Raw genomic sequence first — 461,373 nt, 5'->3', positions numbered from 1 at the left:
TCGTCGGCGCGGGCGGCCAGGTAGGGGTCGTCCATCGCGGCGAAGGTGTGGGCGATGGCCTCCATCTCGTGGCGGACGGCGGCCTCGGCATTGACCCGCTCGCTCTCGATGCGGGCGAGCACGTCCATGATCAGGCGGGAGCTTCCCAGCATCTGCTGGTAGGCCTCGAGGAGAACATCCAGTTCCTCGCCGACGGGGCCGGGCATGGCGCGGGCGCTGTCGCGCAGGGCCCCGAGCTGAAGGGCGCTTTTCTCGGCGGCCTGGAGAACCCGCTGCTGCTCGGCGTCCACGTCCTCGGGGAGGATGGTGTGCTCCGGAATGTGCAGCGCGTCCGGAGCGTACAGGGTGATCTCGCCGATCCCGATTCCGGGGCCGACGCCCAGTCCCTTGATATGAAGGCTTCGGACCGGCTCCGCCTGGGGGGGCGGCGCGGGAGGCCTAGTCCGCTTCATGGAACCGCCCCGAGACCAGATCCCGGATCGCCTGAAGGGCTTCCGGGGCGTCGGAGCCGCGGGCCGAGACGCTGATGGTCGTGCCCTTGCAGGCGCCCAGCATCATCAGCCCCATGATGGAGCGTCCGGACACGGTCTGGTTCTGGTGGCTGACGGAGATATCCGAGGTGAAGGCCGAGGCCGTCCGGACAAACTTGGCCGCCGCGCGGGCATGCAGCCCCAGGCGGTTGACAATTTCCAGATCGACAGAGTGGCTGGCCGAAGCCGGGTCGTCCGACTCCCGGGGATGGTCGTCGTTCGCGAAGGCTGCGGCCTGGAGGGCGTGAGATACCATGAGCTCAACTCTTCCTGAGGGGTGGTTGTGGCGCGAAAACAGGGAAGCGGACACGCCCCGGGTGAAATGGCGCGCGGAGTATGCGCCGCGTTTCCCGGAAAATCCACCCGATCCTTCAAAATTCAGGCCAAAACCGGGCCCCCGCGCAAGGCACGCCGGGACGATCCCGGCGGAAGTCTTTGCCGTCCCTACTTGTTTTGGGCCAGGAGACGGGAGGCGACGTTGATGTACTTTTTGCCCGCTTCCTGGGCACTGAGGACCATTTCCTGGAAGGGAATGCCCTTCTCGCGATCCGAGGCGCACCGGATGAGCATGGGCAGGTTGAGGCCGGCAATGACATCGATGGTGTCGGTTTCGAGGATGGACATCGCAAGGTTCGACGGAGTGCCCCCGAACATGTCCGTCAGAAGGATCACGCCGCTGGTGCCCTCGGCGCTGCCTGCCGGTGGGGAGACTTGGGCGATCGCATCCAGGATCGCCTTGCGGCGCTCATCCATATCATCGTCGGGGAAGATGCAGACTGCGGCAATCCGCTCCTGCTTGCCCGTGACATGCTCAAGGGCAGCAATGAACTCTTCCGCAAGTCGTCCGTGGGTGACCAGAACCAGACCGATCATGGAAGCGGACTCTCCTTCACATTCGAAACGAAAAAGGGAGGCGGTGTTCTCTCCGCAAAAAGCGGGCGCTCTGGAATCCGTAGCGGAAAAACACAGCCGCAGGAAGCCTCTTTTTTCCTAGCGCCGGATATCCCGGTGATAAACCATAACATTTGTCTGTGGATTTTTCAGCCTTGCCGCAAGCTGGAGCGCCGTGTGCACGGAACGGTGCTGCCCTCCGGTACATCCGATGGCAATGGTCAGGCTGGACTTGCCCTCGTCCCGGTAGCGGGGCAGGAGGAAGTCCAGAAGGGCCAGGCCCTTGTCCATGAACGGTTCCCAGGCGGGGTCTTCCTGGATGTAGGCGCCAACCGCGCTGTTCTCGCCCGTGAGGGGGCGCAGGTCCGGCTCGTAGTGGGGGTTGCGCAGGAAGCGCACGTCCAGCACCAGGTCCGCGTCCCGGGGCAGGCCGTTGCGGAAGCCGAACGAGATGATCAGCACCTGCATGTCCCGGAGCCCCGGTGCCTTGAGGGAAAAATCCGCTTCCAGGGTGGTCTTGAGCCGGCCCAGGTTGGTCCGGGTGGTATCGAAGCTCAGGAACGCCCGGTCCCGCAGGGGGCGCAGAAGGCGCCGCTCCAGGGCGATGCACTCGGCAAGGGGCGCGCCCCGGGAGAGGGGGTGGCGGCGCCGGGTCTCGGCGTAGCGCTTGATGATGGCCTCGTCATCCGCCTCGATGTAGATCATCCGGGCGTTGATCCCCGGGGTGGCCTCCAGGGAGTCGAGTCGGGCAATCAGGGCGGCCGGGTCGAAATTCCGGGTCCGGCAGTCGATGCCCACCGCCAGCGGGCGGGGGTTGTCCTGGCTGTGCTCCACAAGGGGGTCCAGGAACTCCAGCGGCAGGTTGTCGATGGCCTCGTAGCCCATGTCCTCGAGGGCGTGGAGCGCCGACGATCGGCCCGCCCCCGACAGTCCTGTCACAAGCACGATCGGCCGTCCGGTGAGCGTCCGGGGCGTGTCCGCGTCCGTCAGGTCGGCCGGTCGGGTGCTCACGGTCGGCTGTCCCCTTTCAGGACCAGGCCCAGGGCCTTCTCCACTTTCAGGGGCGCGCTGGCCTCGAAGGCGTACAGGCGGAACAGGGGAAGGGGGATCCCGAAGACCACGGTCTCCTGCGGTTCGGGAAGGCGCTCCACCCGGTCCAGGGGGACCAACTCCACGGCCATGCAGACGGGCGTGTCCGAGTTCAGGTACGGAACGTTCACCACCCCCAGGCCCCGGACCTCCATCAGGCCGGCAAGCACGCCGGGGGCGCGGGCCAGAAGCCGGTTCTCGTGTCGGACCAGATCCGTGCGGTCATCCGAAATGAGGCCCCAGCCCCGGTCCATCAGCCGAAGGGCCAGGTCCGACTTGCCCGATCCGGACGGGCCGAGAAAAAGCACCGCAACCCCGTTCTTTCCAATGGAGGTTGCGTGGACATTCTGCGGCAGGAGGGATTCGACATGTGTGTTCTTCATGTCTTCAGGTGTACCGGAAACTGCGACGCCCGTCAAAGGTATGACGTCGGAAAGGAGGTTGCCCTTGACAGGACGGGACAACCTTAAGGACCATACCTCCGGTCCCGGTATTGAAACACCCTCCGGGCGATACTTTCGGCTCTGCCCGGAAACACCCAAGGAGTTCCCATGTCCCGAAAACTGGTAAAAACCGGCCTGATTGTGCTGGTGCTCGTGATCGTTGTGGCGACCGGTCTTGTCCTTGCCAGCCGCCTGTTTGAGAAAACGGTGGAAAGCGCGTTCCTGGAGTCGCTCAAAAATCTTCCACCCGGTGTGGAGCTGACCTGGGGCACCCTGGACCGCAACGGTTCGGATTTCGCCTTCACGGCGCTGCACTATCGGGACCGGGAGTCCGAGTACGGCCTCGAGGCCCGCAAGGCCACCGTCAGCACCGGCCTCCTGGAGGGGGGGCTCCTGACGTTCTGCATGGAGGACGGGCGCCTTGTCCGCTATCTCGACGGGGAGGGCGCCGACGCCGTTCCCGCGCTCGAGATGATGAGGATCGGCAGCATGTGCGTGGACGGCGTTGATCCGTTCGGCACCCTCGCCACCGCCGAGGGAAAAGACCCCGGGGTCCGGGATCCCGAGTACTGGCGGACCGCGGTCATCGGCAAGGCGGACATCAAAAACGTGACGATCGTCCCGCTCGCGCCGGACGGGCCGCCCGTGATCATGGAGGAGGCCGGTTTTGCCGGATTCTCGGAGGGGCGCGTCAGCGGGTTCTATGCAAAGGGTATCACGCTCGGAGATCCGACCTTCGACGGGGCCCACGTGGTCTCGATTGACATGAAGGCGTTTTCCGTCGGGCCCGACGTCCTGGCCTTTGTCGAGAACGCCGGCGCGATCGACGACCCCTTCCGCGCCCTTGAGCCCGTGTCCATCGAGGGCCTGAGCCTGTCCGGCCTCGTGGTGGCGGACCCGGCCTCCGACCAGTTCTTTTCGATCGCCTCCCTGAGCCTTGCGCGGCTCAACAAGGATCTGTTCGGCCCCCTGGACATCCGGGGTATGACGGTTCGGGAGGGCCCCCAGCCGGACAGCCCGCTGGTCTTCGCCGCGGACACCATGGCCCTGGGGACCGTGGACCTGGGGCGCCTGCGCAGCGATCTGGCGCGGTTCGATTCCAGGAATATGGAGTTCACATCCCTGTTCGGGGTGAGCAGCGTGGTCCTGGACGGCCTTCGCTTTGGGGGCGATCTGGACGGCACCACCGTCGGACGCCTGTCCCTGGGCGATGTGCAGCTGTCCAGCGGCGGTGCGCTGCTCGGCTTCTCTTTCGAGATGGACAAGGGGGTGTTCCCGGCCGAAAGCCTCGAGGACACGCCGTTCGCTTTCTTCCTCGAGAACCAGGACCGTTCGTCCCTGGAGGCCAGCGGCAAATTCGCCATGCGGGCCCCCGAGGATGGGGCGCAGGTCCACGTGGATCCTCTGCGGGTGGACCTGAAGGACATCGGATCGGCCGAGCTGTCCCTGTCCCTGGTCTCCACCCTGTCGCCTTCCCAGAAAATTGTCGGTCTTCCCGACATTCTGCGGGGCTTCCGGCTTGCGGACCTGTCCCTTGCGCTGACCGGTGACCGGGGCACGCCCCAGTGGCTGGCCAACCGGCTGATTGGCGGGCCTCCGGCTCCGGGGATGTACGGCGCGCTGGTGGATCAGGGCCTCCGCCCGGTTCTGGGCGAGTTTCTGGAGCCCGCCGAGGCCACCCGGGCGGGCGACAACATCACCGCGTTCCTGGAGCATCCGGGGCGTCTGGTGCTGAAGGTTCAGGCAAAGGGCGAGCCCCCGTCCCTGGCCCGGCTCTTCGGAGGGCTTGATAAGTCGGGGCTCACGACGCTTTATAGCATCACCACCAGCTATTCCCGCTGACGTCGGGAGGGGAGCCATCGATGCGTTCAAAAAAACTGCTGATCGGACTGCTTGTTCTTCTCTGTCTTGCAGGCACGCTCGCGATCGGTGGCTCCCTTGTTGCTGAGCGTCTGGTCCGGAAGAAGCTCGACAGCGTCTTTGCCTCGGTGACGCGGGCGCTGTCTCCGGGATCCCGGCTCGATTACGGGGCCTTTTCCCTTCACCCGTTCAGCCTGTCCGCCTCTTTGGAGGATGTGCACCTGCGCGATCCCCAAAAGGGGCTGGACGTGCAGGTTGACCGGATCCGCGCGGGAATGCCCCGGTTCCGCGGCCGGTCCCTGGACGCCATCGATATCGAGCTCCGGGGGCTGAGTGCGACCGTGTCAGGCGGGCAGGCCGCATCGGTTTCAGGCGGGCAGGCCGCATCGGTTTCAGGCGGGCAGGCCGCCGGGGCTTCGGGCGGGAAGACCGCGTCCGGGGGTGCCCGGGCGTCCCTGTCCCTGGACCGGCTGGAGGTCGACGGGCTCCGGGTTCCGCCCCTGATGGATCTGGCGCGCAACCGCCCGGCCGCGCTGTCCGGTCCGGTGTTCCGAACGCTGGATGTAGGGACGATTGTCCTCGAGTCCCTTCAGGCGGACCTGTCCCCCGCGGAGCCGAAGCCTCCGCGCCCGTCCGCCGCTGCACCCGCTGCTTCCCCGGACGCCGACGCCGCGCGGGACGTGCGCGTGGCTCTGGACCGTCTGGAGATCGATGCCATCCGGCAGGGGCAGATCGGGACGCTCCAGGCCGACGGGTTCTCGGCGGTCCGGGGGAATGCGGACCTGGCGGTGCGGCAGCTCTCCCTGTCCGGGCTGGAGCCGGGCCGGGCGCTCGACTGGTTCCAGCGCACCGGCGGCAACATCTACCGGCAGGCCCGGCTGGATGTGGACTTTTTCGGACTGAGCGCCCTGTCTGTGGACGGCATCCGGGCCCGGCTTGACGCGCGGCCCCTGGAGATCGGGCGCTTCTTCATGGTCGATCTGGACAGCAGCAGCAACTTTCCGGTCCGCATGACCCTCGGGGTCCAGGGCCTGGTGCTGCCCTGGGCGCTTCTGCCCGACTCGGTGCGCGAGGGCGACATCGGGCGCTACCTCAAGGCCAACCGCCTGACGGCCCTGCCCATCAGCCTGGAGTGGCGCCATGCCCTGGACGAGGACCGGCGCCTGTTCCTGTTCGGTCCCATGACCGCGGACCTGGGCCCCCTGGGGGTGTTCCGGGGGCGCCTGGACCTGTCCAACGTGGACCGGGGCACCCTGTCGGATCTGGCCGAGCACCAGGAGCGTTTCATCAACTCGGTGAAAATCCGGGGCGCGCTGGTGGAGCTGGATGCGGGCCCCTCGACGGCCTCGCTCATCGACTTTGCCCTGGGGCTGGGGAAGACCACCCGGCCCGAGCTGATCGCGCGCTTCGAGCCCGGCGGGGATATCGGGCAGTCCGCTGTCCTGGTGCTGGGCGAGCAGCGTGGAACCCAGCTGGCGGGCGCGGCGCGGAGTTTCCTTCAGTCTCCGGCCCGGTTCCGCTTCAGTGCGGACGCGGGGGACGGAGCCATGGACCTGGACACGCTGGGGCTCACCCTGTCCAACTCGGCCCGGGATCTGGCGAGGGCCTACAACGTGGAAACCACCTACGAGCGGACCCGGCCGTAACGGCCCGGCACGACGCGCCCCGGGATCCGGGGCGCTGGGCTGGCGGGCGGGGGGACGGCTGACCCGGCGGTGTGGGGCCAGGGGGCGCTGGGCTGGCTGACGGCTGACCCTGCGCGTTCCGGCTGGGGGCCGGGGATGGGCCCGGGTCTGCGGTGGCGTTCCCGCCCGGCCCTGCGGCGCGGCAGGGTGCGCCCGCGCGCGGCCCCTCCGTCCGGCAGTTCCGGGGAGTGAGACGTTGGTTTTGCCGTGTCGTCGTCGGTGAACCCGGGAGAGGGGCGCCCTCACTCCAGCGGGTACCCCGATCGGGTTTGTGACCTGTTGGGGCGTGCCGCGAGCCTGGGGTGGCGTTCGCGCCCAGTGCTTCGGTGCGGCAGGGTGCGCCCGCGCGCGGCCCCTCCGTCCGGCAGTTCCGGTGAGTGGGACGTTGATTTTTCCGTGTCGTCGTCGGTGAGCCCGGGAGAGGGGCGCCCTCAGTCCAGCGGGCACCCGGATCGGCGGGCCGTGCGGCGGGGCGGAAATGGGGTATGTCAGGGGTCCAGAAACAACAAACCTCCCGGATCCGGAGCGATACGGGAGGCTTATGTGTGCCGATGTGCCGAGGACGGGCTAGAGATCCCCGGGCATCGACGGTCTTGCGGAGGGAAAATCCGCGTCTTGGTTTTGTCTCCCCTTTTCGGCCATAGAAAAAGGGGAGACCCCGTCTTGAAGAAGGCGCTCTCTTCCGGGAGGGAAACGGAAGCTGTATGAGGCTTTCTCCACGTGTCTGACAGTCTTATTAGAGCAGGACTTCATGGCCTAATCATGGCAGACGGGTGTTTGTTTCTTGAAAAAATGTCGGTGGGGTCGGCACTTCGCCCCTGCCCCGCTCCAGGCCTCACGGCCCGGGGAGCCGCGTCCCTCTAGTGTGTTCCCGCCCGGGCCCGGGATCCGGCTTCCGTGGCCGAGTCCGAGCTCGAGCTCGAGCCCAAGTCCGAGCCTGCGTCGCCGCCCGAGGCCGTGCCTGCGGGTCCAAAGGCCAGCGTCAGAACCTTGAGCATCACGGCGGGCAGGGCGTGGTCGTCCAGCCGGGCCGGATCGGCCCAGGTGCCCTCCACATTGGTGCCACTGGCGGTCCGGGCCCGAAGGACGGACAGTTCCAGATGGAAATGGCTGAAGGTGTGGCGCACGCAGCCGGGCACCGGGGTCCACGCGGCCAGGGTCGGGGCGTGGGGCAGGGCCTCGGCAGTGTCCCAGGCATCGGAGCGCCAGTCTGTGGACGGCACCTCCATCATGGCGCCCAGAAGGCCGGACTCGGGCCGGCGCCGGAGCAGGATCCGGCCATCGTCACGCTCCAGCACGAAGGCCACTCCCCGGCGCACGGGCTTGTCCACTTTCGGCGCCTTCGCGGGCAGGTCTGCCGCGATCCCGGCCTTTTTCCCCAGGCAGTCGTGTGTCCAGGGGCACTCGGCGCAGCGGGGCGAGCGCGGGGTACAGACCAGAGACCCCAGGTCCATCAGGGCCTGGGCGTAGTCGCCCGGGCGCCCGTCCGGCGTGAGGGCGGCGGCATAGTCTCCCAGGGTTTTGCGCACTCCCGGACGGGGCCGGGTCTCGGCAAACATCCGGGCCATGATCCGCTCCACGTTGCCGTCCACCACCACGGCCCGGTGTCCGAAGCCGATGGAGGCGATGGCCGCCGCCGTATAGGCGCCGATTCCGGGAAGGGTGCGCAACTCGGCCTCGGTCTCGGGGAACGCGCCGGCGCGCTCGAAGGCGACGTGCCGGGCGCAGGCGTGGAGGTTCCGGGCCCGGGCGTAGTAGCCCAGACCCGCCCAGCGGGCCAGAACCTCGTCCAGCGAGGCGCTGGCCAGGTCGGTCACGGTGGGCCAGAGGGTCAGGAAGGTGCGGTAATAGTCCCGGACGGCCGCGACGGTGGTCTGCTGGAGCATGACCTCGGACAGCCAGACCCGGTAGGGGTCCGGGTGGGGTCCGCCCTTCACGCGCCAGGGCAGATCCCGTCCGTTGCGGTCGTACCACGCCAGCATGTCCCGGCCCAGGCGGTCCCGGGCGTCGGCAAGGGCGCGGCGTTCCGGCGTCATTCCGCCAGGGTTCGGGGCAGGGGCTCGTTCACATGCCCCATCTTCCGGCCCGGACGGCACTCGGTCTTGCCGTACAGGTGGATGCGGGCCTGCGGATTGGCCAGGTAGCCGGGAACGGCGTTGATGTCGTCGCCGATCAGGTTTGTCATGCGCATGTGGCGGTAGGCCGACGGATCCCCCAGCGGCAGGTCGAGAACCGCCCGGACAAACTGCTCGAACTGGTCCGTATGGCAGGCGTCCATGGTCCAGTGGGCCGAGTTGTGGGGCCGGGGGGCCATCTCGTTGGCCAGCAGGCGGCCGTCCGCGGTCTTGAAGAACTCCACCGCCAGAAGGCCGACCAGGTCCATGGCTCCGGCGATGGTCCGGGTGATGTCCTGGGCCTGCTCGATCAGGGCCACGTCCATTTCCGGAGCCGGGAAGGTCGAGGTCCGCAAGATGCCGTCCCGGTGCACGTTCATGGCCGGGTTGAAGGCGGCGGTCTCGCCGTTGGCCTTGCGGGCCACCACGACGGAGATCTCGCTTTCAAAGGGGACGAACTCCTCCAGGACGCAGGGGACACCGCCCAGGGAGTTCCAGGCGGCCTCCAGGTCGCTGTCCGGGCGGACCCGGGCCTGGCCCTTGCCGTCGTAGCCGAAGCGGGCGGTTTTCAGAATGGCGGGGCCGTTCAGGAACTCCATGGCCTGCACCAGCTCGCCCGCGTTCAGGATGGGCAGCCAGCGGGGGGTCGCCACGCCCAGGGAGCGGAAGTAGTCCTTCTCGTGGCGGCGGTCCTGGGACAGCTCCAGCGCGCGGGCGTTGGGGCGCACGGTCCGAAGCCCGGACAGGAACTCCATGGTCGGAGCCGGGATGTTCTCGAACTCCAGGGTGATCACGTCCACGCCCGAGGCAAAGTCCTTCAGGGCGGCGGTGTCATCATAGGCGGCGACGATGGTCTTTTCCGCCACCTGGGAGGCGGGGCTGTCCGTCTCCGGTGTGAAGATGTGGGTGCGCACGCCCAGGCGCGCGGCGGCGAGGGCGGTCATGCGGCCCAGCTGGCCTCCGCCGATGATGCCGAGCACCGTCTGTCCGCCGCACAGGTCCGCGTTTGTCATGTCCGATCCTCCGGCCCGCTTCACTCCAGATCCTCCGGCTCCATGGCCACGGCGCGGGTCTGGGCCTCGCGCCAGGCGGCGAGACGGGCGTCCAGCCCCTCCACGTGGGGAACCAGAATGGAGGCCGCAAGAAGTCCGGCGTTCACGGCGCCCGCCTTGCCGATGGCAAGGGTGCCGACCGGCACGCCCGCGGGCATCTGCACGATGGACAGCAGCGAGTCGAGCCCGGACAGCGCCCGGGACTCCACCGGAACCCCGAGAACCGGGAGCGTGGTCATGGAGGACACCATCCCGGGCAGGTGGGCGGCCCCGCCGGCGCCCGCGATGATCACGTGCAGGCCGCGCTCGCGGGCGGTGGTGGCGTAGTCGTACAGCCTCTGCGGCGTCCGGTGAGCCGAGACGATGCACTTTTCTGCGGGGACGTTCAGGGCCTGGAGGATGTCCCAGGCGTGGCGCATCACAGGCCAGTCCGACTGGCTCCCCATGATGATCCCGCACAGGGGAGCCGCAGGGGCGGTGCGAATCGGCGCATTCATGGGCATATCTCCGGCTTGTTCAACAAAGCGGTCAAGGCAGCGCGCCAGCAGGGAAAGCCCCGGAGGTCCTGGCGCCCGGGGTGTCACAAGGGGCGATAGAGCGCACAGCTGTGCCCGAAAGGCAAGCGAAAACGACGCGGGACTCGGGTGCGGCGCCGGCCGGATCGGGGTGTGGACCGGGGGGCTGGGGGCGGATGCGGGGGGTGCCGGGTCCGTCTGGGGGTGCACGTCGGCCCGGGAGCCGGGTGGCCTGTCCGGAGCGGGGACCGGCCCGGGGGGCCGGGGCCGGGGGGGCGGTGCAAGCGGGCGGGGCGTTGAGTGCAGGTGTGGAGCGTGGCGGCGCGCGTGGGGTCCGCGGAGCCGGTGGCCGGGGCCGATGCCTGGGGGCCGGGGGGCGGTGCAAGCGGGCGGGTCGCTGAGTGCAGGTGTGGAGCGTGGCGGCGCGCTTGGGGCCCGCGGACCCGGTGGCCGGGCCGATGCCTGGGGGCGTGGCGTGGGGCCCGGGGGGCGGCGGAGGCAGCCCTTTGTGCCCCTCATGTGGGGCGGGCCGCCTCCGGGTTTCCTGATAAAGACGTCCGCTGAGTGCATTATAGAAAAGGTGTGGGCGGGGCAGCCGGGGACGCATGGGGCGGGGGTGCCCTCGCAGCATCGGCGTGGGATGGCGTGAGAGGGTGCTCGGTAAGGCGGGGCGAGGGGGTGAGGGGACGTGAAGTGGGATCGGTGAGGCAGCAGGAGACGGGGGCGCACGGGCCACAGAAAGGGGCGGCCACGCGACACAGGGGGCGGGCTCAGGCGATATAGGGGAAAGCGTGGTGGTGCGACGTCGGGAATGTCAGGTGCTGCCCCGGGAAGTATGCGCGCGGGGTGCCACGGCGGCATGGGGCGGACCGGGAGCATGGGGTTGCTCCGGGACGCATGGGGCGGCCCGGGAAGCATGGCGCGGCGCGGGAAGCCTGGGGCGGCGCGGGCTTCGGCGCATGAGCGGGGTTGACCGGACCGGGTCACAGGACCAAGCTGGGCCTCGCCGGTTCTGGTGTTCGTCCGCCGGTGCCTGCCGGCGCCGTGATCCGATCTGTTTCCGGGTCTCTGGTTCCGGTTGCGTGCCCCGCTTGCCCGGCTCCCGCTGCCGGGTTCCGGTCGCCCGGCCCCGGCAGAGTGTTTCCGGGCCTCCGGTTCCGGTCGCCTGCCTCGCTTGCCCCGCATCCCGGGGCGCCCCATCGTCTGTTTCCTCGAGGAGGTCCGTCATGATCCGCCTTTTTACGGCGATTGCCCTTCCGGAGGCCGTTCGTGACCACCTGGAGGATCTGTCGGCTGTTCTGCCGGGGGCGACCTGGATGGACGGCGACGCCCTGCACCTGACGTTACGGTTTATCGGAGAGGTGGACGAGGATGTGGCCGACGGCATCCATGCGGCCCTGTCCCGGGTCCGGGCGGCTCCGTTCGAGGTTTCGGTGAGGGATCTGGGGGTGTTCGGAAAGGACCACCGGGCCCGGATCCTGTGGGCCGGCGTTGAGCTTTCCGGGGCGCTCCGGGGCCTGAAGGCCAGCATCGACACGGCTCTGCGCTCCCAGGGGCTGGAGCTGGAGAAGCGCCGCTACACGCCCCACATCACCCTGGCGCGCCTGAAGAACCCCGACGAGATCCGGTTGAGGGACTTTGTCGAATCCCGCAATCTCGCGGCCAGTGTCCGCTTCCGGGCGGAGAGCTTCTCGCTTTATTCCAGCGTCCTGACCCGCGGCGGCGCCCATTATACGCAGGAGGCCGTCTACCCCCTGGGGGCCGGGGCGGGAGCTGTCCCGGTGGTGGCCCCGGACGATCCCTGGCCGCTGTAAGGCCCGGGCCTCTGTAAAACCCTGGCGCGCGGGGCGTTTTTCTCCCATGATCACCCCGTGGCGCATCGCCCGAGCCGTTTCCTGCCCGAACCGTCCTCTGCCCGGAGTATCCAGACCGTGCCCCGCCGTTCTTCCGTGGTCTCCGTCAGCCCGATTCTTGCCGTCCGTGACGTCGAGGTTTCCGTGGCCTTCTATGTCCACTACCTGGGCTTCGAGGAGGTGTTCGTCATGGAGGACTCGTCCTACGGCGTGGTTGCCTTCGACGGCCATTCCATCCACTTCACCCGCGCCGAGTCGCCCGACGAGGAGCGCCTGACCCGCACCCGACTCGCGGTCTACATCTCGGTGGAGGGCATCGACGCCTACTGGGAGCGGGTCTTTGCGACTGAGCTCCCCACCCGCTTTCGGGCCCTGGGCCCCATGCCCTGGGGCGTGCGCGAGTTCCATGTCATGGACCCGGACGGCTGCCTGCTTCGCTTTGGCGAGGAGCCCGAATAGGCAAACCGGACGCAAAGAAACGCTTTCCCGCGGGTTCGCATCACTTGACACCCGGAAGCGGGCTCCGTATTTTGCGCGGGATTTTTATTCGGTCTCTCCGGGCTCTTTTTGTCGGCCCGGGTCCTCTTATCCGGCCACCCTAGGAGCAGATCCAGTGCCAGACACGGACCAGACACCGGGACCCGAAGAGATCAAAGCCCGTCTGAGAGCCTTGCGCGGCCTGCCGCCCAATGGTGAACCGGCGGAGACTCAGGACGAAGACGAAGGACCGGGAAGGCCATCCGGGCTCGGTCTCGGGATGCGGATCAGTGTCGAAATGGTGACGACCATCGCGGTGGGCGGCGCGCTCGGATACGGTCTGGACAAGTGGATGGGAAGTGCGCCCTTTGCCATGGTTCTCTGCCTCCTTCTGGGAGGCGCGGCCGGCGTCATGAACGCCTATCGCGTGGTGAAGGGTCTCGACGACTCGGTTGGTTTGGGCGCTGCCATCGCCCGCAAGGAAGCGAAAGAGAGGGACAAGAGCCGTGGCCAGTCCGGTTGAGCAATTCAGAATTCAGGAACTTGTACCCCTGAAGTTGAGCGAAAATATCGATATTTCGCTGACCAACTCCGCCCTTATGATGGTGATCGGCGTCTTCGTCGCCCTGCTGTTCTTCTGGATCGCCACCGCGCGGCGCACGGTTGTGCCCGGTCGGCTCCAGAGCTGCGCCGAGATCCTGTACGAGTTCATTGCCAACATGATCCGTGACAACGTGGGCAAGGAGGGGATGCGCTACTTCCCCTACGTCTTCACGCTGTTCGTTTTCGTGTTCCTGGGCAACTTCATCGGGATGGTGCCCTACTCGTTCACCTACACGAGCCACATCGTGGTGACCGGAGCGCTGGCCCTGACCGTGTTCGCCGTTGTGACGGTGATCGGTTTTGCCCGCCACGGTGCCGGGTACCTGCGGATGTTCTTCCCCAAGGGCGCCCCCATCGCGACGGCTCCCATCCTGATTCCGATCGAGCTGATCTCCTACCTCTCCCGTCCGTTCAGCCTTGCGGTGCGACTGTTTGCCAACATGACGGTCGGTCACATCATGCTGAAGGTTCTGGCCGGGTTCGTGGTGTCCCTCGGGGCGCTCGGAGCCGCGTCGTGGGGCCTGGGCTATCTGGGCGCGTTTGCCGCGTTCTCGATGGTCGCTGGCATCACGGTCCTGGAGTTCTTTATCGCCGCCTTGCAGGCCTACGTGTTCACCATTCTGACCTGCATCTACCTCAACGACGCGATCAACATGCACTAGCCCCTCGCGGAGTGCACGCCCGTTGAAAACCTGCCTTTACCAACGTTGAAAGGGAAGTCTTATGGAAGCCATGGATTTGAAAGCTATCGGTGCCGGCCTGGCCGCTATCGGAATGATCGGCGCCGGTATCGGTGTCGGCAACATCTGGGCCAGCCTGATTGCCACGGTCGGCCGCAACCCGGCTGCGAAGTCCTCGGTCGAGCTTTACGGCTGGATCGGCTTTGCGGTGACGGAAGCTATCGCCCTGTTTGCTCTGGTTGTCGCCCTGATCGTCCTTTTCGGATAAGCTGGAACGCTTCATCGCAGAGTCTTTCCTTTCGGCCGGAAGCTGCTCCCCCCGGGGAGCGTGGTTTCCGGCCAGAGGAAGAGCCTCCGCGCCTCGAAGCCCGAACGCGTCCGCCCTGTGGGCGGATGTCACGCGTTTTCCGGGCGAGGCCCGGAAAGCCGTTTCCGGTCGCGCGTTCCCTTTCCCTATCGGGCGACGGCCAGAGTGCCGCGTACACCGCGTGAGCGCCCGGGAGTTCCGTACCGATGCCTCAATTTGAAGATATCGCCTCTTTTCCGTCCCAGCTTTTCTGGCTGCTGGTCTGCCTTGTCGTCCTGTTTGTGGTCGTCTCCCGCTTTGCCATTCCGCGTCTTGCGGACATCATGGAGAAGCGCCAGAAGATGATCGACGACGATCTGGAGCAGGCCGAGCGTTTGCAGGCCCAGACGGAATCGGCCATCGCGGTCTACGAAGCCGCTCTGGTGGAGGCCCGCACTGCCGCCCAGGCTTCGATCCGGTCGGTGTCCGAGAAGTCCGCGCAGGAGGCCGAGCGCCGCACCTCCGAGGTCAACAGCCGTCTTGCGAATCAGATCCGCGAGGGTGAGGCCCGGATCAACACGCTGCGCGAGCAGGCCCTCTCGAACATCCGCTCGGTGGCGGCCGACGTCGCGACGGGGATCGTCTCGCGCCTCGCCGGTCTGACGTCCGTTCCCCAGGCCCGGCTCGAGAAGGCCGTTGAAGACGCCATAAAGGAAAACTGATGATGATTTCCGTTGCGCATGCCGCCCAGGGAGCCGTTGCCGCTCCGGTCTATGCGACGCCCGAGTTCTGGGTCGCGGCCGCTTTTGTCGTCGTCGTCGGGTTTGTCTACTGGAAGGCCCGTCGGGCCATTGTGGGCATGCTTGACGCCCGCGCTGCCGAGATCCGCGCCCGTCTGGACGATGCCCGCAAGCTCCGGGAGGATGCCCAGGCGGTTCTCGCCGACTACCAGCGTCGCCAGCGTGACGCCATGAAAGAGGCGGAAGAGATCGTCGAGCACGCCCGTCAGGAAGCCGAGCTGATGCGCAAGACGGCCGAGGCGAACCTTGAGGCCTCCATCCAGCGCCGCGAGCGCCAGGCTGCCGAGCGTATCGCCCAGGCCGAGGCCCAGGCCATTGCCGAGGTGCGCTCCGCCGCTGCGGATCTGGCCGTTGTCGCCAGCCGCAAGGTGCTGAGCGAGACCCTGTCCCAGGCGGACCGGGACCGGCTTGTGGAGGACTCGATCCGCCAGGTCCAGGGGCGCCTGAACTGACGCCCCGGCCCTTCCGGGGCCTGACCAGAGAAACGAGAAAAAGAGCCCGCGGGGCTCTTTTTTTATGGCCGGGTGTCACGGGCCGAGCGATAGACGGCCCCCGGCTCCCGGCTCCCGGCTCCCGGCTCCCGGCTCCCGGCTCCCGGCGTCCCTGCGGATATCCCGCGGGCGCGCGGATGGGGCTGGCGAACGGCTGCGGATACCCGGTCCTTTCCGCTGTGATCCAGGGAACCGCCGGGGTGACCGGAGGCCCCAGCGTCTCCCGTCCCGGCGGGCGACCCGTGTGGTACAGGTCCGGTCTGTGGCGGGAGCCGCCCGCCCCATCGGGCCCGTCGGGGGGCATCCGATTCGGGGGAACCGGGACCGCTGCCCCCGGGGCCCATCGTCCGTATCGCCCCTTCACACCTCGGGAAGGCGCCCGATCGGCCCCTGAACGGGCCTTCGCACCGGCGCCGCCCCGCGCTTTCGTCGCCGTTTCGGTGCTGCCCCGGTCCCCGGGCGAACCGTTTTCCCCTTTGCGCGGGCGTCGGGGTGTGTTCTCCTGTGGACGTGACCGGCGGATGAGGGAACCGGGGCCTTTTGTCGGGATTTTCTGGGGAAAACCCTTTGACAAGAACGAGCCTGCCTCTTATGGTCCAGTCCTTGTTTTGCCGGAACTGTTTCCGGCAATTTTTTCTGAACGCCAGCTATGAGGATGGAACAATGCGTGTTCGCAATTCTCTGAAGTCCGCCAAGGTGCGCGACAAGAATTGCCGGGTCGTGCGCCGGAAGGGCCGCGTTCTCGTGATCAACAAGAAGAACCCCCGCCTGAAAACCCGTCAGGGCTGATCCGGCGGCGGTTTGCCGACGATGTGCGGAAACGTGTCCTTCGGGTTTCGTTTCCCCCTCGTTTTCTACCCAGAGATTGTCCCGGGCTTGCCCCGGGGTGTCTTGAGAAGTCCGCAAGCTTTTTCCGGGTTCGGAAACATCGGACGAAGCGGGTGTAGTTCAATGGTAGAACATCAGCTTCCCAAGCTGAATACGTGGGTTCGATTCCCATCACCCGCTCCACTCTTTTCGGGAGCCTAGTGTATGCAAGCCCCCTCTTCCCGAGCCGCTGTCAGCGTCTTTACCGCCTGGAACGCTCAGGAGCTTGCCCCCTCCCACCTGTCCCTTATTCGCGATGCGCTGGAAGCACTCGGAGGCGAGACCGCCGCTCCGGTGTGGCTGGACGAGCGCGTGGCCGCGGAAATTCCGGTGGATGGACTGTCCTTCGAGCAGGCCCAGGCGGCCGCCCGGATGGCGCTTGGGGATGCCCCCTTTGACGTGGTGGCCCAGCCCGCGGACGGGCGTCGCAAGCGCCTGCTTGTGGCGGACATGGACTCCACCATTCTGACCGGCGAGACCCTCGACGAGCTGGCGGACCACGCCGGCCTGAAGGACAAGGTCGCCCGGATCACCGAGCTCGCCATGAACGGCGAGCTGGACTTCGAGGGTGCCCTGCGCGAGCGGGTGGCCATGCTCAAGGGCCTTCCGGAAACGTCTCTGGAAGAGACCTGGAAGGGAGTGGAGTACACGCCCGGTGCCCGCACCGCCATTCGCACGCTGTCCGCCCTTGGGGTGCGCTGCCTGCTGGTCTCCGGCGGGTTCCGCTTCTTTACGGCCCGCGTCGCCGAGGAATGCGGTTTCGCAGGCCACGTGGCCAACGATCTTGAAATCGAGAACGGTGTGCTGACCGGCCAGGTCAAGGGCGCGATCGTGGACCGCTCGGTGAAGCTGTCCACCCTGAAGGACGAGGCCGCCGGTCTGGGCCTTCCCCTGGACGCCTGTGCCTCCATCGGTGACGGCGCCAATGACCTTCCCATGATCAAGGCCGCCGGACTGGGCGTGGCCTTCCACGCGAAGCCCTCGGTGGCGCGCGAGGCGCGGGCCATTGTGACCCACGGCGATCTCCGGTCCCTGCTGTATCTCCAGGGGATTCCCCGCAGCGAGTGGGTCGACGCCGGAGAGGCGTGATCCCGGTTGTCGCCGTTCCTGAACGCTGTCTGAGGCGGGCCCGCATTCCGGGTCCGCTTTTTTTTGTGCCCCTTCCAGGAAAGCGGGGAGGCGGGGTGGGGTGGCGTACGGGGGGCGGGGTGGCGGGAGTGGGATGGCGCACGGGGGCGGCAATTGGTGCTGGGTGGCTCAGGTGGTGGGGCGCCCGGCTGCCGTCCACCGACATGCGGCGGATCACCCCGGCTACGGTCCCGTGGTCCCCACAGAAAAAGGGCCCGCCCCGGGGAGGGCAGGCCCTTTCGTGTGTTCTAAGGGGATGTCGCGTCAGTGGGCGAGCATGTTGTCCCCCGCCGGGGTCACCAGGAGGCAGGACCAGTTGGCCTGGATCAGGGCCGCGCAGGCGCGCCGGGCCTCGCCCTCGCTGGGCAGACCGAAGACCCGGGCGCGGTACACCATGCCATGGTCCACCGAGGCGGGAACGACGAAGGGGGCCAGGCTGTCCGGCTCGAACAGGCCACCCAGGACCGAATGGGCATCGCGCACAAACGTCTGGGCCCGGTCGTGCTGGGCGAACGCCCCAACCTGAATGCCCCAGGATCCGCCGGGCACGGCGTCGGCGGGCTCGACCGGCACAACGGGAACCCGGGCCACGGCCTCGTGGGCGAGGCCGGATGCGGAGGTGGTCGACAGGGCCGTCAGGCTCGCCTGGGCCTCGTCCGCCTCGGCGGCCTCACGGGCAAGCTTTGCGTCCGGCATGTCGGCGGGAGGACGGGGCGACCCGCCCGCGGCTGCGGCGAGGGCCGCGCCCGGTACGCCACCGGCCATGGCCACCTGCACGGAGGCGGGGCCGCTGCCCGGCTTGCGCGGCGCAGGAAGGGGCGGGGAGGCCATGGCGGTCGAGCGTCCCTGGGCCGAGCGCGGTGCGGCTCCGCCCACGACAACCCGCTGTCCCGAGGCATCGGCCACGGCGGTGCCCCGGCCCCGTTTCTGGATTTCCGCAAACCCCCGGTCCAGGAGCTCCATCATGTGCGCGTCACGGGCGGCCGCGGTCTGTCCGCCCATCACCACGGCGATCACCCGGGCGTTGTCCCGGCGCGCCGAGGACACAACGTTGAAGCCCGAGGCCCGGATGTAGCCGGTCTTCAGTCCGTCGGCCCCGCGGTAGCGGCGCAGCACGTGGTTGTGGGTGGTCAGGGTCGCGTTGCCGTAGCGAAACGACATGGTCGAGAAATACGGATAGTGGTTCGGAAAGTGCTTCTGGAGGGCAAGGCCCAGAATCAGCATGTCCCGGGCGGTCGTGACCTGGCCCGTGTTCGGCAGGCCGGAGGCGTTGCGGAAGGTCGTGTTGCGCATGCCCAGCGCCCGGGCTTTCGCGGTCATCTGCTGGGCGAACGCGCTTTCGCTGCCCGCGATGTTCTCGGCCACCACGACGGCCACGTCGTTCGCGGACTTGGCCACCAGGGCCTTGATGGCGGTCTCCACCGTGATGGTCGAGCCGGGGCGAAGTCCCAGCTTGGAGGGGGCCTGGCCCGCCGCTCTCTGGGACACCGACAGCTTGGACGACGTCGAGTAGCGCCCGTTCTCCATCGCCTCGAACAGCAGATAGAGGGTCATCATCTTGGTGAGGGACGCCGGGTAGCGCTGCGCATCCGCGTTGCGGGCGTGAATCACCTGTCCGGTGTTGGCATCGACAACAATCGCGGCATAATTGGGGTTGGCGTGGGCGTGGCGGGGCGTGAGGCCCGCTCCGGCCGCAAGGCCCACCGCAACGGCCAGCGTCAGAAGAAAGAGACGTCCCCGGACAAACGCGCGCACGCCTGCGAACGGCCCGCGAAGGCGCTTCAGGGTCTCGGTTGAGGGCGAAAAGAGCGTCATCTTGAGGTGTCCCGGGCGTCACGAGGAGAGGAAGCAACGAAAAGGGGCCGCAGGGCCGTCCGCCCGACAGGGCGCGCGACGGCACGCATTACTTGCGTCCCATTTGCAAAGGGTAGGGTTTCCCGTTTCACCTGTCCAATGAAAAATCGACATCAATGCACGGAAAATCGTTAACCTTCAATTAACTCGCCATTGTTCTTGTTGTTTTATATGAGGTTCGGGAGGGATCGTGATGAGTCTGAACGCAATGCGCCGCGAGCCTGTGCGTGTGCCTGCGGGCCGTTCGGGCCTGTTCCGGCAAGGTCCGGTCCTGTGGGCGGCGGCCGCCCTTGCCCTGGGGCTTTCGGCCTGCGCTGCGGCGCCGGGGCTGCCCGATCCTCTGGCCGACCCCGGGATCCGGAGCGCCTGGCTCCGGGGCGAGGATCTCCACGCCGGATGCCGACCGGGGGTGCCCACTCATCTGAGGGGCGTCCTTTATACCAGCGCCACGCCGGACCGCGCCAGAGTTTATGAGGTCCATGACGATCCCCATGCAGCCGGAACCGGGGTGGAGGCCCACGCCACCGCCCGGGATCTCCCGGTTCGCTCTCGCAGCGCGGGCCAAGGCGGCCCCCGGATCCTGGATCCCTGGTCGGGGCCGGTTCGCGCGGTTCCTTTGGGGCCACGGGATCTGGCGGTCCTGACCGGCAGTCTGGCCGGGGACCGGGCGCGGGCTGCGGCGGGTCCGGGTGGGCGCGCAACGGGGCCGCAATCCGGGTCGCTCTCTGCCTCGCTGTCCGGCCCGCTGTCTGGCCCCGTGTTGGGGTGGACGGTGTCCGGGTGCCTGAACGGTCGCCCGGTGTTCCAGGTGTGGCCCGAGAGCCCGGAGCGGGCACAGGCTCCGGCTCTGCCCGGTCGCCTTGCCGGGCTTTTCGCTCCGACAGCCGCCCCCTGAGGCCCCCCGGGCGGCTCAAGCCGCGGTCGCGGGCCGTGTTGGCCTGTCCGAGCCGGTCGTGCCCATGCGGTCGGCTCCGCGGCGAGGGCGGCGCGCTCGCAGGGTGAGCCGGAGCCGGTGCCCGGCCCGCCAACCGGCGGGAGACAAAAGTGCCCTGCAACCCGCTGTGTGTTGATTGTGGGGGGGGTGATCCAATATGATGGTGAGACATCCCGTGCTCCTGAAGACCGAAAGGGTCCGTTGTCCATGCTGGCCGATCTCGTTCACACACGTTTCTGCGGTCACACGAAGGGCTTCCCCTGTGGTGCGGGCGTTCGCGCCGCCGCCCCCGACACTCCGGACGGTGACGATCCGGAAAGCGGTATTGCGCTGAAAACCCGAACCAAGGTCAAGAAGCCCTCGATGTATCGGGTTCTGATGCTCAACGACGACTACACGCCCATGGAGTTCGTCATCCACGTTCTCGAGCGTTTCTTCGACAAGAGCCATGAGGAAGCCACGGAAATCATGCTGAACGTCCATAACCGCGGCGTTGGCGTGTGTGGCATCTACACCTTTGAAATTGCAGAGACCAAGGTGGGGCAGGTCATGGCCTCGGCCCGCCGTGCACAGCATCCGTTGCAATGTACGCTTGAAAAGGAATAGTCTGAAAACGCGCCGGGTGCTCCGGGCTTGCAGGGATAGAGGGAGACGGGGGCTTGGCGCCCTCGGATATCGCTCCTATTTATAGAGGGAAAGGCCTTCCGGACGTGGCGCCGGGTTCGCTGTGACCCGTGTTTCTGCGACGGAGGGGAAGGAACGAAAGGAACACGGATGCTTTCCCGAAATCTGGAACAGACTTTGCACCGGGCGCTGTCTCTGGCCGTCCAGCACAAACACGAGTTCGCGACGCTGGAGCATCTCCTGCTCGCCCTGGTGGACGATGAGGATGCTGCCGAGGTCATGCAGGCCTGCGCGGTGAACCTTTCGGTTCTGCGCGAGCAACTGGAAGCCTTCCTCGAGAAAGAGCTGACATCCCTGGTCCGGGACGAGGCGGACCAGGATCCCAAGCCCACCGCCGGCTTCCAGAGGGTTGTCCAGAGGGCCGTGATCCATGTCCAGTCCTCCGGCCGGGACCAGGTGACCGGCGCCAACCTGCTGATCGCCCTGTTCAGCGAGCGGGAAAGCCACGCCATCTATTATCTCCAGATGCAGGACATGACCCGGCTGGACGCGGTCCAGTTCGTCTCCCACGGGACGGCCAAGGTTCCCGGCTTCGAGCAGGGCCGCACGGTCCGGGGGGTCGACGACGACGAGCTCTCCCTGTCCGGCTCCGGCCGCGAGGGGGGCGAGGGTGCCTCCGAGCAGCTGGGCGCCTACTGCGTCAACCTGAACAAGAAAGCCCTCGAGGGCCGGATCGATCCCCTGATCGGCCGGGACGCCGAGGTTGAGCGTCTGGTCCAGGTCCTGTGCCGGCGCACCAAGAACAATCCGCTTCTGATCGGGGATCCCGGGGTTGGAAAGACCGCCATTGTCGAGGGCCTGGCCAAGCGCATTATCCAGGGCGAGGTGCCCTCGGTCCTGGACGACGCCACGATTTACTCCCTTGATATGGGCTCGCTTCTGGCCGGAACCCGCTACCGGGGCGACTTCGAGGAGCGCCTCAAGGGCGTGATCGCCGAGCTGGAGGCCACGCCGGGCGCCATCCTCTTTATCGACGAGATCCATACGGTGATCGGGGCGGGGGCCACCTCGGGCGGCTCCATGGATGCCTCCAACCTGCTGAAGCCGGTTCTGGCCCAGGGGGTGCTGCGCTGCATCGGCTCCACCACCTACAAGGAATACCGCGCCCAGTTCGAGAAGGACCGCGCCCTTGTGCGCCGGTTCCAGAAGATCGACGTCTACGAGCCGACCCTCGAGGACTCGGTCAAGATCCTCAAGGGGATCAAGCCCTACTACGAGGAGTACCACAACGTCCGCTACACGGCCGATGCCATCCGGGCGGCGGTGGAGCTCTCCAGCAAGTACATCAACGACCGCAAGCTGCCGGACAAGGCCATCGACGTGATCGACGAGGTGGGCGCCGCCCGCATGCTGCTGCCCGAAAGCCGCCGCCGCAAGACCGTGACGGTCCGCGACATCGAGGACGTGGTGGCCCGCATCGCCCGCATCCCGGCCAAGTCCCTCACCCGGAACGACCAGGAGCTTCTGCGGACCATGGAGGAGAGCCTCAAGCGCATGGTCTTCGGGCAGGACAAGGCCATCGAGGCCCTGGCCACCGCCATCAAGCTGTCGAGGGCCGGACTGCGCGAGGCCGAGAAGCCCATCGGCAGCTACCTGTTCAGCGGCCCCACGGGTGTGGGCAAGACCGAGGTGGCCCGCCAGCTGGCCAAAACCCTCGGCATCGAGCTCATCCGCTTCGACATGTCCGAGTACATGGAGCGCCACTCCGTGTCCCGCCTGATCGGCGCGCCCCCGGGCTACGTGGGCTTTGACCAGGGCGGCCTGCTGACCGACGCGGTCGACCAGAAGCCCCATTGCGTCCTTCTGCTCGACGAGATCGAGAAGGCCAACCCGGACCTGTTCAACATCCTGCTCCAGGTCATGGACCACGGGAAGCTGACGGACCACAACGGCAAGACCATCAGCTTCAACAACGTGATCCTGATCATGACCACCAACGCCGGCGCCCAGGCCCTGGCCAAGAGCGCCATCGGCTTCGCCCGCGATGTCCGCCACGGCGACGACACGGAGGAAATCGAGCGGGTCTTCTCCCCCGAGTTCCGGAACCGTCTGGATGCGATCATTCCCTTCTCGGCCCTGACCCCCGAGATCGTGGGCAACGTGGTGGACAAGTTCATCATGGAGCTGGAGGCCCTGCTTGCAGACCGCAACGTGGTCATCGAGCTGACCAACAAGGCCCGCGAATGGCTGGCCGCCAAGGGCTACGATCCCCGCATGGGGGCCCGTCCCCTGGCCCGCCTGATCCAGGAGACGGTCAAAAAGCCGCTTGCGGAGGAGCTCCTGTTCGGCCGCCTGGTCAAGGGCGGACGGGTCAAGGTGGGCATCGAGAAGGACAAGCCGGTCTTCGCCTACTTCGACCTGCCCAGGGACGAGGCCGGCGCATCGGATCCGGCGTCGGGCGGGGAGTCCGGCGAAACCACCGAGACCGTGGACAGCTGATCCTGTCCGTCCGCATCTGTGTCAAAAGGGGCCTTCGGGCCCCTTTTTTTGCGCGGGTCTCGGGTGAGCGGGGAAGAGCAGTGGGCGAACCGGGGTGCAGGCGAGCGGGGAAGTGCGGTCGACGAACCGGGGTGCGGGCGAGCGCAGGGGGCTGTGCGTGGGATCGGTCTTTTGGGCACGGCGCGGGCTCGAACCGGGCCGGCGGTTTCCGAAGGGACTCCCGGGCTGTTGCAGGCCGGGAGATCGGTGCCGGGAGTGCCCCCCGTCCTACCAGGTCTGCCGGACGGGGCCGCGCCCCGCGATCTCATCGAGCCGCGCCAGGGTGCCCGGGGTGGTGCCCTCCGGCAGCCGGTCCGGGGAAAACCAGGCGGCCTCCCGGATTTCCAGCGGATCGCTGGGGCATGGTGTGCCCGGGACGTTGCGCGCCACGTAGAAAACCACATAGTCATCCAGTCCGCGCTGGATCGAGTGGTAGACCCCGAGCAGGGTCAGGTCCCCGTTGACGGTCAGGCCGGTTTCCTCCTGCATCTCGCGGCGGAACGCGGTCTCGGGAGTTTCGCCCGGGCTGATGCCTCCGCCCGGCAGCATCCACCCGGGCTGGTACGTGTGGCGGACCAGGAGGACGTGTCCGTCCGGACTGAAGAGGGCCCCGCGCACGCCGATGGTCTGGGCGCGGGCCACAACACGCAGGCCGGTGCGGGCGGCGTGAACGAGTTTCTCGACAAGGCTCATGGTACAGGTCTCCGGCAGGCGGGGGACAGTCGCGTAAAGGGGCACCTCGGGTCCGGGGGGCATGGCGTCAAGACCGCCCGGAGCCGTTGCGGGGGCCCCGGTTCGCCCCGGGCCCGCGGGGCAGGATCCGGGGCGCCTCCAGCTCCGGGCGCCTCCGAGCCCGTTGCCCGGGGAAAAAAGGTGTTCCCTTACGTAATTTCACGGCACATTATAGCTTTTATTCCTACGGGCTGTATTGGTGTTCATCCGGATGCGCCGGTCCGTCTGCGGCTGGCGCACGATCACAGAGAGCGGGCCATGGCCACGACAGAAAACCAGAACCGGTGGCGCGAGAAGCACCACACGGTCAAGCGTCAGCTGAATGTGATGGCGCGCTCGTTCATTCACGACACTCTTGTGAAGATTGCCCGCTCCCAGGGGCTGCGGGGCAAGGGCGAGGCCGTGACCTTTGCGACCTTCGTGACCATGGCGCTGGAGGAGCATGCGGCCATCAATCCCGAGGCCAAACGGCTTCTGGATCTGTACCGGGACGCCTACGCCCGGGACCGGGACATGTACGCGCCCTAGTGTCGCGTGCCGGGTTCCCCCTCTCCGGTCTGCCTGCCCCAAAGTCTCTCGGGAAGGCTGGGGGCTCCCCGGTCCCCGCCTGTGCGGCAGCATGGTGACATCCTGCGGCAGCACGGAGACGTCATGCGGCAGCACGGAGACGTCATGCGGCAGCACGGAGACGTCATGCGGCACCATGGAGAAAGGGCCCCGCCGTGTTCCAGGCCGGGCCCTTGTGGTGTGTGGTCTCGGAGTGCGCCTTGATCCTGCCGGGTGCCGTGTCCCGTGAGGGCTGCCGGTCGCGGGCGGGCCGGGGCGCCGGGTGTCAGGGCGCCTTGCGGGCCTCCCGGAGGAGCTCGAGAATGGTGTTCGTGGGGAGGGCGCCGGGGATCAGCTGGTTGCCGATGATGAAGGCCGGTGTGCCGGACACCCCGAAGTCCCGGGCCAGGCCCAGGGAGATGTCCAGGGTCTGCTCGACCTCGTTGCTGCGGGCATCCTTTTTCAGCCGGTCCACATCAAGTCCCTGTTCCTTCGCAAGGCGCAGCAGGGTGTCGGTGGTGACGCGGCCGCGCTGGCTCATCAGCGCCCAGTGGAGGGCCTCGTACTTGCCCTGAACCTGTGCCGCGAGGGCAAGGCGGGCGAGCTCCAGGGACTCCTGTCCGAAGATGGGCATCTCGAGAACGTAGAGCCGCACGTTCGGGTCCGCCTTCAGAACCTCCCGGAGGTTGGCGGAGGCCTGCTTGCAGTAGCCGCAGTTATAGTCCGAGAACTCCACCACAAGGGCGTCGCCTTTCGGGTTGCCGAAGGGCTTCAGGCCGGGGGCCTTTTGCAGGATCTCGTCCAGCCGGCTGGCCGCCGCTGCGGTGCGCTGTGCCTCCATCTCCTTCTCGAAGCGCTGGTAGGCCATCAGGGCATCGCGCACAATGGTCGGGTCGTCCAGAAAGGCGCGGCGCATTTGCTCGCCCATGTCCCGGTCACCGGTCGCGGCCTGCGGCGTCTGCGCGGTCGCCGGCGCGGGAGAAACGGGAGAAAGAAGCAGGGCACACAGGACGCTCAGGGAAGCCAGGGCGCTCGGCCCGGGACGTCGGGAGAACGGGGTCATGGAGTCGGTCTTTCCTGGTCAGAGCCGGAGAACGGTGCGGGTCACTCTCACGAAAATAGGGGTGTGACCGGAAATCACAAGCATTAAATCCCCGTTCAGGGCCACCTGCCCGTGCAGACCGGGCCCGGATGGGTCCAGGTGTGCGCGGCTCTTGACAAAAACCCGGTTTTCCCCCTTATAGTAGCGTCGTGAAAGAGACGTTCTGCACGCACGTATTACGGGACACGAGGCCAAGACCGGTGTTTGCGCATCCGAACATCCGACGACGACGCACCCGGTGTGCAGCAGGGATGAACCCCTGCGGCGCCCGCCCGTCCCCTGTGCGTGCCTGAAGGAACACGGAACGCCGGACTGGGACTTGCGACACGGACGCTGCAGGCCACGGCTTTCTTTCATGGCTCCGAGGAGCGCGCTTCATGGTTACCGTTACCCTTCAGACTGAAACTCCCGAGTTCTCGGGCGCCATCGAGGCGCTCCTTGATGTTGCCTTCGGCACGGACCGGCACAGGAAGATCTCCTACCGGTACCGGGAGGCCATTGCGCCTGTCTCCTCCCTGTGTTTCACCGCCCATTCCGAGCCCGGCGGGGCCCTGGTCGGCACGGTCCGGAACTGGCCGGTCTTCCTGGTCGGCGGGACGGGTGCGCCCCTGAACACGATCCTTCTGGGCCCCATTGCCATTGACCCTCCGCTGAAGGCGCTGGGGATTGGCGGCATGCTGATGAGGCACGCCATTGCCGCGGCCCGGGCCCAGGGTGTGGACATGATTGTCCTGGTGGGCGACAGTGCGTATTACGAGCGCTTCGGGTTTGTCAGCGCCGGTGACTTTGGCATTGTCATGCCGGACGAGGCCCCGCACCGGGTTCTGGCCCTGCCTTTGAGCGCCGCCGCCGCCCGGTCCACCCGGTCCGGCGTGCTCGTGCGGGCGGAGAGCGTGTCCCTGCCCCATGTGGCCTGACGGCCTGCGCCGGTCGGGCCCGTTCTCCCAATCGCCAGACCTGGCACTTCCGTCGTAAAGGACTCTCCATGACCCGGCGTTTTTCCCAGATCCTTGTCCTGTCCCTGGCGTTTGGTGCTCTTGGCGGCTGCGTGCGCGCCTCGGACAAGGACAAATTCACGGTGACGCCGGTCGAGGATCTGTCCATGGCCTGTACCATTGTGGACTGCGAGTGCCTGTCCTCCGGCGGGCTGTTCTCCCTGTCGGACACGGTTCCGCTGGAGTGGACACAGGACGGGCTTGCCCGCTGCCCCGAGGGCTACCGCCTGAAGCGGCTGGACCGCAGCCGGACCCGCTACTATCGCTAGCCGGCGTTTGCCTGTGGCCGGCCGGATGCCTTGCCCTGATGCGCCCGCGCCCCGGTTCGGGACCGGCGGACTGCCCTGGGCGGCCTTCGGGAGCACCGCGCGTGCGTCGCACCGGCGTCCGGGAGCGCCCAGACCATGCCCCCGTTTCGTATGACCCGACTGCTGGTGTGCTCGATCTGCGCCGCAGCCCTGTTTCCGCTGGCGGCGCTCTTCCTGTCTTTTGCCGGTCTCGTTCCGGCGGGCCTGGACCCGGCGGTGCGGGTCGCCCCCTGGGCCGGGTTCGGAGCCCTGGCCGGAGCGGCGAGCTACCTGTGCCTGTGTGTGTCCGCCATGCTGGTGCGCTCCACCCGGGTTCTTGGGCTTGCGGTGGCGGCTCTTGCCGCGCTGCTGTGCACCGGGCCCCTTGCGCTGGCCGTGTTCGCCCTTGGCCTGGTGCAGGGGATCACGGTCGGCCGCGCCCTTGCCGGGGTGTATGCTCTCGCCTTCGGTCTGTCCCTGGTGATCCTGTGGGGGCTTGAGCGCCGGCCGCTTCTGCGTCCGCGCGCCGTGTGGGCAGCCCTGTCCGCCGGTATACCCCTGAGGGCCCGTCCCGGGCGGCGCGCCCGCGCCCGTCTGAACAAAAAGATACTTGCGGGCGATTTGCGTTCGCGACCGCGGGACCGGCGGGCCTTCTTCTTTCCCGAGGAATTCGAGGGGGCGGGCGCGGTGTTTCCGCCTGCTGCGCGCGGGCAGGGCGGTCTGCAACCGGAGGCTGATACCGGGTGCCTGCGGTCCATGCCCCCGGGGCTTGAGGGGCCGGTCCTGGCCCTGTGTTCCGAGGACCATTACGTCCGCGTGTTTGCGTTCGGCGGGAACGGAGCCCTCTTGCGCCGTTTCTCGGACGCGGTCCGGGAGCTGGGTGCGGATGCGGGGATGCAGGTTCACCGCCGCTGGTGGGTCGCGCGCGGTGCGGTGGAGGCTGTGATCCGGGAGGACCGCTCCGTGGCGCTGCGCCTGACCAACGGCCTTGTGGTTCCGGTGTCCCGGGCCCGGCAGAAAGAGGTCGAGGAGGCCGGCTGGCTGCTGGCGGCTCCGGGCCCGTCCCCGGCTGGCCGGTTCGGCTCTTCGGAGCACACGGGGCATGGGGCTCCCCCGGTTCCGCCGCGCCTGTGACATCGGGGCCGCGGGCCCCTGATCCGCTGAGCGGGGTGCCCCGGCGGGCCGGTTCGCGGACCGGCGCCCGGCGCCACGTGATACGGGGCACGCCACGGTAGATCCTCGAGACGCCGAAACCCGCCCGCTGGCGGGTTTTGTGTTTTCGGGCCCGGTGTGCGCCCGCCCGTTTCCGTGTGTCGAGTCGGTCCCGGGTTTCCGCCATCTTGCAGCCAGATTGTCAAAACATGCACTTTTTGTAATGCCCGGACCCTTTTTGAAAATGCGACTCCGGATATATACCCGACCGGCGGTATATACGCTTCCGGGTGCGTCTTTCACTTTCAAGCCGTTCTGAGGTGGAACTTTTCTCCAAAAACACCCGTTTTTGGCTTGATTTTCTCCATTTCAAGGCGAAACCGCCCGGAAACCCTTTCTTTTCCCCGCGTTCGTTGCTAGAAAATATAATAATTCGAACGCCCTTCGGAGAGGAGACGCTTGTTCCAAGCTATATCCGAAGGGATCCGCGCCCGGAGAATGTCTTCGTCCAAAAGGACAGGAGTCCGCCATGATCTTCGACGATACCTTCATCGCCCTGTCGCGCTTGCAGTTCGCGGCAACGGGGATGTATCACTTTATCTTTGTGCCACTGACGCTGGGCCTTGCCTGGGTCGTGTTCATGATGGAAGCGGTCTACGTTATGACCGACAAAGTCATCTACCGCGACATGGCCAAGTTCTGGGGGAAGCTGTTTGGCATCAACTTCGCCCTCGGCGTTGCCACGGGACTGACGATGGAATTCCAGTTCGGCATGAACTGGCAATACTATTCGCACTACGTGGGCGACGTCTTCGGCGCCCCGCTTGCCATTGAAGGCCTGATGGCGTTCTTCCTTGAAAGTACGTTCGTCGGCCTCTTTTTTCTGGGCTGGAACCGGCTTTCAAAGCGCCAGCACCTGACCGCCACGTTCCTTATGGCGCTGGGGTCGAACCTTTCGGCGCTCTGGATCCTGGTTGCCAACGGCTGGATGCAGTTTCCGGTTGGTGCGGAATTCAACCCCGAGACCATGCGCATGGAAATGGCCAGCTTTACCGAGCTGGTTCTGAACCCGGTGGCGCAGGTCAAGTTCGTCCACACGGTTGCGGCCGGCTACTGCACGGCGACCTTCTTCGTCCTGGGCATCTCGGCGTGGTACATGATCCGCGGCCGGGATCTTGCTTTTGCGAAGCGCTCGTTTGCTGTGGCGACGGCGTTCGGCATTGCCTCCGTTCTCTCGGTTATCGTTCTGGGCGACGAGTCCGGCTACACGCTGGGTGAGGTGCAGAAGGTCAAGCTCGCAGCCATCGAGGCCGAGTACCACACCGAGAAGGCCCCCTCGTCCTTTTCCGTGATCGCTCTTCCGGATGACAAGGCCATGGAGCGGAAATACTCCGTGGACGTTCCCTGGCTGATGGGTGTGATCGCGACCCGCTCCTTTGACGAGGAGGTCAAGGGTATCAAGGATCTCAAGATCGAGCACGAGCACCGGATCCGCCAGGGTCAGATCGCCGTGGCGTCCTTGGACAAGCTCCGGGCCAAGACCGCCACCGACGAGGACCGTGCTGCCTGGGAGCAGACCAAGGGTGACCTTGGCTACGGCCTGCTTCTGAAGCGCTACGTCGAGAACGTGGCCGACGCCAGCGACGCGGACATTGCCGCCGCCGTCGAGGACTCCATTCCCTCGGTCTGGCCGGTGTACTTCTCGTTCCGCATCATGGTGTACGCGGGCTTCCTGATGGCGGTTCTTGTGGCCACGTCCCTCGCCCTCGTTATCCGTCGCACGATCCAGAATCACCCCCGCTTCCTGTGGGTGATCGTCTTCTCCATCCCCCTTCCCTGGCTCGCGTCCGAGGCCGGGTGGGTCGTTGCCGAGTACGGCCGCCAGCCCTGGGCAATCGGTGAGGTTCTGCCGGTGTTCCTGGCCACCTCCCAGCTGACCGCGACCGATCTGATGATCTCTCTGGCAGGCTTCGTGCTCTTCTACACCATCCTGCTCGTGATCGGCATGTACCTGATGGTCCACTTCGCTCGCAAGGGGCCGTCCAGTCTGGGTACCGGTCGGTACCATGACGAGGGACGTCCCGGCCATAAAGCTGCCAATTAAGGAGAGCAGGTGATGTTTGAATATGAAACCCTCAAGGTCATCTGGTGGCTTCTTATGGGAGCCCTGTTCATTGGCTTCGCCATTGCAGATGGCATGGATATGGGCGTCGGCGCGCTGATGCCCTTCATGGGGAAAACCAACGACGAGCGCCAGAGAATCGTGGATGCCGTCGCTCCCCACTGGGACGGCAACCAGGTGTGGCTGATCACGGCCGGCGCGGCGATCTTCGCCGCCTGGCCCCCGGTCTACGGTGCGGCCTTCTCGGGCTTCTACCTGGCCCTTCTTCTGGTGCTGTTCTCGCTGTTCATGCGCCCCACCGCCTTTGACTACCGTCCCAAGTTCTCCAGCACCCGCTGGCAGACCAGCTGGGACTGGGCGCTGTTCGCCGGTTCGTTCATCCCGGCCCTGATCTTCGGTGTTGCCTTTGGAAACCTGCTGCTGGGCGTGCCCTTCCGCCTGGACTCCATGATGCACTCCCACTACCAGGGTTCGTGGATCTTTGCCCTGCTGCCCCTGCTGAACCCGTTTGCGCTTCTGTGTGGTGTCCTGTCGGCTGCGATGCTGATGCTGCACGGCGCGGCCTGGCTGCAGTGGCGTGAGACCGGCGCGATTTCGGAGAAGGCCCGCAAGGTCGTCCCCTATCTTGGCCTGGTGGTGATTGCGACGTTCGCGATTGCCGGTGTGTGCGTCTGGCTCTGGATTGACGGCTTCCGCCTTGTGTCGCAGCCGGATCCGAACGGCCTGCCGCTGCCCCTCGACAAGGAGGTGGTTGTTGCGCAGGGTGCATGGCTTGACGTCTACTCCCGCGAGCCCCTGTCCATCCTGGCTCCGCTTGCGGGCTTCGGTGGTGCGATGCTTGCGGTTCTGGCCTCTCTGGCCCGCCGTCCGGCGTTCGCCTTCCTGATGACGTCGGTGACCATCGCGGGCGTGATCCTCACGGCCGGGTTCTCCATGTTCCCGTTCGTCCTGCCCTCGTCCATTGATCCGGTCTCCAGCCTGACCATGTGGGATGGCACCTCGTCGTACATGACCCTGAACATCATGTTCTGGGTGGTTGCGATCTTCCTTCCCATCGTCCTGTCCTACACTCTCTGGTGCTACTGGAGAATGTGGCCGCGCGCGGGCGAGAACATCGAGCCGTCGCACTACTAGAAAGGATCTCCCTATGTGGTACTTTACCTGGATACTCGGTCTGTGTGCGGCGCTGTCCTTGGGCATCATCAACGTGATGTGGCTTGAGGCACGCTCGGAAGACAACAACGACACCCCGAGCCGCGGCAACTAGTTCGTGTCGCAGCCGATGTCGCAAAACTCAGTGCCCGGAGCGGAAAAAGCCCTGCTCCGGGCACCTTTGCGAGGACTGAGACCCTCTCTTCTCGGCCTGGCCGGGCTGAGCCTCGCGTCCGGCGTTCTGCTGATCGTGCTGGCCTGGCTTCTGGCCGACACCCTGAACGCCCTGGCTTTTGAAAACACTCTTCCGGACGGACACCGTCTGGCGCTCGTTGCGGCGCTGATCCTGGGGCGGTTTGTGGTGTCCGGGATCGAGGCCCGCATCTCTGCGGGTCTTGGCATTCGGGCCGGTCTGGTTTTGCGGCGCCTGTTCGTGCAGGCCCAGCTTCACGGGACCGGGCGCCGGTCGACCAGTGCCGGGGCGGCGGCTCTCCTTCTTGTGGAGGGCATCGAGGCCGTCGAGCCCTTTTTCGCCCGGTTCCTGCCCGCCATGATTCAGGCGGCGTTCCTGCCGGTTGCGATCCTGGTGGTCGCCTTTCCCCTGGACTACATTTCCGCGCTGACCCTGGCGCTGACGGCCCCGCTGATCCCGGTGTTCATGGTTCTGATCGGCAAGGGGGCCGTTTCGCTGAACGTGCGTCAGTGGGAGGCCATGAACCGCCTGTCCGCCTACTTCCTGGACGCGGTGCGGGCCCTGACCCTGTTTCGGACCTTCAACGCCCTGGACCGGGAATGCGAACGGCTGGCCGAGGCCTCCGACGAGTGGCGCAGCGATGCCTTCGACGTCCTGCGGATCGCCTTCCTGTCCTCGCTGGCCCTGGAATTCTTTGCCACCCTTGGTGTGGCACTCGTGGCCGTGTTTATCGGCTTCCGGCTTCTTTCGGGCGACATGGACTACACCCGGGGACTGTTCCTTCTGGTTCTGGCGCCCGAGTTCTACCGCCCCCTGCGCATGATGGGCGTGCACTATCACGCCCGCATGGAATCCACCGCGGCTGCGGGCCGGCTTGCGCCCCTGATGGGGGCCGATGACGCCCCCGCGGCGTCCCCCCCCGCTTCCGGGGTTGCCGCCCCGTCTCCGGTTCCCGGGTCCGGTGGTGCTCCGGCGGTGCGTTTTGACGCGGTGACCTTTGCCTACGACACGGGCGGGCCGGTTCTGCGGGATCTCACCCTGGAACTGGAGCCCGGAACCCTCACCGCCCTGGTGGGGGCGAGCGGCGTCGGGAAGACCACCGTGCTGGACCTGGCCAGGGGCGCCCTGCGGCCCGGATCGGGCCGGGTGCTGGTCGGGGGCGCGGCTCCGGACCTGTCCGTGTTTCGCCCGTGCTGGGTTCCGCAGGATCCGCACCCCTTTGCGGGGACTGTGCGTGACGCGGTCGCCCTGGGGCGCCCGGACGCCTCGGATGCGGAGATCCTGGCGGCCCTGGAGCAGGCGGCGGCTCTGGACATCGTGGCGGAGCGGTTCCGCGGCCTCGACCGGGTGATTGGCGAGGGCGGCCAGGGCCTGTCCGGCGGCGAGATCCGGCGCCTGTCCCTGGCCCGTGCCTTCCTTGCGGATGCGTCCCTTGTCCTGCTGGACGAGCCCTCCGCCAGTCTGGACCAGGACAGCGAGACTGCGCTGGCCCATGCTCTGGGCGGCCTGGTCCCCCGGCGCACGGTTCTGGTGGCGGCACACCGCCTGGCCACCATCCGGGCGGCGTCGCGGATCCTGGTGCTGGAGGACGGGCGGATTGTCGAGGACGGCCCCTTCGAGGCCCTGCGTGATGCGGGGGGCGCCTTCACGCGCCTGCTGGGAAGCCGCTCGCCCCTGGTGGCGGCGGCCCTGAACCGGGAGAAAACATCATGACCTTCCGGCGGACACGTTTCCTTCTGAACCTTCTGTCCGGGCACTGGCTGTGGAGCCTTGTGGGCGTTTTCTTTGCCATCGTCTGTGCCTTCGGCAACATCGCGCTTCTGGTCATCTCCGGCTGGTTCCTGACGGGAATGGCGGCGGCGGGCCTGAGCGCGGGCACCTTCAACTACCTGGTCCCGGCGGCCATTATCCGGGCGTGCTCGATCCTGCGCTCCGGCGGGCGGTATCTCGACCGCCTGTTCACCCACGATGCGTCCTTGCGGGTGGTGGCGACGCTCCGGCCCCGGCTGTTTCGGGCGTTCTCCCGGCGTCCGGGCCTGGTGCGCATGCTGACCGATGATCCGGCCGCGTTCCACTCGGCCGCTCTTGCAGGCCAGCTGGGCGCGGACCTGGACACCCTCCAGCGGTTCTATCTCCAGATTGCCGTGCCCGCCATCGTGGCCCTGGTTCTGGGGGGCGGCTGCGTGCTTCTGGGCTTCTCCTACGGCGCCGGCGCCGGGGTGGTCCTGCTGGCCGCCCTGGTTCTGGGCGGGGCCGGGCTTCCGGGCCTGCTTGCCTGGCTTGGCCGGGCTCCCGGACAGGCCAGCATGGCGGAGCGGACCGTTCTGCGGACCCTGATGGTGGATGCTCTTGGTGGCCGGGATGAACTGGTGGCCTTCGGGGCGCTGGGACGTCACGAGGCCCGTCTCGAGGCCTCCAACCTTCGGCTTGCGGCCCTGCGGCGGCGCCTTGCCTTCCAGGACTCCCTGGGGGCGGCGTTCCTTCCGGTGCTCTCGACCGCGGCCATGTGGGCCATGCTGCTGATCCTGGTTCCCCGGGTGTCCGAGGGCACCCTGGGGCCCCTGTCCCTGGCGCTTCTGGTGTTTCTGGCGCTGGCGCTGTTCGAGGTGCTGACCCCGCTGCCTGAGGCCTTCCAGAAAACCGGCGCCACCACGGTGGTTCTGGACCGGGTTCTGGACCTGTCGCCGGAGCTCGAGGGCGCCCGCGGTGACCATCCCGCGGTGACCGGCCTTCCGGCCCCCCCGGGCGCGCGGGCGTTCCCGGCGGTCCGGCTGGAGGCCGTGACCGTGGGCGGTTCGGGTCCGGGCACGCGGGCCGCTCTCGGTCCCGTGACCCTCGACCTGACCGGCACGCGCCGTATCGGTCTTGTGGGGGCGAGCGGCGCCGGGAAGTCCACCCTGGCCATGGTGTTTGCCGGGGTCGTGCCGCTGGACGGCGGGCGGGTGTTCGTGGACGGCGTCGAGCTGCCCTCCACCGCCGATGCCCGGTTCCAGGGGCTTGTGTCCCTCGCACCCCAGACCCCGGCGTTTCTCTCGGACACGATCCGGCGCAATCTGCAGATCGCCCGGGCCGATGCCTCGGAAGCCGAGTGCCAGGAGGCGCTGGAAACCGCCTGTCTTGCGGACTGGGTGAACGCTCTGCCCGAGGGTCTGGATACGCTGATCGGCGAGGGCGGCCGGCCCCTGTCCGGCGGCGAGGCCCGACGGCTGTCCATCGCCCGCGCCCTTCTCGGGCGAGGCCCCCTCCTGGTCCTGGACGAGCCCGGCGAGGGCCTGGATCCGGCTCTGGAGGCCGAGGTTCTGTCCCGGGTTCTGGCGGCCAGCGCGGCGCGTCCGGTGGTTCTGGTCACCCACCGCCCGGCTGGCCTCGAGGCCATGGACGAGGTTCTGGTGCTGGATGAGGGCCGTATCGTGGAGCGCGGGGATCCCTGGGCTCTGGCCACCGCCCGGGGCCCGTTCCAGACCTTCCTGGAGTGCGCGGCGGTCTAGGGGGCTGGCTGTCCGGGCGGCTGGCCGTGCGCTTGTTCGGGCGGATCGGCGTGGCGAGACCGGCGGTTCAGGCCGCAAAGGAAAAGGGGGCGACCGGCGCCCCCTTTTTTCGTGTCCCGGTCCGTCGTCCGTGGCCCTTGGCTCGTGGTCCGTGGCCCCTGGTCACTGGTCCGTGGCTCTTGGCTCCTGGGGCCTTGGTCTCTGGTCCGTGCCCCTCGGTTCCAGGTCCGTGGTCCGTGGTTCTTGGCCCCTTGGCCCCTTGGCCCGTGGTCCGGGCGGCCGGTGCGGTGTCAGTCCGGGGTCGGGGTCTGCTCCCGGACGTGCTCGGACCAGGCGGGATCCCGGCGGCCGTGGCGCAGCTCCTTGACCACACCGTGCAGGGTTCGCAGCTCCTGCTCGGTCAGGCCCGCGCGCTCAAAGATGTTGCGCAGGTTGCGCACCATGCCGGGCCGCTTGTCCGTGTTGCGCAGAAAGCCGCAGGCATCCAGTTCCCGCTCCAGGTGGCCGAAGAAGTTGAGAAGCTCGTGCTTCTCGGCGGGGCGGGTGCCGTTCACGATCACCTGCTCCGGGGGCGCGTCGCTCTCCGCCTGGAACCACTCGTACCCCACAAGAAGGACAGCCTGGGCCAGGTTCAGGGAGGAAAAGGCCGGGTTCAGCGGGGCCTCGATCAGGCAGTCCGCAAGGGCCACGTCGTCGTTGTCGAGCCCGGCGCGCTCGGGGCCGAACAGGATGCCCACGCGCTCGCCCCGGCTCACAAGCTCGCGCAGGGTTCCTGCCGCCCGGCGGGGCGTCTGCACGATCTTGACCATGTCCCGGCGCCGGGCCGTGGTGGCGAACACCCGGTTCAGGTCCGCAATGGCCTCGGCGGTGGTGTCATGGACGGTGGCGTTTTCCAGGATGACGTGCGCGCCGGACGTGGCCGCCGGGCCCTTGCCCGACAGGTGGTCCTCCCGGGGGGCCACAAGACGCAGCTCCCCCAGTCCGCAGTTCATCATGGCGCGCGCCACCATGCCCACATTTTCCGACAGCTGGGGCCGGACCAGCACAATGACCGGCCCCCCGGCGCCCGCAACACTCGCGTTGGCCCGGGTACGATCCGTTCCTGCCACCCTGTCAGTCTCCCCGGCCGGCCCGGAAGAGGCAGTAGTCGAAGGCGTCCATCAGGGCCTCGAAGCTGGCCTCGATGATGTTGGTGGAGACGCCCACGGTGGTGTAGCGCTCGCCGGTGGGGCCCATGCTCTCGATCATGACCCGGGTCACGGCGCCGGTGGCGTCGTCGGGGGTCAGGATCCGGACCTTGAAGTCCACCAGGCGCAGGTTTTCCAGCACCGGGTAGATGGCGGTCAGAACCTTGCGCAGGGCGGTGTTGAGGGCGTCCACCGGACCGTTGCCCTCGGCCACGGCCATGTGGCGGTCGCCGCCCACGTGGAGCTTCACGGTGGCCTCGGAGAGGACCACCAGCTTGCCGACCGCATTGTAGCGGCGCTCGTCGATCACGCGGAAGCTGTCGACGGTGTAGTACTTGGGAACCTCGGCCAGGTGGCGATGGGCCATCAGCTCGAAGCTGGCCTCGGCGCCCTCGAAGGCGTAGCCCACGGACTCCTGCTTCTTGACGGTCTCGAGGAGCGTCGCGATCCGGGGATCCTTGTCCTCGACCGTGATGCCCAGCTCCCGGAAGCGGGCGATGACGTTGGCCCGCCCGGCCTGCTTGGAGACCAGGATCTGGCGGGTGTTGCCCACGCTTTCGGGGGTGACGTGCTCGTAGCAGCGGGGATTGCGCTCCACGGCGGAGGCGTGCAGCCCGCCCTTGTGGGCAAAGGCCGAGGCGCCCACGTAGGGGGCGTGCCGGTCGGGGGCGCGGTTCAGGCGCTCGTCCAGCATGCGCGAGACGTGGGCAATCTGCGGGAGCTTGTCGCGGGAGATGCCGGTCTCGAAGCCCATCTTCAGGATCAGGGTCGGGATCAGGCTCACCAGGTTGGTGTTGCCGCAGCGCTCGCCCAGGCCGTTCAGGGTGCCCTGGATCTGGCGGGCTCCGGCGCAGACGGCGGCGATGGCGTTCGCCACACCGTTCTCGGTGTCGTTATGGCAGTGGATGCCCACCTTGGTGCCCGGGATCACCTTCACCACCTCGGAGACGATGGCGCCGACCTCGTGCGGCAGGGTGCCGCCGTTGGTATCGCACAGCACGACCCAGCGCGCGCCCGCATCATGGGCGGCCTTCAGGCAGGACAGGGCGTACTCGGGATTGTCCTTGTAGCCGTCGAAGAAGTGCTCGGCGTCGAACATGACCTCCCGGCCCTCGCCGGCGACCAGGGCGATGCTGTCGGAAATCATGCGCAGGTTTTCCGGGAGCTCCACGCCGATGGCCTCGGTGCACTGGAAGTCCCAGGACTTGCCCACCAGCGTCAGGACCGTGGCCCCGCACTGCAGAAGGGAGCGCAGTCCCGGATCGTTCGAGGCGGAGATCCCGGCCCGGCGCGTCATGCCGAAGGCGCTCAGCCGGGCGGTGTGCAGGGCCGGGGCGTTGGCGAAAAAGCCCGTGTCCGTGTCGTTGGCTCCGGGCCAGCCGCCCTCGATGTAGTCGAAGCCGAGTTCGTCAAGCGCCCGTGCGATCGCAATCTTGTCCGCAACAGAGAAATCAACGCCCATGGTCTGGGCCCCGTCGCGCAGTGTGGTGTCGTAGAGGTAGATTCGCTTGTCGTTCATCGTGCGTCGTTCCAGTGGGGGACGTGTCCCGTTTTAGAAAAATCCGAATAAAAAAAGGCAAGGATGCTGTTGCACCTTGCCCCTTTTTCTCATCGACCACAAGAGTCGACGTTGGGGACGGATCGCTCCCTCGCGAGATGGCGTCCCGTCCGGTGTGGTTTCAAGGGGTCCGGCTTTTTTTCGGACCCCCTGCGCCGCATCACTTGCAGTGCGGCGGCGGTGTCATCTGGGTCACGTCCCAGATGTCCTGGGCGTAGGTATGGATCGAGCGGTCCGACGAGAACTTGCCCATGCGCGCCACGTTGAGGATCGCCTTCTTGGCCCAGAGCTTCTGGTCACGGTAGAGCGTGTCCACGTTCTCCTGGGTTTCCATGTAGCTGCGGAAGTCCGCCAGCAGCATGAAGGCGTCCCCGCCCTGGAGAAGGTTCTCCACCAGGGGGCGGTAGCGGTCGGGTTCCTCGCAGCAGAAGAAGCCGTCCCGGACCATGTCCAGAACCTGGCGCAGCTCCGGGTCCGCGTTGTAGTAGTCCCAGGGGTTGTAGCCCTGGGCCTTGCGCGCGGCGACCTCGGCGGCGGTCAGGCCGAAGATGAAGATGTTCTCCTCGCCCACCTCCTCGCGGATCTCGATGTTTGCGCCGTCCAGGGTTCCGATGGTCAGGGCTCCGTTCAGGGCGAACTTCATGTTGCCCGTGCCCGAGGCCTCGGTGCCGGCGGTGGAGATCTGCTCGGAGAGGTCGGCCCCCGGGATCAGGATCTCGGCGGTGGAGATGTTGTAGTTGGGGACGAACGCCACCTTCAGGCTGTCGCGGGTGATGGGGTCGTGGTTCACGATCTCCGCCACGTCGTTGATCAGCCGGATGATCTTCTTGGCCATGAAGTAGCCCGGGGCCGACTTGCCCGCAAAGATCACGGTGCGCGGCAGAAGGTCACTCGACGGGTTCGCGCGCAGCCGGTTGTAGCGCGCCACGACCTGAAGGATGTTCAGAAGCTGGCGCTTGTACTCGTGAATGCGCTTGATGTGGGTGTCGAACAGGGATCCGGGGATCGCCGCCACACCGCAGCGCTGGGCGATCATGGCCGCGTTGCGCTTTTTGGCCTGGTCCTTGATCTCCATGAAGCGTTTCGAGAAGGACGCGTCCTCCGCCATGCTTTCCAGGTCGCGCAGGCGGTTGAGGTCGGTGATCCAGGCGTCGCCGATGGCCTCGCAGATCAGCTCGGCCAGGGGCGGGTTGGACTGGAGAAGCCAGCGCCGCTGGGTGACCCCGTTGGTGACGTTGACGAACTTGTTGGGATAGAAGACGTCGAACTCGGGGAAGACCCGCTCGCGCAGCAGCCGGGAGTGAAGCTCGGCCACCCCGTTGACCCGGGACGAGCCCACCACCGCCAGGTTCGCCATGCGGACCCGCTGGCGCTCGTCATCGATCAGGGACATGCGCTTCAGCTTGTCGCCGTCGCCCGGGAAGGTGCGCCGGACCTCCTGAAGGAACAGGTGGTTGATCTTGTAGATGATCTCCATGTGGCGGGGCAGCAGCGCCTGCATCATGGAGATGGGCCAGGTCTCGAGGGCCTCGGGCAGCAGGGTGTGGTTCGTGTAGGCGAAGGTGTTGCGGGTGATGCACCAGGCCTCGTCCCAGGACAGCTTGTGCTCGTCCAGGAGCAGGCGCATCATCTCGGGGATGGCCAGGGCCGGGTGGGTGTCGTTCAGCTGGATGACGATCTTTTCCGGCAGCAGGCGCAGGCTTCCCGGGTGGGTCTTGCGGAAGCGCCGGAAGATGTCCTGGAGCGAGGCGGACACGAAGAAGTATTCCTGCTTCAGGCGCAGCTCCTGGCCCATCAGGGTGGTGTCCATCGGGTACAGGACTTTCGAGAGCGTCTCCGAGACGGTCTTTTCCTTCACCGCGTCGATGTAGTTGCCCTCGTTGAAGTAGCGCAGGTCGAAGTCCTGCGTGGAGCGGGCGGACCACAGCCGCAGGGTCACGGCGATGCCGTCGCCGTAGCCGGTTTCCATGATGTCGTAGGCTTCGGCGATGACATCGGTGGTCTCGATCCAGCGGGCGCTTTCCGTGCCCAGCTCATCGTTGAAGTGCACGACCCGGCCGCCGAAACGGACCGGATAGGTGATCTCGTGGCGGACCACCTCCCAGGGGTTCCCCTCCTGGAGCCAGTTCTCGGCGTGCTCGACCTGCTGGCCGTTCTCGATGGTCTGGGAGAACATGCCGAACTCGTAGCGGATGCCGTAGCCGTAGCCCGGGTAGCCCTGGGTGGCCATGGAGTCCAGGAAGCAGGCCGCGAGGCGCCCGAGGCCGCCGTTGCCCAGGGCCGGGTCTTTCTCCTGCTCGCAGATCTCGTCCAGGTCCTGCTTGAAGCAGGCCAGGGCGGCGCGCATCTGGGGCTCGATGCGCATGTCCAGAAGGTGCTTCATCAGCCGGCGGCCGGGAAGGTACTCCATGGACAGGTAGTAGACGCGTTTCAGATCCTTGCCGTACTGGTCCCGGGCGGTGTGCATGCCACGCTCGGACAGGTGTCCGCGCATGAGGTAGGCAAGCGTCACGTACCATTCCCGCGGCGAGGCTATCTGGGGATCGACACCGACCACACGGATCATCGTGTTGACAAGCGCTGTCTTGACGTCCTCGACGTTGTCGAAGTCGAGGCATTTGCTCAGGGGGAAAAGCTCCTCCCGGATCTCATGGTTCATCCCTTGGTCTCCGTATCGATTCTGCGGGAAGTGGAGCCCCGGACCGGCCGGTGTCGAGGCACGGGCGCCCGGATCAGGTGCCGGAAGGCTCGGTCACAAGGCTCTCGTAAATGCGTATATAGTCTTTAGCGGATGCGTCCCACGAGAAGTCGCAGGCCATCCCACGCTTTCGGATATCGTGAAGCCTGGACTTATCGCTGTAAAGCGATATTGCCTGATCGATGGCCCATTCCAGCGCATCCGTCAACGCGTGGTCGAAGACGATGCCGGTTCCACCAGTCTTGTGTGTAATGGGAACCACGGAGTCCGCAAGTCCTCCCGTGTTACGCACAATGGGGACCGTCCCGTAGCGCAGGGCGTAGAGCTGGGTCAGGCCGCAGGGCTCGAACCGGGAGGGCACCAGGAGGAAGTCCGCACCAGCCTCGATGCGGTGGGCGAGCTCCTCGCTGTAGCCCACGTGGATCGACACCTTGCCCGGGTACGAGGCCGCCGCCTGGTTCAGTCCGGCCTCGAGCCAGGGCTCCCCGGCCCCAAGGACCGCAAGGGATCCGCCCTGGGCCACCAGGTGGTGGACGGCTCCCAGCAGGAAGTCGATTCCCTTCTGGTCCACCAGACGGGAGATCAGGCCGAACAGCGGGCGGTCCGGATCCATGTCCAGGCCCATGCTCCGCTGGACCTCGGCCTTGTTGAGGGCCTTGCCCTGCTCGGGAGACTCGGGGTCGATGGGGGCGACAATGTAGGGGTCGTTCTCGGGGTTCCAGACCACCGGGTCGATTCCGTTCAGGATGCCCCGGATGTCGTCGCCGCGCTCGCGCAGGAAGACATCAAGACCCAGGCCCCCCAGGGGGGTGCAGATCTCCCAGGCGTAGGTCGGGCTGACGGTCGTCACGATGCGGGAGTACTGGATCCCCGCCTTCAGGGCCGACACCAGGCCGTGGTGGGCCAGGCCGTACAGGTTCCACATGCTCTCCGGCAGGCCCAGGAGCTTCAGGACGTCCTGGCCGAACAGGCCCATGTAGTGGAGGTTGTGGATCGTGAAGACCACCGGGGGATCGCTCACGCCCCAGGCCCGGAGATAGGCGGGGACAAAGCCCGTCTGCCAGTCGTGGCAGTGGATCACATCCGGGCGCCAGTCCATCAGGTGTCCCGCGGTGCCGATGGTGGCGGCGACTTTCGACAGAAGGCCGAAGCGGTAGAAGTTGTCCGGCCAGTCCTGGCCCGGATACATCATGTAGGGACCGCCGCTTCGCTCGAACATCGGGGGGCAGTCCACCAGCCAGACCGGACAGCCGGACTCGGGCTCGAAGGCGCCCAGAAGCCGGGTCTCGCCCACGCCGAGGATGTTCCCCATGGGGATCGTCTCGCCGGTCAGCCGGGCGCGGCTCATGGCGGCAGGATAGGCGGGCAGGAGCAGCCGGGCGTCGATGCCGCGCTTGCGCAGCGCCACGGGCAGGGCGCCGCACACGTCCCCCAGTCCTCCCGTCTTGATGAACGGGTAGGCCTCCGACGTTACGAACAGTATTTTCATAACAAAATGAACTCCCTCAGATCGACGGGCTAAACTTGCCAGTTTTTCCAGGAAAAATCCACTGCCGGACCCGGAAGAAAAAATCCCCCGCTCCGGCCCGGGCTCCCGCAGCGTCGGGGCGCCCGCTGTGGCAGGGCTGGCGCGGGCAGGGGGACTGGACGGCGGAGCCGGGGCGGGTGGGGCAGGCCGGAGATGGGATGTCCGGGGGTGGGGCGGTGGTCTCGTGCGGTGATGGAGCGGGGGGTGGTGCGGTCAGGCCCGCTCTGCGTGGTCGTCCGGTCGGAAGGGGTGGGGCAGGCCGGAGGCGCCCGGGGCATGGGGCGCGCCCGGAGTGGGGGCGGCGGTCCGGTGTGGTCCGGTCCGGTTTTCACCCCCGTCCGGTCGGGAGGGGCGCCGCCGGAGCCCGCCCTGAAGATCGCCCTGGAGAGCCGCCCCCGAGGCCCATCGGGCGCTTTCCGCTTCGCCCGCCCTCTCCCCCTTGTGCCCGCACCAGGCCGAGAGGGTCCGGGGTGCCCGCCGGCACCCTGAGCCGGTTTCCGTCACCGTGTCCTCCGGTCGGGTCCGGCTCCGGATTCCGGGGAGATCCCCGTCCGGCGCGGCGCTTGAAAAGCGCCTTTCTACACCGGAAGGGTGAAAGAGCCCTTCACGGGCATGCCTGAAATCTTTATAAATAAAGAAAAACGATACCCAATCTCCGAGGAGACCCTACATGCATGGTTCGGACAGTTCGACGGCTTACAGCCTGGACGATCAACTCGACGTTAACGGTGGCCTCCGCCGCACGCTTGCGCTGGTTCTGGCCGGGGGTCGGGGCTCGCGCCTTTACGATCTCACGTCAAAGGAATCCAAACCGGCCATTCCCTTCGGCGGAAAGTACCGGATCGTGGACTTCCCGCTGTCCAACTGCATGAACTCGGGGATTCGCCGCATTGCCGTTCTGACCCAGTACCGGGCCCACACCCTGATCCACCATATCCAGCGGGGCTGGGGCTTCCTGAAGGCCGAGATTGGCGAGTTTGTGGAGCTGTGGCCTGCCCAGCAGCAGACCTCGTCGGAGACCTGGTACCAGGGAACGGCGGATGCGGTGCACCAGAACCTGGAGCTGATCCGCGGTCACGATCCGAAGTACGTGCTCATCCTGGCGGGTGACCACATCTACAAGCAGAACTACGCGAAGATGCTGGCGGACCACATCCGCTCGGGCGCCATGTGCTCGGTCGCCTGCGTCGAGGTTCCGCGGATGGAGGCCACCGGCTTCGGCTGCATCGACGTGGACGAGCACGACAACATCGTCCGCTTCCTGGAAAAGCCCAAGGATCCCCCGGGGATTCCCGGCGCCCCGGACTGGACCCTTGCCTCCATGGGAATCTACATCTTCAACGCGGACTATCTCTACAGCATCCTGGAGAAGGACGCGGCGGACGAGAACTCCAACCACGATTTCGGGGGCGACATCATTCCGTCCCAGGTGGGCAAGGTGAAGCTGATGGCCCACCGGTTCAAGAAGTCGTGCGTCTATTCCGTGGGGCGCCGCGAGCCCTACTGGCGGGACGTCGGCACCCTGGGGGCCTACTGGGCCGCCAACATGGACCTGGTGAACGTGACCCCGGCGCTCGACCTGTATGACCTGTCCTGGCCCATCTGGACCTACCAGGTCCAGCGGCCCTCGGCCAAGTTTGTGTTTGACACGGACGCGCGCCGCGGCATGGCGGTGGATTCCATTGTGTCCGCCGGGTGCATCATTTCCGGGGGCAAGATCCGGCGGACCCTTCTGTTCAACGACGTGCGGGTGAACTCGTATGCGTCGCTCTACGAGTCCGTGGTCCTGCCCGGGACCGACATCGGCCGGCACGTGAAGCTGAACCGCTGCATCGTCGACGCCGGGTGCAACATTCCCGAGGGCCTGGTGGTGGGCGAGGACCGCGAGCTGGACCAGAAGCGGTTCTTTGTGTCGGATGACGGCATCACGCTGATCACCGCCGAGCACATTGCGCGGCTCTGATGGGGAGCGGGTTCCGGAGGCTCCGTCGGGTTCTCGCCGCTGTGCTGGTGGCGGGGAGCGGGCTTGTCCTGCTCCCGGGCCCGGCGGCGGCGGAGACCCTGAGGATCGGCTCGGACGGAACCTGCGACCTGTTCCGCCTTCGGGGCTCGGCGGACAAGGGCGTTGACGTCGATGTGGTCCGGGCCCTGTGTGCCCGCATGGGGAGTACGTGCGAGCGGGTGACGCTCGGTCGCGCGGCTCTGGTCTCCGCCCTGGAGGCCGGGACGATCGATGCGGCCGTCCTGCCGGTGGAGGTCGCCCGGGATGCGGGAGACCGCCTGGCCCTGAGCGGCTCCTACTATTGCAGCAGCATCCGTTTCGTGGCGCCGAAGGGCGAGGGATCCGAGCCGGACCGCGACGGTCTGCGGGGCAAGCGTATCGGCGTGGTGCGCGATACCCTGGCCTCCGCCTGGCTGGAGGCGGCCGTCGGGGACACGGCGTCCGTGCGCTCCTACGACACCCTCGACGAGGCGCTGGGGGATCTGGCCGGGCTGCGGCTGGAGGCCGTCCTGAGCGAGTCCTGTCCCCTGAACGACTGGGTCCGCTCGCCCGCCGGGCTCCAGTTTGCCCTGAGGGGCGAGCCGGTCATGGCGTCGGGTCAGGTGGTCGTCGCCACGCGCGCGGACGATCCGCGGGGACTGGCCCCGCGCTTTGACAGCGCCTTGCAGGCGGTCGTGGCCTGCTGCCGGGTGGTGGGAGCGCCGGGCGCGCATCTGACGCCCGGCTCCTGGAGCCCGTAGCACCCGGGCCGTCCGAAATCAGGTGAAGGCGTTGAAGGCCACCATGGTGAAGGTGTCGCGCACGCCCTCCACGGTCTGGACCTTTTCCGTGACGAACCGCCCCACATCGCAGGAATTGGGAAGGTAGAACTTCGCGAGAAGATCGAACTGCCCGGAAATGCTGTCGACTTCCGAAAGCTCCTCGATGGACTCGATCATGCCGGCCGCCACGTTGTAGGCGCAGCCGAGGTCGCATTTGATCATCACGTATATCTTGCGCATGGGTCTTTCCTGGACATCCGCCCGGCGGTCCGGGCAGGGAGGGGGATCGGAGGGCGCGGGTGCGCCCCTGACCTGTATACCGGAGAGAACGGAAAATGTGGCGCGGAAATCGCACCGCAGCCTGAGGAACGGGCCCCGGGCCGGACCGGAGCGGGACGGCGCGCCCGGGTCGGGGGCCGGGCCGCGTGCAGGCGGGGGCGTTGGTCGAATGCAGGCGCCCGCGTGAGCGTCGGGGTCTCCGGAGCGTTGGGCGGGTGCGTGAGCGCTCGCCCGGGGGGCGGACGGCGGGTGCTGCTGTGCGTCGGAAGGCTTTGACCACGCGCAGGCGTGAGCCCGGACGGCCCCCGGATGCCAGTCTCCGGTCCGGGCAGCCCGTCGGGCTCGTGGGCCCGAGGAATGACCGGAGCCTCTCCCCGGCCCCGGTTGATCGGGTACCCACCAGAGTCTTCCGTAGGGGTTTTCCTGGGCTGCCTGTCGGGGCCTTGCCTCGGCGGCCTGTCGGTGTTCCCTGCCGGTGGTCTTGCCCGCGCCGCTTGTTTGGTCCCGTCAGCGGAGCCCGTCAACGGTGCCCGTGGACCGCTGCCCCGCGACGGGGCCGGGGCCGTCGGCGTCCTGCCCGGAGCGCCAAACGCAACGCCGGAAACAACGCGGGCCCGGTGACAGGGGTGTCACAGCCGGGCCCGGTTGGGAGAGGTATGGTGCAAGCCGGCCCGGGACGCCCAACCCGGCTCCCGGTGGCGGCCCGACCGGCAGCTGGCAGGCGGCCTGCCGGCAGGCTAGAGCAGGCAGACCCGCTCGGCCATGGGGCCCTTCTTGCCCTCGCGCACCTCGAGGTGCACCTTCTGGCCGGTTTCGATCATGTCCAGTCCGCTGTTCTGGAGGGTGCGCAGGGGGAGGAACACGTCCTTGCCCCCGTTGTCCGGGAGCACGAAGCCGAAGCCCTTCTCGGGGCTGAAGAACTTGACCGTTCCCTGAAGCTCGGAGAGGGAGCCGCCCAGGTCGTCCATGTACGCGCCGCCCGCGCCCGGGGAGGCCACCTCGACGGAATGGATCTCGGCGACCTGGAGACCTTTTTGCGAGGGCTCGAGATCACAGATTATGACGGACCCGTCCGGCAGGGTCTCGTACCCCGCACGCTGCAGTACAGAGACATGAAGGAACGCGTCCGGATCTCCCTCATGGATCCGAACGAAGCCGAACCCCTTGGTCTGATTGAACCATTTCAACGTTACCGTCATGTTCTTGTGCATCTTCCAGGCTCCTCCGTCGACAAAGACAAGACAATCTAGTCTTTGTGATAGCCCAGGAATTTCGGGTCGCCAAGGGGGAACAAGACCTTTTTGTGTCAACTTTGCGTCGAACCGGAGCTAGAACCCGGTGTTTCTTTCTCTTTTTCCGTTTCCGGGGCAAGGGCCTTCCGGTCGCCCGACGCCCACTCCGGCTCGAGACGCCGGTGAACCGGGGTACTTTTTTCGAGAAACTCCTCGACTCGCCTAAGATTGTTTTCTGCGACGGATGCACCTTTCTCGGCATTCATCATCCGGTAGACGCCAAGAGACGCCTGGAACGCCTCGCGGGCGTCCTCCAGGGTGGCGCGCTCCCCCGTGTTGCGCCCCAGAAGGAACAGGGACGAGCCCAGGGTGTTCTGGGCCGCGGCCCAGGCGAGGGGCACGGTGTCCAGGGTCCGGACCTCCAGAACCTGCTGGGACAGGTCCACCGCCCGCTTCAGCAGCGAGATGGCCTTGACCTCGTCCCCGTACACCTGGAGCACCTGGGACAGCAGGTTCACGATCTCGGCCCACTTGGCCGGGAACTCCTTGCGCGAATAGACCTGAAGGGCGTTTTGCAGGGAGTCCACGCATTCCTTGAACAGGTCCGAGCCGTCCAGAAGGGCGCGCCGGTACAGAACCTCGCCCAGGCGGTAGTGCAGCTTGGCCCAGTCCCGCGGCGTGTCGCGGCGGATGATGCCCTCGAGCGCGGTGCGGTAGGCCTCGGCGGCTTCCGTCAGCGGCGCCGGATCCCCGGTGCGCTCGCCCACGGACTGGAGCACCACACCGATGGACCGGTTCAGGAGGGCCCACTCCAGGTCCGCGTCCCGGGGCAGGGTCTCCAGCGCGGTGCGGTAGGCCTCCAGCGCCTGGTCGAACCACTCGGCGCCATCGGTCATGTGCCCGGCTGTGGCGGCCGCGTTTCCGAAGCTCTCCAGAATGGCGGCCTTTTCCGCGCCGGAGAAGAAGTCCGGCGGGCTCAGGCCCAGGGACTGGGCGTCGGCCACCAGAGGCGGCAGGATGGCGTCCAGGGTCTGGGACTGGAGCTCGCTGCGGGGCTCGATGGCCGCAAGGGTGGTGGCGCACAGGAGCGGCTCCCAGTCCGCCTCGAACCCGGTGGGCAGCCCCAGCCAGGACAGGAGGGAGGGCGCGCCCGGGCGTTCCTCGTCCCGCTCGCTGAAGGTGGCGAAGTGAAGCTCCAGCAGGTCGGCGTCCGTGTCCACCAGGCCCCAGATGACCACGTCGGCGTTCTCGCGCTCCAGCATCCGGTGGGCGACGCGCCCCGCCTGGGTGAGAACCGTCAGGAGATTGCCCTCGGACGAGACCTCCACCGCATCGTTGAGCAGGACCACCTCCACGCCGGGAAGGGTCAGGAAGGCGCCCTCCACCAGGATGCGCTGGCTGTCCTCGTCGTCGTTCAGGAAAATGGCGATGGCCACCTTGAGGGAGCGGGGGATCTCGGCCAGGGCCCCGCTGTCGGTGCGGCGGCGGCGGAACAGGTTCCGGAACCAGGACGCCATGCGCCGGGTGGCGGAGACCCCGGTGGCCCGGGTGTGGGGCTCGGGTGCGGGGCGGACAAGCCGTTCGGTCAGGACCGCGATCCGGCGGGCGAAGTGTCCGGCCAGGCGCAGGGTGATGTCCGGCTCCCGGCGCACCCGGTCCATCAGCGCAGCCCGGTCCAGCTCATCGAATTCCACCCGTGTTTCCGCTATCGCCGTCACAGAATAGACCCCGTTTCTCAAAAGCCCCGCCTCGCCTGCCAGGTCTCCCGGTCCAAGGAAATCAATGTCAACAAGGCCCTCGGGGCTGTCCTTTTTCAGGACCACCCGGCCCGAAACGATAAAAAACGCGGAGATCGCGGGCTCGCCCTCGTGGAACAGGGCGTCGCCGGGTTCGATGACCTGCGTCGGAGCCGTCACGCCGGGCGGTCCCCGCGGGCTGATTTCTCGCGCAGGACGCGGTCCCGGTAGACCCGGGCCACCCGCGGCGTGCCGCCCCGGGTCCAGGTGGCCTCGACGAAGCGGCCGCCCTCGTCGTCCTCGCTCATCTCCAGGGCCAGGCTGCCGTCCTCAAGAGCCCGGGCGAGATCCTCGCTCTCGGCCTCGAAGGCCTGGGCCAGCATGGTGAAAAGTGTGGTGATCGGATCCTGGGAGGAGGCGGAAGGATCGGACATGTCCGTCATGGTCTCTGGCCCTGATGTCGTGGGAGGTGCGCACCGCGCGGTGCGGGAAAATACAGCCGATATGATGGACGTCTTGGGCGTTCTTGGCAAGGGCCGCAAGCCCCGGGTTGAGCACCGGCGCCATTATCACCGGGACAGGATTTGGCTTTTCCCGTATAGTTCGGGCAGGCACAAGCCATGTCTTCGCAAGTGCCTGTCAGGAGTTCTGGAGACCTTCAAAACACAGCGAGGCTGTCCATGTCCAATGTAAATCCGATGACCGCGGACTTTTTGCGCAATGCCTATGGGGGAGAGTCCATGGCCCACATGCGCTACCTGATCTGGGGTGACCACGCCGCCCGGAACGGCTTTCCCAACATCGGGCGCCTGTTCGAGGCAATTGCCCATGCCGAGCAGATCCACGCGACCAATCACTTCCGCGCGCTGCGGGATCTGACCGGCGGAGCGTCCGTCTGCGCGGGGGGAGAGTTCGGCCTCAAGTCCGTGGTCGAAAATCTTGACTGGGCCATCGAGGGGGAACTGGGGGAAGTCAACCAGATGTACCCCGTGTACCTGCAGGCCGCCGAGCTTCAGGGAGAGAAGGAGGCGGTCCGCTCGTTCCGCTATGCCCTCGAGGCCGAGAAGATCCATGCGGCCCTCTTCGAGGAGGCCCGGGGGCTCGCGGCCAACTCCCGGGACATGGCCCTTGGCGAGGACAAGATCCTCATCTGCCCGGTGTGCGGGTTCACCCATATCGGCGCCCATCCGGAGCCGTGTCCCATCTGCAACGTCAAGGCCAGCCTGTTCGTGGGCTTCTGATCGCGCGACACCGGGCACCGCCGGCCGGCGACGCCGCGCCCTGTTCCCGACCGGGGGGCAGGGCGACCGGGCCCGCCGGTCCGCGGTTCCCCGGCGGGGTGTCCTCGCGTTGGCGGTGCATGCCGGCGCCGTCGCGTCCTCGCGGTGCCGTCGCCCCCTCAGAGTGCCGGGGCGTCCTCGCGGTGCCGGGGAGTTTTCGCGGTGCCGCATCCCCCCGCATCGCCAGTGTGCCGCGCCCCATCCCCTACTGCCTTATGCGTCCGCCGCCGCCTGCCGGTGTCCTCCCGTTGACGGTGCGGGCCCGGATTGCCCGGGCGTTGCCGGATCCCGCCATGCCCGCTGTCCCAGGTGTCGGTTTCCGCCTGCCGGTGCGTTCCCATGTCGCCAGGGCGCATCCCACCACCCCCGCGTTTTCGTGCGTCCGCCGTTGGCCCGCCCCGCCAGTCCCGCCGTCGTGCATGCCTGTCGTCGCAGTCGGCCGGTGCCTTCCCACTCTATATCGTCCGTTCTTGTGGCGCCCGTTCCTGTCGCCTTCCGGGGGTGGCGGTGGCGCTGTATCCCTGCGACCGTATCGGGGTCTTTCGACCGGACCCGGAACACGGGAGGCGCGGGCCCGTCCCTGTCCCGTCCCGGTGTCCCCCGGGCCGCTCTCCCGCGGCTCTCCGGCGGGGAGGCTGCTTTGCCCCGTACGGGCTCCCGGATGGCGTTTTTTGGCAAAAACATCCGTTCGGATGTAGACTGTACAGGCAGTGCAGTCCAAGGGTTGCTTTCTCGCTCTGGTTTCAGTCTGCACGCCAGGCGAGCTTTTGTTGTGGTTATATTCCAGAAAATTCCCTAAGAACAAGATTTGTAAATATTTTTTTATCAGGCTCTTGTTATTGATCCGGGTCTTGCCCAGATATCAACCGGTTACCGACTTTCATTCCGAGTCGAGACGGAGTCGTCCTGTTTTTCGGCGTTCGGCCCGATCCGGGGAGCCTTTTGCGGTTCCTGGATACCGCATAATTCGCGCAAGGCGATAAGATTCTGCGCGGTCTCTCGCGCGGTGGTTACAAATGCGTACCGCGTCACCGATTTCATTGGCTTGTTAAAACTAAAGGCTTAATACTTCCTTTCGGAACAGGTTCCCGGGGACATGATTTTTCGGGCCCGCAGAACCTCAATGTCAAATCATAAGCGCCTTTCCCAGGGGAGAGACAGTGTACAGACGCGCTCAGAACATTCGTTTCCAGCGTCGGAACGGCAATGCTTTAATTGGGAGGCTATCATGATTGGCAATAGCCCGGCCAGTTCGGTACAGCGACTGCTATTCAGGATGATTGGTGCCTACAAGTCCGCGGATCAGGCGTCGGACAGTGGGGATTTTGTCCAGAACATTCACCTCTCGCGCACCATCGCCGAGCAGCTTCGTGAGGCTGCGGCGGAGGGAGCCGCGGGAGCCCCACACGGTCTCGAGGAATTCCTGGAGGCCGTCTCCCGGACGACGCGCAAGGGGCAGACCCCCGAGGACCGCGAGCTTCTCGGGCTTGCCGACTGGGCACACCGGCTTTACGAGGACTGCAAGGGCTGTGAGAAGCGGTCCGTTGCGCCGAAAGTCGAGGAGAGCTCGACCATCGCCGCCGAGTAGGCCGGGTGTGAGGGCCCTGCGCCCGGTCCGGCCAGCAGAACCATCCTGCAACACGCCCCGAACCCCTTGGTTTCGGGAGATGCGTTCCGATCCGCCATCCAGGTCTCCCGGATGGCGGTTCCTTTTTGGGCCGTGTCTGTGACGGCGCCTCTGACGGCCTGTTTGTAGCCCGTGTCGTCTCCGGCGTTTGGCGGCGCGGGCCGTGCCGTCTCCGGGGTTTGGGGGCTCGGCCCGCGTCGTCTTCGGGTGGTTGGGGGCACGGGTCGTGAGGTTCCCGTTTGAGCCCATGCCGCCTCCGTCCTTATGATGCCTCCGCCCTAATGGCGCCACATATACAGCCTCCGCGTTCAGGCCCGGGGTTCCTCCCCGTTCCCGCCCCGTGCCCCGTGCTCCCGGGAACTGAGGTTTTGCGCATCGCTGCGTTCGCGGCTATAACCGTTCTCATGGCACCCAGAACACCCCCAGCTCTTGACCCGGAAACCGGGCGACGGTTCGAGACCCAGGCTCCCCGGACCTGGCAGCGGATGCTGTCGGGGCGTCGGCTCAACCTGATCGAGCCCTCGCCGGTGGACATCGAAATCGAGGACATCGCCCTGTCCCTGTCGCGCAACACGCGCTGGAACGGGCAGACCCTCGGGGAGTACGGCTGGTCGGTTGCCCAGCACTCCCTTCTGGTGCTTCGGATCGTGCGGCTTCTGGAAAAGCGTCCCGACCCGGTGCTGCTGATGACGGCTCTTCTCCACGATGCCTCCGAGTACGTGACCCACGACATCATCACGCCCCTGAAGACGGTTCTGGGCCAGCCGTTCCTGGAAATCGAGGACCGGGTGACCTGCGCCGTCTATGTCCGGTTCGGTCTGCCGGCCCGTCCGGCCGCGGCGGTCTGGAAAACGGTCAAGCGGGCGGATCTCATGGCGGCCGCCACCGAGGCGGTCCAGCTGGCCGGGTTTTCCGAGAGCGAGCTGGTCCCCATCCTGGGGATCCGGGAGAAGCCCCTGGCCGGGATGGAGCTTGTGCCCCAGCCTCCGGCCGAGGTAGCCCGGTGTTTTCTCGACGAGTTCGGACGCCTCGAGCACGCCCTGCGCCTGATGAAGGGCCCCGGCTGAACGCGCACGCCGGGGGACTGCAGGTGAGCGGGCCCCCTGTGGGGCGCACTGTGTTGGTGGTGCTGGGTCCGGTCGCGGGCAGGTGAGCGGGCCCCCTGTGGGGCGCACTGTGTTGGTGGTGCTGGGTCCGGTCGCGGCATGCGCCCCGGGCCTGCGGTGGCCCGAGGGGATCCGTGTCTCGACAGGGCCGGGGCCCCGGTGCCCCGGGAGCAGGATCCTGTGGTCTCGGGCCCCCGGGATCTCGGGTCTCCAGGATCTCGGGCCCGCCGGGCGCGCCGGGGTCAGGGCCGGCCGCCGCTCTCCGCCCGGTCGATCGCGTCCATCACGTTTTTCTCGGTCAGCAGTTCGGGCAGGGGGATGCCCTGGGGCGCGCCGGGGCCGTACACCGCGTTGAACGGGATGCCGTACCGTCCGAACCGGGCCAGGTACTCGGAAATGGCCGGGTCGGGTTTGGTCCAGTCCGCGCGCAGGGCCCGGATGCGACGGGTGTTGATGGCGGTCTCCACCGCGCCCCGCTCCAGGACGGCGGCCTTGTTGACCTGGCAGGTGACGCACCAGTCGGCGGTCACGTCCACCAGAACCACCTCGCCTTGCGCCAGAAGGGTCTTGAGGGCGTTGTCCGAGAACGGACGCCATTCGGTGGTCTTCGCCCGGGTGTCCTGCCCCGGGGGAGCGAAGCCCCAGCCCAGGAGGCTCCGGCCCGTCTGGGCGATGCCGTACACCAGGAGAAAGGCGCACACCACGGTGGACAGCCTCACCAGGGGGTGGCTGTCCCGGAAGGCCCACAGGCACAGCAGCACGGACACCAGGAACGACCCCAGGGTTACGGTCCAGCCCAGCCCCACCAGGGCGTTGAGGACGAACAGCAGCCAGGCCGTTGTGGCAAACAGGGCCACGCCGAGCACCGCCCTCAGCCAGAGCATCCACGGTCCGGGCTTCGGCAGGAAACCGGTCATGGAGGGCTTCAGGCCCAGAAGCAGGTAGGGCAGGGCCATGCCCACCCCCAGCAGCCCGAAGATGACGAGCGTCTGGCCCGGTCCGCTGGACAGGGCGAAGCCGATGGCGGTCCCCAGGAAGGGGGCCGAGCACGGGGTGGCCATCAGGGTGGCGAAGGCGCCGGTGGCGAAGGCTCCGGCCAGCGGCGAGCGTCCCTTTCCGGCACCCGCGCCCGCGCCCAGGCGTCCGGCAAGGGCGGGCACCGGGATCTCGAACAGGCCCCACAGGTTGGCGGTGAACAGGGTCAGCACCAGGGCCATGCCCGCGAGAAAGATCGGATGCTGGAACTGGATCCCCCATCCGGCCGCCGCACCCGCCGCCTTCAGCCCGATGGCGAGGACGGCAAGGAGCAGGAACGAGAACACAATCCCCGCGCTGGTGGCCAGGAACGAGCGGCGTGCGGCCGTCCGGTCTTGCCCGGCATGGGTCAGAACCCCCAGGATCTTGAGGGAGAGAACCGGCAGGACGCAGGGCATCAGGTTGAGGATGAAGCCTCCCAGAAGGGCCGTTCCCGCGATCAGGAGCAGTCCCAGCAGCCCGCCGGTGCGCTCCGGCTGGCTGGCGGCGGGGGCACCAGCCCGGCCCAGGGCGTGGAAGTCCGGCGGAGCGGCGTCCACCGGGATGGCCTCCGTGTCCGTGTGAACCGGGGTCTCCACACCGCGCGGGCCGTCGGTGACCAGCGCATCAAGGGTCACGTCCTCGAGGGTCAGATCCCCGTAGCGGCGGGCGCGGATCACGGCCTCGGTGGCGTCCGCGTTGACCAGGATGGACGGCGGCTCGAAGGTCAGGGCGGCGGGGGAATCGAGAAACAGGTCCGGCGCGCTCAGCGGCGTTGCGGAGCGCACCCGGATGCGGACCACGCCGCCGGGCTCGATCACGGCCTCGGTGATCGTGAGCCCGTGGGAGGATCCGGTTCCCGGAACCAGCGCCATGGCGCGGGCCAGGCTCTGGGCCTGGGCCGAGGGCTCGGGCGCGGTGCTGCCCTTGCGTCCGGGCGGGATGACCAGGTGCAGCCGGGCATTGCGGGGCACGCACTGGATGTCATTGCAGGTGAGGTAGTCCAGCGCCAGGGACAGGTCCAGGGCCTTCGCGGGATCCGGGATCGTGGCCACCACCGGCAGGATGACATGGCCCTCGTAGCCCGCCGTCTCCATGCCCGCGAACGAGAAGCGCCGGGGCACGGGCCACAGAACCCGGGCGTCGGCGAGGTTTTTCGAGCCACTCCAGTCGAACTCCGGGGGGAGCCCCGCGTCTCCGGGGTCGCGCCAGTAGATGTTCCAGCCCGGTTTCAGGTCGAACTCGACTCCCAGCAGCGAGTCGGTCTGGGCGCCCAGGGTCCGGGTGGCGGCGGTCAGCCGGACCCGGGCTTCCGGCGAGTCGGACCACGCGGAGGCGGAATCGGAGTCGGCGGCCGCCAGCCCGGTGGCGGGCAGCGAGACAAGGAGCCCCGCGAGGAGAATCAGCACGGCAGACACGAGCCCAAGACCCGCGGGCCCCCGGTTTCTGCACGCCAAGATTGCCGTTTTGCCGCCTGGGCTCTCCCGGGTGGGTCTGGTGTCCTGCATCACATCCCTCTGTCTTGTTTTGAAGGCATGCATTATATTAGCCTGTAAATCTTAATTGTTCCCGCTCAATAGATGCTGTCTGGCCACACATGATCACAAAGACTTCCACGCAGACACTGGACGGTTATCTGACCGGGCAGTGCCTTGTTGCGATGCCGGGAATGGGAGACCCCCGCTTTGAGGGGGCCGTTGTCTATCTCTGTTCGCACTCGGCTGACGGGGCCATGGGTCTGGTGATCAACAAGACCTTCGAGGATATAACCTTTCCCGAGATGATGGACCAGCTCGGCATTGCCCTGTCTGCGTCGTGCAAGCCCATCCAGATCCAACTGGGCGGTCCGGTGGAGACCGGCCGGGGGTTTGTCCTGCACACCCTTGACTATCACAATCCCGGAACCCTCTCGGTTGATGACGTGGCGGCCCTGACCGTGACCCTGGACGTCCTGCGGGCGATTGCCAGCGGCGAGGGGCCCCGGCAGCTGATCATGGCGCTGGGCTATGCGGGCTGGAGTGCAGGCCAGCTGGACAGCGAGATCCGGGACAACGTCTGGCTTACGGTTCCGGCGGACCATGATCTTCTGTTCGATCTGCCGCTGGAGGACCGCTATCTCGCGGCCATGGCGCGGATCGGGGTGCACCCCCACGTCCTGTCGGAGCACGCGGGCCACGCCTGATGGCGCCGTACGCGCCCCGTTCCGGGTGCCGTGCGCATCCCGTCCCGGGCCCGGTGCGCCTTGCGTAAACTCTCCCGGGTGCTTCCGCTCGCAAACCCTGCCGGGCGCTGCGCGCGTCCCGTCCCGGGTCCGGTGCGTCCTGAGCCAGCCGTCCTGATCGCCGTGCGCCCACGCTGCCCCCGGCACCCTCCCCGGGGTCGGCCTTCCGCGCGCTCCCGCTGGCGCCGCCGTGCTTTCGTGTTGAAGCGCGGTGGCATTGGCTGTATTGAGATACGCTCCCCTCGCGTGCCTTCCCGCGCGCGTTATCCTTTGCTTTTTTGCGGGACCCATTTGTTATGAGCGCAGATTACAAGTCGACGGTGTTCCTTCCGAAGACATCGTTTCCCATGAAGGCCGGTCTTCCCCAGAAGGAGCCCGAGCTCCTGGCACGCTGGGAGGCAATGGACCTGTACACCCGCCTGCGCCACCAGTCCCGCGACCGGGAGCGCTTTGTGCTCCACGACGGTCCGCCGTACGCCAACGCCCACCTGCACAACGGGCACGCCCTGAACAAGATCCTGAAGGACGTGATCAACCGCTTCCAGCAGATGTCGGGCAAGGACGCGAACTACGTCCCCGGCTGGGACTGCCACGGCCTGCCCATCGAGTGGAAGATCGAGGAAGAGTACCGCAAGAAGGGCCAGAACAAGGACCAGGTCGACATCGTCGACTTCCGCCGGGAGTGCCGGGCCTTCGCCGAGCACTGGATCGACATCCAGCGCGAGGAGTTCAAGCGCCTGGGCGTTCTGGGCGACTGGAAGGATCCGTACATCACCATGTCCTTTGCGGCCGAGTCCCGGATCCTGAGGGAGATGGGCCGCTTCCTGATGGATGGCAGCCTGTACCGGGGCGCGCGCCCCGTCCTGTGGTCCGTGGCCGAGAAGACCGCCCTGGCGGACGCCGAGGTCGAGTACCACGACCTGACCTCCACCACGATCTGGATCCGCTTCCCGGTCATCGCGCCCTCGCAGCCGGCGCTGGAGGGGGCCTCGGTGGTGATCTGGACCACCACGCCCTGGACCATGCCCGGAAACCGCGCCGTGGCCTACGGCGAGGACATGGACTACGTGCTTTTCCGGGTGGACGAGGTCGCCGAGGGCTCCCTTGCGGTGCCCGGCGAGCGTCTGGTGGTCGGGCGCAAGTTGCTCGAGGACGTCCTGAAGCAGGCGGGCATCACGGCCCACACCGAGGAAGCCTCGTTCCGCGGGCGTGACCTGGCCGGGACGGTGGCCCGCCACCCCTGGCGCGGCCGCGGCTATGACTTCGACGTGCCGCTTCTGGCGGGATCCTTCGTCACCGACGACAGCGGTACGGGCTTTGTGCACATTGCCCCCGGCCACGGCGAGGACGACTACGTTCTGGGCCGGGCCAACGGCCTGCCCGTGCCCGATACGGTGGACGGCAGCGGCAACTACGTGGACAGCGTGCCCCTGTTTGCCGGGCGCAACGTCTTCAAGGTGGCTCCCGAGATCCTGGAGGCCATGCGCGAGGTGGGCGCCCTTCTGGCCCACGGCACCCTGGTGCACAGCTACCCCCATTCCTGGCGCTCCAAGGCTCCGCTCATCTTCCGCAACACGCCCCAGTGGTTCATCTCCATGGAGACGCTGGGCCTGCGGGACAAGGCGCTGGAGGCGATCGACGCCACCCGCTGGGTGCCCGAGCGCTCGAAAAACCGGATCCGCTCCATGGTGGAGGCCCGCCCGGACTGGTGCATCTCGCGCCAGCGCATGTGGGGTGTTCCGCTCGCGATCTTCCTTCACAAGGAGACGCTCGAGCCCCTGCGCGACCAGGGCGTTATCGACCGCATCGCCGAGGCCTTCGAGAAAGAGGGCGGCGACGCCTGGTTCACCGGCGATCCGAAGCGCTTCCTGGGCCCCGAGCATGACCCGGATCTCTACGAGCCGGTGCGCGACATCATCGAGGTCTGGTTTGACTCCGGCTCGACCCACGCCTTCGTTCTGGAGCAGCGCGACGACCTGAAGTGGCCCGCGGACCTGTACCTCGAGGGCTCGGACCAGCACCGCGGCTGGTTCCACACCTCCCTGCTGGAGGCGGTGGGCACCCGCGGCCGCGCGCCCTACGACGCGGTCCTGACCCACGGCTTCCTGCTGGACGAGAAGGGCGAGAAGTTCTCCAAGTCCAAGGGCAACGCGGAAAGCCCCCAGAAGGCGGTGGACTCGGTCGGTGCCGACGTGCTGCGCCTGTGGGTGGTCTCCAGCGACTACATGAACGACATCCGCTACGGGCCCGAAATCCTCAAGCAGGCCACCGAGAGCTATCGCCGCCTGCGCAACACCCTGCGCTTCCTTCTTGGGGCGCTGGACGGCTTCACCGCCGAGGAGCGGATCGCCAACCCCGACGCCCTGCCCGAGCTGGAGCGCTGGGTGCTCCACCGCCTGTCCGAGCTGGACGAGACCGTCCGCCGCAGCGGGGCCGCCCTGGACTTCCACGAGGCCTTCCAGGAGCTTCAGTCCTTCTGCACCCTGGACCTGTCCGCGTTCTACCTGGACATCCGCAAGGACGTTCTCTACTGCGACGGCGTGGACTCCGCGCGTCGCCGGGCCTGTCGCACGGTCATGGACCGGGTGTTCCATCACCTGGTGTCCTGGCTTGCGCCCTTCGTGTGCTTCACCGCCGAGGAGGCGTGGCTGGCCCGTCATCCGGAGACGGACGGCTCCATCCACATGGAGACCTTCCCCGAGGTTCCCGAGGGCTGGCGCAACGAGGCCCTGGCCGGGCGCTGGGAGGCCATCCGGCGTGTCCGCCGCGTGGTGACCGGGGCTCTGGAGCGGGCGCGGGCGGACCGGATGATTGGCTCGTCCCTCCAGGCCCGTGTGGACCTGTACCTGCCGCAGACGCTGGCGGACGGCCTTCAGGGGCTGGACCTGGCGGACCTGTTCATCGTCTCGGGCGTGGCCCTGCACGAGGGGGCGGCGGCGCCCGGGGAGGCTTTCCGTCTCGAGGACGTGGAGGGCGTTGCGGTGGTCGTCGAGGTGGCGCCCGGCGAGAAGTGCGAGCGCTGCTGGAAGGTTCTTCCGGACGTGGGCACCAACGGCTACGACGGCCTGTGCGGACGCTGCAGCGATGTGATCGCCAGCGGCTCGTACCCGGCGTCTGCCCCCGCGGACGGGGGCTGAGGCCATGAGCCCGGTTCGGGATCCGGATACGGGGGCGCCGCGGCGTCCCCTTCTCTGGGGAGGGCTTCTCGCCCTTCTGGTGATTGCGGCTGACCAGGCCTCCAAGGTCTGGATCGCGTTCGAGCTGATGAACCCGCCCCGGACCATCGAGATCACCGGGTTCTTCAATCTGGTGCTGGTCTACAACACCGGCGTCAGCTTCGGGCTGTTCAGCAATGGCAGCCCCTGGTCCGTCTACGCGCTGGCGGGGCTGGCCCTGCTTGTGTGCGTGGCGCTTCTGTGGTGGCTCCGGCGGGTCGAGACCCGGGCCCAGATGCTGGCCCTGGGCCTGATCGTGGGCGGGGCCTTCGGCAACGTGGTGGACCGTCTCGTGTATGGTGCTGTGGTGGACTTCCTCGATGTCCACGCCTTTGGCCACCACTGGCCGGCCTTCAACGTGGCCGACTCGGCGATCTGTGTCGGTGCGGCATTTCTGGTGTATGATGCGTTCTTCGCCCGCAAAACCCGGGACACCTGAACCGTCGGTCAGGTTTTCTTGCCATGTGGGCCCAGGATGATTTAGCTTTGCAGGTGCTTTCCGAAACGGTTTGTCAGGGGCTGTCATGACCGGACTGTCGAGTCGAATTGTATGCGTGATACTGGGCGTGGTCCTGGCGGGGTCCATGAGCGCCTGCGCCAACCCGAAAAAGTCGCTGGGTCTTGAGCGTGATGTCCCCGACGAGTACTCGGTGGTCCCTCGCGCGCCCCTTGCGCTGCCGCCGGATTTCGCCATGCGCCCGCCCAAGCCCGGCGCGCCCCGCCCCCAGGAGGTGTCCTCCCGCGATCACGCCCGGTCGCTGGTGACCGGCTCCCGCGGGGATCACCGGGACACGGCGTCCAGCGGGGAAACCTCGTTCATGCGTCTTGCCGGGACCAACCGGGCCGATCCGGATATCCGGTTCATCGTCAACCGCGAGTCCTCCATCCTGGCCGAGGAAAGCCGGTCCTTCACCGATCGCCTGGTGTTCTGGCGCAAGGCCGAGGAGCCCGGCACGGCTGTGGATCCGGAAGCCGAGGCGCGGCGTATTCGGGAGAACCAGGCGCTGGGCCGTCCGGCCACCGAGGGACGCACCCCGGTGATCGAGCGCAAGCAGCGCGGTCTGCTGGAAGGCATTCTCTGACCGGGGCCTGACCCCGCGGGCGAGACGTCCCGGCCGAGCGTCCTTTTGGCCGGGCCCGGGCCCTGGCTTCACGATCGAGCCTGGCCGGGCCCGGGCGTTCGCCACACGATGCCGCCACATGATGGCGCCACACGATGCCCGGGCGTTCGCCATACGGTGCCGCTACACGATTTTCGGCGGGCCAGCCGGTGCCTCGCCCCAAAAGGCCCTCCCGGTCTGGCCGGGCCCATGGTCCCGGCATTCGAGCCGCCGGAAGATCCCGCCCCCTGATCCGGACACAGGATCCCGGAGGGGGCGACCCGGGCCCCCGCCACAAAAGCTCCTCCCGGCGGGGCCCCCTGAGTTGGTCTTGCATCCCCGGCCCGGGGGTTCTCCCCGTGACGCCCCCAAGGGGGATGCGCTGCGCAGAAGGACCGGTACGCCCATGGCCTTGTCCCCTCGATCCCTTCAGCCTCTTCCCGGCCTGTGTGTGGCCGGGCTTGCCGGGCTTGCCGGATTTCTGGTGCGCACCTTCATCGTGGAGCCCGAGTCCGTGGGCGCCGCGTGCTTCATTCCTCCGGCCGATCCCCTTCTTGCCGCCGGCTGCGCCGCCCGGGCGGCATTCGTGTCTGTCGTCTGGTGGGGAGGCGCCGGCATCCCGGCCCTTGCGGTGGCGGTCCTGACCGCCCTTCTGGCCTGGCGGAACCGGGGTATGGCGGTCTCCATGGCCATGCTGACCATGATGCTGGGGGGCTTCGGGGCGGCGCTGTACCGCCCGGCCCTGTCGTGCATGGCCCTGGTGTGTGCGCTGGTGGTTCTGACGGAAATGCGCGACCGGCTGCCCCGCCATCCTGCGGGCCGCTCACGGTCCCCGTCTGTGGCCCCGTCTGCCCGGACGTCCTGACCGCGCCCGTCACGCGGGTTTCCTGCCCGGATCCTGACCGCACCCGTCAGGCCGGTTTCCTGTCCGGTGCGTCCTCGTCCGCGACCGCTGTGCGCGCGGCCACTCCGTTCCCGCTCTCCCGGCTGGCCGCGTCCCCGTTCACGGGAGCCGTTCAGCGGCTCCGGGACAGGGCGCTGCGGAACCGGCTCCACTCGAGGGCCATGGCGGGCCGGCACGCGTACCCGAGCGCCAGGCACACCCCCGCCCATGCCAGGGCCTGAAGGTTCCAGGGCGAGTCAATTCCCAGAAGTCCGAAGATCACAATCCCCAGGCCCAGCCAGGCCTCGGTGGGGCCCTGCCGGTCGGCGTCGGGGCCGGTGTCCGGCTGCGAGCCGGTGTCCTCCTCCCGGCTCGGCAGAAGAAGGGTCAGGGCGGGGAACAGAAAGCCCAGGGTGAGGAAATCCCGGTAGCGGCCGTCGATCCCCATGGCCAGCGCCGCGTATCCGGCCATGCACAGGACCGCAAGACGCCACAGGCGCCGGTGGCGCGGTGATAGGCGGCCCCCGGTCAGCTGATAGAGGGCCAGCACGCTTCCCGCAAGGGCGAGGCTCCACAGCAGGACCGCGCGAAGCTTGCCGCCCAGCCCGTAGGAGAACTCCAGGGCCTGAACCCCGAACAGGTACAGAACCGTTCCGGACAGGGTTCCCGCAAGCGTCACCAGGACCCAGTAGCGGTTGCGCATGCTCCGGCCGCCCAGGAAGGCCATGGGCAGGAACAGTCCCGCCGCCAGGCCCGAGAGGCTGGCGCCCAGTCCGCGCTCCCAGTGGGGCCACTCATAGACCGGGCCGGCCATCGGGAACTTGGGGGCCCGCGCCGCGTCCAGGACGCCCCAGGAGCCGCCAACGGTGCCTTCCTGGCGTCGCTTCCAGGGCTGGTCTATGGCCTCGATGATGTTGTAGCGCACATCCGTGGTATGGGCCCAGGCGGCAAACTCCCGCAGGAACGTGGCCTGGTTGACCACCGAGGGAACCGCCTGAGCCCGGGCGCGTCCGGCGGCGGGCCACCCGATCTCGCCGATCTGGACCGGCTTGTCCGGGAACAGGGAGCGGGCGTGGTCCAGGGTCTCGCGGGCTTTGGTCCGGGCGGCCTCCACGTCGACCGGGTGCTCGTCCTCCCAGTAGGGCAGGATGTGAACCGTCACCCGGTCCACGGCCTCGGCCACCTCGGGGTTGCGGACCCAGAAGTCCAGGACATCGGCGTAGGTGACGGGCAGGCTGGTGTTCTGTTTCACCGTGCGGATGGCCTCAATCAGGCGCGCGGCGGTCATGTCCCGGCGCAGGAGCACCTCGTTGCCCACCACGATGACCTCGATGGTCTCGGGGTAGGTGCGGGCAAGATCCAGGGCGCTGGCAATTTCGCGGTCGTTTTCCTCGGGGTCGTGCCCCAGCCAGATCCCCAGCCAGGCCTTCATCCCCGCCGCATGGGCCTCGGGAATGACGTCCCGGTTGACGCTCCGGGAGGAGTACGTGCGCACGCAGTTTGTCAGGGTGTGAAGGCGCTCCAGATCCCGGGCGATGAGCCCCTCGGGCAGGCGGTAATGCTCGCCCGCAGGCAGGGTGTCCCCGTTGGACGGGGTGTACGACACGCACTGGACCCGGCGGTCCGGAGCCTCCACGATCAGGTGCGGGCGCCCCAGGATCATCCAGAACAGAAGTGAGAAGGCGATGCACGAAAGGATGGCGAAGAGAGCGACCGGCGAGCGGGGAAAGGCAGTGCGCATGAGACCCTCAGGAGTGGGGCACCGGGAGGCGAACCGGCGCGAAACCGGGTCCGTATGGCGTGGGGCCCCTGGAGGCTCGCTTCCCCCTCTGCCGGACCGCCTCGACGGCGTTCCGGATCCGGGGCGTGCAGGCCGGAGGCGTGAGCTGGAACTATGCGCGCTCCGGTCGGGGACGTCAATTCCCCCGCCCGAAAGGGGCGAGGGAGGGGAGAGGCGGTTCCCCGCCATGACGACGATGAGCTGTTCCAGTTCTGCCGGAGGCACTGTGTGCCCATTCCCAATCCCTATTTGCGCCTGCTCGACCCGCGCTCTTGCCACGCTTTTTCGACGATCTCAGGCCTGTTAGCCTCCTTTAGTAATCTCAGAGCATTATCCGAATATCGCCAATATTTCTGTGACTTAAAAACGAATATATGGAGGTTGGCCGGATTGTCGTCTATGCGCAGGTAATCGCGGAGAGCTTTGGCCTTGGGAATTTTTAGATCCAGCTTTTTTGCCAATTCCGAAGGGCTGAGATGGTATTTTTTTTGCAGATCCACCTCACGAATAGCCGCAGCTCCTTCTGGGTCATCGCCAGATATGTAGCGAACTCCCGGGGCATTTGCCGCCTTGGTAATTCTTACACGAACCGTTGGGCCTTCCCCTGTGATATCCGTTGACAAGGTCATCAGCCGTGGAAACACTTTTTCTATGGGTTCGCCTTGCTTGATAGCTTCCTCAATGCGGTCCAAATCGCGTTTGGAAATTGCTACTTCATCGCTGACATGCGCTTCCATTGCTAGAAGCGATGAGATTCTGCCTCTGGCTTCGCCTCGTGCTCTCCGTCCCGGGGCGAGCAGATTTCGAATTTGTTCGTATTCACGATTAAGCAACATAGAAAAATCGGTAATTGGTTGAGTGGAAAGGGGGAGGACCCGTGTCGGAAGGTTGTCGGCGAGTGTATCCTCAAAGTGTTCTGTCAGGATTTCATCCAATACAGTGATCAATGCTCGCGCATTGATATAAAGGGTGTCTTCTGCGACCACGATCATCCAGTGTTGGGCTTGGTCGCGCATCGCGTCAATAACTCGAATCGCTCCGGCTTTCTCACTGCTTACCCACCCTTTAGATTGAGCGATGTTCAACGCTTTCTCAATGCCAACTGAGATGCCTTTTTCCTTGTCAAAGACGTCTACCCCCTTTTGAACGAGCAGTGCTTTGATCAGCATTTCACTGGCATGCTGGAGCATGATTAATACGGCTTCGGGGCGGCCATCGTCATGGTGGCTATTGAAAGCTTCCAGTCCCCGCTTTAATGAAGCAATAGATTTTATTTTAAGCGTTTTAGCTTCTCTTTTAAGTTTCAATTTAACCTCTTTTTGTCTCTTGCTATAGATTCCTGATGCGCTTCTGTGTTCATGCATAGGCGGTAGTAACATTAAATTATATTAATTTTTTACAGTTTATCTTTTCGGATATGACGTTTTTTATATACTTTAATCATTATCAGGTCTTCGAGCGCAATAATTAAATTAAAAATAATCAATGTACTTTGATTAGGGAAATGTCAAGGGCGTCATCCTAAGTCGCAAGTGAGCCTGAAGCATTTATCTCCATTATCGGAGGGTTCGTCTTTCGGCTGTATCAACTTGTCGGACGGTAACCGCACTCTTCGGGCGGAGCAAGGGGTGCTTGAGCGCCGACCATGAGTTCGTCTCGGTCGGTTCTTTTTCGCTTCTGGTACAGGCCTGACACGAAAAAAGCCCGCAGTGGTGCGGGCTTTTTGTCGTTGGATATTGCGGTGTCCGGCCGGGTGGCGCCGGGTCAGCGGCTGTCCATGCCGGTGGCCGGGTCTCTGCCACCTTGGCTCTGTCGTGACGCATGCCTTATTCGGTCACCGCGTCACGACAGTATCCGGGCGGACTGCGGCCGGGCCTTGACGGGCCGTCTTACTCCCACTCGATGGTTCCGGGGGGCTTGGAGGTGATGTCGTAGGTCACCCGGTTCACGCCCCGCACCTCGTTGATGAGGCGGTTCGAGACCCGCGCCAGGAACTCGTGCTCGAACGGGTAGTAGTCGGCGGTCATGCCGTCGGTGGAGGTCACCGCGCGCAGGGCGACGGCGTACTCGTAGGAGCGGGCATCGCCCATGACCCCGACGGTGCGCACCGGCAGCAGGACCACGAAGGCCTGCCAGATGGTGTCGTAGAGGCCCGCCGCCCGGATTTCCTCCAGGTAGATGGCGTCGGCCTTGCGCAGCAGGTCCAGGAGCTCGCGGGTGAGCGGCTGGCCGGGGATGCGGATGGCGAGGCCGGGTCCGGGGAACGGGTGGCGCCCCACCATGGTCTCGGGCAGGCCGAGGGTGCGGCCAAGGGCCCGGACCTCGTCCTTGAACAGGTCGCGCACGGGCTCCACGAGGGCCATGTTCATGCGCTCGGGCAGGCCGCCCACGTTGTGGTGGCTCTTGATGGTGACCTGGTTTCCGCCCGCGAACGAGACGCTCTCGATCACGTCGGGATACAGGGTGCCCTGGGCCAGGAAATCGGCGCCGCCGACCTTCTTGGCCTCTTCCTCGAAGACATCGATGAAGGTGGCGCCGATGATCTTGCGCTTTTTCTCCGGGTCCGTCTCACCCTCCAGGCGGGAGAGGAACAGGTCCGAGGCATCGCGGTGGACCAGCTTGATGTTGAAGCGGTCCCGGAAGACGGAGACGACCTCGTCCACCTCGCCCAGGCGCATCATGCCGTGATCCACCAGGACGCAGGTCAGCTGGTCGCCGATGGCCTCGTGGATGAGGGCCGCGACCACCGAGGAATCCACGCCGCCGGACAGGCCGCAGATAACGCGACCCTTGCCGACCTGTGCACGGATGCGCTCGATGGCCTCGTCACGGAAGGCGGCCATGGTCCAGGAGCCGGAGCAGCCGCAGATGCCGTGGGTGAAGCCTCGCAGCAGGCGGGCGCCGTCCGGGGTGTGGACCACCTCCGGGTGGAACTGGACGCCGTAGAAGCGGCGGCGCTCGTCGGACACGACCGCAAAGGGGGCGTTCTCCGAGGTGGCCACGACCTGGAACCCGGGGGCCAGGGTCTCGACCCGGTCGCCGTGGCTCATCCAGACGGGCTCGCGGTCGCCGGGCTTCCAGACGCCGTCGAACAGGTCGCTGGGGGCGGTGACCGTGACGAAGGCGCGTCCGAACTCGCGCTTGTCGGCGCTGACGACGGTTCCGCCCAGTCGGGCCATCATGATCTGCTGTCCGTAGCAGATGCCCAGGACCGGGATGCCCATCTCGAAGAGGGCGTCCGGCGGGCTGGGGGCGTCGGTGGCGGTGACCGAGCCCGGGCCGCCCGAGAGGATGACCCCCGCCGGGGCAAAGGCCGTCAGGCTCTCCGGGGTGACCTTGTTGAACGGATGGATCTCGCAGTACACCCCGCTTTCCCGCACGCGCCGTGCGATCAGCTGGGTGACCTGGGAGCCGAAGTCGACAATCAGAATACGATCACGGATCGTGTCCGCGTGCTGGGTAACACTCATGGGGCCGGCTGTCTTTCCTTCCGGGGGGACTGGTGGTCGGGCACTTTACTCCGATTGGCCGGGCGACGGAACCCCTATTGGCGGAAGCGCCTCACGGGAATATGGCAGCCGCGCAGGGGATGTTTCGCCAGGTAGTTCTGGTGCTCCTCCTCGGCGCGCCAGAATGGGGCGCGGGGCTCCAGGGCGGTGGCGACCCGGTAGCCCGAGTCGGTGAGGAGCCGGACAAGCTCGCGCCCGGCCTCGTGCTCGGCCTCGTCGGCGTAGAACAGCACCGAGCGGTACTGGGTGCCGATGTCCGGGCCCTGGCGGTTCAGCTGGGTGGGGTCATGGAACTCGAAGAAGGCCTTTGCCAGGTCCGCGTAGCTGACCCGGGAGGGATCGTAGGTGACGCGCACGGCCTCGGCGTGGCCTGTGGTTCCGGTGCAGACCTGCCGGTACGAGGGGTTGGGCACGTGCCCGCCCGAGTAGCCCGAGTCCGCATCAAGCACCCCGTCCACCGAGCGGAACAGGTGCTCGAGGCCCCAGAAGCATCCTCCGGCAAAGATGGCGGTTTTGGGCTGGGGTGTGGTCATGGCCGGGCCCTCCCCGAGGAGGTGCCGGGCGTCAGGTCGTTAAGATCCTTGAGGCCGGGAAGGGGCTGACCCTTCGGCACAAAATAGAGGGACGCGGAGTTCACGCAGTGGCGCACGTTTTTGGGGGTGAGCCGCTCGCCCTCGAAGACGTGGCCCAGGTGGCCGCCGCAGCGGGCGCACAGGATCTCGACGCGCCGGCCGTCCCGGTCGGGCTCGCGCCGGACCGCGCCGGGGATCTCGTCGTCGAACGCGGGCCAGCCGCAGCCGGAGGCAAACTTGTCGTCCGAGCGGTAGAGGGGCGCTCCGCACGCGCGGCACACATAGGTTCCGGCCTCGCGGGTGGTGTCGTAGGCGCCGGTGAAGGGGGGCTCGGTCGCCTTGTCAAAGAGCACCGCCCGTTCAAACGAGGACAGGGGAGGCAGGGTGTCGGGGGTCATGGCTGGGGTTTCCCTTCCGGTTCAGGGGACGCTCAGCGCCAGGCTCCGGGGGTGGCCCCGCGGCGGACCGGGGGCGTCGGGGGCCCTGACGCTGTCCCTCTGAGATGGAGACTCCGGAATGCCGCGTAAAGGGGAGGAATGTTGGCGTCCGGCGCTTGCGCGATTGCCTTTTCCGGCACAAATAGCTATGACAGCATCCGACGGTTTTCTGGTGCCCGTATGCGGGCCCTCTCTGACCGGGAGCAGGATTTGAGCACTTCCTATGAGTTCAGGGCGCTGGGTCGCCGTGTGGACGGTCCGTCCCGCGACCTGGAGACCTTTCCGGCCCCGGCGGGCGTGTCCACCGTCACGTTCTCCACCGATGAGTTCACAAGCTTCTGTCCGGTCACGAACCAGCCGGACTTCTCCTCCGTCACCATCGAGTACGTGCCCGACGGCCTGTGTCTGGAGAGCAAGAGCCTGAAGCTGTATCTGTGGAGCTTCCGGGACGAGCCCGCATTCTGCGAGGCCCTTGCGGCCCGCATTGCCGCCGATGTGAAGGCGGCCTGTCGTCCAAAACGCGTTGAGGTGACCGTGGCCCAGAAGCCGCGCGGGGGACTGGCCCTTGTGGCCGTGGCCCGCGAGGAGGGATGAGCCCCGCGAAGTATGCAGGACCGGCGGCCGGAGGAGAGAACCCGCCGCTCTTTTTGGAAAGGGACAGGGTACGCGCAGGTGTTTCGGCACAGGAAACAGCTCCAGGCCCCTGCTATGGTGAGAAACATGATTGATCCAAGTGCTGCGCCAGCCGGGACCCGGCTGCTGTATTCGGGCAACGAGGCCGTTGCCCGGGCGGTCTGGGAATCGGGAGTACGGCTTGCGACCGCCTACCCCGGCACCCCCTCCACCGAAATTCTCGAGACACTGGCCCTCTACCCCGACCTGACAGCCCAGTGGGGCGTCAACGAGAAGGTTGCCCTCGAGGCGGCCATCGGCGCGGCCCTTGCGGGCGGGCGGGCGTTCTGCGCCATGAAACACGTGGGCGTCAACGTGGCGTCCGACGCGCTCATGAGCCAGACGCTGGCGGGCATCAACGCCGGCCTGGTTCTGGCAGTGGCCGATGACGTGGGCCTGTCCTCGTCCCAGAACGAGCAGGACAGCCGCTACTGGGGCCGTTTTGCGCACCTGCCGGTCATCGAGCCCGCGGACGCCCAGGAGGCCCTCGCGTTCACGAAGATGGCCTTCGAGATTTCCGAGCTGTTCGGAACGCCGGTCATCTTGCGCATGACCACCCGGGTCTGCCACGTGAAGACCCTTGTGGAGGTCGGCGAGCGCAAGGAGCCGCAGGAGCGGTCCTTCATCCGCGATCCGCGCCGCTGGGTCATGCTTCCGGTCCATGCCCGCGAGATGATCCCCCGCCAGTTCGAGCGGGAAAAGGCCCTGTCCGCTTTCGGGGACACCTCCGAGCTGAACACGGAGTTCCCCGGCTCCGACCGGTCCATCGGCATCGTGTCCAGCGGCCCGGCGGCCCTGTCGGCCCGGGAGGCGGCTCCGGACACCCCGCTGCTGAAGCTTGGCTTCTCGTGCCCCCTGCCGCTGGAGCGGATCCGCGCCTTTGCGCAGTCCGTCGACCAGGTTCTGGTGGTCGAGGAGACCGAGCCCCTGATCGAGAACGAGCTGAAGGCGGCCGGTCTGGCCGTCCATGGCAAGGACGTGCTGCCGCGCACGGGCGAGCTTTCGGTGCCCCTGATCCGGTCCGCCGTGGCCCGCCTGAAGGGCGAGCCCGAGGTGGCGTCCGAGGCGTCCGAGGCCGCGCCCTCCCTGTTCCCGCGGCCGCCCACCCTGTGTCCGGGCTGCCCGCACCTGTCGCCCTTCTACAGCCTGTCGAAACTGCACGACAAGGTCATCGTCAGCGGGGATATCGGCTGCTACACCCTGGGCGCGGGCCAGCCCTGGCGCTCCATGGACCTGTGCACCTGCATGGGGGCATCCCTCTCCATGGCGGGGGGGCTGTCCGTGGCCAAGGGCCCGGGGGACGAGGACAAGTCCATCGTGGCGGTGATCGGCGACTCCACCTTCCTGCACATGGGCCTGCAGGGGATGCTGAACCTGGTGTACAACAACGCCAACGTTACGGTCCTTCTGCTCGACAACCGCTCCACCGGCATGACCGGCGGGCAGGAGCATCCGGGCACCGGCTACAACCTCTATGGCGAGACCACGCCGCGGGTTGACCTGGTGGGCCTGGTCAAGGCTCTGGGCGTGCCCGAGGACCGGGTGTTCGAGATCGACCCCTACGCCCTGCCCGAGATGTACAAGACGCTCCGCAACGAGACCCGGCGCGAGGGCGTGTCGGTGATCGTCACCAACCGACCCTGCGTCCTGACCTCCCGCCACAAGGCCGGCGGGGCCCTGACCGTGGACGAGGACCGCTGCACCGGCTGCGGCAACTGCCTGGCCGTCGGCTGTCCCGCCATCGAGGTGGTCCGGCGCGAGGAGCGTGTCCTGGCCTCGGGCAAGACCCGCGAGCTGTCCTTTGTGCGCATCGACAGCGCGTTTTGCACCGGCTGCGGCGTGTGTGCCGAGGTCTGCGGACCGAAGGCCATCCAGCCCCTCGCCCAGGTGAAAGCGGGCGCTCTGGAGACGGAGGGGGCATGAGCACGCTGGCAGACCGCGCGAGCGGATCGGAAAAGGGGGCCGCCATGACGGACCGGGTAACGAACATCCTTCTCACGGGCATTGGCGGGCAGGGCGTCCTGACCGCCGCCGAGCTTCTGGCCGCCACCGCGGTGGCCGAGGGCTTCGACGTGAAAAAGACCGAGGTCGCGGGCATGGCCCAGCGCGGCGGTGTGGTGACCTCCCACGTGCGCATGGGGCAGAAGGTTCTGGCCCCGGCCATCGCGCCGGGCGAGGGCGACTTCCTCATCAGCTTCGAGGTGGCCGAGGCGCTCCGCGCGGCGCCCATGCTGCGCAAGGGCGCGACCATCGTGGTCAGTGATCTGGTCATGAAGCCGCCGGTGGTCCACCAGGGCCTGTTCCCCTATCCGGACGATCCGGTGGCCGAGCTCCGGCGCCAGGGCTGGGCGGTCCGGGCGATCCCGGCCCGGGCCATTGCCGAGCGTCTGGGCAACGTGCGCCTGATCAACACCATCATGCTGGGCGGGCTTTCGGACCTTCTGCCCTTCGAGGGCGCCATCCTGCGGGCCCAGGTGGTGGACCGGTTCCGGGTGCGCAAGCCCGCGCTGGCCGAACTGAATGCCCAGGCGTTTGACGCCGGGCGGGATGCCTGCCTGGCCGGGGTCTGACCGGCCCCGGTGTCCGGCCGCATGCGGTCGGGGCCTCCCCTTGTGGACATGGAAAACGCCGCCGGGCTCGGGCCGGGCGGCGTTTTTGTATGCCTGCCTGCTGTTGTGTGCCCCGGTGCGGGCGGCGGAGCCGCTCCGGTCTCCCGGTCCGTCCCCCGCCGCCTGAGCGGGTGAGGGGGAGGGCGATCCTCCCCCCGATCCGGTCGGGCCGAAACCGCGGCCCGGACTTGCGCCTGGGGGCGGGGCCGGGGCGTGCCGTTTTCAGGCGGCCCCGGACCCCGGAGGATCCGGGCTCAGGCGTCCTCGAAGTAGCGCTTCAGCACCTCATCGTAGATCCGGGTCAGCTGCTCCAGGTCGTCCACAGCAACGGACTCGTTGGCCTGGTGCATGGTGCGCCCGACCAGTCCGTACTCCGCCGTCGGGCACAGGGTGTTGATGAAGCGGGCATCCGAGGTTCCGCCGGAGGTCGAGTACACCGGGCGCTGGCCGCCGATCAGCTCGGCCGCGTCGGCGATCATCCGGGCCAGTCGCTCGGGCTTGGTCAGGAAGGCCTCGCCGCAGACCGAGGTCTCCATGCTGAAGAAATCCTCGCGGCCCTCGCAGGCCTCGAGGCAGCGCTCCCGCAGCCAGGCCTCCAGCGAGGCGCCGGTGTGCAGGTCGTTGAAGCGGATGTTCAGCCGGATCAGGGCCCGGGACGGAATGACGTTGGTGGTGGTGTTCCCCACGTCGATGGACGTCACCTGGAGGCTGGACGGCTGGAAGTGCGGCGTGCCCCGGTCCAGGGGCTGGGCCGTCAGGGCGGCCGCCAGCCGGATGGCCCGGTGCACCGGGTTGTTCGCCCGGTGGGGATGGGCCACGTGGCCTCCGGTGCCGTTGACCGTGATGGTGACGTTGATGGATCCGCGCCGGCCGACCTTGATCTCCTGCCCCATCTCCGTGGCGTTGGTGGGCTCGCCGATCAGGCAGTGGTCGAGGGTGACGCCGTTGTCCTTCATCCACTTCAGGATGGCCAGGGTGCCGTGGACCGCGGGGCCCTCCTCGTCGCCGGTGATCAGCAGGGCGATGCGCCCCGTGCCCGGAAACCCGGCGGGCTGGCGGGCCAGCGCCGCGATGAAGGCCGCAATGCCGCCTTTCATGTCGGCAACGCCGCGCCCGAAGATATGGCCGTCGCGCACCTCGCCGCCGAAGGGGTCGGCGCTCCAGCCGTCTCCGGCCGGGACCACGTCCGTGTGGCCCGCGAAGCCGAAGGCGGGGCCGCTGGTGCCCCGCACGGCGAACAGGTTGTCCACCCGGGCGTCCTTTCCGGTGGCGCCCTCGACGCCGGAGGCAATGCGCGTGCAGGTGAAGCCCAGGGCCTCCAGAGCGCTCTGGACCACGTCCAGGGCGCCGTCATCCACGGGGGTGACGCTCTTGCAGGCCACCAGGGCGCGCAGCACCTGGACCGGGTCCGTCAGGTCTCCGAACGTCCAGGCCGGCGCCGGAGCCGTCCCGGCGTCGGTCCGGCCGGGGGCGGGGAGGGTGTCTGGGGTCATTGGGGCACTCCCGGGATATCGCGCAGGATGTCCGTCAGGGACGTCTTGGAGCGGGTCCGCTCGTCAACGCGCTTGACGATCACAGCGCAGTAGAGGGACGGGCCGGGGCTGCCGTCCGGCAGCGGACGACCCGGCATGGAACCGGACACAACGACCGAGCCCGCCGGGACGCGGCCCATGAAGACCTCGCCCGTCTCCCGGTCGATGATCCGTGTGGAGGCGCCGATGAACACGCCCATGGACAGGACCGACCCCTTCTCGACGATGACGCCCTCGGCCACCTCGGCCCGGGCTCCGATGAAGCAGTCGTCCTCGATGATGACCGGGCCGGCCTGGAGCGGCTCCAGAACGCCGCCAATGCCCGCGCCCCCGGACAGGTGCACGTTCTTGCCGATCTGCGCGCACGAGCCCACCGTGGCCCAGGTGTCGATCATGGTGCCCTCGTCCACCCGGGCGCCCAGGTTCAGGAAGCAGGGCATCAGCACCGCGCCCGGAGCCACGTAGGCCGAGCGGCGCACCACGCAGCCGGGAACCGCCCGGAAGCCCGCCGAGCGGAAGCGGTCCGCGTCCCAGCCCTGGAACTTCGAGGGCACCTTGTCCCACCAGGCGCCGTTGCCGGCCCCGCCGGGGATCAGGTCCATGTCCGTCAGCCGGAACGACAGAAGGACAGCCTTTTTCAGCCACTGGTGGACAACCCACTGCCCGTCGATCTTCTCGGCCACCCGGAAGGTGCCGCTGTCCAGACCGTCGAGGGCGGCCTCCACGGCGTCGCGGACGGATCCGGTGGTCTCGGGGGAGAGGGTATCGCGGGCGTCCCACGCGGCTTCGATCGTCTTCGAAAGGGATTCAGCGCTCATGAACAGGTTCCGAAAAATGGGGTCAGGGGTGCGGCGCGCACCGTGGAATTTCTCAAGATGGCGGGCCGTGAAGAACAAGTCAACCGCTGGCGGAGGGGGAGCCGGGCGGGGCGCCACCGGAGGCTTCCGGTGTGCCCTGCGGGAGCGCTGGCGGGCCGAGGCAGGCGGGGCGTTGGGGCGGCGGCGGCGGTGTTGTCCTCGTCCCCCCGGCGCGGGTGGCGGGGGCGTGGGCTGCGGGGCGGGCTGCGGCGGGTGGCCCGGTCCTGTGCTCCACGGTCCTGTGCCGCCGGGTCCAGTCGGGCAGTGGCGGGGGCGGCGGGCGGTGCCCTTCTGAAAGGATTTCTGGATGCACGCGCCTATGGTAGAGTAACTCGTTTTCGCACCCAGCCCTCAACAGAGAAAAGGTCTGCTCCATGTCCGTCACCATCCGCAAGGCATCACGCCGGGACGTCCCCGCAATCCAGGAGGTGGAGATGGCCTCCCGGGCCCTGTACCGCGATGTGGAGGGGCTGGAGTTCGTGGCCGGCGATTCCCGGGTTCTTCCCGGCGAGGCCATGGAGCAGCTGGCCGAGGACGGCCGCATTTTCCTGGCCGACAAGGGCGGGCGTGTTGCGGGGTTCCTGTGCGCGACGCCGATGGACACCTCCCTGCACATCTGGGGGGCGGCTGTTGCGCCCCACTTCGGGCGCTCGGGCATCGGTCGCAGTCTGTTCGAGGCGGCGGAGGGCCATGCCCGGTCCCTGGGTCTGGGCAGCCTGACGGTGACCGCGTTCCGGGAGGTGCCCTGGAACGAGCCGTTCCTTGAGAGCCTGGGCTACATGACCCTGGACGATGCGCTGCTGGATGAGCGGCTGAGGCACACCCTGGACGCGGAGGCCCAGAGCGGGCTGCCCCGGGAGCGTCGGGTGGCCATGATGAAGGTGCTGCCGCGGCGCGGGGGCTGATCCCCCGGCGTTGGGTGTTTGCACCCGGGAGGTCGGAGGGGCTCTGTGGTGCCGTCCGTGAGATCGTCGCTGGGGGCGGGCGGGGCTGGTGCCCCGATTACGGGTCTTCGTCACGTGGGACCGTCCGGGGCCCTACAGGGTGTTGTCCTCCGATACCGGGTGCCCTTTCCCCGGCCCTGGTTTTCGCGCCCGTGAGGCCCGGTGGGGCCGGTGCCCCCATCACGGCTTTTCGTCACGCCTCTCCGCGGCGCTGGACCGTCACACCTTTCCGCCACGCGGAACCGTCCCGTGCCCCCACAGCGCATTTCCGTCACACGCTTCCGTTGCTCATACAGAAAGGGCGGGATCCCAGGATCCCGCCCTCCCGTGTACGCCGGATGGTGCGTCAGATGGCGAAGTCCGCCTCGATCTCGGCCATGGAGGCCGGAGCCGCCGTCATGGGCGTGTAGGGCGGGCGCGGATCCACAAAGAGAGTGCCGGTGGCGAAGCCGTCGTCCTCCAGCAGGCGCTGGAAGGCCTCGGCCCGGTTGGACGTGGGCGTCCACTCCTGATGGACCCGGTCCTTGTAGCCGCGCTGCTCGGGTCGGTAGGTCACGCAGGGCGACAGGACGTGCACCAGGGAGAAGCCCTTGTGGGAGATGGCCTCCTCGATCTGGCGGGTCAGCTCGGCCAGGTCGCCGGTGAAGGCGCGTGAGACATACGACGCCTGCGCCGCCAGGGCCACTTCCAGGGGCTGGATGGGCGGGATGCTCGGTCCCTCGGGGGTCAGCTTCGAGCCGCACCAGTCCGCCTCCGAGGTGGGGGAGGCCTGGCCCTTGGTCATGCCGTAGACCGAGTTGTCCATGACGATGTAGGTCATGTCCACATTGCGCCGGCACGCGTGCAGGAAGTGGTTCCCGCCGATGGAGAAGCCGTCGCCGTCGCCGCCGGCGGCCAGAACCGTCAGGTCCGGGCGGGCCACCTTCACGCCGCTGGCCAGCGGCAGGGCCCGGCCGTGGATCCCGTGGAAGCCGTAGGTGCTGGCGTAGGCCGCAATCCGCGACGAGCAGCCGATACCCGAGATAAAGGCCACGTTCTCCTGTCGGATCTTCAGGTTGGCGAGGGCGCGGGCAATGGCGGCAATGACCGAATAGTCACCGCAGCCGGGGCACCACACGGGCTTCAGGTCCGACCGGTAGTTCTTGGGGTCAAATTCCGTGTTCATTTCGTGTCTCCCATGTCCCGGCTGGTTGCGGCGGTGACGATCTCCTGCGGGCGGATCGGGACCGGGCCCGGGCGGGCGCAGGAGACGACCTCGGCCTCGAAGTCGAACGTGGACTTGAGGTAGGCCAGGAACTGACGCGAGTGGTTCTGCTCGATGACCAGGACACGGCGCACGCCCTGAAGGGCACGCTTCAGGTCTTCGGTGCGCAGGGGCATCAGAAGCCGCAGGGCAATCACCCGGACGGGAACGCCCCGTGCGCGCAGCGTCTCCGCCGCCTCGCGGGCCACGCCGGTGAGGGAGCCGAACGTCAGCAGGGCAATCTCGCCCTCGCCGTCGATGTCGGCCCAGGCGTCGCCGTAGTCATGGGCCTCGATCTTGCGGGCGCGCTTGTCCAGCTGGTCCTGGTGGTCGCGGGCCTGGGTGGACGGGCGCCCCAGGGGCGAGTGCTCCAGACCGTCGGCGGTGTAGGCGCAGCCCTTCATCCCCGGGATCGCCATGGGCGAGACCCCGGAGTTCGTCACCGCGTAGCGCTGGTAGTTTGGCGTGTTCTCCGAGGGCACAAGGCGCTCGGTCTTCTGGGGCGAGGCCTCCAGGGGCTCGATCACCGCCTGGGCCTGGCCCATGGCCTGGTCCGTCAGCATGATGACGGGGGTCTGCATGGCCTCGGCCAGCTGGACCGACCACTGGCCCGTGAACAGGCAGTCGCGGATGTCGGTGGCCGCGGTGACCACGTGGGGCGCGTCGCCGTGCAGCCCGAAGAGCGCAATGTTCAGGTCCGACTGCTCGGACTTGGTGGGGATGCCTGTCGAGGGGCCGCCGCGCATGACGTTGCAGACCACCAGGGGGATTTCAGCCGCCACGGCCAGGCCCAGGGTCTCGACCATCAGGGACAGGCCCGGGCCGGAGGTCGCCGTCATGGAGGGGATGCCTGCGAAGGAGCCGCCCACCACCATGTTGATGGAGGCCAGCTCGTCCTCGGCCTGGACCAGGGCGCCGCCGACCTTCGGCAGGGCGCCGGCCAGCCACTCCAGAACCTCGGTGGCGGGGGTGATCGGGTAGGCCGCGCAGTAGCGCACGCCGCCGCGCAGGATGCCAAGGCCCGTCGCGGCGTTGCCCGAGAGCAGCCAGCGGCGGTGTTTCCCGTTGTCCGGGGCCGGAGCGGAGCAGCCGCAGGCCAGGTCCGCGATCTCGGGGGCCTCGGAGCGCACGGCCGTCGCCGCGCCCATGCCGGCCCGCAGCGTCTGGAGGCTGATGTCGACAACCTCCTGGCTCTTGCGTCCCAGGGAGGCCTGGATCGCCTCCGCAACCACCGCCTCGTCAAAGCCGGCCAGGGCCGCGGCCAGGCCCAGGGCAATCATGTTCACGCGGCCACCGGGGACCGTGTCCGCCAGAGCCTTCAGGGGCACAAACGCAATCTTCGGTGACTTGGCCACAATGACCGGGGGCACCTCCCCCTGGTCCGGGTCAGCGATGACCAGGCTGTTCTCATCAAGGGGAATCTCGTCGGCGAACCGCTCAATGTTGCCCCAGTCCACCGCCACGAGCACCGAACAGGTGTCGCCAAGGCTGGAGACCGGCGCGGTCCCGATGCGAAGAATGGCAGCGGACTCGCCTCCGCGGATCTGGGGGCCCAGAGAGCGCACCATAAGGCCATAAAGCCCCGATCGGGCCGCGGCATCCAGAAGGATCTGCCCGGCCGTCATCACTCCCGCGCCACCCGATCCCGTCAGGGCGAGTGAAAAGCATGTTTTCGCCATATAATCGCCTTTTTGGTTGAAGACTATTTGAACAGCCCGCTCCCCCCCGAAATGAGCCGGGGCCGGCAGGCTGGTGCGACTGGAAAAGTGCCCTACTTTACGTGACAGGCCTTCCCGCGTCCACGCAAAATATTCCCGGTTGTTATAACCTGAGGAAGACGCGCTGCATAGGTGTCCCCTGCGAGAGTTCTTTTTTTTCGCATGACGCTTGGTTGCGTCCGTTTTTTCTGTTAGAGGAACGGACTGGCAAAGGGTCTGAATGCGCAGTAACGCTTGGTCCGGAGCCCCTCGTCTGCGTGGTCTGCTGTGAGCGACCGCAAGCAATCACGCCAAGCTTCCTAAACGTAACAGGTTTCAGGAGTAATCCTAATGGTTCTTAAGATCAGTGATGAGTGCATCTGCTGTGGTGCGTGCGAGCCCGAGTGCCCCAACGATGCCATTTCCCAGGGTGACCCGACGTTCGTGATCGACCCCGCCAAGTGCACCGAGTGCAAGGGCCACTTCGACGAGCCCCAGTGCGTTCCGGTCTGCCCGGTGGATTGCATCCACAAGGGTTGAGCCGTCCGTCCCGCCCCCAGCGCGGGCCGAGTGTGATCGGCGGCAGAGATGGAGACCCGGAACCGGACAGCCGGTTCGGGGTCTGGCGCCGATTCTCAAGGTTGGGGGCCCGGTCCCCCTCAGAAATTTCCAGTCCCGCGCGCGTCCCGGTGTGCGGGACTCTTTTTTGTCCGGCTGGTATGCTTCCCGTATCCCCCTCGTGTTTGGGAGCAGGGTCATGACGTTTGCGCTGAGCTATGACGGCCGCCGCTTTTGCGGTGTGTCCAACAGCGAGACCGGCGAGGTCTCGGACCAGACCGTTTTCCACTATTTCCAGGACGGCGATATCCTTCGGGCCGACTATGCCGGAGGGGATGTGCTCCGGGGGACCATGATTGGTCTGGTCCTCCCGGATGGTGGCCTGGAGTTCCACTACCAGCACCTGAACCGGGCACGGGAGGTGCGCATCGGCCGCTGTGTGTCCCGGCCCGAGATCCTTCCGGACGGGCGCATCCGTCTTCACGAGAGCTGGCAGTGGCTGGACGGGGACCGGCAGACGGGCACCTCGGTGGTCGAGGAGTTGCCCGGATCCTGAGCCCGGGCCGGCCGATCTCGTTCCCCGTCCTTTACCGTTGCCCGTACCATTGCCCGTACCATTTGCCCGGGGCCGGGCTCTGCATGGGCCGCATGGGGCTGGGCCATGGGCGGACCCGCGCCGGACAGGTCCTGGCGCCTGTGCCCCTGTGTCGGCCGACCCGGAGAGGGACGCCCCGCGCCGGGCATCCTGCGTCCGCTGTCCGGGGACTCCGCCTGGGGGCGCGTTCCGTGACGGAGGATTTCATTTGGGCGCCGGGCCTCCCCTCCCACACGGTTTCGGACGCATCCGCCGCCACGGGGCCGGGCTCTGCATGGGCTGCATGGATCTGCGCCACGGACGGACCCGCGCCGGGCATCACGCACCCTCCGGCCGGACGCGGTGCCGGGGTCCGGGTTTCCCATCCCAGAGGTGTTCTATCGACCCCAAAACGCCCTGTTTCGGGGTGCCTGTCCCCCTGTTTGATCGCAATGATTGCAACTTCGGCTCAGTCCGGTCTTTGGGCTTGACCCGGCCATGACTCGTAAACCATCCTTCCACCTGCCGGGGTGTGGGTGGCGGATTCTCGGGATATTCCCCGGTGGCTCCGGTCGCTGGCGGGTTCCCCGAAGTCATTTTATACTGAGGGCATGGACGTGGACATCAACTGTAGCAGCCCTTTTGAAGCCCCGTTTCGTCTGAGCGAGCCCGATCGCCAGACCCTGCCGGTTGTTGTGGCCTCGCCCCATTCGGGCACCCTGTTCCCCGGGCACTTTCTCGAGCAGACCCGCCTGGACGCCGAGACCCTCAGGCGTTCCGAGGACTCCTTTGTTGACGACCTGTTCGGCGACGCGCCCTCGGTGGGGGTTCCCCTGCTGAGCGCGGTCTACTCCCGGGCCTATCTGGACCTGAACCGGGAGCCCTACGAGCTGGACCCGACCATGTTCTTCGGAGACCTGCCCCGCTACGTCAATACGGCGAGCCCCCGGGTCGCCGCCGGTCTCGGGACCATTGCCCGGGAGGTCTCCGAGGGAACGGAGATCTATTCGGAAAAGCTGACATTCTCCGACGCCGAGAACCGGATCGAGGCCCTCTATCGCCCTTATCACCAGTGTCTGGTCTCCCTGATTGACCGGACTATCCTGCGCTTCGGGTACTGCATTCTGGTGGACGGCCACTCCATGCCGACCTGGGAGGAGGGGCCAACGCCGGACATCGTCCTTGGCGACCGGCACGGCCGGTCCTGCTGTCCGGACCTGACGGCTCATATCGAGAGCTTCCTGACCCGCGCGGGGCTGTCGGTCGTGCGCAACACGCCCTACGCGGGCGGCCACACCACCAGCTTCTATGGGGCTCCCGGCCAGGGGGTCCACGCCATCCAGATCGAACTGGCGCGAAAGCTCTATATGGTGGAGAGCGACCACACCGCCCTTCCGTCGCTGAAGGCGTTGCGGGCCCTGATGGGGCGGCTGGTTCGGTCCATCGGCGAGTTGCCCGACACGGTGTTCCTGCCCTCAAAACCGGCCTGACCCCGGAGAGCCCGGCCGTGCGGGCCGCTTGCGATGCGGTTGGGCGCCGGCCGGTTCAGTCCTTGCGCCGGGGCAGTATGGCGCTCCAGAAGTCGCCTTCGTCCTCCGGGCCTGTGCCCGGGGTCTCGCTGGAGGCTTCCTTTGCCGCTCCTCCCTGATCCGCCGGGAATGTGTTCCGGGTCTGGCGGGCGGCCTTTGTCGCCTCCTCCTCGTCGGCGCAGATCGTGATGAAGTCAACAAACCCCTGACGCGCCCTGGGAGGCGCAGACCAGAACGCGTTACACAGCTCCAGGGTATCCGCCCGCGAGGCCGGGTCGTCCACCCCCGAGATGAAGGACAGTTTCTCGGCGTCTCTCTGCGCCCGAGGTACGGCGCGGTTGATGTCGACACCCTCCATATCGTCGAAGAAGTAGTCGATAGAGACGCCCATAATACAGGAGAAGTGCCAGATCCGGCTCGCGCTCAGGCGATTGAGTCCGCGCTCGTATTTTTGGACCTGCTGAAAGGTAATGCCAACGGTGTCCGCAAGCTGCTGTTGGCTCAAGGCGAGCACTTTTCGCCGCGCTCTCAGTCGGCGACCAACCTCGACGTCAATCGGATCCGGATTGTTACTGGTATAGGCGCGTGTACGGTTAGTCTCTTCTTTTTTCATGTGAACCTCTAATCCCCGTTTTTCCATCGGTTTCGTCTCGAACCGTACCGTGTCATTTAGACACGAGCGTACCGTGAATGTCCAGCGGGTTTGTAATGTAAACGCATAGCCCGTAAGGGTTTTGACGCTCTGGAAGGATTTGAGTTCCAATTTTTACATCGAATATACTCCATTCTCTGGTAATTTCCCTCTTGAGTTGCCGTGGCCTCGGGGGCGGGGATTCGCCGCGTGGACCCTGACTACTGGTCTTAGTATTCGTTTGAGTATTTGGTTGAGTAATGTTGGCATTGCAACGCTAACGTCGTGTGTTGTTCACGAAGGGCGTCCCGACAGCGGGGCACTCCCGCCCTGTCAGGGCTCGCTGCGTTCGATCCGGGGCTTGCTCCCCGGTGCCCCAATCGTGTCCGGCGCCCAGGCCGTGCCCGGTGGATCCGGCCAGCGCCCCTCTGTCCCGATTGAGGTCTTGCGTCCGCGGCGGATCAGTTGTATAAACCGCCCTTCGCAAAAAACGGGTGGCGCGGCGAAAAAGGCGCAGTTCTGTGCCTTGGGCATGCCCAGTCGCCCCATGTTCTGGAACCAGGCGGGTTATCCGCCGTTATCAGGGAATCCGAAATGCCCAAGATGAAGACGAAAAGCGCCGCAAAAAAGCGCTTCAGCCTTACCGGCACCGGCAAGGTCAAGGTCAAGGTCGGCTACAAGAGCCACCTTCTGTCGAACAAGGGTACCAAGATGAAGCGCCAGGCACGCGGCACCTTCATTCTGAAGGATTGTGATGCCCGTATCGTCAAGAAATATCTGCCCTACGCCTGAAGTGTCTCCCTCGGGAGCTTTCTGGACGACAGCTTAAGGAACCAAGACCATGTCTCGCGTCAAAAACGCCAAGACGAACCACGCTCGTCACAAGAAGATCCTCGACCTTGCCAAAGGGTTCCGGGGACGCAACTCCACCTGCTACCGCGTTGCCATCGAGAAGGTTGAGAAGAGCCTTCAGTATGCGTACCGCGACCGCCGCAACAAGAAGCGCGACTTCCGCGCCCTGTGGATCCAGCGCATCAACGCCGGTGCCCGCCTGCACGGCCTGACCTACTCGCGCTTCATTGACGGCCTGAACAAGGCTGGCATCGAGCTCGACCGCAAGATCCTTGCCGATCTGGCTGTCCGCGAGCCCGAGGTCTTCGCCACGCTCGTGAAGCAGGCCCAGGACGCGCTCAAGTAACCTGCTGCGCTCCCGAGGCCCTTCGGGCGCCTCATGAGACCGGACCGGCGGACTGGCCCTGCCAGGCACCGCGGACGGTACAGGAACACGCACAAGCGGGGGTCGCCACGGGAGCGACCCCCGCTTTTTTATTCTGGCTGGAATGGAAGAACGATGGACGGTCTGGAAAACGCGAACGTGCTGCGCGACGATCTTCTTCGCGCCATAGGGGACGCCGACACGCTCGACACGCTGGAAAGCCTGCGCGTCGCCGCCCTCGGGAAAAAGGGGAGCATCACGGCTCTCATGAAGTCGCTTGGGGGCATGGATCCGGAGGCCCGCAGGCAGGCCGGGCAGGCGCTCAACGTCATCAAGGACGAGGTGGCCGAGGCCCTCGACGCCCGCAAGACCGTCCTGGCCCGCGCGGCCCTGGACACCCGTCTTGAGGCCGAGCGCCTGGACATGACGCTTCCGGTTCGTCCGGAAAGCCGCGGCGCCATCCACCCGGTCTCCCAGACCTGGGAGGAGGTCGTGGCCATCTTTGCCCAGATGGGCTTCGACGTGGCCGAGGGTCCGGACGTGGAGGACGACTTCCACAACTTCACGGCCCTCAACTTCCCGCCCGGCCACCCGGCCCGGGAGATGCACGACACCTTCTTCCTGCCGGAGCGCGAGGACGGCACCCGCCACCTGCTGCGCACCCACACCTCGCCGGTGCAGATCCGGACCATGAAGGCCCGCAAGCCGCCCCTGCGGATCCTGATCCCCGGGCGCACGTACCGCTGCGACTCCGACATGACCCACACCCCCATGTTCCACCAGTTCGAGGGTCTGGTCATCGACAAGGCTACCCACTTCGGCCACCTGAAGGGCTGCCTTCAGGAGTTCGTCGAGGCCTATTTCGAGGTGGACGCCATTCCCATGCGTTTCCGTCCCTCGTTCTTCCCGTTCACCGAGCCCTCGGCCGAGGTGGATATCGGGTGCTCCCGCAAGGACGGCACCCTGAAAATCGGCGCGGGCGACTCGTGGCTGGAAATCCTGGGCTGCGGCATGGTGCACCCCAACGTGCTGCGCTCGGCGGGCTACGACCCCGAGGAGGTCCAGGGCTTCGCGTTCGGCATGGGCCTCGAGCGCATTGCCATGCTGAAGTACGGCATTCCCGATCTGCGCACGTTCTTTGAAAGCGACCTGCGCTGGCTGCGTCATTACGGTTTCTCGGCGCTGGACGTGCCGACGGTGCAAGGAGGGCTCTCCCGATGAAATTCACCCTTGGCTGGCTGAAAGAGCACCTGGACACGGACGCCGGGGCCGCCGCAATCGCCGAGCGCCTGACCTCCCTGGGCCTCGAGGTGGAGTCCGTTGACGACCCCTCCGAGGCGCTGAAGGACTTCATCGTCGGGCACGTGCTCGAGGCCGGACCCCACCCCAACGCCGACCGCCTGCGGGTCTGCAAGGTGGACACGGGGACCGAGGTTCTGCCCGTGGTCTGCGGCGCCCCCAACGTGCGCACGGGCCTGAAGGTGGCCTTCGCCCGGGTGGGCACGGTGGTCCCCGTCAGCGGCGACAAGCTGAAGAAGGGCAAGATCCGGGGCGAGGAAAGCCTGGGCATGATCTGCTCCTCCCGGGAGCTGTGCCTGGGAGCCGACCATGACGGCATCATGGAGCTGGCGGATGACGCCCCCACCGGTGCGCCCCTTGCCAGCGTCCTGAACGTGGAGCCGGTGATTGACATTTCCGTCACCCCGAACCGGGCCGATGCCCTGGGCGTGCGCGGCATCGCGCGGGATCTGGCGGCCTCGGGCCTGGGCACCCTGAAGCCCGATCCGGTGGCGCCGGTTACGGGCACCTTTGCTTCGCCTGTTGGGGTCTCCATTGATCACGACGTCCGCGAGAGCGGGGATTGCGCCCAGTTCCTGGGCCGCTACTTCCGCGGCGTGAAGAACGGGCCCAGCCCCCTGTGGCTCCGGGAGCGTCTGGAGGCCGTGGGCCTGCGTCCCATCAACGCCCTGGTGGACATCACCAACCTGGTGAACCTGGACCGGGCCCGGCCCCTTCACGTCTTTGACGCCGACCGCCTCTCCGGTGACATCCGGGTCCGCTACGCGTCCGCGGACGAGACCCTTGTGGCCCTGGACGGCACCGAGCCCCGGCTCCAGCCGTTCATGGTGGTGATTGCCGACCAGGACAGGGCCCTGTCCGTTGCGGGCGTCATGGGGGGCGAGGACACCGGCTGCTCCGAGGACACGGTCAATGTGTTCCTGGAATCGGCCTACTTCCGTCCCGACAGCATTGCCCGGACCGGCCGCACCCTGGGCATGGAATCGGACGCCCGCTATCGCTTCGAGCGCGGTGTGGATCCGGAAAACGCTCCGACCGGTATCGACGTGGCCACCCGCCTGATCCTGGATCTTTGCGGCGGCGAGGTCAGTGACATCGTGATGGCCGGGACGTCGCCCCGCTGGGAGCGGACCATCTCCCTTCGCGTGGCCCGGGTGGAGGCCATCGGTGGCATCCGCGTCGAGCGCGCCCGCATGGTCGCCATGCTGGAGGCCCTGGGCTGCCGCGTCACGGACACGGGCGGCGACACCCTGGAGGCCAGCCCCCCGTCCTGGCGTGTGGACCTGAACATCGAGGCGGACCTGATCGAGGAGATCGTCCGTCTGCACGGGTACGACAACGTGCCCTGCGTGCCGCTGCCCCGCCCGCCCATGCCCGCTCCGGTTCTGACGCCGGCGCAAAAGCGCATGGTCACGGTCAAGCGCCTGCTGGCCTCCCGCGGGCTGTACGAGGCGGTGACCTGGTCCTTCCTGCCCCGGGACTGGGCCGATGCCTTTGGCGGTGTGCCGGACTCCCTGGTCCTGGCCAATCCCATCAGCGCGGACCTGGACACCATGCGTCCGTCGGGGCTGCCGAACCTGATTGCCGCGTGCGGCCGCAACGCCACCCGGGGCTACCCGGACCTGGGCCTGTTCGAGGTCGGTCCGGCGTTCCATGGCGGCGAGCCGGGAGAGCAGTTCCTGTCGGCGGCGTTTGTGCGCGCGGGCAACGACGGCCCCCGCACCTGGCAGGCGGCGGCCCGTCCGGTGTCGGCGTACGACATCAAGGCGGACCTGTTTGCGGTTCTCGAGGCGGTCGGGGTTCCCGTGTCCAGCCTTCAGCTCAGCGCCGATGCGCCCGAGTGGTTCCACCCCGGCCGGTCGGCCCGGGTGCGTCTGGGCAAGGCGGTTCTCGCGGTGTTCGGCGAGATCCATCCGGCGACGCTGGAGCGTCTGGACGTGCGCGGTCCGGTGGTGGGTGCCGAGATCAATCTTGATCTTCTGCCCCTGCCCAAGGCGCGCCCGGGCAAGGCCCGCCCGGCTCTGGCCCTGTCGGCGTTCCAGCCGGTCAGCCGGGACTTCGCGTTCGTTCTGGACGCCTCGGTCCCCGCCGAGAGCGTCCTGGCGGCCGCCCGCAAGGCGGACCGGGAGCTGATTGTCGATGCGGCAGTGTTCGACGTCTACCAGGGCACGGGCATGGAGCCGGGGCGCAAGTCGCTCGCGGTGTCCGTGACCCTTCAGCCCCGGGATGCGACCCTGACCGAGGCGGATATCGAGGCGGTGTCCCAGAAGGTCGTCGCCGCGGTCCAAGAGGCCACCGGCGGCACCCTGCGCGGCGCCTGATCGACCCCACTGACCTGACCCATGAGCGGCCCGGGCGCACCAGCGCCCGGGTCGTTGCGTTTGGGGGGGCGTGATGTCTCTCCCCAATGCTCACACGGTTTGGCCCGACCAGCGTCGCGCCGCGTCGTGCTGGCGCCCGGGGGGCGGACGGATTGGATGGATTTTGCGTCGCGTTCGCGAAATCCCCAAAAATGCCGTAAGTTTTACCTCCGGAGTCTGCTACATTTTTCCCGACGCGCGGCCGGCCGGCCCGTGCCCGGATCCCGGGGCGGGCACCGTCCGCAGGGCCCGGGTCAGCAGCCCGGCCCGGGCGCCCGGTGTGGGCTCCGGCGCGTGCGTCGTGACGGAAACAACGGACAACAGGAGGAAAGATCCGATGACGAACGGTGATGAACCGGTGATGTTTTACCGGGTGGGAGACCCCTACGATTTCCTGTCCAATTTCTCCGAGTACGCCCTTCATCTCGACGGCAAGCACTGGCCGACGGTGGAGCACTACTATCAGGCCCAGAAGTTCCTGGGCACGCCCGATGAGGACGAGGTGAGGCAGGCGGAGTCCGCCCTCCAGGCCGCGATCATGGGGCGTGAGCGCACCCGCCCCCTGCGCGCCGACTGGGACCAGGTCCGGGATTCCATCATGGAGCGGGTCGTTGCGGAGAAGTTCCGCCAGCATCCGGATATCGCGCAGAAGCTGCGGGACACCGGAACCCGCCGACTGGTCAAGCACACCAAGGGAGACGCCTACTGGGGCGACGGCGGCGACGGCAGCGGTCAGAACCGGCTGGGGGAAATCCTGATGCGCCTGCGCGATCGCCTGAACGCCGAGGGCTAGCCCCGGGACGGATCCGCGTGCCCCGGCTGTCGGGGCCCGGTCCTTGCCCCTGCCGCATCCGCACACCAAAAAACCCGGGACAGTCCTGTCCCGGGTTTTTCTCGTTTCGGGCCGTGAGCCCTGTCTGTATCTGCCTGCTGCCTGCCGGCCGGCTTCTCTGTCCCGATGGCTCGTGAGCTCGGAGCCGGGTCCGGGCGCTGGCGCCCCGTCCTTTGGGGCGTCAGCCGTCCAGGAAGCTGCGGAGCTTGCGCGAGCGCGACGGGTGCTTCAGCTTGCGCAGGGCCTTGGCCTCGATCTGACGGATACGCTCGCGGGTGACCGAGAACTGCTGCCCGACCTCTTCCAGGGTGTGGTCCGTGTTCATGCCGATGCCAAAGCGCATGCGCAGAACCCGCTCCTCGCGGGGGGTCAGGGAGGCGAGCACGCGGGTGCAGGCCTCGCGCAGGTTGGCGTTGATGGCGGCGTCCAGCGGCTGGACGGCGTTCTTGTCCTCGATGAAGTCGCCCAGGTGGCTGTCCTCCTCGTCGCCGATGGGCGTCTCGAGGCTGATGGGCTCCTTGGCGATCTTCAGAACCTTGCGGACCTTCTCCAGGGGCATCTGGAGCTTTTCCGCCAGTTCCTCCGGCGTGGGCTCCCGGCCGATCTCGTGAAGCATCTGGCGCGAGGTGCGCACCAGCTTGTTGATGGTCTCGATCATGTGGACCGGAATGCGGATGGTCCGGGCCTGGTCCGCGATGGAGCGGGTGATGGCCTGCCGGATCCACCAGGTGGCGTAGGTGGAGAACTTGTAGCCGCGGCGGTACTCGAACTTGTCCACGGCCTTCATCAGGCCGATGTTGCCCTCCTGGATCAGGTCCAGGAACTGGAGGCCGCGGTTGGTGTACTTTTTGGCGATGGAGATGACCAGGCGCAGGTTGGCCTCGATCATTTCCTTCTTGGCGCGGGAGGCCTCGCGCTCGCCCTTCTGGACGGTGGAGACCACGCGGCGGAACTCGGGAATGGGCAGGGCGGCGGTCTCGGACAGGTCGGCGATCTCGCCCCGGATCTCCAGCACGTCGGCGCCGTAGCGCGACAGGAACTCCGCCCAGTTCTTGCCGGGCAGGCGGGCGATGTCGTCAATCCAGGTGGGGTCGACCTCGCGGCCCATGTACTTGGTCAGGAAGTCGGGGCGCTTGATCTTCGCGCGCTCGGCCAGGCGCACCAGGCGCCCCTCGAGGGTCATGAGCTTCTTGTTCAGGGCGGCCAGCTGCTCGACCAGCTGCTCGATCCGTGCCGGGTTCAGGTGCACGTCGTCCATCAGCTTCACCAGTTCCTGGCGCAGCTTCTCGTACTTCTTCTCGATCGGGCTTCCCGGGGGCTCGCCCTTGGCCAGGGCGGCGAGGCGCTGCTCCTGAACCTTCTTCAGCTTCTCGTAGGTGCTGGCGATTTCCTCGAAGGTGGCCAGCACCCGGGGCATGAGCTCCTGCTCCATGGCGGCCAGCGGGACGTTGACCTCCGGGTCATCCTCTCCCGCGCCGGGGACGCCGTCCTCGGCCTCCTCGTCCTCTTCCTCACCCTCACTGTCCGACTTGCGCGCGGCGGGCTCGGCGTCCTCGTCGATCTCGTCCATGCCCTCCTCGTCCTCGGGCACCACGGCGCCCGCGCCGTAGGTGGCGTCCAGGTCGATGATGTCGCGCAGGAGCATGCGCTCGTCGATCAGCTCGTCGTGCCATCGCAGCAGGGCCCGGATGGTCAGCGGGCTTTCACAGATGCCGCCGATCATCATCTCGCGCCCGGCCTCGATGCGCTTGGAGATGGCGATCTCGCCCTCGCGGGACAGCAGCTCCACCGAGCCCATCTCGCGCAGGTACATGCGGACCGGGTCATCGGTGCGGCCGACCTCGTCCTCGCTCACGTTGCCCTGCACGGTGAGCTCGCGGGATTCCGGCTCCTCGTCATCGTCATTCGAGGCCTGGGAGAAGGACTCGGCCTCCTCCTCGGCCTCGATGAAGTTGATCCCCATCTCGGAAATCTGCGCCATGGTGTCCTCGATCTGTTCAGAGGACAGGTCATCCGGCGGCAGGGCCTCGTTCAGTTCGTCATAGGTGATATATCCCCGCTCCTTGCCCCGCGCGATCAGCTTGCGCACGTTGGCATTCAGGGAGTCCAGAAGCGGGCCTTCAGCGGCGTCATCCTCTCGGGTCTGGCGGGCTTCGGCCGGGCCGGCGACTTTGGTGGCCATGGGTCGTCTTCCTTCATCAGTGGGGACGGCGGCCCCGGGGGGCGTGCCGTGAGTTCATCAAGCGGGGATTTCCGGTACAGTCTTTATCCGGATCAGGGGGTGCTGGACCCCGATGTCCGGTTTCCGGGCGAGCCTCCCGGGTCTTTCGGGCTTACGGCAGGGTCGGAGGCCTTGACGGTCATAAGACGGTCAAGGGTTTCGGGAGACCAGTCTTTCTTAACTCTCTCCATCTCGATCCGAACATCCTCAAAGAGCGCGTCACGGCCGTGCATTTCATAAATGTCGTCCCAAAAGGCGCGCAGGGCCTGGCAGTGATACACATCGCTTCCTCCGGCTTCCGTGCCATCGCCCGGCGTTTCGCCAGACGCGTCAGCCCGCGGGCCCGTGGGGCCGCAGGCATCGGAAAACCGCGCGAGTTCCGGAGCAGTCGCCGCCATAACGGCCGTGACCTGTCCGTCCAGTCCTACATGGCTGAGATGGTCACGAAGCGCCCGGGTGTCAAGCAGAGTCTGCGAGGACAGGTGAATAAGGACTGCCCGTCGAAGTTTGTCAAGGCCCGGATTTCGAAAGGTGAGGGAACCGAGGCGCTCGCCCACGTGGTCGACCAGCGAGGGGGCGCGCAGAAGCAGCCCGATCAGCAGGCTTTCCCGCACGGTCGAGGCCGAGCGCAGCGGGGGCAGGGGCAGGGAGGGCACCGGCGGGGCCGGGCGGCCCGGAGCCCGTCCCGGACCGGGGCGCGGCGGCGCGGAGCGCTGGCGTTCCTGGCGCGTGGCCTCGAAGAACCGGGATCTCAGGTCCGAGCGGAAGTGGCCCCGCACGATGGTGTTCTCGATGCGGGCGCACAGCACGTCGATATCATTTTCCAGGCTGGCCCGATCCTCGGCCCGGGCGAGCTGGCGGCCACGGGCCAGGGTCTCCCAGGCCATGGCCGACGACGACAGGGCTCCCTCAAGGAGCCGTCCCAGCCGCTCCGCCCCGTCCGGGAGCCGGGACAGGTCGTCCGGGTCCATGCCGGGGGGCAGGAGGGCGAATCGCAGGTACTGGTCCGGGGCCAGAAGCGGCAGGGCGTTGTCCAGGGCTTTTCCGGCCGCCCGCTGTCCGGCGGTGTCGCCGTCGAAGCACAAGACGGGCTCGGGGCCGCTGCGCCAGAGCAGCTCCATCTGGCCCGTGGTCAGGGCGGTGCCCAGGGGCGCCACCGCCCAGGGGAAGCCCGCCCGGGCGAAGGCGATCACGTCCATGTAGCCCTCGGCCACGATGAGGGTTCCGCTGGTGCGGGCCGCCTCCCGGGCCGTGGCCAGGTTGTAGAGCATCCGGCCCTTCTGGAACCACTCGGTCTCGGGCGAGTTCAGGTACTTGGGCCCCGAATCCCCGAGGGCGCGTCCGCCGAAGGCCACCGGCCGCCCCGCGTTGTCCGTGATGGGAAAAATCACCCGGTCGCGGAAGATGTCATAGGTGCGGCCCCGCTCGCCCTCCCTGGGGCGGCCCGCCAGGCCCAGGTCGACAAGGAAGGGTTCCTCGACCCCCTGGCCGGTGAGGAATGCCTTGAGCGCGCCCCCCGGCGGGGCGTAGCCCAGGCGGAACTGCCGGATGGTGTCGTCGTCCAGGCCCCGGTTGTGCAGGTACTCGAGGGCGGCGCGGCCCTCGGGCATGCGCAGGCTGCGCTCGAAGAAGACGCAGGCGGTTTCCAGCACCTCCCGGGCGGAGGCCCGCTTGCGGGCGCTCTCCCGCTCCCTGGGGGTGGCCTTGGGCACCTCCATGCCGGCCTCGTGGGCCAGGCGCTCGACGGCCTCGGGAAAGGACACGCCGCCGATCTGCATCTCGAACGAGAAGATGTCGCCGTGGGCCCCGCAGCCGAAGCAGTGGTAGTACCCCTTGTCGTCGTCCACCTTGAACGAGGGGCTCTTCTCGTTGTGGAACGGGCACAGGCCCATGTAGTCCCGGCCCTTGCGCACAAGCGCCACGCGGCGGCCCACCACCTTGGACAGGGGCAGGCGCGCGCGCAGTTCATCGCGGAAGGAGTCGGGAATGGACATGGGGAGGCCCGGGCGTGTCAGGGGGTGGCGTGTCAGGGAGGCGGCGTGTCAGGGAGGCGGCGTGTCAGGGGGTCAGGACAGGCGGGCCTTGACGAGCCCGGAGGCCTTGCCGAAGTCCATGCGTCCGGCGAAGCGCTCCTTCAGGCTGGCCATGACCCGGCCCATGTCCTTGAGGCCGGTGGCACCGATCTCGTCAATGACGGCGCTGATGCCCGCCTCGACCTCGGCCGGGCTCATCTGCGCGGGGAGGAAGCGCTCGATGACGCGGATCTCGTTTTGCTCCTGCTCGGCAAGCTCCAGACGCCCGCCCTGCTCGTAAAGCGTGATCGAATCTCTGCGCTGCTTGACCATGGACTGGAGAAGGGACAAGATCTCCTCGTCCGTGATGCCGTCCGGCCGCCCGTCCGTGCGGGCCTGGATGTCCCTGTCCTTGACGGCCGCCAGAATCAGGCGGATCGTGGACAGTGCGCACTGGCTCTTCTGGCGCATGGCATCGTTCATGGCGTCTTTAAGGGTCTCTCTCAGCATGAGGACGGGCTCCGCAGTTGGTTTTTTGTGGGGCAGGGCGGGTGAAAAAGGAACCATCCTACACGGACGCGTCCCGGAAGGAAAGGCCCGGCGGGGGTCGGTTCGGGGCCGTCGCCCGCACCTGTGTACGCCTGGACGGCGCGGCAGGTTTTTTTCGCGCTCCGCTCGCGGACTTTTTGCCGTAATGTCTTGAAGTGAAATAGTTTTTATGTTTTTGTCCAGGGTTGACTTCCCGCCCCCGATGCCCTAGATAAACACCGCCGCCAAGCGACCTTTTGTCGCCTTGGGGCTTTTTTGTGCGAGCGCGCCTTGTCCTCGCAACGCTGGAGACCCGCAGATGACAGATCACACGTCCAACGACACCGACCCCCGCTCGGAGGGGCCGGACCGTTTCCCCCGCCCGCCCGGTGCCACGGCTGTTCTCGCCCTCGAGGACGGGACTTTGGTCTGGGGACGGGGAGCTGGGGCTTCGGGAGAGGTCGTTGGCGAGGTCTGTTTCAACACCGCCATGAGCGGCTGTCAGGAAATCCTGACGGACCCGTCCTATCACAGCCAGATCCTCACCTTCTGTTTCCCCCACGCGGGAGGCACCGGCGCGAACCCCGAGGACATGGAGGCGGACGTTCCCGCCGTCCGTGGCGCGGTGTTCCGTGCGGCCCTGACCACGCCCTCCAACTGGCGGGCCACGGTGTCCCTGAATGACTGGCTGGTCTCCCGCGGCATTGTCGCCCTGTGCGGCGTTGACACCCGGGCCCTGACCGCGCGCATCCGCACCAAGGGGGCCCTGTGCGGTGTCCTGGCCCACAATCCCGACGGCGTCTTCGACCCGGATGCCCTGTTTGCCCGGGCCCGGTCCTGGTCCGGCCTTGCGGGCCTGGATCTGGCCAGCGCGGTGTCCACCCGCGAGTCCTACACCTGGGACCAGACCCTGTGGTCCTGGAAGGACGGCGGTTACGGGCGTCTTGAGTCCCCGCGTCACCACGTGGTGGTCGTGGACTACGGTGTGAAGCGCAACATGCTGCGCAGCCTGGCGTCCCTGGGGTGCCGGGTGACGGTGGTTCCCTGCACGACCCCGGCGGCGGACATCCTGGCCCTCAATCCGGACGGCATTGTCCTGTCCAGCGGCCCGGGCGATCCCGCGGCGACGGCGGTCCATGCGGCTCCGGTGATCCGCGAGCTTCTGGCCTCGGGCAAGCCCCTGATGGGCGTGTGCCTCGGGCACCAGCTTCTGGCCCTGGCCCTTGGCGCGAAGACCGTCAAGATGGAGCTCGGTCACCGCGGTGCGAACCACCCGGTCAAGGATCTGACCACGGGCCGTGTCGAGATCACGTCCATGAACCACGGCTTTGTTGTGGACCGCGCCACGCTCCCGGCGGGCGTGGTGGAAACCCACACCTCGCTCTTCGACGGCGTCCTTGAGGGGCTGGCGGTCGAGGGCAAGCCCGTGTTCTCGGTCCAGTACCATCCGGAGGCCTCCCCCGGGCCCGGAGACAGCCACCACCTGTTCCGCCGTTTTGCGGATCTGCTGGCGGCCTGACGCCCCGCTCCCTTTCGCCCTGCCCCGGTTTCCCGCTCCCCTGCGCGACCCTTGCTCCCTCCGGAGAGACTCCCATGCCCAAACGCACGGACATAAAAAGCATTCTGATTATCGGCGCCGGCCCCATCGTCATCGGCCAGGCGTGCGAGTTCGACTATTCGGGCGCGCAGGCGTGCAAGGCCCTCCGCGAGGAAGGCTACCGGGTCATCCTGGTGAACTCCAACCCGGCCACCATCATGACCGATCCGGACATGGCGGACGCCACCTACATCGAGCCCATCACCCCCGAGGTGGTGGAGCGGATCATCGAGCGCGAGCGCCCCGACGCGCTCCTGCCCACCATGGGCGGTCAGACGGCGCTGAACACCGCCATGGCCCTGGCCGAGCGCGGCACCCTCGAGAAGTACGGCGTCGAGATGATCGCCGCCAAGAAGGACGTGATCGCCAAGGCCGAGGACCGGCAGCTGTTCCGTGACGCCATGCAGAAGATCGGTCTGGAGTGCCCGCGCTCGGCGCTGGTGCACTCGATCGAGGAAGGCCAGACCGCCCTCGAGGAGATCGGCCTGCCGGTGATTATCCGCCCCTCGTTCACCCTGGGCGGGCAGGGCGGCGGCATTGCCTACAACCGGGCCGAATACGAGGAGATCGTCAAGAGCGGTCTCGACGCCTCGCCGGTTCACCAGATCCTGGTCGAGGAAAGCGTCCTGGGCTGGAAGGAATTCGAGATGGAGGTGATCCGCGACCGCGCGGACAACTGCATCATCGTGTGCTCCATCGAGAACGTCGATCCCATGGGCGTGCACACGGGGGACTCCATCACCGTCGCCCCGGCCCTGACCATGACCGACAAAGAGTACCAGATCATGCGCGACGCCTCGTTTGCGGTGCTGCGCGAGATCGGCGTGGATACGGGCGGCTCCAACGTCCAGTTCGCGGTCAACCCGAAGGACGGGCGCCTGGTGGTCATCGAGATGAACCCGCGCGTGTCCCGGTCGTCGGCGCTGGCCTCCAAGGCCACGGGCTTCCCGATTGCCAAGATCGCGGCCAAGCTGGCGGTGGGCTACACCCTGGACGAGCTCAAGAACGACATCACCGGCGTGACCCCGGCCTCGTTCGAGCCGGTCATTGACTACGTGGTCACCAAGATCCCCCGCTTCACCTTCGAGAAGTTCCCGGACGCTGAGGCGCTTCTGAACTCCTCCATGAAGTCGGTGGGCGAGGCCATGGCCATCGGCCGCACCTTCCAGGAGAGCCTCCAGAAGGCCCTGCGCTCCATGGACACCGGGCTCTCGGGCCTGGACGAGATCGACGTCCCCGGCTCCACCGGCCCCGACGGCAAGAACATCCTGCGCGCGGCCCTGTCCCGCCAGTGCCCGGACCGCCTGCGCCTGATCGCCCAGGCCTTCCGCCAGGGCCTGACCATTCCAGAGGTCGCGGCGGTCAGCCACTTCGACCCCTGGTTCCTGGAGCAGATCAAGGAAATCGTGGACGAGGAGGCCAACCTCCGGGCCAACGGGCTCCCGGGCGACGCCATGGAGATGCTGCGCCTCAAGAAGATGGGCTTCTCGGACGAGCGCCTGTCCCGCCTGACCGGAAAGACCCTCAAGGAGGTCTCGTTCCGCCGCCAGGTGCTGAACGTTCACCCGGTCTACAAGCGCATCGACACCTGCGCCGCCGAGTTCGCCTCGCGCACGCCCTACCTGTATTCCTGCTACGAGGGCGACGGCCTGAACCCCGCCGAGTGCGAGGCCGACGTGTCCTCCCGCAAGAAGGTCATGATCCTGGGCGGCGGGCCGAACCGCATCGGCCAGGGCATCGAGTTCGACTACTGCTGTGTCCACGCGGCCTACGCCCTGTCGGCGGCGGGCTACGAGACCATCATGGTCAACTGCAACCCGGAGACCGTCTCCACCGACTACGACACCTCGGACCGCCTCTATTTCGAGCCGCTGACCCCCGAGGACGTGATCGAGCTGGCCCGCACCGAAATGAAGAAGGGCACCCTGCTGGGCTGTATCGTCCAGTACGGCGGGCAGACGCCCCTCAAGCTGGCTCCGTACCTGGAGCAGGCGGGCATCCCCGTCCTGGGCACCTCGCCCGACGCCATTGACCTGGCCGAGGACCGCAAGCGCTTCCAGGCGCTGGTGCACGAGCTTGGCCTTCTCCAGCCGCCCAACGGCACGGCCCTGAACCTGGACGAGGCCCGCGAGGTTGCCCGGCAGATCGGCTATCCGGTGGTGCTCCGGCCCTCGAACGTGCTGGGCGGTCGCGCCATGCAGATCGTCCACGACGAGGAGCAGCTTGAGCTGTTCATGGCCGACGCCATGCAGGCCTCGGGCGACCAGCCGGTTCTGATCGACTACTACCTGGCCGGCGCCGTCGAGATCGACGTGGACGCCATCTCCGACGGCGAGACCACCTGCGTTGCGGGCATCATGCGCCACATCGAGGAGGCCGGCATCCACTCGGGTGACTCGGCGTGCTCGCTGCCGCCGCAGGATCTGGAGCCCGCCGTGGTGGACGAGCTCGTCCGCCAGACCGAGTCCCTGGCCCGCGCCCTGAAGGTCCGTGGCCTGATGAACGTCCAGTACGCCATCAAGGACGGCGCCATTTTCCTGCTGGAGGTCAACCCGCGCGCCAGCCGCACGGTGCCCTTCGTGGCCAAGGCCACCGGCGTTCCCGCCGCCAGCATCGCCGCCCGGGTCATGGCGGGCGAGTCCCTTGCCTCGTTCAATCTGGGCAAGCCCGAGGTCTCGCACGTCTGTGTCAAGGAGGCGGTCTTCCCCTTCGTCCGCTTCCCGGGCGTGGACGCCATCCTGGGCCCCGAGATGAAATCCACCGGCGAGGTCATGGGCATCGACCGCTCGTTTGCCCTCGCCTACGCCAAGTCCCAGCTGGGTGCGGGCGTCAAGCTGCCGTCCACGGGCACGGCGTTCCTGTCCGTGCGTGACGCGGACAAGGCCGCTCTCATTCCGGTGGCCCGCAGCCTGACCGAGATGGGCTTCGCGCTGATGGCAACCCACGGCACCGCGTCCTGCCTCAAGGAGGCCGGTCTCGAGGTCCGCTCGGTGAACAAGGTTCTTGAGGGACGCCCCCACTGCGTGGACGCCATGAAGAGCGGCGAAATCGATCTGGTGGTGAACACGACGGACGGTGTACAGTCCCGCAAGGACAGCTTTGACATCCGTCGCACGGCCCTGATCCGCAATATCCCGTACTACACGACGATTGCGGGTTCTGCTGCGGTGGTCCAGGCCATCGCGGGTCTCCGGGAGGGGCGCCTTGGAGTAGCGCCGCTTCAGGACTACTTCCCGAAAAAGTAAGACCGGCCCGCGCCTGCGGCCTGCAGGCGCTCCGGACTGATACGGTTACCCTTCGGGCAAAGCGCCCTGTCTTCGGGCAGGCGTTTTGCCTTTGGCACATCCAGCCGCAGGCCGTCCGGGAGACGGACCGGGTTACATACAGGTGAGGACTTATGGAAAAGGTTCCCATGACAGCGGCCGGGTTCCGCACTCTCGAGGACGAGCTGAGAACTCTCAAGCTGGAGGAGCGTCCGGCGGTGATCGCAGCGATCTCCGAGGCCCGCGAGCATGGTGATCTCTCGGAGAACGCCGAGTATCATGCCGCGCGCGAGCGCCAGAGTTTCATTGAGGGCCGGATCAAGGAGCTGGAGGACGTTATCTCCCGCGCCGAGGTGATCGACATTTCCAAGTTCAGCGGCTCGATGGTGCGCTTCGGCGCGATCGTCACGCTGGCGGACGACGAGACCGACGAGGAGGCCACCTATCAGATCGTCGGCCCCTACGAGGCGGACCTGAAGGCGGGCCGCATTTCGCTCGCCTCCCCCATCGCGCGGGCCGTGATCGGCCGCTCGGTTGGCGAATCCGTCGAGGTGAACGCGCCCGGCGGCGCCCGGACCTACGAGATCGTCGAGGTCCGTTTCGCCTGACCGGTCCGGCTCCCCCGGGGGCCGAGCCTGCGCCGGTTTTCCGGCTCCCGCGCCGGCCGGGGACTCGAATTTCCTTGTGTCCCCGGCGGAAAGCGCCTATAAACGCGCAACACATCTTCAAAGAGCACGCGGTGCCGGAAGGTGGGCCGGAAGGCCCGCCTTTTTTGTTGCATGAATTCCTTGCCCGACGCGCGGGGGATGACACACCAATCCGGTCCGGGGTGCCGTACTTTTCAGGAGTCCCCGCTATCGTGATGGGTCATCTCGACAAACTGCTCGCGCCGACGCTGGAGTATCTCGGATACGACATCGTTCGCGTCTCGCTCCAGGGCGCGGGCCGGACCACCCTCCAGGTGATGGCCGAGCGCCAGGACGGCGCCCCCATGACCGTCGCCGACTGCGAGACCATCTCCCGGTCCCTGTCCGCCCTGCTGGACGTGGAGGATCCCATTCCCGGAACCTATGACCTCGAGGTCAGCTCCCCCGGCCTCGACCGTCCGCTGGTCCGCCGCCGCGACTACGAGCGCTTCGCCGGTCGCGAGGCCCGGATCGAGACCGACCGCCTGATCAACGGCCAGCGGCGCTTCCGCGGCGTGATCGAGGGAATCGACGAGGCCGACATGGTCGCCATCCGGGTGCCCGACGCGCCCGAGGACCAGGATCCCGTCCGCCTTGTTCCCTTCGGGGCCATCATCAAGGCCAAGCTCCTGATGACCGACGCCCTGATTGAGGAAGCCCTGAGGGCCTCCAAGCAGGCGGCCGCGGACGCGGGCGACGTGGAGGGCGGCGAGATCGAGTTCGACGAGCTCGAGCTCGAGGACGGCGACTGCGACGACACTGAGTTCGGGGATACGGACCCCGATGCGACGGACGAGGACGGCGACGGCGATAACGATAACGACGCCACCACCCCCGCCCCCGGACGCTGAACCGGCAACGAACACCAGAAACGACGACAGGCAGGATAGAGAGCATGGAACGAACCGTTGGGATGAGCCGCCCGGAACTGATTCAGGTTGCCGACACGGTGGCCCGCGACAAGGGCATTGACCGGGAAGAGGTCTTCGACGCCATGGAGCAGGCGATCCAGAAGGCCGGCCGCTCGAAGTACGGCTACGAGCACGACATCCGTGCCCGTATCGACCGGAAGTCCGGTGAAATCCGCCTGGCCCGCTACCTCGAGGTGGTGGACGAGGTCGAGGACGAGCTGACCCAGGTCACCGTCGCCCAGGCGCGTCGCAAGAACCCCGAGGCCGAGGTCGGCGACTACCTGGTGGACCCCCTTCCCCCCATTGATTTCGGCCGCATCGCTGCCCAGACCGCCAAGCAGGTCATCGTCCAGAAGGTGCGCGACGCCGAGCGCGAGCGTCAGTACAACGAGTTCCGCGACCGTCTTGGCGAGATCGCCAACGGCCTGGTCAAGCGGGTCGAGTTCGGCAACGTCATTGTGGATCTGGGCCGGGCCGAGGCCCTGCTGCGCCGCGACGAGGTCATCCCCCGCGAGGCGTTCCGTGTGGGCGACCGGGTCCGGGCCTACATCGCCGACGTCCGCCAGGAAACCCGCGGCCCGCAGATTTTCCTGTCCCGCACCCACGAGCAGTTCATGGCCCGCCTGTTTGCCCAGGAGGTGCCGGAAATCTATGACGGCATCATCGAGATCAAGGGCGTGGCCCGTGACCCGGGCTCCCGGGCGAAGATGGCCGTGTTCTCGAACGACCACGCCATTGATCCTGTGGGCGCCTGCGTGGGTATGCGCGGCTCCCGTGTCCAGGCGGTGGTGGCCGAGCTCCAGGGCGAGAAGATTGACATCATCCAGTGGTCCCAGGACCCCGCCACCTTTGTGGTGAACGCGCTCGCCCCCGCCGAGGTGACCAAGGTCATCCTGGACGAGGAGAAGCACCGCATGGAAATCGTGGTGCCGGACGACCAGCTCTCGCTGGCCATCGGGCGCCGCGGCCAGAACGTGCGCCTTGCCTACAAGCTGACCGGCTGGGATATCGACATCCTGACCGAGGCCACCGAGAGCGAGCGCCGTCAGGAGGAGGTCCGTGCCCGGACCCGCGCCTTCATCGAGGCTCTGGATGTGGACGACGTGATTGCCCATCTTCTGGTTACGGAAGGCTTCTACGACGTCGAGGACGTGGCGTTCGTCGACCTGGCCGAGCTGACCCAGATCGAGGGCTTTGACGACGACGTCGCCGCCGAGCTCCAGAACCGGGCCCGGTCCTTCGTCGAGGAGCGCAACGCCCGCGACGAGTCGCGCCGGGTTGCCCTGGGCGTGAGCGATGACCTGGCCCGCGTCAGCGGCCTGGGCGGCGCCTCCCTGGTGGCTCTGGGTGAGCGGGGTGTTCTCACCCTCGACGACCTGGGTGACCTTGCCTCCGACGAGCTGTGCGAGATCGTGCCCTCCCTGAGCGAGAGCGAGGCCTCGGAAATCATCATGGCCGCCCGCGCCCACTGGTTCGACGGCGAGGACACGGCCGGTGACAGCGACGCCGGGAACGACGACGCGCAGACCGGCAGCGACGACGCTGGCGACTCCCGAACTGACGACTGAGAAACCGGAGCAAAGATCTGACCGTGCCGCCCATTGATAGCCCGCTTCCCGCGGGCCCCGCTGAAGACTCCGGGGAGCCGGATCTTTCGACTCCGGAACCGGATGGCCCCTCACGCCGCTGTATCCTGTCCCGGTCGGTGCGTCCGAAAGAGGCAATGCTGCGCTTTGTTGTGTCTCCGGACCGTGTGGTGACCCCGGATGTGGACGGGCGGCTGCCCGGTCGGGGATTCTGGTTGTCTCCCGCGCCGGATGTGATAGAAACGGCGCGAAGAAAAGGCGTGTTTCCAAAGGCTGCGCGCTGTTCGCTCACGGTGCCCGAGGATCTGGCAGAGCGGGTTGACGCCCTTCTCGAGGAGCGTTGCCTGCGTCTGGTGGGTCTCGCGCGCAAGGCGGGACAGGCGGTCGTCGGCTACGAGAAGGTGCGCGGTGTGCTCCAGAAGGGCGGCGCCGCATTCGTGATCGAGGCCTTCGATGCGGCGGAAAACGCGCGAAAGAAACTGAATGCGGCCCAATTCGGCGTTCCGGTGTTCCGGCCGCTGGACCGGGAGGCCCTCGCACGGGCCTTCGCACGCGACAACGCGGTTCACGCTGCGGTCATGCCGGGCGGCCTTGCCTCTGGCCTGGCAATCGATCTGGAACGCCTTTCCCGCATGCGGGGTCGCATTTCTCCTGAAAATGCGCTAGAAAAGGCGGTGTCGGATCTCCGGCGTCCCGGGGTGCGTGTGCCAAGGCCCGGACGGCGGGAGGCGGAAACGTAAGTCCGGCGAGAACGGGCCTGCAGCCGGTGCTGTGCGCAGGAGCCCGGGGTGAAGCCGGCGAGCAGACCGGGGCAACCCGTTTCGAACCAGTTGGCCGGGCTGTTCCCGGAGTTGTATAGAGTACCGGCCGGTTATTCCGGTGACAGATACAGTGAACAAGGCAAGTCGCATGACGAATGACAAGGACCGCAAAGCCCCGCTCTCGCTCTCGTCCAGGGGGACGCTCGAGCGGTCTGGTGGGCAGAAGAACCAGGTCCGCCAGACTCTCGGACAAGGGCAGTCCCGCAACGTGACCGTTGAGAGCAAGACGCCCGCGCGCCGTCGCCGCGCCGCCAAGCCTGACGGAAACGGTGACTCCGGGTCCATGCAGGCCCAGGCGGCCCGCAAGTCCGCTCCCCGAAAGGACGGCGGCCTGACGGTGACCGAGCAGGAGACCCGTCTTCGCGTGCTGGAGGAGGCGGCCCGCCGCCGCACCGAGGAGCTTGCCCGCAAGGAGGAGGAGGCCCGCGCGGCCGCCCGTCTCCAGGCCGAGCAGGAGGAGAACGCCCGCCGTGCCGCCGAGGAGGAGGCCCGCAACGCGCGTCTGGCCGCCGAGGCCGCCGCTGCCGCTCCGCCGGCTCCGGAACCCGTTGTGGATGCCGCCCCCGAGGCCCGGGTCACGCCCGAGCCCGAGGTTGCCGTTCCCGGACCGGGAGCGACCCGCGTTCCCCCGCCCGTTCCCGGCGCCCGCGCCGCGGCCGACGAGGACGAGGACGACGTCCGTCCCAAGAAGACCATTGGCCGGGGTGCCCCCTCGCCGAAGGCTCCGGCCGCCACGAAGCGTGTCGAGCCCAAGCGTCGCGGCAAGCTGACCATTTCGGCCGCCCTGTCGGGCGAGGAGCTCGCCGAGCGGGCCCGCTCCATGGCCGCCGTCCGGCGCGCCAAGCAGAAGGAGCGCCGCAAGCTCGAGGGTGAGCAGCAGGCCCAGGAGCGCGTCACCCGTGACGTGACCATCCCCGAGGCCATCACGGTTCAGGAACTCGCCAACCGCATGGCGGAGCGCAGTGCCAACGTGATCAAGTGCCTGATGAAAATGGGCGTGATGGCCACGATCAACCAGATCATCGATGCCGACACCGCCGAGCTGGTGGTCGCCGAGTTCGGTCACACCGCGCACCGGGTCTCGGACGCGGACGTGGAGCTGGGCCTGGTGGACAAGACCCCGGATCCGGAAGAGTCCCTGCGCCCCCGTCCCCCGGTGGTGACCATCATGGGCCACGTGGACCACGGCAAGACCTCCATGCTGGACGCCCTGCGCTCGACCAACGTGGTCAGCGGCGAGGCGGGCGGCATCACCCAGCATATCGGTGCCTACCAGGTCACCAGCCCCTCGGGCCAGAAGATCACCTTCATCGACACCCCGGGTCACGCGGCGTTCACCGCCATGCGCGCCCGCGGCGCCTCGGTGACGGACATCGTGGTCCTGGTGGTGGCGGCCAACGACGGCATCATGCCCCAGACGGTGGAGGCCATCCGCCACGCCAAGGCGGCGAATGTGCCCATCGTCGTGGCCATCAACAAGGTCGACCTTCCGGAGGCCAACCCCCAGAAGGTGATCCAGGGCCTGCTTCAGCACGAGATCGTGACCGAGGAGATGGGCGGCGACGTCCAGACCGTCGAGGTCTCGGCCAAGAAGCGCATCAACCTCGAGGGACTCGAGGAGGCCATCCTTCTCCAGGCCGAGATCCTGGACCTGAAGGCCAACCCGGACCACAGCGCCGAGGGCGTCGTGATCGAGGCCAAGATGGAAAAGGGCCGCGGCTCGGTGGCCACGGTTCTGGTGCAGCGCGGAACCCTGAAGGTCGGCGACATCTTTGTCGCGGGCTGCGAGTGGGGTCGTGTTCGCGCCCTGGTCGACGAGAACGGCCGCCGCGTCCACAAGGCAACCCCGGCCATGCCGGTCGAGGTTCTGGGCTTCCAGGGCACGCCGGCGGCGGGTGACGACTTCGTGGTGGTTGAGGACGAGAACCGGGCCCGTGAGGTCTCCGAGTACCGTCGCCGCAAGGAGCGCGAGGCCCAGCAGGTCCGCTCGGCGCGCTCGACCATGGAGCAGATGTTCGAGAAGATCCAGGCCGGCGAGGCCAGGGAACTGCCGGTGGTCATCAAGGCCGACGTGCAGGGCTCGGTGGAGGCTCTCTCGGGCACCCTCGAGAAGATCGGCAACGACGACGTCAAGGTCCGGGTGCTGCACGCGGCGGTGGGCGGAATCAACGAATCCGACATCACCCTTGCCAAGGCCTCCGGCGCCATCGTGGTGGCGTTCAACGTCCGCGCCAACCCCCTCGCCCGGGAAATGGCCCGGCGCGACAACATCGAAATCCGCTACCACTCGATCATTTACTCGGCGGCGGACGAGATCAAGGCCATGCTCACGGGCATGCTGGAGCCGACCTACAAGGAAGCCTTCATCGGCTACGCCGAGATCCGCGAGGTCTTCAGCGTCTCCCGCGTGGGCAAGGTCGCCGGCTGTATGGTCACCGAGGGCATCGTCAAGCGCGGCGCCAAGGTCCGCCTGCTGCGCGACAACGTGGTGATCCACGAGGGCAACCTGGGGCAGCTGCGGCGCTTCAAGGATGACGTGCGCGAGGTCCGCGAGGGCTACGAGTGCGGTATCTCGCTGGAGAACTACAACGACATCCAGAAGGGTGACATGATCGAGTGCTTCGAGATGGAGGAAATCGCGGCCACGCTCTAGGCGCGGCCCACGGTTTTCCCCTGTCCGTCTCTCCGGGCGCCGGCGGTTTTCGCCGGTCTCCGGAGAAAGCCTCCGGCCGGCTCTGTCCGGCCGGCCGCATCCGGAGAGACCCATGACCGATTGCGTCCAGTGCTCGGGGCGATGCCTCTGTGGAGCGGTGTCCTTTACCGCGGGCGCGGTCCGGCCCCGGGTGGCCGCCTGCCATTGCACCGTATGCCGGACCTGGTCGGGTGGACCCTTCCTGGCCCTGGATGCGGGCCCGGACGTCACCTTCGACGGAACCGGCTCCGTGGCGGTCTATCCGTCTTCCGAGCACGGCGAGCGCGGCTTCTGCCGGGTTTGCGGCACCCACCTGTTCTACCGCACCACCGAGAGCCCGGCCGGATACATCCTTCCTGCCGGTCTTGTGGACCGCGGGCAGGACTTCGTGTTCACCACCCAGCTTTTCATCGACCGGAAGCCCGGTTACTACGATTTCGCGAACGAGACCCGGCGTCTGACCGAAGCCGAGGTCTTCGCGGTTTATGAATCCTGATCCCCTGCGGGATCCGTTCTGAGAAAGAGTTTCCAGCCAATGACCCAGTCCAGCAGAAGCGGCCGGGCTCCGTCCCAGCGCCAGTTGCGCGTTGGCGAGGAGATCCGTCACGTCCTTGCCCAGGTGTTCGAGCGGGGCGAGGTGCACGAGCCCGTCCTGACCGATCCCCCCATTTCTGTGACCGAGGTCCGGATCTCTCCGGACCTTCGCAACGCCACGGCCTTCGTCATGCGCCTTGGCGGCGGTGACATGCGCGAGGTTCTGCGGGCCCTGCGCATCACGCGCCCCTATCTGCGCAAGCGGATTGGCGAGCGCCTGCGCCTGCGGGTCGTTCCGGACCTGAGCTTCGAGGAGGATCATTCCTTCGACGAGGCCAGCCAGATCGATGCGATCTTGCGCTCCCCCCACGTGGCCCGTGACCTGGGCGCGGCGGCGGCCCGGGCGGACGATGCCGATGCGGATATGCCCGACGTCCTCGACGCCCCGGACGCCCCTCGCGACCCGGAGACCGGAGACGGTTCCCGGTGAGCCGGCGGCGCAAGGGACTGCCGGTCAGTGGCTGGCTCAATGTGGACAAGCCCCTGGGAATGAGCAGCGCACACGTCGTGGCGGTGGCCCGGCGCGTGCTGAACGCCGCCAAGGTGGGGCACGGGGGGACTCTGGATCCGTTTGCCTCGGGCGTTCTGCCCCTGGCCTTCGGCGAGGCTACCAAGACCGTGCCCTGGGTGATGGACGGCGAGAAGACCTACGCCTTCACGGTCCGCTGGGGCGAGGCCCGGGACACGGACGACCAGGAGGGCGTGGTGGTGGCCACCAGCGACGTCCGGCCGGACGTCGCAGCGATCGAGGCGGTGCTGCCCCGGTTCGTGGGGGATATCGTGCAGGTTCCGCCTGCCTATTCGGCGGTGAAGGTGGACGGCCGGCGGGCCTATGACCTGGCGCGGGCGGATGTGGAGGTGTCCCTGAAGCCGCGCACCGTGCGGGTCCACGCGTTCGAGCTTGTGGACATTCCCGGCCCGGACGAGGCCTCGTTCCACGTTGTGGCGGGGAAGGGCACCTATGTGCGCTCGCTCGCGCGGGATCTGGCGGCGGCTCTGGGAACCTGCGGCTACGTGTCGGCCCTGCGACGACTCTCGTGCGGGCCTTTTCGCGCTGCGGATGCGATTCCGCTGGATATTCTGCGGACTCTGGAGCAAGATACTGCCGCCTTGCGTCTTCTTCCGGTCGAGGCCGCTCTGGACGACATCCCGGTCGTGCCTTTGACAGAGGAAGAAGCGCGTCGCCTGTCCCAGGGACAGGCCCTGAGCCTCATGTCGATACAGGATCGATCCGGGGGGGAGCCGCTTTCCGAAGGGGAAACGGTCCAAGCCCTCCTTGATGGCCGTATTGTGGCTCTTGCACAGGTGTCGCGCGGGGCGCTTCGTTCCCTGCGCGGGTTTGTATCCTAGCACGCCGGCTGTCCGGCGGGCCAACCCCTACTGGAGTCTACACGATGTCGATTACCCCCGAGCACAAGCAGGAGGTCATCCGGGAATTCGCACAGAAGGACGGCGACACCGGTTCGCCCGAAGTCCAGGTTGCGATCCTGACCAACCGCATCAGCTCCCTGACCGAGCACCTCAAGACCCACAAGAAGGACAACCACTCCCGTCGTGGCCTTCTGATCATGGTCGGCAAGCGTCGTCGCCTTCTGGACTACCTGAAGCGCAAGGACGCGAAGCGCTACGCGGAACTGATTGCTCGACTTGGCCTGCGCAGGTAGGCCGCACAAGCCGGGCCGGGGCTGGCTCCGGTCCGGTTTTCTTTTTCCCGACGGCGCCGGTTTTCCCCCGGGCGCCGTTCGTGCCACCGACGACAAGGCTGGCACCGGGCCGCTGACAGGAACGGGAGACCTCTCCCGCGTCGCGTCCCCACACTCCGGGTCGGCCGTGCGCTTCCGCTGAAGCCTGCGGCCTCCCAAGGCTCCGGTGGTCCGAAGGATGGACCCCGCCCGCACACCACTCCGTGCGCAGTCCCGATGGACGGGACCGCAGGACCGGCGGGCGGCGCAATCCGGCGACGGGGCTCTCTACGTCAGGAAAGAAATAACGCATGTCCATGTTTAATGTGTTCCGTAAAGAAATCGAATGGGGCGGACGTACACTGGTTCTGGAGACCGGCCGCGTGGCGCGCCAGGCGGACGGGGCGGTGATGGCCTCTCTGGGCGACACCACGGTGCTGTGCACCGTCGTGGGGGCGAAGAAGCCCTCCGCTTTCGATTTTTTCCCGCTTACGGTCAACTATCAGGAAAAGGCCTTCGCGGCCGGCAAGATCCCCGGCGGCTTCTTCAAGCGCGAGGGACGCCCGAGCGAGAAGGAGACCCTGGTCTCCCGCCTGATTGACCGTCCCATCCGTCCGCTGTTTGTCGACGGATACCGGAACGAGACCCAGGTCATCTGCACCGTGCTGTGCCATGACCTGGAGAATGATCCCGCGATCGTGAGCATGATCGGCGCCTCGGCGGCGCTGACCCTCTCCGGTCTGCCGTTCCTCGGCCCTGTCGCGGCGGCCTCGGTCGGCTACATCGACGGCGAGTTCGTGCTGAACCCGCCGGTGGACCGCCTCTCCGAGTCCCGCCTGGACCTGGTGGTGGCCGGAACCCGTGAGGGCGTCCTCATGGTGGAGTCCGAGGCCCACGAGCTGTCCGAGGAGCAGATGCTCGAGGCCGTGATGTTCGGTCACAACGCCTACCAGGCCGTGATCGATGCCATCATCGAGCTGGCCGAGCAGTGCGCCCGCGAGCCCCGTCCGGTCGAGCCCCCGTCCCCCGAGGCGGCGGTTGTGGCCCAGCGCGTCCGCGAGCTGGCCGAGGCCGACCTGCGCGTCGCCTACGCCGAGCCCCGCAAGGCCCTCCGTCAGGAGAAGGTCTCGGCGGTGCAGGACCGCGTGTTCGAGGCCTTCGCCGGCGACGATGCCGGCCTGGCGTTCGTTCCGGCGGCCTTCAAGGAGCTGGAGAAGGACGTGGTCCGGGGCAACATCCTGGATACGGGCCTTCGCATCGACGGCCGTGACACCCGCACCGTGCGCCCCATCGAGGCCGCGGCCGGCATTCTGCCCCGGGCCCATGGCTCGGCCCTGTTCACCCGTGGCGAGACCCAGGCCCTTGCGGTCGCGACCCTCGGCACCGGCCAGGACGAGCAGATTGTCGACGCTCTCGAGGGCGAGTACCGCGAGCGCTTCATGCTGCACTACAACTTCCCGCCGTACTCGGTGGGTGAGACGGGTCGCATGGGCTCTCCGGGGCGCCGGGAAATCGGCCACGGCAAGCTGGCATGGCGCGCCATCCGCCCCATGCTGCCGACCAAGGAAGAGTTCCCGTACACCATCCGTATCGTGTCCGAGATCACCGAGTCCAACGGCTCGTCGTCCATGGCCACGGTGTGCGGCTCCTCCCTCGCCCTGATGGACGCGGGTGTGCCGCTCAAGGCTCCGGTGGCGGGTATCGCCATGGGCCTGATCAAGGAAGGCGACCGCTTTGCCGTGCTGTCCGACATTCTGGGTGACGAGGATCACCTGGGTGACATGGACTTCAAGGTGGCGGGCACCGACCGGGGCATCACCAGCCTTCAGATGGATATCAAGATCACGTCCATCACCAAGGAGATCATGGAGATCGCCCTCGCCCAGGCGAAGGACGGCCGCAACCACATTCTCGGCGAGATGGCCAAGGGCCTGGGTGACGTCCGCGAGGAGCTCTCGGACTTTGCTCCGCGCATGACCACCATCAAGGTTCCGCCGCAGAAGGTCCGCGAGGTCATCGGCTCCGGCGGCAAGGTGATCCGCGAGATTACCGAGGTCACCGGCACCAAGATCGACATCGCCGACGACGGTACCATCACCATTGCCTCGTCGGACGGCGTTGCCTCCCAGCGGGCGGTGGACTGGATCCGCGGCATCGTGGCCGAGCCCGAGGTCGGTGTGATCTACACCGGCAAGGTCGTGAAGGTCATGGACTTCGGCGCCTTCGTGAACTTCCTCGGAACCCGTGACGGCCTGGTGCACATCTCCGAGCTGTCCCCGGAGCGCGTCAAGAAGGTCACCGACGTGGTCAACGTGGGCGACTCGGTCAAGGTCAAGTGCGTTGGCTTCGATGATCGCGGCAAGGTTAAGTTGTCCATGAAGACCATCGATCAGGCCACGGGCGAGGATCTGGGTGCCGCAGCCGCGGAAACCGGGGCTCCGACCGAAGGTTAAGAAAATTAAAGGAGGGGCCGGACTCGTTGTGATCTTTCGCAATCCGGCCCCAACCCTTTGATTGGCTCAGATTTGATGCAGTGCAAAACAGCTTAAATCTCGAGATCAACCTGTTGATGCAGTGCAAAAAAACGACAGCCCGGGCCTTGCCCGGGCTTTCTGTTTCCGGTACACAACTGCCGGGGGGCCGAAACCGCCCGTCGGTGCAGTAAACTCACGTCAACCCGGAGTATGGCTTGTGAAACGTATTAACCCGATCATGATTTCCGGCAAGGAGGTTCTCCCCCTTGTTGAGGGCGGCAAGGGGCTGAACGTTTCCACCGGCCGCACCTCCGGTGCCTGGGCGGCGGCCGGGGCGGTGGGGACCGTCAGCGCCGTCAACGCGGACTCGTGCGACGAGATCGGCGCGCCGATCCCCGAGGTCTACCACGGCAAGACCCGCCGGGAGCGCCAGGCCGAGATGATCGCCTACGGCATCCGCGGCGGCATCAGCCAGGTGCAGATTGCCCACGAGGTCGCCGCCGGCGAGGGGCGCATCCACATCAACGTGCTTTGGGAGATGGGCGGGGCCGAGGCCGTGCTGGAAGGGGTGCTTGAGGGCACGCCGGGTCTCGTCCATGGCATCACCTGCGGCGCGGGCATGCCCTACAAGGTGTCCGAGATCGCGGCCCGCCACAATGTGTACTACTACCCCATCGTGTCGTCGGACCGGGCGTTCCGGGCGCTCTGGCGCCGGTCCTACAGCAAGACCGCCTCCCTCCTGGGCGGCGTGGTCTACGAGGATCCCTGGAGAGCCGGCGGACACAACGGCCTGTCCAACACCGACAACCCGCTTGAGCCCCAGAACCCCATGCCCCGCGTCCTGGCCCTGCGCCGGACCATGCGGGAGCTCGGCACCCCCGAGGTTCCCATCGTCATGGCGGGCGGCGTCTGGTACCTGCGGGAGTGGGCCGACTGGATCGACAACCCGGATCTGGGCCCCATCGCGTTCCAGTTTGGCACCCGGCCGCTTCTGGTGGAGGAAAGCCCCGTCGCCAGCACCTGGCGGCCCCGGCTGATGAGCCTGAAGCCCGAGGATATCTATCTCCACCGTTTCAGCCCCACCGGCTTCTACAGCTCGGCGGTCAAGAACCGGTACCTGAAGGATCTGGTCGCCCGCTCCGAGCGGCAGGTGCCCTTTTCCCTGGAGCCCGATTCGGAGCGGACCACGGCCTTTTCCGTGGGCTCGGCCGACCGGGAGCTGTATCTGACCCCCGAGGACATGGACAAGGTGCGCTGGTGGGTCTCGGAAGGCCATACGGAGGCCATGCGCACGCCGGATGACACCCTGGTGTTCGTCACCCCCGAGACCGCTGCGACCATCCGCCAGGACCAGCGCGACTGCATGGGCTGCCTGTCCCACTGCATGTTCTCCAACTGGGCGCAGAACGAGAAGGGCACCACCGGGCACCGTCCGGACCCCCGCTCCTTCTGTATCCAGAAGACGCTGCGCCTCATCGCCCACGGCGGCTCCATCGAGGACAACCTGATGTTCGCCGGGCACGCGGCCTTCCGTTTTGCGGGTGACCCGGCCTACGCAAACGGGCGAGTCCCCACCATGAAGGAACTGGTTGAGCAGATCCTTGCCGGAGACTGATAAACCTGCTATGTGCTAGCCTCCGGCAACACCATGATTTTTCATCTTATGTAAGAGTAGTTCTTGACTCCTGAGCCGATTCACGCGATTGTTGAATCGGTGAAGTGTTTTTCAACGGGGAACGTGTCATGAACCACTATCGACCTTATCGGCCGCTTCTTGAGAAGTTGCGTCACGCGGGTCTGCGCCCAACCCGCCAGAGGCTGGCTCTCGCCCGTCTCATGTTTGAAGGTGACGGCCACCGTCACGTGACGGCTGAAGTCCTGCACAGCGAGGCGATGGCATCGAACGTGCCCGTGTCGCTGGCCACGGTCTACAACACCCTCCACCAGTTCACCGATGGCGGGCTGCTGCGCGAGGTGATTGTGGATTCGGGCCGGTCCTATTTCGACACCAACACGGCCGACCACCATCACTTCTTCTTCGAGGAAACCGGCACGCTGATCGACATCCCGGCGTCGGATGTCTCGATTGCCCAGATTCCGGAAATTCCGGCCGGGGCGGAGGTCCGCTCCATGGATCTGATCATTCGACTCGCGGCTGCCTGAGCGTCCTGCGACGTCTGACGGTCCGGTCGCTTGCGCCGGATGAGGTGTCCATGTCCACGCCTGAAACAGGCGCGTTCCCGGAATGAAGGGGGCGCGCCTCTTCTTTTGCCCGCATGGCTCCCGGCGCGCGGACGGCAGAGTCGTGCTGTAACGGGGCTCCGGTGGCGCGGACGGCCGGGTTGCCACGCAACGGCGGAGCTGGTGGCACGGGGCTGGCAGAGCCGCCCCCGTAACACGGTGCTTCTGTCAGCGCGGGGACAGCCGGGCCGCGCCGTACGTGCCGTAACACGGTGGTTCTGCTGGCGCGTGGATGGCTGAGCCGTTCTGCCGCCGCGGTTTCGTTGGTCGGCGGGCGGATTCGCTCCCGGCATCAGGGGCATCCCCGGCTGCCGGCTCAGGCTCCCGGAAGACGACTCCTGTCCAGGGGGGGCGTGTGACAGCCTTCGTTCAGGGTCGGCATCCCGTCCGTGCCCGGGCCGGCCCTCCTGACGGGGCGCTGTCTGTACGGATGATCCGCTGTTCTGCCGCCGAGGGGCTTCTTTCACCCCCTGTTTCCGGTGCCGCAGGCTCGTGCGCGGGGCACAGTCCTTCGCATCCGGTCCGGATCAGAGCCGGCATCCCGTCCCTGAGCGAGTCGGGCCTCCTGACCCGGCGGCGTCTGCGCAGACGATCCGGCCGTCTTCCCGGCGGTGTTCGGGTGTGTGTCGCCACCTGTGTGGCGGTGCCGCTGTCCTGCCCTTCGGGGGCTCTCCTTGCCGTCGGTTTCTGTCCTTCCCTGGTGCCTGCGCCCCTCGGGTTTGCCTGCGGGGCTCGCGCCGGGGCGCGTCGGGCATGAAAAAGTGCCCCATCCGGAATCCCGGACAGGGTCAGCACTGCGGTCGGGCCCCCTGGGGACAGGGGGCCCGTTGTCGCACGCAGGACAGAGCCGGAGAAAGGGGAACGTTAAACCCCGGCCTTTTCCTGCCAGTACGGCTGGCTCTGTTCATCTGCGGGCGGCTTTGGTGAAGTGTGTAGCCCTACGTCTGTCATGAGCCGAAGGGGATATTATCATAATTAAAACCAAATGACATATAAAAGTTTCGCCTCGATAGATAGAGGGATTCAAAAGTGCGTCGCGGTTGTCTCCCGGATCGAGCCTTTTCGGAGGCATTTTTGCGACAATTTCCAACTTATTCAAAGGTAATTCCCCCGGACTGGGGTGCGGGGCGGGCATTTTGGGGCGGGTGGTGGCGGGCGTCGGCATTTCGGAGTCAAAATGTGTATGCGGGTCGTGTTTTGAGCGCGGGGTATATGTCCGAAAGGTCATGGCTATACCACGTGTGGCGCGCGGATTCGCACGCTTCGGACGGGTCGGGCGCTCCCGGTGGGCAGGGCAGGGGGCTGTACGGGCAGCCGTCCGGGTGTCTCCACAGGGATTGATGGGTCTGTGACGCCCCGGGGGGCACTGCATTCCCTTGTCCGGCTCCGTGCCTGACGCGGCTGCGACTGGTGGGGCTGTGACGCACCGGGGGGCAGCCACCGCGGCCCTTATCCGGCTTCGTGCCTGACGTGGCTGCGCTGCATCGCCGGGATGGGCCCCCCGTTGTGAGCGTCGCACCCCGCGTCCCGGTCCAGTCGAGCGCTCATCCGGCAGTCCGGTCTCTCCTCTCCTCTCCTCTCCTCTCCTCTCCTCTCCTCTCCTTTGTCCCTGTCCCTGTCCCTGTCTCACGTGCGCCCGTTCCCCGCTGTCGGGGCCTTCCGGTCGCGGCGCCGGTCCTCCCCTCGCCGCCGGGGCACGTCCTGCTTACGAGGATTTCAGTCACCAGGCCGGGAGTTGTGCGGTAGTCTCCCGCCTGTCGCGGCGCTGTCCGCGTCCCGGGCCGCTGTGCCCCGGGTCGGGTCGGGCGCCAACTGCGGGGCTGTGTGAGCCATCAGGGCCGGGCCTGCGGTGCGGGTCTTGTCTTTGGCGAGGGCCCGCCCTGCGGCGAGCGCCCTCCTGCGGCGGCATGGTGTCCGCCCGTGGGGGCCGGGTGTGCCGTGGGGGCTTTGCCTCCCGCGAGCGGTCGCGTGCGGCGGGAACGTGCTTCCCCTTGAAGCCTTCCCCCGAAAGCCTGTAGTCTCAAGCCGCCATTTTTCTGTTTTTCCTTCGGGGCCAGTTCCTTTCATGACCACACCAGAGACCGGGATCCTGCCGCAACACCTCCTCGGGATCGAGGGTTTGACGCGGGACCAGATTTCACTCTTTCTCGACCACGCCGAGCGTTACGCCTCGTTCGGGGCCCGGGACGCCGCATTCGGGAGGCCCCTGGACGGGCGGACCGTCATCAACCTGTTTTTCGAGAACTCCACCCGGACCCGCACCAGCTTCGAGCTGGCGGCCAAGCGTCTCGGGGCGGACGTGATCAATATGGAGGTGGGTGCCTCCAGCATCTCCAAGGGCGAGACCCTGATTGACACGGCGGTCACGCTGAACGCCATGCACCCGGAGGCCCTGGTGATCCGCCATGCGGACTCGGGCGCGGTGGCCCTGCTGGCCCAGAAGGTCAACTGTGCCGTGGTCAACGCGGGGGACGGGGCGCACGAGCACCCGACCCAGGCCCTTCTGGACGCTCTCACGATCCGCCTGCGCAAGGGCCGGCTTGAGGGCCTGACCGTGGCCATCTGCGGCGACGTCGCCCACTCCCGTGTGGCCCGCTCGAACATCCACCTGCTGACCACCATGGGCGCGACGGTCCGGGCGGTGGGGCCCCGTTCCCTCGTTCCCTCCGGGGTCCGGGCCATGGGGGCCGAGATCTTCCACGACATGCGCGAGGGGCTCCGGGACGTCGACATCGTGATGATGCTGCGGGTCCAGACCGAGCGCATGCAGGGCAACTTCTTCCCCAGCGCCCGCGAGTACTTCCGCTTCTTCGGTCTGGACCGGGAGAAGCTGGCCCTTGCCCGGCCCGATGCCCTGATCATGCATCCGGGACCGATGAACCGGGGCGTTGAGATCGATTCGGACGTGGCGGACGACTTCGAGCGCTCCGTCATTCGCATGCAGGTGGAAATGGGGGTCGCGGTGCGCATGGCCGTTCTGGAACTTCTGAGCAACCGGACCGGCCGGGAGGTGGTGAAATGAGTGGCCTGACCTCTTCCCCCCGGGTCGCCTGGGTTAACGCGCGCCTTCTGGATCCGGCCTCGGGCCTGGATGCGACCGGCGCCGTGGTCGTGGAAAACGAGACGATTGTTGCGGCCGGTCCCGACGTGGATGTGTCCGGCGCCCGGGTGGTGGACTGCGCCGGCGCCTGCCTTGCGCCGGGCCTTGTGGACATGCGGGTCCAGCTCCGGGAGCCGGGCTTTGACCACATGGAGACCATGCGCACGGCCGGAGAGGCCGCGGTGGCCGGTGGCGTGACCTCCATGGTCTGCCTGCCCAACACGGATCCGCCCCTGGATGACGAGGCCATGCTGGAGTTCGTGGCCCGGCGTGCCCGCCTGGTGGGACTTCCCAAGGTCTATGCCTACGGCGCCTGCACGGTGGGGCTGGAGGGCCGGGCCCTGGCCGAGATGGCGATTATGGCCGGCTCCGGCGCCTGCGGCTTCACCGACGGGGTGCGGGCCATTGCGGATGCCGGGATCATGGCCCGGGTTCTGAACTACGCGGCCACCTTCAACCTGCTGGTGATCCAGCATCCCGAGGAGCCCTCGCTGGCGTCCGGCGTCATGAATTCGGGGGCTCTCGCCACGCGCATGGGACTTTCGGGCATTCCCCGGGAGGCCGAGATCATCCTGCTGGAGCGGGACTTGCGTCTTGTGGCCATGACCGGCGCGCGCTACCACGCGGCCCACATCAGCACCCGCGAGAGCGTGCGCCTGATCCGCCGGGCCAAGGAGCGCGGCCTGCCGGTTACGTGTGACACGGCGCCGTTCTATTTCTCCCTGACCGAGGACGCCGTCCGGGACTACCGGACGTTTGCCAAGCTGTCCCCGCCCCTGCGCTCGGAAGATGACCGGCTGGGCATCGTCGAGGGCCTCAGGGAGGGCGTGATTGACTGCATTGCCTCCGACCACTCGCCGCAGGACCAGGACAACAAGCGCCAGACCTTCGCGGCCGCCGCCTTCGGTGCCGTGGGGCTCGAGACCCTGCTGCCCGTGTCCCTGGAGCTGTATCACTCCGGCGCGCTGACGCTTCTGGACGTGGTCCGGCGCCTGAGCGAGACCCCGGCGCGCCTTCTGCGCCTGCCCGGGGGACGCCTGAAGGCCGGGGACAAGGCCGACTTCGTTCTCTTCGATCCGGAGGCTCCCTGGCAGGTTGACGCCAGTGCCTTCCGCTCCAAGTCCAAGAACTCGCCCTTTGACGGACGCGCCGTCCGCGGCCGCGTTCTGACGACCGTCATCGACGGCAGAAAGGTGTATGAGGCATGCTGACCGACCTTGGCCTTGCGCTCTCCGCGTTTGTCTCGGGCTGGCCGGCCCTGCTGGGGCTTGCGGTTTTCGGGTACCTTCTGGGCTCGGTTCCCTTCGGCCTTGTCCTGGTGCGCCTGGCCGGGCTGGGGGACATCCGCCAGATCGGATCGGGCAACGTGGGCGCCACCAACGTGCTGCGCACCGGGCGCAAGGGGCTGGCCGCCCTGACCCTGCTGCTGGACTCGGGCAAGGGAGCTCTGGCGGCGGCCATCGCCTGGGTGGCGTTTGCCTCGGTTGACGCGGCCCTGATCGCCGGTGTGTTCGCGGTCCTGGGGCACAACTTCCCCGTCTGGCTGAAGTTCAACGGCGGCAAGGGGGTGGCCACCACCCTGGGGGTCATTCTGGTGACCTCGTGGCCGGTGGGGCTTCTGTGCCTCGCGACCTGGCTCGCTGTGGCGGCCATCTTCCGCTACAGCTCGCTTGCGGCGCTCGTGGCGTTGGCCGCGGCCCCGGTTCTGGCGCTCTTTTTTGCGTCCTTCGGCCACGCGCTCGCCTTTCTGGGGCTGGCGGTCCTGGCCTGGATCCGGCACCGCTCCAACATCGAGCGCCTGAGAAACGGGACCGAGACAAAAATCGGGCAGAAAAAGACGGCATAGCCCCGGGGGGCAATAAGAAGCCCGAACGGGCCAGAGACAAAAGACGGACGGACAGGGAGCGTCGGGGGTGAGGCCGGATAAAACGGAATACAGGGACCGGCTGCGCCTGTTCCGCTCGGAGAATGTGGGGCCGGTGACCTGGCGCCAGCTCATGTCCGTGTACGGGAGCGCCACCGCGGCGATCCGGGCGGTGCCGGATCTGGCCCGCCGGGGTGGCAAGCGGGCCATCCGGATTTGCCCGGTCCAGGCGGTGGAGGACGAGAAGAAAGCCCTCACCGCGCTGGGGGCCAAGCTCCTGTTCCTGGGCGATCCGGCCTATCCCCCTCTTCTTGCAGCCCTTGATGATGCCCCTCCGGTTCTGACGGTTCTGGGAACGCCCGACCTGCTGCGCCGCCCTGTGGTGGCCATTGTGGGCGCCCGGAACGCCTCGGCCAACGGCTGCCGCTTTGCCGAGCGTCTGGCCCGCGAGCTGGGGGAGGCCGGGCTTGTGGTGGTCTCGGGTCTGGCCCGGGGGATCGATTCGGCGGCCCACGCCGGGTCGCTCGAGACGGGCACCGTCGCGGTCATGGCCGGCGGCGTGGATGTGGTCTACCCCGCCGAGAACGCCGGGCTTTACGAGAGCATCCGGGGCGCCGGGGCCCTGGTGTCCGAGCTGCCCCCCGGCGTGAAGCCCTTTGCCAGCCACTTTCCGCGGCGCAACCGCATCGTGAGCGGCCTGGCCCTCGGGATTGTCGTGGTGGAGGCGGCCGCCCGCTCCGGCTCGCTCCTGAGCGCCCGCCTTGCGCTGGAGCAGGGCCGCGAGGTCATGGCGGTTCCGGGCTCTCCGCTGGATGCCCGGGCCCGCGGCCCCAACAGCCTGATTCGCAGCGGCGCGGCCCTTGTGGAGAGTGCGCACGACGTTCTCGAGGTGCTGGAGCCCTATCTTTCCCGCCCCGTGTCCGAGCCCGATCTGCCCCGTTTCCAGGGCCCGGCCTCCGGAATTCCTCCGGAAAATGAGCTCGAGGACGCCCGGGAGCGAGTGTGCAATGCCTTCGATGAAACGCCCATCCCTGTTGACGAACTGATCCGGCGGTGTCAAATGTCACCACTTGCTGTTTCCGTGGTCCTTCTGGAACTCGAGCTGGCCGGGCGGTTGACCCGCCATCCGGGCAATCGGGTTTCGCGCCCGGGACCACAGGGTCCGGACGCCTGACACGGCGTCCCATCCCGGGCATCCGGTCCGGTTTGCTGTCCTGTTCACTCCGGTTCTGTCTGCCGGGCACCCGGGCCGCTGCCGCCCGGTGCCTGAACGGACCTCCGGGACGGGTCTTGTCCCTGCCTCGCCTGGCCTTCCGGTCCCGGACTCCCAGTCCGCGGGAACGGGGGGCGGTGTTCGTCCTCTAGACTCAGGTATCGCTCCCCCATGCGCGTTGTTGTTGTCGAATCCCCCGCGAAAGCGAAAACCATCAACAAGTATCTGGGCAAGGACTACACGGTCCTCGCCTCGTTCGGGCATGTGCGCGACCTTCCGGCGAAGGACGGGTCGGTGCGGCCGGACGACGACTTCTCCATGGACTGGGAGACGGACGAGCGCTCCGAAAAGCACCTGCGCGAGATCGCCCGGGCCCTGAAGGATGCGGACACACTGCTTCTGGCCACGGACCCGGATCGCGAGGGCGAGGCCATTTCCTGGCACGTGCGCGAGATCCTGGAGAGCCGCAAGCACCTGAAGGACAAGACCGTCCGGCGGATCACCTTCAACGCCATCACCAAGCGGGCGGTGGAGGAGGCCATCGCGGCCCCGCGGGATCTGGACCGTCCGCTGGTGGAGGCCTACCTGGCCCGCCGGGCGCTGGACTATCTTGTGGGCTTCAACCTGTCTCCGGTCCTGTGGCGCAAGCTGCCCGGATCCCGGTCCGCCGGGCGGGTGCAGTCTGTGGCCCTGCGGCTGATCTGCGAGCGGGAGCAGGAGATCGAGGCCTTCCGCGCCCGGGACTACTGGACCGTGGACGCGGTCCTTCAGTCCGGAAAGGGCGAGGCCTTCCGGGCCCAGCTGACCCACCTGAAGGGCGTCAAGCTGGACCGCTTCGCTCTCGGGACCGAGGACGAGGCCCTTGCCGCCGTCCGGGCGGTGGAGGCAGCCGCGCTGGAGGTTCTCTCCGTCGAGCCCAAGCAGGCCCGGCGCAACCCCTATGCCCCGTTCACCACCTCGACGCTCCAGCAGGAGGCGTCGCGCAAGCTGGGCTTCTCCGCCCGCCAGACCATGACCGTGGCCCAGAAGCTCTACGAGGGCATTGACCTGGGCGGCGAGACCGTGGGTCTCATCACCTACATGCGAACGGACGGGGTCTCCATCGCCCCCGAGGCGATCCATCAGGCCCGCCAGGTGATCGGGTCCGAGTATGGTCCGGCCTACGTGCCCGACCAGCCCCGCCTGTACAAGACCAAGGCCAAGAACGCCCAGGAGGCCCACGAGGCCATCCGTCCCACGGACCTGTCCCGCAAGCCGGCCCAGGTGGCCCGGTACCTGACCGCCGAGCAGGCCCGCCTGTACGAGCTGGTCTGGAAGCGCACCATCGCCAGCCAGATGGCCAGCGCGGTGCTGGACCAGGTGGCGGTGGATGTGGGCGACCGGGGCGAGAGCGTGCGCCTGCGGGCTACGGGCTCGGTGATCCGGTTCGACGGCTTCCTGCGGGTCTACCGCGAGGACATCGACGACCGCACCGACGACGGCGACGACGAGAACCGCCTTCTGCCGCCGCTGGTGGCGGGGGAGTCCGTGGGCCGCGAGAGCGTCCTTGCCAACAAGCACACGACCCAGCCGCCGCCCCGCTATACCGAGGCCTCCCTGGTCAAGAAGCTCGAGGAACTGGGGATTGGCCGTCCGTCCACCTATGCCTCGATCATCTCCGTGCTCCAGGACCGCAGCTACGTGCGCCTGGAATCCAAGCGCTTCATGCCCGAGGACCGGGGCCGCCTTGTGACGGCCTTCCTCGAGAACTTCTTCAACCGCTATGTCCAGTACTCGTTCACGGCGGACCTGGAAAACCGGCTCGACGAGATTTCCGCCGGGACTCTGGGCTGGAAGACCGTGCTTCGGGACTTCTGGGTGGACTTCCATGCGGCGATCGAGGAGACGGCCCATCTGCGGGTGTCCGAGGTTCTGGACGCGCTGGACGCCGAGCTGGGGCCCCATCTCTTCCCGCCCCGGGAGGACGGGACCGACCCCCGCGTTTGTCCCAAGTGCCGCGAGGGGCGCCTGTCCCTGCGGATCGGAAAGTTCGGCGCCTTCGTGGGCTGCTCCGGCTACCCGGAGTGCGGCTTCACCCGGCCCCTGGTCAGCAAGGGCGACGACGGGGGCGAGGCGCTGGGGGACGACGGCACCAAGGTTCTGGGGACAGACCCCCTGGACGGGCTGGAGGTCACCCTGCGCAAGGGGCCCTACGGCTTCTATATCCAGAAGGGCGAGGCGGTGAAGGCCGACAAGGCCGCCGGCGTCAAGGCGGTGAAGCCGCCCCGGGCCTCCATCCCCGCCGGGGTGGACATGACCACCATTGACCTGGGCACCGGGCTGAAGCTTCTGTCCCTGCCGCGGGATATCGGCGAGCACCCGGAGACCCGCCAGATGGTCTCCGCCGGGATTGGCCGGTTCGGGCCCTACCTGAAGCACGGCGACGTCTACAAGTCCCTGCCCAAGGACGATCCGCTTCTGGTGCTCACCATCGGGCTGAACCACGCGGTTTCGACCCTGGCCGAGCCCGGGCGCGGTGGCGGTCGGGCCCGTGCTCCGGCCCGGAGCCTGGGCGAGCATCCCGAGACCGGCAAGCCCGTGACCGTGCACAGCGGCCGCTTCGGCCCCTACGTGCAGACCGGCACCCTGCGGGCCACGATCCCCGCCGCCGAGGCGGAGGACATGGAGAGCCTGTCCCTTGAGCGGGCGCTGGAGCTTCTGGCCGCCCGGGCCGAGAAGGAGGCCGCCGGCGGCACCCGCAAGAAGGCACCGGCCAAGACCGCAGCCAAGAGCGCGACGGCGAAGAAGACAGCGGCAAAGACAACGACAAAGACCGCGGCCACAAAGAAAGCGGCCCCGAAGAAAGCCGCAACGTCCGCCGACGGGGCGGATGGGGACGCCGGCGCCGCGCCCGCCAAAAAGACGGCGGCCAAAAAAGCCACCACCGCCAAAGCCGGAACGAAGGCGGCGACCACAAAGAAGGCGGCCGCCTCCAAGGCTGCAGCGGGGGCTGACGCTGACGGAGCCTCCCCCGCGGACGACGCCTGATCCGGGACCACACCTCCGGTCCCGGGGTGTCCCGGGGATCGGGTGTGACTGGTCCTGACGGTGCTCCTGCTGATGGGGCGTTGCGCGCCAGTGGGGGCGTGGCGATCGGGTGAGACCCTGTCACGGGAATTCCAGTGATCGGGTGGGGTGCGGGATTGGGTTTCTTCCAGGCCCGGCCCCGGCCCCGCCGCAAAATCTGACGTTGCTTCGGGGCTCGGGGCGGGGCCGCGTGTCGCGCCCCGCAGACCGGTGGCCCGCTGGTTGTGGCGCGCGGGTTCGGCCTCTTCCGGGGGGCGTTGTGCGCCAGCCGGGGTGTCCCGGGGATCGGGTGTGACCCTGTCACGGGAAATCCGGTGATCGGGCGGGGTGTCGGGATTGGGTTTCTTCCAGCCCCGGCCCCGTGACAGTTCCCCTGTTTTCGCCCCCGGGCCTCAGGGCAGGGTCAGGATGCCCCCGGCCAGGGGGTGGGGCACCCCGGTCGTCGTGGGCCAGGTCTGGGGCGCCCCGGTCCGGCAGCGGACCGCGAGGAACGCAAAGGCCTGGGCTTCCAGGGCGTCGCCGTCCCAGCCCACCGCCTCCACCGGATCCACCGGCGCGCCCAGGGCCGTCGCCAGACCCTCCATCAGGAACCGGTTGTGCCGTCCGCCGCCGCACACCAGCCAGCGTAGCGGGCGCTCCGGCAGCCAGTCCAGGGATCGCCGCACGCTCTCGACGGTGAAGGCCCCCAGGGTGGCCACCCCGTCCGCATCGGACAGGGGCTCGGCCGGCGCTCGGGAAAAGGCGTTCCGATCCAGGGATTTGGGGGGAGGGCGCCGGAAAAAGGGAGCGTCCATCATCGCCGCCAGCGCCTGGGAATCGACGCGGCCGCTGCGGGCCAGTTGTCCGCCCTCGTCGTGGGCCAGACCCCGGCGGGCGGTCATGAAATCGTTCATCAGCGCGTTGCCGGGCCCGGTGTCGAAGGCCAGCGGAGGGGGCTGCGGATCCCGGCCGATCCAGGTCACGTTTGCGACTCCGCCAATGTTCAGGATGGCCAGCGGCTTGGGCAGGTCACGGGCGAGAGCCCGGTGATAGACCGGGACCAGGGGGGCTCCCTCTCCACCCGCCCGCACGTCCGCGGTCCGGAAATCCCAGGCGACCGGGAGCCCGGTCTCCCGGGCCAGGCGGGCCCCGTCCCCGGCCTGCCAGGTGATGCCGCGCTCCGGGGCGTGATAGAACGTCTGCCCGTGGAAGCCGACCAGGTCCGGGCGCAGGCCGGTTTGCTCCAGAAAGGTCGTGACGGCGCGAATGTGCAGGTCCGTGACCAGGCGGTTCGCGGCGGTCTCCCGGGGTTCGGATGTCCCGGGGCAGTGCCCCAGCCAGCGCCGCAGGCGCGCGCGCTCACGGTCGCTGTAGGGAACCGTCACCGAGGGCCCGAAGCCGGTGACCCGCTCCCCGTCCGTGCGGATCACGGCGGCGTCGATTCCGTCCAGGCTGGTGCCGCTCATCAGCCCCAGGGCCAGAATATCGGCGCCCGGTGTGTCCGTTCCGTGTGTCATTTCCATTCCTTCCCGCGGGCGGCGCGCCCGGCGCCCCTTTCTGTGTGTCCTGACATAGCCGACCTGTGCATTTTTTCAAAACACCCATTGACTCAGTTTCGGCAAATCGCCATAGTGCGCGCTCTTTCCGCTGTCCCCGATTGGGGGCGGCGGGTTCGCTTTTGCCTTAAAAACCGAATAAAGATAAGGACTCACGACATGTTCGCGGTCATCAAGACGGGCGGCAAGCAGTACAAGGTCGCAGAAAACGATGTGATTGACATCGAAAAGCTGGACGCCGAGGAGGGCGCGAACATCGCGTTCGATACCGTGCTTGCCGTGGGAAACAAGGTCGGGACACCGACGGTCGCTGGCGCTACTGTCACGGGCGAGGTTGTCTCGCAGTTTCGCGACAAGAAGGTTATCATCTTCAAGAAGAAGCGTCGCAAGAACTATCGCCGCAAGAACGGACACCGCCAGCACCTGACGCGCGTCCGCATCACGGGCATCACCGGCGCCTGATTTGAGTATCAGGCAGGTTTGAGGAGATCAATCCATGGCACAGAAGAAAGCCGGTGGCAGTTCCAGAAACGGCCGCGATTCCGAGGGTCGGCGCCTCGGCGTGAAGAAGTTCGGTGGCGAGTGCGTCGCGGCCGGGAACATCATCATCCGCCAGCGTGGCACGAAGTACCACCCGGGCGAGAACGTCGGGATCGGCAAGGATCACACGATCTTCGCCACCTCGGACGGCAACGTGAAGTTCCACAAGGGCTACAAGCGTCGCATGTACGTCTCGGTGCTTCCGTCCGCCTGATTTCCGGGCCGGGCATGTAACCGATAAAAAAGGGAGATGCCCCGGGGCTCTCCCTTTTTTTCATTTCCGCGAAGGGCTGGCAAAGGCGATGAAGTTTCTCGACGAGGCTAAAATCTATCTGAAGAGCGGGGACGGAGGAAACGGCTGCGTGGCCTTCCGTCGCGAGAAGTATGTCGAGTTCGGCGGTCCGGACGGCGGCAACGGTGGCCGGGGCGGAGACGTGATCTTCGAGGCGGTGGCCAATCTCAACACGCTGATCGACTTCCGCTACCAGCAGCACTTCAAGGCGGCCCGCGGCCGTGACGGCTCGGGGGATTCCCGCACCGGCAAGTCGGCGGATGCCCTGGTCATCCGGGTGCCGGTGGGCACCCAGATCCTGGCCGACGACCGGGAGACCCTTCTGCGCGACATGGATACCGCCGGAGAGCGCTTCGTCATCCTGCGCGGCGGCGACGGCGGCTTCGGAAACGAGCACTACAAGACCTCCACCAACCAGGCGCCCCGCAAGGCGCTCCCCGGCTTTCCGGGCGAGGAGACCTGGGTCTGGCTGCGCCTGAAGCTGATCGCGGACGTGGGCCTGGTGGGCCTGCCCAATGCGGGCAAGTCTACGTTCCTGGCCGCCGTGACCCGGGCCCGCCCGAAGATCGGCGACTATCCGTTCACGACCCTGCACCCGAACCTCGGGGTGGTCTACCAGGACGACCGGGAGTACGTGGTGGCCGACATTCCCGGCCTGATCGAGGGCGCCCACGAGGGCGCCGGTCTGGGCACCCGGTTCCTGGGCCACGTGGAGCGCTGCCCGGTTCTTCTCCACCTGATTGATTCGACCCAGGACGACGTGGCCGGTGCCTGGGAGACCGTGCGGGGCGAGCTTGAGGCCCACGGCCAGGGCCTGGCGGACAAACCCGAGATCGTGGCCCTGACCAAGACGGATTCCCTGATCCCCGAACTGGTCGAGGAGCAGAAGCAGGCTCTTCAGGCCGTCACCGGGGGGCCGGTCCACGCGTTCTCGTCCCTCTCGCGCGAGGGGCTCACGCCCGTGCTGCGCCTTCTGTCCGAGCAGATCGGCCGGGAGCGCCGCCCCGAGGATCCGGACGATTTCGACCCCGACAGCACCGACAGCGAGGCCGCTCCATGGAGCCCCTGACCTCTGCCGCCGGCTCCGAGCTGTGGAGCCGGGCCAAACGCATTGTTGTGAAGGTGGGCTCGGCCCTCCTGGTGGACGACCGGGACAGCGTCATCCGCCGGGCCTGGCTGGATGCCCTTGTGCAGGATCTGATGGCCCTGAAGAACGCCGGGCGCGAGATCCTGATCGTGTCCTCCGGGGCGGTGGCCGTGGGGCGGCGTCTGGCGCCGAACTTCCCCGCCGGGCGCGTGCGGCTGCACGAGAAGCAGGCGCTGGCCGCCGTCGGCCAGGTTTGCATTGCCAACGCCTGGCAGGAGGCCTTCCGCCAGCACGGGGTCAGCGCGGGGCAGCTTCTGCTGACCCTGGATGATTCGGAGAACCGGCGCCGCTACCTTAACGCCCGCAGCTGTATCGAAACGCTGGTGGGCTACGGCGCCGTCCCCGTGATCAACGAGAACGACACCATCACCACCCAGGAAATCCGCTTCGGCGATAACGACCGGCTGGCGGCCCGGGTGGCCCAGATGGCCAGCGCGGATGTGCTGGTCCTGCTGTCGGACATCGACGGCCTCTACACCAGTGATCCCTCGAAGGATCCGGACGCGGTCTTCGTGCCCGAGGTGCGCCACATCACCCACGAGATCGCCGCCATGGCCGGAGAGCCCACAACGGCCCACGGCACCGGCGGCATGGTGACCAAGCTGATTGCCGCGCGCCTGTGCATGGAGGCGGGCTGTGCCATGGTCATTGCCCGGGGCAGCCCGCTCAATCCGCTGGCGCGGCTGGGGGACGGGGCGCGGTGCACCTGGTTCCTGCCCCGCAGCGAGCCCCACAGCACCCGCAAGGCCTGGATTTCCGGAAGCCTGGGCGCCGAGGGGCGCCTTCACCTGGACGAGGGCGCGGTCGGTGCCCTGCGCCGGGGGCGCTCGCTTCTGCCGGCGGGGGTCCGCAGTGTGGAGGGCGACTTCCAGCGCGGCGCGGCGGTGGAGATTGTGGCTCCCGACGGGCGCATTCTGGGCAAGGGCCTGATTGCCTACCCCTCGGACGAGGCGCGTCTGCTGGCCGGGCACCGGACCGCGGACATCGAATCCCTCGTGGGCTACCGCGGCAAGGATGAGCTCATCCACCGCGACGACATGGCCCTGAACGAGGACTAGACCCAACGTCGCCGTGCGGCATTTCAGGAGGATCCTGCCCGTGTTCATTATTTCCCTGCGTTACATCGCGTCTCTGGACGAGGTCGATCGGGTTCGTCCGGCTCATTTTGAATGGCTGGACCGCCAGTACGAGGCGGGCGTTTTCCTGCTGTCCGGCCGCCGCACGCCGCCTGTGGGCGGGATCATCCTGGCCCGCGCCGAAAGCCGGGAGGCCCTCGAGGCCATCGTGGCCCAGGACCCCTACGTGAAAAACAGCGTGGCCGAGGTCGAGATCATCGAGTTCGAGCCCAACAAGTTCTCGGAGGACGCCCGGGCTCTGGCGGGCCGCTAGACCCGCACCGCACGACGCCGCCAGGCCGCCTGTCCGACGCGCAGGGAGGCCGGCGGCTCGACGGCACGGCCCCGGGCCCCGGGGCGCGGGCCTCTGCGACGGGTGTCACGCCGGTCCCGCTTTCCGGGCCCACACCCAGGATCCCGTCCCCGGGACCGAAAGGCGCTGCCCTGAGGGGGCGCCGGACCGAGCCCCGGGGTGGATCCGTCTCCCCGGTCCGGGGCGTTTTGCAGGTCGGCCGGGGGAATATCGTAATCGGATTCCCCGGACGGGGTGATGCCGCGGGCTGCGGCGGAGTGCGTCATGAGGGCGCACCCGACGTGTCAGCGGACAGACCGCTTCCGGGCTCTGTCGTCGCGCTGGGGGTGTCCGTTCCGGGGGTCCGGCAGGCCACGATCAGTGTCGCGACTGCGGCGCAGCCGGCGGCCGTGACAAAGCTGGCGCCATAGCCCCAGCGTCCCGCCAGCCAGCCTCCCAGGAGCCCTCCCAGAAGGGCAACCAGAGCATCGGCGCTCTGGAAGACAGTGAAGTCCACTCCGGCCTGGCGGGGGCTGGTCAGCCCCATAAGGGCGCTGTAGAGGGAGACCAGGCCCGCCGCCATCAGCGAGAACTTCAGCCCGATCAGGGTCGCCAGCAGACCCAGCGGGGCATCAAGCGCGAGAGCGAGGCTTGCCAGGATTACGGCCTGGAAGCCATAGGCGAGAACCACCGCCCGCCAGGCCCCCAGATGACGGACAAGGACGGCGCCAAGAACGGCTCCGGCCAGGCCGCAGCCCACCGTAAAGCCGCCGAACAGCCAGCCGATGAACTCCAGGTCCGCCCCCCGGTCCACCAGCAGCGGCCCGATCAGGCCAGTGGCCGTGCGCAATCCGGCCTCCAGAAGGACAAGGGCGAGCAGCCCCTGGCGGATCTCCCGCCGGGACAGGGCGTGGCGAAGCCCGGGATGGTGCGCAGCCGACCCCGGCTCCCGAGGGCTTTCGGAAAAACCGAGGAGCGGAAGCCCCAGGGCCGCGATAAAGCAGGCCGAGCACACCAGAGCCGTTCCCGGTCCGAAGTGGGCGCAGACAATCAGGAAGACGCTGGTTCCCAAAAGAAAGCCCACATAGCCACCGCCCACCTGGGCCAGGTTCCCCCACTGGCGGGACCGGGCATCCAGATGATCCACGGCCATACCGTCGCAGGCGATGTCCACGCTGGCGGCCAGAAACGCGGCGAGAACCAGTGCGGCGAAGAGCGGCCCCACAGCAAGGGTCTCGAGTGTGGCGTTCCCGACCATCAGGCCCGTCCCCGCGAACACCAGGGCCAGGAGAGCTTGTCCGGACAGGATGATCCGTTTGGAAAAACGGCGGGTCCGGTGGGGAGGCAGGCGCCAGCGCTCGATGCGTGGGGCCCACAGGACTTTCAGAACCCAGGGGGCCATGAACAGGGCGCTGAAACCGATCATTTCCAGAGGCACTCCGGCGTCGCGCAAAAGCGCCGGCACGGATTGCATGGCAATCATCGAGACCAGGGTCTGGGCGATGTAGATGCTCCCAATCGCCGGAACCAGGCGTGCCAGGGACGCTGTGGGTGTGCCCTGTGCCTGTCCGGTCTGCGGGACCGTATCGTGTCGCATGGGTGGTGTCCGCCCCTCGCGTTACCCGGGTGTTGCCCGGAGCGTTTTACGTCGAAGATTGAGTGATAATGCGTATCACTATCTTGGCAGGCAAGCGGTTTTTCCGGTTGACTTTTTCTCAACGATAGACATTGACTATCAGTCGCAATCGGCGCGGGCGGTCACGCAGGGGGAACCTTGCGCGTTTTCTGTTCGCGTTTCGTCAAACAGGAAGGGTGCGTTCCGTGCGGGTTTTCGACACCAGAGGCATGTGACGTGCACCGTAAGACTGAAAACGGGGCGTTTCGCGGTGGTGCTCCCTGAACGGCACACCCGGGCGTCAAAAAAGGGGGAAGGAAGAAAGATGAGACGGTTCTGGCTTGCCACGGCGTCTGCCGTTGCCCTTGGAACGGCCGCGCCTGCCCTTGCGCAGCCCTCGTCCGGAGTGGCCGACCCATCCGGGGAACCGGGGATTTCGGGCGCCTCGACAGATCGGGAGAGCGCGACGGCTCTGCATCTTGCTCCGGTCGAGGTGACCGCCACCAAGCGTGACCAGAACAGCTTCGATGTGATCGGAAACGTGTCGGTTCGCACGGCCGACGAGCTTCAGGCCGCGGTGGTGACCCGGACCGAGGATCTGGGCAGCGTCTTTCCCGAGCTGTCCAACATGAATCGCAGCGCGCGGATCTACAACAACATGACCATCCGGGGTCAGTCCAGCGCGGACTTTTTCTCTCCGGGTGTCGGTCTGTATGTCGACGGTGTGCCCCAGCTTTCGCAAAGCTATGCCCAGTCTCTCCTGGGGATCGATCGGGTGGAGCTTCTCAAGGGGCCGCAGGGCGTGATCTACGGACGCGGTACTCTGGGGGGTGTTCTGAGCATGGTCACCCGGGGGCCCGGGGAGCAGCCCGGCGTGTGGGGTGGCGGAGACTACTACGGGCGTGGCACGCGGGCCCATCTGGGGGCGAGTTCGGGCTATCACGAGAGCGGCTGGGCGGTCCAGGCCATGGCCATGGACGAGCGCTACTTCGGCTCCCTCGACAATCCGGAGCGGGGTAAAAAGGACGTGGATACCTCGGACACCACCGGGGGATGGGCGTCACTTCACTATCGGTCCCCCACCCGGCCCCTGGAAACAAAGGTCCGTGCGGGGATCGAGCGCTATCGTTCCCACGAGGAATACTTTGTTCCCTTCTCCCCGCTGTCCCGCTCGAAGGTCGTCTGGAGCGATGTGGGCGCAACCGACGAGCCGAGCCTGAGGCGCGTTCTGAAGGATATTTCCTGGGACGCGGACTACGAGCTCTCCGGCGAGTGGAGCCTCAAGGGCATTGCCTCGTACCAGGTCATGGACCTGGACCGCCTTTTCTGGGACGGCACGGACACCGTGGACTCCCAGAGCAGCGTCTATTCCGAGCTGCGGGCCAACTACGACAACGGCGATGTCTCGGCGCTGATGGGGATGTCGTTCCAGAAGCTGCGCTTTGAACATGAGAACAAATCCGCCGGCACGTGGGGCATGGGCGGAAAGATGTCGAACAACGACGTCTACAACTACGCGGTCTTTGTCGACGGGGCCTGGCGCTTCCATCCGCAGTGGGAGGTCAGCGCCGGTGCGCGCGCTTCTCTGGAAAATGCCCAGTCCGAGATGATCCTCGTCGACGGATCGGACGAGCACTATTATTCAAACCACGACAGCTTCTTTTCGGTTACGCCGCGTGTGGCCCTGGCCTGGCTGCCCAATGACCTGAACCGGGTCTGGGTGGGGCTCGGGCAGGGGTTCAAGCCCGGCGGCTTCAACAAGGAAGGGGTCTCGGTGCGGGACGCCACCGCCTACAAGTCCGAGACCGCCACCAATATCGAGGTGGGCTGGAAGTGGCATGCTCCGGACTGGCGTCACTCGGCCGAGGTGACCGGCTACGGGATTTTCAGCCGGGATGTCCAGGGCTACACCGGAACGGCCGGGCAGCAGTACCTGGCCAACATGGGCAACGCCCGCAGCACCGGCGTGGAGGCCACGTGGAAATCGGCCCTCTTCCAGCGCCATGTGCTGTCCGTCGGGGGCATGTACAACGATGCCCGTTTCACCAGCGGACAGTATGATGGCAAACGGGTTGCGTACGCCCCGCGCTACAGTCTCCTGGTGGCCTGGGACGGGCTTTATGGACCGGAGGACCAGCTTCGCTCCCGGGTGGCGGTTCGCCAGAACGGCCCCTTCCACTTCAACGAGAGCAACAGTCTGCGTCAGGGAAGCTACATGACGCTCGACGCCAGTCTCATGTGGGACACGGGGTACGGAATCGAGGCCGGTGTTTACGCCCGGAACCTTCTGGACAAGAAGTACCGCACCGTTGCGTTCGAGGGTGTCGGAGCCCAGCTCGGTGCGCCGCGGGAGCTTGGCCTCCAGGTCAGTTTCCGCTGGTAATTTCGGGAGGGATTCCGGAGGGCGTGGTTCCCGCGACGCAGTGTGGTGTCGGGGCCAGCGCTCTTCGGGGTCTTCCGGGCCCTTTTTGCGGGTTGCCTCGGGCAGCCGGTCTGCGGGGGACGGGCGGCCGGCGCTCGGGGTACCGGGGGGCGCTGGGTTCTTGCCTCCGCTCCCGTACACGTGAGTTCGAGGCCCAAGAAAAAACACCCCCTGCCGGTTTGGCGGGGGGTGTTTTTGTAATGTCCGGCAGGCGGTCCTGGGATGCCGAGCCCTCGCGAAGGACCAATTTGCTTGCGACAAACGGCCGCTTCTCCATCTGATACAAATGTAGTTTACTACCTCGTCTGGAAATCGCAAATGAAAACACGGGGTGGAGCATGGGGCTGATTTATGGGCTGGACGTGGGAACCACATCGATCGGCTGGGCTGTGGTCCGGAGTGATGCGCAGGGCCGGCCGGTGGAGCTTGAGGGCCTCGGGGTGCGGGTTTTCCCCGAGGGGCGGGGCAAGAAAAACCAGCCCCTGAACCAGGAGCGCCGGGCCAAACGCATGACGCGCCGCCAGGTGCGTCGCCGCAGGCTTCGTCGCCGGGCTCTTGCAGAGGCGCTTCACGAGGCCGGTCTTCTGCCCGCGTACGGCACGCCCGAGTGGGACCGGGTCATGAGGGTGGACGAGCGGGAGGGGATCTGCCCGTATGCGTACCGCCACCGGGGGCTGACGGAGGCACTGGAGCCCTACCAGCTGGGGCGGGCCCTGTATCACCTGGCCAAGCGGCGGCACTTCAAGGGCCGCGACCTGGAGGAGGACGAGACCGGCGAGGACAGCGTCGCCGGAGCCGCCCCGGAGCCCGGGTCGAAAAAGAAATCCAGGACGCCAAAAGCTGCGGCCGCGGCGGGGGGTGATGACGACGAGAAGGCCATGAAGGCTCAGGCCGAGGCCCTTCACAAACGGTTGCAGGACGAGAACACCACACTGGGCAGCTTGCTGCACCAGCAAAACGTGCCGTACTGGAAAGCGTCGTCCGGTCGCCCCGCCCCCCGCTACAACGAGCGGCTTCGGGGTGTTCGGGCCCTGCGCGAGGACGTGGAGGCGGAGTTCGACCGGCTCTGGGCCGCGCAGAGCGTCCACCACCCCCGGCTGGCGGACGAGGCCCTGCGCGACAGCCTCCGGGAGATCATCTTCTTCCAGCGCCCCGTGTTCTGGCGACTCTCGACGTTGGGCACCTGCCGGCTCTGGCCGGGGGAGGAGACGTGTCCAAAGGGCACCTGGCTGTCCGCGCAAAAGCGCATGCTCGAGAAGCTGAACGATCTGGCTCTGGTGGGAGGCAACGCCCGGCCCCTGGACGAGGAGGAGCGGGCCGCCATCCTGGCCGTTTTGCAAACCCGGGTTTCCATGACCTGGGCTGGCGTGCGCAATGCCCTGGCCCCGCTTTATGCCGCCCGGGGCGAGAAGGGAGCCCAGAAAAAGCTGCGCTTCAATTTGGAGGACGGAGGGAAGAAGGAGCTCCAGGGCAATGCGGTGGAGCAGAAGCTGGCCGCCGTTTTCGGTGACGAGTGGGCCGATCATCCGCACAAGCAGGCCCTTCGTGATGCCCTGCACGCCCGGCTCTGGGGCGCGGATTACGAACGGATTCCCAGGGAGCGCCAGACCCCGCACGGTGATCCGATCCGGCAGCAGCGGGTCGTGATCCTCCCGGCCCGGGAGCGGGAGAGACGGCGGGCCGAGGCCGCGGACAGCTTCGTCCGGGATTTTGGCATCACGCACGAGCAGGCCGCGAAGATCAGGGAGCTGACGCTGCCCTCGGGCTGGGAGCCTTTCTCCCCCCGGGCGCTCGAGGCCTTTCTGCCCCACCTGGAGCAGGGCGTGAAGTTCGGCGCGCTTCTGAGCGGTCCCGAGTGGGACGCGTGGCGCACCGAGACTTTTCCGGAGCCGGAGAAGCCGACAGACGACTGTTCAGGCCGTCTGCCCAGTCCGGCCCACCCCGACGAGCAGGCCCGCCTGTCAAAGCTGCGCAATCCCACGGTGGTGCGGGTTCAAAACGAGCTGCGCAAGGTGGTGAACAACCTGATTGCCGCGTACGGCCGCCCCGACACCATCCGCATCGAGGTCACCCGGGAGGTGGCCCGCTCGGCGAAACAGCGGGCCGAGGCCCAAACGCGCATGGAAGACAATCGGAAGAAGCGCGATCAGGCCCGCAAGTAGCTTCTGGAGGCAGGGCTGCCCGAGCCCTCGGGCCGGGACATCGACAAGTGGCTTCTCTGGAAGGAAACCGCGGAGCACTGCCCCTACACGGGCAGAAAGATTGAGTTCGAGGATCTGTTTCACACCGGCCGCTACGAGATCGAGCACATCTGGCCCCGCTCCGAATCCCTGGATGACAGCATGGCCAACAAGACCCTCTGCTGCGCGATTGTGAACAGGGAGAAGGGCAAGCGCACACCGCGCGAGGCCTTCGGGCACGACCGCGAGCGGTGGGAGGCCATAATCACCCGGATCTCCGGCTGGGCGGACGAGCGTTCATTCCCGGCCGAAAAGCTCAAGCGCTTCCGGGCGGACTCGATCCCCGAGGACTTTGTGAACCGGCAGCTGACGGACACCGGCTGGGCAGCCCGCTCGGCGGCCGCCTCCCTGCGGCGTCTCTGGCCGGACACGGGAGCCACGGGAGAGGGGCCGGTGGAGACGGTTCGCGGCCAGATGACGGCCCTCATGCGCCGCCTGTGGGAGCTGAACGACCTCCTGTCCGACGACGGGCAGAAGAACCGGGACGACCACCGCCACCATGCGGTGGACGCTCTTGTGGTGGCCTGCCTGGACCGGCGGGCGACCCAGGCGCTGGGCACGTACTGGGCCGCCCGCGACACTCCCGAGTCCGGGGTCCGCGAGCCGGTCATTCCCAGGCCATGGCCCTCGATCCGCGAGGACGCGGCGTCGCGTCTGAGGTCTCTGGTGGTCTCCCACAAGGTGACCGGGCGCAAGCTGTCCGGCCCCCTGCATAAGGAAACCGTGTACGGCGACACCGGGGAGGACGTGATAAAGAAAGGCGTTCTCTACCGGCGCGTGGTCGGCCGGAAGTCCGTCGCGGGTCTGACGGACAACGAGTTGAAAGAAAACCGTGACAACCGCATTCGCGATGAGCGCGTCAGAGAGATTGTTGCCAGTCATATCGCCGCCAATGGGGGCAAGCCCAAAAAGGCGTTCGCGACCTTCCCCCGGGTTTCGGAAAACGGTCCGGAGATCCGGAAGGTGCGCGTGATTGATGTGAGGCAGCCCTCGGTGATGATGGAGACGGCCACAGGCTTTGTGGCGCTGGGGAACAACCATCACATCGCCCTGTACCAGCAACCGGATGGCAAGGGCACGTTCGAGGTGGTCAGCCTTCTGACGGCCCGCCAGCGCCTGGCCCGGCGCGAAAGCGTGGTTCGCCGGGAGCGGGACGACGGCGCCCGGTTCGTCCTGTCCCTGTGCCAGGGCGAGGCCTTCGAGTACCTGGACGGGGAGCGCAGGGGAGTCTGGATCGTGACCAGCGTCTGGGATAGTGGGCGGGTTGTTCTGAAGCGTCATGACGACGCTTCAGGGGATGAAAAGAAACTGTATCGACCGGGCGTTACCGGTCTTTTGCCTTTAATTCTGGATGGGCGGGGGCGGAAGGTCTCCATCGATCCCATTGGCCGTGTCCGTCCGGCACGGGACTGAGCAGGTCCGGTGATGCCCGGCAAGGGTCTGGAGTTCTCCAGGCCGGGCACCCGCCTCAGTGTCCGGGACCGCCAGCTGGTGATTGAGGGGCCGGATCACGATCCGGTCACCCGGCCCAAGGGTATCAGATGGAGAAGCGTCCGCAAGCCGCAGCACAGGTCATTATCATGCAGGCCCCGGCTCCAGTGTATCAGATGGAGAAGCGTCCGCAAGCCGCAGCAAGGGGCGGGGCGACCCGGCTCGCAAGGTGAGTGTATCAGATGGAGAAGCGTCCGCAAGCCGCAGCCAGGACGGGGAGACCGTCTATCCGACCGAGAGTGTATCAGATGGAGAAGCGTCCGCAAGCCGCAGCGCGCCTCACAGCGTGAAAGATCGTTCGACCCGGTGCCGTGGTTCTGATTAAATCCCCGGGTGTGCGGCGCCCGCTGCCGGTCATCGGTGGGGCCAGGATCATGAGGCAGGGATGGACATGTCGCTTTTTTCGCGCCTTCGGTTTCCCGGGCGTCTGGTGTGCGGGGCCCTGGTCCTCCTGTGGACGGCCCCGGCGCTGGCGGGGCCCGGCTCGCCCCCGCTGCCTCCGCCTCCCAAGCCCCGGGGCGCGGCGGACACGACGGTGCGCCCCGCGGCGCCTCCGAAGCCTCCGGTGCCGTCGGCCCGGGCCCCCTCGGGCAGCCGGTCTGGGCAAGACGGGCGGCCGGCGCCCAGCGCTCCGGGCGCCGCTGAGCTTTTGCGTCCGCCGGGGATGGGGGTGGCCCTGAGCGTGCCCTCCGGCTGGCGCGCCCGGCAGGTCAACGACCACACCCTGGTGTTTTCCGGTCCCGAGAACACGCCGGACTGGCTCACCACCCTGACCCTGACAAACCAGCAGAACCCGGATCCGGTGTCTCCGTCCGCCGGAGCCCGGGCCATGATCGCCGACTACATCGGCGCCCTGAAAAACCGGGGCGGCGACTGGGAGGTGCTGACCGAGGTGCCCCTGCGCGTCGCCCCCGGCGCCCTTGTGGACACGGGGGCCCAGGCCGTGGTGCGCTTCCAGGGGGCCAGCGGGCCCGTGCGCCAGTGGATCCTGATTTTCCCGCGCACGGACATCGCCGCCGTGCACCTTCTGATCTACACCGCCCCCGACGACCTGTTCGAGCGCAACCTGGACCGGGTCCGGGCCACGGTCGAGTCTCTGGTTCCGCTGCCCTCCGGGCGCTGACCCCGCCACTGCCTGCGCGGATTTTCCGTGGCCGGGGCGGATCCCGGCACCGCCGGACCCGCGGCTCCCGCCCGGCCTCGCGGGGCTGCGGGCGTTTCCCCGTTGACCGCCGTCCCGGTTGTGCTTCAATGGTCGCAGCGGCCCCGCCGCATGACAAAGCAGCGGCCCCGCCGCATGACAAGGCTGCGGCCAGGCCGCATCACAAAAACGAGGGAGACAGGAATGGTCAGGAGAATTTCAGGACTTGGAGCAACGGCCCTTGCGGTGGCCCTGTGGCCCCAGGTGGCGCTGGCCCATACGGGATTCGGCTCCACCAGCGGGTTCGCCCACGGTTTTCTTCACCCCGTCAGCGGGCTGGACCACCTTCTGGCCATGGTCATGGTCGGCATTCTGGCCTGGCAGCTGGGCGGTCGGGCCCTGTGGGCTCTGCCGGTGACGTTTGTCGGCGTGATGGCCCTGGGCGGCGCCCTGGGAATGGCGGGCGTGTCGGTCCCGTTTGTGGAGGTGGGCATTGCCCTGTCCGTGGTGGTTCTCGGGCTGGCGGTGGCGTTCCGCGTGGGCGTCCCCCTTGCGGGTCTTCTGTCGCTGGTCGCCGTGTTTGCCGTGTTCCACGGTCACGCCCACGGCGCCGAGATGCCCGAAACCGTTGCGGGATATGCCTACGGGCTCGGCTTCCTGGTGGCCACCATGCTGCTGCACCTGGCGGGAATCAGCCTAGGCTTCCTGATCGGGCGGGTCGGCGAGGCCCATGGTGCGTTTGCCGTGCGCTCCGCCGGAGCCATTGGCGCCGCCGCCGGTCTGGTGATCCTGGGGCAGGCCCTGTTCTAGGCCCGGATCGGGGCGCCGGGTTCGGGGGCCGGGATCACCCGGCCCTTTCTTTTCGTGTTGCGGGCTCCTCGTGTGGTGGGCTCCTCGTGTGGCACGCTCCTCGTGTGCCCGCTCGGGGCGTCCCGGCTCCGGGCCCCGGGCTCCAGCCCCCTGTTCTCCCGCTATTCCCAGGTCTCCTATTGCACGCAGTGCGCGCATTTCCGCAGGGTTTTGCGGATTTTTCGCGGACCGGCCCTTTACCAGACTAAAATAAGCAGGTATTACGGGAGAGATATCTGTTGTCAGAACCGTCTGGACGGTTCAGTATGACCCCCGGACCGAGAGCCTGTCCGGAGGTGGGTGCGTGCATGCGCCCTTGCTGCCGGGCGCCGGTACGGGGATGTCCCGAGTTCGTCCGGATCCGGGCCCCTTGTTTCTGGACCGTCCGGCCGGTTTATATTCGCATCGGGAGGAATGGGACGAATGGTCGCGAGGAAAACACGCTCCAGGATTATCGATGCCGCGATCCGCATCGTTCGGGAGAACGCGCCGACGAAGCTGACCCTGGACGAGGCCGCCCGTCAGGCGGGGCTCTCCAAAGGTGGCGTCCTTTATCATTTTGCCTCCAAAGACGAGTTGATCGAGGCTATGATCGAGCGTCTGGTGCGCGATCAGGAAACCCGCCTTCTCCAGCTTTACGAGCAGGAGCCCCAGGGCCCCTATCGCTGGCTGCGGGCTTATGTGCGATACTTCTTCGATCCCGGCAGCCCCGGATCCGATCCGGCAAGCTCGGCCTGCCTTGCGGCGATGGCGCTCAATCCCGCCATGCTCAAGCCGGTGAACACGATGATGAAGCTGTCCATGAAACGGATCATGTCCGATGCGCCGGACCGGGACCGGGCCGCCCTGATTTCCATGGGGCTTGACGGTCTGTTCCTGAACCAGGCGATGGGCTTCCAGCTTTACGATGACGAGACGCTGGCCCGGCTGAGGGGAAACCTGCTCAGCGGGCTGCTTGCCGGGGAGGATGAGACCCCGGGACGCCCGGTGGCGGCCGCTTCGGCGAGCTGACACGCGGTTATTTTACGGCTTTGTTGTATCGGCTTTTCAAGAGGACATCATGAACCGGGTTGCCCGTATTGTTGTGGCTTCGCTTGTGGGCGTGGTTATTTTTGGCGGTCTCATCGCGTTTGTGCTCTTTGCCAACAGCGCGCGGGACAAGTTTCTGGCGGCCTTCCCCAAGGCGGTCATCACGGTGACCGTGGGCGAGGCGGCTCTGGAGCAGTGGGCGGAGACGGTTCCGGCGGTGGGCACCCTGAGGGCCATCAACGGTGTGGACGTCAGCGCCGAGGTTTCGGGGCAGGTGCGCCACATCGACTTCCAGTCCGGCGAGAGGGTCAGCGCGGGCCAGCTTCTTGTGCAGCTCGACATCTCCGAGGAGATGAGCCAGCTGGCCTCGGCGCGGGCGACGGAAAAGCTGGCGAGCATCACGGCCGAGCGGGCCCGCTCCCTGGTGCGGACGTCCGCCGGAACCAAGGCCAACCTGGACGACGCGGTTGCCCAGCTCGAGGTGGCCAGCGCGTCGTGCGCCCAGATCGAGGCCCGGATCGCGAAAAAGACCATCATGGCACCGTTCGAGGGCTTCCTTGGCGTTCGCGAGGTGGACCTGGGCGAGTACGTGGCGCCCGGTCAGGTGATCGTGAACCTCCAGGACATTTCCTCGATCTTTGCCGACTTCACCGTCTCCCAGCGCCAGCTGTCCCTGCTGAAGGTGGGGCAGAAGCTGCGCATGACGGTGGACTCCTCCCCCGGACGGGTGTTCGAGGGCCGGGTGACCGCCATCGCGCCCCTGGTGAACGTGCGCACCGGCATGGTCAGCGTCGAGGGCCTGTTTGAAAACCCCGACCTCGCCCTGCGGCCCGGCATGCTGGCCCGCGTCGAGGCGGTGCAGGACCGGGAGGACGCGGTCATCGTGCTTCCGGCGACCGCCGTCACCTACCAGCTGTCGGGGGACACGGTGTTCGTTGTCACCGACCTGTCGGAGGACGACCGGGCCAACTGGGAGAAGCGCCGCAGCGTCTGGATGAAGGCCGCCGAGGACCAGGCGGCGGCTCTCCAGAAGCAGGCCGCCGGGGAAAAGGACGCTGTCCGCAAGGCGACCCTCGAGAAGTCGGCGGACGTCATCTTGCGGGACGCCCGGGACCAGCCCTGGGGCCAGTACGCGGTCGAGCGCCGCATGGTGGTGGTGGGCGACCGTCAGGACGACCGGGTGGTCATCGTCAAGGGGCTGAGTGAGAACGAGAGGGTGGTGACCTCGGGCCAGATGAAGCTCGAGTCCGGCTCGAACATCTTCATCTCGGACACCGAAGTCGTCCCCACCCGCATTCACTGACCGGTCGAGAGATAGGACGGACACCAGGCTATGCATCTTTTTGACATTTTCATCCGCCGGCCCGTTCTCGCGACGGTCGTGAGCCTGCTGATTTTTGTGGTGGGGCTCAATTCGGCGCTGAAGCTCCAGGTGCGTCAGTACCCGGAAATGCAGAACACCGTGATCACGGTGTCGGTGAACTATCCGGGCGCGGACGCGGACCTGATCCAGGGGTTCATCACCCAGCCGCTTCAGGAGTCCATCGCCACCGCCGAGGGCCTGGACTACATCGTGTCCAGCTCGTACCAGTCCACCAGCCAGATCAAGGCGTACGTGATCTTGAACTCGGATCCGAACGCCGCCATGACCGAGGTCTCGTCCAAGGTCTCGGAGGTGCGCTCCGTGCTGCCCCGCGGCATGGACGATCCGGTGATCGTGAAGGACACGGGCGACACCTTCCCCATTTCCTTCGTCGCCTTCTACTCGAATGACCACTCGTCGAGCCAGATCGTTGACTACCTGAACCGGACGGTGAAGCCGGTCATTTCGGCCATCCCGGGCATTTCCGAGCCGAAGGTGTTCGGAAACCTGGGCTTCTCCATCCGTGTCTGGCTGGATCCGGAGCGCATGGCCCAGCAGGGCCTGACCCCGATGGACGTGCAGCAGGCCCTGACGGCCAACAGCTACACCTCGGCGGCGGGCGCCACCAAGTCGGACCTGGAGACCTTCAACCTCAAGGCCCGGACCGACCTGACCGACGTCGAGGAGTTCAACAACCTGGTGGTCTTCAACGACGGATCGCGCCTGGTCCGTCTGCGGGACATTGCCTCGGTCGAGCTCGCGGCCGAGAACACGGACGCCTCCATGTTCGCGAACGGCAAGGTGGCCTCGTTCATGGCCCTTTACGGGACGCCCGAGGCCAACCCCCTGTCCGTGATGAAGGAGTTCAAGACCAACGTCCTGCCCGACATCAAGCGCCAGTTGCCCGAGGGCATGAGCGCCGAGATCTTCTATGACTCCACGACCTACATCGAGGCCTCCATTGCCGAGGTGGTGGAGACCATCTGGATCGCTGTCGTCATCGTGACGTTCGTCATCTTCATGTTCATGGGATCCCTGCGCTCGGTGACCATTCCGGTGGTGACCATGCCCCTGTCCATCATCGGGGTCTGCGCCATCCTGGTCGCGCTGGGCTTCTCCATCAACCTGCTGACCCTGCTTGCGGTGGTGCTGGCCATCGGCCTTGTGGTGGACGACGCCATTGTGGTGGTGGAGAACATTCACCGCCACATCGAGGAGGGCAAGTCGCCCTTCCAGGCGGCCATCATCGGCACGCGGGAAATCGCGGCGCCGGTCATCTCCATGACCATCACCCTGGCGGCCGTGTACGCGCCCATTGCCTTCATGGGGGGCATCACCGGGGCCCTGTTCAAGGAGTTCGCCCTGACCCTGGCGGGCTCGGTGGTGGTCTCGGGCATCGTGGCCCTGACCCTGTCGCCCATGATGTGTTCCAAGATCCTCCGCCAGGAGCCGAAGGACGGTCTCGCGGCCCGGCTGGACGCCATCTTCGACAAGGTCCAGCACATCTACGTGCGGCTGCTGAAGGGGAACCTCGAGTTCCGGGCTCCGGCGGTGATCTTCGCGCTCATCGTGTTCGTGTCGCTTCCGTTCCTGTTCCTGTCCATTCCCTCGGAGCTGGCTCCCGAGGAGGACCAGGGCGCCCTGCTGTCCTCCCTCCAGGGGCCCAAGCAGGCGAACAACGACTACATGAACACCTGGCTTCTGGAGATGCATGACAAGCTCATGAACCGGGGCACCTATCCCGAGGTGGACCGGACCTTCCTGCTGGGCGGCGGACGCGGCACCATCAACACGGCTTTTGGCGGTGTGACCATGGTGCCCTGGGGCGAGCGCGACCGCACCACAATGGACATGAAGCGGGACTTCCAGGGAACCCTGAACACCCTGGCCGGCGTGCGCGCCGTGTCGTTTGCCCCGTCCGTTCTTCCGGGTGCCGACGGCCTGCCGATCCAGTTCGTGGTGACCTCCACCTCGTCCTACGAGGCCATGGCGGAAATCGCCGACGAGTTCCTGCGCCGGGCCAAGGCCAGCGGCCTTCTCATCTACGTGGACAACGACCTGGAGTTCGACACGCCCCGTCTGGGCATCGATATCGACCGGGACAAGGCCGGCGCCTACGGCGTGTCCATGCAGGACATCGGTATGGCCATGGCGCTCATGACGGGTGGCAACTACATCTCCCGTGTGAACCTGGGCGGCCGCTCCTACAAGGTTATCCAGCAGGTGCCGGACGACATGCGCCGGGATGCCCACTCCATCGGCCGGTTCCATGTGCGGACCGATTCCGGGGAGCTGATCCCGCTCTCGTCGCTGATCACGGAGACGACCGAGGTCCAGCCGCAGGTGCTGAACCAGTTCAACCAGCTGAACTCGTTCACCATCTCGGGTGTGCCCATGCCGGGCTTCACGGCCGGGGACGTTCTGGACGGACTGAAGGCCATCGGCTCCGAGCTGCTGACCAAGGGCTACTCCATCGACTACACCGGGCCGCTGCGCCAGTACGTGAAAGAGGGCAACACCCTGGTGCTGACCTTCGTCCTGGCCCTGATCATCATCTACCTGGTCCTTGCGGCCCAGTTCGAGAGCCTGCGTGACCCCCTGGTCATTATGGTCTCGGTGCCGCTGTCCATCTCGGGGGCGCTCATTCCCCTTGTGGTGGATTCCCACCTGCCCGGCGGCTCGCTGAGTATGAACATCTACTCACAGGTGGGGCTGGTGACCCTGATCGGGCTGATTACCAAGCACGGCATCTTGATGTGTGAGGTGGCGAAGGAGCGACAGATCCAGGAGAACCTCAGCAAGACCGAGGCCATTCTGGTGGCGGCATCCCTGCGCCTGCGTCCCATTCTGATGACCACGGCGGCCATGGTGTTCGCGCTGATCCCGCTGCTCATGTCGAAGGGTGCGGGGGCCGAGAGCCGCCACGCCATCGCGATCGTGATCGTGTTCGGCATGTCCATCGGGACGCTGTTCACCCTCTTCATCCTTCCGGTGATCTACACGTTCCTTGCCTCCGATCACCGCCGGACCGAGGAGGATCTGATCCGCGAGCAGGGTATCGAGGCCCTGAACCTGGAGGAGGAGAAGGCCCGCCTCGAGGGTGCCGCTCCCCGTCCGGCCGTCTAGGCCACGGGGCCGGCTCATCCCGACTGACACGAAGCCTCCGGGGACATCCCCGGGGGCTTTTTTCATGGCACCGGCGCTTCCGGGCCGCGGTGGGCTGTACCCCGGAGCGCCGGAGATCGCCCGTGCCCGGGCGGGCGGCCGGTGCCTTGGATACCGGAACCCGGGTGTTCCCTGTCGGGACCGGGTTTTGGATGCCCGGGCCCCCAAGTGCCAGGCCGGCTGCCACGCCGGGCGCCGGTCGGTGCGGTGACGCCACCCGATGTGTGTTGATGCCCTCTGCGGGGGCAGCCGCCGCGCGTCGCGTGAGCCGGAGCGGTCGCTCCGGGTGTTTCATGACGGGGGGTGCACGCCGGGCCCGTGCCCGGGCGGGCGGCCGGTGCCTTGGATACCGGAACCCGGGTGTTCCCTGTCGGGACCGGGTTTTGGATGCCCGGGTCCTGACGTGCCAGGCCGGCTGCCACGCCGGGCGCCGGTCGGTGCGGTGACGCCGCCCGATGTGTGTTGAGATGCCCTCTGCGGGGGCAGCCGCCGCGCGTCGCGTGAGCCGGAGCGGTCGCTCCGGCTGTTTCATGACGGGTGGATGCTCGCCGCCTCGCGTGCAGCGGGGTGCCAGGGGAGTGATCGGCTAGGGGCGAACGGTACGGTGCGCCGCGCGCGTCGCCGGGCGCTGCAGGGCTGAGGCCACCGGGCGCCCGCAGCTCTCCCCGAAGGCCCTGTCAATGGCGGTGCCCAGGTCGTACAGCAGGGCCCGGGCGTGGCTTTCCTCGCTCAGCACCACGCGAATGGAGCGGGGCCCCCTCGGGGAGTCCTCGCCGGAGCACACATCAAAAACCGGCACATCGCGCTCGACCGTCACGACCACAGCCCGTCCGGATTTGACGCGGGCGACCCCCGCACCGACAACGTACAGATCTCCCATTCCCAGTTCTCCTCGATCACGCCAGTGTTGCTCCCGCTCAGGTGTGTGCATCCCACCTGAGTAATGTTCCTTATGTGTTCTATTATACGTGAACAGAAAGTGATCAACAAGCCGATTCAGGCAAAAGCACCGAAAGTACACGCCAAGGTTGATATTGGTGGGAGACTGGGGTGCGGGGAGTGGGATGCATGGCCTCAGGGGGCAGAGCGTCCCCTACGGAGTGGGTGCAGGGCGCCGCGTACGATCCGGGGGTGTGCCGGTCGTCCGTTGCCGCTGGCGTGACGGGATTGGACAGTCGGGGCACGCGGCCTGTCCGGGACACGGGCTTTGATCCCGGCGGGGGGAGCGTCCCCGCCGGGTTGCCTGGGCCCGCTCCGGGTGCCCGGGTGAGGGCGGGGCACGGGGCGGCGCCAGCTCCCGGTGCCCGGGTGGATTCCCGGGGCGGGTGCATGGGGTGCAGCCGGCCGGTGCTTGCGGGGCCGCAGGGGCCTTGACGGGCGGGGCAGCGGCGGCCCCCAAACCCCAGGGCCTGTTCCGTTCCGTTGGAGCCTCTTCCGATTCTTCGCCCCTCGCCGCGCCGGACTGGCCCTTTCGGTCCGGCATCGTGCCGGTCTGCCGGTATCGGGATTTCATCCGGTCCATCGGATCCGCAGCATTCCGCCGGATCCGGGCGGTTCGGGCCCCTGTGCGGTCGCACGTTCCGAGATAGTTCTTTTTTCCACTCGTCTTGTGCGATAACGTAAGTCCCAGAGAGACTTCTCTTCAGTCCCGAAGTCCGGCGACAGGCAACGGGTTCGGGGGTACACAGGCGGAGGAGAGCGGGGGCAGGCCATGACGGGCCAATACAATCGACCTGGTCCAGCCCGGCGGCTGATCGTCCGCCTCCTGATCCCCGCCGTGTGGCCGGGGCTGAGCATCAAGGAAAAGACGGCGATCGTGGGCCTTGTGGTGGCCACGCTGGCGGTCCTGGTCGACCTGTCGATTTTCAATTACACGCCTCCGCCCACCAACATCCAGACGATCGAGGTCCGGGACGGCTCCGGCAACGTGATTGCCGGGTACGGCGCGGTGATCACCATCTCGCAGGTCACCAACATCTCCCAGACCGAGGGCGTTCCCATCGCCACGCTCCAGGCCATTTTGGAGAGCATGGGCGAGGATGTGCGCGAGCTCAGTCAGGAGCAGGCGGTGGCGCTTCTGCAGACGAAGGCCCGGGAGTTCCACGAGCTCAGGACGCGGCTGAGGGCGGTGGAGGTGGATGACATCGAGGTGGCCCATCTTCGCGACGGCGCCCTGACCGCGCTTGAGGAGGGCTACTTCGAGAAGGCCCGCGCCTTCCTTCGCGAGGCCAAGGATCTCATCCGCAAGGCCCGCGACGAGGAGCAAAAAGAGCTGGAGGCGCTTCAGGCCTCCTTGAACCGCAAGAACCTGCGCCTTGCCCAGATCACGGCCCAGGAGGCGGGCAGCTACCGTCTTCAGCCCAACCGCTCCAGCTACCGGGAGGCGGCCAACCTCTTTGGAGAGGCCGCGGATCTTGCGCAGAAGGCCGACCCCGAGACCGCGCGGGAGTACCGGTTCGCGCAGGCCAATGTCTTTTACGATCTGGGGGACGAGTTCGGCGTCAACGAGGCCCTGGAGGAGGCTATCACTCTTCTGGGCACCATCCTGTCCTCGGCGGACCGGGCACGGGAGCCGGAGGTCTGGGTTCGTGCGCAGAACAACCTGGGGACGGCCCAGTGGCTGCTTGGCCTCCGGGAGGGCGCCGCCCCCCGGCTGGAGCAGGCCGCAGCCGCCTATACCGCCGCCCTCGAGGAGCTCTCGCGCGCCGATGCGCCCCAGGACTGGGCCCGGACCCAGACCAACCTGGGCAACGCGCTCCAGTCCCTGGGATCCCGGGAGAGCGGCACCCAGCGCCTGGAGGAGGCCGTGCGCGCCTACCGCGCCGCCTTGCAGGAACATACCGGTCTGCGGGCTCCCATGGAGTGGGCCGCCACCCAGAACAACCTGGGCAACGCCCTTCGCAAGCTGGGGGAGCGGGAGGGCGGCACCGCCCGGCTGGAGGAGGCCGTGGTGGCCTTCCGCCAGGCGCTTCAGGTCCGGACCCGCGAGCGGGCACCTCTCCAGTGGGCCATGACCCAGAACAATCTGGGCACCGCGCTTCACGTTATGGGGCAGCGGGAAACCGGCACGGCCCGGCTTGAGCAGGCGGTCCGGGTCTATCGGACCGCGCTTGAGGAGCGCACCCGCGAGCGTGTGCCTCTGGACTGGGCGGCCACCCAGAACAACCTGGGCAGCGCCCTGTTTCGCCTTGGCGAGCGGGAGCGGGGGACTGCGCGCCTGGAGGAGGCCATCCGGGCCTACCGCTCCGCCCTGGAGGAGTACACCCGCGAGCGTGTGCCTCTGGACTGGGCCGGAACCCAGAACAACCTGGGGGCCGTTCTTCAGGTTCTCGGGCGTCGGGAGCGGGGGACCGCACGCCTGGAGGAGGCCGTCCGGGCCTATCGGGCCGCTCTTGAGGAAACCACCCGCGACCGGGTGCCCCTGGAGTGGGCCATGATCATGAACAACCTGGGCACGGCCCTGTGGCGTCTGGGCGAGCGGGAGCGGGGCACCATCCGGCTGGAGGAGGCGGTCAGCGCCTACCGTGCCGCCCTGGAGGAACACACCCGGGACCGGGTGCCGCTGAAGTGGGCCGGAGCCCAGTACAACCTGGGCCGGGTTCTTCTGATCCTGGGCATGCGCAAGAAGGACGCCGAAACCGTGGGCGCGTCCATGGAGGCCTTCCGCCAGGCGCTGGATGTCTTTTCCCGCCAGGAGCCGCCCCATCCCTTCGCCGAGTACTGTGCCACGCACCTGCAGGAGGCCGGGCTGGTCCTGGAGCGCCTGCGCTGATCTGATCCCGTCCGGTTCGGTCCTGTCCCGTCCGGTTTCCTCCGGGTCTGTCTGTTTTTCTTGCCCGGGTCTGTCTGTTTTCACCCGGCCCCCTCTGGTCCCGCCCGGTCCCCTCTGGCCCTGTTTGCTTTCGTCTTCTCCGGACTGGTCCCGCCGGTTTCCCGCAGGTCGGGCGGGCGGGGTGGGGGACAAAGCCGCGCTGCTACGGCGCCCACGATCCGAAGCGGCGGGGCGGGCGCCAAAGCCTGTTGCAGCCCCCGCTCCCGGATCCCCGTCCGTCCCCTTGGTGCCCCGTTTCTGCACGTTCCCATTTCCGCTCACACCCACGCCTGCGATCACGTCCGGAGTCCGTCCTTTTCGGGCGGGACGCGGCGCTGGGGGAGCCTGTTTCGGTTCGATCCGGATCCGGGGAGCGGTCCTTTCCGGGGCTTGGGCCTGTGTGGCAGAGCCTGTTTCCTGACCTGGCCACAGGGCGCTGACGTTGCTTGCGGTCGCCGTCTGCGGTCCGCGGGGGCAGGCTCCCGGGATGATAAACTCGCTTTTGGCGTGTAGGTTTTCCGGGGCAGGTCCGGTGCGGCTGACTCCGCCGGGCGGTGGGACTCCGTCTGCCTCCCATATCTGTTGTCGCGCGTATTTCTACAGCAAAAGCACACAATAGCGGCGTAATAGTCGCGTTATCCTCTACATGTTGCGATTTTGTCACTCGAGAGTATTTTTTGACGTTTACATCCTTGTGTCGCCGGAAGTCGCTTGAACCCCCGTTTCCCTCCACGTACTATCCTCCATAGGTTGTGTTGAAGCCGTGTTCCACTGTCCTCGCGGGACAGGCGCGGCGGCGAGGCTTTGCGCGCCCGGCTCCGGCGTGGGCGCACGAGCAGTAATGAAAAACTGGGACGATCACACCTCAACAGGTTTTGACGGATGGAGACCCGACTGATGACAGCCTCTCATACGATTCCTTTTGCTCCGCCCGCTCAGGCGGGGGGCCGGCGGCGCGGCCTTGCGCTGACGGGTGTGGCTCTCGCTCTGGCGCTGACGGCGACGGGGGCGGCTCCCGCCCACGCGCGTGTTCCGAAGTGTACCGGTGGCACGTGCACGATCGACAGCGATGTGACCTGGGAATACCTTTTGGACCACAGTGACTTCACGCCGAAGGTGCTGTCCGGTCTGACCTTCAAGGGCGGAATGCTCACGTTCGATGACGATACGGTACTGAAAGCCACTGAGGGCACGGCGGATCAGAAACTGACCGTTGCCGCCGGTGAGAAGGCCACGATTGCCGTGGCCGAGGGCAAGACCCTGACGATTTCGGGGAACGCGGTGCCGTTTGCCGCGGCGGACGAGGACGCAAACCCCGGTGGCGCGGTCTACAACGAGGGAACACTGAACCTTGGCAGGGAGAATGGCGGCAGCCTGATCTTTGCCGGCAATGTTCACAAGAACCTTATGGCGTCGGGCGGGGCGATTTTCAACACCGGGGATCTGACCGTCTCCGGTTCGGACGCGACGTTCCGTGACAACGTAGCACAGGGTTCGACACAGCCGGACTCCTATGTCGCTGGTGGGGCGATTCTCAATACCGGCACACTGAACTTCAATTCAGTCACCCTGTTCGAGGGGAACACTGCGACCGGGTTCGGTGCCGATGGGGGCGCCATTGCCAATAGGGAGGCGGGCGGTGATATCCAAGTTTACAGTGGCGGGGGCAGCAGCGGGATCACGGCGTCCAGGCACCTCATTTTCTCCAAAAACGTGGCGAGTGGTGTTGGGGCTTTTGGTGGTGCCATCTCCAATTGGGGCACGGTCACGCTGGCCGGCGGCGGCACGTTCATCGAGAACAGGGCCGAGGCCCAGGCCGGAGCGGAAGGCGCGACGGGGGCCGGTGGTGCCATTGCCAACGCTGGCACGCTTGAGGTTGGGGGTGTCAGCACCTTCCTGAAGAACACCGCAACCACGTTCGGTGGTGCGATCTTTAACGGGTGCAACAGGTCAACGGTGACCTTCTCGGCACCCGTCGACTTTACCCAGAACTCAGCCGGTGCCGGTGGCGCCATCTATAACGAGGGCGACACCTCCACCAAAGTGTCTTTTGACGAAAAATCCTACGCGACGTTTACCGCGAACACTGCGACGAACGGCCATGGCGGTGCGATCTATAACAAGGGCGGCATGGTCTCGATCTTGGGCAGTGCCAGTTTTGAAGGAAACACCGCGACGGGTCATGGCGGTGCGATCTACACCACGGGTGGTATGGTGGATCTGTCGCCTGAAAACGCGGGTCAGTCGATCAAGTTCTCAGGCAACCTTATGGGTGAGGGGGGCGGAGCTGCCAACTCGATCTACCTGGACGCCACGACCGCAAGCACCAGGCTGGACGTTGCTGGCTATGGCGACGTGGTCATGTCGGATCCCATGGCGGGACGCGCTGCTGACGGCCAGGCGATCCACATCGCCAAGTCCGGCGCCGGAACCTGGACGCTGGGTGGGGTGAGCACGTTCGGGAGCGAGGGAACCGGTGGGACCAGGTTTGCTGTCACCGAGGGAGCGCTGGCGTTTGGCTCCTCCAATACGCAGCTGACCCTGAAGGGCGAAGACTCTTCGTTTTTGCTTTTGGCCGACACTGCGCTTGCGGTGAATGCAAGCGGCGCCGCGATCACCGTGGGTAATGGGACCGGCAACCTTGCCGATGGCAAGATCACCCTCGCTGATGGCGCCACTCTGGCCTTCGACCTCACGAAGCATGCTGGGGCGCCGGGCGAGCCCATGCTGACCCTGAAAGCGGGGATCGTTGAAGCCAGATACAGCGTGGTCACCATCAACGTGACTGACTTCAAAAGCCCAGATGGCGGTTCTTCCCCAAAAACCTATACCCTGCTGAGTGTGAATTCGGGAGGCGAGGACGTGGTTTTTGCGGGCAACTCGTTCAACTATCAGTATCGGGGTGAGGCAGTCGTGCCGGGCTCCGGCAACCGGATTGCTGCCCTTCTGGTGTTCGGCTCCGATAACAGCCCAGCCAACGTGACGGTCCACGCCCCTGAAAATGCTGAGTTGACTTGGGCTGGTGAGCTGGGCGGGAGGTGGGGGATTAATGATGCCGTATGGAAGGACAGTCTTAATTCAGAAAAGACATTCCTCCCGGGTGACGTGGTCACGTTTGAGCTGACCACAGAAGGTGTGATCAACGTGAATCCGGGCGGCGTCGAGGTCGCGGCCATGACCGTCTCGGGCACCGGGACGCCGGCGTTTATCGGCGGCCGGATCCAGTCGACCGACCGCTCGTCATTCAAGGACGGCGGTGCAACCCAGGAACTGAAAATCCTGGATGGTGCTTCGGCTATTTTTGACATCGACGAGTTGAACTTCAAGGGTGGCTATCGTATTGGCAACGGGGCTCGGATGGACTTCGGGGGCGAGAGCCTGGTGGGTGATGTTTTCAACCTGGGGACGCTCGCCTTCGCGAACGCCAGCGATGCCCGGTACTCCGGCGTCCTGTCAGGTACGGGTGGCATTCTTAAATATGAGGCCGGTACGCTGTACCTTTCCGGCGCACACACTGCGACGGGTGACTTCTCGCTGCTCAACGGGGCCCTTGGGGGTGACTTCTCCTACGCTGGCACGCTGAAACTGGCAGCGGAGGGGACAATCCTCGCCCCCGGCACTGCGACGTCCGTCGGCACCATGACCGTGAATAAGTTGGTCACTGACGACAAAAAATTCACCCTTCAGGTTCGCGTTGCTCCGGAGGCTGAAACACAGGCGTCCCAGCACCAGCTTGCCTCCTATTCCGGCCCCTCCACTGCAAACGGTTCTTCCACCGTGACGAACGATCGCCTCGTTGTGCTGACGGAGAATGTGACCATCCCGACGGGCTCTGCTCTTGAAGTGGGGACGGTGGGCGGCTCCGGCTGGTCCACAAACAAGACCTACGTGGTCCTCACGGCGAAAGAGGGAACGATCAGCGGCACGTTTGGCAACAACATCACAAAAGCCGCTGACCGGCCCTTCCTGTCCGTGGCCCAGGTTCTGCTGGATGCCAATAACACCGAGACGACCGATCCCAGCCGCGTGAAGTCCATCGGGCTTGTGGCCGCCTTCAGCGGCCCGAGCACAGATCCTGTGGATCCCCCGGTTGATCCTGTGGATCCTCCGGTCGATCCTGTGACCCCTCCGGTCAATCCGTCCAAGCCGGACCCCGTCAAGCCCATCCCGCCGAAGCCCGCCCCTTCCCCGTGGGACGGCGCCTCTCCCAACCAGCGTTCGGTCGGGCAGGCTGTCGCCAGCATGCGTGGCGGACCGGTCCAGGATGCCCTTATCAACGCCTCCCGCTCGGAGGGTCTGCAGATCCTGAGCATGCTGTCGGGTGATGCCTACGCCAACGTGGCGGGGGCCCTGCGGCAGGGGGCTCCGCAGCTTTCGCGGACGGTCCTGAACACCCTGTCCCATCTGGCTCCCAGCCGTGACGGGATCGTCGGCGGTGGCCGGGTCCAGGTGGCCTCCACCGAGCAGGTGAGCCTGACCCCGTCCGACGGCCAGCTCCGGAACCACAACGTCTGGGCCCAGGTCTCGGGCAGCCACGACTCCTGGGACAGCGACGGAAACGCCGCCAAGTCCACCTCGAGCGGCATCGGCGTGACGGCGGGAGCCTCCTTCGGCTTCGAGGACGGATGGTTCACCGGTGCCGTGTTCCGCTACGCCCACCGGGACTTCAAGGTGTCGGATCGCGCCGCCAAGGCCGATATCGACAGCTTCTCCGGCGGTGTCTACGGCGGCAAGGTCTGGGATGCGGGGGTCGGAACCCTGCGGACCACCCTGGCCGGTCTCTACACGCGTCACGAGGTCGACAGCAAGCGCTCGGTCATCGGCGAGCGTCTGAGCGCGGACTACGGTGCGGACGTCTTCCAGGTGTTCGGTGAGGCCGCCTGGCGCGTCCAGGCCAACGACTGGCTGATGGTCGAGCCCTTCGTGGGAGCCGCCTGGAACATGGCGCACAGCGAGGACTTCTCGGAAACCGGCGGAGCCGCCGCGCTGCGCAGCCACTCCTGGACCACCCACACCGGCACCTCCACGCTGGGTGTGCGCATGGACGCCCGCGTCCACGAGTGCGCGGTCCTGAAGCTCGACCTGGGGTGGGAACACACCTGGGGCGACATCAACCCCGCCAGCCGCCTCGCGTTCGTGTCGGGATCCACGGACTTCTCCGTCCGGGGTACGCCCGCGGATCGGGACGTCGCCGTGGTCGGTGTCGGTGGTGAGGTGGCGATCGATGACGCCTGGGCCCTGAACCTCATGTACGATGGAGCCTACGGTTCGGACACCACCTCGCACGGCGGGCGGGCGCGCCTGACCTACCGCTGGTAAAACCCGGCCGGTAACCGACAGAGGGCCTGTTTCCCGGACAGGCTCGAACTCCCCCCGTCTTTCGGAAGGAAGGCGGGGGGAACGTGTTTGTGCACTCGGCAGGGGCGCCGGGGCGCCGAAGCCCTGCCGGGGTTGGCCCCATCCCTTTGCCGAGTACTGTGCCACGCACCTGCAGGAGGCCGGGCTGGTCCTGGAGCGCCTGCGCTGAGCTGATCCCGCCCGGTTCTGTGCGGTCCGGTTCGGTCTTGTCCCGTCCGGTTCCCCCCTGTGGGCGCGAATCCTGGGGGGGCGGCTCCGGTGGCGGATCGCTTCGCCTGCGGGCAGGGGAGGCTGGCAGACCCCGTGCCTTTCGGCTGGCCTCCCTGCCCAATGGTTGAGCAAACACGCAAGGGATTTATTCATCTGCGGCAACGTGTTGCGTTTTTGCCACGCGGGAGAATTTTTGGTCATTTACATCCCTGCATTGGGGGAGGGCGCTTGAATCTCCCACTTTCCTATAGGTAATCTCCTCCATAATCTACACGTACACCGTGTTCAGGCGTTTCTGCGGCACAGGCGCGGCGGCGAGGCTTTGGGCGCCCGGCTCCGGCGTGGGCGCATGAGCGGCAACGAAAAACTGGGACGATCACACCTCAACAGGTTTCGACGGATGGAGACCCGACTGATGACAGCATCTCACACGACTCGTTTTACTCCGCCCGCTCAGGCGGGGGCCCGGCGGCGCGGCCTTGCGCTGACGGGTGTGGCTCTCGCTCTGGCGCTGACGGCGACGGGGGCGGCCCCTGCCCAGGCCGCTGGCACTGGAAACTGTGCCGGCGGACGGTGCGAGATCGGCGGGGGGAGCAGTGCGACCTGGGCTTACCTTCTGAAACAGGCCAAGTTCAGCCCCAAGGTTCTGTCCGGTCTGACCTTTGGAAACGACGCAACGTTGGTGTTCGACAAGGACACGGTGCTGGAAGCCAGCGCGGGCAAGGCGGATCAGAAGGTGTCCGTAGGGAGTGGACAGGCAGCCACGATCACCGTGTCCCAGGGGAAAAGCCTGACGATTTCCGGTAACGCGGAAACGGTTTCGTTCGGTGGCGCGGTCTCCAACTCGGGGACGATGACTCTCGGTGAGGCTGACGGTGGAAGCCTGAATTTTGCGCTGAACACGTTCACCGATAACTCTGCCGGGTCTGCCTATGGCGGCGCGGTTTACAATACCGGTACACTGAATCTGAAGGCCATCTCGACGTTCGACAACAATACCGTTACGGCTGCGGGCGACACCGCCCGTGGTGGCGCCATCGCCAACGTTGGGTCGGGCAGCGCGACCGTTGTCGCGGACAAGCTTCTCACCTTCTCCGGAAACGTGGCGAGCGGGACGTCCGCCGGGGGCGGTGCCATTTACAACTCGGGCACGGTCACGCTGAAGGAGGGCGGCACGTTCACCGAGAACAAGGCCGAGGCCGCCGCAGGAGTGTCCAACGCCACGGGCGTTGGCGGTGCGATTGCAAACGATGGAGGGGTGGTTGACGTCCAGGACGACAGTACCTTCCTGAAGAACACGGCAACCACCTCCGGCGGAGCGATTTACACGTCGGGCGCTGGGGCAGCGGTATCCTTCTCGGCTCCGGTGATGTTTACCGAGAACTCGGCCGGTTCCGGCGGCGCCATCTATAACGAGGGTGGCACCGTCACGTTCTCCGGCAGTGTCGGGTTCCTCTCGAATGCCGCGACGGACGGTTCTGGTGGCGTCCTCTATAACGGTGGGGGAATTGTCACGTTTTCGCACGGCGGCGGGTTTACCTCAAACACTGCGACGGCCGATGGCGGCGCGATCTACACCAAGGGTGGCACGGTCACGATTTCGGGCAATGCCTATTTCGGCGAGAACACGGCAGCGGGTAACGGCGGTGCGATCTACAACCTTGATGGTACTGTGGAGCTGTCAACTGAAGAGGGGCAGAAGATCAACTTCTCGGGCAACAAGGCCGGGTCCGCAGGCAGCCAGTCGTCCAATGGGATCTATCTGGAGGCTGTTAACGCACCCGCCGCTCTGAAGGTTGGAGGCGCAGGCACGGTCTCCATGCTGGACCCCATGGCGGGAACAGCTGGTGAAAACCAGGAGATCACAATTACCAAGTCCGGGGCCGGACTCTGGCAGCTCAAGGGTGAAAGCACGTTCAAGAGCGGTGGAGCCGATGGGGCTGCCGGCAAGACCACGTTTGCTGTCACCGAGGGAACGCTGGCTTTTAACGGCGCTGATACGAAACTGACCCTGGACGGAGCGGGATCCTCCTTTACGCTGAACAGCGGGGCAACGCTGGCGGTTCATGAAAGTGGAGCAGCGATCACCGTCGGTGATGGCTCGACCACGGGCACCATCACCCTTAAAGGCGGCGCCACTCTGGCCTTCGACCTCACCAAGCACGATGCGGCGCTTACGACGCCCATGCTGACATTTGCCGCGAATGACACCGTTATCGAAGCAAGCAAAAAGATCACCATCAACCTGACCGATTTCAAAAAAGTTGCGACCGGATCGCAGACGTACACGCTTGTGAAGGGGCTGACGCTCGATAGCGGGAACGCAAATGACCTTCAGTACCGGGGTGAGACGATCAAGGCCAACACCCGAATGGGCGCCCTTCTGACGTTTGCGGGCACTGACCGAACCCAGGTGACGGTCTCTGCCCTCGAAAACGAGCGCTTGTTGGCAAATGATTACTACAATGTTAGGAACTGGGGAGTCTCCGGTGACATCTGGAGCCTTGGAGGGGATGGTGCGGAAACATTTCTTCCGGGTGACGCGGTCGAGGTTGAGATGACAGCGAACAAGTCGATCAATGTGACCGAGGGTGGCGTCGAGGTCGCGGCCATGACCGTCTCGGGCACTGGAGAGGTGACGTTTACCGGGGGTCTGATCCAGTCGACCGACCGCACGTCACTGGACCCGAGCGTTGCGACCGGGAAGCTGACGGTCAAAGACGGTGCAAGCGCCGTGTTTGAAGGCGATCTTCAGTTTGCTAACGGCTATGATGTCCAGGGCATGATGACCTTCAAGGGCGAGAGCCTGAAGGGTAATGTTGCCAACGAAGGGTCGTTCACCTTTGCCAGCGCCGGTGACGTCGCGTACTCGGGCGTTCTGTCCGGTGGGGGTACCTTTGAGAAAACCGGGGACGGTGCGCTGTACCTTTCCGGTGATCACGCCGCGACGGGTCAGTTCACGCTGACCAAGGGAACACTTGGTGGCAAATTCTCCTACGCCGGCACGCTGGCACTGGCGGAGGGTGCAATCCTCGCCCCCGGTGATGCGACGTCCGTCGGCACCATGACCGTGAACGCGCTGGACACCACGGCCGGCAAGTTCACTCTTCAGGTTCGCGTTGCCCCGGACGCGGCGCCCACTGTCGTGGGGCAGGGGTTTGGAAACGGTGCTCCCTCTACGAACGACAGCCTCAATGTGCTGACGGGTGATGTGACCATCCCGGCGGGCTCCACTCTTGCAGTGGGGACACTGGTTGGCTCCAGCAACTGGTCCACGACGAAGACTTACGTGGTCCTCACCGCCGCCGGGACCGGAGCGAAGGTCGTGAAGACGTTTGATATCGTCGAGCGTAATGCCGATCTGCCGTTCCTGTCCGTGACCCAGGTTCAGCTGGATGCCGGGGGCGCTGTGACGACCAACGCCGATGACGTGAAATCCATCGGGCTTTTGGCCACGTTCAATGCCCCGACACCTGATCCTGTGCCTCCCACTCCGGGGCCGAGCCCGGATCCCGCTCCGAAGCCCACCCCGTCCCCGTGGGACGACGCCTCCCCCAACCAGCGCGCCGTCGGGCAGGCTGTCGCCAGCATGAGCCCCGGACCGGTCCAGGATGCCGTGATCAACGCCTCCCGCTCCGAGGGTCTGCAGATCCTGAGCATGCTGTCGGGTGATGCCTACGCCAACGTGGCGGGGGCCCTGCGGCAGGGGGCTCCGCAGCTTTCGCGGACGGTCCTGAACACCCTGTCCCATCTGGCTCCCAGCCGTGACGGGATCGTCGGCGGTGGCCGGGTCCAGGTGGCCTCCACCGAGCAGGTGAGCCTGACCCCGTCCGACGGCCAGCTCCGGAACCACAACGTCTGGGCCCAGGTCTCGGGCAGCCACGACTCCTGGGACAGCGACGGAAACGCCGCCAAGTCCACCTCGAGCGGCATCGGCGTGACGGCGGGAGCCTCCTTCGGCTTCGAGGACGGATGGTTCACCGGTGCCGTGTTCCGCTACGCCCACCGGGACTTCAAGGTGTCGGATCGCGCCGCCAAGGCCGATATCGACAGCTTCTCCGGCGGTGTCTACGGCGGCAAGGTCTGGGATGCGGGGGTCGGAACCCTGCGGACCACCCTGGCCGGTCTCTACACGCGTCACGAGGTCGACAGCAAGCGCTCGGTCATCGGCGAGCGTCTGAGCGCGGACTACGGTGCGGACGTCTTCCAGGTGTTCGGTGAGGCCGCCTGGCGCGTCCAGGCCAACGACTGGCTGATGGTCGAGCCCTTCGTGGGAGCCGCCTGGAACATGGCGCACAGCGAGGACTTCTCGGAAACCGGCGGAGCCGCCGCGCTGCGCAGCCACTCCTGGACCACCCACACCGGCACCTCCACGCTGGGTGTGCGCATGGACGCCCGCGTCCACGAGTGCGCGGTCCTGAAGCTCGACCTGGGGTGGGAACACACCTGGGGCGACATCAACCCCGCCAGCCGCCTCGCGTTCGTGTCGGGATCCACGGACTTCTCCGTTCGGGGCACGCCCGCGGATCGGGACGTCGCCGTGGTCGGTGTCGGCGGTGAGGTGGCGATCGATGACGCCTGGGCCCTGAACCTCATGTACGACGGAGCCTACGGTTCGGACACCACCTCGCACGGCGGCCGCGCGCGCCTGACCTACCGCTGGTAGAACCCGGCCGGTAACCGACAGAGGGCCTGTTTCCCGGACAGGCTCGAACTCCCCCCGTCTTTCGGAAGGAAGGCGGGGGGAACGTGTTTGTGCACTCGGCAGGGGCGTAATGTCTCTTTGATGGTGTTATTTGCTCGTTTTGCTATTTTGAGAGGTGATGAAGCGAGCTGACTTTGGTATCGCGGCGGGAGACAGGCTGATGAACAGCAGGATGAGCGATGCTCTTTCACACTACTCGGGGCGCCCGTCGCAGGGTGATCACGTGCACGAGGTCCTTCGGGTTGCCGGATTTGTGCCGGGTAAGGATCCTGAGGCGGTTTCAAGGGCCGTAATTAGGGAAGTGCTGAAATGGGCGCAGAAACGCTCTGGCGGCGGCCGATTTCCACAAGAGGCGTGGGACGGTCACTCCTTTGACTATCAATCTCCGGGCAGGAACGCCAGGTGCGAGCACTTTCAGTCGGGTGACTTGGACCTCTGGGCGATCCGTTCTGAGGATCCCGACAAGAAGGTCGCCGGGAGGAACTGGACCACCGAGGTCGTCGTTGGGTATGGTTGGGGCGACCCTGTACGGTTCAGTGCGCGATTGCTGGTGGGTACGTCGGAGCGTGATCTGGAGATCGAGCCTCATACCCCGGGGCTTGTCCGGCAAATTGTCGATGAGTGCGGATTGGTGTGTGACAGGCCACTGGCGGTCGCTCCGACCGTCTGCAAGTCGGCTGAGGACACGGAATCCCTTATCGAGTATCTGGTTGACCCGAATCGCAAGCTTCCGATTTTTGTCGTGACCCTTGGTGCGCCCGGGCACAGCGATCACCCGACCATTGTTACGGCCACACTTGGGCGTGCCGTTCTTGGCATTGGAGCTGTTTATGTTCTCCATCCAGAAGCCACGTGGCGCCTGACCCAGAGGTTTGGAAAGTACAAATCGGTGTTCGGAGGGGCCGCGCGTGTCTATCTGCCCGGCTTCTCTGATGACGCTGACCCACGCGCCCATCGGCTTTTTCTTGCCAATTCTCTTGAAACCACTGATGGGGGGCGTTCGGTCGCAGTGTGGATGCAGAAGATGGCCGCGCGCGTCAGCCTCCTGCAAGCCAGTCTTGGTCATGACGTATTGTCTTTCGACGATGTCCGAGACATCGCGCTGCAGGAGAAGCAGAAAAAGCTCAAGAGTGGGGATGCGAGTGCGGACGAACAACTTGAGGTTTGCAAAGAAATCAACGCGTTGCTTCGAGAAGAGGTCGAATCTCTGAAGTCAGAGAGGGATTACTATCTAGAAGAGTATGAGACGGAGAGGAGAGAGGTGGAGCGTCTGGAAGCCGGGGTGCGTGCTCGGGATTCTCGCATCCAGATTCTCGAAGACGCTCTCACGGTCAGAGGTGGGGATCCTGACAAGGACATTCCTCTACCCGAGAGCTGGAGTGATTTTCTCGGGTGGTGTGAGGAGAATTTGGAAGGGCGGTTGGTTCTGGCGTCCAGTGCCCGTCGAGGGCTGCGGAAGCCCGCATTTGCTGACGTCGAGACGGCAGCGCGCTGCCTGCTCTGGCTGGCACGGGATTGTAGGAATCAGCGCATTAGTGGGGGAGCGGGATCAATTAATAATATCCCGATCATGGATGGTATCGAGAATGCCAACTGTGGTAGTGACGCGTACGAATTCGAATGGGGAGGCCGCAAGTTGTCAGCCGACTGGCACATCAAGAAAGGTGGAAACACACGGGATCCTTCACGATGTCTTCGCATTTATTACTGCTTTGATCCCAAGACACAGTTGATTGTAGTGTCCGACATGCCGGCTCACCGAAGAACTGGCGCAACATAACGGTTGCGCGGGGCCGACTGTGAGGGGCGCCCGGTATTGTAAACGGGTTGGAAGCGGGGGAATGAGGCTGCATGCGCGGCGCGCACGGGCTTTTCGGCACAGGCGTAATGTGCCGTGCGGATCTGCTCGGTGTTGCTGGTGCGTCAGGTTGGGTGAGTCAGCGGGATCTGGCGGAGGGGGTGGGATTCGAACCCACGATACCCTTTTGAGGTATACACACTTTCCAGGCGTGCGCCTTCGACCACTCGGCCACCCCTCCACCGGTGGCCCACAGAGGGCCAGCCAGAAACGCCTGTGCCTGGATCTCAGGGTGCCCGTGGGCAGCCTGCCAAGGCTTCCGGAAACAACGCGCTGGGCGCCCGGAACCGGCGTGAGGCGGAAATTACAGCGTTCCTTTTCCCTTGGCAAGCGCTTTTGACAAAATCTCTGCCGCGGAGTGTTTTACACCCCGGAGGCGCCGATGATGCATTTTTTCCTTTGCAAAAAAAGATCAGCGTGATAAAGAAGCGCCCATCGACGGCGATGACGGTTTGTCACGGCAAACGGGCGCCTCGGGCTCCAGTGATGGGGGATAGTTTAATGGTAGAACAGCGGACTCTGACTCCGTTAGTCTAGGTTCGAATCCTGGTCCCCCAGCCATCGCAGACAAAAACGGTTACCGGAAACGGTGACCGTTTTTTTGTGGTCCGGTGGGGTAGTTCCGGGGGGCGGTGGTGGACCGTGGGCCCGGCGGCGCCTTCCCGAGGGGGCGGTGGCGCGTTCCCGGGGAGGGCGGTGCCCGAAGCTACCCCGCCGCTTTGGCCCGCCATGGCCGTTCGGTCGCCCCGGTGTCGTCAGGCCGGGCCCGGTCTTTACCCCGGTGCGGGGGCTCGTGCACGCCCGGGGGGCCGGGCTACTGCTTTTCAAGCGCGCCCCTTATGCTTTAAGGTGGACCACTTTCTTCAACAGGAGGGTCCGGTACTCCATGGCGCGCCTTCGTCTGCCCGCGCTTCTCTATCCCGACGCGTCCGAGCTGGTCGAGGACATGACGTCGCCCGACGTCCTTGTTCTGGGCGGCGGCATGGCGGGGCTGTGCGCGGCCATCGAGGCCCGGGAGGCCGGTGCACGGGTTCTTCTTGTGGAGGAGTCTCCGGCCTGGCGTCGGGGCGGCAACGCGCGCCACGCCCGCAACATGCGCGAGCCCCACGAGGAGCCGACCCCTTTCAGCCCCCGGACCTATCCGCGGGCCGAGCTGGTGGAGGATCTCTATCGCATTTCCGCGGGTCTCGGGGATCCGGACCTGATCGAGACCGTGGCCCGTCACGCCCACGGCCTTTCGGACTGGCTGATTGCCCGGGGTGTGGCGCTCCAGTTCCCGGAGGAGGGCGTTCTGCCCCACTCCCGCAAGACCGTGTTCTTCCTGGGCGGCGGCACGGCGATGATCCGCGCGCTTTACCGCGAGGCGGAGCGCCTGGGCGTGCGCATCCTGTTCGAGGCCGAGGCCAGGACCGTGGACCTGAACGGCCGCACCGAGGTTCTGCATGCCGGACGGGTTCTGAACATTCGCCCGGGGGCGACGGTGGTGTGCTCGGGTGGCTATCAGGCCAACCGGAAGTGGCTCCAGGAAAGCTGGGGGCGCGCCGCCCACCACCTTGTCCTGCGCGGCACGAAATACGCCATGGGCGGGCCCCTGAGGGATCTTCTGGACCAGGGTGTGGCGTCCTCGGGCGAGCCCGGTTTCGGACACCTGGTGGCGGTGGACGCCCGCTCCCCCAAGTGGGATGGCGGCATTGTGACCCGGGTCGAGGGGGTGCAGTACGGCATTGCCGTTACGGCCTCCGGGCGGCGCTTCTTCGACGAGGGCAAGGATGTGGCCTCCACCCGGTACGGGACCTGGGGGCGGATGGCGCTGGAGACCTCGGGTCAGCTGGCCTGGGCCATTATGGATGCCCGGGCGGCGGCCCACTTTCCGTCGCCGGTCTATCCGCCCATCGAGGCCCCGACCCTCGAGGAGCTGGCCCCGGTCATTCACATGGATCCGCAGGTGCTGGCCGGGGAGGTCCGGGAGTACAACAGCATCCTGGGCGCCGAGCCGGACGGGCGACGCCGCCGGCTGGAGCCGCCGCGCACGCGTCCCGCGCCCTACGTGGTCAAGCCCCCGTTCCGCGCGGTGCCGTTCCGCCCCGGGATCACCTTCACCTGCTACGGGCTCAAGGTGGATTCCCGTGCCCGGGTGATGCGCCTTGACGGCTACCCGTGCGAGACGGTCTTTGCTGCCGGTATGATCATGGCTCCGGGCGTCCTGGGGCGGGGCTACGTCTCGGGGGCGGCCCTGATGGTGGCCGCAGTGTTCGGGCGGATCGCCGGGCGCAACGCGGCGCGCCTGCGCGGCCACGGGCTGCTTTTGCCCGGCACCCGGTCCTGAGCATGTGGTCCCCTGTGTGCGGCCCCCCGAGTGTGGTCCCCGGTGGGTGGCTCTGGGGGGCCCAGTCCTGAATGTCCGGTCCTGAATGCACGGTCCGGTTCCCCGGCGGGGTCCGGGGGGCTGGCGGTTTCTGAAACGCGGGAGACACCCCTTCTATGACACATACGGCTGGCAAGGCGACGGTCCCCGCGGGGGAGGCCTCTCCCGTTCTGGATCCTCTGATGGCCGAGGCCCGGCGGGTTCTGACCCTGTGCAACGTCTGCGGCTACTGCACCGGCTATTGCGAGATGTTCCGCTCCCAGCGGCGCAAGCGCGCCCTGTCCGACGCGGATCTCTACTATCTGGCGGTCCTGTGCCACAACTGCCGGTCCTGCTATTACGCCTGCCAGTACGCGCCGCCCCACGCCTACGCGATCAACGTTCCGGCCCTGATGGCCCGGGTTCGCCAGCGGGCCTACCGGGAGTACGGCTGGCCCTCGCTGGGGGCCGGGGTCTCGGACCAGGTGGTCCCCGTGTTTGCCACGGTCCTGTCCGTGCTTCTGATTGTGGCGGTGCCCCTGTTCCTGATGGCCTCGGTGCCGTCGGATGTGCTGTTCAGCGGCCACTCGGGCCCGGGATCCTTCTACCGGATCATGCCCTGGGGCTGGATGACGGCCCTGGGCGCCGTGACCTTCGGCTTCGGCCTGCTGAGCCTGGTGCTCAGCTCGGTGCGCTTCTGGCGGCTGATCGCGCCGGGGGTCAGCCTGCTGAGCGCTGCCGCCGTCCTGCCCACGGTCCTGAGGGAGGCGCTCCTTCTGCACAACCTCACGGGCGGAGGGTACGGCTGCACGGATCACGACGACACGCCCTCGGACATCCGCCGCAGGCTTCACCAGATGCTGGTTCTGGGGGTGGGGCTGTGCTTTGCTGCCTCCGGCGCCGGGGCGGCGGCCCACCATTTCCTGGGCTGGCAGGCCCCCTATTCCTGGTTCAGCCTTCCGGTTCTTCTGGGGACCAGCGGGGGCATCCTGATCCTCGGGGCCTGTGCGGGGCTTGCAGGCCGCAAGATGGGCCTTGATCCGGGCCCCACGGCCCCCGAGACCCTGAAGGAGGACACCACCTTCCTGGGGCTTCTGGCGGCGGTGTCCCTGAGCGGTCTGGCCCTGCTGGCGCTTCGGGAGACCGGCATCATGGGGATCCTTCTGGGCCTTCACATGGGCTCGGTCATGGGGCTGTTTCTCACGTTCTCGCTGGGCAAGCTCCGTCACGTTCCGTTTCGCCTGGCCGCCCTGAGCCGGGCCGCCCTGGAGAGAAAGCATGGCTGAGACCCCTGTTCCGTCCGGCGCTGTCCTGGTTCTTGGCGGCACCACCGAGGGCTACGCCCTGGCGGCGGCCCTGCACCGCGCCGGAGTTCCGGTGGTGTCCTCGTTCGCCGGACGCACCCAGTCCCCCCGGGAGCCCGAGGGCGCCTTGCGTGTGGGGGGCTTCGGGGGCGTGGCCGGGCTTGCGCGCTATCTCGGGGACACCGGCACCGCCCTGATCGTGGATGCGACCCACCCGTTTGCCTCCCGTATGGGCTGGAACGCGGACGGGGCGGCTCGGGAAACCGGCGTGCCCCTGCTGCGGCTGGAGCGGCCCGAGTGGGTTCCGGCGGAGGGGGACCGCTGGGATGCGGTTCCGGACTGGGAGACAGCGGCCGACCTGCTGGAGCGCGACGCCCGGTGCGTGTTCCTGGCTCTGGGGCGCCAGGAGCTGGATCCGTTTGCGCGTCTGGATGGGGTGCGCTTTGTAATCCGCTCGGTGGACCGGCCCGATCCCATGCCCCCCTTCCGGGAGGCCGAGATCCTCCTGGCCCGGGGCCCCTTTGATCTGGCGGGCGAGACGGCCCTTCTCCAGGATCACGGCATCGACACCATCGTGTGCAAGAACAGCGGAGGCGAGGCAACCCGGGCCAAGCTTCTGGCCGCCCGGGACCTGGGGGTTCGGGTGGTTATGCGCCAGCGCCCGCAGCGCCCGCAGACGCCCCGGGTCGGCACCGTGGCCGAGGCCCTGGACTGGATCCGGCAGAACGGCCCCTTCGGCCTCTGAGGTGCGGCGGGCGGCTTTGCCCTGGGGACTGGTCAAGTCAGGCCGGGCCGGGCAGGGCGAGCCGGCTCCACGGACGCCACGCGGTGCCGGGCCCCGCCCGGACCACGTCACGCCGGGTGACGCCAGATGCCCCGCCGGTTCCGGTCCCATGCAAAAAGGCCCCGCAGAAACGGGGCCCTTGTTTTTGGTGTGCGGTGCGCCGTGTCACCCGGCCGGGTGCCGGGCTCAGGAGACGTCCGAGCCCTGGTCGTGCAGGAAGACGCTGGGACGGCGGGTGCGCAGGGCCAGGTCCGGGTTCTGGTACGGATAGTCGCCGGAGAAGCACGCATCACAGAACTGCGGGTTTTTCGCGTCCCGGTGCTCGATGTTCAGGGCCCGGTAGAGCCCCTCAAGGGAGATGAAGGACAGGGAGTCCACGCCCAGGATCCGGGTCATGTCCTCCACCGAGTGGTTGGCCGCCAGGAGCTTCTCGCGCTCGGGGGTGTCGATGCCGAAGTAGCAGGGATGGATGGTGGGCGGGCTCGCGATCCGCATGTGGACCTCGGAGGCCCCCGCCTGCCGGACCATGTCCACGATCTGCATCGAGGTGGTGCCGCGCACAATGGAGTCGTCGATCAGGACCACCCGCCGGCCTTCCAGCACCGGACGGTTGGCGTTGTGCTTGCGCTTCACACCCAGGTTCCGGGTCTTGTCCGTGGGCTGGATGAAGGTGCGCCCCACATAGTGGTTCCGGATGATCCCGAACTCGAAGGGAATCCCCGCCTCGGCCGCGTAGCCGATGGCGCTGGGGACGCCCGAGTCCGGCACCGGGACCACAATATCGGCGTCCACGCCGTTCTCCCGGGCCAGCTCGCGACCGATGGCCTTGCGGGCGTCATAGACCGAGCGGTTTTCCACGATGCTGTCGGGGCGGGCGAAGTAGATGTACTCGAACACGCAAAAGCGCGGGCGGGTCACGGCAAAGGGCCGGTGCGAGGTCAGGCCGTCCTTTGTGATGACCACCAGCTCGCCGGGCTCCACGTCGCGGACGAACTCGGCGCCCATGATGTCGAGGGCACAGGTCTCGGAGGCCAGGATCCACGAGCCGTCCAGCTTGCCCAGGACCAGGGGCCGCATGCCCTTCGGGTCGCGCACGCCAATCAGGGCGTCCTTGACCAGGGCCACGATGGAGTAGGCGCCCTGCACCTGACGCAGGGCGTCGATGATCCGGTCCTCCACCTTCGAGCAGATGGAGACCGCGATCAGGTGAATGATCACCTCGGTGTCCGAGGTGGACTGGAACAGGCAGCCCCGGTTCACCAGCGTCTCGCGCAGGACCATGGCGTTGGTCAGGTTGCCGTTGTGGGCGATGGCGAGGCCGCCGAACGCGAAGTCGGCGTACAGGGGCTGGACGTTGCGCATGACGGTGCCGCCGCTGGTGGCGTAGCGCACGTGGCCGATGGCCGCCGAGCCCTGGAGCGTGGGCATCCGCTTGGCGCGGAAGATCTCGCTGACGTGGCCCCCGCCCTTCAGGACGTGGAACTGGTCACCGTCGGTGGAGACCATGCCCGCCGCCTCCTGCCCGCGATGCTGGAGGGCGTGGAGCCCCAGGGTCGCGTGGATGGCGGCGTCGGTGTCTCCGAACACGCCGAAGACACCGCACTCCTCGTGGAGGGTGTCACCGTCCGCGTCGTCGTCGGTGGGGAACGGGCACGTCGTCATGGTCAAGGGCATTGGCTGCGTCCTGCTGCCCGGGCGAAGCCGGGTGTGTAAGGCCCCCTGGTCGGGGCGGGCATTCCGTACGCCTAAAAAGGGGAATTTTCGGAAAAAATCAAGGCGTACCTTCGATCAGTCTGTCCAGCTCCCGGCGGACGTCGCCGCCGTAGCCGCCGTTTTCCACGGCCGGTGCGCCGGGAGACACGGGGCGCGGGTCCACAAGACGCTCAAACTGGCGGCGTGCCTCCAGGGCTTTTTCCCCGGGAGTCAGGGACCGGTAGCCCCCCGCCAGCACATCCCGGTACCTTTCCGGCAGAAACTGGAGGGTGAATCCCGCGCTTTCGTCCAGGAGCGGCCGCGACACCGCCGAGTGGAGCCACTCGGGCTGCTGGGTCGGGGGCACAATCCAGTTCAGGCCCAAAATCAGGGCGATCATGATAATCCAGCCCCGGAACAGGCCAAAAAGGAATCCCAGGGACCGGTCCAGGGGGCTCAGAACCGTGTTTTTGACGACTCGGGCAACGATCGTCGAGACCAGGTACAGCGCCACAAGGATGATCAGGAAGGTCATCACACCGGCGGACCAGTTGGCCATCAGGGGCACGGTGGGGAAGAAGTCCATGAACAGCGGCGCCAGCCCCGAAAAGCCGTAGAGCGCCGAGATGAACGCCAGGATCCAGGCCAGAATCCCCAGAACCTCGCGGACGAAGCCGCGGGTCAGACCGTAGACGCCGGACAGGACCAGGACGATGAGAACAAGAAGGTCGAAGGGGTTTACGATCATGGAATTCATGGGGGCAGGCTCCCGGAAGCCGGATGGGAGGTAACAGGGGGCGGGCCGCAGGGGCACCGGGTCGGGCCGGGACACCGGCGCAGCGCCCGGGGCGCGGGCGTGGGGGTCACGAGGCCTGGGGCTCCGCCGGTCCGAACAGGAGGGCCACATCCTGGATATGGCCGACCTCTTTCAGGGCAAGCGGGTCGCGGGCGCGCGCGTCCGACGCTCCACCCTTTCTGGCACCCCGGGGCCTCGGAGGCAAGAGGGCCTGGGCAAACCCCAGCTTGGCCGCCTCCTTCAGCCTCAGATCCCGGTGGGAGACCGCCCGGATTTCCCCGGACAGGCCGATCTCGCCAAAGATGGCCATATCGGCGGGGGCGGACACCCCGAACCGGGCCGAGAGCAAGGCGGTGGCCACCGCAAGGTCCGCGGCCGGTTCCTGGATGCGCAGGCCCCCCGCAACGTTCAGGTAGACATCGTTGCCCGCGAACGAGATGCCGCAGCGGGCCTCCAGGACCGCAAGGATCATGGCCAGGCGCGACGAGTCCCAGCCCACCACCGCACGCCGGGGCGTTCCCGAGGCGCTGGTCGAGACCAGGGCCTGGATCTCCACCAGCATGGGGCGCGAGCCCTCGACCCCCGCGAACACGCAGGAGCCGGTGACGTTGCCCCGCCGCTCGGCCAGGAACAGGGCCGAGGGGTTGGGGACTTCCACCAGGCCCCGGTCGGACATCTCGAAGACGCCGATCTCGTCGGTGGCGCCGAAGCGGTTCTTGACCGCCCGCAGGATCCGGAAGGGGTGGCCGCGCTCGCCCTCGAAATAGAGCACGCAGTCCACCATGTGCTCCATGACCCGCGGACCCGCCAGCTGGCCGTCCTTGGTCACGTGCCCGATCAGGAACAGGACAAAGCCCCGCTTCTTGGCGGAGCGGATCAGCTCGTGGGCGCCGGTGCGCACCTGGGAGACGGTGCCGGGCGCGGAATCCAGTGTGTCCAGGTACATGGTCTGGATGGAATCGATGATAACGACATCCGGGGGCGCGCCCTCCTCGAGGGTCGCCAGGATGTCCCGCAGGCCGGTGGCGGAGGCCAGCCCAACCGGCGCGTGGGACAGCCCCAGGCGTCCGGCGCGCATGCGCACCTGCTCCACCGCCTCCTCGCCCGAGATGTAGAGGCACTTCTGCCCCCCGAGCGCCAGGGCCGCGCTGGCCTGAAGCATGATGGTGGATTTGCCGATGCCCGGATCACCCCCGACCAGAAGAACCGAGCCGGGTACCAGGCCGCCGCCGGTCACCCGGTCCAGCTCGGTCATGCCGGTGGGCAGGCGGGGCGGCGGGCGTCCCTCGCCCTCCAGCCCGACGAACCGGATGGCCCGGCCGCCCTTGCCGCCGGTCTGGCCCTTGGGCAGGGCCTCCTCGCCCTGTTCCTCGCGGATGGTGTTCCACTCGCCGCAGGCATCGCAGCGCCCGGCCCAGCGGGGCGCGAGGCTCCCGCAGCTCTGGCAGACATAACGCACGGAGGGCTTGGCCATGGATCGGTCCGGGTTCCGGTGAGAGAAAGACGGGCGTGGGCTCGGGCGCTCAGGCGCGAAGGGCCATCCGGATGGGGCCGTCGGCGCGACCGTGGACGAACTGGTCCACGTAGTCGTTGCCCGAGTTCCAGACGTCTTTCGCCGGACCCTCCCAGATCATGCGGCCCTGATAGAGCATGGCAATGCGGTCCGCAATCTTGGACGCGCTGCTCATGTCGTGGGTGATGGAGAGCGTGGTGGCTCCCAGGTCTTTCACGCACTTCACGATCAGGTCGTTGATCACGTCGGCCATGATGGGATCCAGGCCCGTGGTGGGCTCGTCGAAAAAGATGATCTCGGGGCGGGTGGCAATGGCCCGGGCCAGGCCCACGCGCTTTTGCATGCCTCCCGAGAGCTCGGACGGGAACAGGTCTCCCACGTCCGCGCCCAGCCCCACCTGGGCCAGGGTGTCCACGGCCCGGTCCCGGGCCTCCTTGCGCCGGATGCCCTGTCCCTCGATCAGGCCGAAGGCCACGTTCTCCCAGACCGGCAGGCTGTCGAACAGGGCCGCGCCCTGGAAGAGCATGCCAAAGCGCGAGAGCATCCGGGCCCGCTCCCGGCCCGAGAGGCCCACGGTCTCCCGGCCGTCCACCTTGATGGAGCCCCGGTCCGGATGGATCAGGCCCAGAATGCACTTGAGGGTCACCGACTTCCCGGACCCCGAGCCGCCGATAATCACCAGCGACTGGCCCTTCTCGACGCTGAGGGACAGGCCGTCGAGGACGGTCTTCCTGCCGAACGACTTGCTGACGTTCTCCAGAGTGATCTTGTCGGTCATGGTCGGCGTCCCTTTCCTCAGGCGAAGAACATCTCGGTGAGAACGTAGTTCAGCAGCAGGATCAGGATCGAGGCGGACACCACCGCGTTGGTGGTGGCCTTGCCCACGCCCTGTGCGCCGCCCCGGGAGTGAATGCCGTGGTAGCAGCCCATCAGCGCAATCACCAGGCCGAAGACTGCCGCCTTTGTCAGGCCGGAGACGACCCCGATAAACTCCAGGTGCCGCCAGGTGGCGCTGATGTAGCCGTGCTCGGAGAAGCCCAGCTTGGTGGTGCCCAGAACGTAGCCGCCGAAAATGCCGATGATGTCCGCCACAAGAACCAGCAGCGGAAGCATGGTCGCCCCGGCAATCAGCCGCGGGACCACAAGATATTTGTAGGGGTTCGTGGACAGGGTATAGAGCGCGTCCACCTGCTCGGTCACCTTCATGGTTCCGATCTCGGCGGCCATGGCGGCGCCGATGCGTCCGGCCACCATCAGGCCGGCCAGGACCGGCCCCAGCTCCCGGGTCATGCCCCAGGCCACGATCATGGCCACGGAGCTCTCCGCCGCCAGCTCGGAGAAGCCCGAACTGGTCTGGAGCGCCAGCACCATGCCCGTGAAGATCGCCGTCAGGCCCACAACGGGAAGGGAGTAGTATCCGATCTCGATCATCTGCCGTGCGGTCAGGCGCAGGTAGAACGGCGGCCGCAGACAGTGGGAGAGGGACACCAGGGCAAACAGGGTGAACTGTCCGACCTGGGTCAGGAAGGCCAGAAAGACCCGTCCGACGAGTGCGAGAAGGTTCATGCGGTTTCTTCCCTGCCGGGACCAATCGGGCCATAAACCCGCGGGCAGCGCGGTTTCAGGCCGGTGAGAATTTCATAGCTGATGAGCCCCGCCGCCTGGGCGAGATCCTCGATGCCGTAGTCGGGGCCGATCATGTCGACCATGGTTCCCGGAGGGGTCAGGTGTTCGGGAACATGTGAGACGTCGAGCGTGACCAGATCCATGGAAACACGTCCTGTGACCGGGAGACGGTAGTCGCCCAGGCAGGCAACGGCCCGGTTCGAGGCCGAGCGCGGATAGCCGTCGGCGTACCCGATACCGACGGTTGCCAGACGGGCCCCCTTCTCGACCCTGGCGGTCGCACCATAACCAACGGTTTTCGGGGTGTCAATGTGGCGGATTTGAAGGATTTTAGCCTGGAGGCGGACCACCGGGCTCAGGGGGGCGGCATGCCCCGGCGCCGGGTTCCCCCCGTAAAGGACGATCCCCGGGCGCACAAGGTTTCCGTGGTAGGGGCCTCCCAGGACGATCCCGCCCGAGGCCCCCACGGACGTGCGCAGGGCGTGCCCGCCGGGAATCCGGTCCAGGGCCGCGCGGAACCGGGCCACCTGGTCCGGGTTCACCGGATGCTCCGGCTCGTCCGCACAGGCCAGATGGGTCATGAGAACCGGAGGATTGTCCGGGTAGGGAAGGGCCGGGGGCAGGTCGTCCGGGTCCAGCCCCAGGCGGGTCATGCCCGTGTCAATGTGCCAGAAGCAGGGCCAGGTGGCCGCAAAGGGCACCGCGTGCCAGAACGCCATCTGGGTGGCCGAGTTCAGAACCGGCGTGAGCCCCGCATCCCGGTAGAAGCCCTCCTCGCCCGGATGGGGACCGCACAGCACCGCAAGGGCGGCGTCCCGCGGCAGGACCGGGCGGAGGTCCAGGGCCTCGGACAGGTTGGCGACAAAGAAGGTGCGGCAGCCGGCCCGGTACAGGGCGGGAGCCACCGTCCGGGCGCCGCAGCCATAGGCATCCGCCTTGACCACCGCCGCCGCCTCGGTTCCCGCCGCGCCACCCGGGGCGCCGGAGCAGCCGGGGGCCGCGCCGAGCGCGTCGCGGATCCGGCACCAGTTTCCCACAAGGGCGTCCAGATCAATGGTGAGGGCTGTTGTGGCCCCGACAGTCTGCGCGCCGGACGTCTCCATGGGCTATTCGTCCATGTCGTCGGGGGCGTCGCCCTCGACAAGGTTCGAGAAGCGGGTGAAGTTCTTGTCAAAGTGCAGCCGGACCCGGCCGATGGGGCCGTGACGCTGCTTGGCAATGATGACCTCGGCCACCGCGTGAACCTCTTCGGCGCGCTGGACCCAGCGGGCGTGGCGCTCGGCGTACTTCTCGTCGGTCTCGCCCTCCAGGGGCTTGGGCTCGGCGCGCTCCAGGTAGTACTCCTCGCGGTAGACGAACATGACCGCGTCCGCGTCCTGCTCGATGGAGCCGGACTCGCGAAGGTCCGAAAGCTGGGGGCGCTTGTCGTCGCGCTGCTCGACCTGACGGGAGAGCTGGGACAGGGCGATAACCGGGACGTTGAGTTCCTTGGCCAGTTCCTTCAGGGCCCGGGTGATGGCCGAGACCTCCTCGACGCGGTTGCCGTGCCGCTCGCCCGGGTTCGGGCGCAGAAGCTGGAGATAGTCGACGATCACCAGGCCCAGCGAGCTTCCGTCGCCGCCGTGCTGGCGGGCCAGTCTCCGGCAGCGGGTGCGCATGGCGGCCACCGACAGGGCGGCGGTGTCATCGATGTACAGGGGGACGGACTGAAGCCCCGACGAGACGCTGATCACCCGCTCCATGTCCTCGTTGGAGAGGTCGCCGGTGCGCATGTCGTTGGACTTCACCTCGGCGCGCTCGGCCAGAACACGGGCCGCCAGCTGGTCGGACGACATTTCCAGCGAGAAGAAGGCCACCGTGTTCAGCGGCTTGCCGTTGCGGGCCTCGTCCAGGAAGTGGGCGGCCACGTTGTAGGCAATGTTGGTGGCCAGCGCCGTCTTACCCATGGACGGGCGTCCGGCCAGGATCAGAAGGTCCGAGTTGTGCAGGCCGCCCAGCTTTTTGTCCAGGTCGCTCAGGCCCGTGGGGGCTCCGGCGAGGGCGCCGTCCCGCTCGTGGGCCAGGTGGGCCAGGCGCAGGGCCTCGGTCAGGGCGAACTTGAAGGCCACCGGACCCTGGGAGGCCGAGCCGGTCACGGCCAGGTCGAACAGCCGCTTTTCCGCCTTCTGGATCTGGATCTGGGCGTCCTCCTCCAGGGCCATGGCGAAGGCCTCGTTGACCATCTCCTCGCCGACCTCGATCAGGGAGCGCCGCAGCGCCAGGTCCTGGATCAGGCGGGCATAGGTCTCGGAGTTCAGGATCGTGACCACGGAGGCGGTCAGGTCCACCAGGTAGTTGGCGCCCCCCAGGGGCTCCAGCGCCGGCTCCCGCTCGAGATAGGGCTTGAGCGTGATGGCGTTGGCCAGGTGGTTCTGGCTGAACAGGTTCTGGGCCGCCGCATAGATCTTCTGGTGCGCCGGGTGCAGGAAGTGATCGGCGATCAGGAAATCGCCAACCCGCTCCAGGACCTGGTTGTTTGTCAGGATGGCACCCAGCAGCGCCTGCTCCGCCTCGAGGTTGGCAGGCAGCTGACGGGGGGCGAGGCCCTCGCCGCTCTGGGAGAGGCCGGGCGTGGGGACGGGATCGGAAAATGGTGTCATGGCTCCCCCTGTATACCCTGGCCGGCGGTTCGGGGGGAGAGAAAAAATAGGGCGCGTCCGCAACCGGATCAGGGCTCGGGAGGGCTGTCGGATCGGGGCTCGGAGGGGCTGTCGGATCAGGGCTCGGAGGGGCTGTCCTCGGGGCGCTCGCGGGCCGACACCAGCCCGGTTTCCCAGGCGTCGCGTTCGGGCCGCTCGCCCCGCAGCGCGACGGAAAGAAGCGATACGGGAAGCGCGATCGCACGCCCCGAGCCCAGGTCATAGCGGATGATCTCACGGTCTTCGGACCCCGCGGCCGCAGGCGGCGGGGGAATGGGGAGGGTGCTGGACATGGCGCTCTCCGTTTCTGGGGTTAGACTTGAAATAGTATTACTCCAGATCGGTGTGCGGTGCCAGGGATTTCCCGCGGCCGGTGTGGGGAATGCGCCGGCCCTTGACAACCCGGTGCCCCGGGCGCTTGATGACAGGCTGGACACCAACCTTCAGGGATTGTTTCGCGATGACAGGTTTTCTTGCCTTTCTGCTTCTTGTCGGCCTTTTTGCCTGGGCGGTGACCAATGTTCTGGTGAACCGCACGACGTCGCGTTTCCGCAAGGCCCTTTGGACCCTTCTCCTGTTCTTTGTGCCCGGTGTCGGCTTCGCGGTGTGGTTCTTCGTGGGGCCCCGCGCCTCCATCTGAGCGGCGGGTGCCATGGCTCCGGTCTCACGCTTTCGGCGTGTCCTGGCGTTCGGTCTGGCGCTGGGGGCGGGCCTGTCGTCCGGTCCTGGCGCCGTGATCGCCGCAGGCGCCGCCGATGGTGCTTCCCCCGAAGCGCCGGGCGCGGCTCGCACGCCCTTCTTGCAGTCCATAGTCATGCTGGACACTCCGTCCGGGTGCTGTGAGCCGTTCCTGCCCCTGGAGACGTGGCTGGAGAAGGTCAGCGCCCGGGAGGATGCGCCGGAGGTGACCCTGGACCGCTCCGACGCGCACGAGGTGCTTGTCTCGGTGCGCTGGTCCGACGGCCGGGTTCTGGGCTTCCGGGTCCAGCAGGCGGGGGGGCGCCTGTTCCTGTTGCGCTACGTCGAGGACGGGCAGCTTGTCACCCCCGAGGGGGCCGAGGCCCGCCAGGCCATGGGGCAGCGGTTCCGCGCCCTGTCGGATCCGTAGCGGCTCATAAGGCTGGTTCACCGTCTGCCGGTTTCGGCCCGTCCCGCACAGCTCACACGGTGCCGCTTACACGGTGCGGCCCACACGGGCCACCGGGAGCCTCCGGCCATGGGCATGCCCGGGGCGGCTCACCCGTCCGGGTGACTGTCTGTCAGCGTCGGCACGCCCGGTGCGGCCCGCGCGGCCGGGGCACCGTCCTCGGGAGCCTGTCCCGACGGGCGCTCTGTTCATCGGAATGTCCTGGGGGGAAAAGAAAGCCGGGGCCGCAGGCCGGTCAGGCCGCTGCCCCGGTATTTTTCAGAGAAGATCCCATTCCAGGGTCCGGGGCGGCGTGTCCGGCGGTGCCGGTTTCTGCTCGCTCTCCCCGGCGAGGGCCTGGTCCTCCTGGCGGATGGCCCGCCATGCGGCCTCTGCCAGGGCCTCGATGGCCTCGTCCAGAAAGGCGAGGGTGCGGCCGTGGGCGTGCTCATAGAGGTACGTTTCCGCCGGTCCCACGATCATGGCCCACAGGACGTCGGCGGGCAGCTCCCGGACGGCCGGGGATGAGGCCAGTTCCCGCAGAAGCCGCTCCCGCGCAAGGCGGGCCTCCATCTGCAGATCGATCAGTTCCGGGTTCAGGGCAAGGCCCGGAGCCAGGAACTCGGTCTGCATCAGGAAGCGGTGGTAGCCCGGGTGCCCGGTTCCCCAGCGGACCAGTGCGCCCACCAGGGAGTGGATCATGTCCCGGGCTCCGACCTTTTGCGGAACGTCGGCAAGCGCCGCCGTCTTCGAGCGCAGGGCGTCGATGCAAAGGGTGAGGGCAATGTCCTCCTTGCCCTCGAAGAAATGATAGACGCTGCCGGTTGTCGTCCGGGAGCGGGCCTTGATGTCGGCAATCGATGTCCGGGTGAACCCGTTTGCCAGAAAACACTCAAGAGCCGCCTCCAGGATAAGACGGCGGGTATCGCCACGAGCCATGGGAATAGGATCTTTCTCTGCTTTGTCGTTCCGGGAGGGATCAGACGATCAGGGAGTGGATCTCCTTGAACTTCGGGTTGTCCTTCCCTTCGAGCCATTCGAACAGAACCATTTCCGTCGATACGACGTTGACGCCGGCGGCCTGCATGCGCTGAAGCCCCAGGCTCTCATTCTCCTGGGTCCGCGACGAGACCGCGTCCTTCACGACGAACACCGTCCAGCCCTCGCGGACCAGGTCAAGCGCGGTCTGGAGGACGCACACGTGGGTCTCCATTCCGAACAGGATGATCTGCTCGCGCTGGCTGTGGGTCTTCAGCCGGTCCAGGAATGCCGGAGCCAGGACGCTGGAGAACGTGTTTTTCTCGATGATGGAGTTCGGCGGAAGGTCGATGAGAAACGTCCCCACCGTCGGACCGACGCCCTTGGGATACTGCTCGGTAACGAGAACGGGAACGTCGAGTATCTTGGCGCCCTTCAGAAGGCGAGTACCGTTTTTCAAAACCTGCTGAAGGTTCCCCATGGCCGGACAGAGCTTGGTCTGCACGTCAATACAGACCAGGATGCTGTTCGAGGCCTTTGCCAGTACGCAATGCGAAGTGCTCATGCTTCCTCGATTTTTCTAGATGCGTTAAGTTCCGGGGCACGCCCATAATGGGCGCTCGGGTGTGATTGCGCAACCATTTGCTTGAACGCGTTCCGTCCTGTGGCCCGGTTGTATCCGCTCCCAAGCCCACGTGTGGTCCTGGTTCGGGTGTGCCTTTCGGTGGTGGCCCGGGCGGGGCCGGGAAGGGCCCGCGCGGAGCGTGTTTGCGCTGTTTCCCGCGGGCGGGCGGGGGCGTCCGCCCGGGAGTCCGCCCGCTGTGTTTCCCCTTTCTGGAGGTTCTGCCCCATGCCGGATTTTTCCCTCGAGGCGCGCTACGACGGCCCTGTCGCCGGGGTGGACGAGGTCGGGCGCGGGCCCATGGCCGGTCCGGTCGTGGCCTGCGCGGTCATCCTGTCCCCCGGGCGGATGGAGCCGTCCCTGGTGGCGGCGCTTCGGGATTCCAAGGCCCTGACCGCCCGGCGCCGGGAGGGCCTGTCGGCGCTTCTGCGGGAGAGCCCGGGCGTGGCCTTCTCCCTGGGGCAGGCGGAGGTCGGGGAGATCGATACCCTGAACATTCTCCAGGCCACATTTCTGGCCATGCGCCGTGCCCTGGCCGGTCTGGATCCGGCTCCGGCGGCGGTGCTGGTGGACGGCCCCCACAAGATCCGAGGCTATGAGGGGGTGTGCGAGCCCGTGGTTCGGGGGGACAGCCGGTCCGCATCCATTGCGGCGGCCTCGATCCTTGCGAAGGTGGAGCGCGACGCCCTTATGGCCGACCTGGCCCGGCAGTGCCCCGGCTATGGCTGGGAGAGGAACGCCGGGTACGGCACGGCGGACCACCGGGAGGCTCTGGCCCGGCTGGGGCCGACGGAGCACCACCGGCGCTCGTTCCGTCCGGTGCGCGAGGAGCTGGAGCGGCGCGGGCTGCTGCCCCCATCTCCATCTCCGTCCCCCTGAGCCCGGCCGGGGGCGGCTTCTCTTCGGGTGTGGAGCCCCCGGGAGGCGACCCGTCCTTTCCGGTTCCGCCGGCGGGGCGCCCGGGGGGCGGTGATCAGCGGCGCCCGGGGCGGGTGCGCCCGGACAGGATATCCACGGTGCCGACGTTCGGGACGATGTGACGCATGTAATAGTCTGCTCCCAGGGCCTCGGCTTCCCGGAGCTGGTCGGGGGTCAGGCCCTCCACGACGGCGATCAGGCACTCCAGGCTGCCGGTGTGGGCGATCGAGGCGTGGGCCCCGGTGGAGCACCAGGCAAAGCCGCGGATCGGGTCTTGCTCCACGCCCAGCCCCTGGGAATACAGGCGCCCCAGCATGTGTCCGGCCCGGTAGTCTCCCCGGCGGGCTCCGGTCTCGTACCACCTTGCGGCCTCTGCCAGGTCGCGCTTGACCCCGCTGCCATAGAAATAGGCCCCGCCAAGGGCGTAGGGCGCGAACGGGTTGCCCTTTTTCGAGGCCTTCCGAAGAAGGGAGAGGCCTTTGGCCGTGTCCCGCGCGACGCCGTCCCCGGTCATGTACTGGAGGCCCAGGAGATAGCTTCCCTCCGGGTCTCCGGCCCGGTCCGCTTTCTCGAAGGCCCGGAAGGCGGTCCGGCTGTCGCCGCGGGAGGAGGCGGCCAGGCCGTCCTCCACCAGGCGGCGGGCGTCGTCCGGCTGGGGGGGCTTTGCCCAGCCGGGTCCGGGGTGGCCGAGAAGGACCAGGCACAGGGCGGCCGTGGCAAGGAGGCTCGTGATCATGGAGTCTCGTCCGATCAGGGGGGCGGCGGGAAAAAATCCCGTCCCTTATACCACGGTCCCGTCGCGCGGGCCGCAGAAAGGGGAGGGTGTGTCACGCCCTATGGGTTTTTATTGCGCGAACAGCATCTTCGACGTGTATTGCATCTGGTATTGTAATAGAAAAGATGCATCCCTGTTTCCGTAATGTTGTCAGGCTGCGCCTTGTGCTTGCATCCGCGTCCAGTATTGAGAAGGACGTGTCCGGAACGGGATCCGGGGCCAGGGCTGCGCATTATAATACTTCCAGATGTCCGGCCCGGCGAAAGTTTCAGTTCCAAGTAGTGCGATTTTGTGGTACCTGTAGTACCACGGTGGTGTTTCGCTTTCATACCCGGCGTTGCGTTGCGGAGGCTCTCTCCGGGCGTGATGTCTACGGCAGAATGCCGGAAGCCGGACCGTCGAACCCGAGAGATCTGCATCCAACCTTCCAGGGAGCCTCCCGCCCCAGGCATACGACTGTTTGCCGAAGAGCGTCAGCGGGATTGATCATGTTCGGGACTTCGATGTTCGGGTGGGCTCCGGTGTCAGAATCACGCCGTGCAAACCGGCGCGCGTACGGACCCTCGGGGGTGTTTCCGGCGCGCCCGTGCGTTTGCGGTCATCAGGATGGAGAGAAAGATACACTATGAGCAATTCATGTCAGTTCGGACCCGGCGACCATGTCGTTTATCCTGCCCACGGCGTCGGGCAGGTCCTGAGTGTTGAAAGTCAGGTCATTGCCGGTCAGGAACTTGAGCTTCTTGTTATCGCTTTCTGTCGCGACAGGATGACGTTGCGCATTCCTGTCTCCAAAGTGCGCCAGTCCAGCCTGCGGCGTCTGTCGACCCGCAAGACCATGGACAGCGCCCTCGAGGCCCTCCAGGGCAAGGCCCGGGTGAAGCGGACCATGTGGAGCCGCCGCGCCCAGGAATACGAGGCGAAAATCAACTCGGGTGATCCGGTGTCCATCGCCGAGGTGGTTCGTGACCTGTATCGCAGCGCAAGCCAGCCTGAGCAGTCCTACTCCGAACGGCAGATCTACGAGCTTGCGCTCGAGCGGCTGACGGGTGAGCTGGCGGCCATCGAGGATATTGACCCCAACCAGGCAACGGAAAAGGTTGAAAAGATTTTGAATGCGGCGTGACGCGGAGATATCCAGTCACCACAGCGCGAAGGGACGATCCGTTCGCCCCTTCGTTGTCCAGAAAAGGCCTCGCGGTACCAGTCCGCGGGGCCTTTTTCGTTTCCGGGCGTGTGCTGCCCGCTGCCCCGGTGGCGGGATGTGTGCGTCAGAACCCGGCTTCCAGTCCATGTTCCGCCCGCCGCGTTCCAACCGGGGAGTTCATTTTTCTTGTATATCGTGTCGTTTTGTGTTACATTTGTTCTTATAAAGTTCAGTTCGGCGGAGTGGGATATCCTCGCGCTTTCCTAAGGGCTCTGGCTCTGGCTCTGGCTCTGGCTCTGGCTCTGGCTCTGGCTCTGGCTCTGGCTCTGGCTCTGGCTCTGGCTCCCTGGCTTGGCCCGAAGGCCGTCTGTCCGGGCGTGCTCCGCTCCGGTTCGCGGGCGGCTCCGTCCCGGAGGCGCGCACGGGCGCCCTGACCCGTCTGTGCCGGAAACGGTGACCCTCCCGGGCATCCTCCCGGGCTGTGGCGTCCCCTGTTCTGAAAGGGGTTCTGCGTTGAGTGATTCCGTGGCAAGTCTTGGCGCCGGTGCTGTTGTCGGCACGGCGTTCGTTCTGCTCCCGGGTGTTGACACCGATATTGCCCTGGGAGCGTTTGCCGGCTCCGTCCTCTTTGTCCTGAGTTCGCGGAGCTATGTCTGGTGGAAGAAGATCCTGCTGTTCGGCCTGTCGTGTCTTGTGGGGCTTCTGGGAGGGACGTCCACCGCGATCATTCTGGATTCGGTGCTGCATGTCGAGGGAATCACCCCCGGGTTCGGGGCGGTCATTGCCTCGGCTCTTGCGGTCCGAATCCTCATGGCCCTGTTCCGAAGGATCGAGCAGTTCGGTCACGGGGACGGGGTCCGCTCCCGCCCCCGGAACGGCGAGCTCGGGGCCGAGCAACACACTCTGCACAACGGAGACTGACGTCATGTCCGATGCTCTCTTTCTGTACGCCAACGGGGCGATCTGTGCGCTGATCTGCCTTCGCCTTCTGTTCTTCCGCCAGGGCCGGACGACGTACCACCCCGCGATCTCGCTGCTTGCGTATGGGCTTGCGGTGGCGTCCGGGTCGGTGGCGTTGCGCACCGCCTTCGGCGCCGGTCCCCCTCAGGTGGACTGGAGCGAACTGGTTCTGAACGGAACGGTCTGCATCTCCCTGTTTTCGGTGCGGGGGAACCTCGGGCGCCTGCTGCGGTGGGGCCCCCCCGTCCGCTTTCGCGCCTTTCCTCGCATGCGCTGCAACGCGGGCCGTGCGCCTGTTCGCAGTCGGGCCGCCGGGGGCGAGTGAGCACGGAGGCGGCATTTCGGGCCGTCTGCCCACGGGAATGCGCCGGACCGGACGGGCATGGCCACCCGCCTGACCCCGGGCCGCCGGGAGATTGGGGTGCCCGGACCCGGCTCGGGTTTGGGGACCGGACGGGCATGGCCGGTCGCCTGATTTGGGGGCTGTGAGGCGGCTCGCACGGGACGGGTTCCGGGACGCGCAGCGGACACGGTGTTGGAACCCGGTGTTGCCAAAGTCCGGGGGGCGTCTGCCGGAGCGTTGGACCTGTATGGGAGAGATGGCATGAGAGCTGTGTGTTCCGCCGGTGTGGATCTGGTGAAAGAGTTCGAGCAGGGCCCGGGGGGCGGTCCGGCCCTGCACGCGTATCTCTGTCCGGCCGGGGTTTGGACCATCGGGTATGGTCACACGCGGACGGCCCGTCCCGGCCTCGAGATCACCGCCGGGCAGGCTCTGGACCTCCTGGGTCGGGATCTGGAGCAGGCCGGGCGCGAGGTCGAGCGTCGGGTGAGCGTACCTCTGTGCGCCCCCCGCTTTGCGGCACTGGCCAGCTTTGTGTTCAATGCCGGGGCAGGGAGTTTCGCCCGCTCGACGCTTTTGCGCCGGCTGAATGCCGGGGAGTATGATGCCGTGCCCGGGGAACTGGGCCGCTGGACCCGGGCCAACGGACGCGTGCTTCCGGGGCTGGTTCGCCGTCGGGCGGCCGAGGCCGCCCTGTGGAACCGGTGCCCGCACGCGGGTCTGGACGCGGCCGGTCCCGGCGAGCGGAGCCGGCCCCGCTAGGGGCAGACTGGCTCGGCTCTCTCCCAGCCGGCCCCGCTGGGGACCGGGCGGTTCGGATCTTTCCAAGCCCGGCTTTATCCCAGGAACACGAGGGCCGCATGTGGGCCACAGCGTGCTGTGAGCCGGGCCCGTCGGGTGTCCGGCCATGCGTTTTGTCCCGCGGGCTCGTCTGCCTGTGTCAGAGGCCCTCAGCCAGAGTCGTGGCCGGGCCTGGGGTGTGGCGCGGGGCCGTGACCCGCGTTGTCCCTGTCCGCGCCCGGGTTCGTCATGGGCGGCAGTTGGAGGGCAGTGCAGGGCAGAGGGAGCGTCGCAGGGTCTGCGCCAGGTTCCGGTGCCTGTCTCCCGGTATCCCCCGGTGGCTCATTTCGCAGACCGCCGCACTCTTCCCGGTTCCCACGGTTTGGCGCATCGCACCGCCCCCTGTCCGCGCCCGAACACCCACGTGCTCCGGATCCGTCAGGTCTCCGTGTCCTCGTCCATGGAGGCCTGCTGCTTGCGCCACATCCCGGCGTAGAGACCGTTCCTTGCCAGCAGTTCGGTGTGGGAGCCGGTTTCCACGATTTCTCCCCGGTCCAGCACGATGATGGTATCCGCATCCACGATGGTGGACAGGCGGTGGGCGATGGTGATGGTGGTGCGCCCCTCGGACACGCGCCGCAGCGCGTCCTGGATGGCGCGCTCCGTGTGGGAATCAAGCGCGCTGGTGGCCTCGTCCAGCAGCAGGATTTCCGGATCCTTCAGCAGCACCCGGGCAAGGGCGATGCGCTGCTTCTCCCCGCCCGACACCTTGAGCCCCCGCTCGCCGACCCGGGTGTTGTAGCCGTCCTTCAGCCCGCTGACAAAGCCGTGGATCGCGGCCAGGCGGGCGGCGTGCTCGATTTCCTCCTGGGTGGCGTCCGGGCGGCCGTAGGCGATGTTGTAGCCGATGGTGTCGTTGAACAGGACCGTGTCCTGGGGGACGATGCCGATGGCCCGGCGCAAGGACGCCTGGGTGACGGTGCGGATATCCTGCCCGTCGATCAGGATGCGCCCGTCCAGCGGGTCGTAGAAGCGGAACAGCAGCCGCGAGAGGGTGCTCTTGCCCGCGCCCGAGTGCCCCACCAGCGCCACCGACCCGCCCGCCGGAACCTCGAACGAGACGTTCCGCAGAATGGGCGTGTCCGCCGAGTAGCCGAAGGTGATGTTCTCGAACACCACGGTGCCGCCGCCGGTTTTCAGGTCCGGCGCGTTGGGCGCGTCCACGACCTCCGGGGGCGTGTCCGTCAGCCGGAACATGATTTCCATGTCCAGAAGGGCCTGCTTGATCTCGCGGTAGACCACGCCCAGGAAGTTCAGGGGCTGGTACAGCTGGATCAGGTAGGTGTTCACCAGAACGAAGTCGCCCGGTGTCATCGTGCCGTTCACGATGCCCCGCGCGGCCATGGTCATGATGCCCATCAGCCCCAGGGTGATGATGACCGCCTGCCCCGTGTTCAGGAAGGACAGGGATCCGTGGGAGCGCACGGCTGCGTCCTCGTAGGCTTTCAAGGACCGGTCAAAGCGGCGGGCCTCGTTCTCCTCGTTGTTGAAGTACTTGACCGTTTCATAGTTCAGAAGGGAGTCCACGGCCTTGGTGTTGGCCTCGGCGTCGTGGGTGTTCATGGTGCGCCGGAAGGACAGGCGCCACTCGGTCAGCGCCAGGGACCAGCAGGCGTAGACCGCGATCGTCGCGAACACCGCCAGCGAAAACTGCCAGTTGAACAGGGTCCACAGGATGGAGCACACCAGGGCCAGCTCCAGCAGGGACGGCCCGGCGCGGAAGACAAACAGCCTCAGGACGATATCGATGCCCCGGGTGCCGCGCTCGATGACCCGCGACAGGCCGCCGGTCTGCCGGTCCAGATGGAAGCGCAGGGACAGCTGGTGCAGGTGTCGGAACGTGTTGAGGGCAATCACATGGGTGGCCCGTTCCACGACCCGGGCGAACACCATGTCCCGGAGCTCGTCGAACACGCGCGAGCCGATCCGGGCGAGGCCGTAGGCCAGGATCAGGGCCACCACGGTGGCAAACACCGCCGAAAGCTGGGAGGCCAGAAGGGAGGGCGCGTCCGCCAGCTCGTCCACGGCCTTCTTGAAGAAGTAGGGGGTGATGACCGTGACCAGCTTGCCCCCCACCAGAAGCACAAGAGCAAGGACCACCCGTACGCGCAGCCCGGGCTCGCCCTTGGGCCAGAGGCCCGGAGCCAGTCGGGCCAGGGTGGACCACTCGCGGCGGGCGCCGTCGGGGGGCAGGGTGGGGTAGTCAAAACTGCGTTTGCGAGCCACGGGAAAGCCTGTCAGTCAGCGGAGGGAACGGGAGGCGCGGAGCGTTGCTGGTCCGGGGCCCCCACGTTCCAGGTGCGCCAGCCGGCGGGGGCTTCGGATCCGTCCAGCAGCCCGAGAAGGGCGGCGGTGGCGGGATAGAGCGGCGAGGGCAGGGCGTTCATTGGCACCCAGGTCCAGCTCGAGAACAGGTCCGGCTCCATCACCCGGGGAACGGCCTGTGGATCCTCGAGGCGGCACAGCGCCCCGGCCGCAATCACCGGAATGGGGTACACCAGACACTGGGCAAAGCCGAAGATCCGGGGGGCCGAGACCCGCTCCAGCCCGGTTTCCTCGCGCAGTTCGCGCAGGGCGGCGTCCTCCAGCGTCTCGCCGGGTTCGGCCTTCCCGCCGGGCAGGCACCAGGACGGGGTCTCCCCCGGTTTGATCCGGTACCCGACAAGAACCGCGTTGTCCGGGTTGAGCACAACGACGCCCGCTCCGATCATGGCGTGCTGTCCGGATTTATCCATGCGCAAATCTCCTGGTCGGGGTAGACTGTCCGGGTCGGGTCCGGACAGCGCCGGGTCTTCCGGAAGGCCCGCACCATAGCATAAAACCGTTTTCAGGAAAGGGCGCCCCTTTGGGGGTGGCCTGAAAGGACAGACATGCGCCAGTGTATGGATTCGGACAACCTCCACCGCCGTCTCAGGAAGATCCGTGGCCAGATCGACGCCATCGACAAGATGATCGACGAGGATGTGGCCTGCGAGGCCGTCCTGATCCAGATCCATGCGGCCAAGAACGCCCTGCACAAGGTGGGGCAACTGGTTCTGGAGGGGCACTTCAACCACTGTGTGCGCGATGCGATCCGTCACGGGGATGCGGACCAGGCGGCCACGGACTTCCTGAAGACCATCGAGCACTTCTCCCGGATGTCCTGACCCATGACCCCGGAACCCAGGGCACATGAACCCATGACCCCGCACGACATCGCCGCCCGCATGAGCGTGGTGCAGGCCGACATCACAACCCTCGGGGTGGACGCGATTGTCAACGCGGCCAACGAGACCCTGCTGGGCGGGGGTGGCGTCGACGGGGCCATCCACCGGGCCGCCGGGCCCGGCCTGCTCGAGGAATGCCGGGCGCTGGGCGGCTGTCCCACGGGGCAGGCCCGCATCACGGGGGGCCACCGGCTCCCGGCCCGGTTTGTGATCCACACGGTGGGGCCCGTCTGGCAGGGCGGAGCGGCGGGGGAGCCGCTTCTTCTGGCCTCGTGCTACCGCAGTGCCCTCGCCCTGGCGGCGGAGCACGGCCTGGACACCCTGGCCTTCAGCGCCATCTCCACCGGGGTGTACGGCTATCCGGCCCCGCAGGCGGCGGTGGTGGCTGTCGATACGGTGTCGGGCTTTCTCGAGGCCAGCCCGCTTCCGCGCCATGTCGTGTTCTGCTGCTTTTCCGGGCCGTCGGCGGACCTGCACCGGGAGGCTCTGGCCGCCCTGGCCTTTCAGGTGCCCGACCGGGCCCCGTGAGGGCCCGTTTTCCCGTTGCGCAACGGCCCCGACTCCCCGGATCCGCCATCCGGTGCCAGCCTGTTGTCGGGCGCCGTGGTCTCCCCGGGCCGCCGGGCAGCGGTCGGGCCCCTCTCCCGGGGCGGGAGGGTCCGGTGTGTTTTTCCGTTACAAGTTGCATTTTTGGGGCGAATCCGGCTCAAAACCGCCCTTCGGGGCGCTTTTCCGGCCCCCCGGACCCGGGGATGCGTCAGGCGGCTTTCCAACCGCGCTGTTTTTTGGCACAAGCGGAGCACAACGTGCCAGAGTTCCGCCCCGGTCTAAAACCGCTGCGTTGACATCCCGACGCGCTCGCAATACGGTTTCGCTCCATGAAAAAACTCCTGTCCAATCCCTACGTCCAGCTGCTCAAGCCCGTGACATGGTTTCCTCCCATGTGGGCCTTTGCCTGCGGCGTCGTCTCGTCCGGTCTCCCCAACATTGCCGACCACTGGTACCTGATCCCGCTGGGCATTCTTCTGGCCGGGCCTCTGGTGTGCGGCAACAGCCAGATCATCAACGACTGGTTTGACCGCCACGTGGACGCGATCAACGAGCCGCAGCGCCCGATCCCCTCGGGCCGTGTGCCGGGGCGCCGCGCCCTGTGGTACGCCATTGCGGTGTCGCTGCTGTCCTTGGGAGTGGCGTGGCTTCTGGGCACGTGGGTCTTCTGGGCGACCGTGTTCGGCCTGGCCATGGCCTGGGGCTACTCCATGCCTCCGTTCCGGTTCAAGGGCAACGGCTGGTGGGGGAACTCGGCTGTGGCCCTGTGCTACGAGGGCCTGCCCTGGTTCACCGGCGCCGCGGTCATGCTGGGGGGCGCGTTCCCGGACTGGCGGATTGTCGCCGTCCTGCTGCTCTACAGCGCGGGCGCCCATGGCATCATGACCCTGAACGATTTCAAGGCCCTTGAGGGCGACCGCCAGATGAACGTGCGGTCCCTGCCCGTCCAGATGGGGCCGGAGCGGGCCGCAAAGTTTGCCTGCCTGGTCATGGCCCTGCCCCAGGTGGTGGTGATCCTCCTTCTCCTGAAGTGGGATGCCCTCTTCCAGGGCGGTCTGGTGACCGCGTCCCTGCTGGCCCAGTTCTGGTGCATGTCGGTGATGCTCAAGGATCCGAAGGGCAAGGCTCCCTGGTACAACATGACCGGCGTGACCCTCTATGTCCTGGGCATGATGGTCTCGGCCACGGCCCTGGCCGGTCTCGCCTCGGTTGGCGCGCCATGAGCGGCGCTCCTGCCGCCCCTGCGGGCCTGAGCTGGTTTGGCATCATCCGCCTTGGCGTGGTGATGTTCTGTGTGGGGTCGGTCATCATCCTGACCACCTCGGTGTTCAACCGGATCATCAACTACGAGTACGGGCTTCCCGCCATGATCCCCGGGATCCTGGTGGGCTGGCGCGAGGCGCTCCAGTTCATGCGTCCGCGCTGGGGCTACGGCTCGGACCGCGGAGGCCGCCGCACCCCCTGGATCGTCTGGGGCATGGGCATGCTGGCCATCGGCGGAGCCCTTGGGGCCCTGTCCACGGTCCTGATGGACACCACGGACGGCGCCCTGTTCCAGGGCTTTTACGCCGGTCCCATTCCGGGCTTTGCGGTGGCCGTGGTGGCCTACACCTTCATTGGCATCGGCGTGGGCGCGGCGGGAACGTGCCTTCTGGCGCTGCTGGCCACGACGGTGGCTCCGGGGCGGCGCCCGGCCTCGGCCGCGCTGGTCTGGATCCTGATGATCGTGGGCTTTGCGGTGACGGCGGGCGTGGCCTCGAAGTTCCTTGGCACCATCGAGCCCGCCCGGGTGGCGGCCGAGGCTGCCGATGTGGCCCTCGAGGCCCTGCCCGAGCTGCCCGGCGACACGCACGAGGTGGTGAAGTCCCGCTTCTCTCCGGTCCGCCTTCTGGTGGTGTGCCTGTCCATCTGTCTGGCCTCGTTCCTGGTGTCCTGCCTGGCGCTGTGGGGGCTGGAGCGGAAAAATCCCCCCATTCCGGTGGCCGGCGCCGCGGATGCGGCCTCCCGCACGGCGGCCGAGAGCCAGTCCTTCTGGGCGGCTCTCCAGACCGTCATGGCCGAGCCCCGGACCATGCGCTTCGGCCTGTTTGTCTTTGTGGCCATGCTGGGCTTCGAGCTGCAGGCCCTGATCATGGAGCCCTTTGCGGCCCACGCCTTCCGGATGGACCTGGCCCAGACCACCCGTCTGGCCTCGTACCAGCACGGGGGTGTGGCTCTGGGCATGGTGCTTGTGGGGGCGCTGGGCTCTATCCTGCGCGGAACCCTTCTGGGCTCCTTCCGCTTCTGGGCCGTCACGGGCTGCCTGATGTCGGCCTTTGCCCATGTGCTGATGGTGATGTCGGGGGCGTTCGCTCCGGACTGGCCCCTTCCGCCGACCATGTTCTTCCTTGGCTTCTCCAACGGCGTGTTTGCCGTGGCGGCCATCGGCTCCATGATGCTGTTCGCCTCCGAGGGCGGGCACGGGTCCGAGGGCACCCGCATGGGCATCTGGGGGATCGCCCAGGCCGTGGCCCTGGGGGCGGGAGCCGTCCTGGGGACGGTCATCGCCGATGCGGGCTACTACCTGTTCGGCCAGCGGGTTCCCGCGTTCCAGGCGGTGTTCGCCCTGGAGGCCCTCTTGTTTGCGGTTTCGGTGCTTCTTGTGCTGCGCATCGGCCCGTTCGGATCTCCGCCCCGTCCGGGAACCGTGGTTCCTGTCCAGGGGGCCGAGGGGTGCCGCATTCCGTCCTCCCCCGCCGCCCCGTAACTTCCATTCGCTCACTTGAAACGGACCCTAGTCATGACCGACACCAAAAAAGCCGAGACCTTCGATGTTGTCGTTGTGGGCGGAGGCCCTGCCGGTGCCACGGCCGCATTCGACCTTGCCCTGGAGGGGCGCAACGTGGTGCTTCTGGACCGGGATGACCGCGTCAAGCCCTGCGGCGGCGCCATTCCCCCGGTGGCCATGCGCGAGTTCGGCATTCCCGAAAGCGCCCTGTGCACCCGGGTGACCAGTGCGCGGATGATTGGGCCCTCGGGCAAGATCGTCATCATGCCGGTGGAGAACGGTTTTGTGGGCATGGTTGACCGCAAGACCTTCGACCCCTGGCTGCGCGAGCGCGCGGAGAAGATGGGCGCGAAGTACATTCGCGGCACCTTCAAGACCTTCGAGCGCGACGCGGACGGCACCGCGGTTGTCACCTACCTTCCGAAGGACGCGAAGGAGGGTGCCGAGCCCCTGCGCCTGCGGGCCCGGGCGGTGATCGGGGCGGACGGCTCGTCCTCCCGGGTGGCCCGCCAGACCCTGGGCGAGGAGAAGATCCCCCAGGTCGGCGCCTACCACGAGATCGTCAAGACCCCCGAGGGCTTCGACGGCACCCAGTGCGATGTGTGGTACCAGGGGCGGGTGTCTCCGGACTTCTACGGCTGGGTGTTCCCCCACGGGGACACGGTCTCCATCGGGGTGGGCTCGGACCAGCAGGGCTTCAACCTGAAGGACGCGACCAAGCTGCTGCGGGAGCTGTCGGGCCTGACGGAGGCCGAGACCCTGCGCTGCGAGGGCGCTCCCCTGCCGCTGTACCCGCGCAAGAAGTGGGACAACGGCCGCGACCTGGTTCTGGCGGGGGATGCGGCCGGGTGTGTGGCTCCGTCCTCGGGCGAGGGCATCTTCTACGCCATGGAGGGCGGCCGCCTTGCCGCGCGCGCCGTCTCCGAGTTCCTCATGAGCGGTCGCCCGGAGGCCCTGGCCAACGCCCGCGTCGTCTTCATGGAGCGTCACGGCAAGGTGTTCCGCGTGCTGGGCTGGCTCCAGAAGTTCTGGTACCGCAGCGACAAGCGCCGCGAGCAGTTCGTGACCCTGTGCGCCGACAAGGATATCCAGGCCATGACCTGGGATTCCTACATGAACAAGCGCATGACCCGCAAAAAGTCCATGGCCAAGCTGAAGGTGTTCTTCAAGGATCTGGCGCACCTGGTCGGTCTGATGAAGACCGACGCCGAGAAGGACGCGAAGGGCAGCAAGAAAAAGAAAGCCGCCTGACGCCGAGCGGATCCCGGTCCGGGATCGTGAAAGCCGCCCGCCCCCGTGGCCGGGCGGCTTTTTTTCCGGCGGAAATCTGCTATAACCGCGGCCTCTGTTTTTCTGGCCTGGAGGGCTCCGGAATGTCTGTTGGAACGTCGATCGGCGGCCTTGTCCGCTATGCGCAGGGCGGCGAGTGGCGGCTGCGCACGGACGCTGTGCGCGACGAGCACGTGAAAGAGGTCATGGAGGCCCATGGCTTCGAGAAGTTCGAGGATCTGTCGCGCTTCATCGGTCCCAACTGGGGCATGGCCCTGTTCGGGGCCGCGTTCGAGGACATGGTGAGCCGCACCTTCGAGGACGGCAATCCGGAGCACGAGCAGGGCAACATCGTGGAGGTCTACCTGCGGCGCCGGGGCTGGAAGGAAAAGATGCTGGTGAAGGGGTACCTGACCTCGCTTGCCGAATCGGTTCCCACCTTGCTGGAGGTTCTGGAGGTCGAGCCCGGTCGCACGGTGCTTGTCAAGGACACCCTGGGCGCGGACGCCGGGCCGGTTCTGGTCCACGAGAAGACGGCCTCGACCATGGTCTCCCCGGGGGACATGCTGGCCGGGCGCCTGGTGGCCTCGGGAAAGAAGACGGTGTTCGGGGGCGGTCTCCTGCTCTATCTGCCGGAGGCCGTCACGCGCCTGCGCTCGGAGCTTGAGGCCCGCCACGGAGCCGGTCCCCTGGATCGGGAGACGCTTCGGGCCGCCGCTCCCCTGTTCTCCAGCATCTGGCTGGCGCTCCATGCCGACGAGATGGCCCGGGAGCGTGACGCGGAGGCCGAGGAGGACACGGATTCCGATGCGGAGGGTTCGGCCGGACCCGCCGGCGACTGAGCCGCACAGGCGTCCGGGCCGCAGGGCTCGGCCTCGTGGGGGCGACCCGGGGCAGGCCCGGGCGGTTTTTACAAACGGTGTGACGGGTGCAAGCGGGCGGGGGGATCCCCGCCCTTTTTTGTGCGCCCGTGCCTGGCGCCGGGGAGGGGATGCGCACGACCGGGCCGGACAGGCCGGGGCAGAGGCCTGTGCGTGGTGGTGCCTGTTACCGGGGGCCTGGATGATTGGGCCGGGGTGGCCAGGGGATGGTCTGGAAGTGGGGACCGAGTCCGGGCTCGGGCTGGTTCCCCGGAGAAGCCCGGGTCATGTCTGGCCGTGGAGCCGTGTGTGGTGGCGGGCTAGCCCCGCGGCAGGGCTTCCACAAGGGGAGCAAGGCGGGCGGTGAGGGTGTCCGGGTCTCCGGCGATGGCCACGACCTTGCGCCGGTCCGTCTCGCCCTGGACGATGCTCAGATCCCGCTTCGGAAAGCCCCAGGTTTTGGCCAGCAGGTCCACAAGGGCGGCGTTGGCCTTTCCGTTCTCCGGCGGGGCGGAGACGGCGGCCTTCACGGCAACATCGCCGTTGGCGTCCGTCTGGAGTCCCAGAACCCCGACCTTGCGGGCTTTCGGGGTCAGCCGGACGGAAAGCCACAGAGCATCCTTGCGGACGCTCCATGGCACAGATGGGGGGGCGGTGTCCGTCACGCCGGGACTCAGCCGGCCGCGGGAGCCGCAGCGGCGACCAGACCCGCGGACAGGGCCTTGAAAATCTGGAGAAGGATGAAGAGCGCCACGAACAGCACCAGGGCGGACCAGTCCACGGGCCCCTTCGAGGGGACAAGGCGGCGGATCGGGCGCAGGGCCGGTTCGGTGACCAGGTTCAGGAACTGGTAGGTGGAGCGGACCCAGGCGTTGCTGGTCTTCAGGATGTTGAACGCAATGAGCCAGCTCATGATCGCGTTGCCGATCAGGGCAAAGAGATAGAGGCGCAGAACAAGGATCAGGAAGAAGAGAATCATATTGAGCAGGAACATGAAGGGGGCCACTTCCTAAAAGGGGTTAAGAGATCCCCTGGACGATAGACAAATGTCCGCACGCGCACAAGGGCGGAAACACAGGGTTTCCGGGGAATGCGGCGCGTTCTCAGATGTCCAGGACCTCGATGAACCGGGCGTTTTCCTGAATGAACTGGAAGCGCTTTTCCGGCTTGCGGCCCATGAGATCCTCGACCAGGCGGGCGGTGACCTTGGCCTCCTCGTGATCCTCCTCGGTGCGGCCCGTCGGGACCGTGACCCGCAGGAGCTGCCGGGTGGCGGGGGACATGGTGGTCTCGCGCAGCTGGATCATGGGCATCTCGCCCAGGCCCTTGAACCGGGAGATGTCCACTTTCCCCTTGCCCTTGAACACGGTCTTCAGCAACTCGTCCCGGTGGGCGTCGTCGCGGGCGTAGACGCTCTTGGCCCCCTGGGTCAGGCGGTAGAGCGGCGGCTGGGCCAGGTACAGGTGCCCGGCGGCGACCAGCTCGGGCATTTCCCGGAAGAAGAAGGTCATGAGCAGGCTGGCGATGTGGGCGCCGTCCACGTCGGCGTCGGTCATGATGATGACCCGGTCGTAGCGCAGGCGCTCCCTCTCGAAGCTCCGTCCGGTGCCGCAGCCGAGAGCCTCGACCAGGTCGGACAGTTCCTGGTTCGCAACCATCTTGTCCACCGAGGCGGAGGCCACGTTCAGGATCTTGCCCCGCAGCGGAAGCACGGCCTGGGTTTCCCGGTTGCGGGCCTGCTTGGCGGAGCCGCCGGCGCTGTCGCCCTCCACCAGGAAGAGCTCGGTGCCCTCCCGGCTGGAGCGGGTGCAGTCCGCGAGCTTTCCGGGCAGCCGGAGCCGCTTCGTGGCGCTCTTGCGGCTGGTCTCCTTGGCCTGGCGGCGGCGCAGGCGGTCCTCGGCCCGCTCGAAGGCCTGGCCCAGAATGGCGTTGGCCATGTCGGGCGCGCCGGACAGCCAGTGGTCGAAGCTGTCGCGCACGGCCTGTTCCACCAGGCGGGTGGCGTCGGCGTTGACCAGGCGCCCCTTGGTCTGGCTCTGGAACTGGGGTTCGGTGATGAACACGGACAGCATGATGGCCGCGCCGCCGATCACGTCCTCGGGGGTGAGGGTGTCGGCGCGCTTCTTCTGCCCGGCCATCTCGCCGTAGGCTTTCAGGCCCTTGGTCAGGGCGCCGCGCAGGCCGGCCTCGTGGGTGCCGCCGTCCACGGTGGGAATCGTGTTGACGTAGGACGACAGGAAGCCGTCCGAGTCCTCGGGCCAGCACAGGGCCCACTCCACCGAGCCGCGGTTGTCCGCCAGCGCCGTGCGCCCCGCGAACAGGCGGTCGCCCACCAGGGGCTGGTCCTTCAGGGTGGCGCGCAGGAAGTCCTCCAGCCCGTTGGGGAAGTGGATGTCCTCGCGCTCGGGCACGTTGTCGATGCCGCGCAGCAGCTCGGGGGCGCAGCTCCAGTGGATCTTGACGCCCCGGAACAGGTACGCCTTCGAGCGCACCATCCGGTACAGCGTTCCGGGCTTGAACTGGAGCCCCTCGCCGAAAATCTGGGGGTCGGGAACGAAGGTGACGGTGGTGCCCCGGCGGTTGGAGACCGCGCCGACCCGCTCCAGTGTGGTCACGGGAATGCCGCGCTCGAAGCTCTGGGTCCAGAGGGTCTTCTCCCGCGCCACCTCGACGGTCAGCCGGGCCGACAGGGCGTTCACCACCGAAAGCCCCACGCCGTGAAGTCCGCCCGACACCTTGTAGGCGCCGCTGCCGAACTTGCCGCCGGAGTGCAGGGTGGTCAGGATGATCTCGAGGGCGCTGCGGTCCGGGAACTTGGGGTGCGGGTCCACGGGGATGCCGCGCCCGTTGTCACGCACCGACACCGAGCCGTCCGCGCGCAGGTCCAGCCAGATGCCGGTGGCGTGTCCGGCCACGGCCTCGTCCATGGCGTTGTCCACGATCTCCGCCGCCATGTGATGGAAGGCGCGCTCGTCGGTTCCGCCGATGTACATGCCCGGACGCTTGCGAACAGGCTCCAGCCCCTCGAGCACCTCGATGGTGTCCGCGGTATAGGTTTCTGCGTTCCCCGAGGGGATTCCGTCTTGAAATAGATCGCTCATGGCTGGATATATACCCAGTTATGCCGGTGCTCCGCAAGCGCGCACCCGACAAGCCCTGTCCAAGGGGCGCAGAAAAACAGGAGAGGATTTCACTTATGGTTCCTGAGGAAATGTATGACGAGGCCGTGATCCGGCCCGGCGGCGCCCGCGGGCATCTTGCGATTCGGCAAGTGGCCATGCCCGCCAACACCAACCAGAACGGCGACATCTTCGGCGGCTGGATCATGTCCCAGATGGACGTGGGCGGCGGGGTCTATGCCCGGCTGGTGACCGGCGGCCGCGTGGTGACGGTCGCCGTCGAGGCCCTGACGTTCCACAAGCCCGTTCAGGTGGGGGACGAGGTCTCGGTGTACTGCTCGGTTGTGCGCAAGGGGCGGACCTCCATCACCATCCACGTGCAGACCTGGGTGCGCCGCTATCCCGGGGTCAAGTCCTGGTCGGGCACGAACCGCACGGATCCCGCCGAGTACGGGAAGTTCTTCCTGGTGACCGAGGGCAACTTTGTGTTCGTGCGCGTGGACGACGGCGGCAACCCGATCCCGTTCCCCCAGTAACCCCTGACCCAGGGCCCGTGTCATGAGCGCCTGTCGCCGCATGCAGAGACTGGGCACGCCGGGCACGGTCCCGGTGGTGTTCCTGCACGGGCTGTTCGGCTCGGCGGCCAACTGGCGCTCGGTCGTCACTCCGCTGGCGGACGTGGCCGACATGCACCTGCTGGACCTGCCCAATCACGGCGGCGCGGCCTGGACAGAGGACATGACCTATCCGGCCATGGCGGCGGATGTGCTGTCCTGGCTAGACGCCGAGGGTCTGGAGGCGCCCCTTCTTGTGGGCTTCTCCATGGGGGGGAAGGTGGCCATGACCCTGGCCTTGAGCGCCCCCGAACGGCTGGACGCGCTGGCGGTCCTGGACATTGCTCCGGCCACCTCTCCGGACATGGAGGGGGCGGAGCGTCTCATCGCCCTTATGGAGCGGCTGCCGGTGGACACCTTTGCCACCCGCCGCGAGGCCGAGGAGGCCCTGAACCGGGATCTGGACGAGCCCCGCCTGCGCGGCTTCCTGCTTCAGAACCTGGAGCGGGATGCGGGCGGACATTTTCGCTGGCGCCTGAACCTGCCGGTCCTGAAGGCCTCCCTGCCGGCGCTCAAGGGGTTCCCCGCGCTGCCCGGGGATGCGGTGTTCGATGCGCCCACCGTGTTTGTGAAGGCGGGGCGCAGCGCGTACCTTTCCGATGCGGACCGGCCCCGGATCCGGACCCTGTTCCCCCGGTCCCGTATGGTGACCGTGCGGGATTCGGGGCACTGGCTGAACGCGGACGCTCCCGCCACCCTGACCGCGCTTCTGCGGGCCTTTATCGAGAGCGCCGCCGCACGCCGTGCGGCCTGGAGTGCGGGGGAGTAGCCTCCGCACGGATGCGCGTCCCCCGGGCGGGGATGTGTGGTGGGGCCGGGGGACGGTAATGTGATGTGATGTGGCGGGGGCCGGTGGGGGGCTGTGATGCCCCGGGGCCGGGCTCCCGCTCACGTGCGGGAGGACGTGTCCCCCCGGGCGCGGTGGCGCGCGAAGTCGCTGCCCGTTGGCGGGGCCATGGAGCGGTGCGCCGTGGTGCCGTGAGCGATCCGGGGTGGTCCGGGCTGGGGCTCAGCGCCGGCAGAACAGGTCGTAAAACGTGATCGCCGCCGCGTTCGAGACGTTCAGGCTCTCCATGTCTCCGGACATGGGCAGCCGGACGAGCACATCGCAGTGTTCCCGCACCAGACGCCTCAGGCCACTGCCCTCGGCCCCCAGAACCACAACAATCCGCTCGCCCAGCTTGGCCTCGGACAGAAGCGTCTCGCCGCGCGCCTCCAGGCCCGCGCACCAGAAGCCCCCCTCTTTCAGGGTGTCGAGCGCCCGCGACAGGTTGGAGGCCCGCACCGCCGGGACACGCTCCAGGGCACCGCAGGCCGAGCGGGCAAGCACGCCCGTCTCGTCCGGGGAGTTCCGGTCCTGGACAATGACCGCCTTGACCCCGAAGGCCGCCGCCGAGCGCCAGATGGCTCCCACATTGTGCGGATCGCTGACCTGGTCGAGCATGACCACAACGGCCGGGCCCTCAAGGGCGGCCACGTCCTCCACCGACCACGAGCGCAGGGGGCGCACCAGAAGGGCCAGCCCCTGGTGGATGGCGCCGGGCGGAAGCCGCAGGTCCAGATCCATGCGGGTGACCGGCTCGGGCTTCAGCTCCGGGCGGGGATTCCGAAGGCCCTCCAGGGCCTCGGGGGTGCCGTTCAGGCGCAGGCAGGTGCGCTTCGGATTCGCAAGGGCGGCCTCGACCGCGTGCCGTCCGAAGAGCCAGAACGTTCCGGGCGGCTGGGCCGGAGCGCTGGCGCCCGCGCTCTCGCGACCGGGGCGGGGCTTGCCCCGGGCCTCGCCGTGGGGGCGTGCCGGAGGCTCGGCGGCTGCGGGGGTGTCGGGGGAACGTCTGCGGACAGGTTTGCGCATGGGGCTTTTTCCGAAAGGTGTCTGAATGCGAACAGTTGGGGCGGAGCGCGCGGAAAACGCAAGCCCCGCATGCAAGCCGGGGCCGGTTAGCGCCGCTCGACGCCGTGCGTCCATGCCGGTGGCGCGCCGGGGGCGGGCGGGGCGGCGCGGATCGTGTGCCCAACCGACGGCGGACACGGTCCCTCGCGCTGGATGGCCTCGTTTCACCGTGGGCGCGCAAACACTGCGCAGGTCGCGCCGTTCGGGTGCGTGGGACCGAATCCCGGATCCGGAGAATCCACCCGCCGCCCTGCACGCGTATGGCGGACCATCGGAGATTCGGAGGCGCACCGGGACAGGGGGCGGCCCGGTATGGCGTCGGCGTGTGCGGGCCAGCCGCGCGCCACCGGCCGGACCGCACCGACGCTGCCGCACTCGTACAGGCCCGATTGTAGGCCCGACCGTTCCGGTGCCCGCCCGGACAGCGTCCCGACACACCGAATCATGCCGGACGGCCTGCCGGTCGGCGCCGCGGACCCGGCTCGACCTCGTCCTGCCCCGAGCCGCCGGATTTTTGCCCGTCGCCAACCGGGTGCCAGCGGGATTTCGGGCCTCCGCCCCGTCCCGTTCGGTCGGTTTCCCGCCGGGAGCTCCGGGCGGACCCGCGCCGCACCCCCTTTGACGCGTGTTTTTTGAAAAAAAACCGTAATTTTGAAAATGGCCGTTGACAGCACAGGGCAGTTTTTTTTAATGATGCGTCCTCACCGACGGGGAGCACACAGTGCAAGCCGGACGGTGGCCCCGGGGAGGGGTGGTCGAGTGGTTAAAGGCACCGGACTGTAAATCCGGCGGGGTGACCCTACGTTGGTTCGAATCCAACCCCCTCCACCAGTTTTGAGCGACCCGCCGGATTCGCGTCCGGCGGGATACGCGGGTGTAGCTTAATGGTAAAGCCCCAGCCTTCCAAGCTGGTTACGTGGGTTCGATTCCCATCACCCGCTCCAGCTTCGTTTTTGTCCCAACCGGGTGGGTCGCTGTACAGCTGTTGTGCAGCCAGCCCCTCACTCAAATGAAGAGACGGGATCGACCATGTCGAAAGAAAAATTTGAGCGCAGCAAACCGCACTGCAACATCGGCACCATCGGTCACGTTGACCATGGCAAGACGACGCTGACCGCGGCGATCACGAAGGTTCTCTCGGAGGCCGGCGGTGCCGAATTCCGGGGCTACGACATGATTGACAAGGCTCCCGAGGAGCGCGCCCGCGGCATCACGATCTCGACCTCCCACGTGGAGTACGAGACGGCGAACCGCCACTACGCGCACGTCGACTGCCCGGGTCACGCGGACTACGTGAAGAACATGATCACCGGTGCGGCGCAGATGGACGGCGCGATCCTGGTGGTGTCGGCGGCCGACGGCCCGATGCCCCAGACCCGCGAGCACATCCTTCTGGCCCGTCAGGTCGGCGTTCCGGCCCTGGTGGTGTTCCTGAACAAGTGCGACATGGTTGACGACGAGGAGCTCCTGGAGCTGGTCGAGCTCGAGGTTCGCGAGCTTCTGTCCTCGTACGACTTCCCGGGCGACGATATCCCCATCGTGAAGGGTTCGGCTCTGGCGGCTCTCGAGGGCACCAACGACACCCTGGGCCGTGACGCGGTCATGAGCCTGATGGCGGCGGTCGACTCCTACATTCCGCAGCCGGAGCGTCCGAAGGACAAGGCGTTCCTGATGCCGATCGAGGACGTGTTCTCGATCTCGGGTCGTGGCACGGTTGTCACCGGCCGTGTGGAGCGTGGTGTTGTGAAGGTGGGTGAGGAAGTCGAGATCGTCGGCATCCGCGACACCCAGAAGACCACCTGCACGGGTGTTGAGATGTTCCGCAAGCTGCTCGACCAGGGCGAGGCGGGCGACAACGTGGGTATCCTGCTGCGTGGCACGAAGCGCGACGACGTGGAGCGCGGTCAGGTCCTGGCGAAGCCGGGCTCGATCACCCCGCACACGAGCTTCAAGTGCGAGTGCTACATCCTGACGAAGGAAGAGGGTGGCCGTCACACGCCGTTCTTCTCCAACTACCGCCCGCAGTTCTACTTCCGCACGACGGACGTGACGGGCACCATCGAGCTGCCGGAAGGCATGGAGATGGTGATGCCGGGCGATAACGTGGCCATGGTTGTGAACCTGATTGCCCCGATCGCCATGGACGAGGGCCTGCGCTTCGCCATTCGCGAGGGCGGTCGCACGGTCGGTGCCGGCGTTGTTGCATCCATCGTGAAGTAAGTCTGACGACTTTCTGCTCCGGTCCATCCCCGGGCCGGAGCAGTAAAAAGTCCTTGATTAAGCACGGGGGACCGTCTATAGAGGCGGCCGTGTTTGGGGTCTTCCCGCCAAGTCAGGGGAGATCAGAGCAAAGCCCGAGATCGGGCGGCGCTGTCGCTGGAGGGGTGTAGCTCAACTGGTAGAGCACCGGTCTCCAAAACCGGGGGTTACGGGTTCGAGTCCTGTCACCCCTGCCATCGACCCAAGCCGATCCTGACTGTGCGCCACGAACAGAGCACGTGCTGTCCAGGCGTTTGACACTGCTGTATGTTTTCGGGGTCGTCCTCCGGTCGGATCAGGGTCCGGGTGGCGACTCGTTTTTTCATTTTCGGAACGGACTGATGGCCAAGACAACGCCCGCACAATATATTCGCCAGGTTCGTCAGGAGCTTTCGAAGGTCACCTGGCCGTCCAGAAAAGAAGCGATTATTTCCACCGTGATGGTCTTCATCATGGTGCTTCTGGCGTCCCTGTTCTTCCTTGCGGTCGACGGAATTCTGTCGTGGGCCGTGGAACTCCTCTTTTCGGTGAGAGGCTAGAGCCATGTCCGCGCGCTGGTACGTCATCCATGTCTACTCCGGGTTCGAGGGCAAGGTTGCCCAGTCCATCCGTGAGCAGGCCGCGCAGAAGGGTCTCGAGCCCCTGATCGAGGAAGTTCTGGTTCCGGCCGAAGAGGTCGTCGAGGTGCGTCGCGGCGCGCGGGTCAATACGGAGCGGAAGTTCTTCCCCGGCTATGTGCTGGTGCGGATGGACCTGACCGACGAGACCTGGCACCTTGTCAAGAATACGCCCAAGGTGACGGGCTTTCTCGGTGGCCGGGGTCGTCCCCAGCCCATCTCCGAGGCGGAGGCCGAGCGCATCCTCACCCAGGTACAGGAAGGGGTCGAGCGTCCCCGTCCCTCCATCTCCTTCGAGATTGGCGAGCAGGTCCGCGTTTCGGACGGTCCGTTTGCCTCCTTCAACGGGCTGGTCGAAGAGGTCGACCACGAGCGTGCCCGCCTGAAGGTGTCGGTCTCGATCTTCGGGCGTTCGACACCGGTCGAGCTCGAGTACACCCAGGTGGAAAAAGTCTGATTTTTTCCCGGGCCCGTCCCTGAGGCGGGCTCCGGCAGCGCGGGAGGCACGGCGCGGAAAGTCCATGCGCCACCGGACCGCGGCCCTTCGGGCACCCTTGTAACACTTTGAAAAGGACCGAGGTTTCCTATGGCGAAGAAAGTCCTGGGCTATATCAAGCTCCAGATCCCCGCCGGCAAGGCCAACCCGAGCCCCCCCGTGGGTCCGGCTCTGGGTCAGCGCGGCCTGAACATCATGGAATTCTGCAAGGCGTTCAACGCCGCCACGCAGCAGCTGGAGCCGGGCATGCCGATCCCGGTGGTGATCACGGCCTATGCCGACCGCACCTTCAGCTTTGTCACGAAGACCCCTCCCGTTGCCTACTTCCTCAAGAAGGCGGCCGGTCTGGACAAGGGCTCGCAGACCGCCGGTCATGGCACCGTCGGCGCTGTGACCATGGACCAGTGCCGTGAGATCGCCGAGAAGAAGATGGCCGACCTGAACGCGGCGACGGTTGATGCCGCGGTCGAGATGATTGTTGGTTCCGCCCGTTCCATGGGCCTGAGGGTGGAGGGCTGATTATGGCGAAGGTTGGCAAGCGTCTGAAGGCGGCCTCCGAGGGCATCGACCGTCTGAAGCAGTACGACCTGGCGGACGGCGTCCGCATGGTCAAGGAGCGCGCGAAGGCGAAGTTCGACGAGACCGTCGAGATCGCGGTTGCTCTGGGCGTTGACCCGCGCCACGCGGACCAGATGGTCCGTGGCGTGGTTGGCCTGCCCCACGGCACCGGCAAGACCCTCCGGGTCGCCGTGTTCGCGAAGGGTGACAAGGCTGACGAGGCCCGCGCCGCTGGCGCCGACATCGTGGGCGCCGAGGACCTGATGGAAATCATCCAGGGCGGCACCATGGATTTCGACCGCTGCATCGCGACCCCCGACATGATGGGTATCGTGGGCCGTCTGGGTAAGGTTCTGGGCCCCCGTGGCCTGATGCCGAACCCGAAGCTCGGCACCGTCACCATGGACGTCAAGGGCGCCGTGGATGCCGCGAAGGCCGGTCAGGTGCAGTTCCGCGTCGAGAAGGCGGGTATCGTCCACGCCGGTATCGGTCGCGCCTCCTTCACCGAGGACCAGCTTGCGGACAACGTCCGTGCGTTCGTTGACGCCCTGGTCCGCGCGAAGCCGACTGGCGCCAAGGGAACCTATCTGAAGCGCGTCGCTCTCAGCTCCACCATGGGGCCGGGCGTCAAGCTGAGCGTCTCCTCGCTGACCGAGGGCGCCTAATCTGAATTTGCGCCTCCCGTTCCATGAGCGGGGGGCGCAGTACCCTGTCCGAGACCGCAGGTGCCCGCTCTGTCCGTGTGAGAGAGAGGGCTTGAAGAGGATCCCTCCTCGCCCGCGCAGACGGTAAGCAGTTTTCTTCTCTTCCGTATGGAAGGCAGGCTGACTTTCCGGGGCAGGTTTCACCCCCTCCGTGGCTTCGGCACCGGAGGATTTGTGAGGGCAACCAGTCCGTTTGCGCTGTGACGCAGGCGGACCAGGAAGCGGAGTGTACCGTGAACCGGGAACAAAAAAAGGAACTGATCGCGGAGCTCGCCGGCCTGTTCGGATCCACCACGACGGTCGTCGTCACCCACTACAAGGGGCTGACGGTCGCTGAGCTGGAGGATCTTCGCAGGCAGATGCGCGCTGCCGGGGCATCGTTCCGTGTCACCAAGAACCGGATCACGCGCCTTGCTCTCGCGGGTACGCAGTTTGAAGGTCTTGCTGATCTGTTTGTGGGCCCGACGGCCATCGCCACGTCCGAGGACGCGGTGGCGGCTGCCAAGGTCTCTGTCGAGTTCGCCAAGAAGAAGGACAAGCTTGTCGTTCTGGGCGGATCGATGGAGGGCAAGCCCCTGAGTGTTGCAGACGTCGAAGCGCTGGCAAAGCTGCCGTCGCTGGACGAGCTGCGCGCCCGCCTGATCGGCATGATCACGACCCCCGCCACCCGTGTCGCCACCGTCGCCCAGGCGCCGGCCGCACAGCTTGCTCGGGTCTTCAACGCGTACGCCACGAAAGAGTAATGGCCGCCTGATCGCGGTTTGCCCTTTGTCTAGACGTAAGTCACCTGACCTTATACTGGAGTAATTCAAATGGCTGATCTTGCCAAACTCGTTGACGAACTTTCCGCTCTGACCGTCCTGGAGGCCGCTGAGCTCTCCAAGATGCTCGAGGAGAAGTGGGGCGTGTCCGCCGCTGCTCCCATGGGCGGCATGATGATGATGGCCCCGGGCGCTGGCGAGGGTGCCGCGGCCGCTGAGGAGAAGACCGAGTTCGACGTGATCCTCGAGGACGCCGGCGACAAGAAGATCAACGTGATTAAGGAAGTCCGTGCGATCACCAGCCTCGGCCTCAAGGAAGCCAAGGACCTGGTCGAGGGTGCGCCGAAGCCCGTGAAGGAAGGCGTGTCCAAGGACGAGGCCGAGAAGATGAAGAAGCAGCTTGAGGAAGCCGGCGCGAAGGTTTCCATCAAGTAAGAACCCCGGCTCCCGCATGGGAGCTGGAGGAGAGAATTGGCCGGACGGGGCGCCCCAAAACGATGGGGAAGCGCCGTCCGGTCATTCGCCGTTGTTTTGCCGTATTGTGACTCTTTATAGTTTTTGCCTTTGATCGGGGTTTTCTCACCCCCATCTTGCATAAGCCCATCGGTTCCCTCGGCTCCGGCGCGCCCGTTTCGGCGCACGCAGCCCCAGACGTACACGAGGAGCGTAATGACCATCTCGCCCAACCGTCAGAAGCGCATTCGGAAAGACTTTGGCCGCATCCCGTCGGTCGCCCCGATGCCCAATCTGATCGAAGTTCAGAAAAGCTCCTACGACCAGTTTCTGCAGCTCGGTGTCCATCCGAACGAGCGCACCAACAGTGGTCTCCAGGCAGTCCTGAACGGCGTGTTCCCCATCAAGGACTTCGCCGGCAAGGGGGAACTCCAGTTCCTGTCCTACGAGCTCGAGGAACCGAAATACGATACCGACGAGTGCCAGAAGCGCGGCATCACCTACGCCGCGCCCCTGAAGGTCACCCTGCGCCTTGTGGTGTTCGACCTCGACGAGGACACCGGCGCCCGCTCCATGCGTGATGCGAAGGACCAGGAAGTCTACATGGGCGACATGCCCCTGATGACCTCCAACGGAACCTTCATCGTCAACGGGACCGAGCGCGTGATCGTGTCCCAGATGCACCGCTCCCCGGGCGTGTTCTTCGACCACGACAAGGGCAAGACCCACTCCTCGGGCAAGTACTTGTTCGCCGCCCGTGTGATCCCGTACCGCGGCTCGTGGCTGGACTTCGAGTTCGACGCCAAGGACCTGGTGTACGTGCGTATTGACCGTCGCCGGAAGCTGCCGGTGACCACGCTGCTGTACGCCCTCGAGAGCCGCGAGACCCAGGCCCTGCGCCGCGAGCGCGAGAGCGAGGGACGTTCCGTCGACATCACCGAGATGTCCGGCATGAGCGCCGAGGAAATCCTCGAGTGCTTCTACGACAAGGAAACCTACCTGCGCGACGACCAGGGCTGGAAGATTGCGTTCCAGCCGGACTTCTTCAAGGGCGTCAAGCTGATGAACGACCTTGTGGACGCGCGCACCGGCGAGGTGAAGCTGGAGGCGGGCACCAAGGTCACCCAGCGGGCTGCGCGCCGGCTGGTTGAGGAGGGCCTGTCCGAGATCCGCATCTTCCCCGAGGATCTCTACGGCCGCTTCCTGGGCGAGGACATGATCGACGTCGAGACCGGAGAGGTCTTCGCCGAGGCCGGTGACGAGATCACCGAGCCGGTCCTTGAGTCCATCGAGCGTGCGGGCGTCACGGAACTGCCGGTCCTGCACATCGACAACATCAACGTGGGCCCCTACATCCGCAACACGCTGAAGGTGGACAAGAACACCACCCGCGAGGAGGCCCTGATCGACATCTACCGTGTCATGCGTCCGGGCGAGCCCCCGACCCTGGACACGGCGGAGGCCCTGTTCCGCTCCCTGTTCTTCGATCCGGAGCGCTATGACCTCTCGGCCGTGGGCCGCGTGAAGATGAACGCGCGCCTGGGCTTCTCGCTTGCGGACGTTCCCGACACCCAGCGCGTCCTGCGCAAGGAGGACATCATCGCCATCGTGCGCGTCCTCGTGGACCTGAAGGACGGCCGCGGCGAGATCGACGACATCGACCACCTGGGCAACCGGCGCGTCCGCTCGGTGGGCGAGCTCATGGAGAACCAGTACCAGGTCGGCCTGCTGCGCATGGAGCGCGCCATCAAGGAGCGCATGAGCGCGGTCGATATCGACACGGTTATGCCCCACGACCTCATCAACGCCAAGCCGGCGGCGGCGGCGGTGCGCGAGTTCTTCGGCTCCAGCCAGCTGTCCCAGTTCATGGACCAGACGAACCCGCTGTCCGAGATCACCCACAAGCGCCGTCTCTCGGCCCTTGGCCCCGGTGGTCTGACCCGTGAGCGCGCGGGCTTCGAGGTCCGTGACGTCCACACCACTCACTATGGCCGTATCTGCCCGATTGAGACGCCGGAAGGCCCGAACATCGGTCTGATCAACTCGCTGGCGACCTTCGCCCGGGTCAACCCCTACGGCTTCATCGAGACCCCGTACCGCAAGGTCATTGACGGCAAGGTCACGGACAACGTGCACTACATCTCCGCCATGGAGGAGAGCAAGTTTGTCATCGCCCAGGCCAACGCCCAGCTGACCGAGGAAGGCCGCTTCGCCGAAGACCTGGTCTCCGTGCGCAAGGGCGGCGACTACGAGATGGTGGACCCGGAGGAAATCGATCACATCGACGTCTCGCCGAAGCAGCTGGTTTCGGTGGCGGCGGCCCTGATCCCCTTCCTCGAGAACGACGACGCGAACCGTGCGCTGATGGGCTCGAACATGCAGCGTCAGGCCGTTCCCCTGGTCCGGGCCGAGGCTCCCTTCGTGGGCACCGGCATGGAATCCGCTGTGGCCCGTGACTCGGGCGCCGTCATCGCGGCGCGCCGCGGTGGCGTGGTCCAGCAGGTGGACGCGACCCGTATCGTGATCCGCGCGAACGAGGATCTCCAGGCAGCCGAGTCCGGCGTGGACATCTACCGTCTGCGCAAGTTCCAGCGCTCCAACCAGAACACCTGTATCAACCAGCGTCCTCTGGTGAAGGTGGGTGACGAGGTTCTCCGCGGCGACATTCTGGCCGACGGACCCTCCACCGAGATGGGCGAGCTCGCGCTCGGCCGGAACGTCCTGGTGGCCTTCATGCCCTGGAACGGCTACAACTTCGAGGACTCCATCCTCATCTCCGAGCGCATGGTCCGCGATGACGTCTTCACCTCGATCCACATCGAGGAGTTCGAGGTCATGGCCCGTGACACGAAGCTCGGTCAGGAGGAAATCACCCGGGATATTCCCAACGTGGGTGAGGAGGCTCTGAAGAACCTCGACGAGGCCGGCATTGTCTACATCGGCGCCGAGGTCCAGCCGAACGACATCCTGGTGGGCAAGGTCACGCCGAAGGGCGAGAGCCCCATGACCCCCGAGGAAAAGCTTCTGCGCGCCATCTTCGGTGAGAAGGCCGCGGACGTCCGCGACACCTCCCTGCGTGTTCCCCCGGGAATCGCCGGCACGGTGGTCGAGGTCCGCGTGTTCAACCGCCGCGGCGTCGACAAGGACGAGCGTACCCTGGCCATCGAGCGTCAGAACATCGAGAGCCTGGCCAAGGACCGGGACGACGAGCGCGTCATTCTGGAGCGTTCGTTTGCCCGTCGCCTGCGCGAGATCCTTCTGGGGCAGACCATCGTCGGCGGCACCCGCGGCATGCCGGTGAACACCCAGATCGACGAGGCCTTCCTGGAAGCCTACACCTCGGCCGAGCTGCGCCAGGTGGCGGTGGCCTCCGAGGATGCCTCGGTGGCTCTGGAGGCCCTGAAGAAGTCCTACAAGGAGTCCATCGACCGCATCCAGGAGCGCTTCGAGAGCCGCGTGGAGAAGATCCAGCGGGGCGACGAGCTGCCTCCGGGCGTGCTGAAGATGGTCAAGGTCTTCGTGGCGGTGAAGCGCAAGCTGCAGCCGGGCGACAAGATGGCCGGACGTCACGGAAACAAGGGCGTGATCTCCAAGATCAACCCGACCGAGGACATGCCGTACCTGGATGACGGCACCCCGGTGGACCTGGTCTTGAACCCGCTTGGCGTGCCGTCCCGTATGAACGTGGGGCAAATTCTGGAAACGCACCTGGGCTGGGCCTGCCGTGGCCTGGGCCAGCAGATCGGCCAGATGCTCGACCAGATCTACGAGCAGAACCTTAAGGTTCCGGAACTCCGGGCCCGCCTCGAGGACATCTACGGTCCGGAGCACACCCGGGACGACCTGTCCCGTCTGAGCGACGACCAGATCCTGGAGCTGGGCGAGACCCTGAGGAACGGTGTCCCCGTGTCCTCTCCGGTGTTCGACGGCGCGCGTGAGAGCGACATCGTGGACATGCTCGACAAGGCCGGGCTGGACTCCTCGGGCCAGGTGACCCTCTACGACGGGCGCACGGGCGAGCAGTTCGACCGCAAGGTCACGGTGGGCTACATCTACATGCTCAAGCTCCACCACATGGTCGACGAGAAGATCCACGCCCGCTCGGTGGGCCCGTACTCCCTGGTGACCCAGCAGCCTCTGGGCGGCAAGGCCCAGTTCGGCGGCCAGCGCTTCGGAGAAATGGAGGTCTGGGCCCTGGAAGCCTACGGCGCGGCCTACATCCTCCAGGAGATGCTGACGGTGAAGTCCGACGACGTGTCCGGCCGAACCAAGGTGTACGAAGCCATCATCAAGGGCGACGACACCTTCGAGGCGGGCATCCCCGAGAGCTTCAACGTGCTGATCAAGGAAATGCGGTCCCTTGGCCTTGACGTCGATCTGGACCAGAGCGACGCCTGACCGGCCACAGACCGCCCGCCGGCCGGGGGAGACCCTGGCCGGAGCACCAAGGAATTTCAGGAATTGATAAGGAAAGCGCACCCGTTCCGCCGCCACACGGGACGGGTCGCGGTTCCCGCAGGCAGGAGATGCCCGGCATGAACGAGCTTATGAAACACTTTGGTCAGACGCCCAGCGCCCAGACCTTTGATCAGATCCGCATTTCGATCGCCAGCCCGGAGAAGATCCGGATGTGGTCCTTCGGCGAGATCAAGAAGCCGGAGACCATCAACTACCGCACCTTCAAGCCGGAGCGGGACGGCCTGTTCTGCGCCCGGATCTTCGGCCCGATCAAGGACTACGAGTGCCTGTGCGGCAAGTACAAGCGCATGAAGTACCGCGGCGTGGTCTGCGAGAAGTGCGGCGTGGAGGTAACCCTCTCCAAGGTCCGCCGCGAGCGCATGGGCCACATCGAGCTGGCCGCGCCCGTCGCCCACATCTGGTTCATGAAGTCCCTTCCCAGCCGGATCGGCCTTCTTCTGGACATGACCCTCAAGGATCTTGAGCGGGTTCTGTACTTCGAGAACTACGTGGTGACCGAGCCGGGCCTCACCGAGCTGAAGTACCGTGACCTGCTGAGCGAGGACCAGTTCCAGCGCGCCCAGGAGGAATACGGCCAGGACGCGTTCTCCGCCGGCATCGGCGCCGAGGCCATCCGCGACATGCTGATGAACCTCGAGCTCGAGAGCCTCAAGGAGGAGATGAAGGCCGACCTGCGCGAGACCAACTCGGAGGCCAAGCGCAAGAAGCTGGTGAAGCGTCTCAAGATCGTGGACGCCTTCCTTGAGTCGGGCTGCCGTCCCGAGTGGATGATCCTCGAGGTCATCCCGGTGATCCCGCCCGAACTGCGCCCGCTCGTTCCGCTGGACGGCGGCCGCTTCGCCACGTCCGACCTGAACGACCTGTACCGCCGCGTCATCAACCGGAACAACCGCCTGAAGCGCCTGATTGAGCTGCGCGCGCCCGACATCATCGTGCGCAACGAGAAGCGCATGCTCCAGGAGTCGGTGGACGCCCTCTTTGACAACGGCCGCCGCGGTCGCGCCATCACCGGTGCGAACAAGCGCCCGCTCAAGTCCCTCTCGGACATGCTCAAGGGCAAGCAGGGTCGCTTCCGTCAGAACCTGCTGGGCAAGCGCGTCGACTACTCGGGCCGTTCCGTGATCGTGGTGGGCCCGGAGCTGAAGCTCCACCAGTGCGGCCTGCCGAAGAAGATCGCCCTCGAGCTGTTCAAGCCGTTCGTGTACTCGAAACTCGAGCAGTACCACATGGCCACCACCATCAAGGCTGCAAAGCGCATGGTGGAAAAGGAGCGCCCGGAGGTCTGGGACGTCCTGGAAGAGGTCATCCGCGAGCACCCGGTTCTTCTGAACCGCGCGCCCACGCTTCACCGTCTCGGCATTCAGGCCTTCGAGCCGGTGCTGATCGAGGGTAAGGCGATCCAGCTGCACCCGCTCGTGTGTACCGCGTTCAACGCGGACTTCGACGGTGACCAGATGGCCGTGCACGTGCCCCTGTCCCTGGAGGCGCAGCTTGAGGCGCGCGTCCTGATGATGAGCACGAACAACATCCTGTCGCCCGCCAACGGCAAGCCGATCATCGTGCCGACGCAGGACATCGTCCTGGGTCTCTACTACATGACGTTCGAGGCCGAGCAGGCTCCGGGCGAGGGCATGGTGTTCTCGTCGATCGCCGAGATCGAGCACGCCCTGTTCGCCGGTGTGGTGAACCTGCAGGCGAAGATTCGCTGCCGCCTCGAGGTCATGGGTGACGACGGCATCTCCGCGATCCGTGTGGTCGAGACCACGCCGGGCCGTATGCTGCTGGCCCAGCTTCTGCCCAAGCACCCGGAGCTGCCGTTCTCCATGGTCAACCGCCTTCTGCGCAAGAAGGACATCATGGATGTTATCGACTCCGTGTACCGCCACTGCGGCCAGAAAGAGACGGTCATCTTCTGTGACCGCGTGATGGCTCTGGGCTACGCCCATGCGGCGCGCGCGGGCATCTCGTTCGGCAAGGACGACCTGGTCATCCCGGCCTCGAAGGCGGAGCTGATCGCCAGCACCGAGACCGAGGTCAAGGAGTTCGAGCAGCAGTACCAGGACGGCCTGATCACCCAGGGCGAGAAGTACAACAAGGTCATCGACGCCTGGTCCCGCTGCACCGAGCGGGTCGCCGACGAGATGATGAAGGAGATCGAGAAGATCGAGCCCGGTCGCCCCATCAACTCCGTCTACATGATGGCCCACTCGGGCGCCCGTGGTTCGGCAGCGCAGATGAAGCAGCTGGCCGGCATGCGCGGCCTGATGGCCAAGCCGTCGGGCGAGATTATCGAAACGCCGATCGTGTCGAACTTCAAGGAGGGCCTGACGGTTCTCGAGTACTTCAACTCCACCCACGGTGCCCGTAAGGGACTGGCGGATACGGCGCTGAAGACCGCGAACTCCGGGTACCTGACCCGCCGTCTGGTGGACGTGGCGCAGGACGCCATTATCGTCCTCGAGGATTGCGGCACCGACCGCGGCATCACCGCCATGCCGGTGGTGGACGGCGGCCAGATTGTGTCGTCCCTGGGCGAGCGCGTTCTGGGCCGGACCGCGGCCGAGGACGTCAAGGACTCCGAGGGCAACATCATCGTGGCCAACGGTACCCTCATCGAGGAGCACGACGTCGAGGCTCTGGAGGCGGCGGGCATCGAGCAGATGCGCATCCGCTCCGTGCTGACCTGTGACGCCGAGAACGGCATCTGCGGCAAGTGCTATGGCCGCGACCTGGCCCGCGGCACCCCGGTGAACATCGGCGAGGCCGTCGGCGTGATCGCCGCCCAGTCCATCGGCGAGCCGGGCACGCAGCTGACCATGCGGACGTTCCACATCGGTGGTGCGGCCCAGCGTGGTGTCGAGCAGTCGACGGTCGAGGTGGCGTTTGACGGTGTGATCCGGATCCGCAACCGCTCTGTGGTGACGAACTCGAAGGGCGTGATGATCGTCATGTCCCGTAACTGTGAGGTCGCCATCACCGACGACGCCGGACGCGAGAAGGCCCGCTACCGCGTGCCCTACGGCGCCCGCCTGATGGTGGACGAGGGGGCCGAGGTCAACAAGGGCGACCGCATCGCCGAGTGGGATCCGTACACCCTGCCCATCATCACCGAGTGTGAGGGTGTGGCCCACTACGTGGACCTGGTGGACGGCGTCTCCATGCGCGAGGTTCTGGACGAGGCCACCGGCATCGCCTCCCGCGTGGTGGTGGACTGGAAGAACCAGCCCCGCTCGCAGGATCTGAAGCCGCGTGTGACCCTGCGCACGAACGATGGCGAGACCATCGTCCAGGCGAACGGTCTCGAGGCCCGCTACTTCCTGAGCGTGGATGCCATCCTGTCCGTCGAGAACGGCCAGCGGGTCTATGCCGGTGACGTGCTGGCCCGTATCCCGCGCGAGGGCTCCAAGACCCGCGACATTACGGGTGGTCTGCCGCGTGTGGCCGAGCTGTTCGAGGCCCGCAAGCCGAAGGACTACGCGGTCATTTCCGAGATCGACGGCCGCGTCGAGTTCGGCAAGGACTACAAGAACAAGCGCCGCATTCTGGTGGTTCCGGAAGACGGGGATCCGGTGGAGTACCTGCTGCCCAAGGGCAAGCACCTGACGGTCCAGGAGGGTGACTACGTCCGCAAGGGTGACTCCCTGATGGACGGCAACCCGGTGCCCCACGACATCCTGCGCGTCATGGGTGTCGAGGCTCTGGCCAACTACCTGATCAAGGAGATCCAGGACGTCTACCGTCTGCAGGGCGTGAAGATCAACGACAAGCACATCGAGGTCATCGCGCGCCAGATGCTCCAGAAGGTCGAGATCACGGACCCCGGCGATACCACGTTCCTCGTGGGCGAGCTGGTCAGCCGGATCGACTTCCAGGCGGAGAACGAGAAGACCATGCGCGAGGACGGACGTCCGGCGACCTTCTCGGCGGTGCTCCAGGGCATCACCAAGGCGTCGCTCCAGACCCACTCGTTCATCTCGGCGGCCTCGTTCCAGGAGACGACCCGCGTGCTGACCGAGGCCGCTGTCTCGGGCAAGCGCGACACGCTCCAGGGCCTGAAGGAGAACGTCATCGTCGGGCGCCTGATCCCCGCGGGTACGGGTGCCATGATGAACCGGATGCGCCAGGTGGCTCACCAGCGCGACCGGGAGATCGATGCCCTGCGCGAGGCCAGCCTGCCGTCGTTCGTGGATGTGGACATCCCGCCGGTGGATCTGTCCGATCTCTGATCGCGCACAGTCGTGACACAGAAAAAGGGGGCGAAAGCCCCCTTTTTTGCGTCTGCATGGTGTCGCCAGCATGTGTCGCCAGCGTGGTTTCGCCAGCGTGTGTCGCCTGCCTGCTGGCAGCCCCGGGTGTGTCGCCGGGAGAGCGCTCCGCGGTCCGGGTCCGGTCCCGCCGGGCCGGTGAGTGGCAGGCGGGACGGGTCCGGTGTGGCGCGCCGGGTCAGGCGGCGCCGGCGTCCGGCTCCAGGGGATCCGGTCCCCAGGCGTTGGGCCCGGAGGTGCCGCGGGTGCACCACCAGATCAGCAGAACGATCGGGCCGACCACAGGAATGAAGCTCAGGAGGAACCACCAGCCCGACCTTCCTCCATCGTGCAGTCTCCGGACCGCTGCGCTCATGAACGGGATGAACATCACAAGGAGCGCAAGGAGATAAAGGACAAGCAGCCCAACCCCGCCGCCGTCGGGGTCGGCGGCGAACTGGGCGGTTTCCGGATCGAACTGCACCTGGCTGGCCATGGCCGGCACCAGCAGAACGAAGTACAGCGCGGTGTTGACCAGGCAGAGGAACAGATAGAACCACCAGAATTCGGAACGGGATGCCCGTCCCCGGAAGGTGAAAAACTTCTTCAGGCCCTGTTTGACAGCGGGAATAAACTCCATTGCGGATGTCCTCCAGAGAGTTGTTGGGAAGTTCAGCGGAATCCGGAGAGGTCCGGTCCCAAAAAAAGGGGAGCGCGGCTGGCGCTCCCCCCGGTATCAGTGTGTGGTGCCGCAGGCGCAGTCGCTCGCGGGAGCGGCGCCCCAGCGGTTGGGGCCGGCCGTGCCGCGGGTGCAGTACCAGATGAACAGAAGAATCGGGCCGATGACCGGCACGAAGCTCCAAAGAAGGTTCCAGCCCGACTTGCCCACGTCGTGCAGGCGACGCACCGACACGGCCAGACTCGGCAGGAAGAAGACCAGGGCGATCAGGCCCATGGGCGCCCAGTCGACGGCCGCGAGCGCCGCCTGAACCGACGGGTCCGACGCGCCACGATTGAGGGTCAGCGCCAGCGCGGCCGTGCTGCGCATGGTGAACATGTGGAACACGAAGCTCGACAGGCCGACGTACAGTGCCATGAACCACCAGTACTCGGACCGGGGTGCCCGGCCGCGGAACGTGGCGTACTGGATAAAGCACGAGTGGATGGCATCGGTAAAACGCATGGTGGGGTTCCCGTTAAGATGACAATTTTGTCATTCTGTCAAAATTGGGGCAGTATTACAACCTCAATACACGCAAAGCGCTAATCGTACACTCCTGTGGTGTGAAACGGGCTGAATGCCTCCCCCTGGAAGGGGCCGGGACTCCGGGGTGTCCGGGGGCGCGGACGCCGCCGGTGCGCGGCCGGAGCTCGCCCGTGGGTGCAGAGCGCACTGTGGTGCACCCCGGCAGAGCACGGCGACCGCCGGGGAAGGCGGGGGTAGGTCATTGGCTCCCGGGGGTGCGGGCCAGGCCGGGTGCGGGCGCCACCGCTGTGGCCCCCTCTGGGGTCCGGCGCCCCGGTGGGGGGGCGCCCCGGGCCGCCCCGGGGGCCGCGTCTCCCCACAGCCCTGCGACGCCCTCGCCCCTCCCGTCTGCCCCCGCGCCCCGGCACGCCGTCCGCTCGGGGCCCCGCCGGGTAAGCGCACAAAAGCCCTTGCCATCGGGGCAAAAATAGTGCACCTAATCGCCCTTTCCGATGTCGTGTGCGCGGCCCGGCTTTCGTGGCCGGACCTGAAGACGGGTGCGGTATCCCGCTCCCCCGCCGGCCTGTGCGGCCGCCGGGGCGGCGTTCCTTTTGCGCTTGACGCGATCCGGGTGCACCCCTATAGTGCGCGCCTTGTCGGTCAATGGCTGCAGGACGGTCGAGGCGTGTAATTTGCCGGAACCCCTGGACGCGTTGGTCGATGTATGCTTTCCGGCTTTGCCGGTCTTTTGACGGTGTCTGTTCGAACGCGGGCCTCTCGGGGCCGTTCACTTTCACCGGAATAATCGCACTGTCGCGAAGTCTCGCCGCTCGGGCGAATCCGCCCGGCTAACCGTGGTGCGGATTCGGGACGGGGCGTATTTGCATAACCTCGTGTTCCCCGCATTTCTCAGCCGGAGCACGCACTGGATAGAGACCTTTGAAAAGGGACGTTTGATGCCGACGATCAATCAGCTCATCCGCAAGCCTCGTCAGGGCGTGGGTAAGCGCAACAAAGTGCCCGCCATGCAGGCCTGTCCGCAGAAGCGGGGCGTTTGCACCAGGGTTTACACCACGACTCCGAAGAAGCCGAACTCGGCCCTTCGTAAGGTTGCGCGTGTGCGACTGACCAACGGGTTTGAGGTCACGAGCTACATCCCCGGCGAGGGGCACAACCTCCAGGAACACTCGGTGGTCATGATCCGCGGGGGCCGCGTGAAGGACCTTCCCGGTGTCCGCTATCACATCATTCGCGGTGTTCTGGATACCCAGGGCGTCAAGAATCGTCGCCAGCGTCGTTCCAAGTACGGCGCCAAGCGTCCGAAGTAAGGGGAAGTAAAGTATGTCTCGTCGTCGCGCAGCAGTTAAGCGTGATGTTCTGCCGGACGCGAAGTTCGGCGACGTCGTCGTCGTCAAGTTTATCAATTCGGTCATGCTCCAGGGCAAGAAGGCCGTTGCTGAGAAGATCGTGTACGGAGCTTTCGACAAGATCCAGGCCAAGACCGGCCAGGATCCCCTGAAGCTCTTCCACGAGGCTCTGGACAACGTGAAGCCTTCCGTCGAGGTGCGTTCCCGTCGTGTCGGTGGTGCGACCTACCAGGTCCCCGTCGAAGTCCGTGCCGACCGCCGTCAGGCTCTGGCCCTCCGCTGGATGATCGACTCGGCGCGCAAGCGCTCCGAGACCACCATGATCGACCGTCTGGCCGGCGAGTTCCTGGACGCCTCGAACAATCGTGGCGGCGCGGTCAAGAAGCGGGAAGATACCCATCGCATGGCCGAGGCCAACAAGGCCTTCAGCCATTACCGCTGGTAACGGTGTTTTTCGGATTTGGATGAGAGAGTAAGCGGATGAAGCGCGACACCCCGTTGGAGCGGTACCGGAATATCGGCATCATGGCCCACATTGATGCCGGTAAGACGACCACGACCGAACGTATTCTGTATTACACCGGTAAGTCCCACAAGGTCGGCGAGACCCATGATGGCGCAGCCACCATGGACTGGATGGCCCAGGAACAGGAACGCGGCATCACGATCACGTCGGCCGCGACGACCGCGTTCTGGAAAGACCACCGGGTCAACATCATCGACACGCCGGGACACGTGGACTTCACCATTGAGGTGGAGCGCTCCCTGCGGGTTCTGGACGGCGCCGTGGCGGTGTTCGACTCCGTCGCCGGAGTCGAGCCCCAGTCCGAGACGGTCTGGCGCCAGGCAGACAAGTACGCTGTGCCCCGCATGTGCTTCATCAACAAGATGGACCGCATCGGTGCCAACTTCTACCGCTGCGTAGACATGATCTCCGATCGTCTGGGTGCCCAGCCGCTTGTGATCAACATTCCCATCGGATCCGAGTCGGATTACGCGGGTGTGGTCGACCTGGTGACCATGAAGGCCATTGTCTGGCTCAGCGAGGAAGCGGGGGCTCCGTTCGAGGAGCGCGAGATCCCGGCCGACCTGAAGGACAAGGCCGCCGAGTACCGCGAGAAGCTCATCGAGATCGCCGTCGAGGCGGACGATGAGGCCATGGAAGCCTACCTTGAGGGTAACGAGCCGGACGAGGCCACTCTCCGCAAGTGCATCCGCAAGGGCACCATCGCCCGCATGTTCGTGCCGGTGCTCAACGGCTCCGCGTTCAAGAACAAGGGCATCCAGCCCATGCTTGACGCCGTCGTTGCCTACCTGCCGTCCCCGCTGGACGTCCCGGCCATCAAGGGCGTGAAGCCCGGCACCGAGGACGAGGTCACGCGTCCCTCCTCGACCGAGGAGCCCTTCGCGGCTCTGGCGTTCAAGATCATGAACGACCCGTTCGTGGGCTCGCTCACCTTCACCCGCGTCTACTCGGGTGTCCTGGAGAGCGGTTCCTACGTCCAGAACACGGTCAAGGAAAAGCGCGAGCGTATCGGTCGTATGCTGCTCATGCATGCGAACAACCGCGAGGAAATCAAGTACGCGGCGGCGGGCGACATCGTGGCTCTGGTGGGTCTGAAGGACACCACCACCGGTGACACGCTGTGCGATCCGGTGCACCCGGTCATTCTGGAGCGTATGGACTTCCCCGATCCCGTGATCGAGGTGGCCGTCGAGCCGAAGACCAAGAGCGACATCGAGAAGATGGGCGTGGCCCTGTCGCGTCTCGCGGCCGAGGATCCGTCCTTCCGCGTCACGTCCGACCCCGAGAGCGGCCAGACCGTCATCAAGGGCATGGGCGAGCTGCACCTCGAGGTTCTCGTGGACCGCATGCGTCGCGAGTTCAAGGTGGACTGCGCTGTCGGCGCGCCGCAGGTGGCGTACCGCGAGACCATCTCGAAGCCGTTCACCGTGGACTACACCCACAAGAAGCAGACGGGCGGTTCCGGCCAGTTCGCGAAGGTGACCATCGAGTTCACCCCGCTTGAGCCGGGCGCCGGTTACGAGTTCGAGAGCAAGATCATCGGTGGCTCGGTTCCCAGGGAGTACATCCCGGGCGTCGAGAAGGGCCTTGCGTCCGCCATCGACACGGGCGTCATCGCGGGCTTCCCCGTGACCGACCTGAAGGCCACCCTGACGGACGGCGCCTACCACGACGTCGACTCCAGCGTGCTGGCGTTCGAGATCGCGGCCCGCGCCGCGTTCCGCGAGGCCATGCCGAAGGCGGGTCCGAAGCTGCTCGAGCCGATCATGAAGGTCGAGGTCGTCACCCCCGAGGACTACATGGGTGACATCATCGGCGACCTGAACTCGCGTCGCGGCAACGTGTCCGGAATGGACCAGCGGGGCAACGCGCGCGTGATCACGGCCTCCGTGCCGCTGGCGTCGATGTTCGGCTATGTGAACACGCTGCGTTCCATGTCCCAGGGACGCGCACAGTATACGATGCACTTCGATCACTACGCCGAGGTGCCCAACAACGTGGCCGAGGAAATCAAGGCCAAGCTTGCCGGCTGAGGCCAGGCTTCCGAGGACGGAGAAAAGAGTAATGTCGAAAGAAAAATTTGAGCGCAGCAAACCGCACTGCAACATCGGCACCATCGGTCACGTTGACCATGGCAAGACGACGCTGACCGCGGCGATCACGAAGGTTCTCTCGGAGGCCGGCGGTGCCGAGTTCCGGGGCTACGACATGATTGACAAGGCTCCCGAGGAGCGCGCCCGCGGCATCACGATCTCGACCTCCCACGTGGAGTACGAGACGGCGAACCGCCACTACGCGCACGTCGACTGCCCGGGTCACGCGGACTACGTGAAGAACATGATCACCGGTGCGGCGCAGATGGACGGCGCGATCCTGGTGGTGTCGGCGGCCGACGGCCCGATGCCCCAGACCCGCGAGCACATCCTTCTGGCCCGTCAGGTCGGCGTTCCGGCCCTGGTGGTGTTCCTGAACAAGTGCGACATGGTTGACGACGAGGAGCTCCTGGAGCTGGTCGAGCTCGAGGTTCGCGAGCTTCTGTCCTCGTACGACTTCCCGGGCGACGATATCCCCATCGTGAAGGGTTCGGCTCTGGCGGCTCTCGAGGGCACCAACGACACCCTGGGCCGTGACGCGGTCATGAGCCTGATGGCGGCGGTCGACTCCTACATTCCGCAGCCGGAGCGTCCGAAGGACAAGGCGTTCCTGATGCCGATCGAGGACGTGTTCTCGATCTCGGGTCGTGGCACGGTTGTCACCGGCCGTGTGGAGCGTGGTGTTGTGAAGGTGGGTGAGGAAGTCGAGATCGTCGGCATCCGCGACACCCAGAAGACCACCTGCACGGGTGTTGAGATGTTCCGCAAGCTGCTCGACCAGGGCGAGGCGGGCGACAACGTGGGTATCCTGCTGCGTGGCACGAAGCGCGACGACGTGGAGCGCGGTCAGGTCCTGGCGAAGCCGGGCTCGATCACCCCGCACACGAGCTTCAAGTGCGAGTGCTACATCCTGACGAAGGAAGAGGGTGGCCGTCACACGCCGTTCTTCTCCAACTACCGCCCGCAGTTCTACTTCCGCACGACGGACGTGACGGGCACCATCGAGCTGCCGGAAGGCATGGAGATGGTGATGCCGGGCGACAACGTGGCCATGGTTGTGAACCTGATTGCCCCGATCGCCATGGACGAGGGCCTGCGCTTCGCCATTCGCGAGGGCGGTCGCACGGTCGGTGCCGGCGTTGTTGCATCCATCGTGAAGTAAGTGTATACAGGCGCCCGCCCCTCTCGCTCGTGAGGGGGGCGGTTTCCTTTTTCTGTTGTTTGAAGCTGTACAGAGCCACGCAAGTCTGGATCGGACAAGGACCATGATGGACAACCAGAATATTCGCATCCGCCTGAAGGCATTCGATCACCGGGTGCTCGATCAGTCGACCCGGGAAATTGTTTCCACCGCCAAGAGGACGGGTGCACAGGTTCGCGGGCCGATCCCGCTGCCGACTCGCATTGAGAAGTTTACCTTGAACCGCTCGCCGCATATCGATAAAAAGTCCCGCGAGCAGTTCGAAATCCGTACCCACAAGCGGCTTCTGGACATCGTCGATCCGACGCCCCAGACCGTTGACGCGCTGATGAAGCTCGATCTTGCCGCCGGTGTGGACGTGGAAATCAAGCTCTGACAATCAACTACGCCATTCTTGAGTGAGGATCTCGGACATGCGTTCCGGTCTTATTGCCCAGAAGGTGGGGATGACCCGCCTGTTCAAAGAAGATGGCGCTCATGTGCCCGTCACCGTCCTGAAGGTTGACTCCTGTCAGGTCGTTGCCGTTCGCACCTCTGAGAAGGACGGCTACACAGCCGTTCAACTTGGGGCCGGCGCTGCTAAAGTCAAACGAACCTCGAAAGCCATGCGTGGCCACTTCGCGAAGGCGAAGGTGGAGCCGAAGCGCAAGGTCGTCGAGTTCCGTGTTTCCGAGGAGTGTCTCCTGGAGCCGGGTGCCGAGCTGTCTGCCGAGCACTTCCTGGTCGGCCAGAAAGTGGACGTCTCCGGTATTTCCAAGGGCCGCGGCTTCCAGGGCGTCATGAAGCGCCACAACTTCCGTGGTCTGGAAGCGACCCACGGTGTCTCCATCTCCCACCGCTCCCACGGTTCGACCGGTCAGTGTCAGGATCCGGGCCGCGTGTTCAAGGGCAAGAAGATGGCTGGCCACATGGGCGACGTGCGCGTCACCCAGCAGAGCCTCACCGTTGTCGCGACCGACGCCGACCGCGGCCTGATCATGGTCAAGGGGTCCGTCCCCGGGGCCGAGGGCTGCTGGCTGGAAGTCCGCGACGCCGTCAAGGTGAAGAAGCCGGAAGGTCTGCCCATGCCTGCGGGTCTGAAGGCTGTGGCTGGTGCCGCGCCTGCTCCCGAATCCAGCGCCGTCGAAGGGGAGTAAGGGGCAATGAAACTTGAAGTGAAAACTCTGGACGGCAAGAGCGTCGGCGAGATCGACCTCCCCGAGTCCGTCTTCGGTCTTCCGGTGCGCGCGGACATCCTGCAGCGCATGGTTCGCTGGCAGCTGGCGCGTCGCCAGGCCGGCACCCACAAGACCAAGGGCATTTCCGAGATTTCGGGAACCACTGCGAAGCCCTTCAAGCAGAAGGGTACGGGTCACGCCCGTCAGGGCTCGAAGCGCTCCCCGCAGTACCGCGGCGGTGCGACCATCTTCGGTCCCGTTGTGCGCTCCCACGCCCATGACCTGACGAAGAAGTTCCGCAAGCTCGGTCTGAAGACCGCGCTGTCTGCGAAGCTTGCGGCGGGCAAGGTCGTTGTCCTCGAGGATCTGGTGTCCGAGAGCGGCAAGACCCGCGATCTGCTGGCCCAGGTCAAGGCGCTCGGTCTGGAGAAGGCCCTGTTCATCGGCGGCAACGAAGTGGACATCAAGTTCGCTCTCGCCAGCCGGAACATCCCCACCATCGACGTGCTGCCCCAGCAGGGCGCGAACGTCTATGACATTCTCCGTCGCGACACCCTTGTCCTGACGAAGGAAGCCATCAAGCACCTTGAGGAGCGCCTGCAATGACCGGCGAAAAGCGCATTATCAGCGACGAGAGAGCGTTCGATATCATTCGTTCGCCTCTGGTGACCGAGAAGACGACCCTGTTCGGCGAGTTCGGCCAGGTGGCGTTCAAGGTGGCTCTCGAGGCGAGCAAGCCCGAGATCAGGGCCGCCGTCGAGCAGCTCTACAAGGTGAAGGTGACTGCGGTCAACACGATCCGTGTCAAGGGCAAGACGAAGCGTTTCCGCGGCAAGATGGGCAAGCGCTCCGACTACAAAAAAGCCGTTGTGACCCTGGCCGAAGGGCACAGCATCGACGTGACGACGAGGATCTAGTCCAATGGCTCTCAAGCGTTATAATCCGACAACGCCCGGTCAGCGCGGCCTGATCCTTGTGGATCGCTCCGACCTGTACAAGGGCAAGCCGGTCAAGGCGTTGACCGAAGGTCTGAACAAGACCGGCGGACGCAACAACCACGGCCGCACCACCTCCTGGAACCGTGGCGGCGGCGCCAAGCGCCGTTACCGCATCATCGACTTCAAGCGCAACAAGTTCGACGTGGTCGGCACTGTGGAGCGTCTGGAGTACGATCCCAACCGCACGGCGTTCATCGCTCTGGTGAACTACGAGGACGGCGAGCAGGCGTACATCATCGCCCCGCAGCGCCTCCAGCCCGGTGACCACGTTGTGGCCTCCGAGCGTGCGGACATCAAGCCGGGCAACGCCATGCCCATGAAGAACATGCCGGTCGGGACCATCATCCACAATATCGAGATGAAGCCCGGCAAGGGTGCTCAGATCGCCCGCTCGGCTGGCTGCTATGCCCAGCTGATCGGTAAGGATGGCGGCTATGCGCAGCTGCGTCTGTCCTCGGGCGAGCTCCGCCTGGTGCGTGGCGAGTGTCTCGCCACCGTCGGTGCGGTGTCCAACCCGGACAACCAGAACCAGGACCTGGGCAAGGCGGGCCGCAATCGCTGGCTTGGCCGTCGCCCGCACGTCCGCGGCGTCGTGATGAACCCCGTCGACCACCCGCATGGTGGTGGTGAGGGCCGGACCTCGGGCGGTCGCCACCCGGTTACACCGTGGGGCAAGCCGACCAAGGGCAAGCGGACCCGCAGCAACAAGAAGACCGACAGTCTCATCATGCGGTCCCGTCATCTCGCCAAGAAAAAGCGCTAGGAGTTAACCTGTGGCTCGTTCTGTTTGGAAAGGTCCGTTTGTTGACGGATACCTCCTTGTCAAGGCCGAAAAGGCACGCTCCTCCGGTCGTAACGAGGTTATCAAGATCTGGTCTCGCCGCTCGACCATCATGCCGCAGTTTGTCGGCCTGACGTTTGGCGTGTACAACGGCCAGAAGTTCATTCCCGTTCTCGTGTCCGAGCAGATGATCGGTCACAAGTTCGGTGAGTTCGCGCCGACCCGGACCTACTACGGTCACGCGGCCGACAAGAAGGCGAAGAGGAAGTAAATATGGGCAAGGCAGCAAAATCGCGTCGGCTTGCCGACAACGAGGCCCGTGCCGTCACGAAGATGATTCGCACAAGCCCGTATAAACTGAACCTCGTCGCTGAGCTGATCCGCGGCAAGTCCGCCGGCGCCGCCCGCACGACCCTCGCGTTCTCGCGTCGTCGTATTGCGGCCACGGTGCTGAAAACCCTGGACTCGGCGATCGCAAACGCCGAAAACAACCACGGGCTGGATGTGGACTCGCTGATTGTCACCGAAGCCTATGTTGGCAAGGCCCTGGTCATGAAGCGCTGGCACGCCCGCGCCCGTGGCCGCGTGGGACGCGTCGAGAAGGCGTTCAGCAATCTGACCATTGTCGTGCGTGAAGTCGAGGAGTCGGCATAATGGGACAAAAAGTCAATCCGATCGGTCTTCGACTCGGGGTTAACCGGACCTGGGATTCCCGCTGGTTCGCAGGCAAGGACTACGCGAAGCTCCTCCACGAGGATCTGAAGCTGAAGTCCTTCCTGAAGAAGAAGCTCTCCGGTGCCGGCGTCTCGCAGATCACCATCGAGCGTCCCGCCAAGAAGGCGCGCATCACCATTCACACCGCGCGCCCGGGCGTGATCATCGGCAAGAAGGGTCAGGACATCGAGACGCTCCGCAAGGAGCTCTCGAAGATGACGGGCGGGGAAGTCTCCCTGAACATCGTCGAGATCCGCAAGCCGGAGCTGGACGCGAAGCTGGTGGCCGAGAACATCGCCCAGCAGCTGGAGCGCCGTGTGGCGTTCCGTCGCGCCATGAAGCGTGCGGTGCAGAACGCCATGCGTCTTGGCGCGCAGGGCATCCGGATCAACTGCGGCGGCCGTCTGGGCGGTGCGGAGATCGCGCGGACCGAGTGGTACCGCGAGGGTCGCGTGCCCCTGCACACGCTCCGCGCTGATGTGGATTACGGTACGGCCTCGGCTCACACGACCTACGGCGTGTGCGGTGTGAAGGTCTGGGTCTTCAAGGGCGAGATCATGGAACACGATCCGATGGCCCTGGACAAGCGCGCCCAGGATCAGGGCCGCTAAGGGATGAGGATGGGATAACATGCTTTCTCCGAAGCGTACAAAATTCCGCAAGCAGCACAAAGGCCGCATTCATGGCTTGGCAAAAGGCGGAACAAGCCTTAACTTCGGCGCCTACGGCCTGAAGGCCCTGGAGCCGGAGCGCATCACCGCCCGTCAGATCGAGGCGGCGCGCCGGACGATCACCCGCTTCATGAAGCGTCAGGGTCGTCTCTGGATCCGCATTTTCCCGGACGTTCCGGTGTCGCAGAAGCCTGCCGAGGTCCGCATGGGCTCCGGTAAGGGTTCGCCGGAGTTCTGGGTGGTGCGTGTGAAGCCGGGCCGTATCATGTTCGAGCTCGACGGCGTTCCCGAGGATATCGCCCGCGGGGCATTCGAGCTTGCGGCGGCCAAGCTGCCGATCAAGACGAAGTTTGTAACCCGTATTGGGGAGGTCTGAGTAGATGACCGATATCGGTGACGTCCGCTCCAAAACGGACGCTGAGCTCAAGGCACTGGTCCTTGATCTCAAGAAAGAGCAGCTTAACCTGCGCTTCGAAAAGGCGAACGGGCAGCTCGAGAACACGGCGCGCTTTCGCGCGATCCGCCGCGAGATTGCTCGCATCAGAACGGTTCAGACGGAGCGGAACGCCGCTTCGTCGGTCCAGGGCGCGTAAGAGGACACACAGCCATGCCGAAGCGCATACTCCAGGGGGTCGTGGTTAGCGACAAGCAGGACAAGACGGTCGTCGTTAAGGTCGAGCGTCGTTTCCGTCACCCCATCTACAAGAAGTTTATCAAGCGCTCGAAGAAATTCGCCGCGCATGATGAAAACAACCAGTTCAAGGAAGGCGATCTGGTCCGCATTCGCGAATGCGCGCCCATTTCCCGTCGCAAGAGCTGGGAAGTCATTCTGGAAAACGCGGAATAGGACCAGCCGGGCCCGGCATCGGGGCCAGTTGGTAACCATCCGTGAGTAAAAGGACCTAAATAAATGATCCAGATGCAGACGCGGCTTGACGTCGCCGACAACTCTGGCGCACGCCAGGTTCAGTGCATCAAGGTGCTTGGAGGTTCCAAGCACATGATTGCCGGGGTCGGTGACATTATCGTCGTCTCCGTTAAGGAAGCCATTCCGCGCGGCAAGGTGAAGAAGGGTGACGTGCATCGCGCCGTCATCGTCCGCACCGCGAAGGAAATCCGCCGTCCCGACGGCACCTCGATCCGTTTCGACCGGAACGCGGCCGTTCTGCTGAACAAGCAGAACGAGCCCATCGGAACCCGTATCTTCGGCCCGGTCGTCCGCGAGCTTCGCGCCAGGAAGTTCATGAAGATCATCTCGCTGGCTCCGGAGGTGCTGTAAATGTCCGCTGCCAAAATTAAAAAGGGCGACCGCGTTGTCGTCCTCGCCGGTCGCGACAAGGGGCGCAAGGGTACTGTTCTGAAGGCGCTTCCGAAAGAGGATCGCGTCGTCGTTCAGGGTGTGAACCTTGTGAAGCGTCACACGCGCCAGGACCGGACCTCGGAGGGTGGCATCATCGAGAAGGAAGCTCCGCTTCACGTCTCGAACGTTGCTCACGAGGATCCGAAAGATGGCAAGCCGACCCGTGTCGGCTTCAAGACGCTTGAGGACGGCACCAAGGTGCGCTTCGCCAAGCGTTCCGGCGAAATCATCGATAAGTGAGGCGTCCGACGATGGCTAGACTTAAGGAACACTATCGGTCCGTCGTCAAGGCGCAGCTGATGGAGAAGTTCGGGTACAAGAACATCATGGAAGTGCCCAGACTGGAGAAGATCGTCATCAACATGGGTGTTGGTGAGGCTTCCCAGGACCGCAAGCTGATCGAGGGTCCGCTGAACGACATGACGGCCATTTCCGGCCAGCGTCCTGTCATCACGCGCGCCCGGAAGTCCATTGCGGGGTTCAAGATCCGCGAGAACATGATTGTCGGCTGCAAGGTCACCCTGCGCAGCGACCGCATGTACGAGTTTCTTGACCGTCTGGTGAACATGGCACTGCCGCGCGTCCGCGACTTCCGCGGCGTCAACCCGAAGAGCTTCGACGGGCGTGGCAACTATGCTCTGGGCCTGAAAGAGCAGATCGTCTTCCCCGAAATCGACTACGATCGTGTCGACAAGGTCCGGGGCATGGACATCATCATCTGCACCAGCGCGAAGACCGATGACGAGGCGCGTGCGCTTCTCGCGGCTTTCGACATGCCCTTCACGAAGTAAGCGCGGGAGAAACACTATGGCAAAGACGTCTGCCGTTGAGCGCAACAAGAAGCGCGAATACATGGCGAAGAGAGACGCCGCCAAGCGCGCTGCTCTCAAGAAGATGGTTATGGACAAGAGCGGGGCTCCGGAAGAGCGTTTCGAGGCCGCGCTGAAACTGGCGAAACTTCCCCGCAACGGCGCCCGCATCCGCGTGCACAACCGTTGTGAGCTGACAGGCCGTCCGCACGGCGTGTACCGCAAGTTCCGCCTGGGTCGTGTCGTGCTGCGTGATCTGGCCAACCAGGGTCAGATTCCCGGCATGGTCAAGTCGAGCTGGTAAGGGGAGGGCGAAGTTATGGCATTGTCTGATCCTATCGGCGATATGCTGACCCGTATCCGCAACGGCCAGCGGGCTCGCAAGAGCTCGGTCATGTCCCCGGCCTCCCAGCTTCGTGCGGGTGTCCTGGACGTGCTGGTCCGCGAGGGCTACATCCGCGCCTGGGAGAAGGTCGAGGTCCGCAAGGGCATCGCCGAGCTCCGCGTCGAGCTGAAGTACCACGAGGGCGAACCCGTCATCCGTGAGATCGCCCGCGTTTCGACGCCGGGCCGTCGGGTTTACTCCGGGATCAAAGACCTTCCGAAGGTCTACAACGGTCTTGGCATCTCGATTTTGTCGACCCCGCGGGGCGTGATGAGCGACCACGAAGCTCGTCAGGCCAACGTGGGCGGCGAAGTCCTGTGCCGCGTGTTCTAAGGGGGGTGTAGGATGTCTCGCGTTGGTAAATATCCCATCCCCGTGCCTGCTGGCGTGACCGTTACGGTCAACGACAACACGCTCGTGGCCAAGGGCAAGCTCGGCCAGCTTGAATACGTCTCGGCCGACGAGGTCCGGACCACCCTGGAAGACGGCCAGATCTGGGTTCGCCCGGCTCTGGAGTCCAAGGAGGCCCGTCAGAAGTGGGGCACCACCCGCTCGCGCCTGCACAACATCGTTGTGGGCGTGTCGGAGGGCTTCACCAAGAAGCTGGAAATGGTTGGCGTGGGTTACAAGGCGGCGGTCCAGGGCAACGTCCTGAAGCTGTCCCTCGGCTACTCCCACGACATCGACTATCCCATTCCGGCTGACCTGAAGATCGTCGCTCCCACCCCGACCACCATCGAGGTTTCGGGCGTCGACAAGCAGCGAGTTGGCCAGGTGGCCTCGGAGATCCGTCGGTTCCGTCCGCCCGAGCCGTACAAGGGCAAGGGCGTCAAGTACGCTGACGAATGGATTCTCCGCAAGGAAGGCAAGAAGAAGTAGGAGCCCGAATTATGCAGTCCTCACAGGAACTGTTTTTGCGCCGGCGTTCTCGCACGCGCTACCAGTTGCGGAAGAAGAGCGACGGGCGTCCGCGTCTTTCCGTCTTCCGTTCGAACAAGCATATCTACGCCCAGATTATCGACGACGCGGCTGGCCGCACTCTGGCAGCCGCCTCCACCGTCGAGGCGGAACTCAAGGGTCTGGCAAAGACCGGCGACAAGGAAGCCGCCGCTGCGGTTGGCAAACTTGTGGCCGAGCGCGCGCGCCAGGCGGGTGTGGAGGCCGTGGTTTTCGACCGCGGTGCATACAAATATCACGGTCGTGTTCAGGCGCTGGCGGATGCCGCGCGTGAGGCCGGTCTTACGTTCTAGGGGATAGACAATGGCACGTACACCCAGTACTGAACGCCGCCAGAGAGGCGGAGAAGACCGCAATCGCGAGCGCGCGCCCCGCGAGGAGCGTGAGGACGAGCTTCTTGACAAGCTCGTTCACATCAACCGCGTTGCGAAGGTGGTCAAGGGCGGGCGTCGCTTTGCGTTTGCCGCTCTGGTTGTTGTCGGTGACGGCAAGGGTCGCGTCGGTTTCGGTACCGGCAAGGCCCGCGAGGTTCCCGAGGCAATCCGCAAGGCCACCGAGCAGGCCCGTCGCACCATGGTCAAGGTTCCGCTTCGGGACGGCCGCACGCTTCACCACGACATCAACGGTCACTTCGGTGCCGGTCGTGTGACGCTGCGCTCGGCTCCGGCGGGTACCGGTATCATCGCGGGCGGTCCGATGCGCGCGGTCTTCGAGACCATGGGCGTGGCGGACGTCGTTGCCAAGTGCACCGGCACCACCAACCCGTACAACATGGTCAAGGCCACGTTTGACGCTCTTGTCAACTCGCAGGCGCCCCGTCAGGTGGCGGCGCGTCGCGGCAAGAAGGTCGCCGAGATCGTCGCACGCCGGGATGGCGCCATCATGGCCGCTGTGGCGGACTAGGGGGAACTGAACCATGGCGAAAGCAACGAAGAAAGCGGGCACCGTGAAGGTCACGCAGATCGGCAGCCCCATCGGTCGTCCCGCCTATCAGCGTGAGACGCTCAAAGGGCTCGGGCTCAACAAGATGCACAGGACGCGCGAGCTGGAGGATACTCCGGCCGTGCGGGGCATGATCAACACGGTCGCCCACCTGGTTCGCGTCGAAGAGTCCTGATCTTAACTGGAAAGGTTGTTCGTTATGAAACTCAACGAACTTGCCGACAACCCGGGTGCGACGAAAGAGCGCATGCGGGTCGGCCGCGGTATCGGCTCTGGAAAGGGCAAGACCGGCGGTCGCGGCGTCAAGGGCCAGAAGTCGCGCAGCGGTGTGTCGATCAACGGCTTTGAGGGCGGCCAGATGCCGATCTACCGTCGTCTTCCGAAGCGGGGCTTCACGAAGCCGAACCGCAAGGAATACGTGGTGATCAACGTTGGCAACATTCAGGCTGCGGTGGAAGCGGGTCGTCTCGACGCCTCCGCTCCCATCACCGAGGATCTGCTGGTTGCCTCCGGCATTCTCCGCCGCAAGCGGGACGGTGTCCGTCTCCTTGGCCGGGGCGAGGTGACCACCGCTCTGAACCTCGAGGTGACCGGCGCTTCGGATACCGCGCGCCAGGCCATCGAGAAGGCTGGCGGCACGGTGACCGTCCGGGCTCCCCGGGAAGACGTCGCAGAGCAGTAGTCCAAATGTGTGTCCGGTCGCCCCCCGAGGGCGGCCGGTCCCCTTTTTTCAGGGAGCAAGCGGATGGCGTCCGCAGCTGAGCAACTCGCAGCAAACCTCAATTTCGGCGTTTTCGCCAAAGCGACGGAGCTGAAAAAGCGCCTGTGGTTCACCCTGTTTGCGCTTGTTGTTTATCGTATTGGTACATACATTCCGATCCCCGGCATTGACGCCGGAGTGATGAAGCAGCTCTTTGATCAGCAGAAAGGTGGCATCCTGGGCATGTTTGACATGTTCGCGGGTGGCGCCCTTTCGCGTATGACGATCTTTGCGCTGAATATCATGCCCTACATTTCCGCCTCCATTATCATGCAGCTGATGACGTCCCTTGTGCCGTCGCTGGAAGCGCTGAAGAAGGAAGGGGAGTCCGGGCGAAAGAAGATCAACCAGTACACCCGTTATTTTACCGTTCTCATCACCATCGCCCAGGCCTACGGCATTGCGGTTGCCCTTGAGGGCATGCCGGGCTCGCCGGTTCTGGATCCGGGCTGGTTCTTCCGTTTCACGGCGGTCATCACCCTTCTCGGGGGCACCTTGTTCCTGATGTGGCTGGGTGAGCAGATCACGGCCCGTGGAGTCGGAAACGGTATTTCGCTCATTATTTTCGCCGGTATTGTCGCGCAGCTTCCCCTGGCTCTTGTCCAGACGCTTGAGGCAACCCGTGTGGGAACGCTCAACCCCCTGTTCGTGCTGCTGATTGGCGTCATGGCTGTGGGTGTGATCGCCGCGATCGTGGCCATCGAGCGGGCCCAGAGGCGCATTCTCATCCAGTATCCAAAGCGACAGCAGGGCAACCGCATTTTTGGTGGCGAGAGCTCCCATATGCCCCTGAAGATCAACACGTCGGGTGTGATTCCGCCGATCTTCGCAAGCTCGCTGCTGCTGCTGCCCATGACGGTCCTCGGCTTCTCGGCCGGGCAGGGGCCCGAGTGGCTGGCCACGCTGCGGATCTGGCTCGAGCATGGCGCTCCCGCCTACATGGCGCTCTACGCCGGAATGATCATTTTCTTTGCGTTCTTCTACACCGCGGTTGTCTTCAACCCGGCGGATACCGCAGAGAACCTGAAGAAGTTCGGTGGCTTCATTCCGGGCATCCGTCCGGGACGGAACACGGCGCAGTATCTTGACTACGTGCTGTCGCGTCTGACCTTTGTCGGTGCGATCTACCTCGTGGCCATCTGTCTGCTCCCCGAGTTCCTGATGAAGCACGCGAGCGTCCCGTTCTACTTCGGCGGCACGAGTCTTCTGATTGTGGTCACGGTGACCCTGGACACGGTCGGGCAAATCCAGTCGCACTTGCTGGCGCACCAGTATGAAGGCCTGATCAAGAAGGCCAAGCTTCGGGGCAGGAGAGGATAACCAATGACCGCTCGACGCATTATCTTTATGGGCCCGCCGGGGGTGGGCAAGGGCACGCAGGCCCAGATCCTTCAGGACAAGTACTCCATCCCGCAGCTGTCCACGGGCGACATGCTCCGTGCGGCGGTGGCGGCGGGCTCCGAGCTCGGGAAGAAGGCCAAGGACATCATGGACCGGGGCGAGCTCATGCCCGACGACCTGATGGTGTCCATGATCGAGGACCGGATCTCCCAGCCGGACTGCGTGAACGGCTTCATCCTGGACGGCTTCCCGCGAACCGTTCCCCAGGCCGAGGCTCTGGATTCGATGCTGGCCCGCAAGGGCATGGACCTGGACCGGGTCATCCAGCTGAAGGTGCCGGACGAAATCCTGTTTGACCGGATTCGCACCCGCGCCGCCCAGTCGGAGACGGTCCGGGCCGACGACAACGAGGAGACCCTTCGCAAGCGTCTGACCGTGTACCACGCGCAGACGGTTCCGATTCTCCCGTACTACGAGGCCAAGGGGCTCCTCCACGTTGTGGATGGCACCATGACCATCGAACAGGTTACGAACGCTCTGGTGCAGATCCTCGAGACTGTGTGAGCCGGAGCCGCTTTTTTTCGCGTCCGGGCTGAATTCCGGACTCAACGGATTGACTCGGACGCGAATCTTCCTATAATGCGCCGCTCTTTGAAAAAATGCGACGCAGTACCTTTTTGCCAATTCTGAAGACGAGGAGTGTGGGCCTTGGCGCGCATCGCTGGCGTAAATATTCCGTCTAACAAGCGGACTTGTATCGCGCTTACGTACATTTACGGCATTGGCCGTACGAAAGCCGCGGAAATCTGCGAACGGGTCGGCATCGCCGACAGCCGTCGCGTGAACGACCTGACGGATGACGAAGTCGTCCGGATTCGCGAACTGATCGACGCGGAGTACAAGGTCGAGGGTGATCTGCGTCGCGAGACCGCGATGAACATCAAGCGCGTGATGGATCTGGGCTGCTACCGCGGCCTGCGTCACCGCAAGGGCCTCCCGGTCCGCGGCCAGCGTACGCACACGAACGCCCGCACCCGCAAGGGCCCGGCCAAGCCGATCGCCGGCAAGAAGAAGTAAGAGCCGGACGCGCACCGGGTGCGCGTCCCCAATCCGAGATCGCTAGAAAACGGGACCATACACCGCAATGGCCAAGCCAGCAGCTAGAATGCGCAAGCGCGAGCGCAAGAACATTTCGTCGGGCATCGCCCACGTCAACGCGTCGTTCAACAACACCATGATCACCATCACCGACGTTCAGGGGAATGCCATCTCCTGGTCCTCGGCCGGTGCCCAGGGCTTCAAGGGCTCGCGGAAGTCCACGCCGTACGCGGCGCAGATTGCCGCCGAGGACGCGGGCCGCAAGGCTCAGGAGCACGGCGTCAAGACGCTTGAGGTCATGGTGAAGGGACCGGGTTCGGGCCGTGAGTCCGCTCTGCGTGCTCTTCAGGCTGTGGGCTTCACGGTCACGGTCATCAAGGACGTGACCCCGATCCCGCACAACGGTTGCCGTCCGCGCAAGCGTCGTCGCGTCTAGGACGCCCGGGGCGCGGCATCCGGCGCGCAGATCACGCCGGCACGTCGCGCGATCCTACTGGGAAAGGCCTGTCGGGTTCCGTTTTTCCGGAACCCTTGCCTCTCTTTCCCCCGATCCAGGTGTTTCGTCCGGGGCCCGATCCTGTCGGGTGTCCCGGACGGCGCTGTTTGAAATAAAGCCGTGCGGAATCGCTTCGCCACGGCTACTGCTCGGGAAATCACCATGTCCTTGATTCAAAAAAACTGGCAGGAACTGATCAAGCCGGAAAAGCCTGTTATCACGCCCAACAGCGGTTTCAGTAACGCGTCCACCATGGTCGCCGAGCCGCTCGAGCGCGGTTTCGGTCTCACGCTTGGCAACGCGCTGCGGCGCATTTTGCTGTCGTCCCTTCAGGGTGCCGCGGTGACCGGGATCCAGATCGACGGCGTTCTGCACGAGTTTTCGTCGATTCCCGGCGTTCGTGAGGACGTGACCGAGGTTATCCTCAACGTCAAGACCCTTGCCATCCGCATGCACGTGGAAGGCCCGCGGCGCATGACCCTCAATGTGACCGGCCCCGGCGCCGTTCGCGCGAGCCAGATCGAGGCGGGCGCGGACATTGAGATCATGAACCCGGACCTGATCATCTGCCATCTGGACGAGGGCGCCTCCCTGTCCATGGAGTTCACGGTGGGCATGGGCAAGGGCTACGTCCCGGCCGTCGCCAACCGGACCGAGGACTCCCCCATCGGCTTCATCCCGGTGGACTCGATCTTCTCGCCGGTGCGCAAGGTGTCCTACAAGGTGGACAACGCCCGTGTCGGCCAGATCACGGACTATGACCGCCTGACCCTCGTGGTCGAGACGGACGGCTCCCTGACCCCCGAGGACGCGGTGGCCCTGTCCGCCCGCATTCTCCAGGACCAGCTGCAGCTGTTCATCAACTTCGAGGAGCCGCAGGTTGCCCTGCCCGAGAAGCGCGAGGACGATCTGCCGTTCAACAAGAACCTTCTTCGCAAGGTGGACGAGCTGGAGCTTTCGGTCCGCTCGGCCAACTGCCTCAAGAGCGACAACATCATCTACATTGGCGATCTGGTCCAGAAGACCGAGGCCGAGATGCTGCGCACGCCGAACTTCGGCCGCAAGTCGCTGAACGAGATCAAGGAAGTCCTCGCCACCATGGGGCTTCACCTCGGTATGGAAATCCCCGACTGGCCGCCCGAGAACATCGAGGAACTGGCCCGCAAGCTCGAGGAACACTACTGAGTTTCCGCCTTCCCAATCGTCCCGCATCCGTCGGGGCGTCGTTCGGGTTCTTGACCCCGCTGCCCGCGGGGGAGGCCCGGATGCCCACAATCGGCATCATGCCGCCGTAACACAGGAGAAACGCCATGCGTCATCGTATGTCCGGCCGTAAGCTCGGCCGCAACGCCAGCTCTCGCAGAGCCCTTTTCGCCTCGATGGCGATGGCTCTTGTGAAGCACGAGCAGATCAAGACCACCCTGCCCAAGGCGAAAGACCTCCGCCCCATCGTGGAGCGTCTCGTGACCCTCGGCAAGCGTGGCACCCTGCACGACCGTCGTCAGGCGTTCGCCATCCTGCGCTGTGACAAGACCGTCTCGAAGCTGTTCGAGGTTCTGGGCCCCCGCTACCAGGGTCGCCCGGGCGGTTACACCCGCATCATGAAGGCCGGCTTCCGCTACGGCGACGCGGCTCCGATGGCCATCATCGAGTTCGTGGACCGCGACGTGACCGCCAAGGGCCAGGACTCCGGCCCGGTCTTCCAGGAAGACGACGAGGACTAAAACCGGGCCCGTCCCGGTGCAGACCGAAAACCCCCGGCTCGTCCGGGGGTTTTTTTGTGCGCGGTCCCGTGCGGGGCTGGGGGAGTGGCGTGTGGCAGGGCGGAGAGGGGAGGGCTCAGACGGCGCCGTGCGGGCGCCGTGCGGTGCTTGTGCGATAGGTCTCGCGGACCTTGGGGAGGCCTCAGACAGCGACGGGCCGTGCGTGGGCGAAGGGCATCGTGGACGGCGTGGAGCCCTCAGACGGCGCCCAGCTCGGTGGAGAGGCGGCACAGGAAGCGGGTCCGGGCGCTCGGAAGGGGGGAGCGGGCGCCTGAGGCCGTGTGGGTTTCAATCCGGGCCAGGAAGTGGCCACTCAGACGGAACCCCTGAAGCAACTCGCCCGGGGACGAGGGCAGGGTGGTGCTCAGGAGGAACGGGGGCAGGGGGAGAAGGCGGTCGGACCAGGGCTGTCCGGCGGCGCGGGAGGCGGCCCGCCCGGTGTGGGGCGAGATCCAGGCGAGTTCCTCGCGGGTGCCGGTCAGGGCGCAGCGGTGTGTGTCCAGCCCGAAGCCGGTCTCCGCCAGCAGCAGGCATTCCCAGCGGGCCACGTCCGCCGCCCAGGTCATGGTGTCGGTCCGGGCCTGGAGGAGGTTCTCGAGGGTCGCCGCGGTGGCGTCATGAAGGCCCGGGAAGGGGTCACGCTCGGCCAGGAACTGGCGCACGAGGGACAGCATGGACGCGGTGCCCGCGAGGCGGGTCCGGTCCGCCAGAAGGGGCGAGGGGATGCCAGGGAGGGGTTCAAGCTCCAGGGTGCCCATGCGGCCCTCGATCCGGGTGCGCCAGCGCGCGTTCACGAAGGTGCCCAGCTGAAGGAAGCCGCGGATTTTGCGGCTCTGGCCGCCGGGGACATAGCCCGTATACAGGCCCGTGCTGCGGGTGAAGAGGGTCACAAGGGCTGCATGCTCGCCGTGGGGCGAGGCTGCGAGAACGATTCCGGTATCCGTGAGGTCGTTCATTCAACACCAATCACCACAGGCCCCGGCAGGGGCAACAACACACACGGGGCAGGCCCAGCGGGCGTGCTCCGGCCGGACGTCGTCGCCTCCGGCAGGGCGGTCCGGGATCCGGCGCGGGTGCGTCGGATCCGGTGAGGGGGTGGCCCGGGCGGGGCTCACGGCAGTGTTGCCTTGGCCGCCGGTCAGGCGTTGTAGTCCAGGCCCCAGGTCGAGTAGGACTCGCGGTCCTCCCAGAGGCGCTCGTTCACCTTCACGTGAAGGAACAGGTGGACCGGCTGTTCCAGAAGGCTGGAGAGTTCGGTGCGGGCCGCCTGGCCGATGGCCTTGATGCGGGCGCCGCCTTTTCCGAGCATAATAGCCCTCTGGGTGTCACGCTCAATGAAAATGGTCTGTTCGATGCGGATTGAGCCGTCGGGCTTTTCCTCCCAGCGGTCCGTGTGGACGGCGCTCGCGTAGGGCAGCTCCTCGTGAAGCTGGAGGAAGATCTTCTCCCGGGTGATCTCGGCGGCCAGAAGGCGCTGCGGCAGATCCGAGAGGTCGTCGGGATCGAACATCCAGGGCCCCTGGGGCAGGGAGTCCGCCAGGGACTGGAGCACATCGTCACAGCCGGACCCGGTCAGGGCCGAGATCATGAAGATCCGCTCAAAGGGGAAGGCCTCGTTGAAGCGCGCGGCCAGGCCCAGGAGCTTTTCCCGCTCCATGGCGTCCACCTTGTTGAGGGCGAGGCTGCACGGGCGGCCCAGTTCGGCCAGGCGCTCCACCAGGGCGCTCACAGCCTCGGTCATTCCGCGGCGGGCGTCCACCACGAGAAGCACCCGGTCGGCCTCCATGGAGCCCTCCCAGGCGGCAGCGACCATGGCGCGGTCAATGCGCTTGCGGGGCTCGAAGATGCCCGGGGTGTCGATCAGGACCACCTGGGTGTCGCCTCGCATGGCCACGCCGCGCACGCGGGTGCGGGTGGTCTGGGCCTTGGGGGTCACAATGCTGATCTTGGCACCCACCAGCTGGTTGACCAGGGTGCTCTTGCCGGCATTGGGTGCGCCGATGACGGCGACGAAGCCGCACCGTTGGGGAGCACCGCTGTCCGTGTCCGCCGGAGAGTCCGGGGTCGGTTCATTCGTCATTTTGTTCGAGTCTTTCAAGAAGAAGGCGTGCGGCTTCCTGCTCCGCGACGCGTTTTGACGAGCCCTGGGCTCGGGCGGATCCCCGGCCCTTGACCGCGACCCGCACAGTGAACACCGGACGGTGGGGAGGTCCGTCGCGCTGTTCCTCGAGGTATTCGGGGAGAGGCAGCCCCCGCTCCTGGGCCCACTCCTGGAGCGCCGTCTTGGGGGCCCGGGGTGGGGTCGCATCCTCCAGAATGAGCGGGGTCCAGAGTTCGGTGATGATCCGGTCAGCCTCGTCCAGGCCGCCGTCCAGGAAAACGGCGCCCAAGACGGCCTCGCAGACGTCGCACAGAAGGCTGGGGTTCCGGCGGGCTCCGGCGTGGTCGTCTCCCGGACTGAGGCGCATGACCGCGCCAAGGTCCAGGACGATGGCCACCCGGGCCACGGTTTCCTGGGACACCAGGTGGCCGTGACGGCGGGCAAGGGCGCCCTCGTCCTCGGCGGGAAAACGTTCGTACAGCAGCCTGGCCACAACCAGGCCCAGGACCCGGTCGCCCAGGAATTCCAGGCGCTCGTAGCTGGGGCGCCCCTCGCGGGACTTGTGGGTGAGGGCCTGCTCCAGAAGCCGCGGGGTCTGGAACCGGTATCCGAGATTGCTGGCAAGTCGCCCCGTATCGGAGGCACTCATGACCGGGTTGCCTTATTGAATGGCATCAAAGATGCGATCCCAGCGGACCGCCTCGGGCCAGGACCAGACGGCCCACCAGGGGGAGCGCTCGTCCTTCGAGTAGAACAGGAACTCGGCCCGGCCGATCAGGTTCTCGAACGGGACGTAGCCGACCTCCGCGGTGCGCGAGTCCTCCGAGCTGTCCCGGTTGTCGCCCATCATGAAGTAGTGGTCTTCGGGGACCACATAGACCCCGGTCCGGTCGGCGTAGTAGTCGTCGCCGTGAACCTCGATGATCTGGTGCTCCCTGCCTCCCGGAAGGGTCTCCATGTAGCGCGGATGGCGCGACACGGCGCCGCCCGGGGAGATTTCCTGGTAGGGCTCGATCTTGCGGCGCGGCACCACGGTCCCGTTGATGTACAGGCGCCCGTCGATCATCTGGACCTGGTCCCCGGGAAGGCCGACCACCCGCTTGATGTAGTCAAGGCTGGTGTCGCCGGGCTTCTTGAACACGACCACGTCGCCGCGCTCCGGCTCGGAGGCCAGAACCCGCCCCTCGAAGGGGATCAGGGCAAAGGGGAGCGAGTACTTTGAATATCCATAGGAGAACTTGGAAACGAAGAGATAGTCTCCAACAAGGAGCGTCGGCTCCATGGATCCCGAGGGAATGCGGAACGGTTCGTAGGCGAACGTCCGGATCAGGATGGCGATGAGAAGCGCATAGGCGACGGTTACGGCAGTGTCGTAAAATGCGCTGTCCTTGTTCCTCTGGTAGCTACTCATGAAGTTTGACTCGGTACCCTGTCAGAATGGACTGTGGATTCAGGGGCATCATAAAGGCAAAGACGTGTGAATTAAAGGCCCGCGTGATGCGCGCGCGACAGTTGTCCCACGGTGGCACGTCTTTTCAGAAGGCTCCCAGAAGCAAGGCCGCCAGTGCGGCCGCGCCGGCCACAAGAAGGGCGAGGGCGCCGGCAATGTGAATGCGCCGCCGGTGGGCCATGTAGAAGTCCAGGGCCCGGTGCCCGAACAGCGCGAAGACGACCCCCACCACCAGGAACCGCAGCGCCCGCGAGACCACCGAGGCCAGCAGGAACACCACCAGGTTCATCTGGGCGGCGCCCGCGGTGACCGTGGCCACCTTGTAGGGGATCGGCGAGACCCCGGCGATGAACACCGCAAGCGCTCCCCACCGGTCCACCAGTCCGGTGAACTGGCGGAACACGTCCTGGGCCGAATAGAGGTCGATCAGCCAGAACCCCACGGTTTCCATCAGGAAGTAGCCGATCAGCCAGCCGAACAGGCCCCCCAGGACGGACGTGGCCGCGGTGTAGAGGCACAGGAACACCCACCGGCTGCGGTTGGCCAGGATCATGGGGATCAGCAGCACGTCTGCCGTCATGGGCAGGAAGATGCTCTCGATGCAGGAGATGACCCCCAGCCAGACGAGTGCGGAGCGGGAGTTTGCCCGGGCGATCAGGCGCCGCGTCCAGGTCTGCTTTTCAGGTTCCGGCATGCGTGTGGCCCTGCAATGGTCTGGGATAGGGACAATGAGGCGGGTGTTATACGCCGGGACGCTCTGGTCCGGAACAGAGAAATGCCCCGTCGGACGCGACGCCGACGGGGCATGGGCAGGCGGCCACCCGGATGGGCCGGCTGCGGTCCTAATTCAGGGTCCGCCACTCTCCCGCGGAGTTGAGGAGGACTGGCCCCCACTGGGGTGAGGGGACATGGTCGCGGCTGTGCGGAACCACCATCGGGGTGCCAATGGCGGCGGTCTGCTTTGCCGCGTGCTCCAGTGCGCTTCCGATCAGAAGGCCGGCGGCCAGAACACAGGCCACAAGGAGCAGGTGTTGTTTCAGGGTCGAGGAGTCCCGGGACATGGAAGCCTCCCGTATTTGCCTCAATTTTTGTCGATGTCGTTTCGTCTGTGTCTGCATCCTCACCCTAGCACCGCTTCCTTAAGAGGCGGTTAAGGGCGCGGATCGCCCCGAAATAAAGATCGGGTGGGCCGCGGGGCCTCAGGGGGCGGCGCGGTCAGGGGCGGGCAGGGCCGCCCCGGAACAGGGGAGACGCGCTCTCGCGGCGGCCGGAGGGCGCGGGACTTTGTCAATGGGCCCGGGCTTTTCGGGCGGCTGGGCCTCTGGCGGTCCGGCCTCCGGACGGCAGTCGGTCCGGCGGCCTTTGGGCGGTCGGGCCTCGGGGGCGGTCCTTGGTCGCTCCGGCCCCGGGCGGCAATCGGTCCGGCGGCCGGGGTGTCAGGGCGGGTGTGTCAGAAAAGATCCTCAATGCTCTCCCGCGGCCCGTAGTCGGGGGCCATGTCATCGCCGGACAGCGAGTCGCCGCGGGTGTCGGGGCGGTCACGCGGCGGAAGGGGCGGGCGGGCGATACGCTTCTCCAGGTCCGCAAGCTCCACAAAGCGGTCGGCCTGGCGGCGCAACTCGTCCGCGACCATGGGCGGCTGGGAGCGCACGGTGGAGACCACGGTCACCCGCAGTCCCTTGCGCTGCACGGCCTCCACGAGCCGACGGAAGTCGCCGTCCCCCGAGAACAGCACAATGTGGTCAAGGTGCGGGGCCATCTCCATGACGTCGATGGCCAGCTCGATATCCATGTTGCCCTTGATTTTCCGGCGGCCGAGAGCGTCCGTAAACTCCTTGGTCGGCTTGGTGACCATGGTGTATCCATTGTAGTCCAGCCAGTCCACCAGCGGCCGGATCGGCGAATACTCCTGGTCCTCCAGCAGCGCCGTGTAGTAGAAGGCCCGGACCAGGCGCCCCTCCTTGGAGAAAAAGTCCAGCAGCCGCTTGTAGTCGATATCAAAGCCAAGGGAGCGCGCTGCAGAGTAAAGGTTGGAGCCATCGATAAAGAGCCCAAGTCTCTCCTGGGGATAAATTTCCATGGATACCTCTCGAAAAGCGTTAAAGGCTTTTAAAAAACGGGTGTAAGAAAATCAGGGCCTTCCGAATGAGAAAGCCGCATATCGGGCCGAGGGTTTTGCCTCCCGGTATCCGTGTCTATTAAAGCTAGAGATAAAATCCGCCTGCCGCAAGTCCTTCGCAGTCAAACCGTTGGAGATAACATGATTTTAATAGCACTCGGGGCCAATCTCCCCGGGCCGGCGGGGGCTCCGCTGGACGCGCTGGAGACCGCCCTTGGCCTGATGCCGGCCTCGGGGATCCAGGTTCTGGCCCGCTCCCGGTGGTATGTGACCTCGCCGGTGCCCCGGTCCGGCCAGCCCGACTACATAAACGGGGTGGTGAGCGTGGACACCGCCCTGGAGCCGCTGGCGCTGATGGAGGCGCTTCAGGGAATCGAGCAGAAGATGGGGCGGGTTCGGTCGGTTCCCAACGCCGCGCGGACCCTGGACCTTGACCTGATTGACTTCCGGGGCCTGTGCCTGGACAGCGGGCGCCTGACCCTTCCCCATCCGCGGGCGCATCTGCGGGCCTTCGTCCTGTATCCGCTGCGGGATGTGGCTCCCGAATGGCGTCACCCGCTGACCGGGGCCTCCCTCGACACCCTGTGTGCCGCGCTGGACCCGGATCAGGACATCCGGTGTCTGGAGGATGAGGGCGCGGGATCCTGAGATCCGCCGTTGACCGCCCGGGTGCGGGGTGTCTGTACAGGATTTCCGCGCGTGTTCAGGCTCAAAGGCCCGGACGGTCAGGGGCGCCGGTGTCCCCTGGGCTCCGCCGGGGGGCGTCGTGGGAGGATACTCGGATCGCACACGCGGATCGCACACGGGAATCGCACGCGGGGCGCCGGGCCGCGCGCAGGGCGGGAAAACGTCGCACCACAGGGTGCGGGTCTTTTTTGCGTCCTTCCGTGCGTTTTCCCCTTGTGGAACGCCGCGCCCGACCCCTTCTGGTATACTGTACCAGGTGTTGCGTTCGGTGCCTCTTGGCTGTAAACTTCCCTGTTCCGGGCGGTTTCGCCCCCTGTCTTGATCCTGGACGATATCCTGGCGCTCCGGCACACCTGTACCGGGTCCGGGGCCCACTGCGGAGATTTCGATGGCTCGCGTAACTGTTGAAGATTGCATTACCATTGTTCCCAACCGTTTCGAGCTGGTTCTCGCCGCCGCCCAGCGCGGCCGGCAGATTTCCGCCGGGTCTCCGCTGACGGTGGAGCGGGACAACGACAAGAACCCTGTGGTCGCCCTGCGGGAGATCGCGGACAAGACCGTGGGCCCCGATGCCCTTCGCGAGTCCCTCGTGTCGGCGCTCCAGCGTCGGGTCGAGATCGACGAGCCCGAGGATGACGACCCGGAGATGGACGCTGTGGCGGCCGACGCTGACCTGCGCGATGATACCATCGGGATGGATACCGAGGAGGAGCTCCTGGCCGACGGCCTGAGCCTCCAGGAATCCCCGGATGGCGACGATGACGACTCCTTTGGCAACGAGAGCGCCGGAAATACGGATGACGCGTCAGACGAGGATTACGACGACGTCGATCCCTCCCTTCTCGGTGACGATGACTGATGAGAGGTCTTATTGAACGCGGAAACAAAACAGGACACCCGTGTAAAGCGGGTCTCGACTCCTGAGCCACTCGCCAGGCGGGCTGTGGCCCGCCCTCTCATGCGCCAGTTTGAGCTGGTCGAGAGGGTAAAGTCCTACGATCCGGGCGCGGATGAGGATCTTCTCAACCGCGCCTATGTTTTCGCGATGAAGGTGCACGGATCCCAGGTCCGGCACTCCGGGGACAGCTACTTCTCCCACCCGCTCGAGGTGGCCGGAATCCTGACAAACTACCGTCTGGACTGTGCCACCATCGTTGCAGCCCTGCTGCACGACACGGTCGAGGACACGGACACCACCCTCGACGATATCCGCAAGCTCTTCGGCCAGGACGTGGCCAATCTGGTGGACGGTGTCACCAAGCTGAACCGGCTCCAGATCTCCTCGGACCACGCAAAGCAGGCCGAGAACTTCCGCAAGCTTCTGATCGCCATGAGCAAGGATATCCGCGTCCTGCTCATCAAGCTTGCCGACCGGCTGCACAACATGCGCACCCTGCGCTTCATCGACAAGCCCGAGAAGCGGCGGCGCATCGCCAACGAAACCCTGGACATCTATACCCCGCTCGCCGAGCGCATCGGCATGGCCGAGATCAAGACCGAGCTGGAGGATCTGGCTTTCGCCGAGACCCAGCCCGAGGCCCGTGAGGCGATCTTGACCCACCTCTCCCATCTGCGCGATGAGGGCTCGTCGGTGGTCAACCGGATCATGGACCAGCTGGTGCGCACCTTGCGCAAACACGACCTCAAGGCCGAGGTCTCGGGGCGCGAGAAAACCGCGTACTCCATCTGGCGGAAGATGGGCAGCAAGAACATCTCCATGGAGAAGCTGACCGACATCCTGGCCTTCCGGATTATCGTCGATTCGGTGGAGGAGTGCTACAGGGCCCTGGGCTTTATCCACGCGGCGTATCCCATGATCCCGGACCGCTTCAAGGACTACATCTCCACCCCCAAGCCCAACAAATACCAGTCCCTTCACACCGCGGTCATCGGGCCCGAGCGCCAGCGCATCGAGGTCCAGATCCGCACCCGCGAAATGCACGAGATCTCCGAGCTGGGCGTGGCCGCCCACTGGTCCTACAAGCAGGGGACCCCGGCTCTCGGAGAGCCCCAGTACCGCTGGATCCGCGAACTTCTCGATATCCTGGAAAAGGCCGACTCGCCCGAGGAGTTCCTCGAGAACTCCAAACTCGAGATGTACGCCGACCAGGTCTTCTGTTTCACCCCCAAGGGTGAGGTCATTGGCCTGCCCAACGGATCCACCCCGGTGGACTTCGCCTACGCGGTCCACACCGAGATCGGGGACCACTGCGTCTCGGCCAAGATCAACGGCCGGATCGTTCCGCTCCACCACTTGCTGCGCAACGGCGACCAGGTGGAGATCGGCACCTCCCGAGCCCAGACCCCGAACCCGGACTGGGAAGTGTTCGTGGTCACCGGGAAAGCCAAGGCCTCGATCCGGCGCCACACCCGTCTCCAGAGGCGCGGCGAGTCCATCAGCATGGGGCGCCAGTATCTGGAGCGCGCCTTCCGTGTGGCGGGGCACTCGGTGTCCGACAAGGCGCTGGAAGGGGTTTTGAAGCATTTCCGGGTGAGCGAGCTTGATGACCTGTTCTATGCCATCGGCGAGAACGCGATCCATCCCCGTGATGTGATCACCCAGGTGGGCGGGCCGATCATCCGGACCAAGCTGCCCCCCATCATTCGTCCCGCGCCGCCGAAATCCCGGTCGGATGCAAAATCACGGCCCGGCATTCGCGGGCTGGTTCCCAACATGGCCATGAGCTTTGCCAAGTGTTGCCACCCGCTTCCGGGCGATCGGATTGTGGGAATTGTGGTCTCCGGGCGCGGCGTCACGGTTCACACCATCGACTGCGAGCAGCTGGTCCAGTACAACAACGAGTCCGAGCGCTGGCTTGATCTCTCCTGGGACGATGACGCGGGCGGGGGAACGAGCCACGTCGGTCGCCTGGAGATGAATATCCGCAATGACCCCGGGGCGCTTGCGGCTGTGACGAGCGTGGTGGCCAAGGGGAAGGGTATGGTCCGGTCCATGAAAACCACCCTGCGCCGTGCGGATTTCTGCGATATGATCATTGATGTCGAGGTGTCCGACCTCCGGCATCTGACCTCCATTATCAGTTCCCTGAAGGCAAGCTCTGCCGTTCACTCGGTGGTGCGGGCAAGGCATTGATCATAAAATGAAAAACGTTTTGCGTCTTGGTGTGAATATCGATCACGTTGCCACACTCCGGAATGCGCGCGGTGGCGCCTGGCCGGACCCGCTGCGGGCCGCCCGGATCGCCTGCGAGGCCGGGGCGGACGGCATTACCGCCCACCTGCGCGAGGATCGGCGCCATATCATCGATTCCGACATTGCGCGTCTGCGTGCGGACATTCCGCTGCCTCTCAATCTCGAGATGGCCGTGACCGACGAGATGGTGGGCATTGCCCTGAAGACCCGCCCCCATGCGGCCTGCCTGGTCCCCGAGAAGCGCGAGGAGCGCACCACCGAGGGCGGTCTTGATGTCATCGGCGGGCGGGCGCGTCTGGCTCCGGCCATCGCGGCCCTTTCGGATGCCGGGATCCGGGTCTCCCTGTTTGTGGAGCCGGACCCCCGGGTTCTGGAGACCGCGCGGGCGCTGGGGGCTCCGGTTGTCGAGCTTCATACCGGTTCCTACTGTGACGCGGCGGACGGCCCGGCCCGGGAGCGGGAACTGGCCCGCATCGTCGAGGCGGCCCGGGTGGCAGAGGAACTGGGGCTGGAATGCCATGCGGGCCACGGCCTGACCTATGACACCGTGGGGCCCGTCGCGGCCATCGAGACCATCCGGGAACTGAACATCGGCCACTTCCTTGTGGGCGAGGCGGTCTTTGTGGGCCTGAAAGCGGCCATCGAGGGCATGCGCGCCCGGATGAACGCCGCCCGGCGGTAATCTCCCCCTTTCCGGCCCGATCGTCTCGGGTCGTCGGATGCGAGCGGCCCGGTGGGTCCGCCGGCCGCCTGCGGGACCGGACCGGACCCGGGAGCGGGCGTGCGTTAGCCTGTTGCCGTGTTTCTGTGCGGTTCCGCTGCCCCGCCACCTTCCCGCCCCCGCAACGCCTTGCCCCGCTGCCGTGCCATATCCCCCGCGCCCGCAACGCCCTGTCTCGCGGCCAGATTTGCTGCCAGGGGGCACGGGGCATCGGGAGGAAACCGGATGGGCTCCGGGCCGGATGTGTCAGGAGACCCGCCTGGCTCGGGGTGTCCGGCGGAATTGGATGTGCCCAGAGCCGGATGTATCGGGGGGCACGCATGGGTTGGGACAGGCCATGGGCGCGCCCGAGGGGGGCGGCCCCGGACGCCGACCCGTGCCGGTAGCCGGACCGGGCATCCGAGGCGTCGGGACAGACCCGGGTGCCGGGCGTGCGGCGGTTCTCCCACATCCCTCCTGTCTCCCTGTCCCCCATACCCCCCTATCCTTTCCTCTTGACACTGTCCTGCCTGGAGCGAGTACAAAGAAAGGGCGCGGGAGCCCGGATTCTCGCGAGAAAAACTTACGGGAGTCCGCATCGGTATGGGAAAGATCGTTCCTCTGGTTACCCTTCTCGTGTCGCTGGCCGTCGGTTCAACGGCCTCTGCCGCCCCGTCCCCCCGGCCGGTCCCTGAGCCCTCGGCTTCCGCTGCCACCGATGGCGCCGCGCCGCCGGTTCACCTGGCTCTCCACAAGGCGGTCTACGATCTGTCCCTGGCCCGGGCCGAGCGCGGGGGTATTGTGGCGTTCGCGGGCTCCCTGACCTTCCGGGTTGATGCGGCCTGCACGGGCTGGACAAACTCCGTGCACCTGGACGTGATGGTTCGCAACAGCCAGGGGCTGGAGACCAATAACGTTATGGAGTATTCCGCCTGGGAGAGCTTCGACGGGAACGACCTGTCCTTTTACAGCCGGTTGCTTTCAAACGACCGTGTTCAGGAAATCACCGAGGGGTCGGTCCGGCGGGATGCGAAACCGAAGGCGGGGGTGCAGCCCATTATCGCGCGTTTTGTCAAGCCGGAGGCCGAGGACGTCGTCGTGGCTGCCGGGGCCCTGTTCCCCAATGCCTACACCCGGGGGGTGGTTCAGGCGGGTCTTGAGGGGCGGCCGTTTATGTCGGCCAGTCTGTTCGACGGTTCTGTTCCGGGGGCGGGGTCTTTGGTGGCCACGGCCCTGACGCCGGTCACGTCCGATCCGTCGGCCAAACGGCTGGACAGCCCGCTTCTGAAAACCCGGGGCTGGATGGTGTCCATGGCGTATTTCCTGTCCGGGGACGAGGGGGCCGACGGATCCTCGGGGGATGGGGTTTCCAGTCATGAGCTCCGCGGTGTTCTGCACGAAAACGGTGTGATCTCGGATATGGTCCTGGATTACGGGAGCTTTTCCGTGAACGCGAAACTCAAGTCCCTCGAGGCCCTTCCGCAGCCCGACTGCGGGGGCTAGTCCCCTCCCGGCCTCCCGGCCTCCCGGCCTCCCGGCCTCCCGGCCTCCCGGCCTCCCGGCCCGAATGCCACGCTCAGGGACCGGCGTCCCTTCCCTCCGCCCGCCGGGGGGGCGGCGCTCCTCACCGCCCGTTCCCTCGCGGCGTGCCGGGCGCGCCCCGCCATTTCCAGGGATGTCCGGATGTCCTCCGGGGCGGCCGGCTCGCACGTGCGCCGGGGCCGGCCCAGGGCACAAGGGCTTCCGGGGCCCCCGGGGACAGGGCGCCATGCCCTCCGGCTCCTGCAATTTTTACGCGTTTTTCTGGCCTGTGTGGAGAGGGTTCTCGTCCCGCCTCCGGTCTGAAACCCGAGGGCGAGGCTGGAGAACACCGCGAGTCTGTATTTATAAAGGCTCTTGAAAATAGCCCGTTAAACGCGCACTATGGGCGTCCGAACAGTTTAAGGTTCTCCCTCCCTCCTGTTCGAGACATCACGGAGAAAAGCATGAAAAAAGCAGTTATGATTATTGGTGCCGCTCTTCTGCTGACCGCCTGCGATTCTGGCGAGACCAAAAGCAATGAGGATGCCGAAAAGGCTGTGGGTATGCCCAATCCGGCGTACACGTATTGTATCGAGGAGAAGGGTGGAAAGGTTGAGAACCGCCCGGCCGAGAGCGGAGATCTGGCGATCTGCATTCTGCCCGACGGGACCGAGATTGAGGTTTGGGAGCTTTTCCGTCAGGAGCACCCGCAGCCGGATGCGGATGGCGGTGAGACCGGCGACCAGGACGGCGACGGCGATAGCAAGTAGTCTCGTCAGTATCCTGTTCCAGAAAGCATTTCCAACTACGAATTCCAGGGGGCGTCCGCACACGGTGCGGGCGCCTTTTTCCTTGGCCTCCGGTGCGGGCGGGCTCATCCCGTGTGTCCGGTCCCGCTCCCGGAGCTCCCTGTGGTACACGGCCTGTAACGCCGGCCCCAGCCCCTTCGGTGTCCCGGTGTTCCCGCCCGCTCCCGCGGCCGCGGGTGGTCCGGCGGGCGGGGTGGACCGCCTGTTCTCTGAATTGGGGAGCGGCGGGCCCGGCGGGAGCGCGGCGCTCTCAAACCCGGCCTGGCCCCTGTCAGCGCAGTTGATTGTGCCCGGACGCTGTGCCAGAACAGAACCCCCCCGGGGACCGGAACCGGTCGGCCGCAGACCGTTTCCCGACGGCCCGGCCGGCCTTGCGCGCGAGCGCGGTTCATTTCGGATCCGCCCGGGCTGTCGAGGATTGTCGTTTCCATGCCCCATCCGCCGGATCACGCTCCCGTCTACCCGCCTCCTGTTCCGGCCCTGGCCGTCGGGGCGGAGGGGGGCGTCCTGGTGTTCCCCGGCGGCGAGATCGAGACCGTCCGCCCCGGTGTGGGTCTCCAGTCCCGCATCGAGAGCCTGCGCCCCATGGTGTGCCACCGGCTTCACGTGGCCCGGCGCCTTGGCCTGTCCTGGTTCCCCGCCTTCGACCTGATGGAGCTGTTTGCCTTTGCCTGCCCGGCGGAGTTTGCCTCGCCGACCCCTGGAGGCCTTGCCCGCGCGCTGGGGACGGCGCCTCCGGACAGCCTGGAGGCCGAGGCCCTTGTGCTTCCGGCGGCGGCCATGGCCCTGTTTGCCCGGCTGGCCCGGACAGCCTCGAAGGAACGGGAGACCGCGGTGGGTCTGGCCGAGGTCATGGGCCGGGGCGGCTGGGAATGGACGTTCCCGGTTCTCCAGGCCCTGGGTGCCGGACCCGAGCCCCGCAGCGGCGCGTCGCGGGCCTTTGCCGTCTGGTCGCGCCTGCCCGAGATCCCCGAGTTTCCGCCCCTGCCGCCTCCGGGCAACCTGTCCGTCACCCCGGACGAGGCCCGGGCCCGGCTGAAGTCCCTTCTGGGCGCGGATTCGGAGCATCGGGTCCAGCAGGCGGACTACACCTCGGCGGTGTGCCCGGCCTTCACTCCGGGAAAGCGGAAGAACGCACCCAACGTGGTCCTGGCGGAGGCCGGGACCGGGGTCGGCAAGACCCTTGGCTATATCGCGCCCTCCAGCCTGTGGGCCGAGAAGAACGGCGGCGCGGTCTGGATCAGCACCTACACCCGCAACCTTCAGCGCCAGCTGGACCAGGAGCTGGACCGGCTCTACCCCGACCCGGTGGAGAAGGCGCGCCACGTGGTGGTGCGCAAGGGGCGGGAAAACTATCTGTGCCTTCTGAACCTGGAGGAGGCCGTCCGCCGGATCGGCGCCAGTCCGCGGGAGGCGGTCCCCCTGGGCCTGATGGCCCGCTGGGCGGAGGCCACCCGGGACGGCGACATGATGGGCGGCGACTTCCCCGGCTGGCTGGCGGACCTGGCGGGGCGCGAGCGCACCCTGGGCCTTGCGGACCGGCGCGGCGAGTGCATCTTCTCGGGCTGCGACCACTTCAACCGCTGCTTTGTCGAGCGCGCCGTCCGGCGGGCGGGGCAGGCACGCCTTGTGGTGGCCAATCACGCGCTGGTCCTGGTTCAGGCGGCTCTGGGCGGCCTGGACGACGACAGCCACCCGACCCGTTACGTCTTTGACGAGGGGCACCACCTGTTCGATGCGGCGGATTCGGCCTTTGCGGTCCATGTCACGGCCCAGGAGGGCATGGAGATGCGCCGCTGGCTTCTGGGCGCCGAGGACGCCGGGGCCCGCTCCCGGGGGCGGGGCCTGAAGCGCCGGGCGGAAGGCCTGTTCGAGGCGGATACGGACGCCGCCGAGTTTCTGGATGACGCGCTGGCCGCGGCCTCGGTCCTTCCCTCCATGGGCTGGCAGGCCCGTCTTGCGGGGGGCTCGCCCCTTGGCCCTCTGGAGGCCCTTCTGGGCGCCTTCCGCGAGCAGGTCCACGCCCGGGCCCGGGACGGCGAGCGGGGGCACAGCCTGGAAACCGAGGTGGTCCCCGCCTCGGAGGCCCTTGTGGACTGCGCACCGGCCGCCCGCGAGGCGCTGGAGGCCCTGTTCACCCCCCTTCAGCAGTTCAGCCGGGCCCTGCTCAAGAGCCTGGACGCGGAGGCCGAGACCCTGGACAGCGCGGTGCGCCACCGGATCGAGTCCCTGGCCCGGTCCCTGGAGTGGCGGGTCATTGCGCCCCTGAGGGCCTGGCGCGATATCGTTCGCGGCCTGGGGGAGCCCACGCCCGACGGCTTTGTGGACTGGCTGGCGGTGGAGCGCAGCGACGGTCAGGAGCTGGACGTGGGGCTGTGCCGCCACTGGATCGATCCGACCCGCCCGCTCGCCGGTGTTCTGTCCCGCACGGCCCAGGGGGTGGTGATCACCTCGGCCACGCTGCGTGACCTGTCCGCGAACGATCCGGACCCGGAGGCCTCGTGGCGGGTGGCGGAGTGCCGCACCGGGGCCATCCACCTGGAGGAGCCGGCCATCCGGGCCGCGGTGGCCTCGCCCTATGACTACCCCTCCATGACCCGGGTGCTGATCGTCACCGACGTGGCCCGGGACGTGCCCGACCGGGTGGCCAGTGCCGTGTCCGCCCTGTTCCGGGCCTCGGGGGGCGGGGGGCTGGGGCTGTTCACGGCCGTGTCCCGTCTGCGGGCGGTGTACGACCGGATTGCGCCGGAGCTGGCCCGCCAGAACCTGCCCCTCTACGCCCAGCACGTGGACGCCATGGACACGGGCACGCTGGTGTCCATCTTCCGGGAGGAGGAAAATTCCTGCCTGCTGGGGACGGATGCGGTGCGCGACGGTGTGGATGTGCCCGGGCGGTCCCTGCGCCTGATTGTCTTCGATCGCGTCCCCTGGCCCCGCCCGGACATCCTCCACAAGGCCCGGCGGGACGTGTGGGGCAAGACCCGGTACGACGACCGCATCACCCGCCTGCGCCTGAAACAGGCCTTCGGGCGGCTTGTGCGCTCCAGCCGGGACCGGGGTGTGTTTGTGATGCTGGATTCCCGCACGCCGTCGCGCCTGCTGAGCGCCTTCCCCCCCGGTGTGGTGGTGGAGAGGGTCGGGCTGGCGGAGGCCGTGGCCATTGTCCGGGCCGAGAACGGGGGTGCTCCGCGAGAGCCCTGATCCTGCAGGCCGCCGGGCCTCCGGCGCGCGTGGATCCGTCCGCAGGGGGGCAGGGCCGGGGGCGTGGCGATTGTCCGCACGCGAGCGGGGGCCGAGTGTCCCGACGGGGGCAGAGGGGGCCCCACCGGGCGCCGTGAGGGTGTGTGTCCGCCCCCGCCAGTCCTGTGGCGTCGGCCACGATCCGGTTGCGCCGCCGGTGGTCTTGCCGATTCCTGTGGTGTCGGCCCTGAGCCGGTCGTTCCTTGTGTAGTCCTGCCGGAGCCCGCGGGTCGCTTCGGTGTCCACCCCCGATCCGGTCGCGCCGCCGGTGGTCTTGCCGGAGCCTGCGAGTCCCTGCCCACGTGAGCCCCGATCCGGTCCCGTTTCCGCCCGCGTCCGCCGGAGTCTGCCCGGGAAGACGGTCCCGGCCCCCCTTTCGGCCCGTGCGGGCGGCACAGCCGGTGCGGCTTTCTGTCCGCTCCCCGCTTCCTTTTTGCCCGACGGCCCGGGATGTCCCCCGGAAACCCGGGAAATCCGGCCTCGGCGCCGATCCGTGGGCCTGCTTCGGGTGGATTTTTTCCCCCGGATGAAAAAAGATGCGTTTTCTATGTTGACAATGATTATCAGTTGCTGGATAGTCGTCGTCAGAAGGCACTCCTGACTTCTAGTTCTGCCGCTTCTTTCCATGTCCGGTCGCATCGACCTCCGCCAGCAAAGGGGACGCATCGCCTGGCGGAAGTCAATCTGGGGAAAGCGGCCAAACCCCGTCCGGTTCTCTCCTCCCGGACGGGGTTTTCTTTTTGGCGTTTTCTGGTTAGGCTCTAGACTGAAGAGCAGCCCCGGACGTCCCCGTCCATTTGACACTTCGATTGCGCTGTTTCCGGACCGGGCCCGTCGGGGCTCCGGATCCCTTTTGCGTTCTGCCGTGGTGGCCTCAGGGCTCGCAGCCGGCAGGACGGGAGCCGCGCCAGTCCAAAGGAGGACATCGCGTGCCCTTAGACACTTCCGAACCGCACAGCGGTGCGTCTGCGTCGGAAACTCCGGTGGAGTCCCTCCCGGTCCAGGCCCAGCCTGAGGTGGCTCCGCCGAAATCCTCGTCCTTCTGGCCCGAACCGATTCAGCCCATGCAGCCCTATCCCTCGGCTCCGGCCCTGGGCTACGCGCACCGGGAAAGCTGGACCGCCGGAGAGGTTGGCCTTGCCCTACTGGCCGGCGTGATTTTCATGGCCCTGTGTGCCCGCTACCTGGGGCTCTGGGGCTCCTCCCGGAAGAAGACGAAGCCCCCCCATCGCCCCTTCTAGCCTTTCGGGAGCTGTCATGAGCGCGCAAGAGGTTCCTACATCCCGCGAGTCTGCCTCCAGACCCCGTGCACGGATCGCATTGCGCTCGACCCTCAGCACCCTTTTTGCCGTCCTCATCGCGGTGGCGGTTCTGTCCACCGCGACGGTGACGGGCTTCGTGTCCCTTCGGGCGACGGTGGTGCGGCTGTGCTCCCAGAGCGAGACCATCGCCACCCTGATTGCCGACCGCCTGGGGGCCGCGGGGGCGGTCTCGGACGCGGGCGGGCTGTCCGGCGACGCCCGGACCCTTCTGGAGCGGCTGGCCTCCCACGACAACATCGAGAGCATCCGGCTGTTTGACGCCCGGCGGCGGGTTCTCTTTTCCGTCAATGCGGGGGAGGCCACCGAGGAGGACATCCGCCTTGTGAAGCAGGCCCTGGTGGAGGGGCAGGCCCTGTCGCGGATCGCCTACACACCCCGGTCGTTTCTCTTTCTGGATCCGCCCATGCTGCTGGTTGCGGTGCCCATTCCCCACGGCCAGGTGGACACCTCCAGCGCCCTTCTTCTGAGCCTGACCACCCGGGATCTGAACGCGTCGGCCCGGCTCCAGTTCCTGACCGCGACGGCCCTGTGCCTTGTCCTGATTTCCGTGGGGGTGATGCTGTCGCGCTCGCTGGTGGGGCGGGCGACCGAGAGCCTGGGCACGCTGACCAGCGACATGGCCCGGCTGGCCGAGGACAACTTCAAGCCGGATGCCAGCATCAAGGCCTCGATCGAGTCCCTCAAGAACGAGCGGGTTATGGAGATCGAGACCCTGGCCTCCGGGTTTGAATCCCTCCTGACCCGCCTGGAGTTCTATCTGGTCACCCTGCGGGAGACCTACCAGCAGAAACAGAAGATGGAGGACGAGGTCTCTGCGGCCCGGGCCATCCAGATGGGCCTCCTGCCCAACAATTTTGACGTCCGCATTGCCCGGAACGTGGATCTGTACGCCGTTGTCGATCCGGCAAAGGCCGTGGGCGGCGACCTGTATGATTTCTTCCCCATCGATTCCCGCCACCTGTACTTTGTCATCGGGGACGTGTCGGACAAGGGCTTCCCCGCGGCCCTGTTCATGGCCATTACCAAGACGCTCCTGGGGGCCGCCGTCCGGGACGATCCCGAGCACCTCCAGAACGCCCTGACCGCCGTGAACCAGACCCTGCTGCGCAACAACCCGGAGGGCATGTTCGTGACCCTGGTGGCCGGTGTCCTGAACATGGAGACCGGGCGGGTCACTTACGTGGATGCGGGGCATGAGCCGGCCATTGTCCTCAACCGCGCCGAGGGAACAGCCCGGCGCATCGAGAAGGTGGGGGGCGAGCCCCTGGGGCTGTTCGAGGACACGGTCTACACCATCGGGACCATCCAGCTTGGTGCCGGGGACGCCGTGGTTTTCTATACGGACGGCGTGACCGAGGCCATGAACCCCCAGAGGGACCAGTACACCGCCGATCGCCTGGAGAAGGCCCTGGCGCCCCTTGCCAGCACGGGCAGCGCCCGGGAGATCGTGGACCGCGTTCTGGAGGACGTGGGGGAGTTCCGGAAGGATCAGGCCCAGAGCGACGACATCGCCCTGATGGCCATCCGCTGGGAGGGGCGCTAGAGCGCTCCCTCTTGCGCTCGCCGGTGTCCGCAGTCGGCCCCCGGTTCAGCCGGAGGGGCTGCCCTTGGCCGTCACGGAGTCCCGGGCCTCTTTGGAGCCCTGCCGGGCGAGGGCATCCGCCCGCTCGTTGTCCTCGTGACCGGCGTGGCCGCGCACCCACTCCCACTCCAGGGTGTGGGGTTTCATGGCCGCCTCCAGCCTCTGCCAGAGATCCACGTTGCGCACGGTCTGTTTCGACGCCGTCTTCCAGCCGTTTTTCCGCCAGCCGTGGATCCAGCGGGTGATCCCGTCGTGCACGTAGCGGGAGTCCGTGTGGATCCGCACGGCGACGGGGCGCTTCAGGCTTTCCAGCGCGGCGATGACGGCCATCATCTCCATGCGGTTGTTCGTGGTGTCGGGGTCGCTTCCGTAGAAGGTTTTTTCGTGCCCGCCCCAGCGCAGGAGCACGCCCCAGCCTCCGGGGCCCGGGTTGCCGGAACAGGCTCCGTCGGTGAAGGCGTCCACCCGGACCGGACCGGCGGCCTCGCGCCCGGTGTCGCTTCCGCTCGTGCTCACGGTCTCGCTCACGGCCGCAGCCCGTATTCGAGGGCACTGCGGACCCTCTGGTGGAAGCGCAGACGGTCCACGTACTCCATGGGGTTCTTGATGGTCACCATGGCGCCCTTGGGGGTGTTGGCGGCGTCATAAAGCCGGGTGAGAAGGAAGCGCAGGGCCGCGCCCCGGGCCAGGATCGGCAGGGCCTCGATCTCGGCGGGCGTGAGCGGGCGGACGCTCTGGTAGCCCGCAATCATGTGCAGGCCCTTGGTGGCGTTGAACTCGCGCTGGTTCTCGAAGCACCAGGAGTTCAGGCAGATGCACAGGTCATAGGCCAGAAGGTCGTTGCAGGCGAAATAGAAGTCGATCAGGCCCGACAGCGTGCCGTCCAGGAAGAAGACGTTGTCCGGAAACAGGTCCGCATGGATCACCCCGGTGGGCAGGTCGTGGGGCCAGTTGTCCTTCAGGAACGCGAGTTCGGCGGCAATCTCGTCGGACAGTCCCGGGGTCCACTCGTCCGCCAGGTGGCCCGTGTCCCGGAACAGGCCTTCCCAGCCCTCGAGGGACAGGGCGTTCGCCCGCGTGTGGGGGTAGGACTGGCCCGCAAGGTGCATCTCCGCCAGAGCTTTCCCCAGCTGTCCGCACTGGGCGACCCCGGGGCGGCGGGGCCAGGCGCCGGGCAGGAACGTGAAGATGGCCGCCGGGCGGTTCTTCAGGCGGCGCAGCGCGGTGCCGTCCCGTCCGGGCACCGGCTGGGGGCAGGCCACGCCCTTTTCCGAGAAATGACGCATCAGCCCCAGGAAGTAGGGGAGGTCTCCCTCCTTCACCCGTTTTTCGTAGAGCGTCAGGATAAAGGGGCCCTGGTCCGTCATCAGCAGGTAGTTGGAGTTCTCGACCCCCTCGGCGATTCCCTTCAGCGCGAGCGGCTGCCCGATGTCGTAGTGCGTCAGGAATTCTGCCAGATCGTCGTCGAAGACTTCGGTGTAGACCGCCATGCCCGTGCTGCCTTTCCATGGAGCGATTTTTCAAGGGTCGTTCCTACCACGGCGCGCGACCGGCTGCAAACGGGCTGGTGCCCGGTCGGAAAAAGGAACGCCCGCGTGCAGGTCCGGACTGTTCATGGAGTGGTTAAAAGTCTATCCTTGGTCCGTTGTTGTCCCGTTTCCCCTTGCTGCGAGGCCGATTCATGTCCAGGTCCTGCCGTCGCTCCGGTTTCCGTGCCGGATCCAGTCTCTCGGGTGCCGCGGTTCTGTTTCTTCTTGGCGGGTGCAATGCGTTCGTTACGGAAGACGGCCGGGCCTGCCCCCATGTGCGCATTGATGCGGCCACGGCCCAGCTGGTCCAGTTCGGCCCCGGTCCGGGGCGGGACGTGACAGACGAGCGGCTTTCGGCGCGGGTGCTCGTTCCCGAGGGCGGGTGCGCGTATGATTCCTCCGGGGTCACGGTGGACATGAACGTGTCCTTCCAGCTGGAGCTGGGGCCCGCCGCCCGGGACGGGCGCGAGGCCGCGTTCGAGTACTTTGTGGCCATCCCCGAGTTCTACCCCTCCGAGGCGGCCAAGCAGGTCTACCCGGTGTCGGTGCGCTTCCCGGACAGCGTGGACCGGATCGTCTACCGCGACGAGCGGGTTGAGGTTCGCCTCCCCCTCGAGGCGGGGGAGGATGCCTCCGGCCTCGACATCTATGTGGGCCTGCAGCTGACGGAGGGGGAGCTTCGCTACAACCAGGCCCGCTCCGCCCGCCAGCCCTGAGGCCGGGGGAGGATGCCTCCGGGCTCGACATCTGTGTGGGCCTGCGGCTGACGGAGGGGGAGGGCTGTATCCGGGAGCCGGGATGATCCGGCGCCGGGCTCCCTCGCGCCCGCTGCGATCCGCTGCGGGGCGCCGAGAGTCTGCCGAGAGCCCTCTGTGAGCCCGTTGCGCTCGGGCCCCTCGTGCCCGTTGCACTCCGGCCCTTCGTGCCCGCTGTGGCCCGGCCCTGAGCCCGTTGCGCTCCGGCCCATTCGCGCCCGCTGTGGCCCGGCTGCAAGTCCTCCACCAGCCCGGGCGTTGGGCCCCCGGTTCGGGGCCTCCTTGGGCCTGTCCTTGGCCCTGCCGGAGCCCCCCGCCCGGCGCTTCGGGGCCGTCCGGATCCCCTGCGGGCCCTCACACCACGTCCCTGTCTTCGCAGAGGGGCGTTTTTTTGTGCCCGCGCCCCGGCGGGCCCCAGCTTTTCTTGTGCAAATCCATAAAATAATGTGATCGCTGTGCCTGGGTTTATGGATTTTTGGCCCTTTATAGCCTCTGTTTTCCAGAAATCAAAACGGGCTTGATTTAATTGTCTTATGGCCGAACAATGCTCTGCTTCGCGCGCGCCCGTTGGTTTCTCGCGGGCCGTCCCGGGTGTTCCCACGTGAAACAGGTGCTGGTTCCATGGACAGTCTTCTCAAATCCCTTCGCCTTCCGGTTATCGGTGCTCCCATGTTCCTGGTTTCGGGGCCCGAGCTGGTTCTGGCCCAGTGCCGGGCCGGAATTCTGGGCACATTCCCGGCCCTGAACGCGCGCACCAGCGAGCAACTGGACGAGTGGCTCGACAGCCTTGTCGGGACGCTTCGCAGCGAGGGCCATGAGCCCGCGTTCGGCGTGAACCTCATCAACAACCGCAAGGCCAACGCCCGCCTTGATGCGGATCTGGCGGCCTGTGTCCGGCACAAGGTTCCGCTTGTGATCAGCAGCCTGGGGCTCCAGCCCGATGTGTTCGACGCGATCCACAGCTACGGCGGCAAGGTGATCCAGACCGTGATCAGCCGTCACCACGCGGAGAAGTCCATTGCCGCGGGGGTGGACGGCATCGTCCTGGTCTGTTCGGGAGCCGGCGGTCACTGCGGAACCCTCAACCCGCTCGCGTTTGTCGAGGAGGTCCGCTCGTTTTATTCCGGGTTCCTGGCTCTGTCCGGGTGCATTGTCTCCGGGCGCGGGATCCTGTCGGCCCTGGCGATGGGGGTGGACGCGGCCTACATCGGCACCCGCTTTATCGCCACGCACGAGTCCCGCGCCGCCGAGGCCTACCGGCAGATGATCGTGGACTGCGGGACCGCGGACGTCGTGAACACGGCCTTCTTCACCGGGGTGTCAGCCAACTTTCTGCGCCCCAGCATCGAGGCCCAGGGGCTGGACATTGCCGAGATTGCGAAGGCGACCCCGCCGGCCCTCAAGCGCATGGGGGCACCGGCCTCCGATGCCCCGGGGGCGGGCGCGGGGGCAGGGGCGAACGGGGGCGCCTCGGCCGCGGGCCCGGGAGGCGAGGCCGCCCCGCAGCCGTCCACCGCCGAGTATCGCTCCTGGCGTGATATCTGGGGCGCCGGTCAGGGGGTCGGAGGCATCGCCGCCGTGGAGACGGTGGCCGATGTGGTCGCCCGGCTGGAGCGCGAGTACCGGGACGCCCTGGATCGCCTGCCACGGTTCTAGAAGGACGTTCTTTCCCGGTGTTGGGGCGTCCTGCCGGGAGCGGGCCGCTCCGGGGCCGGACCGTCCGCTGGTCTCCGCTGGGAGCCGCCGCCGCTTCCGTCCCGGCGGTTCGGGGCAGGCCCACGCGACCGGCTCCGGGACATGATGTCGCCCGCTTTCGGGACACGACGCTGCCCCGAGATCCGGGAAAGGGTACTGCCTGGAGGACCGGGCCAGGATGCTGCCCGGAGGACCGGGCCTGGCGGGCGCCCCCGGGTGCCTGTCCCAATGTGTGGGGGGACACCGCTCGCGTGGGGTCTCACCGGTTGAGCCTTCATAAAAAAGAAAAAATCCGCAACAGGACAAAAACAGCACAAAACAGGGAGCAAACGGATGAGGGAAACCAGCCCGTCCATTTACGACATGGGGCTTGATAAGAACCCGGCCAACCATGTGCCGCTGACACCTCTGTCCCACATCGAGCGCACGGCGTTCGTCTTTCCGGACCAGCCGTCGGTGGTGCACGGAGGCCGCTCGTGGGTCTGGAGGGAGACGCTGCAGCGCTGCCGCCGCCTGGCGTCGGCCCTGAGAAAACTGGGGGTGGGCAAGAACGACACGGTGTCTGTGGTTCTGAACAATACCCCCGAGATGTACGAGTGCCACTTCGGGGTTCCCGGGGCGGGGGCCGTGCTCAACACCATCAACACGCGCCTGGACGCCCAGACCGTTGCCTTCATCCTCGAGCATGCCGAGGCCCGGGTGCTGATCACGGACCGGGAGTACGCCCCCGTGGTGTCCGAGGCCCTGAAGCTGCTTCACCGGCCGTCCCTGATTGTGATCGACGTGGACGATCCCGAGTACACCGGCCCCGGCGAGCGCCTGGGGCGGATGGACTACGAGGCCCTGCTGGCCACCGGCGATCCGTCCGAGCCCTTCACCCTGCCCGGGGACGAGTGGGACGCCATCTCCCTGTCCTACACCTCGGGGACCACGGGCAACCCCAAGGGGGTCGTCTACCACCACCGGGGGGCCTTCCTGGGGGCGCTGGGGCACAACGTCTCGTGGGGGATGCCGACCCACTCGGTGTATCTCTGGACCCTGCCCATGTTCCACTGCAACGGCTGGGTTTTCCCCTGGGTCATGGCGGCGAACGCGGGCCTGAACGTCTGCCTGCGCCAGATTGCCGCCGACGCCATCTGGGAGCGGATCCGCACCCACCGGGTCACCCACTACTGCGGCGCCCCCATTGTCCACAAGCTGATTGCCGAGGCGCCCGCCTCCCTGCGCGAGGGCGTGACCCACACGGTCAAGGCGCTGTGCGGAGGGGCCCCGCCGCCCCAGACCGTTCTGGAGGCCATGGAAAAGATCGGCTTCGACCTGATCCAGGGCTATGGCCTGACCGAGACCTACGGCGCGTCCATGATGAGCCCCAAGAAGCCGGGCTACGACGACCTGCCCATGGTGGACAAGGTGATGCTGGCCGGGCGGCAGGGGGTTCCCAGCCACGTGCTGGAGGACGCCGCCGTCCTCGATCCCCTGACCCTGGAGCCGTGCCCCCTGGACGGGGAAAGCATGGGCGAGGTCATGATGCGGGGCAATTTCGTCATGAAGGGGTACCTGAAGAACCCCCAGGCGACCCGGGACGCGTTCGAGGGGGGCTGGTTCCACAGCGGCGACCTGGCCGTGGCCATGCCCGACGGCTACGTGAAGATCCGGGACCGCTCGAAGGACATCATCATCTCGGGCGGCGAGAACATCTCGTCGATCGAGGTCGAGAATGCCATCTATGCCCATCCGGCCGTGAACATCGTGGCGGTGGTGGCCGCTCCGGACGAGAAATGGGGCGAGACCCCGGCCGCGTTCATCGAGCTGCGCCCGGGCATGGAGGCCACCGAGGAGGACATCATCCGCCACTGCCGGGACCACCTGGCGGGCTTCAAGATCCCGCGGCGGATCATCTTCGACGAGATCCCCCGGACGTCCACCGGGAAGATCCAGAAGTACATGCTGCGCGACCGGGTCGGGTCTCTCGCCTCGTTCGAGTAGGACACGCGCTGGCCCGGCGGCGGGGCGGGGCGCCCCGGTGCGGGCTCGGGAGGCCGGGGCGTGAGCCGGCCACTCCGGCTGCCGGGTGGGGCGGACGCTCTGCCTTGAGTTGGCGTGCCTCCGGTCTGTGGGGGCCCCTGTCTCCGGCTCCCCGGCCGTTGTCGTGGGCCGGTGTCCGCGTCTGTCTCCGGTCTCCCGGGCAGTGGTTCCGGTGCGGGTGCCGGGCGGGTGCGGGTGTGCATCCGGTCGGGTGATGTCCAGTGTCAGAAGCGTGCGTGCCAGGCGCTTCCGCGGCGGGGGTGTTGCCGATCGGATCATGCGCCCGGAGCTTCTCTGTCGGGCCCCGTTCCCCGGTGTCCCCGTTTGCCTATGGCTGCGGGGCGGGGCGCCCCGGTGCGGGTGCCTGGCGCTTGCGGGCCTCGCCTAGCGCTTGCCGGCGATGACGGAGCGCTTCCCCGCCAGGTTCGGAGCGGAGACAAGGCCCTCCTGCTCCATGCGGCGGATGATGGCGCTGGCGCGGGGCGCGCCGATTCTCAGCTGCTTTTGCAGCAGGAACTGGGAGACCCGGCCGCTGCGCACCACCACCTCCACCGCCCGGTCATAGAGCGGGTCGATCTGGGCCCGGATGACCGGCTGGCCCAGGGTCGGGGCCCTCGGATCCCGGGGCGGTGCCGGCGCGGGCACCGGGTCCATCTCGGCCTCGGCGGTCACATCCGGAATGTAGGACGGAGGCGCCTGGTCCCTCAGGAAGTCACACACCCGGCGGATCTCGTCGGCGGTGACATGGGGGGCGTGGATGCGCTCGGTCGGGACACCCGCATGGAAGAACAGCATTTCCCCCGGCGAGGGCAGGCGCTCGGCGCCGTTGGTGGTGACCATAAACCGCGAATCCAGCTTGTTCGCCGTGCGGAAGCAGCCCCGGTGGGTGAACAGGGCCTGGAGACGCGGGGTCAGGGTCCGGGCGTTGACCTGCCCGGTGGAGGCGATCACGTGAATGCCCAGGGCCCGGGAGACGGCGGCCAGACGCTCAAACGCGGTCTCCACCGTGTCCGGAGACTGGGCCATCATCTCGGCGATCTCGTCGATCACCACCACCAGGTAGCCCAGGGGGGTGGAATCGATGGTCTGGCTTTCAAAGATCGGGGCCCCGGTCTCGGAAAAGCCGGTCTGGATCTTGCGCCGCAGCGGGTTTCCGCTGGCGTGGGCCTCGCGGACTTTCAGGTTGTACTGCTCGATGGTGCGCACAGACAGGGTGTTCATCAGGGTGTAGCGGTGCTCCATCTCCCGCAGCAGCCACTTCAGGGCGTTCAGGCCCGCGGCGGTGTCGGTGATGACGGGGGTCACCAGATGCGGGATGCCGTCGAAGGCCGCAAGGGAGCGGCGCCCCGTGTCGATCACCAGGAACCGGGCGTCCCTGGGGGTCAGGCGGTAGACCAGGGAGAGCAGGACCGCCGCAAGAGCCGTGGTCTTGCCGGTGCCCTCGGTTCCGGCCACCAGGTAGAACGGCATGCGGGTGAGATCCTCCACCACCGGAGCCCCGCACACGTCCCGGCCCAGCACCAGGGGCACCATGCCCTCGTGACCCTGGAACGCTTTTCTGGAAAGAATGTCGTAAAGGCGGCACTCCTGGGGATCCGGGTTGGCCAGCTCGATGCCCAGCCAGGAGAAGCCCTCGTAGGAGGCCACCCGGGCGTGGGGAACGTCCATGCGGCGCGCGATGTCGTCGGCCAGACCCCGGACCCGGGACGGGTTGGTGCCCTCGGCGGGGGTGAACACATAGAACGTCACCACCGGGCCCCGGCGGGCATCGCTCACGGTGCCGCTCACGCCGAAGTCCGCCAGGGCCTGCCTCAGGCGCTCGCAGCTTTCGGCCAGAGCCTGTTTTGTCTCGGCCTCGGCGGGGGTGCCGGGTCCGGCAAACGGGGAGGCCCGCAGCAGGTTCAGGGAGGGCAGGGGTACCAGGGGCGCCCGGGCCGGTCGGGCCGAGTCCGCGACAATCAGGGTCACCGGGGGGTGGGTGTCCGGTGCCGGTCCGGAAAACGGCGACAGGCCGGGAGCCGGATCGGGCTCGGGGGCCTGCAGGAAGGGGGGCGGCTCCGGTGCGGGTCTGCGGGGCGTCACGGGAATGATCCGCGGGGGCGCCGGCGGCTCGGGAGCCGGATGGGCGGCCTCGGTCCCGGGGGGCAGGACCACCGGGGGAAGTTCGGGCCCGGTGAACACAGGCACCGCACGGCGTCGCGCGGCCGGGCGCCGGTCCGCCGGAGCCCGTGCGGCGGTCCGCTGGCGCCGCCGTTCCAGGGCGCCCAGCACCACCGCAAGTCCGCGCAGGAGCCCCAGGCTCCACAGAAGGGCCAGGGCGCCGGGCAGGGCGAGCAGGCACAGGACGAAGGGCACAAGCAAACCGGTGGCAAGGCCCGTCAGGGCGCCTCCCGTTCCCCCGGAGGAGAGGCTCTCGAACAGGCGTGCCAGAAGATCGTGGGCGAGGGCGCCGGTCCAGCCTCCCAGGCTGCTTCCCGCCCGCCAGCTCGAGGGCGCGGGGACCAGGTCGAAGGCGCCGCACAGGGACACCATGGCCACCACAAGGGCCACGATGCGCAGGGGCAGCAGCGAGATCCTCCGCCCCAGGAACATGCGCAGTCCCAGGGCTCCGAACCCCAGGACGGGGATCCAGGTGCCCAGCCCGAAGCCCTGAAGGCCCAGGTCCGCGACCAGGGCTCCGGTGCGGCCGAGGGCGTTGCGGATGGGGCCGTCACTGGCCGTGTTGAACGACGGGTCCGACGAGGCATAGGTGGCCAGCGCCACCGCCAGCAGCCCGGCGCCAAGCAAAAGCAGGCCCCCCAGGACCTGGACCGAGGCGGTCTTCAGTCCGGCTATGGCGGCTTTTGGCAGAAATGGCGTGCGCCCGGGCTTGTATGGCATCGACGGTCCTCACCCCTGCCGGTCAGGCGGGCTGGAGGGAGTTCAGGCGTTCCAGAGCCTCCCCCAGACGGTCCTCGGTGGCGACAAGGGCAATGCGCAGCCGCATCCGGTCCTCGGGGAGGCTGTCGGAGCCCACCATCATGTACTGGGCGGGCAGGACTTTCACCCCCTGTTCGGCCCACAGGCGCAGGGCGACGGCCTCGGAGGAGGGGCCCAGACCGGTGGCGTCGAACCAGAGGAAAAACCCGCCCTCCGGCCGACGGAAACCGGGCCGGTGCCCCAGGATTTTCTCGGCCAGGTCGAACTTGCGCCGGTACAGGGCGCGGTTTTCCTCCACGTGGGTTTCGTCGTTCCAGAGCGCCGCGCTGGCGGCCTGAACCGGGCGGGGCATTCCGGCGGCGCCGTAGGCCCGCATGCGGGCGAAGGCGGCCACCAGATCCGGGTCTCCCGCGATGAACCCGGAGCGCAGCCCGGCCGCGTTCGAGCGCTTGGACAGGGAGTTCAGCACCAGGACATTCTTCAGGGAGCCCCCAAGATCCCGGACGGCCTCCAGGACGCCGGCGGGGGCCTCCCGGTCATAGATTTCCGAGTAGCACTCGTCCGCGATCAGGATGGTGTCGGTCGCGCGGGCTTTCTCGACCAGGCGCCTCCAGCCCTCGCGGGAAACAAGCGTCCCCTGGGGGTTCGAGGGCGAACAGATGTACGCCATGCGCGCCTGTTCCCAGACCGTGTCCGGAAGGGACGGGAAGCCCCCGGTGGCGGCGGTGCGGCTCCAGGGAACCGGCCAGGGCGTGGCCCCGTTCAGGACCGCCGCGCCCAGGTAGGGCAGGTAGGCCGGGTCGGGCATGATCACAAGCGGGGCCCGGGCCGTGCCGCCTGTGCCGTCCGCTCCGCCGGTTCCTGCCAGGCCCGCGGGCAGAAGAAGCTGCCCCAGCGCAAACAGGGCCTCCCGGGTGCCGCTGGCGGGAAGGACGGCCGCCGGATCCACCATGCCCTCGGGCAGGTCGTAGCGCCGGGCCAGCCAGCCGCACACGGCCGCTTTCCATTCGGGTGTGCCCGCAACAGGGGGGTAGGCGCGCCAGCCGTCGGCGTTCCGGTCCAGCACCTCGGTCAGGAAGGCCGGGGGCGCATGCTGGGGCTCGCCCAGGGACAGGTCCACGGGCGGTTTCCCCGGAGGCGTGTCTCCCAGAAGGGTTCTCAGCCGGGCGAACGGGTAGTCGGGAAGCTGGGCCAGGGGATCAGGGATCATGGGGGGAGTGCTCGCAGGAATCACGCATGCCGGAAATGAAGTCGAACAGGCCGCTCTGGCGGGAGCGCCGCAGGCGTTCCGCCCGGAGGATGGCGCGCACGTCCGCGATGGCGGTTTCGATGTGCTCGTTCACGACGATGTAGTCATACTCGCCCCAGTGACTGATTTCGTCCAGGGCTTTGGACATGCGCCGGGCGACCACCTCGTCCGAGTCCTGGGCGCGGGTTTTCAGGCGCCGCTCCAGCTCGGCCAGGTCCGGCGGCAGGATGAAGATGCTCACCAGGTCATCCCGGGCGGCCTCCCGCAGCTGCTGGGTTCCCTGCCAGTCCACGTCGAAGAGCACGTCCCGGCCCCGGGCCAGGGCCTCCTCCACCGGCGCGCGGGGCGTGCCGTAGAAGTTGTCGAACACCCGGGCGTGCTCCAGGAAGCCGCCCTGCTCGCGCAGGGCCGTGTACTCGTCCACGCTCATGAACCGGTAGTGGGTGCCGTGGACCTCGCCGGGCCGGGGCGGGCGGGTTGTGGCGCTGACGGACATCTCGAGCCCGTGCTCGGTGTTCAGCAGGGCCCGGGAGATGGTGGATTTCCCCGCACCGGAGGGGGAGGACAGGACCAGCATCAGGCCCCGGCGGGCGATGGCCGGGCCGTGGCTGTGTTCGAGGCTGTGGCCGTGTCCGGCCGGGCTGGGGAGGGAGTGGGGAACGCTCATCAGGCGGAGACCTATTCGAGATTGAGAACCTGTTCGCGGAACTGGTTGATGGTGGCTTTCATGTCCATGCCGATCCGGGTCAGGGCCACGTCCTGGGACTTGGCGCACAGGGTGTTGGCCTCCCGGTTCAGTTCCTGGGACAGGAACTCGAGGCGTCGTCCGCAGGGCTCGCCGCTGTCCAGCAGCTCCCGGGCGCCCTCGATGTGGGAGCGCAGGCGGTCCAGCTCCTCGCGCACGTCGGCCTTCAGGGCCAGAAGGGCGAGTTCCTGGAACAGGCGTTCCTCCGAGATGCGGTGGGTGCCCGAGGCGGACAGAAGCTCCTCGATCTGGCGTTCCAGGCGGGCGCGCACGGCCTCCGGGCGCAGGGCCTCCCGGCTTGCGGCGTCGCGGGTCTGGTGTTCCAGGTCGTCCAGCAGGCCGCTCAGGACGGCCCCAAGGCGCTGGCCCTCGTCCTCCCGGGCCGCGAGAAACGCGCCGAGGGCCGCTTCGAGGGAGGCCATCTGGGCCTGCTCAAGCGCCTTCGCGGCCGTATCCGTGGCCAGCGTCTCGGTGACCGGCACCAGAACCCCCCGGACCGCAAGAAGGCCGTCCAGCCGGGGAGGCTCAACCCCCTCGGGCTCGAGGGTTCGGGCCATGTCCAGAAGCTGCCTCAGAAGGGGCTCGTTCAGGGTGTAGCCCGGGTCCTGGTCCCGGTAGTCCAGCGTCAGTGTGCCCGTCACCGTGCCCCGGGACACGCGGCTGCCGATCAGCCGGCGGGCCTGGATCTCCAGGGCCTCGGATCCCGGGGGAAGCCGCAGGCGGATGTCCAGTCCCTTGGAATTGATCCCCGCGAGTTCCCAGACCCAGCGTCGTCCGGCTCCGTCTCCCGGCATCCGGGCGAAGCCCGTCATGCTTGCGAGCGCCATTGGCTTCGCTCCCCTCATAGCAGGAATGAAACAGGGTTCCGTTATACAGGCCTGGCCTGGCCGGAAGCAACCGCATACAGGGCACTCAACCCGCCGTGCGCGCATCCGTGATGGACGGCGCGCGGGTGTGGTTTTTGCCTGCGGCCCGGGGCGGGGGACACCGGCTCCGGGGAGAGGGGCTCGGGAGGGGGCGGCGGGCTGTTCCGGTGGAGGGGCGGGGACGGGTTCCCCGGGGGGCGGAAGGCTGGAGCCGGGGGTGCTGTCTGTGAGGTGCGGGAGGTGCGGCGGGGGAGGCTGGCGCGGCAGTGGAGGCGTGTCGGGGGTGCGGCAGCCCGGTGCCGGGTTCCCCGGTGTCGGAAACTCCGGTGCCGGGCTCATCGGGCGCGGGGGCAGAGGTTCTCCAGAAACTGCCGGGCACTGTGCTCCCATGCATGATCGAGCGCAAAGCGGCGGCAGGCCTCCCGGTCAATCGTGAGGGCCTCGCGGATGGCGTCCGGAAGGGACTCCCGCAGCGCTGCCACCGGCGCCGGGCCCAGAACGTCCCGGGGGCCGGAGACCGGATAGGCCGCAACCGGCAGGCCGGCGGCCAGGGCCTCCAGAAGCACCAGGCCGAAGGTGTCGGTCCGGCTGGGAAACACGAACACATCCGCCGCGCAGTAATGGCGCACCAGATCCTCGCCGTGGCGGACTCCTGCGAAGTGGACGCCGGGATAGCGCCGCCTCAGCCCCTCCAGCGCGGGACCGTCCCCCACCACGATTTTGGTGCCGTCAACCGGGGCGTCCAGAAAGGCCTCGATGTTCTTTTCCACCGCCACGCGGCCCACGTACAGCATCCGGGGGCCGGGGCCGGGGGGCAGGTCCACGGGGCCGGGGCCGGGCAGGGGGCGGAAGAGGTCCGTGTCCACGCCGCGGGTCCAGAGATTGAGCGGGCTTTGGAACCCCCGGGCGCGCAGATCCCGGGCCAGGCTGGCGGTGGCCACCATGATCCCCCGGGAGGGCCGGTGGAACCACCGCAGGAGCCCGTAGCCCGCGGCCAGGGGCAGGCCGGTGCGGGCCTGGATGTACTCGGCAAACCGGGTGTGAAAGGCCGTGGTGAACGGCAGGTTCCGTTTCAGGCAGTAGCGCCGGGCGCTCAGGCCCAGGGGGCCCTCGGTGGCGATGTGGAGGGCGTCCGGATCGAAGGCATCCAGGAGGGCCGCGGTTTTCCGGCCGGGAAAGAGCGCCAGGGAAATCTGCGGGTACGTCGGGCACGGGACGCTGGGAAACAGTCCCGGCTCCACCACAAGAACCTCGTGCCCCGCCGCCTCCAGCAGGCGGGTGACGGTCGTCAGGGTGCGGACCACGCCGTTCACCTGTGGTGCCCAGGCGTCCGTAATCAGGGCAATGCGCATTGTGGCGGTCCTCTGGTGATCCTCTGGTGGTCCTTTGTGGGTCTTCAGTCCCGGGGGGCGGAAACAGCAGGAGGTGTATCATAACTCGCAAACGGATGCCCGTGTATCGGGCGCGTTTCTCGCCGGACGGGGCGGGGAGCGGGGTTCGGGCGGCGGGTCGCGGTGTGCGGCACTCCGGGGAGGGCCGGGGACTGCGGGGAGAGGGGCAGGGGGGAGAGGGGCAGGGGGGAGAGGGGCAGCGGGGCGGCTCGGGCGCGCCGGGGCATTCACGGATGGAAGAGGGGCGCGTTCGAGGTCAGGCTTTGTCCCCCGCCCGGGCGGAGACAGCCTCCGGCGGGCGCACGGGGCGGTTTGTGCGGGCGGGGCGCTGTTGGTGTTGCCCGGGCCCCCGCTCTCTCGGGTTGGAGGCACGATCCCCCGGGCTGCGCAGCCTCCCTGGATGGGCTCGGGGCCGTTTGCGCGGGCGGGGCGCCGTTCGTCCGGGGCGGGGCTGTCCGCTCCCGTTCCCCGTGTGCCTGTCCATTATTTTACTTGCGGCGTCATGGTCTTGCGGAGACTTTGGTGGAGTGCGTCCGGCTCCGGCCCGGGGCGGTCGCATGCTTGTCTCGCGCCCTGCCGGAGGATGGCTGTCTGATGGAGTGTTGTTCCGATGCCCGCGATCCGGGTGCCTGTGCCGGGGCTTCCGGTTCGCCCCGGCGGCTGCTTGTGATTGCCAATCCGACTGCGGGAACGGCGCGCAAGGCCATTCTCAGGCGTGTGCTGGACGATGTTCGGGCCCTGGGGGCGACGGCGGACGTGCGCTACACCGAATGCGCGGGTGACGGGGTCCGTCTGGCCGGGGCGGCCGCCCGGGAAGGGCGCTACGACGTGATCGTGGCGGCCGGAGGGGATGGAACCGTCAACGAGGTGGCCAACGGACTGGCCCGAGCCGGATGTCCCGGGGTGGCGCTGGGGATTTTGCCGCTGGGCACGGCCAACGTTCTGGCGATCGAGGCCGGAATCCCGCGGGATCCGGCCGGGGCGGCCCGGATTCTCGTTCAGGGCGTCGAACGGCCCCTTTATCTGGGTGTGGCCCGGTGTGCGCCGCCGGATTCCGCCGGCCACTCCGGCGAGGCCCGGCGGTTTGTCATGATGGCCGGGGTCGGCTTCGATGCCCACGTGGTGGGCACCGTCAGCCCGTCCCTCAAGCGGGTGGGCGGCAAGCTGGCCTATGTCTGGAGCGCCCTGCGCGGGGCCTTCACCTATGGCTTCCCCCTGTGCTCCCTCGAGATCGAGACCCCGCAGGGCGACTGGCAGCGCTTCCGGGCGGCCTCGGCGGTGTTCTGCAAGGGGCGTCATTACGGGGGCGCGTTTGTTGTGGCTCCCGGCGCCGACCTCTCCCGTCCCGAGCTCGAGGTTCTGATTCTGGAGCGCCCCGGCCCCCTGAACTGCCTGCGCTATGCCTGGGGTCTCGCGCTGGGGCGCCTGGACCGCTTCCCCGACGTCCGGATCGTGTCCGCCCGGAGTGTCCGGCTGCACGGCCTGGAGCGCGAAGGCGCCCAGATCGACGGGGACGCCTGCCCCGGGGCCCTGTCCGGTGTGTCGGTGGACCCGGTTCCTCTCAGGCTTGTGGTGCCTGCGGCGGGCGGGTCTCGAACCGGCTGAAAAATGTGGCATTTTTTATCACCGTCCGTGATTAAAATATGTCGGAATTGCGTTTAGGGTTTGAGGAATATTTTTCGCCTTCTATAATCCTGTCTTTCCTCCGGCGCTGAAAACAGGATAGAGGGCACGCCATGAAATCCTTGTTTACCCCGTATAATCTTGCCGGGCGACGCCTGGCCAATCACATTGCCATGGCTCCCATGACCCGGTCGCGGACGCCTGACACGATCCCCCACGAGGACACGGCCCTTTACTATGCGCAGCGCGCGGGGGCCGGACTGATCGTCTCCGAGTGTATTGCCGTGTCGCCGGAGGCCATGAGCTCGATCGCCACGCCCGGTCTTTGGACCCAGGACCAGATCCGCGGCTGGAAAAAGGTCACGGACGCCGTCCACAAGGAGGACGGGGTCATTTTCGCGCAGATCTGGCACGCGGGCCGCGCCTCCCACTCGGACATCCAGCCCGGAAAGGCCGCGCCGGTCAGCTCCACCGACAAGACCCTGAAGGACGACCTGTTCCGGGTTGTCACGGGCCTGGAGAACGGACAGCCGAAGATTGTGTCCCCCTCCCAGCCCCGGGGCCTGAAGACCGAGGAGATGCCCCGCATCTCCCGCGAGTTCGCCCAGGCGGCGGAGAACGCCATCCGGGCCGGTTTCGACGGTGTCGAGATCCACGGGGCCAACGGCTACCTGTTCGAGCAGTTCCTGAACCCGAACATCAACGACCGCAGCGACTGCTACGGCGGCTCGGTTGAGAACCGCGTCCGGTTCCTGGTGGAGACGCTCCAGGCGGTTGCGGACCGGGTGGGCCCGTCCCGTGTGGGCGTGCGCCTGTCGCCGTTCAGCACGCGGCTCGACAACCCGCATTACGAGTCCATTGCCGAGACCTATATTCTTCTGGGCCGGGCGCTGTCGCGCATGGGTCTCGCCTATGTGCACTTCAACAGCGAGATGCTGCCCTCGGGCGAGCGGGCGATCCCGGAGTCCTTCCTGCGCCTGTTCCGGGCGGCGTTCTCGGGCACCATCATCCTCGCGGGCAGCCTGGACCGCGCCGAGGCCGAGCGCCTGATGAGCCAGGGCGGCGGTTTTGTCGGCGGTCTGATTGACATCGCCTCGTTCGGGCGTCCGTTCATTGCCAACCCGGATCTTGTGGAGCGCCTGCGCAACGGCTGGCCGCTGGCCATCGCCGATCCCGCCGTGTTCTTTGGCGGGGGCTCGAAGGGCTACACGGACTTCAAGCCGTATGAGGTTCCCGTCGATCCCGCTAAGGCCGAGGGGCCCGCGACCGCTCTGGGCCGCCGCGCCGAGCAGCTTCGCCGCGCGGCACACCGGGTGGAGGAGCGCCGCCGCAGGGAGGCCCGTGCGGCCTCGGCGGCTCCGTCCGCGCCCGCAGCGCCCCCCGCCCTGACGGCCCGCCCGACCCCGGAGGCCCTTCCGGCTCCGAAACCCGCGGTTGCGAAAAAGCCCGAGCCCGTGAAGGTTGCCGCGGTGAAGGCCCCGGAGCCCCCGAAGGCGGTGCCGGCGAAGCCCGAGCCCGTGAAGGTTGCCGCGGTGAAGGCCCCGGAGCCCCCGAAGGCGGCGCCGGTGAAGCCGGAGCCCGTGAAGCCTGCCGCGGTGAAGGCCCCGGAGCCCCCGAAGGCGGTGCCGGCGAAGCCCGAGCCGGTGAAGGCCGAGGTGAAGGCCCCGGAGCCCCCGAAGGCGGTGCCGGCGAAGCCCGAACCTGTGAAGCCTGCCGAGGTGAAGGCCCCGGAGCCCCCGAAGGCAGTGCCGGTGAAGCCCGAGCCCGTGAAGGCCGAGGTGAAGGCCGCTGTGGCGACTCCGGAACCTCAGAAAGTGGAGTCGGTGAAGCCGGACCCCCAAAATGTTGATTCGAAGCCCGTCGAGGCTCCGAAACCGGCGGTTGCGCCTTCCCAGCCTCCCAAAGCTCCGGACCCGGTTGTCCTGAAACCGGCGGTTTCACCGCGTCTGGTGCCGGAATCGGTGCGCCCGGCGTCCCGGGAGGTTCCTTTTGTGGCGGGAATGGTGCCGCCGGCGGGGATGCCCGCCGCTCCGGCTCCGCGTGTTCCGGTGGCTCCCGCAGCCCCGGCCGCGCCGAAATCCGGGAAATCGGGTAAGGCCGCCAAGGGCGGAAAGTCGGGCCGAAAGAAGTGAAAGGGCTCTGTCTCGCTCACGGCGAGTGAGACCGGGCCGGGTCCGGCCCAGGGACTTTAAGCCAAGTTTATGGTTGTTTTACAACGGGCTTGGCACGCTATGCAGGTGAAGGGGGGTGGGGCCAGATCGGCGCTATCCCCCTTTTTTTCGTCCCTGGATTGTACACAACGATTTATGGTGTTTGTTGCCTTTTTGCAACAAGGCTAAAAAAAAGTCACCTGACGGCCATGGAGCCTTTGAGTGGGGGGGCATTTTGCTGTACTTCAAAGGAAGGGCAGCGAAGGAAATTTTTCGCGTCGCTCATAGACCGTTCGGGGTTAATCACCGAACAACTAGGAAAGAGGGTTGAAAATATGAAGGTTTCGATCAGGAGAAGCGGAGTTGTCGTTTCGGCGCTCGCACTCGCCCTGGCCGTCCCGGCGCTCTCGGCAGGTAATGCCTGGGCTGCTGCTCAGGACGCTGTGGTGACGGGTGCGGACGGCGGAGCTCCCGCGGTTGACCCGACACTGGGTGACACCACGTACACTCAACAAGACAAAGTGACCAAGGACGGCGCGAACGTGTCCGTCAAGGACGACACGATTGCCGACGGCAAGAAGCTCACGATTAAGGGTGGTGCTGGGACTGCCACTGGCGCGGGCGGTAACGCCAGCTGGAGCGGCTCCTTTATTGGCGGTAACGCTGACACCCAGGGGGCTTCCGACATCTCGCTGACGTCGGGCAGTGGCCTTGTCGGTGGCGCGACCGCCGGCGCGGTCGGCGGTAGCGTGACGGTGAACTTCACCAACGGTGTGACGCTCGCGGCGAGCAAGAAGCTTGAGCTTCTTGCCGGTGATGCGGTCAACGGCGCTGCTGCCAACGGCGGTGATTCCGGCAGCGTGACGCTCGTGATCAACGGCGGCCTTTCTCAGGCTGCTGACGCAACCGGCGCTACTGAAGCGGCGCTCGTGATCAATGCGACCGGCAAGGCGGCTGGTCAGGCTGCCTCCACGGGCAACGGCGGTAACGTGGGGAACGTCTCCCTGACGGTCCTCGACGACTCGAAAATCGGTTCCTTCACTGTTAACGGTGTTTCTGGTGGCGTGGTTGCCGCGGCTGCTTCCGGAAATGGTGGAAATGGTGGTGTTATCACCACCAAGTTCGAGAAGGCTGCCGCGTTTGACTCCGCGCTGGCTATCAAAGGCGGAAACGGTGCCGACTCGAGCGGGTCGGGCACGGGTGGTGCCGGTTCGGCCATCTCCCAGAGCTATGGCTCGCTCACCGTTGGTCTCGACACCAAGAAGGGCGATCTCACTGTCACCACCGGTAAGGGTGGCGATGCGAAGAGCACCGGCCAGGGTGGCGCGGGTTCTGTTGTTGCCCTTGAGGTTGCCAAGGACGCTGTCGTGATTGGTGATCTGAAGGTGACCGGTGCCGCTGGTGGCAAGGGTTCCGATGTCGCCAATGGCGGCACGGGCGGTGCCGGCGGTTCGACCAGCATCACTGTTGGCGGCAATCTGACCGTCCGCGCAGACAAGGCTGGGACTCCCGCAGGCGGCGATCTGACCGTTGGCGGTAACAACGGCGGTGACAGCGGAACCATCGGTAACGGTGGTGCTGGCGGTGCTTTTGCCCTGACGGTTGCCGGTGCGACCACCATCACGGGCAACGCCAGCTTCACGGGTGGTACGGGCGGAGACGCCGTCAAGGGCAGCAATGCTACGGCGACGGGTGGTGCTGCCGGTGACGTCACCAACACCTATGGCACGTCCTTCAAGGACAAGATCACGACTGTCGTGATGAACGCGGGTACCGCTTATGGGGTGACCGCGGGCAACGGTGGTGCTGCGGGCACGGCGGTCGCGACGGACGCTCTTGCTTCCGGCAAGGCTGGTCGCGGTGCCAATGTCACCGAGACCTACGTCGGTGCGGCCAACTACGCTGGTACCCTCGACATCACGGGCGGCACCGGTGGTGACGCCAACCTCCGTACTACTGAGACGGCGGAAGCGGGTGTCGGTGGCAACATCGCGGTTGCTTACGGCTCTGACGCGAAGGCGACTGGCAAGATCACCATCGCCGGTGGCGCTGGCGGTAAAGTGGTTGGCGCCGGTAAGGCCGGCGACTCCGGTACTGTTCAGGTGTCTGTCGCTCGCGACCTGCTCGGTGACGCCGCGCTGAAGCTCGGCGCTGCAAACGGTGGTTCTGCTACCGATGGGACCGCTACGGGCAAGGCTGGTAACGGCCAGGCGACGACTGTTACTGTCGCTCGCGACCTGATCGTCTCGGGTGCTCACACGGCTTCGGCAGGAAGCGCTGGCAACTCCGGTGATCTGGCAGTTGCTGGTAATTCTCGCCCCGGTAACACCGCTTCGGCCGGTAACGGTGGCGACCTCACGGTTTCCGTGAAGCGCGTTTATGGTTCGACCGACGCTGTTACGTACTCCGGCGGTCAGGGCGGTAACGCGGGCGCCAAGGTTGCCGGTGCCAACGCTGGCAAGGCGAATGTCACGGTCGGCGTCTTTGACGTCGCGAAGGGCGGCTCCTTTGCCGGTGGTAACGCGGGCAGCGCAACGGCTGGTTTCGCGGGCGGTAACGCTGGTGACGTGAATGCGACCGTTACGGGGCGCGCTGCGTTCTTCGGTGAGGGTCTTTCGGTGGCTGCGGGCAAGCAGTACAACGCCGAGGACGCCACCAAGGCGAAGAACGGTGCGGCCGGTAACGCGACCTTCACCGCCAACGAGGGCTACATCTACTCGGTCGGTGCCTTTGGCATCACCGGTGGTGACGGCGCCGAGAAGGCGAACACGGATGCCGGTGCAGCCCGGGTGAGCGCGAAGTCGCTGACTCTGGGAAGCGTTACGGACGGTAAGATCCAGGGTACGGCCTCCGCCTACAACACGGACGGCAAGGTTGCCACCCACGCTGGCTCGGCCACGCTGAACGTGGGCATCCTGCGTACGAACGACGGTGCGGGTTCGAAGCTGACCATCGATCGTCAGAACGGCACGGTTTCGGTCACCGCCGACAACGTTGTCGCGGTGGACGAGGATCTGTCGCTGGTGCTGAACGAGCGTCCGATTGGTGCCAACAAGATCAACCCGGGTTCTTACCAGGTGTCCTTCACCAACCTGGGTATGAGTGGCGCCTCCAATCTGGCGATCGCCTCCGCGAACGAGACCGTCGCTTACACGTGGGTTGCCGGCGGCCACCTGTACGCTGCCAACGCCCACAACGGTACCGACAACGCAGCCAACACGCTGACCGTGACCCGCAAGGATGACAAGTCGGCCAATATCGTTGCGGTTCAGCAGTCGGCAGCCGGTCGTACGGCCGCTTTCGACGTGGCCAACCTTGACCGCGTTGAGGCCAAGGGTGCTGTCCCCCAGATCCTGGCGGTGAACGCCACTTCGGCTGACGCCTTCGGTCTGGCGATCAACGACACCACGAAGGTCAACATCCTGGGCGCGGACAACCTGCGTCTTGGCCAGACCGTGTACCTGGTGAACACCGCTGCCGGTTCGACCTTCACGGGTCACAACGGCGCCGGCACCATCGGGGATACCTATGGCAACGTTGCGGACGCGACCTACTCGCTGGGTATCGTGACCGCCGCGGACAAGAAGGACTACCTGCAGGCGACGATCACCAGCTTCGAGATCCGCAAGGACTGGGTCATTGACAACAGCCGTGACCTTGAGACCGCTGACGTTGCCGACGGTAGCGACGTTCGTCGTCTGTCCCTGCCGGGTACCCTGAAGATCGTCGACAACCGCTACGCGGGCCCGAACAACCTTGGCATCCTGGTTGATGACAACAAGGGTACTCGCGGTCGTGCGGACCTGTGGGCCGACAAGATCCACGTTGCGACCACGAACACCGTGTCCCGCGACTGGATCGAGAACGGCAACCAGATCACCTCGACCACGCTGCACTTCGGGAACGCGGTTGCGGGCAACCTCAAGGACCGTTCGGTTCGTGGTGTGGCCTTCAACACCCTGGCGCTCGGCTCCGGTTCGGCGACGAACCTGCGGGGTGACATGGCGGGTGCTGACGGTGTTGGCAACTACGCCTTCGGTGGCCGTCTGGAAGTTGGCGACAAGTTCCGCGACTACCACACCTCGGCTCGCCTGACGAACGACGCGTCTGTTGCCGCGGCGGCTCTGACGGTGAACCAGGCTCAGTTCCACCTGTCGAACGACCTCCCGGGTCGTATCGCCGAGGCGGACGCGTGGCAGGCCAAGTTTGACGGCCAGCGTCTTGCCAACGGCACCGACGGTGTGAAGAACAAGCTCGTGACCGAGACCGGTGCCAACGGCATCGTGGCTCTTGAGGTTGTCGGTGGCACGGCTCCGATCGTTCACTTCGATCGCGACTGGACTGTCGACCTGACCCAGCGTCTGGACTCCACCGACGAGATGGAGACCCTTCGCAAGAAGCAGGCTTACGCTCCGTCGGGCATCAACCCGCGTCTGACGCTGGTTGACCGGATCCAGGGTGATGTGTCCACGATCCGCGGCAAGACCTTCGCCGAGGACCGGACCGCCACCATCGAGGCGCGTTCCTGGGCTCAGAAGGGCTTCATCGAGGGCGTGTACGCGGTCGGTTACGGCAACAACGACGCCACCGACAAGATCCGCGACTGGGGTACCAACGACTCGGTTATCGCTGAGTTCCGCGGTATCGCTGCTGACCTCGGCAAGTCCGCGCTGCAGGCCCGCACGGCGTCCGAAACCCTGCTGAACCAGGGTCAGGATCTGCTGGTCGACGCGTTCGACACCGCGCTTCCGCTCGGCGCCTACAACCCGGCCAAGGGCATCCAGCCCGTCGCCATGGTTGCGGTCGGTGGTGGCCACCGTGAGGTGGATACCGGTTCGAACGTCTCCGGTACGGGCTTCAGCCTGGCGGCCGGTCCGGGTCTCTCCGTCGACCACGAGTACGGTCGCACGACGGTGGGTGTCCTGTTCGAAGCCGGTTGGGGTGACTACGACCTGAACAACGCGTTCGCCTGGCGCGGTGCGTTCAATGCGAAGGCCGACTCCAGCTACTACGGCGGTGCGGTGGTTGTCCGTCACGACAGCTTCTGCAACGGCATCTACGCCGACGCCTCGGTCCGCGCTGGTTACGTTGACTCGGAGTACAAGGGTCACCAGTCCGCGACCAACTTCGACACCGACGCCACGTACGTCGGCGGTCACGTTGGCCTCGGCATGCTGGTTGACACGTGGCAGGACGGCCAGGCCGACCTCTACGCGAAGGGCCTGTTCACCCACATGGGTTCGGACACCGTGCACAACACGGCTGGGGAAGAGCTGAGCTTTGACGGCTCGACCTCCATCCGCTCGCGCCTCGGTGCCCGCCTGTCGCACAACTTCATGCCCACCCTGAAGGGCTATGTCGGTGCGGCGTGGGAGTACGAGTTCGACGGCAAGCAGCAGGGTTCCGCTCGTAAGATCGGCTCCCAGAACGTCGCGCACATCCCGGCCATCGACGTCAAGGGCCACACCGGTATCGGTGAGGTCGGCGTCCAGTGGACCGCGATGGAGAACCTGTCGGTCGGTGCCGGCTTCCAGGGCTCCGTCGGCCAGCGTGACAGCTACGGCGGTACCGCTCGCGTGATGTACAAGTGGTAAGACCCCGGATCTTCGGATCCATCGGGTAGACACCAGGATCTTCGGATCTGAATGGGCGGCTCCTTCGGGAGCCGCCTTTTTTTTGTCCGGTCCTGCTGCCGGAGCGTCACCGCGCTTGTTCCGGGATGGTGTCGCTGCGTCGCCGCCTGTGAATTTAAATCTGAGGTAATAGAAAAACCAATAAGTTGCGTGCTTCCAGTGGGAATCTTCACATGTGTGATGTGTACTAATGCCGCTTTAGGGTAGCGATGTGGACAAATCTCATTTTTAAGGCTGTAAAATTCTGTGTCTTCGGGAGTTTTTATTGTATTTTCCACTGCAAGGTTGTTGTGTCCGCCCTGTTCTCGGGAGTGCCCTTTTGAGGAGTGGTTCGGGGGCGGATCCACGAAGTACGGGGTAAAAGGTATGAAGTGCGGAGTTGGGCGGGCGGGAGTTCTTGTTTCGGTGCTTGCACTTGTTGCGGCGTGTCCGTTCGTTGCCGCGGGCGATGCTCGCGCGGCGTCGGCGGTCGTCAAAGGGGGAGAGGGTGCGAGCAATGATGCATCGGCGACGTCTGGCCTTGCAGGGGAGGCTGTGCGCGCAGACGGAGGGTCGGAGCACCGGGGTGCACCGGTTCCTCCCGCCGGAGACCTGAAGGGCGGCGAGGCGTGGGTGACAGGGGATGTTCTCCAGGATGGCGATACACTGACCGTCACGGGGGGCAAGGCCGGTGCATTCACCGCGTCCAGCGGCGGGACGCTCAGCGTGGGGGCTGGAGGCGAGGCCCGCTGGTCCGGCTCTTTCGCAGGCGTCGATCCGAACGGAGGTATGGGGTCCGTGACCCTCGCCGGCGGGGAGGGGTCTTCGGGCTGGTCCGTGGCGGATGGGCGGGTCGGCGGTGCCGGCGCCTCGGGTGGGGCTGCGACGGTGACGCTCAACGGTCCCCTGGTTCTCGCCAGCGGCAAAACTCTCACCATTCAGTCGGGCAAGGGGGGCGACGGGGGTGCTCTTCCGAACGGTCGTGGCGGCGACGGGGGAGACGTCACGGCCGTTTTCTCAGGCACCGTGTCCACCGCGTTGGGAACTCGGGTTGAGATCGGACCGGGCGGACAAGGCGGTCGGGGCGGGCAGGGGGCCGGGTCAACGGGCGGCAGTGCCGGAACGGTTACCGTGAGCTTTCTCGAGGACGTGGTCGTCAAGGGGCAGTACCGGTCAACCGCGGTTGCGGGGGGCGAAGGTGGCGTCGGAGATGGTGGGTCCGGCGGCCGGAGCGTCGTGACATTTGCGAAAAAGCTGGTCGTTCTTGGTGGTGCTGACGGCACCCTGACCCTGTCTGGCGCCGCCGGCGGGGATGCGTCAGGCCGTGGGCGGGGCGGTGACGGCACGGCGAAACACGAAATTTTCGGGGAAGTGGAGGTCGGGTACGCCAACGGGATGCCCCCCGGGGAATACGCGGCGGGGGATTTTTTCATCGAAACAGCGGGCGGTGGCTCGGTTCTGGCGGGATCCGGACGCGGCGCGGGGACCGGTACCGGCGGTAATGCGTCCACGATTACTGTGGATGCGGGCAGGATTTCGGTCTACGGCAACCTGGTCGCCGCAATGAACTCGACGGGCGACGGCGCCACGGGCGGATCCGGCTCCGATACGGATTCGGGGGGGAGGGGAGGCCGGTCCACGGATGTTATCCTCCGGGTCGAGGACACTCTCGAGGTCCGCCAGGCAACGCTTTCGGACGGCTCACCCGTGTACTACAGCGGCCGCTTTGTTCTTCAAGCAGGCCATGGAGGCGCGTCCGGCCTTGCGGGAAAAGGCGGCGAGGGCGGCGGCGTTTTTCTGAGCGTGGGCGGTCGCACCCTGATCGGGGGCGATGCGGAAATTGTTGCAGGGGGCGGAGGCTTCCTCTCTTTGGATAGGGACGCCCGGGAGACGCGTGAGGGCGGTGCGGGTGGGGATGTCCGCGTGGTTTACGGTGCCTCGCGCCTCACCGGGGTTACGGATGTATGCCTCAGCTCGGGCACGACACTGGACCACCAATACCGTGTGATTGGGGGAATTGGGAGCCTGGTTAACAGTGCAGGTGTGGGCGGCCGGGGCGGGAACGTGGAGGAGATCTACCACGGTGCCGCCGTTTATGCAGGGGGGGCCTCCTTTGCAAGCGGGAGCGGGGGGGAGGCTTGGGGTGAGGGAGGCCCCGCCCGGGGCGGTGATGGTGGCGATGTTCGGGTCAGCTACGCGTCCGATATCACGTTTGGGAATGTGCTGCGGATCGGGATCAGAGCCCAGGGTGGCAGTGTGGCCACTGGCGGGGATGCCGGTGATTCGGGTGCCATTCAGGTGACAGTCGGGCGCGACCTTGTCTCGGCCTCGGGGGGGCTGGAGATAAACCCGGCCTCCGGCGGCGGGATCCTTTCCGGCTTTGAGACCGCGGGGCGGGCCGGGAATGGAAGAGGCGCCACCCTTTCGGTTGCACGGGACGTGCGTGTCGGGGGCGATCATTCGCTTGTGACCGGGTATGCGGGAAACTCAAGGGCCGCGAACCACCAGCTCGACCCCCGTATTCCGACGGGCGCTGTCGTGGCCGGAGTAGGGGGCGATCTCGAGGTCTCTGTGGGAGGCACGTATCAGGCTGGCCGCCAGCTCGTAATTCGTGGCGGCGACGGCGGGCACGCAAACGAAAAGGTGGCCGGAGCGCGGGCCGGAAACGCCCGTATTGCCGTGGGTACCCTTGATGTGGCGGGAGAGGGGTTGTTCATCGGGGGCAGGGCGGGCAGCGCGTCCATCAACTTCACCGGGGGGAATGGTGGGTCCGTGACGGTGGACGTGAGCCGCGGCTCGGCGTACTTCGGCCAGGGGCTGAGTCTGCGTGGAGGAGGCCAGACCCGGGCGACGGGAGACCGGCCCCTGGACAACGGTTCGGGCGGCGACGTGACGCTTGCCGTGAGGGGCGGTCATGTTCACGTGGCGGATCATTTGAGAATTTACGGAGGGAACGGGCACAAATTCGCAACTGGCAGGGGGTCTGTCTCCCGCCTGACAGCCGACACGCTGACGGTAACCAATATGGATACTCACAGCGGGCGGATCAGCGGGACGTGGTCCGATTTTGATGACGCAGGGTTTGCTGCGCCTCACGCGGGCGAGGCGAGGGTTGAGGTTTCGGTCCTGCGTACGGGCGGAGGATCGGGCTCGGTTTTGAACATCGACCGGGCGCACGGGTCGGTGTTCGTGACCGCCACCACCCTTTTCGCCGCAAACGAGGATCTGACCCTGAAGCTCAACGAGAGACCCGTAACCGGTACCACGTTGCCGGGGGGCGCCTATCGGGTCGCATTTACCCATTTGGGCATGAGCGGGGGGCGGACGCTGTCCCTTGCCTCGGCCACCGGCTCCCCCGGCTGGACCTGGCAGGCGGGGGGTCATCTCTACGCGGGCAATGCGGTTCAAAATGGCGTCAACACGCCCAACCGGCTTGATGTGACCCGGACGGACAGGGAGCTCGGAGAGGTGGCGGTCCCGCTGTCCGCGTCCGGACGGACCGTTGTCTTTGACGTGGCGAACCTTGCGCACGTTCCGAATGAGGGCCTCGTGCCCCAGATTCTGTCGGTGAACGCGGGCTCGAAGGATGGCTCCGGCCTGGCGATCAGCGACACCACGAAGGTCAACATCCTGGGCGCGGACAACGTCCGTCTGGGCCAGGCCGTGAACCTGGTCAACACGGCGGCGGGCTCGACCTTCACGGGTCACAACGGCGCCGGCACCATCGGCGACACCTGGGGCAACGTGGCGGACGCGACCTACTCGCTGGGTATCGTGACCGCCGCGGACAAGAAGAACTACCTGCAGGCGACGATCACTGGCTTCGAGATCCGCAAGGACTGGGTGATCGACAACGATCGTGATCTCACGACCACGACAACGGCCGATGCGAACGATGTCCGTCGCCTGTCTCTTCCGGGAACGCTGACCATCGTCGACAACCGCTACTCGGGCCCGAACAGCATCGCCATCACGGTCGATGACAACAAGGGCACCCGCGGTCGTGCGGACCTGTGGGCCGATCGTATCCACGTTGCGACCACGAACACCGTGTCCCGGGACTGGATCGAGAACCCGGTCCAGATCACGGCCACCACGCTGGACTTCCAGAATGCGGTTGCGGGCAACCTCAAGGATCGGTCGGCTCGCGGCGTGGCCTTCAGCACCCTGTGGCTGGGCTCCGGCTCCCAGACCGTGGTGAGGGGCGACATGGCGGGCGCCGGTGGGACGGGCAACTACGCGTTCGGCGGCCGTCTGGAGGTGGGGGACATGTTCCGCGGCTACCACACATCGGCCCGTCTGGCGATCACCTCGACTGCCCCGGGTCAGGCTCTGACCGTGAACGAGGCGCTGTTCCACCTGTCGAACGACCTCCCGGGTCGTATCGCCGAGGCGGACGCGTGGCAGGCCAAGTTTGACGGCCAGCGTCTTGCCACCGGCAGCGATGGCAAGAAGAACAAGCTCGTGACCGAGACCGGTGCCAACGGCATCGTGGCTCTTGAGGTTGTGGGTGGCACGGCTCCGATCGTTCACCTTGATCGCGACCGGTCTGTCGACCTGAGCCAGCGTCTGGACTCCATCGACGACATGGAGAGCCTGCGCAAGAGCAAGGAATACGCTCAGAAGGGCATCAACCCCCGCCTGACGCTGGTTGACCGGATCCAGGGTGATGTGTCCACGATCCGCGGCAGGACGTTTTCCGAGGACCGGGCCGCCACCATCGAGGCGCGTTCCTGGGCTCACCAGGGCTTCATCGAGGGCGTGTACGCGGTCGGTTACGGCAACAACGACGCCACCGACACGATCCGCGACTGGGGTACCAACGACTCGGTTATTGCTGAGTTCCGCGGTATCGCGGCTGACCGTGGCACGTCCGCGCTGCAGGCCCGCACGGCGTCCGAAACCCTGCTGAACCAGGGTCAGGATCTTCTGGTGGATGCGTTCGACACCGCGCTTCCGCTTGGCGCCTACAACCCGGCCAGGGGCATCCAGCCCGTCGCCATGGTTACCGTTGGCGGTGGCCACTCCAGGGTGACGACGGGCTCAGATGTCTCGGGCACGGGCTTCAGCCTGGCGGCTGGTCCCGGAGTTGCTCTCGACCACGAGTACGGCCGCACGACGGTCGGTGTCCTGTTCGAGGCCGGCTGGGGCGGCTATGACCTGAACAATGCCTTCGCCTGGCGCGGTGCGTTCAACGGGAGGGCCGACGCCAGCTACTACGGCGGTGCGCTGGTTGTCCGTCACGACAGCTTCTGCAACGGCATCTACGCCGACGCCTCGGTTCGCGCCGGTTACGTTGACGCGGAGTACGAGGGGCACCAGTCCGCGACCAACTTCGACACCGACGCCACCTACGTCGGCGGTCACGTCGGCCTCGGCATGCTGGTTGACACGTGGCAGGACGGCCAGGCCGACCTCTACGCGAAGGGCCTGTTCGCCCACATGGGGTCGGACACGGCGAGCGACACGGCCGGCGAGGAACTGCGCTTCGACAGCTCCCTGTCGGCCCGCTCGCGCCTCGGTGCCCGCCTGTCGCACACCTTCCTGCCCAGTCTGAAGGGCTATGTGGGTGCGGCGTGGGAGTACGAGTTCGACGGCACCCAGAAGGGTTCCGCCCGTAAGATCGGCTCTCCGAACGTTGCGCACATCCCGGCCATCGACGTCATGGGGCACACCGGTATCGGTGAGGTCGGTGTCCAGTGGACCGCGCTGGAGACGCTGTCTGTGGGCGCCGGCTTCCAGGGCTCTGTCGGCCAGCGTGACAGCTACGGCGGGACCGCTCGCGTGATGTACAGGTGGTAGGCCCCGGATCTTCGGATCCATCGGGTAGAGACCGGGAACTTCGGATCCGAGCGGGCGGCTCCTTCGGGAGCCGCCTTTTTTTTGTGCCTGGTGGCGGTGGGGCGACAGGTCCGGAGTTCGGGCGCCGTACCACCCAACCCATACAGGGCTGGGGTATAAGAGCAAGGTTAATCACACCGGACATGTGGAAAATAAAAGATGAGGGTATAGAAATAACTGTGAATTTAGGTAAATAAACCATGCATAATATGAACAATTTATGACTGTATAACCGTTGCAATAAAGCCACATGATTCGAGAATAGAGATCTGTTAGCTCGACAATCTTTGATTGCGGCGCGTTTTTCATGTACCGAATTCAGTACAGGAGTTTTCGAATGGGGTCGTCGTGACGCATTCGACGTGTCATCCGGAACAGCATGGAAAAAGGACAAGGGTATGCGCAGGTCGTTCAGAGGGAGTGGTGTTGTTGTGTCAGCGCTTGCGCTGGCGTTGGCGGTACCGGTTTTTTGCCCGGGTGAGGCGCGGGCAACGGACTGGACGGTCACAGGCGGTGACGCGGCTTCGGACGGAACGTCCATGGGATCTGTGGGGCAATTTGGTCCCACGTTGGGGACGACCCCAACAACGGGTGATGGCGGCGACATTGCTGTGACGCCGGCGACCGACGGTTATGGAGACCTGAAGGACGGCGATTCCCTGTCCGTATCCGGGGGTACGGCAACCCAACACGGGCGGGGTGGAAACGCGTCCTGGACCGGATTTGCGAATACGCAGCAGGGGGCGGGCAATGGCCTCAAGGGGGTTGCGCTGACACTGGGCGGCAGTGACTCGGATCGCCCGGGCGGCTCGGCAGCGGCGACTCTTTCCGCTGGCTCGGGTGAGGGGACACTTTACTTCGCCAGTGCGGACGAGAGCGGTCAGGACACGGTTGGTTTCCATCTTGGTGCGGGAGCGATGACCGGGTTCGGGGGCACGGGCGGTGATCTGACGCTGACCGTGCAGAGCCGGATTGATGCGGCCGATACCTCCGATCCTGACAAGGGGTATGGTTTCAGCCTGTTCGCGGCTGATGAGAAGGCGGCCGACGGGCACGCCACCGAGGCCCGGAAGACTGGCAGCAGTTTTGGCACCGTGACGGTCAATTTTCTCGAGGATGTCCTGTTTACCGGGGATTACCTGTCCGGTGCGGTTTCGGGAGGGGCTGGCAACGCGGGGGATGGTGGCTCCGGCGGGACGGGGACGGTAACCTTTGCGAAGAAACTCACGGTCAAGGGCACGACCGAAATCAAAGGTGCTGCGGGGGGCGACGCGAACGGGCCCGGGCGTGGCGGAGACGCAATGTCCAGAGCCGAGAGCTATGCCGAGATTGAGGTCGGCTCCAGACACGCTCCCTTCGGCGGTATAACACAATTTATTGTGGGTTCTGGCGCGGGTGGCTCGGTTTCTGCCGGTGCGACGGGCAGTGGCGGGAGCGGGTCCACGGTTGACGTCACAGCGGGCAAGGCGACCGTTCACGGCCTGCTGTCTGTAAAAAGCGGCGCGGGCGGCACGGGCTCTGATCTGAGCGCCGACGGGCATGGTGGCATGGCCGGATCCACGCGCCTGACCGTGGTCGGGGATTTGAGGGTCAACAATTTTTATTACGACGACGGAAGTATAGTTTTGGAGTCGGGGTATTCAAGGTCCGCTGCGGGAGATGGGGGTGCCAGCGGTCTTCGCGGGAGCGGAGGTCAGGGCGGGGCCGTGACCGTGACCGTGGGGGGCGTGACCGTTGTGGGTTTGAGGGGGACTGTGTACGCCGGCGCGGGGGGCGAGGCAGTGGCTGGCAGCGTCCAGGGGGCCAGTGGTGGCGCGGGTGGCCATTACACGGCCATTTTCGGTGCCTCGAACACGCACCTGACCCGGACGGTGATGGATGTCGGGGGGCGCTACACTGTTGACGCGCGGCAGGGGGGATCGTCGGGATCACCCTTTGGTGGGGCACAGGCGTCCGGTGTTGGCGGTCGGGGTGGCGATATCGAGGAGACCTATCAGGGCACGGCGCACTATAAGGACGGGCTCTCGATTAAGTATTCTTACGGCGGTACCGCGGAGAAGACTTCCACCAGCCTCGCCCGGGGTGGTGACGGCGGTGACATCCGGATGACCTACCTGTCCGACATGATCCTGGGCGACAAGAGTTCACTCGAAATCGGCGAATTCTGGGGCCTGCCGTTCAATCCCTCCGCTTCTCTCGGTGCCGGGACTGGCGGAAACGGGGGCGCTGTCCAGGTGAAGGTCGCCCGGGACGTTGTCGGAGGGGCCGGGCCAACTGGTGGTCTGGGCACCGCGTTTCAGATTCTTGCAGGCGCAGGCGGTGTGGTGAAGTCCACAGGAAACGCTGGCCATGCCGGGCCGGTGGGCGTGCACGTGGGGCGAGATTTCGAGTTCCTGGCAAATGACACGGCAAATCACGTTGTTTGGGCTGGGCATGGCGGGAACAATGACGTGTTGTCGGACCCTCGCCCGGCAGATATCGGGAAGAGCGGAAACGGCGGCGATGTTTCGGTATCTGTGGGGCGCGCCTACCGCGCTGATGGGGCGATCAGATATGGCGCCGGGCGCGGCGGTCTTGCCGGTGAGAAGGTCGCCGGTGCCCGTGGCGGCAAGGTCGATCTGACCGCCGGTGTTCTTGATATTCAGAAAGATGGAGTCTTTACAGCGGGCAGCGCTGGCAGGCCAACCGGGGGATTCGCCGGCGGGGACGGCGGCAGCGTGACGGTTTCTGTCACGGGGCGCGCGGCCTTCTTCGGGTATGGGGCGCAGTTCGCGGGCGGAGACCAGGACGTGTCGGACACGGCTATCCCCGCTCGGAATGGCAAAGCCGGAAACGTGACCTTCTCAGCGGATGAGGGTTTTATTTACTCTCAGGATCGTGTCCGTATCGTTGCTGGCGGCGGTCGTTTCGCGACCAGCCCGGCCGGATCGGTCTCTGTGAAGGCCAAGTCCCTCACGCTTACGGATCTTCGGGGATATAATGATGAAATGAAGCGTCCCGCCAACGGGTTGGCCCTGTTTGGATCAGAACCCGCCCTTGCCTCGGTGGCGGGGCTGGTGGGCGGCTCGGCCTCGCTGGACCTCTCCATCCTGCGCACGGACGGGGGCGGTGGTGCGATCCTGGACATTGAGCGGCGGGGTGGATCGGTGTCGGCCAGGGTCACGAACCTTGTGGCGGTGCGGGAGGCCATCACCGTGAACCTCAACGAAGACCCGGTTGTGGATCCGAAGACCGACCCGGGTTCGTTCCGTGTTGGTTTCACCAATCTGGGTATGGACGGGGGCACCGCACTGTCGCTGGCCTCGGCCAACGAGACGGTGGCCTACAGCTGGCAGGCGGGGGGGCATCTCTACGCGGCCAACGCGATCAGCGGGGCCGGCGTCAACACGGCCAACCGGCTTGACGTGACCCGCACGGACAAGGGCAAGGTGGTTGCCGTCCAGCAGTCGGGCGTCGGGCGCACGGCGGTTTTTGATGTGGCGAACCTGGCGTTCGTTCCGGCGGAGGGCCCCGTGCCCCAGATCCTGGCGGTGAATGCGGGCTCGAAGGATGCCTTCGGCCTGGCGATCAACGACACCACGAAGGTCACCCTCCTGGGGGCGGACAACGTGCGCCCGGGCCAGGCCGTGAACCTGGTCAACACCGCGGCGGGCTCGACCTTCACCGGTCACAGCGGCCCGGGCACCCTCGGGGACAGCTGGGGCAACGTGGCGGACGCGACCTATGATCTGGGTATCGTGACCGCCGCGGACAAGAAGAACACCCTCCAGGCCACGGTTCGCAGCTTCGAGATCCGCAAGGACTGGGTGATCGATACCGGGCGCGATCTGAAAACCGTCGCCGCGGCGGAGACCACGGACTGGCGCCGCCTGTCGGTGCCCGGTACCTTGCACATTGTGGACAACCGCTACTCGGGCCCGAACAGCATTGCCATCACGGTGGATGACAACAAGGGCACCCGGGGCCGCGCCGACCTGTGGGCGGATCGGATCCACGTCGGGACCACGAACACCGTGTCCCGGGACTGGATCGAGAACCCGATCCAGATCACCTCGACCACGCTGGACTTCAGCGGTGCGGTGGCGGGCAACCTCAAGGACCGGTCGGCTCGCGGCGTGGCCTTTGGCTCCCTGGCGCTGGGCTCCGGCTCCCAGACCGTGCTGAGGGGCGACATGGCGGGCGCCGGCGGCGCGGGCAACTACGCGTTCGGTGGCCATCTGGAGGTGGGGGACATGTTCCGCGACTACCACACCTCGGCCCGTCTGACCAACACCGCGACCTCCAGTGCGGGCGCGGCCCTGACGGTTGACCGGGCCCGGTTCCACCTCTCCAACGACCTTCCCGACCGGATTGCCTTTGCCGACGCCTGGATGGCCCACTACGACGGCCAGCGCTACGCCAACGACAGCACCGGGGCGAAGAACCGGCTGGTCACCGATCGTGGTGGCAACGGCATTGTGATGCTGGAGGTGAACGGCAACGCGCCCCAGGGCATCACGGTCCACTTTGACCGGGACTGGACCGTGGACCTGAGCCAGTCCCTGGCCGGCATCGACCGGATGGAGACCCTGCGCAAGGACTACGGGGCGAGGGGGCTTCACGCTCCGCGCCTGACGCTGGTGGACAACATCAACAGCGACCTGTCCACGATTCGGGGCCAGACCTTCGAGGGCGACCGGACCGCCACCGTGGGCGCCCGCTCCTGGGGGTACCGGGGCTTCCTCGAGGGCGTGTACGCGGTCGGTTACGGCAACAACGATGCCTCCGACGCGGTTCGCGACTGGGGCACCAATGACTCGGTCATTCTCGAGTTCCGCGGTATCGCCGCTGACCTCGGCAAGTCCGCGCTTCAGGCCCGTACGGCGTCCGAGACCCTGCTGAACCAGGGGCAGGATCTCGCTGCGGACATGGTGGACAACGCCCTTCCCCTGGGCACCTGCGATCCGGCGAAGGGCGTCCGGGGCGTGGCCCTGGTGGCCACGGGCGGAGGCCACCGGGCGGTGGACACCGGCTCCAGCGTCTCCGGTACGGGCTTCAGCCTGGCGGCAGGGCCCGGGGTCGCCATCGACCACACGCAGGGCCGCACCACCGTGGGGCTCCTGTTCGAGGCGGGCTGGGGCGGCTACGACCTGAACAACGCCTTTGCCTGGCGCGGGGCGTTCAACGGCAAAACCGACTCCCGCTACTACGGCGGTGCGCTTGTGGCCCGTCACGAGTTCTGCTGCAGCGGGATCTACGGCGAGGCCTCGTTCCGGGCGGGTACCGTGGACACCGAGTACAAGGGGCACCAGTCCGCGACCGACTTTGACTCGTCTGCCCTGTATGTGGGCGGTCACGTGGGCGTCGGTGCTGTGCTCGATACCTGGCAGGACGGTGCGGTGGACGTCTATGCGAGGGGCCTGTTCACCCGCATGGGGTCGGACACGGCGACCGACACGGCCGGCGAGGAACTGCGCTTCGACAGCTCCCTGTCCGTGCGCTCGCGCCTGGGGGCCCGCCTGTCGCACGCCTTCCTGCCCAGTCTGAAGGGCTATGTCGGCGGCGCGTGGGAGTATGAGTTCGACGGCAAACAGCAGGGTACGGCGCGCCTGACCGGCTCCGCCAACGTCGCGCACATCCCGGCCATCGACATCAAGGGCCATACGGGGATCGGCGAGGTCGGTGTCCAGTGGGCCGCGCTGGAGAACCTGTCTGTGGGTGCCGGCTTCCAGGGCTCGATGGGCCAGCGGGAGAGCTACGGCGGGACCGCGCGCGTGATGTACTCCTGGTAGGCCCCGGCTCGCCTTTCGGGGCGGGCCGGAAGGACCGCGTGCCCGGGGAGCGTCTTGCCCCGGGCCGGCGTGCCCGAGGTCACGAAGGAGCGCGGGGGCAGATGGTCCCGCGGTCTTCGGTGCCCCGGCGCGGACGCGTCGCGGGCTGTCGGGCCGGGCGCCGGAGGTCTCCGGATGGTCCGGTGAAAAGGATGAAAGATTGCCGGATTCGGCGGGTCGGGGCCCTCATGGTCCTCGGGTCCGGCAGGCGGCTCCTTCGGGAGCCGCCTTTTTTTGTGCCCGCATTTTGGGCGCGCTTTTTAGGGCGAGCGGTGGGGGCGGGCAGGGGGTGGCTCGGGCAGGAAAGGGCTGGCAGCGGGGTTCTCCACAGAGGGAGCTTTCCGATGCGGCCTCACGCTCATGCCAGGGTTCCCGGGTGCCGCCGCCGTGGGGGCGGACGGGAGCGCTCGGCTCCGTCGCGATGAGGCCGGGCACCCGGATGGTAGCGGTGCCCCGTATTCCGGTCCCGCTGGTCGGGTGCCGGCCCATCGGTGAGAGCCCGCCCAGGGGACGACAGAAGGCAGGCTCGGACAGGAGCCGGCCGAGGGAGATCAGGGTTCCCGGGTGCCGCCCCGTATTCCACGCGCGTCGTCACAGCGGGGCCTTGTGTGCGTGGTCAGGGCGGGGGCCCGGTGCCGCGGCCCGTGATGTTTGGGCACCGTTTTCCCCGCGTCCTGGGAGGCTGCTTCGGACGCCTTGCCCCGCGTCCCCGGGGTCCGCTTCGGCCGCTTTGCCCCGCTCCCCTGCGGGGCTCCCCGCACCTCCGTGACCTCTGCAGAACCGTCCTCCGAAACGCCACTTCCATGCCTGCTTCCCGGCGCCAATATGGTATCCGGACACCACTGTGTTCCGGGTGCCCGGGCTCTGCGGGTGGGCTCAATGAGGGCTCAAATCGCCCTCAGGTGGTGGTGAAAACCTGCACCTAAAACGGGTTGCATTCCTCGCGGTCCCGGTACTGTTTCAAACTGCGTTCGCCAAGGTTGTGATCTTTGCCAGGATCGATTCGTCGCAGCCCGGGGCCGCGATTCGGATGTCGCTGTTTTTGCCCTTCAGAAAACCCTTTCAAATCCAGTGTTCTGTGGTCCTTATGCGAAAGGCTATGCCATTTCGGATTTGGCGCCGGGCCCTATCTCCAGTGAGGGGCCGCTAAATCACGAGGATTTCCGCCATTTATGGTGTTAAAACCATGAGGCGAACTGTTGCTAATTTACAACATGGTGAAAAAATAGCACGAGGTCCATTATGCACTTCTTGAGTGTGCGATGTTTTCGGGATATCCCAGTCGACAGAGGAGTAATTCTCGAACGCACCTCGAGTGCGGACCGTTTTGGGTTTTTCAGCCCGGACAACAAGGAAAGAGGGTTAGAAATATGAAGGTTTCGATCAGGAGAAGCGGAGTCGTTGCCTCGGCACTCGCACTCGCCCTGGCCGTCCCGGCGCTTTCGGCGGGAGACGCCCGGGCTGCGGTCTATACGGTGACGGGTGGTGCCGGCTCCAGCACAGCAGGAACGAACGGCGGTCTGGGGACCTGGGGTAACGCCGCCAGCCCGACGGCCACGGTGCCGAGCACCTCGGTGGATGGCGCCAGTGTGAACGTGACTCCCAGCACAACGGCCAACAGCCTTGGCCCCACAACGCCGGCCTATGCTCCGCTGGGAAATACTGACACCCTGACGGTGACAGGTGGCGCGGCCGGGACCGTGGGTAACGGTGGTGCCGCGTCCTGGACCGGTGCGTTTAACCCTGCAGCCGCAGCGACCGATCGGGTGACCAGTATCCTGATCACGGGCGGCGCCGGTAACGCGGCAAGCATCATGAAGGCCGGATCGGCCTCGGTCTCCATCACGGGTGACCTGAAGATTGGCGGAGCCTACGTGGCCGCCGCGGGTGCGACGCCCGGAACGGGTCTTCTGACGGTGGCGGCAGGCGCGGGTGCAACCGCGACCGGTGCGACCAATGCGTCCGCCGGGGCGTCCGCTGGCTACAGCCAGACGGGCAGCCTGACCATTGACTCGACGCTGGCTGCGGACCTCGCCACCGCCGGGACATTTGCCAACGTGGTGAACTACAACGCCGGAGGCGTGAGCGCCGGTGCGGGCAGCGCCACGGGCGGCAATGGTGGCAACACGGGAGACACCGTTTTCAATATCGGCGGGAACCTGACCGTCGGGAATACAGACACGAGCGGCAAGAGAATGCTCGGCGTTTCCTTCGGTGCCCTGAACGGTGGTGCCGGAGCGGCCACGTCGGCCTCGGCGACCACGGGCGTTGGCGGCAACGGTGGCCTGACCACCGTGAACGTGACCGGAGCCACCAGCATTCTGGGCGGGTACGCGGTGACTGCCGGTGCGGGTGGTGTCGGCAACGGTGGTAACGGTGGTAACGGTGGTTCGACCGTTGTGACCCACGGCGGCGCGGTGACCATCGGCTCGTCGGCGACCAGCCTCCAGGGGCTGCAGACCATGTCCGCAGGATCCGGTGGTGCGGTGACCGCGGCTCTCGCCGGGTCTGGCGGGGCCGGTGGTTCCCTGACGGAAACCTACAATTCAACGCTGACCGTGTACGGTGCCCGCAGCCTTGCGGCTGGCCTCGGTGGCGCTGTTGGAGCCGGAGGCACCGGAAACGGTGGCGCCGGTGGCAGTGTCGTCGCGACCTACAACGACACGGTGATCATCACCGGTGCCAATCTGGGTGTTGCTGGCAATAGCACAACGTACGGCGGTTTCCGAGGGAATGCCGGTAGCGGTGGCGCCAGTGCCGGCTCGGGCAAGGGCGGCCAGGGCGGTAGCGTTACGGAGGTCTACAAGAAGGGCTTTACCGCCGGTAACAAGGCGCATGCGACCGCGAACGTTGCCCTGTTCGGGTTTGCAGCCCAGGCCGGTAGCGGTGGCAATGGAAGCAACGCCAGCGGATCGGGTGGTGGCGGTGGTTCCTACACGCTGACCGCCGGTGGGGCCGCGACCGCCTACGGTGGCTTCGATTCCTACGCCGGTGGCGGTGGTGTCGGCGGTGCCGCCGGCGCGAGCGTCAAGGGTGGCACCGGTGGACGCGGTGGTGATCTGGTGCTGGAGTTTGACGACACCCTCACCGTGGGCATCGACGCCCACACCGGCAACCCCTACGCAACGGGCCTGTTCCGCGTGTACGGTTTCGGTGGCGGTGCCGGTGGGACCGGCTCGGCTGCTCTGGCCGGAACGGGTGGCGACGGCGGTAACAGCACCCTGACCGTGGGCAAGATGGCCACGCTGGAAGGCTGGACCACCATTGACCCGGGCAAGGCGGGTGATTCGGGCGATGGTGTCGGTGGTAACGCCGGTACCGGTACCTACACCTTCGGCAGCAAGCTGACCCGCACCGAGAGAGCCATTGACTCGGTCAACAAGAACGCCGGGTCGAACTTCCAGGTGTTCGGCGGTGACGGTGGTAACTCCACCGGTCTTGGCATGGCCGGCCGCGGCGGTGATGCGACCCTGACCGTTATGGGCATTGCCTACATTGCCGACGGTTTCCAGCTCGCCGCCGGTGACGGTGGTATCGCAGGATCGTCGACCGCCACAACCACGTCCGGAGCCGGATCCAAGGCTGGCCGGGGTGGTGACCTCAACGCCCACTTCTATTCGGACGTCGTCGCCCTGGCGGGCGCGTCCATCGGTACCGCTGTGGTGGTTCCGGTCAGTGACTCCGTCGCACCGCCGGCGACCGCGACCACGGGTGGTAACGTGGGCGGGCACGCCACGATCGTCAACGCCGGTAACGGTGGTGACTCGGGTGACGCACGGATCGTTATGGACCGCGACTACCTTGGTACGGCCACGTCTTTTGTGGACTCGGGCAAGGGTGGCTCGGCTCTTGCGAACTCCACCGGGAACGCCGGTAACGGCGGTTTTGTCGACCTTCATGTGAAGCGCGACATGATCTTCTCCCAGCGGTCTTCCGGTAGGTCCGGAGACGGTGGCGCCACGCCGGTTGCCACGGCCACGGGCAAGAGCGGTGACGGTGGTGCGCTGAAGGTTACGGTGGACCGCGTCTTTGGTGCCCGGACTGTCAAATTCAATGGCGGCAAGGGAACCGACGCCACGGCGACCGCCGCGGGAGCCAGTGCCGCGGACGTGACCATCAACGTGGGCACGTTCCAGATCTCCGGTGTGACCGGCTCCAGCGTCAGCTACTTCTACGGTGGTAACGCGGGCGCGGGTGCGACCAGCAAGACCGGTGGCAAGGGTGGTAACGTTGTTGTCAACGTCAACAAGAACGCCGCCTACTACGGCAACCAGTTCCAGCTGATTGCGGGTAACACCGCGGCGGCCAACGGCGGAACCAGCGGTACCGCGGGTAACGTCACCTATGATGCCAACATCGGTGGTCGCGACGGTCATGTGGTCATCGTCGGGGACATGGCGATGCAGGGCGGTGACGGTGCGACCGGTGCGAACACCGCGGCCGGTAGCGTCAGCTTCAAGTCCAACACGCTGATCCTGACCGCGAATTCCGCAGGTGGTGTGATCTCCGGTACCAAGACCACCGGCGCCGGGACCGACGTCAAGGGGGGCGGTGTCTCGGTTGGGACCACGTACCTGCGCACAAAGGCCGGAGGCACGGGGTACACCCTGAATATCCTGCGCAACAATGGTACCGCCTCTGTGAGCGCAACCAACGTTGTGGCAGCGGGTGAGGACTTCACCGTCAACCTCAACAAGAACGCGGCGACCACCGCTTCCCAGTACAACGTGGGCTTCACCACGCTGGGTGCGACCCGCGGTGCGACGCTGAGCGTGAACTCCCAGGACAACAGCCGTCTGTTCACCTGGAACCAGAGCAACAGCCAGGCCTACCTCTACGCGGCCAACGCGGTGGACGGCTTCGGTGACGCGCGTGTGAACAAGGCCAACACGATGCTGGTGACCCAGTCCTCGACGGCGGGTGGAACCACCACCGACGTCTACGACCAGGTGGATGCGTCCGGTCGCGTGATGGCTCTGGATGTGGCGAACCTCCGCCACGTGGATCAGGCGGCTGCGACCATGGATACCCTGCCCCAGATCCTGAACGTGAACGGGGACATCACCAAGACCGGCTACGGCGTCAAGACCAACACGGCCACCGGCGTTGCCCTGCTGGGTGCGGACAACCTCCGGATCGGGGAGAAGGTGAAGCTGGTCAACCTGTCGAACGGCTCCACCTTCACGACCCACTCGGGTGCGGGGACCATCGGGGACACCTTCGGGAACGTCGCCGACGCCACCTACACCACGGCCATCGAGAAGGACAGCACGGGCAAGACCTACCTGACCTTGAAGATCGACAGCTTCGATATCCGCAAGGACTGGGTGATCGACAACAGCCGTCTGCTGGTGACCGAGACCGACACGGATCTTCGCGACCTGACCGTTCCGGGTACCCTGTCCATCGTGGACAACCGGTACAAGGGCGCGGAAGACATGGTTGTGCGGGTGGACAACTCGGAAGGCGACCGCGGCCAGGCCAACCTCTGGGCCAGCGCGATCTCGGTCGAGACCACCAACACGCCGTCGGGCGAGTGGATCGAAATCGCTGCCCAGCGGACCTCCACGACCCTCGACTTCACCGGAGCCATGTCGGGTGATGTCAACGACAAGACGGTTGCGGGCGTCGCCTTCAACACCCTCGCCATCAAGTCCGGCTCGTGGCTGGCCCTGAACGGTGACCAGAACACCACGACCACCACGGGTGCCGACAACTATGCCTTTGGCGGCAACCTGGAAGTGGGCGAGATGTTCCGCGGCACGCACACCTCGGCCCGCCTGACCAACACGACGGTCTCGGGTGCCTCGACAGCGCTGCACGTGACGAAGTTCACGGGTCACCTGTCGAATGACCTGCCCGGTCAGGTCGGCTTTGCGGACGCGTGGATGAAGGAGTTCGACGGCCAGCGCTACGCCAACGACAGCGCCGGAAACGCCAACAAGCTGGTCACCGACAGGGGTGGCAACGGCGTGGTGGTTCTGGAAGTTGTGGGCGGCCAGGCTCCGGTCGTGAGCTTCGACACCATGGGCTCCGTGGATCTGACCCAGGCTCTGGGCTCCACCGACGGGATGGAAACCCTGCGCAAGGCCTACGCGAAGGACGGTGTCCACAATCCGCGTCTCACGCTGATCGACACCATCAACTCGGACCTGTCCACCATCAACGGCAAGACGTTTGCTGAGAATGCGTCTGCGTCCGTCGAGGCCCGGTCCTGGGCTCAGCGCGGCTTCATCGAGGGTGCGTACAAGGTCTCGTACGGCATCGACGACAACGGTGACAAGACCATCGACTGGGGCACCAAAGACTCGGTGGTTGCCGAGTTCACCGGACTGGCGGCCGATCTTGGCAAGTCCGCGCTCCAGGCCCGCACGGCGGCCGAGACTCTGGTGAACCAGGGTCAGGATCTTCTGGTGGATGCGTTCGACAACGCGCTTCCGCTGGGCGCCTACAACCCGGCCAAGGGCATGCAGCCCGTCGCCATGGTGAGCGTCGGCGGTGGCCACTCCAAGGTGAAGACCGGCTCGGATGTCTCGGGCACGGGCTTCAGCCTGGCGGCCGGTCCCGGTGTCGCTCTCGACCACGAGTACGGTCGCACGACGGTCGGTGTCCTGTTCGAGGCCGGCTGGGGTGACTACGACCTGAACAACGCCTTCGCCTGGCGCGGTGCGTTCAACGGGAAGGCCGACACCAACTACTACGGCGGTGCGGTGGTTGTCCGTCACGACAGCTTCTGCAACGGCCTGTACGCCGAGGCCTCGGTTCGTGCGGGTTCGGTGGACTCGGACTACAAGGGTCAGCAGTCGATGACCAACTTCGACACGAGCGCCATCTACGTGGGCGGTCACATCGGGGTCGGCATGCTGGTTGACACCTGGCAGGACGGTCAGGCCGACGTGTACGTGAAGGGTCTGTTCACCCACATGGGTTCGGACACGGTCGAGAACTCGGTCGGTGAAGAGCTGAACTTTGACGGCTCCCTGTCGGCCCGGTCCCGCGTCGGTGTTCGCCTGTCGCACAACTTCATGCCCACCCTTAAGGGCTATGTTGGCGGTGCGTGGGAGTACGAGTTCGACGGCACCCAGAAGGGTACGGCCCGCATGGTCGGCTCGTCCAACGTGGCGAAGATCCCCGAGATCGACGTCAAGGGCCACACGGGCATCGGCGAACTCGGTGTCCAGTGGGCCGCGATGGAGAACCTGTCGGTCGGTGCCGGCTTCCAGGGCTCCGTCGGCCAGCGCGAAAGCTACGGCGGTACCGCTCGTGTGATGTACAAGTGGTAACACCCCGGATCTTCGGATCCGGCGGGCAAGACCTGGGTCTTCGGATCCGAGCGGGCGGCTCCTTCGGGAGCCGCCTTTTTTCGTGGTCCCGACCGGGGGTCGCGGGGCCGGAAAAAGGGGGGAGACGGTGTTCCGCTCGGGTTGTGGCGCAGTCCGGTCTCCCGGCAATTCGGGAGGCTCCGTCGGCGGGGCGGGTGTGGTGTGCGGGCCCACCGTGGGGTGCCGCGGTTCCGCGAGGGACTGTCCCCGGGAAAATGAGCAAAGTTTTGCGGCTGATACTTCTGTTGTGATCGGTTCCAGGCTAGTCTGGAAAAGATTTGGTCTTCCGGGGACACGCCCGTTTGTCTGTCACCGGATTGAGGAGGGCAGTGATGCAGAAGTGCGCGGTTCTTGTGGCGGGTGGCGCCGGTTATATTGGGGCGCACACGTGCAAGGCGCTGGCCCGGGCCGGGTATACGCCCGTGGTGATCGACAATCTGGTGTACGGACACGAGGACTTTGTGCGCTGGGGCCCTCTTGAGCGCGGTGATATCCGGGACGCGGCCTTTCTGGACCGGGTTCTGGAGACATGGCGGCCCCGGTACGCCATGCACTTTGCGGGCTTCACCTATGTGGGGGAGTCGGTTTCGGATCCGGCCCGTTATTATGGGAACAACGTGACGGGCTCGCTGTGTCTGCTTGACGCGCTGAGCCGGCACGGCGTTGAGGGCGTTATCTTCTCGTCCTCGTGCGCGGTGTACGGGCTGCCCGAGTGCCTGCCCCTTTCCGAGGACGCCCCCAAGGCGCCCATCAACCCCTATGGGCGCACGAAGCTGGTGGTTGAGGAGGCCCTGGCCGATTACGGTCGGGCCTATGGTCTGAAGTGGGTGGCTTTGCGGTACTTCAACGCGGCCGGGAGCTCCCCCGAGGGCGAGATCGGCGAGAGCCATGATCCCGAGACCCATGCCATTCCTCTGGCAATCCAGGCGGCGCTGGGCCTGGGGCCCGGTTTCCGGATTTTCGGAACCGACTACCCCACCCCCGATGGGACGGCGATCCGGGACTATGTGCATGTCTGCGATCTTGCGGACGCCCATCTGCGCGCGATGGACTACCTGTGCGCGGGGGGATCCTCGGGCGCGTTCAACCTGTCTACCGGCCGGGGCGTGAGCGTTCTTGAGCTTCTGAATGCGGTGGAGAAAGCGACCGGGCATCCGGTTCCGGTCACGCCCGGGCCCCGGCGCGAGGGCGATCCGGCGGCCCTCTACGCCATGGCCGAGAAGGCGCGCACGGTTCTGGGGTGGCAGCCCCGGTATCTGGACATTGTGGACATGGTTGCGACCGCGGTCCCCTGGTTTGCAAAGGACCGGGAGCCGGAGGCGATTCGCCACACGGGGCAGGCCCGGCGCTGAGGGCGGTGTCGGGTGGGGCGCCGGTATCCCGGTGCGCCCCTGGCCCGGCTTCGGTCTGTCTGTCTTTGGGCCCGGGTGAGGGCCGGCGGGGCGCCGGTCCTGACGGGGCCTCTCTCTGTGTGTGTGCCACCGTCTGGCCCCGGTCCGGCGCCGTTATCCCGGTGCGCCCCGTTCCCTGTCCAGCGCAACTCCCTTCCTCTGGTGCCCGTTGAGCGCCGGCGCCGGTCGGGCCCCCTCCGGTCAGGGGGGGAATCCGCCCTCGAGGGGCTCGATATCCCCCAGGTTCAGCGTGGCGTGAAAGTCCCGGACGAATGTCTCCAGGGACTGGTTTTCAATGGCCCGGCGCAGGTCGGCCATCAGATCCTGATAGTGCTGGATGTTGTGCCAGGTCAGAAGCATGGCCCCCAGGATTTCCTGGGCCCGGATCAGGTGGTGAATGTAGGCCCGCGAGAAGCTCCGGCAGGCGGGGCAGGAACAGCCCTCCTCGATGGGGCGGGGATCGTCCCGGTGGCGGGCGTTGCGCATGTTGATCTCGCCCCGGCGGGTGAACGCCTTGCCCGTGCGGCCGCTGCGGGTGGGCAGCACGCAGTCGAACATGTCCACGCCCCGGCGGACGGACTCGACCAGATCCTCGGGTCGGCCCACACCCATCAGGTAACGCGGCTTGTCGGCGGGCAGGAAGGGTACCGTGACGTCCAGGGTGCGCAGCATGTCCTCCTGGGGTTCGCCGACCGCAAGCCCGCCGATGGCGTAGCCCTCGAACCCGATGGAGACCAGGGCGCGGGCGCTTTCCTCCCGCAGCTCGGGCGAGATGCCGCCCTGGTTGATGCCGAACAGGGCGTACCCCGGCCGGGGCACGAAGGCCGCCCGGGAGCGCTCGGCCCAGCGCATGGAGCGGCGCATGCTCTCGGCAAGGCGGCGCTCTTCCAGGGGCAGGGGCGGGCACTCGTCAAAGGCCATGGTGATGGTGGCGTCCAGGAGGTTCTGGATCTCCATGGACCGTTCCGGGGACAGAAGGTGGCGCGAGCCGTCAATGTGGGAGGCAAACGTCACCCCGTCCTCGGACTGGGTCGTGAACTTCGAGAGGCTCATGACCTGGAAGCCCCCGGAGTCTGTCAGGATCGGCCCTTTCCAGCCCATGAACCGGTGCAGCCCGCCCAGCCGGGCGACGCGCTCGGCGGTGGGGCGCAGCATGAGGTGATAGGTGTTCCCGAGAACGATCTCGGCCCCGGTGGAGGCCACGGCCTCGACCGTCATGGCCTTGACGGTGGCGGCCGTTCCCACCGGCATGAAGGCCGGGGTCTCGGCGGGCCCGTGCGCGGTCTGGAGCCGTCCGCGGCGGGCCCGTCCGTCCGTGCTCAGGATCTCGAGGGAAAAGGCGCTCACGGTGTGTCCTCCGGGCGGGGAAGGGGAGACCGGGGCGCGGCCGGATCCCGGTCCAGCAGGCAGGCGTCCCCGTAGGAATAGAAGCGGTAGCCCGACTCAACGGCGTGGCGGTAGGCGTCCTGCATCCGCTCCAGCCCGCAAAACGCGCTCACCAGCATGAACAGGGTGGAGCGGGGCAGGTGGAAGTTGGTCAGGAGCCGGTCCACCACCCGGATGGGGCTGCCCGGCGTCAGGAACAGGCGTGTCTGGCCCTCCCAGGGGCCCAGGTTCCCCTGGTCGTCGCAGGCGCTTTCCAGAAGGCGGGCGCTTGTGGTGCCAACGGCCACGATGCGTCCCCCGCGCTGGCGGGCGGTGCGGATGGCCTGGGCGGCCTCGGCGCTGATGATGCCGCGCTCGGCGTGCATGCGGTGGTCCTGGGTGTCGTCCGCGGTGACGGGCAGGAAGGTTCCGGCCCCCACGTGCAGGGTGACGGTGGTGTGACCGATTCCTTTTGCGGCCAGGGCCTCGAAGACGGCGTCTGTGAAGTGGAGCCCGGCGGTGGGGGCGGCCACCGCGCCCTCGTGGCGGGCGTAGACGGTCTGGTAGTCGGTGCGGTCCCGGGCGTCATCCGCGCGGCCCATGTAGGGGGGCAGGGGAATGTGCCCCAGACGGCGGATGGCGGCTGTCAGGGCCTCGCCGGACAGGGAGAACCTCAGCACCGCATCGCCGCCCTCGCCGCGCTCGATCAGCGACGCGCTCAGGTCGTCACCGAAGTGGACAGTGCGCTCGGGGCGGAGCTTTTTCGCGGGCCTCGCAAACACGCGCCAGGTGTCCGGGCTTTCCTGGAAGTGGAGCGTGACCTCGATGGCTCCGTCGCCGATGCGTCCCTGGAGGCGCGCCGGAATCACCCGGGTGTCGTTCAGCACCAGAAGGTCACCGGGATCGAGCAGATCCGGCAGGGTGCGGAAGATATGGTCCCCGAACGGGCCCTGGGCCGGGACATGGAGGAGGCGCGACGAATCCCGGGGCGAGACGGGCCGGTCCGCAATGCACTCCCGCGGAAGATTGAAATCAAACAGGTCTACGCGCACCGCTGGATGCCTCCGGCCGGGCCGCCCCGGGTGAGTCCGGTTTTGTGTACCGGGCGGCTTTTTCTTTCGCTGGCAAGTCGTGTCAAGGTGTGCCTTACTGGAAGAATTAAAAACTGGCAGATGTCCCGCACTCGGGCTCCCCTGGGCGGGAGCGGGCGTGTGCAGGGGGCGTTGTGAGGTGTGCCGGAGGCCGGAACGGGGCTCCGGGGAGCTTTTCTCCTGCGGGGGTGGGGCGCCTGCCCCTTGGCCTGTCGGCCGGGGCCCTGCCCATGGCTGCGCACTCTAGCAGTCCCGGTGAGGGGCGGAAAGCCGATTTGTGGGCGCCTTCATTCGCATAGGGGGAATAGGGGGAAATGAGACCATGACAAGAGCCAGGGAAATCGCAAAGCTCTTGCGCAGCCACGCTGTCCTGGAGTCGCTGGATGCCGACCTCCTGCTGGAGCTGGAGGATATCGCAACAATCGAGAGCGTTCCTCCGGGCATCGTGCTTCTGAAAGAGGGCATGCCGGCGGACTGCCTGTTCCTGCTTCTGGAGGGAACCGTGGCTGTAGGCTTCCAGGGGCACGGGGGGCGGTTCACCCCGATCGAGTACGTGAGCGGCAACGAGGTGCTGGGCTGGTCCTGGCTCATCGAGCCCTACATCTGGGAGTTCGACGGGATTGCCCACACGTCGGTGCGGGCCATCAACCTGGATGCCCGGGAGTTGCGCAGCCGCATGGCCGAGAATGGCCGCCTGTGTGCGGTGCTGTCGCGCACAATGCTGGGGGTGATGGCCAGCCGGGTGAGGGCGATCCGGCTTGGCTATATGAACGCCTGTTCGGGCGGTCTCTGACAGGTCGGGCCCGGGGACCGGGCCGGGGCCGGAAGGTCGGGTGGGGCCGGGGCGATGCCCGGAAGACCGGGCTGGACCCGCGCGGGGGCCCGAAGCCGGGGAGAGCCGTGACGGTCTCCCCGGGGCAACGGCGTGGCCTCAGCGGCCAAGCAGGCTCGGGGGCGCGCCCATGGGCAGGATCGAGCGGCCGTAGAACTTGTTCAGGAACGCACCACAGCAGGCGTAGAGCGAGATCGCCGACACACCCACCTCGGACCAGGCCGCGAGGGGGCCCGCCCAGGTTCCGCCAAAGCCGAGAGCGTTGACCGTCAGGGCAAACAGCAGAACGTCAATCACCATCATGTCGATGAACAGAACCTTGTTCAGCTCGCTGGCGATGACCGTGCCCGCAAGGGCAAAGACCAGGAACACCAGGAACGCGAAGCCCATCTGGCGGGGGTCAACGGAGGCGGCAAGCTCGGGGCCAAAGGCGCCCAGGCTGATCGCCCAGCACGAGGACACGCCCAGCCAGAAAAGACCAAAGGCGCCGAACACGATGGCGCCAAAGAGGTTGTTGTGGTTGAAGTCGTACATGGACGCGGCAAGCTGCGCGACCGCACCGAGAAAAATCGCCCACACGATGACGAAAGACAGACCCTGGGTGACCCCGAGCTTCTGGGACGCGGCGACAGCGGTAACCACCGTCAGCCCGAGAAGTCCCAGCGCCGAGGGGTCGGCGACAACGATCTGGACCTTGCGATCCTGGTTTTCTCCCATTGTTTTCTCCTTGTTGTCCGATATGCGGGATCACAAGGCACGGGGGGCACGATGCCGTCATACACCTCCTGATCCCACTTTTTTTTATTCGCTTCGCACAGGAGAAACAACCTATTTTGCCCAATAAGGCATTGTTATATCAGTATAATTTATCAGGTAGCGTTTGCTTGGCGCTACATTTCAAGGTTGTGTTCACCCGCGAGGGGTGTCCGGTTTAAAAACAGGGGTTTAGGTGTCTGCCCGGGGTGTTTTGACCGGATGGCGAGCGATTCGCCTCCGGCGTGTGGCTCGGGAGGCTTTCTTCAGGCTCACGCATATCCGGGCCGGTTCCGGAGCCGGGGTCCAAAATCCGCGCTGCCTTCCGGATGTGCGCGGCGCGCGTGGCCGGTATGCAGCACCGGTATGAGGGCCGGTTTTCTGCCATCAAACCCTCTCCCATAGGGTGTGGTGCCGCCGGGCGTTGCGTGCACGCGGGGCGGGCGCGATCCGGATCCGGCTGTCTTTGGGGTGCAGGGCGCGGTCCGGGGGCATTTCGGGCCCCGGGGGACGAATCGGCGGCTGGGGGATTTGGGCGGGTCGGGTGGACCGGGAGGGGGCACCGGTCAGGCTGTGGGCCCGGCTGCGTTCGGGGCCCTGGCGGCGAATGGGGTTCGGGTGGATCCGGGGGAGTTCGCCGGTGCCGGGGGGCCGGTAAGGCCAGTTGGTCCGGGCACTCGGGGTGCTGCCGTTCAGGCCGGCCGGGGCTGGGGACGCTGCGGGATCGGGAGGGGGCGCTCTGCCCCGGGCCCGCCGGTCAGGCCGGGATGAGGGGCTGCCGGGGGGGCTGCTTGGGGGGCTATGGATGGCCCCGCTGCCCGGGGCGCTGTTGGGCGCGCTGCCCGGGGCGTTGGGTGCCCCCGTTTCCGGGGGCACACGCCGGATCAGGGCAGGATCGGCGACCAGGCCGGGTCCGAGGCCTCGGTCGGGGTGGGCACGACGCGCTCGACCCGACCGGTCAGGTCGATGGTGCACACCCGCACGCCGGCCCCCGCCTCCTGGCGGAAGAAGGTCAGGACACGGCCGTTGGGGGACCAGGACGGGCCCTCCACCAGGTAACCCTCGGAGAGGATGCGCTCGTCCCCGCCGTCGGGGCGCATGACGCCGATGTAGAAGCGCCCGCCCTTCATCTTGGTGAAGGCGATGAAGTCACCCCGGGGCGACCAGACCGGCGTGGCGTAGCGGCCGCTGCCGAAGCTGATGCGCTGCTGGTTCGAGCCGTCCGCGTTCATGATGTAGAGCTGCTGGGCTCCGGAGCGGTCCGAGTTGAACACAATGCGCTGGCCGTCCGGCGAGTACGAGGGCGACGTGTCAATGTAGGGCGTGTCCGTCAGCTTGCGGGACTGCCGCGAGCGCAGGTCCATCACCCAGATGTCGGTGCGCCCGTCCTTGGCCATGGACAGAACAATCTTGTTGCCGTCCGGCGAGAAGCGCGGGGCGAAGGTCATGCCGGGGAAGTCTCCCAGCATCTCGCGCCGCCCCGTCTCAATGTTGAACAGGTACACCCGGGGGGTGTTGTTGTAGTAGCTCAGGTACGTGATTTCCTGGGACGTGGGCGAGAACCGCGGGGTCAGCACCAGGGAATCCCCGCTGGTGAGGATCCGGTTGTTGGCGCCGTCCTGGTCCATGATGGCCAGACGCTTCACCCGGTTGTTCTTCGGTCCGCTCTCGGCCACGTAGACAATGCGGGAGTCGAAATAGCCCGCCTCGCCGGTGATGGCCTTGTAGATCTCGTCGGCGATGATGTGGGCGACCCGGCGCCAGTTGTCCTGCTGGGTCATGAGGGAGCGCCCGACGATCTGCTCGCCGGTTCCCGTGTCCCACAGGCGGAAGGCCACCTTCAGGCGGCCGTCGGGCTGGGCCGAGACCTCGCCCTGGACCAGGGCCCGGGCGGAGAGCGCGCGCCAGCCCGGGAAGTTGGGCTTGGCCTCCATGCTGGGCAGGGTCTCGACATAGGCGTTGCGGTCGATCACCCGGAAGTCGCCCGAGCCGTTCAGGTCGTTCGTGATGACGTTCGCGATGTCCGAGCCTGTCTGGGCGGCCAGGGGGTCGGCGCCTCCCGCAAAGGCCGGCACGGCAATCGGCAGGGCTTCCGCCGAGTGCCGGTCAATGTAGACCGTGGGCATGTCCTGGGCGAGCGCGGTACGCGCCCCCGCAGGCAGGAGCACGGCGGTGGCGCACAGCGCCAGGAGAACGCACAGCATGCGGATCGGGAGCCGGTCTCGAAAGCGCCTGGTGTGGATCATCGCGGGTTTCCTTTCCTTGAAAGCGTCATCCGTCGTCACATCGTTGTGTCGCAGGGCGGGCCCCGGTTTTCGCGGGGTGTGGCCCGGTTATCGCAGGGAGAGCCCCCGGGGTGAGAACTGGAAGCGGATCCCGTTTTCATACACCGATTCCTTGCCCGGCGGAACAGGCAGCGGGCTTGCAAACCGCACCGCCCTCTCGGCAGACGAGACAAAGGCCTGGTAGAGCGGATCGTATCCCAGGGTCGGATCCCGCAGAGCCTCGACGGACAGCACCTCGCCCGTGGCGGTGGTCTTGACGATCACCTCCACCACCATGCCCTCGTAGGCATAGCCGTCCCCGGGGAGACGCCATTCCTTCTCCACGTGGTACTTGAGCGCGGCCAGATCCGTCGCCGTGAGCTTCTCGGAAATCCGCCCGCCGCGCGTGGGGGAGGGAACCTCCCGCGGCGTCTCCTGCGTCTTGTCCGGGGTCTCCTGGTTGGCCTTCATCCAGGCATCCAGCGAGCTTTCGGTCTTGGGCTTCTCCGGCGTGGGTTGCGCGGGCTTCTGGGGCTGCGGCTTGGGCTCGGGCGGCTTGCGCACGGGCTTGGGCGGCGCCTGGACCACGGGGGCCTCGTCGGGCGCGTCGTCCGTTTCCTGGGGCGGCGCAGGCTCGGGCGGCTGCGGCCGGGCCGGCGGGGTCACCACAGGTTCGGGCTTGGGAGGCTCGGGCTTCGGCGGCTGGGGCTGGGGCGGAGGCGGTGTGGGCACGGGTTCGGGCTCCGGCTCCTTTTCCTTGGGCCGCAGCGCCTCCGACAGGGACGTGTTCTCGTCGCCGATCTCCACCAGATCGACGATTTCGAAGCTTTCTTCCGGGATCTCGTCTCGGGTCGGCAGGTGCAGGGGCACGCCCAGGATCAGCAGGGCGAGCAGCGCAAGGTGAAAGAGAGCCGACAGGATAAAAGCGCGTTTCATGAAGACAGGCTTCCCGAGCGTTTTTCAGATCAGCGCGGCCGCGCCGGACCGGGGGCAGTTTTGGGCGGAACCGTGATCAGGGCGACCTGATCGATGCCGGCGTCGCGCATCATTCCCGTGACCTCCATGACCCGGGCGTAGGGCAGGGAGCCGTCCGCACGGAGGTAGATCCGGGCTTCCGGATCGCCGATCATGGCTTCGCGCACGCTGGCGACCAGTTCCTCGGCGGTGTTGCGCCGCAGATCCTGGAAGTACAGGTGCCCCTTCGCATCAATGGAGATGGTCAGGGCCTGTTTTTGCTGTTTCAGCTTCTGGGCGCTGGCCTGGGGCAGGTCAACCTTGATCCCCGTGGTCAGCAGTGGCGCGGTCACCATGAAGATGATCAGCAGAACCAGCATCACGTCCACCATGGGCGTGACGTTGATGTCGCTCATCATGCGGCGGGAGCGGCGGCCGCGCGCGCCGGACCCTCGGGACGTCAGGGGAGCGCCCATGGGTCAGTCCCCCTGCTCGTCGAGCTGGCGGCTGAGGATGGCCGAGAACTCGCCCTGGAAGGTTTCCAGGCGACCGGCGTAGCGGTCCACCTCGGAGGACAGCTTGTTGTAGGCGATCACCGCCGGGATGGCGGCCAGAAGCCCGAGCGCGGTGGCAAACAGGGCCTCGGCGATGCCCGGGGCCACCGTGGCAAGGCTGGTGTCCTGGAAGTGCCCGATGGCCGAGAAGCTGTTCATGATGCCCCAGACCGTGCCGAACAGGCCCACGAACGGGGCCACCGAGCCGGTGGAGGCAAGGAACGTCAGGCGGCGTTCCACCAGGTCGATTTCCCGGTTCAGGGTCAGGCCCATGACCCGCTCGATGCGCTGGGCCAGGTGGGGCTGGGGGCCGCCGTGGGCGCCGGGGCGGCTCTTCATGGACAGGCGCCACTCCCGCATGCCCGCAACGAAGATCGCGCTCATGGGATCCCGGGGGTGGGTGCCGATGCGGTTGTAGAGATCCTCGAGGGAGCCGCCGGACCAGAAGTGCTCCTCGAAGCGGTCGGCGCTGTTGTTGATCTCGCGCAGCTTCAGGAACTTCTCGAAGATGATGGTCCAGCACCAGATGCTGGCCATGATCAGCAGTACCATGACGATCTTCACGACCCAGTCCGCCGACAGGAACAGGGACAGGACCGAAAGCTCATGGGTGCCGAGCGCGGCCGGGGCCATGCCCGCCGAGAGGGGTGCTCCGGGCAGGGTGGCGCTCTCCACCGGCAGGCTGGGGGCCGCGACCGGGGAGCGGGGCCCGCTCTGGATATCCAGGCCCGGGTTCAGAAGGCTGTCCAGCCCGGCGGCGGGCGAGGTGAGAACCTCGCGGGCCGTGTCCATCGCGGCGGTCGCGAGGTGGGGCAGGAGATGGGAAAGGGGCTCTGCGAAAATAAGGTCCATGGTCTGTCCTGTTTTTCGATTCTGCCGGAGGTGGTGGAAGGGGGGAACGCCGGGCGTTCCGGGACCGGGGGAGCCGGGCCCGGGCGGGAACCCGGGGCTAGGCGGAAACGAGATCCTTCATGAGTGCCCGAAGGGGAGGCGGAATGCGGGTGGCTTTCATGCCCTCGACGGTGACGCAGGCGACCCGGACCATGATGGTGGCCAGGCGCTCGTCCTGGCGCCAGATGGTCTGCTCCATGTCCATGATGGACCCGCCCAGCCGGGCGATGGTGGTCTCGACAATCAGCAGGTCATCCAGGCGCCCCGGGCGGAAGTAGTCGATTTCGGCCCGGGCGACCGCAAAGGCAACGCCCAACTCCTCGATGGCGGCGGTCTGGGACACCCCCAGAAGCCGCAGGCCCTCGGTGCGGGCGCGCTCGGCGTAGTTCAGGTAGTTGGAGTGGTACACGATCCCGGCCGCGTCGGTGTTCTCCCAGTTCACGCGCACCGGGAAATAGTGGGCGCCATTCTGCCACACACCGGAAAAGGGGCAGAACTCTTCGGGAAAGTCGGGGGCGCTGGTCATTGGTCCTCGTCCTCGTCCAGGGGCAGGCGCTGCTGCGGGGCGTCGGGGCCCGGGGGCGGGGGCTTCAGCCCCAGGTGGGTCCAGGCGAGATCGGTCATGACCCGGCCCCGGGGGGTGCGCCGCAGGAAGCCGCGCTGGATCAGGAAGGGCTCGATCACGTCCTCGAGCGTGTCGCGGGACTCGGCCATGGCGGCGGCCAGGGTGTCCACGCCCACGGGTCCGCCGCCGTAGTGTCCGGCCATGCGTCCCAGGTAGGTCTTGTCCAGGGTGTCGAGGCCCGCCTTGTCCACGTCCAGGCGGGCGAGGGCGGCGTCCGCCACGAACGCGTCCACCGGCGAGCGCCGCGCCACCGAGGCGAAGTCCCGCACCCGGCGCAGGAGCCGTCCCGCCACCCGGGGCGTTCCCCGGGAGCGTCGGGCGATTTCCAGGGCGCCGTCCGGTGTGATGACCAGGTCCAGAAGCCGGGCCGAGCGCTCGACGATGGCCACAAGCTCGTCCGTCTCGTAGAACTCCAGGCGCAGCGGGATGCCGAACCGGTCGCGCAGGGGCGTGGTCAGAAGGCCCGAGCGGGTGGTCGCCCCCACCAGGGTGAAGGGGGCCAGGTCAATGCGCACGCTGCGGGCGGCGGGGCCCTCGCCGATGATCAGGTCCAGCTGGAAATCCTCCATCGCGGGGTAGAGCACCTCCTCGATGGCCGGGTTCATGCGGTGGATCTCGTCGATGAACAGGACGTCCCGGGGCTCCAGGTTCGTGAGGATGGCCGCAAGGTCTCCCGCCCGGGCCAGCATGGGCCCCGAGGTGGCGCGAAACCCGACCCCCAGCTCTTTCGACACGATCTGCGCAAGGGTCGTCTTCCCAAGGCCGGGGGGGCCGTGCAGGAGCACGTGGTCCATGGCCTCGCCCCGGGCTTTCGCCGCGGTGACGAAGACCGCCAGGTTCTCGCGGGCCCGCTTCTGCCCGATAAAGTCGCACAGGCGCTGCGGGCGCAAGCTGGCGTCCGCGTCGTCCGGGCGTGCCCCGGGAGCTATGATTCGAGAGTCCGTGAGGGATTCCAAGGTGTTATCTGGTTCTTGCGGGGGTTCGGGACGGAAGGCGGGGTGTCCCGCCGATTCTAGCCGGAACTATGGTACCTGTCTTCCCCGGAAACCGGAAGGGATCGCGGGTTACCGGATTTTAATTCGCGTCCCTGATGCGGGGGCTCAGGGCTGGGGGCGGTGGAACATCACCTTGCGCAGGATGCGCCCCTCCCAGGGCCCCTTGTCGATTCGGCGGATATAGTTCTCGCCCACGAAGAACCGGGCGATGATCCGGTCCCGGTCGTCCTTGAGGGTCACGTTGGAGCCCGACAGATCCCACTGGTAAATCCCCGTGATGGTGGCGCCGTCCCGCGGCACAAACCGGAAGGTGGTGTCCCGGTCCAGGTGGACCACATAGGGGTCGTCGCGCACGGAGCTGGCCTGGTAGCGGCCCCAGTACTGCAGAGAGTTGCGGGCGCTGTACTGCTGGGCCGCCCGGTTCTGCATCATGGCCGCCTTGCTGGCGATGGCCTGCTGTTCGCGCGCACCCTCTTCGGAATCCTCGCAGGCCGAAAGGGTCAGGACAAGGCAGACGACGGGCAGCAGAAGGCGTTTCATGGGGTTCCTCGGTCACTCGGCGGGGACAGGCGGTGGGGACAGGCGGGGGACGGATGGGCGCAACCGGGGAAGTGAAGAGCAAAAGCGCGCGCCAGACAAGCTGAAAAACGCGAAGCGGCCGTTCCGGGCCTGTCCGGCGGGGCGCGCGGACGTGCGAAAGCAGCAGGGAGCGGGGGCTCGGGAGGGGCCCCGTAGCGGAGCGTGAGGGGTGTCCGGAAAGAGGCGCGGAAGCGGGGCGGCGGGCGGGGGAACCGCGCCGGGGGCCCCGGATGCGGTGTGGGAGCCGTCCCGGAAAGGTGCCGGGGAGGCGGGGGATCAGGGGGGGGGCGGGCGCAGCGCTGTGGTGCCCCGCGCCCCGGAACGTGTGGTGCCCCGCGCCCCGGAAGGTGTGGTGCCACGGAAGTGGTGCGGGGCGTGGTCCGGGAGCCGGTCCTGGAAGGGCTTCGGTCCGCCCCGGCGCCAGTTCCCGGCCCCCGTCCGGCGGCAGCTGCGGCGGGCCTTTCCTGCGGGTTACAACTTGCACACTGGAATTTTCACAGGGTCGTGCTATGGTTACGGGATGCTCCTGAGCCATGGCCCGAAGGGGTCGGTCCGGCCTTTTGTGTCGTGGTCCGGCTTTTTTCGCACCCCTGGTTCGGTGTGCCCGGGCTTCGTGTGCCGGTGTCCCGTGCGCCGGGCTCCGGCCGGGCGCGTTTTCGAGAGGACGTGGAAATGATTGACGCACAAACGGGTTCCGGGGGTGGTCTGTTTTCCGCTTTGAGATCCATTTTCGGGGAGGCCGACCGGGCCGCGCCGGAAACCGCCGTCCAGGACAGGCGGGCTGACCGGCAGATCCAGGCCGGGGCCACGGTTGAGAACGGCGATCCGGTGGACGAGGTTCTCCTTTCCCCCGATGCCCGGCAGCGGCTTGCCCGCCTCCAGGCCGGCGGTAATGAGAACGATCCGGGCTGGAATGCGGGCTCCAGGGCCAGCGACCTTGAGGCGTCCCTTCAGGAAACAGCCACGGAAGAGGCCCGCGCTGCGTCGGCGGAGGATCGGTCCGAAGCCACCCGCGCATCCTCATCGATGTCCGGGGACGGGACCGCAGCCGGGCCTGCATCCGCAGACGTATCCGCAGACGGGGCCCCGTCCGTGACCGCAGCCGGGCCCGAGCCCCTGTCCGCGCCCCTCAGCGCCTACCGCGCGGCGGAGCGTCTGGTTCCGCCCGCAGCGGAGGCTCCCGCTGAACCCGAAGCCGCCCCGGCCAGTGTCCAGCAGGTGGACCGGACCCCCGCACCCTCGCCGGACGGCTGGGTCATGCCGTCCGCCGACGCCCCGTGAGCGGGCGCGCGGAGGTGTTTTTGCCTTGTTCCAGCCGGGTGTAGCCTCCCTTCCGGATTGGCGGGAGGGAGGTTTTTTCATTATGAAGACGGTGGCGCTTTGACTGGAATCGGTGCATGATATCACTCCTCCCCGGGGTTCAAAACGGGGCAGGCAGTGGCCGATTGCCCCCGAGCGGGGCTCAACAGACCGAAAGGAAACCATTCCGTGTCCGAGATCGTAGATATTCATGCGCGAGAGATACTCGATTCCCGCGGCAACCCCACAGTCGAGGTGGATGTCCTGCTTGAGGACGGCTCCTTTGGGCGTGCGGCGGTCCCCTCGGGTGCCTCGACCGGTGCTCATGAAGCGGTCGAACTGCGTGACGGTGACGATGCCCGCTACGGCGGCAAGGGTGTTCTGAAGGCTGTGGAAGCGGTGAACGGAGAAATCTTCCAGACGCTTTCCGGCCTTGATGCCACCGATCAGGCGATCATCGACCAGGCCATGATCGACCTGGACGGAACGCCGAACAAGGCCCGCCTCGGGGCGAATGCCATTCTGGGTGTCTCGCTGGCCTGCGCCAAGGCGGCGGCAAACGCCTGCGGCCTGCCGCTCTACCGCTACATCGGTGGCGTGCGCCCGCACATCCTGCCGGTTCCCATGATGAACATCATCAACGGCGGCCAGCACGCGGACAACCCCATTGACGTCCAGGAATTCATGATCATGCCGGTGTCGGCCCACACGATGGCTGACGCGGTTCGCATGGGCTCCGAGATTTTCCACGCCCTGAAGAAGAAGCTCCGGGACGCGGGCTACAACACCAACGTCGGCGACGAGGGTGGCTTTGCCCCGAACCTGTCCAGCGCGGACGAGGCTCTGGCCTTCATCGTCAAGGCCATCGAGGCCGCCGGCTACAAGGCCGGTGACGACGTGGTTCTGGCGCTGGACGCCGCCTCCACCGAGTTCTACCGCGACGGCCGCTATGTGCTCGAGGGCGAGGGCAAGACCCTGGATGCGGAGGGCATGGTCCGCTACTACGAGACCCTCGTGGGCCGTTACCCGATCTACTCCATCGAGGACGGTTGCGCCGAGGACGACTGGGACGGCTGGCGCCTCCTGACCGAGTCCCTTGGGGACCGCCTCCAGCTGGTGGGTGACGACGTGTTCGTGACCAACCCCGAGCGTCTGGCCCAGGGCATCATGGAGGACGTGGCGAACTCGATCCTCGTCAAGGTCAACCAGATCGGCACCCTGTCCGAGACCCTCGAGGCCGTCGACATGGCCCACCGGGCGAGCTACACGGCGGTGATCTCCCACCGCTCGGGCGAGACCGAGGACTCCACCATCGCGGACATCGCTCTGGCCACCAACTGCGGCCAGATCAAGACCGGCTCCCTGTGCCGTTCGGACCGCCTGGCGAAGTACAACCAGCTGATCCGCCTCGAGGAGGAGCTCGGCCCCATCGCGCGCTACGCAGGCAAGTCCATCCTGCGCGCCTGATCCCGGCCGGGGTCGCAAGGCCCGGCCTGACCGGAACGGTCCCCGCCTTTTGACGAAGGCGGGGACTTTTTCATAAAGACCAACACATCGATCAAGAACGAGAAAATGTTCGGGGAGAACACACCATGACAGCACGCCGCCTTGAGGCCCTGGAGCTGAAAGTCAGCCCTGCAAAGTGCTTCAGCATTTCCATTGCGCTGATGGTTACATTTTACTTTGCCTTTCCGTGGCTGAACGTGTCGATTCCCTATATCGGTGTGGCCAGTGCCCTGCTGGCCGGTGCGGGCGTGCTGCTGCTTTTGTTTTCCGGATTTCTGTTCAAGAAACAGGGGACGACCTACCACCCCGGCGAGCCCGAGAAGGCGACCTCGCTGGTGACGGGGGGCGCCTACCGCATCACCCGCAACCCCATGTATCTGGGGCTGGCCCTCTTCCTGGGCTCCATCGCCCTGTCCATGGGCAGCCTTCCGGCGCTGCTGGTGGTCCCGGCCTTTCTGGGCTGGATCACGCGCTTCCAGGTGATCCCCGAGGAGCGGGCCCTGGAAAGCTGTTTCGGCGACGAGTACCGGGCGTTCAAGGCCCGGGTGCGCCGCTGGATCTGATCTGCGGTCCGCCGTCCGGTTCCCGCCCGGCCAGGCTCGGCGGGAAGGGGGCGACGGTGTGCCCGGCGGGCTGAGCGCCGGGCCCTGCTGTGTGCGGGGCGGGTTATGGGGCGATTGTTGATGGCGCCCGTTCAGGGCGTTCACAGGGAGCGTGGGCGGATGCCAAAAAGGAAAGGCCCCGGTTTGGATCCGGGGCCTTTTTCCTGTAATGGTGCGGTCGAGAAGACTCGAACTTCCACAGCATCTCTGCCACAGCGACCTCAACGCTGCGCGTCTACCAATTCCGCCACGACCGCATTGTGTGGCGACTGCTCGGGGCGGGTGAACCGTGTCCCTCGCGTCGGGAGCCATCAGATACCAAAGGCCGATTTTCAGAGCAAGCGTTTTTTTACACGGAACGCGTTTTCCCCGTCCGGACGACCTGTCCGGCTGTATGGCGGATGGTACGCCAGACAGGGTTGCGCCGGGCTGCGGCGGGGCGCTCCCCGTGGGCATGGCGGGCCCCGGCGAGGCCGATGATGGAACGCCGCGGGCGTGGGCTGGCTTGCAGTCCCCTGCCACCGGCGTGGGGTGGCGGGTGCTCCGCTGCCTCGGGGCGCGGGCGGGCGCCCTTGTGCTGCGGGTCCGAAGGCCCCAGATCGCGGGACGGGGTGCGGTCCTGTTTGACAGACCCGGTGCGCCTGTGTTTCGTCTTCGGTTACGGGGCGCGGTGTCCGGGGCATGGTTGGGGCGTTGCTCCCGCCTGTCCGCGATGACGGCGCGTGCGGGGGCATAGCCTGCCGTGGGTCTTGCGGCCCCGTGTGTGCCCGGGTCATGTCGGCAGTGTTGGCAGCATCGGGGGCCGTGTCGGACAAAAAGGCCCCCCGGGGTCAGGGGAGTGACAGTCGTGGAGTGGTTTCAGAGCGAGACACCGGTTCCCTATCCGGAGGCCCTGGCCTTCATGGAGGAGCGTGTGCGCGCCATCCGCGCCGGCGACCGGGACGAGGCCGTCTGGCTGCTGGAGCATCCGCCGCTTTACACCGCCGGGACGGGGGCGCGGGTCGCGGACCTTTTGGAGCCCGAGCGCTTCCCCGTGTACGCCGCCGGTCGCGGTGGGCAGTACACCTATCACGGTCCCGGGCAGCGGGTGGCCTATGTCATGCTGGATCTGGACCGTCGCGGGCGCGATATCCGGGCCTTCGTCTGGGCTCTCGAGGAGTGGCTGATCCGCACCCTGGCCGTGTTTTCTGTCGTGGCCGAGCGGCGTGAGGGCCGGGTCGGTCTCTGGGTTGCCGACCCCGGCGGGTCTGAGCGCAAGATTGCCGCCATCGGCATCCGGGTGCGCCAGTGGGTCAGCTTCCACGGGATCGCGCTCAATGTCTGTCCCGACCTGTCCCACTTCGGGGGGATCGTGCCCTGCGGGCTTGGGGAGTACGGGGTCACCAGCCTTCGGGATCTGGGCCTCGACGTCCCCATGGCCCGGGTGGACGAGGCCCTGCGCGCGGCGTTCGGGGCGGTGTTCGGTCAGCCGGACGGAGCCGGAGCCGAGGTCCGCCCCCCGCGCACAGACCCACGCACGTGTGGAGGTACACGTACAGGCGCAGAGCCGTCTACTGCCCGGCCTGCTTCCGGGGCAGGGGCGTGCCCTGGCGGGCGGCCTCAAGAAGCCGTCCGAGCCCCACGAACGCCGGGTGCGGGTGGGTGACCAGCCGCCGGGGAACCCCCTCCAGATAGGGCCGGAAGCGCCCCTTGGCGGCGTAGCGCTCGGGGAACAGGGAGCCGGCCAGCGCCTGCGGGTTCCGGGGCAGGATGCCGCCCATCAGCCACAGGCCGCCCAGGGCTCCGGTCGTCAGGACCAGATTGCCGCACACCGCGCCCAGGAAGGCATGGAACAGGGACACGGCCTCGGCGCGCACCGGACAGGTTCCGGCCAGACCGTCGGTCATGACCTGCTGCGGCGTCTCGTCGGGGACGGGGGCAAGCCCGTCGATCTCGCGCACCGCATGGGCCAGGTTCACAAGCCCGGGGCCCGAGACCGCCCGCTCCGCCGCCGCATGGCCGAACCGCCCGGCCAGGGCCTGGGCCACCCGGACCTCGCGTGCGGTGGTGACCGGCAGGGTCACGTGGCCGCCTTCCGTGGCCACCGTCTCCCCCGAGGGCAGGAGAAGCGACACCCCCAGCCCGGTTCCCGGCCCGATCACGGCAATCGGCGCGCCGCTTTTGGGGGCGCCGCCTCCCAGGTCCAGGCAGTCGTCCGCTCCCAGATGCCGCACGGCGAGCGCGTTGGCCTGGAAGTCGTTGACCACAAGAAAGGGCTCGAAACCGAACTCGGCGGCCATGTCCCGGATGGAGAACGTCCAGTGCCCCAGGTTGGTGAGATGGATCGTGTCCCCCACCACCGGGCCGGGCAGGGCGACCGCCGCCGCCGTCGGAGCGGGGGCCCCCGGGGGCAGCACGTCCCGGTAGTAGGCCCGGATGGCATCCGCAAAGGCCGAGAAGTCGGCGCAGCTGTACACCCGGCGGTGGGTCCAGCCTCCCTCCGGGGTGGTCAGGGCAAAGCGGGCGTTGGTGGCTCCGATGTCGGCAATCAGTCCTGCCATGGGGGTTTCTCTCCTGTCCCGGTGCGGCGTGTGGTGTGGCCCCAGTTCAGGCAATCCCCTTGTCGCCTGCGCCGGAAAAGCGTACCTTGCGCGCACTTTTCCTTTGGATGGACGGACGAAAACCAATGAGCACACCCCGTATTTCGGCAGTTTATCATGTCAGGGCTGACGATTCGACCATCGAGGCGCAGGCCAAGGCCATTGCGGTCGAGCAAAGTGTCGAGATGCCCCTGGCGGCCATCGACAGCGACTGGGTCATGGAGAACATTGTCGGACGCGTCGAGAGCATCAACCGGATCGGGGACGGGCTGTTCGAGGTCCGGGTGGGGCTGGCGGTCGAGACCACGGGGCTTGAGGCCGGCCAGCTCATCAACATGCTGCTGGGGAACACCTCCATCCAGGACACGGTGACCCTGGTGGACGCCGAGTTCCCCGAGGCCATCTTCCAGGCCTTCAGGGGGCCGAACCTGGGTATCCAGGGCCTGCGGGACGCGTGCGGTGCCCACGGGCGCGCCATGACCTGTTCGGCCATCAAGCCCCAGGGGCTGTCGGTGGCGGGCCTCGTCCAACTGGCCGAGCGGTTTGCGCTGGGCGGCCCGGACTACGTCAAGGATGACCACGGCCACGCGGACCAGGCCTTCAGCCCCTTTGCCGAGCGCGTTCCCGCCATTGCGCGGGCCGTGGCGCGGGCCAATGCCTCGACGGGCTACCGGACCCGCTACGTGCCCAACCTGAACGGAAACCTGGACGCCATGCGCGAGCAGATCCGCATCGCCCGCAGCGAGGGCATCGACACCTTCATGGCGCCCCCCATGGTGTGCGGCTTCCCGACCTTCCACACGCTGGTGCGCGAGAACCCGGGCTGCGCGTTCTTCTCCCACCCGTCCATGAGCGGCACGCCGCGCATCGCGCCCGAGTTCCTGCATGGGAAGCTCTTCCGCCTGCTGGGCGCGGATGCGGTGATCTACACCAACTACGGCGGCCGTTTCGGCTTCACGAAGCAGACCTGCCAGACCCTGGCCCACAACGCCACCGGCGCCTGGGGCGGCCTGCGCGGCGCCTGCCCGGTTCCGGCGGGCGGCATGACCCAGGACCGGGTGGCCGAGATGGTCGACGCCTACGGCCAGGACGTGATGCTGCTGATTGGCGGCGGCCTTCTGCTGGCTCGGGAGAACCTGACCGCCGAGACCCGCGCCTTTGTCGAGACCGTCGAGCGGCTGGGGGCGGCGTGAGTACGGATCCGGGCCGGACAACACCCCCCTTCCGGGAGGCGACCGCACACTGCCGCTGGGACGGGGTGGAGATCCTTGCCTACAAGGAGGAGGGCTCGGCCCCGTTCCGGTCGGTGACCCGGCAGGTGCTGTTCTCCGATCCCTCCCTTGCGGGCGAGCTCCGGTATTTCGAGGTGGCCCCGGGCGGGCACACCACCCTTGAGCGCCACCAGCACGCCCACGGGGTGATGGTGCTGCGCGGCCGGGCCCGGGCTCTGGTCTTTCCCGAGGTCCGGGTTGTCAGCCACGGGGACCTGGTGTTTATCCCGGCCCTGACCTGGCACCAGTTCCGCACCGAGGGGGATCAGCCCTTCGGGTTCCTGTGCATGGTGGACGCGGTCCGCGACCGCCCGCAGCTTCCGGATGCCTCGGAGCGCGAGGCCCTGTGTGCCGTGGACGCCGTGCGGGCCTTCCTGGAGGGAGACGCCCCGTGACACCCGAGACCGGCAGCGACCACGAGGAGTCCCGGGAGCATCGGGAACATCGGGAGTCCCGGGAACATCGGGAGACGATCCGGGCCATGTTCGACCGGATCGCCCGGCGCTATGACCTGATGAACGACCTGATGAGCGGTGGCGTCCACCGCTGGTGGAAGCGTCGCCTTGTGGCTCTGGCGGGCACGCCCGCGCACCCCGGTGCGAAGGCGCTGGACCTGGCGGGGGGCACCGGTGACGTGGCCCGCCTGCTCGAGGCCCGGGGCTGGGATGTGTCGGTTTGCGATCCGTCGGACGGGATGATGGACGTGGGCCGGGCGCGGACCCGGGCGACGTCGCGGATCACCTGGGTCTCCGGCGTGGCCGAGGAGCTGCCGTTTCCCGATGCCTCGGTGGACCTGGTGACCATCAGTTTCGGACTGCGCAACACCACGGACCGGGAGGCAGCCCTTCGCGAGGCGGTGCGCGTGCTCCGGCCCGGCGGCCGGTTCCTGTGCCTGGAGTTCTCCACGCCCCATCCCCTGGTCCGGGGGCTCTACGACCTGTACTCGGCCACGGTCATTCCGGAGCTGGCGCGGCTGTTTTCCCGCGATCCCGAGGCCTACCGCTACCTGACCCGGTCCATCCGCGTCTTCCCCGACCAGGAGGGCCTGCGGCTGATGATGCTGAAGGCCGGGTTCGCCGAGGTGCAGGTCCGGAACCTGTTCTTCGGCATTGCCGCCCTTCACAGCGGGCTGAGGCCCGTGCCCGGCCTGACAAAGGATCCTGTTTCATGACCCTGCCCAGACCCGGCTGGTTTCAGGTCTGGATGGCGGCCATCCGCCCCCGGACCCTGCCCCTGTCCATGACGCCTGTTGTTGCGGCCTCGGTTCTGGGATGGGTCCAGACCGGGCAGGTCCGGCCGGACGTGATTCTGGCCGCTCTGGTGACCGCGGTCGGGATCCAGATCGGGACCAACCTGCACAACGACGCGGTGGACGGCCTGGACGGCACCGATGACGACACCCGGGTCGGGCCGGTGCGGGTGACCCAGCAGGGCTGGCTGCCGGCCCGGACCGTTTTCCGGGCGGCCCACCTCACGTTCGCCTGCGCGTTCCTCGCGGGCCTTTATCTGTGCATCCTGGGCGGCTGGTGGCTGCTTCTTCCGGGGGTGGCGTCCATCCTGGCGGGGTACGCCTACTCGGCCGGACCCCTGCCCCTGTCGCGCTATCCGTTTGCCGAGCTGTTTGTTATTCTGTTTTTCGGGCTTGTGGCCGTGGGCGGCGTGGCCTGGGTCTACACCGGAACCCTGGGTCTGGCGGCCGTGCTGCTGGGCCTGGCGGTGGGCTTTCCCGCCGCAGCGGTCCTGATGGTCAACAACACCCGGGACCGGGAGGGCGACGCCCGTGCGGGCCGCCGGACCCTCGCCATTGTTCTGGGGCGCCGGGGTGCAACGAAAGCCTACCGGTTCCTGCTTCTGGGCGGCGTGATTGCGGCCCTGTTCCTGGCTCTCTCGGACCTGGCCTACCTGGGAGCGGTGGCCTCCCTGGCCTGCGTGCCGCTGGCCTTCCGGCTGGCCGAGGCCTTCCGCACCGCCGACGACGGTCCGGCCTTCAACCGCCTTCTGGCGCGCACGTCCGCCTACACGGTCAGCCTTGCGGCTGCGATCGGTCTGGGGCTGGTCGTGATGCGCACTGCCTTTTTCTGATGCCGTACCGCGGTGGTCGTTTGGCAGACCCCGCTGTCCCGTTCGGGGCCGGGGCGGGAAGCCCGGCTGCCTTTCCTGCTGGAGGATGTTCCCATGACTGAAAAAACGCGCGTCGCCATTCTCGGGGCCAGCGGCTACACGGGTGCCGAGCTGGTTCGCTTTCTTGTGCATCACCCGAAGGTGTCGATTGTGGCGCTGTCGGCGAACCGCAAGGCCGGGCAGACCATGGGAAGCGTGTTCCCCCACCTGGCCCCCTATGACCTGCCGGTGCTGACCAGCATCGACGAGGTGGATTTTGCCGGGGTGGACTTTGTCTTCTGCGCCCTGCCGCACGGGACGACCCAGGCTCTTGTGCGCTCGCTTCTGGAGGGCCCCCACGGCGGGCGCCTGCGGATTGCGGATCTGTCGGCGGATTTCCGTCTGACGGATGCGGCGGACTACGAGACCTGGTACGGCCATCCCCACCAGGCTCCGGAGCTTCAGGAGGAGGCCGTCTACGGCCTGGTCGAGCGCAACCGCCAGGCCATCCGCTCGGCGCGCCTGGTTGCGGTGCCCGGATGCTACCCCACCAGCGCGCTTCTTCCCCTGTGGCCCCTTCTCGAGGCCGGGGTGGTCGAGGCCGACCCCCTGATTGTGGACTCCAAGTCCGGGGCCTCGGGCGGCGGGCGCGACCCCAAGGAGGGCATGCTCCACTGCGAGGTGTCCGAGGGGGTCTACGCCTACGGGATCGGCTCCCACCGCCATGGTCCGGAAATCGACCAGGAGCTGTCCCTGGCCGCCGGCCGTCCGGTGCGGGTGACCTTCACCCCCCACCTCATGCCTATGAACAGGGGCATCCTCTCGACCATCTACGCGCGCCTGAAGGACGGGGTCTGCATGGCCGACGCCCGCAAGGTTCTGGAGGACCGCTACCGCGACGAGGCGTTCGTGCACGTGGTTCCCGAGGGTACCCTGGTGCACACGCGCCATGTGCGCGGCTCGAACCTGGCCCTGATCGGGCTCCACGAGGACCGCACGCCGGGGCGCGTGATCGTCACCTGTGTCGAGGACAACCTGGTCAAGGGGGCCTCGGGGCAGGCGATCCAGAACATGAACGTCATGCTGGGCTTCGAGGAGACCACGGGTATCGCCCAGGCGCCCATGTTCCCCTGACGGCCCGCTCCCCGTCCGCCCGAACGGTGCGGCCCGCTCCCCGTCCGCCTGAGCGGTGTGGCCCGGGGGGCAGGGAAGGGGGCGTGGCGGGTGGCCCGTAACGGGGCCCGGCGACGTTCGTCCTCTTCGGATTTTTCCGGAAGCGGGAAGCGGGATGCGGACGCTGCGTTGCGGCTCCATCCCCCCGCGGACCGGGTCCCCGGCGGGGCCCGCCCCCGCACGGTGCCCGGTCTCCGGGCGTTGTGGGCCTGGTCCCATGCATAGGGTACGTCTGGCCGGTTCGGGCCGGGAGGCGCATGAAAAAAACGGGGACCGTGTGGTCCCCGTTCGTGTGTGCGGTGTATGTCGCCCGTGGGCGCGGTGTGTGTCGGTTGGCCTAGAAGTTCGTGATCCACATGGACAGGCTCAGGACCGAGGCAAACGTCACCCAGGCCAGAACCGGCAGCATCAGCAGGCCCGCCGTCCGGTCCGCGGCAAAGAAGGACTTCGTGGTGACGGCCACCGCCGCGACAAACACCAGCGAGACCAGGAACGCGCCTGCCAGCATGTGCCAGGCAAAGAACACGGTGGACCAGGACAGGTTCAGGACAAGCTGGAACACCCACAGGGCCAGAGGGGTCTTCGACGCGGGCCACCCGAGGCGGCGCCACACCAGCCAGGCGGCCGCTGTCATGAGAACAAAGAAAACCGTCCAGGCCGGGCCAAAAGCCCAGTTCGGAGGGATGAAGAATGATTTGTTCAGGGCATCGTACCAGACCAGGTTCCCCCGGGTCACGACGCCGCCAAGTACGGCGATAACAACCACATATCCGCTCAGTCCCGCCAGGACCTTCCACGGGTTTGCCGCATTGCCTACGAGCGAGTCCATGCGGGTTTTGAGTGCTTCAAATGCCATAGCAGAGCCTCCAGGCCAGTGAACAGAAAGACTATACCTGAAAGCACAGGGTCTTGGCGATAGAAACAAGGTGGGTTCTCGTCCCTTGGTTCGGTGCTGGAAAATGAACCGCGAGCCCGGCTGCGGCGTCGGTCAGCCCCGGTGAGCGGGGACGCGCGGAAGGATGCGCGCCGGCCGGAGAGGGCATCGCGACAGGGGTATGCCGGCTCATGGTGCGCCCGCCCCGGGAGGCAGGGGCTGGCCGGTCTGAGATGCTTCTGTCCCGCTGGTGAAGGGCGGGGACCGCAGATGCGCCCGCCTTGGGCCCCCGGCTCCCGGGTCGGTGTATCCAGCCCCGCCACCAGCTCGGTGTACCCGGCTCAGGGCCTCGGGTTCGGTGTTCCCGGTTTGGGGTTTGGGGGGCGGGTCGGTGTATCCAGCCCAGGGCGCCCGGTTCCGGTGTATCCGGCCCCCGGCTTCCGGTCGGGGGCACTGCGCCCCCGCGCGCGGATCAGGAGCCGGTTTTCTCCGGCGCGGTGGGCGCGGGGCCGGAAAAGCGCTCGAGCAGGCCCATGAACACCGTCGCCAGATGCGGGATCGAAATCACGCCCATGGCAATGGCGTAGATGTAGATCTCGGTGATCCGGGTGTCGTTCGTGAACCACAGCAGCACGCTGGAGCCGATGAGGCCCAGGCCCAGGAGGGTCTCGGGCCAGTTCTCCCAGCGCTTGCGCCCCTCGCTGCGGGCGCCGCCCTTCTGGGTGCGCTGGAACGGCAGCTTGTCCGTGATCAGGGCCTTGAAGACGGCCCGCGCCACCGTGAACTGGAGGCTCATGGCCGCAATGGCCGCACGGAACGCCCGCACCGGCGAGATCTTGACCCGCAGCCGGTACAGCAGCAGGGCGTGCAGCACGTTGATAAGCACCGCCGCGATGGCCGGGGTCATGATGGCGCCCAGGGGCAGGCGGGTGCCCACCCAGATCACCACCGGCACCCACAGAAGCGAGAGGACGGCCACACTGGCCCCCAGCGCGTCGGACAGCCAGACCAGCCAGCCCGTGATGAAATCCATCTTCTGGGCCCGGTTCAGGCCCTTTGCGCCGGGCAGAACGTCGCGCCAGTGCTTGCGGATGATCTGGATGGCGCCGTAGGCCCAGCGGTGTCTTTGGGTCTTGTAGGCCAGGTAGGTGTCCGGCAGCACGCCCCAGCCGTAGCGGCGGTTCGTGTACTGGGCGCTGTAGCCCGCCTTGAACAGGCGGAAGCCAAGCTCCGTGTCCTCCACGATGGTGTCGGTGGCCCAGCCTCCGGCCGCGTCAAACGCCGAGCGCCGGATCAGGAGCATGGTCCCGTGGGCGATGATGGCGTCATCCTCGTTGCGCTGGACCATGCCGATGTCGAAGAAGCCCGCGTACTCGTCGTTGAGGAACGACTTGAACAGGCTTTCCGAGCCGTCCCGGTGATCCTGGGGCGCCTGGACAATGGCGATCTTCGGATCCGAGAACGTGGGCACCAGGTTGGCCAGCCACTGGGGATCGACGATGTAGTCCGCGTCGATCAGCGCCAGGATGGAGGCCTCGGGGGAGACAAAGGCCATGGCCTCGTTCAGGGCTCCGGCCTTGAAGCCCGCGACGGACGGCAGGTACACGAACCGGAAGCGGGGCCCCAGTTTCTCGCAGTGCTCGGCCACGGGCTTCCAGTAGTAGGGATCCGTGGTGTTGTTGATGATGACAAGGGCCTCGAAGTCCGGGTAGTCCAGAGCCGCCACCGAATCCAGCGTCTGGATCAGCATGTCGGGCTCTTCCTTGTAGGCCGGGATCTGGATCGAGACCTTGGGAACGGGGCCCAGCGCCTCGTCGTCCGAGCGCACGCGCCGACCGGTCAGGCCCGCCGCCGCGACCCAGGCCCCCTTGAGCTCGGAGGCGCCCACACCGCCCTCGTCCAGAGGGTTCAGGAGCCGGCGGGGGCGGCTTCCCAGCGAGACCTCCACCACCTCGGAAATCTTGGCAAGGACGATCGCCGCCAGCACCATCATCAGAAGCAGGCTGATGGCCCAGGCCAGGGTGGCGCCCACGTTCAGGTAGGTCTCCAGGGGGAAAATCAGCGCGAATCCGGCCGCCACGCCAAACAGGTTGGCGGACACCGAGAAGATGAACGCCTGCGAGAACCGGCTGGTCCCCCGGCGGAAGGCAAACAGGGACAGCAGGAAGCCGATCGCCACCGCCGCGATGGCAACGGGCCGGTAGGTTTTCTCCACCAGGCCCCGCAGGGGGAACTTGGGGTTCAGGTTGACATCAAAGATGCCCCAGTACGCGCCCACCGAGCCCTCGACGGTCTTCCAGGGCTGATCCTTGGCCTCGATGATGTTGTAGGAGATGCCAAGGCGGTTGGCCCGGCTGATGAAGTCCCGCAGCACGGTGGCTTGCTGGACAGCGCCGGGCTGGGCGGCCCCGTTGTTGTACCCCTGGGAGGGCCAGCCGAACTCGGCGATGGTCACCCGCTTGCCGGGGTAGGCGGTGCGCAGGTCGTCGTAGCGCTTGAAGGCGCTGGCCACGGCCTCCTCGGCCGGGATGCCTTCCCAGTAGGGCAGCACGTGGGCGGAGATCACGTCCACCGCCCGGACCAGCTCCGGGTACTTGTGCCACACGTCCCAGGTCTCGCCGGTGGTGACCTCGACCTGGTTGCGCGACGCCTTCTTGAAGTCGCGGATGTGGGCGATCAGGGTCTCGATGGGCACCTCGCCGCGGACCTGGGTCTCGTTGCCCACGTACACGGTTTTGATCACGCTCCGGTGGGTGCGGATCAGCTCCAGGGCCCGTTCCTTCTCGGCCTGGTTTCGGGCCTCGTCGGCCCCCAGCCAGATGCCGAGGGACACCCCGAGGCCGTTTTTCTCGGCCTGCTCGGGGATGATCTGCTCGATGGGGAAGGACGTGGAGTAGGTCCGGATGTGCTTGGTGACCTGGGACAGGACGGCCAGGTCGCGGATCACCACGTCATAGAAGCGCTTGTCCTGGCCGTCCCGGTCCGGGTTGTCGCGAAACGGCGTGTAGGACAGGGAGCTGATGGGGTCCACCACATCAGCGGGGGAGGCCACCTCCCGGGCGCCAAGCCAGATCAGGACGTGCAGCGCCGAGACCAGGACAACGGCAAGGACAACCTTGAGCCTCACGGCAACAGCAGGCTTCATGTCGGACGCACCTTTCCGAAGACAGGCAGGATGTTTCGGCCGCGCCTATTTCTTGCGTTGCGAGGGAGCGGGCTTGTCCTCATCGCGGGGGAGGGGGAAGGCCAGTGTGGGGTCGCTCCAGCAGGCGGAGGCGACGCTGGCAAGGGACAGGCCCCCCAGGGACTCGCTGGTTGCTCCCGCCACCGGGGACTGGAGAACGCACGAGAAGGCCTCGGCGATCCGGGCGGGAGGGCAGTCAAAGCGGTTGTAGAAGGCAAGGAAACGCTCGGCGGACTCGGCGTCCTCCCGCACCAGAAGGGAGACGATTCTCTCCCCGGTCCAGGAACACCGGGGCTCGAGCGCCCGGTTCTGCAGGCTGAGCGGTGTTGCCGTGCGGTGCTGGGGCGCCTGGGGCCGTGCGCCGGGCGCCTGGGGGCCAGACGGAGCGGCCTCGCGGGGACGCTCGGCTTCCGGGGCCTCCTTCGCGGGGGCGGGGGCGTTTTGCGTGGCCAGCGGCTTTGACTGGGCGCTGGCCTCCTGCGGTCCGGCCAGAGCCAGCCCTCCAAAAGAAAGGACAGCGACGGCAACCCCGACGGAGGCGTTTCGGGAAAGACTGGGCAGAGGCATGAGAGAAAAGTCCCGGAGAAGGAGCGCGCAGGGCGCAACAGCGCAAATACAGATGGCACACAGTAGGCACGCACTTGTCACCCGTAAAGCCTCCATGTGGAGGGCCCCGGATTACAAAGCGGAAAGCCGGCCGGGGCTGCGGCCCCCGTTTTCTGCGGGGTGTGAAGCACAGGCGGCCAGTGTTCCTCGGATTCTATTCGATCTGCAGGTTTTTTCAACCGGTTGGAAAAATTCCTGTTCCGGGTTGCCAGCGGCTCGCAGGGATGGCATAGTTCGTGCCCGATTTTCCTGAGACGAGAGACTCTCCAGCCTTCCCGGAAGAAAGGACGGTTTGTGTGGGTGTACCCATCTTGAAATCCCTCGGACAGCGGACAGCACGGATTGCTGTTCTGGTCGCTGCCGGATCCTGCATCACGCTGGGCTCCTCGTATGCGAGCGCGCCCCAGCCGCCCTCCTCGGGGCACATCAACGCCGCTCAGGCGCGCAAGCCGGTTGCCCCGGCCGCGCAGGCCGGAGCCGCGGTGGTTCCGGATTCCGGAGCCCCGGCCACCCGGGTGTCCTCCCGCCCTGCGTCTTACAAGTCGTCCTCCCATGCCCGGTCCGCCCGGGCGCGTCCCTCCGCAGACACGGTGTCCGCATCCGCCGCCGCGGTGGCCCCCGGGGCCTCTGTAACGGCGGGATCCGCCGGATCGGTCGGCGCGGGTGGTGTGACGGCTCCGGTCGAGCCGGCCCGTGTGGCCTCTGCCGTTCCGGCGGCGCCCGGGAAGAAGCCGGCCCAGAGGACGCTTGCCAGTGCAGATGCGGACGGGGGCGATTCCCTGCATCCGCGGGGTGACCGGGCGTCGCGCGTCCAGGCGTCCGCTCCGCACCACCAGTCCTCGGGCATGACTCTCCCGGGATCCTCCCGCGCCTCCGTGTCGGGATCCTCCCACGCCTCCCGCTCCGGGGGGTACGGCGGGTCGTCCTCGCGGTCCCGGGAAACCGCGTCCCTGGGATCCTCCTACGCGAACGGACTGGGCATGTCCCGTCCGGCGCCTGATCCCCGCACCTTTTCCGACCGGGACTTCTGGAGCTGCGTTCCCTTTGTGCAGCGGGCCTCCTCCGTGCAGATCCGGGGCGACGGCTGGACCTGGTGGAAGAACGCCCGCGGCGTCTATGACCGGGGCCAGGTTCCGGCTCCCGGCGCCGTTCTGGTGTTCAAGCGGCACAACGCCATGTCCCGCGGGCATGTGGCCGTGGTTCGCTCGGTGATTGATTCCCGGACGATCCGGATCGACCACGCCAACTGGGGCCGGGGATCCGGCAAGGGCAAGATCGAGCTGAACGTGCTGGCCGTTGATGTCTCCGAGCGCAACGACTGGTCCCGCACCCGGGTCTGGTACGGTCCCACCGGCGAGATCGGGCAGACGAACTACCCCACCTACGGATTTATCTATCCCTCCGACTGACCCGGGCGGGCTGCCGCTGCGGCCTTCGCCGGGGTGGGTCCGGGCGGAGCTGTGCGCGCCGGCCTGCGCTCGGTCGGGCCCGTGTGCGCCGGCCATGTCCCGGTACCACCTTCCGTAAGCCGTCCCGAGCTGCCGGTGGCTGCCGGAAGAGCCCGCCGCATGGCCCCCGGTTCGGGGTGTGCTGATGCCCTCGGGCCCTTGCAAAGGGTCTCGCGTGTGCGCCGGGCGTGTCCCGGTGCCGTCTTGCGGCATCTCGCCGCGGGCCCTCACGGGCTCCTGTCAGATCCCCTTCTGACGCCCGCTTGCCCCCCGTCTTGCTCCCGTCTCCCCCTCCGTCGGGCGCGCGTGTTTCCCGTGATTCTCCGCTGCTTTTGCACGCTCCGGGCCCGGGCCGTATCGGTGCGCTCCCGGGACTGTACCTGCGGCTTTTTTATTTTCCGCGCACAACCTTGCACTCTACACGGTGGTGAAGTAACGTTTTTCTGGGCGCTTCTTCCCCTGAAGCGCTCTTTTTGATTACGACCGGACTTAACCAGAAACAAAAAAGAGGACAGTTCCATGAAAAGGTTTCTGATCGCAGGCGCGACGGCGGCTGCTGTTGCGCTGGGCGCCTTCTCCCCGGCTCTTGCCCAGCAGACGGCGGAAGACTACCAGAAGATGCGCTCCGATGCCTACAAGGCCGCCGGCGGAGACATGAAGGCACTGGCCGCGGCCATGAAGAGCCGCAAGATCGACGCCAAGGACTTCAGCGCCCGGGCCAACAGTGTTGCGGACAACCTGGCCAAGGCCACCTCGGGCTACGCCCCGGGCATGGCGGCGGCGGACACGTCGGCCGCGATGAAGACCATCTGGCAGGAGCAGGAGAAGTTCCAGGGCTACGCCACGGCCGCCGTCAACGCCGCGAAGGCTCTCGCCGCGGCCACCACGCTCCCCGCGCGGGGCGCGGCTCTGAGTGCGCTGGGTGACACCTGCAAGGCCTGTCACGACGTGTACCGCAGCAGCAAGTAAGTCGGCAGCATTTGCCCGCACCGCCTCAAAAAGCCGGGAGGATGTCGGTCTTCCCGGCTTTTGCATGTGTGAGGGGCCCGTTTGGGCCCCGGAAACGCCCCCGGAGCCCGGGTTTTGGTGTTTCCGTTTGCCTGTCCCCGCGTTTCGCGGTAATCAGTCAGGTTGATCTTTCCTGCTACGGTCTTCGATGAACAATGGCTCCCTCCTCGGACACTTCGGCCCAGGCACTTTTGCCGAACGGGCTTCGCGACCTCCTGCCCCCTGACGCGTTTTCCCTTACCAGAGCATCCGGTCGGCTGATGGCCGTGTTCGCGGCCCATGGCTACGAACGCGTTGAGCCTCCGCTGATCGAGTTCGAGGAAAGCCTGTTTTCCGGAGCCGGTCACTCCGCCAGCGCCAACTCCTTCCGGGTGATGGATCCCATCTCGCGCCGGATGATGGGGCTGCGCCAGGACATGACGCCCCAGGTGGCCCGCATTGCGGCCTCCCGGCTGCGCGATGCGCCCCGGCCCCTGCGCCTGGCCTACGGCGGCACGGTTCTTCGGGTTCAGGGAACCCAGCTGCGCCCCGACCGCCAGACCACCCAGGTGGGCTTCGAGCTTGTGGGGCAGAACGGGACCGAGGCCCTTGGCGAGGTGGTCCTTGTGGCCCTGGACGCCCTGGAGCAGCTGGATATCGGACCGGTGACCCTTGATCTGGTCTGCCCCGCCCTTGTTCCCGCCCTGTGCGAGGCGGCCGGGCTGGACCCGGTGACGGCGGAGCGGGTCCGGGAAGCCCTGGGCCAGAAAGACCTGAAGGCCGTCGAGACCTTGGTGCCGGCCGGGCAGGCTGCGGTTTTCACCGCTCTCGCTCGGGCCATGGGACCGGTGGAGCGTGCCGTTGAGGTTCTGGAGTCCCTTGCCCTGCCGGCGCAGGCGGCCGTCCACCGGGACGCGCTTCTGGATATGGCCCGGCGTGTGCTGGCCTTTATCGGCTCGGGCAACGTGACCGTTGATCCCTTCGAGTTCCGGGGCTTCGAGTACAAGACCGGCCCGGCGTTCTCGTTCTTTGCCCGCGGGGCCCGCGGCGAGCTGGGGCGCGGCGGTGCCTACGTCAATTCCTTCGGCGGCGTGAACGAGCCGTGCTGCGGGGTCTCCCTCTATCTGGAGACCCTTGTCGAGATCACCGGCCGCTCTCCGGAGTGCCCGCGCATTCTCGTGGACCCGGCCACATCCCTTGCCGGCCGGCGCGCCCTCCAGGACAAGGGCTTTGTCACGGTCACGTCCCCCGGCGCGCCCCTGGACGGTGACGAGGCCCGGCGCCTGAACTGCGCCCGCTGGCTCTCCCCGGAGGGCGACATCCGGGACGCTTCGCCGCCCCCCGTATGCGGGCAGGCTTCCTGACGGGAGCCTGCCGGGGACACTGCGCCACGGCGTCCGGCTCCCCGTGCCCTTTGCTCTTTTGTTTTCATGCTTCTGCCGATACGCGAACACCCGACGGGAACCAAGGCGCACAGCGCCCGCGAGTGTTGGCCGGAGCCTCACAGACAGGATAAACGGAACATGACAAACGTTACGGTCGTCGGCGCCCAGTGGGGGGACGAGGGAAAAGGTAAGATCGTTGACTGGCTCTCGGAGCGGGCGGACATCGTCGTCCGGTTCCAGGGCGGGCACAACGCGGGCCACACCCTTGTCATTGGCGGCGAAACGTACAAGCTGAGCCTCCTGCCCTCCGGCGTGGTGCGGGGCAAGCCCTCCATGATCGGCAACGGCGTGGTGATCGACCCCTGGGCCCTGTTCGAGGAAATCAGCCGCCTGGAGAAGCAGGGCGTGCGCATTTCTCCCGACATTCTGAAGGTGGCCGAGAACGCGGTTCTGATCCTGCCGCTGCACAGCAACCTTGACCGGGCCCGCGAGGAGGCCGCCGGCGCCGCCAAGATCGGCACCACCGGACGCGGGATCGGTCCCGCCTACGAGGACAAGGTGGCGCGCCGTGCCATCCGGGTCTGCGACCTGGGCGACGAGGAGATCCTCCGCCTGAAGGTGGACCGTCTTCTGGTGCACCACAACGCGCTTCTGCGCGGCCTGGGCCAGCCCGAGGTCGTCGCCGGGGAGCTGGTGGCCGCGCTTCTGGCCATTGCCCCCAAGCTTCTGCCCTATTCCAGCCCGGTCTGGCGGGATCTGGAGGCCGCGCGCCAGGTCGGCAAGCGGATCCTGTTCGAGGGCGCGCAGGGCATGCTTCTGGACGTGGACCACGGGACGTACCCGTACGTGACGTCCTCCAACACCGTTTCCCCCAGCGCGGGGACCGGCTCGGGCATGGGGCCGTCCTCCGTGGGCTATGTCCTGGGCATCACCAAGGCCTACACCACCCGCGTGGGTGAGGGCCCGTTCCCGACCGAGCTGAACTGCGCCATCGGCCAGCGTCTGGGCGAGCGGGGACACGAGTTCGGCACCGTCACGGGCCGGGCGCGCCGCTGCGGCTGGTTCGACGGAACCCTGGTGCGCCAGAGCGTCCAGATCGGCGGAATCGACGGCATCGCCCTGACCAAGCTCGACGTCCTGGACGGCCTGGAGGAAATCCGGATCTGCACCGGCTACCGGCTGGGCGACCAGGTTCTGGACTATCTCCCGGCGGGCATGCGCGCCCAGCGCGATGTGGTCCCCGTCTACGAGACCATGAAGGGCTGGAGCACCTCCACCCACGGCGCCCGCTCGTTCGACGCGCTGCCCCCGGAGGCCCTGGCCTACGTCCGCCGCATCGAGGAGTTGATCGGCGCGCCGGTGGCCCTGCTGTCCACCAGCCCGGAGCGTGACGACACAATACTGGTACAAGATCCGTTTTCGGGTTAAGATCCCCACAGACTTAACGGGTTTTAAAACTGGCCGGAGAACACTGATTTCGGCGGAAGACTCGGAACAGGGGCGCCGGCAGCCCCCGCATGCGGCAGGGTGGAACACCGGCCCGGGCGGGCCTGCCGGGGCCCGTGTCCGGGCCGTCGGATGCGGGATACCGGGGACGCGCACGCCGCGTCGCCGGCGCCATGCCCGTCCCCCGCCGGGGGTGCTCTTCGTACAGGGGGCCGCTGTGGCCCCCATGCCTGCCAGCCCGTATGTCGGAGACCGGAAACCGGTTCCGGCCCCCGGGGGCCGTTCCCGGGGCACCGGCGTTTCGGATGGGGAGCGGGGAAAAAAAGACGATGGCGGAACAGGCCGAACAGACCGGGGCCAGCCCCGATGGCGCAGACGGAGCAGCCAGGGCGGCTGCGGGCCCGGCCGGGGCTCCCGCACCGGCGCCGGAGCAGACAGCTCCCCACACCCAGCACGCACACCTGAATGACATCGAGCCGTCGGGCATCGTTCCCCTGAAGGAGCGGTTCCGGGTCAATCTCGGCATGCCGCTGCCCGAGTTCGACACCCCCAACGCCCGGGCCTTCGCCTGCGAGGACCGCCGGGCCTCGGGAGGCCCCGTCTACGCCCTTGTGGTGACCGGCCCCCTGCCGCCGCGCATTGCCACCGCGAACATCATCCAGGGCCTTGAGATTTCCGGACTCGTCCAGCTTCTGGAGTGGGGCGTCATTGATTTCGCCCCGGGAAAGGCGAGGGCGGTGGCCTTCGTCTACGAGCGCCCCCTGGGCGGGCGGGTCATGCCAACCATGACCTCGGTCTTCGATCCCCTGTCCGAGCGGGACTTCATGCGCGGAGTCGTCCGCCCCCTCGTCGAGGTGATGGACCATTTCGCCGGCAAGGGGGTCGTCCACCGCGCCATCCGGCCCACCAACTTCTTCTGGATGGACAAGGAGCGGACCCGGATCGCCCTGGGCGACTGTGTCAGCGGGCCCCCCGCCTACAACCAGCCCGCCATCTGCGAGCCCATCGAGAGCGCCATGGCCAACCCCGAGGGGCGCGGTCCCGGCCAGCAGCACGCCGATCTTTACGCCATGGGAGTCTCGCTGGCCGCCCTGTCCACGGGCCGCCTGTCCCAGGCCCGCCTGAGCGACCGGGACATCCTCACCCAGAAGATCAACGCCGGATCCTACGCCACCGTGGTGGGCGAGGCCCGGATCCCCCTCGAGATGATCGAGGTGGTCCGCGGCCTTTTGATGGACGACGTGAAGCGCCGCTGGAAGCTGGAGGACGTCGAGGCCTGGAGCCAGGGGCGCCGGGGCAAGCCCATGACGGATTCCCAGGAGCGCCGCTCGCACCGGCCCTTCTCGTTCAAGGAGAAGGAGTATCTCACGGCCCGGTCCCTGGCCCACGCCCTGGCCGAGAACTGGGACGACGCGCTCGACCCCGTTTTCGGCGGCAAGGTGGAGCTGTGGGTGCGCCGCGGGCTGGAGCAGGCCGAAACCGCCGACGCCATTCTCAAGGAAATCTCCTATCTCAGCGGCCGGGACGGGGATCCCGCCTCGGCCCGGGATTTTGCCATGGGGCGGATCCTGTCCCTGCTGGACCCGAGGGCGCCCCTGCGCATCCGGAACTACCGCTTCCATGCCGAGGCCATCGGTGTGGCCTTTGCCTGCACTCTTGCGGTCAAGGGGGACATCCGCCTGTACGTGGACGTGATCCGGCGCAGCTACCTGAACCGCTGGATTGAGGGGCAGGGCGAGCTGTCCGGCGTGGAACTGGTCCGCCTGGAAAGCCACTTCAAGGATCTGCGGGCTTTTCTGGTCGACACCTCCAAGGGGGGCGGTATCGAGCGCGTTCTGTACGAGGCCAACCCCAGCCTGGGGTGCCAGAGCCCCCTTGTCCGGGACCAGTGCGTGCTGGACATCCGGGATCTTCTTCCGGCGCTGGAGCAGATTGCCGACAAGGGGGAGGCCGCCCAGAGCCCGGTGGACCGCCACATCGTCGCGTTTGTGGCCGCGCGCTTCGGGGCGGACACCGAACCCCAGATCCGGGCCCTGAACGCCAGCAGCGCCAAGGAACAGGCCTTGGGCGTCCTCAGCCTTCTGGGGGTTCTCCAGTGGAAGCTGGGGCCGGACGCGCTGCCGAAGCTTGCGGCCTGGCTGTCCCGGATGATGTCTCCGGTTCTCGAGAGCTACCACTCCCGGGACCGGCGCAAGGCGATCGAGAGGGAGCTTCCCTCCCTGGTCAAGAAGGGAAGCCTGCCCCGGCTCTATCACTTCCTCGACAATTCCGCCGAACGGCAGAAGGACTACGAAGGGTTCATGGAGGCGGAAAAGGAGTACGCCCAGATCACCCGGCGCGTCGAGGATCTGGAGGCCGGAAACTACACCGCCTCCGACGAGGCCCAGAAAAAGGGGCAGCAGGCCGCCGCCATCGTGGCGGTGGCGGTCGCCTTTGTGTCCATGATCCTGACAGTCCTGTCCTATCTTTGAGAAAGCCGGCTGGGCCTCGCCGCACGGCGGGGCGCTCCGGACACGCAGGAAGACAATGCCAGCACGAAAACAGGGAAACAAGAAAGCGCCGGCCCCCGGGCCCCAGCGGTCCTCGGGAACGGGGCTCAAGGTCGGCCTGACCAGCATTGTTCTGGTGGTCCTGGCCTTTTTCTACCCCACCATGATCCTCCTTGCGGTCGCCATGCTGCCCACGGGAGTGGCGATGATCGTGGACCGCTCCCCGGCCCGGATGGGTTGGGTCTGTGTCGGTGGGCTCAACCTGGCCGGCACCATCCCCGCCCTGGCCGAGCTCTGGAGCCACGGGGGAACCCTCGAGGCCTCCGTCGATATCCTGGGGCAGATCTTCAATCTCCTGGTCTTCTACCTGTCCGCGGCCTTCGGCTGGCTGCTGTATGTGTCGGTGCCTCAGATGGCGGCCCTTGTGACGGCCCTGACGGCCCGCACCGTGATCGCCACCCTGCGGGCCCGGCAGAAAAAGCTGGTGGATCTCTGGGGACCGGAGGTGGGCAGACATCCGGAGGTCCGGGAAAACTAGCCGGACCCCATCCCGGTCGCCGCGAGCGCGGAGCCCCCGCCGGCCCCGCCCCGTGGGTGCCCTTGGCAGGCGTGCCCGGCGCGTGTGCCCCGCCCGGGCCGGCGGCCTTCCCCCCTCGGTTTTCCCGGTCGGCGTCTGTCGGGGCCGATGCGCCGGGGCTGCGCCGTGCGCAATTCCAGGATTCTCCGCTCGGGCAGACGGTCCCGTGCCTCCGCCCCTGTCCCCGGAGTCGACATCCGGATTCGGCACCCGGTTTCCGTCCCCCGCTCCCCACCTCCGGGTTTCCGTCCCCGCACCCTGCCTCCGTCACCACCCCGGCCCCGGGGCGCTCAGGCGTGCGCCCGGGATTCGCCCCTTTTCCCTTCCCGTTGTCCCTCCCCGGGGGGCTCCGCCGCCTCTGAACACAATCCGGACGGGTCCATCAGTCGCCGGGTCGCGCCGTCCGGTTGGGCCCCTGGTCTTATGGCCCATAAGTCAAGCCTATTTCTTTGTCCGGTTTCGAGGCATCATTATCAGCGAATCGAAAAACGCGCTTTACTTTGGAAACGGCCACCGCTATTCCTCATGGGAAATACCATTCGCTATGCAGAGGGTTTCATGTCCGAGGTGACACGCCGCAAATATGTCGGAGCCGTCGAGCAGGCCGTCGCCATCCTTCGGTGCCTTTCCGATCACGCCCGTCCCATGGGCGTCTCGGCGGTGACCCGGGCCACGGGACTGAATGCCTCGACGGTCTTCGCCATCTTGCGGACCCTTGCGAAAGAGCGGCTGGTGACCTTCGACGAGGAGGGGAAAACCTACGCCATCGGCGCGGGCGTTCTGGAGTTCTCGGTGCCGCTTCTGGGGCTCAACCAGACGGACCTGATGCGCCCGTCCCTGGAGACCCTTGCGGCCGAGCTCGGGGCGCCGGTCGTCCTGTGGCAGATCACGAAGGACGAGCGCATTGTTGCGATTGACCGTGTGCGCCCGCCCCGGGTTGTGGCGGTCGAGATCCAGTTGGGCTGGCGGCTTCCCGCCTGCGCCGGCGCGGTCGGGCGCTGTTTCGCCGGGCAGTGCTACAGCGGCTCCGAGTCCGCCATGCGCGAGCGGTTCGACGCCATCCGCTGGGACCGGGCCCTGTCCTGGGAGGAGTTCCGCGAGGACGCCCTGGACAGCGTGAGCCGGGGATACGGCATCGACCGGTCCTTCCTTTTTGCAGGCATGAACATCGTCGGAACCCTGGTGCGGGACGCGAACCTGACGCCCCGCTTCGGGCTGAGCGTGATGACCCTGGTGGGGCAGATGTCCGAGCGGTCCCTGGAGCACACGGGCGGCATGCTCGTGGCCCTGCGCGACCGGATCGAGAAAACGGTGTTCGGCAGCCGGGCCGGACACCCCGAGGGCTGGAGTGCCCGAACGGAAAACGGCGGAGGCCTTCCCCAGGCCGCCAGCCTCCCGGAAACGACAAAAAGACTTCAGGATAACTTCAGGAACACGGGAGAACACCATGAGCGGGTCCTCGAGACTTGACGGAAAGGTCATACTGGTCACCGGCGCCGGTGGCGGAATCGGCCGTGATGTGGCTCTGACGGTTGCGGCCCAGGGTGCACGGGTGGTGGTCAACGATCTGGGGGCCTCCCTGGGCGGCGAGGTGACCGAGGCCGAGCGGGCGGAGGCCGTGGCCCGGGAAATCCGCGACGCCGGGGGCGAGGCGGTGGCCAACGGGGACAGCGTGGCCGACCCCGGGGGAGCCGAGGCCATGGTGGCCCGGGCCATCGCCACCTGGGGACGCATTGACGGGATCGTCAACAACGCCGGGATCCTCCGGGACGGCTTCTTCCACAAGATGTCCTTCGAGGACTTCGATGCCGTGATCCGGGTCCACCTGTACGGGACGTTCAACGTCTCCCGGGCGGCGGCCCCCCATTTCAAGGACCAGGGCTCGGGCGCCTTTGTCCACATGACCTCGACCTCGGGGCTGATCGGCAACCTGGCCCAGGCCAACTACTCGGCGGCCAAGCTGGGGATCGCGGCGCTCTCCAAGTCCATCGCGCTGGACATGCAGCGGTTCAATGTCCGCTCCAACTGCATCGCCCCCTTCGCCTGGAGCCGGATGACCTCCTCCATCAAGGTGGACACCCCCGAGCAGGAGGCCCGGGTGCGCAAGCTCATGGAGATGAAGGGCGAGAAGGTCGCGGTTCTGGCCTCGTACCTTCTGTCGGACGCCGCCGCCGGCGTGAGCGGCCAGATCTTCGCGGCCCGCAACAACGAGATCTTTCTGATGGGCCAGTCCCGCCCCCTGCGCTCGGTTCACCGGGGCGAGGGCTGGACCCCCGAGACCCTGGCCGAGCACGGCATGCCGGCGCTGAGCGGGACGTTCTATCCGCTGAGTGTCTCGGCGGACGTGTTCACCTGGGATCCGGTTTAGCCGTTTTCATGAACGGGGGCGCCGCCGCGTGGCTCTCCCGTCGGGACGGATCCGGCCGCAGGACGCGCCGCTCCGTCCCGAGCCAGACGACCTTCGTGCCAATCGAGCCGGTGTCCCCCCGGGCGCACCGAACCCATTTGCCAGTCCGCACAGAACGGACCCACAGGAGGCCGCCGCCGTGTCAAGACGCAAGACGCAGATCACGTCCGATATTGCCTGGAGCACCCGCGATTCCATCGTTGTGCGGGGGCTGTCCCTGCCTGACGAGATCCTGGGCCATTTCAATCTGGGGGATATGGCGTTCCTGGAGCTGACCGGGCGGCGCCCGACACCCCAGGAGTCCATTGTCTTCAACGCCATCGTCATCACCCTGGTGGAGCACGGCATCACGCCCTCGGCCATCGCGGCGCGCATGACCTACCTGGGGGCTCCGGAATCGCTCCAGGGGGCGGTGGCGGCGGGGCTGTGCGGCCTGGGAACCCGGTTCGTCGGCACCATGGAGGGGGCCTCGAAGATGCTCTACGAGGCGCTGCCCCGGTCCGCCGTCGGCACCGGCGTGGACCTGGACGCGCTCGCCCGGGAGACCGTCGCCCGGATGCGCGCGGACAAGATCATGATCCCGGGCCTGGGCCATCCGGTGCACAAGCCCGAGGATCCGCGGACCCCGCGCCTGTTCCAGATTGCGGCCGAGAACGGCCTGTCGGGCGACTACATCGCCCTGATGAGGCACATCGGCCGGCACGCCGAGGCGGCCTCGGGCAAGTCCCTTCCCATCAACGCCACCGGGGCGATCGGCGCCATTTGCTGCGAGTTCGGCTTCCCCTGGGAGGTGGTCCGGGGCTTCGGGGTCATGGCCCGGGCCATCGGGCTTGTGGGGCACATCATGGAGGAGCGGGAGAAGCCTTTCGCGTTCGAGACCTGGCAGCGCCTCGAGGAGGAGGCCCTGGCCGCACACGGCCTGACCCGGGAGTGAGAAACGGTGAGCGAACCCTATGCCGAACTGAGGGACGCCCTGCGTGACCTGTGCGGGCGCTTCCCGGCCGCCTACCACCGCAGCCACGCGCAGGAGGGCACGTTTCCCGATGCCTTCATCCGTGCGCTGACGGAGGCGGGCTGGCTCTCGGTCATGATCCCCGAGGAGTACGGCGGGGCCGGTCTGGGGCTTGCCGAGGCCTCGGTGGTGATGGAGGAGATCAACCGCGCGGGCGGCAACGCGGGCCACTGCCACGGCCAGATGTACAACATGGGCACCTTGCTGCGTCACGGCTCCCGGGAGCAGAAGGAGCGCTACCTCCCCGCCATTGCGGCCGGGGAGCTGCGGCTCCAGTCCATGGCGGTGACCGAGCCCACCACCGGGTCGGACACCACCCGCCTTAGGACCGTCGCCGAGAAGCGCGGCGACCACTACGTGGTTCGGGGCCAGAAGGTGTTCATCTCCCGGGTGGAGCACTCGGATCTCATGATCCTTCTTGCGCGCACCACCCCCCTGTCCGAGGTGGCCCGCAAGTCCGAGGGCCTGTCCGTCTTCCTTGTGGACCTGCACGAGGCCCGGCGCAACGGCCTGGAGATCCGCCCCATCCCCAACATGGCGGGGCACGAGACCGCCGAGCTGTTCTTTGACGAGCTGCCCATTCCCGCCTCGGCCCTGATCGGCGAGGAGGGCCGGGGCTTCCGCTACATCCTGGACGGGCTGAACGCGGAGCGGACCCTGATCGCCGCCGAGTGCATCGGTGACGGCCACTGGTTCATCGGCAAGGCCACGGCCTACGCCGGCGAGCGGGTGGTGTTCGACCGGCCCATTGGCCAGAACCAGGGGGTGCAGTTCCCCATTGCCCGGGCCTTCGTGAATGTGGAGGCCGCAAACCTCATGCGCTTCGAGGCCTGCCGCCTGTTTGACGCCCACCTTCCGTGCGGGGCCCAGGCCAACATGGCCAAGCTTCTGGCCTCCGAGGCCTCGTGGGAGGCGGCGAACGTGTGCCTCCAGACCTTCGGCGGCTTCGGCTTCGCCACCGAGTACGACGTGGAGCGCAAGTTCCGGGAGACCCGGCTGTATCAGATCGCGCCGGTCTCCACCAACCTGATCTTGTCCTATGTGGCCGAACACGTCCTGGGACTGCCCCGCTCGTTCTAGGGCGGGGTGACGACGCAGACCCGAAGACCGGAGCAAACAAGAACAAAGCTCTGGAATAAAAATATAATACCCGGGAGGCCATCCTTCCTCCCGGGATACAGGGAACGAAGGCGCCCCGAAAAACGGGGCCATCAGGGAGACCGATGATGACCTACCAATCGCCCGAACTCACGCTGTTCCAGGCCATAACGGCACCGCGTCGCGTCGCCTTCATCGGAGCCTCGGACGATCCGGTCCGGATCGGCGGGCGGGCTCTCGCCTACTGCCTCGCAAACGGCTTCGAGGGCGAGCTTCTGCCCGTCAACGCCCGAACCTCCACGGTCCAGGGGCTGCCGGCCGTGCCCTCGATCCTGGATGTGGACGGCGAGGTGGACATGGCCATCGTGTCCGTTCCCGCCGCCAGCGTGCCCGATGTGATCCGGGACGCGGGGCTCAAGGGGGTCCGGGCCGCCCTGATCTATGCGGGCGGCTTTGCGGAAACCGGGCCGGAGGGGCAGCGTCTCCAGGACGACCTGATGGCGGCGGCGCGCCTTTCGGGGATCCGGATCATCGGGCCCAACTGCCTGGGCCTGATCAACTGCCGCAACGGGTTCACCGCCACCTTCTCGGGCGCGGGCCGGGAGCAGCCCGAGGCCCCGGGCGGCCTCACCATCGTGAGCCAGTCCGGCTCCTACGGGGTGCACACCTATCTTGCGGCGCTGGCCGGGGGTGCGCGGCCCGGCATGATCTTCACCACGGGCAACGAGTGCGACATCGATACCTCCCGGGTGATCCGCATGGCGGTTGACGATCCCCTGACCGAGGTCATCGGCGTCTATGCCGAGGGCATCCGCAACGGCGCGGCCCTCATCAGCGCCCTTGATGCGGCGCGGCGTGCCGGAAAGCCGGTTCTGTTCATGAAGGTCGGACGCTCCGAGGTGGGGGCGAGCGCCGCCGTCTCGCACACCGCGTCCCTGACCGGCGAGGACGCGGTCCTGGAGGCCATCCTGGCCCAGTACGGGGCTGTCCGGGTCCACTCCACCGAGCACATGATCGACGTGGCCAAGGCGGCCATTCCCCGGATTTATCCGGCCGGCCGGCGGCTGGGGATCATCTCGATTTCCGGCGGGGCCGGGGTTCTGATGGCGGACTGGGCGGAGGACGAGGGCATCGAGGTGCCCGCGCTTCCCGAGGCCCGCCAGGCGGAGCTGTCCGCCGACAACCCCATGGGCTCCATGCGCAACCCTCTGGACGTGACCGCCCACATCCTGAACGAGCCCGATATCGTGTACAGCGCGGCCCGGGGCCTGTTCCTGGACGGCACCTGCGATGCGGCCATTGCCTACTGGTCCACGGCGGGAACCACGCCGGCGGTGCTCGACAAGATCGTGCACAACCTGGAGAAGGGCATCGCCGACTATCCGGACAAGCTGGTTTTCCAGGCGGGCATCCCCTCGGACCGGCTGGAGGAGCTCGCCCGTCTCAAGGGGCATCCGGTGTTTCAGGATCCCACCCGGGCGGTGCGGGCCATGGCCTCCATGATGCGTCTGGGGGAGGCGTTCCGCCGCGAGGATCCCGCTCCCTTTGACTGCCCCGAGCACCGGGAGACCCTGCCCGAGGGCCCCCTGTCCGAACACCAGGCCAAGGCGGTTCTGGCCCGGGCGGGCATTCCCATGGTCGAGGACATCCTGGCGCCGGACGCCGCGGCGGTGGCCCGGGCCGCCGAGCACCTGGGCGGGCCGGTCGCGCTCAAGATTGCCTCCCCGGACATCCTTCACAAGACGGACGTGGGCGGCGTGCGCCTGAACGTTCTGCCCCCGGATGCCGGGGCCGCCGCGGAGGGGATTTTCGAAACGGTGGCCCGGACCTGCCCGGAGGCCCGTATCGACGGTATTCTGGTCAGCCCCATGGTTCCCGACGGTGTGGACTGCATCCTCGGGGCCCGGCGCGATCCCGTGTTCGGCATGGTGGTCCTTGTGGGCATCGGCGGCATCTTCACCGAGGTGCTGGACGATGTGGCCATCCGGAAGGCTCCGGTGCACCGGCGCGAGGCCATCGAGATGCTGGACTCGCTGCGGGGCCGTGCGCTGCTGGAGGGGGCCCGGGGCCAGGCTCCGGTGAACCGGGAGGCGCTGGTGGAGGCGGTGGTGGCGTTCTCGCGGTTTGCGGCCTGCGCCGGACCGTCGCTCGACAGCGTGGAGATCAATCCGCTGCGGGCCTCGGCCAGCGGGGTTCTGGGGCTGGATGCCCTGATCGTGTCCACGGCGCAGTGCTGCGGGCACGGGCACGGTGATGGCCACGGCCACGGCCACGGTGACGGGCACGGGCACGCCAGCGGCCACGGGTGCTGCCACGGGGACAGCCACGAGGGCGGGCATGGGGACAGCCACCACGGCGGCCACGGGTGCTGCCACGGGGCCGGCCACGAGGGCGGGCATGGGGACGGCCACCACGGCCACCACGGCGGCCACCATGGGGGTCACGGCGGGGCCTCCTGCGGCTGCACGGGGGAGTGAGACCCATGGACTACAAGGCACTGATGGCGTTCCCGATCCCGGAGGTGGTCCAGACCTGGACCCCCAGGGATGCCATGTTCTACGCCCTTTCGGTGGGTGTGGGCCGGGGCCGTTACGAGCGCGAGCTGGATTACGTGTACGAGGGCCGGGGGCCGTCGGTCCTGCCCTCCTACTGCGTGGACCTGGGGCACCCCGGGTTCTGGCTGGCCAACCCCGAGACCACCGTGGATGCCACCGGCGTTCTTCACGCCGCCGAGGGCTTCACCCTGCATGCGCCCCTGCCGGCCTCCGGGACCGTGCGCTCGACCACCCGCATCCAGGATGTGGTGGACCGGGGCCCGGACCGGGGCGCCTTCATCTACACCCGCAAGGAGGTCCGGTGCGCCGAAAGCGGCCGCCTTCTGGCCACGGTGGACCGCACCGTGCTTCTGCGTCGCGACGGGGGCTATGCGGGTCCGTCGGGGACCGTGCGCCCCGCGCTGCCCCTGCCCGAGGGGGAGCCGGACCGGGTCACGGAGAACGCCGTGCGCCCCGAACAGGCGCTTTTGTACCGGATGAACGGGGATTCCAACCCGCTCCATGCCGACCCGGAGGTGGCCGCCCGGGCGGGATTTGACGGCCCGATCCTGCACGGCCTGTGCACGTTCGGTATGGCCTGCTCTGAAGTTCTTTTTGCCTTGGCCGACGGCGATGCCGCCCGGCTGAGAGGGTTTCAGGCCCGCTTTTCCGCACCGGTTTTTCCGGGTGAGACCCTGCGCTTCGAAATCTGGAAAAGTGGGGCTGTGCGCGTCTCGAGTGTGGAGCGCGATCAGGTGGTTCTTTCCCATGCGCAGGCACAACTGATCTGAAACGGAGATAGAAACATGACGTATTCCCGTACCACAGTTCCTTTCCTTCCGCTTTTTGTTCCGGCCTCCCGCCCGGACCGCTACGCGCGGGCGGCCAGCTCGGGGGCCGACGTGGTCCTGATCGATCTGGAGGACGCCATCGATTCCAGCCAGAAGGACGCGGCCCGGCAGGCAGCGGTCCAGGCCCTCTCCGGGCAGGCGCCCCGGGGGCCGGTCTGGATCCGCATCAACGGGCGCGGCAGCCCGTGGTACGGCGCGGACGTGGACGCGGTCGCCCGGCTGCCGATCTCGGGCGTTGTCCTGCCCAAGATCCAGCGCAAGGAGGAGATCGTGACCCTGCGCTCCCGCCTGGGGAGCGACATTCCCGTGATCTCCCTGATCGAGACCGTCGAGGCTCTGGCGGACATCCGCGAGATTGCCGAGGTCTCGGACGAGCTGATTTTCGGCGGGCTGGACTACGCCCTGTCGGTCGGGTCGTCCGCCGGGCGGGAGGCTCTCCTGCACGCCCGCTGCGAGGTGGTCCTGGCGGCCGTTCTGGCCGGGAAGCCGGCCCCCATCGACGGGATCACCCTGTCGTACACGGATCCGGCCAGTGTGGAGGATGACGCCCGGTACGCCCGCGATCTGGGCTTCGGCGGACGGCTTCTGATCCACCCGTCCCAGGTGGCCCCCACCCTTCGCGGGTTCGCTCCGTCCTCCGACGAGCTCGAGGCGGCCAAGCGCGCCCTCGCCTCCGACAGCGCGGGCGCCCGGGGCGTGGACGGCAGCATGGTCGATACCGCGGTTGAGGCGGCCGCGCGGGCGGTGCTGGAGCGACAGGCCAAGGTGGAGGGGCGTCTCAAGGCCCTTCAGGACAGCGGTAATGGCTGACGGGAAAGCCGACAGGGGGAGGGGTGGCCATGAGCATGTGTCCTGAGCGGGCTGCCCCGCTGCCCCTGAATGGCATCCTGGTCGTGGCCCTGGAGCAGGCCGTGTCGGCGCCCCTGTGCACGGCACGCCTTGCGGACGCGGGGGCCCGCGTGATCAAGATCGAGCGCCCGGGCGGAGATTTCGCCCGGGGCTACGACGCGGCCGCGAACGGTCTGTCCAGCTACTTCGTGTGGATCAACCGGGGGAAGGAGTCGGTGGTCCTGGACCTGACGGCTCCGGCAGACCTGGCCGTGTTCGAGGGCCTTCTGAAAAAGGCCGATGTGTTTGTTCACAACCTCCGGCCCGGCGCGCTTGCGCGCATGGGGTTTGCGGACACGCGCCTGCAGGATCTCAACCCCCGTCTGATCCGGTGTGCCATCACGGGCTACCGGGAGGCGGGGGCCTTCCGGGACCGCAAGGCCTATGATCTCCTGATCCAGGCGGAGAGCGGGCTGTGCTCGGTGACCGGAGGGCCCGAGGCTCCCGGACGGGCGGGCATGTCGGTTGTGGATGTGGCCACCGGTGTCACGGCGCATGCCGCCATCCTGGAGGCCCTTCTCCAGAGGCAGCGCACCGGAGTGGGGGAGAGCCTGTCCATCTCCCTCTTCGATGTCATGGCAGAGTGGATGAGTGTGCCGCTTCTGAACTGGGAGGCCGGCACACCGCCCCTGCGGATGGGCCTGTCCCATCCGTCCATCGCGCCTTACGGGGTGTTCCGGACCCGGGAGGGGCGCCCGATCCTTCTGTCCATCCAGAACGAGCGGGAGTGGGCGGTCTTCTGCACCCACATTCTGGGAGACAGCGCCCTCATCCGCGATCCGCGCTTTTGTTCCAACGTGGCCCGGGTCGAGAACCGGATCGAGACCGATGAGCGGGTGGCCGCGAGCATCGGCGCCCTGTCCTTCGAGGAGGCGCAGGCCCTTCTCAACCGGCACGACATCGCCTACGGCGTGCTGAACGACATGGCCGGGCTGTCCGCGCACCCGGAGCTTCAGCGCATCGCCGTGGAGACCGAGGTGGGGCCGGTGTCGCTGCCGTCTCCCGCCCCCCGGTTTTCCGGCCAGAAGCGGCGCTACGGTCCGGTCCCCGCGCTGGGGGAGTCGACCGCCGCGGTCCGGGCCCTGGTCCAGCCCAGGGTGAAGGCCGCCGCCGATCCCGGGGAGTGCGTTCCATGAGCGCCCCCGGGGAGCGGATGGAGGCGCTGCGGTCCTGGATTGGCCGTGAGGAGGTCTCCCGCGAGACCCTGACGGCTGACCGGGTCCGGCACTACTGCGCGACCCTGGACCTGCCTCTTCCGGTGGCGGACGACGAAGCTCTGGATGCGGGTGCTCCGGCGCCGGGGTTGATCCATTTCTGCCTGATGACGCCGGACGCCCCGACCCGGGCGCTGTCCGCGGACGGGCACCCTCCGAAGGGCGGGTTCCTGCCTCCGGTTCCGCTGCCCAGGCGCATGTGGGCCGGGGGATCGGTCGTGCGCACCGGGGTGATCCGGATCGGTGACACGGTGGTCCGGCGCTCCCGCATTGCCGACGTGCAGGCACGGGAGGGGCGCTCGGGGCCCCTGTGCTTCGTCACCGTCCAGCATGATCTGACGGTGGACGGGCGACCGGTGGTGAGCGAGCGCCAGGATCTGGTCTACCGGGAGGCTCCCCGGCCCGCGGACGCTCCCGGTCCCCGGGGGGGCTCGCCGGGGGGCGGTGTTCCGGGGGCGTGCACCGGGAACGGCTGCCCTGTGAGCGGGGGCAGCGCCCGCCAGAGTGTCCCGGTCGGGGTGTACCGGGAGCGGGTGGAGCTCTCGCCGGTTCTTCTGTTCCGGTTCTCCGCCATCACCTTCAACAGCCACCGGATCCACTACGACCTGGCCTACGCGCGCGAGGTCGAGGGCTACCGGTCCCTTGTGGTTCACGGGCCGCTCCAGGCGTGCCTGCTCTTTCATTTTGCCGAGCGGTTGAGGGGTGCCCCCCCGACCCGGTTCGATTTCCGCAGCGGAGCCCCGCTCTTTGATGATGCTCCGGCGCTTCTTCAGGCGCAGGAGGCCGAGGGGGGCGGGCTCTCGCTCTGGACGGCAGAGGAAAACGGCGCCCCTGCCATGACGGCGACTGCGCTCTGGGGAGGGACGGAGGCCCTCTGACACAGCGTTCTAAAAAAATCCCGAATAAAAAAAACGGCAGAACAATGCCATGAAAACAGGGAACAAGGGGAAAAAGAGATGAACGAGAACCTGAGAAGTGGAGAGTGGGTTCCAAAACGCAGTGTCCAGGTCTACGCATTTATCTTCGCGTTTCTGGTCCTGCTCGTGGATGGCGCGGATCTGATGATCCTGTCCTTCAGCCTGAACAGCCTGGAGGCGGAGTTCGGTCTGACACCCACAGAGAAAGGGAGCCTGGCCAGCTTTACCCTGGCCGGCATGGGAATTGGGGGCATCATCGGCGGCTGGTGCTGCGACCGCTTCGGGCGGGTGCGGACCATCGTGTGGTCAACGATGATCTTTTCCGTCGGGACAGCGGTCCTCGGGTTCACGCAGAGCTACTGGGAGTTTGCGATCCTGCGTTTCCTGTCCTCGCTGGGGCTGGGGACGATCTACATCGCCGCCACCGTCCTGATGAGCGAGTACGTGTCCGGAAAATACCGGACCACGATTCTGGGCACGCTCCAGACCGGCTTCACGTTCGGCTACATCGTGGCCACGTTCATGGCGCGCTGGATCATTCCGGACTACGGCTGGCGCTGGATGTTCTTCGTGGCCATCGCGCCCGTGGCTCTGGCGGCGGTCATGCGCTTTCTTGTGCCCGAGCCGGAGACCTGGCATGCGGCCCGCCGGGCCCGCTCCGCCCGCGTGGACGCCGTCGTGCGCAAGAACACCTTCTACGCCATCTTTGCGGACCGGAAAGCCCGGATGATCCTCCTGGCCTGGATTCTCGCGCTGACGGCGCTCCAGTTCGGCTACTACGGCGTGAACAACTGGATGCCCAGCTATCTCGAGAAAGAGCTGGGGGTGAACTTCAAGTCCATGACCAGCTACATGATCGGGGCCTACAGCGCCATGATCTTCGGCAAGGTTCTGGCCGGAATTGGCGGAGATATCCTGGGGCGCCGGGCGGTCTACGTGCTGGGGGCCCTGGGGACGGCCATCTGCCTGCCCGCCATCGTCTACTGGAACACGCCGGACAACATCCTGTGGCTGATGGTGGCTTTCGGGTTCCTGTACGGGGTGCCGTTCGGTGTCCTCGGGACGTACATGTCCGAGAGCTTCCGGACCGAATTCCGGGGCTCGGCTGTCGGCGCGGCCTACAACTCCGGGCGGGTGGGGGGCGTGGTCGCTCCGCTCCTGATCGGGTACCTGGCCACGAACGGCTCGATTGGTCTGGGCTTTGTGGTCATGGGCGGGGCCTTCCTGGTGACCGCGGTGATCCCGCTCCTGTTCATCGGGAACCGCCTGCACGATCCCCGGAAGCTTGTCGGCGAGCCGGAGCCGGAGGCGGTCGTGGAACCCGCACGCGCCTGAAATCCCGGGGGGGACGGTGTCGGGCAGGGGGCTGTCCGGGTGCGCAGGCGCGCCCCGGGCGGTCTCCCCGGCCGCCCGCCCGCCCGCCACACAAACACAACACAACAAAAAACACGAATCAGGGAGAACAACACTCATGGCTCTCGATCTGGAAACACGCACGGCCCTTGTGGACACGGTGCTGCGCCTGGTGAACGAAACCCTCATCCCGGCCGAGGACCGGGTGGCCCGGGAGGATGCCATCCCCCGGGAGATTGCGGATATCATGCGGGAGATGGGGCTCTTTGGCCTCTCCATTCCCGAGGAGTACGGCGGCATGGGCCTGTCCATGGAGGACGAGTGCCATGTGATGATGGCCCTGGGGCGGGCCTCGCCGGTGTTCCGGTCCCTGATCGGGACCAACGTTGGCATCGGCTCCCAGGCTATTCTGATCGACGGGACCGAGGAGCAGAAGCAGCGCTTCCTGCCGGGTCTGGCCTCGGGGGAGATCGTGGGCTCGTTTGCCCTCACCGAGCCGGGGGTCGGCTCGGATGCGGCCTCGGTCCGGACCACGGCGCGCCGGGAGGGGGATGTGTACATCCTCAACGGCACCAAGCGCTACATCACCAACGCGCCGACCGCGGGCCTGTTCACCGTGATGGCCCGGACCGATCCCACCAACCCGCGCGCCGGCGGCGTGTCCGCCTTCCTGGTGGAGCGGAACACACCGGGCCTGTCCATCGGCAAGCCCGAGCGCAAGATGGGCCAGCAGGGCGCCCACGTCGCGGATGTGATCTTCGAGGACTGCCCGGTTCCGGCCGAGAACATCATCGGGCTCCAGGAGGGGGTCGGTTACCGCACCGCCATGAAGGTGCTGGACCGCGGGCGGCTGGCGATTTCCGCGTCCTGCACCGGCTTTGCCGAGCGGATCCTGGACGAAAGCGCCGCCTACGCCAATGAGCGGATTCAGTTCGGCAAGCCCATCGGCGAGTTCCAGCTGGTCCAGGCCATGATCGCCGATTCCTACACCGATGCCTACACCGCCCGCTGCATGGTCCTGGACACGGCCCGGGCTCGGGACGCGGGCGAGGACATCAGCACCCGGGCGGCGGCGTGCAAGCTGTTCTGCTCGGAAATGGTGGGCCGGGTTGCGGACCGGAACGTGCAGATCCACGGCGGCGCGGGCTACATCGCGGACTACGCCGCCGAGCGTCACTACAGGGACGTGCGGATCTATCGCCTGTACGAGGGCACCTCGGAGATCCAGCGGGTGAAGATCGGCCGAGACGTTCTGGGCGGCGCGGTGCGCTGAGCGGCGTGAGCTGCCCTGACCGGGGCGTGAGGCCCCGGGCGCAGGGCGGTGTGGAGAAGCCGGAGGCCGGTCCGTGCCGGGTGTTCGCACCGCTCAGAGGTGCGCGCGGGCACGGGCGGGCCCCCAAATCGCAGACCAGTGAGGGAGAGAGGAATGACGGCAGAAACAGGTGCGCAGAAGGAGGCCTTTGTCTGGGACGACCCCCTGCTGCTGTCCGGAGAGCTGGGAGAGACGGACCGGATGATCCGGGACAGCGCCGCGGCGTTTGCCCGGGGTGTTCTCCTGCCCCGGGTGGAGCAGGACTATCTGGAGGAACGCTCAGACCGGGAGCTGTTCCGGCTCATGGGGGAGGCGGGCCTTCTGGGTGTGACCCTGCCGGAGGAGTACGGCGCCGCCGGGGCCTCGTATGTGGCCTACGGTCTCGTTGCGCGGGAGATCGAGCGGGTGGACTCGGGCTACCGCTCCATGATGAGCGTCCAGTCCTCCCTGGTCATGTTCCCGATCCACGCCTTCGGAAGCGAGGAGCAGCGCCGCACCTACCTGCCGCGCCTGGCCTCCGGCGAGTGGATCGGCTGCTTCGGCCTGACCGAGCCGGACGCGGGCTCCGATCCCGGCTCCATGCGCACCCGGGCGAAGGCGGTGGACGGCGGCTACGTCCTCAACGGAAACAAGACCTGGATTTCCAACGCACCGTTCGCGGACGTGTTTGTGGTCTGGGCCAAGTCCGAGGCCCACGGCGGGCGCATCCGGGGCTTCATCCTGGAAAAGGGCATGAAGGGCCTGTCCGCCCCGAAGATCGAGGGCAAGCTGTCGCTGCGGGCGTCGGTGACCGGCGAGGTGGTCATGGAGGACGTGTTTGTCCCCCAGTCCGCCCTTCTGCCCAACGTGGAGGGGCTGCGCGGCCCGTTCGAGTGCCTGAACCGGGCGCGCTACGGTATCGCCTGGGGCGTCATGGGCGCCGCCGAGGACTGCTGGCACCGGGCCCGCCAGTACGGGCTGGACCGGGTCCAGTTCGGGCGCCCTCTGGCCGCCACCCAGCTGTTCCAGAAGAAGCTGGCCGACATGCAGACGGACATCGCCCTGGGTCTGTTCGGGGCCCTTCAGGTCGGGCGCCTCCTGGATGCGGGACGCATGGCGCCGGAGATGATCTCGCTCATCAAGCGCAACAACTGCGGCAGGGCGCTGGACATCGCCCGCATGGCCCGGGACATGCACGGGGGCAACGGGATCCAGATTGGCTACCACGTCATGCGCCATGCCCAGAACCTGGAAACCACCAACACCTACGAGGGCACCCACGACGTCCACGCCCTGATCCTGGGGCGGGCCCAGACCGGTCTTCAGGCCTTCAGCTGAGGGGCGGGAGGGGGACTCCCGGCGGCGTGCCCGGGAGGTGCCCGTTCCGCCGGCACGTTGTCCCCGGTTGATCCGGGGCGGCGCCTCCGCGGGATGGAGCCCCCCCCCGGCGGTTTCTGTCGGGGGCCTGTGCGGGCGACGCCCTGTCATGGGGTGGCGGTTCGCCGCTCACACGAGCAAGGCCCCCTGTCCGGTCCGGAAGGGGGTGCGTTGGTTATGGGAAGGGAGAGGTGCGCCCGCCGGGCCTGTGCGGTGGTCTGTGAGAAGCGCGTGACCCGCGTCGCCAGGGCTCGGTCCGGTCCGCCGCTTGCCCGCGTCGCCGGGCCCAAGGTGGGGATGCGGTGGTCTGTGAGAAGCGCGTGGCCTGCGCGGCCGGGCCCGCCGTCTGTCCGTGCTGCCAGGGGCTGCGGTCGGCCCGCCGTCTGTCCGCGCCGCCAGGCCTGCGCGGCCGGGCCCGCCGTCTGTCCGCGCCGTCCGCCCATTCTCCGGGAGGCGTTCCCGGGTTTCCCCGGATCCGTTGCGCCGCCTCAGCGCCCGACCTTGGAGGGCGTGAAGCGTCCCAGGTTCCCGAAGAACTCCTGAATGACGTTCTGCTCGGTGCCGCGGGCCGGGGTCTCCCGGGCCGAGATGCTCACCTCCTCGCCGTCCTCCTTGAAAATGCGGATGACGTCCGAGACCACGCCCGCCCGGTCGAACTCGACGATCAGGACCTGGCGGTCCAGTTCCTCGGGCTTCAGGAAGGCGTACTGGGTGGTGTGGGAGCTGATGTAGTACCACACGGCGCTGTCATAGAGCGCGGTTGCCGACGGTGTTCCCAGCAGCGCCTGCACGTCCGCGCGGGTGTGCACGCCGGGCTGGACCTGCTGGACCGAGGTCTCGCTGGGCAGGTTGCCCCGGGCGTCGATCTCGTTTGCGCACCCCGACAGGGTCAGGGCGAGGGCCGCGGCAGCGCCCGCAAGGGGGCTCCGCACCCGGGCCCGCAGGCGATGGGTTCCGAGGGAAGAGTCAGACATCGGGCGGCTGTTCCTGTTTTCGTTCGAGACGCGTTCCTGGGAGTCTATCTCATCTCGTTATGCGTTTAAAGGGGCGCTTCGGGCAAAAAGCGGCCCGGAGTCCATGCGGAGCCTTGCTTCTGCGTTCGCTCTGCGCCATTCTGCCGCCAAAGTGTTCGCCAGAGGCCCGTTCGCCTCGCATCATGTGCTCAGGATTTCAGTTCATGGGGATCAACTCGATAATCTCGGGACTTAACGTGGTTTCGGCCATGCGGCAACGTCGGGATTATAAAAGGAAAGCCGCCGTACTGTACAAGGTGGTGGTTGCGCAGGCCCGCTCCCCCTTCTTCTACGAGCGCCTCGGGGTTCCCGACACCCTGGACGGGCGCTATGACATGCTGGTCATTCACATGGCGCTGCTGCTGCGGCGCCTGTCCTCGTTCGCGCCGGGTGACCGCCCGACTCGCAAGGCTCCGCTTCCCCGTCTGGCCCAGTACCTGTTCGACCTGATGGAGAAGGATCTGAAGCACAACATCCGTCGCATTGGGATTCAGGAAACCGCTATCACCCGGGAAACCCGCAAGATGCTGCGGGCGTTCTACGGCCGGGCCTACTCCTACGAGATGGGCCTGCGGGAGGGGACTCCGGCGCTGGTCCAGGCCCTGCGCGAGAACCTTTATCGCAACACCGAGGTCTCTGCAGACCAGGTGGCGGCCATGGCCGGCTACATCATCCGCCAGGAGGAGCGCCTGAAGGTGCTGCCGGAGGATGACTTCCTCGAGGGCCGCCAGGTCTTCGCGGCGGCGGAGACCGGGGAGGACAGCGCGTCCGTGACGGTCGTGCCCCCGTCGGTTGCCGCCGAGAGCGGAGTCGCCTCGTGAGCGGTGAGTGTTCGTTCTCCCATCCTCTGGAGGTGCTCACCCTTCCGGCCTCGGGCCGCCGGGTGACCATCCGGGCGACCGGGCAGGAGTGCGCGGATCTGGCCCGGTTTCTGGGACTCGAGACCCTGGAGAGCCTGGAGGCCCGCCTTCTTCTGGAGCCCGTGGGCGCCCGGGGCCGGCGGGTCCGTGTGTCCGGGCAACTGGCCGCGGTGTACACCCAGCTGTGCTCCCTGACGGGGGCTCCGGTCCACACGACCCTTGACGAGAGCTTCTTCCGGGTGTTTCTGGACGGGGCCTCTGACGCCCCGGTCCGCCGGGAGCGCCCCGGCGAGATCGAGTTCGACGCCTTTGACGACGACGAGCCCGACCCCATGGAGAACGGTACGATCGATGCCGGTCTCCTTCTGACCGAAGAGCTTTCCCTGCGAATCGATCCCTATCCGCGCGCTCCGGATGCGGAATTTCACTGGTCCGACGAGTAGGGACTGGTTGTTTGCCGCTAAAGGAACGATATTAATTCCGGACTCTCTCACGGCCTTGCAGGATTGCCCCTTGCGGGGAGGCGCGGTTTTCGCTAAACAATCCCGCTCGCCGGGCCCGTAGGGGCGATTCCGGCCCCGACCCATTTAGACGAGACAGAACCATGGCTGTACCCAAAAAGAAAACTTCCAAGTCCAAGCGCAACATGCGCCGGTCCCACCACGCGCTCACCCCGGCCACCGTCGGCGAGTGCAAGGAGTGCGGCGAGATGAAGCGCCCGCACCACGTTTGCCCCGCTTGCGGCTACTATGACGGCCGCGAGGTGGAGGTCAGGGACTCCGCAGCCTGATCAGTCCCACACTGATCTGTAACCGGCGGCTTCGCGCCCGTAGCGCGGAGCCGGTGTTCCTTTTGTTGCGCGAGGCAAGCTGCAATGACGTCCGCGGGAGTCGCATCCTTGAAAAATCAGACCGTGATCGCGGTCGATGCCATGGGCGGCGACGACGCCCCGGAGATGGTCATTGATGGCCTTGCCATTGCCTGTGACCGTCATCCGGACACCCGTTTCCTCGTGTTCGGAGATGAGGCCCGGGTTGTTCCTCTTCTGGAGAAGCACCCGAAGCTGAAGGCCGCCTGCACCATGGTTCCCACCGAGGATGTGGTGGCGGGGGACGCGAAGCCCTCCGTGGCCGTGCGCTCCGGTCGGAAATCCAGCCTCTGGCTGGCGATCCAGGCGGTGAAGAACGGCGACGCGGCCGGAGTGGTCTCCGCCGGGAACACGGGCGCGTTCATGGCCATGTCCAAGCTTGTGCTGCGGACCCTGCCGGGAATCGACCGTCCGGCCATCGCGACCATCGTTCCGACCCAGCGCGGCGACAACGTGGTGCTGGATCTTGGCGCGAACTCGGAATGCGACGCCAACAACCTGGTGGAATTCGCCATCATGGGCGATGCCTTCGCCCGCACGGTTCTCGGCCTCGAGAAGCCGCTGGTCGGGATCATGAACCTGGGCTCGGAAGAGGGCAAGGGGACGGATTCCGAGCGCGAGGCCGCCGATACCCTGAAAAACAGCCCCCTCCCCATCAACTTCCACGGCTTTGTGGAGGGTGATGACCTGTCCAAGGGAACGGTGGACGTCATCGTCACCGACGGCTTCACGGGCAACGTGATGCTGAAGACCCTTGAGGGCACGACCAAGCTTTACAGCCATTTCCTGCGCCAGGCCTATGGCAGCTCCTGGCTGGCCAAGCTGGGCTATCTTCTGTCGCGGCCGGCCCTGAACCGGCTGAAGTCCCGGGTGGATCCGCGCCGCTACAACGGCGCCATGCTTCTCGGACTGAACGGCGTCGCGGTCAAGAGCCACGGCGGGACCGATGCGTTCGGCTTCGCCTGCGCCGTGTCCGTGGCCCAGGACATGATCTCCCAGGGGATCAATGACCTGATCCGGTCCGAAATCGAGAAACTCTCCCTGCCCGGAAAAGGGGCCTCGCGCGCTGTCGCGGGCTGAACGGCCCCCGCTCCCCTATCTGTCCTGTAAATCGGAGACGTCGCCATGATTCGCTCTGTTGTCCTCGGATGCGGAGGCTACCTGCCGGAAAAAAAGGTCACCAACAAAGACCTTGAGCAGATCATGGAGACATCGGACGACTGGATTGTCGAGCGCACCGGCATCCGCCAGCGGTACTTTGCCGCCGAGGGCCAGTACACGTCGGATCTGGCCATCGAGGCCTCCCGCCAGGCGCTGGCGAACGCCGGTCTTGATGCCTCCGAGATTGATCTGGTGATCGTCGGCACCACCACGCCGGACCGCACCTTCCCCGCCGTTGCCACCCGTGTGCAGGCCGCCCTTGGCGCCGTTCCCGGCTCGCCGGCGTTTGACGTTCAGGCCGTGTGCTCCGGTTTCCTGTACGCCCTGGGCGCGGCGGATTCCATGCTGCGCAACGGCATGGCGAAGAATGCCCTGGTGATCGGGGCGGAAACCCTCTCGCGCATTCTGGACTTCGAGGACCGGACCACGGCCGTGCTGTTCGGCGACGGTGCCGGGGCCGTTGTGCTTCAGGCCCGGGAGTCCCGTGGCGGGCTGGAGGATCCGGGTGTGATCTCCGTGCATCTCCACGCCGACGGCCGCTACAACGACATCCTGAACACGGATGGCGGGGTCTCCATGACCCGGACGGCGGGCTCGGTCCGCATGCTGGGCAAGGAGGTCTTCCGGCACGCGGTGGTGAACCTGCATGACGTGCTTCTCGAGACCCTCAAGGCCAACGGCCTGACGGCCCAGGACGTGGACTGGGTGGTTCCGCACCAGGCCAACCTGCGCATCATCGAGGGTACGGTCAAGCGGCTGGGACTCGACATGTCCCAGGTGATCTGCACCATCGACCGCCACGCCAACACCTCGGCGGCCTCGGTGCCTCTGGCCCTTGCGGACGGCATGGCCTCGGGCCTTGTGAAGCCCGGACAGCTGGTGCTTCTGGAGGCCATGGGCGGCGGTCTGACCTGGGGTGGGGCGCTGGTCCGGCTCTGAGGCGGAGCCCCTATTTGACACCGGTTGACTGCAACTCTAAGACAGTGCTTTCGCTGCTTTCTGCAACGCTCTGATATTGACGGCTTTCTCTGCTTGGGATACCCTTGATTCAAGATTGGGGACCAAATAGTGGATTTGTCTGTCTCTTGGATCGGGAGCCTGTCGATGAGCGAACGAACGATTACGCGAGCACAGTTGAGCGAGGCGGTTTACCAGGAGGTCGGTCTGTCCAGAAACGAATCCGCCGATCTTCTGGAAATGGTCCTGGAGGAGATGTCCCAGGCGCTGGTGCGCGGCGAGTCCGTCAAGCTGTCCAGTTTCGGCAGCTTCTCTGTCCGGGACAAGGGCGAGCGGGTGGGCCGCAACCCCAAGACCGGGCAGGAGGTTCCCATCTCGTCCCGGAGGGTGCTGGTCTTCCGCCCCTCCCAGCTTCTGAAGGCCCGGGTCAATGCGGAACCGGTCCGGGGAACCATGACGTAAATCCATGGCCGATGACAACAATTCCATGAATCATGTACCTGGCGAGGGTTCGGCAGGCCGCTCCGGGAAGTCCGAGGCTGCTTTCCGCACCATCAGTGAAGTCTCCGCAGATCTGGGGGTGCCCCAGCACGTCCTGCGGTTCTGGGAAACCCGGTTCACGCAGATCCGGCCCATGAAGCGCGGCGGCGGCCGGCGCTATTACCGGCCCGAGGATGTGCGCCTGCTGGAGGCCATCCGGGATCTTCTCTACAACGACGGTTACACCATTCGCGGCGCCCAGAAGTTCCTGCGCGAGAACGGTCTCAAGGCCCTGCTGGCCCGGGACAGCGCGCGGGATCCGGCGTCAGGCTCTGGGGACGCGGGCGACGTGGATCTCGGGGACCAGGGCATTTTCGTAGCCTACTCCACCGCGTTCGAGGACGGCGATGCCGACTCCGATGCGTCCGGGGACGATGCGGGCGCTGCGGACGGGGGCGATGGTGACGCCGCCGACCTCGACGCCGACGCCGGGTTCACCCTTGCTGTCGACAGGGAGACCGGCGAGTCGGATCTGCTGCCGGGGGGTGTGGTGGTCGATGCTCCCCTTGAGATGCCGCCCCACTCCCATCGCGGGGCCGGGCGCGGAGAGCCGTCCGACGCTCTGGGCGTTCTGTTCTCCACCGGCGAGCCCGGTGCCCTGTCCGGCTCCGGCGATGTCGGGACCGATGATTCCGGTGCGGACGACGGGCGCGGTGACGCGGCCGCCGATGATCCGGCCGACGACGACGCGGCTCCGGCCTCCGGGCGTGCGGGGTCCGCCGAGGGCGGGGCTCCCGTCCTGACGCTGACCGAGCACCAGCGTGCCGAGCTGGGGCAGACCCTGCGCGAGCTCGAGGATCTGCGCCGTATTCTCCGCCAGGCTGGCCTGTAGGCCCTTTCCCGTTTCTTTCGTGTTTTCGGATGAGCCCGGTTTCCGCCCGCGACGGGGGAGCCGGGCTTTTTCGTGCCCGGTTTCTTGGGGTCAGGACAGGTCAGGCGCCGCTCCCGGGCTGGAGCACGCTGCCCCCTGTAACCCCCGGGGTCGGTCCGGCGGGGCGGACCGCGCATGACCCCGGCATGTTAACGCGGGCAGGACGGTGGCGAGCCCCGGATGCCTCAGGCGGTGAAGTGGTCCTTCCTGCGGCGGATTTCCGCAAAGACGTCCGAGGGATCGGCCCCGGGCATGTCCAAGCTCTTCTGGATATCCGGGTCGTCGGCCCGCAGGAACGGGTTCGCCCGCGCCTCCAGCCCCAGGGTCGGGTGGGGCGGCAGGGCGCCGACCGCCTTCCGGGCCCGCACGGTGGCCTCCCACTCCAGAAGGGCGGCGTTGTGCGGATCCAGGCTCCGGGCGAAGGCGATGTTCCCCAGCGTGTAGTCGTGTCCGCACAGGACCAGGGTGTCCGCGGGCAGGGCCCGCAGGCGGGTGAGGCTGGCCCACATCTGCCGGGCCGTGCCCTCGAACAGGCGCCCGCAGCCCATGGAGAACAGGGTGTCGCCGGTGAACAGGAGCCGGTCCGCCTCGAACCAGAAGCACAGGTCCGAAAGGGTGTGCCCCGGCGTCGCCAGGACCGTGCCCCGGAGGCGGCCCAGAATGATGGGGTCTCCGTCCTTCAGGGTGATGTCCGGGCCGGAGCCGGCGTGCCCGCTCCATGGGGCGGCCAGGACCGGTGCCCCCGTCCGGGCGACCAGCTCCGGGTTGGCGGCGGTGTGGTCCGGGTGGTGATGGGTGTTCAAGATGAGGGAGAGGCGCCCGTCAATCCGGGCGAGAAGCTCCAGAACGCTGTCGGGCTCGCTGGCGTCGATGACCGCGCAAAGGCCTGTTTCCCGGCAGCGGAGCACATAGGCATAGTTGTCCGTGCGCTGTTTGAGGGTGTGGAGTTCGGCGTTGCTGCTCATGACAGGGTCCGTTTTCGGGGGTTCGCAGGCAGGGGCGGCGGCAGGTGCCGGCGGCGGCCGGTGCCGGTGGCCTGTGCCCGGAAGACGCGGGATGCACAAGAACAGTGCGTTTGGTATAGTGGCCCGATGTGGACCTCGATTGATGAGTTTTGCGCCTTTTATGAAAGCCGCCAAGGAAAAATGGCGGGGGCCCTGATTACGGAGGTCTTGCAGGACTTCTGGGGCGAGGCCCGGTCCTGTCGCGTGGCCTCGGTGGGGCTCCCCCTGCCGGTCTGCGGGCTGACATTCGGGAGCGCATGCGGGGAGCTGAACCTGTGTCCCCGGGAGATGGGCCTGCCCTCCGGGATGGGCGGGGGCCCCTCGCGCTGCGCGTCGGTCGAGGTGGATGCCCTTCCCCTGCCGGACCGCTCCATTGACCGTCTGGTCCTTTTCCATGTGCTGGAGTATGCGGACAGTCCCCGGGATGTGCTTCGGGAGTGCTGGCGGGTTCTGTGCGATTCCGGATCGCTTGTGGTGATCGTGCCCAACCGGCTGGGCCTGTGGGCCACCCTGTCCGACTCGCCCTATGCCCGCGGGCGGCCCCTGACCAGCACCGAGCTGGAGCGCCTTGTGCGGGCCTCCCTGTTCGAGCCCCGGCGCACGCGGCACTTCCTTTATTGTCCGCCGCGGGGCGTGCCCGCGTCCTGCGCGCCCTGGGTTGAGCGGATCGGGCTCCAGTTCGGGGGGCGCTTCGGCGGCCTGATGGCCGTCGAGTGCCACAAGGAAATGGCCATGCCGGTGTTTGTCCGTGACTGCGCCCGGGAGGCCCGCAAGGCCCGGCTGTTTGTGGGCTCGCCGTGCGCGCGCCGGGATCTGCTGCCCTGAGTGGCCGGGGCGGGCCCGTTCCCATCCCCGTCTCCATCCCCGTTTCCCGTTAGTCTCTCCGTTCCCCGTTCCGGGCTTCCCTCTCCCGGGCCTTTCCCCGCCCTTGGGGAGGATGCACCTGCTCTCCCGTGGCCCCGGTTCCCGCTCCCCGCTTCCCGCCCGGGCAGAAAAAAAGCCTCCGGACCGGCCGGAGGCTTTTCTCATGGGTGGGGTGGGAGGGCGCCCGATCTCAGACGCCCACCTCCGGCAGGTCCGAGAGGGCCTGGGCCAGCTGGGCCGTGTCGAACTCGGGGTCCGACATCTTCCCGGAGAAGAAGTCCATGTAGGCGCTCATGTCCAGGTGCCCGTGGCCGGACAGGTTGAACAGGATCGTCTTCTCGGTTCCCTCCTCCTTGCAGCGCAGGGCCTCGTTGATGGCCGCGCGGATGGCGTGGGAGGACTCCGGCGCGGGCAGGATGCCCTCGGCCCGGGCGAACTGGACGGCCGCCTCGAAGCAGGCGGTCTGCGGGTAGGCCTGGACCTCGAGGTAGCCCAGGTCGTGCATGTGCGAGACCATGGGCGCCATGCCGTGGTAGCGCAGGCCGCCCGAGTGGGAGCCGGGAGGAATGAAGGTCGCCCCCAGGGTTTTCATCATCAGCAGCGGGGTGAGCTGCGCCGTGTCGCCGAAATCGTAGGCGTAACGGCCCTTCGAGAGGGTGGGGCAGGACGCGGGCTCGACGCCGATGATGCGGACGTTGCGGCCGTTGATCTTCTCGCGGACGTAGGGCGCCGCGATTCCGGCGAGGTTGGAGCCGCCGCCCGCGCAGCCGATCACGATGTCCGGCTCGTCGCCGGCCATTTCCATCTGGGCCATGGCCTCCAGGCCGATGAGGGACTGGTGGATGCACACGTGGTTCAGCACCGAGCCGAGGGCGTAGTGGGTGTCATCCCGCTGGACGGCCATTTCCACGGCCTCCGAGATGGCGATGCCCAGCGAGCCGCTGGTGTCCGGGTTGCGGGCCAGGATCTGGCGCCCGGATTCGGTCAGGGTGGAGGGGCTGGGAATGCACGTGGCCCCGTAGGTTTCCATCAGGGCCCGGCGGTAGGGCTTCTGCTCGTAGGAGACCTTGACCATGTAGACCTCGACCTCAAGGCCGAAAACCTCGCCCGCGAACGCCAGCGAGCAGCCCCATTGGCCTGCACCGGTTTCGGTGGTCAGGCGCCGGGTGCCCTCGGCCTTGTTGTAGAACGCCTGGGCGACGGCGGTGGTGGGCTTGTGGGAGCCCGCCGGGCTGACGCTCTCGTTCTTGAAGTAGATCTTCGCCGGAGTGTCCAGCGCCTTCTCCAGACGGCGAGCGCGCACCAGGGGCGACGGACGCCACAGCCGGTAGATCTCGCGCACGGGCTCGGGGATGTCGATCCAGCGTTCGGTGGTCAGTTCCTGCTCGCACAGGGTCCGGGGGAAGATTGCGGACAGGTCATCGGCCGTAAGCGGCTGGAAGGTGGCCGGGTGCCGGTGGGGCGGCATGGGAACGGGAAAATCAGCCGCCAGATTGTACCACTGCCTTGGAAGCCTGTCCTCGGGGAGAAAGTATTTGGTCTCGTCGCTCATGGTGAATCCAGCTTTCATAACAGGGAATGGGCGGCAAAGTTTTACCCCGGGGGAGGGGGACGGGTAAACCTTTTCCGGGAGGGAGGCCGACTTTGTTTCCAGAATGGGGGCCTACTTTGTCTGCAAAACGTGGAACCCGGTCTCCTCGGGCACGGGGGCGTTCTCCTCCGCGATGTGGACCCCGTCGACCCCGGCCAGGACGGGGCCGCTCTCGCAGTTCTCCAGCATCAGCTCCACCGCTCCGGCCAGGCCGCAGAACAGCGCCTCGACCGATCCGTCCAGCCGGTTGCGGACCCAGCCCCTGAGCCCCAGTCCGGTGGCTACCCGGTTGGTCCAGGCCCGGTAGCCCACACCCTGGACGCGCCCCCGAACCAGAACGCGGACACAGCGGGTTTTATTTGCGCTCACGCTGCTTACTCCTTATCTCTATGTTTGCGAAGGGATGGGCTCTTGTAAAGCTTCCGGGAAGCCGAAACAATGGAGCGTCGTCCCCGTTTGCGCGGGTCGATCCCCGATCTTCCGCCGTCTTCCTTGCAGATGGGTTGAGCATGAGCCAGCTTGCCAGACTTGGACTGGAATTTATTCCGCTTGTTGTTTTCTTCGTCACCAACGCCCTGAGCGACCTTGTGACCGCCACGGCGGTGTTTGTGGGGGTGACGGCGGTGTCCCTTGTGCTTTATCGTCTGTGGTATGGGACTGTTCCCGTTGTGCTTCTGATCGGCGCCGTTTTCGTTGGCGTGTTCGGGGGCCTGACCGTGGCCCTGGGGGACGAGATCTTCATCAAGATCCGTCCCACCGTGGTGAACGTCTTCCTTGCGGCCCTGCTGTTTGGCGGGCTGGCCACGGGGCGCCTGTTTCTCAAGGTGGCGCTGCGCACCAGCCTGAGCCTGGACGACGAGGGCTGGCGCCTTCTGACCTGGCGTTTTGCGTTCTTCTTTCTTTTTCTTGCCGGCATGAATGAACTTGTCTGGCGTCTGTTCGATAACGATGTCTGGGTGGCGTACAAGGTTTGGGGTGTGATGCCTCTCTCGCTTGTTTTTACTGCGTTCCAGATGCCCCTTTTCAACCGTCACAGGTTGCCCGATCAGGCCGGCGAAACCGCCTGACCGTGCCTTCCACTCCCCTTTCCCCTTCTGCATGCCCTTCAGGAACCCTGTCATGAGATTGTCCGGTCGCTCCGCCGACGCCCTTCGCCCTGTCCGCCTCGAGGTTGGATTTGCCCGCTATGCCGAGGGCTCCTGCCTCTCGTGTTTCGGAGAAACGCAGGTGCTGTGCACCGCCAGCGTCGAGGAGAAAGTTCCCTCCTGGCTTCGGGGCGGAGGCAAGGGCTGGGTGACCGCCGAGTACGGCATGCTGCCGCGGGCGACCCACACCCGCACCCCCCGCGAGGCCGCCCGGGGCGGCCAGAGCGGGCGCACCCAGGAAATCCAGCGCCTGATCGGCCGCTCCCTGCGCGCCGTGACCGACCTTCGGGCGCTTGGCGAGATCCAGATCCGCCTGGACTGCGACGTGCTCCAGGCCGACGGGGGAACCCGCACCGCCGCCATCACGGGGGCCTATGTGGCGCTCTACCAGGCGCTGGCGGGGCTTCACCACCAGAACCGCCTGGCCCGCATTCCCCTGCGCGAGCCGGTGGCTGCGGTGTCCTGCGGGATCGTGGATGGCGAGGCGCTGCTGGACCTGGACTACTCCGAGGACTCCAACGCCCAGGCCGACGCCAACTTCGTGCTGACCGGCTCCGGCGGCATTGTGGAGATCCAGTCGACAGCGGAGACCGAGCCCGTCTCCCAGGAACAGTTTGACGCCCTGCGCGCCCTGGCCTCCAAGGGCATTGCCGAACTTGTGGAGGCCCAGAAGGTGGCCCTGGGTCTTCTTCGGAGTGACCGCTGATGCGCAGGCTTGATGTCGGTCCGGGCGCCCGTCTGGTGGTGGCCACGCACAATCCGGGCAAGCTCGTGGAGATCGGCGCTCTCCTGAAGCCTTTCGGGATGGACGCGGTCTCGGCCGGCGAGCTGGATATCCCCGAGCCCGAGGAAACAGGGTCCACCTTCGTTGAGAATGCGGTCATCAAGGCCCTTGCCAGCGCCGTTGCCTCGGGGCTGCCCGCGCTGGCGGACGATTCCGGGCTGGCGGTCGAGGCCCTGGGCGGGGATCCGGGGATCTACTCCGCCCGCTGGGCCGGTCCCGACAAGGACTTCGACATGGCCATGGAGACGGTGAACCGGCTTCTGGGGGACAACCCGGACCGGCGCGCCGCCTTTGTGTGCGCGCTCGCGGTCGCCTGGCCCGACGGTCACGTGGAAACCTTCGAGGGGACCGTGGACGGCACCGTGTGCTGGCCGCCGCGGGGAGGCAACGGCTTCGGGTATGATCCGTTTTTCGTGCCCGAGGGCTTCGATGAGACGTTCGGCGAGATGGAGCCGGCCCGCAAGCACGAGATGAGCCACAGGGCGCGCGCGTTCGCCCTGTTTGTGGAAGCCTGTCTGAAAGGAGCCTAGGTCGTGATGGATCATGTCGCCGGAGATGGGGATTTTGCTCTTTACGTTCATTGGCCCTTTTGTCGGTCCAAGTGTCCGTACTGCGATTTCAACTCGACCGCCACCAGCGGTGTCGATGACGCGCTCTGGGAGAAGGCCTATCTCTCGGATCTGGAGCGTCAGGCGGCCCGCCTGTCCGACCGGTCGCGGGTTCTGTCCAGCATCTATTTCGGCGGCGGGACGCCCTCGCTCATGGCGCCGTCCACGGTCCGGGGCATTGTCGACCGGGCCCGCGCCCTGTGGGACACGTCCCCGGACGTGGAAATCACCCTGGAGCTGAACCCGTCCGGCATCACGGAGCGGGATCTGGCCGCCTTCCGCGAGGCGGGCATCAACCGCCTGTCCGTGGGCATCCAGTCCCTGGATGACGGGGCCCTGAAGGTTCTGGGCCGCCGCCACAACGCCCGGGAGGGTGTGGAGGTCTACCGCACGGCCCGGACCCTCTTCGACCGGGTCTCCCTGGACCTGATCTATGCCCGCCCGCACCAGACCCTGGCCGCGTGGGAGGAGGAGCTGGAGGCGGTTCTGGATCTGGAGCCCACCCACATTTCCGCCTACCAGCTGAGCCTGGAGCCGGGCACCCCCCTGTTCTCAGCCCTCGTGAGCGAGGACGGCGGCATGCCGGAGGAGGATCTGGCCACGGACCTGTTCCTTGCCACCAAGGAGGGCCTGGAGTCCGTCGGGCTGACGTCCTATGAGGTCTCGAGCCACGCCCGGCCGGGCTTCGAGTGCCGCCACAACCTGGCCACCTGGCGGGGCGGAAACTACCTGGGGTTGGGCCCCGGTGCCCACGGACGCCTGCCGGTACAGGACGGAACGCTGGCCACCGTCTCCCTGTGTGATTCCTCCACCTGGCTGCGGCGGGTCACGGCGGGCGAGGACACCTTCGAGGTGGCCACGCTTCTGGACCGGCGCGAGCGGGCCCTGGAAATGGTGCTCACCGGTCTGCGGCTGCGGGAGGGCGTCTCCGAAAGCCGCGTGAAGGCCCGCACCGGGTTCGAGTTTGCGGACCTGCTGGATACGGACGCGCTCACCATGGCCGTGGAACTGGGCCTGGTTCGCCTGGGCGCCGACGCCCTGAGGGCAACCCGCGACGGGGAGCTGGTGCTGAACGCGGTCACCACGTCCCTGATGGCCCTCTAGGTCGCCCGTTCGGGCGGGCCGAACCGCCCGCCGGACCGACCGGATACCCTGCGCCCCCCAGTCTCTGGGGGGCTTTGTTGTGGGGGGACGTGAACGCCGCGTAGGGGGGTGAACCCCGTGTGCGCGGGGGAAACGAATCCCGGGAACGGGGTGTACTTTCGTCGATCTGCTTTGCCGGGCGCCGTCACTCGCGCCAGGGGTGTGTCACGCCCCGGGGGGCTGGACACGATATCGTGTTTTTGTCTTTCCAGGGTGGGATCGGGACTGGGGTACCGCGGTTTTTCTTGAAAAGTACCGCTATTAGTTGTTGTTTATTTGACTCACTCGTAAAAGCGACTCCGGAGGCTCCAGGGGCTTTCTACCTGCGGGTAGTGCACAAATCCACGGTTTTAAGGGTATATTTTTTCCAATATTACAACCATAATGGTGTAAGTTTTTTCAAAACACCTACGCCTAAGGTATGAAGAATCACGCTGTTCGGGGTGTAAGCCCCGTTCGAGTGCGAACGGCTCTTGTAGAACGGTGTGGTTAGTGGTCTTATTCAAGAGTACAGGGAACGCGAGGTGATTGACAGGCCCGCTCTGTTTCCCCGTACTCTCCCGGTATCGGGGGCCCTGTCCCGCGAGACAGTTTTTATATTGGGAGCACTGATGTGGATGGTTTGCGTGTCCTCCTGATCATTTCGGGAGGGGTTGCCGCGTATAAATCGCTGGATCTGATCCGGCGGCTTCAGGAGCGCGGTTTCACTGTTACGTGCGTTCTCACCGAGGCAGCGCAGCAGTTTGTGACGCCTCTGAGCGTTGCCGCCCTGTGCGGGGGTCGGGTTCACACGGATCTGTTCGCTCCCGAGGCGGCGTTGTCCCATATCACGCTGTCGCGTGAGGCGGACGTTGTGGTGGTGGCTCCGGCGACCGCCAATACCCTGGCCCGGATGGCGGCAGGGCTTGCGGATGACCTGGCGACGGCGGTTTTGCTGGCGTCGGACAAGCCGGTTCTGGTGGCTCCGGCCATGAACCCGGCCATGTGGGCGGCGTCCGCCACCCGCGAGAATGTGGAGCGCCTCGAGGCGCGCGGTGTGCATCGTGTTGGTCCCGAGTGCGGTGACATGGCCTGCGGCGAGACCGGTGCCGGGCGGATGGCCGATGTGTCCCGCATCGTGGATGCGGTTGGGGATCTTCTTGCGGCGTCCGCTTCCGGCGGGAGCCGTCCGCTCGCGGGGCGGACCGTGCTGGTGACGGCCGGGCCCACCCACGAGCCGATTGATCCGGTCCGGTTCATCGCGAACCGGTCGTCGGGTCGCCAGGGGCAGGCCATCGCTGTGGCTCTGGCCCGTTTGGGCGCCGACGTCACGCTGGTTCACGGGCCCGGAAGTCCGGCGTCCCTGCCCTCGGTGCGGGTGGTGCCGGTCACCACGGCCCTCTCCATGCTGGAGGCGTGCGAGGCGGCCCTTCCGGTTGACGTGGCCGTGTGTGCGGCGGCCGTTGCCGACTGGCGCATCGAGCTGCCCGCCGGCCAGAAGATTAAGAAGCCCGAGGACGGCGGGGCAGCGGGGCTGTCCCTGTCCCTGGTTCCGAACCCGGATATTCTGGCCCGGCTTTCGCGCCCGGGCCCCGGGCGCCCGGATCTTGTGGTCGGCTTTGCCGCCGAGACCCGGGATGTGATTGAGAATGCAGTGCGCAAGCGTGCGCGGAAGGGCTGTGACTGGATCCTCGCCAACGATGTTTCCGACCAGGGGAACCGGGGGCAGGGAAGTCCGTTCGGGCACGCGCTCAACACCATACACTTCATTACCCCGTCAGGACACGAGGACTGGCCCACAATGAGCAAGGAAGAGGTTGCCGGAATGCTGGCGAACAGAATTGTGGACGCGCTTGAAACCTCCTCAACTCTCCGAAGGAGCTTACCATGATCAGGTTGACAAAAAAGATGCTCTTTGCGATCGAGGCTGTATTGGATGTAGCCTACCACGCAGGGGGAGAGCCCGTTCAAAACCGCGAGATCACCCGTCGTCAGGGTATTCCGCGGCGCTACCTGGAGCAGACGCTTCAGCATCTCGTCCGTAACGGGATCCTGAACGGTGTTCGCGGCCCCAGGGGCGGGTACTTCCTTGCTCGCGAGCGCCATCAGATCACTGTTGGCGAGATCGTGCGCCTGGTGGCGGAGCTTGAGGCCTCGGAAGAGGCGCCCGAGGATCTGCCCGGCTCGGATCTCGGTCTTTTCGTGGTCCGTCCGCTGTGGAACGACCTGCGCGACACCATCATGCAGCACCTGGACTCCATCACCGTCGAGGATCTCTGTACCCGCGCCTATCAGGGCGGAATCCCGAGCGAGGCCGAGCGGGCCCTGGCAGAACTCTCGTCCTGACGGTACGGCTCCGGGCAGAGCGTTCACAAACCGGTGCCTGGCCGTTCAGGCTTTGCGTCGGGGGTGATGCCCGGGTGAGCGCGGTGGGTCCGCGCGTTTTCAGGCGAACTTGCGGGACTGGCTGGCAGGAGGTTTGTTTGCCAGATGTGCAGGAGCGTTGCCCGGTTCTTCCGTGGCAGGGGGGGCTCCTGTTCATGAACCGGATCCGTGACGCTGGTGATGTTTGTGGCCCGGACCGGGATTGACCGGCCGGTATGCGTCCTCCCGGAGGCGGGAGTGCCGTTTTCAGACGCAGCATGTCCGTGCATCCGCGCCCGTATCAGGCGGGACGATCGGCACGGGGTGGCTCAGTGTGTGTTTCCATGAACGGGCAGACAAAGACCGGGGCCGCCAGGGGTCCGGGGCGATCTTTCTGTGCGCGCTCGCGCGCGGCCTGTTGTGGTGTGCGCCCGCCTGCTCCTGGTCCCGGTCTCCTTCCGGTCCATGTCCGTGAGCGTTGGTGTGGGTATGGGTGTGAGCGTGTCCTGTCCGTCCCGGGCCGGAACTTCGGTCTGGACATGACCCCCGGTTGTGCGGTCCACTGTCGGAACGTGATGACCGGAGACCCGCATGAACAGTCCCTTTTCTGATCCCCCGCTCCGCCCGGATGCCCGGATTGCCGACACTCTGGCGGGGCTGATCGGCCCCACGCCCCTGGTCCGGCTGGGCAGGTTCTCGTCCGCCCACACTCTCCCCTTCGAGCTTCTGGCCAAGCTGGAGTTTCTCAGCCCTCTGGGCAGCGTGAAGGACCGCACCGCGCTGGGCATGGTGACCGCCGCCGAGCGTTCGGGGCACCTGAAGCCCGGGGGCACCGTGGTCGAGGCCACAGGGGGCAATCTGGCCCTTTCCCTTGCATCCTTGTGCGCGGCCCGGGGCTACCGCCTTGTCCTGGTTCTGCCCGAGTCCGTGTCCCTTGATCGCCGTCGCTTTCTGTCCCATTTCGGAGCTGAGATCGTTCTCACGCCCGCCTCGCGCGGCGCTGACGGAGCGCGGGAGCGGGCGGTTGAGCTTCAGGCCTCGGTTCCGGGGATGGTGATGCTGTCCTGGTCCCACGCCGAGGCCGGGGCCGAGATGCACCGACGCACGACGGGCCTCGAGATCTGGGAGGACACGGCCGGCGCCGTTGACGGGGTGATTGGGGCGTTGGGAACCGGCGCGACCCTGTCGGGTGTGTCCCGCGCCCTGAAGGAGCGGAAGCCCGGCGTGCAGATTGTCGGTACCGGCCCCCTTGAGGACGCGCCGTCTGGGGGATCCGCCGCCCGGCCCGGCCCCGGTGCCGGACCCGCAGGACGGGGAGGTGTCGGATCCCGCCCGGGGACGCCGCGGGCGGATGGGGTTGACGAGGTGGTTCATGTGCCTTTGGAAACAGCGCTTGCGATGGCGCAGTCGGTGGCCCGGCTTGAGGGTCTGCCCGCGGGAATTTCCTCCGGTGCTGTTCTGGCGGCGGCGGTCGCGCTGGCCCGTCGCCCCGGCTGGGACGGACGCACCGTGGTCGCCATCCTGGCCTCGGGCGCGGAGCGCTACCTGTCCACCCCCCTGTTTGACGAGATCCCTCCGGGTGCGCACCCGTCCCCGTCCGGGAGCGGGGGTGTTGCCGCTCCCTTCTCGGCCGGGTTTCCCTCGGGCTAGGGCCCAAGGCGGGCCTCTTCTGCCCGCAAGAGCCCGTGGCCGGGCCGGTGCCTCTGCCCGCTCCCTTGGAGGCCGAGGGGGCTTTTCTTTTCCCTCCGGATGGATTAAAGCGAGTCTTCTCCCCCCGACAAGAACGGATTCAGTCCTGTGTTCATGACCGACGGTCCCCTTGCCCTTTACCGTGCGCGCGTGTCGAGCGGACAGCTTGTGTCCGACCCGGCGCAGGAACCCGTTCTGGCCCATTTCGAGGCGCTGTACCGGTCGATCCTGTCCCTGCCGCCGATGGAGGCGCCGTCCCGGGGCTGGCTCGCCCGGCTGCGCAACCGGGGCCCGAAACCGGCCGGGGTGCCGGGGCTCTACGTCTACGGGCCGGTGGGGCGGGGCAAGTCCATGATGATGGACCTGTTTCACAGCAGCCTGCCGTCCCATATGAGCCGCCGTCTCCACTTCCACATGCTGATGCGCGAGGCCCACACCACGCTCCACGAGTGGCGGGTTCGGGGTGACGGGCGGGGCGCCGGGGATCCCATTCCGGATCTGGCCCGGGCCCTGACCCGGGGCAAGCGGGTTCTGTGCCTGGACGAGATGGACATCCAGGACATTGGCGATGCGATGATCGTGGGGCGCCTGTTCGACGCGATCTGCGGGCTGGGGGTTGTGGTGGTCACCACGTCCAACCGCCCGCCCGACGAGCTCTACCGCCACGGTCTCCAGCGGGAGAAGTTCCTGCCCTTTATCGCGCTGATGAAATCCCGCATGCAGACGGTGGCCATCGACAGCCCCGTGGACCATCGCCTGGACAATCTTCGCGGCATGACGGTCTACCTGGATGCGAACGCGCCCGGGACCGATGCGCGCCTGGACGAGTTCATGGGCCTCCTGTCCGGCGGTGTGCCCGCCTTCCCGACCGAAGTGCACGTGAACGGCCGCACGGTTCCCGTGCCCCTCGCGGCCGGGCCGGTGGCGCGTTTCACCTTCACGGACCTGTGCCGCACGGCCCTTGGCTCCCACGACTATCTGGCCCTGGCCGAGCGCTTTGACGTGATTGTGGTGTCCGACATTCCCATTCTCGAGCCCCGGAACCGGGACGAGGCCCGCCGCTTTGTGGTCCTGGTGGATGCCCTTTACGAGAACGGAACCGCGCTGGTGTGCTCGGCGGCGGCCATGCCCACGGCGCTCTACGCCGAGGGGGACGGCGCGTTCGAGTTCCAAAGGACCGTCTCGCGCCTGCTGGAGATGCAGACCGAGGGCTATCTGGAACGGGCCCGGAGCCCCCGGCGCCGCACCTCCGGCGCGGACGGGCTCCCCACCGACGCCGTCTCCCGCGACGGGGAGCCGGCCGAGGGTGAGGACTGGCCCCGGAAAGCCTCGGCCTGATGGGGGATTTCCACCCGCCCGTTCCCCACTTCGCGCCCCGCCCCCGACGGGGGATCCTGGGCCGCATCGGGGCCTCGGCGGCCGAGCATGTCCTGGGGGCCACGCGGCCTCCCGCCGGCGTCCGGCCGGTCCACGGCTTTGACGCCACCTGCTTTCTGGGGCGGTGGTACGAGATCTTCCGCCTGGATGACGGCTTCGAGACCCATCTGTCCAACGTGAGCATGGAGTTCCTGCTGCTGGACGGCGGGCGCTTCCGCGTGGTGAACCGGGGCTTTGACCGGGAGAGCCTGCGCTGGCGCAAAATCGAGGGCGTGGCCGTTTTCGCCCGGGAGCCCTGGATCGGCAGCTTCTCCCTGTCGTTTTTCTGGCCCTGGCGCCGGGGCTTCCACGTGATGGACGTGGATCCCTCCTACCGCCGGGCCCTGGCCTGCGGCCCGGACCGCGATCACCTGTGGCTTCTGGCCCGGGAGCCCTACGTGCACGAGGCCGACATCTCGGCCCTGATGGAGGTGGCCCTGGACAACGGCTTCGAGGCCGACGACCTGATTCGCGTGGTCCATGACCGGGATCCGCCTTGCGACGGTTTTTTCGGGGACTGAGGGGGATCGCCAGGGTGGCGATCCGGGCCGGATCTGCCGGAATGCGTTCTTCGTCAAAAAACATTGCAAAAAAAACATTGCAAATAATCGAAAGTAGAATACGCTGTTTCCAGCCGCATCCCTGCGGTGAAACAAAAACCCCATTCAACGTGTCTGGAGACAATCAATGAAGCAGAATCTTGGTAGCGTGGACCGCCTGGTCCGCGTCGTCGTCGGCGTCGCGATCCTCAGCCTGTTCTTCGTGTTCCCCGAGAGCCAGTGGCGTTGGGCGGCCCTGATTGGCATCGTTCCCATTTTCACGGCGATCATGGGCAACTGCATGCTCTACTCCATGCTGGGTATCTCGACCTGCAAGTGCTCGACGGACAACCGCGACTGAGCACCTTTTGTGTCGTAAAAGCGGGAGGGGCTGGTGTTTCGGCTCTCCCGCTTTTTTCCGACTCGCATTTTCCCGTTTCCGTTCCCATGTGTTTCTCACCGCCGGAAGTAGCTTGCCTTCATGAATGCGCCCTTGCCTGACGAAATTCTCCTCATGAAAAAGCACGCCGACGAGGCGGCCGCTTTTCTGAAGCTTCTGGCCCACCCGGACCGGCTGATGATCGTGTGCACCCTGTGTGCCGGCGAGCGCAGCGTGCGGGAGTTGGAAGAGGGGCTTGGCATTCGGCAGCCCGGCCTTTCCCAGCAGATTGGTGAGCTTCGCAAAGCAGGAATAATTACCTTTCGCAAGGAAGGGCGCGCCGTGCACTACCGTCTCGCCGATGCGCGCTCCGAGCTGTTCGTCTCGGTGCTGCACAGCCTGTTTTGTGAGGGCATGGAAAAGGCCCCCCCGGGCTGACCCCGTTTCGGTCCCGTGCGCTGCCGCCGGGCCAATTGCGGCACAAAGTGGTGCAGAATTTGGTTGCGCTTCCCGTGCTGACGGGCCTTTATCTCCGGAGCGAAGGTTTTTCGTCATCCCTTGAAACGGGGAAACCATTATGCCCTACCAGTATCAAAAGCGGCCGCTGATTCGCTCGCGACGCTTTCTGCCGCTGTTCGTCACGCAGTTCTTTGCCGCGTTCAGCGACAATTTTCTCAAAAACTCCCTTGTTTTTCTCATTCTGGCCTACATCGCCGCCGGAACGAACGGCTATGCGCCGGAGGGCGGTTCCCATGCCCTCATCACGCTGGCGGGCGCGGTGTTCATTGCCCCGTTTCTCCTGTTTTCGGCGGTGGCGGGCGAGATTGCCGACCGCTTCGACAAGGCTCTTGTGGCCCGGGTTCTGAAGTTTGCCGAGCTGGGCTTTGCCGCCCTTGCGGTGACGGGGATGGCGCTGGGCTCCATCCCGCTTCTGATGGTGACCTTGTTCCTGTTCGGGACCGGCTCGGCCTTCTTTGGCCCCGTGAAGTACTCGATCCTGCCGGACCACCTGCGAAAATCCGAGCTTCCCGCCGCCAACGCCTGGATGCAGGGCGGCACTTTCACCGCCATTCTGGGGGGCACCCTCCTGGCCGGTGTCCTGTTTGCCGTGGGCCGGGCGGATGCGCCGGTGTTCGGCAGCCTCATCGTTGCCTTTTCCCTGATTGCCTGGATTGCCAGCTGCCTGATCCCCCGCACGGGACGGGCCCAGCCGGACCTTAGCGTGGACTGGAACATCGCGCGCTCCACCGGGCGTCTCCTGCGGGAGCTGGGGGCGGAGCGCCGCCTTCTGGTCACGGCCCTGATGGTGTCCTGGTGCTGGTTCACGGGGGCCATTGTCCTGTCCCTGCTGGCGCCCCTGGTCCAGGGGCCCATGGGGGGCACGCCCCTGGTCGTGGCCCTGTTCCTGGCCGCGTTCACGGTGGCCGTGGCCTGCGGCTCGGCCGTGGCCGCGTGGCTGTCGGCGGGGCGGATCGTGCTTCTCCAGGCCACTATCGGCACCCTGATCATTGGCGGGGCCTGTGTGGACATGGGCCTTGCGGCCGGGGCTCTGGGCGCGGTGTCCGCAGCGGCGGCCGGTCCGGTGGAGTTCTTCGCCCGGGCGGGGTCGGTCCACATCGGTGTTGACCTGGTCCTGGCCGGGATCGGGGGCGGGTTCCTTGTGGTTCCCTCCTTTGCCGCCCTTCAGGCCTGGGCCCATCCCGAGCGCCGGGCCCGGGTGGTGGCGGCCAACAACGTGCTCAATGCCGGGTTCATGACCCTGGGCGGCTTTGGTGTGGCCGGGCTCCAGGCGCTTGGCGTGTCCTTCGGGGCGCTTCTTGCGGGGCTGGGGATCCTGTCCCTGGTGGCGGCGGTTCTGATGGTGCGGTTCCTGCCCACCAGCCTGTTTCGGGACTTCACCTCCATTTTGCTGCGGGCCTTCTATGGGCTCGAGGTCACCGGGATGGAGAACCTGGAGAAGGCCGGACCCGCGCCCATTCTGGCCTTCAACCACGTGTCCTTTCTGGACGCGCTTCTGGCCAACGTGGTGTGCGACACGGGCCGCATCCGCGAGCCGGTTCTGGCCATCAACGCCGACGTGGCGAACCGCTGGTGGCTGAAGCCCTTCCTGCGGGGGCTGACGGTCTTTCCTCTGGACCCGACCCATCCCATGGCGACCCGGACCCTGATCCACCTGGTTCAGGAGGGGCGCCCGCTGGTCATCTTCCCCGAGGGGCGCATTACGGTCACCGGCTCCCTGATGAAGGTCTACGACGGCGCGGCCATGATTGCCGAGAAGACCGGCTCCATGATCGTTCCCGTCAAGATCGAGGGGCTGGAGCGCAGCTTCTTCTCCCGCCTGACGGCCATGCAGACCCGCAAGCAGTGGTTCCCCAAGGTTCGGGTGAAGGTCACGGCTCCAGTACGCCTGAACATTGATCCGGCCCTGAAGGGCTCGGCCCGGTGGCAGGCGGCCTCGGGCGCCCTGTACCGGCTGATGTCGGACCTGATGTTCTCCACGTCCTTCCGGACCGGCACCGTTTTCGAGGAGGTGGTGCGCACCGGCCACCTGTACGGCATGGGCCGCCTCGCCTGCGAGGATCCGAACGTGGGGGCCATGACCTACGGGCGCCTGCTGACGGCCGTGCGGGTTCTGGGGTCCAAGCTGCACAAGCGGTTCCGCGGGGAGAACACCCTGGGCTTCCTTCTGCCCAACGCCTGCGGCTCGTTCGTCACGTTCCTTGCGATCATTTCCACCGGACGCACGCCGGCCATGCTGAACTTCACCGCCGGGGTGGCGAACCTGGTGTCCGCCTGCGAGGTCTCCCAGACGCGCACGGTCCTGACCTCCCGCGCGTTCATCGAGCAGGCTCGCCTCGAGGCCCTGGTGGAGGGGCTGGAGGCCGCAGGCCTGAACGTGGTCTATCTGGACGACATCCGCACCACGGTGAGCGCCTGGGACAAGATCCGCGGGCTTCTGATGCGCAACCGCCGTGTGGGGCCCCGGCGGGTCTCGGGGGATGCGGTGGCGATCCTGTTCACCTCCGGCTCCGAGGGCAAGCCCAAGGGCGTGGTCCTGACCCACGCCAACATGATGGCCAACGTGGCCCAGGCCGCCGCCCGGATCGACTTCCACAACGGCGACAAGGTGTTCAACGTCCTGCCCATGTTCCACGCCTTCGGGCTGACGCTGGGGACGGTCCTGCCCGTGGTGTCGGGAGTGCCGGTGTACCTGTATCCGTCGCCGCTGCACTATCACCTGATCCCGGAGGCGGTCTATGCCTCCAGCGCGACCATCCTGTTCGGGACCGACACCTTCGTGGCCGGTTACGGGCGCTCCGCGCACCCGTACGACTTCCACTCGGTGCGCTACTGCATCGTGGGGGCCGAGCCGGTGAAGCGCTCCACCCGCGAGCTGTTCATGAACAAGTTCGGCATCCGGATCCTGGAGGGCTACGGCGTGACCGAGTGCGCGCCGGTCCTTGCGCTCAACACCCCGATGTACAACCGCCCCGGAACCGTGGGCAAGCTGCTCCCGGGCGTGGAGTGGCGCCTGGAGCCGGTCGAGGACGTGGAGGAGGGCGGACGCCTGGTGGTCCGGGGCTCCTCGGTCATGGCGGGCTACCTTCTGGCCGACGAGCCGGGCGTCCTGAAGCCGCCGCCGGACGGCTGGCACGACACCGGCGACATCGTGACCGTGGACGACGAGGGCTATGTGACCATTGTGGGCCGTGCCCGGCGCTTTGCGAAGATTGGCGGCGAGATGGTCTCGCTCGCGGCGGTCGAGACCCTGATCGACGAGCTGTGGCCCGGCGTTCCCCGGGGTGTGGTGGCGGTGGCGGACCCCCGCAAGGGCGAGCGTCTGGTGCTGGTCACCGAGTACGAGGAGGCCAACCGGGGCGACCTTCTGAAGTTTGCCCGTCAGAAGGGCGTGTCGGAGCTGTCCGTGCCGTCGCGCATTATCGTGGGCTCGGTGCCGGTTCTGGGGTCGGGCAAGACGGACTACACCAGCCTGAAGGCCTACGCCGAGCAGAGCCTGAAGCAGGAGGAACTGCTGAAGATGGCCCGCGAGACGAAAATCTCGGCGGTGTCCACGTCCGGGGATGCGCGGGATCTTCAGGGAAAGGCCGCCAACAGCTGAACGGATAACCGGCGCCCCTGACCGTGGGAGGGGGCGCCGTCCGCTGTCCGGGTCATCCTGCCCGGGGGCGTTGGGGGGGGCAGGGCGCTGCCCTACATCCGGGCTTCGGTTGGCCCGTCCATCCCGTCGTTCGCCCCGGCGGCGGCCTCCGTCCCCTCGTGTGTCCCGGCGGCGGTTTCATCGCTCGCCCCGGCTTTCGGATCCTTGCCGCCGATGGCCTCCAGCAGGGCCTCGCGGATCCGGGCGATCTTTCCCGGGTGCTCGACCTTCATGCCAAAGCTGTCCTTCACATAGAACACGTCCACCACCCGCTCGCCGTAGGTGTTGATGCGGGCCGAGAACACGTTGACCCCCAGGTCCGCAAGGGTGCTGGTCACGATATAGAGAAACCCGGGGCGGTCCCGGCCGTTGACCTCGATCAGGGTGTGGGTCCGCGAGGCGTGGTTGTTCACCAGAACCCGGGGGGGCACGGTCATCAGGGCGGCGCGCTCGGGCAGGCGCCCGGGGACGTCGGGCAGGGCGGCCACCGGATCGGTCTCGCCGTACAGGACGCTGGCGACCAGGCGTTGCAGGCGCTTGATCAGGGCCGGGTTCTCGAGGGCCTCGCCGGCGGCGTTCTGGACGGTGAACACGTCGAGCGCCATGCCGTCCACCATGGTGGTGATGCGGGCCTCCAGGATGTTGACCCCGGCCAGCGCCAGGGCCCCGGCCACCCGCGAGAACAGGCGGGGCCGGTCGGGGGAGTAGACGATGACCTCCGAGACGCTGCGATGCGGGTCCGCGTGGACGTCCACCGTGAGCGGGCGCCCGGACTCCCGGGCGGCCTGGATCAGGCGGGCGTGGCGCATGTGGGCGAGGGAGTCGAACGTGAGCCAGTAGGGCGGATAGTGGGAGGCCATGTAGGCATTGCGCTCGTGCTCGTCCCAGTCGGACAGGGCCTGGGCCAGGACCGCGCGCCGCTCGGTAATGCAGGCATCCCGGGGCCGGGCGGTGCCGCCGGTCAGCCCGTCCTCGGCGGCCAGGAACAGCTCCCGCAGCAGGGAGGCCTTCCAGTTGTTCCACACATTGGGCCCGACGGCGGGAATGTCCACCGCGGTCAGGACCAGAAGCAGCCGCAGCCGCTCCATGGACTGGACCTCGCGGCAGAACTCCTGCACGGTTTCCGGATTGCCCAGGTCCCGGTTGAAGGCGGTGGAGGACATCAGCAGGTGGTGGCGCACAAGCCAGGCGACGGTCTCGGTTTCCTCGTCGCTCAGGCCCAGGCGCGGGCAGATCTCCAGGGCGAGGGCGGCCCCGTTCACCGAGTGGTTGCCCTTGCGCCCCTTGGCGATGTCGTGCAGCAGCACGGCCACGAACAGGGCCCGGCGGGACTGGATGTTATGGAACTCCCGGGAGGCCAGGGGCAGCATGTCGGTGAGCTCGCCCGCCTCCACCCGGTGGAGCAGGCCCAGAGCCCGCAGCGTGTGCTCGTCGGTGGTGTAGACATGGTACATGTCGAACTGCATCTGGGCCGTGACCCGGGCGAAGTCCGGCAGGAAGCGCCCGAGGATCCCGGCCTCGCTCATCTGGCGCAAGGTGACCTCCGGATCCCGGTGGGAGGTCAGGATGCTCAGGAACAGGGCGTTGGCCTTCGGGTTGTCCCGCAGTCCCTTGACCAGGGAGAAGGACTCGGTCATCAGCCGGAGGGTTTCCGGGTGGATGTCCAGCCTCTGTTCCTGGGCCACGCGGAAGATCCGCATCAGGGCCATGGGATCCTTCCGGAAGGCGTCGGGGCCGCTTACGGCCAGGCGCCCGGACACGACCCGGAAGCCGTCCAGCAGCTTGGGGCGGCCCAGAAGGCGCGTCAGGGAGAGGAGGGGCCGGCGTTTTTGCTGCTCCTCCAGAAGGGCGCAGAAAATGCGGGTCAGGTCTCCCACCGTCCGGGCGGTCAGGAAGTAGTGGCGCATGAAACGCTCCACCCCCCGGGCGCCGGGGCGGTCCGCGTAGCCCATGCGCCGGGCAATCTCGGGCTGGAGATCGAAGGTCAGGCGTTCCTCGGGGCGGCCGGCCAGGTAGTGGAGGTGGCAGCGCACGGTCCACAGGAAGTCCCGGGCCCGCAGGAACTTGCGCCCCGCGCTGGCGGACAGGACGCCCTTGCGGGCCAGGTCGTCCATGTCCGAGACGCCGTAGATGAACCGGGCAATCCAGAAGAGGGTGTGGAGATCCCGCAGGCCCCCCTTGCCGTCCTTGATGTTGGGCTCCAGGACATAGCGGGTATCGCCGGTCCGGCGGTGGCGCTGGTCCCGCTCCAGAAGCTTGGCGTCGATGAAGTCCGCCTCCCGGCCGTTGCGGATTTCGGCGATGTAGCGCCGCTGAAGCTCCCGGGCCGGTTCCTTCTGGCCCCAGACCAGCCGGGACTCCAGAAGCGCGGTCATGATGGTGGTGTCCTGGCCTGCAAGGCGGATGCACTCGTCCACCGAGCGGGCCGCGTGACCGACCTTCAGCTTCAGATCCCACAGGGAATAGAGGACGAACTCCACCATCTGCTCGTGCAGGGGTGTGGCCCGGTAGGGCATGAGGAACAGCAGGTCCACATCGGAAAAGGGGGACATCTCGCCCCGGCCGTAGCCCCCCACCGCCAGCACACTCATCTGCTCGCCTGCGGTGCGGCTGGCTCTCGGGTAGGCCCACGTGGTGGCGTAGTCCAGCACCAGGCGCAAGATGGCATCGGTCAGGAATGTGTTGTCGGCGAACGTGGCGGCGCCGGTGGCGTGCTCCTCCAGGAAGCGGCGGCGGATTTCCGCCTGGCCTGCCTCGAAGGCGGGGCGCAGGACCGGCACCAGGGCGGTTCCGCGCTGCCGGGCGCCGGGGTGACCGTCGACCCGCCGGGTCAGTTCGGCCATCAGTGCCTCGGGGCGGATGATGGCGTCCGGATTCACGACAGGCTGCGTGGCCATGGTCCGTTCCCGTGTCCTTTCGTGTGTCCGGGGCTTCCCGGGCCGGGGGGCGCGGGGTGCCTCCATGGTAGCGCGTTGCGGCGGGGCTGACACGTGAAAATCGTATGCACTCAGGGGACTTGCGGAGTGTCCGCGCCCCGGGAGGAGCCTGCCGGATCCGGGAGGGGGCCGGGGCTGCGGGCGAGATCGGGAAGGGCTCGGGCGCTGTCGAAGTGCCGGTGGATCACAACGGCCGGCGGGCCGGCGCGGCGCACGGCAACGGCGGCGCTGAACCCGGGGACGGGGGGATGGAGAAGCGTCCAGTCGCTGAGCGGCTCGAAGCGTTCGGGGCCCGCGAGCAGGATGCCGGTCCCGTCCGCGGGGAGCGGGCTGTTCGGCGGGGTTTTTGGTGGGCAGGCCGGGTCTGTATGCGGGGGCGGGAACGGGTGGGACGCATGGAGCCCGGGCGACGGGCGGGGGGTGGACGCACGGGCGGGCCCGCATGTGTCCGGGTCCGCGTGCCGGTGGGGGGCTGGGTCCGGGTGCGGGTCCGGGCGCGGTCCCGGCTCCGGTTCCTGTCCGGGCGACGGGCGCAGCTGCAACCGCAGCCGGAAGGAGGCCAGCCCTTCCTGGATGCCGCCCCCTGCGGCCTTGACCACCGCTTCCTTGGCGGTCCAGAGGTCCAGAAAGGCGCGGGAGCGGTCCGGCCCGGCAAGAGCCTCCAGCTCCCGGGTTTCAAGCGGGTGAAAGAAGCGGCGCGCCAGGGCCAGGGCGCGGACGGGCCGGTCCCGGGGTTCCAGGTCCAGGCCCACGGCTCCGGGGCCCTCGAGAAGGGCGCACGCGCACAGGCTTCGGGTGTGGGACAGGCTGAAATCCAGGGTGTGCCCCGGAAGGACCGGCTTGCCCCCGGGCCGCACGGCAAGCTGCCAGGCGTGCGGATCGCCGCCAAGGCGCTGGGACAGCAGGCTGCGCAGCAGGGCGTGGGCGCCGGCCCGGGCCCAGCGGTCCCGGGGGTCGGAAAGCTCCAGAACCCGGGCACGGGTGGGCGCGTCGAGCCGGTCCATCAGGGCGGGGAGATCGTCCCCGGGGTTTTCCGGGGGCGACAGGGTCCACAGCCAGACCGGGCGGCCGGTCATGAGGGAGACCGGGAGCCGGGGGCCCGGGGGTCAGGAGAGGCCGGTTCAGATGGGGCGGGCCCGGAGGACGCCGGACCGGGAGACACCGTTTCGGAAGACGGGGAGGCCGGAGATGCCGGGCCAGAGGAAGCCTGACCCGGAGACGCCGGGGCGTCCGGACCGGAATGGCCCGGGGGAGCCGGAGGCTCGGGGCCGTCGGTGGCCGGGTGCCCGGCCGGGGACGCAGAGTCCGCAGAGGATGCCGCTGCCGGAGAGGAGTGCGCTTCCGCGGGGCGGGGCGTTGCCGTTGAGGTGTGCGCTGCCGGTGAGGACACCGTTTCCGGTGAGTCGCTCTCGTCCGGAGACGGGCCCGCGGCCCCCCCGGTGCCCGTCGCGGGCGCAGCAGAGGGCTCTGCCTGTCCCCCCGTCGCCTGTCCCGCCGCCTGTCCTGTCGCTGCCGGTCCCGCTGTCGCCGCATCCGGGGCGTCCGGCCCCTTTCCGGCGGCCTCGGCACCCTTGGCGCGCTTGCGCCTCTTGTCCTTGCCCGATCCCCGGTGGGCGGGCTTCTCGCCGTCCGGATCCCGGTCGTCGTCGGCGGTGGCGCAGCCCATAAGCTCGACCACCACCCGCAGGCCGCCGCCACCCGGCGCATCCTCGAGGCTGATCTTGCCGCAGTGGGCGTCCACCACCGCTGCGACCATGGTCAGTCCCAGACCGCTGCCCGGGGTCGCCCGGGCCTCGTCCAGGCGGGCGAAGCGCTCGAAGACCCGCCCCCGGTCGGCTGCGGGAATGCCCGGGCCCTGGTCATCAATGGTGATGCGGTAGCGGGAGCCCAGGATCCGTCCTCCCGGCAGCCGGGTCAGGGCCACATGGATGTCGCCGCCTTCGGGGGAGTACTTGACCGCGTTGTCCAGCAGGTTGGCAAAGGCCTGGAACAGCAGATCCTTGTCCCCGTCCAGGGGGGCGCTTCGGGGCAGGGTGACATGAAGGGTGATGGAGCGCTCGGCGGCAAGGGCCTCGTACAGCTCGCTCACGTCCTCCAGGACCGGGACCAGGTCCACCGGGGCAAAGGCCATCCGCCGGCCCCCGGTCTCGATCTGGGCGATGCGCAGCAGCGCGTTGAAGGTGGACAGCAGGCCGTCGATTTCCGCGAGCGCCAGCACAATCTCGTCGCGGCAGTAGGCCGAGCCCGTGTGGTCGCGCAGGGCCTCCAGCCGGTTTCTCAGGCGGGCCAGGGGGGTGCGCAGGTCGTGGGCGATGGTGTCGGACACGTGGCGCACGCCGGCCATCAGGGCCTCGATCCGCGAGAGCATGGTGTTGAGGTTGACCGCGAGCAGGTCGAAGTCATCCCCCTCCGGACCCAGGCCCTCGGGGACGCGGCGTGACAGGTCTCCCGCCATGATCTGGCGACTGGTGCGGTTGATGGATTCCACGCGCCGGGCGACCCTCTGGCTCATCATGATGCCGCCCATGAGCCCCAGCCCCATCATGATCAGCAAGCCGAACTTGATGGCCCGCGCCATGCGGGTGCGCAGGGAGATGATGGGCTCCAGATCCCGCCCCACAAGGAGCGAGAAGCCGCCGGGCAGGTTGATGGCCACCAGGCGGACGGCGGAATAGGAGGCCCCGCCGTCGGCCAGGTCGTGGGGGTCGGGACTGTAGAGGGGTTCGGAGGTGCCGAACGGTCCGAACGGCCCGAACAGCCACCCCGCATCCGAGGGCGGGGGAGGGGGCTGGAAGTCAATCGGGGTGCGGGCCTCGGGGGCGTCGATGGAGGAGAAGGGGCCCCAGGGTACCTGGAACTCGAGGGCGAGCTCGCCACTGCGGGTGATGCGCAGGTTCAGGTGGGGGATCTCCTCTCCCAGCGTGACCTGGTTGCCCTCGTTCTGGCGGGTGCGGGGGCCTCCCGGGAACAGGTTGGCACCCGACGAGCGGCCGGTTGCCTCGCGCACGGCCCGGCGCAGAAGCTCGCTTTCCGCATGGTCCGGCGGAGGGTAGACGCCGGGAAGGTCGCGCAGGGGCACCACGTGCAGGGCTTCGCGGGGGAGGATCCCCCATCCGGCCTCGGGCATCTCATCGGGCCACTCGGCCAGGTTCCCGGCCAGAGGCGTGTGCCCCGGCCCGGCCAGAAGGAAGATGGAGCGCTGCTCGCCCGCAAGGCGGACCTGGCGGACCACGCCGCGCGCGATGCCGTGGGGGCCGCCGTGCTTGCCCGCGTAGATCAGCTGGGCAATGTCGTCCTCGATGCTCTGGTCCACCTGGGCCAGGAAGAAGCTGGAGGTGGCAAAGTACACCCCCGCCATCAGGAAGGTGGAGGCGCTCCCGAACAGCAGCAGGAAGGTCAGGGCAATCCGGAACGCGGTGTTCCGCGGCCACAGCCGGAACCGCAGGCCGGGTTTCTCAGCTCTGCTTGTCGATGAGGACATACCCCGCACCCCTTACGGTCTCGAGGAACGGGCGGTCGAAACCCTCGTCGATCTTGCGGCGCAGGCGCGAGATGTGGACGTCCACGACATTCGTTTGGGGGTCGAAGTGATAGTTCCAGACGTTCTCCAGCAGCATGGTCCGCGTGACGACCTGGCCCGCATGGCGCATCAGGTACTCGAGAAGGCGGAACTCCCGCGGCTGGAGGTCGATGGTCTTGCCGGATCGGGTCACTTTCCGGCCCAGGAGGTCCATTTCCAGGTCTCCGGCGCGCAGCCGGGTCTGCTCGCCCTCGCCGCCGCCGCTGGTGGCCCGGCGGGACAGGGCGTCCACCCGGGCCAGAAGCTCGGAAAAGGCGAAGGGCTTGACGAGATAGTCGTCGCCCCCGGCCCGCAGGCCCTTGACCCGGTCGTCCACCTCGCCCAGCGCCGAGAGGATCAGGACGGGCACGGTGTTCTCCGAGGCCCGCAGGGTCCGGATGATGGTCAGCCCGTCAACGCCGGGCAGCATCCGGTCCACGATCAGCAGGTCATAGGTCTCGGCCGCTGCCTGGTACAGGCCGTCGCGGCCGTTGTCCACGGAGTCCACAACATTGCCCGCTTCCTCAAGTCCCTTGACGAGGTGGGCGGAAACTTCGGGGTCGTCTTCAATGACCAGTATTCGCATTCCAGTCTGTTCCTGATAAACGTCACACAGTACGGTCTGCGGGACACCGTTTTCCGGACATCGGCCAGGGCGGTCACGCTGGCGAGGGCAGGGCGGGTCACGCTGGCGAAGGTATCGTTTTTCTACCGTTCATATTGGCCGTTTCTGCCGGGAACTACCATGGAGTTTGCCTTAAATTTTGGTCATTGGACAGAACAGAGGAACGATTCCAGCTTTTTTCCAGCCGAGTCCGCCGCCCGGTCCCGCGGGATTTCCGGAGCTGTGCGGCACGCTCAGGGAGGCGGTGGCCGTTCATCTTTCTGTAACCCTGATCCGTAATAGTGTTTCAGAACAGGGTTCTTCGGTCCCGTCCGCGCCGGACGCGCCGGAGCCCCCCGGTCCGGGCGGGTCTTGCGGACAAGGCCCGGCGCGTGTCCCGGGCTGGCCCCTCGGGGCGTGTTGAGAACCGGCCCCGCGCGGGGCCCCAGTGGAGGACGACCATGCCCCGGAGACCCTTCGTTCGCACCGTTCTGATCACCGGAGCCTCCGGAGGCCTGGGGGCGGCCCTGGCCCTGGAGTACGCCCGCGACGATCGGGTTCTGTTCCTGGGCGCGCGCCGGGCCGGTCCGCTGGAGGAGGTCGCCGGGGCCTGCCGTCTGCGGGGGGCCGAGGTCCACACCCGCGTGATCGACGTCTGTGACCGCGCCGCCATGGAGGCCTGGGTGCGGCAGGCGGATGCCCTGTCCCCCCTGGGTCTGGTGATCGCCAACGCCGGTGTTTCCGCCGGCACCTCGGGGCTTTCGGACTCCGCCGAGCCGAGGGCGGCCATCGACCGGATCTTTGCCACCAACGTGGACGGGGTTTTCAACACGGTTCTGCCCGCCCTTGCCTGTCTCGAGCCCCGGGGCTCGGGGCAGATCGCGATCATGGCCTCCCTTGCGGGCCTGCGGGGGATGCCGGGCGCTCCGGCCTATTGCGCCAGCAAGGCGGCGGTCCGGGTCTGGGGCGAGGCCATGCGCGCCCGCCTGAAGCCGCGGGGCGTGAGGCTGTCCGTGATCTGCCCGGGCTTCGTGCGCACGCCCATGACCGACGTGAACCGCTTCCGGATGCCGTTCCTCATGGAGCCCGACCGGGCCGCCCGCCTGATCCGCAAGGGGCTGGAGGCCAACCGGGGCCGGATCTCGTTTCCGTGGCCTCTGGCGCTGGGCAGCTGGCTTCTTGCTGCCTTGCCCGATGCGGCCGCCGGATGGCTGGCCGGGAGAACACCGGAAAAGTGAGCCGGGGCAACGGGCTCTCCGGTGGTCTGATGATTGTTGTTTGGCCCTGGATATCAACCGGCGTCATATCGCGAGTATTCGGGGCCGTTCCGGGCCCCGTTTCTGTCGCCTGGGGCGCGTGAGTTCTCAACAGGCCGTGAGATTATTCACATGCCGGATGTGTGACTCTGATTTCCACAGAACGGGGTCGTATTTTTGGAATCGTACAAACTTATGGCGACTCCTCCGGTTCCATGTATTTTGATATATCAACGTCTTAGGGTTGCTTGCGCAAAAGACCCCCCGGGGATGGCATTTGTTTCGGAACACCCGCCCCGGGGCGTTTTCCGGCGAGTTTTCCACAGAGTTATCCACAGGCCCTCAGCCCGGTGTATCCTTTTGTCCTGTCCGCGTGGTCGAAAGGTGCTCTTTTTTCCGGTTATGGGTGTGCCCAACATTGTTTTCAGTTCGCCGCGTGATTGGCTGTATCATCCGGGGCGCCCTGTCCGCCCGCCCGGTGGCCGGTGCGCGCCCTGTTCCGCGTCCTGTTTCGTGTCCTGTTCCGGTTCCCGTGTGAGAGTTCCATGCCCGCGTCCCTCGGCTCCCAACCGTCCCTGTCCATTCCCGGTGTGTCCGGCGCGGCCCTGATCCGTGCCCTTCTGCCCCGCCTTCCCATGGCGCCCGGCGTCTACCGGATGCTGGATGCGAAGGGGGATGCGCTGTACGTGGGCAAGGCCAAGGAGCTGCGCCGCCGGGTGACGTCCTACACCCAGGAGGCGCGCCTGCCTGTCCGCCTGCGCAAGATGGTCTCCCTCACCGAGGCGCTGGAGATCATCACCACCCATACCGAGGCCGAGGCCCTTCTTCTTGAATCCAACCTGATCAAGAAGCTGAAGCCCCGCTACAATATCCTTCTGCGGGATGACAAGTCCTTCCCGTATATCGAGATTTCCCGCCATCACCCCTTCGCCCGCCTGGGAAAGAGCCGCACGCTCCACCCGACGCCCGGGGTTCACTTCGGGCCGTTTGCCTCCGGCTCGGCGGTCAACGAGACGCTGGCCATCTTGCAGCGGACCTTTGCCCTGCGGACCTGCACCGACACCGTGTTCCGCTCCCGCACCCGGCCGTGCCTGCTCTACCAGATCAAGCGCTGCTCGGGGCCGTGCGATGACCGGCTGTCTGAAAGTGCGTACGCGGACCTGGTCCGGCAGGCCACCGACTTCCTGAACGGCCGGAGCCACGCCCTCCAGCGGGATCTGGCGCGGAAGATGGAGGAGGCCGCCGAGGCCCGGGCCTACGAGGCCGCCGCCCTGTTCCGCGACCGCATCCGGGCCCTGACCAGCATCCAGGGCCAGCAGTCCATCAACCTTCCCACCCTGGGGGAGGCGGATGTGATCGCCGTTCACGCCGAGGGCGGGCAGGCGTGCGTCCAGGTCTTTTTCTTCCGCGGCGGGCGCAACAACGGCAACCGGCCCTTTTTCCCGGCCCACACCGCCGAGAAGACCGACGGCGAGATCCTGGAGGCGTTCCTGGGCCAGTTCTATGCCCGGGTGCAGCCGCCGCGCCAGGTGCTGCTGTCGTGCGACATCCCGAACCCGGAGCTGATGGAGGAGGCCCTGTCCATGCGGGCCGGGTACCGGGTGGGGCTTCACGTGCCGCGCCGGGGAAAGCGCCTGACCCTGTGCGAGAACGCCCGGACCAACGCCCGCGAGGCCCTGGAGCGCCACATGGCCGAGGGCATGGCCCGGGAAACCCTGCTTGCCGGGGTTGCCACCGTGTTTTCCCTTCCGGCCTCGCCGTCCCGCATCGAGATCTACGACAACAGCCACATTTCCGGCACCAACGCCATCGGCGCCATGGTGGTGGCCGGGACCGGCGGCTTTATCCCGGGGGAGTACCGGACGTTCACCATCCGGGACCGCAGCACCGTCCCGGGCGACGACTACGCCATGATGCGCGAGGTGATCCGCCGCCGGTTCGGGCGCCTCCTGTCCGAGGATCCGGAGCGCTCGGCCGGGATGTGGCCGGATCTGGTGCTGATTGACGGCGGCGCGGGGCAGATCAGCGCGGTGCGCGGCGTGCTGGAGGATCTGGGGGTCGGGGATGTGGCGGTGTTCGGCGTGGCCAAGGGCGAGGACCGGAACGCCGGGCGGGAGCGGTTCTTCCCCCTGGACGGCGCGCCCCCTTTCTCGCTGCCGCTGAACGACCCGGTCTTGCACTATATCCAGAGGCTGAGGGACGAGGCGCACCGCTTTGCCATCGGGACGCACCGGGCCAAGCGCTCCAAGGCCATCAGCAAGTCGGTTCTGGACGATATCCCCGGAATTGGCGCGCGGCGCAAGAAGGCCCTTTTGCACCACTTCGGGTCGGCCCGGGCGGTTTCCGTGGCGGGGCTGAAGGATCTGGAGGCCGTCGAGGGGATCTCCTCGGGCCTTGCGAAAAAAATCTATGCCCATTTTCACGGGGAGGGGTAAACTCCGGGCACGCGTCTCCACCTCTGGCTCTCCGGGAATCCCGACCGTGCTGAACTTGCCGAATATTCTCACACTCAGTCGTATTTTCGTTATTCCGGTTGTCATTCTCCTGTTCTATCTGGACACCAACTGGGCACGCTGGATTAACGGCGGGCTGTTTGTCGCCGCCGCCATTACCGACTTTTTCGACGGATGGCTGGCCCGGCGCTACAACCTGGTCTCGCCCCTGGGGCGGTTCCTGGATCCCATTGCGGACAAGCTGCTTGTGGCCGCGGTGCTGATGATGCTGGTGGCGTTCAACCACATCGGCGCCTGGGTCTGGCCCGCAGCCATCGTCATCCTGATGCGCGAGATCCTGGTCTCGGGCCTTCGGGAGTTCCTGGCGGAAATCCAGGTGCGCATGCCGGTCACAAAGCTGGCCAAGTGGAAAACCACGGTCCAGCTGGCGGCGCTCTCGGTGCTGATTATCGGCCCGATCCCGTTCCTGCCGTTCCTGCCCGTCAAGGGAATCGGCGAGATCCTGCTCTGGATCGCGGCGATCATGACCATGATCACGGGCTGGGACTACATGAAGACCGGCCTTGCGCACATGCTCCCGAACCCGGACGGCGAGCCGAAGTCCTGAGCGGCGGAGACCGCCCGCCCGCATGCCCCCCGGGTGGCCCCGGGTGGCCGGAGGTGGCCGGGGGCTCCTCTTTTGCCCCCTTCAGGGCGAGCGGCGGTGGGGCCGGGCCGCAAAAAAGCCCCGGTGGAGGAGTGCTCAACCGGGGCCCGATCGGGACTGGGGGCGGCGTCCCTGTCGTGCCGGGGCAGTGAACCCCGGGCGCGAGCCTGGATGACCCACCTCGCGTTGTGAGCCCCGGGCGCGAACCCGGATGACCCGCCACGCGCTGTGAGCCCCGGGGGGTGCGGGCCTGCGAACCGCTGAAGCGGGCCTAGATCACCCGGCAGGCGTTGTCGAAGTCCAGGCGCCCGGCGCGCGGGTAGACGGTCGACGGATCTCCGTAGCCGATGTTGCACAGGAAGTTGACCTCCCACCCCGGATACTCATCCAGCATGGCGTCGTTCACGGCGCCGGGGTCGAAGCCGCTCATGGGGCCGCAGTCCAGCCCCAGGGCCCGGGCGGCCATGATCAGGTAGGCGCCCTGGAGGCACGAGCTGCGAAACGCCGTGTCGTGGGCCAGCTTGGGCGCCTTTGCGTAGGTTTCGCGGGCGTTGGGGTCGTGCCACAGCCGCGGGAGCTGGTCATAGAAGCGCGTGTCGGTGGCGACGATCACCGTCACGGGTGCCGACTCCACCTTTGGCCGGTTGCCCGCCATGACGCAGGGCAGGAGACGTTCCTTCGCCTCCGGAGAAACCACAAAAACGAACCGGGCCGGCTGGCAGTTCTGGGCCGTCGGGGCCATGCGCAGCAGCGCGTACAGCGTCTTCATCGTTCCCGGAGGGATGGGGCGCGGCAGGAAGCTGATGTGGGTTCTCGCGCTGAGAAAAAGCTGGTCGAGGGCATCCGGCTCCAGGGGCCGCTTTTGCGTTCCGGCGTCTGCTGTCATCATCTGTCTCCCTGCACATTATGGTATTGGAATATTTCCAGATTGGCAGGATGCAATCAAGGGTTTTTTACCTGTTTTTATTGTAACTACGTGGTGTTCGCGCCTACACTGGAGCGCGCGCGCCGCTCTGGCTGCCTGTTTTCAGGGCACCGGAAGTCTGCTAGGGTCGTCGGCGCCGTGCTCCGGGAGACTGCCTGTTCGTAAGGAGATAGGGATGCGCCCTGTCGTTATTGTGTCGGGACTGCTTGCGCTTCTTGTGACCTCGGGCTGCGGTGCGGCTCTGGGGCCCAGCCTCACAGGGTTTCTGATTGCTGACAACGTCTCCCTTGCGGGGTCTCAGAAGACCATCGCGGACAACATCTACTCCACCCTGTCCGGCATGGACTGCTCCATTGTCTCGGCGATTGACGGGGACTACTACTGCCGCCGCCATCTCCCGGACAACCGGGTGATCGACACCAAGCTCTACTGCTATCGCACCATTGGCGTGGTGGACTGCTATACCGAGCCCCAGCCCGCCCTGCGCAGCACCCTGGTGGCGCCGCCGGGCCACAAGGTCGGCAGCCGCTCGGAAGAGATGCCCTTCTAGGCCCAAGGCTCCCGCCCGTGCTTCCACCCGGGCTCCCGCAAGCGCCCCCGGTCGGGGCGGGCGGAGGGGCGGGTGGCCGGGGGGACGAACCCCGTTGCGGACCCGGGTAAATCCTGCCATGATTGCGCGCGGTCGTCCTGCCGGTGCAGGAGTGCCGCCCTGTCTCTCCACGCCATCAGGGAACTGTCATGGGATTTTCGAGCGTCTGGCACTGGATCATCGTCCTTATCGTGGTTTTGCTCCTGTTCGGTGTGGGCAGAATTCCGCGTCTGATGGGCGATGTGGCCAAGGGCATCAACGCCTTCAAGAAGGGCCTGAACGAGGATGGTGACGAGGCCGCGAAGGGCTCGTCGGCCCCCCGCGCCTCCCTCGAGGAGCCCGGCGAGGGTGTCGTCGGTCCGGAAACACGGAACGACCGGGACAAGACCGCTTCCTGAGTGCCACTCCTCTTTCTTCCGGGAAACGCGGGAACATGTTTGATATCGGCTGGGGCGAGATTCTGGTCGTCGCGGTGATTGCCCTTGTGGTGATCGGTCCGAAAGAGCTGCCGGTCGTCCTCAGGACGCTGGGCCGCTGGACACGGCGGATCCGCCTGATGGCGAGCCAGGTTCAGGGCCAGGTGGACACCCTCATCCGCGAGGCGGAGCTTGAGGAGGTGCGTGACACCCTCAAGGCGGCGCGCCCGTCCAATGTGGCGCGCGCCCTGGACCGGACCATTGATCCCGACGGCTCCATTGCCCGGACGTTCCAAAATCCGCCGGCCTGGTCTGGCGAGCCCGTTTCCCCTACGTCTGCCGTTCCGTCTGCGGATGCGTCGCCCGCCGCCCTGGCGGCTCCGGGTGCGTCCGCCCCGCCGGTGGGGGAGGGGCGTGCCACGCCCGCCGCGTCCGGCCTGACCAGCGGCTCCGCATCCGGCAGCCCCGTCTCCGAGGCCTCCGAGCCCTCCGCATCCGGTGGCACGTCGGCTCCGGGCCGTCCGGCCGCTCCGGAAAATGCAGGCGCCGCGCCTCTGCCGTCCCGGGACACGGAGCCCGGGGCCTGACGCCGGGTCCGTCCGCCTCCGAACTGCGCCGGGTCCGACCGCCTGCGGGCTGTCGCCGGGCCCCGGCCCTCCAAAAGCAGATGGTGTTATGAACGAGTCCCTGAACGAGAAGGAAATGCCGCTGATCGAACACCTGATGGAGCTGCGCACGCGGCTCCTGTGGTCGGCGCTGTTCTTCATTGTCGCCTTTTTCGTGTGTTTCTGGGCGGCCCAGTACATCTACAATTTCCTTCTGATTCCCCTGGCCCAGACCATGGAGCGGGTTGGCGGCTCCCAGCGCATGATCTTCACCGCCATCACGGAGATGTTCTTCACCTACGTGAAGGTGGGCGCGTTCGGGGCGGTGATCGTCTCGTTTCCCATCTTTGCGACCCAGCTGTGGAAGTTCGTGGCGCCGGGTCTCTACCGCCACGAGAAGCGGGCCCTTCTGCCCTTCCTGCTTCTGAGCCCCATCCTGTTCGCGGCCGGCGGGGCCATGGTCTATTACGTGGTGATGCCCATGGCCTGGGAGTTCCTGTTGGGCTTCCAGACCACCCGCGCCGAGACGGTCCTGCCCATCCAGCTGGAGGCCAAGGTGGGCGAGTATCTCTCGCTTGTGATGCGCCTGATGCTGGCCTTCGGGTTCTGTTTCCAGATGCCGGTGATCCTGACCCTTCTGGCCCGGACCGGCGCGGTGAGCGCGGACGGCCTGGCCCGGGGCCGGAAATACGCGATCGTTTTCATCTTTATCGTCGCTGCGGTGCTGACGCCCCCGGACGTGATTTCCCAGCTTCTGCTGGCCCTGCCCATGATCGTTCTCTACGAGGCCTCGGTCTGGGCGGCAAAGCTGGCGGAGCGCGCCCGGCGCAAGTCCCTGGAGCGGGAGGAGGCCGCCGGCCTGCCCCAGCCCGTCGGCGGGGCCTCGGCCACCGGAGCGGGCTCGACCCCGGCCCCGGCTGGCGCGTCTGCCTCGGCCGGACCGGTCTCCGGCGCTCTGCCTGCGCCCGCACCCGCGTCCCCGTCGGCACCGGCCCCGGCCCAGGCTCCGGCCCCTGTGGCGCCCCGGGCTGCGGCCCTTTCGGCTTCGGCTGGGAGCTCGTGGCTTGCCCGGGCCGATGGCATGATCGACGAAACCGACTTCAACCACTCTCCCTGAACGCTTTCCTGCGGAATCCTGCCCCATGTTCGATATCAGACTGATTCGCGAAAACCCCGATGCCTTCGACAGCGCTCTTGCCCGGCGCGGCGCCGCCCCCGAGGCGGCAGGCCTTCTGGAGCTGGACACGGCGCGCCGCTCGCTTCAGACGGAGCTGAACGACATGCAGTCCCGTCGGAACGCGCTGTCGAAGGAGATCGGGCAGATCCGCCGTCAGGGCGGGGACGCGGCGGAGGAAACCCGCACGGTCGCCGAGATCAAGGACGAGATGACCCGGACCGAGGAGCGTCTCTCCGCCGTTCAGGAGGAGCTGGAGGCCCGCCTTCTGCGCCTGCCCAACATGCTGGACCCGTCCGTGCCCGAGGGCGCCAGCGAGGCGGACAACGTGGAGGTCCGCCGTCACGGAACGCCCCGGTCCTTTGACTTCACCCCCAGGGATCACGTGGACCTGGGAACGGGTCTTGGGGCCATGGATTTCGAGGCGGCCGCGCGCCTGTCCGGAGCCCGCTTTGTGGTCCTGAAAGGGCAGCTCGCCCGCCTGGAGCGCGCCCTTGGCCAGTTCATGCTGGACCTGCACACCTCCGAGCATGGCTATCAGGAGATCCAGACCCCGGCCCTGGTGCGCCGGCCCGCCCTTGTGGGCACCGGCCAGCTGCCCAAGTTCGAGGAGGATCTCTTCCACATGGATCCGGACTATTACCTGATCCCCACCTCCGAGGTGACCATGACCAACCTGGTCCGGGAGCAGATCCTGCCCCGGTCCGCCCTGCCGCTGCGCATGACGGCCCTGACCCAGTGCTTCCGTGCCGAGGCCGGCGCGGCGGGCCGGGACACCCGGGGCATGATCCGCCAGCACCAGTTCAACAAGGTGGAGATGGTCTCCATCGTGGCGCCCGAGGAGTCGGACGCGGAGCTGGAGCGCATGACCGGCTGCGCCGAGGCGGTGCTCCAGAAGCTGGGGCTTCCCTACCGCGTCGTGGCCCTGTGCTCGGGGGATGTGGGCTTTTCCGCGCGCCGGACGTATGATCTGGAGGTCTGGCTGCCCGGACAGGACACCTACCGCGAGATTTCGTCGTGCTCGAACTGCGGCGATTTCCAGGCCCGCCGGATGGAGGGCCGCTTCCGCAACGACGGCGAGAAGGGCACGTCCTACGTCCACACCCTGAACGGTTCCGGGGTCGCGGTGGGCCGGGCTCTGGTCGCGGTGATGGAAAACGGCCAGAATGAGGACGGCTCGATCACCGTTCCCGAGGTTCTGCGCCCGTACATGGGGGGCTGCGAGGTCATCCGCCCCCAGTAAACCCGGGAGAACCGCCCGCACGAAAAACGGGGGACACCCCCGATAAAGGAGACGCCCATGTTTCCGCCCCTCGGCGATCTTGAGACGGCCCGCATTCTCATCTCCAATGATGACGGGATTGACGCGCCGGGCATTCGCGTTCTGGAGGACATCGCCCGGTCCCTTTCGGACGATGTCTGGATCGTGGCGCCGGACCGGGAGCGCTCGGCCGCCTCCCACGCGCTGACGATCCACGAGCCCCTGCGGATCTTCCACCGGGGTGTGCGCCGCTACGCCCTGTCGGGAACGCCCACGGACTGCGTCCTGCTGGCCGTGTCCCACCTGATGGACCGGCCCCCCGATCTGGTGCTGTCGGGCGTGAACCGGGGCGCCAACCTGGGCTCGGACGTGCACTACTCCGGCACGGTGGCGGCGGCGATGGAGGGAACCCTTCTGGGCTTGCGGGCCATCGCCCTGTCCCAGCTGTTCTTCGACGAGTCCCCGGACCCCTTCGATGTGGCCCGGACCCACGCGGCCGATGTGATCCGCACCATCTGCGAGGCGCCCTGGGCGCGCAACTCGCTGGTGAACGTGAACTTCCCCGACTGCCTCCCGGGCGAGGTGGACGGCGTGTGCGTGACCCGTCTGGGCGCGCGCAAGATCGGTGACGAGATCGTGGAGCGTCTGGATCCCAGGGGCCATCCCTATGTGTGGATCGGGGTCCAGCGCTCGGACGAGGAAATCATCCCGGGCAGCGACTTTGCCGCGGTGATGGAGAAGCGCATCTCGGTCACGCCCATCGGCGTGGACATGACCAGCGATGCCGGTCTTGCGGCCCTGCGGAAGGTGTTTGGCACGACGCAGGAATCTTGTGTCCCGCGGCCTCTTGGGGGTTGACTCGGGTCGCGGATTTTGCGAAGACTGCGCCTCCCGAAACGGGGCGTCCGGCACCACGCCGGGCAGGAGACGGAGCACACCGCGTGACCCGCCTCCCGTTGGGGGCCCATAGCTCAGCTGGTAGAGCAACTGACTTTTAATCAGTAGGTCACAGGTTCGAATCCTGTTGGGCTCACCAATAGAATCAAGGGGTTGTCCAGTATTTGGGCAGCCCCTTTTTTCATGGTTTGCAAAACGCCCAGCGGCGGTTTTCAGAACACGCTACGGTGTGCCGGACCAAACAGACGCGTCGCGGCCGGGGCATGGTGGCCCCCGTTTCTTTGTCCAGGCCTGCGGGGCCAGCCTTCACGGGTCATCCCGGGATTTTTTCACCCATCCTTCGTGCGGTGCCCTGCGGGGGGGGGCGTCCCGTTGTTGTCCCGGTTTTCCTCGGGTTGCCCGCCCGGCGTGGACCCGCTCATGTGTGAAACCAGTCCAAAAAACCGACCCCGGATCCCTTGTGCCGGGGGGTCGGACACCCCAAATCGTAATCCGGTCCGCCAGTGATGGTCCGCCGCCCCCCGGGGGCTGCGATGGCGGGCTGTCCGGGTCACGAGCCCCACGGTCCGTGTCCCGGTGTTCCGTGTCCCCTTTTCTCCGACCCCTGAACGAGTCTGGCGCCCCGGTGTCCCCGGGCGGGCGATGCGTCCTGCCCTGCGGCTTGCCCTGTGGTCAGCGGCGCCCGATCAGGGCAGCGGAAAAGGAACGCCCGAGAGGAGAAACACCATGTCCGGTTTCAGTCTGGCTTTTGCCCTGGTCTCCGTGGTTCTGGCCGCGCTGAGCGTGTGCCTGCTTTTTGTGCCGCGCGGAGCGGACGGGCAGAGGGAGGCCGGCGCACGCTCGCGCCTGTCGCCCGGGGTGTTCGCCCTGGTGTTCGCGGGGCTCTGGCTGCTGTCGTGCCTTCTGGTCCCCCATCCTCCCTGGCTGACCTCGACCTTCACGCTCTTCGTCCTGGTGCTGCTTTATTCGCTGTCGGTCCTGCTTGAGGGCGAGGACCGGCGGGCGGACGTCCCGGCGACGCAAACCGTTTCCGCGGCGGGGATCGAGCAGATCGATATGGACGCCTGGTCCCGCTCCTTTGACGCCTTGCTGGCGGCGGGCCGGTATGCGGGGGCCCGGGCCTCGCTCCTGGAGCTGCGGCGCCGGGTGGCGGCCGCGCCGGTGCACACTCCCCGGCAGCGCGAGATCCAGTGGCGGATTGTGGAGCTGATGGTGGAGGCAAGCCGCCGGCTGGACCGGGCGGACGGCGGGGGCGTGTCCCTCTAGCAGGCGTGGGGGCGTGTCCCTCCAGGCGTCCTCCGTTTCCCGGGCCCCGCGCACGGTGCCGGGGCCCGAACACGGTGCCGGGGCCCTGTCGGGTGCAGCACCCTTGTCCGGCGTTTCGGATCTTCGTTGCCGTCGCCCCTCACGGTCGTCCGCTGCGGTGGCCTTCCTGCCCCTCCGGGGTGTGAAATCCGCACAGAAAACCGCGCATTTTCGCCGGTTTTGCCGCCAAACTCCCGTTGGGGGCGCGTCTTACGGAAGTTTCAGCCTCTTTTGCCAAAATCCTTCTTGCCTTCGACCCCGGGCGCCGGAATTATGGCGCCATGCGATACCTTTACCATCATGAACTGTCCCCTGCGTCACGCACGGTCCGCATCGTCCTGGCCGAGAAGGGCGTCCCCTTTGGGTTGCGGGTCGAGGAGACCTGGCGGCGCAACGAGGCGTTCCTGGCCCTGAACCCGGCGGGCGAGGTTCCGGTTCTTCTGGAGCCGGACGGCTTCCCCGTGTGCGGTGGCTGGGCCATCTGCGAGTACCTCGAGGAGCTCTATCCGTCTCCGGGTCTGCTGGGGGCGGATCCCCGGGCGCGGGCCGAGGTGCGACGTCTGGTGGAGTGGTTCGACACCAAGTTCTTCCGCGAGGTGACCGAGCCCGTGGTGCGGGAGAAGATCTTCTCGCGCATGTACGGCTCCGGGTCTCCGGACAGCCGGGAGATCCGCGCGGCGAACGCGAACCTGCGCGAGCACCTGAAATACATCCGGCATCTTTATGACCGCCGGTCCTGGCTTGCCGGCGATGTCATGACCCTGGCGGACCTGGCCGCGGCCGCGCACCTGTCCCTGGTCGACTATGCGGGCGACGTCCCCTGGTCCGAGTTCCGCGAGACCAAGGAGTGGTACGCGATCTTGAAGAGCCGGCCCAGTTTCCGGCCGCTGCTCGAGGCCTCCATTCCGGCCGTCCGGCCTCCGCCCCACTACGCGGACCTGGACTTCTGAGCGGGCGCCGGTTTTCCCCGGCGCGCCCGGTTCCCTGCCGGTTCCCCCTTGCCTTTCCTGTCTTTTCGTCCGTTTCCTTCCGTTCCGACCCCGACACCACCCAGAGGAGGCCGGTGCCCAGCCGGCGCAGTTCCATGAAGAAAATCGCTGTTGCCTGCCTTGCTGCCGCCCTTGCCGGGGCGGGTGTCCTTGCTGCCGTCACTCCCTCGGATGCGGTGGCGGATCTGGCGCCCGCCGGTGCCTTCCCCATGGCGGCGGACGGCACCCTGACCCTCGCGCCCATGCTTGATCAGGTGACCCCGGCGGTGGTGAACATCGTGGTGCGCGGCACGGTCGTGACCCGGGTCCATCCCTTTATGAATGATCCGTTCTTCCGCGAGTTCTTCGGCTCCATGCCTCCGGGCATCGGGCAGCCGCGGGCGCGCTCGGTGGTCAGCGCGGGCTCGGGCGTGATTGTTGATGCGAAGCGGGGCCTGATCCTGACCAACACCCACGTGGTCCAGAACGCCGAGGAGATCACCGTCACCCTCAAGGACCGCCGGGTTCTGAAGGGCGAGCTGGTGGGCTCGGATCCGGGGACGGAGATTGCCGTCATCCGGCTGAAGGCAGACAACCTGACCGAGGTCCGGCTGGGCAACTCGGACAAAACCCGGGTCGGCGATCTGGTGGTGGCCATCGGCAACCCCTTTGGCATCGGGCAGACGGTGACCGCCGGGCTGATCAGCGCCAAGGGCCGCGAGGGCCTGATCCGGGACGGCTATGAGGACTTTCTCCAGACGGATGCCTCCATCAATCCCGGGAACTCGGGCGGGGCCCTGGTGAACTCCAAAGGCGAACTGGTGGGCATCAACACGGCCATCCTGGCGCCGGGCGGGCAGGGCGGAAACATCGGGATCGGCTTTGCCGTGCCGGTGAACATCGCCAAATCGGTCATGGACCAGATTGTGGAGACCGGCACCGTGAAGCACGGGCGCATCGGGGTGGTGATCCAGAGCGTGGATCCCTCCATTGCCGAGAGCCTGGGGCTGGACCGCGCCGAGGGCGTGATCCTGGTGGAGCCCACCCGGGGCGGAGCCGCCGAGAAGGCCGGGCTGCGGGCGGGGGACGTGATCCTGACGGTGAACGGGGAGGCCATCCACTCCGCCAGCGTGCTGCGCCGCGAGGTGGGCCTGCGCCGGGCCGGCGAGACGGTGGAGCTCGGCATCCTGCGCGACGGCAAGCGGCTTTCCGTGACCTGCCGGGTCGAAGAGGGCGGTTGAACCGCTCCCGCACCGCGCGTAAACTCGAACCGTTTGAACATGGCCCGGTCGGGGAACAGACCCCGGCCGGGCGGATGCTGCCGCGTACCCGGTCCGGCTGCGTTGTCCCGTGTGCCTCGCACGTTGGGGGGGCGCATGTTCCGGGCACGGCACCGGACCCTGCCCGTCGCTTCCGAGCGCCCGGCGGTGGGGCCGGAGGTGTTTTCGTTCCTGTGACTCTGATCCGGGGAGGCCGAATGCCTGACGATCCGATCCCGCTGACGGGCCGCGACGCCATCAAGCTCAAGGAGCGGATGGCGCAGGGCCTGACGATCCTTCTGGATCTTCTGGAGGCGGATGACCACGGGGCCCAGGCCCGCCGCATGGCCCCCTACGCCACGCTCGGCACGCTGATGACCGAGGCCCCGGAAGCGGTCCAGCCCCTTCTGGATCTGGCCTGGGAGCTTCGGGAGGCGGATCGGCTCAGCCCCCTGTTCCGGCTGGACGAGGGGGAGCCCGCTGTTGTCCAGGGCACGCACCAGTCCATCAAGCCCTGCGACCGGTCCTTTGACGAGGTCGTGGTGTTCGCCCTGCGGGAAACCGCCCGCGCGTTCTTCGAGCGCGCCGGCAACGACTGGGCCATTGAGCAGGCGGAAACCGCCCGCGCCCGCTGGAGAGCCCAGGAGCGCGCCCGGGGCGCTGCTCCCCTGGCCCGGCTGGTGCGGCTGTTCCGGCGCACTCCCGAGCCGGTGTTCGATCCGGCCGATTTCCGCGACCAGGCCCCCCAGAACGGCCTTTACGAGGCGCTGGAGCCGTTCCTCGAGGATCCCGGCCAGTTTGCGCTGGTGCGGGCGTATTCGGGCCTGACCCGCAGCAAGGTGGCGGCCCTGGGCGACATGCTCCGGGATGTGCGCGATCCGGGGGCCCTCCAGCTTGTGGCCAGCATGACCGGCGAGGATCTTCCGTTTCTCCAGAACTGCGCCCGGGTCTGTGCCACGAGCCATCTTGCGGCCGAGGCCCGGGGGGGCGCCCCCGCTCCGGAAGGAAGCGTGGAGGATCTGACCGCGCGGCTCTTCGCCGACCTTCTGGGGCAGCATCCGGACCTAGCCCGGAGCTTCTTGGGTGCGGGCAAACCCATCGAGGCCTCGATCCGGGTCTATGCGCCCCTGTTTGGCACCGGGACCTGGGCCGTGATGGCGGATCCGGAGGCCTCGCGCAACGCCGTGAACGTGCCTGACCCGATCCAGCCGCTGCTGGGGCCCCTGTGCCAGTATGTGTCGCCCGAGGTCTCGCGCGCCTGGCAGCAGATGAGCACCATCGAGATCATCCACGACCTTCTGGAGCTCGCCCTGAAGGAGTTCCCCAGGGACGAGCTCATCGGATACCTGTCTGATCCGGAGAGGGTTCCGGTCTGGGCCAGCCTCCCGCGGCGCTTCAACAACCAGTTCAACTACAAGCGCAACGCCCCGCCCGCGAACTCCACCCGGAACTTCGAGGATCTGAAGGTGGTCGCGTCCGGGATCTTCGAGTCCCTGAGGCAGGGGAAGGTTCTCTAGCCATGGGATGGACGCCGCCCGATCCCTCGGCCCTGTGGAAGCGGGTCAAGCCCGTTGTGCGCAGGTTTCTGATCCGGGTGGCGCTGGCCCTGTTCCTGTTCTGGCCCCTGGGAATGCTGTTTGTCGGCGGCGCCTGGCGGATCCCCACCACCCCGGAGATCGCCTTCAGCGCCCTGTTCGACCGGGAGCATTCGGGCCCCGTGTGGCTGGACCGCATGGTCCTGTCCAACAGTCTGCGCCGGGCCGTGGTGGCCAACGAGGATCCGGGGTTCTGCGAGCACATGGGCTTCTATCGCTACGATCCGGCCCGGGTCTGGAGCGACTTCTGGACCGGGCGCCCCATCGTGGACGAGACCGGCAGCCCCTGGTACGAGGTCAACCGCACCCTGTCGCGCAACGCGGCCCGTCAGATCCTGCTGTGGGGCGGTCCCGGGGATCCGCTGCGGGCGGTGCTGAATGTCTGGTACACGATCCTCATGGAAATGACCTGGAGCAAGGACCGCATCGTCAACACCTACGTGAACACCGTGGAGTGGGCCCCCGGGGTCTTCGGGGCCGAGGCCGCCGCCCGGTTCTACTACAGGATGCCCGCAAGCGAGCTGGACCGGGCGCAGGCCGCGCGCCTGGCCTGCCTGCTGACCCTGCGCCGGGACAAGATTGCGGTGTCCGGCCCCGACGATGTCCCCGAGCGCCTGGTTGTCGATGTGCTCGAGGGGATGAAGAACGTGCGAATCCGCAACAGCCGCATCTGTCCCTGATCACGCCCCGCCGCTCCGCCCGGAGGAGCGCCGGGCAGGGGACGGGACGACGGTTATGGGTAAGCGTTTATGGACCGGCAGCGTCCGGGTGGTCCTGGCGGGCCGCGAGCGCTGCAAGCCGGTGCTCGGCCCGGCGGATCCAGAAGGGGCTGCCCAGGGTTTCGTAAAGGGCCAGGGCGCGCTCCGCGTCCACCTCCCGGGGGGACTCCAGAAGCGGGGTCCAGGAGACCGCCCGCTCCAGCGGCGACAGGAGGCGGTCCGCCCCCGAGCGCACCAGGTCGAGGGCAAGGCCACAGGCTTTTGCGTTCCCGGCGCCCGCGCGGTCCGAGCCCCGCCACAGACGCAGGGGAAGGGAGTGCAGGAGGATGATTCCGCCCAGAGCCTCGCGGGGATCGCTGAACCGGTCGTCAAACTCGCCCCGACGGGCCCGGCCGACGTCCGTGGAGAACAGGGCAATCAGGGCCGCATCCAGGGAATCGGCAGGCTCGAACCACCAGCGGCGGGGCTTTTCCCACTCGCTTTCGTTGGGGTGCCTGGCATCGGGGTCCGGGGCGCCGTGGTCGGAGCCATCACGTCCGCCAGTCCCATCGGCCCCTTCGGACCGGAGCGGTCCGCCGGTCCGCTCAGGGGCGCCCGCGCACGGGGTGTCCGTCGGCGCGTCCGGCCATGCGAACCAGAAGTCCAGGGCCCTGCGCGGGCCATCCGCCGCGTCCGCCGGTTCGTTCAGGAGAGCCCGTACGGCCCCGAGCGGCCAGCCCTCCAGCAGCGCCGATCCGGTGCCGCGGGGGGCGTGCCGGTCAGTCGTGGAGGACAATCTGGGCCTCCAGCTCCACCGGGACGCCCAGGGGGAGGCTGGACACGCCGACCGCGGTGCGGGCGTGACGCCCGATCGCCCCGAAGACTGCCACAACAAGGTCAGAGGCGCCGTTGATGACTTTGGGGTGGTCCGTGAAGTCGGGCCCCGAGGCCACAAAGCCCCCCAGGCGGACCACGGCCCGGACCCGGGACAGGCCGGCGGGTCCGCAGGCGTTGCGGATCTGGGCGATCAGGTTAATGGCGCACAGGCGTGCGGCCTCGGCGCCCTCGTCAACCGAGACCCCGTCCCCGACCCGGCCCAGGAAAACGGGGCGGCCGTCTTTTACGGGAAGCTGTCCGGAAAAGGTTACGAGAAACCCGGTTTGCACCCAGGGGACATAGTTGGCCACGGGGGCGGCGGCTTCGGGGAGTTCGATCCCCAGAGCCCGCAGGCGGTCCTCGGGGGTGGTGGTGTCCTGTGTCATGGCGGGGGTTCCCTGGAGACGGGTGGCGCCCGGAGCATCCGGGCTGTCGGGAAGCGGCGTGTGCCCGGGGTCGGGAGACGTGTCATGGGGTCTGGCGACGTGTCATGGCGTCTGGTGACGGGGCAGGCCGCGGGATTCGGGCGAAATCACAGTGGGGGGCGGGGCCGGGCGTGGGGGCCCGGTACGGCAAGGGCCCCGCAAGTCCGGGGCCCTTCAGGGTAATGCTCTGGCCGCGCGGGGTGCCGTGGGGCAGCGCGCCTGCGCGGGATCAGTCGGCGACGGGCCGTTCCGGCTGGCGGACATCCCGCAGGCCGGTGGCCTGGCTGACGTCCTCCACGATATCCCGGTTCACCCCAAGCTCTGCATCCGCGTTGGCATCCGTATCCGAGCCGAACCACTGATAGCGAACCGAGCGGTAGTGGGCGTCCGGATCGTTGATCGGGGTGTTCAGGCGGAGGTTCTCCGCCGTCATGCCGCCGATGGCCGTCAGGACCTGGTAGGAGTAGATGGCGCGATCCGTCTGGGCCTGCACCAGGTTCACCCGGGCCAGCAGGAGTTCCTGCTCGGCGTCCAGGACGTCCAGAACCGTGCGCGAGCCCACCTCGTTTTCCCGCCGGACCCCGTCCAGGGCAATGGTTGCTGCGCGGATCTGGCTCTCGTAGGCCGTCACCTGGGCGATGGCGCTGCGGTAGCTCTCCCAGGACTGGCTGAGCTGCTCGACGGTGGCGTCACGGCTTTCGTCCACCAGAAGGCGCTTCTGCCCGGCCACGTGCTTGGCCTGGCGGATCTGGGAGTAGACGAGGCCGCTCTGATAGAGGGGGATCGTCACATTCAGGCCGGCGCGAAAGGCCGAGGAATCGATGTCCCGGGAGCTGATCTCGTGACCGATGTTGTAGCTGACCTCGGCCCAGATGGTGGGCAGGAGGCGGCCCTGCTGGTCACGGATGTCCGCGCGCGAGCCCTGCCACAGGTGCTCGGCCGCGATGACGGCCGGGTTCGAGCGCCGCGCGATCTCGAGGGCGTCCTCCATGCTCAGGGGCAGGTTCTGGTACGGCGAGGGCGTGACCAGGTTGCGCGGCGGATGGCCGACAATCTTCTCATAGGTCGCCTCCGAGCCCATGAGCACGCCTTCCGACGCGATCCGGGTGGCGGTGGCGGCCGCCAGGCGGGATTCGGCCTGGGAGACGTCCGTGCGGGTCAGCTCACCCACGTTGAACCGGTCCCGGACGGCCTGAAGCTGCCGCTGGAGGACTTCCTCGTTGTTGCGGTTCAGCTCCACCACGGCCTGGTCGCGCAGGACCACAAGGTAGATCTGGGCCGCCGAGAAGAGGGTGTTCTGCTCGACCGCGGTCAGGCTGGCCCGCTCGGCCTTGACCGTCTCCTCCGCACTCTCGGTCTGGGCCAGGGTGCGCAGGCCGCGGAAGATGTTCTGCTGGAGGCTGACCCCCACCTGGGAGGGCTTGGTCGTGGTGGAGGGCCCGGGGCTCAGGTTCTGCCGCTGGTGGTAGGCCGAGCCCTGAACGGTCACGGACGGCCGCCAGTTGGACAGGGCCTGGGGCACCAGCTCGTCCACCGAGCGCCCGTAGGCGCGCCGCGCCTGAAGCGTGGGGTTGGTGGTGTAGGCCGAAACAAGGGCTTCCTCGAACGTCTCAGCCTGCGCCGGAGCCGGTACCATCAGGGCGCCAAAAAGCGCCAGCGCGGTCGTGAGGGATCCGGCGCGGGTGTTTCTCTTTTCAACGTCACGTCGCAGGGTGTTCGTCAAGGACGGGGCCTCCAGGAACGGGGGTCGGGGCACGGCCGGTGGCCGGTGACCGGTCTGTGTCTTAAAGGGCGTCTGCTGGCGCCCGCTCGAAACCCGGGAGATCCGGCGGCTGGGTGTCAAAGACCATCTCGTGGCCGAACCCGGTGCCGAATCGTCTGACAACCACAATGCGCGCAAGACCGTCCACGCGCAAGCCCATGACAAGGCGGCCGGTGTCGGTCAGCTGGTGGCAGAGCTCCTCGGGGATGGCCTCCAGGGTGCCATCAATGAAAATCAGGTCGAAAGGCGCCTGACGCGGGCAGCCCGTCGCATGGGGCGCGTTCAGGACCGCAACGTTGTCGACACCCCGGTGGGACAGGATGCTTTCTGCCCGGGCGGCCATCTCCGGGTCGGCCTCGATGGCCACCACCATGGACGCCATCCGGGCCAGGACCGCCGCGCTGTAGCCGGTCGCGCAGCCCACGTCCAGGACCAGGTCCGTCTCCCGGATCTCGGCCGCCTGGAGCATGCGCCCCAAAGTGACCGGAGCCATGAGGGTGCGTCCCCTCTCAAGGGGAACGTCGCAGTCGGCGTAGGCCAGAGCCTTCCGGGCCCCCGCGATGAAGTCCTCACGCGGGACTGTCCGCATGGCTTCAAGGACGAAGGAATCCGTCACGTTGTTGGGGGCAAGTTGCTTGGCAACCATGTTCCATCGCGCGTCTTCGGCGGTCATTGTGTCCTCGTTTCCATGGGGGAGCCGTTGCCGGGTCCAGGGCCGGCGGACACCCGGCCCAGGGCAGCTGTTCAGGTGCAGAGCCCACGGGGCGGAACCCCCGGGCGGGTGGACGCAAGGGTGCGTCGATGCTGTGAATTGTATAGAGCAAGGCCGAGCATCTGACAACGTTTGTCGGGTAAAAAAATCGGTGCAACGCTTTGGTTTCTGTGAACTCTGCGTATAGTAAACAAACTTTTTTTCATCTTGTGCGCAATCGGGGTTGACCGGGTCCGGAGAGCCGCGTATAAGGCGCCCATTCCCGCCGCTCACCGAGCGGCAGCCTGGAAACAAGGGCCGCAAGGCCTGCGTCAGGGCCGGATGGCAGAGTGGTGATGCAGCGGACTGCAAATCCGCGTACGTCGGTTCGATTCCGGCTCCGGCCTCCAGTAGGCTTGCGGATCTGTTGCTGATCCGGAGTAGCTCAGCGGTAGAGCAACCGGCTGTTAACCGGTTGGTCGGGGGTTCGAATCCCTCCTCCGGAGCCAACAGGACAACGCCCTGGACCCACGTGGTCCGGGGCGTTGTTCATTTCGGGCCGCTTTCTGCCCGGCAGCGTCGCGCTCATCCTCCATCCCCTTAAAAAAAACAGTCGCGTCTTCGTCCCCCCTCGTTTGTCGGGGACGTTTTGAGGGTGTCCTCCCGTGGTCCCGCACCGGGTGGGTCGTGGGCGATGGGCCACGGGCCAGGGTGACGTGCGGGGCAGGGGCCTCGTCCGGTACCCGGGAGCATGTGTCGGGGGAGGATCGCGTCTCAGGCAGCCCGGCAGCGGTGGGGGCGGGGCCAGGGGCAGCCTCCGCTTCAGAGCAGGGCGCGCGCCGGCAGACCCTCCGGCCCGCCGCAGGCAGACAGGGACCGGAAGCTCCCGGGTTCCCGGGGCCGCGCCGGCAGACCCTCAGACCCGCCTCAGGACGAGTTTTCGCCAGCCTGACCGTGGCTTCGGTGCCGCGCCGGCAGAATCGCAAGCGCCGCAGGGGTCAGCCGAACAGGGCGTCGATCTCGGCCTGGGAAATGGAGCGCTCCTTGTCCTGCGGGCCGTTGAGCAGGCGGCTCTCGTCGTTCTCGGGGACCGCGGCGGTCTGGGGCGCCGGCAGGGCGTCCTCTCCGAACAGGTCGACCATGGCGTGGATGTGCTCCTCCAGAAACCGCAGGGCACTGACCACCTTGTCAATGCGCTGCCCCGTCAGGTCCTGGAAGGTGCAGGCCTCCATGATCGCGATAACCAGGGATTCGGCCGCCGAGAAACCCGCGGGCCCCTGGGCCCCGGGCGCGGCCGCCTGACGTCCGGCCTGCTCGCGAAGGAGCCCCATGAGGATTTCCGAGGCACCGAGAATCGTGCCGGTGGCGTCCTCGGTCGTCGAGACCACGGCCCGCAACTCGTTGCCCGCCACCGTGAGTCGGTCCCCCTCCTCGTTTCGCGAGATGAGAAGGGCGAGCTCATGAAGGATGATGTCGATCTCGGCCTGCCGGGACGCCCGCTCGGCCTTGAGGGCATCCCGCTCCGTCTTCAGGGCATCGCGTTCAGCGGCCAGAGCATCGCGCTCCGCCCTGAGTGCATCCCGCTCCGCCTTCAGGGCGTCCCGCTCGGCCCGGAGGGCGTCGCGCTCCGCTGTCAGGGAGTCCGGGTTGGCCGTCAGGGGGGTGCACCCTGCGGGCGCCTCGCCCCAGGCCGATGTCGGTCCGGCCACGGCGGGAGCACCGCATCCGGAGCCCGGGCGGGCCGGGCCCGCGTCACCGGGCGCCAGGTGTTGTGGCGGGACGGGACGGGAGAGGGAGCGAAAGCGGGAGGCCGGCGGGGAAGGGGAGGGCGCGGGGGCGGATTCGTGTCCGCTCCGGGAGCCGGGGTCCGGTTGCCCGGCCGGGTTCTCCGGCATCCGGACCTGCTGCCGGGTCCGGTGCAGCGCCCGCGAGAGGGTCCGGACCTCGCCCCGCAGGCACTCCACCGCCCACAGAAGGTCGCTCAGGGCGCCGGAGGGAACGGGAGGCGTGCCCGCGTGGGCAGCGCGAGCCGGGTGAAACGCTGTGCGTTCCACGGTCCTTGCGGTGCTTTTCTCCCGAAACCGCATGGGCTTGTGTCCTTTCCCCTGGTGCCGTCGGACAGTTTGCCCCGGGGGCGGCGTGGCAGCCGGCCGGGGCACGTCCTAACAGGATAGGGAAGGCGGATGCTTTATCAAGTCTCGAGAACGCGGCGCAGGAAATCCACGTCGTCGGCGAACTCCCGGTCCTCGTTCATCAGGGCCTGGACCTTGCGCAGGGCATAGAGCACGGTGGTGTGGTCGCGTCCGCCGAAGGCCTGGCCGATGGCCGGAAGGGACAGGCGGGTCAGGTTCTTGGCCAGATACATGGCCACCTGACGGGGACGGGCCACCGCCTGGGCACGGCGCGCCGACTGCATTTCCTGCACCCGGATCTGGTAGTGGTCGGCGACCTTCTTCTGGATCTCCGCAACCGAGATGCTCTTTTCCGGGACGCGGATGTGCTTGCGCAGAACCTCCTGGGCCAGGTCCAGGGTCAGGGGGCGCTTCAGCATCTCGAACTGGGTGACCACCTGGATCAGGGCACCGGTGAGCTCGCGTCCGTTGGGGGGGACGACCTCGGCCATGTACTCGAGCACGTTCCGGGGCACCTCCGCTCCCAGTTCCCGGGCGCGGGACTCGAGAATGGCCAGGCGCAGCTCGTAGGGGCACTTGTGGACGTCCACCACCAGGCCGCTGGCAAGCCGGGAGCGCAGGCGGTCCCCGAGGTTCTCGATGTCCGTGGGCATGCGGTCGGCGGACAGCACAATCTGGCTGCCCTGCTCAACAAGGGCGTTGAAGGTGTGGAAGAACTCCACCTGCGTGCTTTCCTTGCCCGCAATGAACTGGATGTCGTCCACGATCAGCACGTCCACGCTGCGGTAGATTTCCTTGAAGCCAAGGGTCTCCTTGTCACGGATGGCCTTCACGAACCGGTAGATGAACTGCTCCGCCGAAAGGGTCAGGACTTTCCGGAAGGGTTGGCGCTCGCGGATGCGCCGGGCGATGGCGTGCAGCAGGTGGGTCTTGCCCAGCCCGGATTCCCCGTACAGGAACAGGGGGTTGAAGGGCACAGGTCCGCCCTCCGCAACCCGGACGCAGGCGTGGTAGGCCAGCTCGTTCGAGGGCCCCACGACGAAGTTCTCGAAGGTGAACCGGGGGTCCAGGGGCGTGGAATGGGTCAGGTCATCCGAGCCGCCCTCCGGAGCGGCCGGCCGGGGAGGCTCGGCGGTGTCGGAGCCGGGGGTCGCGTAAAGGGGGCTTGCCGCCAGAGGCGAGGGAGCGCGGCCCGCTGCCTTGGTCCGGGTTTTCGTGCCCGGCTGGAGAACAATGAACTCCACGGACTTCACGCCCGGGTTCTCCTGCTGGAAAAGGGTCCGGATCCGGGAGCCATAATGGTTCTGGACCCAGTCCCGGACAAAGACCGTCGGCACAGCAATGCTGACCGTGGTGTCGTCCATTCCCTGGAGAGTCATCTGCCCAACCCAGCGGTTGAACTCGTTCGGACCGTATTCCTTTCGCAGCTTGCCACGAACGCGCATCCAGTGATCCGAGGCGTCCGCTCTTTTCAATTCCGACATAGCCCTGACCTTTTTTTGCCTGACCGCCCGGTGAGGGGGCCTGTTCACAAGGAACAAAATTCCGATGTCTGGAAACAGAAAATTTCCAGAGTTACAAAGAAGTGCAGACTGGACCGTCCGTTTCACCCGCTGAAACGTTCGAGCCCGGCGTGTCGGGCGATTCAACGCTCGCCCGTAAAATACATTGGAAAGTGTTTCCGGCCGTTTGCTCCGGGCATCCCCGTCAGCAATCATTGGAAAGTTAAGTGAGGGTAAACATGCCGCCCCCCGGACTCAACCACCATGATGGCGAAAGGCGTTTTTTTGATCGTTGACACTAGATGTTGTTGACCCGCCGTTGGGGCTGCCTGGGCGAATCGGAAGTCATTATGGCGAAAAAACGGCGCTACGTAGACTTAAAATAATCATTGGGAATCAGTGCCCGAGTCGACCCGCAGAACGCCGTCACACCGCCTCCGGACTCGATTCGGACCCCGTTCGGGACTCGCCTGGCGATTCGGATGGGACTCGGGAGTGGATTCGGAGCCGCCGGGACTGATTTTCGGGGGGCGATCGGGGCAATCGTGACGCCGCAAACGGGGCGCCCGGGTCCGGGACCGGCATCCGGACGGACCCGGTGACGCGCACCCGTAACAGACGAGTGCCGGGCGGGCGGTCCCGAGCCCCGAGCTCCCACCAAACGTGAGTGCAGCGTGTCCGGATCCGGCGCCGCCGTTCCGGGCGCCGGTCGGGCCGGGCCGCCACCGCCGGTCCGGGGTGCAGCGCGCTGGAGGCCGGCCGGGGGCACAGGGCATGGGGGACTATAATAGGTGTCATGGTCGCCCTGCCGGTTTTGGGGCTGGATGAAAAAGGTGTCCGCACCGGGCTCCAGCGAGGCGGGGCGTGGCTTTTTTCGGGGGCGGTCCATGGTCTGGCGGGATGTGTATGGGGTGCGGTGCCGGTGCCCGGCCGTTCAGGCCGGTCTTCCGGGCGCGCGCTCCGGAGGGATGCCCCATGGAGCCGTTCCGTGCGCCCGCGTCGTGGCGGACCAATTTCCGGGCGGACGCAGGGCTGGGGCCCCCGGGGGCGGGTGTCCGGGGCGCGGTGGGACCGCTCCCCGCGCGGGGTCCATTTCACACTCCCGGTGCGCGTAATGAACGAACAGTGCTCCCGGTGTCCGGTGGGGGCCCGGGCTGCCCATCGCGGCGAAGCGCGTGTGTTTCATCGCGGCGAAGCGCGTGTTTTCATCGCAGCGGAGCGGGTGTTTTCATCGCAGCGGAGCGGGTGTTTTCATCGCGGCGGGCGCCCGGGTCCAACAGGGGCCGCCGGCCCCGGATCTGCGGCGCCAATGGGACGCCTTTTGGGGCCGTGGCCCCCTGGATCTGTGGTGCCGCCCGGGTGTCCGCCACGCCTCCAGGGGCCTGTTGAGTCGCCTCTGGCGCCAAAATTCCCGCTCTGCGGGCAACAAAAAACCCCGCCGGAGCGGGGGTTTTTACGGTGGTTCCTCAGGGCGTCAGAAACGGCCTCGGCCGGACGCCGGGTCTGTCTCAGACACCAAGAGCCTTGATACGCGCCGACAGGCGGGACAGCTTGCGCGCGATGGTCTTCTTGTGGAAGACGCCCTTGGTCACGCCGCGGTGCATTTCCGGCATGGCCACCTGGAACGCTTCCTGAGCCGAGGACTTGTCACCGGTGGTGATGGCGGCCTCGACCTTCTTGATGAAGGTGCGGATACGGCTGACGCGGGCATGGTTGGTTTTTGCGCGGACTGCGTTGCGTCGAATACGCTTTTCCGCCGACTTGTGGTTGGCCATTCCAAGCTCCGAAACTTGATGAGGACAGACAGAACAGAGCGTCCCCGGACCGTACTCCCCGATCCAGGGCGCTTTCGTGAGGGCGCTTATAGCGTTTTGACATCGTGTCGTCAACCGGTACCTGCGGTTTTTTGCCGACTTTCTCTGGCCCGGGCGGCCGCCCTGTGGCACAACAGGCCCGTCTGTCCGCCTGCGCCCGGCGAGGGCACGGGCGCGCGTTTCCTGAAGTTTCGGGGCCTGAATGATTCATATCAATGACCTTGTTTGCCGGATGGGGGCCCGCACCCTTCTGGAGGGCGCGAGCGCCCACATTCCCCAGGGCCAGCGCGTTGGTCTTGTGGGGCGCAACGGCACGGGCAAGACGACCCTGTTTCGGATTCTGATGGGGGACCGCCAGCCCGACGGCGGGTCTGTGACGATCCGGCCCCGGGCCTCCATCACCGAGGTGGCCCAGGAGGCCCCCGACGGGGACACCCCTGTCCTGGAGTGTGTCCTGGAGGCCGACCGGGAGCGCACCGATCTCCTGCGGGAACTGGAGGGCGAGCCGTCGGCGGCCCGGCTTGCGTTCATCCACGAGCGCCTGGCCGTGATCGAGGCCCACAGCGCCCCCGCCCGGGCGGCCACGATTCTCTGTGGTCTGGGCTTTCCCCCGGCGACCCATGACCGGCCCGTGGGCACGTTCTCCGGCGGCTGGCGCATGCGCGTGGCCCTGGCGCGGGCCCTGTTCGTGCGCGCCGACATCCTTCTTCTGGACGAGCCCACCAACCACCTGGACCTGGAGGCCACCCTCTGGCTCGAATCGTTTCTGGCCAGCTGCCCCGGCACGGTTCTGGTCATCAGCCACGACCGGGAGCTTCTGAACCGGGCGGTCAACCGCATCTTGCATCTGGAGAACGGACGCCTGGTCTCCTACGCCGGGAACTTCGACCGCTTTGAGCGCACCCGCGCCGAGCGGCAGGACCACCAGGCCCGGGCCATTGCCAAACAGGCCGAGGAACGGCGCCACCTCCAGGCCTTTGTGGACCGGTTCCGGGCCAAGGCCACCAAGGCCCGCCAGGCCCAGAGCCGCCTGCGCCGGATCGAGAAGCTCCAGCCCATCGCCCCCGTGATCGATGACCGGGTGGTCCCCTTCGATTTCCCCGATCCCGACATCCTGCCGCCGCCCCTGGTGCTGCTGGAGGATGCGGTCGCGGGCTACGACGGGGTGCCGGTCCTGAAGGGGCTGAACCTGCGCATCGACATGGACGACCGCATTGCCCTTCTGGGGGCCAACGGAAACGGAAAGTCCACGCTGGCCAAGATCCTCTCGGGGCGCCTGAAGCCCATGGAGGGGAGCATGCGGGTTCCCGGAAAGCTCCGGGTCGGCTATTTCGCCCAGCACCAGCAAGACGAGCTGCGGGAGGGGGAGAGCCCGCTCCAGCACGGGCTGCGCCTGATGGGCGACCTGGCCGAGGTCCGGGTGCGTGCCCACCTGGCCCGGTTCGGCTTTGATGCGGACCGGGTCCGCACGCCGGTGGGGAACCTGTCCGGCGGCGAGAAGGCCCGGCTGCTGATTGCGCTGGCCACCCGCGATGCCCCGCACATCCTGGTGCTGGACGAGCCCACCAACCACCTGGACATCGACGCCCGCGAATCCCTCATGCGGGCGCTGAACGCCTTTAGGGGCGCGGTGGTTCTGGTCTCCCACGATCCGCGCCTTGTGGATATGGTGGCCGACCGGCTGTGGCTGGTGGACGGGGGCCGGGTGTCCCCGTTCGACGGCGATATGGACGACTACCGCCGCCTGCTTCTGGACCGGGCGCGGGCCGCCCGCCGGGAGGAGGCCTCGGAGTCGCGGGAGCGGGCGGAGGCGCGGGCCTCCGGGGGCGTTTCGGGTGGCAATTCGGGGGATGCGCGGGCCCGGCGCCGGGCCGCGGCCGAGGAGCGCACCCGCCTTGCGCCCCTTCGCAAGAAGGTCGAGGAGGCCGAGAAGCGTGTGGCCGGGTTCGAGCGCGAGAAGGCGGCCCTCGAGGCGGCTCTCGCGGATCCGGCCCTGTACGAGGGGCCGTCGGATCGGGCCCAGGAGCTGCAGAAGGCTCTGGGCGAGGTGGCCCGGTCCCTGGCCGCCGCCGAGGATGCCTGGGTTCAGGCCAGCGAGGCGCTGGAGGAGGCCGCAGCCGGGTCGGAGTCGGACGGGGCCTGAGCGCCTCCGGTTCTCCCTGCCACGACCCCGAGCCCGGCCTCCACCGGAACCGCGGTGCCGTTCACGTAAGCGCGATGCCGTGGACGGCGGCCTGATGTCCTGCGCCGAACCGTGAGGCGGTTCACCCCACCGGAATGCTGTGTGCGAAAATGCGGTGCTGTGTGCTCCCGGTTCTTCACGGCTGTCTCCGGCTGTCCCCAAACTCCGCCGCGCGATCTCCGATACCAGGTCCGGACCCGATTCGGGCCCCCGGGTTCCTCGGGCGCTCAAGGTCTCTGTGCCCCGCTGTGGCCTGGCCGCTTCCGGGCGAGTCCCGGGCCCGCACGGTCCTGGCCCCCGGCTCGACCCGGGTGGGGTTGCCTCCGGGCCGGTCCCCCGACGTCTCCCCGGCGCGGGCCGGGCCTGCTCTACCCCGAGACGATGGGGAAGGCCGCCGCGATCAGGAAGGACAGGCCCAGGGCCTCGGCAATGGCTCCGGGGAGCACGTGTCCCGTCTGCCGCCAGGCCCACCAGGAGATCAGCATATAGATAAGGAGAAAGACCGCCAGCAGCGGCAGAAGGACGATCAGGAAGAACAGGGACTGGAAGTCCAGGGCAATGGCGGCCCCGAGGGACAGCAGGAACAACAGGCGGGTGACCGCCGCCGCACCAAGGGTTCCCGAGGGGGCGCGCACAAGGGTCTCGTCCGCCAGGATGAAGGGCAGCACCGCAAGGACGGCAAAGGCGGCCACGGGCAGCCGGGACGCGCCGGGGATCACCACCGTGATGAAATCGTTGGTGGGGAAGATGAATCCCAGGAAGGTGTAGGCCGTCACCAGAAGGGTCGAGAGGGCCAGGACCATCAGCGTTCGGGGGGCGGCGACGGGCCAGCTTCGCGGCGCCACCGGGGCCCCGCGTCCCAGCCGGCGCCACAGGGCCAGGCCCAGGGCTGTGAACAGGCCGTAAAGGGCGCAGTGCACCATCAGATAGTCGCCCACCAGGGTGGGCAGGAAATCCGTGGGCAGCATCCGTGCGACCGGCGGGGTCAGGACCGCCGGGACCAGGGCCAGCAGCAGGAAGGGCCCCCATTTCAGGGACGGCGGGCTCTTGCGCGGCGTCGCCCGGGGCAGGAACTGGAACAGGAACCAGCCCAGGAGCCCGGTTCCCGCAAGCAGGAGGGCGACCCAGGGCAGGACGGCGACGGCGGCGCCGGGTGTTCCGGGGCGCTCCAGCACGAAGTCCAGCCAGTCGGCGGCCTCGCGGGCGCCGCGGGTCGAGAACAGGATGCCCACGTGCTCCACCCCCGGGACCGTGTCCCAGCGCCGCAGGGTGTTGTCCTCCCGCTGGCCGTAGGTCACGCCCGGCTCGGGGCGGGGCAGGCCGGCCACCATGCCGACCGCCTTCATGGCCTCGCCTTTCAAGGTGCCCTGCTCCAGGGCTCCGACCAGAACAAGGAGGTTGTGCGGGATCTGCGCCGTGATCTCGGGAGAGTAGAGGGACAGGGCAATGGTGGCGCTGGTGTCCGGGTGCTCCACCGTGTGGCGGACCAGGATGTCCGTGGCCATGGAGTGGCCGAGAAGGGCCACCCTCTGCTCGCCGGGCACCAGGGCGCGGGCATAGTCCACCACCTGGTCCAGTTGGGCCAGAAGGTGGGCCGTCGCGCCCTCGGGCTTGTCCAGGTCTCCGGCCAGGGGCTCGGGATTGCTGCCGTGACCGAGGGAGTCGTAGGTGACAACCGTGTAGCCGTCCCGCGCAAGCGCCAGGGCATAGGTCTGCATCAGGGACCGGGAGCCCGCAAAGCCGTGGGAGACCACCACCGGCGGTCCCGGATTCGTGGCCGGCCGGAAAACCGTGACCGGTGTGGTGCCCGCCCGGTCCCGCTCGATCTGGATGTGGAGGAGGGGCGTCAGCAGCTGGACCAGGGCCACAACAATAAGGACCAGGGACACCGCAAGGGCCAGAAGGCGCACCGGGAGGGTCCGGTACAGGGGCAGCGGAGGGGCCGGAGGGCGCTTGCGCGGGGACATCGGTTTATCCGTAATCAAGGGGGGCTGCTCCGGTCAGGTAACGGATGGGGCGTGTGGGGCGGCAGTGTGCAGGCGGTGTGGCGGGCGCAGGCCGGAGGGCGGACACGCGCTCGGGTCGGGTCGCGCGCCGGGGAGCCGGACGGTGGACCCGGGCGGGCCGGGTCTCAGGACAGGAGGGGCTTCGGGGGCGTGTCTCCCGTGCTGCCGGAGGCGGCGTCACTCTCGGGGCTGCCGGAGGCGGTGTCATTTTCCGGGAGTCCCTCGCGGGCGGCGGCCTTGCGCTGTTCCGCCCGGGACGGCTTTCCGTCCCACAGGACCAGCTTCTGCATGCCGTGCTGGATGAACTTCCACGAGCCCTCGTAACCGTCGTGGGGGAGGGTGCAGGCGCTGCAGTCCTTCCGGGCCGTGCCATGCTTGTCTATAAATATTTTGTATGGACCGATGCACTGGTAGGCGTACAGGGGGCAGTAGCAGAACAGGCAGTTGAACTCGCGCCGCACGCCCGGGTGACAGGGCAGGTAGGGGCAGCGTTCGTTGGTCATGCCCTTGAAGCCGTTTGCAGGAAGAGTGCTTTCGGTGTTCATTTTTTCAGGCCCCTGTTCTGGACGGGTGAAACGGCCCCCTTGAAAAAAAGATCCCGGGGGACGGCTCCCCAAGGCGCTGTCGTTGAGGATAGCGGAACTTTAAAGAGGGTGCTAACGGCTTTTTTGTGGAGGGTGCCACCCAAACCCGCGGCCCGGCGCTGTTTGTCCCCGGGCGGGGGCGCCGGGGCATCAGTTGCCATGGCTGCCGGACCCTGTGGACACGAAATGGAAGCATTAAAGAATTAAAACCAATCTCTCGTTGCATTATATTTATTTGCATATCTGTTCTTAAGTTTTTCCGCAGGTCCAGTAAAACCGTCATTATAGTCTGCGTTTATAATGCATTATGAAAAACATTTATGGATAAATGCCTTGCAAGGGTGTTTTTGTTTGGCTATCGTCAGGATGTCTTCGGCGACACGCTGAAGATGGCTACAGGAACCGCTTGCCGTTCAGTACCCCATAAACATCAACCGGCGACAGAACCGGATAAGGGGGCAGGGAGGAACGGATTTTGTCGGAACCGGACTGTCGCCGCTCCTCCGGTCAGGGCACGGACCCGGGAGCGACTGGACAAGGGCCCAGAGCCCTCGTCCCTGACGACGTCCGTTTGTTTCGGCAAACCAACATCCGGGTGGTTCCTGTTGTCGGGGCAAGATAGGGGAAGCGCGTGTGGGGCTGCGCTTCCCCTCATTTTTGCGGAGACTGTCCCCGGGGGCCTGATCCCCGGGGGGCTCTCTGCCACCGCGCCGGGGCGCGGGTTGCCCGTGAGCCCTCCTCTTGATACGGTTTAGCCTTTCCCGGTTCGGAGTGTGACCGGCTTTCCCGCGGTTCGGGATGGCCGCGCCTGCGGTTCCGTTCCTTCCGTTTCGTCCCGCCGGAGCTGCCAGCCGGGCCGGCGGGCTCCAGCCAGAGTCCTGCCATGTCGGAAAATCCTGTTCTGTTCGAGTCGGCCAACGGCCTTGCCCACTTTGTCCTGAACCGCCCCGCAGCGCTGAATGCGCTGAACGCGCGGATGATATCGGATATCGCCCGAAATCTGAGCAACGCCATGGCGGATGCCTCGGTCCGGGCGGTTGTCCTGCGCTCCAGCTCTCCCCGGGCGTTCTGTGCCGGCGGAGATGTGCGCGCCCTTGTTCTTGACTGGCGCGAGGGTGTGGAAGACTGCGTGGACTATTTCGGGCAGGAATACACTCTTGATCACGAGTTTTACTCGACACCCAAGCCGGTCGTCTCCCTTCTGGATTCGATCACCATGGGCGGAGGCCTGGGGCTTGCCCGCGGCACCACCTTCCGGGTGGTCACCGAACGCACCCGCATGGCCATGCCCGAGACCCGGATCGGTTTCTTTCCCGACGTGGGCGCGACCCACTTCCTGTCCCGCCTGCCGGGGCATACCGGCCTCTATCTGGGCCTGACGGGCACCGAGGTCGGGCCGCGGGACGCGCTGTACTGCGGATTCGCCAACTATCAGGTGGCGTCGGACGACCTGCCCGCCCTGCTGGAGGCGCTGGACACCCTCGAGTGGACCGGAAATGCCCGGGCAGACCTGGTGCGCCTGCTGGAGGGCTTCCGCGTTCCCGAATCCTCCGAGCCTGCGCCGCTGGAACAGCTTTCCCCCGCCATCGAGGCCCACTTCTCGAAGGGCTCGGTCCTGGCGATCCGCGACTCCCTGCGGGACGTGACCTCGGGGCCGCTGGCGGACTGGGCCGGGGAGTGCCTCGAGCGCCTGGAGGCCTGCTCGCCGCTGGCCCTGGTGGTGACCCACGAGCTCTGGACCCGCGGGCGTGAGATGCCTCTCGCGGACTGCTTTGCGCTGGAGGAGTACCTGGCGCGCCAGTGGCTGGAGGGTGGCGAGATGGTAGAGGGGGTGCGGGCCCTGCTGATCGACAAGGATCGCACGCCGCGCTGGTCGCCCCCGACGCTGGAGGCCCTGGATCCGGCCCGCGTCGCCGCCTTCTTCGAGGGGTTCTCCGCAGGCTGAGGCCCACAGGCCCCGGCCGCCTTCGGGCCGGGTTCCCTCCCGTGAGGGTTTTTGGGAGGGGCGGCGGCAACGCACCGCCGTCCGACGCCGCCCGACTCCGTTCGGAGCCCCCGTTCTCGTCCCGGCCCACGGCCCCCGTTCTCTTGCCGTCCCCGGGGTTACCCGGGGCTCAGTCCGTGTCGGCCTTGCGGGTTCTCCGCGGGGGGACGATGTCGATGACCGTGACCTCGGGCGGCGCCAGGAACCGCATGGGCGGCCCCCAGGTTCCCGTCCCCTGCGACACATAGACATGGTGCCGGCTCCCGTCATCCGGGCTGTCCACCTCCGTCAGGCCGTTGGGGACGTGGCCGTTGGCCATGAGCGCCAGGTAGCGTGCCGGCCAGATCTGCCCCCCGTGGGTGTGGCCGGAAAGCTGCAGGTCGCTGAGGCCGAACAGGGGGTCCGGCACCCGGGGCCGGTGGGACAGAAGGACCACGAAGGCCTTCGGATCCTCGGCCCGGAGCTGCTGGATCTCGGCCGCCAGGGTCTGGGCCTTCTTGGTCCAGTGCCCTCCGGCCGGGTCGTCCAGCCCCGCAAGCCAGATCGGCCCGACCCGCTTGAGCTGGCCGTACACCAGCTGGATATTGGCCCGGTTGTGAAAATCGAGCGCATTCTGGAAATCCACGTAATACTCATGGTTCCCGGGCACCCCGTAGCTTCCGTAGGGGGTCCACAGGTCCGACAGCATCCAGGCCTCGGTGTGGCGGCTGGTCATGTCCGTGTCCACCAGGTCGCCCAGCGACAGGAACACGTCGCCCCTCGCCTTGTCGGTGATGGCCAGGATCTTCTCCAGAAAGCCGGCTCCCAGAATCCGGCTGAGATGGACGTCCGAGGCCACCACAAGCCGGAAGGGCCGGTCTGCGGGGGCGAGGTTCGGGGCCTCGATGGTCACATACCGGGGCTGCACGTTCTGGGCCTCGAACAGGGCCTGGACCGAGAGGGCAAGCCCCGCCACAAGCGCAAGGGCGTGAAGCGCCAGGTTCCTCGGCCTCACCGAGGTCAGCCCCAGCCGCACACACCCCGCCCAGAGAAGCCCAAGCACGTCGGCGACAAAGAAACAGCCCGCGGTGATGATGGCCACGCCGAACCAGACGAACGCAGCCAGGACAAGCCAGTCCGGGGCGCTGGTCTGCTGCCAGTCGTGCCGGAACACCCAGATGCTGATCATCAGCAGGAAAAAGCAGACCGCGACGATCTGCCAGCGCCCGCGACCGAACAGGCGCGTCAGGCTGGCGAGAATGTACGCATGGATTGCAAGAAAGACGCCCGTCGAGACAAGAATGAAAATAGGGATCATGCAACCGTTCTTTCCTTGGTCCGCACCGGGTGTCCCGTGTCCGGAGAGTGTGCTCCGACCGTCTGCGCGGCCGTTGTGTGCTCTGTCCGTGTCCGCCCGGTTGGGGGCGGCTCACGGTATGTCGGGGGCGTTTCCGGGGGGTGCCTCCGTCCCTAACCCTCGGAACGATAGCCGGTATTTCCTGTGCCTGGAAGTTTCGGATTCTTTACTGTTCCCGTTTTGCGGGCTCCCCCGGGGGCGGGCAGGCGGTGTCCTCGGGAACCCGGGACAGGGCTTCCAGAAGAATGTCCGCGCCGGTGCCGGGCTTCGGGCCCTCGGTGGACAGCAGGCGCCGCCAGGCCCGGGCGCCCGGGCAGCCGTGGAAGAGGCCCAGGATGTGGCGCGTCAGGTGGTGGACCGGCTCTCCGGCCTCCACCATGGCCTGCGCGTAGGGCACCAGGGCGCGCACCACCGCGTGGGGGGACGGGTCGGGCCGCGCGTTTGATCCGAAGATCTGCCGGTCCGCTCCGGCGAGAATCCCGGGGGTCTCGTAGGCCGCCCGGCCGATCATGATGCCGTCGACCGCGGGAAGGCCCTCGTCCCCCCAGGGGGCGCAAAGGTGCTCCCGGGCCTGGGCGAGGTCGGTGATCCCGCCGTTGAGGATGATCTCCAGCCCGGGGAACTCCCGCTTCAGCCGGTGGACCACGTCGTGACGCAGGGGCGGGACCGAGCGGTTTTCTTTCGGGCTCAGACCCTTGAGCCAGGCCTTGCGGGCGTGGACGATCAGGGTGCGCACTCCGGCCCGCTCCAGGGTGGCGACGAAGCCCGTCAGGTGCTCCCAGGAGTCCAGGTGGTCGATGCCGATGCGGTGCTTGACCGTCACGGGAATGGGGCCCGCGGCCGCCTGCATGGCGCTCACGCACTCGGCCACCAGCTCCGGCTCGGCCATGAGGCAGGCCCCGAAGCGCCCCTTGGACACCCGCTCCGAGGGGCAGCCCACATTCAGGTTGATTTCGCAGAACCCGTGGGGCGCCGCGATCCGGACCGCCCGGTCCAGGAGCTCGGGGTCGGATCCGGCGAGCTGGAGGGCCAGGGGGTGCTCGGCCGGTGAGTGGGCCAGGGACTGGGCCGGATCTCCGTACACCAGGGCCTGGGCCGGGACCATCTCGGTGTAGAGCAGGGTGTGGCGCGACAGGAGTCGGAGGAAAAACCGGTCGTGCCGGTCCGTCCAGTCCAGCATGGGGGCCACGCTGAGCCGTCGGTCCACAGCCGGGGCGGTCGGTTGGGGTGACGATTCACTCCCGTTTCGATCAATATCTGTGCTTTTCATGTTCTCTTCGTGTGCGGTTTGCGTTTTAAGTTGCAGAACAAAACGCGTTATGTTCTCATTTTGGGTGAGGCCTTGAGAACAACAGTGATATCTGGAGACGTGCCATGGGTGTGATCAGAGCTTTCGGTGAGGTGTTCGGACTGGCCGGCCTGCTGTCGGCGATCTATGTCTGGTGGATGATCGGGGAGGCCCTGGGGTTCTGAGCCGGGCTGGCGGTCGTCCTGTCCCCGGCCCCGGCCGGACGGGGCTTGCGAGTGTCTTGAGGGCCGGACAGCGGCGTGTCGGGAACGGCGGGGCCGGGGCGTGCGGCGCAGGTGTGGCCTGTGGCGTGTGCTCATGCTCCCGGCCTCCGGTGGCGCAGCCGTATCCCTCGCCCGGTTCCGGTGTCCCGTGGGGACCGCCTGCGTTCTTGTGCCCGTCGGCTCGCCGCGAGGCTTCCGCCTTCCGGTGGCGCAGCCGTATCCCTCGCCCGGTTCCGGTGTCCCGTGGGGACCGCCTGCGTTCTTGCGCCCGGCGGCTCGCCGCGTGGCCTCCGCCACAGGTTCCGGCGCGGATGCCGGTGCGCCGTCCGGTGCACGCTCCCGGGTGTCCGTCCCTTGCCGGTGTCGCATGCCCCTGACGCCGGTTCGTTGGGGCCCCGGTGGTGGACTGCCGCGTGCAGAGCGTGCCGCGGTCCGGGCCGGGTGTCCTGAAATCCGGGCGGCAGTCTATCCGCCCCGGGGTGCACGATGAAAGAGCTTTGTTGTTCCTAACCCGGTGGCGGTGCTCGGGTGAGGGAGGGGGTGGCGAGGCCGCGGCTGGCCCGGGCAAGCCGTCGGTGTTTGCCCTGCGGCTTTTGGAGTGCGGCGGGTGTGCGGCGGGTGTGCGGCCGGTGCGCGGCCGGTGGGCGGGTGACGCCAGGCCCGCGCCGTATGCCCCAGACCGGCGCCAGACCGGCGCCGTATGCCCTTGACGTCCCGTGTGGTTCCGGTCCTGCGAGGCCCCGCCTGGGTGCCCGCTGTGGCCGGTGTCCGGGTTAGCGGCTCTTGCGGGAGGGGGCGCATGGGAGTAAAAGAAAAGGTTCCGGTCAATGCCGGTTCTCGTGTTCCTTACAATGCTTTGGAGACGGCCATGTTCAAGGGCTCCCTCACCGCGCTGGTCACGCCGTTCCTCCCCGAGGGAGGGCTGGACGAGCGGGCCTACCGCACCCACATCGCCTGGCAGATTGCCGGCGGAACGCACGGTCTTGTGCCGGCGGGAACGACCGGGGAGTCGCCGACCCTCTCCCACGAGGAGCACAAACGGGTCATCGAGATTGCGGTGGAGGAGGCCCGGGGCAACATTCCGGTCATTGCCGGTGCCGGGTCCAACAGCACTCGCGAGGCGGTGGAGTTCACCCGTCACGCGAAGTCCGTTGGCGCGGACGCCCTTCTGGTGGTTACTCCCTACTACAACAAGCCGACCCAGGAGGGGCTCTATCTCCATTACCGGGAGATTGCCCGTGCGGCCGACGGCCTTCCCGTCGTGGTGTACAACATTCCGGGTCGCAGCGTCATCGACCTGTCCGTCGAGACCCTTCTGCGTCTGCGCAATGACTGTTCCAACATCGTTGCGGTGAAGGACGCCACCGGGGATCTGGTCCGGCCGCTGAAGGCCCGTGCGGTTCTGGGCCCGGACTTCATCCAGCTGTCCGGCAACGACGACACGGCCATCGCCTTCAATGCTCAGGGCGGGGTGGGCTGCATCTCCGTGATGTCCAACGTGGTGCCCGATCTGTGCGCCACCATGCAGAACGCCTGGGCGGATGGGGATCTCAAGACCTGCTTCGCGCTTCGCGACCGGCTGGCCCAACTGTCCGAGGTTCTGTTCTGCGAGGCGAACCCGGGTCCGGTCAAGTACGCCCTCGAGCGCATGGGCCGCATGAGCGGACAGACACGCCTGCCTCTCGCCCCGCTGTCCGAGCCCTCCCGGGCAAAGGTGGACGGCGCGCTGCGTGCCCTTGGCCTGATCTGAGACAGCGGGCGCACCGGACATGAACGCAAAGGCAGCCCGTAAAGGCGGGCAGACACTGATTTCCCACGGGCGCGTGGCGGAAAACCGTCGCGCGCGTCATGACTATGCCATCGAGGACGTGATCGAGGCGGGGATCGTTCTGTCGGGAACCGAGGTCAAATCCCTGCGCACCGGCCGGGCGAGCCTTCAGGATGCCTTCGCCGGGGCCGGGCGGGATGGGGGCCTGTACCTTTACAACGTCCACATCCCCGAGTGGGCCCAGGCGGTGCGGGCCTTCGCTCACGAGCCGCGGCGCCCGAGGCGGCTTCTTGTCCACCGGCGGGAACTGAACCGCCTTCTCGGAGCCGTGGCCCGGGACGGTATGACGCTGGTGCCCCTCTCCGTCTATTTCAACGACCGGGGCTTCGCGAAGGTTCAACTGGGGGTCGCCAAGGGCAAGAAAGCTTGGGACAAGAGGCAGTCCATCAAGGAACGGGACTGGAACCGGGACAAGGCCCGCCTGATACGCGAGAAGGGCCGTTCCGGAGACTGACCGCCCCGTCCTTGCGGGGAGCCGCGGTTTTCCGGCTGTTAGCCCCGTGTTGGGCCGTTGTCTGGCCCGTGGTGGAGACCCCAGGTGTACCCCGGGGCCGATCCTGCGAGCCCTGGGGCCCGGTTTTCCGGCTGTGCCCCCGGTGTTGGGCCGTTGTCCGGCCCGTGGTGGAGACCCCGGGTGTACCTCGGGGCTCGATCTTGCGAGCCATGGGGCCCGGTTTCCCTGTCCATGATGTGTGTTGGCGGGGCCTCGACACCCGGGGACCGGTGATGCCGTCCCTTTGAGGTGGGGGGGCTTTGGCTGTGTGCCGCCTGTTGTGAGAGGCTCCGCTGTCCGGCCCGGGCCCCGGCTGTTTTCCCTGTGGCGCCTGTTTGGCCTCGCGGTTCCTGTGTTGTCAAACAATGCAAGTTTTTGTGGCAGTCCCACGGGTCTGGAAGGCGCTTCCTGTCGCGTCCTTCCTTCGGTGTCCTGACGGCACGGTCGCCGTGCACGCAGGGAGCGGCTGGAGCGGGGTAACTGTTCTGCCGCTGGACCTTCCGGCGGTGCTGTGCATGTCGGGAGCGGTTGGCGGCTGGCGTGGGGTCTCCCTGCGTAGGGTCTTCCAGCGGGGGCGCGGATGCGTCTGGCGTGAGGTGTTTGCTGCTGGTGCGCCAGGGGGTAGCCGGTTCCGGTGCGACGCCTCTCCTCTGCCCGATCCATCCCCTGGGTTTGTGAGTCCTCCCTGCGCGCCCTGTCCTGTGGCGTCCGCCGATGGTCCCGTGTGCCCGGGATTACCTCCGCGCGCCCGGGATGTGTCCTGCCCGGTTGCAGCGGGTTTCGAGCGGTGCGCTTTGGGCACGCATAGAAACTGCCCGGGCTGTGGGGCTCGGGCAGGTCGGGCTTTCGTGAACTCGGGGAGCGGAAGGCTCAGGCGATAATATCGGGAATCAGCCGGGTTTCCAGATGGACAATCTGGTCCTTCAAGGCGAGCTTGCGCTTTTTGAGGCGCTGAAGCTGGAGCATGTCCACCGCCGCCTCCGCAAGGGAGTCACGGATGACATCGTCCAGGTCACGGTGCTCGCGCCGCAGCGCGTCGACCATGGCTTTCAGCTTTTCAATTTCGTGGGCGTCCATGCGCGTACCTCAGGGGGGCAGATACAGATCAGACACCCCTGATTTGTATCGCGATATCTTGCCGAAATTAAGGCGAAAATGGAGTCAATGTTTCGCCCCATGGGTGTGAATTGTTCTTTTTGCTACACGCGAGGCGCTCCCCCGGTTTCACCGCCCCGGGGGTGTTTTTTTCGCTGTGCCTGCGGACCCGGGCTATGGAAGCGTTCCAGACGGTGGTATACTCTGCTCAGCTTTCAAGGCTTTGACGACGCACTCACAGAAAAAGGGAAGACTCCATGGCCGAAATTCGACGTATCGGCGTTCTGACGAGCGGAGGCGACTGTGCCGGTCTCAACGCGGTGATCCGGGCGGTGGCGTTCCGGGGGGTTAATGGATATGGCTGGAAGGTTCTGGGTATTCTGGACGGAACCCAGGGCCTGATGTCCCGGCCACTGCGGTATATCGAGCTGGGGGCCGACACCTTCCGGGGGCGCGACATCCTTCGGTCGGGGGGCACCCTCCTGGGGACGGTCAACAAGGGCAACCCGTTTGCCTATCCCATGCCGGACGGCTCGGTCCGGGATCTGTCCATGGATTTCGTCGACGGGTTCCACCAGCTGGAGCTGGACGGCCTGATCGTGGTGGGTGGTGACGGCTCCCTGAGGATCCTGCGCAAGCTGTGCGAGAAGGGTATGCTGCCCATGGTGGGCATTCCCAAGACCATCGACAACGACGTCAAGGGCACCGAGGCCGCAGTGGGGTACTCGACGGCGGTGGACGTGGTCACCGATGCGCTCGACCGGCTCCAGGCGACGGCGGCGTCCCACCACCGGGCCATGATCCTTGAGGTCATGGGGCGCGATGCGGGGCACATTGCCCTGAACGCGGGGATCAGCGGCGGCGCGGACGTGATCCTCATCCCGGAAATGCCCTACACCCTGGAGGGTATCGCCGAGCGGATTCGCTATGTGCAGCAGGTGGAGGGGCGCTCCCACGCGCTGATTGTGGTGGCCGAGGGGGTCAAGCGGCCGTCCGGTGCGGCGGCCACGGTCCACTACTCGGACGGCGAGACCCGCTACGGCGGCGTCGCCAACGACCTCTCGGAGGCGATCTATCTCATGACCGGAATTGAGACCCGGGTCTCGATCCTGGGCCACGTCCAAAGAGGTGGCACGCCCTCCATGCGGGACCGTCTTCTGGCGTCCGCATTCGGGGTTCACGCCGTCGATCTTCTGGCCCAGGGCAAGCATGATCGGATGGTGGCCTGGCAGCACCGCGGAGTCGTCGACGTCCCTCTTGAGGAGGTGTGTGTCGGGCCGCGCTGTGTCCAGCCCGACGACCCGCTCCTGAATACGGCCCGCGGGCTGGGAATCTACGTGGGCGATTTCCCGGAGCCCCACGCCGGATCCGGAAAGTCCAAGAAAACCAAATCGTTGTCGGAAGAGTAGAGCGCGGCTCCCCGCGCTCTCCCGGCGGGCAAACGGGCTCCGGAGATGCCGTTTTTCTTTTCGGAGCCCGGGTTTTGTGATAGGGTTAAGGTGTTGTTGAAATCTTAAGGAGGACCAGCACTATGGGTCAGGACGCACGCAGAGACGCCCTTGAACTCCGTCACCAAGAGCTCGAACAACTTGTGGAAACAGAGGAGTCCCGCCCCCATCCGGACGAAACCACCCTCTCACGGCTGAAGCGCCAGAAGCTTCGCATCAAGGACGAGCTGGCAACTATCGGTGCACGATAGGTCCCATTGAGGGGGCAGACCTCAAAAGCGAGGATCTGCGGTTCCCCCTCCCGGGCAGGATGTCTTTGGTACGTGTTTTCCGTCAGTCCTGTTCCCGCCTCGTTTCGAGTACGATACAACGTCAGTACGTTACAACGCTTCGATCGACGAAAACCCTCTTGCCGTCAAGGAAGCTTTCAGTACCCTTTTTGAGCCCGGAGGCCGCCGCTTCCGGGCTCTTCCTGTATGAGGAGCTGTCCCCTTTCCACGCCGGACCGGCCGTGAAGGGGCGGTTTGCGTCGTGAGGATCTCAGACACGGCCCTGATCATGTGCTGGGGGCGTTGCCTCCGGTGCGGGTGCGTGAGCGGGGCTCCGCGAGCTGCGGGGGGCGATGTCGCGGGGCTGTCCTGAAAAGGGTGCGCTGGCTTTGGGGCCGTCGCCGTCGGTACAGGATGCCGTCTACAGGCGCTCCCGTCCCTGTGCGCCCGGCTTTTGCGCCCCTTTGCTGCGGCGGCGGGGCAGGGGCGGGATGTTTTCCTGAGGGCCGGTGCGTTCCCTGCGGGCTTGTCCGTTCGCCGGCTCCCTGAGGGGGCCGCAAGGGGCGGTGTCGCGGGGCTGTCCTGAAAAGGGTGCGCTGGCGGGGCGCAGGGTTTTCAGCGCTGTGTCCGGTCGTGCGGTGCCGCGGTCGGGTGAGTGTGCCCGGTGCACAGGAGGCCGGGTGGCGGGGCGCCGGTTGCTGATGCGGGGGCACAGGGGTGCAGTGGCGGGTCCGGAGGCGGCTGGCAGCCGATTGCTGCCCCTGTCGGAGCGGGCCCGGCTCCGCAGAGGTTCTTCCGCTTCGCGTCGTTTATTGGTGGGGTTTCCCCGACGTTTCGTCCGCCGGGTGAAGTTGTGAGGCGCCGGGGCAGGACGAGACGGAACGGCCCCCGCTCTCCCGGGTCCGAACCGGCGGGAGGCCGGCGCGGTATCTTTGGAGTCGCTCCAGGAATCCTGCCGAGTCCCCCGCGTTGCCTCTTGCGTTCGTGGCCTCTTTTGGACACACTGTCCTGTCAGACCCCAGACTTAAGCCTTCCTTCACGGTTTTTCGCTATGGTGGCGAGTTGATGCACTTCTCTGACGGGACACTTGGGCTCCCGTCCGCCGGGGCGTCCCTCGATCCGGGGCGGTTTTCGGTCGGGCGGGACAGCGTGATTTTCTCCAGTTTTATGGGACGCGCCGACGGGCGCGGTTCGGCAACCACCATGGCAGTGTTTTCGGCGAGCAGAAAAAGAGGGCGACTGCGCAGGCTTCTGGCCCACGTGGTCTTTGCGCTTCTTGTGCTGTACTTCGGCTCGTTTGCCATCAACGGCAGTCGCGGCGTGCTGGCCCTTGCCCGCCTGGACGCCGAGATCCAGGAGGCCCGGGGCCTTCTTGAGGCCCGCCAGCAGGAGCGTTCGGCTCTGGAGGCCCGTGTGGGCGCCCTGTCGGGTTCGGACCTGGACCGGGATTTTCTGGACGAGCGGGCCCGGCTGATGCTCAACCGCCTGGACACGGACGAGGTGATCTTGCTGGTCGATCCGGTTGTGCCCTCCGGAGCGCCGTCCGCTCCGGCCTCGCCGGCGGATGACCGGCTTTACACCGGCGGCTGAGCGGCCGGGGGTGCTGTCGGCCCGGGCGCGGCCCTGGCGCGCCCATGGGAAATCCGTCGCGCGGCTCTGGCGCGCCGATGGGAAAACCGGGGCGCGGGCCGTGTGGGGTGCAGGCCAAAATAGTGGCAACCTGCCCGCGACCTTCTGTTGAACCCAGCATTTCCCTGATGTATCCTGCGTCCACCGTCGGTGAGCCTGTGTGGGGACCGTCCGGTTCCGGGGTGTTTTTCCGGGCCGGGGTATCGCTCCCGCCCGCAGCGGCACCGGCCACGCGTTGCGTGCGTGACGTGTCCGGGTGCGCCCGGGACGCGGACGGATTGCGGTTTGTGTTCATTCTCCCATTCCCTGTCAGATAGAAGGACCTACTCGTGAAGGCGAAAACCAAACTGACCGGCGCGCTGGCGAGCGCCTTTGTCGCTCTTTCCCTCCTTGCCACTCCGGCGCTGGCCCAGTCCCAGCCGCAGGCGCAGCAGTCCCAGCAGCAGCGGACCATCAGTGCCGAGGACGCGTTCACTCTGGTCAAGCAGAATGCCGAGAAGGGCGACGGCGCCGCCATGCTGACCCTTGGCACGTTCTACGAGCAGGGTATCGGGGTGTCCCGCAACTTTGTTTCGGCCATGGAGTGGTACAAGAAGGCCGCCGACGCCAATGTGCCCGAGGGCTACTACAACCTGGGCGTCTGCTACGAGATCGGTATGGGCAACGCGGGCGACATGAAGAAGGCGCTGGCCTCCTTCCAGAAGTCGGCCCAGCTTGGCCTTCCGCAGGCCATGCAGAAGCTGGCGTCCATGTACTTCTCCGGCGAGGGTGTCGGCCAGAGCAACAAGCGCGGCCTTGAGTGGCTGAGCAAGGCGGCCGATGCCAACAGCGCCGATGCGGCCAACACGCTGGGCGTTGTCTACTCCCAGGGTCTCCTGGACCAGACCAAGGACGAGAAGAAGGCCTTCTCCTACTTCACGAAGGCGGCGGATCTCGGTCACCTCGAGGCCATCAAGAACCTGGCGGTGATCCACAAGGACGGGCTCGGGCGCAAGAAGGATCCGGCCGAGGCCCTGAAGTGGTACCTCATCGCGCAGAAGGGTGGTTACCAGGCGGCCGATCTGGACCTGATCCTCACCGAGCTGCGTGGCGCCCTCAAGGCTCCCGAGGTCAAGAAGGCCGAAGAGGCTGCGGACCGCTGGATCGAGGACTTCCGCAAGAAGAACCAGCCCGCCGAGTAGGCCGGGCAGCATCGGGCCGGCGGGTCCGGCTCCGGATGACAGACAGCGGCATCCCCTCAGGGGGGTGCCGTTTTGCGTTTCGGGGGCGGGTATGGCCCGCTGCCCCGGTTCTTCCTTCCTTCCTTCCTCCGCCCCTTTCCGGCATGTCCCGTGCCCCTGCCGGCTCCCCCCTTCCGTCCTCCGCCTCCCGGCGCCGGGAGGGGCGTATCGGGTGGGCGCTTGTTTACGTCTCGGTCATGTCGAACGGACGTCTTGCCGGTTGCTTCCGGCTCCTGCACAATCCTTGCACCCCTGCTGTCCTGTTCGGGCCGTCCACCCGACCCCGGCCTGTCCGGGCTGTCCGTCCGACCCTGGCCGCCCTGGCTGTCCTGTCCGGGTTGTCCGTCCGACCCTGGCCATCCGGGCTGTCCGGCGGCCGACCCGGGCCCCCGGTCCGGAGCCGTTCGGGACCGGCAGGCGTCCGTCCACCGGCCGGCCCGGCCCGTCCGCTCCCTTCCGGGGCAGGGACGCAAGGCCAGGCCCCCACCGTCATCAGGAGACCCGATCATGGTTTTGAAACTCCGCGACCCGGATCTGTTTTGCCGGAAGGCCCCTGTGGGGGGCCGCTGGTGTGACGCGCTGTCCGGCCAGACCCTGGTTGTCACCAACCCGGCCACGGGGCAGGCGCTGGGCCAGGTTCCCCTGATGGGCCGGGAGGACACCCTTCAGGCCATCGGGGCCGCGCAGGCGGCGCTGCCGTCCTGGCGTGCGCTCACGGCCCGGGAGCGTTCCGACATCCTGATGCGGTGGTACGACCTGATCCTGGAGGCCCGGGAGGATCTGGCCCGCATCATGACCGCCGAGCAGGGCAAGCCGCTGGCGGAGGCTCTTGGCGAGGTCAGCTATGCGGCCTCGTTCGTGCGCTGGTTTGCCGAGGAGGGGCCCAGGGCCTACGGGGACATCATTCCCACTCCGGCCCCCGGGCAGCGCTATTTCGTCACCCGCGAGCCGGTGGGGGTCTGCGCCGCCATCACCCCCTGGAACTTCCCCCTCGCCATGATCACGCGCAAGGTGGCGCCCGCGTTCGCCGTCGGCTGCACCATGGTGCTGAAGCCGGCGGGGGCCACGCCCTACAGCGCCCTTGCCCTGGCCCGCCTGGCCGAGCGCGCCGGGCTGCCCCCGGGTGTCCTGAACGTGGTCACCGGGCCCGCGGAGGAGATCGGTCAGGTCCTGTGCGAGAGCCCGGTGGTGCGCAAGCTCTCGTTCACGGGCTCGACGGCGGTGGGAAGCCGCCTGATGGCCCAGTGCGCGCCGACCCTCAAGCGCCTGTCCCTGGAGCTGGGGGGGAACGCCCCGTTCCTGGTATTCGACGACGCGGACCTGGAGCGGGCGGTCAGGGGCGCCGTCACCAGCAAGTACCGCAACAGCGGGCAGACCTGCATCTGCACCAACCGGTTCCTGGTGCAGTCCGGGATCTATGACGCCTTTGCCGAGGCGCTGGCCTCCGCGACTGCGGCCCTCAAGGTGGGCGACGGCATGGAGGAGGGCGTGACCCAGGGGCCCCTGATCAATGATCTCGCCCTGTCCCGGGTTGTGGGCCAGGTCACGGATGCGGTGACCCGCGGTGCCCGGATCCTGAGCGGCGGGCATCCCCACGCCCTGGGCGGCACGTTTTTCGAGCCGACGGTTCTTGCGGATGTGGAACCCTCCATGAAGATCGCGAGCGAGGAGACCTTTGGCCCCGTGGCCCCGCTTTTCCGGTTCGAGACCGAGGAGGAGGCCGTGGCCCTGGCCAACGACACCCGCTATGGCCTTGCGGCCTACCTGTTCACCCGGGATTCGGGGCGGATGGTCCGGGTGTCCGAGGCGCTGGAGTTCGGGATGGTGGGCATCAACACGGGGACGCTCTCCACCGAGGTGGCACCGTTTGGCGGCATCAAGGCCTCCGGCTTCGGGCGCGAGGGATCCCGGTACGGGCTGGATGAGTACACCGAGCTGAAATACACCTGCCTGTCCGGACTCTGACGGGCCCGTTCCCCCGTTCCAACTGTACCGGGCAGCAGAAGAAAACGCTTCGATCTCCCCGTTATTCCGGTTTCGGGCGTTTTGTCGCACGCGGGTTTGTATTATTCTGGGAATCCGGTCCTGCAGGAGATGAGGAGACCCATCATGACAACGGATTCGGACGGGGTGTGCACGGCTGAGGGGGTGCCGGCCGGTGACCCGGGGCACCCGGCTCAACGGACCCTTTGCGAAGCCGACCGGGCCCTGGTGGCACGCCGGCAGCGCGCTCTCGGAGCGCCCTGCCAGCTGTCCTACACGCCTCCCCTCCATCCGGTGAGCGCCCGGGGCGCCTGGCTCTTCGGGGCAGGGGGCGAGCGCTATCTGGATGCCAGCGACAGCGTCCCCGTTGTCGGTCACTGCCACCCCCGTGTGGTCGAGGCCATTTCCCGCCAGACCGCGACCCTGAGCGCCAGCCTGCGCTACATCGGGGCGGACATCCTGGACTACACCGAGCGCCTTCTTGCCACGCTGCCGGACCCGCTGGACCGGGTGATCTACACCTGCTCGGGGTCGGAGGCCGTTGACCTTGCCCTGCGCATGGCCCGCATGGCCACCGGAGCCGAGGGCATTATCGTCACCGAGAACGCCTACCACGGCTCTACGGCGGCGACGGCGGCGATCTCGCCGTGCATCGGGGGGAGGATGCCTCTGGGCGTGCACGTGCGCACGGTTCCGGCGCCGGACCGCTACCGTTTCTTCGGCACCGACGTTGCCCAGGCCTTCGCCGCCGAGGTGGAGGCCGCCATCGAGGATCTGCGGCGCTACGGCATGCGGGTGGCCGCGTTCGTGGCCGACAGCCTGTTTGATTCCGACGGCATCTTTGTCAGCCCCGCCGGGTTCCTGCGCGGCGCCATGGACGCGGTGCACCGGGCGGGCGGGCTCTACATCGCCGACGAGGTCCAGTGCGGGTTCGGGCGGGCGGGCTCGCACTTCTGGGCCTTCCAGCGCCACGGCATCGTCCCCGACATCGTGGTCATGGGCAAGCCCATGGGCAACGGCTATCCGGTCGCGGGGCTGGCGGCGCGCTCCGTTCTTCTGGAGGACTTCTGCGAGGACAGCCACTATTTCAACTCCATGGCCGGGGGACCGGTGGCGGCGGCGGCGGCGGGCGCGGTTCTGGACGTTCTGCGCGACGAGAACCTGATGGCCAACGCCGAGCAGACCGGAGCCAGCCTCAAGGCGGGCCTGAACATGCTGTCCGAGGAGTTCCCGTCCTTTGGCGATGTGCGCGGCACGGGCCTGTACCTGGGGGTGGAGCTGGTCAGGGACCGGGACTCCCGGGAGCCGGACTCGGCCCTTGCCTCCCGGGTCGTGACCGGCATGCGCGAGCGCGGGGTTCTGGTCGGCCTGACAGGCCCGTTCCAGAATGTCCTCAAGATTCGGCCCCCCCTGATCTTCTCCGAGGAACACGTGGGGATCCTTCTGACGACCCTGTCCCAGACCCTGGAGTGCGAATCCGGGGCGTCCTGAGCCCCGGAGGGCAGCGCACCCTTTACGAGAGGGGGATTCCTTACTACGTTGTTGGGATCGACATGCCCTGTTGACACCAGAGAGCCGGAATGCACGCCAGATCGCTCGATTCGCCCGTATTGAACGAACTTGACGAACGGTCCCGACAGATCTTCGGGCAGATTGTTGACCTCTACGTGGAAACCGGCGAGCCGGTGGGGTCGCGGACCCTGTCGCGCCGTCTGCCCGTGTCCCTGTCCTCGGCCTCGGTGCGCAACGTGATGGCGGACCTCGAGGATCTGGGCCTGCTTTATGCCCCCCACACCTCCGCCGGGCGGCTTCCCACCGAGGCGGGTCTTCGGCTCTTTGTCTCGGGGCTTCTGGAGTTCGGCAAGCCCGGCGCCGACGAGCGCGCCGAGATCGAGCAGCGGGTGCGCCTGACGGGAAAAAGCGTGGACCAGGCGCTGAGCGAGGCCTCCCTGGCCCTGTCCGGGCTGTCCGGATGCGCGGGCGTGGTGGTGGCGCCCAAGCTGAACCGGGCGCTGAAGCATATCGAGTTTGTGTCGCTGGGTCCGGGGCGGGCCCTGGTGGTCATGGTCTCCGGGGACGGGATGGTGGAAAACCGTGTCCTCGAGGTTCCGGGGGATCTGCCCCCGTCGGCCCTGGCCGAGGCCACCAACTACCTGAACGCCCGGCTGAGCGGCCGCACCCTGGACGAGGCGCGCGACAAGATCCACAAGGAGCTGGCCCGCCACCAGACCGAGCTGGATGCCCTGGCGGCCCGGGTCGTGGAGGCGGGGATTGCCACCTGGTCGGGGACCGGCTCCCACGGGGAGCTGATCGTCCGGGGCCGGAGCGCGCTGCTGAACGACCTGACCGCCGTCGAGGACATCGAGCGCATCCGCTCCCTCTTCGACGCCCTCGAGACCCGCGAGCAGGTTCTCCGGGTGCTGGACCTGGTGAACAGCGCCGAGGGTGTGCAGATTTTTATCGGGGCCGAAAGTCCCCTGTTCTCCGTTTCCGGCTGCTCGATGATCGTCGCCCCCTACCAGAACAGTCAGGACGAGATCATTGGCGCCATCGGCGTGATCGGTCCGACCCGGATCAACTACCGCCGCATTATTCCGCTGGTGGACTACACATCGAAGGTTCTCTCGCGCCTGATTGGCTGAAACCGCTTTTCAGGCTCTCTCCGATGTGGTTCAACCCCGGTGGACGTATCCCTTAAACACACGAACGGAACTCTGGACGAGGTTATGCACAAGTCTCAAGATCCATCCAACACGACCAGCCACCCCAACCGGGAACCCCTGGACGCTCTCGCGGACGACGCCACGGAGGCCGCGGCTCCGGCTTCGGACGGGGGCGAGGACTCGGCTCTCCAGGCGCGCGTTGCGGCCCTGGAGGCGGAAAACCGCAAGCTCAAGGAGGACTACCTCCGGGCTCTGGCCGAGGCGGAGAACGCCCGGCGCATGGCCGACCGCCGGATCGAGGACAACAACAAGTTCGCGGTCTCGAATTTCGCCAAGGCTCTTCTGGGCGTGGCCGACAACCTGGGGCGCGCGCTTCTGGCGGCTCCGGGCCAGGCCCGCGAGACCAACGAGCCCCTGAACAATCTGGCCATCGGCATCGAGATGACCGAGCGGGAGCTTCAGCGCACCCTGGGCGACTACAAGGTCCGGCGCATCCAGTCCCTGAACGCGCCCTTCGACCCCAACCTGCACCAGGCCGTGCAGGAGGTCGAGGACACCTCGGTGCCCACGGGAACGGTGGTCCAGGTCTACCAGGACGGCTACCAGATCCATGACCGGCTGCTGCGCCCGGCCATGGTGGTGGTCTCCCGCGGTGGACCGAAGCGCGACGTCCCGCAGGACGGCGCCAGCGGGGGCGACAGCGGGCCCTTCGGCGGCGCGGCCTGAGACCTTGACGCGGCCCCGGATCCGTCCGGGGCGCCCTTGCCGGGTGGGGGCGGCCGGTTCGGCCCTCCCGCCTCGGGGACGGGCTGGGAACGGGATGACCCCCTGAGGAGGCCGGAGAACGGACATGCGGGCGCGGTTTGATTTCTATCACCTTCATGCCCGGTCTGCCGGGCTCGAGGAGGTGGTGGCCCGTCTGGCCCTGAAGGCCCTGGAAGGGTCGCGACGGGTGCTGGTCATGGCGGCCAGCCCCGAGCGCCTGAAGGCTCTGGACTCGGCGCTCTGGACGTTCGAGGCCAATTCCTGGCTGCCCCACGGCAGCGCGTTCGACGGGCCCGACCACGCGGCGGACCAGCCCGTCTATCTGGCCACCGAGCCGGAAAACCCCAATGGAGCCCAGTTTCTGTTTCTGACCGAGGGCACCTGGCGCGAGGATGCGCCCGGGTTCGAGCGGGTGTTCGTCCTGTTCGACGAGCGCGACGCCGACGCCCTGGACCGCGCCCGGGGTCTCTGGAAAACCCTGAAGGATCAGGGCTTCCCCCTTCACTACTGGCAGCAGGTTCCCCTGGACGGCGACCCCGGGCGCCGGGGCTGGCGCGAGCAGGCCTCCGCCAACCTGGAGCCGCCGGCTCACGCACCGTCGGACGCGGAGCCCGGCACGGGCGCCTGATCCGGGGAGCTCTGGAGTGGGGGCCTCCGGTCGGGTGTCGGACCGGACGGAGGCCGATCGGCCCGGGAAGGGCTCCATTCCTTCGGGGCGGGGGCCCCTCTGGCGTGCCGGTGCGTCTTGAGGCATGCTGGGGGACCGTCCGGGCCCCGGTTTTCTTTCCGCGATCTCCGGTCTCCGATCTCCCATCTCCCATCGTCGGCCCCCTCAGCCCTCTCCCCCGTCAGTTGCCTGGAACAGGAGCCCCACCATGACCACGGCCCCCCTTCGCATTGCCTTCATTACCGGTGCCACGTCCGGCTTTGGCGAGGCCTGCGCCCGGCGTTTTGCCCGGGCAGGCTGGGGCCTTGTGATCTGCGGGCGCCGTCTGGACCGGCTGGAGGCTCTGGCGGCGGACCTTGGGCCCGCTGTCCCGGTGCACGCGGCCCGGCTGGATGTGCGCGATGCCACAGCGGTGCAGGACGTGGTCCGGAGCCTGCCCGAGCCCTTCCGCCGGATCCGGACCCTGGTGAACAACGCGGGGCTCGCCCTTGCGCCCGAACCGGCGCCGGAGGTCTCGCTGGACGACTGGCACACCATGATCGACACCAATGTGACCGGCCTCGTGAACGTGACCCACACGCTGCTGCCTGTCCTGATCGCCACGGGCCGCGGCGCGAGCGTGATCAACATCGGGTCCATCGCGGGGGCCTGGCCCTACCGGGGCAGTCACGTCTACGGCGCGTCGAAGGCCTTCGTGAAGCAGTTTTCCTACAACCTGCGCTGTGACCTTGCGGGCACCGGGGTGCGGGTCACGGATGTGGCGCCGGGGATGGCGGAAACCGAGTTCTCGCTGGTGCGCTACGCGGGGGATGCGGATGCGGCGGCGGCAGTCTATCAGGGCACGACGCCCCTGACGGCCGAGGACGTGGCCGAGACCGTCTTCTACGTGGCGACACTGCCCGACCACATCACGATCAACCGCCTGGAGGTCATGCCAACGGACCAGTCCTGGGCGGGGTTCGCGGTGGAGCGCCGCCAGCCCTGAGCGTTCGGGCGCCTGTGTGGCGGGGGCGGCCGGTTTTCTGGGGCTGCTGGTGCCGGGGGCGGATCCTGTGGGGTCTTGCCCTCGCGTATCGCTCCCGGTCCGGTTCGGTGTTCGGCGCCGGGGTCAGCCGTCCGGACAGCAAAAAGGCCGGTTGAACCGGCCTTTCTCGTTTCGTTGTGGGCTGTGCCGGGGCCCGGGACCGGGACGGGGGCTCAGCGTCCGTAGACGCGCAGTTCGTCCACTCCGCCCTGCTGGGAGATGGAGGACAGGGACACGCGGCTGGCGGGAACGCCCAGGCGGGTCAGGGTCCGCAGGGCATTGTCCGCAGCCCGGACAGCCGTTCCGGCGGTGCCGCTCTGGACCGCCACGACACTGAACGACGCCGACGGGTTGCGCGACAGGGTGTCCTGCACCGCGCGGGTCAGGGCGTCCTCGTAGCGGATGTTGGCCCGGTCAAAGCGCACGGTCACCAGGGGCACGCCCATGGCTGCCGGCGCTGCGGCCGCGTAGGGGGCGGGGCTGGCGTAGTTCGTGCCCGCCGGACCGGACGTGTAGCTCGCGCCGCTGGTCGCCCACGGCCCCTGGGATCCCTGGGGGCCACCCGGACGCCCGGGCATGCCGGGGCGCATCCCCGGTCCCTGGCGAACGTTGGCCGGTGCCGGATAGGCGTAGCCGTCAGGCCCGGTCACACCGAAAAGCTGGCCCTGCTGGATGGCGCTGGCGAGGGAGGTCAGGTTGGCCCGCTCGGAATTGACGTAGGCCGTCTGGCGGGTGACGTCCGAGCGCAGCTCCGCAAGCAGGCGCTCGATCAGGACCACGGTCTGCTGGGTCTCGTCCTCCAGGATGCGAAGCTGGCGGTGGTCCTCATCCACGGCGCCCGGGATCGAGTAGGACTGGCGGATGGTGTTGAGAAGATAGCTGGCCGACGACTGGTTCACCACGATCACCTGGGACAGCTGGTCCATCAGCACCAGGTCCTGGTTCAGGGTGTTGAGCTGCGCCTGCGCGATCTCCCAGCGGTTCATGAGGCTCGGGTTCGCGGGGGTGGTGCCAAGCTGGAGCTTGGCGCGCATGGCGGCCACGTTCTCGTGATAGCCCTGGGAGTCAAGAATGGTCTTGTTGCGGAGCGCCTGAAGCTGGGTGTTCTGGGTGCGGATGGCGTCTTGCATCCCCGACAGCTCGGCCCGGTAGGAAACGACCTTGTTCCCGACGAAGGTCTGGGTCGGGCGACCCGGAGTGACACCGTCGGGTTCGAAATACGTGTTGCCCAGTGCAGGCGGCCCGCCGTAGCCCGTGGTCATGAAGCGCTCGGTCTGCGGGCTCAGGGACGGCAGGACGGAATCGCTCCGGGAACAGGCCGCGAGGATCACGGCGGAGGCGATGAGGAGAATATGCTTCGTGCGAGGTGACGCCATTGATTGGAGACCTTATCTTTCTCAAAGCTGCGCCTTGCCGACGATCCGGCCGCGGGCGGCCGCAACGGGGCTTGAAGGGGTGCGCATGTCGCCTTTTCCGGAGCGCGCACCCGGGGTGCTGCACCGGCGGGCCCGGGGCCGCCAGGGTGCATGATGGCAGAAAAGACGCTAACCGCGCATTTTTGACAAGTTTACTCAAGGAATTTTAATGTCTCAAGGGATTTTCGGGACGTAACCGTTTCCGGCAACTCGAAAAACAGCGAGTGTTGCACAATAGGCACAGCCCCTGGATGTAAACGGTGGCGGGAGACGTTTTTTTTCGCATCAGGCTGAAAATAGGGCTTGCAGAGAGGGGCCCATCGGGATAGAAGTTGCTCCGCCGACACGGGGAGCAACACAGACCACCCCGGCACAGCGGCTCATACGAAGTGCGCCCGTAGCTCAACTGGATAGAGCATCTGACTACGGATCAGAAGGTTAGGAGTTCGAATCTTCTCGGGCGCGCCAGTTAAAACAAGGGGTTAGAGCCTGTCTTCGGACGCGCTCGCCCCTTGTTTCCATTTCGGGCCCCTTTGATTTTCCAAAACCCGCGCGGGCGACAGCCGGCGTCCGGGGCACGCGTGGTCCCTTTTTTCTCCCGTTTTTTTTCTGTCCTGACCGGCCTGGTTTCGTCGCCCCCGGTCGGCTCCCGGACCCCTGTCCGGGGCGTCGGATCGGTCCTGGCGTGCCGCTGTGAGGCCACCCGGCGGCTGGTTTTGAGCGTCCGGGGGGCGTTTTTCCATCGGGGGGCTGCTGCGGGGTCTGTCCCGGCCCGGCAGCCGCAACCGGACCCGATCCGGTGTCCGGGCGCGGTTTTTTGGCTCTTTCTCCGGGCGTGTGGGGCCGTGATTCGCGCGTGACCAAGCTTCCGGCCCGCGCGAGGGCCCGAGGGGCCCCCGCCGGCCAGCCTTCAGGATCCAGCCTGCGGGGCCGGCCCGCCGTGCCGGTCCATCGTGCCGGCCCGTCTCTCCGGCGTCCTATCGGGTCGCGTCGAGCGCCCGCTTGATCTTCTGGTCCGTGTTGTACTGGCTGAGCGAATACACCGCCCAGAAGGCGGCGGGCAGCCAGCCGATCAGGGTCACCTGAAGAATGAGGCAGATCAGGCCCGCAATCGGGCGGCCAATGGTGAAAAAGACCAGCCACGGCAGGATCAGAGCAATAATCAGGCGCATTTCAGACTTCCATTTTTGAGTTTTGCCGTCCGCCGGAGACAGTCCTCACGGCCCGGGACGGGGTTCCCGACAAGAAAAGTACACAAAAGACGTGAGTGCAACCCCCAAAACACCTTTTTTCCGATTCTGGCGGGGCAGCCGGGAGGGGCGGGCCTGCGCATGCGCGTCCTCACTGGGTCTGGAGCCAGGTCCCGAACGCCGTGCCCGCCGGTGTATCGGGCCGGGCGGCGTAATACACCAGCCGGAGGTGGCGGTCCTCGTCGAGGATAAGCGTTGTGTGCTCGAACGACACGACCCCGAGCCCGGGAATGTCCAGATCCCGCACGCCGGTGCACGGCTGGGGGTCCTGGTGGGTCCAGAGGGTGCGAAACTCGGGCGCCCGATTTTCCAGGTCCGCGACAAGTGCCCGGATGGCCTCGTCACGCGGCGCGCGGGCGCAGTCCCGCCGGAAGCTGCCCACAAGACCGGGTATCTGGCGGGCCTGGTCGTGAAACAGCTGCCGGGTGGCCGGATCAAGAAACAGCATCTGCAGCAGATTGCGCTCCGGGGCTGGCCGTGCCGAAAAGCGGAAGACCCGGTCAGCCGGCGGGTTCCAGGCCAGGACGTCCCAGCGCAGGTTGAGAACATAGGCCGGTCGGAGGGGCAGGTCGGCCAGAAGCCGGTGAACCAGGGGCGGAACCGTGCACACCGTGCGCCCGTCCTCCATCGGGGGGTGCTGGCGGGCGAGCGCATAGAGATGGCGCCGCCCGGCTCCGTCCAGCCGGAAAAGCCGGGACAGCCGGTCGAGAACGTCTGTCGAGACCCGGATATCCCGTCCCTGCTCCAGCCACGTGTACCAGGTCTGCCCGACGCCGGTCAGGGCGGCAACTTCCTCGCGGCGCAGGCCCGGGGTTCTGCGCCGGCTCCCGGCGGGCAGGCCGACGGCCTCGGGGGACAGGCTCTCCCGGTGCTGGCGCAGGAACTCGGCCAGTTCGGGGCGTGTTCGGGCGGGTGCTGTCGGGCCGGTCATCCTGTTACCCCCACTGCTCGTATAACCGGTTAAATTGTAAGGACTTGTGCGGCCTGTTATTCCCTGGTCCGTGAGACAGGGCAGGTCTTCTTTGCACTCCCGTGAGTGTTCTGAAGATAAAGTATTGGGGCCGTGTGATGAACGAAAATAAAATAACCACGTATTTCATAGCCCTGGGGGCCTTTGCGCTCGGGATGGGGTCGTATATGACCGCCGGGCTGATCCCCATGATCGAGGCCGAGTTTCAGGTTTCAACGGCGGCCGCCGCCCAGCTTGTGACGGCATTCACCCTGGGATACGGGCTCGGGTCTCCGGTCTTCGTGGCCGTTCTTCCCGCGGCCCGGCAGCGCTCGGGGCTTCTTGTCGCTCTGGCGGTCTTCACGCTCGCCCATGGGGCCAGCGCTCTCACCCGCGACCTCGCCGCGCTTCTGGCGTACCGGGTTGTGGGCGGAATCGGCGCGGGGGTTTACCTCGCCCTGGGGATCTCGGCAGCGGTGGGGCTTGCGGCGGAGAACTGGAGAGGCAAAAGCATCTCCATCATCATGGGGGGCATGGCCAGCGGGACGGTTCTTGGTGTGCCCGCCAGTCTTCTCGTGGCGGGGCAGGCAGGTTGGCAGGCTGCCTTCTGGGGTGTTGCGGTCCTGGGGGTTCTGACGTTTGCCGGGCTTGCGGTGAAGCTGCCGCGCTTGCCGGAGGTGTCCGGCACGTCCTTTCTGCGGAAGCTGGCCGTGCTTGGAGACAGGCAGGTTCTTCTGATTTTGCTGGTTTCGCTTCTGGCGGCCGTCTCCAGTCTGGGCATGTACACCTTTATTGCCCCGTTTCTTGCCAGTGTCCCGGGGGGTTCGGATCTCTCTGTTGTGCCGTTTCTCTGGGCCTGGGGCGTGGGGGGCGTTTTGGGGAGCCTTCTGATCGGCCCGCTGGTGGACAGTGTCCGGGGGCCCCGGGTGGCCTTTGGCATTATGGGGGTTCTGGCGCTCTGCCTGGGGGTGCTTCCCCTTGGCGCCCTGGTGACGCCCTGGCTGTGCGTTGTGCCTCTGGCGGTCTGGGGGGCTGTTGGCTGGGCTCTCCAGGTTCCCCAGAATAACGAGCTTCTCAAGGCGCGGACCCGGGAAGGCGACGGGAACCTGGCGGTGGCCCTGAACGAGTCTGCCCTGTACCTGGGCAGTGCCATCGGAGCCGCCGCCGGCGGAGGGCTCCTGCTTTTGCAGGTGCCGCTCTGGGCGTTGCCTGTGTCCGCCGCGGCGATCGCAGCGGTGGGGGCGGGGGTTCAGGGCGTGTTGGCCTGGAGGGACGTCCGGCGCCCCGAGTGACCGGCTTGCCCGTGCGCAAAAAAAAGGCCCCGGGTTATCGCCGGGGCCGGGGGAGGGATCTATTCCCGGGTCAGCGCCGCCAGGCGGGCGCGCAGGAGGGCCACGCCGTCCCCGTCCCGTGACGAGGTCATCAGCACCTCGGGGTAGGCGGCCACGTGCTTGGCCAGGGTTTTCTGTGTGGCCTCCAGGCAGGCCCGGACCGCCGTCGCCGAGGGCTTGTCGGTCTTGGTCAGGATCACCTGGTAGTTCACGGCGGCCGTGTCCAGCATGGACATGACCTCGATGTCGGTGGGCTTCAGGCCGTGCCGGGAGTCAATCAGCAGGCAGACCCGGCGCAACTGGGGGCGCCCCTTCAGATACGAGAGCACCAGGCGGGTCCAGCGCTCCACCAGGGCCTTGGGCGCCTTGGCGAAGCCGTAGCCCGGAAGGTCCACCATCATCAGGGCGGGCTGGTCCGGGGCCTCGGGGCCCAGGCGGAAGTAGTTCAGCTCCTGGGTGCGCCCCGGCGTGTTCGAGGTGCGGGCCAGGGTCTTGCGTCCGGTCAGGGCGTTGACCAGGGAGGACTTGCCCACGTTGGAGCGTCCGCAAAAGGCGATCTCGGACAGGTCGTGGTTCGGAAGCCCTTCCAGGCTCACCGCGCCCATCAGGAAGGTGCAGGGCTGGGCAAACAGCCAGCGCCCGAACTCAAGCGCCTCCCCTTCCGGGGAGGCGCTGTCGATTTCGGGGATTTCGGGTGTACCGGCGGTCATGGTCTAGACCTTGGCCCCCTTGCTTCTCTGGCGGTCGAGACGGCGCATGATGACCCACTGCTGGAGGATGGACAGGATGTTGTTCCAGGTCCAGTAGAGGATCAGGCCCGAGGCAAACGGCGCCAGGATGAAGGTGAAGATGATGGGCAGCGAGCCGACGATCTTCGCCTGGGTGGGATCCTGCGGGGCCGGGTTCAGCTTCTGCTGGAACCACATGGTCACACCCATGGTCAGGGCGAGGGAGCCAACCCACAGCAGCTGGAAGTCCGGCGGCGTCCAGGGGATCAGGCCGAACAGGTTGAAGACCGTGATGGACTCCCGGGCCGACAGGTCGGTGATCCAGCCGTAGAACGGCGCGTGGCGCATGTCGATGTTGACGAAGATCACCTTGTAGAGGGCGAAGAACACCGGAATCTGGAGGACGATCGGCAGGCAGCCCGACAGCGGGTTGACCTTTTCCTTCTGGTAGAGGGCCATCATCTCCTGGTTCAGGCGCACCCGGTCATCCTTGAAGCGCTCCTGGAGCTTCTTCATCTCCGGGGTGAGCAGCTTCATGCGGGACATGGACTCGTAGGACTTGTTGGCCAGCGGGAAGAAGAAGATCTTCAGGACCACGGTGAAGGCCAGGATCGCAAGACCCATGTTCCCCAGAAGCAGGTACAGGTGGTGCAGCGCCCAGGTGAACGGCATGGTGAAGAACCAGAACCAGCCGAAGTCGATGGCCTTGGCGAACTGGTTGATGCCGAGGCGGCTGGAGTAGTCGCTCAGCAGGTCGTATTCCTTGGCGCCGGCAAAGAAGCGGTCGGTCACCGCGATGGACTGGCCCGGAGCGACCGTCATGCGGCCCCCGGCGTAGGCGACGCTGTAGTTGTCGCTGGCACCCGAGGGGCGGGCGCCCATGGTGGCGTTGACCACCTTGTCCTGATCCGGGACCAGGGCGGCCAGCCAGTACTTGTCCGTGATGCCCATCCAGCCACCGGTGGTGCTGGCCTCGACCTTCTCACCGTCCTTGGCATCGGGGTAGTCCAGCTCTTTCAGGGTGCCGTCCAGAACCGCGATGGGGCCCTCGTGAAGGATAAAGAAGTTCACGGTCTTGGGCTTGAACTCACGGGAGATGCGGCCGAACGGGTACAGGGTCACGGGCGCGTCGGAGGTGTTCACCACCTGCTGGGAGATCGTGAACATGTAGTTCTCGTCGACCGAGATCGTGCGCACGAAGCGCAGGCCCTGGCCGTTGTCCCAGGTCAGGGTCACGGGATTGTTCTCGTCGAGAACGGTCCGGTCCGCTGTCCAGGGGGTGTCGGCATCCGGGACGCGGGTCTGGGGATCGACGGGGCGCCAGCCGAACTCGGCGAAGTAGGGGTGGGGCGCTCCGGACGGGGCCAGGAGGTCCACCGGCGGGCTGTTCTCGTCCGTGGTCTCCCGGTAGGCCGAGAGGGTCAGGTCGTCAAAGCGCGCGCCCTCGAGACGGATGGAGCCCGCGAGCTTGCCGGTCTGGATCCGGACCCGGTCTGCGGACGCCGCAAGGGCCTCCTCGCGGGTCTGGAAGACGGTGCGCTTTTCCGCGGTGTCGCCGGTGGCCTCGAGAACGGTGTCCGCACCGGGCGGGGGCGCCGGGGTGTCGTCCTTCGCAAGTTCCGTTGCCGGTTGCTCCAGAGGCGTGCCGAACACGTAATGTGACACGTAGGGCCAGGACAGAAAAATCCCGACGGACAGCAGGATTGCGAGAAGAATGTTACGCTGTTCCGACATGACTCCAGTCTTTCAGATAAGAACGCACGCGCCGGGCGGAGTGGCGCATCTCGTCGACAAAAACAGGGGCCCTGAGGACTTCAGGGCTCGTCCGGGCGATCCGGGGGGACAGGGCTCCCCGAGCGGCGGCCCCGCATCCACCGCGGGCGGGGATCATCCGGGACCGGATCATATCCCATGCCTCCCCAGGGATTGCAACGCGCAATACGGATGCTTCCCAGCCACACGCCCCAGAACGGGCCGTGGCGCCGGATGGCCTCCTCGGTGTAGCGCGAGCAGGTGGGCTCGAAGCGGCACTGCTGGCCGATCAGCGGCGAGAGCACAAGCCGGTACAGCCGGATCAGGCCGATCATGGGAAGCGAGAGAAGCCGGTTGAACAGGCGAAGGACCGTCATCATCGGCGGAGCCCCAGGCGCTTCAGGGCCCAGCGAAGGTCGGACAGAAGCATCTCGTAGGGCCGGGCGATGGTCTCGGTCCGGCCGATCAGCACATAGTCGTATCCGGCCTGCGCATCCGTGCCCATGATCTCGGAGGCAATGGCTCTCAGGCGGCGGCGCGCCCGGTTGCGCTGGACGGCCTTGCCGACCTTCTTGCTGGTGGTAAATCCGATTCGGATCACCGGTCCGGCCGGCTCGGGGGAGGGGGGCTCTCCGGGACGGACCCGGGGAGGCGGAGTCGGTGCGGCCTGAAGGATAAAGCCGGAGGTGACCCATTTGGTCCGCCGGGACGCCACCCGCAGGAAATCCGCGCGGCGCTTGAGCCGCTGCAGGTCGTGACGCGGTTTCGCGTCCGGCTGCGGGGTCGGGGCGGGGACGGTTTCGGGCCTTCCGTCTTCAGACACGGACTTGCACTCCATGGAAGGCGCAACAGGCATCGATGCAACGGGTGGGATGCAAACGTGACAGGTGCTGCGGCTCTTTCGCGCGCTCCCGGACCGGGGACGCGCAAACAGGCACACGGGAACACGGGGACGGGGCGCCCGGTGTTCCTGTCGTTGTGCCTGTCAAATCCCGCTGTTTTCCAGTGGCGGAGCCGGTGCGGCGGTTGAGACCGCGGTGGCTGCGCCCGGAAAACCGGGGACCGCCCGGGGAAACCCGGACGGCTCTATGCGGAAAGACGCTTGCGGCCTCTCGCGCGGCGCGCGGCGAGGACACGACGTCCTCCGACGGTCGCACTGCGGGTCCGGAAGCCATGACGGCGCTTGCGGACAATTTTGGACGGCTGGTAGGTACGTTTCACCGGTCTGTCTCCCAAAACGGCGCGCCCGGGGCGCGAGGTACAAGAGTTGGAAAGCGATGGGATATACCGTGGGACGGGGGCAGGGTCAATGGTTTTGCACCCGAAGCGACGGTTTTCCCTGGGGTGGGTGTGGCACCGGACGGCCGGGCCCCTGTCGGGGCGCTGCCGGGATGCCGGCGTGTCCGGCGGGCTCCGTTCCGGTCCCCCTTGTGGGGGCCGGCGGGGGCGGAGGCCCGGCCCGAACGAAAAAGGGAGCCCCGCCAGTCAGCGGGGCCCCCGGGTGCCGAGTCTGGCTCAGCGCATGTCAAAGCTGTCGGAGTGGAACGCCCGGGTGTCAAAGCCCTGGGCCTTCAGGCTGTCGAGCAGGCAGGTCCGGAAGGCGGCCGGTCCGCAGAACAGGATGGCCGTGTCCTCGAGGGAGCCGTGGACCTCCTTCAGGCGCTCGCCGGTCAGGCGCTCCCCGGTGGAGCTGAGAACGACGTGGAGGGTCACACCCGCCGCCTGGCAGAGCTCCTTCAGGTTGTCCGGGTAGGCGGCACCGGAGGCCTCGCGGCAGCAGTACCACAGGTCAATCTCGGCGCTGGAGCGGCCGGTCCTCGCCAGCTCGTCAAGCCGGGAGAGGAACGGCGTGATCCCGATTCCCCCCGCGACCCAGACCTGACGGCCGTGCGGAAGGTCGAAGGAGAAGTGCCCGTAGGGGCCCTCGATGCGCACGGCCTCGCCCACTCTCAGCCGCTCGGGCAGGCGGTCGGTGAAGTCGCCGTTGGTCTTGATGCCAAAGCGCAGGGTGTCCGTGTCCTGCGGCGCGGAGGCCAGCGAGAACGGGTGCGGCTCGGAATCGTGGGCAAAGGACAGGAAGACAAACTGGCCCGCCGTGTGACCCAGGGGCCGGGTCGTGTTCTTCAGCCACAGGTCCACAATGCCCGGGCCCTGGACGTCGAACTTCGCGACCTCGGCCGAGATCTTCCGGTTCGCGCCAATCTGCTGGCCAAGGGACACCAGGGCCGCCAGGGAGCCGACGACGCTCAGCAGGATCACCGCGTAGCCCGTGGGCGTTCCCATCCAGTCGGCCTTGTAGAGGATGGTCACGCTGTGGAACGCCGCGATCAGGAAGAGAATCGGGAACACCTTGTGGGTGGCCCGGAACGTCCGGTACGGAACCCGCTTGAAAAGGGCAATGATGAGAAGAAGAAGGATAACGTAGATGGCGTTCTCCACCAGGGTGTTGCCCAGGTGGTAGATGTCCTTCTGCCAGGGAAGAACATGGAAGTTCGGGTTCTTCATTTTCGGAGGATAGCTGAAGATATCCCGGGTCCACTTGGGGAACTTCTCCGCAAGCCAGTGCACCGTGACCGTAAAGGTCACCGCAATACCGGCCCACTTGTGGATGGCGTAGCTCTTGTCCAGACCGCGGGTCAGGGGCTCCATCCACTTGAGGCGCACGGCGAGGATCACGCACAGCGTCATGAGGGCAAGAGACACAACGCCGGAGACAAGAACGAGTTCATGGCGATAGACCCAAAACGCGGGGGAACCAATGGCGCTGGGCCCCTGAGGCGCAATAACATAAAAAGCGAGGGCAATCAGCATTGTGCCGAGAACCCATTTGCTGGTTCTGTTCATGATTGGAATAACTCCTGAATTCGGGACGCGTATTTTAGGCGCCTCTTATAGGCGGTTGTACATGAACAGTCCATGAAAGGAACACCCGCCATGCTGGGTTGTACTTGACTGGCGGTGCAGTTCGGGGCTCCGGTCCCGGGCGGGCCGGGCGTCTGGTGCCGGGCGTCTGGTGCCGGGCGTCTGGTGCCGGGCGTCTGGTGCCGGGCGTCTGGTGCCGGGCGTCTGGTGCCGGGGCTGTCAGGTGGCAGGGCGTTCGGTCGGACCGGGTGCCCGTGCTCCCTGGTGATCGGGGTTGGGACTGGCCACGGTCTGGTGCTGGCGGATCCCGGGACAGGCTCGGGCCCGGGAGTGCCGGGGTTGTAGCATTCGCGCGGGGTGTGAGGCTCTGCCCCGGGCTGTCGGGTGACAGGGGGGCGAGCTTTGGGGTGGCGCGTTCGGGGGTGCGGTGCGTCCAGGGCGGACCGGGCGTCCCGGCCGCCTGATGTCAGGGCGAGCCGGGGTTGGAGCATTCGCGTGGGGTGCGAGGCTTTCCCCCGGGCTGTCGGGTGACAGGGGGGCGAGCTTTGGGGGTGGTGCGTTCGGGGGGGCAGGGCGCCGGGGCAACGGGTGTCGCGGGGTTTAACCCTGCGGGCCGCGCGTCCAACCGCTGGGCGGCTTTCGGGGTGCCAGGGTCTGGTGCTGGCGGATACCGGGACAGGGTCAGGCTCGGGGCTGGCGCGTTTGGAGCGCGGTGGCTCCTGCGCCAGCCTTTTTTCCCTCTTCCGTTCCTATTCCTCTCCCTCCCTACTTTCCTTCCTTTCCTTTCCTTTCCTTTCCTTTCCTTTCCTTTCCTTTCCTTTCCTTTCCTTTCCTTTCCTTTCCTCCCCCCCCTTCCGAGGAGGGCGCGGGCATCCCGGGGGAGGGCGCTGGCCATTCCCTTCCCGAGGGGGGCCTTGAGCCGGGGGCGCCCGTCAGTCCGGAAAGTCCGGATCCTCCCCCAGTCGGAGGGCATCGGCGAACTGGTCCAGCCCCCGGGCCAGCATCTCAAGCTGTTTGCCTCCTGCCAGGCTTTGCTCGAAGACGCAGACGTCGCGCACCAGGATCCCCCGCGGCGTCCACTGAAGGGGGGCGCGGTCGTGCTCCCTGCGGGCCAGGCCCGCCCGCTCCGCCAGGGGGGACAGGGAGCCGTAGCCATGGCACGGCAGGCGCTCCCGATAGGAGCCGCGAATTTCCCGGGCGAGGTTGATCGCGCCAAGGGAGGGGCCGCTGGCCGCCCGCCACAGGGCCTCGAACCTGCAGCCCGCGGTCCACTGGCGGCGGGTCAGACGGCCTTTGGCGTGGTAGCGGTCCAGGGGGCAGGTGTCCCGGAACCGCTCGCGCAGGACGGTGCGCGGCCGGGCGGCGCCCCGGCGCCTCGAGGCCGGGGTGGCGGTGCGTCCGGCGTTCCGGTCCCCGGTTCCGGTCCGGTTCCCGGCTCCATCCTCCGGGTCGTGTGTGACGGGTTCGGTCTCAATCAGGCCGCAGGCGCGGGCCCGGCGTTCGGCGGTCGAGTGCATGGGCATGGGTCTCCCTGTGTCGCTGTCCGGCATAAGGAACGGGTGTTCTTTTTATTATCATGTTATGTTCTATTATAACCTGCAGGACACCGGGGGATCAAGGCCGGCGCTGTTCGGGGGGGCGGGCAAAACTGTGGAGCCCGCAGGCAAAAACGGTGCGTCCTGTCAGGGGACACACCGCCGTATCGTATCGGAGGCCGGTTGGGCAAGGGCAGACTGGGGCGCCCGGGGTACCCGGGGCGCGTGTTCCCCGCCTGTTTCGGATGTGGTCCTGTGTCCCGGGGCCGGACGCGCGGCCTGGCGGAAGCCTGTCCCGGTACCGGGGGAGTGCGGGCAAGGTCCGCGGTCCCGTCAGGGCCGGAGTCCCGCCGGGGGCTGGTCTGTCCCGCTCTGTCCGGCGGGAGAGGGCGGTCCGGACCGGCCTGATCTGCGGACCGGTCCGGTGCCGCCGGTCAGGCGCCGCTGGCGCTCAGGTCGGCCATTCGTCAAACTGGGTCTCGTCGTCCGGGATCCGGTCCCAGGAGGCCTTGGAGCCCACGAAAATATGGGTTCGCGTCACGGGGCCAGGATCCTGGTCCAGCGTTCCCGCCCTCACGAGAGCCTTTCCGGGCAGCCGGTCCTTGATGGAGTAGACGGTCGTGGAGCACTCGGCGCACGAGTAGCGGGTTCCGCCCGCGGCCTCGTAGGCATGGGGGGCGGCCGAGTCTTCCTCCAGCCGGAAGTCCCCGCCGTCCAGAACGGCGATGGAATCGAACGCCGACCCGCTTTCCTTCCGGCAGCGGGAACAGTGGCAGAAAACAAGGGAATCAATGGGCTTCGCGACCTCATAGCGGACTGCTCCGCACAGACAGCGTCCTGTAAGCATGGGTCTCTCCTTCATGGCAGACATCGCGATCCTGACGGTACTCTCATCGCTAGAATGATTCAAGAGTTACCCCGGTCCCGGAGGGGTGCCCGTTGGGCGCGGAAGGCGCGCCCGGCACGATTCCGTGAGAGGCTGTTTCCTGCCGTGGGCCCGGCAGGCGGGGCGACCCTTCGCGGGTTGTGCTCTGTGGTGGTCCGGGCCCCGTGTCCCGGAACGAAGACCGGTCTGCGGGATTTTGGCCCCCCGCCTGACAGGTGCGGCCGTCTGCGGACACCGGAACAGCGCGGCGTCCGGTCGAGCGGCGAAGGCGGGAGGTGGGAGGCAGGAGGAGGGATGCGCCCTGGTGCTGGTCCGCGGGGCGCCTTCTTTGATGGTGCGCGGGGCGCGCGGGACAGTCCGTCGGCGCGTGCAGCCGGGCGCAGTCTCTTCGGGCGCCGAGCGGGCGGGCGCTCTTTTGTTTCCCCCCGGGCCGGGAGCGCGGTGTGGCTCCCGGGCTCCGGGGCAGGCCGTCAGTTCCGGCTTTCGTACAGGTGCCGGATGACGCCACAGATGCGCTCAATAGCGTTGTCCACCCGGGTGCGGGACTCGTCCTCCACCATGACCCGGATCAGGGGCTCGGTTCCGGACTTGCGCACCAGAACCCGTCCGGTGCCCTCCAGCGAGCCGCGGACCGAGTCCAGAAGCTCGTGCAGAACCGGACTTTCCAGGATGGTGTCCGGGTGGCAGCCCTCGACCCGGATGTTCTCGAGGCGCTGGGGGCAGGGTGCGAAGACGTTCAGCACCTCGCTGGCCGGGCGATTTTCCGACACCAGAGCCGCCAGGACCTGGAGCGCGCTCATCAGGCCGTCGCCGGTGGTGCCGAAATCGCTCATCACGATGTGGCCGGACTGCTCGCCGCCCAGGTTGAAGCCGCCCTCGCGCATGCGCTCGACCACGTAGCGGTCGCCGACGGCGGTCCGCTCCAGGGTGAGGCCGCAGCGGCGCAGGTGGATCTCCAGCCCCAGGTTGGACATGAGCGTGCCCACCACGGATCCTCCGGTCAGGAGGCTCCGGGCGTGCATGGTCCGGGCGATCAGGGCCAGGATCTGGTCCCCGTCCACCACGATGCCGTTTTCATCGCAGATGATCAGGCGGTCCGCGTCGCCGTCGAAGGCGATGCCCAGGTCGGCCCGCTCCCGGATGACGGTGGTGCGCATGTTCTCCGGGTGGAGGGAGCCGCACGAGGCGTTGATGTTGGTTCCGTTCGGCTCGACGCCCAGCGCGATGACCTCGGCCCCCAGCTCCCACAGCACCTGGGGCGCCACCTTGTAGGCGGCGCCGTTTGCGCAATCCACCACCAGCTTCAGGCCGTCGAGGCGCATGCCCACGGGGAAGGTGCGCTTCACCGCCTCGATATAACGGCCCCCGCCGTCCTGGAGGCGCCGGGCGCGCCCGAGGGCGTCGGAGGGCACCCGCAGGGCGTCGGTGCCGTTGGCCACCAGGGCCTCGATCTGGTCTTCCTGGCTGTCCGAGAGCTTGTAGCCGTCGGGGCCGAACAGTTTGATTCCGTTGTCCTGGTAGGGGTTGTGGCTGGCGGTGATCATCACCCCCATGTCCGCCCGAAGGGAGTGGGTGAGCATGGCCACCGCCGGGGTGGGCAGCGGGCCCAGAAGCACCACGTCGATGCCCGCGCTGATGAGCCCGGCGGTCAGGGCCGGTTCCAGCAGGTATCCGGACAGCCGGGTGTCCTTGCCGATGACCACCGTGTGGCGCCTGTGCTTGTCCTGGCACAGCAGGTTTCCGGCGGCCCGGCCGATGGCCATGGCGGTCTCGGGGGTCATGGGGTGGGTGTTGGCAATGCCGCGTACCCCGTCGGTTCCAAAAAGCCTGGTCATGGTCTCTCAGCTCTCTTCCGTTGCGGTCAGGTCGTCAAGGGCACGGGCGACCCGCAGGGCCTGGAGGGTTTGCGCGACATCGTGAACCCGAACCATCAGGGCCCCCTCGCGGGCGGCCTTCAGGGCCATGGCGATGGAGCCGCCCAGCCGGTTCAGGGGCTGGTCCTCGCCCGTCAGGGCTCCGATGAAGCGCTTGCGCGATCCGGCCATCAGCACCGGGGTGCCCAGGCCCGGAAACGCACCCGCCTCCGCACACAGCCGCATATTATGCTCAAGGTCTTTTCCGAAACCAAGCCCCGGGTCCACACAGATGTCGTGCAGCGGGAGGCCGAGCCCGACGCACGTCCGCACCCGGGCCTGAAGCCACGAGGCCACGTCAAGAAGGGCGTCCCGGTACGAGGGGGCGTCCTGCATGGTGCCCGGCTCGCCTTGCATGTGCATCAGGATGACCGGGGTCCGGGTGGCGCGGATCACGTCCCCGCTTCGGGGGTCGCCGGTCAGGGCGGTGACGTCGTTGATGATCCGGGCGCCGGCGGCCAGCGAGGCCTCCATGGTGGCGGCGTTGCGGGTGTCCACGCTGACCACGGCCCCGCGCTCGCTCAGGGCCCGGATGACGGGCACGACCCGACCGATTTCCTCGGCTGCCGCGACGGGGGCCGAGCCGGGCCGGGTGCTTTCGCCCCCGATGTCGATGATGTCGGCGCCCTCGTCCAGGAGCCGCAGGCCGTGGGCAATGGCCGCTTCGGTGGTGTTGTGGTGTCCGCCGTCCGAGAAGCTGTCGGGGGTGACGTTCAGGATTCCCATCACCAGAGGCCGTCCGGGCGGTGCGCTGAGCCCCGCAAACGGCCGCGCCGGGCGGGACAGGGCGTCCAGCCGGTACTCGAGCACGGCCCGCACGGGCGCCGCGGCCCGGGCAATGAGCGTGTCGAGCTCGGCGAGGGTGAGCAAAAACCGCTGGCCGGTTCCGTCCGGGCTCCGGGCGGCCACCACCACCCGGGTGAACAGGGTGCGGCGGTTGCCCGCCACCGGCAGGGCCTCGGGGGTGGAGACGGTCTGGAGGGCGGCCACCGGGCCCCGCAGGAACCCGGCCGGAATGAGAAAGAGATCGTCCTCGGGGGAGGCGACCGTGACAATCGGGGAGAGGGTCATGGCGATTCGGGAGGGGCAGGAGGGACCGGCGCTCAGCCAGAAAAAAAGGGGGCTTGCGCCCCCTTGTGGAAGGTCTGTGGGCCCCGGCCCTAGGCCTCGGTAATGGGGCTGGTGGGCGTCGGGGTGAAGTCGCCGGGGCCGCTGGACGGGATCGTCGAGCGCCGGCCTCCCGAACGGGGCGGCGGGGGCGCGGGGCGTTCCTTGCGGTCCAGCGTCTCGCCGTTCATCAGGTGGATCACCTCGTCCCCCGAGAGGGTCTCGTACTCCAGAAGACCGCGGGTGATGGTCTCGAGGGCGTCCCGGTTGGCCGAGAGGATCTCCCGGGCCTTCTTCTCGCCTTCCTCGACGAAGCGGCGGACCTCCTCGTCGATCAGGGCGGCGGTCTTGTCCGAGACGTTCTTCTGCTGGGCCACCGAATGCCCCAGGAACACCTCTTCCTGGTTGTCGGTATACCGAAGCGGGCCAAGCTTTTCCGAGAAGCCGAACTCGGTCACCATGCGGCGGGCCATCTCGGTGGCCTGCTTGATGTCGTTGGAGGCACCGGTGGTCACCTCGTCCGGACCGTAGACCAGTTCCTCGGCCACCCGTCCGCCAAAGGCCATGGCGATGCGGGCCTTGAGCTCCTTCAGGGAGTAGCCGTAGCGGTCCCGCTCGGGCAGGGACATGGTCACACCCAGAGCCCGGCCCCGGGGGATGATGGTCACCTTGTGCAGCGGGTCGTGGCCTTCCATCTTCAGCGCGACCAGGGCGTGCCCGGCCTCGTGATAGGCGGTCTTTTCCTTTTCGTCCTCGGTCATGACCATGGAGCGGCGCTCGGCGCCCATCATGACCTTGTCCTTGGCGGCCTCGAAGTCGGACATGGTGACCACGCGCTTGCCCAGGCGGGCGGCCATCAGGGCGGCCTCGTTGACCAGGTTGGCCAGATCCGCGCCGGAGAAGCCGGGGGTGCCCCGGGCAATCACCTTGGCGTCCACGTCGGGGGCCAGAGGCGTCTTGCGCATGTGGACCCGCAGGATCTTCTCGCGGCCGATGATGTCCGGGTTGGGCACCACCACCTGGCGGTCAAAGCGGCCGGGGCGCAGAAGGGCCGGGTCCAGAACGTCGGGCCGGTTGGTGGCCGCGATCAGGATCACGCCCTCGTTGGCCTCGAAGCCGTCCATCTCCACGAGAAGCTGGTTGAGGGTCTGCTCGCGCTCGTCGTTGCCGCCGCCAAGGCCCGCGCCCCGGTGACGTCCGACCGCGTCGATCTCGTCGATAAAGATCAGGCATGGGGCATTCTTCTTGCCCTGCTCGAACATGTCGCGCACCCGGGACGCACCGACGCCCACGAACATCTCGACGAAGTCCGAGCCCGAGATGGTGAAGAAGGGCACGTTGGCCTCGCCCGCGATGGCGCGCGCCAGCAGGGTCTTGCCCGTACCCGGAGGCCCGACCAGCAGGACGCCCTTGGGAATCTTGCCGCCCAGGCGCTGGAACTTCTGGGGATCGCGCAGGAATTCCACGACCTCCTCGAGCTCCTGCTTGGACTCGTCGATCCCGGCCACGTCGTCGAAGGTCACCCGCCCGGTCTTTTCCGTCAGCAGGCGCGCGCGGGACTTGCCGAAGCCCATGGCCTTGCCGCCGCCGCCCTGCATCTGGCGCATCAGCAGGAACCACACGCCGATCAGCAGCGCAAACGGCAGAATGTTGAGGACCACGCCCCAGAAGGTGATCTCGTTGGGCTCGGCCGGCTTCACCGTATAGGTTGCGCCCGAATCCACGATCGCCTTGGAGAGGGTCAGGTCGGTCACGGGGACCGTGGTCTTGTACCGCTCTCCCGAGGTCAGGGTGCCGACCACCTCCTGTCCCTGCTGCTCGACCGTCTTGATCTTGTCCGAGCCGTCCGTTCCAAGCCGGCTGACGAACTCGCTGTACGGCAGGGTACGGATCTGCGATTGCCCCGAGGGCGCCTGGAACAGGTTGACCAGGACCACAAGCAGGACAAAAAGCACGAGATAAAGAAGAATGTTTCTGCTGATATTCAAGGGGCGTCCCTTTCCTGGCGTACCGGTGGTCGCGACTGAGCTATGAGTGAATGTAAGGCTCTTGCCCGTCGGCCTCAAGGCGTATTCCCTCCTCCAGGACGGGAAAAGGTGGCCGGTAGCGCGCGCGAACCGTCCCGGCGGACGTTTGCCCCGGGCGTGGGGCCTTCGGCGGAGACGTGAGGGTATTCGTCCCGGACATCCCGGGAGCCGTGCGGTCCGCGGCGGTGTCCGGGGGGGCAAGACGCACGGTCACCGGGAACCCGGGGCCGGGTTTGGCGGTGGTGGACACGGCGGTGTCAGCCGGGGTGGCGCCGGGAAGGGGCGCTTTGCCCAGGGCCCGCACGCCAAGGCCCGGCTCAACGGCGGTCAGCTCCCAGCGTCCGTCCCACAGGACCGGGCGGCCCTCGGGCAGGGAAACCACCCGGCGGGTCAGGGCTCCGGTGGCGGCCCGGCAGACCGAGAGAACCCGGCGGCGGGGCCGTTCCGGGCCGTGTGTTCCGGTGGCCGGGGCATGGCCGGGGGGCTCGGTTTCGCCCGGATGTCCCGGATCGGACAGCGCCGGGGGGCGCGCCGCGGGCGCGGCCCCGGGCGCGGATGCGGGCAGGAGAGCGGATACAGGGTCCGGTGCAGGCGGGGAGGCTGGCGGCAGCCCGGATCGGGGACCGGCCGGGGGGGCGGGGTTCGGAGCCCTGCTGCGGGTCCACAGGCAGCCGCCCCAGGTCAGGCGTCCGCTTCCGGGATCCGGGAGCGTTTCGTAAAGGGGTTTGGGGCGCGGCAGGTAGGGCGAGCCGGACAGGCTGCGGGCCACGTGGCGCAACGCCTCCAGGGCCACGGGCCGGGGGGCGGCGGCAAGGGCGTCCGCGTCCAGGCGCAGGCGGTCCTCCCCCGCCTCCAGGGTGCACCGGGCAAGGCAGTCGGCGACGGCGCGGGCCTCCCGGGCCCGGGCTGCGGCCGCCCTTCGGGCCTCGTCACACAGGGCCCCGGTTTCTCCGGCGTCCTCCCCGGCGCTCTTCCCGGCGCCCAGCTGCGCGCGGATCCGGACCCGCTCGAACGCGGGGTTGAGGTTCGAGGGATCGCGGGCAAAGGGCAGGCCCCGGCGCTGGCACAGCGCGACCAGATCCGCCTTGGGCACGTCCAGGAGCGGCCTGACCACGGCCACATCCCGGCGGAAGACCACCATGGGCATCCCCGACAGGCTGTGGGCGCTGGTGCTGCGTTCCCGGCGCATGCGGACGGTCTCGGCCTGGTCATCCGCGTGATGGGCCAGAAGAAGGAACAGGGCGCCGTCGTCCTTGCAGGCGGAGGTCAGGGCCTCCAGGCGCCGGTCCCGGGCCTGCTCCTGGATGGCGCTGCCCGGCCGGTCCCCCTCCCAGGTCAGGATCCGGGCGGTGGCGCCAAGCTCCCGGGCAAGGGCGGCGGCGGCCCGGGCCTCGGCGGTGGATCCGGCGCGCAGGCGGTGGTCCAGGCACAGCGCGACCACGCGGGCGTCGCAGTCCTTTGCCCAGTCGCAGGCAAGGGCGAGAAGCGCCGTGGAGTCCGGTCCTCCCGAGAGTCCCAGGCCCAGAATCGTTCGGGGCCCGGCAGGAATGCCGAGCCCCGCAAGGCGACGCCGGAAAAATGCCCGCTCCGGCATGGGCTCAGCGGCAGCCGAGGCCGTCGGCACTCGAGCGTGCGCGGCGCTTGATGGCGTCCGAGGCCGGGGGCGAGAGGGAGGCAATGCGGCTGAAGGCGTCGCAGGCCTCGTTCTTCTTGCCCAGCTTGGACAGGGACATGCCCAGCTTCAGCAGGTTGTCCGGTCCCTTGGCGCTGCCCGGGTAGTTCTGGTAGCCCTTCATGAAGGCCACGGCCGCCTGCTCGAAGTCGCCGCGGGCGTAATAGGTCTCGCCCAGCCAGTACTGGGCGTTGCCCGTCAGGCGCCCCTTGGGGTGAGCCTTGATGAAGGCGTCGAAGGCCTGCTCGGCCCCGGCGAAGTCCCGGGCGTTCAGAAGCTCGAAGGCATAGTTGTACTGCTCCTCCTCGGAGCCGGCGGGCAGGGAGACCCCCGCCCCCGCGCGCGGAGCCGCAGAGGTGCTGCGCTGGGCCGGTGCGGTGGCGTTGCGTCCGTTGCCGCTGCCCGGGGGTGCCAGGACCGAGCCCGTGCTGGCCCCCGCCGCGGGAGCCGTGCGCTCGGCCCCTGTGCCGGACGCCGTGCCGGACGCCGTGCCGGACGTTGGGCCGGATGCCGCGCCGGGAGGACGCCCGGTGCCCTCGAGGGCGCCCAGGCGGAAGTCCATCTCGCGCTCGAACCGGTCGAACCGGTCCTTGAGGGTGCGGTTTTCGTGCCTCAGCTCCTCGTTGGCGCCGTTCATCTCAGATACCATGCGCTCCAGGTCGCTGATGCGCAGCTGGAGACGTTCCACAAGTTCTGCCGTCCCGCTTGACTGGGCATGGGCCGCCGGAACCACCGTGGCGGTCGCAGGGGAAAGGGCAAAGGCCCCAAGGGCCAGAACGATGTACGAAACCGTTTTCAGGCGCACCATGGTCATTGCAGTCCTTATTGTGGGTTGGAAACTACCTGGACCCGATTAAAGCGGGTTCCGGGGCATCCGGCAACCCGGGATCGGTGCCGCCCCCTGTTCCGGCCGGGTGGGGCCGGGTGGTCCTGCCGGGCAGGCCCGGGTGCTTCTGCCAGGCGGACCCGGATATTTTATTGCCGGGCGGAACCCGGATAGAAAAACGCCGCTTCCGGGGTGCTGGAAGCGGCGTTATCGACAGCGTCTCCGGATCCGCTTACTGCGGCACGGTCACGCCACGACGATTGAGGTGGTAGCAGCTCTCGGTGGCTTCCACGCAGACCGGGCGCTCCTTGCCGTAGGAGATCACGCGAATCCGGTTGGAGGCAATGCCCTGGCCGATGAGGTAGTCACGAACGGCGTTCGCACGACGCTCGCCGAGCGCAAGGTTGTACTCGCGGGTGCCGCGCTCGTCAGCGTGACCCTCGACGACCGTGCCGTACTGGGAGTACTGGGTCAGCCAGCGGGCCTGGGCCTGGAGGGTGGCACGGGCGGTCTCGTCAAGGTTGGACTGGTCGTAGCCGAACAGGACCGTGTCGCCGGCAACCTGCTGGAACTCCTGGACGGATCCCGGAGCCGCGAGGCCGCGACCGTCGGAGCCCGACGACGAGCCCGAGGCACCCGTGCTGGAACAGGCGGACAGCAGGAGGGCGGAGGCGACAGCGACAAAAGCAATTTTCTTCATTTTTCAAAAACTCCCGAGGGGTCGCGAATGCGCCGGAACGTCTGCCGAGGCCGGCCGGTGCCGGCGTGCCTGGAAGCACGCACTGGGACGGGACCGCGCGTCTCTTCAGATCCGAAACGAACACCACTGTTTTTACCTGAAACGACCACAAAAACAAGAGCGTTCGTCGTCAGGCACAACGATTGCAACCCGGGAGACAGGGTTTTCCGTGAACACTCTTTCGCTTTGCAGGGCCAGGCGGGTGGGGCGGGGCGCTAGCGGGCCGCACAATCCGCCGCAAAACGTCTTAATGTAGTACCCAAGGCGTGGGAAAGCCCCTGGATCGTGTCCTCGAAGGTCTTGCCGTGAACGGGCTGGATTTCCGAATACGTTCCGCTCAGAAGAACCGTGTCCATCGCCGGGTTGTAAAGGGAATAGGAGACCTCCACCTGGACCGCCGGCGTGTAGTTCTTGTTCAAGATCCGGTCAAAACGCAGGATTGTGGTGCTCAGGACCAGCTCGCCCGGGGCGCCGCTGTCGCCCTCGTGAACCTGGCTGAAAAGCCCGCTGGAGGCCAGATACGCCGTCACAAGGGAACGGACCTGGTACGGAAGGGGTCTGGACCAAAAACGGTCCGCATAAACCAGGGGGCCGTACCCGTTCTCGAAGTAGACCAGGTTCGGGCTGTCATAGGGGGACCGGGCCCCCACCGGCGCGACCACAAGGGGGCGAATCTCCGTGCGGGGGGCCGGATACGGAGTCGCGGTGCCCGAAAGCGTGTAGGAGGCCCCGGACGAGGGCGTGACGCATCCGGCCAGCAGGAGCATCGCAGCCGCAAGGGACAGGAGACGGGCAGGGCGCATGGGTCGGCCTTTCCTTTCAAGAGTCGGGTTGGATCCTGGCGGATGTGGCGCCCGTATGGGGCCCGCAGGACAGGACCGGAGACGATCAAAACAAGATCCGGCCCGGGTATCCAGTAAAAAAGGCCCGGCAGGGGCCGCATGAGGGCGCCGGTCAGGCGGGCACGGTATCGCTCGGGGTCCGGGCCGTCGCCTCTTGGCGGATTTTCGGCAACGGGTCCGGGCCCCGTGCCGTGGCGGTTTGAGAAAGGTGCTGGTGCAGGCGTCGCCATCGCGCTGTGTCGTGCCGATGCAGGCCACGTTATAGTGATGAACGCCACGTCGGGCAGGTTTCGCCTCGTGAGCGCGAGCCCGTCCCGGCGCCGGGCAGCCGTGCGCCCGCCTTGCCGCCAGCCCGTCACCGTGCCGTGAGCCCGTCTCATCCCCCGGTGCGCTGGGGTTCCGGAGGCCGGTTCGTCCCCCAGGCGCGGTGGGGTCCGGATGACGGTTTGTCCCCCGGGCGCGCCCCCTTCCTGCTTGCGTTCCGTCCTGCAGGCGCCGCACGTCAGGTGCAGTCCACCGTGCCGCGCAACCGGTTTTGGGCCGTAATTTCGCCACCCTGTCCCTTTAGACAGAATCCGCCCGCAGGTCACCCGGGGCGGCGCATGGCCGTGTGCGCGGCTGTGGACGGACGGTCCCTCCGGGTTCCGGCCGGATGCGGTCCGGCTGGTCGCACCCCCGGCTCCGGTGGACTCCGGTGGTCCTTTTCCGCGCCGCGCCGGGATGCGGTCGTGTCCGTGTCCGGTGCGCACCGGGTCCGGGACGGCGCGGGAACCGGCGGGCAGGGATCATGGCGGTGCCGTGATTTTTTGCTTTCAGCCTTTTATGAATGTCCGGTGTGACCTATGTTTCGAGTCAGTTTTCCGGAATGCAATCGGTGGAGGTTTTTCCCTGGCATTATCCCTTGCGTGAACCTCTCAGGCATGCTTTAGAACACGTTAATCACCCTCAGCCAGAGTTCGGGCGCTGCGTTGCGCCCCCCTACGGAGGACGACACGATGGCCGATGCGTCCGGTCTGACCCCTCTTATTCTTGCTGGCCAGTTGGCCCGCCCCATCCCGCTTTCGTTCATGAGGCGCCTGGCTGCGCCCGTGTTCCGCCGATGGGTCGCGACCTGGTCCGGTCCCCTGTCCAACCGTCTGTGCGACCAGACGGGCATCCTCTCCATCCGCCCGGTGGGCTGGCCCCTGTGCTTTGACCTGCACGTGGGCGAGCAGGGCCCGGGATCGGTCTCCATCACGCTGGAGCGTCCCGAGGACAGCGTTCCGACGGCGAGGGTCACGGCGACCCCGGAGGTTCTCCTGAAACTGATGGCCGCCGAGGACGGGCCGGACGGGGACGGAGCCTTCTTCTCCCGCGCTCTTCATATCGAGGGTGACACGGGCCTGGTCATGGCCTTCCGTTACGCGATCGAGGACACGGGTCTCAACCTTCATACGCTGAAAAACGACCTTCCGCGCCCGTTCATCCGGGCTCTGGAAGTCTCGACGCGGCGCCTCGAGCCCGTTCACGACCGTTTTTCCCGCGATCTGGCCAAGATGCAGGAGCTTCTCCTGTCTCCGGTCCGCTCCGAGATTGCCCGGCTCAACACGAGACTGAAACGTCTCGAGAGCGCCGGGACCGGACCGCGCCGGGCAAAGGTCGTTTCGCGCAAGGAGCTTGCAAATGGATAACGCCGTTCATACGTCGGGCGCCTCCACGCAGGGAACCGCTTCCGGCGCCCCCCTGGATCCCGATCACCCCATGGAGCTTGTGTGTCCCGCGGGCACTCCGGCGGCTCTCCAGACCGCCATTGATGCCGGTGCGCACACCATTTACTTCGGGTTCCGCAACCGGACCAACGCGCGCAACTTCCCGGGCCTGAACTTCAACGAGGAGGAGGCCGCCCGCGCCGTGGAGACCTGTCGCAAGCACGGGGTCAAGCCCTTGATTGCGATCAACACCTACGCGGACGCCGAGGACGACGCCATCTGGAAGCGCGCTGTCGACTGCGCGGCGGACCTGAAGGCGGGCGGCATTATCGCCTGTGATATCGGTCTCGTGTCCTACGCGGCGAAAACCCACCCGGATCTTCCCCTTCACCTGTCGGTTCAGGCGTCGGCCTCGAACCCGGAGGCGGTCAAGTTCTATCACGAGGCCTACGGCGTGCGCCGCGTGGTGCTGCCGCGGGTCATGAGTGTCCCCGAGATTGCCGAGCTCACCGCTGCCGTCACTCCGGTGGAAACCGAGGTCTTCGTGTTTGGCGGCCTGTGCGTCATGGCCGAGGGGCGGTGCTCCCTGTCGTCCTACGCCACGGGTCTCTCGCCCAACAAGGACGGCGTGTGCTCCCCCGCGAGCCATGTGCGCTACGAGCAGGACGGCGATGTGATGGTGTCCCTGCTGGGCGACTTCACCATCAACCGCTTCGACGCCGGGGAAACCGCCGGCTACCCGACCCTGTGCAAGGGCCGGTTCAGCTCGGATGCCCGCACGGGTCACCTCTTCGAGGATCCCATGAGCCTTGATGCCACCACCATTCTGGGGGATCTGCGCAAGGCCGGTGTGAAGGCTGTCAAGGTCGAGGGCCGCCAGAGAGGCAAGGCCTACGTGGCCCAGGTTGTGCGCTCGCTGCGTGACGCCATCGACGGCAAAACCGATGCAAGCCGCAGTTCGGGCACGACCCACCTGATGGAGGGTCTTGGCCACACCGAGGGTGCCTACCGGCGCGACTGGCGCTAGTTTTACCGGGAAAGTTGATGCAATGAGCCGTGTTGAAATCGCTCTTGGGCCTCTGACGTACAACTGGCAGAATCCGGCCCGGGAGGCTCTCTATTCCGCCGCTGCGACGGAAGAGGCCTTCGATATCGTCTATATTGGCGAGACCGTGTGCGCCAAGCGGATCCCGGTGGCCGCCGCTGTGATGGCCGATGCTGCCGAGACCCTGGAAAAGGCCGGGCGCAAGGTCGTCTACAGCGCCCTGTCGCTGGCCACCAACGAGTCCGAGCGTCGCCAGGTCACGGACCTCTGCGAGGTCGAGGATCTGCTGGTCGAGGCAAACGACGCCGGGGCGCTGCGCACCCTGGCCGGTCGCCCCCACTTCGTGGGCCCGCACATGAACGTCTACAACCCCGGCACGCTGGAGGCTCTGGCCGAGCGCGGTGCCGTGTCCTTCTGCCTGCCCTGGGAGGTGAACCGCAAGGGCATCGAGGTCATGGCCCGGCGCGCCAACGATCTGGGTGTTGTGGTGGAAATCGAGGTCTTCGGCAAGGCGCCGCTTGCGATTTCCGCCCGCTGTCACCACGCGAGGGCCTACGGCTTCACCAAGGACTCCTGCCAGTACGTCTGTGACCGGGATCCGGAGGGCATGGCCGTGCGCACCCTGGACGGCCAGAACTTCCTGACCCTCAACGGGCTCCAGACCCAGGGCCATGCGGTCACGCTGCTGGTCTCGGAGGTCCAGGCCCTGCGGGACATGGGTGTGGGGCGCCTGCGCCTGTCCCCCATGAACATGGACATGAATGCGGTCGCCCGGGTCTACCGGGATCTGCTGGATGGCCGCACGGATGCCGCCACCGCCGAGCAGACCCTTCTGGGCATGCTGGGCGACCGGGAACCCGCAAACGGCTTCTATTACGGGGTCGAGGGGTCCACCTGGGCCGCCTGATGCTGGACCACCCAGCCTGATATACGGAAAGCCGGGCGCGCGTTGCCCGGCTTTTTTTGTGCCGGCGTGCCGGGGGTGCTGCCGGTCCGGTGGGGGCGATGGGGCAAGGGGGGCGGGCGCTTTTGGGTGTCGGGTCCGGCGAGGGTGCGAGCCGCTCCGTCCGCCCGACAGGAGCGTCAGCGCAGCAGGAGGCCGGCGTGGATTGTGAACGGGCTTTCCAGGCGCCAGTCCGGGGGATACCGCTCGAACGTGGGGGCGTCGGGGTTGTAGCGGCAGTCCTCCTGCGCCGGAAGCCAGGTCTCGAACAGGAACCGGTAGGCGTCCTGGAGGGCGCCCAGGTGGGGGACCGTGCACTGTGCATACAGTCCGCCCGGGAGCGTGAAGGGCGCCAGGCCCTCCGGCAGTGAGCCCACCGGGCCGGTTTCGACTGCGGCCCGGTACTCGAATGTGGTGTCAGTCAGCATGACGCTGATGCCATAGGCGCCCGAGGCTCCGGCCGGCGGAGGGGGCAACTCCACGATGCGCGGGCCGAAACTCTGCCACAGGGCGGGGCAGTCCACGGAGGTTCGCTCCAGACAGGTGACCACCGACATGCCGGCCAGCAGTGTTGTGGGAACGTCAAGGCGGGAGACGGGGAAAGCGTTCATGGCACCGGAGTCCTTGTCAGGGCAGTTCGCGGTCGGGGGCCGGAAAGCGGGCCGGAACCGACGGTTTTGCCTGTGTGTTCGGGTGTTGTCAGTCGTCCGGGCCCGGTTGCGCAGGGAGCCGGTCAGAGACCCCTGAAGTTTACCTCAGAGGTCGCCGGCTGCCCTCGCTTTTTCTACGAAATTTCCGTGTTTTTTCTGTGGACACGCTCATGAAGGGAATGGCCTCCGGAGCGGGTGCGCTCACGTGGGGTTCCGCGCGGGAGGGGGACCGGATTCGCAGCGGCAGCGGTTCGGGTCGTAGAGGTGGCTCTCGGCGAAGCCCTCCGGGGCCAGGGCCTGTCCCACAAGGATCAGGGCGGTGCGCACAAGGCCCGCCTCCTGGACCTGCGTGCGGATGGTCTCCAGGGTGCCGCGCAGGATCAGTTCGTCCGGCCAGGTGGCGCGGAAGACCACGGCCACGGGGCAGTCGGCCCCGTAGTGGGGCACCAGCTTTGCCACGACCGCGTCCAGGTTCCCGACGGACAGGTGGATGGCCATGACCGCCCGGGAGCGGGCAAAGGTCTCCAGATCCTCGGTCGCCGGCATGCGGGTGGAGCGCACGGCGGTGCGGGTCAGAACCACCGACTGGGAGACCTCGGGCAGGGTCAGCTCCAGCCCCAGGCGGGCGGCGGCGGCGGCGAACGAGGGCACGCCCGGACAGATCTCGTAGGGGATCCCCAGGGCCTGGAGGCGCCGGCACTGCTCGGCCATGGCGGAGTAGATCGACACATCGCCGGAGTGGACACGGGCCACATCCAGCCCGCGCTCGTGGGCACGGCGGATGACGTCGATGATCTCGTCCAGGGTGAGGGAGGTGGTGTCGGTGATCTCCGCGTCCCGGGGGGCTTCGGCGATGACCGCCTCCGGCACCAGGCTCCCGGCGTACAGCAGGACCGGGGCGCGGCGGATCAGGTTCAGGCCACGCACGGTGATCAGGTCGGGGGCGCCGGGACCGGCACCGATAAAATGGACAGTCATTCCCTTGAGGGGCTCCTGGCCGGGGTTGCCAGCGCGCAGGTGGCGTTCCGGCTCGTCATTTTGGGGACGACAAGGCGGGCGTCCGGGCCCGCGACGGCAAGGGCGGCCGCTTCGGCCACGCCGGCGATGCTGATGAGGGCCTCGACCCGGTCGCTGGGGTGGGCCAGGCGGGGGCTCTCCTCGTCCAGCCGTCCGGCCTCGTAGCCGAAGGTGGGGACGCCCAGCGTGTAGGCGAGCACGCTGATGGCGGGATGGGCGGCCTTGCCCTCGAGGGTGGCCACGCCCTGCACCTGGAAGCCGACGCCAAGACTGGACAGGGCCTCGCGCACAAGCTGGGCGAGCTCCTCGGCCGAACACGACGAGCGGACGCCAACACCGACATATATGGGCAGAAGGGTCAACACGGTCTCCGCAGTTCCTGCCGCTGTCTATTCCGCGGCCTCGGCGCCGGTTCCGGCCAGGCGCTCGATATGGGCGCCGCAGGCCAGGAGCTTTTCCTCGAGGCGCTCATAGCCGCGGTCCAGGTGATAGATCCGTCGCACGGTGGTTTCCCCCTTGGCCACAAGTCCGGCCAGGACCAGGGACGACGAGGCCCGCAGGTCCGTTGCCATGACCGGCGCGCCCAGGAGCTTGGGGACACCCCGGACAATGGCCGACGCGCTGTGGACGTTGATGTTCGCCCCCATGCGCAGGAGTTCGGGCACGTGCATGAAACGGTTTTCAAAAATGCTCTCGGTAATCAGCGAGGCCCCGTCGGCGGTGCACATCAGGGCCATCCACTGGGCCTGCATGTCGGTGGGGAAGCCGGGGAAGGGCTCGGTCTGGATGTCCACGCCCTGCAGGTCGTTCCGGGTGGCGTCCACCACCAGGGCGCCGTCGGAGACGGTGACCTCCACGCCCGCCCGGCGCAGGTGGTCGATCACGGAATCGATCAGGTCGGCGCGGGTGTTGGTCAGGGTCACGCGCCCGCGGGTGATGGCGGCGGCAACGGCAAAGGTGCCGGTCTCGATGCGGTCCGGCAGGACGCTGTGCTCGGCGCCGTGGAGCCGCTCGACCCCCTCGATCACCAGGGTGCCGGTGCCCAGCCCCTCGATTTTGGCGCCCATGGCCTTGAGGCACTGGCCCAGATCCTCGATTTCCGGCTCCCGGGCGGCGTTTTCCAGGACGGTCTCGCCGTCGGCCAGGACGGCGGCCATCAGGGCGTTCTCGGTTCCGCCCACGGTCACCTTGGGGAAGGCGAACCGGGCGCCGCGCAGGCGTCCGGCGGAGCGGGCGTTGATGTAGCCCTCGTTGAGCTCGATCTCCACGCCCATGGCCTCGAGCGCCCGAAGGTGCAGGTCCACGGGGCGCGCGCCGATGGCGCAGCCGCCGGGAAGGGAGACCCGGGCCTGACCGTAGCGGGCCACCAGGGGGCCCAGCACCAGGACCGAGGCCCGCATCTGCCGCACCAGGTCGTAGGGAGCCGTGGTGTCCTTCACGCCCGCGGCGTTCAGCACCAGGGTGGAGGCGTCTTCCTGTCCGACCTGGACGCCCATGTGGTCCAGAAGCGCGGTCATGGTGCGGGTGTCCGCCAGCCGGGGCACGTTCGACAGCCGGAGAGGCGCATCCGTCAGCAGGCAGGCCGGCATGAGGGCCAGGGCTGCGTTCTTCGCTCCGCTGATGGGGACTTCACCCCTGAGCGCCGTGCCGCCGACAAGACGGATTTTATCCATGAACGGGGACTCCGGAAGACTGGAACGTGGGGACTCGATCGGTCTGGAAGAGGACTAATAGGGCCGAGAGAGCCATGAAAACGGGCGAAAAAGGCCCCGCAGAACCGGGGGCGCGCCCGAAGCGCACGCCCTGTATACCCGACGGGGGGCATCCAGACAAGGCAAGGGCGGAGCCGGCCCGCAAAAAAAGCGGAGTCCCGGGGGACTCCGCCTGAAATGTACGCACACGTGTGTGTCGGGTGCGGACTTACTTGCCCAGGTGACCCTTCAGCCACTTGAGCATGGTCACCGCGTCCGAGGTCTCGAACGGGTCGGTCGGGCAGTTGTCTTCCTTGCCCGGCTCGGTGAACACCTTCACCACATTGCCGTCGTCCACGAACATGGAGTAGCGCCAGGAACGGGGACCGAAGCCGAGGTTCGACTTGTCCACTTCCATGCCCATGCCGCGGGTGAACTCGCCGTTGCCGTCCGGCAGGAGGAACACCTTCTCGGTGCCCAGGTGCTTGCCCCACTGGAACATGACGAACGCGTCGTTGACGGACAGGCAGATCACCTGGTCGACACCAAGGGCCCGGAACTCGTCGTAGTGGGCCTCGTAGCCCGGCAGGTGGGTGCTCGAGCAGGTCGGGGTGAAGGCGCCCGGGAGGGCGAAAAGGACGATCTTCTTGCCGTCAAAGATCTCGCTGGTGGACAGATCCTTCCACTCGAACGGGTTGTCCCCGGGCAGAGACGGATTGCGGACACGGGTCTTGAACACAACGTTGGGAACACGCATGGGACGATCTCCTTGAAGTTATCCTTAACTAATAACACAACATCAGTTGTGGAGCCGCTTTTTTTGCGTCGCCAGGGACGGGAAAAATCAGCTCTCCGCCTTTATAGGGATCGCCGGAGCCGGTTTCACCTGTCCGGCGAAAAAATTTTTCGCAGCCGGCCCAGCACTTGTGCTCCCGAGCCTTCCCGCCACCAGGCCAGGGCCGCGAGACCCGGCACAAGAAGCAGTGCAGCCCAGACGGGCAGGGCCGTGTCCAGGGACAGGCCGGTGACCACATGGGCCCCGTTGGCCCTCAGTCCGACCCAGCCGCGCCCCGAGGCTCCGCTGCCCGGGGCCACCCGCCGGATCTCCGGCACCGGGCCATCCCCCAGGAAGCGCACCGAGCCGCCGGTGGCCTGCGCCAGGTCCGACAGGGGCCGGGCGGTGGCCACAAGGTGTGTGGTCTCGGGCGGGTTCGGCGGGCCGGACACGGCAAGGGCCTCCGGGCCGCCGGGGATCTGCGCCCGGTAGACGCCGGGCAGGCCCACGGCCATGTCCGCCATGGACAGGCCCGGGCGCTGGGGGCTGAGGACAAGGGTTTTCGGAGGCCCCTCCGGTCCGGTAACGGTCACAACCGGGTCCGGCTGGCCCATGGTCCGGCGGGTGACCACCAGACGGTTGTGCTTGGTCTGGAGGGTCAGGGCCTCCTCCTCCAGGTCCGGCTCTCCCATGGTCCAGTGGGCCAGGCGGCGCAGAAGCTCGCCCTGGGGGCCGCCGCCCTGCCAGCCCTTGGCCCAGAGCCACAGGGTGTCGCTGGTCAGGACCGCCACACGGCCCTTTCCAACCCGGGACAGGATCAGCAGGGGCAGGTCGTTCACGCCGCCCATGACCACCGTGCCTGTGGGCGCCACCATCTCGACCTGGCGCAGCCAGGGGCCCCAGTCGGGGGTGAGCGGCGTGTCCGGCGCGGATGCGCCCGAGGCTGCCGCGCCGGTTCCGGCACCGGCGGGGGCTCCCGATGACCCGGGGTTGGTGCCGTTTCCGCTTCCGTTTCCGCTTCCGCTTCTGGCAGGTTCCAGGGCGGCGGTGACCGGGTGCCGGACGCCGGCTGCGGTCAGGCTCGGGCGGAAGGCATCATCAAAGGTGCGCCCCGTGGCCGAGGCGGGCACAATGCGCGCAAGCGGGCCGGCCCCCAGGCCTCCGGGCTCGTTGAACTCGGGGCCCGCGCTCAGCAGCAGGGCGGCCCCGTTCTCCACGGCTTTCGCCACGTTCTCCAGGTACTGCTCCGGCACCAGGTCGGCGGCGGAGAACCGGTCCAGAAGGATCAGGTCGAAGCTGCCGATTTTCTCCTCGAACAGCTCGTTGATGGGGAAGGGGATCAGGGACAGCTCGCTGGCGGAGGTCGGATCCCGGGACCAGGGCGAGCGCAGGATTGTGAAGTGGATCAGGTCCACCGCCGGATCCGCCTTCAGGGAGTTGCGCCACACCCGCTCGCCCATGTGGGGCTTGCCGGAAATCAGGAGCACCCGCAGCCGGTCCCGCACGCCGTTGATACTGATGGCGACCCGGTTGTTCACGGCGGCGATCTCGCCGCTGCGCTCAGCCACGGACAGCTCCACGATGTTCGGACCCGGGCGGGTCAGGGGGACGGGAACGGCGGTCTCCCGGTTGGCGGGCACGGAGAGGGGGACATCCGGCTCCCCGTCCCGGCGCAGGGTGACGCTCAGGGGCGTGCCGTCCTTCAGGGTCGGATCCTCGATGCGGATGCGCACGTCGGCCTTTGATCCCGTCATGCCGAAGCGCGGGGCCTCGAGGACCGCAATCCGCCGGTCCGTTTCCTTCTCGTGCCCGGTCAGGAGCACATGAACCGGAGCCCCCGGCGGGCGGATCTCGGGAGCGTCGTGGATCTGGCCGTCCGTCAGGATCAGGACACCGGCGCGGCGCTCCACGGGCACGTCCGCAAAGCCGCTGTCCAGCGCGTCCGCCAGCACGGTGCCCGCAGCGCCCGCATCGGACACGCGCACGATCCGGGTTTCCAGGTTGGGCTGGGCTTTCAGGGTGCGTTCCAGGTCGGTGGCGGCCTGCCCGGTCCGCTCCGCCCGTCCGGCCAGCCGGATCGAGGCCGACTCGTCAATCACCAGCAGCGCCACGTCCGACAGGGGATCCTGGGTCTCGGTGGCCCAGCGGGGGCCGGCGAGTACCGCCAGAAGGCCCAGGAAGGCAAGGGCGCGAAGAAGGGCGCCCCGGGCCCGGCGCACCAGCGCAAACACCAGCACGACGGCCGCAAGCGCCGCAAGGGTCCACAGGGCGGGCCAGGGCACCAGGGGGGCGAACACCAGGGAGCCGGCGGCGGTCATTTCCTGTTCTCCAGCTTGTCCAAAATGGCTTCCGAGTGCACCTGGTCCCCCTTGTAGCTGCCGGCAAGGGCATACATCACCAGATTGATGCCAAAGCGGAACGCCTGTTCGCGCTGGCCCTCGCCTCCGGGAAAGGCCTGGAACAGGGGCGCGCCGCTGCCGTCCACGGCCCAGGCGCCCGCCCAGTCATTGGGGCCGACCACCACGGGCGAGACCCCGTCGTTGTCCAGGCCCGTGGTGGCGACCCAGGCGACTGCGGTGTCCAGGCGTCCGGGGGTGCGCGACAGCAGATAGAAGCTGCGTGCCAGGACGTGGGTGGGGTCCATGGGCTTCAGGGGCGGGATGTCGAGCCCGGCCAGCAGGTCGTCCGTGGGGCGGCTGCCGTCTCCCAGGTCGATCACCAGAAGGCCTCCGGCCTTCATGTAGCGGTTGAAGCGCCCGGCGGCCTCCGGGGACAGGGGGGCGATGGCCGCGCTCACGGGCCAGTAGACCACCGGAAACAGGAGCGGGTCATCCCTCTCCGGGTCCAGGGCCACGGGGGGCGCCATCTTCGCGCTGGTGCGCAGGGCCAGAACGTCGGTCAGGCGGGTCAGGCCGGTCTCGGAGACATGGTCCGCGCTGGCGCTCCCCGACAGCACATAGGCCAAACGGGGCTGAAGCGCCGCCTCCCGGTCCTTCTCGGAGACGGACAGGGGCGGGGCCCCCGTGCCGGGGTCGGCGGCCAGGGCAGGGTGGTGGGCTGCACCCAGGCCCAGGGCACAGGCCAGCAGCCCCGCCGCCAGGGTGCGAAGGACCGTGCCCGCCGCGGTTCGCACGGCGTTACGGGGACGCGGGGAGCGCGTCCGGGGCCCGGCCGGCGGGTGCCCGGCGCAGGCAGCGTGGTGGGGGCTCTGGCACAGGGGCAGGGACAGGGGGAGCATGGGTCCGGGGCCTTTCATCGTTCACGCATCCGCAATCCGCCCAGCCCCCGCAGCACCAGGGACAGGACAAAGTCCACCAGCAGAAGCACGAAGGCCAGGGCCAGAACCGGTCCGCCCAGATCCCGGGTTTTGGCCTGCCCGGACAGGGGACGAAGCGAGGTGCCCTCGGGCCAGTCCCCGGTGCTGAGCAGCCGGTCGACCCCCGGGGCGATGTTCAGGGGCACCGCGTGCTTCTCGCTGCCATAGTAGCCGGGGGGCTGCTCGGGGCCCACCCGCACCGGTTCGGCCGGATCGGGCGGCAGGGGGCGGTCCTGGGGCAGGGGCGGAACCAGGCGCCCGAGCCCGTCGAGAACCCGCCAGGCGGGCAGGGGCCGGGCGTCCTGACCGGGCTCGGTCCCGGTCCCGGCGGTTCCGCTGCCCAGGGTCAGGAGCCTCTCCAGCATCCGTTCAAACAGGAGGGACAGGGGCAGGCTGGACCAGTCCGGCGTGGGGGTGACGTGGAACAGGACAATCTGTCCCGCGCCCCGGCTCGCGGCGGTGACAAGGGGGGTGCCGTCCTCCAGGTAGGCCCAGGTGCGGTTCTCCAGACCGGGCTGGGGCGTGGCCAGCACCTGGGTGGTGACGGTCACATCCGCCGGGATGGCGAGGCCGGCAAAGGGGCTGTCCGGCGGGAACGGCGCCAGGCGGGCCGGATCGCTCCAGCTGAGGGCGCCGCCCAGGGAGCGGTCCCCGTCCCGCAGGGTGACGGGCAGCAGGGCGTCGGTGCGGTCAGTGGACCGGGGCGAGGCAAAGCGGATCAGGACGCCGCCGTTTTCCACCCAGGTGGCCAGAGCGCTTTCCCGGGCCGCATCAAGGGGAGCCAGGTCGGCAGTCACGATGTGCGTGACCCCGCGACGCAGAAGATCCGCAAGGGGGGCGGCCAGGATCCCGGCCCGGGTGTCCAGGGCCTTCTCCACGTAATAGAAGGGGTCCAGAAGCGGCACGGGCTCGCGGTTTGCGCTCGCAGCCTCTCCCGTGAGCAGGCCCACCTCGGGGAAGGTTTCCGGGTCGTTCATCAGAACCCGGGTTCCCGCGCCGGGGAGGGGGGCTCCGGTCCCGTCCGCCAGCTCGAGGGAGGAGCGGCTGCGCACGGGCGCGCTCTCCGGTGCGGGGGCTGCGCCGGCTGCGGTTGCGTGGGCCTGGGAAGCGGGGTGGGCCTGGGAGGCGGGGCCCGGCTGGGGCGGCCGGAAGCGCACGGGCACGCGGGTGTCCGTGGGTCCGAAGCGGGCCTCGACCCGGTCCATGACCCGCCCCTGTGCGTCCAGCAGGCGGAGCTGCAGGGGGAGCTCAACAGACGCCCCCCCGGGGGAGCGCCTTACGGCGGTTTCCAGGTAGGGAGGGGCCGGGACCGGTTCCTCCACCACGAACACGCTGCCGGTCTCGGGGGCGCGCACCGTCAGGGCTGCCCGCCGGTTCAGGGCCCGGGCCAGGTTTCGTGTGGCCTCCGGGTCCGGCGAGGCCAGGGTGTCATGGATCCACACGGCCTGCCCCGGGGCCCCGGTGGCATCGCCCGGCAGGGCCTCCAGGTGCTCGAGGGCGGTTTTCCTGTCCGTGGGCCAGGGGCGGGGGACCATGGCCTGAACCTCGGCCCGGACAGCGCCCGCGTCCCTCCAGGACAGCACCGGGGGAGTGGCGCTGGCCGCCGTGGTGAGCAGCAGGACGGGACGGCGGTTGCGCTGTGCCTCGTCCAGCAGGTCGAGGGCGCAGTCCTGCATGGCCTTCCAGGACACGCCCGACGCCCAGCCGTTGTCGATCACCAGAAGAAGGGGGCTCTTTCCGTTTCCGTCGGGGGGCAGGTCCGGATCAGCAGGCGCAAGGAACGGCCCGGCCAGCCCGATGACCGCCAGGGTCACGGTGACCAGGCGCAGCAGCAAGAGCCACCAGGGCGAGCGGGCGGGGGTCTTGCGCGGAGACTCAAGCCCGGTCAGGAAGCGGATGGCCGGGAAGGGCACCCGCCGCGGAGCCGGGGGCGTGGCTCGCAGAAGCCACCACAGGAGCGGGAGAGCGGCCAGGGCGGCAAAGGCCCAGGGGGTGGCAAAGGCCGGAAGGTCGGGAAGGGCCATGGCTCACCCGCCGGAAGCACGGGCCGGGCCGGTGCCCAGCGCCAGGTACAGGTCTCGCAGGGCCAGCTGTGCGGGCTGGTCCGTGCAGTGGCGGTGACAGCCCCAGCCGTGCCGCCTCACGATGGTGTCGAGCGCGTCCAGGTGGGCCTCGATCCGGTGGAGATACCGGTCGCGCAGCGCCTCCACATGGTCGATCAGGACCGGGGCCTCGCCCTCCGGCCCCTCGAAGCGGATGCGTCCGCTGAAGGGCAGGGCCAGTTCCGCAGGGTCCAGAACCTGCACCAGGTGGCCCTTGACCCCGGCGTCGGCCAGGCGGCGGATGGCACTGCGCACCTGGTCCAGGGGGTCCAGGAAGTCGCCGAAAAACACAACAAGGGAGTGGGCCGGAACCGGCGCCCCCAGAGCCTTCTCCAGGGACGGCGGCGGATCCGAGCCCAGCACCCGGGCCATGCCGACAAGGGCGCCCCGGCCGTGGGCGGCCCGGCTGTCCCGCCCGGCGATGGCGATGCGTTCCCCCGCGCGCACGGCCATGCTGGCCAGCGCAAGGCAGAGCTCGAGGGCCCGCGTGCGCTTGTGGGGCAGCGTCCGGGCCGAGCGGTAGTCCATGGACGCGCTCTGGTCGCACCCGAACCAGAGGCTCTGGGCGGAATCGCGCTCCTGCTCGCGCAGATAGATCTGGTCGGCCCGGGCCGAGCGCCGCCAGTCGATGCGGCGGGTCGGGTCTCCGGCCTGGTAGGGGCGGAACTGCCAGAAGTCCTCCCCCGGCCCCGCCATGCGGCGGCCGTGGAAGCCCAGGGTGACCGAGGCGGCAATCCGTTCGGCGGCGACCAGAAGGGGCGGAAGCCGTTCCGCCTCCCGTTCCGCCCGGTTCAGGGACGGGCGCGGCGTGGCGGCGTCTTTCACGAAAGGAGCCCGATCAGGCGGTCAATGACCGTGTCCAGGGAGACCCCGTCCGCCCGCGCCGAGAACGTCAGGGCCATGCGGTGGCGCAGCACCGCCGGCGCCAGCACCGCCACATCCTGGTGGGTGGGCGCGGAGCGGCCCTCGAGGAGGGCGCGGGCCCGAACCGCCAGCGCCAGGGCCTGCGAGGCGCGCGGTCCCGGTCCCCAGGACACCAGGTCCCGGACCTCGGGAAGGGAGGTGGTCTGGGGCCGTCCCGAGCGCACAAGGCGCAAGATGGCATCAATGATGCTGTCCCCGATGGGCATGCGGCGCACCAGCTGCTGGGCAACCATCAGCTCCCGGGCGGTCATGACGGGCCGGGGGCTCACGTCGTGTGCGCCGGTGGTGGTCGCGAGGATGGCCCGCTCGGCGGCCTCGTCCGGGTAGTCCACGTTGATCTGGAGCAGGAAACGGTCCAGCTGGGCCTCGGGCAGGGGATAGGTGCCCTCCTGCTCGATGGGGTTCTGGGTGGCCAGGACATGAAACGGCGAGGGCAGCGGCAGGGACTGCCCGGCCACGGAGACGTTGTGCTCCTGCATGGCCTGGAGAAGGGCGGACTGGGTGCGGGGGCTGGCCCGGTTGATCTCGTCCGCAAGAAGAAGCTGGCAGAAGACCGGCCCCTCGAGGAAGCGGAACCGGCGGGTGCCGTCGCTGCCCTCCTCGAGCACTTCCGAGCCCAGGATGTCCGAGGGCATCAGGTCCGGCGTGAACTGGACCCGCTTGTTGTCCAGCCCGAACACGGTCCCCAGGGTGTGCGCCAGACGGGTTTTCGCAAGACCCGGAAGCCCCACCAGAAGCGCGTGTCCTCCGGACAGGAGCGTGACAAGCACATCCTCCACGACCTGGTCCTGGCCGAAAATCACCTCGCCCACGGCGTGGCGCACCTCCTTGATTTGGGCGATAAGACGGTCTACCTCTTGAAGGTCGGGGGGCTGGCTCGAATAGGAGGATGTGGGTGTCATGATCGGGAATACCTCTGGACTGACGACCGGGACGGGAGAGGCAACGCCATGAGCCGGCGCCGGTTTGATAGGGAGCGGGAGGCCGCAAACGACGACGCCATCGGCGGGCCCTTCGCCCTACAGGATGACGCATCGTTCGGTCCGCTACAAGATGCGAGGAACGGTGGACGCCTTGAAATCGCCAGGGACGGATCCTGGTTCTGCAACGGGCGGCCGGTCAGCCAGCCGGAGCTGGTGAGTTTCCTTGGGGGCATGCTGGATCGGGATCCGAGGGGCTCCTACAGCCTGGACCTGCCCTCGGGCGAGGTGCCCGTGCTGGTCCAGGATGCGCCCTTCGTGGGCGAGGAACTTTTCATTGCCGGATGCTGCGGGCCCGACCAGGCCCTGTCCATACGGACCAACCTGGACGAGATCACCACCATCGACGCGGATCACCCGGTCCGGGTCGTGTTTGATCCGGACGGGAGCGCCGCCGATCCGGGGGGCAGCACCCGCTGCTATGTGACGGTCCGTGCCGGTCTTGAGGCGCGCCTTCTTCCCCACGTGTTTGATGCGCTCAGCACCCGGGGCGTCGAGCACCGCTCCGACAATGGAAGCGTGTGCTTCGGCGTGTGGAGCTGCGAATCGTTCTTCCCCCTGGGATGCCTTGATGACCGGGGAGCCCTTGTGGCCCCGGGCGTTGAGGACGGTTTGGCCGGGGACAGCCCTTCATCCGCCGGGGCGGACCGTCCGGCGGACACGCCTCCCGACGGCCCGGCGGCGTCCTGATCCATGGCGGCGGCCCCTTTCCGGTACAGCCCGGCGGCGTCCTGATCCCGGGCTGCGGGCCGGCCTTCCGGTATGGCCCGACGGCGTCCTGATCGGGCCCGCCGCTCACGCCTCCGGCAGGCCGGTCGAGCCGCCTGTTCCGCACCTTCTGCACCGTCCGCTCCTGCCCCCCGGTCCGGAGGCATTCATTGCCCCTGGCCCGGCGCCGGCGGCGGTGCGGGTGTATGTGTTCCGGGTGTGTGTGTTCCGGGGGGAGTGCGCGGCGTTTCGGGGCCGCAGTGGCAGCGGCCCCTTTCCTGACAGTTCCCCGCTTCCCTGACGTCCCGGCACCAAAGCGCCACAGCTGCCGGTGCCCCCGGTGCTCCTGTGATCCTGTGATCCGGTTATCCCGCCCCGGCCGGAGGATTCCGGGCCGGGCGGGCCAGTGCGATCCGGGGGAACCGGTGCGGTGGGGTCAGTAGGCGCCCCGGCGCAGGAGCACCTCGGGTATGGTGCGCAGGATGATGTAGATATCCAGCCAGACCGACCAGTTGTTGATGTAGTAGCTGTCCAGCCGGACGCGCTCGTCATAGGTGGTGTCGCTGCGCCCCGACACCTGCCACAGCCCCGTGATGCCCGGAGGACAGCGGGTATACAGGGCAAAGGCGTCGCCATAACGGGGGATCTCGTCCCTCACAATGGGGCGCGGGCCCACAAGGCTCATCTCGCCCCTCATAATGTTGATGATCTGGGGAAGCTCATCCAGGCTGGTCTTGCGCAGGAACCGGCCGATGCGGGTCACCCTCGGGTCATGCCGGAGCTTCTGGACCGCTTTCCATTCGGCGGCGGCCTCCGGGTTGGCGGCCAGATAGGCGTCCAGCACCTCCTGGCCGTTCGTGACCATGGTGCGGAACTTGTAGACCTGGAACACCTGGCCGTTCCGGCCGATGCGGGCCTGCCGGAAGAAGATCGGCCCGGGGCTGTCCAGACGGGTCAGGATGGCCAGAACCAGAAGAAGGGGCAGGGCCACAATCGCCGCAAGGCTGGTGCAGACCAGGTCCATCAGGCGCTTCATGCGCAGAAGGGTCGGGTCCGCGAGGTTGCGCCGCAGCACCAGCCCGAAGGACAGGCCCATGTGGACCACGTGGGCCGGATTCGTGGGGAGCCAGTCCTTCCCCGGCAAAATCAGAACGGTCCGGAACCACAGGCTGAGGGCGTCCACCAGCTTGCCGCCGAGATGGGCCGGCACGCTGGGCCAGTGGATGAGCACGACAGCTCCGGGAAAGCGCTGGGCCAGGGGCTGGATCTGCTGCTCGAGGGGACGGGCGATGTCCAGGGGAAAGGTCTGCTCGGGCCGACAGGGGCGCCCGGCGTTCCCATCGGGGAGGACGAGGGTTCCGGACGGCTGACCCGGGCCGCTCTCGGGTGTGCAGTGCTCACAGGGGATCACCACGGCCGCCTGGAGGAAGCCCGAGAAGCGCACCCGGCAGGCGTCCATGGGCAGATCCCTGAGGGCGGAGGCGTTGGCCACAACAATCACCGGCACCTGCCACCATCTCCTGTCGCAGAACTTCAGGCGCATCAGGGTGCGCGCCGCAGGTACGCACACCAGCGCGGAGGCCCAGAAAAACAGGAAGAACAGGCGCGAGTAGACGTCCCCGCTTTTCGTGAAGAAAAACAGGGCGAACAGGATCAGCACGCCAAGGGAGACCGCAAGGCTCAGCCGCTTGAGTTCCTCGGCCGGGTGGAGCAGGGCTCCCGGGTAGAGCTTGAGAAGGCCGAACAGGCAGGGGAACAGGAACAGGAACGGAAGGATCCCCTGGCCCGTCAGGGGGGACAGGGCGCCCGGAAGCAGAAGCCGCACGACAAAGGCTCCCGCGAAGGCGACCAGAAGGGCGCTCAGATCCGCAAGCACAAGGGCAAGGGACACATAAGAGAGGCCCCCGAGTGTTGTTCGTTGGCGTTCAGCCATTCTGCAAGTCTCCACGTCCGTTCTGGTGAGGGAGTGTCCGCCCGGATCGGCGATGCACGTGTGTAGTTTCGGCCATCTTACTGTGGCTGGTTGTTAATAAGGGATAAAAAAAAGCGTTTCCAGCGGGTCCGGCCCTTTTTCTGTGCCGGAGGGAGGGGCCTTTGGGCCGGGCGGTCCCGTGGGAGGTCTCGGGAGGCGAGCCGGCCGCGTGTGCCGGGGCCGTTCGGCCTCCATTCAGACCCCGTGGCGCGGGTGTCCGCCCGGGAGTCCCGGCGCGGGCCGGTCCCTGTCGGCCAGCCGTGTGTGAGGCGAGCGCGGCACAGGGGGCTTGCGCTGCGGGCTGTACGGGCCGCGTGTGTGGCAGGGGGCGCACGGTGGGGTCCGAAGGAGGCGCGATCCGGAGCGGTCGCCTGTCTTCCGGACCGGTCCCCCGTTCTCCGGGCCTTGGTGGCGGCGCTGGCGGGGACCGCGCGGCCCGGCGGAAGACCGTGGCCGGGCCATCGTGCGGGCCCGGACACTGCGGGGGTGCGGCAGGGCCGCCGTTCAGCGTTCCTCATGTCCTGCTGTCCACTGTTGCAGGCAGAGGCCTCGGGGCGTTTTCCGGTGCGCAGGGGTGTCCGGATGCCGGAGGCGCTCATTTTACAGTGTGTAATGTGGGGGTGCCAGGGCGCCGGGGCAACGGGTGTTGCGGGGTTGGCCCCGGGGGGGGGCGCGTCCACCCATTGGCGGGCGTTCGGACAGGGCCCGGGGGTGCCCTCTGCCCCGGGCGTTTGGCGCGTCCTCCGGACCCGGGGTCAAGGGTGTTGCCCCGGGGGCAGCGGGGGTTCCGTCTGGTCCCGGTCTACTCAACCGGAGGGTGTTTAGTGATGTCCTTTCTATGGTACGGTTTCTGCGCCAGGGCCTTGTTTCCTGCCGAAAAAGGGGGCGTCTCTTTTTTGCGGGTGTGCTAGCATTCCCGGGTGCCGGGTGTTTTTGGATGCGCGCGCCTGCGGCTGTCTGCCCGGGCTGGTGCGGTCTTCGGGCCGTGCGCATGCCTGCATCTCTCCCCGTGCCCGTGCCCGTGCGCATGCCTCTGCCCGTGTCCGGAGCCGGACCGGGCCCGCACCCTGGGGGGCACCGGTGAGGGGCCGTGGGGAGGGGCTGCGCCCGTTCACCCGCGGCCCGGATTTCTGTTTCTTCTGGCGCTGTCCGGCGGTGTGTGCCGGGTGCAGCGCACGACCTTGGGGAGGACAAACGGATGGCGGCTGTATCGGACCTGCTCACGGGTATTCAGCCCCGCATTCCGCCCGCGCTGTTTCGGCGGGCCCCGGCCGGGGCGCGGGAGCGGGGCGGGGCCATCGGAGCGCCCGAGCCCGGTGGCCCGGCGGGGGCCACGCGCTCCACCGCCTCCCTTCTGGCCGCAGGTCTGTTCGCCGCCGCGCTTGCGCAGATTCTGGCCGCGGCGGTGTTCTTCTACGCGGCCAACTGGTGGACCATGGCGCCGGCCCTGAAGCTGGGGGCGCTGATGGCCGCGCTTGCGGGCTGCGGTGTGGGCTGGGCGGTGACGCCGCCGGGCGTCGTGCGCAGTTCCCTGGCCTGTGCGGGGGCGGTTCTGGGCGGCCTTTTGTTTGCCGTTCACGGGCAGATCTGGCAGACCGGCGCCAACACGTGGGAACTGTTTGCGGTCTGGACTCTGGTGGCCGCGGTCTGGGCGGTTCTCACACTGGAGGACGCCGCTCTTGCGGTCTGTGCGGTGGTGGGGGTGACGGCCATCGGCCTTCATCTTGTTGAGGTCCGTCCGAGCTGGATTTTCTTCCGCACCGAGGATCTGACGGTGGTGAAGGCTCTCCTGCTGAGCGGCGGTTTCATGGCTCTGCTGGTGACGTGGCGGCTGCTTCTGTCTGCGGTACGCCCGGACCGCTGGTTCGGGCCGGTGTTCGCGGCCCTGTCCGGGGCGCTGTTCCTTGTTGCCGGCTGCCACGCCCTGATTGAGCTGGACCTGGTCCGGCTGGCTCTTGGGATCCCCGCCCGGATCCTCCTGGTCTCGGTGGTTCTTCTGGCTCTGCTGCGCTGGGGAGGGCTTAAACCCTGGCTTCAGGGGTACCTGTTCGTCGTCGCCCTGGTTATGGGGACGGGGCTGGTCATCCGGGCCGGCTGGGAGGGCGCGGAGCATTTCGGTCTTCTGGATGTCTTCGACGTGGAAAGCTGGATTGCCTGGATTGGCATCAGCGCCGTGACCCTCGGGTTTCTGGCCCTGATGATGGCGGGCGCCCGGCGTCTGTTTTTCCGGGCCGGGCCGGGAGCCGGCGCGGGAAAGCTCGTCCGGGGGGCGCTTTGGGTGGGGGCAGCGCTGGGCTCCTGGCTGGGGGTGACGGCTCTTGCGTTCGGAGTGGCCGGCCTGTGGTACGAGCTTCTGGCCGCGTTCATCGGCACCCGGCTTTTGTCCTGGGCCCCTCTGGCCTCGGGCGTGAGCTTTGCGCTGGCCGCCCTGGCGGTCCGCGGGAGCGGGGCCCTGTCAACCCAGGTTCGGGCCTGCCTGTTCTTCTGGTCCCTTGTCGCCCTTTCGCTTTTTGTCGGTCTGTTCAGCTTTGACTATCTTGCCAACAGCTGGGAGTCGCTGGATTTTTGCGTCCGGAACGGGGCTGTGGCCGGCGTTGTCCTCACATCCCTTTACTTTGCCGTGAAGCGGGCCAGCGGGGCCGATGTGCCGGCCGGGCTCTTCGGGGTGGTGGCCGGGATCCTCGCCCTGCTTGGGCAGATGGTCATGATGGGCCTTGGGGCGTCTCTCCAGGCATGGGTGTTTCTGGGCCTTGCCCCGGTGGTTCTGGCGCTGGGGCTCGTTGCCGTATGGCGTCCGTCGGCAGGGGCCCGGGCCGTGGGCGTGGCGCTTCTGGTCTCGGCGTTTCTGATCCCTGCGGTCATCGAGTTTCTGGGCCCCTACGGGCTGGAGCTGCCCGTTCTGGCGCCCCGGGGCCTCGCGGTCCTGATGGGCGGAGTGCTTCTTGCGGCGGCGGTTCTGGCGTCCGAGGGCCGATGGAGCCCGGGTTCTTTGGCTGCGGCGCTGGTGCTCCTGGGCGGAACCCTTCTGGTGCCGGCCGGAGGGGCGGCGCTTGTGGGTCTCGGGGCGCTCGCCCTGGTGGTGGTGGGCTGGCCGCTTCTGGTGGCGGGCTTTGCCCTGGGCGCGTGGTCCGTGGGCTGGTTCTACTACAGCCTCGCCCTGCCTCTGGACGGGAAGGCCCTGTCCCTGGCCGCCGGAGGGCTGGTGTTCCTCGCGGTCTGGGGTGCGCTGGCCCAAAAGCGCCTGCGAGGCCCCGTCTGGCGCCCGGCCGCACTGGTCTCGGGCCTGGTGTGCGCACTGGTCCCCGTCGGTCTGGAGGTGGCGGACGGTCGGGCCAAGGAACAGATTGTCGCCCACGGGCACGAGGTGTACCTTCCCCTTCGGCCTGTGGATCCCCGCTCTCTGGTGCAGGGGGACTACATGGCCCTGGCCTACGGTATCGACGGTTTGAGGGGCAAGCTGGCCCCGCGGGACAGGGGCTGCCTGTTTCTGGACGGGGGCTCGGTGGCCCGGTCCCTGCGGGCGGTTCCGCAGGAGGGGGGCTGTGAGGCCGGGGGCAGAGAGATCCCGATCGGGGTGCGCCCCGGGAAGGGTGGGGTCCGGATTGCGCCGGACTCGTTCTTCTTTCAGGAGGGGACGGCAAAGACCTGGGAGCAGGCCCGCTACGCGGTGGTGCGGGTTCTGGACGGGCAGGTGGTCATGACCGGTCTTGCGGACGCGGACCGGCAGACGCTTCGGCCCCCGGCTGTCGAGCCGCCGGCTGTCGAGCCGCCGGCCGCGGTGGACCCCGTCGCCGATCCCTCTGCCGCCATGCCCCCGGTCGCCGGGCCTCCGGACTGACTTGGCCCGGAGGCTGGTGTTCCGCCCCGAGCGTCCTTATTTCTTTTGCAGGAGCCCCCATGGACACGTATATACTCCGCTCTCTGGCTGTTCTGACGCTTCTCGGAGGGCCCTTCATTGCGCTCAATCCCGTTGTTGTGGACACGTGGCGCGAGGGGCATTTCGCGGGGGCCGTGGGCCTCTTTCTGAGCGTCTGCGGTGTCCTTGCCCTTGTGGCGGGGGGCTTCTGGGCCCTGTCCCGGGCGCTTGTGCGCTACCGGGAGCGGGCGGCGGAACAGCAGGGCAGGGCGGGCGTGGCCCTCGGCACCGGGCCGGAGCACGCGGGCGGCAGGGATACAGGAACCACCCATGACGGAACTTGAGGCGCTGGGCGCAGACGATCTTGTTGAGACGTTCGGTCTGTTTGACGACTGGGAGGACCGGTACCGGTATCTGATTGACCTGGGCCGCAAGCTGCCCCCGTTCCCCGAGGAGGCCCGGACAGATGCGGCCCGTGTTCCCGGCTGCATGAGCCAGGTGTGGCTGCTTCCGAGGGTTCAGGACGACCCGGACGGCACTCGCAGGCTCTTTTTTCTTGTGGATTCCGACGCGCATATCGTTCGGGGGCTGGCCGCGGTGATGCTTGTCCTGTATTCTGGCAAGACGTCTGACCAGATTTTGGCGACCGATGCGGAGCGGGAGCTTTCCCGGATGGGGCTTGCCGCTCACATCAGCCCGAACAGGCGCAACGGGGTGGCCTCAATGGAAGCCGTCATCAAGGGCTGTGCCCGTCGTGCCGGGGACCGCTGAATCCCTGACTGGGGGAAGAAATCTCTCTTAAAAATAACGTTGATTTTTCGTGGAATGCGTGAAAGCCTGAACACCGGGATACCATCGTTTTCAATCGCCTGATGTTGAGGACTCTGTGAATTATCTGCGCCATATCCAGGCCTGCCGGGTCCGGGATCTATCCGGTTATTCTCCTTTTTTCATCGACGGAAAGGCCGTGGGCTGGATTCCACGACCGGTCCTTCCGAGGCTGAGAGACTTCTCCGGCGTCTTCCGTTTTTTCGGAGACCACGTGGCGCTGGACGAACGCCTCTCGACGCTGGAAGCTCGCTCCCGGGCCATGGAGGACGTCGTCGCAGCGCTCCACGGGGACGGCTTCATCCGCTCGATCCGCGGTGAGATGTACCGGGTGAGTTCGGGCTGGACCGCGCCGACCCTCATGCTTCTGGACCGGGGCGCCGTCACCTTGTTCGGTGTGAGGGCCTATGGTGTGCACCTGAACGGGATCGTGCGCACGGGCGAGGAGTTCAAGATGTGGATTGCCCGGCGCTCGCCTGACAAGGCGGTCGCCCCGGGCAAGCTCGACAACATCGTTGCGGGCGGCCAGCCCGCGGGCCTGTCCTTGCGGGACAACCTCATCAAGGAGGCGCGCGAGGAGGCCGGATTTACCGCTCCGCTCATGCGTCACGCCCGCTCGGCCGGGTTTGTCAGCTACCGCATGGAGGTTCCGGGCGGCCTGCGCTGTGATACCCTGTTCGTCTACGATCTGGAGGTTCCCGACCAGGTCACGCCCCGCTGCACGGATGGCGAGGTGCAGGAATTCATGCTCTGGCCGGTGGAGCGGGTCATGTCGACCCTGCGCGAAACCGACGATTTCAAGTTCAACGTGGCGCTCGTTCTGATTGATTTCGGGATCCGCCACGGCTTGATCGATCCGGACCGGGAACCGGACTACGCCCGCCTGTTCGAGGGGCTCCGGATCCGCTGGCCGGCCTGACGTGCGCCCGAAACCCGGGGCGGACTGCATAAATCTGTTTTGTTTCTCTTCTGCGCTGTGCTAGCAGAAGGCAGACGTTTTGTGTCGGTTGCCCGGATGCTGTCTTGCGGGGGCCGAGCCTTTACCCACGAAAGCCGGATGCGCCTGTCATGTATTTTCTCGACTTTGAAAAGCCCATTGCCGAACTGGAAAGCA

376 protein-coding genes, 11 tRNA genes and 2 pseudogenes (2 of these 389 running past the window's edge) are annotated in these 461,373 nt (G+C 67.1%); 253 read left to right on the top strand and 136 right to left on the bottom strand.

Going from position 1 to position 461,373, the window contains the following annotated elements:
• The 5 genes from ptsP to IHV25_RS02165 form a co-directional block, all read right to left on the bottom strand.
• Window positions 1-452: the start of a phosphoenolpyruvate--protein phosphotransferase gene (gene ptsP / locus IHV25_RS02185; protein ID WP_192533321.1), read on the bottom strand. Its footprint begins 1,342 nt before the window's first position; the window shows 452 of its 1,794 coding nt (coding positions 1-452); it begins with the start codon at window positions 450-452; its stop codon lies off the left edge, out of view.
• On the bottom strand, window positions 439-786 hold the full coding sequence (locus IHV25_RS02180; RefSeq protein ID WP_192533320.1) for an HPr family phosphocarrier protein: 348 nt from the start codon (window positions 784-786) through the stop codon (window positions 439-441). The genes ptsP and IHV25_RS02180 overlap by 14 nt, the downstream gene beginning before the upstream one ends.
• Before the next feature lie 188 nt (window positions 787-974).
• On the bottom strand, window positions 975-1,403 hold the full coding sequence (locus IHV25_RS02175; protein ID WP_192533319.1) for a PTS sugar transporter subunit IIA: 429 nt from the start codon (window positions 1,401-1,403) through the stop codon (window positions 975-977).
• Between the two features lie 117 nt (window positions 1,404-1,520).
• Window positions 1,521-2,432 carry an RNase adapter RapZ gene (rapZ, locus tag IHV25_RS02170; RefSeq protein ID WP_338048569.1) on the bottom strand — a complete coding sequence of 304 codons (912 nt, stop codon included), beginning with the start codon at window positions 2,430-2,432 and terminating at the stop codon, window positions 1,521-1,523.
• Window positions 2,429-2,893 carry an HPr kinase/phosphorylase gene (locus tag IHV25_RS02165; RefSeq protein WP_192533318.1) on the bottom strand — a complete coding sequence of 155 codons (465 nt, stop codon included), beginning with the start codon at window positions 2,891-2,893 and terminating at the stop codon, window positions 2,429-2,431. Before IHV25_RS02165 ends, rapZ begins: the two co-directional genes overlap by 4 nt.
• 168 nt (window positions 2,894-3,061) lie before the next feature.
• Here IHV25_RS02165 and IHV25_RS02160 point away from each other — a divergent pair, with 168 nt between their 5' ends.
• Together IHV25_RS02160 and IHV25_RS02155 are read left to right on the top strand one after the other, a co-directional pair.
• Window positions 3,062-4,795, top strand: coding sequence for a hypothetical protein (locus tag IHV25_RS02160; protein ID WP_192533317.1), 1,734 nt, complete (start codon window positions 3,062-3,064; stop codon window positions 4,793-4,795).
• Window positions 4,796-4,815: 20 nt separating this feature from the next.
• Window positions 4,816-6,459 carry a hypothetical protein gene (locus IHV25_RS02155; protein ID WP_192533606.1) on the top strand — a complete coding sequence of 548 codons (1,644 nt, stop codon included), beginning with the start codon at window positions 4,816-4,818 and terminating at the stop codon, window positions 6,457-6,459.
• An 899-nt stretch (window positions 6,460-7,358) separates the two neighbouring features.
• On the opposite strand, the gene mutY is transcribed toward IHV25_RS02155, so the two are convergent.
• From mutY to purE, 3 genes are read right to left on the bottom strand one after another with little or no spacing between them, the layout of a single operon-like run.
• The gene (gene mutY / locus IHV25_RS02150; protein WP_192533316.1) at window positions 7,359-8,534 is read right to left on the bottom strand and encodes an A/G-specific adenine glycosylase; all 1,176 of its coding nucleotides are present in this window, start codon (window positions 8,532-8,534) and stop codon (window positions 7,359-7,361) included.
• Window positions 8,531-9,625, bottom strand: coding sequence for a 5-(carboxyamino)imidazole ribonucleotide synthase (locus IHV25_RS02145; protein ID WP_192533315.1), 1,095 nt, complete (start codon window positions 9,623-9,625; stop codon window positions 8,531-8,533). Before IHV25_RS02145 ends, mutY begins: the two co-directional genes overlap by 4 nt.
• Before the next feature lie 20 nt (window positions 9,626-9,645).
• Window positions 9,646-10,161, bottom strand: coding sequence for a 5-(carboxyamino)imidazole ribonucleotide mutase (gene purE / locus IHV25_RS02140; RefSeq protein ID WP_192533314.1), 516 nt, complete (start codon window positions 10,159-10,161; stop codon window positions 9,646-9,648).
• Window positions 10,162-11,405: 1,244 nt separating this feature from the next.
• Between purE and thpR the strand changes: the two genes are divergently transcribed.
• From thpR to serB, 10 genes are all read left to right on the top strand, one after another.
• Window positions 11,406-11,993 (top strand): RNA 2',3'-cyclic phosphodiesterase, encoded by a 588-nt coding sequence (gene thpR / locus IHV25_RS02135; protein WP_192533313.1) that lies wholly within the window; start codon window positions 11,406-11,408, stop codon window positions 11,991-11,993.
• 117 nt (window positions 11,994-12,110) lie between these two features.
• Window positions 12,111-12,491: a glyoxalase superfamily protein gene (locus tag IHV25_RS02130; RefSeq protein ID WP_192533312.1), complete on the top strand. Its 381-nt coding sequence runs from the start codon at window positions 12,111-12,113 to the stop codon at window positions 12,489-12,491.
• A gap of 154 nt (window positions 12,492-12,645) precedes the next feature.
• The gene (locus tag IHV25_RS02125) at window positions 12,646-13,032 is read left to right on the top strand and encodes an AtpZ/AtpI family protein (RefSeq protein ID WP_420825408.1); all 387 of its coding nucleotides are present in this window, start codon (window positions 12,646-12,648) and stop codon (window positions 13,030-13,032) included.
• Window positions 13,016-13,774 carry a F0F1 ATP synthase subunit A gene (locus IHV25_RS02120; RefSeq protein WP_192533310.1) on the top strand — a complete coding sequence of 253 codons (759 nt, stop codon included), beginning with the start codon at window positions 13,016-13,018 and terminating at the stop codon, window positions 13,772-13,774. The genes IHV25_RS02125 and IHV25_RS02120 overlap by 17 nt, the downstream gene beginning before the upstream one ends.
• A 61-nt stretch (window positions 13,775-13,835) precedes the next feature.
• Complete coding sequence (locus IHV25_RS02115) at window positions 13,836-14,060, top strand: ATP synthase subunit C family protein (protein ID WP_192533309.1); 225 nt, start codon at window positions 13,836-13,838, stop codon at window positions 14,058-14,060.
• Between the two features lie 245 nt (window positions 14,061-14,305).
• Window positions 14,306-14,800: a F0F1 ATP synthase subunit B family protein gene (locus IHV25_RS02110; RefSeq protein ID WP_192533308.1), complete on the top strand. Its 495-nt coding sequence runs from the start codon at window positions 14,306-14,308 to the stop codon at window positions 14,798-14,800.
• Between the two features lie 2 nt (window positions 14,801-14,802).
• A complete protein-coding gene (locus IHV25_RS02105; protein WP_192533586.1) occupies window positions 14,803-15,330 on the top strand; it encodes a F0F1 ATP synthase subunit B family protein in 528 nt (175 codons plus the stop codon).
• A gap of 702 nt (window positions 15,331-16,032) precedes the next feature.
• Window positions 16,033-16,158, top strand: a complete 126-nt coding sequence (gene ykgO, locus IHV25_RS02100) for a type B 50S ribosomal protein L36 (protein ID WP_192533307.1) — start codon at window positions 16,033-16,035, stop codon at window positions 16,156-16,158.
• 148 nt (window positions 16,159-16,306) lie between these two features.
• Window positions 16,307-16,380 (top strand) — tRNA-Gly (locus IHV25_RS02095).
• Between the two features lie 21 nt (window positions 16,381-16,401).
• Window positions 16,402-17,325 carry a phosphoserine phosphatase SerB gene (serB, locus tag IHV25_RS02090; protein ID WP_192533306.1) on the top strand — a complete coding sequence of 308 codons (924 nt, stop codon included), beginning with the start codon at window positions 16,402-16,404 and terminating at the stop codon, window positions 17,323-17,325.
• Between the two features lie 303 nt (window positions 17,326-17,628).
• On the opposite strand, the gene IHV25_RS02085 is transcribed toward serB, so the two are convergent.
• Window positions 17,629-19,179 (bottom strand): D-alanyl-D-alanine carboxypeptidase, encoded by a 1,551-nt coding sequence (locus tag IHV25_RS02085; RefSeq protein WP_192533305.1) that lies wholly within the window; start codon window positions 19,177-19,179, stop codon window positions 17,629-17,631.
• Window positions 19,180-19,411: 232 nt separating this feature from the next.
• Between IHV25_RS02085 and IHV25_RS02080 the strand changes: the two genes are divergently transcribed.
• The 3 genes from IHV25_RS02080 (at window position 19,412) to clpA (ending at window position 23,275) form a co-directional block, all read left to right on the top strand.
• Window positions 19,412-20,113 carry a hypothetical protein gene (locus IHV25_RS02080; protein ID WP_192533304.1) on the top strand — a complete coding sequence of 234 codons (702 nt, stop codon included), beginning with the start codon at window positions 19,412-19,414 and terminating at the stop codon, window positions 20,111-20,113.
• A gap of 246 nt (window positions 20,114-20,359) precedes the next feature.
• Window positions 20,360-20,758 carry an ATP-dependent Clp protease adapter ClpS gene (gene clpS, locus IHV25_RS02075; RefSeq protein WP_192533303.1) on the top strand — a complete coding sequence of 133 codons (399 nt, stop codon included), beginning with the start codon at window positions 20,360-20,362 and terminating at the stop codon, window positions 20,756-20,758.
• 168 nt (window positions 20,759-20,926) lie between these two features.
• Complete coding sequence (gene clpA / locus IHV25_RS02070; RefSeq protein ID WP_192533302.1) at window positions 20,927-23,275, top strand: ATP-dependent Clp protease ATP-binding subunit ClpA; 2,349 nt, start codon at window positions 20,927-20,929, stop codon at window positions 23,273-23,275.
• A 267-nt stretch (window positions 23,276-23,542) separates the two neighbouring features.
• Here clpA and IHV25_RS02065 read toward each other — a convergent pair whose 3' ends face one another.
• A complete protein-coding gene (locus tag IHV25_RS02065) occupies window positions 23,543-24,007 on the bottom strand; it encodes an NUDIX domain-containing protein (protein WP_192533301.1) in 465 nt (154 codons plus the stop codon).
• A 297-nt stretch (window positions 24,008-24,304) separates the two neighbouring features.
• Between IHV25_RS02065 and IHV25_RS02060 the strand changes: the two genes are divergently transcribed.
• Window positions 24,305-24,574 carry a hypothetical protein gene (locus tag IHV25_RS02060; RefSeq protein ID WP_192533300.1) on the top strand — a complete coding sequence of 90 codons (270 nt, stop codon included), beginning with the start codon at window positions 24,305-24,307 and terminating at the stop codon, window positions 24,572-24,574.
• 304 nt (window positions 24,575-24,878) lie between these two features.
• Here IHV25_RS02060 and IHV25_RS02055 read toward each other — a convergent pair whose 3' ends face one another.
• Window positions 24,879-25,655, bottom strand: a complete 777-nt coding sequence (locus IHV25_RS02055; RefSeq protein WP_192533299.1) for a DsbA family protein — start codon at window positions 25,653-25,655, stop codon at window positions 24,879-24,881.
• Window positions 25,656-26,071: 416 nt separating this feature from the next.
• Between IHV25_RS02055 and IHV25_RS02050 the strand changes: the two genes are divergently transcribed.
• The 8 genes from IHV25_RS02050 to cydC all read left to right on the top strand — a co-directional run bounded on the left by IHV25_RS02050 (window position 26,072) and on the right by cydC (window position 35,083).
• Window positions 26,072-26,611, top strand: coding sequence for a GNAT family N-acetyltransferase (locus IHV25_RS02050; RefSeq protein WP_192533298.1), 540 nt, complete (start codon window positions 26,072-26,074; stop codon window positions 26,609-26,611).
• 68 nt (window positions 26,612-26,679) lie between these two features.
• Complete coding sequence (locus tag IHV25_RS02045) at window positions 26,680-26,958, top strand: hypothetical protein (RefSeq protein ID WP_192533297.1); 279 nt, start codon at window positions 26,680-26,682, stop codon at window positions 26,956-26,958.
• A 135-nt stretch (window positions 26,959-27,093) separates the two neighbouring features.
• On the top strand, window positions 27,094-28,110 hold the full coding sequence (locus tag IHV25_RS02040; protein ID WP_192533296.1) for a LytTR family DNA-binding domain-containing protein: 1,017 nt from the start codon (window positions 27,094-27,096) through the stop codon (window positions 28,108-28,110).
• 547 nt (window positions 28,111-28,657) lie between these two features.
• Window positions 28,658-30,232 (top strand): cytochrome ubiquinol oxidase subunit I, encoded by a 1,575-nt coding sequence (locus tag IHV25_RS02035; protein WP_192533295.1) that lies wholly within the window; start codon window positions 28,658-28,660, stop codon window positions 30,230-30,232.
• A 12-nt stretch (window positions 30,233-30,244) separates the two neighbouring features.
• On the top strand, window positions 30,245-31,384 hold the full coding sequence (gene cydB, locus IHV25_RS02030) for a cytochrome d ubiquinol oxidase subunit II (protein ID WP_197974906.1): 1,140 nt from the start codon (window positions 30,245-30,247) through the stop codon (window positions 31,382-31,384).
• 13 nt (window positions 31,385-31,397) lie between these two features.
• Window positions 31,398-31,517 (top strand): cytochrome bd-I oxidase subunit CydX, encoded by a 120-nt coding sequence (cydX, locus tag IHV25_RS02025; RefSeq protein WP_192533293.1) that lies wholly within the window; start codon window positions 31,398-31,400, stop codon window positions 31,515-31,517.
• A 66-nt stretch (window positions 31,518-31,583) separates the two neighbouring features.
• Complete coding sequence (gene cydD, locus IHV25_RS02020) at window positions 31,584-33,308, top strand: thiol reductant ABC exporter subunit CydD (RefSeq protein ID WP_192533292.1); 1,725 nt, start codon at window positions 31,584-31,586, stop codon at window positions 33,306-33,308.
• Window positions 33,305-35,083: a thiol reductant ABC exporter subunit CydC gene (cydC, locus tag IHV25_RS02015; RefSeq protein WP_192533291.1), complete on the top strand. Its 1,779-nt coding sequence runs from the start codon at window positions 33,305-33,307 to the stop codon at window positions 35,081-35,083. Before cydD ends, cydC begins: the two co-directional genes overlap by 4 nt.
• A 290-nt stretch (window positions 35,084-35,373) precedes the next feature.
• On the opposite strand, the gene IHV25_RS02010 is transcribed toward cydC, so the two are convergent.
• The 4 genes from IHV25_RS02010 to glgA all read right to left on the bottom strand — a co-directional run bounded on the left by IHV25_RS02010 (window position 35,374) and on the right by glgA (window position 42,015).
• Window positions 35,374-36,192: a TrmJ/YjtD family RNA methyltransferase gene (locus IHV25_RS02010; RefSeq protein ID WP_192533290.1), complete on the bottom strand. Its 819-nt coding sequence runs from the start codon at window positions 36,190-36,192 to the stop codon at window positions 35,374-35,376.
• 4 nt (window positions 36,193-36,196) lie between these two features.
• Window positions 36,197-37,789: a citramalate synthase gene (gene cimA / locus IHV25_RS02005; protein ID WP_192533289.1), complete on the bottom strand. Its 1,593-nt coding sequence runs from the start codon at window positions 37,787-37,789 to the stop codon at window positions 36,197-36,199.
• 199 nt (window positions 37,790-37,988) lie between these two features.
• Window positions 37,989-40,487, bottom strand: coding sequence for a glycogen/starch/alpha-glucan phosphorylase (locus tag IHV25_RS02000; protein ID WP_192533288.1), 2,499 nt, complete (start codon window positions 40,485-40,487; stop codon window positions 37,989-37,991).
• 73 nt (window positions 40,488-40,560) lie between these two features.
• Window positions 40,561-42,015 (bottom strand): glycogen synthase GlgA, encoded by a 1,455-nt coding sequence (gene glgA, locus IHV25_RS01995; protein ID WP_192533287.1) that lies wholly within the window; start codon window positions 42,013-42,015, stop codon window positions 40,561-40,563.
• A 709-nt stretch (window positions 42,016-42,724) separates the two neighbouring features.
• Between glgA and glgC the strand changes: the two genes are divergently transcribed.
• Together glgC and IHV25_RS01985 are read left to right on the top strand one after the other, a co-directional pair.
• The gene (gene glgC / locus IHV25_RS01990) at window positions 42,725-44,017 is read left to right on the top strand and encodes a glucose-1-phosphate adenylyltransferase (RefSeq protein ID WP_192533286.1); all 1,293 of its coding nucleotides are present in this window, start codon (window positions 42,725-42,727) and stop codon (window positions 44,015-44,017) included.
• Entirely contained in the window at window positions 44,017-44,796 is a 780-nt protein-coding gene (locus tag IHV25_RS01985) for a transporter substrate-binding domain-containing protein (protein ID WP_192533285.1), read from the top strand. Before glgC ends, IHV25_RS01985 begins: the two co-directional genes overlap by 1 nt.
• Window positions 44,797-44,814: 18 nt before the next feature.
• Here IHV25_RS01985 and IHV25_RS01980 read toward each other — a convergent pair whose 3' ends face one another.
• The 4 genes from IHV25_RS01980 to IHV25_RS01965 all read right to left on the bottom strand — a co-directional run bounded on the left by IHV25_RS01980 (window position 44,815) and on the right by IHV25_RS01965 (window position 48,498).
• Window positions 44,815-45,057, bottom strand: a complete 243-nt coding sequence (locus tag IHV25_RS01980; protein WP_192533284.1) for an Lrp/AsnC ligand binding domain-containing protein — start codon at window positions 45,055-45,057, stop codon at window positions 44,815-44,817.
• Between the two features lie 776 nt (window positions 45,058-45,833).
• Window positions 45,834-46,307, bottom strand: coding sequence for a cold-shock protein (locus IHV25_RS01975; protein WP_192533283.1), 474 nt, complete (start codon window positions 46,305-46,307; stop codon window positions 45,834-45,836).
• A gap of 95 nt (window positions 46,308-46,402) precedes the next feature.
• The gene (locus IHV25_RS01970) at window positions 46,403-48,244 is read right to left on the bottom strand and encodes a cyclic nucleotide-binding domain-containing protein (RefSeq protein WP_192533282.1); all 1,842 of its coding nucleotides are present in this window, start codon (window positions 48,242-48,244) and stop codon (window positions 46,403-46,405) included.
• Entirely contained in the window at window positions 48,241-48,498 is a 258-nt protein-coding gene (locus IHV25_RS01965) for a hypothetical protein (RefSeq protein WP_192533281.1), read from the bottom strand. The genes IHV25_RS01970 and IHV25_RS01965 overlap by 4 nt, the downstream gene beginning before the upstream one ends.
• A 264-nt stretch (window positions 48,499-48,762) precedes the next feature.
• On the opposite strand from IHV25_RS01965, the gene IHV25_RS01960 reads away from it, so the two are divergent.
• The 3 genes from IHV25_RS01960 (at window position 48,763) to IHV25_RS01950 (ending at window position 52,038) form a co-directional block, all read left to right on the top strand.
• The gene (locus IHV25_RS01960; protein ID WP_274605222.1) at window positions 48,763-49,305 is read left to right on the top strand and encodes a rubrerythrin family protein; all 543 of its coding nucleotides are present in this window, start codon (window positions 48,763-48,765) and stop codon (window positions 49,303-49,305) included.
• A gap of 1,267 nt (window positions 49,306-50,572) precedes the next feature.
• Complete coding sequence (locus tag IHV25_RS01955; RefSeq protein WP_192533279.1) at window positions 50,573-50,932, top strand: hypothetical protein; 360 nt, start codon at window positions 50,573-50,575, stop codon at window positions 50,930-50,932.
• 443 nt (window positions 50,933-51,375) lie between these two features.
• Window positions 51,376-52,038 (top strand): HD domain-containing protein, encoded by a 663-nt coding sequence (locus IHV25_RS01950; RefSeq protein WP_192533278.1) that lies wholly within the window; start codon window positions 51,376-51,378, stop codon window positions 52,036-52,038.
• 281 nt (window positions 52,039-52,319) lie between these two features.
• Here the strand turns inward: IHV25_RS01950 and IHV25_RS01945 are convergent, their stop codons facing one another.
• Window positions 52,320-54,500, bottom strand: coding sequence for a cytochrome c biogenesis protein CcdA (locus tag IHV25_RS01945; protein WP_192533277.1), 2,181 nt, complete (start codon window positions 54,498-54,500; stop codon window positions 52,320-52,322).
• A 188-nt stretch (window positions 54,501-54,688) separates the two neighbouring features.
• On the opposite strand from IHV25_RS01945, the gene IHV25_RS01940 reads away from it, so the two are divergent.
• From IHV25_RS01940 to IHV25_RS01920, 5 genes are all read left to right on the top strand, one after another.
• The gene (locus IHV25_RS01940; RefSeq protein ID WP_192533276.1) at window positions 54,689-55,273 is read left to right on the top strand and encodes a YqgE/AlgH family protein; all 585 of its coding nucleotides are present in this window, start codon (window positions 54,689-54,691) and stop codon (window positions 55,271-55,273) included.
• Between the two features lie 335 nt (window positions 55,274-55,608).
• Window positions 55,609-58,449: an isoleucine--tRNA ligase gene (gene ileS, locus IHV25_RS01935; protein ID WP_192533275.1), complete on the top strand. Its 2,841-nt coding sequence runs from the start codon at window positions 55,609-55,611 to the stop codon at window positions 58,447-58,449.
• 4 nt (window positions 58,450-58,453) lie between these two features.
• Complete coding sequence (gene lspA / locus IHV25_RS01930) at window positions 58,454-58,966, top strand: signal peptidase II (protein ID WP_192533274.1); 513 nt, start codon at window positions 58,454-58,456, stop codon at window positions 58,964-58,966.
• Between the two features lie 85 nt (window positions 58,967-59,051).
• Window positions 59,052-59,609, top strand: coding sequence for a DUF3035 domain-containing protein (locus IHV25_RS01925; protein WP_192533273.1), 558 nt, complete (start codon window positions 59,052-59,054; stop codon window positions 59,607-59,609).
• A 424-nt stretch (window positions 59,610-60,033) separates the two neighbouring features.
• A complete protein-coding gene (locus tag IHV25_RS01920) occupies window positions 60,034-60,492 on the top strand; it encodes a hypothetical protein (protein ID WP_192533272.1) in 459 nt (152 codons plus the stop codon).
• A 151-nt stretch (window positions 60,493-60,643) separates the two neighbouring features.
• On the opposite strand, the gene IHV25_RS01915 is transcribed toward IHV25_RS01920, so the two are convergent.
• From IHV25_RS01915 to IHV25_RS10290, 5 genes are all read right to left on the bottom strand, one after another.
• Window positions 60,644-62,251, bottom strand: coding sequence for a glycoside hydrolase family 17 protein (locus IHV25_RS01915; protein ID WP_192533271.1), 1,608 nt, complete (start codon window positions 62,249-62,251; stop codon window positions 60,644-60,646).
• Between the two features lie 284 nt (window positions 62,252-62,535).
• Complete coding sequence (locus IHV25_RS01910) at window positions 62,536-63,597, bottom strand: hypothetical protein (protein WP_192533270.1); 1,062 nt, start codon at window positions 63,595-63,597, stop codon at window positions 62,536-62,538.
• 582 nt (window positions 63,598-64,179) lie between these two features.
• Complete coding sequence (gene guaA / locus IHV25_RS01905) at window positions 64,180-65,760, bottom strand: glutamine-hydrolyzing GMP synthase (protein WP_192533269.1); 1,581 nt, start codon at window positions 65,758-65,760, stop codon at window positions 64,180-64,182.
• Window positions 65,761-65,834: 74 nt separating this feature from the next.
• Window positions 65,835-66,332 carry a peptide-methionine (S)-S-oxide reductase MsrA gene (msrA, locus tag IHV25_RS10295; RefSeq protein ID WP_197974905.1) on the bottom strand — a complete coding sequence of 166 codons (498 nt, stop codon included), beginning with the start codon at window positions 66,330-66,332 and terminating at the stop codon, window positions 65,835-65,837.
• The gene (locus tag IHV25_RS10290; RefSeq protein WP_197974904.1) at window positions 66,329-66,769 is read right to left on the bottom strand and encodes a methionine-R-sulfoxide reductase; all 441 of its coding nucleotides are present in this window, start codon (window positions 66,767-66,769) and stop codon (window positions 66,329-66,331) included. The genes msrA and IHV25_RS10290 overlap by 4 nt, the downstream gene beginning before the upstream one ends.
• A gap of 249 nt (window positions 66,770-67,018) precedes the next feature.
• Between IHV25_RS10290 and queF the strand changes: the two genes are divergently transcribed.
• From queF to IHV25_RS01885, 3 genes are all read left to right on the top strand, one after another.
• Window positions 67,019-67,402, top strand: a complete 384-nt coding sequence (gene queF, locus IHV25_RS01895; RefSeq protein ID WP_338048567.1) for a preQ(1) synthase — start codon at window positions 67,019-67,021, stop codon at window positions 67,400-67,402.
• 126 nt (window positions 67,403-67,528) lie between these two features.
• Window positions 67,529-69,403 carry a thiamine pyrophosphate-dependent enzyme gene (locus IHV25_RS01890; RefSeq protein ID WP_192533267.1) on the top strand — a complete coding sequence of 625 codons (1,875 nt, stop codon included), beginning with the start codon at window positions 67,529-67,531 and terminating at the stop codon, window positions 69,401-69,403.
• The gene (locus IHV25_RS01885; protein ID WP_242018732.1) at window positions 69,400-70,050 is read left to right on the top strand and encodes an indolepyruvate oxidoreductase subunit beta; all 651 of its coding nucleotides are present in this window, start codon (window positions 69,400-69,402) and stop codon (window positions 70,048-70,050) included. Before IHV25_RS01890 ends, IHV25_RS01885 begins: the two co-directional genes overlap by 4 nt.
• A gap of 293 nt (window positions 70,051-70,343) precedes the next feature.
• On the opposite strand, the gene dapE is transcribed toward IHV25_RS01885, so the two are convergent.
• Together dapE and dapD are read right to left on the bottom strand one after the other, a co-directional pair.
• Window positions 70,344-71,582, bottom strand: coding sequence for a succinyl-diaminopimelate desuccinylase (gene dapE, locus IHV25_RS01880; protein WP_192533266.1), 1,239 nt, complete (start codon window positions 71,580-71,582; stop codon window positions 70,344-70,346).
• Window positions 71,579-72,439, bottom strand: a complete 861-nt coding sequence (dapD, locus tag IHV25_RS01875) for a 2,3,4,5-tetrahydropyridine-2,6-dicarboxylate N-succinyltransferase (protein WP_192533265.1) — start codon at window positions 72,437-72,439, stop codon at window positions 71,579-71,581. Before dapD ends, dapE begins: the two co-directional genes overlap by 4 nt.
• 413 nt (window positions 72,440-72,852) lie before the next feature.
• Here dapD and IHV25_RS01870 point away from each other — a divergent pair, with 413 nt between their 5' ends.
• Window positions 72,853-73,383 carry a GNAT family N-acetyltransferase gene (locus tag IHV25_RS01870; protein WP_192533264.1) on the top strand — a complete coding sequence of 177 codons (531 nt, stop codon included), beginning with the start codon at window positions 72,853-72,855 and terminating at the stop codon, window positions 73,381-73,383.
• Between the two features lie 385 nt (window positions 73,384-73,768).
• Here IHV25_RS01870 and IHV25_RS01865 read toward each other — a convergent pair whose 3' ends face one another.
• Together IHV25_RS01865 and IHV25_RS01860 are read right to left on the bottom strand one after the other, a co-directional pair.
• Window positions 73,769-74,587 (bottom strand): 2-oxoacid:ferredoxin oxidoreductase subunit beta, encoded by an 819-nt coding sequence (locus IHV25_RS01865; protein ID WP_192533263.1) that lies wholly within the window; start codon window positions 74,585-74,587, stop codon window positions 73,769-73,771.
• Window positions 74,584-76,344, bottom strand: coding sequence for a 2-oxoacid:acceptor oxidoreductase subunit alpha (locus IHV25_RS01860; protein WP_192533262.1), 1,761 nt, complete (start codon window positions 76,342-76,344; stop codon window positions 74,584-74,586). Before IHV25_RS01860 ends, IHV25_RS01865 begins: the two co-directional genes overlap by 4 nt.
• 369 nt (window positions 76,345-76,713) lie before the next feature.
• On the opposite strand from IHV25_RS01860, the gene IHV25_RS01855 reads away from it, so the two are divergent.
• From IHV25_RS01855 to IHV25_RS01845, 3 genes are all read left to right on the top strand, one after another.
• The gene (locus IHV25_RS01855; protein ID WP_192533261.1) at window positions 76,714-76,902 is read left to right on the top strand and encodes a YfhL family 4Fe-4S dicluster ferredoxin; all 189 of its coding nucleotides are present in this window, start codon (window positions 76,714-76,716) and stop codon (window positions 76,900-76,902) included.
• A 217-nt stretch (window positions 76,903-77,119) separates the two neighbouring features.
• Window positions 77,120-77,476 (top strand): avidin-fold protein, encoded by a 357-nt coding sequence (locus IHV25_RS01850; protein WP_192533260.1) that lies wholly within the window; start codon window positions 77,120-77,122, stop codon window positions 77,474-77,476.
• 629 nt (window positions 77,477-78,105) lie between these two features.
• Window positions 78,106-78,984, top strand: coding sequence for an N-formylglutamate amidohydrolase (locus IHV25_RS01845; RefSeq protein WP_192533259.1), 879 nt, complete (start codon window positions 78,106-78,108; stop codon window positions 78,982-78,984).
• A gap of 55 nt (window positions 78,985-79,039) precedes the next feature.
• Here IHV25_RS01845 and IHV25_RS01840 read toward each other — a convergent pair whose 3' ends face one another.
• Window positions 79,040-79,636: a helix-turn-helix domain-containing protein gene (locus IHV25_RS01840; RefSeq protein WP_192533258.1), complete on the bottom strand. Its 597-nt coding sequence runs from the start codon at window positions 79,634-79,636 to the stop codon at window positions 79,040-79,042.
• Window positions 79,637-80,248: 612 nt separating this feature from the next.
• Here IHV25_RS01840 and rpmI point away from each other — a divergent pair.
• From rpmI to IHV25_RS01815, 5 genes are all read left to right on the top strand, one after another.
• The gene (rpmI, locus tag IHV25_RS01835) at window positions 80,249-80,446 is read left to right on the top strand and encodes a 50S ribosomal protein L35 (protein WP_192533257.1); all 198 of its coding nucleotides are present in this window, start codon (window positions 80,249-80,251) and stop codon (window positions 80,444-80,446) included.
• Window positions 80,447-80,495: 49 nt separating this feature from the next.
• Window positions 80,496-80,852, top strand: coding sequence for a 50S ribosomal protein L20 (gene rplT, locus IHV25_RS01830; RefSeq protein WP_192533256.1), 357 nt, complete (start codon window positions 80,496-80,498; stop codon window positions 80,850-80,852).
• Window positions 80,853-81,005: 153 nt separating this feature from the next.
• A complete protein-coding gene (gene pheS, locus IHV25_RS01825; RefSeq protein ID WP_420825407.1) occupies window positions 81,006-82,091 on the top strand; it encodes a phenylalanine--tRNA ligase subunit alpha in 1,086 nt (361 codons plus the stop codon).
• Window positions 82,088-84,490: a phenylalanine--tRNA ligase subunit beta gene (gene pheT / locus IHV25_RS01820; RefSeq protein WP_192533255.1), complete on the top strand. Its 2,403-nt coding sequence runs from the start codon at window positions 82,088-82,090 to the stop codon at window positions 84,488-84,490. Before pheS ends, pheT begins: the two co-directional genes overlap by 4 nt.
• Window positions 84,491-84,866: 376 nt before the next feature.
• The gene (locus tag IHV25_RS01815; RefSeq protein WP_192533254.1) at window positions 84,867-85,322 is read left to right on the top strand and encodes an NADAR family protein; all 456 of its coding nucleotides are present in this window, start codon (window positions 84,867-84,869) and stop codon (window positions 85,320-85,322) included.
• Between the two features lie 220 nt (window positions 85,323-85,542).
• On the opposite strand, the gene rpoD is transcribed toward IHV25_RS01815, so the two are convergent.
• From rpoD to IHV25_RS01800, 3 genes are all read right to left on the bottom strand, one after another.
• Window positions 85,543-87,543, bottom strand: coding sequence for an RNA polymerase sigma factor RpoD (rpoD, locus tag IHV25_RS01810; protein ID WP_192533253.1), 2,001 nt, complete (start codon window positions 87,541-87,543; stop codon window positions 85,543-85,545).
• Window positions 87,544-87,635: 92 nt separating this feature from the next.
• Entirely contained in the window at window positions 87,636-89,576 is a 1,941-nt protein-coding gene (dnaG, locus tag IHV25_RS01805) for a DNA primase (protein ID WP_192533252.1), read from the bottom strand.
• A 72-nt stretch (window positions 89,577-89,648) separates the two neighbouring features.
• The gene (locus tag IHV25_RS01800) at window positions 89,649-90,104 is read right to left on the bottom strand and encodes a GatB/YqeY domain-containing protein (protein WP_192533251.1); all 456 of its coding nucleotides are present in this window, start codon (window positions 90,102-90,104) and stop codon (window positions 89,649-89,651) included.
• A gap of 337 nt (window positions 90,105-90,441) precedes the next feature.
• Between IHV25_RS01800 and carA the strand changes: the two genes are divergently transcribed.
• From carA to topA, 19 genes are all read left to right on the top strand, one after another.
• Window positions 90,442-91,641 (top strand): glutamine-hydrolyzing carbamoyl-phosphate synthase small subunit, encoded by a 1,200-nt coding sequence (carA, locus tag IHV25_RS01795; RefSeq protein ID WP_192533250.1) that lies wholly within the window; start codon window positions 90,442-90,444, stop codon window positions 91,639-91,641.
• Window positions 91,642-91,715: 74 nt separating this feature from the next.
• A complete protein-coding gene (gene carB / locus IHV25_RS01790) occupies window positions 91,716-94,964 on the top strand; it encodes a carbamoyl-phosphate synthase large subunit (protein WP_192533249.1) in 3,249 nt (1,082 codons plus the stop codon).
• Between the two features lie 152 nt (window positions 94,965-95,116).
• On the top strand, window positions 95,117-95,590 hold the full coding sequence (greA, locus tag IHV25_RS01785) for a transcription elongation factor GreA (protein WP_192533248.1): 474 nt from the start codon (window positions 95,117-95,119) through the stop codon (window positions 95,588-95,590).
• 254 nt (window positions 95,591-95,844) lie between these two features.
• Window positions 95,845-96,519 carry a ribosome maturation factor RimP gene (gene rimP, locus IHV25_RS01780; protein ID WP_192533247.1) on the top strand — a complete coding sequence of 225 codons (675 nt, stop codon included), beginning with the start codon at window positions 95,845-95,847 and terminating at the stop codon, window positions 96,517-96,519.
• A 44-nt stretch (window positions 96,520-96,563) separates the two neighbouring features.
• Entirely contained in the window at window positions 96,564-98,147 is a 1,584-nt protein-coding gene (nusA, locus tag IHV25_RS01775; protein ID WP_192533246.1) for a transcription termination factor NusA, read from the top strand.
• Between the two features lie 23 nt (window positions 98,148-98,170).
• Window positions 98,171-98,905 carry an RNA-binding protein gene (locus IHV25_RS01770; protein ID WP_192533245.1) on the top strand — a complete coding sequence of 245 codons (735 nt, stop codon included), beginning with the start codon at window positions 98,171-98,173 and terminating at the stop codon, window positions 98,903-98,905.
• A gap of 169 nt (window positions 98,906-99,074) precedes the next feature.
• The gene (gene infB / locus IHV25_RS01765) at window positions 99,075-101,639 is read left to right on the top strand and encodes a translation initiation factor IF-2 (RefSeq protein ID WP_192533244.1); all 2,565 of its coding nucleotides are present in this window, start codon (window positions 99,075-99,077) and stop codon (window positions 101,637-101,639) included.
• Window positions 101,640-101,751: 112 nt separating this feature from the next.
• Complete coding sequence (locus IHV25_RS01760; protein ID WP_192533243.1) at window positions 101,752-102,174, top strand: GFA family protein; 423 nt, start codon at window positions 101,752-101,754, stop codon at window positions 102,172-102,174.
• A gap of 39 nt (window positions 102,175-102,213) precedes the next feature.
• Complete coding sequence (gene rbfA, locus IHV25_RS01755) at window positions 102,214-102,702, top strand: 30S ribosome-binding factor RbfA (protein ID WP_192533242.1); 489 nt, start codon at window positions 102,214-102,216, stop codon at window positions 102,700-102,702.
• Window positions 102,699-103,622 (top strand): tRNA pseudouridine(55) synthase TruB, encoded by a 924-nt coding sequence (truB, locus tag IHV25_RS01750; RefSeq protein WP_192533241.1) that lies wholly within the window; start codon window positions 102,699-102,701, stop codon window positions 103,620-103,622. The genes rbfA and truB overlap by 4 nt, the downstream gene beginning before the upstream one ends.
• A 44-nt stretch (window positions 103,623-103,666) precedes the next feature.
• Window positions 103,667-103,936: a 30S ribosomal protein S15 gene (gene rpsO, locus IHV25_RS01745; RefSeq protein ID WP_192533240.1), complete on the top strand. Its 270-nt coding sequence runs from the start codon at window positions 103,667-103,669 to the stop codon at window positions 103,934-103,936.
• A 329-nt stretch (window positions 103,937-104,265) separates the two neighbouring features.
• A complete protein-coding gene (gene pnp, locus IHV25_RS01740; RefSeq protein ID WP_192533239.1) occupies window positions 104,266-106,407 on the top strand; it encodes a polyribonucleotide nucleotidyltransferase in 2,142 nt (713 codons plus the stop codon).
• Window positions 106,408-106,645: 238 nt separating this feature from the next.
• A complete protein-coding gene (locus IHV25_RS01735; RefSeq protein ID WP_192533238.1) occupies window positions 106,646-108,043 on the top strand; it encodes a nitronate monooxygenase family protein in 1,398 nt (465 codons plus the stop codon).
• Window positions 108,044-108,171: 128 nt separating this feature from the next.
• Window positions 108,172-108,591 carry an iron response transcriptional regulator IrrA gene (gene irrA / locus IHV25_RS01730; RefSeq protein ID WP_192533237.1) on the top strand — a complete coding sequence of 140 codons (420 nt, stop codon included), beginning with the start codon at window positions 108,172-108,174 and terminating at the stop codon, window positions 108,589-108,591.
• Between the two features lie 2,143 nt (window positions 108,592-110,734).
• Window positions 110,735-111,691 carry an aspartate carbamoyltransferase catalytic subunit gene (locus tag IHV25_RS01725; protein ID WP_192533236.1) on the top strand — a complete coding sequence of 319 codons (957 nt, stop codon included), beginning with the start codon at window positions 110,735-110,737 and terminating at the stop codon, window positions 111,689-111,691.
• Window positions 111,688-112,980: a dihydroorotase gene (locus IHV25_RS01720; protein WP_192533235.1), complete on the top strand. Its 1,293-nt coding sequence runs from the start codon at window positions 111,688-111,690 to the stop codon at window positions 112,978-112,980. The genes IHV25_RS01725 and IHV25_RS01720 overlap by 4 nt, the downstream gene beginning before the upstream one ends.
• Entirely contained in the window at window positions 112,977-113,615 is a 639-nt protein-coding gene (plsY, locus tag IHV25_RS01715) for a glycerol-3-phosphate 1-O-acyltransferase PlsY (protein ID WP_420825412.1), read from the top strand. Before IHV25_RS01720 ends, plsY begins: the two co-directional genes overlap by 4 nt.
• A gap of 67 nt (window positions 113,616-113,682) precedes the next feature.
• The gene (gene dprA, locus IHV25_RS01710; RefSeq protein ID WP_338048566.1) at window positions 113,683-114,807 is read left to right on the top strand and encodes a DNA-processing protein DprA; all 1,125 of its coding nucleotides are present in this window, start codon (window positions 113,683-113,685) and stop codon (window positions 114,805-114,807) included.
• 210 nt (window positions 114,808-115,017) lie between these two features.
• Entirely contained in the window at window positions 115,018-117,873 is a 2,856-nt protein-coding gene (topA, locus tag IHV25_RS01705; protein WP_192533233.1) for a type I DNA topoisomerase, read from the top strand.
• A 431-nt stretch (window positions 117,874-118,304) separates the two neighbouring features.
• Here topA and IHV25_RS01700 read toward each other — a convergent pair whose 3' ends face one another.
• Window positions 118,305-119,408 (bottom strand): anhydro-N-acetylmuramic acid kinase, encoded by a 1,104-nt coding sequence (locus tag IHV25_RS01700; RefSeq protein WP_420825406.1) that lies wholly within the window; start codon window positions 119,406-119,408, stop codon window positions 118,305-118,307.
• A gap of 198 nt (window positions 119,409-119,606) precedes the next feature.
• Here IHV25_RS01700 and rplU point away from each other — a divergent pair, with 198 nt between their 5' ends.
• The 5 genes from rplU (at window position 119,607) to IHV25_RS01675 (ending at window position 122,815) form a co-directional block, all read left to right on the top strand.
• Entirely contained in the window at window positions 119,607-119,909 is a 303-nt protein-coding gene (rplU, locus tag IHV25_RS01695; protein ID WP_192533231.1) for a 50S ribosomal protein L21, read from the top strand.
• A gap of 34 nt (window positions 119,910-119,943) precedes the next feature.
• Window positions 119,944-120,201, top strand: coding sequence for a 50S ribosomal protein L27 (gene rpmA / locus IHV25_RS01690; protein ID WP_192533230.1), 258 nt, complete (start codon window positions 119,944-119,946; stop codon window positions 120,199-120,201).
• Window positions 120,202-120,289: 88 nt separating this feature from the next.
• Entirely contained in the window at window positions 120,290-121,348 is a 1,059-nt protein-coding gene (obgE, locus tag IHV25_RS01685) for a GTPase ObgE (RefSeq protein ID WP_192533229.1), read from the top strand.
• Window positions 121,336-122,484 (top strand): glutamate 5-kinase, encoded by a 1,149-nt coding sequence (proB, locus tag IHV25_RS01680; RefSeq protein ID WP_192533228.1) that lies wholly within the window; start codon window positions 121,336-121,338, stop codon window positions 122,482-122,484. Before obgE ends, proB begins: the two co-directional genes overlap by 13 nt.
• A gap of 40 nt (window positions 122,485-122,524) precedes the next feature.
• Window positions 122,525-122,815, top strand: coding sequence for a YciI family protein (locus IHV25_RS01675; protein ID WP_192533227.1), 291 nt, complete (start codon window positions 122,525-122,527; stop codon window positions 122,813-122,815).
• A 301-nt stretch (window positions 122,816-123,116) separates the two neighbouring features.
• Here the strand turns inward: IHV25_RS01675 and IHV25_RS01670 are convergent, their stop codons facing one another.
• Window positions 123,117-124,430 carry an MFS transporter gene (locus tag IHV25_RS01670; protein ID WP_192533226.1) on the bottom strand — a complete coding sequence of 438 codons (1,314 nt, stop codon included), beginning with the start codon at window positions 124,428-124,430 and terminating at the stop codon, window positions 123,117-123,119.
• A 343-nt stretch (window positions 124,431-124,773) separates the two neighbouring features.
• On the opposite strand from IHV25_RS01670, the gene IHV25_RS01665 reads away from it, so the two are divergent.
• The 7 genes and pseudogenes from IHV25_RS01665 to IHV25_RS01630 all read left to right on the top strand — a co-directional run bounded on the left by IHV25_RS01665 (window position 124,774) and on the right by IHV25_RS01630 (window position 138,109).
• A complete protein-coding gene (locus tag IHV25_RS01665) occupies window positions 124,774-126,831 on the top strand; it encodes a TonB-dependent receptor (RefSeq protein WP_192533225.1) in 2,058 nt (685 codons plus the stop codon).
• Window positions 126,832-127,208: 377 nt separating this feature from the next.
• Window positions 127,209-130,523, top strand: a pseudogene (gene cas9 / locus IHV25_RS10605) (type II CRISPR RNA-guided endonuclease Cas9).
• A gap of 463 nt (window positions 130,524-130,986) precedes the next feature.
• Complete coding sequence (locus IHV25_RS01650) at window positions 130,987-131,724, top strand: hypothetical protein (RefSeq protein ID WP_192533222.1); 738 nt, start codon at window positions 130,987-130,989, stop codon at window positions 131,722-131,724.
• A 222-nt stretch (window positions 131,725-131,946) separates the two neighbouring features.
• Window positions 131,947-132,552 (top strand): HupE/UreJ family protein, encoded by a 606-nt coding sequence (locus IHV25_RS01645; RefSeq protein WP_192533221.1) that lies wholly within the window; start codon window positions 131,947-131,949, stop codon window positions 132,550-132,552.
• A gap of 462 nt (window positions 132,553-133,014) precedes the next feature.
• Window positions 133,015-133,602: a TetR/AcrR family transcriptional regulator gene (locus IHV25_RS01640; protein ID WP_192533220.1), complete on the top strand. Its 588-nt coding sequence runs from the start codon at window positions 133,015-133,017 to the stop codon at window positions 133,600-133,602.
• A 49-nt stretch (window positions 133,603-133,651) separates the two neighbouring features.
• Window positions 133,652-134,923, top strand: a complete 1,272-nt coding sequence (locus tag IHV25_RS01635; RefSeq protein ID WP_192533219.1) for an efflux RND transporter periplasmic adaptor subunit — start codon at window positions 133,652-133,654, stop codon at window positions 134,921-134,923.
• Between the two features lie 30 nt (window positions 134,924-134,953).
• Window positions 134,954-138,109: an efflux RND transporter permease subunit gene (locus IHV25_RS01630; protein WP_192533218.1), complete on the top strand. Its 3,156-nt coding sequence runs from the start codon at window positions 134,954-134,956 to the stop codon at window positions 138,107-138,109.
• 625 nt (window positions 138,110-138,734) lie between these two features.
• Here IHV25_RS01630 and IHV25_RS01625 read toward each other — a convergent pair.
• Window positions 138,735-139,028 (bottom strand): hypothetical protein, encoded by a 294-nt coding sequence (locus IHV25_RS01625; RefSeq protein ID WP_192533217.1) that lies wholly within the window; start codon window positions 139,026-139,028, stop codon window positions 138,735-138,737.
• Between the two features lie 831 nt (window positions 139,029-139,859).
• Here IHV25_RS01625 and IHV25_RS01620 point away from each other — a divergent pair.
• The 4 genes from IHV25_RS01620 (at window position 139,860) to IHV25_RS01605 (ending at window position 154,012) form a co-directional block, all read left to right on the top strand.
• Window positions 139,860-141,920: a tetratricopeptide repeat protein gene (locus IHV25_RS01620; RefSeq protein WP_192533216.1), complete on the top strand. Its 2,061-nt coding sequence runs from the start codon at window positions 139,860-139,862 to the stop codon at window positions 141,918-141,920.
• A gap of 936 nt (window positions 141,921-142,856) precedes the next feature.
• Window positions 142,857-147,278, top strand: coding sequence for an autotransporter domain-containing protein (locus tag IHV25_RS01615; RefSeq protein ID WP_192533215.1), 4,422 nt, complete (start codon window positions 142,857-142,859; stop codon window positions 147,276-147,278).
• Between the two features lie 664 nt (window positions 147,279-147,942).
• Entirely contained in the window at window positions 147,943-152,193 is a 4,251-nt protein-coding gene (locus IHV25_RS01610; RefSeq protein WP_192533214.1) for an autotransporter domain-containing protein, read from the top strand.
• Between the two features lie 211 nt (window positions 152,194-152,404).
• Window positions 152,405-154,012 (top strand): hypothetical protein, encoded by a 1,608-nt coding sequence (locus IHV25_RS01605; RefSeq protein WP_192533213.1) that lies wholly within the window; start codon window positions 152,405-152,407, stop codon window positions 154,010-154,012.
• Window positions 154,013-154,180: 168 nt separating this feature from the next.
• Here the strand turns inward: IHV25_RS01605 and IHV25_RS01600 are convergent.
• A tRNA-Ser gene (locus tag IHV25_RS01600) sits at window positions 154,181-154,271 on the bottom strand.
• A gap of 306 nt (window positions 154,272-154,577) precedes the next feature.
• Between IHV25_RS01600 and IHV25_RS01595 the strand changes: the two genes are divergently transcribed.
• The 4 genes from IHV25_RS01595 (at window position 154,578) to IHV25_RS01580 (ending at window position 158,483) form a co-directional block, all read left to right on the top strand.
• A tRNA-Gln gene (locus IHV25_RS01595) sits at window positions 154,578-154,651 on the top strand.
• A 325-nt stretch (window positions 154,652-154,976) separates the two neighbouring features.
• Window positions 154,977-156,416: an FAD-dependent tricarballylate dehydrogenase TcuA gene (gene tcuA, locus IHV25_RS01590; RefSeq protein WP_192533212.1), complete on the top strand. Its 1,440-nt coding sequence runs from the start codon at window positions 154,977-154,979 to the stop codon at window positions 156,414-156,416.
• Between the two features lie 155 nt (window positions 156,417-156,571).
• Window positions 156,572-157,720, top strand: a complete 1,149-nt coding sequence (gene tcuB / locus IHV25_RS01585) for a tricarballylate utilization 4Fe-4S protein TcuB (protein WP_192533211.1) — start codon at window positions 156,572-156,574, stop codon at window positions 157,718-157,720.
• A complete protein-coding gene (locus IHV25_RS01580) occupies window positions 157,713-158,483 on the top strand; it encodes a cobalt-precorrin-6A reductase (protein ID WP_192533210.1) in 771 nt (256 codons plus the stop codon). The genes tcuB and IHV25_RS01580 overlap by 8 nt, the downstream gene beginning before the upstream one ends.
• 225 nt (window positions 158,484-158,708) lie before the next feature.
• Here IHV25_RS01580 and purF read toward each other — a convergent pair whose 3' ends face one another.
• From purF to IHV25_RS01540, 8 genes are all read right to left on the bottom strand, one after another.
• A complete protein-coding gene (gene purF / locus IHV25_RS01575) occupies window positions 158,709-160,196 on the bottom strand; it encodes an amidophosphoribosyltransferase (RefSeq protein ID WP_242018729.1) in 1,488 nt (495 codons plus the stop codon).
• Window positions 160,197-160,293: 97 nt separating this feature from the next.
• Window positions 160,294-160,971: a CvpA family protein gene (locus tag IHV25_RS01570; protein ID WP_192533209.1), complete on the bottom strand. Its 678-nt coding sequence runs from the start codon at window positions 160,969-160,971 to the stop codon at window positions 160,294-160,296.
• Between the two features lie 106 nt (window positions 160,972-161,077).
• Window positions 161,078-162,484, bottom strand: coding sequence for a DNA repair protein RadA (gene radA / locus IHV25_RS01565; RefSeq protein WP_192533208.1), 1,407 nt, complete (start codon window positions 162,482-162,484; stop codon window positions 161,078-161,080).
• Window positions 162,485-162,533: 49 nt separating this feature from the next.
• Window positions 162,534-163,301 (bottom strand): ABC transporter ATP-binding protein, encoded by a 768-nt coding sequence (locus tag IHV25_RS01560; RefSeq protein ID WP_192533207.1) that lies wholly within the window; start codon window positions 163,299-163,301, stop codon window positions 162,534-162,536.
• A 17-nt stretch (window positions 163,302-163,318) separates the two neighbouring features.
• Window positions 163,319-164,089 (bottom strand): MlaE family ABC transporter permease, encoded by a 771-nt coding sequence (locus tag IHV25_RS01555; RefSeq protein WP_192533206.1) that lies wholly within the window; start codon window positions 164,087-164,089, stop codon window positions 163,319-163,321.
• Window positions 164,086-165,252 (bottom strand): alanine racemase, encoded by a 1,167-nt coding sequence (gene alr, locus IHV25_RS01550; RefSeq protein ID WP_192533205.1) that lies wholly within the window; start codon window positions 165,250-165,252, stop codon window positions 164,086-164,088. Before alr ends, IHV25_RS01555 begins: the two co-directional genes overlap by 4 nt.
• A 3-nt stretch (window positions 165,253-165,255) precedes the next feature.
• Window positions 165,256-166,788 carry a replicative DNA helicase gene (locus IHV25_RS01545; protein ID WP_192533204.1) on the bottom strand — a complete coding sequence of 511 codons (1,533 nt, stop codon included), beginning with the start codon at window positions 166,786-166,788 and terminating at the stop codon, window positions 165,256-165,258.
• A 116-nt stretch (window positions 166,789-166,904) separates the two neighbouring features.
• Entirely contained in the window at window positions 166,905-167,120 is a 216-nt protein-coding gene (locus tag IHV25_RS01540; RefSeq protein ID WP_192533203.1) for a hypothetical protein, read from the bottom strand.
• Between the two features lie 167 nt (window positions 167,121-167,287).
• On the opposite strand from IHV25_RS01540, the gene IHV25_RS01535 reads away from it, so the two are divergent.
• Window positions 167,288-167,467 carry a PLDc N-terminal domain-containing protein gene (locus tag IHV25_RS01535; RefSeq protein WP_192533202.1) on the top strand — a complete coding sequence of 60 codons (180 nt, stop codon included), beginning with the start codon at window positions 167,288-167,290 and terminating at the stop codon, window positions 167,465-167,467.
• A 12-nt stretch (window positions 167,468-167,479) separates the two neighbouring features.
• The gene (locus tag IHV25_RS01530) at window positions 167,480-167,935 is read left to right on the top strand and encodes a hypothetical protein (protein ID WP_192533201.1); all 456 of its coding nucleotides are present in this window, start codon (window positions 167,480-167,482) and stop codon (window positions 167,933-167,935) included.
• 297 nt (window positions 167,936-168,232) lie between these two features.
• On the opposite strand, the gene IHV25_RS01525 is transcribed toward IHV25_RS01530, so the two are convergent.
• Window positions 168,233-168,892, bottom strand: a complete 660-nt coding sequence (locus IHV25_RS01525) for a TetR/AcrR family transcriptional regulator (protein WP_192533200.1) — start codon at window positions 168,890-168,892, stop codon at window positions 168,233-168,235.
• Between the two features lie 40 nt (window positions 168,893-168,932).
• Window positions 168,933-169,496 (bottom strand): hydrolase, encoded by a 564-nt coding sequence (locus IHV25_RS01520; RefSeq protein ID WP_192533199.1) that lies wholly within the window; start codon window positions 169,494-169,496, stop codon window positions 168,933-168,935.
• 285 nt (window positions 169,497-169,781) lie between these two features.
• On the opposite strand from IHV25_RS01520, the gene IHV25_RS01515 reads away from it, so the two are divergent.
• The gene (locus IHV25_RS01515) at window positions 169,782-170,432 is read left to right on the top strand and encodes a ribonuclease HII (protein WP_192533198.1); all 651 of its coding nucleotides are present in this window, start codon (window positions 169,782-169,784) and stop codon (window positions 170,430-170,432) included.
• A gap of 94 nt (window positions 170,433-170,526) precedes the next feature.
• Here the strand turns inward: IHV25_RS01515 and IHV25_RS01510 are convergent, their stop codons facing one another.
• Window positions 170,527-171,207: a tetratricopeptide repeat protein gene (locus tag IHV25_RS01510; protein WP_192533197.1), complete on the bottom strand. Its 681-nt coding sequence runs from the start codon at window positions 171,205-171,207 to the stop codon at window positions 170,527-170,529.
• 664 nt (window positions 171,208-171,871) lie between these two features.
• Between IHV25_RS01510 and IHV25_RS01505 the strand changes: the two genes are divergently transcribed.
• The 5 genes from IHV25_RS01505 to IHV25_RS01485 all read left to right on the top strand — a co-directional run bounded on the left by IHV25_RS01505 (window position 171,872) and on the right by IHV25_RS01485 (window position 174,452).
• Window positions 171,872-172,369, top strand: a complete 498-nt coding sequence (locus IHV25_RS01505) for a CarD family transcriptional regulator (RefSeq protein WP_192533196.1) — start codon at window positions 171,872-171,874, stop codon at window positions 172,367-172,369.
• 263 nt (window positions 172,370-172,632) lie between these two features.
• Complete coding sequence (locus IHV25_RS01500) at window positions 172,633-172,824, top strand: hypothetical protein (RefSeq protein WP_192533195.1); 192 nt, start codon at window positions 172,633-172,635, stop codon at window positions 172,822-172,824.
• A gap of 91 nt (window positions 172,825-172,915) precedes the next feature.
• Entirely contained in the window at window positions 172,916-173,311 is a 396-nt protein-coding gene (locus IHV25_RS01495; RefSeq protein WP_192533194.1) for a putative holin, read from the top strand.
• A gap of 4 nt (window positions 173,312-173,315) precedes the next feature.
• Complete coding sequence (locus tag IHV25_RS01490) at window positions 173,316-173,675, top strand: phage holin family protein (RefSeq protein WP_192533193.1); 360 nt, start codon at window positions 173,316-173,318, stop codon at window positions 173,673-173,675.
• A gap of 279 nt (window positions 173,676-173,954) precedes the next feature.
• The gene (locus IHV25_RS01485) at window positions 173,955-174,452 is read left to right on the top strand and encodes a lysozyme (RefSeq protein WP_192533192.1); all 498 of its coding nucleotides are present in this window, start codon (window positions 173,955-173,957) and stop codon (window positions 174,450-174,452) included.
• Window positions 174,453-174,908: 456 nt separating this feature from the next.
• Here IHV25_RS01485 and IHV25_RS01480 read toward each other — a convergent pair whose 3' ends face one another.
• Both IHV25_RS01480 and IHV25_RS01475 read right to left on the bottom strand, forming a co-directional pair.
• Window positions 174,909-176,756, bottom strand: coding sequence for an ABC transporter transmembrane domain-containing protein (locus tag IHV25_RS01480; protein ID WP_192533191.1), 1,848 nt, complete (start codon window positions 176,754-176,756; stop codon window positions 174,909-174,911).
• Window positions 176,757-176,767: 11 nt separating this feature from the next.
• A complete protein-coding gene (locus IHV25_RS01475) occupies window positions 176,768-177,265 on the bottom strand; it encodes a nucleotide triphosphate diphosphatase NUDT15 (protein WP_192533190.1) in 498 nt (165 codons plus the stop codon).
• Window positions 177,266-177,400: 135 nt separating this feature from the next.
• Here IHV25_RS01475 and IHV25_RS01470 point away from each other — a divergent pair, with 135 nt between their 5' ends.
• The 6 genes from IHV25_RS01470 to IHV25_RS01445 all read left to right on the top strand — a co-directional run bounded on the left by IHV25_RS01470 (window position 177,401) and on the right by IHV25_RS01445 (window position 183,163).
• Window positions 177,401-177,676, top strand: a complete 276-nt coding sequence (locus tag IHV25_RS01470; RefSeq protein WP_192533189.1) for a metal-sensing transcriptional repressor — start codon at window positions 177,401-177,403, stop codon at window positions 177,674-177,676.
• A gap of 33 nt (window positions 177,677-177,709) precedes the next feature.
• A complete protein-coding gene (locus tag IHV25_RS01465) occupies window positions 177,710-178,264 on the top strand; it encodes an O-acetyl-ADP-ribose deacetylase (protein WP_242018727.1) in 555 nt (184 codons plus the stop codon).
• A gap of 350 nt (window positions 178,265-178,614) precedes the next feature.
• Window positions 178,615-179,508, top strand: a complete 894-nt coding sequence (gene chlG / locus IHV25_RS01460) for a chlorophyll synthase ChlG (protein ID WP_192533188.1) — start codon at window positions 178,615-178,617, stop codon at window positions 179,506-179,508.
• Window positions 179,505-181,031: a BCD family MFS transporter gene (locus IHV25_RS01455; protein ID WP_192533187.1), complete on the top strand. Its 1,527-nt coding sequence runs from the start codon at window positions 179,505-179,507 to the stop codon at window positions 181,029-181,031. The genes chlG and IHV25_RS01455 overlap by 4 nt, the downstream gene beginning before the upstream one ends.
• A gap of 33 nt (window positions 181,032-181,064) precedes the next feature.
• Window positions 181,065-182,303 (top strand): geranylgeranyl diphosphate reductase, encoded by a 1,239-nt coding sequence (locus IHV25_RS01450; protein WP_192533186.1) that lies wholly within the window; start codon window positions 181,065-181,067, stop codon window positions 182,301-182,303.
• Between the two features lie 122 nt (window positions 182,304-182,425).
• Window positions 182,426-183,163, top strand: a complete 738-nt coding sequence (locus IHV25_RS01445; protein ID WP_192533185.1) for a hypothetical protein — start codon at window positions 182,426-182,428, stop codon at window positions 183,161-183,163.
• Between the two features lie 338 nt (window positions 183,164-183,501).
• Here IHV25_RS01445 and IHV25_RS01440 read toward each other — a convergent pair whose 3' ends face one another.
• The 3 genes from IHV25_RS01440 to parE form a co-directional block, all read right to left on the bottom strand.
• Complete coding sequence (locus IHV25_RS01440; RefSeq protein ID WP_338048565.1) at window positions 183,502-183,822, bottom strand: DUF167 family protein; 321 nt, start codon at window positions 183,820-183,822, stop codon at window positions 183,502-183,504.
• A gap of 32 nt (window positions 183,823-183,854) precedes the next feature.
• Window positions 183,855-184,175: a YggT family protein gene (locus IHV25_RS01435; RefSeq protein WP_192533183.1), complete on the bottom strand. Its 321-nt coding sequence runs from the start codon at window positions 184,173-184,175 to the stop codon at window positions 183,855-183,857.
• Between the two features lie 109 nt (window positions 184,176-184,284).
• A complete protein-coding gene (gene parE / locus IHV25_RS01430) occupies window positions 184,285-186,282 on the bottom strand; it encodes a DNA topoisomerase IV subunit B (RefSeq protein ID WP_192533182.1) in 1,998 nt (665 codons plus the stop codon).
• A gap of 95 nt (window positions 186,283-186,377) precedes the next feature.
• Between parE and IHV25_RS01425 the strand changes: the two genes are divergently transcribed.
• Together IHV25_RS01425 and IHV25_RS01420 are read left to right on the top strand one after the other, a co-directional pair.
• Window positions 186,378-186,836 (top strand): acyl-CoA thioesterase, encoded by a 459-nt coding sequence (locus IHV25_RS01425; protein ID WP_242018726.1) that lies wholly within the window; start codon window positions 186,378-186,380, stop codon window positions 186,834-186,836.
• A gap of 22 nt (window positions 186,837-186,858) precedes the next feature.
• A complete protein-coding gene (locus IHV25_RS01420; protein WP_192533181.1) occupies window positions 186,859-187,683 on the top strand; it encodes an alpha/beta fold hydrolase in 825 nt (274 codons plus the stop codon).
• A 240-nt stretch (window positions 187,684-187,923) separates the two neighbouring features.
• Here the strand turns inward: IHV25_RS01420 and rlmB are convergent, their stop codons facing one another.
• A complete protein-coding gene (rlmB, locus tag IHV25_RS01415) occupies window positions 187,924-188,766 on the bottom strand; it encodes a 23S rRNA (guanosine(2251)-2'-O)-methyltransferase RlmB (protein ID WP_192533180.1) in 843 nt (280 codons plus the stop codon).
• 784 nt (window positions 188,767-189,550) lie between these two features.
• On the opposite strand from rlmB, the gene IHV25_RS01410 reads away from it, so the two are divergent.
• The 12 genes from IHV25_RS01410 (at window position 189,551) to rpoC (ending at window position 203,358) form a co-directional block, all read left to right on the top strand.
• Window positions 189,551-189,636, top strand: a tRNA-Tyr gene (locus IHV25_RS01410).
• Between the two features lie 39 nt (window positions 189,637-189,675).
• Window positions 189,676-189,749 (top strand) — tRNA-Gly (locus IHV25_RS01405).
• A gap of 85 nt (window positions 189,750-189,834) precedes the next feature.
• Window positions 189,835-191,025: an elongation factor Tu gene (gene tuf / locus IHV25_RS01400; protein ID WP_192533166.1), complete on the top strand. Its 1,191-nt coding sequence runs from the start codon at window positions 189,835-189,837 to the stop codon at window positions 191,023-191,025.
• Between the two features lie 160 nt (window positions 191,026-191,185).
• Window positions 191,186-191,261 (top strand) — tRNA-Trp (locus IHV25_RS01395).
• A 144-nt stretch (window positions 191,262-191,405) separates the two neighbouring features.
• A complete protein-coding gene (gene secE / locus IHV25_RS01390; protein ID WP_192533179.1) occupies window positions 191,406-191,603 on the top strand; it encodes a preprotein translocase subunit SecE in 198 nt (65 codons plus the stop codon).
• A gap of 4 nt (window positions 191,604-191,607) precedes the next feature.
• Complete coding sequence (gene nusG / locus IHV25_RS01385) at window positions 191,608-192,138, top strand: transcription termination/antitermination protein NusG (protein ID WP_192533178.1); 531 nt, start codon at window positions 191,608-191,610, stop codon at window positions 192,136-192,138.
• Between the two features lie 129 nt (window positions 192,139-192,267).
• Entirely contained in the window at window positions 192,268-192,696 is a 429-nt protein-coding gene (gene rplK / locus IHV25_RS01380) for a 50S ribosomal protein L11 (protein WP_192533177.1), read from the top strand.
• Between the two features lie 2 nt (window positions 192,697-192,698).
• Window positions 192,699-193,400, top strand: coding sequence for a 50S ribosomal protein L1 (gene rplA / locus IHV25_RS01375; RefSeq protein WP_192533176.1), 702 nt, complete (start codon window positions 192,699-192,701; stop codon window positions 193,398-193,400).
• 272 nt (window positions 193,401-193,672) lie between these two features.
• Entirely contained in the window at window positions 193,673-194,182 is a 510-nt protein-coding gene (gene rplJ / locus IHV25_RS01370; protein WP_192533175.1) for a 50S ribosomal protein L10, read from the top strand.
• Between the two features lie 69 nt (window positions 194,183-194,251).
• Window positions 194,252-194,635, top strand: coding sequence for a 50S ribosomal protein L7/L12 (rplL, locus tag IHV25_RS01365; protein ID WP_192533174.1), 384 nt, complete (start codon window positions 194,252-194,254; stop codon window positions 194,633-194,635).
• 234 nt (window positions 194,636-194,869) lie between these two features.
• On the top strand, window positions 194,870-199,051 hold the full coding sequence (gene rpoB / locus IHV25_RS01360; RefSeq protein ID WP_192533173.1) for a DNA-directed RNA polymerase subunit beta: 4,182 nt from the start codon (window positions 194,870-194,872) through the stop codon (window positions 199,049-199,051).
• Between the two features lie 137 nt (window positions 199,052-199,188).
• Window positions 199,189-203,358: a DNA-directed RNA polymerase subunit beta' gene (gene rpoC, locus IHV25_RS01355; RefSeq protein ID WP_192533172.1), complete on the top strand. Its 4,170-nt coding sequence runs from the start codon at window positions 199,189-199,191 to the stop codon at window positions 203,356-203,358.
• Between the two features lie 217 nt (window positions 203,359-203,575).
• Here the strand turns inward: rpoC and IHV25_RS01350 are convergent, their stop codons facing one another.
• Together IHV25_RS01350 and IHV25_RS01345 are read right to left on the bottom strand one after the other, a co-directional pair.
• The gene (locus tag IHV25_RS01350; protein WP_192533171.1) at window positions 203,576-204,016 is read right to left on the bottom strand and encodes a DUF805 domain-containing protein; all 441 of its coding nucleotides are present in this window, start codon (window positions 204,014-204,016) and stop codon (window positions 203,576-203,578) included.
• 96 nt (window positions 204,017-204,112) lie between these two features.
• Window positions 204,113-204,559, bottom strand: coding sequence for a DUF805 domain-containing protein (locus IHV25_RS01345; protein ID WP_192533170.1), 447 nt, complete (start codon window positions 204,557-204,559; stop codon window positions 204,113-204,115).
• 959 nt (window positions 204,560-205,518) lie between these two features.
• On the opposite strand from IHV25_RS01345, the gene rpsL reads away from it, so the two are divergent.
• The 31 genes from rpsL (at window position 205,519) to rplQ (ending at window position 223,942) form a co-directional block, all read left to right on the top strand.
• A complete protein-coding gene (rpsL, locus tag IHV25_RS01340; RefSeq protein ID WP_192533169.1) occupies window positions 205,519-205,890 on the top strand; it encodes a 30S ribosomal protein S12 in 372 nt (123 codons plus the stop codon).
• Window positions 205,891-205,903: 13 nt separating this feature from the next.
• On the top strand, window positions 205,904-206,374 hold the full coding sequence (rpsG, locus tag IHV25_RS01335) for a 30S ribosomal protein S7 (protein WP_192533168.1): 471 nt from the start codon (window positions 205,904-205,906) through the stop codon (window positions 206,372-206,374).
• Window positions 206,375-206,409: 35 nt separating this feature from the next.
• Entirely contained in the window at window positions 206,410-208,488 is a 2,079-nt protein-coding gene (gene fusA / locus IHV25_RS01330; protein ID WP_192533167.1) for an elongation factor G, read from the top strand.
• Window positions 208,489-208,519: 31 nt separating this feature from the next.
• Window positions 208,520-209,710, top strand: a complete 1,191-nt coding sequence (gene tuf / locus IHV25_RS01325) for an elongation factor Tu (protein WP_192533166.1) — start codon at window positions 208,520-208,522, stop codon at window positions 209,708-209,710.
• Window positions 209,711-209,816: 106 nt separating this feature from the next.
• Window positions 209,817-210,125 carry a 30S ribosomal protein S10 gene (gene rpsJ, locus IHV25_RS01320; RefSeq protein ID WP_192533571.1) on the top strand — a complete coding sequence of 103 codons (309 nt, stop codon included), beginning with the start codon at window positions 209,817-209,819 and terminating at the stop codon, window positions 210,123-210,125.
• Window positions 210,126-210,162: 37 nt separating this feature from the next.
• Entirely contained in the window at window positions 210,163-210,885 is a 723-nt protein-coding gene (gene rplC, locus IHV25_RS01315) for a 50S ribosomal protein L3 (protein ID WP_192533165.1), read from the top strand.
• Between the two features lie 6 nt (window positions 210,886-210,891).
• On the top strand, window positions 210,892-211,512 hold the full coding sequence (rplD, locus tag IHV25_RS01310) for a 50S ribosomal protein L4 (protein ID WP_192533164.1): 621 nt from the start codon (window positions 210,892-210,894) through the stop codon (window positions 211,510-211,512).
• The gene (locus tag IHV25_RS01305) at window positions 211,509-211,823 is read left to right on the top strand and encodes a 50S ribosomal protein L23 (protein ID WP_192533163.1); all 315 of its coding nucleotides are present in this window, start codon (window positions 211,509-211,511) and stop codon (window positions 211,821-211,823) included. Before rplD ends, IHV25_RS01305 begins: the two co-directional genes overlap by 4 nt.
• A 4-nt stretch (window positions 211,824-211,827) precedes the next feature.
• Entirely contained in the window at window positions 211,828-212,667 is an 840-nt protein-coding gene (gene rplB / locus IHV25_RS01300; RefSeq protein WP_192533162.1) for a 50S ribosomal protein L2, read from the top strand.
• A gap of 10 nt (window positions 212,668-212,677) precedes the next feature.
• Entirely contained in the window at window positions 212,678-212,956 is a 279-nt protein-coding gene (rpsS, locus tag IHV25_RS01295) for a 30S ribosomal protein S19 (protein WP_192533161.1), read from the top strand.
• A gap of 2 nt (window positions 212,957-212,958) precedes the next feature.
• Window positions 212,959-213,339, top strand: a complete 381-nt coding sequence (gene rplV / locus IHV25_RS01290) for a 50S ribosomal protein L22 (RefSeq protein WP_192533160.1) — start codon at window positions 212,959-212,961, stop codon at window positions 213,337-213,339.
• Window positions 213,339-214,010, top strand: a complete 672-nt coding sequence (gene rpsC, locus IHV25_RS01285; RefSeq protein ID WP_192533159.1) for a 30S ribosomal protein S3 — start codon at window positions 213,339-213,341, stop codon at window positions 214,008-214,010. The genes rplV and rpsC overlap by 1 nt, the downstream gene beginning before the upstream one ends.
• Before the next feature lie 19 nt (window positions 214,011-214,029).
• The gene (rplP, locus tag IHV25_RS01280; protein WP_192533158.1) at window positions 214,030-214,446 is read left to right on the top strand and encodes a 50S ribosomal protein L16; all 417 of its coding nucleotides are present in this window, start codon (window positions 214,030-214,032) and stop codon (window positions 214,444-214,446) included.
• 4 nt (window positions 214,447-214,450) lie between these two features.
• On the top strand, window positions 214,451-214,663 hold the full coding sequence (rpmC, locus tag IHV25_RS01275; RefSeq protein WP_192533157.1) for a 50S ribosomal protein L29: 213 nt from the start codon (window positions 214,451-214,453) through the stop codon (window positions 214,661-214,663).
• Window positions 214,664-214,677: 14 nt separating this feature from the next.
• Window positions 214,678-214,917 carry a 30S ribosomal protein S17 gene (gene rpsQ, locus IHV25_RS01270; RefSeq protein WP_192533156.1) on the top strand — a complete coding sequence of 80 codons (240 nt, stop codon included), beginning with the start codon at window positions 214,678-214,680 and terminating at the stop codon, window positions 214,915-214,917.
• A gap of 63 nt (window positions 214,918-214,980) precedes the next feature.
• The gene (rplN, locus tag IHV25_RS01265) at window positions 214,981-215,349 is read left to right on the top strand and encodes a 50S ribosomal protein L14 (RefSeq protein WP_192533155.1); all 369 of its coding nucleotides are present in this window, start codon (window positions 214,981-214,983) and stop codon (window positions 215,347-215,349) included.
• Window positions 215,350-215,670, top strand: coding sequence for a 50S ribosomal protein L24 (rplX, locus tag IHV25_RS01260; protein WP_192533154.1), 321 nt, complete (start codon window positions 215,350-215,352; stop codon window positions 215,668-215,670).
• Between the two features lie 11 nt (window positions 215,671-215,681).
• Entirely contained in the window at window positions 215,682-216,221 is a 540-nt protein-coding gene (gene rplE / locus IHV25_RS01255; RefSeq protein ID WP_192533153.1) for a 50S ribosomal protein L5, read from the top strand.
• A 16-nt stretch (window positions 216,222-216,237) separates the two neighbouring features.
• Window positions 216,238-216,543, top strand: coding sequence for a 30S ribosomal protein S14 (gene rpsN, locus IHV25_RS01250; RefSeq protein WP_192533152.1), 306 nt, complete (start codon window positions 216,238-216,240; stop codon window positions 216,541-216,543).
• A gap of 15 nt (window positions 216,544-216,558) precedes the next feature.
• A complete protein-coding gene (gene rpsH / locus IHV25_RS01245) occupies window positions 216,559-216,957 on the top strand; it encodes a 30S ribosomal protein S8 (protein ID WP_192533151.1) in 399 nt (132 codons plus the stop codon).
• A 12-nt stretch (window positions 216,958-216,969) separates the two neighbouring features.
• Window positions 216,970-217,503: a 50S ribosomal protein L6 gene (gene rplF, locus IHV25_RS01240; protein ID WP_192533150.1), complete on the top strand. Its 534-nt coding sequence runs from the start codon at window positions 216,970-216,972 to the stop codon at window positions 217,501-217,503.
• A gap of 11 nt (window positions 217,504-217,514) precedes the next feature.
• The gene (gene rplR, locus IHV25_RS01235; RefSeq protein WP_192533149.1) at window positions 217,515-217,874 is read left to right on the top strand and encodes a 50S ribosomal protein L18; all 360 of its coding nucleotides are present in this window, start codon (window positions 217,515-217,517) and stop codon (window positions 217,872-217,874) included.
• Between the two features lie 10 nt (window positions 217,875-217,884).
• On the top strand, window positions 217,885-218,484 hold the full coding sequence (gene rpsE, locus IHV25_RS01230) for a 30S ribosomal protein S5 (RefSeq protein ID WP_192533148.1): 600 nt from the start codon (window positions 217,885-217,887) through the stop codon (window positions 218,482-218,484).
• Between the two features lie 13 nt (window positions 218,485-218,497).
• Window positions 218,498-218,698, top strand: coding sequence for a 50S ribosomal protein L30 (rpmD, locus tag IHV25_RS01225; protein ID WP_192533147.1), 201 nt, complete (start codon window positions 218,498-218,500; stop codon window positions 218,696-218,698).
• Between the two features lie 24 nt (window positions 218,699-218,722).
• The gene (gene rplO, locus IHV25_RS01220) at window positions 218,723-219,205 is read left to right on the top strand and encodes a 50S ribosomal protein L15 (RefSeq protein WP_192533146.1); all 483 of its coding nucleotides are present in this window, start codon (window positions 218,723-218,725) and stop codon (window positions 219,203-219,205) included.
• 63 nt (window positions 219,206-219,268) lie between these two features.
• The gene (secY, locus tag IHV25_RS01215; protein ID WP_192533145.1) at window positions 219,269-220,603 is read left to right on the top strand and encodes a preprotein translocase subunit SecY; all 1,335 of its coding nucleotides are present in this window, start codon (window positions 219,269-219,271) and stop codon (window positions 220,601-220,603) included.
• A 3-nt stretch (window positions 220,604-220,606) separates the two neighbouring features.
• Window positions 220,607-221,188 carry an adenylate kinase gene (locus IHV25_RS01210; RefSeq protein WP_192533144.1) on the top strand — a complete coding sequence of 194 codons (582 nt, stop codon included), beginning with the start codon at window positions 220,607-220,609 and terminating at the stop codon, window positions 221,186-221,188.
• 144 nt (window positions 221,189-221,332) lie between these two features.
• Window positions 221,333-221,701, top strand: a complete 369-nt coding sequence (gene rpsM / locus IHV25_RS01205; protein ID WP_192533143.1) for a 30S ribosomal protein S13 — start codon at window positions 221,333-221,335, stop codon at window positions 221,699-221,701.
• Between the two features lie 67 nt (window positions 221,702-221,768).
• On the top strand, window positions 221,769-222,158 hold the full coding sequence (rpsK, locus tag IHV25_RS01200) for a 30S ribosomal protein S11 (RefSeq protein WP_192533142.1): 390 nt from the start codon (window positions 221,769-221,771) through the stop codon (window positions 222,156-222,158).
• 228 nt (window positions 222,159-222,386) lie between these two features.
• Window positions 222,387-223,403 (top strand): DNA-directed RNA polymerase subunit alpha, encoded by a 1,017-nt coding sequence (locus IHV25_RS01195; protein ID WP_420825411.1) that lies wholly within the window; start codon window positions 222,387-222,389, stop codon window positions 223,401-223,403.
• Between the two features lie 125 nt (window positions 223,404-223,528).
• Entirely contained in the window at window positions 223,529-223,942 is a 414-nt protein-coding gene (gene rplQ, locus IHV25_RS01190; protein ID WP_192533140.1) for a 50S ribosomal protein L17, read from the top strand.
• Window positions 223,943-224,178: 236 nt separating this feature from the next.
• Here rplQ and recO read toward each other — a convergent pair whose 3' ends face one another.
• The 7 genes from recO to IHV25_RS01155 form a co-directional block, all read right to left on the bottom strand.
• On the bottom strand, window positions 224,179-224,937 hold the full coding sequence (gene recO, locus IHV25_RS01185; RefSeq protein ID WP_192533139.1) for a DNA repair protein RecO: 759 nt from the start codon (window positions 224,935-224,937) through the stop codon (window positions 224,179-224,181).
• A gap of 182 nt (window positions 224,938-225,119) precedes the next feature.
• The gene (era, locus tag IHV25_RS01180; RefSeq protein WP_192533138.1) at window positions 225,120-226,061 is read right to left on the bottom strand and encodes a GTPase Era; all 942 of its coding nucleotides are present in this window, start codon (window positions 226,059-226,061) and stop codon (window positions 225,120-225,122) included.
• On the bottom strand, window positions 226,051-226,731 hold the full coding sequence (gene rnc, locus IHV25_RS01175) for a ribonuclease III (protein ID WP_192533137.1): 681 nt from the start codon (window positions 226,729-226,731) through the stop codon (window positions 226,051-226,053). Before rnc ends, era begins: the two co-directional genes overlap by 11 nt.
• A gap of 12 nt (window positions 226,732-226,743) precedes the next feature.
• On the bottom strand, window positions 226,744-227,493 hold the full coding sequence (gene lepB, locus IHV25_RS01170) for a signal peptidase I (protein ID WP_192533136.1): 750 nt from the start codon (window positions 227,491-227,493) through the stop codon (window positions 226,744-226,746).
• 124 nt (window positions 227,494-227,617) lie between these two features.
• On the bottom strand, window positions 227,618-228,226 hold the full coding sequence (locus tag IHV25_RS01165; RefSeq protein ID WP_192533135.1) for a YqaA family protein: 609 nt from the start codon (window positions 228,224-228,226) through the stop codon (window positions 227,618-227,620).
• A 148-nt stretch (window positions 228,227-228,374) separates the two neighbouring features.
• Window positions 228,375-228,593, bottom strand: coding sequence for a hypothetical protein (locus IHV25_RS01160; protein ID WP_192533134.1), 219 nt, complete (start codon window positions 228,591-228,593; stop codon window positions 228,375-228,377).
• A gap of 389 nt (window positions 228,594-228,982) precedes the next feature.
• The gene (locus IHV25_RS01155) at window positions 228,983-229,612 is read right to left on the bottom strand and encodes a LabA-like NYN domain-containing protein (RefSeq protein ID WP_192533133.1); all 630 of its coding nucleotides are present in this window, start codon (window positions 229,610-229,612) and stop codon (window positions 228,983-228,985) included.
• Window positions 229,613-229,792: 180 nt separating this feature from the next.
• Between IHV25_RS01155 and folK the strand changes: the two genes are divergently transcribed.
• From folK to IHV25_RS01110, 9 genes are all read left to right on the top strand, one after another.
• Entirely contained in the window at window positions 229,793-230,299 is a 507-nt protein-coding gene (gene folK / locus IHV25_RS01150; protein ID WP_192533132.1) for a 2-amino-4-hydroxy-6-hydroxymethyldihydropteridine diphosphokinase, read from the top strand.
• Window positions 230,300-230,726: 427 nt separating this feature from the next.
• Entirely contained in the window at window positions 230,727-231,197 is a 471-nt protein-coding gene (gene rpoZ, locus IHV25_RS01145; RefSeq protein WP_192533131.1) for a DNA-directed RNA polymerase subunit omega, read from the top strand.
• 99 nt (window positions 231,198-231,296) lie between these two features.
• Window positions 231,297-233,432: a RelA/SpoT family protein gene (locus IHV25_RS01140; protein WP_192533130.1), complete on the top strand. Its 2,136-nt coding sequence runs from the start codon at window positions 231,297-231,299 to the stop codon at window positions 233,430-233,432.
• A gap of 7 nt (window positions 233,433-233,439) precedes the next feature.
• On the top strand, window positions 233,440-234,174 hold the full coding sequence (locus IHV25_RS01135; RefSeq protein ID WP_192533129.1) for a pyridoxine 5'-phosphate synthase: 735 nt from the start codon (window positions 233,440-233,442) through the stop codon (window positions 234,172-234,174).
• A 621-nt stretch (window positions 234,175-234,795) separates the two neighbouring features.
• Entirely contained in the window at window positions 234,796-235,695 is a 900-nt protein-coding gene (locus IHV25_RS01130; protein WP_192533128.1) for an EipB family protein, read from the top strand.
• A gap of 482 nt (window positions 235,696-236,177) precedes the next feature.
• The gene (locus tag IHV25_RS01125) at window positions 236,178-236,483 is read left to right on the top strand and encodes a putative hemolysin (RefSeq protein WP_192533127.1); all 306 of its coding nucleotides are present in this window, start codon (window positions 236,178-236,180) and stop codon (window positions 236,481-236,483) included.
• Between the two features lie 468 nt (window positions 236,484-236,951).
• A complete protein-coding gene (locus IHV25_RS01120) occupies window positions 236,952-239,723 on the top strand; it encodes an ATP-dependent DNA helicase (protein ID WP_192533126.1) in 2,772 nt (923 codons plus the stop codon).
• A gap of 968 nt (window positions 239,724-240,691) precedes the next feature.
• On the top strand, window positions 240,692-241,003 hold the full coding sequence (locus IHV25_RS01115; protein ID WP_192533125.1) for a hypothetical protein: 312 nt from the start codon (window positions 240,692-240,694) through the stop codon (window positions 241,001-241,003).
• 16 nt (window positions 241,004-241,019) lie between these two features.
• The gene (locus IHV25_RS01110) at window positions 241,020-242,627 is read left to right on the top strand and encodes a PP2C family protein-serine/threonine phosphatase (protein ID WP_192533124.1); all 1,608 of its coding nucleotides are present in this window, start codon (window positions 241,020-241,022) and stop codon (window positions 242,625-242,627) included.
• Window positions 242,628-242,672: 45 nt separating this feature from the next.
• On the opposite strand, the gene rnhA is transcribed toward IHV25_RS01110, so the two are convergent.
• Window positions 242,673-243,182, bottom strand: coding sequence for a ribonuclease HI (rnhA, locus tag IHV25_RS01105; protein WP_192533123.1), 510 nt, complete (start codon window positions 243,180-243,182; stop codon window positions 242,673-242,675).
• Window positions 243,183-243,190: 8 nt separating this feature from the next.
• A complete protein-coding gene (locus IHV25_RS01100) occupies window positions 243,191-244,156 on the bottom strand; it encodes a homoserine kinase (protein ID WP_192533122.1) in 966 nt (321 codons plus the stop codon).
• Window positions 244,157-244,347: 191 nt separating this feature from the next.
• Between IHV25_RS01100 and IHV25_RS01095 the strand changes: the two genes are divergently transcribed.
• The 3 genes from IHV25_RS01095 to IHV25_RS01085 all read left to right on the top strand — a co-directional run bounded on the left by IHV25_RS01095 (window position 244,348) and on the right by IHV25_RS01085 (window position 248,631).
• Window positions 244,348-244,911, top strand: coding sequence for a hypothetical protein (locus tag IHV25_RS01095; RefSeq protein WP_192533121.1), 564 nt, complete (start codon window positions 244,348-244,350; stop codon window positions 244,909-244,911).
• A gap of 660 nt (window positions 244,912-245,571) precedes the next feature.
• A complete protein-coding gene (locus tag IHV25_RS01090) occupies window positions 245,572-246,606 on the top strand; it encodes an NAD(P)H-dependent flavin oxidoreductase (RefSeq protein ID WP_192533120.1) in 1,035 nt (344 codons plus the stop codon).
• Between the two features lie 372 nt (window positions 246,607-246,978).
• Complete coding sequence (locus IHV25_RS01085; protein WP_192533119.1) at window positions 246,979-248,631, top strand: acyl-CoA synthetase; 1,653 nt, start codon at window positions 246,979-246,981, stop codon at window positions 248,629-248,631.
• Between the two features lie 423 nt (window positions 248,632-249,054).
• On the opposite strand, the gene IHV25_RS01080 is transcribed toward IHV25_RS01085, so the two are convergent.
• The 5 genes from IHV25_RS01080 to IHV25_RS01060 all read right to left on the bottom strand — a co-directional run bounded on the left by IHV25_RS01080 (window position 249,055) and on the right by IHV25_RS01060 (window position 255,801).
• Entirely contained in the window at window positions 249,055-251,550 is a 2,496-nt protein-coding gene (locus IHV25_RS01080; RefSeq protein ID WP_192533118.1) for a DNA translocase FtsK, read from the bottom strand.
• A gap of 22 nt (window positions 251,551-251,572) precedes the next feature.
• Window positions 251,573-252,799 carry an aminotransferase class I/II-fold pyridoxal phosphate-dependent enzyme gene (locus IHV25_RS01075; RefSeq protein WP_192533117.1) on the bottom strand — a complete coding sequence of 409 codons (1,227 nt, stop codon included), beginning with the start codon at window positions 252,797-252,799 and terminating at the stop codon, window positions 251,573-251,575.
• Entirely contained in the window at window positions 252,789-253,505 is a 717-nt protein-coding gene (gene gmk / locus IHV25_RS01070; RefSeq protein WP_192533116.1) for a guanylate kinase, read from the bottom strand. The genes IHV25_RS01075 and gmk overlap by 11 nt, the downstream gene beginning before the upstream one ends.
• A gap of 11 nt (window positions 253,506-253,516) precedes the next feature.
• Complete coding sequence (locus IHV25_RS01065) at window positions 253,517-254,410, bottom strand: YicC/YloC family endoribonuclease (RefSeq protein ID WP_192533115.1); 894 nt, start codon at window positions 254,408-254,410, stop codon at window positions 253,517-253,519.
• A 374-nt stretch (window positions 254,411-254,784) separates the two neighbouring features.
• The gene (locus tag IHV25_RS01060) at window positions 254,785-255,801 is read right to left on the bottom strand and encodes a glycosyltransferase family 4 protein (protein ID WP_192533114.1); all 1,017 of its coding nucleotides are present in this window, start codon (window positions 255,799-255,801) and stop codon (window positions 254,785-254,787) included.
• A 633-nt stretch (window positions 255,802-256,434) separates the two neighbouring features.
• Here IHV25_RS01060 and IHV25_RS01055 point away from each other — a divergent pair.
• Both IHV25_RS01055 and IHV25_RS10285 read left to right on the top strand, forming a co-directional pair.
• Window positions 256,435-257,445: a diacylglycerol/lipid kinase family protein gene (locus IHV25_RS01055; protein WP_192533113.1), complete on the top strand. Its 1,011-nt coding sequence runs from the start codon at window positions 256,435-256,437 to the stop codon at window positions 257,443-257,445.
• Between the two features lie 131 nt (window positions 257,446-257,576).
• On the top strand, window positions 257,577-259,595 hold the full coding sequence (locus IHV25_RS10285; protein ID WP_197974903.1) for an oxidoreductase: 2,019 nt from the start codon (window positions 257,577-257,579) through the stop codon (window positions 259,593-259,595).
• 332 nt (window positions 259,596-259,927) lie between these two features.
• Here IHV25_RS10285 and IHV25_RS01045 read toward each other — a convergent pair whose 3' ends face one another.
• Window positions 259,928-261,871, bottom strand: coding sequence for a hypothetical protein (locus IHV25_RS01045; RefSeq protein WP_192533112.1), 1,944 nt, complete (start codon window positions 261,869-261,871; stop codon window positions 259,928-259,930).
• A 108-nt stretch (window positions 261,872-261,979) separates the two neighbouring features.
• On the opposite strand from IHV25_RS01045, the gene IHV25_RS01040 reads away from it, so the two are divergent.
• From IHV25_RS01040 to galE, 5 genes are all read left to right on the top strand, one after another.
• Window positions 261,980-265,207: a hypothetical protein gene (locus IHV25_RS01040; RefSeq protein ID WP_192533111.1), complete on the top strand. Its 3,228-nt coding sequence runs from the start codon at window positions 261,980-261,982 to the stop codon at window positions 265,205-265,207.
• Between the two features lie 573 nt (window positions 265,208-265,780).
• Window positions 265,781-271,027: an autotransporter outer membrane beta-barrel domain-containing protein gene (locus tag IHV25_RS01035; protein ID WP_192533110.1), complete on the top strand. Its 5,247-nt coding sequence runs from the start codon at window positions 265,781-265,783 to the stop codon at window positions 271,025-271,027.
• 650 nt (window positions 271,028-271,677) lie between these two features.
• Window positions 271,678-276,837, top strand: a complete 5,160-nt coding sequence (locus IHV25_RS01030) for a hypothetical protein (RefSeq protein ID WP_192533109.1) — start codon at window positions 271,678-271,680, stop codon at window positions 276,835-276,837.
• A gap of 1,409 nt (window positions 276,838-278,246) precedes the next feature.
• Window positions 278,247-284,159: a hypothetical protein gene (locus IHV25_RS01025; RefSeq protein WP_192533108.1), complete on the top strand. Its 5,913-nt coding sequence runs from the start codon at window positions 278,247-278,249 to the stop codon at window positions 284,157-284,159.
• 371 nt (window positions 284,160-284,530) lie between these two features.
• The gene (gene galE / locus IHV25_RS01020) at window positions 284,531-285,550 is read left to right on the top strand and encodes a UDP-glucose 4-epimerase GalE (protein ID WP_192533107.1); all 1,020 of its coding nucleotides are present in this window, start codon (window positions 284,531-284,533) and stop codon (window positions 285,548-285,550) included.
• 240 nt (window positions 285,551-285,790) lie between these two features.
• On the opposite strand, the gene tgt is transcribed toward galE, so the two are convergent.
• Both tgt and queA read right to left on the bottom strand, forming a co-directional pair.
• Window positions 285,791-286,936: a tRNA guanosine(34) transglycosylase Tgt gene (gene tgt / locus IHV25_RS01015; protein WP_192533106.1), complete on the bottom strand. Its 1,146-nt coding sequence runs from the start codon at window positions 286,934-286,936 to the stop codon at window positions 285,791-285,793.
• Window positions 286,933-288,006, bottom strand: a complete 1,074-nt coding sequence (gene queA / locus IHV25_RS01010) for a tRNA preQ1(34) S-adenosylmethionine ribosyltransferase-isomerase QueA (protein WP_192533105.1) — start codon at window positions 288,004-288,006, stop codon at window positions 286,933-286,935. Before queA ends, tgt begins: the two co-directional genes overlap by 4 nt.
• Before the next feature lie 361 nt (window positions 288,007-288,367).
• Here queA and IHV25_RS01005 point away from each other — a divergent pair, with 361 nt between their 5' ends.
• The gene (locus IHV25_RS01005) at window positions 288,368-288,838 is read left to right on the top strand and encodes a cyclic nucleotide-binding domain-containing protein (RefSeq protein WP_192533104.1); all 471 of its coding nucleotides are present in this window, start codon (window positions 288,368-288,370) and stop codon (window positions 288,836-288,838) included.
• A 138-nt stretch (window positions 288,839-288,976) separates the two neighbouring features.
• On the opposite strand, the gene IHV25_RS01000 is transcribed toward IHV25_RS01005, so the two are convergent.
• The 8 genes from IHV25_RS01000 to IHV25_RS00965 all read right to left on the bottom strand — a co-directional run bounded on the left by IHV25_RS01000 (window position 288,977) and on the right by IHV25_RS00965 (window position 296,453).
• Window positions 288,977-289,594: an acetate uptake transporter gene (locus IHV25_RS01000; protein WP_192533103.1), complete on the bottom strand. Its 618-nt coding sequence runs from the start codon at window positions 289,592-289,594 to the stop codon at window positions 288,977-288,979.
• A gap of 920 nt (window positions 289,595-290,514) precedes the next feature.
• Window positions 290,515-291,834 carry a Tol-Pal system beta propeller repeat protein TolB gene (gene tolB / locus IHV25_RS00995; protein ID WP_192533569.1) on the bottom strand — a complete coding sequence of 440 codons (1,320 nt, stop codon included), beginning with the start codon at window positions 291,832-291,834 and terminating at the stop codon, window positions 290,515-290,517.
• Window positions 291,835-291,963: 129 nt separating this feature from the next.
• Entirely contained in the window at window positions 291,964-292,830 is an 867-nt protein-coding gene (locus IHV25_RS00990; RefSeq protein WP_192533102.1) for a TonB C-terminal domain-containing protein, read from the bottom strand.
• Window positions 292,831-292,859: 29 nt separating this feature from the next.
• A complete protein-coding gene (tolR, locus tag IHV25_RS00985; protein WP_192533101.1) occupies window positions 292,860-293,324 on the bottom strand; it encodes a protein TolR in 465 nt (154 codons plus the stop codon).
• Window positions 293,325-293,327: 3 nt separating this feature from the next.
• Entirely contained in the window at window positions 293,328-294,254 is a 927-nt protein-coding gene (tolQ, locus tag IHV25_RS00980; protein ID WP_192533100.1) for a protein TolQ, read from the bottom strand.
• 97 nt (window positions 294,255-294,351) lie between these two features.
• Window positions 294,352-294,819, bottom strand: a complete 468-nt coding sequence (locus IHV25_RS00975) for a YbgC/FadM family acyl-CoA thioesterase (RefSeq protein WP_192533099.1) — start codon at window positions 294,817-294,819, stop codon at window positions 294,352-294,354.
• Window positions 294,816-295,874 carry a Holliday junction branch migration DNA helicase RuvB gene (ruvB, locus tag IHV25_RS00970; RefSeq protein WP_192533098.1) on the bottom strand — a complete coding sequence of 353 codons (1,059 nt, stop codon included), beginning with the start codon at window positions 295,872-295,874 and terminating at the stop codon, window positions 294,816-294,818. The genes IHV25_RS00975 and ruvB overlap by 4 nt, the downstream gene beginning before the upstream one ends.
• Before the next feature lie 144 nt (window positions 295,875-296,018).
• Window positions 296,019-296,453, bottom strand: a complete 435-nt coding sequence (locus tag IHV25_RS00965) for a hypothetical protein (RefSeq protein WP_192533097.1) — start codon at window positions 296,451-296,453, stop codon at window positions 296,019-296,021.
• 711 nt (window positions 296,454-297,164) lie between these two features.
• Here IHV25_RS00965 and IHV25_RS00960 point away from each other — a divergent pair.
• The 3 genes from IHV25_RS00960 to IHV25_RS00950 all read left to right on the top strand — a co-directional run bounded on the left by IHV25_RS00960 (window position 297,165) and on the right by IHV25_RS00950 (window position 299,860).
• A complete protein-coding gene (locus IHV25_RS00960; RefSeq protein WP_192533096.1) occupies window positions 297,165-297,773 on the top strand; it encodes a hypothetical protein in 609 nt (202 codons plus the stop codon).
• A 207-nt stretch (window positions 297,774-297,980) separates the two neighbouring features.
• The gene (gene eno / locus IHV25_RS00955) at window positions 297,981-299,258 is read left to right on the top strand and encodes a phosphopyruvate hydratase (RefSeq protein ID WP_192533095.1); all 1,278 of its coding nucleotides are present in this window, start codon (window positions 297,981-297,983) and stop codon (window positions 299,256-299,258) included.
• A gap of 125 nt (window positions 299,259-299,383) precedes the next feature.
• Window positions 299,384-299,860, top strand: a complete 477-nt coding sequence (locus tag IHV25_RS00950) for a methyltransferase family protein (RefSeq protein WP_192533094.1) — start codon at window positions 299,384-299,386, stop codon at window positions 299,858-299,860.
• A 209-nt stretch (window positions 299,861-300,069) separates the two neighbouring features.
• On the opposite strand, the gene IHV25_RS00945 is transcribed toward IHV25_RS00950, so the two are convergent.
• Window positions 300,070-300,156: transfer RNA gene (locus IHV25_RS00945), tRNA-Leu, on the bottom strand.
• Between the two features lie 590 nt (window positions 300,157-300,746).
• On the opposite strand from IHV25_RS00945, the pseudogene lipB reads away from it, so the two are divergent.
• Window positions 300,747-301,364, top strand: a pseudogene (lipB, locus tag IHV25_RS00940) (lipoyl(octanoyl) transferase LipB); the annotation flags it as partial.
• An 85-nt stretch (window positions 301,365-301,449) separates the two neighbouring features.
• Here the strand turns inward: lipB and IHV25_RS00935 are convergent.
• A complete protein-coding gene (locus tag IHV25_RS00935; RefSeq protein WP_192533092.1) occupies window positions 301,450-302,439 on the bottom strand; it encodes a glucokinase in 990 nt (329 codons plus the stop codon).
• A gap of 125 nt (window positions 302,440-302,564) precedes the next feature.
• Here IHV25_RS00935 and IHV25_RS00930 point away from each other — a divergent pair, with 125 nt between their 5' ends.
• From IHV25_RS00930 to argC, 5 genes are all read left to right on the top strand, one after another.
• Complete coding sequence (locus IHV25_RS00930; protein ID WP_192533091.1) at window positions 302,565-303,671, top strand: RuBisCO large subunit C-terminal-like domain-containing protein; 1,107 nt, start codon at window positions 302,565-302,567, stop codon at window positions 303,669-303,671.
• Entirely contained in the window at window positions 303,668-304,144 is a 477-nt protein-coding gene (locus tag IHV25_RS10600; protein WP_192533090.1) for a cupin domain-containing protein, read from the top strand. The genes IHV25_RS00930 and IHV25_RS10600 overlap by 4 nt, the downstream gene beginning before the upstream one ends.
• Entirely contained in the window at window positions 304,141-304,920 is a 780-nt protein-coding gene (ubiE, locus tag IHV25_RS00920) for a bifunctional demethylmenaquinone methyltransferase/2-methoxy-6-polyprenyl-1,4-benzoquinol methylase UbiE (protein WP_338048563.1), read from the top strand. The genes IHV25_RS10600 and ubiE overlap by 4 nt, the downstream gene beginning before the upstream one ends.
• Complete coding sequence (gene menA, locus IHV25_RS00915) at window positions 304,917-305,831, top strand: 1,4-dihydroxy-2-naphthoate octaprenyltransferase (RefSeq protein WP_192533089.1); 915 nt, start codon at window positions 304,917-304,919, stop codon at window positions 305,829-305,831. Before ubiE ends, menA begins: the two co-directional genes overlap by 4 nt.
• Window positions 305,832-305,924: 93 nt before the next feature.
• Window positions 305,925-306,983 (top strand): N-acetyl-gamma-glutamyl-phosphate reductase, encoded by a 1,059-nt coding sequence (argC, locus tag IHV25_RS00910; protein ID WP_192533088.1) that lies wholly within the window; start codon window positions 305,925-305,927, stop codon window positions 306,981-306,983.
• Between the two features lie 376 nt (window positions 306,984-307,359).
• On the opposite strand, the gene IHV25_RS00905 is transcribed toward argC, so the two are convergent.
• From IHV25_RS00905 to IHV25_RS00895, 3 genes are all read right to left on the bottom strand, one after another.
• Window positions 307,360-307,878 (bottom strand): TspO/MBR family protein, encoded by a 519-nt coding sequence (locus IHV25_RS00905; RefSeq protein ID WP_192533087.1) that lies wholly within the window; start codon window positions 307,876-307,878, stop codon window positions 307,360-307,362.
• 490 nt (window positions 307,879-308,368) lie between these two features.
• Window positions 308,369-311,041 (bottom strand): glycosyltransferase family 2 protein, encoded by a 2,673-nt coding sequence (locus tag IHV25_RS00900; protein WP_192533086.1) that lies wholly within the window; start codon window positions 311,039-311,041, stop codon window positions 308,369-308,371.
• 45 nt (window positions 311,042-311,086) lie between these two features.
• Window positions 311,087-311,647: a hypothetical protein gene (locus tag IHV25_RS00895; RefSeq protein ID WP_192533085.1), complete on the bottom strand. Its 561-nt coding sequence runs from the start codon at window positions 311,645-311,647 to the stop codon at window positions 311,087-311,089.
• 335 nt (window positions 311,648-311,982) lie between these two features.
• Between IHV25_RS00895 and IHV25_RS10595 the strand changes: the two genes are divergently transcribed.
• From IHV25_RS10595 to IHV25_RS00805, 18 genes are all read left to right on the top strand, one after another.
• Complete coding sequence (locus IHV25_RS10595) at window positions 311,983-313,095, top strand: CHAP domain-containing protein (protein WP_338048562.1); 1,113 nt, start codon at window positions 311,983-311,985, stop codon at window positions 313,093-313,095.
• Between the two features lie 558 nt (window positions 313,096-313,653).
• Entirely contained in the window at window positions 313,654-314,103 is a 450-nt protein-coding gene (locus IHV25_RS00885) for a cytochrome c (RefSeq protein WP_192533084.1), read from the top strand.
• 194 nt (window positions 314,104-314,297) lie between these two features.
• Window positions 314,298-315,485, top strand: a complete 1,188-nt coding sequence (locus tag IHV25_RS00880) for an ATP phosphoribosyltransferase regulatory subunit (RefSeq protein WP_192533083.1) — start codon at window positions 314,298-314,300, stop codon at window positions 315,483-315,485.
• A gap of 159 nt (window positions 315,486-315,644) precedes the next feature.
• Window positions 315,645-316,934: an adenylosuccinate synthase gene (locus IHV25_RS00875; RefSeq protein WP_192533082.1), complete on the top strand. Its 1,290-nt coding sequence runs from the start codon at window positions 315,645-315,647 to the stop codon at window positions 316,932-316,934.
• Between the two features lie 347 nt (window positions 316,935-317,281).
• Complete coding sequence (locus IHV25_RS00870; protein ID WP_242018724.1) at window positions 317,282-319,423, top strand: protein kinase family protein; 2,142 nt, start codon at window positions 317,282-317,284, stop codon at window positions 319,421-319,423.
• A gap of 55 nt (window positions 319,424-319,478) precedes the next feature.
• Entirely contained in the window at window positions 319,479-319,979 is a 501-nt protein-coding gene (locus IHV25_RS00865; protein WP_192533081.1) for a hypothetical protein, read from the top strand.
• Window positions 319,980-320,576: 597 nt separating this feature from the next.
• Window positions 320,577-321,488, top strand: a complete 912-nt coding sequence (locus IHV25_RS00860) for an IclR family transcriptional regulator (protein ID WP_192533080.1) — start codon at window positions 320,577-320,579, stop codon at window positions 321,486-321,488.
• A complete protein-coding gene (locus IHV25_RS00855) occupies window positions 321,466-322,386 on the top strand; it encodes an SDR family NAD(P)-dependent oxidoreductase (protein ID WP_192533079.1) in 921 nt (306 codons plus the stop codon). Before IHV25_RS00860 ends, IHV25_RS00855 begins: the two co-directional genes overlap by 23 nt.
• Before the next feature lie 178 nt (window positions 322,387-322,564).
• Window positions 322,565-323,359 carry a citryl-CoA lyase gene (locus IHV25_RS00850; RefSeq protein ID WP_192533078.1) on the top strand — a complete coding sequence of 265 codons (795 nt, stop codon included), beginning with the start codon at window positions 322,565-322,567 and terminating at the stop codon, window positions 323,357-323,359.
• A gap of 6 nt (window positions 323,360-323,365) precedes the next feature.
• Window positions 323,366-324,517, top strand: a complete 1,152-nt coding sequence (locus IHV25_RS00845) for an acyl-CoA dehydrogenase family protein (RefSeq protein WP_192533077.1) — start codon at window positions 323,366-323,368, stop codon at window positions 324,515-324,517.
• 143 nt (window positions 324,518-324,660) lie between these two features.
• Window positions 324,661-327,012: an acetate--CoA ligase family protein gene (locus tag IHV25_RS00840; protein ID WP_192533076.1), complete on the top strand. Its 2,352-nt coding sequence runs from the start codon at window positions 324,661-324,663 to the stop codon at window positions 327,010-327,012.
• A gap of 5 nt (window positions 327,013-327,017) precedes the next feature.
• The gene (locus IHV25_RS00835; protein WP_192533075.1) at window positions 327,018-327,860 is read left to right on the top strand and encodes a MaoC family dehydratase; all 843 of its coding nucleotides are present in this window, start codon (window positions 327,018-327,020) and stop codon (window positions 327,858-327,860) included.
• A gap of 15 nt (window positions 327,861-327,875) precedes the next feature.
• Window positions 327,876-328,730, top strand: coding sequence for an HpcH/HpaI aldolase/citrate lyase family protein (locus IHV25_RS00830; RefSeq protein ID WP_192533074.1), 855 nt, complete (start codon window positions 327,876-327,878; stop codon window positions 328,728-328,730).
• Between the two features lie 29 nt (window positions 328,731-328,759).
• Window positions 328,760-329,944: a CaiB/BaiF CoA transferase family protein gene (locus tag IHV25_RS00825; RefSeq protein ID WP_242018723.1), complete on the top strand. Its 1,185-nt coding sequence runs from the start codon at window positions 328,760-328,762 to the stop codon at window positions 329,942-329,944.
• Window positions 329,941-330,900 (top strand): HTD2 family dehydratase, encoded by a 960-nt coding sequence (locus tag IHV25_RS00820; protein ID WP_192533073.1) that lies wholly within the window; start codon window positions 329,941-329,943, stop codon window positions 330,898-330,900. Before IHV25_RS00825 ends, IHV25_RS00820 begins: the two co-directional genes overlap by 4 nt.
• A 78-nt stretch (window positions 330,901-330,978) precedes the next feature.
• Entirely contained in the window at window positions 330,979-332,274 is a 1,296-nt protein-coding gene (locus IHV25_RS00815) for an MFS transporter (protein ID WP_192533072.1), read from the top strand.
• 136 nt (window positions 332,275-332,410) lie between these two features.
• Window positions 332,411-333,565 carry an acyl-CoA dehydrogenase family protein gene (locus IHV25_RS00810; RefSeq protein WP_192533071.1) on the top strand — a complete coding sequence of 385 codons (1,155 nt, stop codon included), beginning with the start codon at window positions 332,411-332,413 and terminating at the stop codon, window positions 333,563-333,565.
• Window positions 333,566-333,718: 153 nt separating this feature from the next.
• A complete protein-coding gene (locus tag IHV25_RS00805) occupies window positions 333,719-334,921 on the top strand; it encodes an acyl-CoA dehydrogenase (protein WP_192533070.1) in 1,203 nt (400 codons plus the stop codon).
• A 527-nt stretch (window positions 334,922-335,448) separates the two neighbouring features.
• Here the strand turns inward: IHV25_RS00805 and IHV25_RS00800 are convergent.
• Window positions 335,449-335,934 carry an outer membrane protein assembly factor BamE gene (locus tag IHV25_RS00800; protein WP_192533069.1) on the bottom strand — a complete coding sequence of 162 codons (486 nt, stop codon included), beginning with the start codon at window positions 335,932-335,934 and terminating at the stop codon, window positions 335,449-335,451.
• A gap of 203 nt (window positions 335,935-336,137) precedes the next feature.
• Between IHV25_RS00800 and IHV25_RS00795 the strand changes: the two genes are divergently transcribed.
• The 7 genes from IHV25_RS00795 to IHV25_RS10690 all read left to right on the top strand — a co-directional run bounded on the left by IHV25_RS00795 (window position 336,138) and on the right by IHV25_RS10690 (window position 341,191).
• Window positions 336,138-336,794: a ubiquinol-cytochrome C chaperone family protein gene (locus tag IHV25_RS00795; RefSeq protein ID WP_192533068.1), complete on the top strand. Its 657-nt coding sequence runs from the start codon at window positions 336,138-336,140 to the stop codon at window positions 336,792-336,794.
• Window positions 336,791-337,276, top strand: coding sequence for a YceD family protein (locus IHV25_RS00790; RefSeq protein WP_192533067.1), 486 nt, complete (start codon window positions 336,791-336,793; stop codon window positions 337,274-337,276). The genes IHV25_RS00795 and IHV25_RS00790 overlap by 4 nt, the downstream gene beginning before the upstream one ends.
• A 161-nt stretch (window positions 337,277-337,437) precedes the next feature.
• Complete coding sequence (gene rpmF / locus IHV25_RS00785; protein ID WP_192533066.1) at window positions 337,438-337,623, top strand: 50S ribosomal protein L32; 186 nt, start codon at window positions 337,438-337,440, stop codon at window positions 337,621-337,623.
• Between the two features lie 108 nt (window positions 337,624-337,731).
• Window positions 337,732-338,781, top strand: a complete 1,050-nt coding sequence (gene plsX / locus IHV25_RS00780; RefSeq protein ID WP_420825405.1) for a phosphate acyltransferase PlsX — start codon at window positions 337,732-337,734, stop codon at window positions 338,779-338,781.
• Window positions 338,782-338,826: 45 nt separating this feature from the next.
• The gene (locus tag IHV25_RS00775; protein ID WP_192533064.1) at window positions 338,827-339,801 is read left to right on the top strand and encodes a beta-ketoacyl-ACP synthase III; all 975 of its coding nucleotides are present in this window, start codon (window positions 338,827-338,829) and stop codon (window positions 339,799-339,801) included.
• A gap of 165 nt (window positions 339,802-339,966) precedes the next feature.
• Window positions 339,967-340,281: an integration host factor subunit alpha gene (gene ihfA / locus IHV25_RS00770; RefSeq protein ID WP_192533063.1), complete on the top strand. Its 315-nt coding sequence runs from the start codon at window positions 339,967-339,969 to the stop codon at window positions 340,279-340,281.
• A 25-nt stretch (window positions 340,282-340,306) separates the two neighbouring features.
• Window positions 340,307-341,191: a MerR family transcriptional regulator gene (locus tag IHV25_RS10690; protein WP_420825404.1), complete on the top strand. Its 885-nt coding sequence runs from the start codon at window positions 340,307-340,309 to the stop codon at window positions 341,189-341,191.
• Window positions 341,192-341,415: 224 nt separating this feature from the next.
• Here IHV25_RS10690 and gloB read toward each other — a convergent pair whose 3' ends face one another.
• The gene (gene gloB, locus IHV25_RS00760) at window positions 341,416-342,195 is read right to left on the bottom strand and encodes a hydroxyacylglutathione hydrolase (RefSeq protein ID WP_192533062.1); all 780 of its coding nucleotides are present in this window, start codon (window positions 342,193-342,195) and stop codon (window positions 341,416-341,418) included.
• A gap of 180 nt (window positions 342,196-342,375) precedes the next feature.
• Between gloB and IHV25_RS00755 the strand changes: the two genes are divergently transcribed.
• A complete protein-coding gene (locus tag IHV25_RS00755) occupies window positions 342,376-343,059 on the top strand; it encodes a methyltransferase domain-containing protein (RefSeq protein ID WP_192533061.1) in 684 nt (227 codons plus the stop codon).
• Between the two features lie 229 nt (window positions 343,060-343,288).
• Here IHV25_RS00755 and IHV25_RS00750 read toward each other — a convergent pair whose 3' ends face one another.
• Window positions 343,289-344,650 (bottom strand): TrpB-like pyridoxal phosphate-dependent enzyme, encoded by a 1,362-nt coding sequence (locus IHV25_RS00750; RefSeq protein WP_192533060.1) that lies wholly within the window; start codon window positions 344,648-344,650, stop codon window positions 343,289-343,291.
• Window positions 344,651-344,761: 111 nt separating this feature from the next.
• Window positions 344,762-345,058 carry an acylphosphatase gene (locus IHV25_RS00745; RefSeq protein WP_192533059.1) on the bottom strand — a complete coding sequence of 99 codons (297 nt, stop codon included), beginning with the start codon at window positions 345,056-345,058 and terminating at the stop codon, window positions 344,762-344,764.
• Between the two features lie 140 nt (window positions 345,059-345,198).
• Between IHV25_RS00745 and IHV25_RS00740 the strand changes: the two genes are divergently transcribed.
• From IHV25_RS00740 to IHV25_RS00685, 12 genes are all read left to right on the top strand, one after another.
• The gene (locus IHV25_RS00740) at window positions 345,199-345,756 is read left to right on the top strand and encodes an inner membrane-spanning protein YciB (protein WP_192533058.1); all 558 of its coding nucleotides are present in this window, start codon (window positions 345,199-345,201) and stop codon (window positions 345,754-345,756) included.
• Window positions 345,757-345,808: 52 nt separating this feature from the next.
• Window positions 345,809-346,540, top strand: a complete 732-nt coding sequence (gene rph, locus IHV25_RS00735; protein ID WP_192533057.1) for a ribonuclease PH — start codon at window positions 345,809-345,811, stop codon at window positions 346,538-346,540.
• A complete protein-coding gene (gene rdgB / locus IHV25_RS00730) occupies window positions 346,540-347,148 on the top strand; it encodes an RdgB/HAM1 family non-canonical purine NTP pyrophosphatase (RefSeq protein WP_192533056.1) in 609 nt (202 codons plus the stop codon). Before rph ends, rdgB begins: the two co-directional genes overlap by 1 nt.
• A gap of 6 nt (window positions 347,149-347,154) precedes the next feature.
• Window positions 347,155-348,330: a radical SAM family heme chaperone HemW gene (gene hemW, locus IHV25_RS00725; RefSeq protein ID WP_192533561.1), complete on the top strand. Its 1,176-nt coding sequence runs from the start codon at window positions 347,155-347,157 to the stop codon at window positions 348,328-348,330.
• Between the two features lie 652 nt (window positions 348,331-348,982).
• A complete protein-coding gene (gene coaBC / locus IHV25_RS00720) occupies window positions 348,983-350,239 on the top strand; it encodes a bifunctional phosphopantothenoylcysteine decarboxylase/phosphopantothenate--cysteine ligase CoaBC (RefSeq protein WP_192533055.1) in 1,257 nt (418 codons plus the stop codon).
• The gene (locus IHV25_RS00715; RefSeq protein WP_192533054.1) at window positions 350,236-350,694 is read left to right on the top strand and encodes an RrF2 family transcriptional regulator; all 459 of its coding nucleotides are present in this window, start codon (window positions 350,236-350,238) and stop codon (window positions 350,692-350,694) included. The genes coaBC and IHV25_RS00715 overlap by 4 nt, the downstream gene beginning before the upstream one ends.
• Before the next feature lie 609 nt (window positions 350,695-351,303).
• Window positions 351,304-352,362 (top strand): PLP-dependent cysteine synthase family protein, encoded by a 1,059-nt coding sequence (locus IHV25_RS00710; protein WP_192533053.1) that lies wholly within the window; start codon window positions 351,304-351,306, stop codon window positions 352,360-352,362.
• A 153-nt stretch (window positions 352,363-352,515) separates the two neighbouring features.
• Window positions 352,516-353,739, top strand: a complete 1,224-nt coding sequence (zapE, locus tag IHV25_RS00705; RefSeq protein WP_197974902.1) for a cell division protein ZapE — start codon at window positions 352,516-352,518, stop codon at window positions 353,737-353,739.
• Entirely contained in the window at window positions 353,739-354,338 is a 600-nt protein-coding gene (locus IHV25_RS00700) for a lipocalin family protein (RefSeq protein ID WP_192533052.1), read from the top strand. Before zapE ends, IHV25_RS00700 begins: the two co-directional genes overlap by 1 nt.
• A gap of 166 nt (window positions 354,339-354,504) precedes the next feature.
• Window positions 354,505-354,717, top strand: coding sequence for a YgaP family membrane protein (locus IHV25_RS00695; RefSeq protein ID WP_192533051.1), 213 nt, complete (start codon window positions 354,505-354,507; stop codon window positions 354,715-354,717).
• A gap of 153 nt (window positions 354,718-354,870) precedes the next feature.
• On the top strand, window positions 354,871-355,173 hold the full coding sequence (locus IHV25_RS00690) for an ArsR/SmtB family transcription factor (protein ID WP_192533050.1): 303 nt from the start codon (window positions 354,871-354,873) through the stop codon (window positions 355,171-355,173).
• 139 nt (window positions 355,174-355,312) lie between these two features.
• Window positions 355,313-358,855: an acyl-[ACP]--phospholipid O-acyltransferase gene (locus IHV25_RS00685; RefSeq protein WP_192533049.1), complete on the top strand. Its 3,543-nt coding sequence runs from the start codon at window positions 355,313-355,315 to the stop codon at window positions 358,853-358,855.
• A 92-nt stretch (window positions 358,856-358,947) separates the two neighbouring features.
• Here IHV25_RS00685 and IHV25_RS00680 read toward each other — a convergent pair whose 3' ends face one another.
• The 4 genes from IHV25_RS00680 to IHV25_RS00665 all read right to left on the bottom strand — a co-directional run bounded on the left by IHV25_RS00680 (window position 358,948) and on the right by IHV25_RS00665 (window position 365,975).
• The gene (locus IHV25_RS00680; protein WP_192533048.1) at window positions 358,948-361,791 is read right to left on the bottom strand and encodes a [protein-PII] uridylyltransferase; all 2,844 of its coding nucleotides are present in this window, start codon (window positions 361,789-361,791) and stop codon (window positions 358,948-358,950) included.
• 110 nt (window positions 361,792-361,901) lie between these two features.
• Window positions 361,902-362,906: a 4'-phosphopantetheinyl transferase superfamily protein gene (locus IHV25_RS00675; protein ID WP_192533047.1), complete on the bottom strand. Its 1,005-nt coding sequence runs from the start codon at window positions 362,904-362,906 to the stop codon at window positions 361,902-361,904.
• Window positions 362,903-365,311, bottom strand: coding sequence for a sensor histidine kinase (locus tag IHV25_RS00670; RefSeq protein WP_242018722.1), 2,409 nt, complete (start codon window positions 365,309-365,311; stop codon window positions 362,903-362,905). The genes IHV25_RS00675 and IHV25_RS00670 overlap by 4 nt, the downstream gene beginning before the upstream one ends.
• Window positions 365,286-365,975, bottom strand: coding sequence for a winged helix-turn-helix domain-containing protein (locus IHV25_RS00665; protein WP_192533046.1), 690 nt, complete (start codon window positions 365,973-365,975; stop codon window positions 365,286-365,288). The genes IHV25_RS00670 and IHV25_RS00665 overlap by 26 nt, the downstream gene beginning before the upstream one ends.
• Before the next feature lie 479 nt (window positions 365,976-366,454).
• Between IHV25_RS00665 and IHV25_RS00660 the strand changes: the two genes are divergently transcribed.
• From IHV25_RS00660 to pgsA, 3 genes are all read left to right on the top strand, one after another.
• Window positions 366,455-367,231, top strand: a complete 777-nt coding sequence (locus IHV25_RS00660) for an SDR family NAD(P)-dependent oxidoreductase (RefSeq protein ID WP_192533045.1) — start codon at window positions 366,455-366,457, stop codon at window positions 367,229-367,231.
• 563 nt (window positions 367,232-367,794) lie between these two features.
• On the top strand, window positions 367,795-369,684 hold the full coding sequence (gene uvrC, locus IHV25_RS00655; RefSeq protein WP_192533044.1) for an excinuclease ABC subunit UvrC: 1,890 nt from the start codon (window positions 367,795-367,797) through the stop codon (window positions 369,682-369,684).
• 46 nt (window positions 369,685-369,730) lie between these two features.
• Window positions 369,731-370,309 carry a CDP-diacylglycerol--glycerol-3-phosphate 3-phosphatidyltransferase gene (pgsA, locus tag IHV25_RS00650; RefSeq protein WP_338048561.1) on the top strand — a complete coding sequence of 193 codons (579 nt, stop codon included), beginning with the start codon at window positions 369,731-369,733 and terminating at the stop codon, window positions 370,307-370,309.
• Window positions 370,310-370,619: 310 nt separating this feature from the next.
• Here pgsA and IHV25_RS00645 read toward each other — a convergent pair whose 3' ends face one another.
• Window positions 370,620-371,237, bottom strand: coding sequence for a malonic semialdehyde reductase (locus tag IHV25_RS00645; protein ID WP_242018721.1), 618 nt, complete (start codon window positions 371,235-371,237; stop codon window positions 370,620-370,622).
• Window positions 371,238-371,448: 211 nt separating this feature from the next.
• Between IHV25_RS00645 and IHV25_RS00640 the strand changes: the two genes are divergently transcribed.
• The 12 genes from IHV25_RS00640 to IHV25_RS00585 all read left to right on the top strand — a co-directional run bounded on the left by IHV25_RS00640 (window position 371,449) and on the right by IHV25_RS00585 (window position 382,022).
• Entirely contained in the window at window positions 371,449-371,823 is a 375-nt protein-coding gene (locus IHV25_RS00640) for a hypothetical protein (RefSeq protein WP_242018720.1), read from the top strand.
• A 188-nt stretch (window positions 371,824-372,011) separates the two neighbouring features.
• Window positions 372,012-372,260: a twin-arginine translocase TatA/TatE family subunit gene (locus tag IHV25_RS00635; protein WP_192533042.1), complete on the top strand. Its 249-nt coding sequence runs from the start codon at window positions 372,012-372,014 to the stop codon at window positions 372,258-372,260.
• Window positions 372,261-372,295: 35 nt separating this feature from the next.
• On the top strand, window positions 372,296-372,865 hold the full coding sequence (gene tatB / locus IHV25_RS00630; RefSeq protein ID WP_192533041.1) for a Sec-independent protein translocase protein TatB: 570 nt from the start codon (window positions 372,296-372,298) through the stop codon (window positions 372,863-372,865).
• Window positions 372,866-372,953: 88 nt separating this feature from the next.
• Window positions 372,954-374,000 carry a twin-arginine translocase subunit TatC gene (tatC, locus tag IHV25_RS00625; RefSeq protein WP_197974901.1) on the top strand — a complete coding sequence of 349 codons (1,047 nt, stop codon included), beginning with the start codon at window positions 372,954-372,956 and terminating at the stop codon, window positions 373,998-374,000.
• 25 nt (window positions 374,001-374,025) lie between these two features.
• Window positions 374,026-375,300: a serine--tRNA ligase gene (serS, locus tag IHV25_RS00620; protein ID WP_192533040.1), complete on the top strand. Its 1,275-nt coding sequence runs from the start codon at window positions 374,026-374,028 to the stop codon at window positions 375,298-375,300.
• Between the two features lie 57 nt (window positions 375,301-375,357).
• On the top strand, window positions 375,358-376,176 hold the full coding sequence (surE, locus tag IHV25_RS00615; protein ID WP_192533039.1) for a 5'/3'-nucleotidase SurE: 819 nt from the start codon (window positions 375,358-375,360) through the stop codon (window positions 376,174-376,176).
• Between the two features lie 102 nt (window positions 376,177-376,278).
• Window positions 376,279-376,354: transfer RNA gene (locus IHV25_RS00610), tRNA-Lys, on the top strand.
• A 587-nt stretch (window positions 376,355-376,941) separates the two neighbouring features.
• Complete coding sequence (locus IHV25_RS00605; RefSeq protein WP_192533038.1) at window positions 376,942-377,481, top strand: hypothetical protein; 540 nt, start codon at window positions 376,942-376,944, stop codon at window positions 377,479-377,481.
• Between the two features lie 320 nt (window positions 377,482-377,801).
• Window positions 377,802-378,470: a glutathione S-transferase family protein gene (locus tag IHV25_RS00600; protein ID WP_192533037.1), complete on the top strand. Its 669-nt coding sequence runs from the start codon at window positions 377,802-377,804 to the stop codon at window positions 378,468-378,470.
• 134 nt (window positions 378,471-378,604) lie between these two features.
• Window positions 378,605-379,729 carry a trypsin-like peptidase domain-containing protein gene (locus tag IHV25_RS00595; RefSeq protein WP_192533036.1) on the top strand — a complete coding sequence of 375 codons (1,125 nt, stop codon included), beginning with the start codon at window positions 378,605-378,607 and terminating at the stop codon, window positions 379,727-379,729.
• 236 nt (window positions 379,730-379,965) lie between these two features.
• On the top strand, window positions 379,966-381,264 hold the full coding sequence (locus tag IHV25_RS00590) for a hypothetical protein (protein WP_192533035.1): 1,299 nt from the start codon (window positions 379,966-379,968) through the stop codon (window positions 381,262-381,264).
• A 2-nt stretch (window positions 381,265-381,266) separates the two neighbouring features.
• Window positions 381,267-382,022, top strand: a complete 756-nt coding sequence (locus tag IHV25_RS00585) for a transglycosylase domain-containing protein (protein ID WP_192533034.1) — start codon at window positions 381,267-381,269, stop codon at window positions 382,020-382,022.
• Window positions 382,023-382,089: 67 nt separating this feature from the next.
• Here IHV25_RS00585 and IHV25_RS00580 read toward each other — a convergent pair whose 3' ends face one another.
• The 4 genes from IHV25_RS00580 to IHV25_RS00565 all read right to left on the bottom strand — a co-directional run bounded on the left by IHV25_RS00580 (window position 382,090) and on the right by IHV25_RS00565 (window position 385,776).
• On the bottom strand, window positions 382,090-382,836 hold the full coding sequence (locus tag IHV25_RS00580; RefSeq protein ID WP_192533033.1) for a DUF924 family protein: 747 nt from the start codon (window positions 382,834-382,836) through the stop codon (window positions 382,090-382,092).
• Complete coding sequence (locus IHV25_RS00575) at window positions 382,820-383,302, bottom strand: RidA family protein (RefSeq protein WP_192533032.1); 483 nt, start codon at window positions 383,300-383,302, stop codon at window positions 382,820-382,822. Before IHV25_RS00575 ends, IHV25_RS00580 begins: the two co-directional genes overlap by 17 nt.
• 268 nt (window positions 383,303-383,570) lie before the next feature.
• On the bottom strand, window positions 383,571-385,064 hold the full coding sequence (locus IHV25_RS00570) for a TolC family outer membrane protein (protein WP_242018719.1): 1,494 nt from the start codon (window positions 385,062-385,064) through the stop codon (window positions 383,571-383,573).
• Window positions 385,065-385,125: 61 nt separating this feature from the next.
• Window positions 385,126-385,776, bottom strand: a complete 651-nt coding sequence (locus IHV25_RS00565; RefSeq protein WP_192533031.1) for a protein-L-isoaspartate O-methyltransferase family protein — start codon at window positions 385,774-385,776, stop codon at window positions 385,126-385,128.
• A 354-nt stretch (window positions 385,777-386,130) separates the two neighbouring features.
• Between IHV25_RS00565 and IHV25_RS00560 the strand changes: the two genes are divergently transcribed.
• Window positions 386,131-386,204 (top strand) — tRNA-Cys (locus IHV25_RS00560).
• 24 nt (window positions 386,205-386,228) lie between these two features.
• Window positions 386,229-386,303, top strand: a tRNA-Asn gene (locus IHV25_RS00555).
• Window positions 386,304-386,792: 489 nt separating this feature from the next.
• On the opposite strand, the gene IHV25_RS10590 is transcribed toward IHV25_RS00555, so the two are convergent.
• The 3 genes from IHV25_RS10590 to rpsT all read right to left on the bottom strand — a co-directional run bounded on the left by IHV25_RS10590 (window position 386,793) and on the right by rpsT (window position 391,203).
• Entirely contained in the window at window positions 386,793-387,503 is a 711-nt protein-coding gene (locus IHV25_RS10590; protein ID WP_192533030.1) for a protein phosphatase CheZ, read from the bottom strand.
• Between the two features lie 482 nt (window positions 387,504-387,985).
• Window positions 387,986-389,410 carry a chromosomal replication initiator protein DnaA gene (dnaA, locus tag IHV25_RS00545; RefSeq protein ID WP_192533029.1) on the bottom strand — a complete coding sequence of 475 codons (1,425 nt, stop codon included), beginning with the start codon at window positions 389,408-389,410 and terminating at the stop codon, window positions 387,986-387,988.
• Between the two features lie 1,526 nt (window positions 389,411-390,936).
• Window positions 390,937-391,203 carry a 30S ribosomal protein S20 gene (gene rpsT / locus IHV25_RS00540; RefSeq protein WP_192533028.1) on the bottom strand — a complete coding sequence of 89 codons (267 nt, stop codon included), beginning with the start codon at window positions 391,201-391,203 and terminating at the stop codon, window positions 390,937-390,939.
• A 241-nt stretch (window positions 391,204-391,444) separates the two neighbouring features.
• Here rpsT and IHV25_RS00535 point away from each other — a divergent pair, with 241 nt between their 5' ends.
• Window positions 391,445-393,385 carry an ABC-F family ATP-binding cassette domain-containing protein gene (locus tag IHV25_RS00535; RefSeq protein ID WP_192533027.1) on the top strand — a complete coding sequence of 647 codons (1,941 nt, stop codon included), beginning with the start codon at window positions 391,445-391,447 and terminating at the stop codon, window positions 393,383-393,385.
• Between the two features lie 407 nt (window positions 393,386-393,792).
• Here the strand turns inward: IHV25_RS00535 and IHV25_RS00530 are convergent, their stop codons facing one another.
• Window positions 393,793-395,391: an alpha/beta fold hydrolase gene (locus IHV25_RS00530; protein ID WP_192533026.1), complete on the bottom strand. Its 1,599-nt coding sequence runs from the start codon at window positions 395,389-395,391 to the stop codon at window positions 393,793-393,795.
• 164 nt (window positions 395,392-395,555) lie between these two features.
• The gene (locus tag IHV25_RS00525; RefSeq protein WP_192533025.1) at window positions 395,556-395,975 is read right to left on the bottom strand and encodes a cysteine-rich small domain-containing protein; all 420 of its coding nucleotides are present in this window, start codon (window positions 395,973-395,975) and stop codon (window positions 395,556-395,558) included.
• 922 nt (window positions 395,976-396,897) lie between these two features.
• Here IHV25_RS00525 and IHV25_RS00520 point away from each other — a divergent pair.
• Window positions 396,898-397,959, top strand: a complete 1,062-nt coding sequence (locus tag IHV25_RS00520; protein ID WP_192533024.1) for an enoyl-CoA hydratase/isomerase family protein — start codon at window positions 396,898-396,900, stop codon at window positions 397,957-397,959.
• Between the two features lie 169 nt (window positions 397,960-398,128).
• Here IHV25_RS00520 and IHV25_RS00515 read toward each other — a convergent pair whose 3' ends face one another.
• Entirely contained in the window at window positions 398,129-399,295 is a 1,167-nt protein-coding gene (locus IHV25_RS00515; protein WP_192533023.1) for a metallophosphoesterase, read from the bottom strand.
• A gap of 205 nt (window positions 399,296-399,500) precedes the next feature.
• The gene (gene dusA / locus IHV25_RS00510; protein WP_192533022.1) at window positions 399,501-400,604 is read right to left on the bottom strand and encodes a tRNA dihydrouridine(20/20a) synthase DusA; all 1,104 of its coding nucleotides are present in this window, start codon (window positions 400,602-400,604) and stop codon (window positions 399,501-399,503) included.
• Window positions 400,605-401,714: 1,110 nt separating this feature from the next.
• On the opposite strand from dusA, the gene dapA reads away from it, so the two are divergent.
• Window positions 401,715-402,596, top strand: coding sequence for a 4-hydroxy-tetrahydrodipicolinate synthase (gene dapA, locus IHV25_RS00505; protein WP_192533546.1), 882 nt, complete (start codon window positions 401,715-401,717; stop codon window positions 402,594-402,596).
• A 19-nt stretch (window positions 402,597-402,615) separates the two neighbouring features.
• Entirely contained in the window at window positions 402,616-403,128 is a 513-nt protein-coding gene (smpB, locus tag IHV25_RS00500; protein WP_192533021.1) for an SsrA-binding protein SmpB, read from the top strand.
• 909 nt (window positions 403,129-404,037) lie between these two features.
• Here smpB and IHV25_RS00495 read toward each other — a convergent pair.
• On the bottom strand, window positions 404,038-404,244 hold the full coding sequence (locus IHV25_RS00495) for a YdcH family protein (protein WP_192533020.1): 207 nt from the start codon (window positions 404,242-404,244) through the stop codon (window positions 404,038-404,040).
• 275 nt (window positions 404,245-404,519) lie between these two features.
• On the opposite strand from IHV25_RS00495, the gene IHV25_RS00490 reads away from it, so the two are divergent.
• The 10 genes from IHV25_RS00490 (at window position 404,520) to IHV25_RS00445 (ending at window position 415,891) form a co-directional block, all read left to right on the top strand.
• Window positions 404,520-405,671 carry an ATP-dependent 6-phosphofructokinase gene (locus tag IHV25_RS00490; RefSeq protein WP_192533019.1) on the top strand — a complete coding sequence of 384 codons (1,152 nt, stop codon included), beginning with the start codon at window positions 404,520-404,522 and terminating at the stop codon, window positions 405,669-405,671.
• A gap of 122 nt (window positions 405,672-405,793) precedes the next feature.
• Window positions 405,794-405,961, top strand: coding sequence for a YdcH family protein (locus tag IHV25_RS00485; protein WP_192533018.1), 168 nt, complete (start codon window positions 405,794-405,796; stop codon window positions 405,959-405,961).
• Window positions 405,962-407,182: 1,221 nt separating this feature from the next.
• A complete protein-coding gene (locus tag IHV25_RS00480; protein WP_192533017.1) occupies window positions 407,183-407,569 on the top strand; it encodes an FtsB family cell division protein in 387 nt (128 codons plus the stop codon).
• Window positions 407,570-407,937: 368 nt separating this feature from the next.
• Window positions 407,938-408,789, top strand: a complete 852-nt coding sequence (locus IHV25_RS00475) for an SEL1-like repeat protein (RefSeq protein ID WP_192533016.1) — start codon at window positions 407,938-407,940, stop codon at window positions 408,787-408,789.
• A 546-nt stretch (window positions 408,790-409,335) separates the two neighbouring features.
• Window positions 409,336-410,793 (top strand): NAD-dependent succinate-semialdehyde dehydrogenase, encoded by a 1,458-nt coding sequence (locus IHV25_RS00470; RefSeq protein WP_192533015.1) that lies wholly within the window; start codon window positions 409,336-409,338, stop codon window positions 410,791-410,793.
• 144 nt (window positions 410,794-410,937) lie between these two features.
• Window positions 410,938-412,302: an aspartate aminotransferase family protein gene (locus IHV25_RS00465; RefSeq protein ID WP_192533014.1), complete on the top strand. Its 1,365-nt coding sequence runs from the start codon at window positions 410,938-410,940 to the stop codon at window positions 412,300-412,302.
• Between the two features lie 89 nt (window positions 412,303-412,391).
• Entirely contained in the window at window positions 412,392-413,453 is a 1,062-nt protein-coding gene (gene hrcA, locus IHV25_RS00460; protein WP_192533013.1) for a heat-inducible transcriptional repressor HrcA, read from the top strand.
• Window positions 413,454-413,537: 84 nt separating this feature from the next.
• The gene (locus IHV25_RS00455) at window positions 413,538-414,200 is read left to right on the top strand and encodes a nucleotide exchange factor GrpE (RefSeq protein ID WP_192533012.1); all 663 of its coding nucleotides are present in this window, start codon (window positions 413,538-413,540) and stop codon (window positions 414,198-414,200) included.
• A 124-nt stretch (window positions 414,201-414,324) separates the two neighbouring features.
• A complete protein-coding gene (locus tag IHV25_RS00450; protein WP_192533011.1) occupies window positions 414,325-414,867 on the top strand; it encodes a DNA polymerase III subunit chi in 543 nt (180 codons plus the stop codon).
• A gap of 247 nt (window positions 414,868-415,114) precedes the next feature.
• Window positions 415,115-415,891, top strand: a complete 777-nt coding sequence (locus IHV25_RS00445; protein ID WP_192533010.1) for an SDR family NAD(P)-dependent oxidoreductase — start codon at window positions 415,115-415,117, stop codon at window positions 415,889-415,891.
• Window positions 415,892-416,103: 212 nt separating this feature from the next.
• Here IHV25_RS00445 and IHV25_RS00440 read toward each other — a convergent pair whose 3' ends face one another.
• Window positions 416,104-417,306: a hypothetical protein gene (locus IHV25_RS00440; protein ID WP_192533009.1), complete on the bottom strand. Its 1,203-nt coding sequence runs from the start codon at window positions 417,304-417,306 to the stop codon at window positions 416,104-416,106.
• Between the two features lie 430 nt (window positions 417,307-417,736).
• Between IHV25_RS00440 and IHV25_RS00435 the strand changes: the two genes are divergently transcribed.
• Window positions 417,737-417,813: transfer RNA gene (locus IHV25_RS00435), tRNA-Arg, on the top strand.
• A gap of 509 nt (window positions 417,814-418,322) precedes the next feature.
• Here IHV25_RS00435 and IHV25_RS00430 read toward each other — a convergent pair.
• Both IHV25_RS00430 and IHV25_RS00425 read right to left on the bottom strand, forming a co-directional pair.
• Window positions 418,323-418,517: a YqaE/Pmp3 family membrane protein gene (locus tag IHV25_RS00430; protein WP_192533008.1), complete on the bottom strand. Its 195-nt coding sequence runs from the start codon at window positions 418,515-418,517 to the stop codon at window positions 418,323-418,325.
• 169 nt (window positions 418,518-418,686) lie between these two features.
• Entirely contained in the window at window positions 418,687-419,526 is an 840-nt protein-coding gene (locus IHV25_RS00425; protein ID WP_192533007.1) for a helix-turn-helix transcriptional regulator, read from the bottom strand.
• A 137-nt stretch (window positions 419,527-419,663) separates the two neighbouring features.
• Between IHV25_RS00425 and IHV25_RS00420 the strand changes: the two genes are divergently transcribed.
• Window positions 419,664-420,836, top strand: a complete 1,173-nt coding sequence (locus IHV25_RS00420) for an MFS transporter (protein WP_192533006.1) — start codon at window positions 419,664-419,666, stop codon at window positions 420,834-420,836.
• A gap of 59 nt (window positions 420,837-420,895) precedes the next feature.
• Here the strand turns inward: IHV25_RS00420 and yihA are convergent, their stop codons facing one another.
• From yihA to IHV25_RS00345, 15 genes are all read right to left on the bottom strand, one after another.
• The gene (gene yihA, locus IHV25_RS00415) at window positions 420,896-421,585 is read right to left on the bottom strand and encodes a ribosome biogenesis GTP-binding protein YihA/YsxC (protein ID WP_192533005.1); all 690 of its coding nucleotides are present in this window, start codon (window positions 421,583-421,585) and stop codon (window positions 420,896-420,898) included.
• Between the two features lie 3 nt (window positions 421,586-421,588).
• Window positions 421,589-423,337 (bottom strand): membrane protein insertase YidC, encoded by a 1,749-nt coding sequence (yidC, locus tag IHV25_RS00410; RefSeq protein ID WP_192533004.1) that lies wholly within the window; start codon window positions 423,335-423,337, stop codon window positions 421,589-421,591.
• Between the two features lie 80 nt (window positions 423,338-423,417).
• Window positions 423,418-423,735: a membrane protein insertion efficiency factor YidD gene (gene yidD, locus IHV25_RS00405; RefSeq protein ID WP_338048560.1), complete on the bottom strand. Its 318-nt coding sequence runs from the start codon at window positions 423,733-423,735 to the stop codon at window positions 423,418-423,420.
• Window positions 423,732-424,178, bottom strand: coding sequence for a ribonuclease P protein component (gene rnpA / locus IHV25_RS00400; RefSeq protein WP_338048559.1), 447 nt, complete (start codon window positions 424,176-424,178; stop codon window positions 423,732-423,734). Before rnpA ends, yidD begins: the two co-directional genes overlap by 4 nt.
• A gap of 263 nt (window positions 424,179-424,441) precedes the next feature.
• Window positions 424,442-424,576, bottom strand: a complete 135-nt coding sequence (rpmH, locus tag IHV25_RS00395; protein WP_192533003.1) for a 50S ribosomal protein L34 — start codon at window positions 424,574-424,576, stop codon at window positions 424,442-424,444.
• Window positions 424,577-424,870: 294 nt separating this feature from the next.
• Window positions 424,871-426,199 (bottom strand): ferredoxin reductase family protein, encoded by a 1,329-nt coding sequence (locus IHV25_RS00390; RefSeq protein WP_192533002.1) that lies wholly within the window; start codon window positions 426,197-426,199, stop codon window positions 424,871-424,873.
• A 950-nt stretch (window positions 426,200-427,149) separates the two neighbouring features.
• On the bottom strand, window positions 427,150-427,734 hold the full coding sequence (locus IHV25_RS00385; RefSeq protein ID WP_192533001.1) for a hypothetical protein: 585 nt from the start codon (window positions 427,732-427,734) through the stop codon (window positions 427,150-427,152).
• A gap of 469 nt (window positions 427,735-428,203) precedes the next feature.
• Entirely contained in the window at window positions 428,204-428,599 is a 396-nt protein-coding gene (locus IHV25_RS00380) for a GFA family protein (RefSeq protein WP_192533000.1), read from the bottom strand.
• A 509-nt stretch (window positions 428,600-429,108) separates the two neighbouring features.
• The gene (glmM, locus tag IHV25_RS00375) at window positions 429,109-430,473 is read right to left on the bottom strand and encodes a phosphoglucosamine mutase (RefSeq protein WP_192532999.1); all 1,365 of its coding nucleotides are present in this window, start codon (window positions 430,471-430,473) and stop codon (window positions 429,109-429,111) included.
• A 6-nt stretch (window positions 430,474-430,479) separates the two neighbouring features.
• Window positions 430,480-431,622, bottom strand: coding sequence for a dihydropteroate synthase (gene folP / locus IHV25_RS00370; RefSeq protein WP_192532998.1), 1,143 nt, complete (start codon window positions 431,620-431,622; stop codon window positions 430,480-430,482).
• A gap of 89 nt (window positions 431,623-431,711) precedes the next feature.
• Window positions 431,712-433,646 (bottom strand): ATP-dependent zinc metalloprotease FtsH, encoded by a 1,935-nt coding sequence (gene ftsH, locus IHV25_RS00365; protein WP_192532997.1) that lies wholly within the window; start codon window positions 433,644-433,646, stop codon window positions 431,712-431,714.
• Between the two features lie 40 nt (window positions 433,647-433,686).
• Window positions 433,687-435,279, bottom strand: coding sequence for a tRNA lysidine(34) synthetase TilS (gene tilS, locus IHV25_RS10525; RefSeq protein ID WP_192532996.1), 1,593 nt, complete (start codon window positions 435,277-435,279; stop codon window positions 433,687-433,689).
• A 4-nt stretch (window positions 435,280-435,283) separates the two neighbouring features.
• Window positions 435,284-436,165 (bottom strand): tol-pal system protein YbgF, encoded by an 882-nt coding sequence (ybgF, locus tag IHV25_RS00355; RefSeq protein WP_192532995.1) that lies wholly within the window; start codon window positions 436,163-436,165, stop codon window positions 435,284-435,286.
• A gap of 250 nt (window positions 436,166-436,415) precedes the next feature.
• Window positions 436,416-436,883, bottom strand: a complete 468-nt coding sequence (pal, locus tag IHV25_RS00350) for a peptidoglycan-associated lipoprotein Pal (protein ID WP_192532994.1) — start codon at window positions 436,881-436,883, stop codon at window positions 436,416-436,418.
• A 254-nt stretch (window positions 436,884-437,137) separates the two neighbouring features.
• Complete coding sequence (locus IHV25_RS00345; protein WP_192532993.1) at window positions 437,138-437,725, bottom strand: ABC-type transport auxiliary lipoprotein family protein; 588 nt, start codon at window positions 437,723-437,725, stop codon at window positions 437,138-437,140.
• A 1,034-nt stretch (window positions 437,726-438,759) separates the two neighbouring features.
• On the opposite strand from IHV25_RS00345, the gene IHV25_RS00340 reads away from it, so the two are divergent.
• From IHV25_RS00340 to ubiV, 3 genes are all read left to right on the top strand, one after another.
• A complete protein-coding gene (locus tag IHV25_RS00340) occupies window positions 438,760-439,434 on the top strand; it encodes an SCP2 sterol-binding domain-containing protein (protein WP_192532992.1) in 675 nt (224 codons plus the stop codon).
• A gap of 70 nt (window positions 439,435-439,504) precedes the next feature.
• Window positions 439,505-440,479 (top strand): ubiquinone anaerobic biosynthesis protein UbiU, encoded by a 975-nt coding sequence (gene ubiU, locus IHV25_RS00335; RefSeq protein ID WP_192533543.1) that lies wholly within the window; start codon window positions 439,505-439,507, stop codon window positions 440,477-440,479.
• A 22-nt stretch (window positions 440,480-440,501) separates the two neighbouring features.
• Window positions 440,502-441,404, top strand: a complete 903-nt coding sequence (ubiV, locus tag IHV25_RS00330) for a ubiquinone anaerobic biosynthesis protein UbiV (RefSeq protein WP_192532991.1) — start codon at window positions 440,502-440,504, stop codon at window positions 441,402-441,404.
• Between the two features lie 176 nt (window positions 441,405-441,580).
• Here the strand turns inward: ubiV and IHV25_RS00325 are convergent, their stop codons facing one another.
• The 10 genes from IHV25_RS00325 to IHV25_RS00280 form a co-directional block, all read right to left on the bottom strand.
• Window positions 441,581-442,051 carry a GyrI-like domain-containing protein gene (locus IHV25_RS00325; protein WP_192532990.1) on the bottom strand — a complete coding sequence of 157 codons (471 nt, stop codon included), beginning with the start codon at window positions 442,049-442,051 and terminating at the stop codon, window positions 441,581-441,583.
• Window positions 442,052-442,291: 240 nt separating this feature from the next.
• Complete coding sequence (gene cobM / locus IHV25_RS00320) at window positions 442,292-443,068, bottom strand: precorrin-4 C(11)-methyltransferase (RefSeq protein ID WP_192532989.1); 777 nt, start codon at window positions 443,066-443,068, stop codon at window positions 442,292-442,294.
• Window positions 443,065-443,469 carry a cobalamin biosynthesis protein gene (locus IHV25_RS00315; protein ID WP_192532988.1) on the bottom strand — a complete coding sequence of 135 codons (405 nt, stop codon included), beginning with the start codon at window positions 443,467-443,469 and terminating at the stop codon, window positions 443,065-443,067. The genes cobM and IHV25_RS00315 overlap by 4 nt, the downstream gene beginning before the upstream one ends.
• Before the next feature lie 27 nt (window positions 443,470-443,496).
• Complete coding sequence (gene murA / locus IHV25_RS00310; RefSeq protein ID WP_192532987.1) at window positions 443,497-444,780, bottom strand: UDP-N-acetylglucosamine 1-carboxyvinyltransferase; 1,284 nt, start codon at window positions 444,778-444,780, stop codon at window positions 443,497-443,499.
• 247 nt (window positions 444,781-445,027) lie between these two features.
• A complete protein-coding gene (locus IHV25_RS00305) occupies window positions 445,028-445,555 on the bottom strand; it encodes a peroxiredoxin (protein ID WP_192532986.1) in 528 nt (175 codons plus the stop codon).
• A gap of 125 nt (window positions 445,556-445,680) precedes the next feature.
• Window positions 445,681-447,891: a hypothetical protein gene (locus IHV25_RS00300; RefSeq protein WP_192532985.1), complete on the bottom strand. Its 2,211-nt coding sequence runs from the start codon at window positions 447,889-447,891 to the stop codon at window positions 445,681-445,683.
• Window positions 447,888-448,829, bottom strand: a complete 942-nt coding sequence (locus IHV25_RS00295) for a DUF4159 domain-containing protein (protein WP_192532984.1) — start codon at window positions 448,827-448,829, stop codon at window positions 447,888-447,890. Before IHV25_RS00295 ends, IHV25_RS00300 begins: the two co-directional genes overlap by 4 nt.
• Window positions 448,826-450,913, bottom strand: coding sequence for a BatA domain-containing protein (locus IHV25_RS00290; RefSeq protein WP_192532983.1), 2,088 nt, complete (start codon window positions 450,911-450,913; stop codon window positions 448,826-448,828). Before IHV25_RS00290 ends, IHV25_RS00295 begins: the two co-directional genes overlap by 4 nt.
• A gap of 3 nt (window positions 450,914-450,916) precedes the next feature.
• Complete coding sequence (locus IHV25_RS00285) at window positions 450,917-451,816, bottom strand: DUF58 domain-containing protein (RefSeq protein WP_192532982.1); 900 nt, start codon at window positions 451,814-451,816, stop codon at window positions 450,917-450,919.
• Window positions 451,813-452,817, bottom strand: coding sequence for an AAA family ATPase (locus tag IHV25_RS00280; protein ID WP_192532981.1), 1,005 nt, complete (start codon window positions 452,815-452,817; stop codon window positions 451,813-451,815). Before IHV25_RS00280 ends, IHV25_RS00285 begins: the two co-directional genes overlap by 4 nt.
• Before the next feature lie 48 nt (window positions 452,818-452,865).
• Here IHV25_RS00280 and IHV25_RS00275 point away from each other — a divergent pair, with 48 nt between their 5' ends.
• Complete coding sequence (locus tag IHV25_RS00275) at window positions 452,866-453,585, top strand: DUF1285 domain-containing protein (RefSeq protein ID WP_192532980.1); 720 nt, start codon at window positions 452,866-452,868, stop codon at window positions 453,583-453,585.
• Between the two features lie 454 nt (window positions 453,586-454,039).
• Here IHV25_RS00275 and IHV25_RS00270 read toward each other — a convergent pair whose 3' ends face one another.
• Entirely contained in the window at window positions 454,040-455,536 is a 1,497-nt protein-coding gene (locus IHV25_RS00270) for an exopolysaccharide biosynthesis polyprenyl glycosylphosphotransferase (protein WP_192532979.1), read from the bottom strand.
• 1,237 nt (window positions 455,537-456,773) lie between these two features.
• On the opposite strand from IHV25_RS00270, the gene IHV25_RS00265 reads away from it, so the two are divergent.
• The 5 genes from IHV25_RS00265 to IHV25_RS00245 form a co-directional block, all read left to right on the top strand.
• Window positions 456,774-459,413: a GDYXXLXY domain-containing protein gene (locus tag IHV25_RS00265; protein ID WP_192532978.1), complete on the top strand. Its 2,640-nt coding sequence runs from the start codon at window positions 456,774-456,776 to the stop codon at window positions 459,411-459,413.
• A 59-nt stretch (window positions 459,414-459,472) separates the two neighbouring features.
• Window positions 459,473-459,775, top strand: coding sequence for a hypothetical protein (locus IHV25_RS00260; protein WP_192532977.1), 303 nt, complete (start codon window positions 459,473-459,475; stop codon window positions 459,773-459,775).
• On the top strand, window positions 459,762-460,202 hold the full coding sequence (locus IHV25_RS00255) for a SufE family protein (RefSeq protein WP_192532976.1): 441 nt from the start codon (window positions 459,762-459,764) through the stop codon (window positions 460,200-460,202). The genes IHV25_RS00260 and IHV25_RS00255 overlap by 14 nt, the downstream gene beginning before the upstream one ends.
• A gap of 115 nt (window positions 460,203-460,317) precedes the next feature.
• Window positions 460,318-461,178 (top strand): DUF4743 domain-containing protein, encoded by an 861-nt coding sequence (locus tag IHV25_RS00250; protein ID WP_192532975.1) that lies wholly within the window; start codon window positions 460,318-460,320, stop codon window positions 461,176-461,178.
• A gap of 149 nt (window positions 461,179-461,327) precedes the next feature.
• Window positions 461,328-461,373 carry the 5' portion of an acetyl-CoA carboxylase carboxyltransferase subunit alpha gene (locus tag IHV25_RS00245; RefSeq protein ID WP_192532974.1) on the top strand. It continues 908 nt past the right edge of the window, so the window shows 46 of its 954 coding nt (coding positions 1-46); the start codon lies at window positions 461,328-461,330; its stop codon lies off the right edge, out of view.

This window comes from Phaeovibrio sulfidiphilus, from assembly GCF_014861485.1.
GTDB classification, from domain to species: domain Bacteria; phylum Pseudomonadota; class Alphaproteobacteria; order Rhodospirillales; family Rhodospirillaceae; genus Phaeovibrio; species Phaeovibrio sulfidiphilus.
This window is presented reverse-complemented; position numbering and strand designations above follow the sequence as displayed.

Bases quoted from the DNA above. Each gene is read 5' to 3' on its own strand.
- IHV25_RS02180 (WP_192533320.1), bottom strand. From the start codon at position 786: ATGGTATCTCACGCCCTCCAGGCCGCAGCCTTCGCGAACGACGACCAT.
- IHV25_RS02175 (WP_192533319.1), bottom strand. From the start codon at position 1,403: ATGATCGGTCTGGTTCTGGTCACCCACGGACGACTTGCGGAAGAGTTC.
- IHV25_RS02165 (WP_192533318.1), bottom strand. From the start codon at position 2,893: ATGAAGAACACACATGTCGAATCCCTCCTGCCGCAGAATGTCCACGCA.
- IHV25_RS02160 (WP_192533317.1), top strand. From the start codon at position 3,062: ATGTCCCGAAAACTGGTAAAAACCGGCCTGATTGTGCTGGTGCTCGTG.
- IHV25_RS02155 (WP_192533606.1), top strand. From the start codon at position 4,816: ATGCGTTCAAAAAAACTGCTGATCGGACTGCTTGTTCTTCTCTGTCTT.
- mutY (WP_192533316.1), bottom strand. From the start codon at position 8,534: ATGACGCCGGAACGCCGCGCCCTTGCCGACGCCCGGGACCGCCTGGGC.
- IHV25_RS02145 (WP_192533315.1), bottom strand. From the start codon at position 9,625: ATGACAAACGCGGACCTGTGCGGCGGACAGACGGTGCTCGGCATCATC.
- purE (WP_192533314.1), bottom strand. From the start codon at position 10,161: ATGAATGCGCCGATTCGCACCGCCCCTGCGGCTCCCCTGTGCGGGATC.
- thpR (WP_192533313.1), top strand. From the start codon at position 11,406: ATGATCCGCCTTTTTACGGCGATTGCCCTTCCGGAGGCCGTTCGTGAC.
- IHV25_RS02115 (WP_192533309.1), top strand. From the start codon at position 13,836: ATGGAAGCCATGGATTTGAAAGCTATCGGTGCCGGCCTGGCCGCTATC.
- IHV25_RS02110 (WP_192533308.1), top strand. From the start codon at position 14,306: ATGCCTCAATTTGAAGATATCGCCTCTTTTCCGTCCCAGCTTTTCTGG.
- IHV25_RS02105 (WP_192533586.1), top strand. From the start codon at position 14,803: ATGATTTCCGTTGCGCATGCCGCCCAGGGAGCCGTTGCCGCTCCGGTC.
- ykgO (WP_192533307.1), top strand. From the start codon at position 16,033: ATGCGTGTTCGCAATTCTCTGAAGTCCGCCAAGGTGCGCGACAAGAAT.
- serB (WP_192533306.1), top strand. From the start codon at position 16,402: ATGCAAGCCCCCTCTTCCCGAGCCGCTGTCAGCGTCTTTACCGCCTGG.
- IHV25_RS02085 (WP_192533305.1), bottom strand. From the start codon at position 19,179: ATGACGCTCTTTTCGCCCTCAACCGAGACCCTGAAGCGCCTTCGCGGG.
- IHV25_RS02080 (WP_192533304.1), top strand. From the start codon at position 19,412: ATGAGTCTGAACGCAATGCGCCGCGAGCCTGTGCGTGTGCCTGCGGGC.
- clpS (WP_192533303.1), top strand. From the start codon at position 20,360: ATGCTGGCCGATCTCGTTCACACACGTTTCTGCGGTCACACGAAGGGC.
- clpA (WP_192533302.1), top strand. From the start codon at position 20,927: ATGCTTTCCCGAAATCTGGAACAGACTTTGCACCGGGCGCTGTCTCTG.
- IHV25_RS02065 (WP_192533301.1), bottom strand. From the start codon at position 24,007: ATGAGCCTTGTCGAGAAACTCGTTCACGCCGCCCGCACCGGCCTGCGT.
- IHV25_RS02060 (WP_192533300.1), top strand. From the start codon at position 24,305: ATGGCCACGACAGAAAACCAGAACCGGTGGCGCGAGAAGCACCACACG.
- IHV25_RS02055 (WP_192533299.1), bottom strand. From the start codon at position 25,655: ATGACCCCGTTCTCCCGACGTCCCGGGCCGAGCGCCCTGGCTTCCCTG.
- IHV25_RS02050 (WP_192533298.1), top strand. From the start codon at position 26,072: ATGGTTACCGTTACCCTTCAGACTGAAACTCCCGAGTTCTCGGGCGCC.
- IHV25_RS02045 (WP_192533297.1), top strand. From the start codon at position 26,680: ATGACCCGGCGTTTTTCCCAGATCCTTGTCCTGTCCCTGGCGTTTGGT.
- IHV25_RS02040 (WP_192533296.1), top strand. From the start codon at position 27,094: ATGCCCCCGTTTCGTATGACCCGACTGCTGGTGTGCTCGATCTGCGCC.
- IHV25_RS02035 (WP_192533295.1), top strand. From the start codon at position 28,658: ATGATCTTCGACGATACCTTCATCGCCCTGTCGCGCTTGCAGTTCGCG.
- cydB (WP_197974906.1), top strand. From the start codon at position 30,245: ATGTTTGAATATGAAACCCTCAAGGTCATCTGGTGGCTTCTTATGGGA.
- cydX (WP_192533293.1), top strand. From the start codon at position 31,398: ATGTGGTACTTTACCTGGATACTCGGTCTGTGTGCGGCGCTGTCCTTG.
- cydC (WP_192533291.1), top strand. From the start codon at position 33,305: ATGACCTTCCGGCGGACACGTTTCCTTCTGAACCTTCTGTCCGGGCAC.
- cimA (WP_192533289.1), bottom strand. From the start codon at position 37,789: ATGAACGACAAGCGAATCTACCTCTACGACACCACACTGCGCGACGGG.
- IHV25_RS02000 (WP_192533288.1), bottom strand. From the start codon at position 40,487: ATGAACCATGAGATCCGGGAGGAGCTTTTCCCCCTGAGCAAATGCCTC.
- glgA (WP_192533287.1), bottom strand. From the start codon at position 42,015: ATGAAAATACTGTTCGTAACGTCGGAGGCCTACCCGTTCATCAAGACG.
- glgC (WP_192533286.1), top strand. From the start codon at position 42,725: ATGCATGGTTCGGACAGTTCGACGGCTTACAGCCTGGACGATCAACTC.
- IHV25_RS01985 (WP_192533285.1), top strand. From the start codon at position 44,017: ATGGGGAGCGGGTTCCGGAGGCTCCGTCGGGTTCTCGCCGCTGTGCTG.
- IHV25_RS01980 (WP_192533284.1), bottom strand. From the start codon at position 45,057: ATGCGCAAGATATACGTGATGATCAAATGCGACCTCGGCTGCGCCTAC.
- IHV25_RS01975 (WP_192533283.1), bottom strand. From the start codon at position 46,307: ATGCACAAGAACATGACGGTAACGTTGAAATGGTTCAATCAGACCAAG.
- IHV25_RS01965 (WP_192533281.1), bottom strand. From the start codon at position 48,498: ATGTCCGATCCTTCCGCCTCCTCCCAGGATCCGATCACCACACTTTTC.
- IHV25_RS01960 (WP_274605222.1), top strand. From the start codon at position 48,763: ATGACCGCGGACTTTTTGCGCAATGCCTATGGGGGAGAGTCCATGGCC.
- IHV25_RS01955 (WP_192533279.1), top strand. From the start codon at position 50,573: ATGATTGGCAATAGCCCGGCCAGTTCGGTACAGCGACTGCTATTCAGG.
- IHV25_RS01950 (WP_192533278.1), top strand. From the start codon at position 51,376: ATGGCACCCAGAACACCCCCAGCTCTTGACCCGGAAACCGGGCGACGG.
- IHV25_RS01940 (WP_192533276.1), top strand. From the start codon at position 54,689: ATGATCACAAAGACTTCCACGCAGACACTGGACGGTTATCTGACCGGG.
- ileS (WP_192533275.1), top strand. From the start codon at position 55,609: ATGAGCGCAGATTACAAGTCGACGGTGTTCCTTCCGAAGACATCGTTT.
- lspA (WP_192533274.1), top strand. From the start codon at position 58,454: ATGAGCCCGGTTCGGGATCCGGATACGGGGGCGCCGCGGCGTCCCCTT.
- IHV25_RS01925 (WP_192533273.1), top strand. From the start codon at position 59,052: ATGACCGGACTGTCGAGTCGAATTGTATGCGTGATACTGGGCGTGGTC.
- IHV25_RS01920 (WP_192533272.1), top strand. From the start codon at position 60,034: ATGGCCTTGTCCCCTCGATCCCTTCAGCCTCTTCCCGGCCTGTGTGTG.
- IHV25_RS01915 (WP_192533271.1), bottom strand. From the start codon at position 62,251: ATGCGCACTGCCTTTCCCCGCTCGCCGGTCGCTCTCTTCGCCATCCTT.
- guaA (WP_192533269.1), bottom strand. From the start codon at position 65,760: ATGAGTGTTACCCAGCACGCGGACACGATCCGTGATCGTATTCTGATT.
- msrA (WP_197974905.1), bottom strand. From the start codon at position 66,332: ATGACCACACCCCAGCCCAAAACCGCCATCTTTGCCGGAGGATGCTTC.
- IHV25_RS10290 (WP_197974904.1), bottom strand. From the start codon at position 66,769: ATGACCCCCGACACCCTGCCTCCCCTGTCCTCGTTTGAACGGGCGGTG.
- IHV25_RS01890 (WP_192533267.1), top strand. From the start codon at position 67,529: ATGATTGATCCAAGTGCTGCGCCAGCCGGGACCCGGCTGCTGTATTCG.
- IHV25_RS01885 (WP_242018732.1), top strand. From the start codon at position 69,400: ATGAGCACGCTGGCAGACCGCGCGAGCGGATCGGAAAAGGGGGCCGCC.
- dapE (WP_192533266.1), bottom strand. From the start codon at position 71,582: ATGACCCCAGACACCCTCCCCGCCCCCGGCCGGACCGACGCCGGGACG.
- dapD (WP_192533265.1), bottom strand. From the start codon at position 72,439: ATGAGCGCTGAATCCCTTTCGAAGACGATCGAAGCCGCGTGGGACGCC.
- IHV25_RS01870 (WP_192533264.1), top strand. From the start codon at position 72,853: ATGTCCGTCACCATCCGCAAGGCATCACGCCGGGACGTCCCCGCAATC.
- IHV25_RS01865 (WP_192533263.1), bottom strand. From the start codon at position 74,587: ATGAACACGGAATTTGACCCCAAGAACTACCGGTCGGACCTGAAGCCC.
- IHV25_RS01860 (WP_192533262.1), bottom strand. From the start codon at position 76,344: ATGGCGAAAACATGCTTTTCACTCGCCCTGACGGGATCGGGTGGCGCG.
- IHV25_RS01855 (WP_192533261.1), top strand. From the start codon at position 76,714: ATGGTTCTTAAGATCAGTGATGAGTGCATCTGCTGTGGTGCGTGCGAG.
- IHV25_RS01850 (WP_192533260.1), top strand. From the start codon at position 77,120: ATGACGTTTGCGCTGAGCTATGACGGCCGCCGCTTTTGCGGTGTGTCC.
- IHV25_RS01845 (WP_192533259.1), top strand. From the start codon at position 78,106: ATGGACGTGGACATCAACTGTAGCAGCCCTTTTGAAGCCCCGTTTCGT.
- IHV25_RS01840 (WP_192533258.1), bottom strand. From the start codon at position 79,636: ATGAAAAAAGAAGAGACTAACCGTACACGCGCCTATACCAGTAACAAT.
- rpmI (WP_192533257.1), top strand. From the start codon at position 80,249: ATGCCCAAGATGAAGACGAAAAGCGCCGCAAAAAAGCGCTTCAGCCTT.
- rplT (WP_192533256.1), top strand. From the start codon at position 80,496: ATGTCTCGCGTCAAAAACGCCAAGACGAACCACGCTCGTCACAAGAAG.
- pheS (WP_420825407.1), top strand. From the start codon at position 81,006: ATGGACGGTCTGGAAAACGCGAACGTGCTGCGCGACGATCTTCTTCGC.
- pheT (WP_192533255.1), top strand. From the start codon at position 82,088: ATGAAATTCACCCTTGGCTGGCTGAAAGAGCACCTGGACACGGACGCC.
- IHV25_RS01815 (WP_192533254.1), top strand. From the start codon at position 84,867: ATGACGAACGGTGATGAACCGGTGATGTTTTACCGGGTGGGAGACCCC.
- rpoD (WP_192533253.1), bottom strand. From the start codon at position 87,543: ATGGCCACCAAAGTCGCCGGCCCGGCCGAAGCCCGCCAGACCCGAGAG.
- dnaG (WP_192533252.1), bottom strand. From the start codon at position 89,576: ATGTCCATTCCCGACTCCTTCCGCGATGAACTGCGCGCGCGCCTGCCC.
- IHV25_RS01800 (WP_192533251.1), bottom strand. From the start codon at position 90,104: ATGCTGAGAGAGACCCTTAAAGACGCCATGAACGATGCCATGCGCCAG.
- carA (WP_192533250.1), top strand. From the start codon at position 90,442: ATGACAGATCACACGTCCAACGACACCGACCCCCGCTCGGAGGGGCCG.
- carB (WP_192533249.1), top strand. From the start codon at position 91,716: ATGCCCAAACGCACGGACATAAAAAGCATTCTGATTATCGGCGCCGGC.
- greA (WP_192533248.1), top strand. From the start codon at position 95,117: ATGGAAAAGGTTCCCATGACAGCGGCCGGGTTCCGCACTCTCGAGGAC.
- rimP (WP_192533247.1), top strand. From the start codon at position 95,845: ATGGGTCATCTCGACAAACTGCTCGCGCCGACGCTGGAGTATCTCGGA.
- nusA (WP_192533246.1), top strand. From the start codon at position 96,564: ATGGAACGAACCGTTGGGATGAGCCGCCCGGAACTGATTCAGGTTGCC.
- infB (WP_192533244.1), top strand. From the start codon at position 99,075: ATGACGAATGACAAGGACCGCAAAGCCCCGCTCTCGCTCTCGTCCAGG.
- IHV25_RS01760 (WP_192533243.1), top strand. From the start codon at position 101,752: ATGACCGATTGCGTCCAGTGCTCGGGGCGATGCCTCTGTGGAGCGGTG.
- rbfA (WP_192533242.1), top strand. From the start codon at position 102,214: ATGACCCAGTCCAGCAGAAGCGGCCGGGCTCCGTCCCAGCGCCAGTTG.
- rpsO (WP_192533240.1), top strand. From the start codon at position 103,667: ATGTCGATTACCCCCGAGCACAAGCAGGAGGTCATCCGGGAATTCGCA.
- pnp (WP_192533239.1), top strand. From the start codon at position 104,266: ATGTCCATGTTTAATGTGTTCCGTAAAGAAATCGAATGGGGCGGACGT.
- irrA (WP_192533237.1), top strand. From the start codon at position 108,172: ATGAACCACTATCGACCTTATCGGCCGCTTCTTGAGAAGTTGCGTCAC.
- IHV25_RS01725 (WP_192533236.1), top strand. From the start codon at position 110,735: ATGACCACACCAGAGACCGGGATCCTGCCGCAACACCTCCTCGGGATC.
- IHV25_RS01720 (WP_192533235.1), top strand. From the start codon at position 111,688: ATGAGTGGCCTGACCTCTTCCCCCCGGGTCGCCTGGGTTAACGCGCGC.
- topA (WP_192533233.1), top strand. From the start codon at position 115,018: ATGCGCGTTGTTGTTGTCGAATCCCCCGCGAAAGCGAAAACCATCAAC.
- IHV25_RS01700 (WP_420825406.1), bottom strand. From the start codon at position 119,408: ATGACACACGGAACGGACACACCGGGCGCCGATATTCTGGCCCTGGGG.
- rplU (WP_192533231.1), top strand. From the start codon at position 119,607: ATGTTCGCGGTCATCAAGACGGGCGGCAAGCAGTACAAGGTCGCAGAA.
- rpmA (WP_192533230.1), top strand. From the start codon at position 119,944: ATGGCACAGAAGAAAGCCGGTGGCAGTTCCAGAAACGGCCGCGATTCC.
- obgE (WP_192533229.1), top strand. From the start codon at position 120,290: ATGAAGTTTCTCGACGAGGCTAAAATCTATCTGAAGAGCGGGGACGGA.
- proB (WP_192533228.1), top strand. From the start codon at position 121,336: ATGGAGCCCCTGACCTCTGCCGCCGGCTCCGAGCTGTGGAGCCGGGCC.
- IHV25_RS01670 (WP_192533226.1), bottom strand. From the start codon at position 124,430: ATGCGACACGATACGGTCCCGCAGACCGGACAGGCACAGGGCACACCC.
- IHV25_RS01665 (WP_192533225.1), top strand. From the start codon at position 124,774: ATGAGACGGTTCTGGCTTGCCACGGCGTCTGCCGTTGCCCTTGGAACG.
- IHV25_RS01650 (WP_192533222.1), top strand. From the start codon at position 130,987: ATGGACATGTCGCTTTTTTCGCGCCTTCGGTTTCCCGGGCGTCTGGTG.
- IHV25_RS01645 (WP_192533221.1), top strand. From the start codon at position 131,947: ATGGTCAGGAGAATTTCAGGACTTGGAGCAACGGCCCTTGCGGTGGCC.
- IHV25_RS01640 (WP_192533220.1), top strand. From the start codon at position 133,015: ATGGTCGCGAGGAAAACACGCTCCAGGATTATCGATGCCGCGATCCGC.
- IHV25_RS01635 (WP_192533219.1), top strand. From the start codon at position 133,652: ATGAACCGGGTTGCCCGTATTGTTGTGGCTTCGCTTGTGGGCGTGGTT.
- IHV25_RS01630 (WP_192533218.1), top strand. From the start codon at position 134,954: ATGCATCTTTTTGACATTTTCATCCGCCGGCCCGTTCTCGCGACGGTC.
- IHV25_RS01625 (WP_192533217.1), bottom strand. From the start codon at position 139,028: ATGGGAGATCTGTACGTTGTCGGTGCGGGGGTCGCCCGCGTCAAATCC.
- IHV25_RS01620 (WP_192533216.1), top strand. From the start codon at position 139,860: ATGACGGGCCAATACAATCGACCTGGTCCAGCCCGGCGGCTGATCGTC.
- IHV25_RS01615 (WP_192533215.1), top strand. From the start codon at position 142,857: ATGACAGCCTCTCATACGATTCCTTTTGCTCCGCCCGCTCAGGCGGGG.
- IHV25_RS01610 (WP_192533214.1), top strand. From the start codon at position 147,943: ATGACAGCATCTCACACGACTCGTTTTACTCCGCCCGCTCAGGCGGGG.
- IHV25_RS01605 (WP_192533213.1), top strand. From the start codon at position 152,405: ATGAGCGATGCTCTTTCACACTACTCGGGGCGCCCGTCGCAGGGTGAT.
- tcuA (WP_192533212.1), top strand. From the start codon at position 154,977: ATGGCGCGCCTTCGTCTGCCCGCGCTTCTCTATCCCGACGCGTCCGAG.
- tcuB (WP_192533211.1), top strand. From the start codon at position 156,572: ATGACACATACGGCTGGCAAGGCGACGGTCCCCGCGGGGGAGGCCTCT.
- IHV25_RS01580 (WP_192533210.1), top strand. From the start codon at position 157,713: ATGGCTGAGACCCCTGTTCCGTCCGGCGCTGTCCTGGTTCTTGGCGGC.
- purF (WP_242018729.1), bottom strand. From the start codon at position 160,196: ATGCCCTTGACCATGACGACGTGCCCGTTCCCCACCGACGACGACGCG.
- IHV25_RS01570 (WP_192533209.1), bottom strand. From the start codon at position 160,971: ATGAATTCCATGATCGTAAACCCCTTCGACCTTCTTGTTCTCATCGTC.
- radA (WP_192533208.1), bottom strand. From the start codon at position 162,484: ATGGCCAAGCCCTCCGTGCGTTATGTCTGCCAGAGCTGCGGGAGCCTC.
- IHV25_RS01560 (WP_192533207.1), bottom strand. From the start codon at position 163,301: ATGACCGACAAGATCACTCTGGAGAACGTCAGCAAGTCGTTCGGCAGG.
- IHV25_RS01555 (WP_192533206.1), bottom strand. From the start codon at position 164,089: ATGAACCTTCTCGCACTCGTCGGACGGGTCTTTCTGGCCTTCCTGACC.
- alr (WP_192533205.1), bottom strand. From the start codon at position 165,252: ATGGAGACGTCCGGCGCGCAGACTGTCGGGGCCACAACAGCCCTCACC.
- IHV25_RS01545 (WP_192533204.1), bottom strand. From the start codon at position 166,788: ATGACACCATTTTCCGATCCCGTCCCCACGCCCGGCCTCTCCCAGAGC.
- IHV25_RS01540 (WP_192533203.1), bottom strand. From the start codon at position 167,120: ATGTCCAGCACCCTCCCCATTCCCCCGCCGCCTGCGGCCGCGGGGTCC.
- IHV25_RS01535 (WP_192533202.1), top strand. From the start codon at position 167,288: ATGACAGGTTTTCTTGCCTTTCTGCTTCTTGTCGGCCTTTTTGCCTGG.
- IHV25_RS01530 (WP_192533201.1), top strand. From the start codon at position 167,480: ATGGCTCCGGTCTCACGCTTTCGGCGTGTCCTGGCGTTCGGTCTGGCG.
- IHV25_RS01525 (WP_192533200.1), bottom strand. From the start codon at position 168,892: ATGGCTCGTGGCGATACCCGCCGTCTTATCCTGGAGGCGGCTCTTGAG.
- IHV25_RS01520 (WP_192533199.1), bottom strand. From the start codon at position 169,496: ATGAGCACTTCGCATTGCGTACTGGCAAAGGCCTCGAACAGCATCCTG.
- IHV25_RS01515 (WP_192533198.1), top strand. From the start codon at position 169,782: ATGCCGGATTTTTCCCTCGAGGCGCGCTACGACGGCCCTGTCGCCGGG.
- IHV25_RS01510 (WP_192533197.1), bottom strand. From the start codon at position 171,207: ATGATCACGAGCCTCCTTGCCACGGCCGCCCTGTGCCTGGTCCTTCTC.
- IHV25_RS01505 (WP_192533196.1), top strand. From the start codon at position 171,872: ATGAGCAATTCATGTCAGTTCGGACCCGGCGACCATGTCGTTTATCCT.
- IHV25_RS01490 (WP_192533193.1), top strand. From the start codon at position 173,316: ATGTCCGATGCTCTCTTTCTGTACGCCAACGGGGCGATCTGTGCGCTG.
- IHV25_RS01485 (WP_192533192.1), top strand. From the start codon at position 173,955: ATGAGAGCTGTGTGTTCCGCCGGTGTGGATCTGGTGAAAGAGTTCGAG.
- IHV25_RS01475 (WP_192533190.1), bottom strand. From the start codon at position 177,265: ATGGATAAATCCGGACAGCACGCCATGATCGGAGCGGGCGTCGTTGTG.
- IHV25_RS01470 (WP_192533189.1), top strand. From the start codon at position 177,401: ATGCGCCAGTGTATGGATTCGGACAACCTCCACCGCCGTCTCAGGAAG.
- IHV25_RS01465 (WP_242018727.1), top strand. From the start codon at position 177,710: ATGACCCCGCACGACATCGCCGCCCGCATGAGCGTGGTGCAGGCCGAC.
- chlG (WP_192533188.1), top strand. From the start codon at position 178,615: ATGAAAAAACTCCTGTCCAATCCCTACGTCCAGCTGCTCAAGCCCGTG.
- IHV25_RS01455 (WP_192533187.1), top strand. From the start codon at position 179,505: ATGAGCGGCGCTCCTGCCGCCCCTGCGGGCCTGAGCTGGTTTGGCATC.
- IHV25_RS01450 (WP_192533186.1), top strand. From the start codon at position 181,065: ATGACCGACACCAAAAAAGCCGAGACCTTCGATGTTGTCGTTGTGGGC.
- IHV25_RS01445 (WP_192533185.1), top strand. From the start codon at position 182,426: ATGTCTGTTGGAACGTCGATCGGCGGCCTTGTCCGCTATGCGCAGGGC.
- IHV25_RS01435 (WP_192533183.1), bottom strand. From the start codon at position 184,175: ATGTTCCTGCTCAATATGATTCTCTTCTTCCTGATCCTTGTTCTGCGC.
- parE (WP_192533182.1), bottom strand. From the start codon at position 186,282: ATGAGCGATCTATTTCAAGACGGAATCCCCTCGGGGAACGCAGAAACC.
- IHV25_RS01425 (WP_242018726.1), top strand. From the start codon at position 186,378: ATGGTTCCTGAGGAAATGTATGACGAGGCCGTGATCCGGCCCGGCGGC.
- IHV25_RS01420 (WP_192533181.1), top strand. From the start codon at position 186,859: ATGAGCGCCTGTCGCCGCATGCAGAGACTGGGCACGCCGGGCACGGTC.
- rlmB (WP_192533180.1), bottom strand. From the start codon at position 188,766: ATGCGCAAACCTGTCCGCAGACGTTCCCCCGACACCCCCGCAGCCGCC.
- tuf (WP_192533166.1), top strand. From the start codon at position 189,835: ATGTCGAAAGAAAAATTTGAGCGCAGCAAACCGCACTGCAACATCGGC.
- secE (WP_192533179.1), top strand. From the start codon at position 191,406: ATGGCCAAGACAACGCCCGCACAATATATTCGCCAGGTTCGTCAGGAG.
- nusG (WP_192533178.1), top strand. From the start codon at position 191,608: ATGTCCGCGCGCTGGTACGTCATCCATGTCTACTCCGGGTTCGAGGGC.
- rplK (WP_192533177.1), top strand. From the start codon at position 192,268: ATGGCGAAGAAAGTCCTGGGCTATATCAAGCTCCAGATCCCCGCCGGC.
- rplA (WP_192533176.1), top strand. From the start codon at position 192,699: ATGGCGAAGGTTGGCAAGCGTCTGAAGGCGGCCTCCGAGGGCATCGAC.
- rplL (WP_192533174.1), top strand. From the start codon at position 194,252: ATGGCTGATCTTGCCAAACTCGTTGACGAACTTTCCGCTCTGACCGTC.
- rpoB (WP_192533173.1), top strand. From the start codon at position 194,870: ATGACCATCTCGCCCAACCGTCAGAAGCGCATTCGGAAAGACTTTGGC.
- rpoC (WP_192533172.1), top strand. From the start codon at position 199,189: ATGAACGAGCTTATGAAACACTTTGGTCAGACGCCCAGCGCCCAGACC.
- IHV25_RS01350 (WP_192533171.1), bottom strand. From the start codon at position 204,016: ATGGAGTTTATTCCCGCTGTCAAACAGGGCCTGAAGAAGTTTTTCACC.
- IHV25_RS01345 (WP_192533170.1), bottom strand. From the start codon at position 204,559: ATGCGTTTTACCGATGCCATCCACTCGTGCTTTATCCAGTACGCCACG.
- rpsL (WP_192533169.1), top strand. From the start codon at position 205,519: ATGCCGACGATCAATCAGCTCATCCGCAAGCCTCGTCAGGGCGTGGGT.
- rpsG (WP_192533168.1), top strand. From the start codon at position 205,904: ATGTCTCGTCGTCGCGCAGCAGTTAAGCGTGATGTTCTGCCGGACGCG.
- fusA (WP_192533167.1), top strand. From the start codon at position 206,410: ATGAAGCGCGACACCCCGTTGGAGCGGTACCGGAATATCGGCATCATG.
- tuf (WP_192533166.1), top strand. From the start codon at position 208,520: ATGTCGAAAGAAAAATTTGAGCGCAGCAAACCGCACTGCAACATCGGC.
- rpsJ (WP_192533571.1), top strand. From the start codon at position 209,817: ATGGACAACCAGAATATTCGCATCCGCCTGAAGGCATTCGATCACCGG.
- rplC (WP_192533165.1), top strand. From the start codon at position 210,163: ATGCGTTCCGGTCTTATTGCCCAGAAGGTGGGGATGACCCGCCTGTTC.
- rplD (WP_192533164.1), top strand. From the start codon at position 210,892: ATGAAACTTGAAGTGAAAACTCTGGACGGCAAGAGCGTCGGCGAGATC.
- IHV25_RS01305 (WP_192533163.1), top strand. From the start codon at position 211,509: ATGACCGGCGAAAAGCGCATTATCAGCGACGAGAGAGCGTTCGATATC.
- rplB (WP_192533162.1), top strand. From the start codon at position 211,828: ATGGCTCTCAAGCGTTATAATCCGACAACGCCCGGTCAGCGCGGCCTG.
- rplV (WP_192533160.1), top strand. From the start codon at position 212,959: ATGGGCAAGGCAGCAAAATCGCGTCGGCTTGCCGACAACGAGGCCCGT.
- rpsC (WP_192533159.1), top strand. From the start codon at position 213,339: ATGGGACAAAAAGTCAATCCGATCGGTCTTCGACTCGGGGTTAACCGG.
- rplP (WP_192533158.1), top strand. From the start codon at position 214,030: ATGCTTTCTCCGAAGCGTACAAAATTCCGCAAGCAGCACAAAGGCCGC.
- rpmC (WP_192533157.1), top strand. From the start codon at position 214,451: ATGACCGATATCGGTGACGTCCGCTCCAAAACGGACGCTGAGCTCAAG.
- rpsQ (WP_192533156.1), top strand. From the start codon at position 214,678: ATGCCGAAGCGCATACTCCAGGGGGTCGTGGTTAGCGACAAGCAGGAC.
- rplN (WP_192533155.1), top strand. From the start codon at position 214,981: ATGATCCAGATGCAGACGCGGCTTGACGTCGCCGACAACTCTGGCGCA.
- rplX (WP_192533154.1), top strand. From the start codon at position 215,350: ATGTCCGCTGCCAAAATTAAAAAGGGCGACCGCGTTGTCGTCCTCGCC.
- rplE (WP_192533153.1), top strand. From the start codon at position 215,682: ATGGCTAGACTTAAGGAACACTATCGGTCCGTCGTCAAGGCGCAGCTG.
- rpsN (WP_192533152.1), top strand. From the start codon at position 216,238: ATGGCAAAGACGTCTGCCGTTGAGCGCAACAAGAAGCGCGAATACATG.
- rpsH (WP_192533151.1), top strand. From the start codon at position 216,559: ATGGCATTGTCTGATCCTATCGGCGATATGCTGACCCGTATCCGCAAC.
- rplF (WP_192533150.1), top strand. From the start codon at position 216,970: ATGTCTCGCGTTGGTAAATATCCCATCCCCGTGCCTGCTGGCGTGACC.
- rplR (WP_192533149.1), top strand. From the start codon at position 217,515: ATGCAGTCCTCACAGGAACTGTTTTTGCGCCGGCGTTCTCGCACGCGC.
- rpsE (WP_192533148.1), top strand. From the start codon at position 217,885: ATGGCACGTACACCCAGTACTGAACGCCGCCAGAGAGGCGGAGAAGAC.
- rpmD (WP_192533147.1), top strand. From the start codon at position 218,498: ATGGCGAAAGCAACGAAGAAAGCGGGCACCGTGAAGGTCACGCAGATC.
- rplO (WP_192533146.1), top strand. From the start codon at position 218,723: ATGAAACTCAACGAACTTGCCGACAACCCGGGTGCGACGAAAGAGCGC.
- secY (WP_192533145.1), top strand. From the start codon at position 219,269: ATGGCGTCCGCAGCTGAGCAACTCGCAGCAAACCTCAATTTCGGCGTT.
- IHV25_RS01210 (WP_192533144.1), top strand. From the start codon at position 220,607: ATGACCGCTCGACGCATTATCTTTATGGGCCCGCCGGGGGTGGGCAAG.
- rpsK (WP_192533142.1), top strand. From the start codon at position 221,769: ATGGCCAAGCCAGCAGCTAGAATGCGCAAGCGCGAGCGCAAGAACATT.
- rplQ (WP_192533140.1), top strand. From the start codon at position 223,529: ATGCGTCATCGTATGTCCGGCCGTAAGCTCGGCCGCAACGCCAGCTCT.
- recO (WP_192533139.1), bottom strand. From the start codon at position 224,937: ATGAACGACCTCACGGATACCGGAATCGTTCTCGCAGCCTCGCCCCAC.
- era (WP_192533138.1), bottom strand. From the start codon at position 226,061: ATGACGAATGAACCGACCCCGGACTCTCCGGCGGACACGGACAGCGGT.
- rnc (WP_192533137.1), bottom strand. From the start codon at position 226,731: ATGAGTGCCTCCGATACGGGGCGACTTGCCAGCAATCTCGGATACCGG.
- lepB (WP_192533136.1), bottom strand. From the start codon at position 227,493: ATGAGTAGCTACCAGAGGAACAAGGACAGCGCATTTTACGACACTGCC.
- IHV25_RS01165 (WP_192533135.1), bottom strand. From the start codon at position 228,226: ATGCCGGAACCTGAAAAGCAGACCTGGACGCGGCGCCTGATCGCCCGG.
- IHV25_RS01160 (WP_192533134.1), bottom strand. From the start codon at position 228,593: ATGTCCCGGGACTCCTCGACCCTGAAACAACACCTGCTCCTTGTGGCC.
- IHV25_RS01155 (WP_192533133.1), bottom strand. From the start codon at position 229,612: ATGGAAATTTATCCCCAGGAGAGACTTGGGCTCTTTATCGATGGCTCC.
- folK (WP_192533132.1), top strand. From the start codon at position 229,793: ATGATTTTAATAGCACTCGGGGCCAATCTCCCCGGGCCGGCGGGGGCT.
- rpoZ (WP_192533131.1), top strand. From the start codon at position 230,727: ATGGCTCGCGTAACTGTTGAAGATTGCATTACCATTGTTCCCAACCGT.
- IHV25_RS01140 (WP_192533130.1), top strand. From the start codon at position 231,297: ATGCGCCAGTTTGAGCTGGTCGAGAGGGTAAAGTCCTACGATCCGGGC.
- IHV25_RS01135 (WP_192533129.1), top strand. From the start codon at position 233,440: ATGAAAAACGTTTTGCGTCTTGGTGTGAATATCGATCACGTTGCCACA.
- IHV25_RS01130 (WP_192533128.1), top strand. From the start codon at position 234,796: ATGGGAAAGATCGTTCCTCTGGTTACCCTTCTCGTGTCGCTGGCCGTC.
- IHV25_RS01125 (WP_192533127.1), top strand. From the start codon at position 236,178: ATGAAAAAAGCAGTTATGATTATTGGTGCCGCTCTTCTGCTGACCGCC.
- IHV25_RS01120 (WP_192533126.1), top strand. From the start codon at position 236,952: ATGCCCCATCCGCCGGATCACGCTCCCGTCTACCCGCCTCCTGTTCCG.
- IHV25_RS01110 (WP_192533124.1), top strand. From the start codon at position 241,020: ATGAGCGCGCAAGAGGTTCCTACATCCCGCGAGTCTGCCTCCAGACCC.
- IHV25_RS01100 (WP_192533122.1), bottom strand. From the start codon at position 244,156: ATGGCGGTCTACACCGAAGTCTTCGACGACGATCTGGCAGAATTCCTG.
- IHV25_RS01095 (WP_192533121.1), top strand. From the start codon at position 244,348: ATGTCCAGGTCCTGCCGTCGCTCCGGTTTCCGTGCCGGATCCAGTCTC.
- IHV25_RS01090 (WP_192533120.1), top strand. From the start codon at position 245,572: ATGGACAGTCTTCTCAAATCCCTTCGCCTTCCGGTTATCGGTGCTCCC.
- IHV25_RS01085 (WP_192533119.1), top strand. From the start codon at position 246,979: ATGAGGGAAACCAGCCCGTCCATTTACGACATGGGGCTTGATAAGAAC.
- IHV25_RS01080 (WP_192533118.1), bottom strand. From the start codon at position 251,550: ATGCCATACAAGCCCGGGCGCACGCCATTTCTGCCAAAAGCCGCCATA.
- IHV25_RS01075 (WP_192533117.1), bottom strand. From the start codon at position 252,799: ATGATCCCTGATCCCCTGGCCCAGCTTCCCGACTACCCGTTCGCCCGG.
- gmk (WP_192533116.1), bottom strand. From the start codon at position 253,505: ATGAGCGTTCCCCACTCCCTCCCCAGCCCGGCCGGACACGGCCACAGC.
- IHV25_RS01065 (WP_192533115.1), bottom strand. From the start codon at position 254,410: ATGGCGCTCGCAAGCATGACGGGCTTCGCCCGGATGCCGGGAGACGGA.
- IHV25_RS01060 (WP_192533114.1), bottom strand. From the start codon at position 255,801: ATGCGCATTGCCCTGATTACGGACGCCTGGGCACCACAGGTGAACGGC.
- IHV25_RS01055 (WP_192533113.1), top strand. From the start codon at position 256,435: ATGGAGTGTTGTTCCGATGCCCGCGATCCGGGTGCCTGTGCCGGGGCT.
- IHV25_RS10285 (WP_197974903.1), top strand. From the start codon at position 257,577: ATGAAATCCTTGTTTACCCCGTATAATCTTGCCGGGCGACGCCTGGCC.
- IHV25_RS01025 (WP_192533108.1), top strand. From the start codon at position 278,247: ATGAAGGTTTCGATCAGGAGAAGCGGAGTCGTTGCCTCGGCACTCGCA.
- galE (WP_192533107.1), top strand. From the start codon at position 284,531: ATGCAGAAGTGCGCGGTTCTTGTGGCGGGTGGCGCCGGTTATATTGGG.
- IHV25_RS01005 (WP_192533104.1), top strand. From the start codon at position 288,368: ATGACAAGAGCCAGGGAAATCGCAAAGCTCTTGCGCAGCCACGCTGTC.
- IHV25_RS01000 (WP_192533103.1), bottom strand. From the start codon at position 289,594: ATGGGAGAAAACCAGGATCGCAAGGTCCAGATCGTTGTCGCCGACCCC.
- tolB (WP_192533569.1), bottom strand. From the start codon at position 291,834: ATGCTGTGCGTTCTCCTGGCGCTGTGCGCCACCGCCGTGCTCCTGCCT.
- IHV25_RS00990 (WP_192533102.1), bottom strand. From the start codon at position 292,830: ATGAAACGCGCTTTTATCCTGTCGGCTCTCTTTCACCTTGCGCTGCTC.
- tolR (WP_192533101.1), bottom strand. From the start codon at position 293,324: ATGGGCGCTCCCCTGACGTCCCGAGGGTCCGGCGCGCGCGGCCGCCGC.
- tolQ (WP_192533100.1), bottom strand. From the start codon at position 294,254: ATGGACCTTATTTTCGCAGAGCCCCTTTCCCATCTCCTGCCCCACCTC.
- IHV25_RS00975 (WP_192533099.1), bottom strand. From the start codon at position 294,819: ATGACCAGCGCCCCCGACTTTCCCGAAGAGTTCTGCCCCTTTTCCGGT.
- IHV25_RS00965 (WP_192533097.1), bottom strand. From the start codon at position 296,453: ATGAAACGCCTTCTGCTGCCCGTCGTCTGCCTTGTCCTGACCCTTTCG.
- IHV25_RS00960 (WP_192533096.1), top strand. From the start codon at position 297,165: ATGATTGACGCACAAACGGGTTCCGGGGGTGGTCTGTTTTCCGCTTTG.
- IHV25_RS00950 (WP_192533094.1), top strand. From the start codon at position 299,384: ATGACAGCACGCCGCCTTGAGGCCCTGGAGCTGAAAGTCAGCCCTGCA.
- IHV25_RS00935 (WP_192533092.1), bottom strand. From the start codon at position 302,439: ATGGCAGGACTGATTGCCGACATCGGAGCCACCAACGCCCGCTTTGCC.
- IHV25_RS00930 (WP_192533091.1), top strand. From the start codon at position 302,565: ATGAGCACACCCCGTATTTCGGCAGTTTATCATGTCAGGGCTGACGAT.
- menA (WP_192533089.1), top strand. From the start codon at position 304,917: ATGACCCTGCCCAGACCCGGCTGGTTTCAGGTCTGGATGGCGGCCATC.
- argC (WP_192533088.1), top strand. From the start codon at position 305,925: ATGACTGAAAAAACGCGCGTCGCCATTCTCGGGGCCAGCGGCTACACG.
- IHV25_RS00905 (WP_192533087.1), bottom strand. From the start codon at position 307,878: ATGGCATTTGAAGCACTCAAAACCCGCATGGACTCGCTCGTAGGCAAT.
- IHV25_RS00900 (WP_192533086.1), bottom strand. From the start codon at position 311,041: ATGAAGCCTGCTGTTGCCGTGAGGCTCAAGGTTGTCCTTGCCGTTGTC.
- IHV25_RS00895 (WP_192533085.1), bottom strand. From the start codon at position 311,647: ATGCCTCTGCCCAGTCTTTCCCGAAACGCCTCCGTCGGGGTTGCCGTC.
- IHV25_RS00885 (WP_192533084.1), top strand. From the start codon at position 313,654: ATGAAAAGGTTTCTGATCGCAGGCGCGACGGCGGCTGCTGTTGCGCTG.
- IHV25_RS00880 (WP_192533083.1), top strand. From the start codon at position 314,298: ATGGCTCCCTCCTCGGACACTTCGGCCCAGGCACTTTTGCCGAACGGG.
- IHV25_RS00875 (WP_192533082.1), top strand. From the start codon at position 315,645: ATGACAAACGTTACGGTCGTCGGCGCCCAGTGGGGGGACGAGGGAAAA.
- IHV25_RS00870 (WP_242018724.1), top strand. From the start codon at position 317,282: ATGGCGGAACAGGCCGAACAGACCGGGGCCAGCCCCGATGGCGCAGAC.
- IHV25_RS00865 (WP_192533081.1), top strand. From the start codon at position 319,479: ATGCCAGCACGAAAACAGGGAAACAAGAAAGCGCCGGCCCCCGGGCCC.
- IHV25_RS00860 (WP_192533080.1), top strand. From the start codon at position 320,577: ATGTCCGAGGTGACACGCCGCAAATATGTCGGAGCCGTCGAGCAGGCC.
- IHV25_RS00855 (WP_192533079.1), top strand. From the start codon at position 321,466: ATGAGCGGGTCCTCGAGACTTGACGGAAAGGTCATACTGGTCACCGGC.
- IHV25_RS00840 (WP_192533076.1), top strand. From the start codon at position 324,661: ATGATGACCTACCAATCGCCCGAACTCACGCTGTTCCAGGCCATAACG.
- IHV25_RS00835 (WP_192533075.1), top strand. From the start codon at position 327,018: ATGGACTACAAGGCACTGATGGCGTTCCCGATCCCGGAGGTGGTCCAG.
- IHV25_RS00830 (WP_192533074.1), top strand. From the start codon at position 327,876: ATGACGTATTCCCGTACCACAGTTCCTTTCCTTCCGCTTTTTGTTCCG.
- IHV25_RS00825 (WP_242018723.1), top strand. From the start codon at position 328,760: ATGAGCATGTGTCCTGAGCGGGCTGCCCCGCTGCCCCTGAATGGCATC.
- IHV25_RS00820 (WP_192533073.1), top strand. From the start codon at position 329,941: ATGAGCGCCCCCGGGGAGCGGATGGAGGCGCTGCGGTCCTGGATTGGC.
- IHV25_RS00815 (WP_192533072.1), top strand. From the start codon at position 330,979: ATGAACGAGAACCTGAGAAGTGGAGAGTGGGTTCCAAAACGCAGTGTC.
- IHV25_RS00810 (WP_192533071.1), top strand. From the start codon at position 332,411: ATGGCTCTCGATCTGGAAACACGCACGGCCCTTGTGGACACGGTGCTG.
- IHV25_RS00805 (WP_192533070.1), top strand. From the start codon at position 333,719: ATGACGGCAGAAACAGGTGCGCAGAAGGAGGCCTTTGTCTGGGACGAC.
- IHV25_RS00800 (WP_192533069.1), bottom strand. From the start codon at position 335,934: ATGTCTGACTCTTCCCTCGGAACCCATCGCCTGCGGGCCCGGGTGCGG.
- IHV25_RS00795 (WP_192533068.1), top strand. From the start codon at position 336,138: ATGGGGATCAACTCGATAATCTCGGGACTTAACGTGGTTTCGGCCATG.
- rpmF (WP_192533066.1), top strand. From the start codon at position 337,438: ATGGCTGTACCCAAAAAGAAAACTTCCAAGTCCAAGCGCAACATGCGC.
- IHV25_RS00775 (WP_192533064.1), top strand. From the start codon at position 338,827: ATGATTCGCTCTGTTGTCCTCGGATGCGGAGGCTACCTGCCGGAAAAA.
- ihfA (WP_192533063.1), top strand. From the start codon at position 339,967: ATGAGCGAACGAACGATTACGCGAGCACAGTTGAGCGAGGCGGTTTAC.
- IHV25_RS10690 (WP_420825404.1), top strand. From the start codon at position 340,307: ATGAATCATGTACCTGGCGAGGGTTCGGCAGGCCGCTCCGGGAAGTCC.
- gloB (WP_192533062.1), bottom strand. From the start codon at position 342,195: ATGAGCAGCAACGCCGAACTCCACACCCTCAAACAGCGCACGGACAAC.
- IHV25_RS00755 (WP_192533061.1), top strand. From the start codon at position 342,376: ATGGCGGGGGCCCTGATTACGGAGGTCTTGCAGGACTTCTGGGGCGAG.
- IHV25_RS00750 (WP_192533060.1), bottom strand. From the start codon at position 344,650: ATGAGCGACGAGACCAAATACTTTCTCCCCGAGGACAGGCTTCCAAGG.
- IHV25_RS00740 (WP_192533058.1), top strand. From the start codon at position 345,199: ATGAGCCAGCTTGCCAGACTTGGACTGGAATTTATTCCGCTTGTTGTT.
- rph (WP_192533057.1), top strand. From the start codon at position 345,809: ATGAGATTGTCCGGTCGCTCCGCCGACGCCCTTCGCCCTGTCCGCCTC.
- rdgB (WP_192533056.1), top strand. From the start codon at position 346,540: ATGCGCAGGCTTGATGTCGGTCCGGGCGCCCGTCTGGTGGTGGCCACG.
- hemW (WP_192533561.1), top strand. From the start codon at position 347,155: ATGGATCATGTCGCCGGAGATGGGGATTTTGCTCTTTACGTTCATTGG.
- IHV25_RS00715 (WP_192533054.1), top strand. From the start codon at position 350,236: ATGATCAGGTTGACAAAAAAGATGCTCTTTGCGATCGAGGCTGTATTG.
- IHV25_RS00710 (WP_192533053.1), top strand. From the start codon at position 351,304: ATGAACAGTCCCTTTTCTGATCCCCCGCTCCGCCCGGATGCCCGGATT.
- zapE (WP_197974902.1), top strand. From the start codon at position 352,516: ATGACCGACGGTCCCCTTGCCCTTTACCGTGCGCGCGTGTCGAGCGGA.
- IHV25_RS00700 (WP_192533052.1), top strand. From the start codon at position 353,739: ATGGGGGATTTCCACCCGCCCGTTCCCCACTTCGCGCCCCGCCCCCGA.
- IHV25_RS00695 (WP_192533051.1), top strand. From the start codon at position 354,505: ATGAAGCAGAATCTTGGTAGCGTGGACCGCCTGGTCCGCGTCGTCGTC.
- IHV25_RS00690 (WP_192533050.1), top strand. From the start codon at position 354,871: ATGAAAAAGCACGCCGACGAGGCGGCCGCTTTTCTGAAGCTTCTGGCC.
- IHV25_RS00685 (WP_192533049.1), top strand. From the start codon at position 355,313: ATGCCCTACCAGTATCAAAAGCGGCCGCTGATTCGCTCGCGACGCTTT.
- IHV25_RS00680 (WP_192533048.1), bottom strand. From the start codon at position 361,791: ATGGCCACGCAGCCTGTCGTGAATCCGGACGCCATCATCCGCCCCGAG.
- IHV25_RS00675 (WP_192533047.1), bottom strand. From the start codon at position 362,906: ATGACCGGCCGCCCGGTCTGGCTGTGGACCCTGTCGCCCCCGGAAAAC.
- IHV25_RS00670 (WP_242018722.1), bottom strand. From the start codon at position 365,311: ATGTCCTCATCGACAAGCAGAGCTGAGAAACCCGGCCTGCGGTTCCGG.
- IHV25_RS00665 (WP_192533046.1), bottom strand. From the start codon at position 365,975: ATGCGAATACTGGTCATTGAAGACGACCCCGAAGTTTCCGCCCACCTC.
- IHV25_RS00660 (WP_192533045.1), top strand. From the start codon at position 366,455: ATGCCCCGGAGACCCTTCGTTCGCACCGTTCTGATCACCGGAGCCTCC.
- uvrC (WP_192533044.1), top strand. From the start codon at position 367,795: ATGCCCGCGTCCCTCGGCTCCCAACCGTCCCTGTCCATTCCCGGTGTG.
- IHV25_RS00645 (WP_242018721.1), bottom strand. From the start codon at position 371,237: ATGATGACAGCAGACGCCGGAACGCAAAAGCGGCCCCTGGAGCCGGAT.
- IHV25_RS00640 (WP_242018720.1), top strand. From the start codon at position 371,449: ATGCGCCCTGTCGTTATTGTGTCGGGACTGCTTGCGCTTCTTGTGACC.
- IHV25_RS00635 (WP_192533042.1), top strand. From the start codon at position 372,012: ATGGGATTTTCGAGCGTCTGGCACTGGATCATCGTCCTTATCGTGGTT.
- tatB (WP_192533041.1), top strand. From the start codon at position 372,296: ATGTTTGATATCGGCTGGGGCGAGATTCTGGTCGTCGCGGTGATTGCC.
- tatC (WP_197974901.1), top strand. From the start codon at position 372,954: ATGAACGAGTCCCTGAACGAGAAGGAAATGCCGCTGATCGAACACCTG.
- serS (WP_192533040.1), top strand. From the start codon at position 374,026: ATGTTCGATATCAGACTGATTCGCGAAAACCCCGATGCCTTCGACAGC.
- surE (WP_192533039.1), top strand. From the start codon at position 375,358: ATGTTTCCGCCCCTCGGCGATCTTGAGACGGCCCGCATTCTCATCTCC.
- IHV25_RS00605 (WP_192533038.1), top strand. From the start codon at position 376,942: ATGTCCGGTTTCAGTCTGGCTTTTGCCCTGGTCTCCGTGGTTCTGGCC.
- IHV25_RS00600 (WP_192533037.1), top strand. From the start codon at position 377,802: ATGCGATACCTTTACCATCATGAACTGTCCCCTGCGTCACGCACGGTC.
- IHV25_RS00595 (WP_192533036.1), top strand. From the start codon at position 378,605: ATGAAGAAAATCGCTGTTGCCTGCCTTGCTGCCGCCCTTGCCGGGGCG.
- IHV25_RS00590 (WP_192533035.1), top strand. From the start codon at position 379,966: ATGCCTGACGATCCGATCCCGCTGACGGGCCGCGACGCCATCAAGCTC.
- IHV25_RS00585 (WP_192533034.1), top strand. From the start codon at position 381,267: ATGGGATGGACGCCGCCCGATCCCTCGGCCCTGTGGAAGCGGGTCAAG.
- IHV25_RS00575 (WP_192533032.1), bottom strand. From the start codon at position 383,302: ATGACACAGGACACCACCACCCCCGAGGACCGCCTGCGGGCTCTGGGG.
- IHV25_RS00565 (WP_192533031.1), bottom strand. From the start codon at position 385,776: ATGACCGCCGAAGACGCGCGATGGAACATGGTTGCCAAGCAACTTGCC.
- dnaA (WP_192533029.1), bottom strand. From the start codon at position 389,410: ATGTCGGAATTGAAAAGAGCGGACGCCTCGGATCACTGGATGCGCGTT.
- rpsT (WP_192533028.1), bottom strand. From the start codon at position 391,203: ATGGCCAACCACAAGTCGGCGGAAAAGCGTATTCGACGCAACGCAGTC.
- IHV25_RS00535 (WP_192533027.1), top strand. From the start codon at position 391,445: ATGATTCATATCAATGACCTTGTTTGCCGGATGGGGGCCCGCACCCTT.
- IHV25_RS00530 (WP_192533026.1), bottom strand. From the start codon at position 395,391: ATGTCCCCGCGCAAGCGCCCTCCGGCCCCTCCGCTGCCCCTGTACCGG.
- IHV25_RS00525 (WP_192533025.1), bottom strand. From the start codon at position 395,975: ATGAACACCGAAAGCACTCTTCCTGCAAACGGCTTCAAGGGCATGACC.
- IHV25_RS00520 (WP_192533024.1), top strand. From the start codon at position 396,898: ATGTCGGAAAATCCTGTTCTGTTCGAGTCGGCCAACGGCCTTGCCCAC.
- IHV25_RS00515 (WP_192533023.1), bottom strand. From the start codon at position 399,295: ATGATCCCTATTTTCATTCTTGTCTCGACGGGCGTCTTTCTTGCAATC.
- dusA (WP_192533022.1), bottom strand. From the start codon at position 400,604: ATGAAAAGCACAGATATTGATCGAAACGGGAGTGAATCGTCACCCCAA.
- dapA (WP_192533546.1), top strand. From the start codon at position 401,715: ATGTTCAAGGGCTCCCTCACCGCGCTGGTCACGCCGTTCCTCCCCGAG.
- smpB (WP_192533021.1), top strand. From the start codon at position 402,616: ATGAACGCAAAGGCAGCCCGTAAAGGCGGGCAGACACTGATTTCCCAC.
- IHV25_RS00495 (WP_192533020.1), bottom strand. From the start codon at position 404,244: ATGGACGCCCACGAAATTGAAAAGCTGAAAGCCATGGTCGACGCGCTG.
- IHV25_RS00490 (WP_192533019.1), top strand. From the start codon at position 404,520: ATGGCCGAAATTCGACGTATCGGCGTTCTGACGAGCGGAGGCGACTGT.
- IHV25_RS00485 (WP_192533018.1), top strand. From the start codon at position 405,794: ATGGGTCAGGACGCACGCAGAGACGCCCTTGAACTCCGTCACCAAGAG.
- IHV25_RS00480 (WP_192533017.1), top strand. From the start codon at position 407,183: ATGGCAGTGTTTTCGGCGAGCAGAAAAAGAGGGCGACTGCGCAGGCTT.
- IHV25_RS00470 (WP_192533015.1), top strand. From the start codon at position 409,336: ATGGTTTTGAAACTCCGCGACCCGGATCTGTTTTGCCGGAAGGCCCCT.
- IHV25_RS00465 (WP_192533014.1), top strand. From the start codon at position 410,938: ATGACAACGGATTCGGACGGGGTGTGCACGGCTGAGGGGGTGCCGGCC.
- hrcA (WP_192533013.1), top strand. From the start codon at position 412,392: ATGCACGCCAGATCGCTCGATTCGCCCGTATTGAACGAACTTGACGAA.
- IHV25_RS00455 (WP_192533012.1), top strand. From the start codon at position 413,538: ATGCACAAGTCTCAAGATCCATCCAACACGACCAGCCACCCCAACCGG.
- IHV25_RS00450 (WP_192533011.1), top strand. From the start codon at position 414,325: ATGCGGGCGCGGTTTGATTTCTATCACCTTCATGCCCGGTCTGCCGGG.
- IHV25_RS00445 (WP_192533010.1), top strand. From the start codon at position 415,115: ATGACCACGGCCCCCCTTCGCATTGCCTTCATTACCGGTGCCACGTCC.
- IHV25_RS00440 (WP_192533009.1), bottom strand. From the start codon at position 417,306: ATGGCGTCACCTCGCACGAAGCATATTCTCCTCATCGCCTCCGCCGTG.
- IHV25_RS00430 (WP_192533008.1), bottom strand. From the start codon at position 418,517: ATGCGCCTGATTATTGCTCTGATCCTGCCGTGGCTGGTCTTTTTCACC.
- IHV25_RS00425 (WP_192533007.1), bottom strand. From the start codon at position 419,526: ATGACCGGCCCGACAGCACCCGCCCGAACACGCCCCGAACTGGCCGAG.
- IHV25_RS00420 (WP_192533006.1), top strand. From the start codon at position 419,664: ATGAACGAAAATAAAATAACCACGTATTTCATAGCCCTGGGGGCCTTT.
- yihA (WP_192533005.1), bottom strand. From the start codon at position 421,585: ATGACCGCCGGTACACCCGAAATCCCCGAAATCGACAGCGCCTCCCCG.
- yidC (WP_192533004.1), bottom strand. From the start codon at position 423,337: ATGTCGGAACAGCGTAACATTCTTCTCGCAATCCTGCTGTCCGTCGGG.
- yidD (WP_338048560.1), bottom strand. From the start codon at position 423,735: ATGATGACGGTCCTTCGCCTGTTCAACCGGCTTCTCTCGCTTCCCATG.
- IHV25_RS00390 (WP_192533002.1), bottom strand. From the start codon at position 426,199: ATGAACAGAACCAGCAAATGGGTTCTCGGCACAATGCTGATTGCCCTC.
- IHV25_RS00385 (WP_192533001.1), bottom strand. From the start codon at position 427,734: ATGCACTCGACCGCCGAACGCCGGGCCCGCGCCTGCGGCCTGATTGAG.
- IHV25_RS00380 (WP_192533000.1), bottom strand. From the start codon at position 428,599: ATGCTTACAGGACGCTGTCTGTGCGGAGCAGTCCGCTATGAGGTCGCG.
- glmM (WP_192532999.1), bottom strand. From the start codon at position 430,473: ATGACCAGGCTTTTTGGAACCGACGGGGTACGCGGCATTGCCAACACC.
- folP (WP_192532998.1), bottom strand. From the start codon at position 431,622: ATGACCCTCTCCCCGATTGTCACGGTCGCCTCCCCCGAGGACGATCTC.
- tilS (WP_192532996.1), bottom strand. From the start codon at position 435,279: ATGCCGGAGCGGGCATTTTTCCGGCGTCGCCTTGCGGGGCTCGGCATT.
- ybgF (WP_192532995.1), bottom strand. From the start codon at position 436,165: ATGGTGCGCCTGAAAACGGTTTCGTACATCGTTCTGGCCCTTGGGGCC.
- pal (WP_192532994.1), bottom strand. From the start codon at position 436,883: ATGAAGAAAATTGCTTTTGTCGCTGTCGCCTCCGCCCTCCTGCTGTCC.
- IHV25_RS00345 (WP_192532993.1), bottom strand. From the start codon at position 437,725: ATGCGCCCTGCCCGTCTCCTGTCCCTTGCGGCTGCGATGCTCCTGCTG.
- IHV25_RS00340 (WP_192532992.1), top strand. From the start codon at position 438,760: ATGGCCGATGCGTCCGGTCTGACCCCTCTTATTCTTGCTGGCCAGTTG.
- ubiU (WP_192533543.1), top strand. From the start codon at position 439,505: ATGGAGCTTGTGTGTCCCGCGGGCACTCCGGCGGCTCTCCAGACCGCC.
- ubiV (WP_192532991.1), top strand. From the start codon at position 440,502: ATGAGCCGTGTTGAAATCGCTCTTGGGCCTCTGACGTACAACTGGCAG.
- IHV25_RS00325 (WP_192532990.1), bottom strand. From the start codon at position 442,051: ATGAACGCTTTCCCCGTCTCCCGCCTTGACGTTCCCACAACACTGCTG.
- cobM (WP_192532989.1), bottom strand. From the start codon at position 443,068: ATGACTGTCCATTTTATCGGTGCCGGTCCCGGCGCCCCCGACCTGATC.
- murA (WP_192532987.1), bottom strand. From the start codon at position 444,780: ATGGATAAAATCCGTCTTGTCGGCGGCACGGCGCTCAGGGGTGAAGTC.
- IHV25_RS00305 (WP_192532986.1), bottom strand. From the start codon at position 445,555: ATGCGTGTTCCCAACGTTGTGTTCAAGACCCGTGTCCGCAATCCGTCT.
- IHV25_RS00300 (WP_192532985.1), bottom strand. From the start codon at position 447,891: ATGACCGCCGCCGGCTCCCTGGTGTTCGCCCCCCTGGTGCCCTGGCCC.
- IHV25_RS00295 (WP_192532984.1), bottom strand. From the start codon at position 448,829: ATGAAAGGCCCCGGACCCATGCTCCCCCTGTCCCTGCCCCTGTGCCAG.
- IHV25_RS00290 (WP_192532983.1), bottom strand. From the start codon at position 450,913: ATGGCCCTTCCCGACCTTCCGGCCTTTGCCACCCCCTGGGCCTTTGCC.
- IHV25_RS00280 (WP_192532981.1), bottom strand. From the start codon at position 452,817: ATGACACCCACATCCTCCTATTCGAGCCAGCCCCCCGACCTTCAAGAG.
- IHV25_RS00275 (WP_192532980.1), top strand. From the start codon at position 452,866: ATGAGCCGGCGCCGGTTTGATAGGGAGCGGGAGGCCGCAAACGACGAC.
- IHV25_RS00270 (WP_192532979.1), bottom strand. From the start codon at position 455,536: ATGGCTGAACGCCAACGAACAACACTCGGGGGCCTCTCTTATGTGTCC.
- IHV25_RS00265 (WP_192532978.1), top strand. From the start codon at position 456,774: ATGGCGGCTGTATCGGACCTGCTCACGGGTATTCAGCCCCGCATTCCG.
- IHV25_RS00260 (WP_192532977.1), top strand. From the start codon at position 459,473: ATGGACACGTATATACTCCGCTCTCTGGCTGTTCTGACGCTTCTCGGA.
- IHV25_RS00255 (WP_192532976.1), top strand. From the start codon at position 459,762: ATGACGGAACTTGAGGCGCTGGGCGCAGACGATCTTGTTGAGACGTTC.